The 461,373-nt window shown below is 71.0% G+C and carries 371 protein-coding genes and 8 pseudogenes (1 of these 379 only partly in view); 206 read left to right on the forward strand and 173 right to left on the reverse strand.

Going from position 1 to position 461,373, the window contains the following annotated elements; genetic code table 11:
- Window positions 1-63 precede the first annotated feature (63 nt).
- The 8 genes from ACH4S9_RS26020 (at window position 64) to ACH4S9_RS26055 (ending at window position 17,391) form a co-directional block, all read left to right on the forward strand.
- A complete protein-coding gene (locus ACH4S9_RS26020) occupies window positions 64-2,532 on the forward strand; it encodes an SDR family NAD(P)-dependent oxidoreductase (protein WP_398374028.1) in 2,469 nt (822 codons plus the stop codon).
- A 3-nt stretch (window positions 2,533-2,535) separates the two neighbouring features.
- Window positions 2,536-8,622 carry a beta-ketoacyl synthase N-terminal-like domain-containing protein gene (locus ACH4S9_RS26025; RefSeq protein WP_398374029.1) on the forward strand — a complete coding sequence of 2,029 codons (6,087 nt, stop codon included), beginning with the start codon at window positions 2,536-2,538 and terminating at the stop codon, window positions 8,620-8,622.
- Window positions 8,615-9,736 carry a DNA alkylation repair protein gene (locus ACH4S9_RS26030; protein ID WP_311721819.1) on the forward strand — a complete coding sequence of 374 codons (1,122 nt, stop codon included), beginning with the start codon at window positions 8,615-8,617 and terminating at the stop codon, window positions 9,734-9,736. The genes ACH4S9_RS26025 and ACH4S9_RS26030 overlap by 8 nt, the downstream gene beginning before the upstream one ends.
- Window positions 9,733-13,533, forward strand: coding sequence for an aminotransferase class I/II-fold pyridoxal phosphate-dependent enzyme (locus ACH4S9_RS26035; protein ID WP_398374030.1), 3,801 nt, complete (start codon window positions 9,733-9,735; stop codon window positions 13,531-13,533). The genes ACH4S9_RS26030 and ACH4S9_RS26035 overlap by 4 nt, the downstream gene beginning before the upstream one ends.
- 79 nt (window positions 13,534-13,612) lie before the next feature.
- Window positions 13,613-13,921 carry a hypothetical protein gene (locus ACH4S9_RS26040; RefSeq protein WP_311721821.1) on the forward strand — a complete coding sequence of 103 codons (309 nt, stop codon included), beginning with the start codon at window positions 13,613-13,615 and terminating at the stop codon, window positions 13,919-13,921.
- Window positions 13,918-15,063: a class II histone deacetylase gene (locus ACH4S9_RS26045; protein ID WP_398374031.1), complete on the forward strand. Its 1,146-nt coding sequence runs from the start codon at window positions 13,918-13,920 to the stop codon at window positions 15,061-15,063. The genes ACH4S9_RS26040 and ACH4S9_RS26045 overlap by 4 nt, the downstream gene beginning before the upstream one ends.
- An 11-nt stretch (window positions 15,064-15,074) precedes the next feature.
- A complete protein-coding gene (locus ACH4S9_RS26050) occupies window positions 15,075-15,842 on the forward strand; it encodes a thioesterase domain-containing protein (protein WP_311721823.1) in 768 nt (255 codons plus the stop codon).
- The gene (locus ACH4S9_RS26055; protein WP_394816678.1) at window positions 15,811-17,391 is read left to right on the forward strand and encodes an MFS transporter; all 1,581 of its coding nucleotides are present in this window, start codon (window positions 15,811-15,813) and stop codon (window positions 17,389-17,391) included. The genes ACH4S9_RS26050 and ACH4S9_RS26055 overlap by 32 nt, the downstream gene beginning before the upstream one ends.
- Window positions 17,392-18,371: 980 nt before the next feature.
- On the opposite strand, the gene ACH4S9_RS26060 is transcribed toward ACH4S9_RS26055, so the two are convergent.
- Together ACH4S9_RS26060 and ACH4S9_RS26065 are read right to left on the reverse strand one after the other, a co-directional pair.
- Entirely contained in the window at window positions 18,372-18,962 is a 591-nt protein-coding gene (locus tag ACH4S9_RS26060) for a TetR/AcrR family transcriptional regulator (RefSeq protein WP_311721826.1), read from the reverse strand.
- A gap of 333 nt (window positions 18,963-19,295) precedes the next feature.
- On the reverse strand, window positions 19,296-20,138 hold the full coding sequence (locus ACH4S9_RS26065) for an SGNH/GDSL hydrolase family protein (RefSeq protein ID WP_398374032.1): 843 nt from the start codon (window positions 20,136-20,138) through the stop codon (window positions 19,296-19,298).
- Window positions 20,139-20,673: 535 nt separating this feature from the next.
- On the opposite strand from ACH4S9_RS26065, the gene ACH4S9_RS26070 reads away from it, so the two are divergent.
- Genes ACH4S9_RS26070 through ACH4S9_RS26090 form a run of 5 tightly spaced genes read left to right on the forward strand, consistent with a single transcriptional unit; the run spans window position 20,674 to window position 34,450 of the window.
- On the forward strand, window positions 20,674-27,567 hold the full coding sequence (locus ACH4S9_RS26070; RefSeq protein WP_398374033.1) for an SDR family oxidoreductase: 6,894 nt from the start codon (window positions 20,674-20,676) through the stop codon (window positions 27,565-27,567).
- Between the two features lie 8 nt (window positions 27,568-27,575).
- On the forward strand, window positions 27,576-32,105 hold the full coding sequence (locus ACH4S9_RS26075) for a beta-ketoacyl synthase N-terminal-like domain-containing protein (RefSeq protein ID WP_398374034.1): 4,530 nt from the start codon (window positions 27,576-27,578) through the stop codon (window positions 32,103-32,105).
- A complete protein-coding gene (locus ACH4S9_RS26080) occupies window positions 32,095-32,430 on the forward strand; it encodes a phosphopantetheine-binding protein (protein WP_361182483.1) in 336 nt (111 codons plus the stop codon). Before ACH4S9_RS26075 ends, ACH4S9_RS26080 begins: the two co-directional genes overlap by 11 nt.
- Before the next feature lie 2 nt (window positions 32,431-32,432).
- Entirely contained in the window at window positions 32,433-33,266 is an 834-nt protein-coding gene (locus ACH4S9_RS26085; protein WP_398374035.1) for an alpha/beta fold hydrolase, read from the forward strand.
- Window positions 33,263-34,450, forward strand: coding sequence for a glycosyltransferase (locus ACH4S9_RS26090; protein WP_398374036.1), 1,188 nt, complete (start codon window positions 33,263-33,265; stop codon window positions 34,448-34,450). The genes ACH4S9_RS26085 and ACH4S9_RS26090 overlap by 4 nt, the downstream gene beginning before the upstream one ends.
- A 44-nt stretch (window positions 34,451-34,494) precedes the next feature.
- Here ACH4S9_RS26090 and ACH4S9_RS26095 read toward each other — a convergent pair whose 3' ends face one another.
- From ACH4S9_RS26095 to ACH4S9_RS26115, 5 genes are read right to left on the reverse strand one after another with little or no spacing between them, the layout of a single operon-like run.
- Window positions 34,495-35,214, reverse strand: a complete 720-nt coding sequence (locus ACH4S9_RS26095) for a hypothetical protein (RefSeq protein ID WP_398374037.1) — start codon at window positions 35,212-35,214, stop codon at window positions 34,495-34,497.
- Between the two features lies 1 nt (window position 35,215).
- A complete protein-coding gene (locus tag ACH4S9_RS26100; RefSeq protein WP_398374038.1) occupies window positions 35,216-35,899 on the reverse strand; it encodes a DUF169 domain-containing protein in 684 nt (227 codons plus the stop codon).
- A 29-nt stretch (window positions 35,900-35,928) separates the two neighbouring features.
- Window positions 35,929-37,494, reverse strand: coding sequence for a hypothetical protein (locus ACH4S9_RS26105; RefSeq protein ID WP_398374039.1), 1,566 nt, complete (start codon window positions 37,492-37,494; stop codon window positions 35,929-35,931).
- A complete protein-coding gene (locus ACH4S9_RS26110; protein ID WP_398374040.1) occupies window positions 37,494-38,081 on the reverse strand; it encodes a hypothetical protein in 588 nt (195 codons plus the stop codon). The genes ACH4S9_RS26105 and ACH4S9_RS26110 overlap by 1 nt, the downstream gene beginning before the upstream one ends.
- Window positions 38,078-38,956, reverse strand: coding sequence for an alpha/beta fold hydrolase (locus tag ACH4S9_RS26115; protein ID WP_398374041.1), 879 nt, complete (start codon window positions 38,954-38,956; stop codon window positions 38,078-38,080). Before ACH4S9_RS26115 ends, ACH4S9_RS26110 begins: the two co-directional genes overlap by 4 nt.
- Window positions 38,957-39,493: 537 nt before the next feature.
- On the opposite strand from ACH4S9_RS26115, the gene ACH4S9_RS26120 reads away from it, so the two are divergent.
- Complete coding sequence (locus ACH4S9_RS26120; protein ID WP_398374042.1) at window positions 39,494-39,682, forward strand: hypothetical protein; 189 nt, start codon at window positions 39,494-39,496, stop codon at window positions 39,680-39,682.
- A 129-nt stretch (window positions 39,683-39,811) separates the two neighbouring features.
- Window positions 39,812-40,006, forward strand: coding sequence for a hypothetical protein (locus ACH4S9_RS26125; RefSeq protein ID WP_385344121.1), 195 nt, complete (start codon window positions 39,812-39,814; stop codon window positions 40,004-40,006).
- A 140-nt stretch (window positions 40,007-40,146) separates the two neighbouring features.
- On the opposite strand, the gene ACH4S9_RS26130 is transcribed toward ACH4S9_RS26125, so the two are convergent.
- The 5 genes from ACH4S9_RS26130 to ACH4S9_RS26150 form a co-directional block, all read right to left on the reverse strand.
- Window positions 40,147-40,734: a hypothetical protein gene (locus tag ACH4S9_RS26130; protein ID WP_398374043.1), complete on the reverse strand. Its 588-nt coding sequence runs from the start codon at window positions 40,732-40,734 to the stop codon at window positions 40,147-40,149.
- A 143-nt stretch (window positions 40,735-40,877) separates the two neighbouring features.
- The gene (locus ACH4S9_RS26135) at window positions 40,878-41,441 is read right to left on the reverse strand and encodes a CGNR zinc finger domain-containing protein (protein WP_398374044.1); all 564 of its coding nucleotides are present in this window, start codon (window positions 41,439-41,441) and stop codon (window positions 40,878-40,880) included.
- 101 nt (window positions 41,442-41,542) lie between these two features.
- Window positions 41,543-43,156: an ABC-F family ATP-binding cassette domain-containing protein gene (locus ACH4S9_RS26140; RefSeq protein WP_398374045.1), complete on the reverse strand. Its 1,614-nt coding sequence runs from the start codon at window positions 43,154-43,156 to the stop codon at window positions 41,543-41,545.
- A 79-nt stretch (window positions 43,157-43,235) separates the two neighbouring features.
- Complete coding sequence (gene abc-f, locus ACH4S9_RS26145) at window positions 43,236-44,870, reverse strand: ribosomal protection-like ABC-F family protein (protein ID WP_398374046.1); 1,635 nt, start codon at window positions 44,868-44,870, stop codon at window positions 43,236-43,238.
- Between the two features lie 635 nt (window positions 44,871-45,505).
- A complete protein-coding gene (locus tag ACH4S9_RS26150) occupies window positions 45,506-46,135 on the reverse strand; it encodes a TetR/AcrR family transcriptional regulator (RefSeq protein WP_398374047.1) in 630 nt (209 codons plus the stop codon).
- A gap of 130 nt (window positions 46,136-46,265) precedes the next feature.
- Here ACH4S9_RS26150 and ACH4S9_RS26155 point away from each other — a divergent pair, with 130 nt between their 5' ends.
- Together ACH4S9_RS26155 and ACH4S9_RS26160 are read left to right on the forward strand one after the other, a co-directional pair.
- Entirely contained in the window at window positions 46,266-46,475 is a 210-nt protein-coding gene (locus tag ACH4S9_RS26155; protein WP_398374048.1) for a hypothetical protein, read from the forward strand.
- Window positions 46,472-47,131, forward strand: coding sequence for a DsbA family oxidoreductase (locus tag ACH4S9_RS26160; RefSeq protein ID WP_385344104.1), 660 nt, complete (start codon window positions 46,472-46,474; stop codon window positions 47,129-47,131). The genes ACH4S9_RS26155 and ACH4S9_RS26160 overlap by 4 nt, the downstream gene beginning before the upstream one ends.
- A gap of 46 nt (window positions 47,132-47,177) precedes the next feature.
- Here ACH4S9_RS26160 and gndA read toward each other — a convergent pair whose 3' ends face one another.
- The 3 genes from gndA to ACH4S9_RS26175 form a co-directional block, all read right to left on the reverse strand.
- On the reverse strand, window positions 47,178-48,629 hold the full coding sequence (gndA, locus tag ACH4S9_RS26165) for an NADP-dependent phosphogluconate dehydrogenase (RefSeq protein WP_398374049.1): 1,452 nt from the start codon (window positions 48,627-48,629) through the stop codon (window positions 47,178-47,180).
- Window positions 48,630-48,728: 99 nt separating this feature from the next.
- Window positions 48,729-49,805: a D-2-hydroxyacid dehydrogenase gene (locus ACH4S9_RS26170; RefSeq protein WP_398374050.1), complete on the reverse strand. Its 1,077-nt coding sequence runs from the start codon at window positions 49,803-49,805 to the stop codon at window positions 48,729-48,731.
- Window positions 49,802-50,440, reverse strand: a complete 639-nt coding sequence (locus ACH4S9_RS26175) for an RraA family protein (protein ID WP_311721860.1) — start codon at window positions 50,438-50,440, stop codon at window positions 49,802-49,804. Before ACH4S9_RS26175 ends, ACH4S9_RS26170 begins: the two co-directional genes overlap by 4 nt.
- A gap of 593 nt (window positions 50,441-51,033) precedes the next feature.
- Between ACH4S9_RS26175 and ACH4S9_RS26180 the strand changes: the two genes are divergently transcribed.
- The 8 genes from ACH4S9_RS26180 (at window position 51,034) to gdhA (ending at window position 59,085) form a co-directional block, all read left to right on the forward strand.
- Window positions 51,034-52,410 carry an MFS transporter gene (locus ACH4S9_RS26180; protein WP_311721861.1) on the forward strand — a complete coding sequence of 459 codons (1,377 nt, stop codon included), beginning with the start codon at window positions 51,034-51,036 and terminating at the stop codon, window positions 52,408-52,410.
- 36 nt (window positions 52,411-52,446) lie between these two features.
- Window positions 52,447-53,253 carry a 5-oxoprolinase subunit PxpA gene (locus ACH4S9_RS26185; RefSeq protein WP_398374051.1) on the forward strand — a complete coding sequence of 269 codons (807 nt, stop codon included), beginning with the start codon at window positions 52,447-52,449 and terminating at the stop codon, window positions 53,251-53,253.
- 19 nt (window positions 53,254-53,272) lie between these two features.
- Entirely contained in the window at window positions 53,273-54,013 is a 741-nt protein-coding gene (locus tag ACH4S9_RS26190) for a carboxyltransferase domain-containing protein (RefSeq protein WP_311721863.1), read from the forward strand.
- Entirely contained in the window at window positions 54,010-55,014 is a 1,005-nt protein-coding gene (locus ACH4S9_RS26195) for a biotin-dependent carboxyltransferase family protein (protein WP_398374052.1), read from the forward strand. The genes ACH4S9_RS26190 and ACH4S9_RS26195 overlap by 4 nt, the downstream gene beginning before the upstream one ends.
- Before the next feature lie 65 nt (window positions 55,015-55,079).
- On the forward strand, window positions 55,080-55,877 hold the full coding sequence (locus ACH4S9_RS26200; RefSeq protein WP_311721865.1) for an SDR family oxidoreductase: 798 nt from the start codon (window positions 55,080-55,082) through the stop codon (window positions 55,875-55,877).
- Window positions 55,878-55,901: 24 nt separating this feature from the next.
- Window positions 55,902-57,071, forward strand: coding sequence for an aminotransferase class I/II-fold pyridoxal phosphate-dependent enzyme (locus tag ACH4S9_RS26205; protein ID WP_311721866.1), 1,170 nt, complete (start codon window positions 55,902-55,904; stop codon window positions 57,069-57,071).
- Window positions 57,072-57,103: 32 nt separating this feature from the next.
- Complete coding sequence (locus ACH4S9_RS26210; protein ID WP_311721867.1) at window positions 57,104-57,688, forward strand: helix-turn-helix domain-containing protein; 585 nt, start codon at window positions 57,104-57,106, stop codon at window positions 57,686-57,688.
- A gap of 50 nt (window positions 57,689-57,738) precedes the next feature.
- Window positions 57,739-59,085: an NADP-specific glutamate dehydrogenase gene (gene gdhA, locus ACH4S9_RS26215; RefSeq protein WP_398374053.1), complete on the forward strand. Its 1,347-nt coding sequence runs from the start codon at window positions 57,739-57,741 to the stop codon at window positions 59,083-59,085.
- A 37-nt stretch (window positions 59,086-59,122) separates the two neighbouring features.
- Here gdhA and ACH4S9_RS26220 read toward each other — a convergent pair whose 3' ends face one another.
- Window positions 59,123-60,466, reverse strand: a complete 1,344-nt coding sequence (locus tag ACH4S9_RS26220) for a serine/threonine-protein kinase (RefSeq protein ID WP_398374054.1) — start codon at window positions 60,464-60,466, stop codon at window positions 59,123-59,125.
- A gap of 280 nt (window positions 60,467-60,746) precedes the next feature.
- Between ACH4S9_RS26220 and ACH4S9_RS26225 the strand changes: the two genes are divergently transcribed.
- Window positions 60,747-62,693, forward strand: a complete 1,947-nt coding sequence (locus tag ACH4S9_RS26225) for a beta-N-acetylglucosaminidase domain-containing protein (RefSeq protein ID WP_398374055.1) — start codon at window positions 60,747-60,749, stop codon at window positions 62,691-62,693.
- 42 nt (window positions 62,694-62,735) lie between these two features.
- Here the strand turns inward: ACH4S9_RS26225 and ACH4S9_RS26230 are convergent, their stop codons facing one another.
- Complete coding sequence (locus ACH4S9_RS26230; protein WP_398374056.1) at window positions 62,736-63,575, reverse strand: hypothetical protein; 840 nt, start codon at window positions 63,573-63,575, stop codon at window positions 62,736-62,738.
- A 297-nt stretch (window positions 63,576-63,872) separates the two neighbouring features.
- On the opposite strand from ACH4S9_RS26230, the gene ACH4S9_RS26235 reads away from it, so the two are divergent.
- Together ACH4S9_RS26235 and ACH4S9_RS26240 are read left to right on the forward strand one after the other, a co-directional pair.
- Window positions 63,873-65,450, forward strand: coding sequence for an FAD-dependent monooxygenase (locus tag ACH4S9_RS26235; protein WP_398374057.1), 1,578 nt, complete (start codon window positions 63,873-63,875; stop codon window positions 65,448-65,450).
- Between the two features lie 75 nt (window positions 65,451-65,525).
- The gene (locus ACH4S9_RS26240; RefSeq protein ID WP_398374058.1) at window positions 65,526-66,992 is read left to right on the forward strand and encodes an MFS transporter; all 1,467 of its coding nucleotides are present in this window, start codon (window positions 65,526-65,528) and stop codon (window positions 66,990-66,992) included.
- 35 nt (window positions 66,993-67,027) lie between these two features.
- Here ACH4S9_RS26240 and ACH4S9_RS26245 read toward each other — a convergent pair whose 3' ends face one another.
- Window positions 67,028-67,519: a GNAT family N-acetyltransferase gene (locus tag ACH4S9_RS26245; RefSeq protein WP_385344063.1), complete on the reverse strand. Its 492-nt coding sequence runs from the start codon at window positions 67,517-67,519 to the stop codon at window positions 67,028-67,030.
- Window positions 67,520-67,616: 97 nt separating this feature from the next.
- Between ACH4S9_RS26245 and ACH4S9_RS26250 the strand changes: the two genes are divergently transcribed.
- The gene (locus ACH4S9_RS26250; RefSeq protein WP_398374059.1) at window positions 67,617-68,519 is read left to right on the forward strand and encodes a LysR family transcriptional regulator; all 903 of its coding nucleotides are present in this window, start codon (window positions 67,617-67,619) and stop codon (window positions 68,517-68,519) included.
- A 33-nt stretch (window positions 68,520-68,552) separates the two neighbouring features.
- Window positions 68,553-69,872 carry an MFS transporter gene (locus tag ACH4S9_RS26255; protein ID WP_385344059.1) on the forward strand — a complete coding sequence of 440 codons (1,320 nt, stop codon included), beginning with the start codon at window positions 68,553-68,555 and terminating at the stop codon, window positions 69,870-69,872.
- 178 nt (window positions 69,873-70,050) lie between these two features.
- On the opposite strand, the gene ACH4S9_RS26260 is transcribed toward ACH4S9_RS26255, so the two are convergent.
- The 3 genes from ACH4S9_RS26260 to ACH4S9_RS26270 all read right to left on the reverse strand — a co-directional run bounded on the left by ACH4S9_RS26260 (window position 70,051) and on the right by ACH4S9_RS26270 (window position 74,295).
- On the reverse strand, window positions 70,051-71,598 hold the full coding sequence (locus ACH4S9_RS26260; RefSeq protein ID WP_398374060.1) for a helix-turn-helix domain-containing protein: 1,548 nt from the start codon (window positions 71,596-71,598) through the stop codon (window positions 70,051-70,053).
- Between the two features lie 145 nt (window positions 71,599-71,743).
- Complete coding sequence (locus ACH4S9_RS26265; protein ID WP_311721879.1) at window positions 71,744-73,558, reverse strand: ABC transporter ATP-binding protein; 1,815 nt, start codon at window positions 73,556-73,558, stop codon at window positions 71,744-71,746.
- Window positions 73,559-73,830: 272 nt separating this feature from the next.
- Window positions 73,831-74,295 carry an SRPBCC family protein gene (locus tag ACH4S9_RS26270; RefSeq protein WP_311721880.1) on the reverse strand — a complete coding sequence of 155 codons (465 nt, stop codon included), beginning with the start codon at window positions 74,293-74,295 and terminating at the stop codon, window positions 73,831-73,833.
- Between the two features lie 46 nt (window positions 74,296-74,341).
- Here ACH4S9_RS26270 and ACH4S9_RS26275 point away from each other — a divergent pair, with 46 nt between their 5' ends.
- The 3 genes from ACH4S9_RS26275 (at window position 74,342) to ACH4S9_RS26285 (ending at window position 76,837) form a co-directional block, all read left to right on the forward strand.
- The gene (locus ACH4S9_RS26275) at window positions 74,342-74,950 is read left to right on the forward strand and encodes a TetR/AcrR family transcriptional regulator (RefSeq protein WP_398374061.1); all 609 of its coding nucleotides are present in this window, start codon (window positions 74,342-74,344) and stop codon (window positions 74,948-74,950) included.
- Window positions 74,951-75,269: 319 nt separating this feature from the next.
- Window positions 75,270-76,172, forward strand: a complete 903-nt coding sequence (locus tag ACH4S9_RS26280; protein WP_385344050.1) for a ketoacyl-ACP synthase III family protein — start codon at window positions 75,270-75,272, stop codon at window positions 76,170-76,172.
- Window positions 76,173-76,237: 65 nt separating this feature from the next.
- Entirely contained in the window at window positions 76,238-76,837 is a 600-nt protein-coding gene (locus ACH4S9_RS26285) for an exonuclease domain-containing protein (RefSeq protein WP_398374062.1), read from the forward strand.
- On the opposite strand, the gene ACH4S9_RS26290 is transcribed toward ACH4S9_RS26285, so the two are convergent.
- Both ACH4S9_RS26290 and ACH4S9_RS26295 read right to left on the reverse strand, forming a co-directional pair.
- Window positions 76,834-77,493, reverse strand: a complete 660-nt coding sequence (locus tag ACH4S9_RS26290) for a GntR family transcriptional regulator (protein ID WP_311721885.1) — start codon at window positions 77,491-77,493, stop codon at window positions 76,834-76,836. The genes ACH4S9_RS26285 and ACH4S9_RS26290 overlap by 4 nt on opposite strands.
- Window positions 77,490-78,122 (reverse strand): VOC family protein, encoded by a 633-nt coding sequence (locus ACH4S9_RS26295; protein ID WP_311721886.1) that lies wholly within the window; start codon window positions 78,120-78,122, stop codon window positions 77,490-77,492. Before ACH4S9_RS26295 ends, ACH4S9_RS26290 begins: the two co-directional genes overlap by 4 nt.
- Before the next feature lie 431 nt (window positions 78,123-78,553).
- On the opposite strand from ACH4S9_RS26295, the gene ACH4S9_RS26300 reads away from it, so the two are divergent.
- From ACH4S9_RS26300 to ACH4S9_RS26365, 14 genes are all read left to right on the forward strand, one after another.
- Window positions 78,554-79,696, forward strand: coding sequence for an ABC transporter substrate-binding protein (locus tag ACH4S9_RS26300; protein WP_398374063.1), 1,143 nt, complete (start codon window positions 78,554-78,556; stop codon window positions 79,694-79,696).
- Between the two features lie 10 nt (window positions 79,697-79,706).
- The gene (locus ACH4S9_RS26305) at window positions 79,707-81,524 is read left to right on the forward strand and encodes an ABC transporter permease (protein WP_311721889.1); all 1,818 of its coding nucleotides are present in this window, start codon (window positions 79,707-79,709) and stop codon (window positions 81,522-81,524) included.
- Complete coding sequence (locus ACH4S9_RS26310; RefSeq protein ID WP_311721890.1) at window positions 81,521-82,399, forward strand: ATP-binding cassette domain-containing protein; 879 nt, start codon at window positions 81,521-81,523, stop codon at window positions 82,397-82,399. The genes ACH4S9_RS26305 and ACH4S9_RS26310 overlap by 4 nt, the downstream gene beginning before the upstream one ends.
- The gene (locus ACH4S9_RS26315; protein WP_398374064.1) at window positions 82,396-83,130 is read left to right on the forward strand and encodes an ABC transporter ATP-binding protein; all 735 of its coding nucleotides are present in this window, start codon (window positions 82,396-82,398) and stop codon (window positions 83,128-83,130) included. Before ACH4S9_RS26310 ends, ACH4S9_RS26315 begins: the two co-directional genes overlap by 4 nt.
- On the forward strand, window positions 83,130-84,224 hold the full coding sequence (locus tag ACH4S9_RS26320; protein WP_398374065.1) for an LLM class flavin-dependent oxidoreductase: 1,095 nt from the start codon (window positions 83,130-83,132) through the stop codon (window positions 84,222-84,224). The genes ACH4S9_RS26315 and ACH4S9_RS26320 overlap by 1 nt, the downstream gene beginning before the upstream one ends.
- Window positions 84,221-85,426, forward strand: coding sequence for an alkylhydroperoxidase domain protein (locus tag ACH4S9_RS26325; RefSeq protein ID WP_398374066.1), 1,206 nt, complete (start codon window positions 84,221-84,223; stop codon window positions 85,424-85,426). Before ACH4S9_RS26320 ends, ACH4S9_RS26325 begins: the two co-directional genes overlap by 4 nt.
- Window positions 85,427-85,444: 18 nt before the next feature.
- On the forward strand, window positions 85,445-86,080 hold the full coding sequence (locus tag ACH4S9_RS26330) for an OsmC family protein (RefSeq protein ID WP_398374067.1): 636 nt from the start codon (window positions 85,445-85,447) through the stop codon (window positions 86,078-86,080).
- Window positions 86,077-87,117, forward strand: a complete 1,041-nt coding sequence (locus tag ACH4S9_RS26335; protein ID WP_398374068.1) for an LLM class flavin-dependent oxidoreductase — start codon at window positions 86,077-86,079, stop codon at window positions 87,115-87,117. Before ACH4S9_RS26330 ends, ACH4S9_RS26335 begins: the two co-directional genes overlap by 4 nt.
- Window positions 87,114-87,971, forward strand: coding sequence for an ABC transporter permease (locus ACH4S9_RS26340; RefSeq protein ID WP_398374069.1), 858 nt, complete (start codon window positions 87,114-87,116; stop codon window positions 87,969-87,971). Before ACH4S9_RS26335 ends, ACH4S9_RS26340 begins: the two co-directional genes overlap by 4 nt.
- An 8-nt stretch (window positions 87,972-87,979) precedes the next feature.
- A complete protein-coding gene (locus ACH4S9_RS26345; RefSeq protein WP_398374070.1) occupies window positions 87,980-88,825 on the forward strand; it encodes an ABC transporter ATP-binding protein in 846 nt (281 codons plus the stop codon).
- On the forward strand, window positions 88,818-89,825 hold the full coding sequence (locus ACH4S9_RS26350; RefSeq protein ID WP_385344014.1) for an ABC transporter substrate-binding protein: 1,008 nt from the start codon (window positions 88,818-88,820) through the stop codon (window positions 89,823-89,825). The genes ACH4S9_RS26345 and ACH4S9_RS26350 overlap by 8 nt, the downstream gene beginning before the upstream one ends.
- 97 nt (window positions 89,826-89,922) lie before the next feature.
- Complete coding sequence (locus ACH4S9_RS26355; RefSeq protein ID WP_311721901.1) at window positions 89,923-90,819, forward strand: DMT family transporter; 897 nt, start codon at window positions 89,923-89,925, stop codon at window positions 90,817-90,819.
- A 6-nt stretch (window positions 90,820-90,825) separates the two neighbouring features.
- Window positions 90,826-91,710, forward strand: a complete 885-nt coding sequence (locus tag ACH4S9_RS26360) for a DMT family transporter (protein ID WP_398374071.1) — start codon at window positions 90,826-90,828, stop codon at window positions 91,708-91,710.
- A gap of 280 nt (window positions 91,711-91,990) precedes the next feature.
- Window positions 91,991-93,196, forward strand: a complete 1,206-nt coding sequence (locus ACH4S9_RS26365) for a glucuronoxylanase (protein WP_398374072.1) — start codon at window positions 91,991-91,993, stop codon at window positions 93,194-93,196.
- Window positions 93,197-93,208: 12 nt separating this feature from the next.
- Here the strand turns inward: ACH4S9_RS26365 and ACH4S9_RS26370 are convergent, their stop codons facing one another.
- Complete coding sequence (locus ACH4S9_RS26370) at window positions 93,209-93,679, reverse strand: PaaI family thioesterase (protein WP_394816680.1); 471 nt, start codon at window positions 93,677-93,679, stop codon at window positions 93,209-93,211.
- 165 nt (window positions 93,680-93,844) lie between these two features.
- On the opposite strand from ACH4S9_RS26370, the gene ACH4S9_RS26375 reads away from it, so the two are divergent.
- Window positions 93,845-94,693: a PhzF family phenazine biosynthesis protein gene (locus ACH4S9_RS26375; protein ID WP_398374073.1), complete on the forward strand. Its 849-nt coding sequence runs from the start codon at window positions 93,845-93,847 to the stop codon at window positions 94,691-94,693.
- Window positions 94,694-94,714: 21 nt separating this feature from the next.
- Here the strand turns inward: ACH4S9_RS26375 and ACH4S9_RS26380 are convergent, their stop codons facing one another.
- Window positions 94,715-95,773, reverse strand: a complete 1,059-nt coding sequence (locus ACH4S9_RS26380; RefSeq protein ID WP_398374074.1) for a Glu/Leu/Phe/Val dehydrogenase dimerization domain-containing protein — start codon at window positions 95,771-95,773, stop codon at window positions 94,715-94,717.
- 79 nt (window positions 95,774-95,852) lie between these two features.
- On the opposite strand from ACH4S9_RS26380, the gene ACH4S9_RS26385 reads away from it, so the two are divergent.
- The 5 genes from ACH4S9_RS26385 to ACH4S9_RS26405 all read left to right on the forward strand — a co-directional run bounded on the left by ACH4S9_RS26385 (window position 95,853) and on the right by ACH4S9_RS26405 (window position 100,523).
- Window positions 95,853-96,134, forward strand: a complete 282-nt coding sequence (locus tag ACH4S9_RS26385) for an Lrp/AsnC family transcriptional regulator (protein ID WP_398374075.1) — start codon at window positions 95,853-95,855, stop codon at window positions 96,132-96,134.
- On the forward strand, window positions 96,131-97,495 hold the full coding sequence (locus ACH4S9_RS26390; protein ID WP_398374076.1) for a hypothetical protein: 1,365 nt from the start codon (window positions 96,131-96,133) through the stop codon (window positions 97,493-97,495). The genes ACH4S9_RS26385 and ACH4S9_RS26390 overlap by 4 nt, the downstream gene beginning before the upstream one ends.
- A gap of 148 nt (window positions 97,496-97,643) precedes the next feature.
- Window positions 97,644-98,270, forward strand: a complete 627-nt coding sequence (locus ACH4S9_RS26395) for a transcriptional regulator (protein ID WP_361182422.1) — start codon at window positions 97,644-97,646, stop codon at window positions 98,268-98,270.
- Window positions 98,267-99,904: a pyruvate, phosphate dikinase gene (locus ACH4S9_RS26400; RefSeq protein ID WP_398374077.1), complete on the forward strand. Its 1,638-nt coding sequence runs from the start codon at window positions 98,267-98,269 to the stop codon at window positions 99,902-99,904. The genes ACH4S9_RS26395 and ACH4S9_RS26400 overlap by 4 nt, the downstream gene beginning before the upstream one ends.
- Window positions 99,905-99,935: 31 nt before the next feature.
- Complete coding sequence (locus tag ACH4S9_RS26405; RefSeq protein ID WP_398374078.1) at window positions 99,936-100,523, forward strand: histidine phosphatase family protein; 588 nt, start codon at window positions 99,936-99,938, stop codon at window positions 100,521-100,523.
- 42 nt (window positions 100,524-100,565) lie between these two features.
- Here ACH4S9_RS26405 and ACH4S9_RS26410 read toward each other — a convergent pair whose 3' ends face one another.
- The 4 genes from ACH4S9_RS26410 to ACH4S9_RS26425 all read right to left on the reverse strand — a co-directional run bounded on the left by ACH4S9_RS26410 (window position 100,566) and on the right by ACH4S9_RS26425 (window position 103,823).
- Complete coding sequence (locus tag ACH4S9_RS26410; RefSeq protein WP_398374079.1) at window positions 100,566-101,537, reverse strand: aldo/keto reductase; 972 nt, start codon at window positions 101,535-101,537, stop codon at window positions 100,566-100,568.
- Between the two features lie 75 nt (window positions 101,538-101,612).
- The gene (locus tag ACH4S9_RS26415; RefSeq protein WP_385343988.1) at window positions 101,613-101,981 is read right to left on the reverse strand and encodes a hypothetical protein; all 369 of its coding nucleotides are present in this window, start codon (window positions 101,979-101,981) and stop codon (window positions 101,613-101,615) included.
- A gap of 12 nt (window positions 101,982-101,993) precedes the next feature.
- Window positions 101,994-102,701, reverse strand: a complete 708-nt coding sequence (locus tag ACH4S9_RS26420; RefSeq protein ID WP_311721915.1) for an SDR family oxidoreductase — start codon at window positions 102,699-102,701, stop codon at window positions 101,994-101,996.
- Window positions 102,702-102,899: 198 nt separating this feature from the next.
- Window positions 102,900-103,823: a LysR family transcriptional regulator gene (locus ACH4S9_RS26425; protein ID WP_398374432.1), complete on the reverse strand. Its 924-nt coding sequence runs from the start codon at window positions 103,821-103,823 to the stop codon at window positions 102,900-102,902.
- Between the two features lie 188 nt (window positions 103,824-104,011).
- Between ACH4S9_RS26425 and ACH4S9_RS26430 the strand changes: the two are divergent.
- Window positions 104,012-104,926: pseudogene (locus tag ACH4S9_RS26430) on the forward strand (YbfB/YjiJ family MFS transporter); the annotation flags it as partial.
- A gap of 50 nt (window positions 104,927-104,976) precedes the next feature.
- On the opposite strand, the gene ACH4S9_RS26435 reads toward ACH4S9_RS26430, so the two are convergent.
- Window positions 104,977-105,597 carry a TetR/AcrR family transcriptional regulator gene (locus ACH4S9_RS26435; RefSeq protein ID WP_311721916.1) on the reverse strand — a complete coding sequence of 207 codons (621 nt, stop codon included), beginning with the start codon at window positions 105,595-105,597 and terminating at the stop codon, window positions 104,977-104,979.
- Between the two features lie 100 nt (window positions 105,598-105,697).
- Here ACH4S9_RS26435 and ACH4S9_RS26440 point away from each other — a divergent pair, with 100 nt between their 5' ends.
- Both ACH4S9_RS26440 and icmF read left to right on the forward strand, forming a co-directional pair.
- On the forward strand, window positions 105,698-106,459 hold the full coding sequence (locus tag ACH4S9_RS26440; protein ID WP_311721917.1) for a helical backbone metal receptor: 762 nt from the start codon (window positions 105,698-105,700) through the stop codon (window positions 106,457-106,459).
- Between the two features lie 109 nt (window positions 106,460-106,568).
- Complete coding sequence (icmF, locus tag ACH4S9_RS26445; RefSeq protein WP_398374080.1) at window positions 106,569-109,799, forward strand: fused isobutyryl-CoA mutase/GTPase IcmF; 3,231 nt, start codon at window positions 106,569-106,571, stop codon at window positions 109,797-109,799.
- 9 nt (window positions 109,800-109,808) lie between these two features.
- Here the strand turns inward: icmF and ACH4S9_RS26450 are convergent, their stop codons facing one another.
- Together ACH4S9_RS26450 and ACH4S9_RS26455 are read right to left on the reverse strand one after the other, a co-directional pair.
- A complete protein-coding gene (locus ACH4S9_RS26450) occupies window positions 109,809-110,576 on the reverse strand; it encodes a FadR/GntR family transcriptional regulator (RefSeq protein ID WP_311721919.1) in 768 nt (255 codons plus the stop codon).
- Window positions 110,573-112,039 carry an amidase gene (locus tag ACH4S9_RS26455; RefSeq protein WP_385343978.1) on the reverse strand — a complete coding sequence of 489 codons (1,467 nt, stop codon included), beginning with the start codon at window positions 112,037-112,039 and terminating at the stop codon, window positions 110,573-110,575. The genes ACH4S9_RS26450 and ACH4S9_RS26455 overlap by 4 nt, the downstream gene beginning before the upstream one ends.
- 149 nt (window positions 112,040-112,188) lie before the next feature.
- Here ACH4S9_RS26455 and ACH4S9_RS26460 point away from each other — a divergent pair, with 149 nt between their 5' ends.
- The 8 genes from ACH4S9_RS26460 to ACH4S9_RS26495 are packed head-to-tail and all read left to right on the forward strand — an operon-like array spanning window position 112,189 to window position 120,828.
- Window positions 112,189-113,262, forward strand: coding sequence for an isocitrate/isopropylmalate dehydrogenase family protein (locus ACH4S9_RS26460; protein WP_398374081.1), 1,074 nt, complete (start codon window positions 112,189-112,191; stop codon window positions 113,260-113,262).
- Between the two features lie 5 nt (window positions 113,263-113,267).
- Complete coding sequence (locus tag ACH4S9_RS26465) at window positions 113,268-114,800, forward strand: ABC transporter substrate-binding protein (RefSeq protein WP_385343972.1); 1,533 nt, start codon at window positions 113,268-113,270, stop codon at window positions 114,798-114,800.
- A gap of 16 nt (window positions 114,801-114,816) precedes the next feature.
- Window positions 114,817-115,767, forward strand: a complete 951-nt coding sequence (locus ACH4S9_RS26470; RefSeq protein WP_398374082.1) for an ABC transporter permease — start codon at window positions 114,817-114,819, stop codon at window positions 115,765-115,767.
- The gene (locus ACH4S9_RS26475; RefSeq protein WP_311721925.1) at window positions 115,764-116,657 is read left to right on the forward strand and encodes an ABC transporter permease; all 894 of its coding nucleotides are present in this window, start codon (window positions 115,764-115,766) and stop codon (window positions 116,655-116,657) included. The genes ACH4S9_RS26470 and ACH4S9_RS26475 overlap by 4 nt, the downstream gene beginning before the upstream one ends.
- The gene (locus ACH4S9_RS26480; protein ID WP_398374083.1) at window positions 116,654-117,694 is read left to right on the forward strand and encodes an ABC transporter ATP-binding protein; all 1,041 of its coding nucleotides are present in this window, start codon (window positions 116,654-116,656) and stop codon (window positions 117,692-117,694) included. The genes ACH4S9_RS26475 and ACH4S9_RS26480 overlap by 4 nt, the downstream gene beginning before the upstream one ends.
- Window positions 117,687-118,520, forward strand: a complete 834-nt coding sequence (locus ACH4S9_RS26485) for an ATP-binding cassette domain-containing protein (RefSeq protein WP_352127197.1) — start codon at window positions 117,687-117,689, stop codon at window positions 118,518-118,520. Before ACH4S9_RS26480 ends, ACH4S9_RS26485 begins: the two co-directional genes overlap by 8 nt.
- 2 nt (window positions 118,521-118,522) lie before the next feature.
- Window positions 118,523-120,025: an aldehyde dehydrogenase family protein gene (locus ACH4S9_RS26490; RefSeq protein ID WP_311721930.1), complete on the forward strand. Its 1,503-nt coding sequence runs from the start codon at window positions 118,523-118,525 to the stop codon at window positions 120,023-120,025.
- 5 nt (window positions 120,026-120,030) lie between these two features.
- Window positions 120,031-120,828: an SDR family oxidoreductase gene (locus ACH4S9_RS26495; protein WP_311721932.1), complete on the forward strand. Its 798-nt coding sequence runs from the start codon at window positions 120,031-120,033 to the stop codon at window positions 120,826-120,828.
- 72 nt (window positions 120,829-120,900) lie between these two features.
- Here ACH4S9_RS26495 and ACH4S9_RS26500 read toward each other — a convergent pair whose 3' ends face one another.
- The 3 genes from ACH4S9_RS26500 to ACH4S9_RS26510 form a co-directional block, all read right to left on the reverse strand.
- Entirely contained in the window at window positions 120,901-123,168 is a 2,268-nt protein-coding gene (locus ACH4S9_RS26500) for an arylsulfatase (RefSeq protein ID WP_398374085.1), read from the reverse strand.
- A 108-nt stretch (window positions 123,169-123,276) separates the two neighbouring features.
- A complete protein-coding gene (locus ACH4S9_RS26505) occupies window positions 123,277-124,257 on the reverse strand; it encodes a formylglycine-generating enzyme family protein (protein WP_358843740.1) in 981 nt (326 codons plus the stop codon).
- A 52-nt stretch (window positions 124,258-124,309) separates the two neighbouring features.
- A complete protein-coding gene (locus tag ACH4S9_RS26510) occupies window positions 124,310-124,771 on the reverse strand; it encodes an Lrp/AsnC family transcriptional regulator (protein ID WP_352127202.1) in 462 nt (153 codons plus the stop codon).
- A 131-nt stretch (window positions 124,772-124,902) separates the two neighbouring features.
- On the opposite strand from ACH4S9_RS26510, the gene ACH4S9_RS26515 reads away from it, so the two are divergent.
- Window positions 124,903-125,184, forward strand: coding sequence for an ACT domain-containing protein (locus ACH4S9_RS26515; protein ID WP_311721937.1), 282 nt, complete (start codon window positions 124,903-124,905; stop codon window positions 125,182-125,184).
- Here ACH4S9_RS26515 and ACH4S9_RS26520 read toward each other — a convergent pair.
- The 5 genes from ACH4S9_RS26520 to ACH4S9_RS26540 all read right to left on the reverse strand — a co-directional run bounded on the left by ACH4S9_RS26520 (window position 125,163) and on the right by ACH4S9_RS26540 (window position 131,175).
- Window positions 125,163-126,641, reverse strand: a complete 1,479-nt coding sequence (locus ACH4S9_RS26520; protein ID WP_311721938.1) for a TIGR00366 family protein — start codon at window positions 126,639-126,641, stop codon at window positions 125,163-125,165. The two genes, ACH4S9_RS26515 and ACH4S9_RS26520, sit on opposite strands and share 22 nt — an antisense overlap.
- A gap of 255 nt (window positions 126,642-126,896) precedes the next feature.
- On the reverse strand, window positions 126,897-128,330 hold the full coding sequence (locus tag ACH4S9_RS26525; protein ID WP_398374086.1) for an Nramp family divalent metal transporter: 1,434 nt from the start codon (window positions 128,328-128,330) through the stop codon (window positions 126,897-126,899).
- Window positions 128,331-128,414: 84 nt separating this feature from the next.
- Window positions 128,415-129,368 carry a phosphoglycerate dehydrogenase gene (locus tag ACH4S9_RS26530; protein WP_398374087.1) on the reverse strand — a complete coding sequence of 318 codons (954 nt, stop codon included), beginning with the start codon at window positions 129,366-129,368 and terminating at the stop codon, window positions 128,415-128,417.
- Window positions 129,368-130,153 (reverse strand): aldolase/citrate lyase family protein, encoded by a 786-nt coding sequence (locus ACH4S9_RS26535; RefSeq protein ID WP_358843736.1) that lies wholly within the window; start codon window positions 130,151-130,153, stop codon window positions 129,368-129,370. The genes ACH4S9_RS26530 and ACH4S9_RS26535 overlap by 1 nt, the downstream gene beginning before the upstream one ends.
- A 38-nt stretch (window positions 130,154-130,191) precedes the next feature.
- A complete protein-coding gene (locus ACH4S9_RS26540; RefSeq protein WP_385340214.1) occupies window positions 130,192-131,175 on the reverse strand; it encodes an aldo/keto reductase in 984 nt (327 codons plus the stop codon).
- A 355-nt stretch (window positions 131,176-131,530) separates the two neighbouring features.
- Between ACH4S9_RS26540 and ACH4S9_RS26545 the strand changes: the two genes are divergently transcribed.
- Window positions 131,531-132,763: a four-carbon acid sugar kinase family protein gene (locus tag ACH4S9_RS26545; protein WP_398374088.1), complete on the forward strand. Its 1,233-nt coding sequence runs from the start codon at window positions 131,531-131,533 to the stop codon at window positions 132,761-132,763.
- Between the two features lie 32 nt (window positions 132,764-132,795).
- Window positions 132,796-133,809, forward strand: a complete 1,014-nt coding sequence (pdxA, locus tag ACH4S9_RS26550; protein WP_398374089.1) for a 4-hydroxythreonine-4-phosphate dehydrogenase PdxA — start codon at window positions 132,796-132,798, stop codon at window positions 133,807-133,809.
- 35 nt (window positions 133,810-133,844) lie between these two features.
- On the opposite strand, the gene ACH4S9_RS26555 is transcribed toward pdxA, so the two are convergent.
- The gene (locus ACH4S9_RS26555) at window positions 133,845-134,663 is read right to left on the reverse strand and encodes an SDR family NAD(P)-dependent oxidoreductase (protein WP_398374090.1); all 819 of its coding nucleotides are present in this window, start codon (window positions 134,661-134,663) and stop codon (window positions 133,845-133,847) included.
- A gap of 90 nt (window positions 134,664-134,753) precedes the next feature.
- Here ACH4S9_RS26555 and ACH4S9_RS26560 point away from each other — a divergent pair, with 90 nt between their 5' ends.
- The 12 genes from ACH4S9_RS26560 to ACH4S9_RS26615 all read left to right on the forward strand — a co-directional run bounded on the left by ACH4S9_RS26560 (window position 134,754) and on the right by ACH4S9_RS26615 (window position 146,588).
- Entirely contained in the window at window positions 134,754-135,314 is a 561-nt protein-coding gene (locus tag ACH4S9_RS26560; RefSeq protein ID WP_385340206.1) for a TetR/AcrR family transcriptional regulator, read from the forward strand.
- Window positions 135,315-135,434: 120 nt separating this feature from the next.
- Window positions 135,435-136,589 (forward strand): 4Fe-4S dicluster domain-containing protein, encoded by a 1,155-nt coding sequence (locus ACH4S9_RS26565; protein ID WP_398374091.1) that lies wholly within the window; start codon window positions 135,435-135,437, stop codon window positions 136,587-136,589.
- Window positions 136,586-137,041 carry a cyclic nucleotide-binding domain-containing protein gene (locus tag ACH4S9_RS26570; RefSeq protein ID WP_398374092.1) on the forward strand — a complete coding sequence of 152 codons (456 nt, stop codon included), beginning with the start codon at window positions 136,586-136,588 and terminating at the stop codon, window positions 137,039-137,041. The genes ACH4S9_RS26565 and ACH4S9_RS26570 overlap by 4 nt, the downstream gene beginning before the upstream one ends.
- Entirely contained in the window at window positions 137,038-137,850 is an 813-nt protein-coding gene (locus ACH4S9_RS26575) for an FAD/NAD(P)-binding protein (RefSeq protein WP_361182384.1), read from the forward strand. The genes ACH4S9_RS26570 and ACH4S9_RS26575 overlap by 4 nt, the downstream gene beginning before the upstream one ends.
- Window position 137,851: 1 nt before the next feature.
- Window positions 137,852-138,712, forward strand: a complete 861-nt coding sequence (locus ACH4S9_RS26580; RefSeq protein ID WP_398374093.1) for an oxidoreductase — start codon at window positions 137,852-137,854, stop codon at window positions 138,710-138,712.
- Entirely contained in the window at window positions 138,709-140,070 is a 1,362-nt protein-coding gene (locus tag ACH4S9_RS26585; RefSeq protein ID WP_398374094.1) for a Ni/Fe hydrogenase subunit alpha, read from the forward strand. Before ACH4S9_RS26580 ends, ACH4S9_RS26585 begins: the two co-directional genes overlap by 4 nt.
- Window positions 140,067-140,552: a hydrogenase maturation protease gene (locus ACH4S9_RS26590; protein ID WP_358843725.1), complete on the forward strand. Its 486-nt coding sequence runs from the start codon at window positions 140,067-140,069 to the stop codon at window positions 140,550-140,552. Before ACH4S9_RS26585 ends, ACH4S9_RS26590 begins: the two co-directional genes overlap by 4 nt.
- Before the next feature lie 279 nt (window positions 140,553-140,831).
- A complete protein-coding gene (gene hypF / locus ACH4S9_RS26595) occupies window positions 140,832-143,108 on the forward strand; it encodes a carbamoyltransferase HypF (RefSeq protein ID WP_398374095.1) in 2,277 nt (758 codons plus the stop codon).
- A gap of 18 nt (window positions 143,109-143,126) precedes the next feature.
- Window positions 143,127-143,426: a HypC/HybG/HupF family hydrogenase formation chaperone gene (locus tag ACH4S9_RS26600; RefSeq protein ID WP_398374096.1), complete on the forward strand. Its 300-nt coding sequence runs from the start codon at window positions 143,127-143,129 to the stop codon at window positions 143,424-143,426.
- Window positions 143,423-144,547, forward strand: coding sequence for a hydrogenase formation protein HypD (hypD, locus tag ACH4S9_RS26605; protein WP_398374097.1), 1,125 nt, complete (start codon window positions 143,423-143,425; stop codon window positions 144,545-144,547). Before ACH4S9_RS26600 ends, hypD begins: the two co-directional genes overlap by 4 nt.
- A 70-nt stretch (window positions 144,548-144,617) precedes the next feature.
- Window positions 144,618-145,607 carry a hydrogenase expression/formation protein HypE gene (hypE, locus tag ACH4S9_RS26610; protein WP_385340232.1) on the forward strand — a complete coding sequence of 330 codons (990 nt, stop codon included), beginning with the start codon at window positions 144,618-144,620 and terminating at the stop codon, window positions 145,605-145,607.
- A gap of 108 nt (window positions 145,608-145,715) precedes the next feature.
- A complete protein-coding gene (locus tag ACH4S9_RS26615) occupies window positions 145,716-146,588 on the forward strand; it encodes a universal stress protein (protein ID WP_385340195.1) in 873 nt (290 codons plus the stop codon).
- Here ACH4S9_RS26615 and ACH4S9_RS26620 read toward each other — a convergent pair whose 3' ends face one another.
- Window positions 146,589-147,869 carry an Acg family FMN-binding oxidoreductase gene (locus ACH4S9_RS26620; protein ID WP_398374098.1) on the reverse strand — a complete coding sequence of 427 codons (1,281 nt, stop codon included), beginning with the start codon at window positions 147,867-147,869 and terminating at the stop codon, window positions 146,589-146,591.
- 94 nt (window positions 147,870-147,963) lie between these two features.
- Here ACH4S9_RS26620 and ACH4S9_RS26625 point away from each other — a divergent pair, with 94 nt between their 5' ends.
- Together ACH4S9_RS26625 and ACH4S9_RS26630 are read left to right on the forward strand one after the other, a co-directional pair.
- Window positions 147,964-148,638, forward strand: a complete 675-nt coding sequence (locus ACH4S9_RS26625) for a CBS domain-containing protein (RefSeq protein ID WP_398374099.1) — start codon at window positions 147,964-147,966, stop codon at window positions 148,636-148,638.
- A gap of 49 nt (window positions 148,639-148,687) precedes the next feature.
- Window positions 148,688-149,563: a universal stress protein gene (locus tag ACH4S9_RS26630; protein ID WP_385340189.1), complete on the forward strand. Its 876-nt coding sequence runs from the start codon at window positions 148,688-148,690 to the stop codon at window positions 149,561-149,563.
- Window positions 149,564-149,678: 115 nt separating this feature from the next.
- Here the strand turns inward: ACH4S9_RS26630 and ACH4S9_RS26635 are convergent, their stop codons facing one another.
- Entirely contained in the window at window positions 149,679-150,557 is an 879-nt protein-coding gene (locus ACH4S9_RS26635) for a universal stress protein (protein WP_358843815.1), read from the reverse strand.
- 190 nt (window positions 150,558-150,747) lie between these two features.
- Between ACH4S9_RS26635 and ACH4S9_RS26640 the strand changes: the two genes are divergently transcribed.
- Window positions 150,748-153,489, forward strand: a complete 2,742-nt coding sequence (locus ACH4S9_RS26640; protein ID WP_398374100.1) for a GNAT family N-acetyltransferase — start codon at window positions 150,748-150,750, stop codon at window positions 153,487-153,489.
- Between the two features lie 33 nt (window positions 153,490-153,522).
- Here the strand turns inward: ACH4S9_RS26640 and ACH4S9_RS26645 are convergent, their stop codons facing one another.
- Entirely contained in the window at window positions 153,523-154,380 is an 858-nt protein-coding gene (locus ACH4S9_RS26645; RefSeq protein ID WP_398374435.1) for a universal stress protein, read from the reverse strand.
- A 227-nt stretch (window positions 154,381-154,607) separates the two neighbouring features.
- On the opposite strand from ACH4S9_RS26645, the pseudogene ACH4S9_RS26650 reads away from it, so the two are divergent.
- From ACH4S9_RS26650 to ACH4S9_RS26705, 12 genes and pseudogenes are all read left to right on the forward strand, one after another.
- A pseudogene (locus ACH4S9_RS26650) lies at window positions 154,608-155,060 on the forward strand (tellurite resistance TerB family protein); the annotation flags it as partial.
- A gap of 69 nt (window positions 155,061-155,129) precedes the next feature.
- Entirely contained in the window at window positions 155,130-155,495 is a 366-nt protein-coding gene (locus tag ACH4S9_RS26655; RefSeq protein WP_385340228.1) for an ArsR/SmtB family transcription factor, read from the forward strand.
- A gap of 116 nt (window positions 155,496-155,611) precedes the next feature.
- Complete coding sequence (locus ACH4S9_RS26660; protein WP_385340186.1) at window positions 155,612-156,139, forward strand: hypothetical protein; 528 nt, start codon at window positions 155,612-155,614, stop codon at window positions 156,137-156,139.
- A gap of 4 nt (window positions 156,140-156,143) precedes the next feature.
- The gene (locus ACH4S9_RS26665) at window positions 156,144-157,082 is read left to right on the forward strand and encodes an SRPBCC family protein (protein ID WP_398374101.1); all 939 of its coding nucleotides are present in this window, start codon (window positions 156,144-156,146) and stop codon (window positions 157,080-157,082) included.
- 30 nt (window positions 157,083-157,112) lie between these two features.
- Window positions 157,113-157,559 (forward strand): gas vesicle protein GvpJ, encoded by a 447-nt coding sequence (gvpJ, locus tag ACH4S9_RS26670; protein WP_398374102.1) that lies wholly within the window; start codon window positions 157,113-157,115, stop codon window positions 157,557-157,559.
- A complete protein-coding gene (locus tag ACH4S9_RS26675; RefSeq protein WP_398374103.1) occupies window positions 157,556-158,341 on the forward strand; it encodes a GvpL/GvpF family gas vesicle protein in 786 nt (261 codons plus the stop codon). Before gvpJ ends, ACH4S9_RS26675 begins: the two co-directional genes overlap by 4 nt.
- Before the next feature lie 2 nt (window positions 158,342-158,343).
- Window positions 158,344-158,595, forward strand: coding sequence for a gas vesicle protein GvpG (locus ACH4S9_RS26680; protein WP_398374104.1), 252 nt, complete (start codon window positions 158,344-158,346; stop codon window positions 158,593-158,595).
- A gap of 3 nt (window positions 158,596-158,598) precedes the next feature.
- A complete protein-coding gene (gene gvpO / locus ACH4S9_RS26685) occupies window positions 158,599-158,985 on the forward strand; it encodes a gas vesicle protein GvpO (protein ID WP_398374105.1) in 387 nt (128 codons plus the stop codon).
- Window positions 158,982-159,392 carry a gas vesicle protein gene (locus tag ACH4S9_RS26690; RefSeq protein WP_311721971.1) on the forward strand — a complete coding sequence of 137 codons (411 nt, stop codon included), beginning with the start codon at window positions 158,982-158,984 and terminating at the stop codon, window positions 159,390-159,392. Before gvpO ends, ACH4S9_RS26690 begins: the two co-directional genes overlap by 4 nt.
- A complete protein-coding gene (locus ACH4S9_RS26695; protein WP_398374106.1) occupies window positions 159,389-160,198 on the forward strand; it encodes a GvpL/GvpF family gas vesicle protein in 810 nt (269 codons plus the stop codon). The genes ACH4S9_RS26690 and ACH4S9_RS26695 overlap by 4 nt, the downstream gene beginning before the upstream one ends.
- Window positions 160,195-160,386, forward strand: a complete 192-nt coding sequence (locus ACH4S9_RS26700) for a gas vesicle protein (protein ID WP_358843710.1) — start codon at window positions 160,195-160,197, stop codon at window positions 160,384-160,386. Before ACH4S9_RS26695 ends, ACH4S9_RS26700 begins: the two co-directional genes overlap by 4 nt.
- Window positions 160,364-160,711 (forward strand): gas vesicle protein K, encoded by a 348-nt coding sequence (locus ACH4S9_RS26705; protein WP_358843709.1) that lies wholly within the window; start codon window positions 160,364-160,366, stop codon window positions 160,709-160,711. The genes ACH4S9_RS26700 and ACH4S9_RS26705 overlap by 23 nt, the downstream gene beginning before the upstream one ends.
- A gap of 20 nt (window positions 160,712-160,731) precedes the next feature.
- Here the strand turns inward: ACH4S9_RS26705 and ACH4S9_RS26710 are convergent, their stop codons facing one another.
- Window positions 160,732-161,250 carry a DUF6328 family protein gene (locus tag ACH4S9_RS26710; protein ID WP_398374107.1) on the reverse strand — a complete coding sequence of 173 codons (519 nt, stop codon included), beginning with the start codon at window positions 161,248-161,250 and terminating at the stop codon, window positions 160,732-160,734.
- Window positions 161,251-161,418: 168 nt separating this feature from the next.
- Complete coding sequence (locus tag ACH4S9_RS26715; protein ID WP_385340181.1) at window positions 161,419-161,745, reverse strand: plasmid stabilization protein; 327 nt, start codon at window positions 161,743-161,745, stop codon at window positions 161,419-161,421.
- A 239-nt stretch (window positions 161,746-161,984) separates the two neighbouring features.
- On the opposite strand from ACH4S9_RS26715, the gene ACH4S9_RS26720 reads away from it, so the two are divergent.
- A complete protein-coding gene (locus ACH4S9_RS26720) occupies window positions 161,985-162,947 on the forward strand; it encodes a quinone oxidoreductase family protein (RefSeq protein WP_385340179.1) in 963 nt (320 codons plus the stop codon).
- Window positions 162,948-163,012: 65 nt separating this feature from the next.
- A complete protein-coding gene (locus ACH4S9_RS26725) occupies window positions 163,013-163,609 on the forward strand; it encodes a TetR/AcrR family transcriptional regulator (protein WP_385340177.1) in 597 nt (198 codons plus the stop codon).
- Window positions 163,610-163,639: 30 nt separating this feature from the next.
- On the opposite strand, the gene ACH4S9_RS26730 is transcribed toward ACH4S9_RS26725, so the two are convergent.
- The 3 genes from ACH4S9_RS26730 to ACH4S9_RS26740 all read right to left on the reverse strand — a co-directional run bounded on the left by ACH4S9_RS26730 (window position 163,640) and on the right by ACH4S9_RS26740 (window position 166,248).
- On the reverse strand, window positions 163,640-164,536 hold the full coding sequence (locus ACH4S9_RS26730; protein ID WP_311721980.1) for an RNA polymerase sigma-70 factor: 897 nt from the start codon (window positions 164,534-164,536) through the stop codon (window positions 163,640-163,642).
- A gap of 97 nt (window positions 164,537-164,633) precedes the next feature.
- Window positions 164,634-165,833: an NAD(P)/FAD-dependent oxidoreductase gene (locus ACH4S9_RS26735; RefSeq protein ID WP_398374108.1), complete on the reverse strand. Its 1,200-nt coding sequence runs from the start codon at window positions 165,831-165,833 to the stop codon at window positions 164,634-164,636.
- Window positions 165,834-165,909: 76 nt separating this feature from the next.
- Window positions 165,910-166,248 carry a helix-turn-helix domain-containing protein gene (locus tag ACH4S9_RS26740; protein ID WP_361182361.1) on the reverse strand — a complete coding sequence of 113 codons (339 nt, stop codon included), beginning with the start codon at window positions 166,246-166,248 and terminating at the stop codon, window positions 165,910-165,912.
- Window positions 166,249-166,334: 86 nt separating this feature from the next.
- On the opposite strand from ACH4S9_RS26740, the gene ACH4S9_RS26745 reads away from it, so the two are divergent.
- Window positions 166,335-167,765, forward strand: a complete 1,431-nt coding sequence (locus ACH4S9_RS26745) for a DHA2 family efflux MFS transporter permease subunit (protein ID WP_398374109.1) — start codon at window positions 166,335-166,337, stop codon at window positions 167,763-167,765.
- 49 nt (window positions 167,766-167,814) lie between these two features.
- Entirely contained in the window at window positions 167,815-168,558 is a 744-nt protein-coding gene (locus ACH4S9_RS26750; protein ID WP_385340169.1) for an SDR family oxidoreductase, read from the forward strand.
- A gap of 42 nt (window positions 168,559-168,600) precedes the next feature.
- On the opposite strand, the gene ACH4S9_RS26755 is transcribed toward ACH4S9_RS26750, so the two are convergent.
- Window positions 168,601-168,831, reverse strand: coding sequence for a fibronectin type III-like domain-contianing protein (locus ACH4S9_RS26755; protein ID WP_385340167.1), 231 nt, complete (start codon window positions 168,829-168,831; stop codon window positions 168,601-168,603).
- 236 nt (window positions 168,832-169,067) lie between these two features.
- On the reverse strand, window positions 169,068-169,898 hold the full coding sequence (locus ACH4S9_RS26760; RefSeq protein WP_398374110.1) for a phytanoyl-CoA dioxygenase family protein: 831 nt from the start codon (window positions 169,896-169,898) through the stop codon (window positions 169,068-169,070).
- 155 nt (window positions 169,899-170,053) lie between these two features.
- Between ACH4S9_RS26760 and ACH4S9_RS26765 the strand changes: the two genes are divergently transcribed.
- Window positions 170,054-170,674: an L-threonylcarbamoyladenylate synthase gene (locus ACH4S9_RS26765; RefSeq protein ID WP_311721988.1), complete on the forward strand. Its 621-nt coding sequence runs from the start codon at window positions 170,054-170,056 to the stop codon at window positions 170,672-170,674.
- 38 nt (window positions 170,675-170,712) lie between these two features.
- On the opposite strand, the gene ACH4S9_RS26770 is transcribed toward ACH4S9_RS26765, so the two are convergent.
- The 8 genes from ACH4S9_RS26770 to manD all read right to left on the reverse strand — a co-directional run bounded on the left by ACH4S9_RS26770 (window position 170,713) and on the right by manD (window position 182,312).
- The gene (locus ACH4S9_RS26770) at window positions 170,713-173,019 is read right to left on the reverse strand and encodes a FlgD immunoglobulin-like domain containing protein (protein WP_398374111.1); all 2,307 of its coding nucleotides are present in this window, start codon (window positions 173,017-173,019) and stop codon (window positions 170,713-170,715) included.
- 187 nt (window positions 173,020-173,206) lie between these two features.
- Complete coding sequence (locus ACH4S9_RS26775) at window positions 173,207-173,689, reverse strand: 2Fe-2S iron-sulfur cluster-binding protein (protein ID WP_311721990.1); 483 nt, start codon at window positions 173,687-173,689, stop codon at window positions 173,207-173,209.
- A complete protein-coding gene (locus ACH4S9_RS26780; RefSeq protein WP_385340161.1) occupies window positions 173,686-174,618 on the reverse strand; it encodes an FAD binding domain-containing protein in 933 nt (310 codons plus the stop codon). Before ACH4S9_RS26780 ends, ACH4S9_RS26775 begins: the two co-directional genes overlap by 4 nt.
- Window positions 174,615-176,918 carry a xanthine dehydrogenase family protein molybdopterin-binding subunit gene (locus tag ACH4S9_RS26785; RefSeq protein WP_398374112.1) on the reverse strand — a complete coding sequence of 768 codons (2,304 nt, stop codon included), beginning with the start codon at window positions 176,916-176,918 and terminating at the stop codon, window positions 174,615-174,617. Before ACH4S9_RS26785 ends, ACH4S9_RS26780 begins: the two co-directional genes overlap by 4 nt.
- Before the next feature lie 199 nt (window positions 176,919-177,117).
- Window positions 177,118-178,176, reverse strand: a complete 1,059-nt coding sequence (locus tag ACH4S9_RS26790; protein WP_398374113.1) for an L-idonate 5-dehydrogenase — start codon at window positions 178,174-178,176, stop codon at window positions 177,118-177,120.
- Complete coding sequence (locus ACH4S9_RS26795; RefSeq protein ID WP_385340157.1) at window positions 178,173-179,567, reverse strand: MFS transporter; 1,395 nt, start codon at window positions 179,565-179,567, stop codon at window positions 178,173-178,175. The genes ACH4S9_RS26790 and ACH4S9_RS26795 overlap by 4 nt, the downstream gene beginning before the upstream one ends.
- A gap of 85 nt (window positions 179,568-179,652) precedes the next feature.
- Window positions 179,653-181,107, reverse strand: a complete 1,455-nt coding sequence (locus ACH4S9_RS26800; RefSeq protein ID WP_398374114.1) for a mannitol dehydrogenase family protein — start codon at window positions 181,105-181,107, stop codon at window positions 179,653-179,655.
- On the reverse strand, window positions 181,104-182,312 hold the full coding sequence (gene manD, locus ACH4S9_RS26805) for a D-mannonate dehydratase ManD (protein WP_311721996.1): 1,209 nt from the start codon (window positions 182,310-182,312) through the stop codon (window positions 181,104-181,106). Before manD ends, ACH4S9_RS26800 begins: the two co-directional genes overlap by 4 nt.
- Window positions 182,313-182,523: 211 nt before the next feature.
- On the opposite strand from manD, the gene ACH4S9_RS26810 reads away from it, so the two are divergent.
- Window positions 182,524-183,237: a GntR family transcriptional regulator gene (locus ACH4S9_RS26810; RefSeq protein ID WP_358843696.1), complete on the forward strand. Its 714-nt coding sequence runs from the start codon at window positions 182,524-182,526 to the stop codon at window positions 183,235-183,237.
- Between the two features lie 48 nt (window positions 183,238-183,285).
- On the opposite strand, the gene ACH4S9_RS26815 is transcribed toward ACH4S9_RS26810, so the two are convergent.
- Window positions 183,286-184,224, reverse strand: a complete 939-nt coding sequence (locus ACH4S9_RS26815) for a LysR family transcriptional regulator (RefSeq protein WP_398374436.1) — start codon at window positions 184,222-184,224, stop codon at window positions 183,286-183,288.
- Between the two features lie 118 nt (window positions 184,225-184,342).
- On the opposite strand from ACH4S9_RS26815, the gene ACH4S9_RS26820 reads away from it, so the two are divergent.
- The 3 genes from ACH4S9_RS26820 (at window position 184,343) to ACH4S9_RS26830 (ending at window position 188,011) form a co-directional block, all read left to right on the forward strand.
- Window positions 184,343-185,479: a diaminopropionate ammonia-lyase gene (locus ACH4S9_RS26820; protein WP_398374115.1), complete on the forward strand. Its 1,137-nt coding sequence runs from the start codon at window positions 184,343-184,345 to the stop codon at window positions 185,477-185,479.
- Between the two features lie 20 nt (window positions 185,480-185,499).
- Window positions 185,500-186,774: a M20 family metallo-hydrolase gene (locus ACH4S9_RS26825; protein WP_398374116.1), complete on the forward strand. Its 1,275-nt coding sequence runs from the start codon at window positions 185,500-185,502 to the stop codon at window positions 186,772-186,774.
- A gap of 79 nt (window positions 186,775-186,853) precedes the next feature.
- Window positions 186,854-188,011 (forward strand): ArgE/DapE family deacylase, encoded by a 1,158-nt coding sequence (locus ACH4S9_RS26830; protein ID WP_385340148.1) that lies wholly within the window; start codon window positions 186,854-186,856, stop codon window positions 188,009-188,011.
- A 7-nt stretch (window positions 188,012-188,018) separates the two neighbouring features.
- Here the strand turns inward: ACH4S9_RS26830 and ACH4S9_RS26835 are convergent, their stop codons facing one another.
- Window positions 188,019-188,774 (reverse strand): SDR family oxidoreductase, encoded by a 756-nt coding sequence (locus ACH4S9_RS26835; protein WP_398374117.1) that lies wholly within the window; start codon window positions 188,772-188,774, stop codon window positions 188,019-188,021.
- Between the two features lie 51 nt (window positions 188,775-188,825).
- The gene (gene mdlC / locus ACH4S9_RS26840; RefSeq protein ID WP_398374118.1) at window positions 188,826-190,415 is read right to left on the reverse strand and encodes a benzoylformate decarboxylase; all 1,590 of its coding nucleotides are present in this window, start codon (window positions 190,413-190,415) and stop codon (window positions 188,826-188,828) included.
- A 239-nt stretch (window positions 190,416-190,654) separates the two neighbouring features.
- Here mdlC and ACH4S9_RS26845 point away from each other — a divergent pair, with 239 nt between their 5' ends.
- From ACH4S9_RS26845 to ACH4S9_RS26865, 5 genes are all read left to right on the forward strand, one after another.
- On the forward strand, window positions 190,655-192,175 hold the full coding sequence (locus ACH4S9_RS26845; protein WP_398374119.1) for a UbiD family decarboxylase: 1,521 nt from the start codon (window positions 190,655-190,657) through the stop codon (window positions 192,173-192,175).
- Between the two features lie 103 nt (window positions 192,176-192,278).
- Complete coding sequence (locus tag ACH4S9_RS26850; protein ID WP_311722004.1) at window positions 192,279-192,911, forward strand: UbiX family flavin prenyltransferase; 633 nt, start codon at window positions 192,279-192,281, stop codon at window positions 192,909-192,911.
- Window positions 192,912-193,059: 148 nt separating this feature from the next.
- Window positions 193,060-193,287, forward strand: coding sequence for a ferredoxin (locus ACH4S9_RS26855; RefSeq protein ID WP_358843688.1), 228 nt, complete (start codon window positions 193,060-193,062; stop codon window positions 193,285-193,287).
- Window positions 193,277-194,671 (forward strand): NAD(P)/FAD-dependent oxidoreductase, encoded by a 1,395-nt coding sequence (locus ACH4S9_RS26860; protein WP_398374120.1) that lies wholly within the window; start codon window positions 193,277-193,279, stop codon window positions 194,669-194,671. The genes ACH4S9_RS26855 and ACH4S9_RS26860 overlap by 11 nt, the downstream gene beginning before the upstream one ends.
- Before the next feature lie 38 nt (window positions 194,672-194,709).
- Complete coding sequence (locus ACH4S9_RS26865; RefSeq protein ID WP_311722008.1) at window positions 194,710-195,927, forward strand: cytochrome P450; 1,218 nt, start codon at window positions 194,710-194,712, stop codon at window positions 195,925-195,927.
- On the opposite strand, the gene ACH4S9_RS26870 is transcribed toward ACH4S9_RS26865, so the two are convergent.
- Window positions 195,914-196,939 (reverse strand): alcohol dehydrogenase, encoded by a 1,026-nt coding sequence (locus ACH4S9_RS26870; RefSeq protein WP_398374121.1) that lies wholly within the window; start codon window positions 196,937-196,939, stop codon window positions 195,914-195,916. The genes ACH4S9_RS26865 and ACH4S9_RS26870 overlap by 14 nt on opposite strands.
- Before the next feature lie 99 nt (window positions 196,940-197,038).
- The gene (locus tag ACH4S9_RS26875; RefSeq protein ID WP_311722010.1) at window positions 197,039-197,848 is read right to left on the reverse strand and encodes an alpha/beta fold hydrolase; all 810 of its coding nucleotides are present in this window, start codon (window positions 197,846-197,848) and stop codon (window positions 197,039-197,041) included.
- 170 nt (window positions 197,849-198,018) lie between these two features.
- Here ACH4S9_RS26875 and ACH4S9_RS26880 point away from each other — a divergent pair, with 170 nt between their 5' ends.
- On the forward strand, window positions 198,019-198,378 hold the full coding sequence (locus tag ACH4S9_RS26880; protein ID WP_311722011.1) for a metalloregulator ArsR/SmtB family transcription factor: 360 nt from the start codon (window positions 198,019-198,021) through the stop codon (window positions 198,376-198,378).
- Window positions 198,379-198,390: 12 nt separating this feature from the next.
- Here ACH4S9_RS26880 and ACH4S9_RS26885 read toward each other — a convergent pair whose 3' ends face one another.
- The 11 genes from ACH4S9_RS26885 to ACH4S9_RS26935 all read right to left on the reverse strand — a co-directional run bounded on the left by ACH4S9_RS26885 (window position 198,391) and on the right by ACH4S9_RS26935 (window position 210,956).
- On the reverse strand, window positions 198,391-199,860 hold the full coding sequence (locus tag ACH4S9_RS26885; RefSeq protein ID WP_398374122.1) for an aldehyde dehydrogenase family protein: 1,470 nt from the start codon (window positions 199,858-199,860) through the stop codon (window positions 198,391-198,393).
- Between the two features lie 29 nt (window positions 199,861-199,889).
- A complete protein-coding gene (locus ACH4S9_RS26890; protein ID WP_311722013.1) occupies window positions 199,890-200,900 on the reverse strand; it encodes an oligopeptide/dipeptide ABC transporter ATP-binding protein in 1,011 nt (336 codons plus the stop codon).
- Window positions 200,897-201,955 carry an ABC transporter ATP-binding protein gene (locus ACH4S9_RS26895; protein ID WP_398374123.1) on the reverse strand — a complete coding sequence of 353 codons (1,059 nt, stop codon included), beginning with the start codon at window positions 201,953-201,955 and terminating at the stop codon, window positions 200,897-200,899. The genes ACH4S9_RS26890 and ACH4S9_RS26895 overlap by 4 nt, the downstream gene beginning before the upstream one ends.
- Before the next feature lie 14 nt (window positions 201,956-201,969).
- Entirely contained in the window at window positions 201,970-202,668 is a 699-nt protein-coding gene (locus tag ACH4S9_RS26900) for a GntR family transcriptional regulator (RefSeq protein WP_398374124.1), read from the reverse strand.
- Window positions 202,658-203,563, reverse strand: coding sequence for an ABC transporter permease (locus ACH4S9_RS26905; RefSeq protein ID WP_398374125.1), 906 nt, complete (start codon window positions 203,561-203,563; stop codon window positions 202,658-202,660). The genes ACH4S9_RS26900 and ACH4S9_RS26905 overlap by 11 nt, the downstream gene beginning before the upstream one ends.
- The gene (locus tag ACH4S9_RS26910) at window positions 203,550-204,497 is read right to left on the reverse strand and encodes an ABC transporter permease (protein ID WP_311722017.1); all 948 of its coding nucleotides are present in this window, start codon (window positions 204,495-204,497) and stop codon (window positions 203,550-203,552) included. The genes ACH4S9_RS26905 and ACH4S9_RS26910 overlap by 14 nt, the downstream gene beginning before the upstream one ends.
- Before the next feature lie 45 nt (window positions 204,498-204,542).
- A complete protein-coding gene (locus ACH4S9_RS26915; RefSeq protein ID WP_398374126.1) occupies window positions 204,543-205,829 on the reverse strand; it encodes an NAD(P)/FAD-dependent oxidoreductase in 1,287 nt (428 codons plus the stop codon).
- The gene (locus tag ACH4S9_RS26920) at window positions 205,826-206,494 is read right to left on the reverse strand and encodes a haloacid dehalogenase type II (protein ID WP_311722020.1); all 669 of its coding nucleotides are present in this window, start codon (window positions 206,492-206,494) and stop codon (window positions 205,826-205,828) included. The genes ACH4S9_RS26915 and ACH4S9_RS26920 overlap by 4 nt, the downstream gene beginning before the upstream one ends.
- A 26-nt stretch (window positions 206,495-206,520) precedes the next feature.
- A complete protein-coding gene (locus ACH4S9_RS26925; RefSeq protein ID WP_311722021.1) occupies window positions 206,521-207,939 on the reverse strand; it encodes an ABC transporter substrate-binding protein in 1,419 nt (472 codons plus the stop codon).
- A gap of 432 nt (window positions 207,940-208,371) precedes the next feature.
- Entirely contained in the window at window positions 208,372-209,538 is a 1,167-nt protein-coding gene (locus tag ACH4S9_RS26930) for a cation diffusion facilitator family transporter (RefSeq protein ID WP_358845095.1), read from the reverse strand.
- Window positions 209,539-209,681: 143 nt separating this feature from the next.
- On the reverse strand, window positions 209,682-210,956 hold the full coding sequence (locus ACH4S9_RS26935) for an MFS transporter (protein WP_398374127.1): 1,275 nt from the start codon (window positions 210,954-210,956) through the stop codon (window positions 209,682-209,684).
- 144 nt (window positions 210,957-211,100) lie between these two features.
- On the opposite strand from ACH4S9_RS26935, the gene ACH4S9_RS26940 reads away from it, so the two are divergent.
- Window positions 211,101-211,442 carry an ArsR/SmtB family transcription factor gene (locus tag ACH4S9_RS26940; protein ID WP_385340124.1) on the forward strand — a complete coding sequence of 114 codons (342 nt, stop codon included), beginning with the start codon at window positions 211,101-211,103 and terminating at the stop codon, window positions 211,440-211,442.
- An 11-nt stretch (window positions 211,443-211,453) separates the two neighbouring features.
- Here ACH4S9_RS26940 and ACH4S9_RS26945 read toward each other — a convergent pair whose 3' ends face one another.
- Both ACH4S9_RS26945 and ACH4S9_RS26950 read right to left on the reverse strand, forming a co-directional pair.
- Entirely contained in the window at window positions 211,454-212,698 is a 1,245-nt protein-coding gene (locus tag ACH4S9_RS26945; protein ID WP_311722026.1) for an MFS transporter, read from the reverse strand.
- A gap of 147 nt (window positions 212,699-212,845) precedes the next feature.
- A complete protein-coding gene (locus ACH4S9_RS26950) occupies window positions 212,846-214,144 on the reverse strand; it encodes an SGNH/GDSL hydrolase family protein (RefSeq protein ID WP_398374437.1) in 1,299 nt (432 codons plus the stop codon).
- A 256-nt stretch (window positions 214,145-214,400) separates the two neighbouring features.
- Between ACH4S9_RS26950 and ACH4S9_RS26955 the strand changes: the two genes are divergently transcribed.
- The gene (locus ACH4S9_RS26955) at window positions 214,401-215,513 is read left to right on the forward strand and encodes a helix-turn-helix domain-containing protein (RefSeq protein WP_311722028.1); all 1,113 of its coding nucleotides are present in this window, start codon (window positions 214,401-214,403) and stop codon (window positions 215,511-215,513) included.
- A gap of 36 nt (window positions 215,514-215,549) precedes the next feature.
- Here ACH4S9_RS26955 and ACH4S9_RS26960 read toward each other — a convergent pair whose 3' ends face one another.
- Entirely contained in the window at window positions 215,550-216,752 is a 1,203-nt protein-coding gene (locus ACH4S9_RS26960; RefSeq protein WP_311722029.1) for a helix-turn-helix domain-containing protein, read from the reverse strand.
- A gap of 125 nt (window positions 216,753-216,877) precedes the next feature.
- Between ACH4S9_RS26960 and ureA the strand changes: the two genes are divergently transcribed.
- From ureA to ACH4S9_RS26985, 5 genes are all read left to right on the forward strand, one after another.
- On the forward strand, window positions 216,878-217,501 hold the full coding sequence (gene ureA / locus ACH4S9_RS26965; protein ID WP_311722030.1) for an urease subunit gamma: 624 nt from the start codon (window positions 216,878-216,880) through the stop codon (window positions 217,499-217,501).
- Window positions 217,498-219,183 (forward strand): urease subunit alpha, encoded by a 1,686-nt coding sequence (locus ACH4S9_RS26970; RefSeq protein WP_385340115.1) that lies wholly within the window; start codon window positions 217,498-217,500, stop codon window positions 219,181-219,183. The genes ureA and ACH4S9_RS26970 overlap by 4 nt, the downstream gene beginning before the upstream one ends.
- A 92-nt stretch (window positions 219,184-219,275) precedes the next feature.
- Window positions 219,276-220,625: an MFS transporter gene (locus tag ACH4S9_RS26975; protein ID WP_311722032.1), complete on the forward strand. Its 1,350-nt coding sequence runs from the start codon at window positions 219,276-219,278 to the stop codon at window positions 220,623-220,625.
- Entirely contained in the window at window positions 220,622-222,292 is a 1,671-nt protein-coding gene (locus ACH4S9_RS26980; protein WP_311722033.1) for a thiamine pyrophosphate-dependent enzyme, read from the forward strand. The genes ACH4S9_RS26975 and ACH4S9_RS26980 overlap by 4 nt, the downstream gene beginning before the upstream one ends.
- Window positions 222,285-223,712: an aminobutyraldehyde dehydrogenase gene (locus ACH4S9_RS26985; RefSeq protein WP_398374128.1), complete on the forward strand. Its 1,428-nt coding sequence runs from the start codon at window positions 222,285-222,287 to the stop codon at window positions 223,710-223,712. The genes ACH4S9_RS26980 and ACH4S9_RS26985 overlap by 8 nt, the downstream gene beginning before the upstream one ends.
- Before the next feature lie 21 nt (window positions 223,713-223,733).
- On the opposite strand, the gene ACH4S9_RS26990 is transcribed toward ACH4S9_RS26985, so the two are convergent.
- The gene (locus ACH4S9_RS26990; protein WP_311722348.1) at window positions 223,734-224,960 is read right to left on the reverse strand and encodes an MFS transporter; all 1,227 of its coding nucleotides are present in this window, start codon (window positions 224,958-224,960) and stop codon (window positions 223,734-223,736) included.
- Between the two features lie 146 nt (window positions 224,961-225,106).
- On the opposite strand from ACH4S9_RS26990, the gene ACH4S9_RS26995 reads away from it, so the two are divergent.
- The gene (locus ACH4S9_RS26995; protein ID WP_385340109.1) at window positions 225,107-225,658 is read left to right on the forward strand and encodes a TetR/AcrR family transcriptional regulator; all 552 of its coding nucleotides are present in this window, start codon (window positions 225,107-225,109) and stop codon (window positions 225,656-225,658) included.
- A gap of 44 nt (window positions 225,659-225,702) precedes the next feature.
- Here the strand turns inward: ACH4S9_RS26995 and ACH4S9_RS27000 are convergent, their stop codons facing one another.
- The 3 genes from ACH4S9_RS27000 to ACH4S9_RS27010 form a co-directional block, all read right to left on the reverse strand.
- A complete protein-coding gene (locus tag ACH4S9_RS27000; RefSeq protein ID WP_398374129.1) occupies window positions 225,703-227,172 on the reverse strand; it encodes an ATP-binding protein in 1,470 nt (489 codons plus the stop codon).
- 17 nt (window positions 227,173-227,189) lie between these two features.
- A complete protein-coding gene (locus ACH4S9_RS27005; protein WP_352127275.1) occupies window positions 227,190-227,894 on the reverse strand; it encodes a response regulator transcription factor in 705 nt (234 codons plus the stop codon).
- A 288-nt stretch (window positions 227,895-228,182) separates the two neighbouring features.
- Window positions 228,183-230,738 (reverse strand): PA14 domain-containing protein, encoded by a 2,556-nt coding sequence (locus ACH4S9_RS27010; protein WP_398374130.1) that lies wholly within the window; start codon window positions 230,736-230,738, stop codon window positions 228,183-228,185.
- A gap of 347 nt (window positions 230,739-231,085) precedes the next feature.
- On the opposite strand from ACH4S9_RS27010, the gene ACH4S9_RS27015 reads away from it, so the two are divergent.
- The 3 genes from ACH4S9_RS27015 to ACH4S9_RS27025 are packed head-to-tail and all read left to right on the forward strand — an operon-like array spanning window position 231,086 to window position 233,221.
- A complete protein-coding gene (locus tag ACH4S9_RS27015) occupies window positions 231,086-231,541 on the forward strand; it encodes a MarR family winged helix-turn-helix transcriptional regulator (RefSeq protein WP_398374131.1) in 456 nt (151 codons plus the stop codon).
- The gene (locus ACH4S9_RS27020) at window positions 231,538-232,392 is read left to right on the forward strand and encodes an ABC transporter ATP-binding protein (RefSeq protein ID WP_398374132.1); all 855 of its coding nucleotides are present in this window, start codon (window positions 231,538-231,540) and stop codon (window positions 232,390-232,392) included. The genes ACH4S9_RS27015 and ACH4S9_RS27020 overlap by 4 nt, the downstream gene beginning before the upstream one ends.
- Window positions 232,352-233,221, forward strand: a complete 870-nt coding sequence (locus ACH4S9_RS27025; RefSeq protein WP_311722041.1) for an ABC transporter permease — start codon at window positions 232,352-232,354, stop codon at window positions 233,219-233,221. The genes ACH4S9_RS27020 and ACH4S9_RS27025 overlap by 41 nt, the downstream gene beginning before the upstream one ends.
- 11 nt (window positions 233,222-233,232) lie before the next feature.
- Here the strand turns inward: ACH4S9_RS27025 and ACH4S9_RS27030 are convergent.
- The 5 genes and pseudogenes from ACH4S9_RS27030 to ACH4S9_RS27050 all read right to left on the reverse strand — a co-directional run.
- A pseudogene (locus ACH4S9_RS27030) lies at window positions 233,233-234,429 on the reverse strand (glycosyltransferase); the annotation flags it as partial.
- Window positions 234,430-234,484: 55 nt separating this feature from the next.
- A complete protein-coding gene (locus ACH4S9_RS27035) occupies window positions 234,485-235,357 on the reverse strand; it encodes a TauD/TfdA dioxygenase family protein (RefSeq protein ID WP_398374133.1) in 873 nt (290 codons plus the stop codon).
- 52 nt (window positions 235,358-235,409) lie between these two features.
- Entirely contained in the window at window positions 235,410-244,676 is a 9,267-nt protein-coding gene (locus ACH4S9_RS27040) for an amino acid adenylation domain-containing protein (protein ID WP_398374134.1), read from the reverse strand.
- Complete coding sequence (locus ACH4S9_RS27045) at window positions 244,676-248,668, reverse strand: amino acid adenylation domain-containing protein (protein WP_398374135.1); 3,993 nt, start codon at window positions 248,666-248,668, stop codon at window positions 244,676-244,678. Before ACH4S9_RS27045 ends, ACH4S9_RS27040 begins: the two co-directional genes overlap by 1 nt.
- Before the next feature lie 248 nt (window positions 248,669-248,916).
- Window positions 248,917-249,558, reverse strand: coding sequence for a TetR/AcrR family transcriptional regulator (locus tag ACH4S9_RS27050; protein WP_385340094.1), 642 nt, complete (start codon window positions 249,556-249,558; stop codon window positions 248,917-248,919).
- A 102-nt stretch (window positions 249,559-249,660) separates the two neighbouring features.
- On the opposite strand from ACH4S9_RS27050, the gene ACH4S9_RS27055 reads away from it, so the two are divergent.
- Window positions 249,661-252,015, forward strand: coding sequence for an MMPL family transporter (locus ACH4S9_RS27055; protein ID WP_398374136.1), 2,355 nt, complete (start codon window positions 249,661-249,663; stop codon window positions 252,013-252,015).
- A 135-nt stretch (window positions 252,016-252,150) separates the two neighbouring features.
- Here the strand turns inward: ACH4S9_RS27055 and ACH4S9_RS27060 are convergent, their stop codons facing one another.
- The 3 genes from ACH4S9_RS27060 to ACH4S9_RS27070 form a co-directional block, all read right to left on the reverse strand.
- Window positions 252,151-252,750 carry a TOPRIM nucleotidyl transferase/hydrolase domain-containing protein gene (locus ACH4S9_RS27060; RefSeq protein WP_398374137.1) on the reverse strand — a complete coding sequence of 200 codons (600 nt, stop codon included), beginning with the start codon at window positions 252,748-252,750 and terminating at the stop codon, window positions 252,151-252,153.
- Window positions 252,751-253,014: 264 nt separating this feature from the next.
- Window positions 253,015-253,725: a PIG-L deacetylase family protein gene (locus tag ACH4S9_RS27065; RefSeq protein WP_385340221.1), complete on the reverse strand. Its 711-nt coding sequence runs from the start codon at window positions 253,723-253,725 to the stop codon at window positions 253,015-253,017.
- A gap of 232 nt (window positions 253,726-253,957) precedes the next feature.
- Window positions 253,958-254,425 carry an Rrf2 family transcriptional regulator gene (locus ACH4S9_RS27070; RefSeq protein WP_398374138.1) on the reverse strand — a complete coding sequence of 156 codons (468 nt, stop codon included), beginning with the start codon at window positions 254,423-254,425 and terminating at the stop codon, window positions 253,958-253,960.
- Window positions 254,426-254,554: 129 nt separating this feature from the next.
- Between ACH4S9_RS27070 and ACH4S9_RS27075 the strand changes: the two genes are divergently transcribed.
- Window positions 254,555-255,760 carry an NAD(P)/FAD-dependent oxidoreductase gene (locus ACH4S9_RS27075; RefSeq protein ID WP_385340086.1) on the forward strand — a complete coding sequence of 402 codons (1,206 nt, stop codon included), beginning with the start codon at window positions 254,555-254,557 and terminating at the stop codon, window positions 255,758-255,760.
- A gap of 87 nt (window positions 255,761-255,847) precedes the next feature.
- Here the strand turns inward: ACH4S9_RS27075 and ACH4S9_RS27080 are convergent, their stop codons facing one another.
- The 3 genes from ACH4S9_RS27080 to ACH4S9_RS27090 form a co-directional block, all read right to left on the reverse strand.
- Window positions 255,848-256,801, reverse strand: a complete 954-nt coding sequence (locus ACH4S9_RS27080; protein ID WP_398374139.1) for a TIGR01777 family oxidoreductase — start codon at window positions 256,799-256,801, stop codon at window positions 255,848-255,850.
- A complete protein-coding gene (locus ACH4S9_RS27085) occupies window positions 256,798-259,041 on the reverse strand; it encodes an SMI1/KNR4 family protein (RefSeq protein ID WP_398374140.1) in 2,244 nt (747 codons plus the stop codon). The genes ACH4S9_RS27080 and ACH4S9_RS27085 overlap by 4 nt, the downstream gene beginning before the upstream one ends.
- 132 nt (window positions 259,042-259,173) lie before the next feature.
- Window positions 259,174-259,908 carry a TioE family transcriptional regulator gene (locus ACH4S9_RS27090; RefSeq protein WP_398374141.1) on the reverse strand — a complete coding sequence of 245 codons (735 nt, stop codon included), beginning with the start codon at window positions 259,906-259,908 and terminating at the stop codon, window positions 259,174-259,176.
- Window positions 259,909-259,978: 70 nt separating this feature from the next.
- On the opposite strand from ACH4S9_RS27090, the gene ACH4S9_RS27095 reads away from it, so the two are divergent.
- The 3 genes from ACH4S9_RS27095 (at window position 259,979) to ACH4S9_RS27105 (ending at window position 262,968) form a co-directional block, all read left to right on the forward strand.
- On the forward strand, window positions 259,979-261,193 hold the full coding sequence (locus tag ACH4S9_RS27095) for an erythromycin esterase family protein (RefSeq protein ID WP_398374142.1): 1,215 nt from the start codon (window positions 259,979-259,981) through the stop codon (window positions 261,191-261,193).
- 196 nt (window positions 261,194-261,389) lie between these two features.
- Window positions 261,390-262,253, forward strand: coding sequence for an MHYT domain-containing protein (locus ACH4S9_RS27100; RefSeq protein ID WP_311722052.1), 864 nt, complete (start codon window positions 261,390-261,392; stop codon window positions 262,251-262,253).
- Window positions 262,225-262,968, forward strand: a complete 744-nt coding sequence (locus ACH4S9_RS27105) for a class I SAM-dependent DNA methyltransferase (protein WP_398374143.1) — start codon at window positions 262,225-262,227, stop codon at window positions 262,966-262,968. Before ACH4S9_RS27100 ends, ACH4S9_RS27105 begins: the two co-directional genes overlap by 29 nt.
- A gap of 37 nt (window positions 262,969-263,005) precedes the next feature.
- Here ACH4S9_RS27105 and ACH4S9_RS27110 read toward each other — a convergent pair whose 3' ends face one another.
- The 5 genes from ACH4S9_RS27110 to ACH4S9_RS27130 all read right to left on the reverse strand — a co-directional run bounded on the left by ACH4S9_RS27110 (window position 263,006) and on the right by ACH4S9_RS27130 (window position 269,485).
- Window positions 263,006-265,174, reverse strand: a complete 2,169-nt coding sequence (locus ACH4S9_RS27110; protein WP_398374144.1) for a protein kinase — start codon at window positions 265,172-265,174, stop codon at window positions 263,006-263,008.
- A 191-nt stretch (window positions 265,175-265,365) separates the two neighbouring features.
- On the reverse strand, window positions 265,366-265,815 hold the full coding sequence (locus ACH4S9_RS27115) for a GNAT family N-acetyltransferase (protein WP_311722055.1): 450 nt from the start codon (window positions 265,813-265,815) through the stop codon (window positions 265,366-265,368).
- A gap of 36 nt (window positions 265,816-265,851) precedes the next feature.
- The gene (gene gcl / locus ACH4S9_RS27120) at window positions 265,852-267,639 is read right to left on the reverse strand and encodes a glyoxylate carboligase (protein ID WP_398374145.1); all 1,788 of its coding nucleotides are present in this window, start codon (window positions 267,637-267,639) and stop codon (window positions 265,852-265,854) included.
- 54 nt (window positions 267,640-267,693) lie between these two features.
- Window positions 267,694-268,590: a 2-hydroxy-3-oxopropionate reductase gene (locus ACH4S9_RS27125; RefSeq protein ID WP_398374146.1), complete on the reverse strand. Its 897-nt coding sequence runs from the start codon at window positions 268,588-268,590 to the stop codon at window positions 267,694-267,696.
- Between the two features lie 64 nt (window positions 268,591-268,654).
- A complete protein-coding gene (locus ACH4S9_RS27130; RefSeq protein WP_398374147.1) occupies window positions 268,655-269,485 on the reverse strand; it encodes a hydroxypyruvate isomerase family protein in 831 nt (276 codons plus the stop codon).
- A gap of 237 nt (window positions 269,486-269,722) precedes the next feature.
- On the opposite strand from ACH4S9_RS27130, the gene ACH4S9_RS27135 reads away from it, so the two are divergent.
- The 3 genes from ACH4S9_RS27135 (at window position 269,723) to ACH4S9_RS27145 (ending at window position 272,945) form a co-directional block, all read left to right on the forward strand.
- On the forward strand, window positions 269,723-269,923 hold the full coding sequence (locus ACH4S9_RS27135) for a DUF3311 domain-containing protein (RefSeq protein WP_398374148.1): 201 nt from the start codon (window positions 269,723-269,725) through the stop codon (window positions 269,921-269,923).
- Window positions 269,920-271,434 carry a sodium:solute symporter gene (locus ACH4S9_RS27140; protein WP_311722060.1) on the forward strand — a complete coding sequence of 505 codons (1,515 nt, stop codon included), beginning with the start codon at window positions 269,920-269,922 and terminating at the stop codon, window positions 271,432-271,434. Before ACH4S9_RS27135 ends, ACH4S9_RS27140 begins: the two co-directional genes overlap by 4 nt.
- Window positions 271,435-271,586: 152 nt before the next feature.
- Window positions 271,587-272,945 (forward strand): alkaline phosphatase, encoded by a 1,359-nt coding sequence (locus ACH4S9_RS27145; RefSeq protein WP_398374150.1) that lies wholly within the window; start codon window positions 271,587-271,589, stop codon window positions 272,943-272,945.
- An 83-nt stretch (window positions 272,946-273,028) separates the two neighbouring features.
- Here the strand turns inward: ACH4S9_RS27145 and ACH4S9_RS27150 are convergent, their stop codons facing one another.
- From ACH4S9_RS27150 to iolC, 8 genes are all read right to left on the reverse strand, one after another.
- Window positions 273,029-273,895 carry a sugar phosphate isomerase/epimerase gene (locus ACH4S9_RS27150; RefSeq protein WP_358845102.1) on the reverse strand — a complete coding sequence of 289 codons (867 nt, stop codon included), beginning with the start codon at window positions 273,893-273,895 and terminating at the stop codon, window positions 273,029-273,031.
- The gene (locus ACH4S9_RS27155) at window positions 273,892-274,911 is read right to left on the reverse strand and encodes a Gfo/Idh/MocA family oxidoreductase (RefSeq protein ID WP_311722063.1); all 1,020 of its coding nucleotides are present in this window, start codon (window positions 274,909-274,911) and stop codon (window positions 273,892-273,894) included. The genes ACH4S9_RS27150 and ACH4S9_RS27155 overlap by 4 nt, the downstream gene beginning before the upstream one ends.
- 22 nt (window positions 274,912-274,933) lie before the next feature.
- A complete protein-coding gene (locus ACH4S9_RS27160; RefSeq protein ID WP_398374153.1) occupies window positions 274,934-276,364 on the reverse strand; it encodes a sugar porter family MFS transporter in 1,431 nt (476 codons plus the stop codon).
- 9 nt (window positions 276,365-276,373) lie between these two features.
- Window positions 276,374-277,324, reverse strand: a complete 951-nt coding sequence (locus tag ACH4S9_RS27165) for a TIM barrel protein (RefSeq protein WP_311722066.1) — start codon at window positions 277,322-277,324, stop codon at window positions 276,374-276,376.
- Between the two features lie 75 nt (window positions 277,325-277,399).
- Entirely contained in the window at window positions 277,400-278,896 is a 1,497-nt protein-coding gene (locus ACH4S9_RS27170) for a CoA-acylating methylmalonate-semialdehyde dehydrogenase (protein WP_398374155.1), read from the reverse strand.
- Between the two features lie 28 nt (window positions 278,897-278,924).
- Window positions 278,925-280,817 (reverse strand): 3D-(3,5/4)-trihydroxycyclohexane-1,2-dione acylhydrolase (decyclizing), encoded by a 1,893-nt coding sequence (gene iolD, locus ACH4S9_RS27175; RefSeq protein ID WP_398374157.1) that lies wholly within the window; start codon window positions 280,815-280,817, stop codon window positions 278,925-278,927.
- Complete coding sequence (locus ACH4S9_RS27180; RefSeq protein WP_398374159.1) at window positions 280,814-281,686, reverse strand: aldolase; 873 nt, start codon at window positions 281,684-281,686, stop codon at window positions 280,814-280,816. The genes iolD and ACH4S9_RS27180 overlap by 4 nt, the downstream gene beginning before the upstream one ends.
- 4 nt (window positions 281,687-281,690) lie before the next feature.
- Entirely contained in the window at window positions 281,691-282,653 is a 963-nt protein-coding gene (gene iolC, locus ACH4S9_RS27185) for a 5-dehydro-2-deoxygluconokinase (protein ID WP_398374161.1), read from the reverse strand.
- Window positions 282,654-282,904: 251 nt separating this feature from the next.
- Between iolC and ACH4S9_RS27190 the strand changes: the two genes are divergently transcribed.
- Both ACH4S9_RS27190 and ACH4S9_RS27195 read left to right on the forward strand, forming a co-directional pair.
- Window positions 282,905-283,906, forward strand: a complete 1,002-nt coding sequence (locus tag ACH4S9_RS27190; protein WP_311722350.1) for a LacI family DNA-binding transcriptional regulator — start codon at window positions 282,905-282,907, stop codon at window positions 283,904-283,906.
- A 551-nt stretch (window positions 283,907-284,457) separates the two neighbouring features.
- Window positions 284,458-285,159 (forward strand): hypothetical protein, encoded by a 702-nt coding sequence (locus tag ACH4S9_RS27195; protein WP_398374163.1) that lies wholly within the window; start codon window positions 284,458-284,460, stop codon window positions 285,157-285,159.
- A 100-nt stretch (window positions 285,160-285,259) separates the two neighbouring features.
- Here ACH4S9_RS27195 and ACH4S9_RS27200 read toward each other — a convergent pair whose 3' ends face one another.
- Both ACH4S9_RS27200 and ACH4S9_RS27205 read right to left on the reverse strand, forming a co-directional pair.
- Entirely contained in the window at window positions 285,260-286,270 is a 1,011-nt protein-coding gene (locus ACH4S9_RS27200; RefSeq protein WP_398374165.1) for a zinc-binding dehydrogenase, read from the reverse strand.
- A complete protein-coding gene (locus ACH4S9_RS27205; protein WP_398374166.1) occupies window positions 286,263-286,703 on the reverse strand; it encodes a 4-oxalocrotonate tautomerase family protein in 441 nt (146 codons plus the stop codon). Before ACH4S9_RS27205 ends, ACH4S9_RS27200 begins: the two co-directional genes overlap by 8 nt.
- Window positions 286,704-286,807: 104 nt before the next feature.
- On the opposite strand from ACH4S9_RS27205, the gene ACH4S9_RS27210 reads away from it, so the two are divergent.
- Window positions 286,808-287,401, forward strand: a complete 594-nt coding sequence (locus tag ACH4S9_RS27210) for a TetR/AcrR family transcriptional regulator (protein WP_311722074.1) — start codon at window positions 286,808-286,810, stop codon at window positions 287,399-287,401.
- On the opposite strand, the gene ACH4S9_RS27215 is transcribed toward ACH4S9_RS27210, so the two are convergent.
- The 4 genes from ACH4S9_RS27215 to ACH4S9_RS27230 all read right to left on the reverse strand — a co-directional run bounded on the left by ACH4S9_RS27215 (window position 287,402) and on the right by ACH4S9_RS27230 (window position 294,917).
- Window positions 287,402-289,042 carry a hypothetical protein gene (locus tag ACH4S9_RS27215; protein WP_385340045.1) on the reverse strand — a complete coding sequence of 547 codons (1,641 nt, stop codon included), beginning with the start codon at window positions 289,040-289,042 and terminating at the stop codon, window positions 287,402-287,404.
- Complete coding sequence (locus ACH4S9_RS27220) at window positions 289,039-290,028, reverse strand: histidine decarboxylase, pyruvoyl type (protein WP_385340043.1); 990 nt, start codon at window positions 290,026-290,028, stop codon at window positions 289,039-289,041. Before ACH4S9_RS27220 ends, ACH4S9_RS27215 begins: the two co-directional genes overlap by 4 nt.
- 39 nt (window positions 290,029-290,067) lie before the next feature.
- Window positions 290,068-291,444, reverse strand: a complete 1,377-nt coding sequence (locus tag ACH4S9_RS27225) for a C45 family autoproteolytic acyltransferase/hydolase (RefSeq protein WP_398374168.1) — start codon at window positions 291,442-291,444, stop codon at window positions 290,068-290,070.
- 335 nt (window positions 291,445-291,779) lie between these two features.
- On the reverse strand, window positions 291,780-294,917 hold the full coding sequence (locus tag ACH4S9_RS27230) for a BTAD domain-containing putative transcriptional regulator (RefSeq protein ID WP_398374169.1): 3,138 nt from the start codon (window positions 294,915-294,917) through the stop codon (window positions 291,780-291,782).
- Window positions 294,918-296,062: 1,145 nt separating this feature from the next.
- Between ACH4S9_RS27230 and ACH4S9_RS27235 the strand changes: the two genes are divergently transcribed.
- Window positions 296,063-297,337, forward strand: a complete 1,275-nt coding sequence (locus tag ACH4S9_RS27235) for a tetratricopeptide repeat protein (RefSeq protein WP_398374171.1) — start codon at window positions 296,063-296,065, stop codon at window positions 297,335-297,337.
- 15 nt (window positions 297,338-297,352) lie between these two features.
- On the opposite strand, the gene ACH4S9_RS27240 is transcribed toward ACH4S9_RS27235, so the two are convergent.
- The 4 genes and pseudogenes from ACH4S9_RS27240 to ACH4S9_RS27255 all read right to left on the reverse strand — a co-directional run bounded on the left by ACH4S9_RS27240 (window position 297,353) and on the right by ACH4S9_RS27255 (window position 300,394).
- Window positions 297,353-298,276, reverse strand: coding sequence for a carbohydrate kinase family protein (locus tag ACH4S9_RS27240; protein ID WP_398374172.1), 924 nt, complete (start codon window positions 298,274-298,276; stop codon window positions 297,353-297,355).
- 489 nt (window positions 298,277-298,765) lie between these two features.
- Window positions 298,766-299,425 carry a Glu/Leu/Phe/Val dehydrogenase dimerization domain-containing protein gene (locus ACH4S9_RS27245; RefSeq protein ID WP_398374174.1) on the reverse strand — a complete coding sequence of 220 codons (660 nt, stop codon included), beginning with the start codon at window positions 299,423-299,425 and terminating at the stop codon, window positions 298,766-298,768.
- On the reverse strand, window positions 299,404-299,598 hold the full coding sequence (locus ACH4S9_RS27250; protein ID WP_398374450.1) for a hypothetical protein: 195 nt from the start codon (window positions 299,596-299,598) through the stop codon (window positions 299,404-299,406). The genes ACH4S9_RS27245 and ACH4S9_RS27250 overlap by 22 nt, the downstream gene beginning before the upstream one ends.
- Window positions 299,595-300,394 (reverse strand): annotated as a pseudogene (locus ACH4S9_RS27255) (NAD(P)-dependent oxidoreductase). Before ACH4S9_RS27255 ends, ACH4S9_RS27250 begins: the two are co-directional and overlap by 4 nt.
- A 126-nt stretch (window positions 300,395-300,520) precedes the next feature.
- Between ACH4S9_RS27255 and ACH4S9_RS27260 the strand changes: the two are divergent.
- The 3 genes from ACH4S9_RS27260 to ACH4S9_RS27270 all read left to right on the forward strand — a co-directional run bounded on the left by ACH4S9_RS27260 (window position 300,521) and on the right by ACH4S9_RS27270 (window position 302,458).
- Entirely contained in the window at window positions 300,521-301,147 is a 627-nt protein-coding gene (locus ACH4S9_RS27260; protein WP_398374176.1) for an aminotransferase class I/II-fold pyridoxal phosphate-dependent enzyme, read from the forward strand.
- Window positions 301,140-301,814, forward strand: coding sequence for a 4-carboxy-4-hydroxy-2-oxoadipate aldolase/oxaloacetate decarboxylase (locus ACH4S9_RS27265; RefSeq protein WP_398374178.1), 675 nt, complete (start codon window positions 301,140-301,142; stop codon window positions 301,812-301,814). The genes ACH4S9_RS27260 and ACH4S9_RS27265 overlap by 8 nt, the downstream gene beginning before the upstream one ends.
- A 116-nt stretch (window positions 301,815-301,930) precedes the next feature.
- Window positions 301,931-302,458 carry a hypothetical protein gene (locus ACH4S9_RS27270; RefSeq protein ID WP_358845052.1) on the forward strand — a complete coding sequence of 176 codons (528 nt, stop codon included), beginning with the start codon at window positions 301,931-301,933 and terminating at the stop codon, window positions 302,456-302,458.
- Between the two features lie 136 nt (window positions 302,459-302,594).
- On the opposite strand, the gene dctA is transcribed toward ACH4S9_RS27270, so the two are convergent.
- The 10 genes and pseudogenes from dctA to ACH4S9_RS27320 form a co-directional block, all read right to left on the reverse strand.
- Window positions 302,595-303,920, reverse strand: coding sequence for a C4-dicarboxylate transporter DctA (dctA, locus tag ACH4S9_RS27275; protein ID WP_311722080.1), 1,326 nt, complete (start codon window positions 303,918-303,920; stop codon window positions 302,595-302,597).
- A gap of 194 nt (window positions 303,921-304,114) precedes the next feature.
- On the reverse strand, window positions 304,115-305,500 hold the full coding sequence (locus tag ACH4S9_RS27280; RefSeq protein WP_361182275.1) for an aldehyde dehydrogenase family protein: 1,386 nt from the start codon (window positions 305,498-305,500) through the stop codon (window positions 304,115-304,117).
- Window positions 305,497-305,934: a cupin domain-containing protein gene (locus tag ACH4S9_RS27285; protein WP_311722082.1), complete on the reverse strand. Its 438-nt coding sequence runs from the start codon at window positions 305,932-305,934 to the stop codon at window positions 305,497-305,499. Before ACH4S9_RS27285 ends, ACH4S9_RS27280 begins: the two co-directional genes overlap by 4 nt.
- 14 nt (window positions 305,935-305,948) lie before the next feature.
- Window positions 305,949-306,251 carry a putative quinol monooxygenase gene (locus ACH4S9_RS27290; RefSeq protein ID WP_311722083.1) on the reverse strand — a complete coding sequence of 101 codons (303 nt, stop codon included), beginning with the start codon at window positions 306,249-306,251 and terminating at the stop codon, window positions 305,949-305,951.
- Entirely contained in the window at window positions 306,248-307,318 is a 1,071-nt protein-coding gene (locus ACH4S9_RS27295) for an Ldh family oxidoreductase (RefSeq protein ID WP_398374180.1), read from the reverse strand. Before ACH4S9_RS27295 ends, ACH4S9_RS27290 begins: the two co-directional genes overlap by 4 nt.
- A 165-nt stretch (window positions 307,319-307,483) precedes the next feature.
- Window positions 307,484-308,209, reverse strand: coding sequence for a GntR family transcriptional regulator (locus ACH4S9_RS27300; protein ID WP_311722087.1), 726 nt, complete (start codon window positions 308,207-308,209; stop codon window positions 307,484-307,486).
- A gap of 48 nt (window positions 308,210-308,257) precedes the next feature.
- A complete protein-coding gene (locus tag ACH4S9_RS27305) occupies window positions 308,258-309,514 on the reverse strand; it encodes a cytochrome P450 (protein ID WP_385340033.1) in 1,257 nt (418 codons plus the stop codon).
- Between the two features lie 126 nt (window positions 309,515-309,640).
- A complete protein-coding gene (locus ACH4S9_RS27310) occupies window positions 309,641-309,802 on the reverse strand; it encodes a substrate-binding domain-containing protein (protein ID WP_398374440.1) in 162 nt (53 codons plus the stop codon).
- A 64-nt stretch (window positions 309,803-309,866) separates the two neighbouring features.
- Window positions 309,867-310,142, reverse strand: a pseudogene (locus ACH4S9_RS27315) (substrate-binding domain-containing protein); the annotation flags it as partial.
- A 382-nt stretch (window positions 310,143-310,524) separates the two neighbouring features.
- Window positions 310,525-310,656 (reverse strand): annotated as a pseudogene (locus tag ACH4S9_RS27320) (hypothetical protein); the annotation flags it as partial.
- Between the two features lie 76 nt (window positions 310,657-310,732).
- Here ACH4S9_RS27320 and ACH4S9_RS27325 point away from each other — a divergent pair.
- From ACH4S9_RS27325 to ACH4S9_RS27335, 3 genes are all read left to right on the forward strand, one after another.
- Window positions 310,733-311,035, forward strand: a complete 303-nt coding sequence (locus ACH4S9_RS27325) for a hypothetical protein (RefSeq protein WP_311722090.1) — start codon at window positions 310,733-310,735, stop codon at window positions 311,033-311,035.
- 102 nt (window positions 311,036-311,137) lie between these two features.
- The gene (locus tag ACH4S9_RS27330) at window positions 311,138-311,491 is read left to right on the forward strand and encodes a hypothetical protein (protein WP_398374182.1); all 354 of its coding nucleotides are present in this window, start codon (window positions 311,138-311,140) and stop codon (window positions 311,489-311,491) included.
- 53 nt (window positions 311,492-311,544) lie between these two features.
- Window positions 311,545-312,969, forward strand: a complete 1,425-nt coding sequence (locus tag ACH4S9_RS27335; RefSeq protein WP_398374184.1) for a glycoside hydrolase family 28 protein — start codon at window positions 311,545-311,547, stop codon at window positions 312,967-312,969.
- 29 nt (window positions 312,970-312,998) lie between these two features.
- On the opposite strand, the gene ACH4S9_RS27340 is transcribed toward ACH4S9_RS27335, so the two are convergent.
- From ACH4S9_RS27340 to ACH4S9_RS27360, 5 genes are read right to left on the reverse strand one after another with little or no spacing between them, the layout of a single operon-like run.
- Window positions 312,999-314,162: an MFS transporter gene (locus ACH4S9_RS27340; RefSeq protein ID WP_358845101.1), complete on the reverse strand. Its 1,164-nt coding sequence runs from the start codon at window positions 314,160-314,162 to the stop codon at window positions 312,999-313,001.
- Between the two features lie 5 nt (window positions 314,163-314,167).
- Window positions 314,168-314,743, reverse strand: a complete 576-nt coding sequence (locus tag ACH4S9_RS27345; RefSeq protein ID WP_398374186.1) for a GNAT family N-acetyltransferase — start codon at window positions 314,741-314,743, stop codon at window positions 314,168-314,170.
- Window positions 314,740-315,951: a type III PLP-dependent enzyme gene (locus ACH4S9_RS27350; RefSeq protein WP_398374188.1), complete on the reverse strand. Its 1,212-nt coding sequence runs from the start codon at window positions 315,949-315,951 to the stop codon at window positions 314,740-314,742. The genes ACH4S9_RS27345 and ACH4S9_RS27350 overlap by 4 nt, the downstream gene beginning before the upstream one ends.
- Window positions 315,948-317,273: a DUF6271 family protein gene (locus ACH4S9_RS27355; RefSeq protein ID WP_398374190.1), complete on the reverse strand. Its 1,326-nt coding sequence runs from the start codon at window positions 317,271-317,273 to the stop codon at window positions 315,948-315,950. The genes ACH4S9_RS27350 and ACH4S9_RS27355 overlap by 4 nt, the downstream gene beginning before the upstream one ends.
- Entirely contained in the window at window positions 317,255-318,319 is a 1,065-nt protein-coding gene (locus ACH4S9_RS27360; RefSeq protein WP_385340022.1) for a phytanoyl-CoA dioxygenase family protein, read from the reverse strand. Before ACH4S9_RS27360 ends, ACH4S9_RS27355 begins: the two co-directional genes overlap by 19 nt.
- Window positions 318,320-318,604: 285 nt before the next feature.
- Between ACH4S9_RS27360 and ACH4S9_RS27365 the strand changes: the two genes are divergently transcribed.
- From ACH4S9_RS27365 to ACH4S9_RS27390, 6 genes are all read left to right on the forward strand, one after another.
- A complete protein-coding gene (locus tag ACH4S9_RS27365; RefSeq protein ID WP_398374192.1) occupies window positions 318,605-320,137 on the forward strand; it encodes a glycoside hydrolase family 3 protein in 1,533 nt (510 codons plus the stop codon).
- Window positions 320,138-320,367: 230 nt separating this feature from the next.
- Entirely contained in the window at window positions 320,368-322,872 is a 2,505-nt protein-coding gene (locus tag ACH4S9_RS27370) for a glycosyl hydrolase family 95 catalytic domain-containing protein (protein ID WP_398374194.1), read from the forward strand.
- Window positions 322,873-322,899: 27 nt separating this feature from the next.
- The gene (locus ACH4S9_RS27375; protein WP_398374196.1) at window positions 322,900-324,426 is read left to right on the forward strand and encodes a glycoside hydrolase family 28 protein; all 1,527 of its coding nucleotides are present in this window, start codon (window positions 322,900-322,902) and stop codon (window positions 324,424-324,426) included.
- Window positions 324,423-325,793, forward strand: coding sequence for a Gfo/Idh/MocA family protein (locus tag ACH4S9_RS27380; RefSeq protein ID WP_398374198.1), 1,371 nt, complete (start codon window positions 324,423-324,425; stop codon window positions 325,791-325,793). Before ACH4S9_RS27375 ends, ACH4S9_RS27380 begins: the two co-directional genes overlap by 4 nt.
- Before the next feature lie 103 nt (window positions 325,794-325,896).
- Complete coding sequence (locus ACH4S9_RS27385; RefSeq protein WP_398374200.1) at window positions 325,897-327,435, forward strand: pectinesterase family protein; 1,539 nt, start codon at window positions 325,897-325,899, stop codon at window positions 327,433-327,435.
- Window positions 327,436-327,444: 9 nt separating this feature from the next.
- Window positions 327,445-328,695, forward strand: a complete 1,251-nt coding sequence (locus tag ACH4S9_RS27390) for a hypothetical protein (protein WP_398374201.1) — start codon at window positions 327,445-327,447, stop codon at window positions 328,693-328,695.
- Between the two features lie 24 nt (window positions 328,696-328,719).
- On the opposite strand, the gene ACH4S9_RS27395 is transcribed toward ACH4S9_RS27390, so the two are convergent.
- Window positions 328,720-329,895 (reverse strand): GntR family transcriptional regulator, encoded by a 1,176-nt coding sequence (locus tag ACH4S9_RS27395; RefSeq protein WP_398374203.1) that lies wholly within the window; start codon window positions 329,893-329,895, stop codon window positions 328,720-328,722.
- Between the two features lie 204 nt (window positions 329,896-330,099).
- On the opposite strand from ACH4S9_RS27395, the gene ACH4S9_RS27400 reads away from it, so the two are divergent.
- The 8 genes from ACH4S9_RS27400 to ACH4S9_RS27435 all read left to right on the forward strand — a co-directional run bounded on the left by ACH4S9_RS27400 (window position 330,100) and on the right by ACH4S9_RS27435 (window position 341,520).
- On the forward strand, window positions 330,100-331,371 hold the full coding sequence (locus ACH4S9_RS27400) for an ABC transporter substrate-binding protein (protein ID WP_398374205.1): 1,272 nt from the start codon (window positions 330,100-330,102) through the stop codon (window positions 331,369-331,371).
- A 90-nt stretch (window positions 331,372-331,461) separates the two neighbouring features.
- The gene (locus ACH4S9_RS27405) at window positions 331,462-332,427 is read left to right on the forward strand and encodes a sugar ABC transporter permease (RefSeq protein WP_311722107.1); all 966 of its coding nucleotides are present in this window, start codon (window positions 331,462-331,464) and stop codon (window positions 332,425-332,427) included.
- Between the two features lie 59 nt (window positions 332,428-332,486).
- Window positions 332,487-333,290, forward strand: a complete 804-nt coding sequence (locus tag ACH4S9_RS27410) for a carbohydrate ABC transporter permease (protein ID WP_398374208.1) — start codon at window positions 332,487-332,489, stop codon at window positions 333,288-333,290.
- A 3-nt stretch (window positions 333,291-333,293) separates the two neighbouring features.
- Entirely contained in the window at window positions 333,294-335,231 is a 1,938-nt protein-coding gene (locus ACH4S9_RS27415) for a hypothetical protein (protein ID WP_398374210.1), read from the forward strand.
- Between the two features lie 22 nt (window positions 335,232-335,253).
- The gene (locus ACH4S9_RS27420; RefSeq protein ID WP_398374211.1) at window positions 335,254-336,021 is read left to right on the forward strand and encodes a ribonuclease activity regulator RraA; all 768 of its coding nucleotides are present in this window, start codon (window positions 335,254-335,256) and stop codon (window positions 336,019-336,021) included.
- 29 nt (window positions 336,022-336,050) lie between these two features.
- Window positions 336,051-337,925, forward strand: a complete 1,875-nt coding sequence (locus ACH4S9_RS27425) for a right-handed parallel beta-helix repeat-containing protein (RefSeq protein WP_398374213.1) — start codon at window positions 336,051-336,053, stop codon at window positions 337,923-337,925.
- A 92-nt stretch (window positions 337,926-338,017) separates the two neighbouring features.
- Window positions 338,018-339,238 (forward strand): carbohydrate ABC transporter substrate-binding protein, encoded by a 1,221-nt coding sequence (locus ACH4S9_RS27430; protein ID WP_398374214.1) that lies wholly within the window; start codon window positions 338,018-338,020, stop codon window positions 339,236-339,238.
- The gene (locus ACH4S9_RS27435) at window positions 339,235-341,520 is read left to right on the forward strand and encodes an Ig-like domain-containing protein (RefSeq protein ID WP_361182239.1); all 2,286 of its coding nucleotides are present in this window, start codon (window positions 339,235-339,237) and stop codon (window positions 341,518-341,520) included. The genes ACH4S9_RS27430 and ACH4S9_RS27435 overlap by 4 nt, the downstream gene beginning before the upstream one ends.
- 1 nt (window position 341,521) lies before the next feature.
- Here the strand turns inward: ACH4S9_RS27435 and ACH4S9_RS27440 are convergent, their stop codons facing one another.
- Both ACH4S9_RS27440 and ACH4S9_RS27445 read right to left on the reverse strand, forming a co-directional pair.
- On the reverse strand, window positions 341,522-343,450 hold the full coding sequence (locus ACH4S9_RS27440; protein WP_398374217.1) for a glycoside hydrolase family 127 protein: 1,929 nt from the start codon (window positions 343,448-343,450) through the stop codon (window positions 341,522-341,524).
- 69 nt (window positions 343,451-343,519) lie between these two features.
- The gene (locus ACH4S9_RS27445; protein ID WP_311722116.1) at window positions 343,520-344,248 is read right to left on the reverse strand and encodes a GntR family transcriptional regulator; all 729 of its coding nucleotides are present in this window, start codon (window positions 344,246-344,248) and stop codon (window positions 343,520-343,522) included.
- Between the two features lie 302 nt (window positions 344,249-344,550).
- On the opposite strand from ACH4S9_RS27445, the gene ACH4S9_RS27450 reads away from it, so the two are divergent.
- Genes ACH4S9_RS27450 through ACH4S9_RS27485 form a run of 8 tightly spaced genes read left to right on the forward strand, consistent with a single transcriptional unit; the run spans window position 344,551 to window position 354,205 of the window.
- The gene (locus ACH4S9_RS27450) at window positions 344,551-346,560 is read left to right on the forward strand and encodes an ABC transporter substrate-binding protein (RefSeq protein ID WP_398374219.1); all 2,010 of its coding nucleotides are present in this window, start codon (window positions 344,551-344,553) and stop codon (window positions 346,558-346,560) included.
- A gap of 12 nt (window positions 346,561-346,572) precedes the next feature.
- Window positions 346,573-347,574, forward strand: coding sequence for an ABC transporter permease (locus tag ACH4S9_RS27455; RefSeq protein ID WP_398374221.1), 1,002 nt, complete (start codon window positions 346,573-346,575; stop codon window positions 347,572-347,574).
- A 6-nt stretch (window positions 347,575-347,580) separates the two neighbouring features.
- Window positions 347,581-348,714: an ABC transporter permease gene (locus tag ACH4S9_RS27460; protein WP_358845993.1), complete on the forward strand. Its 1,134-nt coding sequence runs from the start codon at window positions 347,581-347,583 to the stop codon at window positions 348,712-348,714.
- Between the two features lie 8 nt (window positions 348,715-348,722).
- Window positions 348,723-349,730, forward strand: coding sequence for an ABC transporter ATP-binding protein (locus ACH4S9_RS27465; RefSeq protein WP_311722121.1), 1,008 nt, complete (start codon window positions 348,723-348,725; stop codon window positions 349,728-349,730).
- Window positions 349,727-350,758: an ABC transporter ATP-binding protein gene (locus tag ACH4S9_RS27470; RefSeq protein ID WP_398374223.1), complete on the forward strand. Its 1,032-nt coding sequence runs from the start codon at window positions 349,727-349,729 to the stop codon at window positions 350,756-350,758. The genes ACH4S9_RS27465 and ACH4S9_RS27470 overlap by 4 nt, the downstream gene beginning before the upstream one ends.
- Window positions 350,755-351,831 (forward strand): exo-alpha-sialidase, encoded by a 1,077-nt coding sequence (locus tag ACH4S9_RS27475; RefSeq protein ID WP_398374225.1) that lies wholly within the window; start codon window positions 350,755-350,757, stop codon window positions 351,829-351,831. Before ACH4S9_RS27470 ends, ACH4S9_RS27475 begins: the two co-directional genes overlap by 4 nt.
- On the forward strand, window positions 351,828-353,240 hold the full coding sequence (locus ACH4S9_RS27480) for a DUF5060 domain-containing protein (protein WP_358845990.1): 1,413 nt from the start codon (window positions 351,828-351,830) through the stop codon (window positions 353,238-353,240). Before ACH4S9_RS27475 ends, ACH4S9_RS27480 begins: the two co-directional genes overlap by 4 nt.
- A complete protein-coding gene (locus ACH4S9_RS27485; protein ID WP_398374227.1) occupies window positions 353,237-354,205 on the forward strand; it encodes a DUF5605 domain-containing protein in 969 nt (322 codons plus the stop codon). The genes ACH4S9_RS27480 and ACH4S9_RS27485 overlap by 4 nt, the downstream gene beginning before the upstream one ends.
- Before the next feature lie 10 nt (window positions 354,206-354,215).
- Here ACH4S9_RS27485 and ACH4S9_RS27490 read toward each other — a convergent pair whose 3' ends face one another.
- Window positions 354,216-355,700: an ABC transporter substrate-binding protein gene (locus ACH4S9_RS27490; RefSeq protein ID WP_398374229.1), complete on the reverse strand. Its 1,485-nt coding sequence runs from the start codon at window positions 355,698-355,700 to the stop codon at window positions 354,216-354,218.
- A 98-nt stretch (window positions 355,701-355,798) separates the two neighbouring features.
- Here ACH4S9_RS27490 and ACH4S9_RS27495 point away from each other — a divergent pair, with 98 nt between their 5' ends.
- Window positions 355,799-357,901, forward strand: coding sequence for a hypothetical protein (locus ACH4S9_RS27495; RefSeq protein ID WP_398374231.1), 2,103 nt, complete (start codon window positions 355,799-355,801; stop codon window positions 357,899-357,901).
- Here the strand turns inward: ACH4S9_RS27495 and ACH4S9_RS27500 are convergent.
- Genes ACH4S9_RS27500 through ACH4S9_RS27515 form a run of 4 tightly spaced genes read right to left on the reverse strand, consistent with a single transcriptional unit; the run spans window position 357,847 to window position 363,976 of the window.
- Window positions 357,847-359,514, reverse strand: coding sequence for an acyltransferase (locus ACH4S9_RS27500; protein WP_398374233.1), 1,668 nt, complete (start codon window positions 359,512-359,514; stop codon window positions 357,847-357,849). The two genes, ACH4S9_RS27495 and ACH4S9_RS27500, sit on opposite strands and share 55 nt — an antisense overlap.
- A complete protein-coding gene (locus ACH4S9_RS27505; RefSeq protein WP_398374235.1) occupies window positions 359,501-360,805 on the reverse strand; it encodes a glycoside hydrolase family 28 protein in 1,305 nt (434 codons plus the stop codon). Before ACH4S9_RS27505 ends, ACH4S9_RS27500 begins: the two co-directional genes overlap by 14 nt.
- Complete coding sequence (locus ACH4S9_RS27510) at window positions 360,798-362,261, reverse strand: glycoside hydrolase family 28 protein (RefSeq protein WP_398374237.1); 1,464 nt, start codon at window positions 362,259-362,261, stop codon at window positions 360,798-360,800. Before ACH4S9_RS27510 ends, ACH4S9_RS27505 begins: the two co-directional genes overlap by 8 nt.
- A complete protein-coding gene (locus ACH4S9_RS27515; RefSeq protein WP_398374239.1) occupies window positions 362,255-363,976 on the reverse strand; it encodes a hypothetical protein in 1,722 nt (573 codons plus the stop codon). The genes ACH4S9_RS27510 and ACH4S9_RS27515 overlap by 7 nt, the downstream gene beginning before the upstream one ends.
- 286 nt (window positions 363,977-364,262) lie before the next feature.
- Between ACH4S9_RS27515 and ACH4S9_RS27520 the strand changes: the two genes are divergently transcribed.
- The 5 genes from ACH4S9_RS27520 to ACH4S9_RS27540 all read left to right on the forward strand — a co-directional run bounded on the left by ACH4S9_RS27520 (window position 364,263) and on the right by ACH4S9_RS27540 (window position 373,479).
- A complete protein-coding gene (locus ACH4S9_RS27520; RefSeq protein WP_398374240.1) occupies window positions 364,263-367,343 on the forward strand; it encodes a glycoside hydrolase family 2 TIM barrel-domain containing protein in 3,081 nt (1,026 codons plus the stop codon).
- Between the two features lie 11 nt (window positions 367,344-367,354).
- Entirely contained in the window at window positions 367,355-368,917 is a 1,563-nt protein-coding gene (locus ACH4S9_RS27525; RefSeq protein WP_398374241.1) for an alpha-L-fucosidase, read from the forward strand.
- A complete protein-coding gene (locus ACH4S9_RS27530; RefSeq protein WP_398374242.1) occupies window positions 368,914-369,921 on the forward strand; it encodes an aldo/keto reductase in 1,008 nt (335 codons plus the stop codon). Before ACH4S9_RS27525 ends, ACH4S9_RS27530 begins: the two co-directional genes overlap by 4 nt.
- A gap of 73 nt (window positions 369,922-369,994) precedes the next feature.
- Window positions 369,995-371,824 carry an NAD(P)/FAD-dependent oxidoreductase gene (locus ACH4S9_RS27535; RefSeq protein WP_361182217.1) on the forward strand — a complete coding sequence of 610 codons (1,830 nt, stop codon included), beginning with the start codon at window positions 369,995-369,997 and terminating at the stop codon, window positions 371,822-371,824.
- Window positions 371,821-373,479 (forward strand): hypothetical protein, encoded by a 1,659-nt coding sequence (locus tag ACH4S9_RS27540; RefSeq protein ID WP_311722136.1) that lies wholly within the window; start codon window positions 371,821-371,823, stop codon window positions 373,477-373,479. Before ACH4S9_RS27535 ends, ACH4S9_RS27540 begins: the two co-directional genes overlap by 4 nt.
- A gap of 59 nt (window positions 373,480-373,538) precedes the next feature.
- Here the strand turns inward: ACH4S9_RS27540 and ACH4S9_RS27545 are convergent, their stop codons facing one another.
- On the reverse strand, window positions 373,539-374,651 hold the full coding sequence (locus ACH4S9_RS27545; protein WP_358845979.1) for an NADH:flavin oxidoreductase/NADH oxidase: 1,113 nt from the start codon (window positions 374,649-374,651) through the stop codon (window positions 373,539-373,541).
- A gap of 60 nt (window positions 374,652-374,711) precedes the next feature.
- Window positions 374,712-375,362, reverse strand: coding sequence for an NAD(P)H-binding protein (locus ACH4S9_RS27550; RefSeq protein WP_398374244.1), 651 nt, complete (start codon window positions 375,360-375,362; stop codon window positions 374,712-374,714).
- A gap of 114 nt (window positions 375,363-375,476) precedes the next feature.
- On the opposite strand from ACH4S9_RS27550, the gene ACH4S9_RS27555 reads away from it, so the two are divergent.
- The 3 genes from ACH4S9_RS27555 (at window position 375,477) to ACH4S9_RS27565 (ending at window position 380,780) form a co-directional block, all read left to right on the forward strand.
- Window positions 375,477-376,145, forward strand: a complete 669-nt coding sequence (locus tag ACH4S9_RS27555; RefSeq protein ID WP_398374246.1) for a GntR family transcriptional regulator — start codon at window positions 375,477-375,479, stop codon at window positions 376,143-376,145.
- 276 nt (window positions 376,146-376,421) lie between these two features.
- Entirely contained in the window at window positions 376,422-379,646 is a 3,225-nt protein-coding gene (locus tag ACH4S9_RS27560; protein ID WP_398374247.1) for an alpha-L-rhamnosidase, read from the forward strand.
- Window positions 379,647-379,991: 345 nt separating this feature from the next.
- Window positions 379,992-380,780, forward strand: coding sequence for an IclR family transcriptional regulator (locus ACH4S9_RS27565; protein WP_311722142.1), 789 nt, complete (start codon window positions 379,992-379,994; stop codon window positions 380,778-380,780).
- Window positions 380,781-380,807: 27 nt separating this feature from the next.
- On the opposite strand, the gene ACH4S9_RS27570 is transcribed toward ACH4S9_RS27565, so the two are convergent.
- From ACH4S9_RS27570 to ACH4S9_RS27580, 3 genes are read right to left on the reverse strand one after another with little or no spacing between them, the layout of a single operon-like run.
- On the reverse strand, window positions 380,808-381,977 hold the full coding sequence (locus tag ACH4S9_RS27570; protein ID WP_398374250.1) for a mandelate racemase/muconate lactonizing enzyme family protein: 1,170 nt from the start codon (window positions 381,975-381,977) through the stop codon (window positions 380,808-380,810).
- A complete protein-coding gene (locus tag ACH4S9_RS27575; protein ID WP_398374251.1) occupies window positions 381,974-382,870 on the reverse strand; it encodes an SDR family NAD(P)-dependent oxidoreductase in 897 nt (298 codons plus the stop codon). The genes ACH4S9_RS27570 and ACH4S9_RS27575 overlap by 4 nt, the downstream gene beginning before the upstream one ends.
- Complete coding sequence (locus ACH4S9_RS27580) at window positions 382,867-384,315, reverse strand: sugar porter family MFS transporter (RefSeq protein ID WP_398374253.1); 1,449 nt, start codon at window positions 384,313-384,315, stop codon at window positions 382,867-382,869. The genes ACH4S9_RS27575 and ACH4S9_RS27580 overlap by 4 nt, the downstream gene beginning before the upstream one ends.
- A 135-nt stretch (window positions 384,316-384,450) precedes the next feature.
- Here ACH4S9_RS27580 and ACH4S9_RS27585 point away from each other — a divergent pair, with 135 nt between their 5' ends.
- Window positions 384,451-385,356 (forward strand): aldose 1-epimerase family protein, encoded by a 906-nt coding sequence (locus ACH4S9_RS27585; RefSeq protein ID WP_398374254.1) that lies wholly within the window; start codon window positions 384,451-384,453, stop codon window positions 385,354-385,356.
- Here ACH4S9_RS27585 and ACH4S9_RS27590 read toward each other — a convergent pair.
- Genes ACH4S9_RS27590 through ACH4S9_RS27600 form a run of 3 tightly spaced genes read right to left on the reverse strand, consistent with a single transcriptional unit; the run spans window position 385,340 to window position 388,153 of the window.
- Window positions 385,340-386,851, reverse strand: a complete 1,512-nt coding sequence (locus tag ACH4S9_RS27590) for an aldehyde dehydrogenase (NADP(+)) (protein ID WP_398374255.1) — start codon at window positions 386,849-386,851, stop codon at window positions 385,340-385,342. The genes ACH4S9_RS27585 and ACH4S9_RS27590 overlap by 17 nt on opposite strands.
- A gap of 37 nt (window positions 386,852-386,888) precedes the next feature.
- Window positions 386,889-387,398: a nuclear transport factor 2 family protein gene (locus ACH4S9_RS27595; protein WP_385337840.1), complete on the reverse strand. Its 510-nt coding sequence runs from the start codon at window positions 387,396-387,398 to the stop codon at window positions 386,889-386,891.
- A complete protein-coding gene (locus tag ACH4S9_RS27600) occupies window positions 387,395-388,153 on the reverse strand; it encodes a ribonuclease activity regulator RraA (protein ID WP_385337837.1) in 759 nt (252 codons plus the stop codon). Before ACH4S9_RS27600 ends, ACH4S9_RS27595 begins: the two co-directional genes overlap by 4 nt.
- Window positions 388,154-388,399: 246 nt before the next feature.
- Between ACH4S9_RS27600 and ACH4S9_RS27605 the strand changes: the two genes are divergently transcribed.
- The 3 genes from ACH4S9_RS27605 to ACH4S9_RS27615 all read left to right on the forward strand — a co-directional run bounded on the left by ACH4S9_RS27605 (window position 388,400) and on the right by ACH4S9_RS27615 (window position 391,890).
- On the forward strand, window positions 388,400-389,746 hold the full coding sequence (locus tag ACH4S9_RS27605) for an MFS transporter (protein ID WP_358845968.1): 1,347 nt from the start codon (window positions 388,400-388,402) through the stop codon (window positions 389,744-389,746).
- Between the two features lie 17 nt (window positions 389,747-389,763).
- Entirely contained in the window at window positions 389,764-390,585 is an 822-nt protein-coding gene (locus ACH4S9_RS27610; RefSeq protein ID WP_398374258.1) for a fumarylacetoacetate hydrolase family protein, read from the forward strand.
- Window positions 390,586-390,699: 114 nt separating this feature from the next.
- A complete protein-coding gene (locus ACH4S9_RS27615; RefSeq protein ID WP_398374259.1) occupies window positions 390,700-391,890 on the forward strand; it encodes a mandelate racemase/muconate lactonizing enzyme family protein in 1,191 nt (396 codons plus the stop codon).
- A 31-nt stretch (window positions 391,891-391,921) separates the two neighbouring features.
- On the opposite strand, the gene ACH4S9_RS27620 is transcribed toward ACH4S9_RS27615, so the two are convergent.
- A complete protein-coding gene (locus ACH4S9_RS27620; protein WP_398374260.1) occupies window positions 391,922-392,131 on the reverse strand; it encodes a hypothetical protein in 210 nt (69 codons plus the stop codon).
- A gap of 3 nt (window positions 392,132-392,134) precedes the next feature.
- On the opposite strand from ACH4S9_RS27620, the gene ACH4S9_RS27625 reads away from it, so the two are divergent.
- From ACH4S9_RS27625 to ACH4S9_RS27635, 3 genes and pseudogenes are all read left to right on the forward strand, one after another.
- On the forward strand, window positions 392,135-392,557 hold the full coding sequence (locus ACH4S9_RS27625) for a DsbA family protein (protein WP_398374441.1): 423 nt from the start codon (window positions 392,135-392,137) through the stop codon (window positions 392,555-392,557).
- Window positions 392,558-392,838: 281 nt separating this feature from the next.
- Window positions 392,839-393,147, forward strand: a pseudogene (locus tag ACH4S9_RS27630) (hypothetical protein); the annotation flags it as partial.
- A 73-nt stretch (window positions 393,148-393,220) separates the two neighbouring features.
- Window positions 393,221-393,742, forward strand: a complete 522-nt coding sequence (locus ACH4S9_RS27635; protein WP_398374262.1) for an FAD-dependent monooxygenase — start codon at window positions 393,221-393,223, stop codon at window positions 393,740-393,742.
- A 14-nt stretch (window positions 393,743-393,756) separates the two neighbouring features.
- Here the strand turns inward: ACH4S9_RS27635 and ACH4S9_RS27640 are convergent, their stop codons facing one another.
- Complete coding sequence (locus ACH4S9_RS27640; RefSeq protein ID WP_398374263.1) at window positions 393,757-394,722, reverse strand: FAD-dependent monooxygenase; 966 nt, start codon at window positions 394,720-394,722, stop codon at window positions 393,757-393,759.
- A gap of 210 nt (window positions 394,723-394,932) precedes the next feature.
- On the opposite strand from ACH4S9_RS27640, the gene ACH4S9_RS27645 reads away from it, so the two are divergent.
- The 5 genes from ACH4S9_RS27645 (at window position 394,933) to ACH4S9_RS27665 (ending at window position 403,651) form a co-directional block, all read left to right on the forward strand.
- A complete protein-coding gene (locus ACH4S9_RS27645; RefSeq protein WP_398374264.1) occupies window positions 394,933-396,777 on the forward strand; it encodes a helix-turn-helix domain-containing protein in 1,845 nt (614 codons plus the stop codon).
- A 678-nt stretch (window positions 396,778-397,455) separates the two neighbouring features.
- Complete coding sequence (locus ACH4S9_RS27650) at window positions 397,456-400,206, forward strand: alpha/beta fold hydrolase (protein ID WP_398374266.1); 2,751 nt, start codon at window positions 397,456-397,458, stop codon at window positions 400,204-400,206.
- A 44-nt stretch (window positions 400,207-400,250) separates the two neighbouring features.
- Window positions 400,251-401,207, forward strand: a complete 957-nt coding sequence (locus ACH4S9_RS27655) for an NAD(P)-dependent oxidoreductase (RefSeq protein WP_358845959.1) — start codon at window positions 400,251-400,253, stop codon at window positions 401,205-401,207.
- A 22-nt stretch (window positions 401,208-401,229) separates the two neighbouring features.
- Entirely contained in the window at window positions 401,230-403,194 is a 1,965-nt protein-coding gene (locus ACH4S9_RS27660) for an aminotransferase class I/II-fold pyridoxal phosphate-dependent enzyme (protein ID WP_398374268.1), read from the forward strand.
- Between the two features lie 16 nt (window positions 403,195-403,210).
- A complete protein-coding gene (locus tag ACH4S9_RS27665) occupies window positions 403,211-403,651 on the forward strand; it encodes a hypothetical protein (protein WP_398374269.1) in 441 nt (146 codons plus the stop codon).
- A gap of 59 nt (window positions 403,652-403,710) precedes the next feature.
- Here ACH4S9_RS27665 and ACH4S9_RS27670 read toward each other — a convergent pair whose 3' ends face one another.
- The 3 genes from ACH4S9_RS27670 to ACH4S9_RS27680 all read right to left on the reverse strand — a co-directional run bounded on the left by ACH4S9_RS27670 (window position 403,711) and on the right by ACH4S9_RS27680 (window position 407,158).
- Window positions 403,711-405,492: a carbamoyltransferase gene (locus ACH4S9_RS27670; protein ID WP_398374271.1), complete on the reverse strand. Its 1,782-nt coding sequence runs from the start codon at window positions 405,490-405,492 to the stop codon at window positions 403,711-403,713.
- Between the two features lie 46 nt (window positions 405,493-405,538).
- Window positions 405,539-406,720 carry an acetyl-CoA carboxylase biotin carboxylase subunit family protein gene (locus ACH4S9_RS27675; RefSeq protein ID WP_398374273.1) on the reverse strand — a complete coding sequence of 394 codons (1,182 nt, stop codon included), beginning with the start codon at window positions 406,718-406,720 and terminating at the stop codon, window positions 405,539-405,541.
- 240 nt (window positions 406,721-406,960) lie between these two features.
- A complete protein-coding gene (locus tag ACH4S9_RS27680) occupies window positions 406,961-407,158 on the reverse strand; it encodes a hypothetical protein (RefSeq protein ID WP_398374275.1) in 198 nt (65 codons plus the stop codon).
- 352 nt (window positions 407,159-407,510) lie between these two features.
- Between ACH4S9_RS27680 and ACH4S9_RS27685 the strand changes: the two genes are divergently transcribed.
- The gene (locus tag ACH4S9_RS27685; RefSeq protein ID WP_311722165.1) at window positions 407,511-408,236 is read left to right on the forward strand and encodes a polysaccharide deacetylase family protein; all 726 of its coding nucleotides are present in this window, start codon (window positions 407,511-407,513) and stop codon (window positions 408,234-408,236) included.
- A 28-nt stretch (window positions 408,237-408,264) separates the two neighbouring features.
- On the opposite strand, the gene ACH4S9_RS27690 is transcribed toward ACH4S9_RS27685, so the two are convergent.
- The gene (locus ACH4S9_RS27690) at window positions 408,265-409,674 is read right to left on the reverse strand and encodes an aminotransferase class I/II-fold pyridoxal phosphate-dependent enzyme (RefSeq protein ID WP_311722166.1); all 1,410 of its coding nucleotides are present in this window, start codon (window positions 409,672-409,674) and stop codon (window positions 408,265-408,267) included.
- A 187-nt stretch (window positions 409,675-409,861) separates the two neighbouring features.
- Here ACH4S9_RS27690 and ACH4S9_RS27695 point away from each other — a divergent pair, with 187 nt between their 5' ends.
- The 9 genes from ACH4S9_RS27695 (at window position 409,862) to ACH4S9_RS27735 (ending at window position 421,051) form a co-directional block, all read left to right on the forward strand.
- Window positions 409,862-410,836, forward strand: coding sequence for a hypothetical protein (locus ACH4S9_RS27695; RefSeq protein WP_361182185.1), 975 nt, complete (start codon window positions 409,862-409,864; stop codon window positions 410,834-410,836).
- Between the two features lie 61 nt (window positions 410,837-410,897).
- Window positions 410,898-411,716, forward strand: coding sequence for a nitrilase-related carbon-nitrogen hydrolase (locus tag ACH4S9_RS27700; protein WP_398374278.1), 819 nt, complete (start codon window positions 410,898-410,900; stop codon window positions 411,714-411,716).
- 1 nt (window position 411,717) lies between these two features.
- A complete protein-coding gene (locus ACH4S9_RS27705; RefSeq protein ID WP_311722169.1) occupies window positions 411,718-412,653 on the forward strand; it encodes an ABC transporter substrate-binding protein in 936 nt (311 codons plus the stop codon).
- A gap of 39 nt (window positions 412,654-412,692) precedes the next feature.
- Window positions 412,693-413,706, forward strand: a complete 1,014-nt coding sequence (locus tag ACH4S9_RS27710; RefSeq protein WP_385337792.1) for an amino acid ABC transporter permease — start codon at window positions 412,693-412,695, stop codon at window positions 413,704-413,706.
- 44 nt (window positions 413,707-413,750) lie between these two features.
- Window positions 413,751-414,503: an amino acid ABC transporter ATP-binding protein gene (locus ACH4S9_RS27715; protein ID WP_311722353.1), complete on the forward strand. Its 753-nt coding sequence runs from the start codon at window positions 413,751-413,753 to the stop codon at window positions 414,501-414,503.
- A gap of 114 nt (window positions 414,504-414,617) precedes the next feature.
- Window positions 414,618-418,331 carry a CHAT domain-containing protein gene (locus ACH4S9_RS27720; protein WP_398374281.1) on the forward strand — a complete coding sequence of 1,238 codons (3,714 nt, stop codon included), beginning with the start codon at window positions 414,618-414,620 and terminating at the stop codon, window positions 418,329-418,331.
- A 375-nt stretch (window positions 418,332-418,706) separates the two neighbouring features.
- Entirely contained in the window at window positions 418,707-419,570 is an 864-nt protein-coding gene (locus tag ACH4S9_RS27725) for an isocitrate lyase/PEP mutase family protein (RefSeq protein ID WP_311722172.1), read from the forward strand.
- A 16-nt stretch (window positions 419,571-419,586) separates the two neighbouring features.
- Window positions 419,587-420,018, forward strand: a complete 432-nt coding sequence (locus tag ACH4S9_RS27730; protein ID WP_398374284.1) for a hypothetical protein — start codon at window positions 419,587-419,589, stop codon at window positions 420,016-420,018.
- 1 nt (window position 420,019) lies between these two features.
- The gene (locus tag ACH4S9_RS27735; RefSeq protein ID WP_398374286.1) at window positions 420,020-421,051 is read left to right on the forward strand and encodes a bile acid:sodium symporter family protein; all 1,032 of its coding nucleotides are present in this window, start codon (window positions 420,020-420,022) and stop codon (window positions 421,049-421,051) included.
- Here ACH4S9_RS27735 and ACH4S9_RS27740 read toward each other — a convergent pair.
- Window positions 421,048-423,093, reverse strand: a complete 2,046-nt coding sequence (locus tag ACH4S9_RS27740) for an alpha-glucuronidase (RefSeq protein WP_398374287.1) — start codon at window positions 423,091-423,093, stop codon at window positions 421,048-421,050. The two genes, ACH4S9_RS27735 and ACH4S9_RS27740, sit on opposite strands and share 4 nt — an antisense overlap.
- Before the next feature lie 212 nt (window positions 423,094-423,305).
- Between ACH4S9_RS27740 and ACH4S9_RS27745 the strand changes: the two genes are divergently transcribed.
- A complete protein-coding gene (locus tag ACH4S9_RS27745; RefSeq protein WP_311722176.1) occupies window positions 423,306-423,686 on the forward strand; it encodes a helix-turn-helix domain-containing protein in 381 nt (126 codons plus the stop codon).
- A 17-nt stretch (window positions 423,687-423,703) separates the two neighbouring features.
- Here the strand turns inward: ACH4S9_RS27745 and ACH4S9_RS27750 are convergent, their stop codons facing one another.
- From ACH4S9_RS27750 to ACH4S9_RS27780, 7 genes are all read right to left on the reverse strand, one after another.
- Window positions 423,704-424,111, reverse strand: a complete 408-nt coding sequence (locus ACH4S9_RS27750) for a RidA family protein (protein WP_311722177.1) — start codon at window positions 424,109-424,111, stop codon at window positions 423,704-423,706.
- Window positions 424,112-424,240: 129 nt separating this feature from the next.
- Window positions 424,241-425,239, reverse strand: a complete 999-nt coding sequence (locus ACH4S9_RS27755; protein WP_311722178.1) for a sugar phosphate isomerase/epimerase family protein — start codon at window positions 425,237-425,239, stop codon at window positions 424,241-424,243.
- Window positions 425,240-425,251: 12 nt separating this feature from the next.
- Entirely contained in the window at window positions 425,252-426,454 is a 1,203-nt protein-coding gene (locus tag ACH4S9_RS27760; protein WP_361182174.1) for a Gfo/Idh/MocA family oxidoreductase, read from the reverse strand.
- Between the two features lie 83 nt (window positions 426,455-426,537).
- Complete coding sequence (locus ACH4S9_RS27765; protein WP_311722180.1) at window positions 426,538-427,587, reverse strand: substrate-binding domain-containing protein; 1,050 nt, start codon at window positions 427,585-427,587, stop codon at window positions 426,538-426,540.
- A gap of 17 nt (window positions 427,588-427,604) precedes the next feature.
- Complete coding sequence (locus ACH4S9_RS27770) at window positions 427,605-428,624, reverse strand: ABC transporter permease (protein ID WP_398374291.1); 1,020 nt, start codon at window positions 428,622-428,624, stop codon at window positions 427,605-427,607.
- Window positions 428,621-430,177: a sugar ABC transporter ATP-binding protein gene (locus ACH4S9_RS27775; RefSeq protein WP_398374293.1), complete on the reverse strand. Its 1,557-nt coding sequence runs from the start codon at window positions 430,175-430,177 to the stop codon at window positions 428,621-428,623. The genes ACH4S9_RS27770 and ACH4S9_RS27775 overlap by 4 nt, the downstream gene beginning before the upstream one ends.
- Before the next feature lie 106 nt (window positions 430,178-430,283).
- Complete coding sequence (locus ACH4S9_RS27780) at window positions 430,284-431,465, reverse strand: ROK family transcriptional regulator (protein WP_358846713.1); 1,182 nt, start codon at window positions 431,463-431,465, stop codon at window positions 430,284-430,286.
- Between the two features lie 284 nt (window positions 431,466-431,749).
- Between ACH4S9_RS27780 and ACH4S9_RS27785 the strand changes: the two genes are divergently transcribed.
- Complete coding sequence (locus ACH4S9_RS27785) at window positions 431,750-432,976, forward strand: cytochrome P450 (RefSeq protein WP_311722184.1); 1,227 nt, start codon at window positions 431,750-431,752, stop codon at window positions 432,974-432,976.
- 66 nt (window positions 432,977-433,042) lie between these two features.
- Here the strand turns inward: ACH4S9_RS27785 and ACH4S9_RS27790 are convergent, their stop codons facing one another.
- The 3 genes from ACH4S9_RS27790 to ACH4S9_RS27800 all read right to left on the reverse strand — a co-directional run bounded on the left by ACH4S9_RS27790 (window position 433,043) and on the right by ACH4S9_RS27800 (window position 438,271).
- The gene (locus tag ACH4S9_RS27790) at window positions 433,043-434,122 is read right to left on the reverse strand and encodes a family 43 glycosylhydrolase (RefSeq protein WP_398374295.1); all 1,080 of its coding nucleotides are present in this window, start codon (window positions 434,120-434,122) and stop codon (window positions 433,043-433,045) included.
- Window positions 434,119-436,968 (reverse strand): discoidin domain-containing protein, encoded by a 2,850-nt coding sequence (locus tag ACH4S9_RS27795; protein ID WP_385337762.1) that lies wholly within the window; start codon window positions 436,966-436,968, stop codon window positions 434,119-434,121. The genes ACH4S9_RS27790 and ACH4S9_RS27795 overlap by 4 nt, the downstream gene beginning before the upstream one ends.
- A 274-nt stretch (window positions 436,969-437,242) precedes the next feature.
- Window positions 437,243-438,271: a LacI family DNA-binding transcriptional regulator gene (locus tag ACH4S9_RS27800; RefSeq protein ID WP_311722187.1), complete on the reverse strand. Its 1,029-nt coding sequence runs from the start codon at window positions 438,269-438,271 to the stop codon at window positions 437,243-437,245.
- 289 nt (window positions 438,272-438,560) lie between these two features.
- Here ACH4S9_RS27800 and ACH4S9_RS27805 point away from each other — a divergent pair, with 289 nt between their 5' ends.
- The 6 genes from ACH4S9_RS27805 to ACH4S9_RS27830 all read left to right on the forward strand — a co-directional run bounded on the left by ACH4S9_RS27805 (window position 438,561) and on the right by ACH4S9_RS27830 (window position 446,629).
- A complete protein-coding gene (locus tag ACH4S9_RS27805; protein WP_398374297.1) occupies window positions 438,561-439,874 on the forward strand; it encodes an ABC transporter substrate-binding protein in 1,314 nt (437 codons plus the stop codon).
- A gap of 30 nt (window positions 439,875-439,904) precedes the next feature.
- Window positions 439,905-440,879 (forward strand): sugar ABC transporter permease, encoded by a 975-nt coding sequence (locus ACH4S9_RS27810; protein ID WP_358846709.1) that lies wholly within the window; start codon window positions 439,905-439,907, stop codon window positions 440,877-440,879.
- Between the two features lie 28 nt (window positions 440,880-440,907).
- Window positions 440,908-441,729 carry a carbohydrate ABC transporter permease gene (locus tag ACH4S9_RS27815; protein WP_311722354.1) on the forward strand — a complete coding sequence of 274 codons (822 nt, stop codon included), beginning with the start codon at window positions 440,908-440,910 and terminating at the stop codon, window positions 441,727-441,729.
- A gap of 33 nt (window positions 441,730-441,762) precedes the next feature.
- Window positions 441,763-443,751, forward strand: coding sequence for a glycoside hydrolase family 127 protein (locus tag ACH4S9_RS27820; RefSeq protein WP_398374299.1), 1,989 nt, complete (start codon window positions 441,763-441,765; stop codon window positions 443,749-443,751).
- A gap of 70 nt (window positions 443,752-443,821) precedes the next feature.
- Window positions 443,822-445,987, forward strand: a complete 2,166-nt coding sequence (locus tag ACH4S9_RS27825; RefSeq protein WP_385337747.1) for a beta-L-arabinofuranosidase domain-containing protein — start codon at window positions 443,822-443,824, stop codon at window positions 445,985-445,987.
- 42 nt (window positions 445,988-446,029) lie between these two features.
- Window positions 446,030-446,629 (forward strand): hypothetical protein, encoded by a 600-nt coding sequence (locus tag ACH4S9_RS27830; RefSeq protein WP_398374301.1) that lies wholly within the window; start codon window positions 446,030-446,032, stop codon window positions 446,627-446,629.
- 2 nt (window positions 446,630-446,631) lie between these two features.
- Here ACH4S9_RS27830 and ACH4S9_RS27835 read toward each other — a convergent pair whose 3' ends face one another.
- The gene (locus ACH4S9_RS27835) at window positions 446,632-447,525 is read right to left on the reverse strand and encodes a LysR substrate-binding domain-containing protein (RefSeq protein WP_385337741.1); all 894 of its coding nucleotides are present in this window, start codon (window positions 447,523-447,525) and stop codon (window positions 446,632-446,634) included.
- A 105-nt stretch (window positions 447,526-447,630) separates the two neighbouring features.
- On the opposite strand from ACH4S9_RS27835, the gene ACH4S9_RS27840 reads away from it, so the two are divergent.
- The 6 genes from ACH4S9_RS27840 (at window position 447,631) to ACH4S9_RS27865 (ending at window position 453,773) form a co-directional block, all read left to right on the forward strand.
- Window positions 447,631-448,617 carry a hydroxyacid dehydrogenase gene (locus tag ACH4S9_RS27840; RefSeq protein WP_398374303.1) on the forward strand — a complete coding sequence of 329 codons (987 nt, stop codon included), beginning with the start codon at window positions 447,631-447,633 and terminating at the stop codon, window positions 448,615-448,617.
- A gap of 51 nt (window positions 448,618-448,668) precedes the next feature.
- Complete coding sequence (locus ACH4S9_RS27845; RefSeq protein WP_311722195.1) at window positions 448,669-449,799, forward strand: enolase C-terminal domain-like protein; 1,131 nt, start codon at window positions 448,669-448,671, stop codon at window positions 449,797-449,799.
- Between the two features lie 65 nt (window positions 449,800-449,864).
- Window positions 449,865-451,187 carry an ABC transporter substrate-binding protein gene (locus tag ACH4S9_RS27850; RefSeq protein ID WP_398374305.1) on the forward strand — a complete coding sequence of 441 codons (1,323 nt, stop codon included), beginning with the start codon at window positions 449,865-449,867 and terminating at the stop codon, window positions 451,185-451,187.
- Window positions 451,188-451,195: 8 nt separating this feature from the next.
- Window positions 451,196-452,131, forward strand: a complete 936-nt coding sequence (locus tag ACH4S9_RS27855; RefSeq protein ID WP_398374306.1) for a carbohydrate ABC transporter permease — start codon at window positions 451,196-451,198, stop codon at window positions 452,129-452,131.
- Window positions 452,121-452,981 carry a carbohydrate ABC transporter permease gene (locus tag ACH4S9_RS27860; protein WP_311722198.1) on the forward strand — a complete coding sequence of 287 codons (861 nt, stop codon included), beginning with the start codon at window positions 452,121-452,123 and terminating at the stop codon, window positions 452,979-452,981. Before ACH4S9_RS27855 ends, ACH4S9_RS27860 begins: the two co-directional genes overlap by 11 nt.
- A gap of 3 nt (window positions 452,982-452,984) precedes the next feature.
- Window positions 452,985-453,773: a sugar phosphate isomerase/epimerase family protein gene (locus ACH4S9_RS27865; protein WP_398374308.1), complete on the forward strand. Its 789-nt coding sequence runs from the start codon at window positions 452,985-452,987 to the stop codon at window positions 453,771-453,773.
- A gap of 160 nt (window positions 453,774-453,933) precedes the next feature.
- Here ACH4S9_RS27865 and ACH4S9_RS27870 read toward each other — a convergent pair whose 3' ends face one another.
- Window positions 453,934-454,626, reverse strand: coding sequence for a response regulator (locus tag ACH4S9_RS27870; protein WP_311722200.1), 693 nt, complete (start codon window positions 454,624-454,626; stop codon window positions 453,934-453,936).
- Window positions 454,623-456,284, reverse strand: coding sequence for an ATP-binding protein (locus tag ACH4S9_RS27875; protein WP_398374442.1), 1,662 nt, complete (start codon window positions 456,282-456,284; stop codon window positions 454,623-454,625). Before ACH4S9_RS27875 ends, ACH4S9_RS27870 begins: the two co-directional genes overlap by 4 nt.
- Window positions 456,285-456,382: 98 nt before the next feature.
- On the opposite strand from ACH4S9_RS27875, the gene ACH4S9_RS27880 reads away from it, so the two are divergent.
- Entirely contained in the window at window positions 456,383-457,507 is a 1,125-nt protein-coding gene (locus ACH4S9_RS27880) for a Bug family tripartite tricarboxylate transporter substrate binding protein (protein ID WP_398374310.1), read from the forward strand.
- A gap of 71 nt (window positions 457,508-457,578) precedes the next feature.
- Here the strand turns inward: ACH4S9_RS27880 and ACH4S9_RS27885 are convergent.
- The 6 genes and pseudogenes from ACH4S9_RS27885 to ACH4S9_RS27910 all read right to left on the reverse strand — a co-directional run.
- A pseudogene (locus ACH4S9_RS27885) lies at window positions 457,579-458,211 on the reverse strand (acyl-ACP desaturase); the annotation flags it as partial.
- Window positions 458,208-459,077, reverse strand: a complete 870-nt coding sequence (locus tag ACH4S9_RS27890) for a class I SAM-dependent methyltransferase (RefSeq protein WP_361182151.1) — start codon at window positions 459,075-459,077, stop codon at window positions 458,208-458,210. The pseudogene ACH4S9_RS27885 and the gene ACH4S9_RS27890, both read right to left, overlap by 4 nt.
- Window positions 459,074-459,349, reverse strand: a complete 276-nt coding sequence (locus tag ACH4S9_RS27895) for an acyl carrier protein (RefSeq protein WP_311722204.1) — start codon at window positions 459,347-459,349, stop codon at window positions 459,074-459,076. Before ACH4S9_RS27895 ends, ACH4S9_RS27890 begins: the two co-directional genes overlap by 4 nt.
- Complete coding sequence (locus tag ACH4S9_RS27900; protein ID WP_398374312.1) at window positions 459,346-459,876, reverse strand: PaaI family thioesterase; 531 nt, start codon at window positions 459,874-459,876, stop codon at window positions 459,346-459,348. The genes ACH4S9_RS27895 and ACH4S9_RS27900 overlap by 4 nt, the downstream gene beginning before the upstream one ends.
- Window positions 459,873-460,739, reverse strand: a complete 867-nt coding sequence (locus ACH4S9_RS27905; protein WP_311722207.1) for a ferritin-like domain-containing protein — start codon at window positions 460,737-460,739, stop codon at window positions 459,873-459,875. Before ACH4S9_RS27905 ends, ACH4S9_RS27900 begins: the two co-directional genes overlap by 4 nt.
- On the reverse strand, window positions 460,736-461,373 hold the final stretch of the coding sequence (locus ACH4S9_RS27910; protein ID WP_398374314.1) for an AMP-binding protein. The gene runs 1,075 nt beyond the window's last position; only the last 638 of its 1,713 coding nucleotides appear in the window; its start codon lies off the right edge, out of view; the stop codon is at window positions 460,736-460,738. The genes ACH4S9_RS27905 and ACH4S9_RS27910 overlap by 4 nt, the downstream gene beginning before the upstream one ends.

The raw sequence follows: 461,373 nt of genomic DNA on the forward strand, positions 1-461,373 counted from the left end.
GAGGGGTTGACGCGGGCGTGGCGTCGTTTTACGGGGCGTTCGCAGTTTTGTGCGTTGGGTTCGGTGAAGTCGAATATTGGTCATTTGGAGCCGGCTGCGGGTTTGGCGGGGTTGGTGAAGGTGTTGTTGGCGATGGAGCATGGGGTGGTTCCGGCGTCGTTGCATGTGCGGCGGCCGAATGATCACATTCGGTTTGAGGAGACGCCGTTTTTTGTGGTGGATCGGCCGTGGGTGTGGGCGCGTGGTGGTGGGGTGCGTCGTGCTGCGGTGAGTGCGTTCGGTATGGGTGGGGTGAATGCTCATGTGATTGTGGAGGAGCCGCCTGCTGTTCCGGTGCGGGGGGTGTTGGGGCAGGACAGTCATGTGGTGCGGGTGACGGGGGCGGACGAGGCCGCGGTACGGGCCCTCGCCACCACCTACGCCGACCGGTTCGACACCGCGCGCGACGCGTGGGAGACCGCCGACCTGTGCCACACGGCCAATGTCGGCCGCTCCCCGCTCGAGTTCCAGACGGCCGTCCACGGACACGACGCCACCGAGCTCGCGACGGCCCTGCGCGCCGTCGCCGCCGGCCGCGTGCCGATCGCCCGCGCCGACGTCCACCTGACCGCCGAACACGCCGCCAACGGCACCCTCGTGGAAGGGGAACAGCACCGTCACAGCGCCGTCGCCGACCTGGTGCGAGCGGGGTACGCCCACGTGGACTGGGCCGCGGTGTCCGCCCCGGGCGCGCGTATCACCGACCTTCCGACGTATCCCTTCGCCTCCGAGCGGCACTGGCACTGGCACAGGCAACCCGTCGCGGCATCGGCGCCACCGCGGAACAGCCCCGAGGCGCTACGAGTCGAGTGGCGGCCCCGGGAACTGCCCGCCGTTACCCCGGCGGTATCCGGCGTGGTGCGCCTGGTCACCGCGGACCTCGTGCTCAGGGACGCGCTCACGGTGGAACTCCGTGCCCGCGGAGCGCTCGTCGCGGAGCCGGGGCAGCGCGCCGACTCCGTCATCGTGGTCGACGCGTCCCCGACCGCCGAACCGCTCGGCCTGAGCACGTTCTGGTCCGAACTGGGCGGTCTCATCGCAGAGTTGCCCCCGAACGGCAGGCTGCTCCGGGCGGGCTACCACGGTGCCGCGGTACACCCCGGGGAACGTGCTGCGCTGCGGCCCGAAGCGGCTGCCATGGCCATGGCAGCAGCGGCCGCCTGCGCCGAGAGCCGCAAGCCGTGTGCGGTCGTCCACCTGGACCCCGCCGACCCCGCCGAGGACCGGGCCCGGCAGATCGCCGCCGAGTACGCCGCCCTGTATCACAGCCCCGGGGACACGGAACCCGGCACGGCCGCGGCCTACCGACGGGGCATCAGATACATCCCGGACCTGGTCAGCGCGGTTCCCGGCCCGCCCTACGAGGTGTCCGCGGACGGGTACTACCTGGTGACCGGCGGACTGGGCGCCGTGGGACGGCGCCTGGCCGAGGGGCTGATCGACCGCGGCGCACGGCGCATCGGCATCATCGGCAGGTCCGTGATCGACGCCTCCCGGTCCACCGTGTTGCGGGATCTGGCGCGCCGCGCCGAGGTGGTGTACCTGCCCTGCGATGTGTCGGACGCGTCGGCCCTCGCCGCCGTGGCCGAGGAGCTGGGATCGCGCTGGACCCGGCTGCGCGGCATCGTGCACTGCTCCGGCGGGGTCAATCCGTTCGGGGCCATGCACCGCAGAACCTGGAACGACGCCGCCAAGGTGGTAGCCCCGAAGGTGCCGGGCTCGCTCAACGCCGTACGCCTGGCGAAGGACCAGGGCGCAGACTTCGCCGTCCTGGTGTCCTCCATCGCCGGCACTCAGGCCTCGGCCGGACGCGGCCTCGTCGACTACAGCCTCGCCAACGCTTATCAACTCGCCCTGGCCGAGGGCGAGAACAACTCCGACACCGTCGTCACCGCGCACGCCTGGCCCAACTGGACGGACATCGGCATGGAGGCGGACGCGTCCTTCGCCGCCGCCCACTCCGTCGGCGCCGACGAGGCGGAGGCCGCGTTCTTCGACCATGTGCTCTCCGGCGGCGCGGTGATCTTCCCGGGACGGACGCCCGCGCCCATGCCCGAGTCGGCGGACCCGATGACGGACATCCGCACGGTCATCCTCGCGCCGGCGGCGGCCGGGCGGAACCGGGCGGCGATGCGCGCGTCGGTGCGAGATGCCTTCGTCCATGTGCTGGGCGAGGACCCGGGCGAACGCCCGCTGCGGGGGCTCGGGCTCGACTCCCTGGTCATCGCGGAACTGGCCACGGCCCTGGAACAGCGGGCCGGCCTCACCGTCGATCCGTCGCTGCTGATGCGGACGCGGACGGCCGACGACCTCGCCTCAGCGCTCGCCACGACCGTGGAGACCGCGTCGGCCGCCGCCGAGGCGGAGCCCGCCCCGCCCCGGCCGGCCCCGCCCCGGCCCGCCCCGGTCCGGCAGGCGACTGCCGACGACGAACGCGTCGCCGCGCTGAGCGCCCTGCTGCGTCCCCTGCTCACCGGCGACCGAGAGCGGTGAGTCATGACCAACGACATCGACGAAAGGACTGTGGTGAGCGAGGTGGACAGCCGCATCGCCGTCATCGGACTGTCGGTACGGCTCCCGGGCGCCGAGGACGTCGTGGACCTGACGGACCTGCTGGCGCGCCACGACGTGGAGGTCGACGACGTCCCGCCCAGCCGATGGCGCCGCGAACTGTACCTCGGTGACGGCCCTCACCAGGGTTCCCATCACCGCGGCGCCTTCCTGCCCGACGTGTTCTCCTTCGACCACGAGGCGTTCGGCCTGACCGCCGAGGACGCCGTGCACCTCGACCCGCAGCAGCGGATGATGCTCGAGGTCGGTGCGCGCGCCCTGGAGGACTCCGGGTACCTCAGGTCCCGGCGCCGGCTGAACGCGGGCGTGTTCATCGCCGCGCGCATGAACGGGTACGGCTTCGACCAGGGACGTGGCCTGGCCGACTCCTCGGACCTCGCCGGCCGGCCCGCCGCGTTGTGGGGGCGGTCGCAGAACTTCATGGCCGCCTGGCTGTCGGACCGCTTCGACCTGTCGGGGCCCAGCCTGGTCGTCGACACGGCCTGCTCCTCCTCCCTGACGGCCGTGTGGCTCGCCTGCCAGAGCCTCGCGGCCGGCGCCAGTGAACTGGCCGTGGTCGGCGCGGTCGACCTGTTGATCGATCCACTGACGTTCGTCATGCTCTCGCGCACCGGAGCCCTGTCCCCTGACGGCCTGTGCCAGACCTTCGACACCAAGGCCAACGGCTATGTGCCGGGGGAGGGGGCCGTCGCGCTCGTCCTCAAGCCGATGGCGGCGGCACTGGCCGACCACGACCTGATCCTGGGCGCGATCAACGTGGCGGCGGTCAATAACGACGGCTCCACCATGGGTGTCACCACACCGAACCTGGACGCGCAGGTGGAGCTGTTGAGCAAGGCGTACGACACGATCGACCCGGCCACCGTCCAGTACGTGGAGGCGCACGGCACCGGCACCGCCATCGGAGATCCGATCGAGGCGCGGGCCCTCACGGAGGTGTTCGGCCGCCACGGTGTTCCGCGGAACGCCGTGGCGCTCGGTTCCCTCAAGCGCCGTATCGGCCACCTCCACTCGGCGTCGGGCCTGGCAGGACTGGCGAAGGTCGTCGTCATGCTGCGCGAGGGCGTCATCCCGGCGCTGGCGGTCGACGCGCCCAACCCCCGCCTCAACCTGTCCGACAGCCCCTTCTATCTGCCCGCCACCCACCGCCCCTGGCCCGATGCGCCGTTGCGCCGGGCCGCGGTGAGTGGATTCGGGTTCGGCGGCACCAACGCGCACGTCGTCGCCGAGGCCGTGCCCCAGGCCCCGTCGAGGCGGACGCGGGCGGACACGTCGCCCGGGACGGTCCACGTCCTGCCCCTGTCGGCCGACAGCCCGTACGCGCTGCGCGAACTGGCGGCGCAGTGGCTCCAGTTCCTGCCCACGGTGGCCGGCGACCTCGACCACGTGTGCGCCACGGCACGGCTGGCCCGTCCGCACCGCCGCGAGCGCATGGCCGTCACCGGCGCCGACGCCGACGAGCTGGCCTCCGCGCTGCGGGCGTGGCTGCTCCGGGGCGACCTGCCCGGATCCGGGCAGCCCCGGGCCGAAGTGCGGGTTCGCCCGGGAGTCGTGCCGGCCGCTTGGCTGTCCGTGCTCGACCGCTCCACGCCCGCCGTGCACGAGGTCATCAGCCTCTTCGAGGCCGCGACCGGCGCCCGGCTGGCAGGCTTCTCGGGCGAGTTGCTCCGGATCAGCCAGGGAGTCGCCGTCGCGGTGGCACTGCGCGACCTGGGGCTGCCGGAGGACTCGGTGGACCTGCCCCCGGGATGGGAGGTGGTCCGGGACTTCGCCTGGGGGCGCGTCCCCCTGGAACAGGCGCTGGCCGACGTGCTCAGGCGTGACGACGACGCGGCGCCCGTACCCGAGGACGACGGGGGCGGCGACCGCGAGGTCTGCGCACGGCTGGCCCGGGCCCACGACGAGCAGGACGTGGCCGCGGTCCTCGCCGCGATCGCCGCCGAACTCTTCGCGGCGGGCCTGGACATCGACTGGTCCGCGTTCCAGGCGGGGCGCACCTGGCACAAGCGTCTGCTGCCCGTGGCCCAGCCGAGCGGTCCCGCTCTCGACCTGCGTGAGCCGCAGCGCTCGGCCGAACCCGGGACGCCCACGGAACTCGTCTCGGACGAAGGAACCGCCGGGTACACCTTCTCCCGGGTGTTCGGACCCGGTGAGGTCCCCATCGCCCAGCACGCCGTGCACCGGAAGATCATGCTTCCGGGGGTGGCCTGGTTCGACTTCCTGCGCGAGGGCGCCGCCGTGCGCGGCGAGCCCTTCCACGGAGTCGGGGACGTCCTGTTCCACCGCCCGCTGATCCCCTCCGGGGCGCGCCGAGTGGTGTGCCGGGTCGATGGGCAGGGCGGGTTCACGGTCGAGGACGCCGAGAGCGGCGAGCCCTTCGTCACCGGCCGGTATCTGACACAGCACGCACCCGAGCCCGCCGCCGTGCCGGTCGCCTCGCTGGTGGACGACTGCTGCGACGTCCACGCGGGCTCAGGCCTGTACCGATGGTTGCGGCGGGTCGGATACCACCACGGCCGCTACTACCGGAACATCTCCTGGGTGGCCGGCCTGCCCGACGGCGGCACGCTCGCCCGCGTCGAGGGCCGCCGCCAGCGGGAGCTGAACCCGTCCGGTGTCCAGCTGTTCCCGGGGCTGCTCGACAGCGTCACCATCGCCGCGATCGCCCCCGGCAACCCGGTGTTCGGCGCGGCGGACGCCTCGGCGTTCATTCCGCTCTCCGTCGGCCGGGTTGATGTCCACGGGCCCTTGGACGACGCGGCGTATGTCCGTACGGAGATCGCCTTCTGGAACGACGAGGCCTGTCGCGTCACCCAGACCGTCACCGACGTGACAGGCCGGCCGCTGCTCGTGTTCGCCGACATGTCGTCCAAGCGCGTGCCCGCGCAGGCGTTCGACGCGGACAGTGAGACATCGCCACCGGCCCACGTCCCCGCCGAGCCTCCTCCCACTGCGCCCCGGGCCGCCGCGCCGACGAATCAGCCGGCGAACCAGGCGTCGGATGCCGGGCGGGTGCTCGCGTGGTTTCTGCGACTGACGGAAACCGCCGAGGAACACGCCGACACGGAGTTCCTGTCCGCGGGGTTCGACTCGGTCGGCCTGGTGTCGCTGAGCGAGCGCATCTCCCAGGAAACAGGCATGTCTCTCTATCCGACGGTCTTCTTCGAGTACCCGACCCCCCGGCAGTTCGCCGAGTTCGTCGTGCGAGAGGCACCGGAGCTCGCCCTCGCACCGGAGGATCCGGCCGCCGAGCCGTCCCGTGCCGCCGACGAGGCGCCGGCCCCCGAGCCGGAGCCGGCGGTACCGGCTCCGGCCCTCCGCCGGACCGGCCCGGCACGCCAGGCCGCCGACCACGCGCCCCGCCCACGCGACATCGCGGTGGTGGGAGCGGCCGTCCGGCTGCCGACAGCAGATGGCCTCGCCGACTTCGCGGAACTCCTGCACGAAGGCCGGGACACCGTACGCCCACTGCCGGACGGCCGCTGGGGCCGGCCTGACCAGCCGTCGCCGTACGCCTCGTTCCTGGACCACGTGGACGAGTTCGATCCCGCGCCGTTCCGCATCTCGCCCCGGGAAGCCCCGCTGATCGACCCGCAGGCGCGGATCGTCTACGAGACGGTCTGGGAAGCCCTGGAGGACGGCGGTCGTGTCGGCGAGCGCGCCGAGGGCAGCGTCACCGGCCTGTGGATCGCCTACAGCCACGACCACTACCACGAGGAGCGGGCGCGCCATGGCATCCCCGACGGGCGCGGGCTCGGCCTGGAGGCGATGATCGCGAACCGGCTGTCCTATCTGATGGACTGGCACGGTCCCAGCACCGTCGTCAACACCCTGTGCTCCTCCTCGCTCGTGGCGGTGCACTCGGCCCTTCAGCATCTGCGCGCCGGAGACATCGACACGGCGGTGATCGGAGCCGTGCACGCCGCCATCAGCCCCGAGTACTTCCGCTCCATGGGCGATCTCATGGCACTGTCACCACGGCACCGCTGCCGCGCCTTCGACAACACCGCCGACGGGTTCGTGCCGGGCGAAGGGGCCGTCGCCGTGGTGCTGCGGCGGTACGACGACGCCGAGCGGGACGGCGACCGCGTCCGCGGCCTGGTCAAGGGCGCGGCCGTGAACCACGGAGGCCGGACCACCCGGTACTCCGCACCGAGCCCCAAGGCCCAGCGGGACGTCATCGCCGCCGCCCTGCGGGACGCGGACGTCTCCCCGGAGACCATCGAGCTGGTCGAGGCCCATGGCACCGGCACCCGGCTGGGCGACCCGATCGAGATCGACGGGCTGACGCGGGCGTGGCGCACGCACACGGGCCGTTCCCAGTACTGTGCGATCGGGTCGCTGAAGGCCAACATCGGCCATCTGGAGCCAGCTGCGGGCCTCGCGGGCCTGGTGAAGGCCCTGCTGGCCATGGAGCACGACCGGATTCCGCCGACGCTCCATGTCACGCGCCCCAACGACCACATCCGCTTCGAGGACACCCCCTTCTATCTCGCCGGGCGCGCACAGCCCTGGCCGCGCGGCGTCCGCCCGCGGCGCGCCGCGATCAGCGCCTTCGGGATGGGCGGAGTCAACGCACACGTGATCGTCGAGGAGCCACCCGCCACGTCCGGCCGGGCACCTCTCACGCAGGACAGCCACATCGTGCGGATCAGCGCCGCCGGCGAGCCCGCCCTGCGAGCCCTGGCCGGCGCCTACGCCGACCACGTGGCCGCCACGGACGAGGAACGGCTCGGGGACTTCGCCCACACCGCGAACACCGCCCGGGCGGTGCACCGTCACCGGGTCGCCGTCCACGGCGCCACCGCCGAAGAACTGGCCACCCGGCTCGCCGCCGTCGCCGCCGGAACCACCCCGGCGACCCGGCACACCGGCGGGACGACGCCCACCGCGTTCCTCTTCACCGGGCAGGGCTCCCAGTACCCCGACATGGGCAAGGGGCTGTTCGCCACCGAGCCGCACTTCCGCGGCGCGCTCCACGAGTGCGCCGAACTCGTCGCTCCGCACACCGACGTCCCGCTGCTCGAACTGCTCTACGGAGACGCCCAACACCTGCTGGACCGGACCCGGTACGCGCAGATCGGCATCGTCAGCGTGCAGGTCGCCCTCGTCCGCTGGCTGGAGGCGGCCGGCATCCGTCCCGATGTGGTCGCCGGGCACAGCCTCGGTGAACTGACCGCGGCCTGGACAGCCGGCGTGCTCACGCTGCCCGACCTGCTGCGGCTGACCGCCGTGCGCGGCCGGCTGATGCAGGCGCAGCCCGCCGTCGGGGCCATGGCCGTCGTCCACACCGACGCCGACACCCTGATGGCCGCGCTCCAGCCGTATCCCGGCATCGAGATCGCCGCCTACAACGCGCCGCGCATGCAGACCATCAGCGGGCCGGCGCAGGACATCGACCGCTTTCGGAGCGAGACCTCCGCACGTGTGCGGCCGCTGGCGGTCAGCCACGCCTTCCACTCCGCGCTGATGGACGGAGCCGTGGCCCCGTTCGCCGATGTCGTGGCCGCCACCACCCTCACCCCGCCGGTGATCCTCTTCGCCAACACCCTCACCGGTACCTGGCACACCCCCGACACCGCCACCGACCCCCGGCACTGGGCCCAGGCCATCCGCCGGGCCGTCCGGTTCGGCCAGGCCGTCACCACCCTGGGCGAGGCGCGTCCGCACACCGTGTGGGAGATCGGGCCGCACCCGCAGCTCATCCCCCTGGCCCGCGCCACGCTCGCAGAGGGGGGCGCGGGCGTTCAACCGGCGTGGATCGCCACGCTCCGGCGGGACCGTGGTGACCAGGCCCAGCTCCACGCGGCCCTGACGACCCACCACAACCACACCGGCGCGGACCTGACCTGGACCGGCCTCCACCACGGCAAACACCAGCGCACCACCACCATCCCCACCTACCGGTTCCACCGACAGCGTTTCTGGATCCCGGCCGACGCCCGGGACACCCCGGACGCCACGGCCGGCACACGTCCCGACGACAGGAAAAGGCACCAGCATCATGGCTAGCGAGTACGGACTGAAGCGACACTTCAACGGCGAGGCGGCACACCTCCTCGGTGGGATGATCCGCCCCGCGCACCCCGCTTTCGACGCCGAGGGCTACGCCGCCGAGGTGGAGCGGCGCATCCCGGACAAGGAACTGAAGGACCGCGTTCTCGTCCTGACCGAGGGCCTGCGCGCCCGGCTGCCCCAGGACTACCCCGGTGCCGTCTCGATCCTGCTGTCGATTCTCGGCGAGGAACTCGCCGAGGGCGAGGGCATGTTCAACGCCAGCTGGTATCTGATGCCGGTGGCCAGGTTCGTGGAGGAGTACGGTCTCGACCACCCCGAGCTGTCCCTCGACGCCATCGAGGAGATCACCAAGCGGCACACCGGCGAGTACGCGATCCGGCCCTACATCGAGCGCCACTACGAGCCGACCATGAAACGCGTCGCGCGGTGGGCCCACAGCCCGAGCCACAACGTGCGGCGTCTGGCGAGCGAGGGGGTCCGGCCACGCCTGCCCTGGGCCCGCACCCTGGACATCTTCGTCAAGGATCCGCAGCCGGTCCTGGAGATCCTCGAACCCCTGCGCAGCGACCCCTCCGAGTATGTGCGCAAGTCCGTCGCGAACAACCTGAACGACATCTCGAAGGACACCCCCGACGTGGCCCTCGCCACCGCGCTGCGATGGCTGGAGGAGAGCCCCACCGCCGAGACGACCTGGACCGTCAGGCACGGGCTGCGCACCTTGGTGAAGAAGGGCGACCAGCAGGCCCTGGCCCTCCTCGGCGCGACGGGCGGCGAATGGGTCCACGCGTCCCGCCTGCGCGTCACCCCCGGGTCGGTGGCCGTCGGGGACACGCTCGTCATCGACTTCGAGATCGAGAACACCGACGACCGGGCCCACAGCGTCACCGTCGACTACGTCGTCCACCACATGCGTAAGAACGGCCGCAGCATCCCCAAGGTCTTCAAGCTCACGACCCTCGAGCTCGAGGCCGGTGAACGGCGGAGCCTGCGGAAGTCCCACCCGATCAAGGAGGTGCAGACCCGGAAGTACTACCCGGGCGAACACCTCGTCGACATTCAGGTCAACGGCCTGGTGAAGGCCACCGAGCGATTCGATCTGCGGACATGAGCGGCGTCCGGTTCCACCTCGGCGCTACCGATCCGGTGGTCCGCGACCACCGGATCGGGGCCACCCCGGTCATCGCGGGCGCGACCCAGGTCGATGTCATGCTCCGCGCCTGCGAGGACCGACGGCCCGGCAGCCTGTGGACGTTGCGGCATGTCACCTTCCGCAGACCGCTGCGGGTGGCAGGGCCGGACATCGAGCTGGTGGGCGTCATGACCGAGGACGGCCACTGCTCGGTCCGCTCGCCGGACGCCGACGGGCCGGTCGAGTACAGCACGGCCCACTGCCACGGCGTTCCCCTGCCGCCGCCCCGCTACCTCGACGTCGCCGGGCTGCGCGCGGGCTGTACCGAGAGTGTCCCGCTGGCGGAGGTGGCCGGGTGGCGGCGCGCCAGCGGCATCACCTACGGGCCGGCCTTCCAGGCGATCCGGTCCGTGTCCCGCGGGCCGGGCCGGATGCTGGCGGTCCTGCGCGCCTCCGACGACCTGCGCTGGGCGGGCTTCTTACCGCCCCCGCTGCTCGACGGCGTCCTCCAGCTCCTCGGCATGCTCGACGCCGGAGCGGCCGGGATGCGCCTGCCCTGGTACATCGGCCGGGTCGTGGCCCGCCGCCCGATCACGGGAACGGTCCTGGCCCTGGTCGAGCGGGAGACGACGCCGCCGGGCGGCGCCGGTGGTGCCGTACGCGGCCGGGCCACCGTGTGCAGCCAACAGGGGGAGATACTGCTCGAACTCGAACGCATCACCCTCAAGGCCCCGGTGTCCGAGGCGCGGGAGCGGCCTCAGGCGCCGCCCCCCGGAGCGGTGTTACGGCCCCCCGGCCCGATGGAGACGGTCACCTGGCGGAAGGCCGAGCCGACCGCCGCACCGCCGTCCTCCGACGGTGTCACGCTGCTCGTCTCCGCGCACGACCTGCCGGCACCGCAGGACCGGCCCGTCGTACGGCTGGCCCTCGGCGAGCTGACCGCGGAGCGTCTCGACGCCACGCTCGCCGACGGCCCCGTGTGTGAGGTGGTGTACGTCGCGCCCGAGGACATCACGACCGAGGCACAGGCGACCGGGGCACTCCAGGGCGCCTTCACCCTCGTACGCCGACTCGCGGCGCGTCCCCCGATGCCGGACCTGCTGATCGTCACCACGGCGGCCCACTCGGTCACGGGGGAGGAGTCCGTCGCCCCCTTCATGACCGCGCTGTGGGGCCTGGGCCGCACGCTGCGCGTGGAGCATCCCCGCACCACCGTGCGCCTGGTCGACCTGGAACCCGGCTCCACCCGGGGCGGCCGGGCCGCGCCGCTGCCCGACGCTCTGGGACACGCGGAGCCGGAACTCGTCCGGCGCGGCGGATCCTGGTACACGCCCTCGCTCGAACCGGCCCAGCCTGCCACCGGCCGGCCGGCCCGGTTCCGCGGCGGCCGCTTCCTCATCACCGGCGGCATGGGCGCCATCGGCCTGCGGGTGGCGGAGTTCCTGGCCGCGGAGGGCTGCGCGCATCTGACCCTGGTGGGCAGGACCGTGCCGGACCGTGAAGAAGCCAGGCGGCGCATCCACCGGCTCTCCACGCTCTGCGAGTTGGATGTCGTGGCCGCGGACGTACGCTCCCTGCCCGCTGTGCTCGACGGCGCCGCGCGCTACGACGGGATCTTCCACACCGCGGGAGTGCTGCGCGACGGCCTGGCCCGCAGCCTGACACCGGACCAGGTGGCGGAGGTCCTCGGCCCGAAGATCGGTGGGGTGCACGCCATCGCCGATCTGGTGGCCGCGCACGACCGGCCGGACTTCGTCGTCCTGTTCTCGTCGATATCGGCCGTACGCGCCAACCTGGGCCAGAGCTCCTACGCCGCCGCCAACGCCTACCTGGACGGCTACGCAGCCCGCAAACGCGCCGACGGCGAGCCCTGGTACAGCCTCGCCTGGGGCCTGTGGACCGTCGGCATGGGCGAGGACATCGCCGTGCGGGCCGCCGAGCACGGCATCCCGGCCCTCACCGCGGACGACGGCGTCGCCCTGCTGCACGCGGCCCTCAGCCGTCCCCCCACGAACCACGTCCTGTCCGCCGCCGCGCAAGCGAAGGGTGAACCCATGACCACCGTCACACCGGAAAGCGGGCTGTGGCCGCCGCTCGCCACCGCTGTGCAGAAGATTCTTCACGTCGACGACGTCACACCCGAGGACGACCTGCTGGAGTTGGGCCTCGATTCGATGATGGCGGTCGAGCTGGCCGCGGCCCTGTCCGGCGACGGACTCGACGTCGACCCCATGGTGTTCTTCGAGCACAGCGGCATCCGCCCCCTGCTCGGCCATCTCGACTCGGCGGTGGCGGGGGGCGGTGCGGTCGGCGAACCCGCGGACGGCGCATCAGCCCGGACGCCCGAACCGGCGGCCTCCCCGGCACCGGCTCCGCGGGAGGACCCCGCGGCACCCGCTCCCGCGGGTACCGTCGCCGACTCCTTCGTCCCCGACTGGGACCGCTACCGTCCGGCGGCGCCCCCACGGCCCGCGGAAAGCCCGGCCCCGAGCCCCGCACCCACCTCCACGGTTCCCGTGACACCCCGCACCGCGGGGCGCATACCCCGTCGCACCCTGCCCGGCCGGCTGTCCCCCCGGAGCGACGGCACCTTCCTCGACCGGCGCATCGACGCGCTCTCGGCGGAGGACCGTCTCGTGGTCGCCCGGGACGAGTATTTCTACGAGCCCGTCATCGAGCGGGCCGAGGGCGCCCGGATCAGGTTCGACGGCCGCTGGTTCCTCAACTTCGCTTCGTACAGCTACCTGGGACTCATCGGGCACGACTACATCGACCAGCAGGTCCTGGACGCGGTGGAGCGGCACGGGACCGGCGCCCACGGCGTGCGGCTCCTGGCCGGCACCCTGCATCTGCACCGCGAACTGGAGCTGACGCTCGCCAGGTTCCTCGGGACCGAGGACGCCATCGTCTTCTCCAGCGGCTACATGGCCAACGTGGCGACGGTGGGCGCGCTGGTCGGCCCGGGCGACGTGATCATCGGCGATGTGTACAACCACGCCAGCATCCTCGACGGATACCGGCTCTCGGGGGCCGAGGTCATCACGTACGCGCACAACGACCTGGCCGACCTGGAGCGAGCCCTGAAGAAGGCGGGTGACGCGGGCCGGCTGGTGGTGACCGACGCCGTCTTCAGCATGGACGGCGACGTGGCCGACCTGCCGGGCATCGTGGAGCTGTGCGAGCGCTACGGCGCCCCGCTGATGGTCGACGAGGCGCACAGCCTCGGCGTGCTCGGTGACACCGGGCGCGGCATCACCGAACACGCCGGCCTCGACCCGGAGCGCGTCGACGTGAAGATGGGCACGCTGTCCAAGACCGTTCCCAGCGCGGGCGGTTACGTCGCCGGATCGCGCGACCTCGTCTTCGCGCTGAAGAACAACGCGCGCGGCTGGATGTTCTCGGCCGCCGCGACTCCGGCCCAGGTGGCGGCGGCCAAGGCGGCGATCGAGGTGATGGCGGCCGCCCCCGAACTCACCCGCGAGCTGCGGGCCAGAACCACCCGGTACCGCGAGCAGCTGCGCGCCCTTGGCTTCGACACGCTCGCCAGTGAGACGCCGGTGGTGCCGGTCGTCTGCCGCAGCGCCGAGCAGGCGATCGCCATGGCCCGGCTCTGCCAGCTCGACGGGCTGTTCGTGCAGCCCATCGTCTATCCGGCGGTGCCCCGGACACTGCCGCGCCTGCGGACGATCGTCAACCTCAGCCACTCGGAAGCCGATCTGGACACGGCGGTGGCCACGCTGGAGAAGGCGGGCCGGTCCTGCGGCCTCATCTCCTGACCGGCGACCAGGCCTCTTCAGTGGCAGTACGACAGCACCTGCTCTCGACGAACCACATGACTCTCAGGGGGTTTTGGACATGACCGACATCGACGCCGCGGCGTTCTTCTCCGCCGTACTGAAGACCATCGCCTCGACCCGCAACCACGGCACCGACCCGGGCGAACACGCCAAGGGTGTGGTGGAGCCGGCCACGCGCATCCGTGCCGTCGAGGAGGAAGTGGGCGAGCGACGGCTCACCTCCGACGAGGCCGAAGAGGTGCTGGAACTGCTCGGGACCACCTTCCGGGCCAAGCGCACCCCGGACGAGGAGCGGGAGTACTACCTGCGGTACATCGAGCAGGTTTCCGGGATCAGCCGGGCCTCGCTGGGTGTGTCCGCACCGTGAGCACTCCCGACCCCGCGTGGTACAGCCATGAGCTCTGCTTCTGGCACGACCCCGGGCCCGGTTCGGGATACGTACCGGTCGGGCCCGGGATCGAGCCGCTGAGGCAGTTCGCCGTGGACCCGGACCTCAGACGGGCCGAGGGTCTGGTCAGGGCGTCCGGTGTCATGGACCGGTTCACCGCCGTGACACCGACGCCCGCCTCGGACGAGGACCTGCGGCTCGTACACACACCGGAGCACATCGAACGCGTCGAGGCGGCATCGGCGATCGGCGCGGGAGACGCGGGCGTGTACGCCCAGGTGAACTACCACAGCGCCCAGGCCGCGAGGCTCGCCGCCGGGGCCTGTGCGCAGGCCACCACGGATGTCCTGGACGGGCGGTTCCACCGGGCCTACTGCCTGGTGCGGCCGCCCGGACACCACGCCGAACCCGACCGGGCGATGGCACTGTGCCTCTACAACAACGTGGCCATCGCCGCCCGGGCCGCGCAGCGCCACGGGGTGCGCCGGGTGCTGATCCTCGACTGGGACGTGCACCACGGCAACGGCATCCAGCGGGTCTTCTACGAGGATCCCGACGTGCTGTACATCTCCATCCACCAGGACGGGCTGTTCCCGGCGGCGTCCGGCCTCGTCATGGAGACCGGTGCCGGTGCGGGCGCGGGCAGCACACTCAATGTGCCGCTGCCCGCGGGCAGCGGACACGAGGCGTACCTCGCGGTCGTCAGCCGCGTCGTGGAACCCGCGGCCCGGGCGTTCGGGCCCGGGTTGATCCTGGTGGCGGCGGGCGTCGACGCGGGCGGTCACGATCCGATGGGCCGGATGATGTGCACCAGCCGCACGCTCCACGCCATGACCTCGATGATGTGCCGTCTCGCCGGCGAACTGACGGGGGGAAGGATCGTCTTCGCCCACGAGGGCGGCTACTCGGCCTGGTACCAGCCGACGCTGGTGCTGAGCACGGCGAGCGCGATCGCCGGTCTCCCCGCCCCGTACGACCCGTTCCTGCACTCGCTGGAACACCTTCCGGGGCAGCGTCTGCAACGGCACCAGAACCGGGTGATCGAACATCTCGAAGCCCACCATCCGCTGCTGACCGAGCAGTCGGCCCCCGTCCGGCCCGGGGCCCGGAGCGGCCGATGAGCCACTGGTGGATGAGACCGCGGGCCGGTGCGCCCGGAACCGGGCCGCCTCCCCGCCGCCGCGTGGTCGCCCTCCCGCACGCCGGGGGCTGGCCGTCCGCCTTCCGCTCCTGGTGGCAGGTGCTCCCCGCGGATGTCGAACTCCTGGTGGCATCGCTGCCGGGACGCGGCGCGCGCATCGGCGAGCCGCCCCTGACCCGCGTCGAGCCGCTGGTCGAGGCCCTCAGCCGTGATCTCGCGGACCTGGAACCGCTGCCGTACGCGGTCATCGGGCACAGCTTCGGCAGCGTCCTGGGCTATGAACTCACCCGGGCCATGGAACAGAAGGGCCTTGCGCCCACCCTGCTCGCCGTGTCGGCCCGCCAGCCCCCGTGCTTCCCCAGCGAGCCGCCGTTCGCACACCTCAGGAGCGACCCGGAACTGCTGGAGCATCTGCGGGACATCGGCGGCATGGTGCCCGGGTTCATGGCCCGGGCGGACCTCGTCCAGCCGACCCTGCGCGCCGTCCGGGCCGACCTCGAGGCGATGGAACGGTACGAGCGGCCGCTGTCGGGGACCAGCGTGCCCGTCCTGGCCCTCGGCGCGGTGGACGACCCGGTCGTCATCGCCGAGCGGCTGCACCTGTGGTCGCTCGAAACGACCGGCGGATTCCGCCGGTTGATGTTCACGGGCGGCCACTTCTATCTGTACGCACACGCCAACGCGGCGGTCATCGCTCGCCATCTGGTGGCCGAGGACCGCGGCTTACTTGGAAGGAAAGACCTTGAGCAGCATCGCTGACTCTCCCCGCCAGGCCGGCCCACGCGAGTGGCTGGGCCTGGCCGTGCTGGCGCTTCCCACGCTTCTGCTCTCCATCGATGTGAGTGTGTTGCACCTGGCGGTGCCGCACATCAGCGAGGCGCTGGACCCGTCTGCCACCCAGATGCTGTGGATCATCGATGTCTACGGCTTCCTGATCGCGGGCTTCCTGGTCACGATGGGCACGCTCGGCGACCGCATCGGCCGCCGGAAGCTGCTGCTGATCGGCGCCGCGGCCTTCGGAGTCGCCTCGGTTGTCGCCTCGTACGCGACCGACCCGGCCATGCTGATAGCGGCGCGGGCGGCGCTCGGCATCGCCGGCGCCACGCTGATGCCGTCCACGCTCGCCCTGATCAGCAACATGTTTCCCGACCCCAGGCAGCGGGGGATGGCCATCGCCATCTGGGTCACCATGTTCTCCGTAGGTGTCGCGCTCGGCCCGGTGGTCGGCGGCGCCATGCTGGAGTACTTCTGGTGGGGGTCGGTCTTTCTGCTCGGCGTGCCCATCATGGCGCTGCTGCTGGTGGCCGGCCCCCTGCTGCTCCCGGAGTACCGCGACGAGGACGCCGGCCGCCTCGACCTGGCCAGCGTGGCACTGTCCCTGGCGGCCATCCTGCCGGTGATCTACGGGCTCAAGGAGATCGCCAAGGACGGAGTGTCCGCGGTACCGGGGCTGGCACTCGTCGTGGGTCTGGTCGTCGCGGTCGTCTTCGTCCGCCGGCAGCGCACACTGGACAGTCCGCTGCTGGACTTCCGCCTCTTCGCCAACCCCACCTTCCGCACCGCACTCGTGACACTTCTGCTCAGCATGCTGGTGGCGGGCGGTACGTATCTGTTCGTGACGCAGTACCTGCAACTCGTCGGCGGACTGTCGCCCATGAAGGCCGGCCTGTACCTGTTGCCGGCGGCCTTCGCGCTGATCGTGACGTCCGTGCTGTCCCCGGTCGCCGCGAGCAGGTTCCGGCCCGCGTACGTCGTCGCCGCCGGCCTGGTCGTGTCGGCCGTCGGCCATGGGATGCTGGCGCTCGCCGACAGCTCGTCGGGGGTCGCGCAGGTGGTGACCGGCTTCGCCTTCGCCTACGCGGGCGGTGGCCCGCTGGTGGCCCTGGGCACCGACATCGTGGTCGGATCGGCCCCGCCCGAGCAGGCGGGGTCCGCTTCGGCCCTCTCGGAGACCAGCACCGAGCTGGGCATGGCGCTCGGCGTGGCCACGCTCGGCAGCGTGGGCACCGCCGTGTACCGCGGCGAGGTGGACGTTCCCGCACGGGTTCCGGACGGCGCGGGCGACACTCTCGCGGGAGCACTCGAGGCGGCGAAGAACCTGCCCGCGGACCTGTCCGCGGCATTCGTCGACTCCGGACGGGCCGCCTTCACCGAGGGCATGAACGTCATCGGCGGCATCGGGGCGCTGCTCGCGCTCGGCAGCGCCGTCCTGGTGGCCGTGGTGATCAAGAGCCCTCCCACCGGTGTCGGCGAGGAGTCCGCCGCCGGTGCCGAGCCGGTCGCCGAAACCGCCGAACGGGCCTCTTGACCAACTCTGTTGACGTTCCAGGTGGCCCGGATGGGTACGGGCCGCCTGGACGTCCTGTGTTGACATACCGACGGTATGTCACTAACTTTTACATGCTGCCGGTACGCGAAATGGGGAGTGGCATGTCGGCCTCGGCCGCCGGGTTGCCACCCCGTGAACTCACCCTGGTCGAACCAATCCCGCCCGGCCGTGGTCGGACGCACAGAAACCACTGGTGCGCGCGGTTCGAACCACCCCCGAAGCAGATGTCGGACAGGAGAAGACTGGAGCGTGTCCCCATGTGTCCGGATCCACGTCATCGCACCGCCGACCGATCAGTGCTCGCACGGGACGCGATTCTCGCGGTTGAGAGAGAGACGTGCCATGCCCGGAAGAATTGACCCCGAGACCGCGGCCGCGGTGATGCGCGCGGCGGGCCTTGAACCACTGGCGCCCTACCCGGGGGCGAATGTGGCCTGGGATTGCCGCTGCACCAAGGGAGCACACCGCGTCGCACCCACTTTCACCTCGGTGCGCACCGGTTTGAATTCGGGCTGCCGTTACTGCGGATGGACCGCCGCCGGTGAACGGCGACGCGCCGCCGGCCGGGAGAGGGCGGAGGTGGACATGCGGGCGGCGGGCTTCGAACCGCTTGAGCCCTATCCGGGCGCCCGAGTGAAGTGGCGCTGCCGCCATACGGCCTGTGGCCACATTGTCTACCCCCGACTGTTCAAGATCCGAGCCGGTGGCGGCGGATGCCTCGCCTGCGCCGGCCGGGCGCCGGTGGATCCGGTGGCCGCCGAGGCGCAGATGCGCGCGATCGGCATGGAACCTCTCGAACCTTTTCCCGGGCGGGTGCGCGACCAGTGGAAGTGCCGCTGCACGAGGTGCGGTCACATCGGCGCGCCGACACTGAACAACATCCGGCGCGGTCAGGGCGGCTGCTTCGTCTGCGCCCACAGCACCCCGGAGCGCACGGCGCGCGCCCCATCGCCCTCGTCTCACCGCGCGCGCAGCGCCTCCAGCAGCTGAGCCAGCGCTTTCGCGGTGTCCGCCAGGTCGCGGGGGTTCCCCGAAGTCGCCAGCCACAGAGCCGCTTCGTTCATCGCACCGGACAGCAGATGCATGAGCGGCTCGACCGGCTGTGCGGCGATCGTGCCCTCCTCGATCAGGTCGACGAGCACCTCGGTCAGGTGCCCACCCGAGGTGGCCTCGTTCATCGCCCGCCACTCGCTCCAGCCGAGAACCGCCGGCCCGTCGATGAGCAGGATGCGCTGGACCGCCGGATCGGTGGAGGCGTTGAGGAACGCCTGACAGCCGACGATGAGCCGGTCCCAGGGGTCCTCCCGCACATCTGCCGTGACGGCGATGTGCTCGCCCACCTCCTGCTGCACCTGCTCCAGCACGGCACGGAACAGGTCGGACTTGCTGGCGAAGTGGTGATACAGCGCGCCCTTGGTCACGCCCGCCGCGCCGACGATCTGCGACAGGACCACGGCGCCGTATCCGAGCTCCGAGAACAGCCGCCTGCTCTCGAGCAGCAGGGTCTGTCGTGTCTGCTCCCGCTGTTGTGCCCGGACTCCTTGCGACATCTCGCTGCCCCGTCCTCGACGTACTGAAGGTGTGCCAACGCGTGTGCCGCTCGAAAAGTCACCGCCGCACGTCATGTTGCTTATCTGTACGCCCTGATGATGCCACTGAGGATTCAGATGTATAGGACTTTGCCCGGGCTGAAGTGGCGCGTCGAAGTGCGCTCCGGTCGACTACCGGGAGCGACGTGTGAGGGAATGCGGCATCAACCGCCTCAAAAGGAACCGAGCCCGCGCAGGGCCCGTCGGGTCGGGAGGGGGTTGCCGGGCTCGCGGGGCGGTGGGTCCGGCGAGAAAGGAGCGGGCTGTCCGGCATCGCCGCACAGCCCGCTGTGGTCAGCCCGCGAGGGCGGTCAGCAAGGGCAGGTATCCGTCACGGTGCCCGGCCTGATTGGGGTGGTAGGACTCGTTGATCTTGCTCCACTCCAGACTTGTCACCCAGGTCTCGCCGCGCGAGCAGATGGTGTGCGGGTCGAACGCGGCACGCGGGTCGAGAAAGGTGAACCCGGCCTTCGTGGCCTGCTCCGCCAGGACCGAGTCGAGCGTGTCGGCGGCCGAGTTGAGCGCCGTGCGTTCGGTGTCGCTCAGCCCGAGGATCCCGCAGCTGCCGCCGATCGTGTACAGCCGCGGATAGCCCACCACCACGACCTTGGCGTTGGGTGCCTTCGCCCGCACCGACGCGTAGGTGCTCGCCAGCGCGCTCGGCAGATTGCTGGTCGCGGCGGCCTTCGCGGCCTCCACTCCGGCGACGCAGTCCTTGTCGTCGATGGTGAGGATGCAGTTCTTCAGCACCTCGACGAAGCCGACGTCATTGCCGCCCACCTGCACCGTCACCAGCGTGGCGTCCGCGGTGAGCTGCGGCACCTGCCGGCTTGTCAGCTCCGCCGTGGTGGCCCCGGAGCACGATGCCTCCACGAAGGCGTACGAGGGGTGCTGCTGTGCCCACAGCCGGGGGTACGTCAACGGGCCGCGGCGGCACGGGTCGTCGGGGTTGTCGTAGACGCGTGTGCCGGGCCCGACGGCGTATGAGTCGCCGAGTGCCACGTACGTGCCGGCCGACGCCGTCGTCGGCTCGGCGTCGGCGGCGTACGCACCTGATGTGGCCGTGGCCGCCAGGCAGAGGGTGGCCAGCGTGAGAGAGAGGGACGCGAGGCGTTTGCGATTTCTTAAAGAGCGCATTCTTCACTCCTGGAGTGTGGGTGCGGTCTTAGTGGCGGAACTGTCGGCCGAAGCGCCGGCCCTGAAGTTCCGTGATCAGATCACCCGCGGCGAAATCCCGGGTGTCGACTCGGCGGACCGTAATAAGGATCGCGCAGTCCTGTCAACCGCTTCTCGGCGCCTATTTCGTCCTTCGGGCGCGAGCCTGCCAGCCGACCAGGGAAATGTATATGGAGTCCAGCAGCATAACGGGAATCTCAACAGTGTTGTCCGGGGACATGCGGGGGAGGGGTGGAACGAACTGATCGCGGCATTGCTCCGTCGACACCAAGCTGTAACCGAATAAGCCGGGCGCGGTGGCTGTACTTCGTAGTAATGTCCCTGCCGCTACCCGCTCTCGGACGCCTTACCCCCCACCCTTTCCGAGGCGCTTGACTCATGGCAGCTCATCTTGCCCTTTTCCCCGTGCACGCCCTCGCGTATCTCGGATAACGGGCCACTTGCGTCGTTCTTGAGCTTTGCTTCATGCGCTTCCTCGTTTCCTGGAGAGTTTTCCATGCCAATACTCCAGAACAGCACTGACGGTGGCACATCGAGGATCAGGGACCTCGTCCTCGCGGTGCATCCGTTCGGTGTCGCGTCGGCACGGTTCACCGCGGCCGCCGTACGCGCAGGCGGACTGGGCGTGCTCGATCTCACGGCCGGTGACCGGTCGGCGCGTGAGCAACTGGGGCTCGCCGCCGATTGGTCGCGCGCCGGATTCGGCGTACGGCTGGCCGACGGCCGTGGTTTCCCGCCGCAGGACCTTCCCGCCTGCGTCCACACCGTGGTGCTGGCCGCCGGCGCGACGGCGACCGCCGCCGACTTCCCCGGGCGACGCCTGCTCGTCGAGGTGACGTCCGGCGCCGAGGCCCTGGCCGCCGTGGCCGCCGGAGCCCACGGGCTGATCGCCCGCGGCCACGAGGCCGGCGGCCGGTGCGGTGAGCTGAGCACGTTTGTGCTGTTGCAGCAGTTGCTCGCGAACGAAGCCAACGAAGCCAACGAAGCCGACGAAGCCAACGAAGCGGACGCACTGCCTGTGTGGTGTTGCGGCGGCATCGGCCCGCACACCGCGGCGGCGGCCGTCGCGGGCGGGGCCGCCGGAGTGGTGCTGGACACCCAGACCGCGCTGCTCGCCGAGGCGGAACTGCCCGCGGAGATCACCAGCTTGCTGAGCGGACTCGATGGCTCGGAGACCGTGGTCACCGGCGGCCGGCGCGTGCTGCGGCGGCACACTCCGGGCTCGGACGACACCGCGGTGGCGCTGGAGATCGGGCAGGACGCCTTCCTGCCACGACGCTTCCAGCGGCGCTGGGGCACGCTGGGCGCGGCGATACGCGGCATACGCGAGGCCGTGGCCGACTCGCTCGGCACCGACGTCCCCGTACTCGGTCCGGACAGCGCGGGCAGTCGCGCTCTCGGCACCGAACTCCCGCTCGTCCAAGGGCCGATGACACGGGTGAGCGACCAGCCCGCCTTCGCCGCCGCCGTCGCCGCCGAGGGAGGCCTGCCGTTCATCGCGCTGGCGCTGTCCGGCGCGGAGCAGACCCGCGCGGTGCTGGAGGAGACCCGGACGGCCCTGGGCGACGCGCCCTGGGGCGTCGGCGTGCTCGGCTTCGCCGCCGAGGAGATCAAGAACGCCCAGCTGGAGGTCATCCGGGAGATCCGCCCCTCACACGCCATCGTCGCGGGCGGTCGTCCCGCGCAGGCGGCGGTCCTGGAGAAGGCCGGCGTCTCGGCCTTTCTGCATGTGCCCTCGCCGGGGTTGCTCAGCCAGTTCCTCGCAGCGGGCGCGCGCAAGTTCGTCTTCGAGGGCTCCGAGTGCGGCGGGCACGTCGGCCCCCGCACCAGCTTCGCGCTGTGGCAGGCACAGCTCGACGTGGTGGACGACTTCCTCGCCACCGCCGGAGAGGACACCGCCACCGAACTCCAGCTGCTGTTCGCCGGCGGTGTGCACGACGAGCGGTCCGCGGCCATGGTGGCCGCCATGACCGCTCCGCTGGCCGCACGCGGCGCGGCGGTCGGACTCCTCATGGGCACCGCTTACCTCTTCACCGAGGAGGTCGTCGCGGCGGGAGCGGTACAGCCGCTGTTCCAGGAGCAGATGCGGGAAGCCGAGCACACCGAACTGCTGGAGACCGCCCCCGGCCACGCCACCCGCTGTGTGCCCAGCCCCTTCACCGAAGAGTTCGCCGCAGTCAAGGAGGAACTGCGAACCGGTGAGGTGCCCGGCCGCGAGATGTGGGAGCGGCTGGAGAGGCTCAACGTGGGGCGGTTGCGGCTGGCGAGCAAGGGCATCGAGCGGGTCGGTGGGGTGCTGCGCGCGGTCGGCGAGGACCGCCAGTTCTCCGAGGGCATGTTCATGGCCGGGCAGGTCGCCGTCCTGCGGTGGGACGTCACCACCGTCGCCGCGCTGCACGCCTCGGTCACCACCGGCGCGCGGACCTTCCTCGAGCGGCGCAGGCTCGCCCTCGGAACCGGCGAGGACGAGCCCGTCGCCGCCCCCGAGCCGCTGGACGTCGCCGTCGTCGGCATGGCCTGCGTGTTCCCCCAGGCGCCCGACCTGGCGTCCTTCTGGGGAAACGTGCTGTCCGGCGCCGACGCGGTCACCGAGGTGCCCGCCTCGCGCTGGGACACCTCCCTCTACTACGCCGAGGACGGGGCGGGGGAGCACACCCCCTCGCGCTGGGGCGGCTTCCTGCCCGAGGTCCCCTTCGAACCGCTGGACTACGGCATCCCGCCCGCCTCCCTGCCGAGCATCGAGCCCGTCCAGCTGCTGGCCCTGGAAGTGGCGCGGCGCGCGCTCGCCGACGCGGGCTACGCCGACCGCGCCTTCAACAGGGGCCGCGCCTCGGTGGTGTTCGGGGCGGAGGCGGGGAGTGACCTGTCGAACGCCATGACCCTCCGTACGGTCCTGCCCTCCTACCTCGGACAGCTGCCTCCCGAGCTGGACGAGCAGCTGCCCGGCCTGACCGAGGACTCCTTCCCCGGCATCCTCGCCAACGTCATCGCCGGACGGATCGCCAACCGCCTCGACCTCGGCGGCGCCAACTACACGGTCGACGCCGCCTGCGCCTCCTCCCTCGCAGCGGTCGATGTGGCGTGCAAGGAGCTGGCGGGCGGCACCAGCGACCTGGTGCTGTGCGGCGGCGCCGACCTGCACAACGGCATCAACGACTACCTGCTCTTCGCCTCGGCGCACGCCCTGTCCCCCTCCGGCCGCTCGGCGCCCTTCGACCGCTCTGCCGACGGCATCGCGCTCGGCGAGGGCGTGGCCTGCGTCGTCCTCAAGCGGCTCGCCGACGCCGAGCGCGACGGGGACCGGATCTACGCGGTCATCAAGGGCGTCGGCAGCTCCAGCGACGGCCGGGCCCTCGGCCTGACCGCACCGCGCGCCGACGGCCAGCGCCGCGCGCTCACCCGGGCCTACCGCAACGCCGGGATCTCACCGGCCGAGGTCGGGGTGGTCGAGGCGCACGGCACCGGCACCGTCGTCGGCGACCGCACCGAACTGGGCGCCCTCACCGAGACCTTCACCCAGGCCGGCGCCGACCCCGGCGGCTGCGCCCTCGGCTCGGTGAAGTCCCAGATCGGCCACACCAAGTGCGCGGCCGGCCTCGCCGGGCTGATCAAGACCTCGCTCGCGCTGCACCACGGCGTCAAACCGCCCACGCTGCACCTGCGGCACCCGAACCCCGGCTGGGACGAGCGCACCAGCCCCTTTGTCTTCCACACCGGGGCCAGGCCCTGGCCCGTGCCGCCCGCCGAGCGCGTCGCCGGGGTCAGCGCCTTCGGATTCGGCGGCACCAACTTCCATGTCGTCCTGCGCGCCCACGACGACGGTGCCCCACCCGTCCACGCCCGCGACGAGTGGCCCGCCGAACTGTTCCTCTTCCGCGGCGCCGACCACGAGACCGCCGCCAAGGCGGCCCGGGACCTCCTCGCCCTCGCCGAGGCCGACGGCTCCGCCCATCGTGCCCCCCGGCTGCGGGACCTCGCCCTGGCCGCCTCCCGCCGCGCCGACCCCGCGGCCGTACGCGGCCTGCCCACCCGGATCGCCGTGCTGACCTCCTCCGTGCCGGACCTGACCGCATCGCTGCGCCGGGCCATCGACGGGGAACACGCCCCGGACGACGGCATCCACCTCGCGGACGGCACCGAACCCGGCGAGATCGCCTTCCTCTTCCCCGGCCAGGGCAGCCAGCGCCCGGGCATGCTCGCCGATCTTTTCGTCTCCTTCCCCGAACTCCAGCGCTTCCTGCGCCTCGACGAGTCCGCCGCGGCGATCCTCCACCCGCCCGCCGCCTTCGACGAGGCCGGACGGCAGAGCCAGGCCGATCGCGTCACCGACACCCGCGTGGCCCAGCCCGCGCTCGGCATCACCGGACTCGCCGCCCACCACCTGCTCGGCCGGGTCGGTGTCCGCCCGGCGATGACGGCCGGACACAGCTATGGCGAACTCGTCGCACTCGCCGCGGCCGGCGTGCTCGGCCCCGAGGAACTGCTGTGGTGCAGCAGGGCGCGCGCCGAGTCCGTCGTCGCCGCCACCGGCGCCGGCGACCCCGGCACCATGGCCGCCGTCGCCGCCTCGGCACCGGACGTCACCGCACACCTCGAGGAGGCCGGCCGCGCGGGGTCCGTGGTCGTCGCCAACCGCAACTCGCCCCGCCAGACGGTGATCTCAGGCCCCACCGGCGACGTGGCGGCGGCCGTCGAACACCTCCGCGCCCGGGGGCTGAAGGCCCAGCGGATCCCGGTGGCCTGCGCCTTCCACAGCCCCTTGGTCGCCGCCGCGGGCGACACCCTCGCCGCGACGCTCGCCTCGGTCCCCGTCGAGGCGCCGTCCATCCCGGTGTGGTCCAACCGCACCGCCGGGGTGTATCCCGCCGGACCCGAGGGGATACGCGCCGAACTGGCCGCCCAGATCGGGGCGCCGGTGCGCTTCGTCGAGCAGATCGAGGGCATGTACGCGGCCGGCGCCAGGACCTTCGTCGAGGTGGGCCCCGGCGCGGTGCTCACCCGACAGGTCACCGAGATCCTCGGCGACCGCCCGCACCGCACCGTCACCCTGGAGACCCGGCGCCGTACGGGGCTGACCGGCTTTCTCTCCGCGCTCGCCGAACTGGCCGCGGCGGGGGCCGACGTACGCACCGGCTGGCTGTTCCAGGGCCGTGACGCGATCGACGCGGCCTACGCCCCCCGCCCCAGACGCGCGGGCTGGACCGTCGACGGCCACCTCATCCGCACCGCCGACGGCGCCATCCCCGCCACAGCCCTGCACCCCGCCCAGCGCATCCCGGAGGCCCTGGTGACCACCCGTCCCGACAGCCATGGAGACCATGGACAGCCACTCCACGCCGCCCCCGCCCATGGCCCGACGGGGACCGGCGGCGAGGCCCTGGTCAGGGAATTCCTCCGCACAAGCCGGGAGCTGATCAACGCCCAGCGCGATGTCCTGCTCGGCTACCTCGGCACCGGACCCGGCCTCCGCCCCGGGCCGCCGCCCGTGGAGTACGTACCCCGCGAGGTGACTGCCACGGCCCTTCCCGCGCTGGCCGCACCCGCCGCACCCGCCGCCCCCGCCGCACCCGCCGCTCCCGAGCCCGCGCCGGACCCGGCGTCGGCCGAGTCGGCCGGGGACTCCGTCCTCGCGGCCGTCCTGGAAGTGATCGGCGAGCGCACCGGCTACCCGGCGGACATGATCGAACCCGACCTGGACCTGGAGGCCGACCTGAGCGTCGACTCCATCAAGCGCGCCGAGATCGCCGGACAGCTCGCCCAGCGGCTCGCCCTGCCCGCCACCGACGACGCCGGCATGGAGCGGCTGGCCAAGGCGCGTACGGCGGCGGGCATCGCCGAACTGATCGCCGCCGCACGGCAGGACGACAACCCACGGCCCGGGACAACCGAAACAGCGCAGTCCCCGGAGTCGCCGGACGACGGCTCCGCCACCCGCGCCCCCGACACCGAACCCGTCGTCACGGCCCCGAAGCGCCTGGTGATGACGGAGTTCGACCTCGCGCCCGCCACCCTGGCCCCCGCCGAACTCGCCGGACGCACCTTCCTGATCCTCGGCGAGGGCCCGCTCGCCGTGTCCGTCACCGAGCGGCTCGGCTCATACGGCGCCCGAGCGGTGACCGCCACCGGGATACCCGACGGCGGCCGCTTCGACGGCCTGATCCACCTGATCTCCCCGGACGGCGGCCCGGCCCCCGAGCCGGTGCTTCCCGGCGCCGTCCCCCTCTACCGGTCCGCCCTGGCGGCCGGACCACGCTGGATGCTGGTCGCCGGAGCCGCGGAGGGACTGCGCGGACTCTTCCGCTCGCTGTCCCGGGAGTACCCGCGGACCATCGCCCGCGTCGTCGAGCAGCCCGCCGGAACGGCCCCGTCCACCGCGGCCGACGCGATCGCCGCGGAGCTGACCTCCGTCGACCGCGAGCCGGTCGTGCTGCGCACGGCGAGCACCCGGCGCGGACTGCGGATGACCGAGACCGACCGCGGAACCCTGGGCACGGCCGGAGCCGGACCCTCCGACGACGGCGCCGCGGAGGCCGCGGCCTGCGGACTCGACCACGAATCGGTGGTGCTCCTCGTCGGCGGCGCGCGGGGCATCGCCGCCCGGTTCGCGACCACGCTCGCCACCGCCGCCCGCTGCCGCCTGGAACTCTTCGGCCGTACCCCGGTGCCCTCCCTGGAAGAGGCCCTCGCGACAGCCGCCACCTCCGACGCCGACCTGCGAGCCGCGCTCATCGCGGGCGGGCTGACATCCCCGGGCCGGGTCGAGCGGGAGATCGGCAGGATCCAGGCCGAGCGGGAGGTCCGCGACACGGTTCGCCGGCTCACCCGGCTGGGCAGCCCCGCGCGCTACCACTGCGTGGACGTGCTGGACACCGAGGCCGTACACCGCGCCGTGAAGAACGTGCACGCCGAACACGGCCGGCTCGACGGAATCGTCTACGCGGCGGGCGTGATCGAGGACAAGCTGTTCGCCGAGAAGTCCCCGGAGTCGTTCCAGCGCGTCTTCAGCACGAAGACCGACGGCGCCAGGACCGTGCTCGACGCCGTCAGCGGGCTCCCTCACGGCCCCCGCTTCGCGGTGCTGTTCGGCAGCATCGCGGCCACCCTGGGCAACCGCGGACAGAGCGACTACGCCGCCGCCAACGACGCTCTCGAAGAGATCGGCCGCGACTGGTCCGACGCCACCGGCCGCCGGGGCCTGACCGTGCACTGGGGCCCATGGGCGCCCACCGGCACCAACAACGGCATGGTCACCCCGGAACTGATGCGCGTCTACGCGAGCCGCGGCATCCGCCTCATCGACCCCGACGAGGGCGCCATCAGCCTGCTGCGCGAACTGGCCTGGGGGCCGCAGGAGGACACCGCCGTCGTCTACACCGCTTCGGGGTGGTGACGGCGGCGATGGACGAACCCCGCCCGATCGCCGTCGTCGGCATGTCGGCGCTCTTCCCCGGCGCGCCCGACCTCGACACCTACTGGCACAACCTCGTCCAGGGGACGGACGCCATCACCGACGTCCCCGCGGGCCGCTGGGACGCCGCGTACTACGCCCCGTACGCCGAACGCCGTGCCGACCGCGTCTACTGCCGGCGCGGAGGGTTCATCGACGAGCTCGCCGACGTCGACGTCAGCGCCTTCGGCATCATGCCCGCGTCCGTACGGGCCACCGAGCCCGACCAGTTGCTCGCGCTGCGGGTGGCGTCCCAGGCGGTCCAGGACGCCGGCGGCGCCGACGGGCTCTTCACCGACCGGCGCCGCGCCGGGGTGATCCTCGGCCGCGGCGGCTACCTCACGCCCGGCCTGGTCCGCCTCGACCAGCGGGTGCGCACCGCGGGCCAGCTCGTGCACACACTGCGAGAACTCCTGCCGGACCTCGGGGAGCGGCGACTCGAGGAAGTGCGCCGCGCCTTCACCGAACAACTCGGGCCCGAGGCCCCGGAGTCGGCCATCGGCCTGGTGCCCAACCTGGCCGCCTCCCGGCTCGCCAACCGCCTGGATCTGCGCGGTCCGGCCTACACGGTGGACGCCGCATGCGCCTCATCACTCATCGCGGTCGACCACGCGGCCCGTGAGCTGGAGACCGGCCGCTGCGATGTCGTCCTGGCCGGGGGAGTCCACCACTGCCACGACATCACGTTGTGGAGCGTGTTCTCCCAACTCGGAGCCCTGTCCCGGAGCCAGCGCATCCGCCCGTTCCACCGGCACGCCGACGGAGTGCTCATCGGCGAGGGCACCGGCGTGGTGGTGCTCAAGCGGCTCGTCGACGCCGAGCGCGACGGCGACCGGATCTACGCCGTGATCACCGGCACCGGGGTCGCGGGAGACGGCCGCACCGGCGGCCTGCTCAGCCCGGACTCCGCGGGGCAGGCCGAGGCGATCCGTCAGGCATGGCGCCGGGCCGGCCGGGATCCCGCCGAGCCCGGAGCCGTGGGGCTGCTCGAGGCCCACGGCACCGCCACCCCGGCGGGGGACAGCGCGGAACTGGAGACCGTCGCGGCGGTCTTCGGCCCCCCGGGCGACGCGCCCCGTGGCGTGATCGGCTCGGTCAAGTCGATGATCGGCCACACCATGCCGGCCGCCGGGATCGCCGGGCTCATCAAGGCGGCGCTCGCCGTGCACCACGGCGTCCTCCCGCCGACCCTGCACTGCGACGACCCGCACCCGGCGCTCGCCCGCACCCGCTTCACCACCGTGGACGCCGCCGTTCCCTGGGAGCCCGAGGTCCACGGCCCCGTGCGCCGTGCCGCGGTCAACGCCTTCGGATTCGGCGGCATCAACGCCCATGTCGTCCTGGAACAGCCCCGCACCGCCCCCATCGGCCCCACCGGCCCCACCGGCCCGCTCGGCCCCGCGGCCGTGCTGCGCGAGCCCGAGCGGGTACTGCGGCTGGCCGCGGCGACCCCCGCCGAACTGGCCCGGCTGCTGGACCGCGACGACGCCACCCTCCACGCCACCGCGGCCGACGGGACCGGACCCGAGCCCGTCGGCCCCGTCCGGCTCGGCGTGGTGGATCCGACCGCGGGGCGGCTCGCGCTCGCCCGTAAGGCGGTCGACCGGGGCAGACCGTGGCGCGGCAGGAACGACGTGTGGTTCGTCCCCGAGCCACTGCTGGGCGACGCCGGCGGCCGACTCGCCTTCGTCTTCCCCGGCCTCGAAGCCGACTTCGAGCCCAACTGCGACGACGTCGCACGACACTTCGACCTGCCGTGGTCGCTGTCCGGCACCGATGTCACGGTCGGCGATGTCGGCCGCCAGGGCACCGGTGTCTTCCAGCTCGGCCGCCTCCTGCACGCCGCGCTGGAGCGGATGAGTGTCGTGCCCGACGCGCTCGCCGGACACAGCCTCGGCGAGTGGACCGCCATGGCCGCCGCCGGGATCCACGCCGAGGACGAGGTCGATGCCTTCCTCGCCTCGTTCGACCCCGACGCGCTGCGCGTGCCGGGCCTGGCCTTCGCGGTGATCGGCGCACCCGCCGACCGCGTCGTGGAAGCTCTCCGCGGACAGGCGCGGGTCGTGCTCTCGCACGACAACGCCCCCAACCAGTCCATGATCTGCGGCCCGTCGGAAGGGGTCGAGGAGTTCGTCGCCCGCTTCCGCGGGCAGGGCGTGATCTCGCAGATCCTGCCGTTCCGCTCGGGCTTTCACACCCCCATGCTCCGGCCCGCTCTGGGCCCGATACGCAAGGCGGCGGAGGCCTACACGCTGCACCCCGCGAAGCTGCCGGTCTGGTCCGCGACCACGTGCGGCGAATACCCCTCGCGACCGGAGGCGATACACGACCTGTTCATTCGCCACCTCCTGGAACCGGTCCGCTTCCGGCAGCTGATCGAGGCCATGTACGCGGCGGGCTTCCGCGCCTTCGTCCAACTCGGCGCCGGCCAACTCGGATCACTCATCGCGGACACCCTGCGGGGCCGCGATCACCTCGTGGTTCCCGCCCACTCCGCGCACCGCTCCGGCCTTCCCCAACTGCGCCGCGTGGCCACCGCGCTCTGGGCCGACGGAGCCAGGGCGGACCAGACCCTGCTCCACCCGACGGCCACCCCGGCGCGCAAGGCCGCGCACCGCCCGGTCCGGCTCGACCTGGGCGGCGCGCTGATCTCCCTCGACGAACCCACCCGCACCGCGGTCGGCGCGGCCCTGACCCCGCCGCGCCGGGCGGCCGGCAGCGCGCGGCCCTCGGCCCACGATGCCCTCGATGTCCTTGGCGACCGGGACCCGCTGGCCGCCGAGTTCGTGGCGCTGCTCGACGACACCGCGGCGCTCGCGGCGGACGTCCTCGGCGCGGGACGCCGCGACACCCTCCGGGCGGTCGCCGCACCCACCGCGCCCCGGGCCACCGCGTACGCACGTCAGGCCCCGCCCGCCACGCCGCCGCCCGGTGAGCTGCACACCTCGCTGCGGATCTCCGTCGACACCATGCCGTACCTGCTCGACCATTGCTTCTTCAAACAGCCGCCGCAGGCCGACACGGCCGACCGCTGGCCGGTCGTACCCGGCACCACGGTCATCGGACACCTCATGGGCTTCGCCGAACGGGCCGCCCCCGGCCTGCGTGCGGTGGCCGTCCACGACGTCCGGCTCAACCAGTGGATCACCGCCGTCCCCACGGTCGACATCCCCGTCCACGTCACCCCCGCGCCCCCGCGTTCCGCGCCTTCGCATCCCGCGGGCACGGCCCGGGTGACGGCCACCCTCGGCCCGTACGCCCGCGCCACCGTCGAGCTCGCACGCGGCCACGACCGGCATCCGCCCGGCCCGTGGACCTTCCCGCCGGACCAGGAGCGCCCCTGCGATCTGACCGCCCGCGAGCTGTACACCCGGCGCTGGATGTTCCACGGCCCGAGCTTCCAGGGCGTGACCGAACTGATCGCGATCGGCGACGCGCATGTGCGGGGAGTCCTCACCACCCCGCCCGCCCCCGGAGCGCTGCTGGACAACGTGGGCCAGCTGCTCGGCTATTGGATCATGTCGGAGCGGCCCACGCGCACGACCGTCTTCCCCGTCGGCATGCGGGAGATCCGTTTCCACGGCCCGCACCCCGCGCCGGGCGATCGGCTGGACTGTCTGATCCGCATCGTCTCCGTCACCGAGACCACGCTCGAAGCCGATATGCAGCTGGTTCATCGGGGCCGCGTCTGGGCGGAGTTCAGCGGCTGGCGCGACCGCCGTTTCGACAGTGATCCGCAGGTCCGCCGGGTGGACCGCGCACCGGAGCGCCACACCCTCTCCGAGCCCCAGGACGGCGGCTGGGTCCTGGTCCACGAGCGGTGGCCCGACCTGGCCACCCGCGAACTGATCATGCGGAACATGCTGGCCGGCGAGGAACGTACCGCCTACGAGACATACGCTCCCCGGGGCCGGCGCCAGTGGCTGCTCGGCCGGATCGCGGTCAAGGACGCGGTCCGGCGGCGGATGTGGGACGCCGGGAGCGGCCGGATCTTCCCCGCCGAAGTGCGGGTCGCGAACGACCCCGCCGGACGCCCCTACGTCACGGGCGCCTACGGCCGCACCCTCCCCGACCTGCACGTCTCCTGCGCGCACCGGGCGGAGGCCGCGGTCGCGATCGCCAGGACGGGCCCCTGCGGCATCGACATCGAGGAGGTCACCGGGCGCCCGGACGGGACCTTCGAGGCCGCACTCGGCACCCGGGAGCGGGACCTGCTCGTCTCCCTTGTCCGCGACACCGGTGAACCCGAGGCCCTGTGGCTCACCCGCTTCCGGGTCGCCGGGCAAGCCGTTGCCAGGGCCCGCGGCCCCGAGAGCCTTGAGATCACCGCCGCCACCGATACGACCCTCACCGTCCGCACCGGCGGTGGCACGTACCACGTCCAGCACAGAACGGTCGGCAACCCGCCCGGGCTGCCCCCCAGGAACTACGTCGTGGGCTGGACGGCCGCCCACGAGGAGGAGAGCGAAGATGACCGCTGAAGCCCACGGAGCCGGACGCCCCACTCCGGCCGAGCAGACCGTGCTGCACGAGGTGACGGGCATGCTGCGCGAGGTCCTCGGCGAGTACGGGCTCGACGACGCCGAGATCACCATGGACACCCTGTTCCACGACGACCTCCAACTGGAGAGCATCGACCTGGTCACGCTCACCGCGTCACTGCGCGAACACTACGGCGACACCGTCAACTTCGCCGCCTTCATCGCGGACCGCGGCCTCGAGGAGCTCATCGCGCTGACCGTCGGCGACCTGGTGCGCCACGTCGTGGCGTCCCTACCCGCCGAGCCCGCGGCCGAGGCGGTCTGAGGATGGCGAAGATCCGCGTCGGTGAACTGGACGTCCACGTGCAGCGCATGTCCGCGGCCGGGCCGCCGGCCGACGGGCCGCCGCCCCTGGTGGTGCTCGTCCACGGCCTGCTCATCGACAGCCTGGCGAGCTACTACTTCTCCCTCGGCCCCGCCTTCGCCGAGCGGGGGATGGACGTCCTCATGTACGACCTGCGGGGGCACGGGCGGACCGGCCGCCCCGCCACGGGCTACCGCCTCGAGGACTTCGTGGCGGACCTCGACGGGCTCCTCGACGCCCTCGGGGAGGACCGCCCGGCCCACGTCGTGGGCAACTCCTTCGGCGGGGCCATCGCCTACGGGCTGGCCGCCGCCCGTCCCGATCGCGTCCGGTCCGTCATCGCGATCGAGTCCGAGCCGCCGGTGAAGTCGTGGGCCGAGAAGATGGCCGAGGGCCTGACCGGCGAAGAAGGCGGTCTGGTGGTCAAGGAGGTGCGCACCTGGCTCGCCGAGGACCCCGAGCGCAACGCGCGCCCGTTCCAACTCGCCGGGGACATCCTGGACGCCACCACACTGAGCGAGGACATTCCGCGCAGCCGGGTCCTGGACGACGGGCTCGCCGACATCCGCTGCCCCGTCTTCGCCGTCTTCGGAGCCGACTCCGAACTCGCCGCTCAGGCCGACCACTTGGCCGCCACCCTCGGCCACTGCCGCAGTGTCGTCCTGCCCGATCAGGGGCACTCGGTGCTCGTGGAGCGGACCAGGGAGACGGCCGAACTGCTGCTGGAATGGTTGGAAGACGACATCCACGACGACATCCACGACGACATCCACACACCCGCGAAGGGGGTTCGATGAGCCGGTTCCTGTTCGTCGTGCCGCCCCTGGTCGGCCACATCAACCCGGCGGTCGGCACGGCCGCCGCGCTCGCCGCGCGGGGCCACGACATCGCCTGGGCGGGCCCGGCCGACCTGGTGCGCCGCCTGGCCGGACCCGAGGCGCAGGTGTACCCCTGTGTGCGGCCCCACCTGGTGCCGGACCGCGCCGCCAAGATCGCCGACCGGACCGCCGAACTGAAGGGACCCGCGGCCTTCCGGTTCCTGTGGGAGAGCTTCCTGATCCCGCTGGCGGACCACATGGCTCCCCCGATACGGGAGGCCATCGAGGAGTTCGGCCCGGACCTCGTGATCGCCGACCAGCAGACCGTCGCCGGCGGCATGGTCGCCGAGTCGCTCGGCCTGACCTGGGTGACCTCCGCGACCACCTCGGCCGAGCTGCTCGACCCGCTCGCGGGGATGCCCAAGGTGGCGGCCTGGCTGGACGGGCTGCTGGAGGCGCTGCGCGGCCGGATCGCGGACGGCAGGGGCACGGCCGACCCGAGGATGTCCCCGCACGGCGTGCTCGCCTACACCACACGCGCGCTCCTGGGCCCGGTCGAACTGCCCGAACACGTCTGGCTGGTCGGCCCGTCCGTCACCGACCGCCCGCCGTCCGCGGACTTTCCCTGGCAGTGGCTGGCGGGAGCGGAGCGCACCGTCCTGGTCAGCCTCGGCACCGCGAACGCGGACGCGAGCGCGCCGTTCCTGAACGCCGCGGTCCAGGCGTTGTCCGGCATGGCCGGGGTACGCGCCGTCGTCGTCGACCCCGCGGGCAGCGTGACCAGAACGGGCGAGAACATCCTGCTGCGCCCGCACATACCCCAACTGCCGCTGCTCGCCCGCGTCGACGCCGTCGTCTGTCATGCCGGGCACAACACCGTCTGCGAGGCCCTGTGGCACGGCGTCCCGCTGGTGGTCGCACCCATCAGGGACGACCAGCCCATCGTCGCGAGCCAGGTCACCGACGCGGGCGCGGGCGTCAGGCTGCGCTTCGGCCGCGCCGACCCGCGGCGGATCGCCGACGCCGTCGACACGGTCCTGGACGAGGCGTCGGGGCACCGCGCGGCGGCGCGGGCGGTAAGCCGCTCGTTCCGGACGGCAGGCGGAAGCGCGGCCGCGGCCGACCGCCTCGAAGCACTTCTGACGCTTCGTCGGAATAAATAGTGTGCCAAGCGAGACAAGGTTGGTTGCTACGTGAAGGACCCTTCTCAGCTGAAGGTGACCTCGCTGAGGTCGATCGAGACCATGAGCTGCGTCATGATGGGGCGGCCGTGGGTGTCGCGGCGGTATGCCCGGCGTTTGGTCGGCAGTACGATGCCGTCCGCTTCTACGCAGTCGTAGACATACTGCGCGGTGGCGAATCCGCCGGCCACGTCGACGTGGTAGTCGTGGCGCCGCAGCCGGTGGTCGGGGCCGAAGTAGAAGTCCTGTTGGGTGCTGTGGCTGGCGATATAGCTCGGGAAGGCGGCCCGCAGTCCGCGCCAGACCTCGTCTCCTTCGCGCCACGACTCGATCTCGGTGACCGAGAAGCCGGGCATCGCCAGCAGGAAGGGTGTGGTGAGGTAGGTCCACAACGCATAGCCGTTGAAGTAGGCGCGGTCCAGCGGGTCCCAGGGGGATTCCAGTGTGTGCCCGAGGAACGATCTCCGTGGGTCGTCTCGTTCGGTCACCACTCGCCCGTCGAGCTTTTCGATGCTCACGCGCCCCGGCGTGAAGTCCGTCCTCTGATCGGGAGAGCCGAAGGGCCGCACCGAGGCGTGTTCCTCGTGCAGTCGGACGGTCATCTCGCGAGGCGCGGGATCCTGCGGCAGGCCCTTTACGTCGAACAGAAGGCCGCCGCTGACAATCGTGGCTCGCGCCTCGGCCAGCTCCTGCCAGCGTTCGATCCCGCCATGGGCATCGATGGCGTTGGCGAGCAGCTCACGCATGTCAGTCCAGTGGGTCGAAGCGCCGGAGGTCGGTGGTGGCATAGTCGACGGCCGCCTGGTCGGCGGCTACGGCCTGCCGCAGGCGGTCGATGACCGCGGGAAGGTTTCCGACGGGCAGCGCACAGGTCATCTCCTCGGCCGGCAGCCCGGTGCGGGCCCGGCTGATGGCGCATCCCGGGCTGACCGCGACCTGGCCGCTGTGGGCCAGCGGAATGATCTGGCATTGTGGCCTGGTGGCGAGCCGCAGGTCCGGGCATGCGCCCTGGAGGGTCATGAGCGAGGACGGCGACAGCCGGACGAGCACGACGTCCGGGCTGGTCGCGACAGTGAGCGGTTCGTAGCGGATCGTCGTTGGCCGGATCGGCAGGTGTGCGACGAAGGTGAGGTCCGCCGGCGTGATCCAACCACTGCTGACCAGGGCGGCGGTGTCGGACCCGGAGGCGGCAGCGGCCAGGTCGGTCAGGCCGTGCGTGTAGCTTCCGGTACTACAGTTGGCGTGGTCCGCGGCGCGCGTGTCGAGGGGGCGGCGCTGGGCGGGTTCCCAGAAGCAGCAGCCTGCCGGCTGGGCTGGGAGCCTCTCGCCGCTGGAGGTGGCGGGTTCCGTGCTGAAGGTGATCGCGACGGGTGGGTGTGCCAGGCCGAGAAGTTCGATGAGCGGCGTTGCGAAAGCGGACGCGGGCGTCATGGCGGCACCCTATATGTCACGGAACCGCTTTACCGGGAGCCGCCGCCCGGGAAGGCGACGCGGATCTGGTGGTCGCCGATGTCCAGGTGGATTCGTATGGAGTTGCCGTCAGTGACGTCCCAGCCGGCCGAGTCCTGGCCGTCGACGGTGACCGACGCCTCGGCGGGGCTGGGGAGCCGGTCGATCGTGAAGCTGGTGGGATGTCCTCGCCGCGAGGGCGCGGCGGCCGTGGTCTCGATGCTGAGGACGTGGTGGGCCATGTCGTTCCGGGCGTGGCGGATGCCGATGTCGGGGTAGTCGACGCCGCGGAGCTCCGGTTCCGATGCCGACGCGAGCCGGGGTTCGTTGAAGATCCGCCACCACGCTCCCGGGCTGCCGCTCTCGGCGAGCATCAGGGTGGCGTTGACCTGCCCGCGGGGCCAGGTGGAGTCGTAGCCGAACCAGAACGCGAATCGGTCGTTCTCCTCGCCGAAGAACCGGGGCTGGTATTCACGCTCGACGAAATCCCGGATGCGGTCTTCGGTGGCGGTGTCCTCCACCTCATGTGCCATCCACAGGGCCGTGCTGAGGTGGTTGGGGTCGGGGTGGAGCTTGCTCAGCGGCAGATCCGGGTTGTTCCAGCCGAGTCGCCGCATCGCCAGCTCGTAGGTCCACAGGGCGAACTCGCGGTCCTGCGGGTACAGATACAGCAGGCAGGGGAACACCCCGTGGGCCACCGAGGGCCCGGGCAGCGTGTGGAGGCGTTGTTCCATCGGGTCGTAGTAGAGCGCGAAGGTGCGCAGCTCGCCGGTGCGGGTCAGGCTCATGTAGTGCCGGCGGACGTAGTCGACCCAGTGCGGGAACGGCTCGTGCAGGGTGGTTCGGAGCAGCGAGTCGTAGAGTTTCAGCCCGAGCCCGGCGGCGCTGACGCAGAACGGCCAGATCTTGGTGTTCTCGCAGTGCGGGCCCTGTGGGCGAGTACGGAACTGGGCGGAGATGAGCTCCGCGATCCGTGCGTGGGTCCAGGTGAACTGGCGGTTCTGGTACCCGGTGATGTGGAGGGGTTCGCGCTCGCCGGCCTCTCCCGAGACGTAGCGGCGTATCCCGAGGAGCAGGTTCAGCCAGCCCCGGTAGAACACATTGCCGTCGGCGCCCACCGGGTCCGGCTGGAGCCCCCATGGCTCGACCCCGTTTCCCGTCCATCCTGGTGGTGGGTAGCGGCCGCGAAGCGGTTCCGGGATGAAGGTCAGCCACTCGGGCGGGTAGCGGTCCACACCGGGATCAGGGCCGATCAGTGTGCACCAGTCGACCGCGCCCCAGAACGAGACATAGCGGCGGATGAGTTCGTCGGCGATCCGGGTGTAGACCTCCCGCCACGCCGGCGTCGCTTCGAGCATGACCGGAAGGGCGTACGCCATGTAGTGCAGGTCGAATCGGGGGAAGGCGCACATGGGCGGCGCGGTGTAGCGATCCCACCACGGATGCGGTTCGCCCTGGTCGCTCCAGTCGTCCGGGGTTGTCGCCTTGTCCCACATGAACCGCAGCCAGCCGAGCGCACGGTCGTTCAGCGCAACCATCGGCGCTCCCTCCTCGGAGGTCTCGGCGCGCGGGCTCATCACGGCTCCCGCAACGGTTCGCCGTTCGCCCCCCGCACGATCCACAGTTTGGCCCGCGCGTTCCAGGCATCGGTCCAGCGTGGATCCAACTGCCGTACAGCCGGCTCGATCGTGATCTGCTCGACGCCGTTCGAGGCCGGATCGTGTGCCACGTACGCGCCCGGCAGAGCCTGCCGGGGAGGACCCGCCCCGCCGATGGGCACCAACTGCCGCATCAGGCCGCGGAACCAGAAGAGGATCAGATGGTTGCCCTCGACCCGGACGGTCCCGTGAATCCGGCCGCGCATGATGCGGTCGATCCCATCCGGTGATGTCAGATGACGAAGCGCCTGACCGCTGCCGGCGAAGCGGACCGCGAAGTCGGGTGCCCTGGACCTTCCGGCCGAGCTGGACACGCGGCGCCGCTGGCTGTCGAAAACCCAGTGCCGCGAGGGGCCGTCGTCGGCGGACATCTCGACCGTGAGACTGCGTGTGATCTGCGACCGGACTGGTGCGCTGAACCGCGACGCCAGCACCAGTCCATGCCCGAGCCACCACAGCAGCGCCCGGAGCGCGGTCACCCGTAGCCGGTCGGTCGTGTCCATCACGGGGCCTTTTCCTCGCCGGCCCCGGACAGGAAGCTGTGTACCAGCTTGGCGAACTCCTCGGGCCACTGGAAGAGGAAGCCGTGGCCGGAGTCGGGGTAGATCCGGACCCGTGCGTTGGGCAGATGCTGTGCCAGCAGCCAGGAGTTTCCCGTCGGGATCATGATGTCGTTGTCGCCGTTGGCGATCAGGACCGGCTGGGTGATCCCGGCCAGCCGGTGCAGCCGGGACGGTGCGGGGATGCCCCACTGGGTGATGGCGTCCATCTGGGCGTCGCGGGCCTGCAAACCGGCGGGCTTGTCGTGGTCTGACGTGCGGGAGGCGCGCCGCTCCAGGAACTCCCGGCCCTTCTGCTGGCTGGTCGGGGTGACTTCGAAGAACAAGGACAGCAGGTCCTCGGGATGATTGTCCGCGACGTTGGCGAGGTATTGGACGTCGTTGATCCAGCCGTGCATCAGCTGGCCGCTTTGCGGCCCGGTGCCGGCCAGCACGAGCCGGCGCACCAACTGGGGGCGGATCAGGGTCAGTTCCTGGGCGACCATGCCGCCGATGGAGAACCCGAGCAGGTCGATCCGTGTCAGCCCGAGCGCGTCGATGAAGGCGATGGCGTCGCGGGCCATCCTGGTGATGGTGTGCGGCACCGTCCCGGACGACAGACCGACCCCGGCGTTGTCGACCGGGATGACCTCACGGCCGGACGCGAGGGCGCCGAGCAGCAGCGGATCCCAGTTGTCGAGGTTGCCGCGGAAGTGCTGAAACATCACCAGCGGGAGCACGCCGGGGGAGGGAGTGCCGAACCGCCGGTAGGCGTATTTCACCCCGTTAGGTGCCTCAACGAACTGGTTTCGGGCGGTCAGGGCGATGTCGCTCGTCGACATGATCGATCATCTCTTCCCTTTCGGGTCGCTTGGTAGATCCTGCCTCGCCCCGCACGCCGTTGCCGTGTCGCACCTGTATCCGGACTCGGGTCTCCTATGGCCTCTCCCTGGGCGGGCAGGCCCTTGCCTTCGTGAGGCGCCTGTTACCAGCGTAGCCCGGAGGAGGCACTCGACGAATGCCATGGTGGCGGGGACGGAGCGGATGGCGTAGGAGAAGATCCCGGCGGATATGAGCGCGACCACCTCGGCCGGAGTCCTGCGGGTTCCGGCGTCCTCCGCGCTCGAGATCACCCGGGACGATCGCGCCTCCGTGCCGAAAGCCGAGCCGCCTTTCCCGGTCTGGCCGGCGGCCTCTACCGACGGCTCGTCATCGGGACGGGTGGGCACGTGGTCGGCATGCGGCGCCTCCTCTCGGCAGTCCGCCGCCGAACCGAGTAACACCTCGCACAGGGTGGGCCGTTTTTCGGCCGGGCCCCGTGCGAACACCCCAAGGTCGGCGAGACGTTGGCCGTAGGCGCATCAGGGCGCGCCAAGGCGGTGCAGCAGGGTGTCGACGACGACGCCGGCGACATATGTGTCACGACGTCGGCGCACGGCGTCGTCGTGCGCCGGTCCACGCCCGCCTCGGCGGCGATGCCGGCGACGCCGGCGCCCGCTGGGTATGGCGCGGTCGGCCTCGGCACCTACACCGAGTACAAGACCATCACCCCGTCGGGCGACATGTGATACCGGCCACGCGCATGTGCTCCCGCATCTCGTCACCGCCTTGACTGGTGACGCCTGGGGGTGCACGCTAAAGGTCGTCCGAGGCGACGAGCGGGACGCGATCCGTGGTCGACGAAATGGAGAACGGTCATGAACAAGGACCTCGCGATGGACGCCGATGCGACGGCACGCCATGCGCGCTACGGCAGGCTCCCCGAACGCATCCGCTTCGAGGACATGGCCGAAGAGGTGGAGGCCGTGCCGAGTGGGGGGATCAATGCCTCCTATGACCCCGCGGGCTCCTGGAAGTACTACTCGTGCCTGGCCCTCGATCTGGGGCTGTAAGCACCGTCGACGCCCGCGCCGCGGCCTGAGTCACCCCTGACCGCGGGTCCCGCCCCCGACCCCGGGCACGGCCGCCTGCGGGAGGAGTGTGGTGCTGTCGGGGTGCGGTCCGGCGGTTTCGAGCTTCCTCTGACGGAGGGTCAGTCGGCCGTCTCCTCGCCACCTGTCGGCTTCACGAGGGTGTACATGACGGAACGCTGCTGCTTGAGACGCTGGATGCGTCCCTTGGCGACGAGGGACTCGAGGGTGTTCCGCACCACCTGTGGTGTCGGAGTGCGGTCCGGGTGCTTCTCCAGGAGCTCCTCGCGCAACTCCTTCGCCAGGCGCGGCTCGTTGTGGTTGTCGAGCAGATCCGCCAGGAGGTTGCCGAGCAGAGGCTGGTGCGACTTCCCCTGTGCGCCGGCCTTCGCCGCCTTGCCCGCCGGAGCGGCCTTGGCCGCCGGAGCGGCCTTGGCCGGCGCCGGGCGCCGCGGCGCGGCTCCCGCGGGGGCTGGCTTCGCCTTCGTGACGACGGGCTCGTCCTGCGCCTGTTCGGGCAGGCGCGACGGGTCCGCGAAATCCTCGTACCGCTGCGCGAGGTTCAGGATGTCCGCCAGGAGGGCTTCCTCCTGCTTCAACATCGCGATTTTCTCCGCCAGTTCCTGCTGTCGCCGGCGGTTCTCTTTCAGGTCCGAAGCGGCTTGTGCTACGTACCGCGATCGGAGCGTGTCGGCTGATTGGCTGGTCACAACCGTTCACTCCCTCGATGTGGATGACGTTGCGCATGGTACCCACGCCGAGGGCCCGTGTAGACAAGTGTCAACGCTGGACGGTCTTTCGTGCATGTTCACTCGGGGCCGAAGCGGTGCGTGTGGCCCCCTGGAGCAGGGGGTCAGTGGGCGGTCACCGCGGGCGCGGTCTTCTTGCGGGCGCGGTAGGCGGCAGCCTTGATCTTGTTGCCGCAGGACTCCATGCCGCACCACTGCCGCCGCATGCCCCGGGAGCGGTCGATGTAGACGCGCGTGCACTCGGGGTTGCCGCACTCCTTCAGCAGCGGGACGTCCGGGCCGCTGAGCAGTTCGACCGCCTGCCGGGCGACGGTGGCCAGGGCCTGCTCGGGGGTGGCCTCGGTGTGCCGGCCCGTCGGGGTGAGCTGCGGCGTCACGGGGGTCTTGCGCGCGGCGCCGTTGACCACGGCGAGCGCTTCCCGGTCGAACTCCTCACCGAGACGGCGGTTGGTGATGAGCCGGTAGACGGCCTCGCGCACCGTGGTCGCCTCGCGGACGTCGTCCTCCTTGCCGGGCGTGATCGTGTCCACGAGTCCGGACTCCAGGTACCAGGCGTTGAGCCGCTCCGGCGTCACGAACATCTCGAACCGGGTCGAGCGCCGGGCGCGGAGGGTGGTCGCGAAGTCGAGGGCCGGGTTCCCGCATACGAAGACATGGTTAAGATTCACATCACCATCTTGACGGGTGACTGCTCCCTACCGCAAGGATTGTCACCGTTCTGGGTGGTGATCACCCGGGAGGGGGTGATCGTGCGCTCCCCCTGGCCCGGTCACAGCCGCAGTTCACGGCCCTGCCACCGCCGGCGCAACCAGCGGTCGTGGCTGGCGGCCACGACCGCACCCGGGCCGGTGCCCAGCGCCGCCTCCAGCTCGTCGCACAGCCGGGGGGAGAGGTGGTTGGTGGGCTCGTCGAGCAGCAGCAGCTGGGGCGGCCGGGCCACCAGGAGGGCCAGCGCGAGCCGCCGGCGCTGTCCGACCGACAGCTGCCCGACCGGTTTGTCCAGGTCCGCCTCGTGCAGCAGACCGAGGGAGGCAAGTGGCACCTTCCCGGCCCGCTCCGGTCCCAGCGACAGCTCGTAGGTGTCCCGGACCGTGCGGTCGGGCCGGTCGAACACGGTGTCCTGGGCGAGCAGCCCCACGCTCAGCCCGCGCCGCCTGTGCACCTCGCCCTCGGCGGTGAGACGTCCGGCGAGCACATGGAGCAGCGTCGACTTGCCCGCTCCGTTGCCGCCCGTGACCAGCAGCCGGTCGGTCGCCGACACCTCCAGGCCGGCCAGCGCGAGCCGGCCCGGCACCCGTACGTCCCGCAGGGACACCAGGGGCCGCGGGCCCTCCTCCGCATGCGCGGCCAGTTCCCCGGCCGCGAACCGCAGCGGGCGCGGCGGCTCGGCGACGCGGTTGTGCTCCAGCTCCGCCAGCCGCCGGGTGGCGTTGCGCACCCGGCGGGAGATCTGGTTCTGCACCCGGCCCGCGCGGTGGCCGTACCCCATCTTCTCGTTGTCGCGCCGCCCCCGGTCCGGTGCGACCAGAAGCGCGGTCACGCCCGCAGCGTGACGCAGCTCCTCCAGTTCCTGCTGCTCCTCGGCGTACCGCCGCTCCCAGCGCTCCCGCTCGGCGCGTTTCTCGGACAGGTAGGCGCTGTAGTTGCCGCCGTAGCGGACCGGGCCGTCCACCGCCGGGTCGAGGTCGATCAGATCGGTGCAGACGGCGTCGAGGAACGTCCGGTCGTGGCTGGCGACGACCACGGCTCCGGGCAGGCCGCGCAACTGCTCCTCCAGGAAGGCGGCGGCTCCGTCGTCGAGGTGGTTGGTCGGCTCGTCCAGCAGCAGCGCCTGCGGGCGCCGGACGAGCAGCGCGGCCAGGGCCAGCCGGCCGCGCTGCCCGCCGGACAGCGAGCCGAGCGTGCGGTCGTGGCCGAGCGCGCCGAGGCCCAGGCCGTCCAGCACCAGGGCAGCGCGGCGGTCGGCGTCCCAGGACTCCCGGTCCTGGGCCTGTTCCAGCCGCCTGCCGTAGGCGTCGAGGAGTTCCTGGTGGCCGGGATGGTCCTGCGGGACGTGGGCGAGTTCCGCGCCGAGCCGTTCCAGCTCCGCGAGGTCCTCGCGGGCCTCGCGGAGGGCCGTATCGAGCACCGTGGCGATGGTCGAGGGGGCGTCGAAGGGCATCTCCTGGTGCAGAAAACCCAGTTCGGCGGGGCGGGAGACGTGTCCCGTGTCGGGTTCGTCCACGCCGGCGAGCACCCGCAGCAGGGTGGACTTGCCGACGCCGTTCTCCCCGATCAGGCCGATGCGGTGGCCGGGGGAGGCGGTCAGCGAGACGCCGTCGAGGACGCGCCGGCCTCCCAGGGTGCGGACGAGGTCGTGGGCGAGCAGAGCGGGCTGGGGCACAGGGAACCGTCCAACGTGATCGGTGGTCGGCCCGCCGGGCGCAGGGCCTCGGACGCGGGCCACTTCACACGTCGGCGGCTCACACCGCGGGCGCTCCCGTCTCCTTGAGCGCCCCGTCGGACAGCATCACCCAGCGGTTCACCCCGATCTCGGCGAGGAACCGCTCGTCGTGGCTGACCACCATGAAGGCGCCCTGGTAGGAGTTCAGCGCGCTCTCCAGCTGGCCCGCGCTGACCAGGTCGAGGTTGTTGGTCGGCTCGTCGAGCAGGAGCAGATGGGGGGCCGGTTCGGCGCACAGCACACAGGCCAGGGTGGCGCGCAGCCGTTCGCCGCCGGAGAGGACCCCGGCCGGCAGGTGTGCCCGGGCGCCCCGGAAGAGGAAGCGGGCGAGCAGGTTCATCCGCTCCGCCTCGGGCCGGTCGGGGGCGAACGCGGCGAAGTTCTCCGCGACGGTGCGGTCCAGGTCCAGCAGGTCCAGGCGCTGCGAGAGATAGGCGATGCGGCCGTCGTTGCGCTTGATCTCCCCGCTGTCCGGCGCGAGGTCGCCGGTGATCAGACGCAACAGGGTGGTCTTGCCGGCTCCGTTGGGCCCGGTCAGCGCGATGCGCTCGGGGCCCCGGACGGTCAAGTCGACGCCGCCGTCGGCGAACACGGCCCTGTCGCCGTGGTGGACCTGCATCCCCTCGCCGAGGAAGAGGTTGCGTCCGGCCGGCACCTGGGTGTCGGGCAGATCCAGGGTGATGCGCTGCTCCTCGCGCAACGAGCGTCCGGCCTCGTCGAGCCGGGCCTTGGCCTCGCTGACCCGGGTCGCGTGCATCTGGCCGGCCCGGCCCGCGGACTCCTGCGCGCCGCGCTTCATGTTGCCGGCGAAGATACGCGGCAGTCCGGCGTTCTTGAGGTTCCGCGCGGCGTTGGAGGCGCGGCGCTCGGCCCGTTCGCGGGCCTGCTGCATCTCCCGCTTCTCCCGCTTCAGCTCCTGCTCGGCGTTGCGGACGTTCTTCTCGGCGACCTCCTGCTCGGCGCGCACGGCCTCCTCGTACTCGGTGAAGTTGCCGCCGTAGAAGCGCAGTTCGCCGCTGCCGAGCTCGGCGATACGGTCCATGCGGTCGAGCAGCGCGCGGTCGTGGCTGACCAGGAGCAGGCAGCCGGGGAAGTCCGCCAGCACGTCGTAGAGCTTCTGCCGGGCCTCCAGGTCGAGGTTGTTGGTCGGCTCGTCGAGCAGCAGCACATCGGGGCGCTTGAGCAGCTGGGCGGCGAGGCCCAGCGAGACGACCTGGCCGCCGCTGAGCGTGCTCAGGCTGCGGTCCAGGGTGAGGTCGGCCAGGCCGAGGCGGTCGAGTTGGGCGCGGGTGCGCTCCTCGATGTCCCAGTCGTCGCCGATGGTGGTGAAGTGCTCCTCACCCACGTCCCCGGACTCGACGGCGTCCAGGGCGCGGATCACCGCGGCGACGCCGAGCACCTCGGCGACCGTGAGGTTGCCGGTGAGGGGGAGGCTCTGCGGGAGGTAGCCGAGGGTGCCGCTGACGGACACCGAGCCGGTGGCGGGCTCGAGTTCGCCGGCGATCAGCTTGAGCAGGGTGCTCTTGCCGGAGCCGTTGGGGGCGACCAGGCCGGTGCGGCCGGTGTTCACGGTGAAGGACAGGTCGTGGAAGACCGGGGTGTCGTCGGGCCAGGCGAAGGAGAGGTTCGAGCAGACGACGGCGGCGTCGGACATGGAGGTGACCTCGAGCGTGTTGCGGGCAGACAGCTCTGCCCTGGGCAGGCGTGGGAAAAATGGGTACGACAAACCGGCCACATCGGCGGCGCTCCTGGGCGCGTCCGGTGGCCGTCAGATCCGGGTCTCACCCGGAGATGTCGTCTTCACCCACCACGTCTGTGACTCCTCGATACACGGTCTACGTCGCTGAGAGCCTAGCAGCCGTCGTCGTCGCCCCGCTCGGTATTTCGTCACCGGTTTAACCGGTGATAAGGTCTGGGCCGTTCCTCAGCGAACCCGCGGCAGAGGCTTCCTCGGGTCGCACACATGGGTCACGGAGGTAAGCGCGCGGAGGTCGTCCGCGGTGAACCCGTCGACCTGTCCACCGCCCTGCTCATGTGACGTGCACACGTGTCGCCGAGTCCAGGCGCACACCTGCTTCTTGGAGGGAAACAATGAGACGACTTCTGACGGTCCTGGCGGCCGGCGTGCCGCTGGCTGCGGCGGTGTGCCTCCCGACCGCGTCGGCGGCACCCCGGACCGCCCCCGCACCGCGTCGGGCACCTCCGCCGGCCGGGTCGACCTGAGCCCCCTGTCGGCGCGGCGCCCCGTCACCAACCCTTCGGTGCGGGGGCGTTCGCCGACTCGACCCGTTACGGCGCGCCGGCGAGGTTGCCCATCACCGCGTAGAGCTGCTGTGCGGTCAGCGGGGCGGTGGGCAGCGGGTGGGCGGCTTCGGCGCGCAGGCCGTCGAGCATGAAGGCGACGCCTCGGCGCCAGGCGTCGGGGGTCGTGTCCTTGGCAGCCCGGGACAGCAGGGCGTTGGTGCCGAAGATGAACAGCAGGTCCTCGCGGGTGAAGTCGGGGCGCAGGGCGCCGGCCCGCTGGGCTCGCTCGATGATGCGCGTGGCGGCGGCGTGGGAACGCTCGCAGACGGCCATCAGGCGCTGGGCGTCCGGATAGCGGCCGGTGACCACGTCGCTGATCGCGGGGTCGGTGACCTGGAGTTCGCAGACCGTCTCGATGTAGTACGTGAATCCGTCCCAGGCGTCGTCACGGGCCAGGGCCTGCTGGGCCGCCTCGTCGAGACGGTCCGCGGCCAGGTCGGCGACCACCTCGTCGATGAGCGCCTCGCGGGTGCCGAAGAGGTTGTAGAGGGTGCCGTGGCTCACGCCGGCCCGGCGGGCGATCTCCTTCAGGGGGGCCTGGAGCCCGCGTTCGCGGAAGAGTTCGGCTGCCGCTGTCCGCAGCTTCTCCGCGTTGCGTTGCGCGTCGGCGCGCATCCGGTGTTCCTCCTCATCGGGTGGGCGGCCTTCATGGTCGCACCCTCACGTCACACATAGATTGACCCCGGGGTCAAGTTGCGTGTTACGGTCGGAGCCGAAGTTGACCCACGGGTCAGAATAGCTCCGCATGGAGGTCATCGACATCATGACGAAGGGACTCCTCATGCTTGATTTCTCTCTCCGAAACGGTACGGCGGGAGAGCCCGCCGAGACCGCCTCCGATGGAGCGGCCACCACGGCCGATGACGCTCCGGGCGCGGAGGAAGCCGCACCCGCTCTCACGCTCCTCGGTTCGGACGACGCCGCCGTCTGCGCGGACGGGGTGTGTGCCCTGTGAGCGCGCTGCGTATCGACGTCTGGTCGGACGTCGTCTGCCCGTGGTGCTACATCGGCAAGCGGCGCCTGGAGTCGGCGCTCGACCGGTTCGACCACGCCGACCAGGTCGAGGTCCACTGGCACAGCTTCCAGCTCGACCCCGCCCACCTCAAGGGCCACCGCCGGCCGGTCTTCGAGACGCTGGCGCAGAAGACGGGCGCGCCGATCGCACAGGTCAGGGCGATGGTCCAGCAGGTCACCGACCTCGCCGCCGCCGAGGGCCTGACGTACGACCTGGAGCGGGCCGTGTCGGTCAACACGATCGACGCCCACCGCCTGAGCCACCTGGCCGCGGCACACGGACTGGGCGACCGGATGCACGAGCGGCTGCTGCGCGCCCACCTGTGCGAGGGCGAAGTCGTCGACGACCGGGACACGCTGGTGCGGCTGGGTGCCGAGGTCGGTGTCCCCGAGGACGAGACCCGGCGGGTGCTCGACGGCGACACGTACGACGACGCGGTGCAGGCCGACGTCCGGGAGGCGCGCCGCTACGGCGCCACGGGCGTGCCGTTCTTTGTGCTCAACCGCGCCTACGGCGTCTCCGGCGCTCAGTCAGTCGACACCTTCCTCTCCGCTCTGCGCACCGCCCACGCGGATACCGCCCCGACGAGCCGCTGAGCCGGGACGGCCTCCACGAATCGCCCACCTTTCGGCTTTCTCCGGGTCAGTGGGCGGAGCCCTCGATCTCGACCTCGGTACGGTTGCCGGACCAGAGCGTGTGGAAGGTGCCCTCCTTGTCGATCCGTCGGTAGGTGTGGGCGCCGAAGAAGTCGCGCTGGCCCTGGACGAGCGCGGCGGGGAGCCGCTCGGCGGCCAGCGAGTCGTAGTAGCTGAGCGCGGAGCCGAAGCCCGGCACCGGTACGCCGGAGAGGGCGGCGGTGGCGACGATGCGACGCCAGGCGGCCTCCCCCTCGACAACGGCCCGTGCGAAGTAGGGGGCCTCGAGGAGCGTGGTGATGTCCGGGTTCTCGGTGTACGCCTCGGCGATGCGGTTGAGGAAACGCGCACGGATGATGCAGCCGCCGCGCCAGATCTTGGCGATCCGGTCCTTGCGAACGTCCCAGCCGTACTTCTGCGCGCCGGCGATGATGGCGTCGAAACCCTGCGCGTAGGCGACGACCTTCGAGGCGTAGAGGGCCTTGGCGAGGTCCTCTGCGAAGGCGGCGGCGTCGACCTGCTGTATCTCCGGGCGGGCGGCCAGCCGCCGGACCGCCGCACGCTGCGCCGGCTTGGAGGAGACGGCGCGGGCGAACACGGCCTCGGCGATGCCGCCCACGGGGACGCCGAGGTCGAGGGCGTTCTGCACGGTCCACACGCCGGTGCCCTTGGAGCCCGCCTGGTCCAGCACGACGTCCACGAACGGCTTGCCGGTGGCGGGGTCCACCTGGCGCAGGATCTCGGCGGTGATCTCGATGAGATAGGACTCGAGCGGCCCCTGGTTCCACTCGGCGAAGATGTCGGCGACGGCGTGCGGCTGGAGGCCGCCGACCGTCCGCAGCAGGTCGTACGCCTCGCCGATCAGCTGCATGTCGGCGTACTCGATGCCGTTGTGGATCATCTTGACGAAGTGGCCGGCGCCGTCGGTGCCGACGTGTGTGACGCAGGGCTCGCCCTCGGCGACCGCGGCGATGGACGCGAGAATCGGCCCGAGGGTCCGGTAGGACTCCTCCGACCCGCCCGGCATGATCGAGGGACCGTTGAGGGCGCCTTCCTCGCCACCGGAGATGCCGACACCGACGAAGTGGATACCGGTGGGGGCCAGCCTCTTCTCGCGGGTGATGGTGTCGGGGAAGTTCGCGTTGCCGCCGTCGACGATGATGTCGCCGGGCTCGAAGCGCTCGGCGAGCTGGTCGATGACCGCGTCCGTGCCCGCCCCGGCCTGCACCATGATGATCGCGGTGCGCGGCCTCGCCAGCGACGCGACGAAGTCGTCGATCGACTCACTGGCGATGAATCCCGCCTCGGGGTGCTCGGCGACGAGTTCCTTCGTGCGGGCGTAGGTGCGGTTGTGGACGGCGACCGTGTTGCCTTCGCGGGAGGCGAGGTTGCGCGCCAGGTTCGATCCCATCACCGCCAGCCCCACGACGCCGATATTGGCCGTTGCGCTGGTGTTCATCTGGACCTCTTTCGATCGGTGGGTGCGCCGGGTGTCATTCTGGCGCTTGTGGCCGGGGCGGCGGTGATGTGGGGGGTATGTGCGTGGCTGTCGTCCTGGTCAGTAGAACTCGACGGTGTTCACGCGGTTGATCAGGCCCTGTCCGTCGAGGAGCCGGGTGGCGTTGGCGGCGAAGAGCTCGGCGATGAGGCGGTCCTCGGCCGTGTCGAGCGCGGCGGTGTGCGGGCTCACCAGCACGCGGTCGTGGTCCCACAGCGGGCTGTCGGCCGGCAGCGGCTCCGTCTCGAAGACGTCCAGCGCGGCGAAGCCGACCCGGCCGGAGTCGAGCGCGTCGGTCAGGGCGGTCTCGTCGACGACGCTGCCGCGGCCGACGTTGACGAGGGAGGCGCCGGGCCGGAGGGCGTTGAAGAACCGTTCGCCGAGGAGGTGTTCGGTGGCCTCGGTTCCGGGGAGCGTGTTCACGACGGCGTCCACGGTGGGGGCCACCTCGGTGATGCGGTCGGGGTGCACCACGGCGGAGACACCGGGTACACCGGGGAAACAGTCGTCCCTTCTGCTGGTGCCGATGACCGTCGCGCCCAGCGCGTGGAGTGCCGCGGCGACGACGCGGCCGATCCCGCCGAGCCCGAGGACGAGAACGGTCTGCTGGTTCACCTGCCCCATCGTCCAGCGGCCGCTCCATTCGTGGTCGCGCTGCTGGCGGTGCAGGCGGGGCAGGTCCTTGGCCCCCGCGAGCACGCCGAAGACGGCGAACTCGGCGAGTGGGCGTCCGTGCACTCCGGCCGAGGTGGTGAAGTGGACCCGGTGGAGTTCTTCGGCGTTCAGCCCGGCGGCCTTGACCTGGCTGCCCCCGCCCGCGGCCATGGTGTGCACCCAGCGCAGCCGCGGGTTGGCCCGGACGGCGCGCGCCAGGGCGGCCGGGTTCACGTCGGGGATGCCGTAGAGGGCGTCGGCCGAGTCGATCGCGGCCTCGTAGGCGCGCTGCTGGTGGGGGGTGCGCTGCCAGTCCGGGTCGCCGGCGAAGTCGGCGGGCCAGCGCATCGGCGGGAGGAGGGAGGCGTCGACGACGAGGTCGATGCGCGGTTCCAGCTCCTGGACGCGCGCGCGGTTCTCCTCGGACAGCGGGGCGGCGACGGCGACGCGGAGTCGGCCCGCCGCGCCGTCCCGGCCGCTCATCGCGAGGCCTTGGTGCGCAGCGCCTCGACCTCGGCGTCGAGGGCGGCCTCGCGGGCGACGATCTCCTCCACGGCCCCCAGCGCTTCGTCGGCGCGGTGCGGCGGGATGACGATGACGCCGTCCCCGTCGGCGGCGACGATGTCGCCCGGGTTCACCACGACGCCACCGATGGCGACAGGTTCTCCGATGGTGCCCGGGCCGTTCTTGAAGGGGCCGGCGGGAGTCAGCCCACGGGCGAAGACCGGGACGCGGAGCTGTTCGATGATCGCGGCGTCGCGGACATATCCGTCGACGACCGCGCCGACCGCACCGTGCACCGCGAACCGCTGGGCGAGGTTGTCGCCGATGATGGCGCGGCCGTCGTAGCCGAAGGCGTTGATGACGAGGAAGTCGCCGGGACGGATGTGTTCGAGCGCCGCGATCACGGCCTTGTTGTCGCCCGCGACGGTGAGGACCGGGAGCGCTGTGCCGACGGCCTTGGCGCCGTGCCAGATGGGGGCGATGCCTCCATCGACGATGTTCAGCCGGTCGAGGGCGTCGCCGAGGTTGGCCACGGAGTGGGTGCGGAACCGCGCGAGCACATGCTCGTCGACGCGTTTCCACGCGGTGTTCACGCGCACGTTGTCCTGGGTCATCGCGGGTTCCTTCGGGTGGTGTGGGTGTCGGCGCCGGGGGCATGGGTCCATCGCGCCCCGTCCAGAAACTGCGAAAACTTTCGCGTTTTTGCGTGAGTCAGTGTGCATCCATCCGGGGCGCGGCACAAGGGGTGGCGGCAAGGTCGCGGCGGGGGCGTGGGGGATGGGCGCCGGGCTCCATCTGCGTGGCCGGAACAGATCGTGCTGGACGTCGGCGGACCATGGAATCCGGCTTCGTGCGGTCGAGGGAACCGCACAGTCCAAGGCGGAAGCGCGATGGAGGCCCAGGGTTAACGCCAGGGGAACGCACTTCTTGACCACCGCCAGAATGCGAACCTATTCTCATTCGCGATTCAAGTCGCAACTTGGCTCTGGCGCTGTTCTGCGGCCCTCTACCGTGACGTCTCCTCCCGGCCCCACTCGGGCGAGCAACGACGGCCTGAGCCCCTGAGGCGGTAGCACCGCCTACCTCTTGGGACCCACAACGCATGGGTGCACCTCGGCGCAGGAGCGATTGCCGGCAGCGACCACGTTCAGCGCACGATCCTTAAGGACGCCGTCCCCGGAGTCCGCGACACCGAAAGTGAACGTGTATGACAACGTCAGATCGGCTCGACATTCCATCAGACCGCCACGAGGCACCGTCGGAGACACCCGGCGCGGCAGCGGTCGACGTCGTCTCCGCCAACGGCAAGGTCGTCCGCAAGGCCACCATCGCGGGCGCGGTGGGCTCCTTCGTCGAGTGGTACGACTACGGCATCTACGGCCTCCTCGTCACCTATCTCGCGATCAACATCATGGGCGAGGCCGATGCCGGAAGTCTCTTCCTCACCAACGTCGGCTTCCTGATCAGCTTCATCGCCCGCCCGTTCGGCAGCGTGATCTGCGGTTACCTCGGCGACAGGCTGGGCCGCAAGAGCCTTCTCGCCACCCTTCTGGTGCTGATCTCCGCCGCGACCGCGGCCATCGGCCTCATCCCCTCCCACGCCGTCATCGGTGTCGCGGCGCCCGCCCTTCTCGTGCTCCTCCGGGTGGTTCAGGGCTTCTCCGCGGGCGGTGAGGTGGCCGGCGCGATGTCCTTCGTCGGCGAGTACGCGCCGGACGCCCGCCGCAACTTCATGATGAGCTTCATCGCCGTCGGCTCCTTCGTCGCCCTCATGTTCGGCAGCGCCTTCTCCGCCATCCTCATCACGACCCTCGGCGACGCCTCGATGACCTCCTGGGCGTGGCGGGTGCCGTTCCTGCTCGCCGTCCCGCTCGGCTACGTCGGCTTCTACATCCGCCGCCAGTTGGAGGAGACCCCGCACTTCACGGCGTTGCGCGAGCAGAACACCGTCGCGCGCAACCCGCTGAGGGAGGCCTTCACCTCCCGGCGCCACCTGAAGGCGATCGTCCTCACGATCTTTCTGCCCGCGCTCAACGGCCCCGGCTACTACCTGCTGTTCGTCTATATGCCGACCTATCTGAAGACCTCGCTCGGCGCGCACAACTTCTCGATGCTGAGGGCGCTCACGGTCACCTCGTTCAGCCTGGTCGCCATCGCGATCTGCATCCCGCTCATGGCGCGCCTGTCGGACCGGATAGGCCGCAAGCCCGTGCTCGCCGGCTCCGCCATCGCCATGGCGGCCGTCTCGTACCCGATGTTCAAGCTCATCACGACCGGGGAGTTCGGGCCGGCCTGCATCGGCACCATCGTCCTCGCGATCGCCTTCTCCGGGCACGCCGCCGTCGTGCACACCATGCTCGCCGAGATGTTCCCGACCACCGTGCGCTACTCCGCCTACAGCATCGGGTTCAGCGTCTCGACGATCATCTTCGGCGGCAGCGCCCCGCTGGTGATGACCGAGCTGATCAAGTCGACCGGTTCCAACCTCGTCCCGGCCTTCGCCTCCATCATCACCGCCCTGATCACCCTGGTCACCGTCGCGTTCCTGCGCGAGACCAAGGGCCGCCCCCTCGCAGCCAGCTGAACCATCCCCCCCCACACACACATCGGGAGAGACACCGTGGGAATCAACTCCGTAGCCGTCGTCGCCGACCTCGGCGAGAGCTTCGGCAACTACACCATCGGCGACGATGGTGCCCTGCTCACCCTCGTCACCTCGTCGAACATCGCCTGCGGCTTCCACGCCGGTGACCCGCGCATCATGGACCGGACGGTCGCCGACTGCGTCGAGCGCGGCATCGAACTCGGGGCCCACCCCGGCTACCCCGACCTGGTCGGCTTCGGCCGCCGGCTCATCGAGGCGACCGAGGAGGAGATCCGGACCGACGTCCTCTACCAGCTCGGCGCGCTCGACGCCTTCGCCCGGGTGCACGGCGGCACCATCAGCCACGTCGCCCCGCACGGCCGCATGGGCTCGATCGCGCAGACCGACGCCAAGCACGCCCGGGCCATCACCGACGCGGTCGCCGCGTACAACAAGGACTACATCGTCATCTGCCAGCGCGGGCTGCTCGCCGAGGAGTCGCGCAAGCGCGGCCTGGAGGTCGGCTATGTGTTCCTGGCCGACCGCGGCTACGGCGACGACGGCATGCCCGTCCCGCGCTCCCACGAGGGCGGCCTGATCTACGACCCCGAGCTGATCGGCGAGCGCTCGGCGCAGGTCGTACGGGAGGGCACCGTCCGCTCGGTCAACGGCAATGTGGTCCCGCTCGGCCACGACGCCGACGTTCTGCTCCTGCACGGCGACCACCCGACCGTCCTCGAGAACGGCACCGCGCTGCGCGCCGCGCTCGACGCCACGGACATCCGCGTCGCCGGCCTGCGCGAGGTCCTGGCGGAGAAGGCGGAGGTCGCGCTCGCCGGCTGAGGGCCGAGCGCACCAGGCGATGACCACAGCACAGTACGGCGCCATCACCGTCGAGCCCTTCGGGGACTCGGCGGTGATGGTGACCATCCCCCACGCCGACCAGGCCATCCGAAGGGCCGGGATCGTGGCCTTCCGCGACCGGTTCCTGGCGCACCGCCCGCACGGCGTGCTCGACGTCGTCTCCGGTCTCGAATCCCTGCTGATCGAGTTCGACCCGTTGCGGACCGCGCTCCAGCACGTGGAGTACGCGGCTCGTCTGGTGGCGCGGTGGGCGCCCTCGCCCCCGGACGGCCCGGCCCGCAGGCAAGCGGTGCGGACGTTCGCCATCCCCGTCGTCTTCGACGAGGTCAGCGGCCCCGATATGGCGTCCGTCGCCGAGGAACTGGGCATGGCCCCCGCCGATGTGGTCGGGGCGATCGCGGAGTCCACCTTCACGATCGCCCTGCTCGGCGCGGCGATGGCACCGATGATGGACGGGCTCGAGGTGCCCAGGCCGGTGCGTCGGCGTGCCGAACCACGGACGGACGTCGCCCCCGGAGCAGTCATGATCGCCGGGACCAACGCGATCATCCAGCCGTTCCCCGGGCCGACCGGCTGGCGGGTGGTCGGGCGCACCCCGCACACCATCGTCGACATCTCCCGCCCGGACCCCGTCTCGTTCGGCACCGGCGACATCGTGCGCTTCGTCCCCGTCACCCGGGACGAGGCCTTGGCGCTGGACGCCGGATTCCTGCTGCCGACGGGGGAGGAGGCCGTATGAAGACCGTGGCGCTCGACATCACCAGCGCCGGATGGGTCACCACCTTCCAGGACCTCGGCCGCCGCGACACGGAACGGCGCGGGGTGCCCACCGGCGGCGCGGCCGACCAGCATTCGGCGGCCGTCGCGAATCTCCTCGTGGGCAACTCCCGCGGCGCGGCGCTGATCGAGAACCTCGGGGGCGAGCTGGCCCTCGTGCCCGACGCCGATGTCCTGCTCGCCGTGACCGGGGCGCCCGCCCAGGTCACCGTCGCGGGGTCGCCCGCCGACAACTGGTCGCCGCTGGTGGTGCCGGCGGGTCATGAGGTCCGGGTGCGCGGGGACATGAACCAGGGGACGCGCACCTATCTGGCCGTGAACGGAGCCCTGTCCACGAAAACCCTTCTGGGCAGCGCCGCCCCGGACGCCCGGATGGGATTCGGGCAGACCGTCACCCCGGGCTCGCGCGCGCTGCTGGAGACGGAGTTCCGGGGGTTTCAGCACCGGCTGTTCGAGCCGCCGCTGTTCCGGCTGCCCGTCCCCGTACCGCGATTCGACGACGGCCCCTGGGCCATCGACGTCGTCGCCGCCCACGGTGTTCAGGCGATCCCCGGCATCCGCGAGGTGATCGAGGAGGCGACCTATGTCGTCACCCCCCGCTCCAACCACGTCGGGCTGCGGCTCGACGGGCCGGTGCTCCACCCGGACACCGGCACCGAGATCGTGTCCCACGGCGTGCCCATCGGAGCGCTACAGATCCCGCACGCGGACGAGTTGATCGTCCTCGGCCGCTACCGGAGCCTGACCGCGGGCTATCCCATCGTCGGTGTCGCCTCGCGGGCGTCCCTGCCCCTGCTCGGACAGGCTGGGCCGGGGCACCGGCTCCGGTTCCGCTGGACCGACCGCGAGACCTCGCTCCGTCGCTTCGCGCGCCGTGAAGCCGAGGTCCGCGCGCTCGGACACGCGGCTGCCGAGGCGTTCGGCGCGCTCGGCTTCACGGAACCCTTGCGTCACATGAATTGAGAATCTATTCTCACTTGCAATGTGAATCTCATATCGGTCATGGAGTCAGTCATGGAGGAGGAACGGTGACGACGTCGCCCGGCACGACCGCGCTCATCACAGGAGCCGGCAGCGGGATGGGGCTGGAGACCGCACGGCTGCTCGCCCGGGACGGTGCCGCCGTCGCACTGGTCGGCCGCAGACAGGAGGCGCTCGACGCCGTCGCCGCCACGATCCGCGCCGAAGGAGGGACCGCCCTCGCCCTCGCCGCGGACATCACCCGCCCGGACGATGTGACACGCGTCCTCGACCGGGTACGGGCCGAACTCGGCCCGGTCGACGTCCTGGTCAACAACGCCGGCAGCGCCTCATCGGTGCTCAACCCGCGGTGGCTCCCGCACGACCAGTGGCGCCAGGTCCTTGACGTGAACCTCACCGCGGTCTTCCAGCTCACCCAGGCCGTCCTGCCCGACATGCTCGACCGCTCCACCGGGACCATCGTCACCGTCTCCTCGCTCGCCGCGGTCAACCCCAACCTGCTCGGCGGCGCCGCCTACGGCGCGGCCAAGGCCGGCGTCCGCAACTTCATGACCTTCCTGCACAACACGTTCCGCAACCAGGGTCTGCGCGCGATCACCGTGCTGCCCGGCGAGGCGGACACCCCCATCCTCGACAACCGCGCCCGGCCCCCGGCGCCGGAAGAGCGCGCCGGCATGGTGCAACCCGAGGACGTGGCCGAGGCCATCCGCCTGGCCGTCGCCCTTCCCCAGCGCGTCGTCCTCCAGGAGATCGTCGTCGCCCCCACCCGGCAGCGCGACACCTCCGCCGACCTCGAGATCAGCCGCTGGGCGGGCGCGCCCGCCGACGCCGCACCGCAGGCCTGACCACCCCGCAACCAGGAGGAGCGCATGCCGCCCGCCATCACCACCCAGCCGCCCCTGTTCGACACCGCCGACGCCGTCGCCCGCATCGCGGCCGCCTCCCGCCGGACACAGCAGCCGCAGTCCCGGGCCGACCTCGTCTCCCTCGCCATGGGCGAACCCGACTTCGACACACCCCAGCAGGTGACCGAGGCGGCCCACGCCTCGATCCGCGCCGGACGCACCCACTACTCACCGCTGCTCGGCGAGCCGGCCCTGCGCGAGGCGCTCGCCGCGAAGCTCGCCGCCACCGCCGGGGCGCCGGTGTCCGCCGCCGACATCCTCATCACCCAGGGTGGCACCGCCGGGCTCGCCGCCTCGATCCTCGGCATCGTCAACCCCGGTGACAAGGTGGTCGTCCCCGACCCCACCTACTCCCTCTACGGCGACCTGGTCGCCATGGCCGGAGGCACCGTCGTCCCCGTCCCGCTCGCGCCGGACCTGCACTGGGACCTCGACCGGCTCGCCGACGCCCTCACCGGCGCCAAGCTCTTCGTCTTCTGCAACCCCGTCAACCCGACCGGCATCGTGCACAGCCGCGAGGAACTCGACACGCTCGCCGGCCTGCTCGACGGTGCACCCACCATCGTCATCTCCGACGAGGCGTACTCCGACCTCGACTACACCGGCCGGCCCTTCACCTCGGCGATCTCCGTCGACGGCCTGCGCGAGCGGACCGTCTACTGCCAGACCTTCTCCAAGAGCTACGCGATGACCGGCTGGCGCGTCGGCTACCTCTGGGGGCCGACACCGCTCATCCAGGCGTCCGCGCGCATCCACAACACCTTCAACGGCTCCGTCAACACCTTCATCCAGGACGCCGCGCTCACCGCGGTGAACAGCTGCGACGAAGACATCGCCCGGATGCGCGCCGCGTACGAGCAGCGCGGCGAGATCATGCGCGGGGAGCTGGCCGCGATCCCCGGCCTCACCCTCAGCGCACCGGAAGGGGCCTTCTACCAGTTCCCCCGCTACGACCTCGACCTGCCCTCCGTGGAGGTCGTCGCGGCACTGCGCGCGCACGGCGTCGCCGTCCGGCCCGGGAGCGAGTTCGGGGCACAGGGCGAGGGGCACCTGCGGCTGTCGTACGCTGCCAGCGCGCAGTCCATCACCGAGGGCGTCCGTCGACTGGCCGACGGCCTCTCGGCGCTGCGATGAACGCCGTCCCGCACCCCACGAGGAGTCGCCCCATGCGCAGTGACACCGAGCGCAACCGCAGGCACCTCATCGAGGCAGCCGCGCGGCTGTTCGCGAACTCGCCGACGCCCGTCAGCCTCGCCGAGATCGCCAAGCAGGCAGAGGTGTCCACCGCGACGGCCTACCGCCACTTCTCCTCGGTCGAGGAGATCCTGCACGCCTTCCGCCGTCAGGTCGGCTCCGACCTGCGGGACTTCAGCGCCCGGCAGACCACGCGGGGCATGGCGAAACTCGAGGCGGTGTCGCGGTACTGGGTGTCCCTGGTCCTCGAACACGGCGGCGCGATGGCCCAGATGCGCTCGCACCGCGGCTACCTGGAGCGGCTGCGCGAGGGAACCGGCTACCTCACCCCGCAGGCCGAGGCGCTCGCCGAGCCACTGCGCCAGACCGCCGGGGAACTCGGCCTCGGAGACCTCGGCGACGAAGCCCTCTACCTGTGGAACGCGCTGTTCGACCCCCGGGACATCCTCGACCTCATCAAGAGCGGACGCACCGAGGACGAGGCCGCCACCCGCCTCGTGGCCGCCCTGCGCGGCGCCCTGATCGGCTGGTCCACGTCGGGGCAGCAGGGCGCATGACAGAGGGCCGGCACCCGGCCGGCCCGCACCCGAACAGAGAGACAGCACCTATGGACGTCAGCGCCCACATCGAGGCGGTCTACGAGGACATCCGCCGGCGGAACCCCGGGGAAGGGGAGTTCCATCAGGCCGCACACGAAGTCCTGCACGCGATAGGCCCCGTGCTCCGGGCGCACCCCGAGTACTCCAGGGCCCGGATCGTGGAGCGGCTCTGCGAGCCCGAGCGGCAGCTGATCTTCCGGGTCGCGTGGGTGGACGACCAGGGCACGGTCCAGGTCAACCGCGGTTTCCGGGTGGAGTTCAACAGCGCCCTCGGACCGTACAAGGGGGGCCTGCGGTTCCACCCCAGTGTCAACCTCGGCATCGTCAAGTTCCTCGGCTTCGAGCAGATCTTCAAGAACGCGCTCACCGGCATGGCGATCGGCGGTGGCAAGGGCGGGGCGGACTTCGACCCCAAGGGGCGCTCCGACGGCGAGATCATGCGCTTTTGCCAGGCGTTCATGACCGAGCTCTACCGCCACCTGGGCGAGCACACGGACGTGCCCGCCGGGGACATCGGGGTGGGCGGCCGCGAAATCGGCTACCTCTTCGGCCAGTACAAGCGGATCACCAACCGCTACGAGGCCGGCGTCCTGACCGGCAAGCCGGTCGGCTGGGGCGGCTCGCACGCCCGCACCGAGGCCACCGGCTACGGCGCGGTGTACTTCGCCCAGGAGATGCTCGCCACGCGGGGTCACGACTTCGACGGGCGCCGGGTCGTGGTCTCCGGGTCGGGAAACGTCGCCGTCTACGCCGTCGAGAAGGTCCACGCCCTCGGCGGACGCGTGGTGGCCTGCTCGGACTCCTCCGGCTACCTGGTCGACGAGGACGGCATCGACCTGGACCTGCTCAAGGAGGTCAAGGAGGTGCGCCGCGCCCGGATCTCCGCCTACGCCGAGGCGAAGCCGACCGCCCGGTTCTCCGCCCGGGGGTCGGTGTTCGACGTGCCGTGCGAGATCGCCCTGCCGTGCGCGACTCAGAACGAGCTGACCCGGCAGGACGCCGTCGCCCTGGTGAAGAACGGTGTGCTCGCCGTGGCCGAGGGCGCCAACATGCCGTGCACGCCCGAGGCGGTCGAGGTGTTCCGGGGCGCGCGGACCCTCTTCGGCCCCGGCAAGGCGGCCAACGCGGGCGGGGTCGCGACCTCCGCGCTGGAGATGCAGCAGAACGCCTCCCGCGACAGCTGGACCTTCGAGCGGACGGAGGACCGGCTCGCCACCATCATGCGGCAGGTGCACGCCCAGTGCCGGGCCACCGCCGAGACCTACGGCGGCGACGCCGACGACTACGTACTCGGCGCCAACACCGCGGGCTTCCTCCGCGTCGCCGAGGCCATGATGGCCCAGGGAGTCGTCTGAGCACGGACGTGGGGCATGCCCCGGGCGCGACCCCTCGTCAGCGCCCTGCTGTGCGGTAACACCAGCGTCCGGTGGACGGCTGGAGGGCCGCGACCATGGCGGCGATCGCCGGAGCGGCCGTCAGCGGGCCGATGACGTTGGCGATCAGTTCGATGTCCGGTGGCCCTCCCACCACTTGGTGCTGCACAAAGACGCTCAAGCAGTGCAGAGCCGCCACACAGCCGGCTGTCGCGATCATCCTGCGTCCGGCCATCCTGCGCTGGTGCAACAGCAGCGCGCCCATGGCGAGCACGACCATCTCCACGATGCCCAACACCAGATTCGTCGCGATCACCCCGGTGGGCGCGGAGGGGTCCGAGAGGTACTTGAAGGTCGTGGTGACGATGTACAGGAGGCCGGGAAGGGACAGCAGCGCCAGCGTCACCGCGGCAGTCGCGGCTCCGCGCCCCTCGGGCGCGGGGTCCATCGGCGGGAGCGGAGCCGTGGGGGGCATCGCCGGGGGCGGGGTGGCCGCGCCTCCCGGTGGCGTGTGCCCGGGGGCGTCGTCGAGCCGCCGGAGGGCCCGGGCGAGGTCGGCCGCGGTCCCGTACCGCTGGCCGGGGTCCTTGCGCAGCAGGGTCTGCACCAGGCCGTCCCAGGCGGCTGGGATGCCCGGGGACACGGAGCTGGGGGTGGGCGGCTCCTCGGTGAGGTGCGCCGAGAGATAGCCCACGGTGTCGGGAGCCTGGAACGGCAGCCGACGTGTGATCAGTTCGAAGAGCACGCAGCCGAGCGCGTACAGGTCGCTGCGCGGTTCGGGGAAGCCGCGTGCCTGTTCGGGAGCCATATACGGGGGTGTGCCCACGATGAAGCCGGTCTGGGTGAGGCGGTCCGCGGTCGCGTAGGGATCGGCGGCCCGCGCGATGCCGAAGTCCAGGACCTTCACGATGCCGGACGGCGTGATCAGGACGTTGGAGGGCTTGATGTCCCGGTGCATGATTCCGGCATCGTGGGCCTCTGCCAGCGCGTCGCATATCTGCGCGCCCCACCGCGCGGCGTCCCGCAAGGTGACGACGCCTTGGCGCAGCTTCGCGTCCAGGCCCTCGCCTCGGACCAGCTCCATCACCAGGAACGGGGCCTTGCCGTCCCCGGTGCCCGTCTCGCCGATGTCGTGGATGGTCACGATGTTGGGGTGCTGGAGGCGGGCGGTGATCCGCGCCTCGCGAAGAAACCGGGCGCGCGCCTCGGTGCCATGGCTCCCACCGCCGGCGAGCAGCGAGATCACCTTGACCGCGACGGGCCGGCCCAGCGACTCGTCCTGCGCCTCCCACACCTGCCCCATACCGCCTTCGCCGAGCTGCCGCACCAACCGGTAACGGCCCCCCAAGAGCTCATCCCGCACTGCCGTGCCTCCCCGTTTCTGTTCACTTCCGCACCGGGATCATGGCGCAACCGCGGGAGGTGGTACACCCGATACCCGGAAACCGACCACAAGGGGCCCCGAGCAGGCCCGCGCGGCCGTCCGTGCCACTTCGAACGGCCGCGCCGGGATTCACCGGTTCGGGGCCGTGGGTATGTGTTTCAAGGAAGGCCGCGCACCAGGCACCGCGCCTGCCTCGTCGCTCGCTCCGCTCCACGTGTCACCGTCGTGCACCGTCGCCGTACACCACGCCACGCAGGAGATGCCCATGCGCCGTAGCTCCCGCCCTCCGGCCGCTGTGATCGCGTTCCTCACCTTCTTCGCCTTCCTCGGGCTGCTGCTCCCCGGATCCACCGCCGGGGCCGCCCCGGCGCGCGGTCCCGGCCCGTTGCCGTCCGTCGTGCCGCGTCCGCAGGAGATGGCCCGGCTGGGCCCGGACGTCACGGTGCCCGCCGTGGTGCGAGTGGTCTACGGCGACGAAGTGGACCGGCCCACGCGCGACCTGGTTGCCTCCGTACTGCGCCGGGCGGGGGCGAAGCGCCTGCGGGGCGGCTCCGGGCCGGGGCTGACGGTGACCGTGGGGCTGCTCGCCGACGCCCGGGTCGCGGAGGCGCTGAGGGCCGCCGGGGGCCGGGCGCCCGAGGAACTGCCCGCGGAGGGGTACGCGCTGGCCGCGCGCGGCACCTCGGTGGCGCTCGCGGGCGCGGACGCCGACGGGACGTACTACGCGGCGCAGACGTTGCGCCAACTGGTCACCGGCGCCCGGAGGATCGCGTCGGTCTCGGTGGTGGACCATCCGCTGATGCCGCTGCGCGGGGTGATCGAGGGGTTCTACGGAAGCCCGTGGACCCACGCCGAGCGCATGGACCAGCTGGCGTTCTACGGGGACGTCAAGATGAACACCTATGTCTACGCGCCCAAGGACGACCCGTACCACCGGGAGAAGTGGCGCGAGCCGTACCCGGCTGACAAGCTCGCCCAGCTCGGCGAACTCGTCCGGCAGGCCGCCGGCCACCATGTGCGGTTCACCTTCGCGCTCTCGCCCGGCACCTCCCTGTGCTACAGCGATCCCGCCGAGTTCACGGCGCTTCAGGCCAAGCTCGGGGCGATGTACGACCTCGGGGTGCGCAGCTTCTCGGTGCCGCTGGACGACATCAGCTACACCCGGTGGAACTGCGCCGCCGACCGCGCCGCCTACGGCGAGCCCTCGCAGCGGGCCGCGGCCGAGGCGCAGGCCGATCTGCTGAACCGGGTGCAGAAGGAGTTCCTGGACGCCCGCGAGGGCAACGCGCCGCTCCAGACGGTGCCGACCGAGTACGGCGACGTCACCGACACCGCGTACAAGCGGACCCTGCGCGAGCGGCTGGACCCGCGGGTCGAGGTCATGTGGACCGGCACCGACGTGGTGCCGCCGCGGATCACCGTGGCCGACGCCGCGCGGGCCGCCGCCGTCTGGGGGCGCAAGGTGTTCGTCTGGGACAACTACCCGGTCAACGACTACGGCCAGGCCGAGGGGCGGCTGCTGCTCGCCCCGTACGACGCCCGTGAGCCCGGTCTGCACCAGCAGCTCTCCGGTCTGGTCCTCAACCCGATGAACCAGGCCGCCGCCAGCAAGGTCGCCCTGTTCGGCGGGGCGGACTTCGCCTGGAACGACACCGGTTACGACCCGGACCGCACCTGGCGGGCCGCCGCAGCGTACCTGGTGGGGGACGATGCGGACCCGGCCACCGTGTCCGCGCTGCTGTCCTTCTTCGACACCCAGCACCTCGCGCCCACCTTCGGCGCCGAACCCTGGCAGCCCCAGGCGCCCGAACTGGCCGCCCGGCTGGCCCGGTTCCGTACCGACTGGGACGCCGGACAGCGGCGGGCGGCGCTGGAGGCCCTGCGCCCCTCCGCGACGCTGCTGGCCACCGCGTCGGCCACCATCAGGGCGGGCGTGGCCGACCGCGGCTTCGTGGCGGACTGCGCGCCGTGGCTGGACGCGCTGGCGCTGTGGGGCCGCGCGTTCGAGCGCACCCTGGACGCGCTGGGCGCCCGGCTCGACGGCAACACCCAGCAGGCCGAGCAGTGGTTCGCCGAGGCGTCGTCGCTGGCCGGGCAGGCGGGGCGGATCCGCACGATCCCGGGCGAGACCCGCCCCGAGGGCCCGGTCCGTGTCGCCGACGGAGTGCTCGACACCTTCCTGGCGGCGGCGCCCCGACTCGGCTGAGCGGGAGCGCACGCCTCCTGACGGTGGTCCGGGCCCGTCGGCTCAGCCGGCCGACCGGAGCTGTACGACCACGACCGAGTACGCCGGGACGGTCTGGCGGGTCGCGCTGCCCGTCGTGGCGGAGCCGACCGATGTGGCGTTCTTCGGATACGAGTAGACCGTGGGCGTCGCCGAGGACGGTGTGAAGCCGCTGTAGGCCACGGTGACCGTGGCGTCGTTGGCCGGGTCCTTGTTGATGAGCATGACGCTCACGTCGCCGTTGGCCCGCCGCACGGCATGCGCGGACACCAACGGCGTCGAGCCGACGGCCCGGACCAGGGTGTCACCCGGCGCACCGAGCTTGGTGATCATCCGAGCGCCGTAGTGCGGCGGGAAGGGCGTGTTCAGCGGTGGCTCGCATGAGGCGCCGCTGGACAGTATCCCTCCGTCGTCGTAGTCGGTGGCGCCCTCCACCGTGGTCACATGGCTGCAGTCCGTGCCGTTGTGCAGGTTCCACCAGTCGACGGTGAACGCGCCGTTCTCCATCCATGTCAGGTACTCGTCCGGGGCGAACAGCCCGCTCGGGGACGTGTTCTTGTAGGCGTTGGCACCGACCTCGGTCACCGCGATGCCCACGTTCGGAGCGTTGCTTCCGGCGTACTGGTTGATCAGGGAGCGCAGGGCGGTGGCCATGCCCGGGATCTCGGCCTGAGGTTTGCCGAGCAGATCGGCCTGGCTGTTGCCGATCGGGTCGCGGTGCCGGCGGGCCACCCGCTCCACACCCCGGATGATCTCCACCGCCCACATGTCCCTGAGCTCGCGGAACACCAGCTCCACGACGTTGCTCCGGTTGGCGCCGGCGGGCTGGTTGAACAGCGTCGCGTGGGCGTGCCCGGTGGACATTCTCGCATCTCCTGGCGATGAACCTGTGGCCTCGGTCACAGGTTCATGTTTCCTTCTCCGTCGTGAGCGGAGAAAGTTTCTGCTGGTGTCGGTATCCCGACGGGCCTGCTCTCTGTGAGTTTCTGTGAGCTGCCGGCCGGCCGGCAGCCGCGGCCTGCCGGTTTCCACCGAAGGCGCTCCCGGTTCGCATGACACACCCGGACTCGCGCAGATCCGTCCCAGAAAAGCGGATCACTGTGAAGTGACGCGCTCGGCGACAGCACATCGTCGTGCACACCACATCCCGGGAAGGACGCCATGGCTGACGTATGCGACACCGAGGTCCTCATCATCGGAGCCGGCCCCACCGGCCTGACCCTGGCGTGCGACCTCGCCCGTCGCGGGATCGCCCACCGCATCGTCGAGCGGGGCCCGGTGCCGAACCGCGCGACGAGGGCCAAGACCATCCAGCCCCGCTCCCTGGAAGTGCTCGACGACCTCGGCGCCGTCGACCACGTCCTGCGGCGCGGAGTCGCCGAGCTTCCCCTGCGGTTTCATGAACCGTCCGGCGTGGTCGTGGACAAGCCGTCGATCTCGGCCCGAGCGAGCACCTCGTTTCACACGCCGTATCCCGACGCGCTGTGGATCGGCCAGTTCGACGTCGAGAGCGCGCTGCGGCAACGGCTCGAGGAACTCGGCGGACGCGTGGAGTTCGGTGTTGAAATGGCCGGTATCGACCAGGATGACGACGCTGTCACCGTCACCCTGCGGACACCGGACGGCGAGCAGACCGCCCGCGCCCGGTACGTCGTGGGAGCGGACGGGGGCAGGAGCAGCGCCCGCAAGCACATCGGGCTCCCTCTGGTCGGCAAGACCTATGAGCAGCAGCGCTGGTACCTCGGTGACGTCACCGGGCCGGACCTCGACCGTGGCCAAATGCACATCTGGCCGTCCGAACGCGGGATGCTCGGCCTGACTCCGCTCGGCAGCGACGTGTGGCAGTTCCAGAGCCCGATCCTGCCCGGCGAGGAGCCGGGAACTCCGTCGTTGGAGTTCTATCAGCGACTGTTCGACGAGCGTGCCGGCCACGGCGCTGTGGTTCTGAAGAGCGCGACCTGGCTGTCGGTGTACCGAGTGAACGCCCGCATGGTGGAGAACTACCGCCAGGGCCGGGTCCTTCTCGCCGGGGACGCCGCCCACGTGCACTCCGCCGCCGGGGGACAGGGCATGAACACCGGCATCCAGGACGCCTACAACCTCGGCTGGAAACTCGCCAGCGTCCTCGACGGCGCCCCTCCGGCCCTGCTGGACACCTACGCCGCCGAACGCATCCCGATCGCCCGGACCGTCCTGGAGATGAGCATGAGCAAAATGCTCAGGGTCATGGGACAGGTGGGCCGAGGCAGCGGGGACGGACTGGGCTCGGCACTCGCCGACATCGGCGACGGTGCGATGAACAGCGGGCTGGGGGTCCACTACCGCACCAGTCCGGTCAACTACCGCCATGGGCGGGCCACGTCCGGCCCTGTGGCCGGTGACCGGGCGCCCAACGCCGGCGGGCTGGAGGGTGTGGCGTTCAGCGGCGACCTCTTCGACCTCATGGGGGGACCGCACTGGTCCCTGGTCGTCCACGAGCACACCGATCCGGTCGTCCTCGACAACGCCGAGCCGCGCCACCTGCGCGTGCACCGCATCGGCTGGGCTCCGGGCAGCGGCCTCGTCGACGCCAAGGGAGAGTTCCGGCGCGTCTACCGGCCCCACCCGGGTGAACTCATCCTCATCAGGCCCGACGGGTACATCGCCGCCCGCACCTCCGTCGGCCAAGGGCGGGAGGCGGACCTCATCGACCACTTGGCCCCGTTCTGGCCGATCGGCAACCCGGCCAGACCCCGCTAGCCCGCCGCCACGTCGCACATCCGCGGCGTGCCCGCACTCATCTCATCCCGCCGTACCGAACAGGAGGAGCGTTTCATGCACGACAGCGGCATTGCCAGCGCCGGACAACACACGAGTTGGAACAGGCGGCTCGTCGGCCAAGTGGCCATCCTGATCCTCGTGAACACCATGGTGGACACGGTCGTCACGGCACCACTCCTCGTCCTTCCCGAGATGCTCGACCACTTCGGCACCGATCAGTCGGCGTGGATCGACGCCAGCTCGCTGCTGGCGGGAGCGATGTGGGCGCCGCTGCTCGGCAAGAGCGCCGATATCCATGGCAAGCGCAGAGTGCTGGTCATGACGTTGATCACCGCCTTCGCGGGCGCCCTCGTGTGCCTCGTCGCTCCCAACCTCTGGGTGTTCATCCTCGGGCGCCTGCTCCAGGGAGCGGCCGTGGGAGCCGTGTTCCTTACGGTCGCCCTCATCCGTGACATGTGCGCACCCGACATGGCGATGATCGCCACGGGCATCGTGACCTCGGGCTCAGCGCTTCTCAGCATCGTGATGCCCTCGCTCTTCGAACTAACAGCCGCGGAGTTCGGCTGGCGGAGCGTGTTCGTCGCATCGGCGATCTTCGCGGCTGTCGCGGGGATCCTCGTGCGCACCCTTGTCCCCAAGTCCACGATCAGGACACCGGGCAAGGTCGACATCGCCGGGGCGCTTCTTCTCGGCGGAGGCCTGGCGGCGGTGCTCAGCTATGTCAGCCTCGGGGCGGAGTTCGGCTGGTTCGCCGTCGGTCCGCTCGCTCTCCTCGTCGGCGGCGCCGCGGCGCTGGCCAGGTGGTTCCTGGTGGCGAGCCGGGTTCCCGAGCCCGTGATCGACATCAGGAACCTCGGCAGGCCCCTGGTGCTCACGCTCCTTGTGGTCGTTTTCGGAACCGGCGCGTACCAGAGCATGCTCACGCTCTTCGGCCTCATCGCCAAGGTCTCCCGGGATCAGCAACTCGGGTACGGACTCGCCGCCCCGGGGGCGCTGGGCCTGCTGTACGGCGTACCGGCGATCGGGATCGTGCTCGGCGGCACCCTGGCCGGGGTGCTTGGAACACGCATCGGGCCGGCCGCGGCCCTTGCTGGTGGAGTGGCACTCGGAACGGTGGGAACCATTGGGATGTTCTTCGGGGACTCCCTGCTCCCTCTCGCGGTCGTCTGCTCCTTCCTGTTGAGCCTCACGGCGGGAACGCTCGTGACATCCGGCTTCAACATGGCGGGGACGCTCGCGCCCCCGGAGCGACAGGGCGTCGTGTCCAGCATGGTCATGGTCATGGTGGCAACCGGGGCGGTGATCCTGAAGTTCGTGGGTTCAGCCGTACTCAAGTCCACCAACATGGTCATCGACGGAGAAACGGTGAACTCGGCCACAGGGGTCCACAGCTACATCGCGGTGGCCACCGGCGCGTTTGTGGCCGCCGCCGCGGTGGCTGTCATCCTGCTGCGAACCCATCGCCGCACACACGCGGCGCCCTCGCCGGCCTCCTCGGAATCCATGACTCCCTCCATCTAGGGGCTCAGGTCGGTCGGTTCGAGGCGGGCGGGGCGTCACCTCAGTTCCATGAGAGTGTCGGCGCGGGCGTAGTAGTCCGCCACCGGTAGGCGGTCGCGGGTGATCGTGACGAACCCGGCGTCCTTGTAGAGGTGGATGGCGGGGGCCAACTTGCTGTTGGTTCCGAGGAACAGCCGGGTCCCGCCGAGTTCGCGGGCGCGGTCGATCGCTGCGGTGACAAGTCGGCGGCCGATGCCGCGTCCTTGCGCGGCGGGGGCCACGGCCATCTTCGCCAGCTCGAACACGCCGTCCGGATAGGCCAGCAGCGCGACGCACCCGACTGCGGTGCCGCTGTGCGGCTCGTGAGCCAGGAGCACGTCGCCGCCTGGGCCCACGACGTGGCCGAACGGATCCTCGAGAACGGCCCGGTCCTCTTCCTCCAGGGTGAACAGGCGCGAGATCCACTCCTCGTTCAGCGTCCGGAACGCGGCGGCGTCACTCTGGGAGGTGATCGAGGCGATGGTGGTCGGGGCAGAGGCGAATGGCATCGGGCGGTTTCCTTTCCGGTGGGGTTGCTCACCAGCCTCCGCCCTGCCCACCCATACGTCCAATACATAGGGGAGCTGTCATCAATAAGCTGGGTGTATGGATCGCGCGATCGAGTTCCGTCATCTGAGGTACTTTCTGGCTGTGGCCGAGGAACTCCACTTCGGCCGTGCCGCCCAGCGGCTGCACATCGCTCAGCCGGCCCTGTCTCAGCAGATCAGACAGCTCGAGAAGATCGTCGGCGTCGAATTGTTCCGACGGACGTCCCGAAGTGTCCGCCTCACCGAGGCGGGAGAGGCGTTCCAGCCACGTGCGAGAGACCTTCTGGGTCGTCTGGCGGCCGACCTCGACGAGGCCGGCCGTGTCGGTCGCGGCGAGGCCGGCCGCCTGGATGTCGCCTTCATCACCTCTGCCACGACCATCGTCGGCGAACGGCTCCGTGCGTTCTCGCGGCGTCGTCCGGATGTCCAGGTGAAACTTCATGACGGCTTCACCGTCGAAGTGCTGGCGGCCGTGCGACGAGGCACGGCTGACGTCGGGATCGTGCGGGACCCCGAGGAGCGTGACGATATCGACCTGTCGCCGCTCACGACGGAACGGTTCGTCGCCATCGTCCCAGCAGAGCACCCCGCCGCGAGGGGCGACCGTGTGGAGGCGACGGCCCTGGCCGCCGACCCACTGATCCTGTTCCCGCGTTCAGCCGGGGCCCACGCGTTCGACGTGAACACGCGGCCGTTGCGGGATGCGGGCGTCGACGTCCACGTCGCGCAGGAGTTCTCGAACTGGCACACCATCGTCACGTTCGTCGCCGCCGGTCTCGGCGTCAGTATCGCCCCCTACAGCGTCACGACACTGCTTCCCCCGGGCGTCCGGAGGGTCGAACTCGACGGGCCCACTCCCAGAAGCCAGATCTTCATGGCCACCCGCCGCGGAGACGAACGTCCCCTCGTTCGAGCCTTCATCGCAGCGTCCGAGTCATGGCAGCCTCAGCGTAAGGGTTGAGAGTCGCAAGGTGATGACAACAGTGTGGTCGGCATGACACTGCAAACGGCCGGACGTGCCCGATCCCAGGCCGGCGACCCGTGGCGCTATCGCTGGATTGTGCTGGGCATCGCCACCTTCACCCAGGCCGCGTCCGGCTTCTTCGTGGGCGGCATCGGAGCGCTCGGCGTCCACCTTCAGCGGTCCCTGGACCTGAGCACGGCGCAGCTGGGTCTGCTGGTTTCGGCGGCCCAGTTCGTGCCGCTGGCCGGGCTGCTGGTGGCGGGTGAGCTGCTCGACCGCTACAGCGAGCGCTGGGTGGTCGGGATCGGGGCCGGCGTGGTCGCGCTGGCTCTGTGCGCGGGGAGCCTGGCCCCGGGATACGCGGCCCTGCTGGGTGCGCTGGTGGTGGTCGGGGCGGGATACAGCACCGTCCAGCCGGGTGGGAGCAAGTCGGTGGCGTCCTGGTTCGACGCGTCACAGCGGGGCTTCGCGATGGGTATCCGGCAGGCCGGGCTGCCGCTGGGGGCGGCGCTGGCCTCGGCCGTACTCCCGCTCGTCGCCGAGGAGTTCGGCTGGCGGGCGACACTGCTGACCGGCGGCTTCGTCGCGCTGCTCGGGGCCGGGCTCTTCATGGGCTGCTACCGTCGGCCGCCCGCGCTGCCCGGCCCACAGGACAAGGAGCCGTCGGCCCCGCTAGCGGCACAGCTCCGGGCCCGGCTGCGAATGCTCCGTGAACCGTCCACGGTGAAGATCATGCTGTCGGGGACCAGCCTGATCTCGGTGCAGTGCGGCGTGGGCATCCTGACGGTGCTCCACCTCCACCAGGCGTCATCGGTCGGCGCCGGGCAGGCGGCCCTGATCCTCGTGGCATCCCAGGGCGCGGGTGTTGCGGGCCGGATATGCCTGGCGGCCTGGAGCGACCGGAGCAGGTCCGGGCGCTATGCCATCGTGCTGGTCTGCATGGTCGCCGTGGTCGCCGGGCTGGCCGTGCTGATGACACCGGCGGGGCGGGCACCGGTCGTCGCTTCCGGCGTCTTCGTCTGGCTCGGCTTCTTCGGATTCGGCTGGTACGGCCCGTGGGTCGCCTACGTCACCGAAGCGGCCCCACCGGACAAGACGGGCTTCGCTCTGGGGCTGGCCATGTCCGTCAACCAGATCGCCATCGTCACGGTGCCGCCCGCGCTCGGCCTGCTGGTCGATCTCACCGGCAGCTTCACACCGGCCTGGGCACTGCTGTCCCTGCTCACCGTCGTAGCCCTGGCGGTCACGGCCGACGCGGAACGCCGCACCCGCTGGAAGTCGCGCGCATCTGCTCGCTGCGCTGCCCGCTCCGGCGCGCCCAGCGCGGGAAAGAAGCCCTCGGAGCACTGAGACACCGTACGACGACGGCCTGGATCACTCCCCACGTGGTGATGCAGGCCGTCGTCACGTGGGGAGCCGGGGCTTCGTTCCCGTGCTGTGCGGCAGGAGTGACGTTAAAACGGATCAGCGGGGCGGGCAACGGTGCACGGTGCGCACCGTGTGCCCGCGATATGTGCACGGTGCACGGTCAGCCCGCCGGGGGCAGGCCGGTGATGTGCAGGGCGTGCACCAGGTCGTGGATTCCGGAACCGGTGGTGAGCAGGTCGCGGCTGAGCAGGTGTTCCGCGGCGCGCAGATGGGCCCTGACGGTGTTGCGGCTGAGGCCCAGGTGGCGGGCGGTCCGCTGGGCGTCCGTGTTCGCGTCGATCCAGGCGCACAGGGTGGTGTGCAGGGCGCGGCCCCGGGTGTCCTGGAGTGGGCGGAGGAATTCCCGTGCCCATGCGTGCGCGGGCTCGGTGCGGAGCAGTTCGTCCAGGGTGGGCGTCGGCCGCCCGTGGTGACCGCCGGAGCCGCCGAAGCCGCCGAAGCCACCGGACACGTCGTCCGGATGCGGTCCGGACAGGCAGAAGGCCAGGTCGAGGGCGGCCCGGGTGCGGACGTCGCTCAGGTCGAGACCGAGGGTCGTCTCCACCCGTCTGAGGTGGTGGGAGACGGTGTTGCGGCTGATGTCCAGCAGCCTGGCCACGGCGGACCGGGGAAACGTGACGGCGAGCCGGGTGATGTCGAGGGTGGCCCTCGGGGTGGACCCGAGCGGCCGCAGAAAGGCGCGGGCCCAGGCGCTCGCATCCTCGTAGGGCAGCAGTGGCACCAGCGGTGTCCGGCCGAGGTAGGCGGCCACCCGCTCGGGCGTCTGGCGCGCCGCGGCAAGGGCGTGGAGGGCCTGCCCGTACGCCTCGGCCGTGGCGCCCAGCGGATACGGGCTGCTGATGCCCAGCGCGTAGTGCGGGTTCTCCCGGACCAGACGGCGCAGCACCGTGCCCTGACCGTGGGCCGTGTCGGGGTCGGCATCGGCGTCGGGGTCGGCATCGGCGTCGGCGTCGGCGGCGACGAGGCAGATGAGGTGTTCCTTGAAGGCCGGACAGTGCACCATCAGCCCCGTGCCGTGATAGCCCGCCCCGTCCTGGTGGATCTGTGCCAGCCGGTCACGGTCCTCGACGGTGCAGTGCAGCAGATAGACGCGCAGCCGCTCGGCGTCCAGCAGCGCGGGGACGGCGCCGGTGGTCATCCGTCGGGCCAGCGTGAGATCCCCCGCCAGCAGGGCGCTGAACACGGCGAACCGCAGTTGCTGCGCCTTGTGCTGATAGCCGCGGAAGGTGGTGTCCGCGTCCTGCGCCCGGTCCAGGAGCGCGATGACGCTCCCGGCGTGCGAGACCAGCGACGCCGCGCCGGGTGTGGGCGCCGAGGCGCCCGCCACCACCAGGACCGGGCGTGGTGCGCGGGGGCCGAGTGCCTCCAAACGCACCTGAAGGGCGCCGGCCTCGGTGGCGGCCGCGGCCATCCGCCCGCCGGCCAGCCGCGCGAGGGTGGGTTCGAGCGAGGGCAGTATCTGCCGCGGGAAGCGCGTGGTGGCCGCCTCCACCGCGCCCGCGCTCCCGACCAGCGCGACATCGGCGTCGATCTGCCGACTCAGCCAGTCGAGAACCGCGCGCGGATCCGCCCCGGCCCCCTGGGCCATCTGCCGCCGCACCTCGTGCAGCAACTCATCCAGCCACCCGGCGTGCGCCCGTGCCTCCACAGCAGTGCTCCTCTCTCACCCCCGTGGTTCGCCACGTCGCGCGGCCCGATCCGCGGTCCGCACACCGCCTACTTTATTGACCGGTTCACGGGGCCTGGGGGAGTGGCGTACACATCAGGCCGGACGACATGGGGTGACGCGAGGATCAGTGCAGGTCGGCCCGTGCGGGGCTGTCATCGAGGAAGCCGCCCACCTGGTGCTGCCACAGCTTCGCGTAGGCGCCGTCCGACGCGAGCAGTTCCTGGTGCGGGCCCTGCTCGACGATCCGTCCGCGGTCGAGGACGACGACCTGGTCCATGGTGGCGATGGTGCTCAGCCGGTGGGCCACCACAAGCGCCGTCCGCCCCTCCATGAGCCGCCACAGCGCCTCCTGGACGAGGATCTCGCTCTCGGAGTCCAGGGCGCTGGTCGCCTCGTCGAGCAGCAGGATCGGCGCGTCGCGGAGGATCGCCCTGGCAAGGGCGACCCGCTGGCGCTGTCCGCCGGACAGCTTGACACCGCGCTCGCCCACCATGGTGTCGAAGCCGTCCGGCAGCGCATCGGCGAACTCCGTGACATGCGCCGCCTCGGCCGCGCGGCGGATGTCGGCGTCGGTGGCGTCGGGTCGGGCGAACGCGATGTTGTCCCGCAGCGTGCGGTGGAACATCGCCGGGTCCTGTGGCACATAGGCGATCAGGCTGCGCAGGTCGGCCTGGCGCAGCCTGCTGATGTCCTGCCCTCCGATCAGGATCCGGCCGGCGTCGATGTCGGTCATCCGCAGCAGCAGTTGGGTGAGCGTGGTCTTGCCCCCGCCGGACCGGCCGACGAGACCGATCTTCGTCCCGCTGGGCACGGCCAGGTCGAGGCCGTCGAACAGTGTCTCCGCGCCCGCGTGGGCGAAGGTCACCTTCTCGAAGCGGACGTCGGCGCCCTCGGACCGCAGCGGCTCCGGCGACGCCGGGTCGAGCACGGTCGGCGGTGTCAGCAGCAGCTCGGTGAACTGCGCGGCCTCCGTCATCGAGCTCTCCAGACGGCGGTAGATCTGGTTGAACTCGAACATGATCCGCGTCGCGTTGGAGTAGTACGTGAAGGCGACCACGACCGCTTCCACACTGTGCGTGCCCCCGCCGAGCGCGACCGCGAGCAGCAGGCCCAGCGTGTTGGTCAGCACGGACAGCGGCGCGACCAGCGTGTCGATGCGCAGATTGCCGTAGTCCCAGGACCTCAGCGAGAGTCGCCGCGACTCCGCGACGCGGGACCGGTGCTCCGCGGCCTCCCGTTCCTCGGCGGCGAACGCCCGGACCGTGGCCATGTTCATCAGGCTGTCGGCGACGTGGCCTGCCACCCGGGCGATCGCCTCCTCGCGCTGGTCGACGAGCCGCTGGCGGCGCCGGATGAGGGGCATCGCACACAGCGCCGTCAGTACGATCATCACCAAGAGCCCGACGACGAGCAGCGGTTCATAGGTCCAGAGCACGACCGAGGCGAACACCAGTGGCACGAAGTTGGCCACGACCGAGAATGCCAGCGTGTCGATGAACTGTTCGAAGCGGGCGGCGAAGCTCAGGACCCGCTTGGTCAGCGACCCGGCGAAGTTGTCGTGGAAGAACGCCGCGTCCTTGGCGAACAACTCGTCCATACCGATCACGTACAGATGCTCGATGCCGTGCGCGTCAAGGCGGTTAAGGCAGTGAAGGCCGATGCGCCACAGCAACTCCGCCAGCAGTAGGACACTGACGAAGCCGAGTACGTAGGGCAGCGTCGTGCCGGTCGAGACACCGGAGTCGCCGGCGATTCGGCCCACGAGCTTCGCGACGATCAGCGGCCCGATGTAGAAGATGCCGATGTTGCCCAGCGCCGGCAGGAGCATCGCGGGCACCGCCACCCGCCGTAGCCGGGACAACTCGCGTCCGTAGTAACGAAGTGCGAGGATCACCGGGCCCGTGCCCGGCGGGACCTCGCGCGATTCAGGCGTTCCCATTCCACCCCTGGGTTGTCGTATGGCGGCCCGTCACATGCCTTGCCGGGGCCTGCCGTTTTCTCCCTGGCCCGGGTGGTCCTCCCACAGACGCGACACGGCGACGGAGCCCCCGCGAAGCTCGTGGCAACGTCAATGTGCGGGTACGGACCGGCCCGAAGGCGCAGTGTCCCGTGACGGCGACCGTGGCGTCCAAGCGTTTTTCTCAGCCATCGCCACCGCCTTGCCATGGACCAGGGCCGCCGTGCCGCCTTGTGTCCCGCGTCGTACGGCTGTCAGGAGTCGGTCGTGGACACGTGGCGTGCCAACTCGGCGGCCAGGCGTTGCATGACGGTGCGGTTGGCGCGCCGCATCGTGGCCCGTACGGCAGCGGCCAGCAGCCGGTCGGCGAGCGGGGCGCGTACCCAGGCGTACGTGAACGAGATGTGACTCCCGCCGGTGGGCAGCGGCTCGATGGCGTAGGTGCCGTGGGCCAGCCGCCGGCCGCCCGCGCTGACGTTGCGCTCGACGATGCGCCGCGGCGCGTCGGCCTCGACGACCTCGATGCTGACGTCGGTCTTCGTGCCGCCCAGCGCCACGGTGACCGTGGCGCGCGATCCGACGCCGCGGTCGGGGCCGCTGTAGCGATAGTCGGTCAGGTAGTGGTTGGTGAATCGCTCATGGTGAGCCATGACATCGAGGAAGTCGTAGACCTGCTCGGGCGTCTGCGGCACGTCGATCGACACGGTGACGGACTTCATGTACCAGACGGTACATGCTCGATGTACCGATTGGTACACTCGCGGCGTGGTGACTACGGACGAGGCGCATTCCGACGGCGAGGCCGGCCAGGGCACGGACGGGGACCGGCGCACACAACTGGTGGACGCGGCGGTCGACCACGTCGCGGCGCACGGCATCGCGGATCTGAGCCTGCGCCGCCTGGGCGCCGCGATCGGCGTCAGCCACCGCATGCTGATCCACTACTTCGGCTCCAAGGAACAGCTGCTCATCGAGATCGTCCGGGCGTCGGAGCGGCGCCAGCGCGAACTGCTGTCCCGGCTCCGCCTGGAGCCCGGTCTCTCGCCCGCCGATGTCGCGCGGCGGCTGTGGCAGCAGCTGACGGATCCTCGGGTGGCCGGTCAGGAGCGGCTGTTCTTCGAAGTCTGCGGGCATGCGCTCCGGGGCCGGCCCGAGGCCGTCCCGGTGCTCCAAGGGCTCGTGACGGACTGGCTGGAGCCGCTCGTGACCGCCGAGGTCGGCGCGGGGGCGGACCCTGCCGTGGCCCGGAACCGCGCCAGGCTGGGCCTTGCCACCGTCCGCGGTCTGCTGCTCGACCTCCTCGCCACCGGTGACCGCGCCGCCGTCGACGCGGCGATGGAGGAGTTCCTGAGGCTGTTCTACGGCTCGGAGTGATGGATTCGCCATGTGTCGGCGATGGGAGGCGATCAGTGCATACTGGGCGTATCCAATGTTCCGCGATTGCCTTTGACTAAAGCTTTTGCGGCGCTTCTGCTGACGGCTGGGCCGCCGCCGGTGATGATGATGTCGAATGCAGCGGTGAGCGGGGGATGTTTCCAGGTTTTCCAGGGGTGGCGCGGCTTTCGGGCGGGGATTACGCAAAGGCTCGTTCCCTTTCGGTTTGATGTGCCCGAGTTGCACTCGACGTTCCCGGGCGCGGCTGACTACACGTTGCGGCAGCGACATGGTTGTCACAAGAAAGGGAAACGCGGACATGAGATGGAATGACCTCTATATCGATGCGTCAGGCGTCCGGCTGGGCCGGAGTGAGGACGTATGGCAGGCCGTGGCCGAAGGGCGTTACGATGCCGATGAATGCAAGGTCGACGACCTGGTGAGCGTCAGCGTCGTGGATGACCTGAGCCAGGCCGACCTGGCCGTGGAGGCGGCACGGCGCGCACTGAGCCGTAGCACGGCCGCTCACGACGACTTCATGCTCGTCGCGCACGTCACCAGTTTTGGATTCCAGGGCCTGGACCATTGGGCGCCCGCCGCGTATATCCAGTCTCGTACCGTCGGTGGCCGGGCCCCGGCGATGAACTTACAGCAGGCGTCCAACGGAGGCATCGGCACGCTCGACCTCGTGGCGGCCTATGTGGCGGCCGGCGGGCCGTCCAGCGCCGCGCTCATCACCACCAGCGACAAATACCAACTGCCCCCGTGGGCTGCCGCCGCGGGCGAGCACGGGTGGCCGGTCAGCCTGCGGCGGCGCTTCAAGGAATACCTGAGCAGCAGCGGTGTGGAGGTCGCCGACACGGCCAGGGCGGGCGCCGCCGGGCAGCAGCGGGTCATGGAGCAGGCGATGGGCGAGGCGGGCATCGGTATCGAGGACGTCGCCCGGTTCGTGTACCCGCACGCCGGGCGGGCGGTGATCGACTGGGACGAGGTCAAGAAGATCGCGGGCATCGACGTCGAACAGACCAACTGGGAATTCGGCCGCCGCCTCGGCCACCTGGGAGCGGGCGACCAGTTCGCCGGACTCAACCATCTGCTGGAGACCGGGGCCGTCAAACCGGGTGACAAGGTCGTGCTGTCCAGCGTCGGCCATGGGTACACCTTCGGCTGCGCCGTCGTGGAGATCGTGGCGGATCCGGAGTGGCAGCAGGCGAGTAACTGACGGGGCGCCGGCGGCCCGCGCTTGGCGCTAGCCTTGCAGCCACTTGCGCGAGAGGGAGACCCGTTGTGTCCACGTTCGTTGTGTTCGACCTTGAATTCACCACATGGCACGGGGCACTTGAGCAGGACTGGGGAGCGCCGGGACAGCTTCGTGAGATTGTGCAGATCGGTGCGCTGCGCCTGCGTGAGGACTTTTCCGTCGCCGAGGAGTACGAGGCAGTCGTGCGGCCTGTGGTCAATCCGCAGCTGTCCCCCTACTTCATCGAGTTGACCGGAATCGAGCAGGAGATGGTGGACCGGGAAGGCGTCTCCGCGGCAGAGGCACTCGGCGACTTCCTCGGATTCTGCCGGGGGCAGTCGGTGCTTTCCTACGGCAACGACATGGTGGTTCTGGGGGAGAACGTGGGCTGGGCGCGAGCCCGAGGGGAAGACGTCAAGCACGGGTTTCTCGCCGCCCATTTCCTGAATATTCGCCCCTGGTTGAACGCCGTCGCGCCGGAGACGGAAAACAGCAACGTCGGCCGGCTGTGGCAGGTGCTCGGCCTTCCCAGGCCTGCGGCAGGGAAGGAGCATTCGGCGCTCTTCGACTGCTATTCCTTCGCCGCTGCCATCAAGCATCTGTGCGGCGCCGGGGCGGTCCTGCCCGTGGGCGGCATCCGGCGCTAACACCGGATGGCCGTGTGGTTCCGCTGGAAAGCGTCCACCCGCAGGTCCCGAGTGCGGGACAGATGACGGATCATCGCCGTGCGCGCCGTTTCCGCGTCGCCTCGGCGGATGGCGTCGAGGATCGCGACGTGTTCCTCCTGGCCCGCGCGGAGGGCCTGGTCCAGGTGGTCGACCTGCGTCATCTGCGGGTTGTAGATCTGCTGGAGCACGCCGAGTCCGTCGAGCAGCCGGGACATCGTGCCGTTGTGCGCCGCGGCCCGCAGGGCCTGGTGCCACTCGGTGTTGAGCTCGGCGTGCTTCTCCTGGTCCGCGCATTGTTCGGCTTCGGCGGTGATGTGTTCCAGGGCGGCCAGGTCACGACGGGACGCCTGTTCCGCGGCCGCCGCGGCGCAGGCGGACTCGAGGGTGATCCGGACGTCGTAGATCTCGCGGATCTCCTCCGGGGTCCGCGTCTTGACGACGTAGCCGCGTATCTCGCGGTTGATCAGCTCCTCCTGGGCCAGCCGGGCGAGCGCTTCCCGCACGGGGGTGCGGGAGACGCCGAGCTTCTTCGCCAGGGCCGTCTCCAGGAGGACGGCCCCTGGCGGGAGTTCGCCGCCGACGATCATGGCGCGGATGGATTCGTACTGCACGGCGGCGGAGTCGTAGACGCTCATGTGAAGGTCACCGGTCCACGAGGGGTGTCAACGGTGAGGGACAGCCTCAAGGGGCCCGAGCTCAGCGGCAGACTGGTGCCGAGGGCGAGGATGAGGGCACGGACCCCGTCCGGATCCGGGGTGCGGGCGGACAGGTCCAGCAGCGGGGTCTGCGGGAGGCCGGCCTGGGTGGGGTGGGCCGATCCGGTCCAGTCGATGAGGAACGGGACCAGTCCGGAGGGGTGCGCGGTGTCGAAGGAGGTCAGCCGCCACGTCAGCAGGGTGCCGTCCGGGCGGCGGCGGCTCATCGGGAGTACCGGCCCCGGGTCGTAGCCGACCGCGTGCGCATCGGCCACGGCCCTGTCCAGGTCGGGCGGGCTGATGGCCCAGGTCACCATCCTGGGGCCGGTCAGCCGGTCGATGCCGAAGGGGCGGGGCCGCGGGGGCTCGGGCTGGTCCGGGTCCGGGCCGATGATCTCCAGATAGCCCGAACCGCCGAGCGACACCAGGCAGTTGCGGGTGCCCCGGTCCGGGTGGGCGCCGCCGGGGGCGGGCCGCACGCCGGTGCGCCGGGCGAAGTCGGCGACCGTCGCCTCCAGATCGGGCGTGGCGAGGACGACGTGGTCGAGGGATCCGGGATGGGCGTTCATCCCGGGAGACTACGTACACGCGTGTATACGTTCAAGCCTTGACGTGCGGAAAGGGCGCGGCTACGGTCGGAGCCCATCGAGTCCGAGCGTCTGACGGGAGGGAGCTGCCGTGAAGTCGAAGTCCGCTGTGTACGGCACCCCCGTCCGCCTCGTCGGCTTCGCCCGCGCCCTGCGTCGCCACATCGACCTGCTGCGCGTCTCCGGCACGCTCTGTCGCATCTGACCTCGGCCGGGTCCGCCCCCGCGAGGGATCGGTAGTGTCCGATCCTCGTCCGCGGCCTTGTCCGCCTCTTACGGGTCTCTGACCCGCCATGTGGCGTTTTTTCGCCTTTCTTCTCCATCTCCATTCTCTTCAGGCCGACCGCTGCCGTGTGCGCCCGCATGTCCGGGCGGCTACCTCGCGATGCCATGTCCTCACCAGGAGTACGACCGTGATATCCAGCAAGAGACGCCTGCTCATCGGGGCCCTGACGACCACCTCCCTGCTGGCCCTGTCGGCGTGCGGCGAAGGCTCCGGCACGTCGGCGGACAGCACCGGCCCCGTCTACTTCGGGGTTTCGGCTCCCGTCACCGGCCAGTACGCCGAGTACGGGAAGTTCTACAAGCAGGGCTTCGACCTCGCGCTCGACCAGATCAACGCCGACGGCGGCATCAACGGCCGCAAGGTGAAGCTGAAGTGGGAGGACAGCCAGTCCGACCCCAAGCAGTCCGTGCCGATCGCCCAGAAGTTCGTCAACGACCAAAACATCATCGCGGAGCTCGGCGACTTCTCCAGCCCCGCCTCGATGGCCGCCTCGCCGGTCTACGAGCGGAACAAGCTGGTTCAATACGGCTTCACCAACTCCTCGCCGAAGTTCACCCTCGGCGGGCAGTACATGTGGAGCCCGGGCATCTCGCAGGCCACCGCCGAGGTCCAGCAGACCGATGAACTGGCGAAGTTCGGCAAGAAGATCGCGGTGGTCTACCAGAACACCGACTGGGGCAAGCAGGTCTTCGAGATCTTCCAGGAGCGGGCGAAGAAGCTCGGGCTGACGGTCACCTACAGCGCCGCCTACCTGCCCTCCACCACCGACTTCCGGCCGCTGCTGATCAAGGCCCGCGACTCCGAGCCCGATCTGGTCTACGACATCGGCTACGACAACGACGCGGCGGCGATCCTCACCCAGGCGCCCAAGGCGGGGGTCACCGCCGAGATCTTCACCGAGCAGCTGACGGCCACCGGCATCAAGCTCGCGGGGAAGGACGCCGAGGGAGCGCTCACCACCGCGACCTGGTTCCCCAACTCCTCCGAGCCCCGGGTCAAGGCGTTCACCAAGGCGTTCAAGGCGAAGTACGGGCACGTCCCGGGCGCGTTCGAGGTGTACGCGTACGACGCGCTGACCCAGTTGGTCCACGCGGCCAAGAAGGGCGGTGCCACCCGGCAGGGCGTGTACCAGGGGCTGAAGAACTCGGCCGATCTGCCGAGCGTGCAGTACGGAAAGTTCCGCTTCCAGTCCGACCGTCGTCCCGCCGACCCGCCGACCCCCGTCGCCGTGATCGTCAAGAACGGCGAGCAGGTCCCGGCCGAGGGATGACGGCCGAACCATGATCGACACACTCCTCGCCGGGATCATCCACGGCAACACCTACGCGCTCGTCGCGATCGGACTCTCGCTGATCTTCGGCGTATCCAATGTGGTCAACTTCGCCCAGGGGTCGGTCTTCGCGGTCGGCACCATGTCCGGTTGGTGGCTCATCGCCGAGCAGCACTGGCCGCTCTGGGCGGCGATCGTCGGCGTCTGCGCCTTCACCGCCGTCCTGGGCCTGGCCGTCAACCTGCTCGCGGTCCGGCCGCTGGCCAAGGTTCCGCCCATCGCCGCGCTGCTGGCCACGTACGCGGTGTCGGTGGTCCTGGACAACCTCTCCCAGGTGGTGTTCGGCCCCGACACCCGGCGGTTCCCGCAGGCCCTGGACACCCTCAACTTCCATGTGGGGGGCTTCCGCTTCGGCACCCTCGACGTGGTGATGTTCGCGGTGAGCGTCGGCTGCATCCTGCTGCTCGGCGGCTTTCTGAAGTTCACGAAGTACGGGCAGGCCATCCGCGCCACCGCCCAGGACTCCGACGCGGCGCTCCAGATGGGCGTGCCCGTCGGCAGGGTGCGGAACCTGTCGTTCATGCTCGCCTCGGCGCTCGGCGGCCTGGCCGGTGTCCTGGTCGGCATGTACAACAGCAACGTCTCGCCCAGCGCCGGTACGGCCGCGGGTCTGACCGCCTTCACCGCCGCCACCCTGGGCGGCCTCGGCAATCTGCCCGGAGCCGTGCTCGGGGGACTGGCGCTGGGCATCGTCGAGGCCTTCGGCATCTCCTACTGGGGCGCCGGTGTCGACAACCTCATCATCTTCGGCGTCCTGTTGCTCGTGCTCTGGGTCCGGCCCGGGGGACTGCTGGGCAAGGTGCCGCTGATCTCCGCGGAGCCGCTGACGGGGACGTTCCTCGGCGGCGGCCGGCCCTTCCGGCTGCGGTGGTGGCAGGCCCTGGCCCTGGTCGGGGTCGCCGCCGGCGTCGTGCCCTGGGTGGCGGACGACTACCAGCTCACGACCGGCACCCAGGTGCTGATCTTCGCGATCCTGGCGCTCTCCCTCACCCTCGTCTCCGGTTCGGCGGCCCAGGTCTCCCTCGGCCAGGCCGGGCCCATGGCGGTGGGCGCCTACACCTCCGCGCTGCTCGTCGGCGAACACGGCTGGCCCTTCCTGGCCGCCCTGTTCGCCGCCGGCCTGGCCGCCGCGGTGGTCGGCACCCTGCTGATGTCCCCGACGTGGCGGCTCAGCGGCCACTACGTGTCCATCGCCACCCTCGGCATCGGCGCCGTGACCGTGGCCGCGATCCTCAACCTCGACTGGCTGACGCACGGCCCGCTGGGCATCACGGCGATCCCGCCGCCCAGCCTCTTCGGCCACCAGATCATCACGCCCACGGACACCTATCTCCTCGACCTGACCGTGCTGCTGGTCGCGCTCGGCCTCGTCGTCCGGCTTCAGAAGTCCTTCCTCGGCACCATCTGGTCGGCGGTCGGCGCGGACGAGACGGCGCTCAGCGCCTCGGGCCTGCGCCCGGCCGACTACAAGGCGCTCGCGTACGCCGTAGGCGCCTTCGTCGCCGGGCTCGCCGGAAGCCTGCTGGCCCACCAGTACAGCTACCTGGACCCGACGATGTTCAGCCCGGACCTGTCCATGCTCGCCCTGACCATCATCGTGCTCGGCGGGATGAACAGCCCGTTCGGCGCCGTGCTGGGCGCGGTGGTCCTCGTGGGCGCCCCCGAGTTCCTGCGGATGGCGCAGGACGCCAGACTTCTGACCTACGGAGTGCTCTTGCTGCTGCTCATCCGGTTCCGGCCGCAGGGCCTGTGGGCGAGGCGGGCATGACGGCCGAACACCCTCCCCTCCCCGCGCCCGTACTCGAGGTCGCCGGCCTCGCCCGCTCCTTCGGCGCCGTACGTGCCGTGAACGGCGTCTCGTTCCAGGTCCGGCAGGGCGAGGTGGTCAGCATCATCGGCCCCAACGGCTCCGGCAAGACCACCACGCTCAACCTGCTCGGCGGGCTGCTCACCCCCGACAGCGGCGAGATCCGGCTGCACGGCCGCCGCATCGAGCGGCTGCCCGCCGAGCGCAGGGCGGAACGTGGCATCGCCCGCACCTTCCAGAACGGGCGGGTCTTCGCGAGCCTGCCCGTCGCGGACAACGTCAACGTCGGCCAGTACGCCAAGCTGACGCGCACCCGGCCCTTCGCCCGGCTGCGCCACCTGCCCGTGCTGCGCTGGATCCCCCTGCTCGCCGAGCTGCTGCTGGCCCTCGTACAACCCCCGGCCGTGCGGCGCGAACGGTCCGAGGCCGCGGCGCGGACCGAGGCACAGCTCGCCCGCTTCGGGACCCGGCTGCTCCCGCGCGCCGACCACCGCGCACACACCCTGTCGTACGCCAACCGCCGGCGCACCGAGATCGCCCGCGCACTCGCCCTCGAACCGACGCTGCTGCTCCTCGACGAGCCGACGGCCGGGATGAACCAGACCGAGACGGCCGAAGTGCTCGATCAACTCCTGGAGTTGAAGGCCGAAGGGCAGACGATCGTGCTGGTCGAGCACAAGATCGACCTGGTGATGACGGTCTCCGACCGGGTGATCGTGATGGACGAAGGACAGGCGATCGCCGCCGGGACACCCGCGGAGGTCCGCGACGACGAGCGGGTCGTCGAGGCCTACCTCGGCCGCCGCCGTGCGCGACGCGAGGAGGCATCCCGATGAAGGCCACGGCCCCGCCGCTGCTGGAACTGAAGAACGTAGACGTCTTCTACGGCCCCTCACAGGCCCTGGCCCAGGTGTCCCTGGAGGTCGGACCCGGCGAGATCGTGTCCCTGCTCGGCGGCAACGCCTCCGGCAAGTCGACCACCATGAAGACCGTCCTCGGCCTGCTGCGCCCGGCCGCCGGCCACGTCCTGCTGGACGGCGAGCGGATCGACACCCTGCCTCCCCGGGCCCGGGTGCGCCGCGGCATCGCCTCCGTCCCCGAGGCCCGACGGGTCTTCACCGGTATGACGGTCGAGGAGAACCTGCACCTCGGCGCCTTCACCCGCAGGGGGCGCGGCGAGATCCGTGAGGACATCGAGCGGCTCTACACATCCTTTCCGCGCCTCGCCGAACGCCGCACCCAGCACGCCGGCACCCTCAGCGGCGGCGAACAGCAGATGCTGGCCTTCGCCCGGGCGCTCATGAGCAGACCGCGACTGATCTGCATGGACGAACCCACGATGGGGCTGTCCCCGCTCTTCGTCGACCGGGTGCTGGACATGATCGCCGACATCAACCACTCGCTGGGCGTCGCGGTGCTCATCGTCGAGCAGAACGCCGAACTGGCCCTGTCCATCGCCTCCCGCGGCTATGTGCTGCGCACCGGATCGATCGTGCTGCACGGGCGGGCGGGCGCGCTGCTCGACGACCCGTCGGTCCGCGAGTCCTACCTCGGAAAGGCCACCTGATGCCGGTACGAAACCCCTTCCGGCTGGGCGTCTTCACCCGCCTGGTCGACGACATCCCGCCCGCCGAGCTGTACGCACGGGCCCTGGAGCTGTTCACCGCCGCCGAGGAACTCGGCTTCGACACCGGCTGGGTCGCCCAGCACCATCTGCGCGACCAGGGCGGGCTGCCGTCGCCGCTGGTCTTCCTGACGGCCGCCGCGGCCCGCACGACACGGCTGCGGCTCGGCACCGGGATCATCACGCTGCCCCTGGAGAGCCCGTTCCGGCTCGCCGAGGACGCGGCCGTGCTCGACGCGCTCAGCGGCGGACGGCTGGAACTCGGCTTCGGCACGGGCGGCGGCGACCTCGTGTTCTCCGTCTTCGGCCGACGGGCCGAGGACCGCCGCGACACCTACGAACGGGCTCTGAAGGTGGTGCGCGACGCGCTGTCCGGCAAGGAGCCCGTGCCCGGCGCCCCGCCCCTCTTCCCGCCCGCCGACACCCTGGGCGACCGGCTCTGGGAGGCCACCTTCGGGGTGGCGGGGGCGATCCGGGCCGCGCGGAACGGCAGTGGTCTGCTGCTCGCCCGTACCGCGCTCAGCCCGGTGCCGGACGGCCGGCCGGAGCCGCCCCGCGTACCGCTCGGCGACGCGCAACACCCCCTGGCCTCGGCCTACCTGGAGCACTGGGCGCGGCCGGATGCCGCTCCCCGGATCGGCCTGTCCCGGTCGGTGTACGTGGCGCCGAGCCGCGCGGAGGCGCTGGCGGACGCCGAGGACGGCTTCCGCCGGTTCGCCGCGACGGCAGGCGAGGCCGCGGCCCGCCGCACCCAGGACGACGCCCATGTCGGCAGCGCCCAGGACGTCATCGCCTCGCTCGGCGCCGACCGACTGCTCCCGCTGGCCAGTGACCTGATCGTCCAGGTCCACTCGATCGACCCGTCGCACGAGAAGACGCTCCGGTCGCTGGAGCTGATCGCCACCGAGGTCGCCCCGGCGCTGGGCTGGCGGCCCGGCCGTGACAGTGGCGACGGGGCCCGCGCCGACCCGGAAACCGCCCCCGAGCGCGGCGCCACCACAACCCATTCCCTCCCCGAGGAAGGCCACCCACGATGACCACCCCATCCGGGACACCCACCGATCTGATCGGCACACTGCTCGCCATCGACCCCGGCTCACCGCTGGCGCGGCTGCGCGCCCGCCGGCCGGAGGCGACCCGTCACACGCAGGGCAGCTACGACGCGCTGTTCGCACCCGCGGCCCCCGCCACCTCCGTGACCACCACCGAGCGGTTCGCGGCCGCGCTGCGGGTGGCGCGGCTGCACGGCGACCAGGTCCTGGCCGAGCACTACACCGGGCAGCTGCTCGGTGCGGGCGGTGCGGGCGGTGCGGGCGGTGCGGGCGGTGCGGGCGGTGCGGGCGGTGCCGACGGTGTGACGAAGGAGCTCGTGGCGGCCGTCGAGGACGTCCGGCCGCTGCGCCCCGCCACCGAACCGTCCGCCCCCGACCCGCTGTCCGACCGGCTGCGCGCCATCCTCGCCCACACCGACCTGCTGGTCCTGCGCCCCGCGGCGGCCACCCCCGCCGACCTGGACGCCCTGGCCGAGGCCGGGCTCGACGCGGCAGCGATCATCACGGTGTCGCAGCTCATCGCGTACGTCAGCTTCCAGGTCCGGCTGCTCGCCGGCCTGGCGCTGATCCGCGGGGACGAGCGGCCCGCGCCGGGCCCCGCGCGCGGCCCGCTGGACGCACCCCGGACCGGATTCACCCAGGAACAGCTGGGCTGGACGCCCTGGCTGGAGCCCGTCGCGGTCGAGGACGTGACGGACGAGCAGCGCGCGGTCCTGCCCGGACAGCGCCTCCAGTCCCCGTACTTCCGGCTGCTCGCCCTGGACCCGGCGGTGCTCGGTGAGCGCACCGCCACCGACAACGGCATCTTCTACACCCGGGGCGGACTGCCCCGGCAGGAGCGCGAACTCGCCGCCACCGTGACCTCGCGGGTGAACGGCTGCGTGTTCTGCGCCTCGGTGCACAGCCGCTTCGCCTCCCAGCTCAGCAAGCGGGACGAGGATGTCCAGCGACTGCTGGACGAAGGCGTGGACACCCCGCTGGACGACCGCTGGCGCGCCATCACGGACCTCTCGGCGGCACTGACCACGACACCGCCGACGGCCGACCGCACCCACATCGCCGCCCTGCGCGAACTCGGCCTCGACGACCTGGACATCCTCGACGCCACCCAGGCCGCCGCGTTCTTCGCCTGGGCCAACCGCCTGATGCTCACCCTCGGCGACCCCGAACCGCCCGCGCAGCCCTGAACCGAAAGAGGTACGGACATGCCACCCACCGCCACAGCGAACACGACCCGCAAGAACAACGACGAAGGGCCGCGGACAGCGGACCAGTTGCTCGACACCGCCCCCGACCCGCGGCCCGGACTGCGCGCCTATCTCGAGGTCAAGCGCGCCGCGCTGCTCGCCAAGCGGGAGGCCGAGCGCGCCGGCTCCGTGACCGAACCGAACCGGCTGCGCGCCAGGACCAAGGCCGAGGAGCGCAGCGGCGTACGGCGCATCCGCATCCGCCACCACCAGATCCTCAGCGACTCCCCGCCGGACTTCGCCGGTTACGACCTCGGGCCCGCCTCGCCCGAGATCCAGCTCGGCGTACTGTCCAGCTGCCTCACCCACATCTTCCTCATCCAGGCCGCCGACCTGCGGATCCCCCTGGACTCCCTCGAGGTCGAGGTGCAGGCCGACCAGGACCCGCGCGCCGGAGCGCCCGGGTTCGAGCAGGTGCCGATCTACCCGCACAACATCTCGTACACCGTGCACATCGCCTCACCGGCCACCAAGGCGCGCATCCGCGAGCTGCACGAGACGGTCGAACGCAAGTGCCCGATCTACAACCTCCTCGTCAACCCGCAGAGCGTCACCGGCCGCGTGGTCCTGACCGGCAGTCCGGAGGAGATATGACGGCCTCCCGTATCCGGCTCGGCTTCCTCACCCACGCGAACGGCCCCGTCGACACGCGGGAGACCTACCGGGGCCTCCTGCGCCTCTTCCGGGCCGCCGACGAACTCGGTTACGACACCGGCTGGATCTCGCAGCACCACTTCCAGGACGACTACGGGCGCGTTCCCTCGCCGCTGCCGTTCCTGTCGGCCGTCGCCGCGCAGACCAGCCGGATCCGGCTGGGCACGGCGGTCGTGATCGCCCCCTTGGAGGACCCCGTACGGCTCGCCGAAGACGCCGCCGTCGTCGACGAGATCAGCGAGGGTCGGCTCGAACTCGGCCTCGGCAACGGCGGTTTCGGCCCCGAGGCGGAAAGGGTCTTCGCGGCATTCGGCATCGACCCGGCACGCCGGCGGGAGCGTGGCTCGCAGGTGCTCGACCGGACGCTGCGTGCCCTGCGCGGCGAGCCGCTGGGAGACCGCCCGGACGGCCCGGTGCTCCAGCCGCCCGTCCCCGGGCTGGCCGACCGGGTGTGGTGGTCCTCCGCCAATCCGCGCGGTGGCGCGGAGGCCGGGATCCGGGGCGCGGGACTGCTGCTGGCGCGCCGCGCGCTCGGGGTGCCGGGCCCGACCGATCTCGACCAGCTGCGCGTGGTCGAGCCCTACCTGGAACAACTGGCCGCGGGGCCCGGAGTGGCGCCGCGTATCGCCGTCTCGCGCGGGCTGTTCGCCACCAAGGACCCCGCGGCGAGCGAAGAGGAGTTCCGGCGGATCGTCCGCCGCTATCTCGAAGGCCCCCTCCGCAACGGAGAGTTCCCGCCCGGCCTCGGCTTCGACGACTATCTGGCGCGGTCCAACTTCTTCCACGGCCATCCGGAACAGATCGCCGAGCAACTGAACCGCGACCGGATCCTGGCGTACACGACCGAGCTGATCGTGCAGGTCCACTACGGGGCGACGGTGGAGGAGTCGCTGCGCAACCTGGAGCTCATCGCGACCGAGGTCGCCCCGCTGCTGGCCCCTGTGGGCGCGGGGGCGGGCGGGGAGGTGCTCCCGTGACCACCGGGACGAGGGTGGCGCCACCCGACACCCGCCGTGCCGAGCAACCGGCGGAGCGGAAGACGGGTCCCGCCGGTACGCGCCGACGCGTCGTCCGCCGGCCCGATCCGCTGCCGTGGCTGCTGCCGCTCGGCGTGCTCGGGATGTGGCAGCTGGCCTCCTGGAACACCTGGATGGATCCGCTGCTGCTGCCCTCGCCCGGTGCGGTGGCCCGTGTCCTGTGGGACTCCGCCCGCGACGGCACTCTCGGCACCGACCTGTCCGCGAGCACCGAGCGCTGGGCCTCCGGCTTTCTGATCGGCGCATCGCTGGGACTGCTGCTCGGCTCGCTCGTCGGCCTGTCCACGCTGTCCGAGCGGCTGCTCGACACCTCGGTGCAGATGCTGCGCACCGTACCGGTGTCCGGCCTGTCGCCCCTGCTCATCGTCTGGCTCGGGCTGGACGAGGCGCCGAAGGTGGTGCTGGTCGCGGTGGGCAGTTTCTTTCCGGTGTACATCAACACGTTCGGCGGCATCCGCAACGTGGACCGCAAACTCATCGAGGTGGGACGGGTGTTCCAGTGGAACCGGCCCACCGTGCTGCGCCGGATCGTCCTGCCCGCGGCGCTCCCGGAGATCCTCAACGGCATCCGGTACGCGCTCGGCGTCGCCTGGGTGCTGCTGGTCCTCGCCGAACTCCTGGGGGCCACCTCCGGGCTGGGCTTCATGCTCAACCAGGGACGCGAGCTGTCGCGGGTCGATGTCGTGATCGCGGCGCTGCTGGTCTTCGCCGTCGCGGGCAAGGCCGTCGACCTGCTCGTACGAGCCGCGGAGCGACGGCTGCTGCGCTGGCGCGACCTGCACACGGGAGCGTGATCCGGGCCATGAGCATCGCCTTGTCCCTGCGCGGCTACGGCCGTACGTTCACCACCCCGGCCGGTGCCCTCAGGGCCGTCGACGGCGTCGACCTGGACATCGCGCCTGGCGAGTTCACCGCCCTGGTCGGGCCGTCCGGCTGCGGCAAGTCGACCATCCTGCGGGCCGTCGCGGGCCTGGACACCCGGGGTGAGGGGGAGGTGTCCGCGGGCGGTGAACCGGTCACCGGGCCGCATGCCTCGCGCGGCCTGGTCTTCCAGGAACACCGCCTCTTCCCGTGGCAGTCCGTCGCCAAGAACATCGGTGCCGGGCTGCGGGGTGACCGCGCGGCGCGGGAGCGACGGGTGGCCGAACTCGTGGAGCTGGTCGGCCTGGAGGGCTTCGCCGACGCCTACCCCGGCCAGCTGTCCGGCGGCATGGCGCAGCGCGTGGCCATCGCACGCGCCCTGGCGCCCTCTCCTGACGTCCTTCTTCTGGACGAACCCTTCGGCGCACTCGACGCGTTCACCCGGATCCGGCTCCAGGACGCCCTGCACGACATCTGGGCCGCCCATCACGTCACCGCCGTCCTGGTCACACACGACATCGACGAGGCGGTCGCCCTCGCCCAGCGCGTCGTCGTCCTCGACCCCCGCCCGGGGCGTGTGCGGCGCGTCCACGAGATCGACCTGCCCTACCCGCGGGACCGGGCCTCGGCGCGCTTCGCCGAGCACCGCTCGGCACTGCTCGGGGACTTCGCCCTGAGCGGCCTCTCCCGACCCCCCGACTTCCTCAACTCCGATTCCCCACGCCCCGAATCCCCACGCACCGAATCCCCACGCACCGATCCTTCCGAGGAGAAGCACCATGCCTGACCTCTCTCTGTCCCGGCGCGGGCTGCTGCGAGCCGCGGCGGGCGGCGCCGCCGCGACATCGCTCGCGGCGTGCGGGCCCGGCGCCGCGGCCTCCGGCTCGGCGGCAAAGGGCGTCGCGGGGCAGCTCAGGATCGGATTCCAGCCGCCCTACATCGTGATGGACGTGCTTCAGAAGCAGAAGACCCTCGCCTCGGCGCTGCGCGGCGACGGCACCGACGTCTCGCTCAAGGTCCTCGACCCGACCGTCATCCAGCAGTCGGTGGCCGGCCGCGCACTCGATCTCGGGGTCGGCGGGCTGGGGCCGATCCAGCTCTCCGGCCAGCCGTTCACCGTCGTCGCCCTCGTCGAACACAGCCCGCGCACCCAGGCGTTGCTGGTCCGCAAGGACTCCGGGATCAAGAGCGTCACCGATCTCAAGGGCAGGAAGCTCGGCTCCTACGGCACCACGATCAACGCCAACCTGTTCGTCCTCCGCGCGGCGGAGAAGGCCGGAATCGACACGGACGAGATCAAGTTCGTCCCCCTCACCACCGACCAGATCACCGCCGCCCTGCTGTCCGGCTCCGTGGACGCCGTACAGACCTGGGACCCGTTCGTCGCCCAGCTCGAGGCATCCAAGCGCACCCGCACGCTGCTCACCGGCCAGGGCCTGGTCGAGAACTACGTGGTGATCTACGGCCACCGGGACTACGTGAAGAAGTACCCGAAGACCATAGCCAAGGCGCTCCGCACCTATCGCAAGGCGCTGACCTGGGTCAACGCCCACCACGACGAGGCGCTTCGGCTTTTCGCCTCCGCCAACAAGCTGGACGCCGAGGTCGCCGCGCTCACCTTCCGCCGCCGTGAGTATCTGCTCTCGGCGCCCAACGAGCGCTTCCTCTCCGATCTGAAACGCCAGGAGAGGGAGCTCAAGGCGTCCGGCGTCCTGACCAAGAGCGTCGACTGGGACGCGGCGATCGACCACACGATCGCCGCGGAGGCCCTGGCCACGGAGCGTTGACGCAGGCCGGCTGCCTCAGCAAGATCAGTACGTCACCGGAGACGGCCGGTAGCATGGGGAACGAATATCCTTATATGTCCTGGTTGATCGGCTGGACGTGCTCACGTACCTGTTGTCGGTGCTGGCGGCCTGCGCCAACGCCATCTCCTCGGTGTTGCAGCGCAAGGCGAACCGTGAAATGCCTCCCGAATTGGCACTGCGGCCCAAACTCATCGGCGAGCTGTTGCGTCAGCCGGTGTGGCTCGCCGGGTTGGCCGGGGTCGTCGTCGGCTTCCTTCTCCAAGCCGCCGCGCTCGGCCGTGGTGAGCTGTCCGTGGTGGAGCCGATCCTGGTCTGTGAGCTGCCACTGACCCTGTTCCTGGCGGCACGGGTGTTCCGCGCGCCGCTGAGGCCGCGGGAGGCGGGCGCGGCTCTCGGTATGGCGGCGGGGCTGGCCGGGCTGCTGTTCTTTCTCGCCCCGTCCGCCGGGCACGCACAGGAGGTGCCGTGGTACGAGTGGCTGCTGGCGGGCGCCGCGACCATGGTGGCGACAGCGGCGGCGTTCGAGTGGGCGCGGCGCGGCCGTGTCGCCCGGGATCAGCGGGAAGGCAGCGCGCGGCGGGCCGCGGGGTTCGGCATGGCGGCGGGGTGCCAGTTCGGTCTGACGGCGGCGTTCATCAAGGCGGTCACGGTCCGGTTCGGCGAAGCGGGCATCGCCGGCGTGTTCACGGGATGGGAGCTGTATTGCATGATCGTCTGCGGCGCGCTGGCGATGTTCCTGCTCCAGTCGGCGATGCACGCGGGTCGGCTGGTCGCCGCGCAGCCGGCCCTGACGCTGACCGATCCGCTGGTGTCCGTCCTGTGGGGCGTCACCGTCTTCGGGGAGATGGTGCGCGGTGGCCTCTATCTGCTGTTCGCCGCGGCCAGTGGCCTGCTCCTGGCCGCCTGTGTGGTGATCCTGTCGCGCTCGCCGGCGATCGGTGAAGCGGAGACCCGACCGCTTCGAGGAGGCTGACCGGACGTGTCGGGCGCGGTCTACGCATTTGGTCTCGCCGCCGCGTGCCTGCTGGGGCTCGGCTTCGTACTCCAGCAGCACGCCGCGCAGCGCGCCCCGCTCGCCGACATGCTCTCCTTCCGGCTGCTGCTCGACCTGGTGCGGGACCGGACATGGCTGGCCGGCATCGCCTGCATGGTGGCCGGGCAGATCTTCGGCGTCTTCGCCCTCGCGAGGGGGCATGTCTCCAGCGTCGAGCCGCTGCTCGCCACCAACCTGCTCTTCGCCGTGATCCTCGCCCGGTGGCTCAGCGGTCAGCGCCTGGGCTGGTCGGGGTGGATCGGTGTGGCCCTCCTCAGCGGAGGGGTGACGGCGTTCATCGTCGCCGCACAGCCGAAAGGGGCCACTGCCCCCATCGGCGGGGTCCGGCAGGTGCTCGTCATCGCGCTCCTGCTCGCTTCCTCGCTGATCCTGGTCATCATCGCCAAGCACCTACGGCTGATCAAGGAACCACCGCTGTTGGCCGCCGCCGGGGGCCTTCTGTACGGCATCCAGGACGCGCTGACCCGCATGTCGACCGGCATCTTCTCGGCAGGCGGTCTCCTTGCGCTGGTCACCACCTGGCAGCCCTACGCGGTCGTGGCACTCGCCGTGACGGGACTGATGCTCGTGCAGAGCGCCTTCGAAGCGGGACCGCTGCGCATGTCGCTGCCGGCCCTGACGGCGGCGGAACCGATCGCGGGCATCGCCTGCGGCATCGGTCTCCTCGGGGATCAGCTCCGCGTCACCCCCACCGCGCTGGCCTGGCAGGTCGGCGGCCTCATCGCCGTGGTCATCGGGGTCCTGCTGCTCGGCCGGCACCCCGCGATGCCGACCGGCAGGTCCGATCCAGGGTTGACGGTGGCGAGTTGAGTCGTTACGGTCCCAGCGATCCAGTGCGCCGTGGGTGCTCCGCTCTCCAAGGCGACCCTTCCGTTCTTCCCGTATCGAAGACAAGTCCGCAGGCACTGCCGTGGTTGGGAGCGCTCCCAAGGGTGGCGGGGTTACGCCGTCCACCGAGGCAGCGCAGACCGACGCCAACATCCAGGAGGCGGAACAAATGGTGCTACCTCGGAATGAATCCGCGGCCAGGGGGCTGGAATCCCCGAGCCGGAGGTCTGTTCTGGCGACGATCGGTGCCCTGCCGGTCCTCATGGCCGCGACACCGGCCGTGGGGGCATCCGCAGCGGCGGCTGCCCAAGTGACCGTCGACCCGTCGGCGGAGCGGCAGACGATCCGGGGCTTCGGCGGCATGAACCACACGCTCTGGATCAGCGACCTGACGCCCGCCCAGAGGGACACGGCATTCGGCAACGGCGAGGGCCAGCTCGGGTTATCCGTGCTGAGGATCCCCGTCCATGAGAACCGGGCGGACTGGAGCCGTGAGGTGGCGACGGCGAGGCGTGCGGTCGAGTACGGGGCGACCGTCATCGCGTCGCCGTGGAATCCCCCCGCACAGATGGTCGAGACCTTCGTCCATGGCGATCAGTCCAACGCGAGACGGCTGCGGTACGACATGTATGGCGCTTATGCGCAGCACCTGGACGACTTCTACAGGTTCATGAGGGACAACGGGGTGAACCTGTATGCCATCTCGGTGCAGAACGAGCCCGATTACGCGCATGACTGGACGTGGTGGACTCCGAGCGAGATGGTCCGGTTCCTGCGGGACAACGCCGGCTCGATCGGTACCAAGGTCATCGCGCCGGAGTCCTTCCAGTATGTGAAGAGCTTCTCGGACCCGATCCTCAACGACGCAGGAGCCCTCGCCAACCTGGACATTCTCGGGGCTCACCTCTACGGCACCCCGTACCAGAACTTTCCCTATCCCCTCTTCAAGGAAAGAGGGAGGGGCAAGGAACTCTGGATGACCGAGGTGTACCACCCCAACAGCAGCGATTCGGCCGACCTCTGGCCCCAGGCGCTCGATGTGGGGGAGCACATCCACCGCGCCCTGGTGGATGCCGAGTTCCAGGCGTATGTGTGGTGGTACATACGGCGTAGCTACGGCCCCATGAGGGAAGACGGGCGCATCAGTAAGCGCGGCGCCAACATGGCGCACTTCTCGAAGTTCGTCCGCCCGGGGTATGTGCGGATCGATGCGACGTCGAATCCCCAGTCGAATCTCTATGTCTCGGCGTACAAGGGAGGTTCCAAGGTGGTCATCGTCGCCATCAACAAGGGGACCTCGGCGGTGAGTCAGCCGTTCACCCTGGTGAACAACACCTCGTCCAGCGTGTCGCCCTGGTTGACGGACGCAAGCAGGAACCTCGAACCCCGGGGTGCGATCAACGTGTCCAATGGCTCCTTTACGAGCGAGCTTCCCGCCCGGAGCGTGACCACCTTCGTGACCGGGTGAGGCAGACCACCCTCAGGGCCTGCTCACACAGATCAGGGTCTGCTGCCCGTTGGCGATGAGTTTCCGCCCGCCGTCCTGGGCCGCGAACACCTCCAACTGGCAGACGGTCAGGGTGCGGCCGGACTTCAGGACGGTCCCGACCGCCTCGAGGTGGTCGCCGAGGGCGGGCGCGAGGAGGTTGATCTTGTACTCGACGGTGAGCACCTCGGTGTCCTCCGGGAACAGGGTGAAGCCGGCGTAGCCGCCCGCGGTGTCCGCGATCGCGCTGGTGGCGCCGGCGTGGAAGTAGCCGTGCTGCTGGGTCACCTCGGGGCGGGCCGGGAGCACGATGTGGACGCGGCCCTGCGCGATGTGTGTTATCCGCGCACCGAGGTGGCTCATCAGCCCCTGCCGGGCGAAGCTGTCCTGGATGCGCTTCCGCGTCTCGGGGCTCGCCTGTTCCCGGTGCGTCCGGTCTTCCACGTGTTCTCCTCCTGCGGACATCGCATGGTTCGTCGTGAGGGAAGACTAGTTGCGACCTCGTCGAAAGTGTTCGCATGGCTACTCAGCGATCGAGCAGTCCACTTTTTCGTGAGTGGCTCTGTCCCACCCGTATCGGCATCCATTGGGATGGACATGCTTCCGCCGATGCTGCCGAAAGGGCCCACGATGACTATTCCGCGCGCACGCTCGTTTGCGCAGGTCGACGTGTTCTCCACGAGCCCCTGTCGAGGCAACCCGGTGGCGGTCGTCCTTGACGGTTCGGACCTGACCGACGAGGAGATGCAGCGCCTGGCGAACTGGACGAATCTGTCCGAGACCACGTTTGTGCTGCCCCCCACCACTCCGGAGGCGGACTACCGGCTGCGCATCTTCACGCCCCAGGGCGAACTGCCGTTCGCCGGGCACCCCACCCTCGGCTCCGCACGCGCGTGGCTGGACGACGGCGGCACACCGCACCACGCCGACCGCATCGTGCAGGAGTGCGGCGCCGGCCTGGTCGGTGTGCGCCGCGGCGACGGCACTCTGTCCTTCGCCGCGCCGCCACTCGTCCGCGGCGGTGCGCTCGACGGCGAATACCTGAACGAGATCGTCGCCGCGTTCGGCATCACGCGTGACCGTGTCCTCGCCCACCAGTGGGTCGACAACGGCCCTGGCTGGGCCGTGATCCAGCTGGCCACGGCCGACGAGGTCCTGGCCCTCGAACCCGACCTCTCCCTCATCCCGACCGCGATGGTCGGCGCCATCGGGGCCTACCCCGACGGCTCCGACCACGACTTCGAGATGCGCACCTTCGCCCCCCGCTGCGGCGTGGCCGAGGACCCCGTGTGCGGCAGCATGAACGCCTCTGTGGGGCAGTGGCTCACCGCCACCGGTGCCGCGCCCGCCACCTACCGGGTCTCCCAGGGAGCGCGCCTGGGCCGGGCCGGGACCATCGAGATCACCGCCGACGCGGACGGCACCGTCTGGGTCAGCGGCGCCGCCACCACCTGTATCCGCGGCACCATCACCTTGTGACCGGCGATGGCTGCCTCGCCATCAGTCGCCCCGGACGGGTGAGGCGGCGGACGTGAGCCGGCGCTCGGCGATCTGCTGGGCTGCCCGCAGCGGGGTGACGCCGGTCGGGCGAGCCAGGTCGAGAACGTGGCCGACGGTGTCGCCGATACCCTCCACCCGCTTCTGGGCGGCCTCGTGGCTGTGGTTCTCCGATTCCCGGCTGAGCGCGTAGACGATGCCGCCGGCACTGGCGACGTAGTCGGGGATCCAGACGATGCCACGCTCCGCGAGGGCGTCGGCGACGGACTCCTCGGTGAGCTGGTTGTTCGCCGGGCCGACGACCAGCGGCGCGGTGAGCCGGGGGACGGTCGCCGCGTCGAGTACGCCGCCGACGGCCGCCGGGACGAGGATGTCGGCCGGCGTGGACAGGGCCTGATCGGGCTCGACCCATCCGTATCCGCTCGACAGGGCGGCGTCCCTGCGGGACTGTTCCACGTCCGACACCACGACGTGTGCACCCTCGGCGGCCAGGTCGGCGGCGATACCGCTGCCGACCGACCCGAATCCGCTGATGACCACCGTGCGGCCGGTGCAGGAGGCGTCGCCGAACACATGCCGGGCGCCGGCGTGCAGGGCGGCCAGGACGCCGGTGGCGGTGGGGCCGCCGGAATTCCCGGTCCCGCCGTGCTCCTCCGGCGCGCAGTACGCGTACGGCGAGAAGCGCCGCAGGACCACCATGTCCTGCGGGCCGGTGCCGATGTCGGGGCCGGTCCGGTACGACCCCTGGAAGGAAGCGATCAGCTCGCCCAGGTCCTCCAGCGCGGCCTCGCGCAGGCCCGCGGTGAGTTCGGTTTCCTTGTCGAGGGCGATCACGCTCTTGCCGCCCCCGAAGTCCAGACCGGCCACCGCGGCCTTGTAGGTCATGGCCTCCGACAGGCGCAGCGCGTCGGCCAGACCGTCCTGCCAGCTGTCGTAGCGGCGCAGCCGGCAACCGCCGACCGCCGGGCCCAGGGCCTGGGAGTGGACAGCAACGATCAGTGGCAGCCCGGAGCGGCTTCCGCGGCGGACGACCACCTCTTCATGTGCAAATGCTTGGCTCATGCAGGCGAAGCTAGAGTGAATGCACGGATCGTCGGCCGAGTGCCGAATCAAATTCGGCAGAGGAATCATGGAGGTAATCATGGACGAACTTGATTCGGCGATCGTGCACCACCTACAGGCCGATGGCCGGCTGTCCAACCGGGCCCTCGCCGAGAAGCTCGGCATCGCACCGTCCACCTGCCTCGAACGCACCAGGCTGCTGCACAAGCGCGGCATCATCCAGGGGTACCGGGCCGAGGTCTCTCTGCGCGCGCTCAACCGCTCGGTCCAGGCGATGGTGTTCACCCAGGTCCGGCCTCTGCGCCGGGATGTCGTCGCCGCCCCGCTGCCCCAACGCCCGGAACTCCGCCCGCAGACGTGAGCCGCGGATCGGCCATGCCGGTGCTGGCGGCGCTCCTGGACCGCTCGGTCGAGCAGATCGCGGAGGCCGCGGCGGATGTCCGTTTCTACGACCGGGAAACGATCCGCGCGGTATCGGATGTGTGGGACAACAACCTCTTTCCGCTGTTCCGGGCCGCGAGCACGGCTCATGCCCACAAGCGTGAGCGTCGGGCTCTCGCCGCGTTGGAGTGGATGGCCGACTTTGGCGAGGGGCGGCGCAGATGGATGACCGAGCAGGCCGCGATCGCGGGGTACGAACTTGAGTCGCTCCTGCCGCCGGCCGAGCCGGACACGCCAGGCCGCGACGACTGGGGGCACGTCATGCCACCGTTCTGCCGGCTCACCCGGCAAACCGTGGACGATCTGGTCCCCGACTACGACCTGGCGACGGCGACCGTCCGCCGCCTTCGAGTGGAGCGCGCCGGTACGCGCTTGACCGCCTTCCTCCAGTTGCTCGCTCCCCGCAGGTACGCCGTCGACGAGAGCACGCCCGAGCGACCTCCCCTGCTGAAGGTGGCGTTGGAGGGCGTCTCCGACGCCGTATTCGACCTCTCCGACACGCGAGGGGCGGCCCTGGACCCCGGAGTGGGCGGGATCGAGATATCTCTGGGCTCGGGCGGCCGGCTCCGCGCCGCCGGCGGCGAGTACTGCCTCGACGACCGCTCATGGCATCTCTCGGCCGCCGGCCGGCGCGCTGACGCCGTCACCCCGCCCCGCACCGGCCCGTCGGACCGCCGACGACAGCCGTCCGCCGGACACCTGGGTGCCGACGCCTATGCTGCCGCCACCCTCCTGCACCACGCCATGCTGGAGCTCCGCTCGGTGCGTTACACCGCCCGTGCTGATCATGTCCCGGTGCTCGGCCTGTGCCGGGCTTTCTCGGGAGCGGGTGAAGCGATCCTGGCCGCGGGATCGCGACGCGGTGCCCGCCGCCGTGCGGCGGCCTTCCGTGACGTGATCCGAACCTGGACCGACCGAGCTGTGGAACGAACGCCACCTTCCCGCACCGACAGCTCACCCGTGTTCGGCACGCCCTCGCAGGCAGTTCTCGTCTCGGCCGCCTGGACAGCGGCCTACGACGACTACGGGACAGAACGTCCGGCCGACGCGCAACTCCAACTCGCCCTGCCGCCCCGCCCCGACGAGCCCCCCTCGGCACCCTGGCGGCTACGCACCGTCAGCTGTACCGAGCCCGAGGCCTTCCGCCTTCACGCCGACGCCTTCCAAGGCCCCGGTCAACTCACCCCGAGCGGGGAGCCCACCGCCGCCTGCGGCCTCGACCTGCACCACAGGGCCATGTTCATCGCTGCTCGAGATGGCTGGAGAGCGTCAGCCGGCTGAGCCTGCGCGGTGCCATCATGTCCGACTGCTGTGTGCGTGTCGGCCTCGCCCTCGTGTCCTCTTGCGCTCCCGTGTCATGATACAACCAGCATCCAGATGATGAAGTCATCGGGAAAACATGAGCATCGGAGATCGCGTGGGGCACGATATGACCTGGTCCGAAACCCATACGACGGACACCAGTCTGTTGGTGCTGCACGCCCTGCGTTGCGTCGGCGCCGCCAGCCTCGCCCGTCTCCACTTGGCCACGGGACTCGGCGAGTTCGACGTCGAGTCCGAGCTCATCGATCTCGGGGCCGAGGGCCTCGTGGCGCGGATGTCCGGCGACATGTCCTTCTGGATGCTCACGGACGCCGGCCGCGCCGCGGACGCCGGGCGAATCACCGACGAACTCGAATCGGCCGGCGCCCGCGGAGCCGTTCAGGCGGCATTCGAGCGGTTTCTCGTTCTCAACCCTGAGCTGCTCGACCTCTGCACGGCATGGCAGCTCCGAGCCGTCGACGGCGTCATGAACGCCAACGACCACAGCGACCCCGCCTACGACTCCCGGGTCCTCGACCGATTCGCCGATCTCGACCGGCGCGCCGCCCCTGTCTGCGACGAGCTGTCCGCGGCGCTGTCGCGATTCGGCCGTTACCGCGACCGCCTCGCGGGAGCGCTCGACCGCGCCGCCTCCGGCGCGCTGGAGTATGTGACCGACAGCACCGCCTCGTACCACACCATATGGGCGGAGCTGCACGAAGACCTGCTCGTCACCCTCGGGTTGCCGCGATGAGGTGGATTCGCGCGATCTCCGCCGAGGTCGAGGAGACGGCGGAGACGCTGGGTGGCAAGGCACTTGGCCTGGTCCTTCTGCACCGTCTCGGGTTGCCGGTGCCCGCCGGGTTCGTCATCACCGCGGACGCATGCCGTGCCTTCCTGCGGGAAGGACATCTGCCCGACGGACTCGGCGACGAGCTCACGACGGCCATCGCCGGTCTCGAACGCTCCACCGGGCGTGCCTTCGGCCGGCCGAGGAGACCGCTGGCGGTGTCCGTGCGCTCCGGGGCCGGTGTGTCGATGCCCGGCATGATGAGCACGGTCCTCAACCTCGGCCTCACGACCGAAGCCACCGAGGGCCTTGCCGCCGAGACGGGCGACCGGCCGTTCGCGCTGGACTCGCGGCTGCGCTTCCTGTCGAGCTTCGCCTCCGCGGTCACGAACGCGGTCATGAACGAGGGCGCGGGCGACGTGGGAGCCGCCCACGGGGGAGGGGCCAAGGACGCGGAAGCGCGCCTCACCGAGGAGATGAAGGCGGTCGAGGACTTCGTCCGAGAACGGTGCGGACAGCCGATCCCCGACGACGCGACCCGTCAGCTGGCGTTGGCGGTCGAGGCCGTGTTCTCGTCCTGGGACACACCACGCGCACACACCTATCGCGCGTTGCACGACATCCCGCACGACCTCGGAACGGCCGTGATCGTCCAGAGGATGGTGTTCGGGAACCGCGACGACCGCAGCGGCACCGGAGTCGCGTTCAGCCGCGATCCCAACACCGGTGAGAACACCCCCTTCGGCGACGTCCTGTTCGGACACCAAGGAGAGGACGTCGTCTCCGGCAGATCGATGCCCCGGCCGCTGCGCGAACTCGCCGAGCGGGAGCCGGCGGTGTGGGCGGAGCTGCTCGACGCCCTGCGCCGGATCGAGGGGCACTACCGCGACGCCTGCTACGTCGAGTTCACGTTCCAGGCCGGCGAGCTGTGGATTCTTCAGGTCCGGCCCGGCCGGTTCGTCGGAGGCGCCGCGGTGCGCGTGGCCACCGAACTCGCCGACGAGCGCGTCATCGAACGCCACGAAGCGCTCCTCAGAGTCTCGCCGATCCATCTCCGGCAGGTCCGCACACCACGTATGGCGTCGCCCGAGGAGGCCGATGTCTTCGCCCGGGGTCTCGGCGCCTGCCCCGGTGTCGCGGTCGGCCGGGTGGCGACCACGGCGGACCGGGCGGTACGCATGGCCGAAGGCGCCCCGGTCATCCTGGTGCGCCCCGAGACCTCTCCCCATGACATGCACGGCCTCGCCGCCGCCGCGGGAATCGTCACCGCTCGCGGCGGGCCGGCCAGCCACGCCGCGGTCGTCGCGCGATCCATGGGAAAGCCCGCGGTCGTGGGCGCCGCCGACCTGACCGTCGATGTCGGCAACGGCACCGTGACGGCCGGCGGGCGCACCCTCGGCGACGGCACCCTCGTGACCATCGACGGGACCAGCGGCGAGGTCGCCCTCGGCAGCCACCGCGTCATCACGAACGCGGCCGACGAGCGCCTCCACCGACTGCTCGAATGGGCCGACGCCACCTCGGGGGACCACTCCGAACGCGACGAATCCCAGCGGCTCGAAGCGGCCCATGCCGCACTGCGATCCTCCCGCGCCTGATGACAGGCAAGACCCCGAAAGGAGATCGGCGATGCCGACTCGGCACGTATATCTGGCAAGGCACGGCGCGGCGGACCCGTTCGGCGAGCTGACCGACGTCGGGCAGCGGCAGTCGGAACTGCTCGGGCGGCGCCTGGCCGGACTTCCGATCGACGCGGTGTGGCATTCCCCGCTGCCCAGGGCAGTGCGGTCCGCGCGGATCGTCGGCAGGCACCTTCCGGAGGCCACCGTGCGGGAAGCGGCCGAACTGGTCGATCACGTACCGCATGTACCGGACGAGGCGCCACCGGCGTGGGCGGCGTTCTTCGACGGGTACGACGCCGAGGAGGCCGCGGCGGGCTCACGCCTCGCCGATGCCCTCACCGACAGATTCGCGCGCCCCGCCGAAGCCGAGACGCACGAGGTCCTGGTCACCCATGCCTATCAGGTGGCCTGGCTGCTCCGGCACGCCCTCGACGCGCCACCGGTGCGCTGGCTGGGGCTGAACTGCGGGAACACGGCACTGACGGCGATCGAGTACCGCGATGGCATGGCGCCGACGGTGGTGCTGTACAACGACATGGGCCACCTGCCGGCCGAGCTGCGATGGACGGGGTTCGGGAACGGGACGCGGCCATGAAAGGCAGCGTGACCGCTGCGTTCAGCCCGGGTGGGACGGTCATCACCGGGCGCCGACGGCGGGCGGGACGGCGTCGAGGTCGGCGAGGTCGGCCGGAGACAGCCGGAGATCTGCCGCACCCGCGTTGTCGACGAGGTATGCCGGGGTCTTGGTGCCGGGGATGGGCACGACGTGTGGGCCCTGGGCGACGAGCCAGGCGAGGGCGACCTGCGCGGGAGTGGCTTCGACCCGGTCGGCGACTTCGCGGACCTTGGCCGCGATGGCGAGGTTGGCCCGCAGGTTGTCCTGCTGGAAGCGTGGCAGGCGTCGCCGGTGGTCGTTGTGCGGCAGTTGGTCGAAGGAGGTGAAGCGGCCGGCGAGGAAGCCGCGGCCCAGTGGCGAGTACGGCAGGAGGCCTATGCCGTGCTGTCGGCAGTAGGGCAGGACCTCGGCCTGGACGCCGCGGGTCCACAGGGAGAACTCCGACTGCACGGTGGTGACCGGGTGCACGGCCCGGGCGCGCTGGATCTGCTCGACGGTGACCTCGGACAGGCCCAGATGGCGGGCCTTGCCGGCGGCCACGGCCTCGGCCATGGCGCCCCAGGTTTCCTCGATCGGGACCTGGGGGTCGACGCGGTGGAGTTGGTAGAGGTCGACGTGGTCGGTGTTCAGGCGGCGCAGGCTGGCGTCGATGGAGGCACGGATGTGCTCGGGACGTCCGTTGCCGGCGAGGATGGGAAGGTTGTCGGGGCCGCCGGTGGGGTCGACGACCACCCGGCCGACCTTGGTGGCGAGCACCGCGCGGTCGCGCCGGCCGGTCAGGGCCCGGCCGACGAGTTCCTCGTTGGTGTGGGGACCGTAGACATCAGCGGTGTCGATCAAGGTCACGCCCAGGTTGAGGGCCTGGTGGATGACGGAGACCGACGTCGCTTCATCGCGCGGGGCGGCCATGTCGTAAAGGAAGCTCATTCCCATGGCGCCCAGGCCGATGACGCCGACCCGCGGTCCGCGGGTGCCCAGAGTGGTGTTACGCATGCTGTGTTCTGCCTTCGTACCGGATCGGGGGTTGTTTCGAAGCCCGGCCGCCCGGGCCGCGGACCATCGGCGACATCAGTGCTCGCCGAGGCGGGAGACCTGGTAATGGCTGATGAACCAGCCGGCTTCCGAGCGCTTCAGCAGGACGAGGAGGTTGACGCCGATCGTCGGCCGGTCCGTGAACGAGAAGTCGACGGCCAGGTAGCCGAGCACGATGTCTTCGGAGAGGCGCCTGCTCTCCACAATCCGGTAGGCGGCTGACAAGCCCAGGGGCTGGGACGCGTAGTAGTCGGCGACGCCCTGCCTGCCCACGCTGTAGGGATGCAACCCCTGGAAGATCGCGTCTTCGGTGAAGAGGGACGCGACCCGATCGGGCTCGTGGTTGTCGACGCCCGCCTTCCACCGGCCGAGCACGTCATGCAGGATCGCTTCGGTGTCCGTCATGCCTGTTCTCCTTCAGTGACCCGCGCTCATGCCGCCGTCGACGTGGAGGATCTCGCCGGTGACGAACGGGGCGTTCTCCAGGTAGATCACCGCGTCCACGATGTCGCTCTGCTCGCCCATCCGGCCGACCGGGTGCAGCGCGGCGAGGTCCTCATGGGTCTCCTCGGGGTGCATGGGCGTCTTGATGGTGCCGGGCGAGACGGCGTTGGCGCGGATGCCGCGGGTGGCGTGCTCGATGGCGAGTGACTTGGTGGCGGACTGGAGGCCGCCCTTGGTCAGCGAGGCCAGCACGGAGGGGACTCGCGAGTCGGCGTTGTCGACCAGGCTGGTGGTGATGTTGACGATGTGACCGCCGCCCTGGGCGAGCATCCGCTCGACGGCCAGCTGGGTGATGCGGAAGAAGCCGGTGAGGTTCACACCGATCACGGTGGCGTAGTCGTCCTGGGTGTACTCGGTGAAGGGCTTGGCGACGAAGATTCCGGCGTTGTTGACCAGGGTGTCCACGCGGCCGAAGCGCTCGATGGCGGCGGCGATGACACGCTCGGCGGTGGCCGGGTCGGCGATGTCGCCCGGGACGGTCAGGACAGCCGCGTCGTCGGAGGGGGCGATGGTGCGGGAGGTGGCGACGACGCCGTAGCCGAGGTTGCGGTAGGCGTCGACGAGACCGGCGCCGATGCCCTGCGAGCCGCCGGTGATGACTGCGACCTTCTGAGTGCTCATGATGACCTTCTCCGGGATGGGGTGGGGATGTTCGCGACCGGACGGAGGAGCTAGCCGACCGGTCGCCTATTCGAGAAGCTAGGCGGCCGGCCGGGCGAAGTCAAAGGTCAAGAGCGCTTGGGCCGGGACTTGCTCCCTCGCACCTGAGAGGCCTGGACTCCCAGTGCACGTCGGGGGGCGGGGGAGTGGTGGAGGTTCCTAGCGCCGATACGGGTCGCCGTCGGGCAGCCAGGCATCCGGGCCGTGGATTCCGAAGTCGCCGACACCGTCGCAGAGGGCGTCGACGACGGCGAGGACCGAGGTACGGACTTCGCCGCTGCGCCACACCAGGGACCAGGTCCAGCGGATCTGCGGTGCGACGACGGGGCGTTGGACCAGGTCCGGCGGGAGCGGGGTGGTCTGGCCCTTGGGAGAGTTGATGACCGGGCGGCCGCTGCGGCGGACGTGGTCGAAGAAGGCGGGGCCGGTGATGCCGCCGTCGGAGATGCGTATCGCGTGGGCCCCGGTGTCCCTGGCCAGTTGCTCGGCGTAGGCGTTCCAGGACGACCAGGAGGTGATGTCGTCGTCCAGGAGGACGACGGTGTCCCGGGCGGTCACCTCACCGGTGTCCTTGCCGGTGGCGACGGCATGGAGCCGGTCGGCGCCGATGAGCCGGGCGCGCAGATGGTGCCGCTCCAGGTCCGCGGTGCGCACCCAGCACACGGCGAGGTCCAGGCTCCCGTCGGCGACCCGGGCGGCCTGGCTGTGCGAGGGGGCGACCCACGCGTCGATGTGGACTTGGGCCACGGCGGACGTGCGGGCGATCAGGTCGGCGGGACGCCAGTTGACGTAGCCGAGCCGGACCGGTTCCGAGCCCGAGAACCGACGCGCACGTCGTTGCAGGTCGTCGGCGCGTTCCAGCAGCGCGCGGGTGTGCGGGAGCAGGGCCGAGCCGGCCGGGGTGAGGGACACGGAACGGCGGTCGCGGTCGAACAGGCGCACCCCCAGGTCGCGTTCCAGCGCCTTGATCTGCTGGGACAGGGATGGTCCGGCGATCAGGAGCCGCTCGGCGGCCCGGCCGAAGTTCAGCTCCTCGGCCACGGCGACGAAGTATCGAAGTTGGCGCAGCTCCACGCCCGCCATCGTACGTCGGTGAGAGGCCATGCCTCCCAGGAGAGAGACGGCCGGTCGTGGCCCGGCTTCTGACGGCGGGCCGATGATGAGGGCGTGGAGACCCGACGTGAAGTGACCGTTCCTCCCGGCCCCGATACGTCGGCCGCCGTCCGATCCGACCGCGGCGACCGGCCGGCGGCCGGGGGAAGCGCTCCGCGCTGCGGCTGCTGGCCGGCGTCGCCAGCGCACTGATCTTCGTCATCGCCGTCAGCTCGCTCCACAGCCATCTGCGCGAGCACCCCGCCCACCTGCCGGGCTGGGCCTTCGGCGGAGTGGGCGCCGGCATCGCCCTGTCCGGCTTCCTGGTCCTCACCGTGCGTTCTGTCGCCGACTGGCGGGCCGCCTGGTGGGCCTCGGCGGCCCTCGCCGCCGTCCTCACCGTCGCCTCGTGGAACCTGCGCCCCGAGCCGGCTCCCGCGATCACCGCGGAACGGGGCAGGGCGGCGGCCGGTGGGCCGAGGATCCGCACGCATCGCTGGTTCGGCTTGCTGTTCACCTCCTACAGCCTGGAAGGCGTCGGCTACATCGTCGCCGCGATCGAGCAGAGCTCTCCGGGGTGGCTCGGCAGCGGCGCCTGGGTGCTGGTCGGTCTGGCGGCCGTACCGTCCTCGGCGCTGTGGGCACGGCTCGGGCGCCGCTGGTCCCGCCCTGATCTGTTGCTCGTCGCGCTCGTCGTCCAAGCGGCCGGCATCGCTCTGCCGGCGCTCGTCGGGGGTGCGGCGGCTGCCCTCGTCTCCGCGGCCCTGTTCGGCGCCACCCTCATCGGCGTCAGCACCCTGGCCCTCGCCGCGGGGGCCCACCTGCGATTTCCCCGCTCGGTCGCGCTCCTGACCGCCGGATACTCCGTCGGTCAGATCCTCGGCCCCCTGGCCGTTGCGCCATTGCTCCGCCACGGCTATCACCAGGCCCTGATCCTGGCCGCCGTGGTGGTCCTGGCAGCCGCCGGGGCAGCCGCAGTGCTGCGCATCGGCTTCCCGAACCACGTGATGGTGGTGCGCCACGGCGCTCCGGCACCACAGCCGATACCCGGGGAGGCGCGAAGGGTGTCCCAGGAAGCCCCCGACGGCTTCTGAATCCGGATACGCCCTGGCCTCGCCCGTCGCGTCGTCGCGGCGGGCGAGCGTCAGGCTCCGGCCACGGCCTCCCGCGGCGCACGGGCGCCGAGCAGGGCAAGGCAGTTCTGCCACAAGGGACCGAGCCGGTCGGTGCTGTTGTAGAGCTTGGCGAACAGCACCTGACCCTCGAGCTGGGCAACCACAGCCCGCGCGGCTTCCCGCGTCTCGGCCACCTCGACCTCCTGCCGCTCGCGGGCCTCGTTGATGACCGAGTCGACCATCTCGACCTGCGCGTCGAAGATCTCCTGAAGCCGGGTGCGGATGGCCTCGGTCTGGTTGCACAGCTCCAGGGTGAGATTCCCGAACAGACACCCCGAGACGGTGCCGCAGCTCTGCTGGGCGGCGTGGAGGCCGGCCGCCGTCTCCTCGAACAGCCGGCGAAGACGCAGCAGCGGTTGGGCGTCACCGCTGAGAGCGGCCGTCCAGGTGCGCTTCTGACCGGTCCAGTGCTCGTCGATGACGGCCAGCGCGAGGGACTCCTTCGAATCGAAGAAGTAGTAGAAGCTCCCCTTGGGTACGCCGGCCGTCCTGCATATCTCGGCCACCCCCAGGGCCGAGTAGCCGTGTGTTTCGATGAGCGACCGCGCGGCGCTCAGAATTCTCTCGCGAGCATCACTGGTCCGTCCCATGAAGCCAGTTTACGACCGGTCGACTATGACGCCCGGGGCTGTTCGGAGGCCGCTTCACCACGATGGATCCGTCACACCGAGAGAAGCGAGGGAAGCAGTCATGCCGCTGCTGTACGACGACATGGGCACCGCTGTGGACCTGGCCCGTCCGCCACGCCGGGTGGTGTCCCTCGTGCCGTCGCTCACGGAGGCGGTCGCCGTAGGACATCCGGACGCCCTGGTCGGGGCGACCCAGTGGTGCACTCATCCGGGCGACCTCGACGTGGTGCGCGTGCGAGGCACCAAGAACCCCGACCGGGCGGCGATCGTCCGGCTGCGGCCGGACCTCGTGATCGCCAACAAGGAGGAGAACCGCGAACTCGACGTCACCCGGTTGCGCGCCGCGGGAGTGCCCGTGTGGGTGACCGTCATCGAGACCGTCCCACAAGCCCTGGACTCGCTCGAGCGGCTGTTCACCGAGGCGCTCCGAGCTCCGGTCCCCGACTGGCTCGACGCGGCACGAGAGCTGTGGTCGGGGCCCGTCCCCGAGGCCACGGCCACCGCGGCGGTTCCGGTCTGGCGGGATCCCTGGATGGTGGTCGGGAGGTCCACCTTCACCGGTGACCTTCTGCGCCGGGCCGGTATCGCCAATGCGTTCGCCGAGCACCCGGATCGCTACCCGCATGTGGCGCTGGAGGAGATCGACCGACCGGACGTGGGCGTCGTCCTGCTGCCCGACGAGCCCTATGTGTTCACCGAGAGCGACGGCCCCGAGGCCTTCCACCGCACCCCGACCCGCCTGGTCAGCGGTCGGCTGATCACCTGGTACGGCCCGTCGCTGCTGCCGGCACACGAGATGCTGAAGGATCTCCGGCTGGAATAAGACGCACGCGCACTGTGCCTCTCTTCACACCCTTCTCACCTTCAGTAATTTACTAGGACGTCCTAGTATCTATACGGTCAGCGATCCTGACCTGTCTGGGAAGGCCCTCATGAGCGATCTGCACCGACCCGTGCACCCTGTCCGCCTGGTTACGGCTTCGGCGCTGTTCGACGGGCACGATGCGTCGATCAACATCATGCGGCGGATCTTCCAGTCGCAGGGGGCCGAGGTGATCCACCTCGGACACAACCGGTCCGTGCGCGAGGTCGTGGACGCGGTGCTCGAGGAGGACGCACACGGCGTCGCGGTCTCCTCCTACCAGGGCGGACATGTGGAGTACTTCGAGTACTTGGCCGAGTCGCTGCGCGAGCGGGGAGCGGAACACGTCCGCGTGGTGGGCGGCGGAGGCGGCGTCATCGTGCCCGAGGAGATCGCCCGGCTGCGCGAGAGCGGAGTGACCATCTTCTCTCCCGAGGACGGCCAGCGGCTGGGCCTCGCCGGGATGGTCAACTCGGTGATCCGGGATTGCGACTTCGACCTCTGGGACGGCGGGCCGGCTGATGCCGCCGCCATACTCGCCGGCGACCGGTTCGCGATCGCCCGCGCCATCACCGGCGCCGAGCTCGGCAAACTGCCCCCGGATCTCCTGGGACAGCTGCGCGCCGCCGCCGCGGAGCGGGGCACGCCGGTGCTCGGCATCACCGGCACCGGCGGCTCGGGGAAGTCGTCGCTCACCGACGAACTGGTGCGCCGCTTCCGTCTCGACCAGCAGGGCGAGCTACGCATCGCGGTCATCGCGGTCGACCCGACCCGCCGCCGTGGCGGCGGTGCGCTGCTCGGTGACCGGATCCGGATGAACTCCCTGGACGGACACCGGGTCTTCTTCCGGAGCCTCGCCACGCGCGGCAGCCGCGAGCTGCCCGAGCATCTGTCCGACGTGATCGACGTGGTCAAGGCCGCCGGGTTCGACCTGGTCATCGTGGAGACGCCGGGCATCGGCCAGGGGGACGCGGCGATCGTGCCGTTCGTCGACACCTCGATGTATGTGATGACGCCGGAGTTCGGCGCCGCCTCGCAGCTGGAGAAGATCGACATGCTCGACTTCGCCGATGTGGTGGCGATCAACAAGTTCGAGCGGCGCGGCGCCAAGGACGCACTGCGTGACGTGGGCCGCCAACTGGTCCGCAACCGTGAGGCGTTCGGCAAGCGGCCCGAGGACATGCCGGTGTTGGGCACCTCGGCGGCCACATTCAACGACGACGGTGTCACCGCGCTCTACCAGCACCTGAGGACCACCCTGGCCGGGCAGGGCCTGCCGCTGTCCGAGGGCGCGCTGCCGCCGGTCGACGTACGCCACTCCTCGGGCATCCGGCAGGTGGTGCCCGCGGACCGGGTGCGCTACCTCGCCGAGATCACCGAGACGGTCCGCGGATACCACGCGGAGACCGAGCGGCTGGCCGAGGCGGCCCGCCGGGCGCAGCGCCTGGACGCGGTCAGGGGTGAGCTCGTCGAGGCGGGCTCGGACGCCGGAAACGTCCAGTCGCTGCTCGACGACGCCCGTCGGCGGCTCCCGCGCGACATCACGGAGCAGATCGGGAACTGGCCCGCTGTCGTGGCCGCCTACTCCGGTGACGAGCAGGTGGTGAAGGTCCGCGACAGGGAGATCCGCACCACGCTGACCCGCGAGTCCCTGTCGGGCAACAAGGTCCCCCGCGTCGCCCTGCCCAGGTTCACCGACCACGGGGAGCTGGTGCGGTTCTGGCGCCGGGAGAACCTGCCCGGCTACTTCCCCTTCACGGCCGGGGTGTTCCCGTTCAAGCGCGACGGGGAGGACCCGGCGCGGATGTTCGCCGGCGAGGGCGATCCCTTCCGCACCAACCGGCGCTTCAAGCTGCTCTCCGAGGGCCAGCCGGCCACCCGGCTGTCCACCGCCTTCGACTCGGTCACCCTCTACGGCCGCGACCCCGGCGAACGCCCCGACATCTACGGGAAGGTCGGCACCTCCGGAGTGTCGGTGGCCACGCTGGAGGACATGCGGGCCCTCTACGACGGCTTCGACCTGGTCGCGCCGACCACCTCGGTCTCCATGACGATCAACGGACCCGCGCCGACCATCCTGGCGTTCTTCCTGAACACCGCGATCGACCAGCAGGTCGAAATGTTCCGCGCGGCGGAGGGCCGCGACCCGTCACCCGAGGAAGCCGCTCGCTTGCGCGCACACGCGCTGGCGAGCGTGCGCGGCACGGTGCAGGCCGACATCCTCAAGGAGGACCAGGGCCAGAACACCTGTCTGTTCTCCACCGAGTTCTCCCTGCGGATGATGGCCGACATCCAGGAGTGGTTCATCGCGCACAAGGTCCGCAACTTCTACTCGGTGTCCATCTCGGGCTACCACATCGCCGAAGCCGGGGCGAACCCCATCAGCCAGCTGGCCTTCACCCTGGCCAACGGCTTCACCTATGTCGAGGCCTACCTGGCGCGCGGCATGCACATCGACGACTTCGCCCCGAACCTGTCCTTCTTCTTCTCCAACGGCATGGACCCCGAATACTCCGTGCTCGGCCGGGTCGCCCGCCGCATCTGGGCGGTGGCGATGCGGGACCGCTACGGGGCGAACGAGCGCAGCCAGAAGCTGAAGTACCACGTCCAGACCTCCGGCCGCTCCCTGCACGCCCAGGAGATGGACTTCAACGACATCCGCACCACCCTTCAGGCGCTCATCGCCATCTACGACAACTGCAACAGCCTGCACACCAACGCCTACGACGAGGCGGTGACCACCCCGACCGAGGAATCGGTCCGCCGGGCCCTGGCCATCCAGCTGATCATCAACCGGGAATGGGGCCTCGCGATGAACGAGAACCCCCTCCAGGGGTCGTTCATCATCGATGAGCTCACCGACCTGGTCGAGGCGGCGGTGCTCGCCGAGTTCGAGCGGATCAGCGAGCGCGGCGGTGTGCTCGGCGCCATGGAGACCGGCTACCAGCGCGGCCGTATCCAGGACGAGTCGATGCTGTACGAGCAGCGCAAACACGACGGGACACTGCCGATCATCGGGGTCAACACCTTCCGCAGCCCGCACGCGGACACCGCGGAGCCCGGCGCCATCGAGCTGGCGCGCGCCACCGAGAAGGAGAAGGAGTCCCAGCTGGAGCGCGTACGGGACTTCCAGGCCCGCCACCGCGACCAGGCGCAGGCCGCCCTGGCCGCCCTCAAGGACGCGGCGGTGGGCGGCCACAACGTCTTCACCGTCCTCATGGACGCCGCCCGGGTCTGCTCGCTCGAGCAGATCACCGAGGCGTTCTTCGAGGTCGGCGGCCAGTACCGCCGCAACGTCTGACCGAGAGGTTTACTTCTCTTCGTCGTCCAGGAGAGCGAGCAGCGGCCCCTGCTCGCTCTCCTGGACGTACCCGGCGTAGTAGTCGTAGAGCTTGCGCCGCGAGATGCGCGCCGCCGCCAGGCCGTCCCGGGCCCGGATCGCCTCCAGCACCTCCTGGTGGTGCTGGAGCGACTCCCGCATGAGCGCCTTGCGGTTGTGCGCCTGCGCGACCTTGTCCGAGATCAGCGAGAGGACGGCGCCCCGGACCACCTGGTTGCAGACCTCGATGAGGGAGTTGCGGCTGGCCACGGCCACCGCCTCATGGAACGCGACGTCAGCCTTGCTGAACTCGTCGTACCCCGTCTCGATCGCGTCCGCCATGACGGCGATCGTCCGCTCCATGGCGGACAGCTCCTCCTCGGACCGCAGCCGGGCCGCGAGCATGCTCGCCGACCCGTCGAGAATCATGCGGAACGAGATCAGCTCCGCCATCGACACATTGTCGAACTGGACGAGCCGGGTCATCTCCTTGGTCAGGCCGGCCGAGGAGAACGGCAGGATCTCCGGGCCGTTCGGGTCGCCCGGGCGCGAGCGGATGAGGCCGTTGCTCTCCAGTACGCGCAGGGCCTCCCGCACGGTGGGCCGGCTCGCCCCGAACTGGGTCACCAGCTCTCGCTCGCTCGGCAGCCGCTGACCGGGCTTCAGATCACCGCGCGTGATCGCCTGCTCGATCTGCTCGACGATGCGCTGGTAGAGCCGTACCGGCGAGACCTGCTGGAACTGTGCCCCGTCACTCACGGCTTCTCCCCTTCGAGCGTTGTCGTTTCTCCCCCGGCCGTCTCTCCGGTGGTCGCCCCGGGGACGCCGTCCGGCCAGTGCGGGACCGCCTCGGCAGGCCGGTTCCGTTCGTACCACGCGGCCGCCCTCAGAACACCGAGATCGTCGAAACGGGGGCCCGCGATCTGCACCCCGACGGTCCTGCGGTCCGCCGTAAAGCCGCAGTTCACGGTCGCCGCGGGCTGGCCCGACATGTTGTACGGCGCGGTGAAGCCGATGTGGGACATCGTCTTCGCGTCCTCCAGGAACGGCATCGGCTGCTCGGCGGGGAACGCCGCAACCGGAGCCACCGGCGAAAGCACCAGATCGTACGGGAGCGTCGCCGCCACGGTCCGCTCCTGGATGCGCATGATCTGCTGGTAGCACTGGAGCACCCGCGTGCCCGGCACATCCGCGCCCCCCTGGCACCATCGGATGATGCTGGGGTGGACACGCAGCTTGGCCTCGGCCGCCAGTTCGCGGAAGTCGTTCCAGGACCGCACCCGCCAGAACAGATCCAGGTCGTCCAGGAGATCCTGGCCCATGAACGGCTCCACCGGCTCCACGACGGCGCCCGCCGCCTCGAAGACCGCGGCGGCACGGTTCACCGCGGTCAGGATCTCGGCGTCGCACGGCTCTCCGCAGCCCGCGTCCAGTTGCACCCCCACCCGAAGTCCGCGCACCTCGCCGACCGGTGCCGACCAGTCGATGTCCTGCGGCGGCAGGCTCGACCAGTCCCGCGGATCCGGTCGGCTCAGGATGCTCATGAACAGGGCCGCGTCCGCCACGGTGCGCGTCATGGGGCCGGCGGCGCGCCCCAGGTACGGGGCGTCCAGCGGGATCCTCCCGTAGCTGGGCTTGAGCGTGGCGAGGCCCAGCCAGGTGCCCGGCAGCCGGATCGACCCGCCGATGTCGGTGCCGACGTGGAGCGGGCCGTAGCCTCCGGCAGCCGCGGCCCCCGCGCCGGAGCTGGAGCCGCCCGTGGTCCAGGCGGGGTCCCAGGGGCTGCGGGTGATGCCGTGCCGGCTGGAGACTCCCGAGGAGAGCATGCCCCAGTCCGGCATCACGGTCGACCCGAGGATCACCCCACCGGATTCGAGGACCCGCGCGGTGATGGGCGCGTCCGCCTCGGGGACGACCGGATCCGTCCCCGCGTTGCCGGAGGGCATGGGGACGCCTCTGCGGGCGACGTTCTCCTTGAGCGTCACGGGCACGCCGTCGATGGGGCCGAGCGGTTCCCCCGCCGCCCATCGGGCCTCGCTGGCCAGGGCCGCCTTGCGGGACTCGTCCGGATCCCGCACCCAGAACGCGTTGAGCACGCTCTCGCGCGCCTCGATCACCGACTGGACGGCGTCGTGGACCTCGACCGGCGACAGCGTGCGGTCGGCGAATCGGGTCACCATCTCGACGGCCGGCATGGCGGCCAGGCCCTGTTCCGTGAGCACTCGCACTCTCCTCCTCCCCCAGCTACCGCTGGGCGGGTGCCCCTCGCGATACCCGGGGCATTCGAACCCTTGACAAGTACAGCCTCAGTCGTCACGGTACCTGGCAAGTCAGCTTACTGGTCAGGCCAGTCAGAGGGGAAGGTGCGTTGATGGCGCGGGACACCAACGTCGTGCGGCTCGCCGTCATACCTGGTGACGGAATCGGCCCTGAGGTCGTCGCGGCCACCGTGCCCGTGCTCCAGGCCGCGCTGGAGGCCGACGGCCACCGGCTCGACGTGACCTCGTTCGACTGGGGAGGCGAGCGGTTCCTGCGGCAGGGGGCGGCGATGCCGGCCGATGCGGCCGACCTCGTCAAGAAGACGGACGCCGTGTTGTTCGGCGCCGTCGGACGTCCCGATGTGCCGGATCACGAACTGGTCTGGGGCCTGATCATCGGCCTGCGGCAGCAGCTCGACCTCGCCGTGAACATCCGCCCGGTGCGCGCGTTCCCCGGCGTGCCCACCAAGGTGCGCGACACCGACGGCGTGGACCTGGTCATCGTTCGCGAGAACACCGAGGGCGAGTACGTCGGCGCCGGCGGCGTGGCGCACGCCGGCAGCGGACACGATCTCGGCATCGAGATCGCGGTGCACTCCCGCCGTGTCATCGAGCGGGCGGCGCACCATGCCTTCGCCCTGGCCTCCCGGCGGTCGGGACGGCTGTGCCTGGTGACGAAGTCCAACGCGATGCGCTACGGCTATCCGCTGTGGGACCGGGTGGTGCGCGAGGTCGGCGAGCAGTATCCGGCGGTCCGGTTGGAAACCGTGCTGGTCGACGCCATGGCCGCGCGTATGATCCAGGCTCCGCGATCGCTCGATGTCCTGCTCGCCGGCAATCTGTTCGGCGACATCCTGTCCGACCTCGCCGCGGTGCTCGCCGGCGGTATGGGCATGGCACCCAGCGCCAACATCCTTCCGGGCGCCGATGTGCCGGGGGTCTATGAGCCGGTCCACGGCTCCGCACCCGACATCGCCGGGAGGGGTGTGGCGAATCCGGTGGCGTGCATGCTGTCCGGAGCGCTGCTGCTCGACGACCTCGGACACACCAGCGCGGCTCGCCGCATCCGTGACGCGGTGACGGGCACCTTGCGAGATGCCCGGCACCACACGGCGGACCTCGGCGGAAACGCCACCACGGCGGATGTGACATCCGCTGTCCTGCACACGATGGAAAGCCAGGGGTAGAACCTATGAGAGACCACAAGCAGTTGACGCGACACACCGGGGTGGTCGCGGCCACGCTCGCGTCCCTACTGCTGGCAGCCTGCTCGGCCGGGTCCACGGCAGACGGCGGTGGCAGCGGCAAGTCCGGGAAGACCGACGACGCCCTGAAGATCGGCCTCAACGCCGAGCCGGCCAACCTCGACATCACCAAGACCGCGGGTGCCGCCATTCCCCAGGCACTGCTCTACAACGTCTACGAGAACCTGGTGAAGGTCGACCAGTCCGGGAAGATCCAGCCCCAACTGGCCAAGTCGTGGAGCCTGTCCAAGGACCGCAAGACGTACACGTTCCAGTTGGTGAAGGACGCCAAGTTCAGCAGTGGCGCACCGTTCACCGCCGAGGACGCGAAGTTCTCCATCGAACACGTCAAGTCCGACTGGACCATCGCGCAGAAGGCGCAGATGGACGTCGTCGACACGGTGCGGGCGGTGTCACCGACCGAACTCAAGGTCACCCTGAAAGAGCCGAGCAACGACTGGCTGTACCGGATGACCACCCGCGTCGGCGTGATGTTCAGCCGGACCGGCGTGAGCAAGCTGGCCACCGAGCCGGTGGGCACCGGCCCGTACGTGGTGAAGAAGTGGAACCGCGGCGACTCGATCACGCTGGCCCGTCGTGATGGCTACTGGGGGAGCGAACCGCACTTCGCGTCGGTCACCCTCAAGTACTTCAAGGACCCGACGGCCATGAACAACGCGCTGCTCACGGGCACCATCAACGTGATCGGCACGATGCAGACCCCGGATTCTCTGGACCGGTTCACGAACAACCCGACGTACAAGGTCATCGAGGGCACGACCAACGGCGAGGTGGTCCTCTCCCTCAACAACGGCTCGGGCCCGCTGAAGAACCTGAAGGCCCGCCAGGCCGTCCGCTACGCCATCGACCACAAGGCCCTGCTTGACACCTGCTGGGCAGGGCGCGGCAAGCTCATCGGCAGCATGGTCCCGCCGACCGACCCGTGGTACCAGGACCTCACCAACCAGTATCCGTACGACCGCGACAAGGCCAAGAAGCTCCTCAAGGAGTCCGGCGAAGCCGGCAGTACGCTGCGGCTGCGGATTCCGACGCTGCCCTATGCCACCGCGTGCGGCACCGTGGTCAAGAGCCAGCTCGAACAGGCCGGGTTCAAGGTCACCCTCGATCAGCTGGAGTTCCCCGCCGCCTGGCTGAGCACCGTGTTCAAGAACGCCGACTACGACATGTCCATCATCAGTCACCTGGAACCCCGGGACATGCAGACGGTGTTCGGGGACAAGAGCTACTACACCCACTACGACAACGCTGAATTCCGCGCGTTGCTGAAGAAGGCGGACCGGGGCACCCAGGAGGAGCAGGTCACCGCCATGCGGGAGGCCGCCCGGCTGCTGTCCAAGGACGCCGCGGCCGACTGGCTGTTCCTGCTGCCGAACCTGATGGTGGCGGACAAGAACATCACCGGCCTGCCCGTGGACAACGTCTCCGAGTCCCTGGATCTCACCGGCCTGGGCCGGTCGTGAAAGGCGGACTCAACAAATGATCGTCCGTCTGGTGCAGCGGATCGGGATCCTCCTGGCCAGCCTTGTCGTGAGCTCCGTCCTGGTGTTCGCGTTCATGGCGGTGCTGCCAGGAGACCCGGCCCGCGTCGCCCTCGGCGTCAGCGCGTCGGACACGGCGGTGGCGCAACTGCGCGAGCAGTTCGGGCTCGACCGGCCGCTCGTGGTCCAGTACTTCAGCTGGGTCAAGGGACTGGTGACCTTCGACCCGGGCAACTCCTACATCTCACAGACGGCGATCGGCCCGCAGATCGCCGACCGCCTCCAGGTCACCCTGTGGCTCGTCGGCGCCGGGATGGCGTTCGCCTGCCTCCTGGCGATCCCCATGGGCACGCTCATGGCGGTGCGGCACCGCAAGCCGTCCGGGCTCGTTCTCTCGGCCCTGTCGCAGGTCGGCGTGGCCGTCCCGGCCTTCCTCGCGGGCATCCTCCTGATCACCGTGTTCGCGGTGCGGCTCGGGTGGCTGCCGGCGAACGGCTGGACACCCCCGGCGCAGGATCCGGTCATGTTCCTCAAGCAACTGGTGCTGCCCGCGCTGTCCCTCGGGCTGGTGCAGGCGGCCATGCTCACCCGCTATGTCCGCAGCGCCGTGCTCGACGTCCTCCGGGAGGACTATCTGCGCACCGCTCGTGCCAAGGGACTCCGCCCGACGCAGGCGCTGTTGCGGCACGGCCTGCGGAACGCGGCGGTGCCCGTGGTCACCGTCCTGGCGTTGCATCTCGCGACGCTGCTGGTGGGCGCCGTCGTCATTGAACGGGTCTTCGTCATCCCCGGGCTCGGGAGCCTGCTGCTGGACAGCGTCTCCAACCGGGACCTCATCATGGTGCAGGACGTGGTCATGATCATCGCAATGGCGGTGCTGCTGGTGAACTTCCTGGTGGACATCATCTATCTGGTGATCGACCCGCGGCTCAGGGTCGGTGCGTCATGAGCGCTCCGGACACCACGTCCGCTCCGGACAGCAAGGCCGCCGCGTCCGCGGTGCCCGACATCCGTCGTCGGCGCCGCCCGGTGACGGGCAGCCTGCTGGTGGGCGGTCTCATCGTCGCCGTCGTGGTCGGCATGGCGCTGCTGTCCTTCGTGTGGACCCCGCACGACCCGACCCTGGTGAACGCCTCGGCGCGGCTGGAGAAGCCGTCGCTGGAGTACTGGTTCGGCACGGACAAGTTCGGCCGTGACGTGTTCAGCCAGATCCTGGTCGGCTCGCGCACCACGCTGTTCGTCGGTTTTGTGGCGGTGGGGGTCGCCGCCCTGGTCGGGGTGCCCCTCGGCATCGCCGCCGGAATGGCGCCACGCTGGCTCGGCGAGCTGCTGATGCGCGCCAACGACCTGCTGCTCGCCTTCCCGGCGCTCCTGCTGGCCATCATGTTCGCCGCCGTCTACGGCGCCGGCACGCTGGTCGCGATGGTCGCCATCGGCATCGCGTCCATCCCCAATTTCGCCCGGCTGATCCGCGGCGGCACGTTGCAGGTCATGAAGACCGAATACGTCACCGCGGCGCGCGCGGCGGGCCGCGGGCCGTTCGCGATCGCCGTGCGGCATGTCCTGCCCAACGTCAGCAGCCTCGTCATCGTGCAGGCGTCGGTCGGCTTCGCCATCGCCGTCCTCGCCGAAGCCGCGCTGTCCTTCCTGGGCTTCGGCACCCCGCCCCCCACCCCGTCCTGGGGCCGGATGCTCCAGGAGAGCCAGGAGCTGCTGTCGCTGGCCCCCCGGCTCGCCGTGTTCCCGGGCATCGCGATCGCGGTGGCCGTGCTCGGGTTCAACCTGCTCGGTGACGGCCTCCGCGACCGTTTCGACCCCAAGCTGGAGGACCGCCGATGACCGGCAACGTATCTGGCGACGTGCTGGCCGTGCGGAACCTCGACGTAACGGTGGGCGGCCGCAAGCTCGTCGAGGATGTCGGCTTCACCATCCGGGCCGGCGAACGGGTCGGCCTGATCGGCGAGTCGGGGTCGGGCAAGTCGTTGACCGCGCTGAGCGTCATGGGCCTGCTCCCCGAAGGGCTGCGGGCCACGGGTTCGGTGCGGCTCGCCGGAGTCGACCACGACCTGGTCGGTGCCGACGAGGCGCGGATGTCCCGGGTGCGGGGCAAGGAGATGGCCATGGTCTTCCAGGAGCCCATGACCGCGCTGAACCCCACGATGAGGGTGGGGCGGCAGATCGCCGAGGTGCTCCTGGTCCACCGGACCAGGCCCGACCGGGCGTCCGCCCGGGCCGCCGCCGTGGAGTTGCTCGCCCAGGTGGGGCTCCCCGACCCCGCGGCCGCCGCGCAGGCCTACCCGCATCAGTTCTCCGGGGGCCAGCGGCAGCGGGTGGTGCTGGCCATCGCCCTCGCGAACGATCCCGCGCTCCTGGTCTGCGACGAACCCACCACCGCGCTCGACGTCACGGTGCAGGCGCGGGTGCTCGACCTGATCGTGCGGGGAGTCCAGGACCGCAGGTCGGCCATGCTGTTCATCACCCACGACCTGGCCGTGGTGGCCACCGCCTGCGAGCGGGTCATGGTCATGTACGGCGGGCGGCTGGTGGAGTCCGGGCCGGTCCAGGAGGTGTTCACCCGTCCTCGGCATCGCTACACCCAGGGCCTGATCGGCGCGTCGGACCTGACCGTGGTCGACGACCGCGGCCGGCTGGCCACCATCCCCGGATCGGTGCCGCCGGCGGGCCACTTCCCCGCCGGATGTGTCTTCAGAAACAGATGCGCCCACGCGACCGAGGCGTGCGCCACCCGGCCGGAATGGATCCCGACCGGGCCGGACTCCGGCTACGCCTGCTTCCACCCGGCACAGAGCCCGGCAACCGGGAGCCGCGCACACGCGAAGGGCACACCGATGAACCAGGAGGCCGGCCGTGGCTGAGCAGCCGACCGCCATCAGCGTCCGTGACGTCACACGCGTCTACCACCGTCCTCGTACCTCGCTGCGCCACCCCAGCCCGCCGGTGCACGCCCTGCGCGGCGTCAGCTTCGACGTCCCCCAGGGGCAGCGGTTCGGCATCGTGGGCGAGTCGGGGTGCGGCAAGTCGACCCTGCTGCGGATTCTGGCCGGGCTCGACCGCCCCACCAGCGGTGGCGTCGCGATCGACGGCCGGGACATCACCGGGCTCAGGGAGCGGCAGCTCGGGTTCGTCCGTGAGCGGCTTCAACTGGTGTTCCAGGACCCGATGAGTTCGCTGGACCCGCGTATGCGCGTCGGCGACATCGTGGCCGAGCCGCTTGTCGCACAGGGGCACCCGAACCGCCGGGAGCGGGTGGCCGAGTTGCTGGAGGCCGTCGGCCTGCGGGCCGACGCGGCGGACCGGTATCCGCACCAGTTCTCCGGCGGCCAGCGGCAGCGCATCTCGATCGCGCGTGCCCTCGCCCCCCGCCCGAAGATCATCGTGGCCGACGAGCCGGTGAGCGCCCTGGACGTGTCCGTACGGGCCCAGGTGCTCAACCTCATCGCCGACCTCGTCGAGGAGCTGTCCCTCACGCTGGTCTTCGTCTCCCACGACCTGTCCGTGGTCCGCCATGTGTGCGACCGGGTCGCGGTCATGAACGGCGGACAGATCGTGGAGTCCGGGCCCACGGAGCAGGTGTACGAGGATCCGCAACATTCCTATACACGCAGGCTGATCGCCGCCGTTCCGACGCTGGGCAAGGCTCTGTCCGGAGTGTCGGCGGCCGACCTCAACCGGGAGTACTGACCGTGACGACCCACGTCGAACCCGCCGGTGGCGAAAGCGCCCAGGTGTTGGAGTTCCACCAGTTCCCGACGGGGTTGCCCATCGGCGACAGCTGGGTGGCGGCACCCGCCGCCGAGGACGTCCGCTTCCCCTACGACGGGACGCTCGTCGCGCGGGCCCCGGTCGGGGACACCGACCTCGCGCGCCGCGCGGTGGACGCGGCCGTCGCGGTCCGCGAACAGGTCGGCAGGCTCCCCTCGCACACCCGCAGGGCGGCGCTGATCGCGACGCACGACGCGGTCGCCTCACGGCGCGCGGACTTCGAGCGGCTCCTGGTCCTGGAGACCGGTAAGCCGCTGGTCGACTGCCGTGTCGAGGTGGATCGCACCCTGCTGACCCTGCTGACGGCGGCCGAGGAAGTGGCCCGGCTGCACGGCGAGACGGTGCCGCTGGACCTGCTGCCGTCGGGGGAGGGGCTGCTCGGCTTCTGGATCCGCAAGCCGATCGGCGTGGTGGCGGGCATCGCGGGCTTCAACTACCCGCTGTTGCTCGTCACGCACAAGATCGCGCCGGCGCTGGCCGCCGGCTGCCCGGTCATCGCCAAGCCGGCGCCGCAGACTCCGCTGGCCTCCCTGTGGCTGGTGCACCTCCTCCGTGAGGCCCTTCGCGCCGCGGGCGCGCCGCAGGCCGCGGTGCAGCTGGTGACCGGCGGCCCCGAGGTGGGCGTCGCCCTGACCACCGACCGCCGGATCGGGGCGGTGTCCTTCACCGGCTCCGCCGCCGTCGGCCACCGGATCGCCCGGGACGCGGCACCCACCAAGGTGCTGCTCGAACTCGGCTCCAACGCCGCCCTGGTGGTCGCCGCCGACGCCGACCTCGACGCCGCCGCCGACGCGGTGGTGCGCGGCGGGTACTACGCGTCGGGCCAGGCGTGCATCAGCGTGCAGCGGGTCATCGTGGTGGACGCCGTGCGCGACGAGTTCGTGGCCCGCCTGACGGAGCGGGTGGCCCAGGTGGCCATGGGCGATCCCCGCGATCCGGCGACGAGGGTCTCGGCACTCATCGACGAGCGGTCGACCGAGCGGGTCCGCGCGTGGCTGGAGGAGGCGGTGGCGGCGGGGGCGTCGCTCGTGGCCGGAGGCAAGGTCACCGACGGGGTGATCGAGCCCACCGTGCTGCTCGACGTGGACCGTGGCCTGCCCGTCTGGGACGAGGAAGTCTTCGGCCCCGTGGTGGCGGTGCGGTCCGTCCCCGATCTGGACACGGCGTTCGACCTGGTCAACGACTCGCGCTACGGACTGCACGCGAGCGTCTACACCAGCGCCCTCGATACGGCGTTCGCCGCTCTCGACCGCCTGGAGGTGGGCGGGGTGGTGGTGAACGAGGTGCCCGGCTTCCGCTCCGACGTCATGCCGTACGGCGGTGTGAAGGACTCCGGGGCCGGACGGGAGGGCCCCAGGTTCGCCATCGAAGAGCTCACCGTGACCCGTATGGCAGTGATCCGTCCGACGACAACGAAACCGTGAGGACCATGCAAGCAGAGGACCGCACCGATGCGGTGGACGCGTACTCCCGCCTGTTCAGGCTCGACGGCCGCAAGGCCGTCGTGGTGGGCGGGGGCAGCGGAATAGGCCGCGAGAGCGCCCTGGCGCTCGCCGCGCACGGCGCCGAGGTGGTCTGCGCCGACCGTGATCTGACGGCGGCCACGGAGTCGGCGTCGATGGGGCCGGGCCTTGTCCCGTACGCCCTGGACGTGCTCGACGGCGAGGCGGTCGCGCGCGCCGCCGAGGAGCTGGGACCCGTCGACGTGCTCGTCTTCACCGCCGCGACGAACGTGCGCAAGCGCCTGCTCGACTACACGGCGGAGGACTTCGAGCGGGTCGTGGCGCTCAATCTGCGCGCGTCCTTCGACCTGGTGCGGGCGTTCGGCCGTGGCATGGCCGAACGTGGCAGGGGCAGCATCATCGGCTTCAGCTCGATCCGCGCGGTGGCCGTCGAGCCGGGGCAGGGGGTGTACGCGGCCACGAAGGCGGGCCTCGTTCAGCTGGCGCGGACCGCGGCGGCCGAACTGGGCCCGTCTGGTGTGCGGGTGAACACCATCGCCCCGGGCATCGTGGACACACCGCTGACCACGCAGATCAAGGCCGTGCCGGAGTGGTCGGAGGCCTACGCGACCAAGAGCGCCCTGGGCCGCTGGTCCCGGCCCGACGAGCTGGCCGGCGCGGTCGTCTACCTCGCCTCGGACGCGTCGTCCTTCGTCACGGGGAGCCAGCTGTTCGTGGACGGAGGCTGGACGGCGATCGACGGACGCTATACGCCGCCCAGCTGACCGGACGACCGACTGGGAGCGACGCGGGCCCCGAAGGGCTCCGCGTCGCTCCCAGTCGCATGGCGGAGGGCGTCAGTCGATCCGCTCGAAGGGCTCCGTGCCCTCTTCGTCCGGCGCGACCGTGAAGACGACCTTCTCGAAGGCACCGGTGAACGCGAACTCGCCGTCGTAGTTGGGCGAGGAGGGCGACAGGGTGTCCCGGCCGACGTCGAGGCCCTGCCACCCCAGGAAGTGCGGCAGGACCCGCGGAATGGCTTCGGAGCCGACCGGCCTGCCCGACACATACAGGTGTCCGGTGCCCCGCATGTCACCGGTCTTGACGAATTCGAAGGTCAGCTCCGCCGGGCCGACCGGGAGCTCCTCCGCCGAGGTCACCGCGTACCGGGTGCCGAGGAAGTTGTACTCGTAGACCAGCCGGTTGTCCTTGACGTACAGGACGTATCCGCTGCTGATACTGCCCAGGGACACCAGCACACCCTCGTCCGACGCGGTGGCGCGGTCGACGTACGCGGTGATGCGGTGTCCGCGGTTCATCACCGGTGGCACCGCGGCGATGGGCAGATGGGCCATGCCGGGATAGTAGGTGAAGGTGGTGCGCCTGCGCGGGGAGCCGGGACGCGGAATCTTCGCCCGGTAGGCGAATCCGTTGTCGTCCAGCGGCAGCACGTCGTATCTTCCCGCCTCCACCCAGAAGCGGGAGATCATCTTCTGTAGTTGCTCGGGCCGCGTCCGCGCCAGGTCGTTGCACTCCGAGAAGTCGCTGTCGTGGTGGTAGAGCTCCCACTGGTCCGCGTCGAACGATGTGCCGCGTTCGTGGTAGGCGACGGCCTTCCAGCCGTCGTGCCAGATCGCGCGGTGTCCGAACATCTCGAAGTACTGGGCCTCTTTGCGCGTCGGCGCGGCCGGCGAGCCGAAGGTGTAGGCCATGCTGACACCGTGGATCGGCAGTTGCGGGATGCCGTTGTACACCGCGGGCGCCTGGAGACCGAGCAGTTCGAAGAGGGTCGGGGCGATGTCGGACACATGGTGGAACTGCTGCCTGATCTCGCCGGTGCGCGGCAGCCCCCGGGGCCACCGCACGATGAGCGGGCAGCGGACGCCGCCTTCGTGGGTGTTCTGCTTGTAGCGCTTGAACGGCGTGTTTCCCGCCTGTGCCCAGCCCCAGGGGTAGTTGGCATGAGCGCGGGTGGTGCCGATGTCATCGATCCGCGCGACCATCTCCTCGAGGTCCTCGGGGATCCTGTTCTGGAACGCGGTGGGGTTGAGCGAACCCTTCTGCCCGCCTTCCTGGCTGGCCCCGTTGTCCGAGAGCAGGATGGTGATGGTGTTCTCCATCCGACCTATCCGCTCCAGGAACTCCATGAGCCGGCCGATCTGGTGGTCGGTGTGGTCGAGCATCGCCGCGTAGGCCTCCTGGAGGCGTACGGACAGCTTCTTCTCGTCGTCCGACAGCTCGTCGAAGGGCACGACCCCGGGGTTGCGCGGCGCCAGTTCGGTGCCGGGTGGCAAGATGCCCCGTTCGATCTGGCGGGCGTGCCGGGTGGCGCGCTCGGCGTCCCAGCCGTGGTCGAACCGGCCCCGGTACTTGTCCAGGTACTCCTGGGGGGCCTGGTGCGGGGCGTGCGCCGCGCCGAACGCCAGATACAGGAAGAAGGGCTTCTCGGGAGTGACGGACGTCTGGTCCCGGACGAACTCGATCGCCCGGTCGGCCAGGTCCTCGCTGAGGTGATAGCCCTCTTCCGGGCTCTTCGGCGGATCCACGGCGTGGTTGTCGTGGAACAGCTCCGGATAGAAGCTGTCCGTCTCGGCTTCGAGGAATCCGTAGTAGCGCTCGAACCCGCGGGACAGCGGCCACTGGGTGTACGGCCCGGACGCGGTGGTCTGCTCCATCGGCGCCAGATGCCACTTGCCCACGGCCATGGTGTTGAAGCCGCTGTCGCGCAGCACCTCGGGCAGTATCGCGGCGGCCTTGGTGATCCGTCCGCGACCGCTGGGGAAGCCGGTGTCGAAGTTGGACAACATACGCATGCCGACGGAGTGGTGGTTCCGGCCGGTCAGCAGGGAGGCACGGGTCGGCGAACACAGCGTGGTGGTGTGGAAGTTCGCGTAACGAAGGCCGTCGGCGGCGAGGGCGTCCATGGCCGGGGTGTCGATGTCCGAGCCGAAGCAGCCGAGGTCGGAGAAGCCGACGTCGTCGAGCACGATGACCACGACATTGGGCGTGTCCTCGGGGAGCGTCTGCTGATCGGGCCACCAAGGAGTCGACTCCTCGTAGGTGGTGCCGATCCTGCCTTGGAAGGTGCCGCTCTCGGACGGCGGATACGGAGAGGCGGTGGTCATCCAGGACGCTCCTTTGACCAAGGAAGGCTCAGGTTAACTGGTCTTACCAGTAGTCCGGGCGTAAGTTTCGCCCGCTCCTGTGGTTGTGTCAACCATCCGGTGGTTCGCCTACCGACCCGCCCGGGGCAGGTCCGCCGCGCAGCGGAACCCCATGTGCCCGGTGCTGCTGTCAGGTGTGTTGGAGGTGCGCGCGGCCACGCGGTAGCGGTTGCAGTACGACTCATGGCACAGGTAGGAGCCGCCGCGGATCACCTTCGCCTCCCCGCTGGGCGGTCCGGCCGGGTCCCGGCGGGTCTCCGGGCGCTCGGCGGCGTGCCATGTGGTGCTCCACCAGTCGGAGCACCACTCCCACACGTTGCCCGAGGTGTTGTACAGGCCCAAGTTGTTGGGCCGGTAGGTCTTGACCGGCGCGGTGCCCAGATATCCGTCCTCGCCCGTGTTGACCTGCGGGAACCGCCCCTGCCAGATGTTGCAGCGGTGCTGCCCCCGGGGCAGCAGCTCGTCCCCCCAGGGGAAGCGGGCGCGCTCCAGACCGCCACGCGCCGCCATCTCCCACTCCGCCTCCGTGGGGAGGCGCTTGCCCGCCCATGCCGCATAGGCGGACGCGTCGCGCCAGGACACATGGACGACAGGGTGGTTCGAAAGTTCGGTCCATGACGACCCCGGCCCGTAGGGGGCCTGCCAGCACGCCCCCTCGACCGCGAGCCACCAGGGCGCCTGCTGCACCGTGTCGCGCACCAGGTGCCGGGCACCGGGGTGGACGAGTGCGTAGAACACGAAGGACCAGCCGTGGCGCTCGGCATCGGTCCGGTAGCCGCTGCCGCGCACGAACGCCGCGAACTGCCTGTTGGTGACGGCGGTCGCGTCGATGAGGAACGGCGACAGCCGCACCGCCCGGACGGGGCCCTCACCGTCCTCGGGAAACGCGTCGGCGTCATCGCCTCCCATCAGATACGTCCCTCCGGGGATGCGCAGCATGGCGCGCAGCCCCTGTGCCCGGTCCCGCTCCGAGGCCTGGGGCCGAACGGCGGGGGGCTCGGGGTTCTTCCGGTCGCCCCCTGGCGTGGGGGCGCAACACGCGCCTGACATCGCTCCTCCGACCGCGGCTGCTGTTCCTCACCCGACTGACACACCATCGATCTCAGGGCACGGGAGTCCCCCGCTGCCAGGAGGCGATGACGATCAGCGTCTTCGTCTGGAGCACACCGACGCCCTTACGACGCAGGCGATTGACCACCTTCTGGAGGTCATCGACATTGTCGACATGCAACCGGACCAATGCGTCCACGTCGCCGGTGAGCGTCAACACCTCGTCGACCTCCGGCAGCGTCGACGCGAACTCCACGATGTCGTGGATGTCGGTGTCGCCCGTGAAGCGCAGCTCGGTGACCGCCTGAAGGCCCTGACCGAGCTTGGCCTGATCCGTCGTGATCGTGTAGCCGGTGATGACACCCGACTCCTCGAGGCGCGCGATGCGCCGGCGGACCGGCGCCGGCGTGAGCTGCACCAGGCGTGCGATATCGCGAACGGTGCGCCGCCCGTCGGCTCGCAACAACTCCAGGATCTGTAGATCGACCGAGTCGAGATGTACGGGTGCCGACATGCCACAAGTGTAAGCAGCACTTACCGCAACGCCCACTCCCGACCTGGACGGACTGCTCGACAGGAGCGTGCCGCGCATCGCTGTGCGCACCCTTGTTGTGAACGGATCCGGCCCTTGGAACCGTGTCCCGCATGTCAGCCGCGATACCACCACTGCTGCGACTCGATGTCGTCGCCATGCCCTTGACGGTCGCCCGGGTCGCCTCGATCCTGGCCCATCGCCAGTTCGACGTGGTCACCATGGATGTCGCCGCGCCCGTCGACGGGCTGCGGACGATCACCATCGAAGTGGACACGGCGGACGACATCAGGTTGCAGCAGCTCGTCCAGTTCCTGAACCGGTCACCCGACGTCGTCAGGGTCGTGCGCCTCGCCGACGCCGCTTCGATCCGTCAGGGAAAGGTGAGGGTCTGAGCCAGCAACGTCACGAGGACGAGCACCGTGGGAAACAGCGCGAGGAACATGGCGAAGGTGTAGCCCATGATGTCGCGCGCCTTCAGGCCGAGGATCGCGAGGGTGGGCAGCATCCAGAACGGCTGGAGCAGATTGGCGCTGGCCTCGCCGAGGTCGTACACCACGACCATCCAGCCCTGGTTCACATGCAGCTCGTTGGCCGCCCCGAGGACGTAGGGCGCCTCGACCACCCACTTGCCACCGCCGCTGGGCACGAACACCCCGAGCACACAGCTGTAGACACCGATGAGGGCCGGGTAGAAGTACTCGTTCGACACCGACACCAGCCAGTCCGCGATGGTCTGGTGCAGCCCGGTGAAGGCGATCATCCCGAAGATGCCTCCGTACAGGGGGAATTGCAGCAACACGCCCGAGGCGGCCGGTGCTCCCTCCCTGAAGGCGCGGGCGAGGTGTACGGGTCGCCAGTGCAGGATGAGGGCCAGCAGGATGAGGATCAGGTTGACGGTGTTCAGATCGAGCGCGTTGAGCGGATTGCCCTTGGCCTGGGCGAAGTGGCGGACGAGATACCAGACACCCAGAACGAAGAGCGCGATGGTGAGGGTCGGACTGAACTCGACCCACTCGCCGGGGCGGCTGCGCCGGGAGTCCGGGCTCTTGGTGCGGAGCGCGGGCCCGAGATCGATGCCGAGCCGCTCCGCGGTCATCGCCCGCTCAGGCGACGGGGCGAGGAACCACGCCATGGTGACCGCCACCGCGAAGACGATCACCGTGGCCACGATGCCCTGCCAGAGGAAGATGGTGTCGGTCAGGGGAATGACCCCGCTGCCCCGCCCCTCGGCGATGATCTTCTGCACGGCGGCCGGGCTGGAGGTCGCGCTGGCCACCTGGAGCGCGGCCGATCCCGACAGGCCCTGGGCCCATACGGTGCCCAGGCCGAGGAAGGCCATGGCTCCGATGGCGCGGTAGTCGACTCCGGCCAGCCGGCGGGCGATCTCCTTGGCGAGGATGGCCGTGAAGACGAGGCTGAAGGCCCAGTTCACATAGGAGGTGGCCATGGCGACGGCGGCGGTGAACGTGATAGCGCCGCGCGGGGTTCGGGGCACGGCGGCGAGCCGGGCGATGAGGCGGGCCATCGGCGGCGAGACCGCCACCGCGTAGCCCGCGATGACGATGATCGCCATCTGGAGCGTGAACTCTATGAGCGACCAGAACCCTTTGCCCCATGCGTCCACGAGGCCGAAGCCGCTGGTCGCTTCCGGGTCGCTTGGCTTGCCGAGCAGGCTTTCCCCTGAGACGAGCCCCAGGGCGAGGACCACGAAGGTGCCGATCAGGACGAAGCCGAGAGCGTCCGGCAGCCACTTCTCGGAGAAACGGGTGAACCGCAAGGCCAGCCGGGCAAGCCAGGTCTCCTTGCCGCTCACCTCCGCTTCCGACGTCTTGAGGGGGTTCGCGGCCATACGGATCTCCCGTTCGTTCGAATTCGCCCTCGCGGGGCGGGGTGCGCGCGCAAGATCCTGATGGGGGGCGGCTGAACGCGGCAATGGGGAATCCGCACACGGGTTGCCGCCGCACCATGTGGGACATGCCCATGGGAGAACATCCACGGCCCCGGTACATCCGTCCCGCAAACGCACCGGCGAGGACCTGGCACCTGGCCAGGTCCTCGCCGATGGTGGTGAGCGGCCGCCGGGCCGCGCGCACTCGCCCCGGAATCAGCTGCCGGGTGTGAGCTCGAGGGTGTCGAGCACCCCGTACACCCCGAGGAAGAGGATCGCCGCGCTGCTCAGGACGAGGGCGGCGGTCAGCCAGGGGTTGGCGCGGAAGCGCGGTGGGACGCCGGTGTAGCGCAGGCGCCAGACCGCGACCACCACCGCCAGGAGGAAGATGCCACCGCCGATGCCGCCGATCTGCACCATCAGGACGGGGGACTGGACCCACAGGAAGATGCACATCCACACCGGGGGCAGGCAGCAGGTGAGGATGCGGATGGTGCGCGTGCGCACGCGCATGTCCTTCCAGTTGATCACTCCGAGCAGACCGAGGGTGTTGGTCCACAGCCGGGGGACGCTGGCCGACGAGGCGACGGTGACCGAGAAGAGGACGGCGATCGCACCGGCCAGGAACAGGTACTCGGCCCAGGGGCCGAGCGTGTCGGTGTAGATGTGCGAGAGCGTGGTGATCATGCCGTTGCCCTCGGGCACCAGGCCCTGTGGATGGAGCACCGAGGCGCCGATGACGTAGAAGGACAGGGTGCAGACCGTGCAGATGATCCAGGAGACGCCCACGTCGAGCCGCATGACCTTGAGCCAGCCCTCGGCCCGCCGGGCGCGCTCCTCGGTGCCGTCGTCGGGGCCGGTCCAGCGGGCGTAGCCCTTCTCCATGCACCAGTAGGTGTACGTCGTCATCTCGTCGGCGCCGACGCCGGTGATGCCGAACATGGCGAGTGCGATGCCGATCGTGCCCGCGGGGATCTGGAAGCTCAGCCCGTCGGCGAACTGCTCGGTGCCGTACCCGAAGGCGGTGAACGGCAGGGCGAGCGCCAGGCCGACGGTGATGACGGTCTTGAGCGTGATGCCGATGACCTCGACCCGTTCGACGACGTGGTACTTGCCCGTCTGGAGGATGAGGATGGCGGCGCCGGTGACGATGAGGGCCCAGATGGTCAGGGACGATGTGCTCAGCGCCGCCCCGTGGATCGGGAGCAGGATCGAACAGGCCGCCGCGGTGCCGCCGATGATGCCGCCGCGCTGGAACATCTTGGCGAAGTCCATGCCGATCCAGAGCCAGTTGATCCAGCTCAGCCGGCCGATCCGGGGGCCGACGTCACGGAAGCCGTCGAGCGCCGGTCGGCCGTTGAGAATCGTCCAGCGGGCCAGCTCCATCTGCACCCACACCTTGACCGCCGTCGAGACGATCACCAGCCACAGCAGCGCGAACCCGGCCTTGGCGCCGAGCGAGGTAGTGGTGATCAGCTCACCGGAACCGACGACGGCGGCGGACAGCACGAGACCGGGGCCCAGTTCGCGCACTCGGCCGCGGAAGGTCACGGGGGCCGGGCGGGCGTCCTCGGCGCGCAGCGCGTACGGATCGATCTGCGTCTGCGCGGGTGGTGGCGTCGCCGTGGCGCCGTCGGTCGTGGTGGCCATATCAGGTCCTTAGGGCTTCCGGCGTCGTCGCCGGTATCCGGAACGGGGACAGGGGTCGGTGGCGGGGGCGTGTGGGGTGGTGTCTCAGCGCGCCTGGTGATGCGGCTCCTTGCCCGCCAGTACGCGGACGACGTCCTCGGCCACCATCGCGCCCATGGCCTGGTTGGCCTCGGGCGTGCAGGCGGCCATGTGGGAGGTGAGGAGGGTGCGCGGGGCCTCGCGCAGCGGGTGGCCGGCGGGCAGCGGCTCGGTGCTGAACGCGTCGAGGGCCGCGGCCCCGAGGTGCCCGGAGCCGAGCAGCTCGGCGAGCGCGTGTTCGTCGACGAGGCCGCCGCGCGCGGCGTTGACCAGGATCGCGCCCGGCTTCATCGCCGCCAGGCGGGCGCGGCCGAGCAGCGGGGCGCCGGACGGATCGGGCGGGGTGTGCAGGCTGACGGCGTCGGCGCGCGCCAACAGCGCGTCGAGCGCGGCCGGTTCTGCGCCGTGCGCGCGGACGTCGGCGTCGGAGACGTATGGGTCGTGGGCGAGCAGCTCCATCCCGAAGGCGCGGGCGTAGCCGGCCAGCAGACGGCCGATGCGGCCGAAGCCCACGATCCCCAGCGTCTTGCCGTGCAGTTCGGGGCCGAACAGCTTCGGCCAGCCGCCCGCCGCCACCGCGGTGTGCGAGGCGGTGAGGGAGCGGGTCGCGGACAGCAGCAGGCCGAAGGTGTACTCCGCCACCGCGCGCGAGTTGCTGCCCGGCGCGCACACCACCGGTATCGCGCGGGCGTGGGCGGCGGCCACGTCGATGGTGTCGACGCCGACGCCGTGCTTGGCGATCACCTTGAGGCGGGGCGCGGCGTCCATCACCTCGGCGGTGATCGGGTCCATGCCGACGATCAACGCGTCCGCTCCGGCCGCGTACTCGAGGAGTTCGGCGGTGGGCAGCGCCGCGTCCTCGCGGGGGCGCAGGGGACCCGCTCCGGCCTCCTGAAGGATCTGCCAGGGGCGCGCCGAGTGCCGGGCGAAGGTGGGCGTCGTGATGAGCGTGGTCGGCATCAGCGCGCCCCGCCCCGCGCCGCCTCCAGGTGGGACGTCGCGACCTGCTGAAGGTGCACGACGTCGGCCGAGACCGTCGCGAACGTGAAGCCCTCGGCGAGGCGGCGGGCGGCGCTCGCGCCGTCGGCGTTGTGGATGCCGGCCGCGATGCCCGCCGCCTCGGCCGCCTTGCGGACGCGGGCGAGGGCCTGCTCGAACTCATCCTGCACGGCAGGGTCGGTGGAGGTCGCGCCGCCGATGGCCAGGCGCAGGTCGGACGGGCCGACGTAGACGCCGTCCAGGCCGGGGGTCGCGCAGATCTCCTCGACGTTGGCGAGGCCGTCGGCCGTCTCGATCATCGCGAGGACGGCGGTCTGCTCGTGCGTGTCGGCCGGGTTCGGGCCGATGCGCAGCTGGGCCCGCATCGGGCCGTACGAGCGGCGGCCCAGCGGCGGATAGCGGACGGCGGCGACGGCGTCGGCGGCGTCCTGGGCGTTGTCGATCAGCGGGACGATCACTGCGGTGGCGCCCGCGTCGAGCGCCTTGCCGATGTAGGTGAGGTCGTTGGCTTCCACCCGCACCATGCCGACGGCGGTGCTGCCCTTGGTGTCGGTGGCGAGGAGGTTGTTCAGCATGCCCTGGTAGCCGAAGAGGCCGTGCTGGGCGTCGAAGGCCAGATAGTCGTAGCCGATGCGGGCGAGGCGCTCGGCGGCGATCGGCGAGTCGAGCAGCGACCAGTAGCCGATGAGCTGCTCGCGGTTGCGCAGTGCGGCGGTGAACTGGGCGGACGTGCGGCCGGTGGCCATGTTTGTCTCCGTTGTGGGATAGCGATGGGGCGGGGAGGTCAGCGGTTGTAGGCGGGCATCGGGCCGCGCAGGCGGGCGCCGACCTTGTCGCAGGCGGCCAGGACGTCCGCGGGCAGCGGGCCCGCGGCCGCGGCGGCGATGTTGGCCTTCAGGTGCTCGACCTTGGAGCCGCCGAGCAGCAGCGCGTCGGTGGAGGGCCGCGACAGCAGCCAGCGCAGGGCCAGGTCGGTCAGCGGCAGGCCCGCGTCGGCGGCGATGCGGGTGAGGTCGGTGACGGCGCGGAACAGATCCTCGTTCCAGTAGCGGTCGCGGTACATCGCGGCCAGCTTGGAGTCCCCGAAGCGCCCGCCCGCCGGGGCCTGTTCGAAGCTGTGGCGGCCGGTGAGCAGGCCGCCGCCGAGCGGGTTGTAGACCATGGTGCGCAGCCCGGCTGCGTACGCTGCATACTCCACGTATTCCTCCTCGACGCGGCGCGCGAGGAGATTGTGCAGCTGCTGGGCGACGACCGGGCGGGGCGCGCCGACCTCGTCGGCCACGCGGTTCAGCTCGGCGATCTGCCAGGCGGCGAAGTTGGAGACGCCGAGGGCGAGGACCTTGCCCGCCTGTACGAACTCGGCGACGGTCGCCAGGGTTTCGGCGAGCGGCGTCCCGCGGTCCGGCTGGTGCAGATAGAAGAGGTCGACGTGGTCGGTGCCCAGGCGCTTGAGGCTCCCGTCGAGCGCCGCGCGCAGGCCCTCGGGGGAGAGCGGCGCGTGCTCGCCCTGGTCGGGGTGCGGGATGCCGGCCTTGGTGGCGAGCACCACCCGGTCGCGGCGGCCGGGCAGCAACTCGGCGAGGATGCGCTCGCTCTCGCCGCCCGCGTAGCCGTTGGCGGTGTCCACGCCGGTGATGCCCGCGTCGAGCGCGGCGTCCACCATCGCGGCGGCCGTCGCGCGGTCGGCGGTGTCGCCGAAGGTCATCGTGCCGAGGACGAGACGGGACAGCGGGACGGGGACATGCGGGAGTTCAAGGCCGGCGGTCACGGCGGGTTCCTTCCGGGGCGGGTCGTGCGGGTGGTGCGGTTTTGTGCTCATGCGCGCTCTGATGCGTGATGTGCGCATCGCGGATGGGGCCGTACGGCTGCGCGGCCTCGACCGGTCGCCGTGCTGGTCTCCGGCGGTGCGCTGCGCTGCGGCCTTGCTCGGCGCGATGTGCTGTGTAAGCCGGTACGCGTCGCGTCCACGAGGGCGACGCGGACCGCGGGTGACGGCCGTCGGCGCCACGGGAACGCTCGCACGACTGCGTAATTCGCGCAAGGGGCCTCGCGCGCTTCACGCAACTTGTGTCATGATCCTTACCGGGTTGCCCCCTGCCGGCACGCCCGAGGAGGTTCGACCCGTGGCTTCACCGCCCCCACCCCCACGTCCATCCGTCTCGCCGCCCGTACCGCCGTACGTCGTCGCGCTCGCGGACGACCTGTCCGGCGCGGCGGAGACCGCCTGCGCGCTCGGCGGTCCCGTCCGACTGTCGCTGGGCGGCGTCGACGTGGCCGGGACCGCCGCCGCGCATGACCTCGTCGTGGACCTGGACACCCGCCACCTGCCGGTCGCCGAAGCGGAACACGCCGTGCGGACGGCGCTGCGCGCGGCGCGGTCCGGTCCGCCCCGACTGCTCTACAAGAAGGTCGACTCACAACTGCGCGGCCATCTCGCCGCGGAGGCCGCCGCCTACGCCGAGGGCGCCGAGGCCGTCGTCATCGCCCCCGCGCTGCCCGTGGCCCGGCGCACCGTGACCGGCGGCGTGGTGCGTGTGAACGGCGTTCCGCTGCACCGTACGGACGGCTGGCGCGCGGAACGCGCGTCCGCGCCCCGCTCGCTGCCCGAGGCGCTGTCCGGCCTGCCGGTCCGTACCGTCCCCCTCGACGTCGTACGGTCCGAACCCGCCGGGCTGGACGCGGAGTTCCGGCGGATCGCCGCATCCGGCGCGCACCCCGCTCCGGACGCCGAGACCGACGCCGACCTGGACGCGGTGGCCGCGGCGGCGCTGCGGCTCGGCCCCGGATTCCGGCTCCTGGGCAGCGGTGGCCTGGCGGCCGCGCTCGGGCGCGCGCTGCCGCGTCCCGCTGCCGCCGCACCCCCGCCCGCGCCCACCCAGGACGGCACCCCGTTGCTCTTCGTCGTGGGGACCGCCGAGCCCGGCGCGGTCGCGCAGATCGCGCGGCTCACCGCGATCGGCGCGCACCATGTGCCGCTGGACCCGGCCGACCTGGCGGCGGGCACGGTCCGACTGCCGAGTCATGCCGCCGCGCCCGCCCTGACCGTGTTGTCCATCGACGGTTCGGCGGGCCCGCGCCCCGGCGCGGGGCGGGCCCTCAGCACCGCCCTCGGCGCGCTCGCCGCCGCGTACCCGGGCCGCCCCGACCTCGTCATGACCGGCGGCGAGACCGCCCGCACCACCCTGGACGCCCTGGGCATAGGGGAGTTGCAGCCGCTCGGCCAGATCCACCACGGCGCCGTCCGCTCCCGCACCCCCGACGGCCGCCATGTCGTCACCCGCCCCGGCAGCTACGGCGCCGAGGACTCGCTGCTGCGCATCGCCGTTGCGCTACGGCCCCGACTGGCCGCCTCCTGACCCCGCCCCCCATCCGTGTAGGAGTTGCTCTCATGCCCACCCCCCTCCCGCTCATCGCCGTCACCATGGGCGACGGCGCCGGCATCGGCCCCGAGGTCGTCGTCGCCGCGCTGCTCGACGACGCCGTCCTGACCCGCTGCCGCCCCGTCGTCATCGGCGACGCCCGGCGGCTGCGCGAGGCCGCCCGCATCCTCGGCCTGGACTGCGACATCGCCGTCGTCGACCACCCGCGCGACGCCGAGTTCACGCCCGGCCGCGTCAACGTGGTCGACCTCGGTCTGCTCCCCGCCGACCTGGCCTGGGGCGAGCTGTCGCCGGTCGCGGGCGGCGCCGCGTACGCGTACATCGAGCGGGCCGCCGAACTCGCCGTGGCAGGCGAGGTGCACGCCATCTGCACCGCACCGCTCAACAAGGAGGCCCTGCACGCCGCGGGGCACATCTACCCCGGCCACACCGAACTCCTCGCCCACCTGACCGGGACGGAGGAGGTCTCGATGATGCTCTCCACCGAGAAGGTGAAGGTCATCCACGTCACCACCCACATCGGCCTGATCGACGCCGTCAACCGCATCGAGCCGGGCCTCGTCGAGCGCACCGTGCGCCGCGGCCACGACGCGATGGTCCGGGCCGGCACCCCGAACCCCGTCATCGGCGTCTGCGGCATCAACCCGCACGCGGGCGAGAACGGACTGTTCGGCTACGGCGAGGAGGACGAGAAGATCGTCCCGGCCCTGGAGAAGCTGCGCGCCGAGGGCGTCGACGCCCGGGGTCCGCTCCCCGCCGACACCGCCTTCTTCCTCGCCTCACGCGGCGACTACGACCTGATCGTGGCGATGTACCACGACCAGGGCCATGGCCCGGTCAAGGTCCTGGGCATCGAGGCGGGCGTCAACCTCACCGTGGGCCTGCCCGTCATCCGCACCTCCGTCGACCACGGCACCGCGTTCGACATCGCCGGAACGGGCACGGCGGAGGCCGGCAGCATGGTCGAGGCGCTGCGCCAGGCGGCCGAGATGGCCACGGTGCCGCTCGCCCCGCCCGCCTGAACCGCCGTCCCCCGCACCTACGGCGCCGCCCGCGCCTACTCGTCCCCGACCGCTGCTGCCAGGCGCGCGGCGTCCCTGTCGTCGTGGTCGCCGACGGTGAGCGTGAGCTTCTTGGCGCCGCGGTAGGCGGCCCTTCCCGGGGCCGGGGCGCCGACGATGTCGATGATCGGTCCGACCGCGGTATCCGGGCGTTGGCCCAGCAGCCTCCCCAGAACCACGGCGGCGATTTTCATGCCCTTCCCGACGTCGCCGGCGAAGCTGGAACGGACCAGCCGAGCCGGGCCCCAGGTCACGTAGGCGAGGCCCGGATTCTCGCCGGTGGCCAGGAGGCCGAGCAGTTCGTTGGCGCGGCGCTGCTGCGCGTTGGACCTGGTGAACGTGAACCCCTCGCGCATCTCGAGGTCGTCGAAGTCGATCGCGCCGGCTCGCGCTCCGGGAACGGCCGTGTTCACGATGACCGGTCTCTCAGCCGCGCGGAGGAGCGGGGCGAGCCCCGTGACGAACAGGTACTTGGAGAGGAAGAACAGCGCCCAGGAGGCCTCGTGCCCCTCGGCCGTGGTGTGTCGACGCTGCCGGATGAAGGAGGCGGCGAGAACCAGTGCGTCGATGCGCTCGTGGTGCGCCCGCAGGTGCTCGACCACGCGGCGGCTGTCGGCGACCGACGACAGATCGGCCGCGACGAACTCCGCCCGCTGTTTCGCTGACCGGTCGTCGCCCGTCACGGTCGTGAGCAGCGCGTCGAACTTGGCGCGGCTTCGCCCGATTGCCACGACGCGGTCACCCGCGCTCAGGAAGTGGCGGGCCAGCGCCGCCCCCATGCCGTCGGTGCCTCCGGTGATCACGATCGTCCTCATGCCCCTGCCCCTTTTCATTTCCGGAACGCGTGTTCCGGATTAACCTAGCACAGAGCGGAACAGCTGTTCCGATTCGGCTATGGTGAGGGGGTGACAGAGGACCGGAAGCAGCGACGAGACGCCGTCGCCAACAGGGAACGGATCCTGGCGGCCGCGGGAGAGGCCTTCCGGGAGAGCGGCATGACCGTGGACATGCGCGCCATCGCCGCGGCGGCGGGCGTCGGCCTGGGGACCCTCTACCGCCACTTCCCCACCCGTGAGCACCTCGTGCAGGCCGCGATGGGCACCGATCTGGCCGAACTCGCGGAGGCGGCCCTCCCGGAGGGGGCGTCCGCGATCGCCGGCCTCCGCGAGTTCTTCACCGCGACGATGGCTCAACTCTCGCGCAACAGGGCCATGGTCGATCTGCTCGTCGGCGGCTCGCCGTCGGATGAGGACCTCGAGCGATGCCTCGCCCACCTCACCAGGATCGGCCAGCAGGCTGTCGACCGCTCCCGGGCCGATCACACCCTCGCCGCCGATGTGACCGCTCAGGACATCGCCTATCAACTTCTCGGACTCATCCGTATCGCGCAACTGATCCCCGACTCCGACCCGGACATGACCGAACACCAGGTGGATCTCGCGCTACGGAGCCTCGCCGCGAAGTAATGCCCTCGACACGAGACCATTCGGCCGATCCCGGTCGTGTCGGCGCGCGGATTCCCGGGCGCATGACGGAATGTGTACGCGGACGGGGTCAGGGTCGACCGATGACCGAGGTGAGCTGTGATGAGTACGTCGCCGGTTTCCTCGGCCGAGGGGGCCGTGATCGGCCAGGACGGTCTGGCCGCTCTGGTCGACGTTCTCCGGGCGCGCGGGCACACGGTGATCGGCCCGACGGTAAGGGATGGCGCCATCGTGCTGGACGAGCTGGAGTCGGCGGCTCAGCTGCCGTACGGATGGGGGGTGGAGCTCGAAGCCGGACGGTACCGGCTGCGGTCGCGGACGGACGGCGCGGCCTTCGCCAACGCGGCCGGTCCGCAGTCGTGGAAGACGTTTCTGCACCCTGCCCGGGTACGCCAGTGGAGGGCCGAGCGCGCGGCCGGTGAACTGGCCATCGAGGCCGACGACACCACGCCTCCCCGCTATGCCTTCCTCGGTGTCCGGTCCTGCGACCTGCGGGCCATCGCCGTCCAGGACCGGGTGCTCACGGCCGGTCCGCACACCGACCCGGTCTATCGGGGCCGGCGGTCCGGGGCGTTTCTGGTGGCGGTCGAGTGCACCGAGCCCGGCGGCACGTGCTTCTGCGTCTCGATGGGCACCGGGCCGGCGGCCGGCCCCGGGTACGACCTGGTGCTGACCGAGCTGGCCGATGCCGGGGGCCACCGGTTCTGGATCCGCGACGGCACCCCGGAGGGTGCCGAGGTCCTGGCACAACTGCCCGTCGCCCCGGCCTCGGCAGCCGTCCGCGAGGCCGCCGTGGCCGCCGTCGCGTCCGCCGCCGACCGGATGGGCCGCACGATGCCGGAGACCGACCTCCAGCGGCTGATGGCGGAGACACTGGACGCGCCTCGCTGGGACGATGTTGCCTCGCGCTGCCTGACCTGCGGCAATTGCACCATGGTGTGCCCCACGTGCTTCTGCACCACCACCGAGGACATCACCGACCTGACCGGGGACCACGCCGAGCGCTGGCGGATCTGGGACAACTGCTTCGACCTGGACTTCTCATACCTGCCCGGCGGGCCGGTACGCCCCTCCTCCCGCAGCCGCTACCGGCAGTGGCTCACCCACAAGCTCGGCACCTGGTACGACCAGTTCGGATCGTCGGGGTGCGTCGGCTGCGGCCGTTGCATCGTCTGGTGCCCGGTCGCCATCGACATCACCGAGGAGGCCGCGGCCCTGCACGACTGGACCATGCGCACGGAGGACGACCCGTCGTGACCACGTGGCCGCTGCTGCTCGAGACCCTCCCGCGAGTCCAGCGGGAGCGGCTGTTCGCCCTCGCCGACGAGCGGCTCTTCCCTGCGGGCAGCAGACTCTTCGACGAGGGAGGCACCGCGGACCGCTTCTGGCTGATCCGCTCGGGTGAGGTCGCCCTCGACGTGTACGTCCCCGGCCGTCAGGCACAGGTGATGGAGACCCTGGGGCCACGGCAGCAGCTCGGGTGGTCGTGGATCTTCCCGCCGTACCGCTGGCATCTGGGCGCCCGGGCCGTGGGGCCGGTGCGGACCTGGGAATTCCGCGCGGCCGAGGTGCGCGAGCTGTGCGCGGGCGATCCGGAGTTCGGCTACGAGCTGATGCTGCGCTGCGCCGCGCTGATCGCCGACCGGCTCCAGGCCACCCGGCTCCGGCTGCTCGACCTGTACGCCCCGTACGGAAGTGGCCGTTCATGACCACCGTTCCGCTGCCGTACCGGGTGACGGCCGTCTCGGCGGAGACCGCGGACTGCGTCTCGTTCGAGGTGACGCCTGTCGGGCGGGCGCTCCCGGACTTCTCGCCGGGCCGGTTCGCCATGCTGTACGTCTTCGGTGTCGGCGAGGTGCCGATCTCGGTGAGCGCGATCCGCGACCGCCACCGCCTGGTGCACACCGTGCGCGCGATCGGCGCGGTCACCGACGGGCTGTGCCGGCTCGGGCCGGGGGACACGTTGGGCCTGCGCGGCCCCTACGGCATCGGCTGGGACCTCGACCGGGCGGCCGGGTCCGACATCCTGGTGATCGCCGGAGGCATCGGGCTCGCCCCGCTGCGACCGGTGGTACACCATGTGCTCGACCACCCCGGGCGCTACGGCCGCCTTCATGTGCTGATCGGGGCCCGCACCCCCCAGGACCTGCTCTACCGGGAGGAACTGGAGCACTGGCGGCGCGCCCCGGCGCGGGTGGAGGTGACGGTGGACCGGCCCGGCCCCGGCTGGCGCGGCGACGTGGGCACGGTCACCACCCTGCTGGCCCGGGCCGAACCGCGCCCGGACCGGACCACCGCGCTGGTCTGCGGGCCCGAGGTGATGATCCGGCACACCGCCCGGGCCCTGCTCACCCGTGGCCTGCCGGAGCATCGGGTTCAGGTCTCGCTGGAGCGGAACATGCGCTGCGGCACCGGCCACTGCGGCCACTGCCAGCTCGGGCCGCTGCTGCTGTGCCGGGACGGCCCGGTGACCGGCTACGACCGTGCCCGGCCCCTGCTCGCCGTGAGGGAGCTGTGAGATGGAATCCGACCCCCGCCCCGCCCTCGCGGTCTGGAAGTTCGCCTCCTGCGACGGCTGCCAGCTGACCCTGCTCGACTGCGAGGACGAACTGCTGCCACTCGCCGGCCGGGTGCGCATCGCACACTTCCTGGAGATGTCCGCCGCGGAGGACTCACGGGAGCCGGCCACCCTCGCGGGCACCGGACCGTACGACCTCTCCCTGGTGGAGGGGTCCGTCACCACAGCCGAGGACGTCCGGCGGATCCACCACATCCGGCGGATCTCCCGCCGGCTGGTCACCATCGGGGCCTGTGCCACCGCGGGCGGCGTCCAGGCGCTGCGCAACTTCGCGGACGCCCAGGAGTTCCGCGCCGCGGTCTACGCCAGCCCGGAGTACATCGCGACCCTGGACACCTCCACCCCGATCTCCGCGCATGTGCCGGTCGACTTCGAGCTGCGTGGCTGCCCGATCGACCGCGGCCAGCTGCTGGAGGTGATCACGGCGTTTCTGGCCGGGCGCAAGCCGAACATCTCCGGCCAGAGCGTCTGCTTCGAGTGCAAGCGGCGCGGCACGACCTGCGTCACCGTCGCCCACGGCACTCCCTGCCTGGGACCGGTCACCCACGCCGGGTGCGGTGCCCTCTGCCCCGCCTACGGGCGCGGCTGCTACGGCTGCTTCGGGCCGGTCGCCCGTCCCAACCTGGAGTCCATGGTGCGTCAGCTGCGGCACGACGGCATGAGCGGACAGGACATCCTGCGTGTCTTCCGGACCTTCAACGCGGCCTCGCCCGAATACACCCCCGTACCCGGGCTCGCCGCTCAGGAGCCCACCGAGCCCTCCGAGCCCACCGACCCCCCGGCGGAGGGCGAGCCCCGATGAGCCATCGCGGATCCCGCGTCCTGCGTCTGGACGCCCTCGCCCGGGTGGAGGGCGAAGCCGCCCTCCACCTCACCGTGCGCGACGGGACGGTCGCCGAGGCACGGCTGCGCATCTACGAGCCACCGCGGTTCTTCGAGGCGTTCCTGGTGGGCCGGGGCCACCACGAGCCGCCCGACATCACCGCGCGGATCTGCGGGATCTGCCCCGTCGCCTACCAGATGTCCTCCTGCCAGGCGATCGAGCGCGCCTGCGGAGTGACGGTCGACGGCGGGATCGCCCGGCTGCGCCGCCTGCTGTACTACGGCGAATGGATCGAGAGCCAGTCCCTGCACATCCATCTGCTGCACGCCCCCGACTTCCTCGGCCACCCCAGCGCGGTCGAACTCGCCCGCCGGCACCGCGCGGCCGTGGAACGGGGCCTGCGGATCAAGCAGGCGGGAAACGCCGTGATGGAGCAGCTCGGCGGCCGCGCGATCCACCCGGTCAACGTCCGCCTCGGAGGTTTCTACCGCGTGCCCGCACCGGCCGAGCTGCGTCCCCTGGCCGAGCGGCTCCGCAGGGCCCATGACGACGCCCTGGAGACCGTGCGCTGGGTGGCCGGCTTCGACTTTCCCGATGCCGCGTACGACGGAGCACTGCTGGCGATGTGTGACCCCGGCCGGTACGCCATCGACTCCGGAACCCCGGCCGTCATGGCCGCGCCCGCCGCCCCGGCCCTGGACCGGGCCGCCCCGGTACGGGAGTTTCCGGTGGAGGAGTTCGAGCGGCGTGTGGTGGAGCGGCAGGTCCCGCACTCGACCGCCCTGGTGTCCGAACTGGACGGCCGCCGCCACCTGACCGGTTCACTGGCCCGGTACGCGATCAGCGGACAGTGGCTCCACCCCTCGGCCCTCGACGCGGCTCGGGAGGCGGGACTCGGCGATCCCACGGCGGGTGTGGTGTGCCGCAACCCCTTCCGCAGCATCATCGTCCGCGCCGTCGAGGTGGCACACGCCGTGGCCGAGGCGCTGCGGATCATCGACGCCTACGAACCACCGTCCCGGCCGTACGTCGAGGTGCCCCCGCGCCGGGCGTCCGGCTGCGCGGCCACCGAAGCACCGCGCGGGTTGCTCTACCACCGCTACGCCATGGACGCGGACGGCACCCTCACCCTGGCCCGTATCGTGCCGCCCACCGCGCAGAACCAGGCCGCCATCGAGGACGACGTCCGACGCCTGGTCCAGGCCCGCCTGGACGCGCCGGGCCGGCCGGCCGACGACGGGGAGCTGGTCCACCTGTGCGAGCGGGCCGTCCGCAACCACGATCCGTGCATCTCCTGCTCCGCCCACTTCCTGGACCTGACCGTGGAGCACGGATGACGGGACGGGTGGTGGCGATCGGTGTGGGCAACCCGTTCCGCCGGGACGACGGCGCCGGACCGGCCGTCATCGAGGCACTGCGTGCCCGGGCACCCGCGGGCACGCTGCTGACCCTCAGCGACGGCGAGCCGGGACGGATGCTCGGCCTGTGGCGCCCTCAGGACGCCGTGGTGGTGGTGGAAGTGGTGCACGCCCACCCCGGGAAGCCGGGGCGGCTGCACACCCTGACGGCGGAACGGACCGCACATCTGGCGGCACGCCCGGGCAGTACTCACGCCTTCGGGCTCGGCGAGACGTTCGCCCTGGCCGCCGCGCTCGACCGGTTGCCCCGGGAGCTGATGGTGCACGCGGTGGAGGGGACCGAGTTCACCCTGGGCCGCGGCCTGAGCGCGCCGGTGGCGAACGCTCTCCCCGGGTTGATCCGTCAGGTGGCCGAAGCCATCGACGACGCGCACGGCCGTCTTCGCCACGCGGTGAACTGACCGCCGACCGGGCGACCGCTCCGCTCATGGACCGCGGGCGTTGCTCGCCTGGGCCGTCCGTGGACACCATGGCCACCGCACGGGCGTGGTGTCCCGCGGTGGTCCCAGCCGCCTCCTAGCGTGGTCGACGGCCCGCTCGGGCGCTGCGCGGTCGGACGGGACTTCGCCCGACGGCCGGGACCGGGCCTCCCGCTCAGGACCATGATCTTAACCGGACGGAAGTGCCGTACCCATGGAACAGCCAACCGCCGCACCCCGCTCCGCCGTGGCGGAGCCGGTGTGACCGCGGTCGTCCATCAGCGGCCGGTCCGCCGCCTGGTGGCGGTCGGCGGCGTGGTGCAGGGGGTCGGCTTCCGGCCCTTCGTCCACGCCCTGGCCACCGAACTGGGCCTGTCCGGGCAGGTCGCCAACGGACCGGCGGGCGCCCGGATCGAGATCGAGGGCAACGCCGACGCGGTGGTCGCCTTCCGCCACCGGCTGACGGCGGACGCGCCCCCGCTGGCCGAGATCGTCTCGGTGTCCGTCTCCGAACTGCCCCCGACGGGCCGCACCGGTTTCGCGATCGTGCCCTCCACGACGGGCCGGGGCCGCGCCCTCGTCCCGCCGGACAGCGCTACCTGCGAGTCCTGTCTGACGGAGCTGGCCGACCCGGCCGACCGCCGCCACCGGCACCCGTTCATCACCTGCACCGACTGCGGCCCACGGTTCACCATCACCACCGCGATGCCCTACGACCGGGCCACGACCACGATGGCAACGTTCCCACTGTGCCCGGACTGCGCGGCGGAATACACGGACCCGTCCAACCGACGGTTCCATGCCCAGCCCGTCGCATGCTGGGCCTGCGGGCCGCGCCTGAGACTCTCCGGCCCCGTACGACGGGACGGCGGCGCCGCGTTGAGCGAGGCCCGGCGGATGCTCGCCGCGGGGGCGATCCTGGCGGTCAAGGGCATCGGTGGCTATCACCTGGTGTGCGATGCCACCGCCCCGCACGCGGTGGGCGAACTGCGCCGGCGCAAGGCCCGCAGCGACAAGCCGTTCGCCGTCATGACGCCCGATCCCGCCACCGCCGCCCGGCTCGGCCACCTCGGCCCGGCGGAGCGGCGACTCCTTACGGCGCGGTCCCGCCCCATCGTGCTGCTGCGCCGTCGAGCCCGTACCCCGCTCGCCCCGCAGGTCTGCCCGGGCACTCCGGACATCGGCGTCATGCTGCCCTACACCCCCTTGCACCGGCTGTTGTTCGGTCTGCCCGACGACCCGTCCGGTTCCGGCGTGCTCGTGGTGACCAGCGGAAACGTCTCCGGCGAGCCGCTGGTGACCGACGACCGGGAGGCCCTCGCGCGTCTGAAGGGGCTGGCCGACGCCTGGCTCTGGCATGACCGGCCCATCGCGGTGGCCTGCGACGACTCCGTGGTCCGGGTGCGTGCGGACGGCTCGCCGCTGCCGGTCCGCCGCTCACGCGGCTTCGCCCCGGCGAGGATCCGCCTTCCACTGGCCGTCCGCCCGGTCCTCGCCGTCGGCGCGGACCTGAAGAACACCCTGTGCCTGGCGGAGGACGACTCAGCCTGGCTGTCCGCCCACGTCGGGGACATGGACAGCCTGGCCGCCCAGCGGGCCTTCGAGCGCGCCGAGAGCCATCTGCGCGCGCTCACCCGCGTCGATCCGGTGTGCGTCGCGGCCGACCGCCACCCCGGCTACCGGTCCACGCGTTGGGCGCGCCGCGACGGTCGGCCGCTGACCCTGGTCCAGCACCACCACGCCCACATCGCCTCCGCCATGGCCGAGCACGGCCTGCACGAGCCGGTGCTCGGGATCGCCTTCGACGGCACCGGCTACGGGGACGACGGCGCCGTCTGGGGCGGCGAGGTGCTGCTGGCCGACTACGCGGGCTACCGCCGCCTGACGCATCTGGCGTACGTACCCCTGCCGGGCGGTGACGCGGGGGTGCGGAATCCGTACCGGATGGCCTTGTCGCACCTGCGTGCGGCCGGTATCGCCTGGTCGCCCGACCTGCCCTGTGCGACCGCCTGCCCGCCGGAGGAACTGCGGTTGCTGGAAGCCCAGTTGGCGCGTGGACTTGGCTGCACACCCACCTCCAGCATGGGGCGGCTGTTCGACGCCGTGTCCTCGCTGGTGGGCATCTGCCACCGGGTGGGGTATGAGGCCCAGGCCGCCGTGGAACTGGAGGCCGCGGCCGTGATCGCCGGCCGGGTGCGGGACGGCTATGCCTTCGAGCTCGACGCCCCGGCGTCGCTGCTGGCGGCGATCGTGGCCGATCTGCGCTCGGGCGTGGGGGTTCCGCTGATCGCGGCCCGCTTCCATCTGGCGGTCGCGGACGCGGTGCGCACGGCCTGCCGGAAAGCGCATCGGACCACAGGGGTGCGGACGGTCGCGCTCACCGGCGGGGTGTTCACCAACGCCCTCCTGGACGAGATGTGCGCCGCCGGGCTCGCCGAGGACGGATTCACCGTCCTCAGGCACACACTCGTCCCGCCCGGGGACGGCGGCCTGGCCCTGGGACAGGCGGTCGTCGCCGCCCGTGTCACCGACGACTGAGGAACCGAGGAGGAGCACATGTGCCTGGCGGTACCCGGCCGGGTGGTCGGCATCGAGGAGCGCGACGGCACGCCGATGGCGCGGGTCGACTTCGGCGGCGTGGTCAAGGACGTCTGCCTCGCCTATCTGCCGGAGATCGAGGTCGGTGACTACGCGATCGTCCACGTCGGCTTCGCGATCCAGCGGCTCGACGAGGAGTCGGCCCTGGCCACCCTCCGGCTCTTCGAACACATCGGCGCAATGGACGAGGAGTTCGGCGATGCCTGGGCACGCGCGGCGGCCGAGGCGGGAAGGGCACCCGAGGAGGAGAACCGGTGAAGTACATCGACGAGTTCCAGGACCCTGAGCTGGCCAGACGACTCCTGGACGACATCGCCCGGACGGTCACCCGGCCGTGGGCCATGATGGAGATCTGCGGCGGCCAGACCCACTCGATCATCCGCCACGGCATCGACCAGCTGCTGCCCGAGAACATCGAGCTGATCCACGGACCGGGCTGTCCGGTCTGCGTCACTCCGCTGGAGATGATCGACAAGGCGCTGGCGATCGCCTCCCGCCCGGACGTGGTCTTCTGCTCGTTCGGCGACATGCTCCGGGTACCGGGAAGCGACCGCGACCTGTTCCGGGTCAAGAGCGACGGCGGCGACGTCCGTGTCGTGTACTCACCGCTGGACGCGCTGCGGATCGCCCGGCGGACCCCGGACAAACAGGTGGTGTTCTTCGGCGTCGGCTTCGAGACCACCGCGCCCGCCAACGCCATGACGGTCCACCAGGCCAAACGCCTCGGCGTCCGCAACTTCAGCCTGCTGGTCTCGCACGTCCGGGTGCCACCGGCCATCGAAGCGATCATGCGGTCCCCGGACTGCCGCGTACAGGCCTTCCTCGCCGCCGGGCACGTATGCAGCGTGATGGGCACCGGCGAATACCCGGGCCTCGCCGACACCTACAAGGTGCCCATTGTGGTCACCGGATTCGAGCCGCTGGACATCCTGGAAGGCATCCGACGGGTGGTCCGCCAACTCGAACGAGGCGAACACCACGTCGAGAACGCCTACCCACGCGCCGTGCGCGAGGGAGGCAACCCGGCCGCCCTGAGCGTGCTCGGAGAGGTGTTCACCACCACCGATCGCGCCTGGCGCGGCATCGGCACCATTCCGGACAGCGGCTGGCGGCTGTCGGACGCCTACCGTGACCACGACGCCGAGTATCGGTTCGACATCACCGGCCTGGCCGTCGACGAGTCCGCCGCGTGCCGCAGCGGTGAGGTGCTTCAGGGCCTGATCAAGCCGCATGAGTGCGCTGCCTTCGGTGCCGCCTGCACCCCCCGCACACCGCTCGGAGCCACCATGGTCTCCAGCGAGGGCGCCTGCGCCGCCTACTACCTGTACCGCCGCCTGGCCACGCCCCGCATGACGGAGGAGACGACTTCCGTTGACTGACATCACCGACACCACCGGAGCCACCGGGTGGTCCTGTCCGGTCCCGCTGCGCGACCACCCGGTGGTGGTGATGGGCCACGGCGGCGGGGGAGCACTCTCGGCGGAACTGACCCGGCACCTCTTCCTCCCGGCCTATGGAAGTCAGGCGCTGGGAGAACTCACCGACTCGGCCGCCCTCACACTCGGCGCCGCCCGGCTGGCCTTCTCGACCGACTCGTATGTCGTCCGCCCGCTGTTCTTCCCCGGCGGCGGCATCGGGGATCTCGCCGTCAATGGCACCGTCAACGACCTCGCCATGAGCGGAGCCGTTCCCGCGTACCTGTCCTGCGCGTTCATCCTCGAGGAGGGGACGGAACTGGCCACCGTCGGCCGGGTCGCCCAGACGATCGGCGCCGCCGCTCGAGCGGCAGACGTCACCGTGGTCACCGGTGACACCAAGGTGGTCGACTCCGGCCACGGCGACGGGGTGTACATCACCACGGCCGGCGTCGGGCTGATCCCCGATGGCGTGGACATCCGTCCGCAGCGCGCCCGGCCCGGCGACGTGGTGATCGTCAGCGGCCCGGTCGGCCTGCACGGCATCGCCATCCTCAGCGTCCGCGAAGGGCTGGCGTTCGGTACCGAGGTGGCCAGTGACACCGCGCCGCTGACCGGACTGGTCCAGGCGATGCTCGCGGTCACCCCCGAGATCCATGTGCTGCGCGACCCGACCCGGGGCGGCCTGGCCGCCGCGCTCAACGAGATCGCGGCAGCCTCGCACACCGGCGTCGTCCTCGACGAGCGAGCGGTGCCCGTTCCGGAGGCGGTGGCGACCGCCTGCGCACTCCTGGGACTGGACCCGATGTACGTGGCCAATGAGGGCTGCCTGGTGGCCTTCGTGCCCAGGCACCACGCGGACGGGGTAGTGGACGCGATGCACGCGCACCCTCTGGGACGTGAGGCCGCGGTGATCGGCGAATGCGTGGCCGAACACCCCGGGACGGTCGTGGCCCGCACCGGCCTCGGCGGCACCCGGATCGTGGACCTGCCGCTCGGCGAGCAACTGCCCAGGATCTGTTGAGCCGCGAGCGGGGCGGCGAAGATCAGCCCTCCACCGGCGGTCCGGCATACGGGATGGTGTCCGGCGGCAGACGGGGTCAGGCTGGATGGTGGGAGACGGGAGATCGCGATGACGAGTCCGCAGGGGCGTCGGCCGGTCGTGGTGGGCGTCGACCCGGACCCGACCAGGCGGATTGCGCTTGCCTGGGCCGTGGACGAGGCGGCGCGGCGCCGGTCGCCGCTGTGGCTGGTGCATGCCCAGGGTGTTCCGACCGGGGGATACCGGTCGAGGGAGGTGCGGCCGTCCTGGGAGGAGTGGAACCAGGTGCTGCACTCGGCTGGTGACCAGGTGCTCCGGGAGGCGGTTGCCTTCGCCGAATCGCGGCGTCCCGAGGTGGAGGTGTCCGCGCTGCTGGCTGAGGGGAATCCGGCGTGGGTCCTGCGTGAACGGGCGAGGGACGCCACGGTGGTCGTGCTCGGCTCCTGGCATTTGAGCACCAGGCAGGAACTGTTCACTTCCGCCTCGGTGGCGCTGCCGGTTATCGCCCATGCGCCCTGCCCGGTCATCGTGGTGCCGGAACCGGAGCACATCACACAGCGCCCGCTGTACATGGTGGTCGGCGTGGACGGTAGCGCGCACTCCGCCGCGGCGGTCGACTTCGCGTTCGGGGAGGCCGCCTTGCGTGGTGCCGTCCTGCGGGCGATCTGTGTGTGGGACCCTCCGCTGATCGGTGTCCTGGACGAGCAGGCGGCGCTGCGGGAGTGCCGCCGGGTGCTCTCCGAGACGGTCGCCGGGCGTACCGCGCTCCACCCGGAGGTGGAGCTGCACCACGAGGTGGTCAAGGGCCATCCGGTGGAGGTGCTGACCGAGGCGTCCGCCCACTCGGTCGGTCTGGTGGTGGGGACGCGGGGGCGTGGCGGGTTCGCGGGCATGCTGCTGGGTTCGGTGAGTCAGGGCGTGCTGCACCATGCGCGGTGCCCGGTCCTCGCCGTCCCGGGGTGATCAGGGCTGGATGTCGAGCAGGTGGCGGGTCGGGCGTCGTGGCGTTTTGGGGCCCGGCGGGCCGTAGCCGAGGCGCAGCACCATGTGGACGTGTCCCGTCCCGGCCACCGGGTCGCGCAGCGGCCAGCGCAGGTCGGGCCACTCCAGGGCCTGGGCGATGAACGAGCTGGACAGCCCTTCGAGCGTCGCGGCCAGCAGGACACGTTCCATGGCCTGCCCCGCGCACAGCCAGTCCTTCGGCTCGTCGCCCGGGGTGGCCAGCAGCGCCAACTGAGGGGAGCTTTCGAAGTCGGCGGCCTCGCGGCCGGGGACCGGTTGGCCGCCCGCGAAGTCCCGCACCGGGGCCCTGCCGCCGCGTCGGCGGGGCCCGAAGGCGTAGGGCGGTACGCCTTCGTCGGCGGACCGCGGAGTCTGGTCGGAGAGCCGGGTCCAGTGGGTGAGGTCCTCGGCGCTGCCGCGGTCGGTGAGGTTGCGCGCCTCGGCCTCCAGGGCCAGGTCCAGCACCGTCTGGAGATGCCATCCGGAGGCGAAGGACAGCGAGACGCCCTCGGTCTCGGCCGCCTTGCGGAGGGTGGCGCGCACGGTTTCGGGGATTTCGGTCTCGGCGAAGGGGGAGCGGCTGGTGTGCCGGGTGTGGATGGCCGGGTACAGGGCGCCCGGATCGTCTTCGTCGCCGAGGAGGCCGGTCAGTGATACGGCGGCGAGCAGGGTCGGGTCGTCGGGGTCGGGCAGCAGCCGGGTCGTCGGATGCCGGCCCGCGTGGGCGGCCGCGACGCGCAGGTTCATCAGGGCGGCGCCGCAGCCCAGGTGGAGGGCGCGGAGGTCCGCGTCGGAGTGCGGCAGGGTTCTCGTCAGGTCCGCGATCACGAGGAAGAGGCCTTCGCCGCGGAAGTACCGGAAGCGCCAGGGCTGTGCGTTGTGCATCGACGGGGCGGCCGCGGCGTCGCGCGCCAGCGTCGTCGCCGCCCCGTCGGAGAGCGGGTGTCCGGTGTGGTGAACATGGGCGTCCGGTCCGGGGAACACGAGGGAGACCCGTCCGGAATCCGACCAGCGCACGTCGTAGGGAGGCGTTCCGTCCGCGTGGTGGACTCCGACGATCTCGCCGTCGCGCCTGGTCGCACCGGTGGTCGGGCTTTCGATGATCAGTTGGTCGCCGATATGGGCACGCATCGGCATCCCCGCCTCTCCGGCCTTCTGTCTTCTGCCTTCGTCCAGAGTTTCACGGTCGGCGATGGATGGCATGGGCGGAATGTCCTCGTGTGGGTACCCGATGGCTCTCATGCCGGGCCGAGTGGCCGGTGAGCGGGACCGTGCGACTCATGTGGTGGCGGTCGTGGGCTGCGAGGCTGGCAGCGAGTCCGAAGGGAGTCGGGACATGCACCACAGGACGGTCGGGGAACTCATGACCCGCAACGTGGTCCGGGCGCCACGCGAGATGCCGTTCAAGGAGATCGTGGAGCTGCTGGCGGAGAACGACGTCACCGCCGTGCCGGTTGTGGACGACTCCGGCCACCCGATCGGTGTCGTGTCAGAGGCCGATCTGCTGCGCAAGTCCTCCGGCCAGGCCGATCCGTCCGGTCGGGTGGCGATCCCGCACCTGGAGGCGTGGGAGCGCGCGAAGACCGAGGGAACGAGGGCGGAGGAGCTGATGTCGGCCCCGGCGGTGTGCGCGCGTCCGGAGTGGAGTGTGGTCGAGGCGGCCCGTCTGATGGCCGTCCAGGGCGTCAAGCGGCTGCCGGTGGTCGACGAGACCGACCAGTTGCTGGGCATCATCAGCCGCGCCGATCTCTTGCGGATCTTCCTGCGCCATGACGACGCGATCCGTGAGGAGATCGAGCGCGACGTGCTGCGCCGGACGTTGCGCCTGGCCCCCTCGGCGGTGACGGTCGACGTACGGGAGGGCGAGGTCACCCTGCGCGGCTCGGTGGAGTTCAGGAGTCTGGTCCCCATCATCGAGCGGCTGTGCCGGAGTGTGGACGGGGTGGTCTCGGTCACCGAGCACATCGCCTATGGGACCGATGACACGCAGGGGCCCGCCGCCGCCACATAAGACGTGGGCGGCTGGTATCGAGCGGCTGTGCGGGAGACGGAGCAACGCCATGGAGGAACAAGTCGTCACCGTGGGCCTCGACGGCTCGCCGGAGAGCCTCGCCGCCGCCCGCTGGGCCGCCGACGAGGCGGAGCGGCGCGAACTCGCGCTGCGTCTGCTGCACGCGTGGATTCTGTTGTCCCCGCCCACGCCCGACAGCCCCGCGGCGGATGACCAGAACTACTGGGCGAAGCGGATCGTGCACGACGCACACATGGAGCTCGGCCGCCGCCACCCGGATCTGCCCATCGCGGAGGAGATGGTCGCGGAGGAGGCCGAGACCGCCCTGCTCGACGCGGCGGCGCGGTCCCGGATGCTGGTGCTCGGGTCGCGGGGGATGGAGCCCTTGGCGAGCTTCTTCCTCGGCGACATCAGCCTCTACGTGGTCGGGCGGGCCGAGCGGCCGGTGGTCCTGGTGCGCGCGGGGGAGGCGGCGGAGGAACGGCCGTCCGAGGTCCGCGAGCGGGAGGTGGTGGTCGGACTGAGCCTGCACGGCCCCCAGGACAACCTGCTGGAGTTCGCGTATGTCACCGCGTTCACCCGCGGTGTCCCGTTGCGTGCCGTCCATGGCAGGGGCCTGCCGGTCCAGGCGTTCGTTCCGTGGGGTGTGGACCCCGGCATCGCCAGGGACGTCGCCGAGAAGGCGCAGCGGGAACTGGATGAGGTGCTGCGGCCGTGGCGGGAGAGGTTTCCGCGCGTGCGGGTGATCGACGAGGTGCGGCTCGAGAGCCCGGCGCAGGCCGTCGTACGGGCGGCCTCCGGCAGTGGGCTGCTGATCATCGGCCGGCGCAGACACCGGGCCGCCCTGGCGCCCCGGCTCGGCCCGGTGGTGCAGGCGGCCGTGCACCACGCCACGTGCCCGGTCGCCGTGGTCCCCCACGAATGAGGGGGCAGGGACCCCAATCCCGGAATCCGGCCACGAGCTGTGTCCTTACGGGTCAGCCCCTGATCCACGGGTCCGGACCCGGAGCGCGGCTGTCGCGTCGGAGCGGACCGACGTCTCAGCGCCGTTCCGGTACGACGGCGACCGGACACGCACAGTGGTGCAGTACGGCATGGCTGACCCGGCCGAGCTGCAGACCGGTGTGGTCCGGGCGGCGGAGGGCCCCGACCACCAGCAGATCCGCGCGCTCCGACATGCCCAGCAGAACCTGGTGCGCGCGTCCCTCGACCACATCGCGGTGGCACGTGATCTCGCGATGTTCGCGTTCGACCTGGTCCAGGACCTCGTTGAGGATGCTCGTCGCCTGCTCTTCGTAGAGCAGGGTGGTGGCCTCGTGTGCCAACAGCGTCCGGCCCGCGTGCCGCTCCGCCGGGCACAGCCAGGTCCGTACGGCGTGTACTTCGGCGTTCCGCGCCCGTGCCTCACGGAAGGCGAAGTGTGCCGCAGCCAGGCCCTCCGAGGGGTCGCCGACCGCGAGGACGACGCGCCCGAAGGCCCCCTCGCGGTTCCGCTCCCCGCCACGGACCACGATCACCGGGCACATGGCGCGGGCCGCCACCGCCAGGCTGACCGACCCCAGGAGCGAGCCGGCGAGCTCTCCTCTGCCCCGAGAGCCCGTGACCACGGCGAACGCTTCACGGCCCGCCGCCAGCAGCGCCGTCACGGTGTCTTCGGCCAGCGCTTCACCACACGCCTTGACGTCGGGGTCGCGCAGCGTCGCACGTTCCGTGGCGGACGCCGCGATCTGTTCGGCCAGGATCTCCCCGGAGGAGCGGCCGGTGGCGAAGACGGGGAAGCCCCCCTCGTACCGCTCCCAACGAGAGGCATGGACCAGGCGCAGGGGCAACCCGTGGCGGGCAGCCTCGTCCACGGCCCAGTCCACCGCCTGGAGACTGGATTCCGATCCATCGACACCCACGACCAGCGAGAGCGACATCATGCCCACCGCCTTCCTGCGACCTCGGGTACCCCTGTGTCCACGGTGGCACCGGCGGGTCTCGCGCGGGTGGGCGGGTCGGCCCCGGACCGGGAACGGTCGGCCCCGGCCCTCCGGGCCGCGGGGCGGCCGCGTTCGACGGAACACCCGCCGCCGCAGGTGGCGGTGCGTCCGGTGGGACACTGGCCGCATGGGCGACCGCGGCTTTGGCCGGACGCACTGCGGCGACGCGGTGCACGCGCTGCTCGCCGACGGCAGCACCGTCGAGATACGCGCCGCCAGGCCCCAGGACCGGGACGAAGTGCTGCGCATGCACCACGAGATGTCACCGGAGGACCTGCGGCTGCGGTTCTTCGCGGCCAATCCGAGCTACGCGGACGAGGCGGCGGCACGCATCTGCGCACCAGCACGCCCCGGCTACCGCGCGCTGCTCGCCGTGGCACAGGAGCGGGTGGTCGGTGCGGCGGAGTACACCACCCTCCCCGCGGCCCCCGGCGAGCCGGTGTCGGCCGAAATGGCCCTGGCCGTCGCCGAGGGCCGCCACGGGCAGGGAATCGGCACCCTGCTGCTGGAACACCTCGTCCACACGGCCAGGGACGCGGGGGTCTCGGCCTTCACCGCCGAGGCGCTCGCCGAGAACCACGCCGTCCTGAAGGTCTTCGCCGATCTGGGCCTGCGCACCTCCCGCCACTTCGACGGCACCGATGTGCGCTGCACCGTGCACCTGGAGGAGGACGAGCGCTATCTGTCGGCGGTGGACCGCCGCGGCCGGATCGCCGACGTGGCCAGCCTGCGGCCAGTGCTGCGGCCGCGCTCGGTAGCCGTCGTCGGAGCGGGACGCCGTCCCGGGTCGGTGGGGCGGGCGGTGCTCGGCAACCTCCGCGCCGGGGGATTCGCCGGAGCCCTGTACGCGGTCAACCCGCACACTGATGTCATCGAGGGAACGCCGGCCCGCCCGACGGTGGCGGCCCTTCCCCTGGCCCCGGAACTCGTCGTGCTCTGCGTGCCCGCACCCGCCGTCCCCAGGACGGCCGAGGAGTGCGGCGTCCGGGGGGTTCGGGTGCTGGTCGTCCTGACGGCCGGCCTCGACGCGGCCCAGGCCGAGGCGCTCCTCACCACCTGCCGCCGCTACGGGATGCGGCTGGTGGGCCCCAACTGCCTGGGCATCGCCAACACGGCCGACGAGGTGCGCCTCAACGCCACCTTCGCCGCGCACCCGCCGCTGCCCGGGTCGGCGGGGGTCGCCGTGCAGTCCGGAGGGGTGGGCATCGCGCTGCTCGAGCGGCTTCGCCGCCTGGGCGTGGGCATCTCCAGCTTCGTCTCGCTCGGCGACAAGTACGACGTCAGCGGCAACGACATGCTCCAGTGGTGGGAGTCCGACCACGGCACCCGCCTGGCCGTCCTCCACCTGGAGTCCTTCGGCAACCCCCGGGCCTTCTCCCGCACCGCCCGACGGGTCGCCCGTGGCATGCCGGTCCTCACCGTGGACGCGGGCCGCTCGGACGCCGGACGGCGCGCCGCCGCCTCACACACCGCCGCCGCGGCCACCCCCACCATGACCCGTCGTGCCCTGTTCGCCCAGGCCGGGATCATCGCCACCCGGAGCATCGCCGAACTGACCGACACCGCGGCCCTGCTGTACGCCCAGCCGTCGCCCGCCGGAGCCGATGTCGCGGTGGTCAGTAACGCGGGAGGCGCCGGAGTGCTCGCCGCCGACGCCTGCGTCGAGGCGGGGCTGAGCGTCCCCGCCCTCGATACCGTCCTGGCCGGTGAACTCCGCACGCTCCTGCCGCCCGGGGCGGCCACCGCCAACCCCGTGGACACCACGGCCGCGGTGACCGCCGACCGGCTGCGCGCCTGCGTGGACCGGCTCGCCGCACACGGCGCCGTCGACGCGGTGCTGGTGGTCCTGGTCCCCACCGCGCTGGCCACCGGCACCGACCAGGACCCGCTGCTCGCCCTCACCGGCACACCGGGCCGGCACCCCCGGCCGGTCGCCGCGGTCCTCCTCGACCAGGAGGCCCCCGTACGACTGCTCGCGAGCACCGACGACCGCGCCGTCCCGGCCTACGCCGAGCCGCAGTCGGCCGCCCGAGCCCTCACCCACGCCGTCCGCTATGCCCGCTGGCGCGCCGAACCGCCGGGCACCGTACCGCCGCTGTCCGGGATCGACACCGTCGGCGCCACGGCCATCGTGGCGGAACACCTCACCCGCCACCCCGACGGCGGCTGGCTCGACCCCCGCGCCTGCGCCGCCCTGCTCGACCGCTACCACATCCCCCAACTGCCCTGGGCCTGGGCCGAGGACGAGGACAGCGCCGCCGAGGCCGTCCGCCACCTCGCCGAGGAGAACACCCGGATCGCTCTCAAGGCGTACTGGCCCGGGCTGGTGCACAAGAGCGACCAGGGAGCGCTGCGACTCGAACTCGAGGGAGCGGAAGCGGTCCGCGACGCCTACCGGGACCTGCGGGAACGCTTCCGGGACCGCATGACCGGCGCGCTGGTGCAGCCGATGGCGCGCCGTGGCACCGAGTTGTTCGCCGGCGTCGTGCAGGACGAGGTGTTCGGCCCGTTGGTGCTCTTCGGCCTCGGGGGCACCGCCACCGACCTGCTCGCCGACCACGCCGCCAGGCTCGCGCCGCTCACCGACCGCGATGTGCACACCCTCATGACCTCCCCGCGCTGCGCCCCGCTGCTCTTCGGCTACCGGGGCGGCGGGGCCGTGGACCTGGAGCGGCTGGAGCAACTGCTGCTGCGGTTGTCCCGGATGGCCTGCGACCTCCCGCAACTCGCCGAGGCGGACCTCAACCCGGTGGTCGCCCGGCCCGAGGGCGTGGTGGCGCTCGATGTCAGGCTGCGGATCCTGCCCCGTCATGCACACGACCCCTACCTGCGTCGGCTGCGCGCGGCCGGAGCCCGGCGGGGGACCTGAACACCGGGCCCCGGGAGGCAGGGTGCAGATCTGTCATGCCTGCTGCGGGACGACGGCGACCGGGCAGTCGGCGTGTTGCAGTACGGAGTGGCTCACCCGCCCGAGCTGTAGACCAGTGTGTCCATGACGTCGGAGCGCGCCGACCACCAGCAGATCGGCGTCGGCGGACGCGGCGAGCAGGACCCTGTGCGCGGGCCCCTCGACCGTGGCCCGACGCGGGGCGGTGCCGCCCTCGTCTGCCTTGACCTGGTTCAAGGCGTCGTCGAGTATCCGGGCGGCCTGCTCCTCGTGCACATGGTCCGTATCGTCCAGATGTCTCCCGGCCGGTCGCCGCCAGGCCCGTACCGCGTGCAGTTCGCAGCCCCGCGCCCGGGCTTCACCGAGGGCGAACCGTGCAGCTGCCGAGTCTTCGGCGCGGTCGCCGACCGCCAGCACCACCCGGCCGAAGCCTCCACGGAGATTCCGTTCCGCACCGCGGACCACGATCACCGGGCACAGCGCGCGGGCCGCCACCGCCAGGCTCACCGAGCCCAGCAGCATTCCGGACAGCTCGCTTCTGCCGCGGTTGCCCGTGATCACGGCGAATGCCGCGCGGCCCTTGTCCAGCAGGGCGCTCACGGCGTCATCGGGCCGCACCTCGCCGGACACCTTGACGTCGGGGTCGCGCAGCCGGGCGCGCTCCGCGCAGGAGGCGATGATGTGGTCGGCCATCACCTCCCCGGCGGGGCGGTCGGCACTGAACGACGGGAGGTTTCCCTCGTAGCGTTCCCATCGGGCCGTGTGGACCAGGCGCAGGGTCAGTCCCCGGTGCGCCGCCTCGTCCACGGCCCAGTCCACCGCCCGCAGACTGGAGTCCGATCCGTCGACACCCACGACCAGCGGGAACTCCATCCTTCCCACCGCCTCTCCTGCGACTGACTCGTTTCCTGTGGCCGATCCGGTCCCGGTACTTCTATGGTCACCGTGACACCGCGCGCGGCCCACTCGGGATGAGTGGGAAGCGGTCCGGCGGCCGAGAGAAGATGGTGAAGGCACGGCTTCTTTTTTGGTGCCTCTCTACAAACCTGTAGATTCTGTTTCCTCCTCATTTGGCGGGCAGTACTGGCAAGGAGATACAGATGGCGCTGTGGGACCGCATCAAGGACTCGGCCCAGACGATGCAGGCCCAGCTCACGGCGAAGAAGAACGAGTTGCGGAGCGGGGCGTTCCGGGACGCGAGCATGGCGATGTGCGCCCTGGTGGCGGCGGCGGACGGGACGATCGACCCGTCCGAGCGACAGCGCGTCGCCCAGCTCATCGCCACCAACGACGTGCTCCAGAACTTTCCCCCGGGCGATCTGCACCGCCGCTTCGAGGAACACCTCGACCAGCTCACCGAGGACTTCCCTCTCGGCAAGGTGAGCGCCATGCAGGAGATCGGCAAGGCGAAGAAGAAGCCGGCGGAGGCGCGAGCCGTCATCCAGATCGGCATCGTCATCGGCTGTGCCGACGGACACTTCGACGACAGTGAGCGGACCGTCGTCCGCGAGGCCTGCTCGGCCCTCGACATCCCTCCGGCCGAGTTCGACCTGCACCGCGCTCTCCGCGTTCCCCGCCCGTACCGGGCCCTGGACGAACTCCCGCGGCTGTCCGAAGACCGATTGCCGCCGCGAGCGGAATCCGGTACGGAACAGGCGGCGCGCCCCGAGGCCGCCATCCCCGACGACGACCTTCAGGTCTTTCTCAAGGCGCTGGCCAGCACGACGCGTCAGCGGCTCTTCGCGCACTTCGCCGGTGGGGAGGAGCTGACGGTCGGCGAGGTCGCCGAGCGTGCCGGACTCGGCCCGTCGACCACCTCCGAGCATCTCGCGGTCCTCCGCCGCGGCGGCCTGCTCCAGTCAACGCGCACCGGCAAGTTGGTCCGCTACCGCGCCGACGAGGAGGGCATCGCCGAACTGCTCGGCCAGCTCCATTCCTACCTCCTCGCCCCGGCGGAACCGCAGGGCACGCGCGCTTCCCGGGGCTGAAGGCGATGCCGTGACGTCGTCGACGGTCCCTGTGCCGACGGTCGGACCGGTGGAATGCGCCATACTTGGTGATATGTCCATATAGTGCGTTCACCCGACAGGGAAGGTATGGGCGGATGACGAACAACGGCCAAGTGGCGCTCGCTTTCACCAGCGGCTATCTCCTCGGACGCGGTCATCGGATGCGCTCGGCACTCGCCCTCGCCGGTCTGACCGCAGGCAGGCGGCTCGTAGCGGGCCGGGGTGCGATGGGGCCGGCGCAGGTGAGCTCCTCCGAGCTCGGCAAACTGAGCCACGAGGTGCGCGACCAGATCGTGGCGGCCGGTCGGTCGGCGGCCATGTCGGCGGCCAGTCATCGTATCGACGCGCTGAGTGACCGGCTGGAGCGGCAGGCCGAGGCGCTGCGCTCCGGCTCCGACGGCCACACGGGGGACGGCCACAGGGAGGGCGGCCGCAAGGAGAGCGGGGAAGCCGGGGAGTCGAAGGCGCGGGACGAGGAGCGCGGAGGCGAGCGGAGATCCGGTCGCGAGGAGCGCTCCCGCGGCGGCGAGCAGGAGACCAGGCACAAGAGGACGGCCGACCGTCCGGAGCGGCCCCGGAGGAGGGCCGACGCCGGAGGATCCGAGCGGCGGGACCGGGGGTGAGGACATGGCCGAGCGACCGGACGGCCACCGTGCTCACGGCGCGCTCTCCACGCTGACCAAGGAGCTGCCCACCGAGCGTCTGATGCAGGAGACGCAGAATCTGCTCACCGCGCTCGGCGAGCGCGCCGTGAGCACGGTCACCCACCTCGGGGAAGGTGGCGGCGTCGGGTTCAAGGTGCCGGTGAAGCCGCTGCTCAAGGCGGGTGCGCGGCAGCTCGCGGAGAAGGCGAAGGAGAAGGTCACGGAGGCAGTGCCGGGCCTCGGCGGGGGCGGTGGCGGCGGCAAGGGCAAGAAGTTCAAGGTCACCAACATCGTTGAGCAGATCGACGTGGGTGTCCCGGTCTCGGTCGCCTACAACCAGTGGACGCGGTTCGAGGACTTCCCCAGCTTCATGAAGAAGGTGGAGGACGTCGAGCAGCGGTCCGAGGCGGAGGTCGACTGGAAGGCCCAGATCTTCCTCTCGCACCGCAAGTGGCAAGCCGAGATCGTCGACCAGGTGCCGGACGAGCACATCGTCTGGCGGTCCCGCGGCCAGAAGGGCCATGTGGACGGTGCGGTCACCTTCCACGAGGTGGCCCCGAACCTCACCCGGATCCTGCTCGTCCTCCAGTACCACCCGCAGGGCTTCTTCGAGCACACCGGCAACCTCTGGCGGGCCCAGGGCCGCCGGGCGCGCCTGGAGCTGAAGCACTACCGCAGGCATGTCATGTCCGAGGTGCTGCTGCATCCCGACGAGGTCGACGGCTGGCGTGGCGAGATCCATGACGGCGAGGTCGTCCCGGCCGAGGGTGAGGAGCGCGAGGGCGAGGAGCCCAGGGACGAGTACGACGAAGAGGAAGACGAGCGCGAGAGCGAGGACGCGTACGCCGAAGAGGAGGAAGCGGAAGGCGAGTACGAGGAGGAGGACGAGGACGAGGCGCCCCGGCGGCGCTCGCGCCGCTGACGGACCCCCGCCCCGGAACGGGTGAGCGTGGTGACCGTAGCAAGTCAGCAAGGCCATTATCTGGACCGGCCCTCCGCCAGCGGTCTGGCCGACGTGGTCGGCGTGATCCTGGACAAGGGACTGGTCATCGACGTCTATGTCCGGGTGTCGCTGGTAGGCATCGAGCTGCTGACGATCGACGCCCGCATCGTCATCGCCAGCGTCGACACCTATCTCAAGTTCGCCGAGGCGACGAGCCGGCTCGACATCGCCCGCAGCGGGACCGAGACCCGCGGTCTGCCGGGTCTGATGGACGAGATGCGCGAGGGCGGCGCACGCCAGAAGACCAAGGGTGCCCTGGAGGGCGTCAAGGAGAAGGTCAGCGACCTTCTCGAGCCCGCGGAGGACGAGGAGGACGAGGAGGACGAGTACGCCGAGGCCGAGGAGCGGCCCCGGCGCCGGAGGAGCCGGACCAGTGACAGGGAGCGCGAGCCATGATGGCCGGGGACGGACCTGCCTGCTACGTGTACGGGGTGATACCCGACGAAGGGGGCGACAAGGCGGTCAAGGACCTGCCCGCCGTCGGCGCCCCGGACTCCCCGGTGACCTTCGTCAGGGACCGCGGGCTGGCCGCGGCGGTGAGTGAGGTGCCCACGGAACAGCCGCTCGGTACCCCGGACGACCTGCGCGCCCACGCCCAGGTGCTGGACACCCTGGCAGCCTCGGGCCTGCCCGTGCTGCCGCTGCGGTTCGGCACGGTGGTGCGGGACGAGCGAGCGGTGACCGAGGAGCTGCTGACCGAGGGCCATGACGACTTCACCTGGGCACTCGACCGGCTCCGGGGCAGCGCCCAGTTCACCCTCCGGGCCCGCTATGTCCAGGACGAGGTGTTGCGCGAGGTGCTGGACGAACACGTCGAGGCCAGGCGGCTGCGGGAGGAGCTGGAAGGGCTGCCGGAGGACGCCGGATACGACCTGCGCATCCAGCTGGGGCAGCTGGTCGTGGAGGCCGTCGGCGCCAAGCGGGAGGTGGACGCCCGGGAGATCGAGCAGCGGGTCGCGCCGTTCGCGCTCGCGGTGGCGACCTCCGAGCCGGAGTCCGCCGAAGGGGTCGTGAACGCCGCCTTCCTGATCGAGGACAAGCAGCGCGGGGCGTTCGAGCAGGCGGCGGAGCAGCTGGCCCGGCAGTGGAACGGCCGGGTCCGGCTGCGGCTGCTGGGGCCGCTGGCGCCGTACGACTTCGTGGCCGACGCGCTGCGCCGGGTGGAGGAAGGCGGCTAGCCATGGGCCTGTTGACCGGGCTGCTGACCCTTCCGCTCGCCCCGGTGCGCGGCGTCGCATGGATCGCCGAGCAGGTGCGACAGGAGGCCCTCCGGGAGCTCTACGACCCGACGGTGATCCATGAGCGCTTGGAGGCGGTCGCGGAGGCCCGCGAGTCGGGGGAGCTGTCCGAGGACGAGGCGGCGGAGCTGGAGAGCGAGCTGGTCGGCCGGCTGATGCGGGGCGGACCCCCGGCCGGGGGCCTGGAGGTATGAGCCGTGGCCCGTGCGGAACGGGACGACCGCGATCGGCGCGACGACCGCCGTGACGACCGCCGTGACGACGCCCGTGACCGGCGCGAGACCCACACCCGGGAGCGCCCGCGGCGCCCGGCGCGGCCGGCGATGGACGCCCGCGAGGCCGCCCGGAGCGCCGTGCGCCAGGTGGGGGAGCTCACCGGGGCGGAGCCCGAAGGGGTGGTCTCGCTGGAGCGAGGCGAGGAGGGCTGGCGGGTCGGCGTCGAGGTGGTGGAGATCCACCGGATCCCGGACACCACCGACGTGCTCGCCCTCTACCAGGTCACCGTGGACGACCACGGCGATCTCGTCTCCTACCGCCGGGCCAGGCGCTACTCCCGGTGTCAGTCGGAGGAGGGTGGCGGATGAGTGAGAACTTCGGCCAGGCCGGCGGGAACGTGCCGAGCCGACGAGTTGGCGCCACCCGCGAGCCCGCCCGCCACGAGCCCGCCAACCTGGCCGACATCCTCGAGCGCGTGCTCGACAAGGGGATCGTCATCGCGGGGGACATCCGGATCAACCTGCTGGACATCGAACTGCTCACGATCAAGATCCGGCTGCTGGTGGCCTCGGTCGACCGGGCCCGTGAGATGGGCATCGACTGGTGGGAGCACGACCCCACGCTCTCCTCCGGCGCCCGCGACGTCCTGGAGGAGAACGAACGGCTGCGGCGGCGGCTCGGGGAGCTTGAGAGCGGCCGCGGCGAGCGGCGGGAGGTGCAGCGGGAGCCCGAGGAGCGCGAGGATCGGGAGGAAGCAGGAGGGGAGGAGCGGTGACCGGGCCCGAGGCCACCTGGCTCTACGCGGTGACGTCCCCCGAGGCGGTCGGCGGTGGTGTGCCCGCCGACGTCACCGGCGTGGCGGGCGAGCCGGTGCGCGTGGTCGAGGGCGCGGGGCTCGCGGCCGTGGTCGGTTCCGTACCCCTGGCCGACTTCGACGAGCGGGCGCTGCGCGCGCACCTGGAGGACCTGCGCTGGCTGGAGCGGACGGCCCGCGCCCACCACCGGGTCATCGACGCGGCCGCCGACCGGGGCCACGTCGTTCCGCTGCGCTTCGCGACGCTCTACCACGACGACCACCGGGTCCGCGCCATGCTGGAGGCACGGCGGGCGGACTTCGCCTCCGCGCTGCGCCGGGTGGCCGGGCGGACCGAGTGGGGCGTGAAGGCGTACATTGACCCTCGGGCGTTTCTCCCGGACCCGGCCGAGAGCGCGGCCGGGGGTGCGGCCGGGGGCGGGCAGCGGCCCGGTGCCGCCTATCTCGCGCGCCGCCGTGCCGAGCGGCAGGATCAGGACACGGCCCATCTGCGCGCCACCGAGTGGGCGGAGGAGATCCACGCGACCCTGGCCCGGCTGTCGGCCGCGACCGCCGAACACCCGCCGCAGGACGCGGCGCTCGCCGCGTACGAGGGGTGGATGGTGCTCAACAACTCCTACCTGGTGCCGGACGACCGCACCGACGAGTTCACCGCCGAGGTCACAGCGCTCGGCGAGCGCTACCCCGAGATCGATCTGGAGGTCAGCGGCCCGTGGCCGCCGTACTCGTTCACGGCGCTGCCGCGACCGGATGTGGAGGAGCCGTGACACGCGCGATCGAACGGCGCGAGGTGGCCCTGGTGGACCTGCTGGACCGGGTGCTGGCCGGAGGGGTCGTGATCAGCGGAGAGATCACCCTGTGCATCGCCGACATCGATCTCGTGCGCATCTCCCTCCGGGCGCTGATCGCTTCCGTACGCGTGGAAGCCGAAGATGACGACCGACCGCGGGCCTGACGACCGCCGGCCGCCCGACCACCGCCGCCACGACGAACGCCGCCCCGGCGACCCGCGGCGCATCACCGTGGACCCGGAGTCGGTGCGGCGCAGCCTGGCGGGCCTGGTGCTGACCATCGTGGAGCTGCTGCGCCAGCTGATGGAGCGCCAGGCGCTGCGCCGGGTCGACCAGGGCGACATCAGCGACGAGCAGATCGAGGAGCTGGGGCTGACCCTCATGGCCCTGGAGGAGAACATGGCCGAGCTGCGTGAACACTTCGGCCTGACCCAGGACGACCTGAACATCGACCTCGGCCCGCTGGGCCCGTTGCTTCCCCGCGACTAGGGGTAACGCGTACCGCGGCATCAGCGCCGCTCCTTGCGCGAGCGGTGGAAAAGCCAGACCGCGGGTACGAACCAGCAGCTCACGAACCACACCAGGGCCACGGCCGCCAGCCAGAACGCGGTCACATCGGACACGACGACGCGCAGGATCAGCAGCAGCGCCGACTCCACGGTGCACAGCAGCAGCACGAGTCCGGCCACGGTGAAGCGCGCCGCCACATGGACCGTCTCCGGCTTCAGCCGGCGCCCGGTGACGATCCGGTGCAAGGAGACCGGTGCGATCAACGCTCCGGTGGCCGCCGCGCCCAGCAGGACGGTCACGACGTAGATGGTCCGATCCGAGTGTCCCAGGCTCTGAAAGCGCGGGGTGAAGGCGACCGTGAGCAGGAAGGCGAACAGAATCTGCATGCCCGTCTGCGTCACTCGCACTTCCTGGAGCAGCTCGGCCCACCTGCGGTCGGCCCGCTCCTCCCGGGTCTCGACGCGACCGGACGGTTGCTCACGGCCGTCATGCCCCGACGCTTCGCCGTCGTCATGCATCACGCGCGCTCCTCACCCAACCGCCCTTCCCCACGGGCACCACCTCATGCGAGCCCATACGGGTGGACGGCGAGGCGGGCCGCCGATTCCAGTATCTGGGCGTGGACGAACGCCTGGGGCAGATTGCCGCGCGGGGACGGCGTCCGGAGGGGTTTGGCTAGCCGCGTGTCAGCGGCCGAGCGCCTTCGCCAACTGCTCCTTGTTCATATGGGAGCGGCCCTCGATGCCGCGGTGCTTGGCCTCGTTGTACAGCTGGTCACGCGTGGGGCCCCTGGCTCCGCTGTGCGACCGCTGTCCGCCCCGCTCCGGCGCGGACTTCGGGTCCCGCGTGGAGGTCCTGCTGGCGGTCTTCGCCTCGCCGGCTCGGGCACGTTCCTTGTTGACGGTACGAGCGGCGATCTCCTTGGCCCGGGAGGTGGGCGTACCACGCTCTTCCTGGCTCTCCTTGATGTGCTCGTACTGGCGTTCCCGCTTGCGGCTGGATCCTGAAGGCATTGTTCGGCCTCTCCTTCCCGAGCATGCTGAACTCCACGTTCAACCCTAAGGCGCAGGACTGTTTCACCGCAGTGCGGCGGCCACCGGGGCATCCGCCCACTGCTGAAACTTGGCCGGGACCCGCCCGGGCAGGATCTTGCCAAGATTCTGGACTTGCTGGTCCATTTTTGGATCTCTACGGTGCACAACGTCGACGCCCAAGGTGGGGCTCGGCGACTGCTCACGGAGAGGCAATCCCCATGCACGCGATCCACATCCAGAACCACGGCGGCCCGGAGGTCATGACCTGGACCGAATTTCCCGATCCGGTGCCCGGCCCCGGTGAAGCGCTGGTCCGGCTCGGTGCCGCAGGGGTCAATTACATGGACGTGGGCGCCCGGTCGGTGGGCGGCCCGGGCTGGGCGGCTCCGACGATTTTGGGTGTCGAGGGCATGGGGTACGTGACCGCGGTCGGTGCCGGGGTCGACGATCTGGCCGTCGGCGACCGGGTGGCCTGGTTCTACCACGTGGGCAGCTATGCGGATGTGCTGGCCATTCCCGTGGACTCGCTGGTGAAGGTCCCGGACGACGTGCCGGACGAGACCGCGGCCGCCGTAATGATGCAGGGACTGACCGCGAATCACTTCACCACCGAGACGTACGCGATCAAGCCCGGGGACACGGCCGTTGTGCACGCCGCGGCCGGTGGGGTGGGTCTGCTGCTGACGCAGATGATCAAGGCTCGGGGCGGCCAGGTGATCGGCCTGGTCTCCCGGGAGGAGAAGGTGGCGGTGGCCGAGGAGGCCGGCGCCGACCACGTCCTGGTGTCGGCCGGGGACGGCTTCGAGGACCGGGTGAGGGAGCTGACGGGCGGCGAGGGCGCGCACGTGGTGTACGACGGGGGCGGCACCGCCACGTTCCGGTCTTCGCAGCTGTCCCTACGGCTGCACGGTGTGCACGCCTATTACGGACCCTTCATGGGGATCCCGTCGATCTCCGTGACCGATCTGCCGAAGAGCATTCTGCTGACCTATCCGGTCGTGCACCACCACGTTCCCACCCGGGAAGCCCTGGTCGAGCGAAGCTCCGAGGTTTTCGACATGGTCAGGAAGGGCCAGGTCACCCCACGCATCGGAGCCCGCTATGCCCTCTCGGAAGCCGCGCGGGCACACGCGGACCTCGAGTCCCGCCGGACCACCGGGAAACTGCTGCTGATTCCCTGAACACACATGTAGGGTCCCTTCCGCCACCGGAGAAACCGCAGAAAGTTCGACACCGGGAGGGTCTTGTGCCGTTGACGCGCAAGGGCGCCGCTACGAAGCAGCGCATCATCGAAGGCACCGCCTCGGCGATCCGGCGGCACGGCGTGTTCGCCATGACCCTCGACGACGTCATAGCGTGTACGGCGACCAGCAAGAGCCAGCTGTTCCACTACTTCCCCGGCGGGAAGGAGGAACTGCTGCTGGCCGTGGCCCGTCACGAGGCGGCCCGAGTGATCAGCGACCAGCAGCCGGAGCTCTCCACCCTCACGTCATGGCCCGCCTGGCAGGACTGGCGCGACAAAGTGGTCTCCCGCTATCGCGAGCAGGGCAGGGACTGTCCGCTCCATGTGGCGATCTCGCAGGCCGGGTCGGCCACGGAAGGCGCGCAGGCCGTGGCCACGGAGCTGCTCGAGAAGTGGCAACACGAGTTGGCCGCGGGCATCCGGCACATGCAGGACATCGGTGAGGTGGACGCCGATCTGGACACCGACAACAGCGCGGCGGCGCTTCTGGCCGGCATCCAGGGCGGAGTGTTGATCTTCATGTCGACGGGTCGTCTGACACATCTCGAGGCCGCCCTGGACCAGGGCATCGCTTCCCTGCGATGCAGGGCCGCTTCCTGAGGGTTGCCGTGTGCGGCTGACGGCCTCTGTTCATCGCAGGGTGAGCGGCGTCTCGGATTCGACGCGGGTCAGTTTCTCGGGGTTGCGGACGTAGTAGAGGCCGGTGATGCGGTCGTCCTCGACGCGGGCCGCCATGACGCCGTCGATCTCGCCGTCCAGGCGGAAGACGAGCCCCGGGTTGCCGTTGACCGTGGTCGGACCGACGGTGACCGTGGCAGTGGTCCTGCCGAGGCCGCCGGTCAGGAAACGGATCACCTTCTCGGCGCCGATGACCGGTCGCAGCGCGGCCTGCTTGATGCCACCGCCGTCGTTGACGACGACGATCTCGGGTGCGAGCACGTCGAGCAGCCCCTGGAGGTCCCTGGTTTCCAGTGCCTGCCGGAACGCCTCCAGAGCCGCCCGGGTCCGGCTCGCGGAGACCACCGCGCGGGGGCGGCGGGCGTCGATGTGCCGGCGGGCGCGGTGGGCGATCTGGCGGACGGCGGCGGGGCTCTTGTCGACGGCGGCCGCGATCTCGTCGTAACCGATGCCGAAGGCCTCGCGCAGGACGAAGACGGCGCGCTCGGTCGGCGACAGGGTTTCGAGGACGAGCATGAGCGCCATCGACACGCTCTCGGCGAGTTCGACGTCGTCGGCCACGTCCGGCGTGGTGAGCAACGGCTCGGGCAGCCAGGGGCCGACGTATGCCTCCTTGCGGCGTTTCATGGTGCGCAGTCGGTTGAGTGACTGCCGGGTGGTGATGCGGACCAGGTAGGCGCGCTGGTCGAGTACCTGGTCCTGGTCGACGTCGACCCAGCGCAGCCAGGTCTCCTGGAGGACGTCCTCGGCGTCGGCCGCCGAGCCGAGCATCTCGTAGGCGACGGTGAAGAGCAGGTTGCGATGGGTGACGAACGCCTCGGTCGCCGGACCGGCGGCGTGGTCGCTCATGTCCCGTCCTGGGGTGCCGGAGGCCGTCAAGCGTGCATCCACAGCAAGATCCTTTCTCTCCTCGAATGTACTCGGTGGCCGGCCGCCGACGCGTGGCCTAGCCGGCCTGTCCAGCGGTGGCCGACGCCTGGCCGCGCTTGGTCCGCAGCACCTGGTGGCGCTTGTCGTCCTTGAACTGCCAGGTGAACGAACCGGGCTTGCGCGCCTCGTCCGCCAGTTCCTTGACGACGCCCTTGCAGGCGCGCTCCTTGATCCCTGCGGCGAGGCGCCCGCCGATGGAGTACTTGTTGGCGGTGTCGTCCTTGGAGGAGAGCTGTACGGTGGCGGCGCGACGGCCCAGGGCGATGCACTGGCCGAAGACGCCCACGTTGATGGCTGCGGGCCGCGCATCCGCGATCCGGGCCAGCACGGTGTCGGCGGCGTGCGCTCCCAGCGGACGCGCGGTCTGGCAGCTCATGCGCAGCGGCAGGTCCGACGGTGCCGCCGAATCCCCGGCCGCGACGATGCGTACGTCGTCCACGCTCGTCAACGTTTCGTCGGTGAGCAGGCGGCCGGCGGCGTCGGTGCTCAGCCCGCTGTGCTTGGCCAGGTCCGGCACGCCGAACCCGGCGGTCCAGACGGTCACCGCGCTCGGCAGCGTGTGGCCGCCGCTGAGCCGCACGGTGTCGCGGGTCACCGCGGTCACCTTGGTGTTGGGGCCTTCGAGCACGGTCACACCGAGCTTGGCCAGCCGCCTGGCCACCGAGCGCCGAACCCGCGGATGCAGATACGGGCCCAGCGCCCCGCCGCACACCAGGGTCACCCGGCGGCCGTGTTCGGCCAGTTCGGCGGCGGTCTCGATACCGGTCGAACCGGCGCCCACCACCGCCACCGCGGCCGTCGCGGGCGCGGCGTCGACGGCCGTCCGCAGCCGCTGCGCCTCCTCCAGGGTGGCGACCGGGTAGCCGAACTCGGCCGCTCCGGGCACGCCCGGGTCGGCGCTGCCACTGCCCACCGCGTAGATCAGGTAGTCGTAGCCGACCGCGCCGCCGCTCGCCATCGTCACACCGCGCCCGGGGGCGTCGATCCGCGTCACGGTGTCGACCACCAGCAGGACGCGCTCGTGCAGGACCTCCCGGTAGTCGACGACCGCCGCGTGGGACCCGCCCACCACCTGGTGCAGGCGAACCCGCTCGACAAAGGTCGAACGCGGGTTGATCAGCGTCACTGCCACGTCGTCGCGCTGCGTCAGGCGATTGGCCGCCAGGACGCCGGCGTATCCGCCGCCGATCACGACCACTTCGGTGTTGCCAGTCACGGTGTCTCCTCGGTCTCTTCGGGGTTCGGCCTCAAGACACCGCGTGTTCGGTCATTGTGACAGCATGTGAGGCAGATCACTCCGTCAGAGGCGGCTTCGGCGACTCGGCCGCGGCGAGGCGCAGGATCGGATCGAGCAGGCCGGGGAAGCGGTCGCCCAGATCGTCGGCGCGGAGCCGGATCCGCCGGTGTCTGCCGTCGACGGTCATGCTGATCAGCCCGGCCTCGCGCATGATCCGCCAGTGGTTGGACAGCGTCGACACCGGCACGTCCAGGCCGTCGGCGAGCGCGGAACAGGTCGACTCGGGATGACCCAGGGCCCGCCGCGCCAATTCCAGGCGCACCGGATCGCCGAGTGCGTGCAGCAGCGGCGCGAGGGTCAATGACTCGCGTGCGGGCTGGGGTAGCGGTCGCATGCCTCCACGGTATCCCAACGTTCGACAGTTCGGGATTATGGAACTATCTTCCCGGGGTGCACCCGCACCATCGGAGGGGAACAACTGTGGCCTTGAGGATTCGATCGAGCCGGGCGGCGTTGCTGACAGTGGCCTGCCTGGGGCAGTTCATGGTGCTGCTCGACAGCACCATCGTGGGCGCGGCGCTGCCCGATATGCAGCTGCGATTGCACACCCAGTTGAACGGTCTGCAATGGATCGTCGACGCCTATGTGCTGCTGGTCGCCATGCTGTTGCTGTCCGGCGGTGTGTTCGCCGACCGCTTCGGCCGCAAGCGGGTGTTCCTGGCCGGCGTCGTGGTGTTCACCGTCGCGTCCGGGATGTGCGCCGCCGCACCGTCGATCGGGTGGCTGATCGTGGGACGGGTGGCGCAGGGCATCGGGGCCGCGGCGCTGAGCCCCGCCTCGCTGGCCCTGCTCGCCGCCGCCTACCCCGTTCCGCAGGAACGAGTCAAGGCGATCGGGCTGTGGGCCGGATTCAGCGGAATCGGCCTGGCCGCCGGGCCGTTGGCAGGCGGCATTCTGGTGGATGCCTTCGGCTGGCCCGCCATCTTCCTCGTCAACGCGCCGATCGGCGCGGTCCTGCTGCTGGCCGGTCTGCGCGTCCTGGGCGAGTCCCGCAATCCGGACGCGCCGGCGATCGACATCCCGGGGACGGTCCTGTCCGTCCTGGGAGTCGGGGCGCTGGCCTACGGGCTGATCGAGGGCGGTTCCCTCGGCTGGACCTCGCCGGTGATCCTGGGCAGCTTCGCCGCCGCGGTGGTGATCCTCGCCGTCTTCGTCGCCGTCGAAGGACGTAGTTCGACGCCGATGCTGCCGCTGCGGCTGTTCCGGCAGCGACTGTTCACGGTGTCCAACACGGCCATGGTCGTGGTGGGTTTCGCGCTCATGGGTTCCTCCTTCTTCTTCTCCCAGTTCTTCGTGTACGTCCAGGGCAGCTCGGTTCTGCTCGCCGGCCTGGAGACCCTGCCCGCCTCCCTCGCCATGGTGATCGTCAGCCCGTATGCGGGCCGGTTGGCCGCGAAGTACGGCTTCCGGATCGTGGTCACCACCGGTCTGGCCCTGGCCGGGCTTGGGCTGCTGGCCCTGGGCTCCGTGCACGCGGACACCGGCTACGGGAATGTGTGGTGGCGGCTGGCGATTGTCGGCATCGGTTTCGCTCTGACCATGTCCCCGCTGACCGGCGCTGCCATCCAGGCGGTCAGCCCGCAGGAGGGCGGCCTCGCGTCGGGCATCAGCAGCACCACCCGGCAGATCGGTGCGGTGCTCGGTGTGGCGGTGCTCGGAGCCATCGTCCGCACCCGGGAAGCGGACGGCGCGTCGTTCGAGGCCGGCCTCAACAGCGCCTTCGTCGCGGCCGGCGCCGTCACGATGGCCGGCGCCGTGTTCACCGGCCTGTGGCTGGTGAAGTCCGAGCCCGCGTCGCGGTCTTCCACGCCACCGCAGCGCGACGGAAGCCGCAGTCGCACATCACTGTGAAGCCGATCACACCATGTCACAGCCGAGGGAGGAGTGGTGTCCGGTGGGCATGACGAACTCGCAGCAGACCTCGGTGTTGATCACCGGAGGCAACAAGGGACTCGGTTTCGAAGCGGCCCGGCGCCTCGGCGAACTGGGCTGGACGGTGTTTCTCGGCTCGCGTGACGAGAGCCGAGGACGGGAGGCCGCCGACAAACTGACCGCCGGTGGCGTGAACGTGGTCATGGTCCCGCTGGACGTGACCTCGGACGAGTCGGTGGCCGACGCGGTACGGCTCGTCCACGAGCACACCGACCGCCTGGATGTGCTCATCAACAACGCGGGCGCGCCCGGACACATCGTCGCGCCCGCGGACGCGACGGCCGACGAAATCCATTCCGTCTACGACACCAACGTCTACGGCCCGATCCGGGTGACGCATGCGTTCCTGCCGCTGCTGCGGGCGGCGGAGCAGCCGCGGGTGGTGATGGTGTCCAGCGGTGGCGGCTCCTTCGCGGTCGTGACCGATCCGGACCAGCCGGTCTCGAAGATGCACGAGCTCGCCTACAGCTCGTCGAAAGCGGCGCTGAACATGATTACCGTCCGGTATGCCCAGGCGCTCCCGGAGATCAAGTTCAACGTCGCCACCCCCGGAGAAGTCGCCAACCGTAAGTTCGCCGCCACCGATATGAACCACCACACCGGCCAGCTCACCGTCACCGAGGGCACCGACTCGATCGTCAGGCTCGCGACGCTCGACGCCGACGGGCCGACCGGGACCTTCATCGACCGCCTCGGTCCGGTCGCCTGGTGACCGTCGTTGCGGTGCGGCCCGCTTGATGCCGCCGCTGTGGGCTCAGCCGATATGTGCCGGTGTCCGCAGGACTCGGTCGTGGCCGACCTGGCGGACCGGTCCGGTGAGGTGGAGGCGTGAGCAGCCCGTCAACTGGGTCACGGGGCGGGGGAGCCGGGCCACCGGGTCGGCGGTGTAGAGCTGTACGACCTCGGCGCCCGCGCGGTCGCCGGTGTTACGGACGACGCAGCTGATCTCCACCTCGCCGTCGGTGACCATCTCCTCGGAGCTCACGGGCAGGTCGTCATACGCGAAGGTGGTGTACGACAGGCCGTGGCCGAAGGGGTAGGCCGGAGTCGGGTCGAATTGCTGACGCCCTGGCTGTTGCCGCCCAACGGGGCGTGCAGATAGGTCCCGGGCCGGCCGCCGGGCGTTCGCGGGATCTGCACCGGCAGCTTGCCCGACGGGGTGACGCCGGCGAGACTCGCTCCAGCTACGAGGGACACGACGCGAAGCGCTGAGCCGGCGCCTCATACCGCCACGAGGCCGAGGCGCTCATCGGCCCGACTCACGACGGGCGTCGTGTCCCTGGAGACCAGGAAGGCGGGACGGGTCGGATGCGCCGGGGCGTTGTCGACGGCGTTGTAGGTGATGAGGAGTAACGCGCGGCGGTCCGGTGACGGATTGTTCGTCGAAGAATGGACGACGCTGGGGTGGAACACCTGAAGGGAGCCCTGCGGGCCCAGGAACAGCTTCCGTCCCTTCTCGCGGATCAGGCTCTCGGCCCGGTGGCCGTTCACGGTGTAGGCGAGATCCGCCGACACATGCGTACGCCAGTCGGATTCCGCGCCGTTCTCCGCCCGGCCCTCGGGGAGGTCGAGCAGACCGAGCCGGTGCGACCCGGGTATGGCCATGAGCGGGCCATTGCCCTCGTGGACGTCGTCCAGGGAGATGGCGATGTTCACGGCGTCCGGACGCGGCATGCCGTCCTCCTCGTGCCAGAACGCGAAGTCCTGGTGCCACGGCCAGGCGGCCCCCTCGTGCGCCTGCTTCAGGTTGACCTTGAACTGGTAGACGTACGCGGGCCCGCCGAGGAACTCCTCGGCCAGCGCGACCAGGTACGGCAGGCGGACGAGGGCCGCGCACACCTCGTCGAAGGCGTGACAGCCGTGAATGGCGCGGGCGATCCCGCTGTCCTGCTCGTGTACGACCTCGGGCCTGCGCTCCCGGCTCATGGCCAGTACGCGGTCCCGTATCGGTTCGACGGCCTCGCCGCTGAACCGGTACGGGGGTTCACACCAACCATGGGTCCGGTAGGCGGACTTGAGGGCGGAGAGCGAGGTGACTGCGGCACCGGCCATGGACGCGAACCTCCAGGGTGAAAGTGGCTTCGTCGCGACGTAATCGGGCATATCGGTGATCAGGGCTTTCGATTTCACGCCATGATATTCGAATGGAAAAGAAGCGATGGGCGCCGCGGAACAGCATGCTGATCGCGATGGCGTAGGCTCGGTGGATGGCGAAGTATTTCGACGTGCACCCCGAAAACCCCCAGCAGCGCACCATCGGCAATGTGGTCGACAGGATCCGCTCCGGCGAGCTCATCGCCTATCCGACGGACTCCTGTTTCGCGCTGGGATGCCAAATGGGCAACCGTGACGGTATCGGTCGGATCCGGTCGATCCGGAACCTCGACGACCGTCACCACTTCACCCTGGTGTGCCAGAATTTCGCTCAGCTGGGTCAGTTCGTGCATATCGACAAAGACGTGTTCCGTGCGATCAAAGCGGCGACGCCCGGCAGCTACACCTTCATTCTCCCCGCGACGAAGGACGTACCGCGCCAGTTGCCGCACCCGAAGAAGAAGACGGTCGGCGTGCGGATTCCCGACCATGCCGTGGCCCAGGCCCTGCTCGCCGAACTCGGTGAGCCGCTGCTCTCCAGTACGTTGCTGCTGCCCGGTGAGGACGAGCCGATGACGCAGGGCTGGGAGATCAAGGACCGGCTCGACCATGTGGTGGACGCCGTGGTCGACTCGGGAGACTGCGGCACCGAGCCGACCACGGTCATCGACTTCTCCAGCGGCGAAGCCGAGATCGTACGCCGAGGGGCGGGCGACACGGCCCGGTTCGAGTAGCCCGTAGCCGCGTTCCGCCGCCCCGACGTCGTCCGGCGTCAGGAACCGGTGACGGTGAGCGCTCCGGAGACGGTGGCCGGGTCACCCTGACCGTCGGCGGGGGCGGCGGTGAGGGTCCAGGTGTAGGCGCCGTCGGGCGCGGCGGGGCCCTCGGCGGTGGTGCCGTCCCAGGCGACCTTGACGGTGCTCGCGGCCGACGTGCCGGTCCAGGTGCGCACCTCGGTGTCGGTGTCGTCGTTGTGCAGCGTCAGTTTCCAGGACGTGGCCGGCTTGGAGAGCCACCACTGGGCGTTCCAGGAGGCCGTTTCCGCGCCGCGGTCCCAGGTGGCGGGGACGCTGCGGTCGGGTACGGAGAGCGCGGAGACGCCGTGCTGGGGCGCGAAGACGTGAACGGTCTCCGCCCTGTCCACATAGGCGAGCTTGCCCGCGCGGCGGTCCACCGCCCAGGTGACGCCCCGGCTGTCGGCGGCGGAGGTGGGCTTCATCCCGAGGACGGTGCCCAGATCGGTGGTGGTCCCGTCCTCGTTGAGGCCGGTCAGGCCGAGCGTGCCGTCGACGGTGTTGTGGTCGGCGATGAAACCGTCACCGAGGAGGGCTCCGGTGGCCGGGGCGGGGTAGGCGGTCCCGGTGTCCGGGTCCTGGACGCCGGCCTGGTCCTGTTCGGGGCAGCTCCAGTAGAGAAGCGTGCCGTTGGTCTGGAGCTCCTCAGGTGTGCACGACGCGCCGAGCGACACGGTGTCGGTCTGGTTTCCGGTCCGCAGATCGGTGGCGATCACGGTGCCGGGCCGGTCCGGGGACGGCGTCCAGAGGGTGGCGTAGTCCAGGGCCGCGGCCTGCGCGGCCTGTTCCCGGACGATCCGGTCGCGGACGATGTCGATGACGTACTGCCGCTTCAGCGGGCCCTGCGACTCGTAGAGGACGTACTCGGGGGAGATGTCCAGGATCCGGCCGTCCGCGCCGGGCAGCGGCAGCCGGTCGACGGGCCGGTCCGGGTCGTCACCCGTCACCAGCACGTCCTTGCCGCCGTTGTCCGGGTCCGCCACCAGCCGGGCCAGCCCCTCGTCGCCACCGTCGGCGAACCGCCCCGGTGCGGAGTCGCCGTACACGGGCAGATCGTCCCCGGCGGCCGGGTCCAGCGCGGTGCCGATGTCCTTGCCGTGCAGCCGCTGTGTCTCCTGAAGCGCGTTGACGTAGCGGACGGTTCCCCGGTCCAGGCCGAGCGCCTGGATCGAGCCGTAGGCCACCGTGACCGGCGCCACCACGCGCAGCTGCTGATCGAATACGAGCCCGCTGCCGTCCACGGTGAACCGGTGGATGGCGCGCGTGCCGTCCGCGTCGCGGCCCAGGGCGGTGAGCGTGCTGTTGGACCCCTGGAGACCTTGTTCGATATCGGTGAGCAGGACGCGTGAGGTCTCCGCCCCGTCGATCGGCGTCAGCCGCAGCGGCCCGCGGTCCCCTTCGTGCCACAGCACGTTCCGGCCCACCGTGTAGGCGGTGATCTCGCTGTCGGGGGACCGCGGTGTGAGCGGGACGACCCGCGGTGTCGTCGTACTGCCGTCGCGCGGCAGCACCCGCACCCCCTGCTCGTCCTGGCGGCTGAACCAGGTCACCGTGTCGCGCGTGAGGCGGAAGCTGCTCGCCTCGCCGGTGACCGGCAGCGGGGCGACCGCGCCGGTGATGCCGTTGAGGATGCCGTAGCCGTGGGTGGAGCCGGTGCGGTAGCGGATGAGGAGCGAGGTGCTCTCGCCGCCGAGCACCACCGGCTCGGACTCGGCGGTGGCGCCCGCGGGCAGCTGCACCTGCACGTCGTAGGGCGTGTCCCCGGCGCGGGGCCGCAGCACCCGCAGTTCGTATGTGCCGTCCTCCAGAGTCCGGGTGGCGAGGACGAACCCGCCGTACACCTGGGGGTGCGCGTAGCCGTCCGGCAGTCTCAGGGTGGACTTGGTGTTCTGGTCGACGTTGAGCAGAGTGATCGTGGTCGCGCCGTCCGCGTCGGTGGTGGCGTAGGCGACGCGGTTGCTCTGGTCGTGGTGGGAGAAGATCGACTCGCGTGACACGCCGTCCAGCGCCTTCACGGGAATGGTCTGCCGGTTATACGTATTCGTCCACAGATAGCTCTTGGAGCCCTGCTCCTGGTGCAGCACACCGGTGTCGCCGGTGGACAGCAGCGTCTCGGCCCGATCGTCGTAGGCGTCGGGCGACGGTATGACCACCTCGGTGGCGTCGGCCGCCCGGGCGGTGGCCGGCGGCAGTGACACGGCCACGCCCGAGGCGAGCGTGAGCGTGACCGCGACCAGGGTCGCGGAACGCGCCGAGCGTCTGAGACGTCTTTGCCGTAGGGTCATTTCTTTCCCCCTCGCTGATCGACCAGTGGCGACCCGTCGCCTCCTGGTCACCCGTGGGCCTGCCGATCATGCGAGGCCCACGTCAGGGTAGGGACAACGTCCGTGCCGCGGCGGCTGTTTCAGAAGATTGCGCTGAAGGCGGGGGAAAAGTGGCCGCGCCGCGGGCGGACGCCCGTCGACCAGTTCGTCAGGTGGCGGTGTTCTGCCGTTCCCGGGCGGCGCGGGCGATGGCGCGCCTGATGGGCTCGTAGCCGGTGCACCGGCAGAGGTTGGAGCCCACGAGGCCCGCGACGGCCTCCGGGTCGTCACCGAGCGCGGGGTCGGCCTCCAGCGCTCCGGCGGCCACCATGAGGAACCCCGGCGTGCAGAACCCGCATTGGAGGGCGTGTTCGGCCGAGAAGGCGCGCTGGAGGGGGTGTGGCTCGCCATCGGGCCCCGAGAGCCCTTCCACGGTGCGCACCGTGCTGCCGTCGCACTGCACGGCGAACATGAGGCAGGAGCGGACGGCGCTGCCGTCGACGAGGACCGTGCAGGCGCCGCAGACGCCGTGCTCGCAGCCCAGATGCGTACCGGTGAGACCGCAGTCCTCGCGCAGTACGTCGGCGAGGATGCGCCGTGGCTCGACGTCGAGCGGGTACGCGTCACCGTTCACATTGAGGGTGATCTTCATGGGGGATCTCCCTTGCCCGCGGCGGCCCGCGACCGATGGTCCGCCGCTGCCTGGCTCAGCGTCCTGGCCACCAGGACCGCGATGGCCTGCCGCCGGTACTCGAGATCGGCGTACGGCTCGGCCACGGGCGAGGCGTCCTCCGCCGCGGCCGTCCGGCCGGCGCGGGCGAACGGGTGGCCCTCCGGAATCCGGTGGCCGACCGGGAGGGGGCCGGCCTCGGCGCCGGTCAGCAACTGCTCCGCCGCGCGTGCCCGCACCGGCCGGTCGGCGCAGTTGACCAGCCCGATCCGCGCCTCGCGGATCACCCCGTCGCCGATGGTCAGGGCCGCCGCGACGGCCACCTGCGCGAAACAGAAGTGCGTGCGCCGGTGCTCGAGGAAGCCGACCCCCGTGTCGTCGCCGAGCAGGGGGTAGCGCACCGAGGTGATCAGTTCCTCCGGGCGCCGCGCGGTCCGGTACGGCCCGTGGAAGTAGTCGCGGGCCGCCACCTCGCGAGCGCCGTCCGGGCCGTGCAGTTCGACGTCCGCGTCCAGGGCGACACCGATGGCACACCACTCGGAGGCGGGATGCGCCCAGGCGAAGCTGCCCACCATGGTGCCGCGAGCGCGGATGGGAGGGTGGGCGATGTTCACGACGGCGCGTGAGAAGAGTGTGCCGAGCGGACCCGGTACGGCCCTGGGGGACTCGAAGACCTGATGCCGCACCAGCGCGCCGACCCGCAGCGAGTGGTCGTACACCCGCATCTCGTCGAGCGCCGGGAGGCGGTTGATGTCGACCACGAGGCCGGGGTGGACGCGCTCCAGGTGCATCTCGAGGATCAGGCTCTGGCCACCGGCGAGAACCTGGGCCTCGCGCCCGGAGTCGCCGAGTGCCTCGACGGCCTCGGGCACCGTGCGCGGCACGACGTAGTCGAAGGCGGCGGGCTTCACCTGGCCTCCTCGAATTTGGGGGCGCGGGCCGCCCGCCACACCACATCCGGGGTGAGCGGCATCTGAAGCAGGGCGGGGTCGGCGACCTGGAGGGCGTCGACCACCGCGTTGACGACCGCGCCCGGGGTGCCGATGCAGCCCGACTCGCCCGCTCCCTTCGCGCCCAGCGGCGTGCTGGGACTCGGTGTGCAGGTGTCCTTGACCTCGAGCGGCGGGATCTCCGTGAACGTCGGCACCAGATAGTCCAGCAGGCCGTTGGCCAGCATCGGTGTGCCGGCGTCGTCGTAGGGGATGCCTTCGTACAGCGCCTGGCCGATCCCCTGCACGGCCGATCCGAACGCCTGGCCGTGCACGAGAGTGGGATTGAGCGCCACGCCGCAGTCGTCCACCGCCACCACCCGCAGCAGCCGCACGGTGCCCAGCTCCGGATCGACCTCGGCCACCGCCACATGGGCGCCGAACGGAAACGCCATGCCCGACTCGAATCTGTCCTCCACCCGCAACGTCCCCGTGGCCTTGGCCAGTTCGGCCACGTCCGTGGCCGCCGGGCCGTGGTGTACGGCGCCGTGGGACCACTCCACCTCCTCGACCGGCACCTGCCACAGCCGTGCGGCCCGGTCGCGGGCCTCATCGATGAGCAACTGGGAGGCGTGCTGGAGCATCGCTCCGGCCACCTGCGCCGACCTGCTGGCGAAGGAGCCGAGACCTTCGGCCAGTTCGTCGGTGTCCCCCTCGACCAGCCGGACCCGCCGCCCCTCGACGCCCAGGGTCTCGGCGACCAGCGCGGGGAAGACCGTCTCGTGGCCCTGGCCGCTCGACGCGGCCCCGCAACGGACGATGATCGTGCCGTCCTCGTCGACCTCGATGCTCCCGAACTCGTGCAGTCCTCCGGGCTCACCGCCGGAGCGCTCCACGTAGCAGGACAGACCGATGCCCACGGGCAGGGCGTCCGGGTCGGCGCGGCGCCGGGCCTGCTCGGCCCGCCACTCGTCGTAGCCGACGGTCTCCAGCGCCAGGTCGAGCGCGGCGGCGTAGTTCCCGCTGTCGTAGCGCCGGCCCGTGGGCGTCTCGTACGGGAAGTCCTCGGGCGGGATGAAGTTGCGCCGCCGCAGTTCCGCCGGGTCCGTGTTCAGCCGACGGGCCAGGTCGTCCATCGCCCGCTCCAGAGCGATCGCGGCCTCCGGCCGGCCCGCCCCGCGATAGGGATACGTCAGCATCGTGTTGGTCAGCACCGAGCGGACGGTCGCGTGCACCTCGGGGGTGGCGTACGGACCCGGTGCCATCCAGGCGGTCTGCATCGGCAGCCCCACCCCGAGGTGCGGATACGCGCCGACATCGGCGTCGACCGTCAACTCGTAGGCGAGCAGCCGCCCCTCACCGTCGGCGGCGAGCCGCACCCGCTGGTCCTGTCCCCGGCCCCGGGTCGCGACCGCCATGGACTCCAGACGGTCCTCGATCCACCGCACGGGCCGCTTGAGCCGCATCGCCAGGAAGGCGACCACCACGAACTCCGGGAACGAGGCGCTCTTCGACCCGAACGCTCCTCCGGTGTCCGGGACGACCACCCGCAGCCGGTCGGTCGGCAACCCCAGCAACGCGGCCAGTTCACGGCGCAGCCGGTGCGGCATCTGATGCCCCGACCACACGGTCAGCCGGTCTCCCTCGGGCACGGCGAGGATGGTCCGGCACTCCATCGGGGTGGGCATGAGCAGTTGCTGACGGTACCGGCCCTCCACGACGACGGCCGCCTCCCGCCACGTCGACTCCTCGACGGGCCTGCCGGTATCCCCTTCGAACGCGACGTTGCTCAAGCCGTCGAACAGGCGAACGCGGTCGTCCGCCGCCGCGGACGGTGTCACCACCGCCGGCAGCGGATCGATCCGGAAGTCGATCTCCGCCGCTCCGTCCTCGGCCCGGTAGCGGTCCTCGCCCAGCACCACCGCGACCGCCTCGCCCGCGAACCGAACCCGGTCCTTCACCAGCGCCGGCCACTCGCGGCCTGCCACCGACTCCTCCGTGGACAGCTTGGCGAGCAAGGTGTACGGCACCGGGGGCAGATCCTGGAGGCCGGCGGCCGACTGCGCGCACGCGGGCAGATCGGTGAAGTCCGCGGCGGACCAGGCCCCGACCACTCCGGGCACCGCGCGGGCGGCGGCGCAGTCCACCTCGCGCAGGGTGCCATGGCCGACGGGGCTCCTGACGAACACGGCGTCCAGACAGCCGGGCACATCGATGTCGGCGACATAGCGGCCGCTTCCGGTGAGAAGCCGTTTGTCCTCGCGCCTGGTCCATTGATCCACGACTACCCCTCTGCGCCTGGTGTCGTTGCGGCGGGTGGCGAGGGCGCCTCATACGCGCGGTGGTACGAGTTTCTCACCGCTGAGGGCCACCCGCATGCCGACCGCGCGGGGCGTTCGGGGCGGGGAGCGGCGCGCCCGGGAGGGGCGCGCCGCGCCTGATGAACCGCGTCTCCCTGAACCGCGTCTCATGCGCCGGGCCTCATGCTGCGGTCAGCCGCAGCATGACCTTGCTGCTGCCGCTGTGCGGGTCGGCGGCGACGGCCAGTGCCTCCTCCGCCCGTTCCAGCGGGAAGCGGTGGGTGATCAGCGGCGTCACATCCAGGCCGTCCCGCAGGGCGCGCAGGGCGTCGTCGATCTCGTCGACGAAGCGGTAGGAGCCGATCCAGGTGATCTCGCGGGTCACCAGGTCACCGAGGACCGCCGGGGCGGGCGTGCCGGGCAGGTTGCCGACCTGGACGAGGGTGCCGCCGCGGGCGGTGGCGCGCAGGACCGGGCCGAGCGCGGCCGGGGCGCCGGAGGCCTCGAAGACGAGGTCCACGTCCTGTGGCAGGCCGTCGCCGCGCGAGAGGTCGCGGGTCTCGTCGGCGCCCATGGCGCGGGCGACGGCGAGGGAGGACGCCGCCAGGTCGGCGGCGACGACCGTGCCCGCCCCGCGGTGCCGGGCCGCGGCGACGACCAGCGAGCCGATCGGTCCCGCGCCGTTGACCAGGACGGTACGGCCGCGCAGGTCGGGGACGCGGCCGACGGCGTGCAGGGCGACCGCCAACGGCTCGGCCAGGGCGCCGCGTTCGGTGTCGACGCCGTCTGGCAGTGGCCGGATCTGGTCCGCGCGGACCGCCCGGTACTCGCTGAACCCGCCGTCGGTGTGCGGGTCGAAGGCCGCCGAGCCGAAGTAGCGGACGCTTGGGTAGAGGTTGGTGCGCCCGGCGATCCGCGCCGGCAGTACGCCGTCGCCGACGAGCTGCGCCGGGTGGACGGTGACCGGCTGCCCTTCGCCGAGGCCGGTGACCCCAGGGCCGAGCGCGGCGATCCGGCCCGCGACCTCGTGCCCGAGCACCAGCGGGTGCGTGAGCGAGGCCGTACCGGACGCCCCCTTCTTCCAGTAGGCGATGTCCGATCCGCAGATCCCGCCCCACTCCAGGGCCAGGAGGATCTCGCCGGGGCCCGGCACCGGCCGGGCCCGTTCGTCGACGCGCACATCGCCGGGGCCGTGCACCACGACCGCCCGCATACGGCGGTCTCCCGTGGCCGTACTCATGCCGCGTCCTCCAGCCGGACCAGGTCGCGTCCGCGTGTCTCGGGGGAGAGCAGCGCGCTGACGAAGGTGATGAGCGAGTAGACGACGAGCATCGCCGCGATCGGCCACCAGCTGCCGGTGACGGCCGTGAGCGTGGCCGCCAGGACCGGGCCGATCGCGGTGGCGAGGATCCCGCCGATCTCCTTGGCGAGCGCGAGCTGGGTGAACCGGGAGCGGGCGCCGAAGAGTTCGGCCATTGTCACGCTCTCCAGCGAGAACAGCCCGAGGACACCGACGTTCAGGGCGAGCACCATGCCGATCAGCACGCCCGGGGTGGAGCCGGAGGTGATCAGGAGCATCGCCGGGAAGGCCGCGGCCATGGTGAGCACGGTGAGCGTGAGGTAGAGCACCCGGCGTCCGAAGCGGTCGCCGAGCAGGCCGATCAGCGGCACGGTGACGAAGCCCAGCAGTGAGCCGTACATGATCGCGTCGGTGGGGACGGTCTTGCCGACGGCGAGGTTGGTGGCGATGTAGCCGACGAGGAACGTCTGGACGAGCCCGGAGTTGCCTGCCTGGCCGAAGCGCAGTCCGAGCGCGAGGAAGAACGCCTTGCCCTTGCGCTGCCGGACACCGGCCGCCAGCACATCGCCCCGGTGGTCGTCGGCCTCGGCGATGGCGGACTCGACCTCGTCGCGGCGCAGGGCCACGCCGTCCACCACGTCGGCGCGCTCGGCGAAGACCGGGCTCTCCCTGAGGCCACGGCGCAGCCAGAACGCGAAGAGCATCAGCGCGAAGCTCAGCAGGAAGGGCAGCCGCCAGCCCCAGGAGAGCAGCTGCTCCTCGCTGAGCACGCCGAGCAGCAGGGCCCACAGGCCCGAGGCGGCGAGCGTTCCGGAGTTGGTGCCGAGCGAGACCAGCGAGGAGACCAGGCCGCGCCGGCGGACGGGGGCGTACTCGGCGAGCAGCACGGTGGCCCCGGCGATCTCGGCGCCCGCGCCGAAGCCCTGCACCAGCCGCAGCGCGACGAGCAGGATCGGCGCCGCGATGCCGATGGCGGAGTAGGTGGGCAGGGCGCCGATGAGGGTGGTGGAGGCGCCCATCAGCAGGATGGTGAGGTACAGGACCTTCTTGCGGCCGATCCGGTCGCCCATCCGCCCGAAGTAGACGGCGCCGGCGAGCCGGGCGACGTAGCCGACGCCGTACGTGGCCATGGCGGCGATCAGGCCGATGGCGGGGCTGACGTCCGGGAAGAAGAGCTTGTTGAAGACGATCGCGGCGGCCAGCGAGTAGAGCTGGAAGTCCATGAACTCCATGGCCGTACCGAGCCAGCCCGAGACGGCGGCTCTGGCCAGATCGCTCGTGGTGCGTTGCGCGGGGCGCGCCTGCTCCTCGGTCATGGTGCTGTCCTGCATGGTGAACTCCGTTGTTCGGGGACGACGGTGAGCGGTGTTCGGGGGAGGGGTGATGTGCGGTGGGCGGGCCGGCGGCCGGGCCGGCTCAGATCTCCACGCGGCCCGAGCGGAGCGCGGGCAGCCGGTCCGCGACGGCGGCGACGAGGGCGTCGTCGTCCGCCAGGTCCGCCGCGCCGAGCAGGCGCAGCAGCGCGCGCACCGCCGTCGAGGGGCGGTCCGACGGTTCCCAGCAGGCGGCGAGCGCCTCGGCCGCGGGGTCGGCGAGGGTGCCGTGGGCGTGGCGGGTGGCGTGCGCCCAGGCCGCGAGGGCGAGTTCCAGCACCGGGGTGGCCGCGCCGCGGGCGCGCAGCTCGCGCAGGGCAGGGAGCCAGCGCTCGGTGATCTTCAGAGAGCCGTCGGAGCCGATCTGCCGCAGCAGGTGGCGCATCGCGGGATTGCGGAAGCGTACGACGAGATCGTCGGCGTACGCGACCGGATCGGGGCCGTCGGCGGGGAGGGTGGGGGCGACCTCCGCGCACAGCGCCCGGACCAGGGGCGCACCCCAGTCCGCCGCCATGGTGTCGGCGATGGTGGCGCACCCGGCGGCCAGGCCGAGGTAGGCCAGCGCCGAGTGGGAGCCGTTCAGCAGCCGCAGCTTGGTGAGCTGGTACGGCGCGACGTCGGGGACGAACAGGGCGCCGTCCCGTTCCCAGGGCGGCCGGGGCGCGGCGAACGAGTCCTCCAGCACCCACTGACGGTAGGGCTCACCCGTCACGGGGAGGGCGTCGTGCACCCCGAGCGCGGCAGCGGCGGCGGACCGCTCGGCCTCGCTCGTGGCGGGCACGATCCGGTCCACGACGGTAGCCGGGAAGGCGACGCTTTCGGCCATTTCGGCCAGGATGGTGTCGCGGTCCGGCCAGGCGGAGGCCCGGACGAAGTCATGGACGACCCGGCCCAGCGCGGCGCCGTTGCCCGCCATGTTGTCGCAGGACACCACGGTGACCGGCGGCGCGCCGGCCCGCATCCGCGCGGCCAGCCCGGCGGCCAGCCGGCCCACCACGGTGGCGAGGCGGCCGCCGGGGGCCGCGGCGAGGTCGGCGGCGACCGGTGCCGCCGCGGTGTCCAGACCGCCGGTCAGCGGCGAGCGGTGGTAGCCCTTCTCCGTGACGGTCAGGGTGACCACGGTCACCTCGGGGTCGGCGAGCAGGGCGTCGACGGCCTCGGCGTCCGGCCCCATCGCGAGCGCGCCGACGACCGAGCCCACGACGCGGGTGACGCTGCCCTCCGGGTGGCGTTCGGTGCACGAGTAGAGGCAGTCCTGGTCCCGCAGCGCGCGCACGGTCTCCGCCGACCGGGGCGCGACGGCGGTGATGCCCCAGGGCTCGCCGGACTGGGCGGCGGCGTTCTCGGTGTAGACCGCCTGGTGCGCCCGGTGGAAGGCGCCGAGCCCGAAGTGGACGACCCTGGCGCGCAACTCGGCGGGGTCGACCGCGGGGCGCGCCTCGGGGGCGAGGCGGGAGAGCGCCGCGCGGTTCAGCGCGGGGCGGGCGGTGGCGCTCACCAGTCGTGCACCGAGCCGTCGAGGCGGCGCGCGACCGGCAGGTAGCGCCGCTGGTAGGGGAAGCGCTCGGCGGCCTTCTCGTCGTACTCCACGCCCAGACCCGGCTCCTCGGACGGGTGGAGCATGCCGTCGGCGAACGTGACGCCGCTGCGGAACACCTCGTGGGTCTCGTCGGCGTGGCCCATGTACTCCTGGATGCCGAAGTTCGGCACCGTCACGTCGAGGTGCACGGCGGCGGCCATGCTGACGGGGGAGAGGTCGGTCGCGCCGTGGGAGCCGGTGCGCACCTGGTAGAGCGCCGCGAGGTCGAAGATCCGCCGCAGATGGGTGATGCCGCCCGCGTGGACGACGGTGGTGCGCACATAGTCGATGAGCTGCTCGGTGATCAGCTGCTGGACGTCCCAGATCGAGTTCATCACCTCGCCCACCGCGATCGGGGTCGTGGTGTGCTGCCGGATGAGCCGGAACGCCTCCTGGTTCTCGGCCGGCGTCGGGTCCTCCATCCAGAACAGCCGGCAGGCCTCGACGCTCTTGCCGAAGCGGGCCGCCTCGATGGGGGTCAGCCGGTGGTGCACGTCGTGCAGGAGGTGGAAGCCGAAGCCGAAGCGCTCCCGCACCGCCTCCAGGTAGGTGGGCGCGAAGCCGAGGTAGGCCTCGGTGTCCCAGGGCTGCTCGTCGGGCAGATCGGTCGCGGCGGGCTCGTAGACCTTGCCCTTGCGGACCCCGTACGTACCACCGACCTCCGGCACCGCGGCCTGCGCCCGGACGGCCTTGTAGCCCAGCTCCAGATAGCGCTCGACGTCGTCGAGCAGCGAGGGCACGTCGGCGCCGCTGGCGTGCGAGTACACCAGGACGCCATCACGGGACCGGCCGCCGAGGAGCTGGTAGACGGGCAGCCGGGCGGTCTTCCCCTTGATGTCCCACAGCGCGGTGTCGACGGCGGAGATGGCCGTCATGGTGACGGGCCCGCGACGCCAGTACGCGCCCTTGTACAGGTACTGCCACATGTCCTCGATGCGGGCGGGGTCCTTGCCGATCAGCAGCGGAGCCACGTGGTCGCGCAGATAGCTCGCCACGGACAGCTCACGGCCGTTGAGCGTGGCGTCGCCGAGGCCGGTCACCCCGTCCGAGGTGGTGATGCGCAGCGTGACGAAGGTGCGCCCGGGGGATGCGACGAACACGTCGACACGTTCGATCTTGCTCAATGGGGGCTCTCCTCGCGGCGCGGTGGTACCAGGCTGCCCGACCGGCGTCCGCCATCGGTCGGGCAGTTCCTGTCGCGCAGTGCTTGTATACAAGCAGCTGTCGTGCTCGTCGGCAATACTCCCGTCACCATGTTTTTACGGGCGGCCCAAAGTCGGCCCACACCTCCCCGACCGGCGCCGGGCGGGCTCCGCCGATACGTACGATGGGCGCATGGCTCAATCGAACCGCCGTCGGACGAGTCGGCGCGCTATCTACCTCAAGCTGCGTCAGATGGTCCTGACCCTCGAACTCGCCCCGGGCGCCGCCCTGTCGGAGAACGAACTCGCGGCGTCCCTGGGCGTGAGCCGCACACCGGTGCGGGAGAGCCTGATCCTGCTGGCCCAGGAGGGCCTGGTGCAGATCTTCCCGAAGATCGGGTCATTTGTGTCCCGGGTGGACCCGGCGCAGGTCGCGGACGCGCAGTTCCTGCGGGAGGCAGTCGAGCTGACCTCCTTGGACGATCTGCCCCCACAGCTCGACCCCGCGGTCGTCGAGGAGCTACGGGACAACCTGAAACGCCAGCAGCGCGCGGACCTCGGCCTCGAGGAGTTCTTCGAGCTGGACGAGGCCTTCCACCAGGGCCTGATGCGGTTGAGCGGGCACGGCAACGTCTGGTCCACGGTCGCCGCGGCCAAGGGGCATCTGGACCGGGCCCGGCGCCTCGGTCTCCATGAGAACGTGTCCCCGGCCGTCTTCGCCGCCCAGCACCACGAGATCTTCGACGCGGTGCTCGGCGGGAACGTCCAGCTCGCCCGCACCTCCATGCGCGTTCATCTGAGGGCCGTCTTCAGCGACATCGAGCGCATCCGCGCCCACTCACCCGAACTGTTCGCCTCCGACCCCTCGGGGGTGCCGGTGCGGCGCAACGTGGTGGTCTGGGAGTGACCCGGACAGGTCCAGGAGTGTCCCGCATGACCAGCACCCGGCGCTGGTTCAGTTTCCGGGTACTCCCGATGCCCGGCCGGAGTCCAGGGCGACCGCTCGGTGGAGGGCGCCCCGGCACGCGAGGACCGCGGGGTGCCGGCTGCGCCCGCGGCGTACGACGGTGAAGATGCGGCGGGCGCGCTGGCCGCGGGGGAGCTGCCGCAGGGTGACGGTCCGGGGTTGTCCGTTCCAGACCAGCTCGGGTAGGAAAGAGGCGGCGTGGCCCTGCTCGACGAGGCGGAGGTGGAGCAGGAGGTCGGTGGTCTCGAACCGTACGTCGGGCTCGAACCCGGCGTTGCGGCACAGGGCCGTGGCCCAGTGCCGGGCGGCCGTGCCCTCGGGTTCCATCACCCAGGGGTGGTCCGCGAGCGAACGCAGCGCCGCCATCGGGCCGTCGGTGCCCGGCCCCACGACCGGTTCGGGCAGGGCGAGGTGGAGGGGGTCGTCGAGCAGGTCCTCTTGTTCGAGTTCGGCGGAGCGCGGATTGGGGTTACCGGGGTATTCCTCGGCGAGGACCAGGTCGAAGTCGCGGGCCAGCAGGGCGGGCAGGGACTTTTCCGGTTCCATGTGCGTGACATGGACGCGCAGGCTCGGGTGCCGATCGCGCAGCAGGCCCAGCGCGGCCGGGACCAGGGCCAGGGCCGCCGTCTGGAACGAGGCGATGCGCAGGGTGCCGGTCAGCTCGGTGAGGGAGGTGGCGATGTCGGCCTCCGCGCGCTCCAGGCGTTCGAGGACCGCTTCGGTGTGGGCGACGAGGATCTCGGCCTGCTCGGTCAGCCGCACCCGCCGGCCGACCGGCTCCAGCAGCGGGACGCCGACTTCGGCTTCCAGCTGGGAGAGCTGCTGGGAGACGGATGAGGGCGCGTAGGACAGGGCCGAGGCGACGGCCGCCAGGGTGCCGCGGTGCTTGAGCTCGCGCAGCAGGCGCAGCCGGTGCAGATCGAACATCGCCGGTCCGGTTTCCCCGCCGTCGCGCAGCGACAGCTTCAATGGTCGGTTTTTCCGATGAGTATACGTCGAAAACATTCGCTGGACCGATCCTGGGCGGGTGCCGGACCCTGATCGTGTGCTTGAGAACCTCTCCTCCCCCCGCGCGCTGCCGTGGCTGGCGCGGCCAGGCGCCCGTACCTGGCGGTGTGATCCGGCACCCACCGAGGTGCGGGGCTTCCACGCCGCGCTGCCCGCCTACTCACCCACCCCGCTGCACGAACTATCCGCTCTGGCCTTCGAGTTGGGGGTCGGCCGGGTCTTCGTCAAGGACGAGTCCTGCCGTCTGGGGCTGCCCGCCTTCAAGGCGCTGGGCGCGTCCTGGGCGGTCCACCGCACCCTGGCCGAGCGGGCCGCGAGCGGCCGGGCGCCGGGCCCGGTCACCCTGGTGACCGCCACCGACGGCAACCACGGCCGCGCGGTGGCCCACACGGCACGCCTGCTCGGGCAGCGCGCCCATGTCTTCGTCCCGCGGGGCGTGCACGCGGGGGCCGTGGCGGCCATCGTCGCCGAGCAGGCGAAGGTCACCGAGGTCGAGGGGGCGTACGACGAGGCCGTACGCCGGGCGGCCCGGGCGGCCGCCGCGCCGGACGCGGTCCTGGTCCAGGACACCGCCTGGCCCGGCTATGAGCAGATCCCGGGCTGGATCGTCGAGGGCTACTCCACCCTCTGCGCGGAGATCGACGAGCAGTTGGCGGCACAGGGAGCCGCCGACGGACCCGACCTCGTCGCCGTCCCGGTGGGCGTGGGGTCGCTGGCCCAGGCCGTGATCACGCACTACCGCAGCCACACCTCCAGGCGGGCTCCGGCACTGCTCTCGGTGGAGCCGGAGTCCGCGGCCTGCGTGCTCGAGAGCCTCACCCACGGTGCACCCGTCAGCGTCACCACCGGCGACACCACCATGGCCGGACTCAACTGCGGCACCCCGTCCAGCATCGCCTGGCCCTACCTGCGCGGCGGGCTGGACGCCGCGGTCGCCATCCCCGACGACGACAGCGCCCTCGCAGCCGCCCGCCTCGACGCCCTCGGCGTGTCCTCGGGCCCGTGCGGGGCCGCGGCTCTCGCCGGCCTGCGCGCGGTGCTCACCGGCGCGGGCGCCGAAGACCGCCGTACGGCGCTGGGCCTCGGCGCGACGTCGACGGTCGTCCTGCTGAGCACCGAGGGCACGGCCGCCAACCCGCACTCCACCACCGCCCACGGCACACACCGCTTCTGACCACCCCCCGGAGACAAGCCATGACCAGCCCGAAGATCACTGTCAACGGCGAACGCCTGTGGCAGTCCCTCATGGACCTCGCCGAGATCGGCGCCTACGACGACGAGCGCACCGGCCTGCGCGGCGTCAACCGCCTCGCCCTGACCGACGCCGACGCGGCCGGCCGCCGCCAGGTCATCGCCTGGATGGAAGAGGCCGGACTGGCCGTCCGTATCGACCGGATGGGCAACATCTACGGCCGCCGCGAGGGCACCGACCCCACCGCGGCCCCGGTGCTGACCGGCTCGCACATCGACAGCGTCGCCACCGCCGGCGCCTTCGACGGCTGCCTCGGCGTCCTGGGCGGCATCGAGGTCATACGGACCCTGAACGAGCGCGGCATCCGCACCCGCCGCCCGGTCGAGGTCGGCATCTTCACCGAGGAGGAAGGCGTCCGCTTCGGCACCGACATGCTCGGCAGCGCCGTGGCCGCCGGCCGCCTGACCGTGGAGTACGCACACGCCCTGACCGACCGCGACGGCCGCACCCTCGGCGGCGAACTCGCCCGCACCGGCTTCGACGGCCCCGGCTGCCCCACCGACGTGTGCCTCGCCCCGCCGTACGCCTACGTCGAGTGCCATATCGAGCAGGGGCCGGTCCTCGCCGAGAACGGCGTCGAGATCGGTGTCGTCACCGGTGTGCAGGGCATCTCCTGGCAGGAGATCACCATCCACGGCCGCGCCGCCCACGCCGGCACCACCCCCACCCACCTGCGCGCCGACGCGGGCCTCGCGGCCGCGCAGATCGTCGTCCACCTGCGGGCCCTGGTCGACTCCGGTGAGTACGGCGAGCTGCGCGCCACCGTCGGCCATCTGGTTGTCCACCCGGACCTGACCAACATCGTCCCGGCCCGCGCCGAGATGACCGTCGACCTGCGCAACCCCGACGACACTCAGATGGCCCGCGCCGAGAAAGCCCTCGCCACGTTCCTCCACGACCTGGAAGGCAGTCAACCGGGGCTGTCGCTGACCACCCGGCGCATGGCCAGGACCGCCTACGTCCCCTTCGACGAGGGGGTGCGGAAGACCATCGCGCAGGCCGCCGACGACCACGGCCTGGAGCACATCTCCCTGCTGTCCGGCGCCGGACACGACGCCCAGGAGATCGCCGCGCTCTGCCCCACCGCCATGATCTTCGTGCGGGGAGAGTACGACGGCATCAGCCACAACCCCCGCGAGTACTCGACCCCCGAGGCATGCGCCCACGGCGTCGATGTCCTGGCGACCACCCTCCTGCGCCTGGCCGACCAGGACTGACCCCACGGCGGCCCACCTGCCGAACGCACCGCCCTGCCGCTGAATCCCCGGCCGGCAGCCGAACTTCGAAAGGTCCTCGATGCCCCCCGAGCCCCCGGACACCGACCCCGGCCGCCTGCTGGCCGAGCTGATCGCCATCGACTCCGTCAACCCGGACCTCGTCCCCGGCGGGGGCGGCGAGGCCGCCATCGCCGGCTTCTGCGGCGCATGGCTGGCCGCCCGCGGCTTCGAGGTCCACCGCCTGGAGAAGCGCCCCGGCCGGCCCTCGCTCGTCGCCGTCGCCCGCGGCACCGGCGGAGGTCGCTCCCTGATGCTGGGCGGCCACCTCGACACCGTCAGCCTCGCCGACTACGACGGCGACCCGCTCGACCCGTGCATCCGCGACGGCAGGATGTACGGCCGCGGCGCCTTCGACATGAAAGGCGGCATCGCGGCCATGATGGTCGCGGCCGCCCGCGCCACCGCCCACGGACCTCTGCGCGGCGATGTCATCCTCGCCTGCGTCGCCGACGAGGAGCACGCCAGCTCGGGCACCGAGGAGGTGCTGGAGTCCTTCACCGCCGACGCGGCCGTCGTCACCGAACCGAGCCACCTCGAAGTCACCCTCGCCCACAAGGGTTTCGCCTGGTTCGACGTCGAGATCGAAGGCCGCGCCGCGCACGGTTCACGCCCCGAACTCGGCATCGACGCCATCGCCAAGGCCGGCCACTTCCTGGTCGCCCTCGAAGAACTGGCACAGCGCCTCGCACAGGGCCCGGCACACCCCCTCCTGGGCACCGGCACCGTGCACGCCTCCGTCATCCGCGGCGGCGAGGAGCCCTCCACCTACCCGGCGCACTGCCGCATCACCCTGGAGCGCCGCACCGTCCCCGGCGAGAGCGCCGACAGCGTCGAGCGCGAACTGACCGCCGTCCTCGACCGCCTCGCCGCCACGGTCCCCGACTTCCGCTACCGCCTGGCCCGCGGCCTGCACCGCGAGCCCTTCGCGGCCGACCCCGAAGCCCTGATCGTGCGCACCCTCGCCCGCCACGCCGAGCAGACCCTCGGCCACCCGCCCGCGGTGCGCGCCGAAGCCTTCTGGACCGATTGCGCCCTCCTGGACCGCGCCGGCATCCCCTGCCTGCTCTTCGGCGTGGACGGGGCGGGCGCCCACGCGGCCACCGAGTACGTCGACCTCGCCTCGCTGGACCGCCTCACCGACATCCTCACCGCCACCATCGCGGACTTCTGCTCCTGAGCCCCGGTCAGTTGGTCTGTTCCGTCGGCCGTACGAGCAGCTCGTTGAGGGCGACATGGCGCGGGCGGGTCACCATGAACACGACGGTGGCCGCGATGTCGTCCGGCTGGAGCGGGCCGTATCCGGCGACGCTCGTCGCTTCGGGCGTGTAGGCGTGGCCGCTGGTCGTCAGCTCGGTGGCGACGATGCCGGGTTCCACCAGGCCGGCGCGCACATGCTGCTCGGCGAGTTCCTGCCGGAGGGCTTCGGAGAAGGCGCCGACGGCGTGCTTGGTGGCCGAGTAGACGTTGCTGTTCGCGCTCGGCACTCTGCGCCCGGCGACGGAGCTGATGGTCACGATGTCGGCGACACCACGCCCGTGGGTCGCGGCGGCACGGGTGAGGTGAGGCAGAGCGGCGTGGGTGGCGTTGAGCACTCCGTTGACGTTCAGCTCGACCGTGCTGTGCCAGTCGGCCAGTTCGGCGGTGACAGCGGGCCCCCAGGAGCCGCCCCCGGCGTTGTTGACCAGGATGTCGATGCCGCCGCAGTCGCGGGCCACGGCGTCGATCGTGTCGCGTACGGCGTCGGCATGCGTGACGTCGGCCTCGTACATCCGCGCCCGGCCGCCGTCGCGCGTGTTGATGGTGCCGGCGAGTTCGGCCAGCTTGTCGCGGCGCCGCGCGAGCAGGGCGACCGTGGCCCCTTCCTCGGCGAGTGCTCGCGCGACGGCGGCGCCGATGCCGCTGGAGGCGCCGGTGACGACGGCTGTGGTGTCTTTCAGCACGGCAGAGATCCCATCGTTCGTGCGTGCACACCGTCGCACGCGTCGGCTGCGTTACAGCATTGCCTTCTGCGGCTGCGTGGACACCACGATGACCGTGGTGGTGTCGGCGGACAGGGCCTCCGTGAGCTCGCGCTCCAGGTCCTCCGTGGTTCTGACATCGACCGCGCGGCAGCCGAAGCCCCGGGCCACGGTGGCGATGTCGAGACCGGGCAGGTCGAGGCCCGGAACGCCCGGTGTCTCCTCCAGCACCGCGAAGCTCTTGAGGATGGAGTACTCGCCGTTGCGCATGACCACATAGGCGATCGGCAGTTTGTGCTGAGCCGCGGTCCAGACGGCCTGTACGGAGTACTGGAACGAACCGTCGCCGATCAGGCCGAGGACGGGCCGTTCGACGCCCTTTTCCCGGTCGCCCAGGGCCACTCCCACCGCGGCCGGTGTGCCCCAGCCGATACCGCCGCTGGCCGTGGCGAAGAACGAGCCGGTCCTGACCGTCGGAAGCCACTCGACCTGTTGCGCCATGGTGGAGGTGGATTCGTTGACGATGACGGCGTCGGCCGGCCTGACCCTGCTGAGCGCGGCGTAGACCTCCGGCGGTGTGAGCGGGCTGTTGGGCGTCCGGCTGACCGGGCGCTCCCGTGACCGCTCCATCGGCGCCGGGGCGGTGCGTGCGGTGCCGTCGGCCACCATGTTCAGCAGCAGGCCGATCGCCGTATGCGTGTCGCCGAGGAGGCTGTCGCCCACCCGCGCCGCCGCGGCGACCTCGGGGTTCGCGGTGATCTGGAGCAGTTCGGTGCCTGCCGGGAGGTAGTCGCCGGGGACGTAGGGGTAGTACCGGAACGCCTCGGCGCCGATGACGACGACCAGGTCGTGCCCGGTCAGCCGGTCGCTGATGGTCTTCACGGACATCCCGAGCGGCCCGCGGAAGAGGGGATGGTCCTCGGGGAAGGAGGCACGGTCCAGCAGCGGGGCGCCGTAGACGGCCGCGCGCAGTTTCTCGGCCAGGGCGATCGCCGCGTCCCAGCCGCCGCCGCGGTCCACCTCCGGCCCGAAGACCAGCGCGGGGCGGCTGCTGGCGGAGATGCGGTCGGCGAACTGCCGCAGGCGGTCCGGGTCCGGGGCGACCCGGTTGCCGACCGTCCGGGCGCGGGTGTAGCCGGCCAGCGGCCGCTTCCAGTCGTCCAAGGGAATCGACAGGTAGACCGGCCCCGCGGGCGGCTGCAAGGCCATCGCGTAGGCCCGCATGAACGCCTCCGGGACATCCTCGGCGCGCGCGGGCTCGTACGACCACTTCACCCAGGGCTTCGGCATGGTGGTGGCCTCACGGTTGCCCAGGTACGGATCGCCGATCACCAGCTCCCGGTGCTGCTGTCCCGAGGTGACGATCAGGGGAGTGCTGCCGTGGTACGCCGCCACCAGATTCCCCACCGCGTTTCCCAGACCTGCCGAGGAGTGCACGTTGACCAGGGCCGGGCGCCCGGTGACCTGGGCGAAGCCGTCGGCCATCGCGATGACGGAGGCCTCCTGGAGCGCCAGTACGTAGGTGAAATCGTCGGGGAATTCCTGAAGAAAGGGCTGTTCGGTCGAACCGGGATTGCCGAAGACGGTGGTGAGCCCCAAGGAGCGCAGCAGATCGTAGGTCACGCTTCGGACGGTGCGTTGCGCAGTCATCGTGAGCCGCCACCTTTCGTACGAGCACGGTGGCTTTTCCTGGAGACGCGGCCATGTGTGCGCCGGTAGACACGACGCTACGGGGTGGACAGCGCGGCAGCCACTGGGCGCCCGGCAGGATCGCGCCGCCGACGTCACGCTGAAAGAGCGGCATGCCTCACCGATCCCTCACCCATGCCTCACCCATCCGAATCGAAAGGAGTGAGGAACTGATGGCCGACATCACCGACCTCCGGTCCTATATTTCCGCGCTCGACGCGCTGGGAGATGTTCAGCGCATCTCCCGCGTGATCGATCCGAACCTGGAAGCGGCGGCCGTCACGCGACGCTCCACCGAGAACGGCCGGCCCGCCCCGTTCTTCGAGCACCTCGACGGAGTCGGAGAGGGATTCCGCATGATCGGAGCCCCCGGCGCGCTCTCGAGCGTTCCCGGGCATCCGCTGGCGCGGATCTCCCTCTCCCTCGGCCTGCCGTATACGACGACCCCTGCCGAGCTGGTCGAATGTCTCAGGGAGGCAGGCGCCAGGCAACTGCTCCCGCCGCGGCGTGTGGCAGCCGACTCGGTGCCCTGCAAGGAGAACATCCTGCTGGGTGACGAGGCTCGTCTCGGCCGATTTCCGATCCCGTTCGTTCACCAGAACGACGGCGGCCCCTACGTCAACACGTGGGGTGTGGTCGTCGCGAGGACACCCGACGGCCGTTGGACGAACTGGTCCATTTCTCGCATCATGATGATCGACGACCGGCACATGACCGGACTGGTGCTGCCGAGTCAGCACCTCGGCATGATCTGGCGCGAGTGGGAGGCCCTGGGTGAGCCGATGCCCTACGCCCTCGTCCAGGGTGGCGACCCGGGTGTTTCCGTCGTCGGCGGAATGACCGTCCCGACCGAGGTCGACGAGGGCGCGTATCTCGGAGCGGTGCTGGGCAGGCCCGTCGACGTGGTGAGGTGCGAGACGAACGACCTGGACGTGCCGGCCTCCGCCGAGGTCGTCATCGAGGGGCATCTGTCCGCAACGCGTGATGCCGTGGAAGGCCCGTTCGCCGAGTTCCACGGCTGGGCGCTGCCCGAGACGTCGCCACAGCCGCTGTTCGGCATCGAAGCGATCACGTACCGAGGGAACCCCATCTGGCCGCTGGCCGCCGCCGGACGGCCTGTCGACGACTCGCATGTCGCACCGGCCGCCGGTATCTCGGCAGAGGCTGTCGCGGTCTTGCGGAAGGCGGGACTGCCCATCACGACTGCCTGGCTGCCGCTCGGCGCCGCCTGCTTCTGGACGGTGATCACGGTCCCGCAGAACTGGCGCGATGTGCTGCCGGGGATGGACAGCGCGCGATTCGTGCACCGCATCGGTGAGGTACTGAACGGCACCCGCGTCGGCCGGCTCTCCCCGGTCGTCTACGTACTCGACGACGATGTGGATCCGTCGAATGACGCGGATCTCCTGTGGGCGCTGGCCACCCGGGTGCATCCGTCACTCCGCCAGGAGCAGTGGCACGGGCCGATCATGCCGTGGTACCCGTGCTTCCTCGAGGAGGAACTCCACAACGGCTGGGGTGCCGTCGTCGTGCACGACGCGCTGCTCCCGGCGGTGGGAAGCGGACGCGTCCCGCCCGCGACCTTCGACGGCGTCTACCCGGCGGATGTGCGCGCCAAGGTCCTCGCCGCTGAGTCGGAGTCTCAGTCCGAGTCCGAGTCCGAGGCGGCAGGCGGACGCCGCCCGGGTGAATGACGGGGTTTCGGCGATCACACGGCGAGGTACCGATCAGCGTGCGTCTCGGACCGCAACGGACAGCGGTCCTCAACCACGGGGATGAGCCAGGAAAGGGACACTCGTGACCCAGCAGAATGTGACAGTTGCTGTCACAGGAGCGGGCGGCACCGGTGTGGCCAAGTGCCTGCTCGCCGCGCTTCAGCGGGACGACCGGGTCGGCCATATCAACCTTCTGGTGTCGGCCAATGGGCGCAAACTGGTGGCCTTCGAATTCCGCACCGGCGAGGATCCGGACTCGGTGGTCGAGGCTTTGGACGCGACATCACCGAAAGTACGCTTCCTGGACCCGGCCGATATGTCCGGACCGGTGACCAGCGGCAGCTACCCGACCGACGCAATGATCATTATGCCGTGTGCGGCCGGCGTCATCGGACGCATCGCTCACGGCCATACGGAGAGCCTCGTCGAGCGAGCCGCGGATGTGATGTTGAAGCAACGGCGGAAACTCGTCCTCTGCCTCCGGGAAGCGCCGCTGAATCTCATCCATCTGCGCAACATGGTCGCCGTCACCGAGGCGGGAGCCACCGTGTACCCCATGATCCCCACGTACTACAACGTGCCGGAGACACTCGCGGAGCTGCGGGAGGAGTTCGTCGAACGCGTCTTGCAGTTCCTGGGCCTGGCCGGCACGGATCGCTACCAGTGGGACGGCAGCGACACCACGGCGCGACGCGAGCACACGCAAGCCCGGTAAATCGAGGGCAACCACAGCCGTTCCCGCTTTGCGAGCAGCTCCGAAGGGGTTGATGCTGAGGGAGAGGCATGCCGACCGATCGTATGGACCGAGCGCGGGGGCCGCGGAGCGTGGCGCGACCGTGGCCCGAGCAAGGAGCGGGTTCCAGATGAGGCTTGTCGTCGATCTCAACCGGTGCCAGGGATTCGCGCAGTGCGTGTTTCTCGCCCCGGACGTGTTCACCCTGCATGGCGAAGAGGCGCTGATGTTCTCCCCCCTGTTCGACGAGGCGCGGCGTGAGCAGGTGGAACAGGCCGTGGCGGCCTGTCCGGTCCAGGCCATCCTCGTCGACTACTCCGACGAGCCGACGCAGGGGGTGGAGCCCGGTGTCGGCTGACAGCGATGTCGAGGCCCTTCGGCGAAAGGGGCGCATCGTCGTCGTCGGTGCCTCGCTGGCCGGCCTGCGCGCGGCGGAGACCCTGCGCGACATGGGATTCACCGGCTCGCTGACCATGGTCGGCGACGAGCCCTATGAGCCGTACGACCGGCCGCCGCTGTCCAAGCAGGTGCTGCTGGGGCGGGCGCGGGCCGAGGACACCGCGCTGCCGCGACGGCGCGACATCGACGCCGAGTGGCGTCTGGGCGTCGCCGCCGAGAGCCTGGACCGGGAAGCCAAGCAGGTGCGTCTGGCGAACGGCGACACCGTGGCCTACGACCGCCTGCTGATCACCACCGGGACCAGGGCCCGGCCCTGGTTCCACCCGGAACAGGCGGCGCTGGACGGGGTGTTCGTGCTGCGTACCCGGCACGACGCCGCCCGGCTGTACCGGAAGCTGGGCGCCCGCCCGTCCCGGGTGCTGGTGATCGGCGCCGGTTTCACCGGCTCCGAGGTCGCCTCCGCCTGCCGGGAGCGGGGCCTTGCGGTCACGGTCGCCGAACGCGGCCCGGCGCCGCTGGTGGGCGCGCTCGGCGGGGTGGTCGGCGATGTGGCGGCCCGGCTACAGCGCGATCACGGGGTGGACCTGCGCTGCGGCACCAGCGTCACCGCGCTGGAGGGCGACCAGGCCGGACGGCTCAGGCGCGCCCATCTGTCCGACGGTTCGGCGATCGACGTGGGCGTGGCGTTGGCTGCGCTCGGCGCCGTCCGGAACACCGAATGGCTCGCCGGCTCCGGGCTGGCCGCCGGTCCCAGGGGGATCGCCTGCGACGCCGGATGCCGGGTGTTCGACGTCAACGGCATCGTCACCGACGACATCTACGCCGCCGGCGATGTGGCACGCAGCCCCCACCCGCTGTTCGACTACCAGTTCCTGGCGCTGGAGCACTGGGGCAACGCGGTCGAACAGGCCGAGATCGCCGCCCACAACATGGTCTGCGCGGGGCCCGACCGCAGTCCGCATCTGTGGCTGCCGACCTTCTGGTCCACCCAGTTCGGCGTCAACATCAAGTCCGTAGGCGTCCCCACGATGGGCGACCAACTGGTCATCGCCCAGGGGACACTCGCCGAGCAGGGGTTCGTCGCGGTGTACGGCTACCGCGGCCGCGTCATCGCCGCGGCTTTCTTCGACCGTGCAAAGTGGCTGGGGTTCTACCGGGAGCAGATCGAGGCCAACGCGTCGTTCCCGCCGGAGTACCGCATGGCCGACCGCCGAACCGAAACGCTGGAGCCGGTCGATCCCGCCTTCCCCGACCCCCACCTCCCCACCCACCAGCCCACCGTCACGCTGACGGGTCACTCACCGAGCGAGCGACGTGTCCGGTTCGTCCCGTCGCGTGCCTGACCAGCGGCCCCGAACACCCGGAGCCCCCAGGAGACACCATGACGCTCGGCACCATCTCCGCGCAGATCACCGACTACGCGAACCGAGCCGATCCCTATCCCCTCTTCGCGGAACTGCGCAAGCAGCCGGTCACGCGGGAGGACGACGGCACTTACCTGGTCAGCACCTACTACGAGGTGAAGAGCCTGGCCAACGACCCACGGCTCAGCAACGACACAAGCAACCGCTCACCCGGTTACGCCCGCTTCGGGAAAACGGAGGAGGACACCGGCCTGCCGCCGAGCTTCATCTTCACCGACCCGCCCGAACACGACCGGCTGCGCAACACGGCGAATCGCCCCTTCGGACCCCCGCACAGCCCCAGGTTCCTCCACGACCTGCGCGGAGACCTGGCCAAGGTGGTCACCGAACTGCTCGACGCCTTCGAAGGCAAGGACCAGGTCGACATCGTCGACGACTTCGCCTACCCCCTTCCCGTCACCGCCATCTGCCGCGTCCTCGGCGTGCCGCGCGAGGACGAACCGCGCTTCCACGGCTGGGCCGACGCCCTGGCGTCCGGAGTCGACCCCCACCCCGGCGGAAGCGGCCAGGAACAGGCGGACACGGCACGCCAGGCGATGGGCGCCTACCTGTCCGACCTGATCGACGCCTCACGCCGCCATCCCCGCCCGGGGATCCTCAGCGCCCTCGCCCCCGAGACCGGCCCCGGCGGCAGCATGACACCGGCGGATCTGGTGGCCACGGCGGTGCTGCTCCTGGTCGCCGGCCACGAAACCACCGTCAACCTGATCACCAACACCACGCTCACCCTGCTGCGCCACCCCGACATCCTCCGGCGGTTCCGACACGAGCCGGACCTGGCCACCCCCCTCATCGAGGAAGTGCTGCGCTACGAGCCCCCGGTGCAGTTCGTCCCGTGGACCACCGCCCTGGCCGACATCGACGTCGCCGACACCACCATCCCCAAGGGCTCCCCGGTCTGGCTCATGCTGGCCGCGGCCAACCGCGACCCGAGGCGCTTCGAGGACCCCGACCGGTTCATGCCGGAACGCCAGGACAACCAGCACCTCGGCTTCTACACCGGCATCCACTACTGCTTCGGCGCCCCGCTCGCCCGCATAGAGGCGCACCTCGCCCTGCCCGAACTGTTCCGCCGGGTCGAGGACTTCCGGCTGCTGGAGGACCCGCCGCCGTACCGCGCCAACGCCGTGCTGCGCGGCCCCCGCCACCTGCCCGTGGCGATCAGCCTGCCGTGAGCACCATCCGGAAGCGGGCCTTGCCGGCGAGCATCTTCTGGTAGGCCTCGTCGGCGTGGTCCAGCGGCACGGTCTCCGTCATCGGGCGGATGCCGTGCAGGGCGCTGAACGCCATGGTGTCCTCCACGTCCCGCGAGGTGCCGGACGGGTGGCCCCGGACGACGCGGGCGTGCATGAGCAGCTGGGCCGGGGTGATGGCCATCGGTGCGGCGTCCGCTCCGATCACCACCAGCTCCCCGCGGTGGGCCAGGCCGTCCACGGTGGCCGTGATGGCCTCGGAGCTTCCGGCGGTGGCCAGGACGGCCTTGGCGCCGCCGAGGGACTGGAGCGCCTCGGCGACCGGGGTGCCGGAGGTGCTGTCGATGTAGTGGTGGGCGCCCAACCGCTTGGCGAAGTCGGCCTTCTCGGCGCCGCGGGCGATCCCCACGGTCTCGAAGCCCATCGCCACCGCGTACCGCACCCCCAGGTGCCCGAGGCCGCCGAGGCCGAGCACGGCGACCAGATCGCCCGGCCGGGCGGAGCTGCGCCGCAGCCCGTTGTACGTGGTCACGCCCGCGCAGGCCATCGGCCCCGCGTCGCTCGCCGACAGTCCGTCGGGGATCCGGGCCAGGGCGTCGGCGGGGGCGATGACCTGCTCGCCGAAGCCTCCGTCGTACGCCCATCCCGGGACCTTCAGGTTCTGGCACACGATGAAGTCGCCCTCGCGGCAGGGTCGGCAGTAGCCGCAGCTGCCGCCGAACCAGCCGACCGCGACCCGGTCACCGACCTGCCATCCACGGTCTTGAACGCCTTCGCCCAGCTCCTCGATGTGCCCGGCGATCTCGTGTCCGGGAACCTCGGGGAACGACACGCCCGGTAGTGCGCCGTTCACGAAGAGCGCGTCACTGTGGCAGATCCCGCACGCTTCCACGGCGATCCTCACCTGGCCCGGTCCTGGCCGCGGCACCTCGCGCTCGGCCGACTCGAACCTACCGCCCGGGGCGGTGACCTGTGCGACTCGATAGCGACTCATGGTTCCTCCGGAGAACAGGTACGAAGGCCCCTCAACCAGCAGATCAGCTCCGGGCCGATCGCGCGCGCCGAGGGCCCGGCCCCGGGGCCACGCGTCCGCTCACCACCGCTCCGCGGTGAGAAATCCGGAGACCAGGGCGCCAGCCGCCGACCGGCACTCCTCGAAGTAGGCGTGTCGGGCGCCGGGGAAGACATGCGTCGTCGCGTGGGGGATGCGGGCTGCGAGCAGGGGGATGTTGTCCGGCGGGGTGAGCCGGTCCTGGTCGCCGTGCAGGAGGAGGGTGGGGGCGCCGATGCGCGGGAGGGCGTCCCAGGCGTCGTGCTCGTTGCTGGCCCGCAGGTGGCCTCGCCGGGCGTGTGCGGGCATGTCCGGATCGCCGAGGGTCGAGTACGGGCCGGGGTGGGTGGCCAGCCAGGCGGGGGAGTACATGAGATCCAGCAGGGCCTCGCGCGCGGCGCCCGGATCCGCCTGGGCGAGGGCGCGCCGCACCGAGGCGTCGCGCTCGACGGCGTGCGGGCCGCCGGGTGAGGTGCAGCCGAGGACGAGGCGCCGGACCCGCTCCGGGTGGCGGGCGGCGACCCATTGGGCGACCCGGCCGCCCATGGACGTCCCGTAGACATCGGCGCGCTCGACGCCCAACTGGTCCAGGACTGTGATCACGTCCTCGGCGAACTGCGGTGTGGAGTAGCCGTCCTGGGGTTTGCCGCTTGCGCCGGTACCCCGGTAGTCGACGGTGATCGTGTGGTGCGTGGCGTGGAAGTCCTCGCGTATGCCGTCCCACCAGTGGTGGTTGTTGGCCTGTCCGGCCAGGAGCACGAGCGGATGCCCGGATCCCTGGAGCTGATAGGCCAGGGCCGTGCCGTCCTGGGCGCGGGTGGTGCCGTGGATGTGTTGTGCGCCGTCTGTCATGCCATTCCCTGCGAAGCTGTTGCGGTCGGGCCCTGATCTCACCGGTGGCCATTCTCGGCGGACAGCGGCGCCGGGGCGTGACGGGGGTCGCATTGGACACCATGCATGCGCCTGTACCATTATGTGCATATGAATGCACGCATGCATCAATCAGCTCGCTGGGCCGGCGGATGCCGGTGAATGACGGGCCGGCGACCCCGACCAGGTCGCATACGCATCCCAGCGGCGCGGCGCAGTTCTCCGCGGCCGCCCATGTCTTCTCGCTGCTCTCCGACCCGACCCGGCTGCATCTGGTGTGGTCCCTCGCCCGGGGCGAGGCCGATGTCAACACCCTCACCGAGGCCAGCGGGGCGGCCCGCCCCGCGGTGAGCCAGCACCTGGCCAAGCTGCGGCTGGCCGGGCTGGTCCAGGTGCGCAAGGAGGGCCGCCGCTCGGTGTACTCGCTCCACGACGGCCACCTGCGCCGGCTGGTCGTCGAGGCCGTCAACCACGCCGATCACATGGTCACCGGGGCTCCGCCGCACGACTGAGACGGTAGACGGTCATGCGCCACGGCGTACGGCGACGACCTTGGGCTCGGTCATGGCCTCCACGGCATACCGCACCCCCTCACGGCCGACGCCCGACCGTTTGGGCCCGCCGAAGGGCATCGCGTCGATCCGGAAGTCGCTGCTGTCGTTGATCATCACCGCGCCGACCCGGAGCCGTTCCGCGATGTCCAAGGCGGTGTCCAGCGAGGTGGTGAAGACGCCCGCCTGAAGGCCGTAGCGGGTGTCGTTGGCGCGGGCGACGGCCTCGTCCACCGTGGCGACCGGCTCGACCACCAGCACCGGGCCGAAGATCTCCTCGGTCATCACCTTCGCGTCCGCCGGGACGTCCGTGAGCACGGTCGGCCGGTAAAAAGTGCCGTCCCGGCGGCCTCCGGCGCGCACCACGGCGCCGCCCTCGCGCGCCTCCCGCACCCACTCCTCGACCCGGCGCGCCTCGCGCTCGCTGATGAGCGGACCGATGTCCGTACGGAGATCGGCCTTGCTGCCGACCCGCAGCTTCTCGGTGGCCGAGAGCACGTCCCGGAGCAAGGGCGCGAAGACGCGCGCGGCGACGAAGACCCGCTGCACCGATAGGCAGTTCTGCCCCGCCACGCCGAAGGCCCCCGCCACCACGGCCTGTGCGGCCGCCCGGGTGTCCGCGTCGTCGAGGACGAGGACGGCGTTGTTCCCGCCCAGCTCCATGAGGGTCTTCTTGGCTCCGGCGGCGCCGGCCACCGCGTTTCCGGTCCGGTGGCCGCCGGTGAAGGACACCAGGTCCACCAGCGGGTGGCTGACCAGGGCGTGGCCCGCACCGCCGCCGGTGCCCGGGACGACGGCGATCCGCCCGGCGGGCACCCCGGCGTCCAGCAGGATCTCGGTGAACGCCAGCGCGGTGAGCGGTGTGGCCTCGGCCGGCTTGAGGACCACGCCGTTCCCGCCGGCCAGGGCCGGACCCACCTTGTGCGCGACCAGGTTGAGCGGGTCGTTGAAGGGGGTGATGGCGGCGACCACCCCGACCGGTTCCCGGGTGTACCAGCCCAGCCGGCCCTCGCCGCGGGAGGTGTCGGAGAACGGCAGGGTCTCACCGGTGAGGCGGTGGGTCTGCTGGGCCGAGAGCCGCAGGGTCTCCGCGGCGCGGGACACCTCGCCGTTCGCCTCCCGCAGCGTTTTGCAGCCCTCCCGGGAGATCACTTCGGCCAGCCGTTCGCGGTGGCGCAGGACCAGCCCGGCGGCCTCCTCCAGCGCCTCGCGCCGCCTCCAGGCGGGCCAGCTCGCCCCGGAGGCGACGGCGGCGGCCACGCCGGTGACGGCCTCGTCGACCTCGGCGGGGCTGGTGTCCGTGACATGGCCGAGCAGGCGGCCGTCCTCCGGATCGTGCACAGGCATCGTGGACGCGCCGTCCACCCATCTCCCGGACCACAGCGCCCCGGCGGGCGGCCGCCAGGTCAGCGGGGTGGCGGGCGCGGTCTCGACAGTGGTCATCGGCTCGCTCTCTTCGTTCGGGCGGCGCGTCACGCGCTCGGGTAGTGGCAGGAGACGAGGCGGCCCGTGGGGCCCGCGCCCAGCGTGGGGGCCTGGGTGCGGCACCGCTCGCCGACCAGGGGGCAGCGGGGGTGGAAGCGGCACCCGGAGGGCGGGCTCACCGGGCTGGGCGGCTCACCGCGCAGCGCGCCGAACTCGCCCTCCCCGGCGGACGCCTCCGGCAGCGAGGCGTCCAGCAGCGCTCGGGTGTAGGGGTGGGCGGGGCGTTCGAACAGCTCCTCCCGGGAGGCCACTTCGACGATCTCGCCGAGATACATGACCGCCACCCGGTCGCAGATGTGCCGTACGACGCGCAGGTCGTGGGAGATCATCAGCAGGGTCAGGTCCAGCTCGTCCTTCAGCTCGACGAGGAGGTTGAGGATCTGGGCGCGGACCGAGGCGTCGAGCGCGGAGGTCGGCTCGTCACAGATCAGCAGGCGTGGGCGGAGCAGCAGGGCGCGGGCCACCACGAGCCGCTGGAGCTGGCCGCCGGAGCATTCGCCCGGGCGCCGGCCGAGGAACGACGCGTCGAGCCCCACCTGGCCGAGGACCTGGAGAATGCGCTGATGGCGCTCCTCCCGGGTACCCAGGCCGTGCTGGGCGAGCGGGGCCTCGAGGCTGGTGCCCAGTCGCATCCGCGGGTCCAGCGCGGCGAACGGGTCCTGGAAGACCAGTTGCATCGAGCGGCGCATGGCCTTGCGGCCGCGGCCCCTGGTCCGGGCGACATGGACGCCGTCGAAGAACACGCGCCCGGAGTCGACCGGGGTCAGCCCGAGCATGGCCCTGGCCAGGGTGGACTTGCCGCAGCCCGACTCACCCACAAGACCCAGGACCTCTCCGGGGGCGATGGTGAACGACACATGGTCGACCGAGTGGACATAGCTCTTGCCGCCGAACGCGCGGCCCTTCACCGGGAAGTGTTTGACCAGGTCCTCCACGACGACGAGCGGCTCTCCCGCCGCGGGGCCGGGGGCGCGGTCCGCTTCCACGAGCGCGGTCATACGGCCACCGCCTCGCCGACGGGCTCGCCGCCGGGCTGGGACGCCCAGCAGCGGCAGCGGTGCGCACCACCGTGGGTGTGCAGCGGCGGCTCGGCGCCCGAACACCGGCCGGTGATGCCCAGGTCCTGGGAGAGCGGACATCGGGGCTGGAACCGGCATCCGCGGTCCAGGCCGCGGGACTGGGTCGCGCTGCCCGGGATGGAGAAGAGCCTGCCCTCCTCGGACTGGAGCAGCGACGCCTTCAGCAGGGCGCGGGTGTAGGGGTGTTCGGGGGCGTCGAAGACCTCGCGCACCGATCCCTCCTCCACCACCCGCCCCGCGTACATGACGGCCACCCGGTCGGCGATCGAGGTGACGATGGTGAGGTCGTGCGTGATGAGCAGCACGGCCATGCCGGACTCGCGCTGCTTGCGGCGGAGCAGCCGCAGGATCTGGGCCTGGACGGTGGCGTCGAGCGCGGTCGTCGGCTCGTCGGCGATCATCATGGTGGGGTCGGCGGCGAGGGCCGCCGCGATCATCACCCGCTGCGCCATGCCGCCGGAGAGCTGGTGTGCGTACGAGGCGGCTCTGCGCTCGGGTTCCGGGATGCCGACGTCGCGCAGGAGTTCCACGACGCGCGCCCTCGCCTGGCGGCGGCTGAGCCCTCGGTGCAGCCGCAGCGGCTCGGCGACCTGGCTCCCCACCGTGCAGGTCGGGTCGAGCATGACCTTGGGCTGCTGGAAGAGCATGGCCAGCCGATGACCGCGGATGCGGTTCATCCGCTTCGGCGGAAGGGCGGTCAGGTTCTCCTCGCCGAGGGTGATCCGGCCACCGGTGACCCGGGCGCCGGGCGGCAGCAGCCCGATGGCGCTCAGCGCCGTCATGGTCTTGCCGGAGCCCGACTCGCCGACCAGCGCGACGATCTCGCCGCGCCGGACGGTCAGGTCGAGGCCGTCGACCGCGGGGGTGGCGGAGGCGTGACCGGGCTCCGAGAACTCCACCCGCAGGTCCCGGATCTCGAGCGCGGAGTCGCCGGTGGTCACGGGGGCCGGCGGGGGACGGTGAGGCAGGCGCATGGTCCGGGTTCCCTTCAGCGTCGGACCGCGCGAAGGCGGTTCCGCACGGTCACGGTGGCTTCTTCGAAGTGCTGGGCGAGGGTGGCCAGCGCGGCGTCGACGTCGTCGCCCGCGATCAGCCGCGCCAGTTCCCGGTGTTCGTCGACGAGGTCGAGCCGCGCGGGGTCGGCGTCGGCTTGCAGGTTCAGGCACAGCCGGGTCTCGGCGATCACGGTGCCGAACATGCGGGTCAGCCGGGGGCTGCCGGCCGCCTCGATCACCAGGGAGTGGAACCGCACATCGAGGTCGGCCACCTTCGACCAGTCACCGGTGCGCGTGGCACGGGCGAGTTCGTCCACCGTCTCGCCGAGGGCCGACAGCAGTCCGGGCGGTCTGGGCGAGGTGATGACCCGGCGGAAGGCGGCGGCCTCGAGCGCTTCCCTGGCGTAGTAGATGTCGAGGACGTCGGCCTCGCCGAGCAGCGGCACGAACACCCCGCGATGGGGCTGGCTCAGCAACAGTCCCTCGTGGACGAGGCGGGCGAGGGCCTCGCGCACCGGGCCGCGGCTGACCCCCAGGGATTCGGCGAGTTCGGCCTCGCCCAGCTGGGAGCCGGGCGGGAAGGTGCCGGTGAGCAGCCGGGACCGGATCTGCTCCACGACCTGTGTGGTGAGCGTGGTACGGCGGACCGGGGAAGCCGACGGCACCGCCGGCGGCGTGATGTCACGTGGCATCCGTCCTCCTCTTGCGTTTCAGCTCCATGCCGTGGCCGATCAGGGTGACGCTCAGCGCCGTCACGAAGATCGCGGCGCCGGGCGCGATCACCAGCAGGGGGAGGCGCTCCATGTACGGCTGGGCGTCCAGCAGCATGGCGCCCCAGTCGGAGTCGGGGGGCTGCACGCCCAGCCCCAGGTAGGACAGCCCGCCGACGGTGATGAGCTTGTGGCCGAACCGCAGAAAGCCCAGGGAGAGCACGGGCCGCAGCGCGTTGGGGATGACATGGCGGAAGACGATGAAGGCCTTGGAACAGCCGAGCGCCTCGGCGGCCTCGATGTACTCCCGGCTGCTGATCTCCAGGGCGAGGCCCCGCATCAGCCGGGCGAAGGGGGTCCAGCCGACGAGGGTCAGGGCCGCGACGAGCATGCCGTAGCCGGTGCCGAAGGCCGCGATCAGGAACAGGGCGACGATCACGTCGGGAATCGAGATCAGCAGGTCGGTCGTGCGCATGACGACCTCGTCCACCACCCCGCCGCGCCGCGCGCTGAAGGCTCCGATCACCGTGCCGATCACGGCGGAGAGCAGCAGCGTGACCGCCGCGATGGAGACCGAGAAGCGGCCGCCGTACATCAGCCTGCTGAGGATGTCCCGGCCCAACTGGTCGGTGCCGAGCAGATGGTGGGCGTCGGGCCCGGCCAGCCGCCGGCCGAGGTCCTGGTGTGCCGGGTCGTACGGCGCGATCCACGGGGTGAGCAGCAGGACGATCAGCACCAGGGCCAGCGCCACGGCGCCGAGGCGCAGCGTCCAGTGCCGGCCGGTGACCGCGCGCAGACCGGTGACGGTCCGGCGGGCGAGGCGCCGGGGGGTGGTGGCGGGCACCGGATCGTGGGAAAGCGAGCTAGACAGCGCCATCGTGCACCCTCACGGCCGGGTTGATCAGTGCGTACAGAAGGTCGGTCGCGGTGGTGATCAGGACCGCCAGCGCCACGGTGCACAGGATTCCGCCCTGGATCAGCGGGACATCGTGGTTGACCACGGCGTTGTAGACGAGCCGGCCCATTCCGGGGATGGCGAAGATGACCTCCACGACCACCGACCCGCCGAGCAGCCCCGCGAACCACAGGGAGAACAGCGTCATCACGGGCAGCAGGGCATTGCGCAGCCCGTGCCGCAGCAGGGCCTGGCCTCCGCTCAGTCCCCGGCTGCGGGCGGCGGTCATATAGGGCGATGCCAGCACATCGCTCATCGCCGCTCTGGTGACCTGCGTGAAGTAGGCCATGGGCCGCAGCGCGAGGGTGAGGGCGGGCAGGATGATGGACGTCGGGTCGCGCCATCCGGCCGAGGGCAGCCAGCCGAGGTAGCGGGAGAAGACCAGCACCAGGATGGGGGCCAGCCAGTATTCGGGGACGGCGACGAAGCTCTGCGTCACCAGGGTCACTCCGTTGTCGACCCGTTTCCCCGGCCGCATCGCGGCGAGCGTGCCCAGCGGCAGGGCCGCGAGGAAGGCCAGCCCGATGGCGATGACGGCCAGGGTGCCGGACACGCCGATGGCGGTGGACAGCAGTTGGTCGACCGGGGTGCGGCTCGTGAAGGACAGGCCGAAGTCCCCACGTACCGCATGGCCGAGCCAGTTCAGATACTGGACGAGGATCGGCCGGTCGAGCCCGAGCTCGGAGCGCAGGGCCGCGATCGCCGAGGGGTCGAGGGCCTGGTCGGAGACTCTGGACCGCAGGATCGTCCGGACGGGATCGCCGCCCGAGGCGTACGGGATGGCGAAGGTGGCCGCTGATACGGCGAGCAGGGTGATCAGCAGCACCAGAAGCCGCCGCACGGCGAATCTGACCATCGTTCACTCCTCCTTTCCGGGCTCTTCCGGCAGGTGGGCGGTGGGTTACCTGATGATGTCGAGGGCCCGGTAGTAGGCCCCGGCGAACGGCAGGAACCAGGGGGGACCGAAGTGTCCGGGGACCCGCGGGAACTTCATGCCGCGCCAGATGTTCGCCTCGGGCCGGCCGTCCATGACATCGGCCATCTGCCGGCCCATGTGGGTGGCCATCTGGACCCCGTGGCCCGAGTAGCCGAGGGAGTAGTAGAGACCGTCCCGCTCGCCGGAGTGGACCATCTGGTCGAGGCTGATGTCGACGAGACCGCCCCACAGGTAGTCGATGCGCACGCCGTCGAGCTGCGGGAACACCGAGAGCATCCCCTTGCGCAGAATCTGTCCGCTCTTCCGGTCGGACTGGGGATTGGACATGGCGAACCGCGCCCGCCCGCCGAACAGCAGCCGGTTGTCGGGGGTGATGCGGAAGTAGTACAGGATGTTCTTGGAGTCGGAGGCCATCCGGCGGGTGGGCATGAGCTCGTCGACCACCTCCTGCCGAAGCGGTTCGGTGACGATGATGAAGCTGCCGACGGGGATGATCCGGTTGCGCAGCCAGCGGAACGGGGAGCCGGTGTAGCCGCTCGTGGCGACCAGCACCTGATCGGCGCGGAGGGTGCCGATGGGGGTGGTCACATCGTGCGTGGTGCCGCTGACCCGGCGGACCCTGGTGACCGGGGCCTTCTCCAGGATCCGCACCCCCTGGGCGGCGGCGGCCTCGGCCAGACCGCGGACGAACTTGCCCACGTGCAGGCCCGCGCCCTGAGGATCCGCCATCGCGCCGTGGTAGTGGTCGGATCCGATCTCGGACCTGATGTCCTTCCTGGGGACCAGCTGTGTGGGGTAGCCGATCAGGTCGGCGAGTGCCTCATGGGTGCGGGCCAGCCGCTCGTAGTGCGCGGGCTTGGCGGCCAGGTTGAGTTTTCCGGTGCGGGCGAAGTCGCAGTCGATGTCCTCCTCCACCACCAGCTTCTCGACGGTGTCGATGGCCTCGTTGTAGGCCAGGTAGGCGGCCTTGGCGGTGGGGAGGCCGTAGCGCTCCACGGCGGTGAGGAAGCCGATGGCCAGCCCCGTGGTGCACATACCGCCGTTGCGTCCCGACGCTCCCCAGCCCACGCTCTCCTGCTCGAGCACGGTGACCTGGGCGCCCTTGCGGGCCAGATGAAGCGCGGCGGACAGCCCGGTCAGCCCGGCGCCCACGATCGCCACATCGGTGCGGCCACCGATCTCCACCGCGCTGCGGTCGGGGCCGGCCGGGGACGTGTCCAGCCAGTACGGGACGGTCTTCACGGCACTCACAGCCCGAGCAGCGCGGGCAGTTCGGACAGGGCCGACACCTCGTGGTAGCCGTAGTACGGCACGCTGGGCTCATAGCGCCGGTTGACGTACACCTTGTTGGCGATCCGCAGATCGTGGGCCGGGATGAGGTCGTAGCGCAGGCTCGAGGAGACGTGCAGGATCTCATCGGGGGCGCAGCCCAACTGCTCCAGCATGTACTCGAACGCCTGGAAGCGCGGCTTGTACGCACGGGCCTGCTCGGCCGTGTACACGGCGTGGAACGGGGCGCCCAGCTTCTCGACGTTGCCGCCGATCTGGTCGTTCGCGGCGTTGGAGAGGATGACCAGCGGATAGCTCTCGGCGAGGGTGCGCAGCGCGTCCGGCACATCGGGGTGCGGACCCCAGGTGGGCACGGCGGCGACGATGGCCGCGCCGTCCGTGTCGCGGTATTCGATGTTCCACAGGGCGCAGGCCCGCTGAAGCGCGTGCCTGATGACGTCGGGGTAGAGCTGGTAGGCGCCCAGCACCTCGTCGATCCGGAACGCCTCGAAGTCGTCGAGGAAGTCCTCCATCCGCTCGGCCGCGACGCGGTCGGCGAACAGCTCACGGGTGAGGGCGGACATCCCGAAGGCGGTGAGGGTGCCGTAGCAGTCGAACGTGATGTACTTGGGCCGGAAGTCGATCACAGCGTGCTCCTTTGGGTGGTGCGGCGTCACTTGGTGCCGAGGGAGAGGTTCGCGGTGAGGGTGTAGTACGGGTGGACGGCGAAGCCCTTGAGGCCGGAGGCGACGGCGACGGACTCGGTCTCGTGGACGAGGAAGACGTCCACGGCGCGGGACTGGAGCTCCGCGGCGACCTTGGCGTAGTCGGCGTAGCGGGCTTCGGGGTCCTTCGCGGAAGCGGCCTTCTTGATGAGGGCGTCGGTCTTCGGGTCGCAGTAGTGCGAGAGGTTGTAGCTGCCCTTGCAGGTGTAGTCCGCGGTCAGGTAGCCCAGCGGGTCGGGCATGTCGCCGAGGTGGTTGCGGGAGAGCAGGGCGGCCTGGAAGTCGCCGGAGAGCAGGTCGGGTTCCACGGAGGCGTAGTCGGCGGTGCGGATGCTCGCCTTCACGCCGATGGCCTTGAGCTCCTGCTGGATGATGGCGGCGAGATCGGAGAAGCCCGATCCCTCGTTGTAGGCGATCAGGGACACTTTGATCGACTCGGGCTTCACCCCGGCCTCGGAGAGCAGGGCCCTGGCCTTGGCCGGGTCGGCCTTCACCGGGGCGGCCCCGTCGGGTGTCCAGGGTTCTCCGGGGCCGAACGGGCCGACGGCCTGCCGCCCCGCCCCCTGGTAGACGGCGTCGGTGATCGCCTTGGTGTCGATCGCCGCCTGGAACGCCTGCCGCACCTTCTCATTGTCGAAGGGGGCTTTCTTGTTGTTGAGGACGAGTTCCGTGGTTCGGGGAAGCTGTTCGGTCAGCACCTCGACGGAGGAGTTCCCCTTGAGGTCCTGGACGCTCGGGACGGGGAGCTTTCTGGATATCTGGGCTTCCCCGGTCTGGATCTGGGTGGCCCGTTTGGCGCCGTCCGCGATGAACCGTACCTCGGCGGAGGCCAGTTTCACCGGGCCGTTCCAGTACTTCGGATTGCGCTTGAGCTGGATTGCCTGTTGGGGGATTTCCTTGGTGATACGGAACGGGCCGGTGCACGTTCCTTCGGGATCGGTCGACGATCCGGTGTACGCCTTCGGGGCGAGTATTCCGGTGTTGGGGGCGGCGAGCCGGAAGGGCAGCAGGGCGTCGGGGGCGGGGGTGGTGATCCGCACGGTCGAGCCGTCCACCGCCGTGACGCCGGCGATCGTGTCGGGCGAGAAGCCGGGGGCCGGAGTCTTCGCGGCGAGCGCGTGTTTCAGGGCTCCGGCCACCGCCTTGGCGTCGAGAGGGGAGCCGTCCTGGAACGTCACTCCCGAGCGGAGGGTGAAGTCCCAGGTGGTCGGGCGGGTCTGCTTCCACGAGGCGGCGAGCATCGGCTTGATCCCGCCGCCCGTCTGGTACTTCACCAGGGTCTCCAGGCAGCCCGCCTTGCTGAGGACGAAGGAGTCGTCGGTCTCCAGGGCCCAGTTGGCGGCCGGCGCGAACGGTTCGTCGACCACGATGGACCGAGCGCCTTTGGCGTCACTGCCGCTGGAGGTCTGGCCGCCCATTCCGCAGGACGTGAGCGTCAGGGTCGTTGCTGTCAGTACAAGGGCCAAGCGCGGTTTGTTCATGGGTCTCACTGATCCGATCGGGACAACTGAGACTTCCCAGCGTTCGGGGAGTCGGCGCGGCCGAAGATGGCCGGAATCGGGGAGGTGGCGCTTGGTTGACGAAGGTAGGAGGCGATGACGGCGCTGTCGATAGGTTGTCGATGATATTTTGTAAACAACCCATTGCCGTCATGTCACCTGCTCGTCGAAGCCGGAATGGGCGGGCGGCAGCTGAATTCCCGGAAAAGGGCATGCCGAATGGATCCAGGACCCTGACGCCAATGGGGCTGGACGAATGCCCGATGTGGCGGCCCCGGCCGTGTCAGCCGGGGCCTGATGTCATGTCATGTGGTGGGCGAGCGCCAGATGGGGGTCGTCCACGTCCGGTCCGAGAGCCGGGTCGGTGTGCACCAGGGCGGCGGTGAGCCGGGGCACCGCGTGGATCAGCGCATGCTCGACGTCGACCGCCACGCCGTGCGACTCCCGTACGCTCAGACCTCCGTCCACCTCGACCGTGGCCTCGGCGCGCAGCTTGTGCCCGATCCAGCGCATCCTCAGCTCACTCACGCCGCGCACCCCGGGAACCTCGCGCACCGCGGCCTCGCCTTTGTCGACGAGGGCGGGGTCGACGGAGTCCATGAGGCGGCGGAAGACCTCGCGTGCCGCGTCCTTGAGGACGAGCAGGATCGCGGCCGTGATGAGCAGGCCGACGATCGGGTCGGCGAGCTGCCAGCCGAGCGCGGCGCCGCCGGCGCCCAGCAGCACGGCGAGCGAGGTGAAGCCGTCGGTGCGGGCGTGCAGTCCGTCGGCGACCAGGGCGGCCGAGCCGATCTTCCGTCCGACCCTGATCCGGTAGCGGGCCACCCATTCGTTGCCGATGAAGCCGATGACCGCCGCGACCGAGACGATGCCCAGGTGGGAGACGTCGCGCGGGTTCATCAGCCGGTCTATGGCCTCGTAGGCGGCCAGGGCCGCCGAGGCGGCGATGGTGAGGACGATGGCAATTCCGGCCAGGTCCTCGGCGCGCCCGTAGCCGTAGGTGAACTTGCGGTTCGCCGCACGCCGTCCCAGGACGAAGGCCACGCCGAGCGGAAGCGCGGTCATCGCGTCGGCGAAGTTGTGGATGGTGTCACCCAGCAGCGCCACCGAACCGGAGATGAGGACGACCACGGTCTGGAAGATCGCGGTGGCGCCCAGGATCGCCAGGGAGAGCCAGAGGGCGCGCATGCCCTCGGCGGACGACTCCATCGCGGAGTCGACCTTGTCCGCCGCCTCGTGCGAGTGCGGCTTCACGACGTGGGTGACCTGGTGCTTCCAGCGGGACCAGCGGCCCTCGCCGTGGTCGTGGCTGTGGCCATGGTCGTGATCGTGGTCGTGCCCGTGGTCGTGGCTGTGCCCGTGATCGTGGTCATGCCCGTGGTCGTGCCCATGGTCATGAGCCGACGCGTGCGCCTTCGGGTGGGCATCTGCCGGGGCTGGGGGATGAGGGTGTTCGTGGGCCTTCATGCGTGGCTCACCTTCCAGGAATGTTGCCGCGGGGAGAACGGTGCCGGGGCACCCTCCTTTCATTATGTGCATACGCGTGCACCAATGCACTTGTAGGATCGTACGGAAAGATTTGAGTCACTGCCTGAGGGCGGTGAACGGCCTCACCGGGCTCGCGTGGGTTCCGGGTGCGCCGACCTCGGCAAGCCGGAGCCCGTTCCGGAGCGGTGGTCCGGGTCGTGCGACGGCCACAGCCACACCGCCAGCAGCGCCGCGGCGAAGGCGATCGCGCCCAGCGTGATCACCGCCGACTGGAGCCCGGCCGTCGCGCCGAGCCATCCGGCGAGCGGGTAGGTGAGCAGCCAGAAGGAGTGGGAGAGCGAGAACTGCGCGGCGAACACCGACGTGCGCTCCTCGGTCGGTGCCGAGCGGCGGACCAGGCGGCCGGCGGGCGTGAGCACCATCGAGCACGCGGCGCCGAACGCGGCCCACGCGGCGAGCAGCGCCGGCCATCGCCACCCTCCCGAGGAGGCCGCCGTCAGGGCGCCGAGCGCGACGTGGACGGCGGTGAGCAGGAGGGCGCCGCGCAGCATCACGGCCCGGTCCGTGACCCTGTCGAGGAGCCGGGGCAGCAGCAGGGCGACGGCCATCGAGCCCGTGCCGTACGCGCCGAGGGCGAGCGGCACATCGGCGGCGGAGCGGCCGAGATGGTCGCGCACGTACACCACGGTGTTGACGGTGACGGTCGCGCCGGCGGCGGCGACCGCGAGATTGAGGGCGAGCAGGGCGCGCAGCCGCGGAATGGCGAAGAAGAGCCGGGTGCCCGCGGTGGCCTTGGCGTAGGCGGAGCCGGTGCGGGGTGCGGCGACCGGCTTGGGCAGGACGGCGGAGACCACCAGCGCCGCCGAGGCCAGAAAGCCGAGCACGGTGCCGGTGAACAGCCAGTTGTAGCTGATCAGCGTGAGCAGCCCGGCCGCGAGCGCCGGGCTGAACAGGCTTTCCAGGTCGTAGGCGAGCCGCGAGAGGGAGAGCGCGTGGGTGTAGTCGCGCTCGGCGGGCAGGACCTCCGGGATGACGGCCTGGAAGGTGGGGGTGAAGGCGGCCGAGGCGGACTGGAGCGCGAAGACCAGGATGTATACCTGCCAGACGTGATCGACGAAGGGCAGCGTCAGCGCCACCCCGGCCCGGATCAGGTCCGCGCCGACCAGCAGCGCCCGGCGCGGCAGCCGGTCGGCGACGGCGCCGACGACCGGGGCGATCAGCACGTACGCCGCCATCTTGATGCCCAGCGCGGTGCCGAGCACCGAACCGGCGTCCGCCCCCGCGATGTCGTAGGCCAGCAGGCCCAGCGCGACGGTGGCCAGACCCGTTCCGACCAGAGCGATCACCTGAGCCGTGAAGAGAAGGCGATAGGTGCGGTCGCGCAGGACGGAGAGCATGCGGCGGTCCCTTGGTCGGAGGGGTGGGCGGCCGATCACTATACGTACAGATGCGCATCTGCGCACATGTGGAGGTGGGTTTCCGGTCATCGACATCGCCGCGAAGGCGAGCCCTAAGCTGTCCGCATGACGGATCGCGAACCGATGTCAACTGCACCTGATGCGCATCTGCGCCCGCCGGACGGTGCGCGCCTCGCCGAGGCGACCGGGGTGTTCGCGATGCTGGCCGACACGACCCGGCTGCATGTCCTGTGGCTGCTGGCGCAGGACGAGTCGGACGTCGGCTCGCTGGCCGAGCGGTGTGCGGCGTCGCGGACCGCTGTCAGCCAGCACCTGGCCAAGCTGCGGCTCGCGGGGCTCGTCGAGACGCGGCGCGAGGGCCGGCACATCTACTACCGGCTCAGCGACGGCCATCTGCGTCGCCTCGTCCTGGAAGCCCTCAGCCACGCGGACCATCGGGTGAGCGGCCAGGCGCCGCACGACTGAGTCACCGCCCCTCAGGTGAGGCTCGCGGCCTGCTCCTTCGCGGTCAGGGGCGCCTTCTCGCGGCGCGGGAGCAGCAGCGGGGTGGCCAGGAGGAGAATCCCGGCGACCGCGATCGCGGTGCGGGGGCTGGTGAGGGCGGCCAGCAGACCCCACACGGCGGTCAGGGCCGCGATGCTGAGGCTGCTGCTCACCGACCACGCGGACAGGGTGCGGGCGACCCGGTCGGGGGCGGTGTGGTCGAGCCGGTAGGTGGCCAGCACCGGGTTGTACACGGCGCAGCAGGTCACCAGGGCGAACTGGACGGCGATGATGAGTCCCATCCCGGGGACGCCGGGCTGGACGAACACCAGGCCGATGGGCCAGCAGGCGCGCAGCGCACCGGCGGTGAACATCACCTTGTGCCGCCCGAACCGCGGCACGAGCCGGCGCGCGAGGCGCGAGCCGACCAGGCCGCCGACGCAAGGCACCGCGAACACGAGGCCGTACTGCCACGGTGTGAACCCGAGGTCCTCCAGCAGGAGCACGGCGAGCAGCGGCTCCGTCACCATGATCAGGCCGTTGACCACGACCGTGTTGAAGAGCAGCGGGCGCAGCGTGGGGTGGGTGAGGATGTGGCGCCATCCTTCGAACAGATCGCCCGCTCGCAGCCGTGGTGTGCCGGACCGCGCGGGGCGCGGCTCCGTCCCGCCGATGGCGCGGATGCCCAGCGCCGAGAGCAGATAGCTGACCGCATCGGCCGCCACGGTCGTCACCGGTCCGAATATCGCGATCGAGGCCCCGCCGAGCGGTGGTCCGACCGTGGTCGCGCTCCACATCGTGGACTCGAACCGGGCGTTCGCGACGAGCAGGTCCTCCGGCGGGAGCAGCGCCTTCAGAAACGCGCCACTGGCCGCGTTGAAAGCGATGTTGGCCGCGGCGACGACCACGGAGACGACGAGGAGTTGGGTGAAGCTGAGCCGGCCGAGCGCGAACGCGAGGGGGACGCTCATCAGCGCCGTGAACCGGGTCAGGTCCATCGCCACCATGACCGGCCGCTTGCGGCGGAACTCCACCCACGGGCCGAGCGGCACCGCCACCACCGCTCCCACGGCCCGCCCCGCGGCGGACAGCGCCGCCACCTCGGTCGGCCCGGAGTGCAGCACGAGGATCGCGATCAGGGGGAACGCGCCGAACCCGAGCCCCGTGCCGTACGAGCTGACCGCGTATGAGGCCCAGAGCCAGCCGAACCGTCTCCCCAGCCCCCGCTTACCCGCCATACCCGACGCACCTCTCGCCGATCCGAACAGCCACACGCTGACCAACGGCATCAAAGCGAGTAGTGGATGGCGAGATCAAACAACCGTCGCGACGGGTAAGCACAACCATTCGTTGTGCGGACGGGGACACCATCGCCGACGTGCGTGTCAGTTGTAGCCGAAGCCGGGTGGCAGTGGCCGGTTCAGGAAGAGACGCAGGGGGAAGGCCTCGGCGAGCACGCGGTAGCCCTCGGGGTTGAAGTGCAGATGGTCACCCACGTCGAGGTCCGGGCGGAGGCGCCGTGGATCGTCCGTGTCCCGCACCGCCCTGTCCAGGTCCACGACCGCGTCGAAGCGACCGCTGGTGCGTATCCAGTCATTGACCCGCTGCCGTGTCGCTTCGCGGTGGCCCGCCGCGTCGTCGTAGGGGGTGTTGCCGCCGAACGGTGTGATGGTGGCCCCGTAGACGCGGATGCCCCGCGCGTGGGCGCGCATGACGATCTGGTCGTAGGCGGCGATGAGCTGGTCCGCGACGTCCCGCTGTGCGTCGGGGGTGGCAGGGGCGGTCCCGATGTCGTTGACGCCCTCGAAGACGACCAGAGAGGTGACACCGGGCTGCACCAGGACATCACGGTCCAGGCGGGAGAGGCCGCCCGGGCCCAACCCGTCATGGAGCACCCGGTTTCCGCCGGCCGCCTGGTTCAGCACCGCGGTGTCGGCCGTCCTGCGGTCCGTGCGCAGACGTGTCATCAGCCGGTCCGTCCACCGGTCGTTGTGGTTGGTGGTGGAGCCCCGCCCGTCGGTGAGCGAGTCCCCCAGCACGGCGGTGGCCCGGGTCCGCGCCGGCGACCACACCTCGACGGCGTTCAGGAAGTACCAGTGGTCGACCGGGGTCGCTCCCGCCAGGTCCGTGGCCTCGACATGGTCGCCGCGCAGCAGGTACGAGGTGGTGCGCGAGCCGGGGTGGGACGTGATGTCGGTCGACTGCTGGCCCGTGGCCAGATAGGCGGTCACGGTGAGGTTCGAGCCCGCCGGCAGCGTGAAGTCCAGGGGGTCGGAGACCACGTGCGCGCCGGTCGGCACGGTCGTCGAGGCCCGGCCGTGGAAGGTGACCGGCCGGGACGTGCCCGGTCTGATCGCGCTCACACCGGCCCGGCCGTCCACGGGCATGGCCACGGAGACCCTGGTGATGGGCAGCGGCGCACCGCCGAATGCATTGGAGAAGCGCAGCCGCAGATGGCTGCCGCCCACCGACACATGCACGGTCTGCCGGAGTGTGCTGTCGGCGAGGACCGTGCCGTCCTGGGTGTAGGGCGCGGGCGGCATGTTTCCCGGCTCGGTCAGCTGGGGCATGGCGGTCCAGGTGCCAACCCAGTGGGTGCCCGCGGGCGGTGCGCCCGGGCCTGCCTCGGCCGGTTCGGTGCGCGCCTCGCTCCTCTCGGCCCCCTGGGCGCCGGACACCAGCATCACCACGGGCACAACCGCGGCGAGTGCGGCCGCCGTCAGCAGACTCAGTCTTCGGGTGTTCTTTCGCACGGATCATCTCTTTCCGGGCAGGGGGCAGGATGCGTGCCGGACCGTCGTCGGTGTCGACGCACCCCACCCTTCCCACCGACGGTCCGCGGTACGCCGCGTTGGGGGGCGGGGGTACTTCGCCGCGTTGGGATACTCAGAACATCTGGATTCCCCGGATATCCTGGCGCGGGCACGGAAGGGAGTCGTGATGGTTCGCCTGACTCGGGCGCAGCAGCAGGAACACACGCGTGCGGCGGTGCTGGCCGCGGCGCGGGAGGAGTTCGCCGACCGCGGATACGCCGAGGCGAAGGTCGACCGGATCGCCGAGCGAGCCGAACTGACCCGTGGCGCGGTGTACTCGAACTTCCCGAGCAAGCGGGCCCTGTATCTCGCGGTGCTGGTCGACATGGCGGGCGCGGCCGCCACCGAGGAGGTCCCGCGGAAGTCGCCGGCGTCGGTGGCCGATGCCCTGGGGGCGTTCGCCCGGGTCTGGCTCGAACGGCTGCCGCTGGTCGGCGAGGGGTCGGCGGGCGGCCATCTGCGCCTGCGCTCGCTGTCCGGCGTGCTCGACGACGACCGGGCCCGGGCCGGGCTGGCCCAGGTCGTCCGGCTGGAGGCCCTGCTGCTCGCGCTGGCGATCGAAACACACCATCCCCGGGACACGGCGCGGGTGCGGCGGGTGCGGCTGGCCGAGTTGGCGCTGACGCTGTTGAACGGCTCGGCGGGCCTGGCGGAGACGGCGCCGGGATTCGGCGACCCCTTCGACGTGGCGCGCGCGTGTGAGCATCTGGCCGGGATCGACCTCGCCGATGTGTGGGACCCGCCGCACCTGCCCTATGTACCCCCGGCGCACCCCTGCGACGAGGCCTGGATCCCGCCGGCCGAGGTGTCCGACGAGATCACCGGCCGCCGCGTCGCCCTCGACGCCGATGGCGTGATCGCGGTCCTGGGGACCGGCCGGCTGGCCGCGGCCGAGGAGGCCGTCCGCGGCGCACCCCCCGGAGAGCAGGTGACCGTGGCCGTCGTGACGAGCGATCCGGCCGAGATCGGGCGGCTCGTCCGGCTCCGGGTCGGCGACCTCGGCGGCTGTCTGCGGCGCGTGTTCGCCCCCGACGCGTGGCCGGGCCTTCGTCTGGTTCTCGACGACCGCGCCCTGACCGCCTCGGCGCTCGGCCTCACGGATGCCGACGACGCGACCGAGGCCGCGGTGCGCGTCCGGGACGGCAGGATCGTCGCCCGGGCCGAGGGCCGGGGCGCGGTCCACGCCGCGGCGACCGCCGACGCCCCGAAGGCCCCGCGATCCCGCCGCAGCGGAGCGTAACCCCGCCCGATTCGACCCACCGTCATGGCCGTGGGCTCAGCCGGTGTCCGCCACCCCGTCACGCCGTGCCCGGGCTCGCAGGGCCAGGGCGATGAGGGCGGCGTCCTCGGGGCGGCGTACGTCGCGACCGGTGAGTTCGCAGAAGCGGTTGAAGCGGTGCTGAACGGTGTTGCGGTGGCAGTACACGGCCGCGGCCGTGTCGGCTATCGCACCGTTCCCGGTGAGATGGACATGCACGGTGCGCAGCAGCCGTTCCTTCTCGGCGTCGCTGACGTCAGGCCGGTCGAGTCCGCCGAGCACATCGTCGACGAGGTCGTGCGCGAGCTCCGAGGTGTGGTGGACCAGGACGTCCAGCCAGCTCTCCCGCAGCCACCGCGGCCCGCGGGCGTCCGCGGGCAGACTGCGCGCCGTGGTGATGGCCAGCCGGACCGCTCGCGGTACGTCGGCCAGGCGGCCGGCGGTGGATGACACCCCGCAGGGCGTGTCCCCCAGGTGTCCCAGCACGGTGCGGGCGGTGGTGCGCGGCCCGAGCTGGGCGGTGAGGACCACGGCCGAATCGAGGGCCTGCTGCTGGACCGGCACCCCCGCGGTGCGCAGCTCCGTGGCGGCCTGGCGCAGCGCGGCGCCGTGTTGCGCGGCAGTGGCGGCGCACAGGTACTCCCCGCTGATCTGGAAGCCGAGGGCCAGCGCGGTGTCACCCACCACGGTCGGATTGCGGCCGTCGCAGTCCATCAGGCGGGCGAACCACATCTGACGTTCGTCGTCGGCGAGGCGCCCCATCTCCAGCACGGTGCGCTGGTAGGCGGTCATGATGCCGGTGACATGGCGCTCGACGGCCTCCCAGACGTAGTACGCGGAGGCCACCAGGTGCGTCATGTTCCGGTTCTCGGCCCGCCGCACCAGGGCCGTCCACACCACCCGGAAGTCCAGCCGGGCCGCGTCCAGCAGGGCCTCCAGCGGGACCCCCTGCCGTGCGCGCCGCGTCCCGACCCGCTCGGACACCTTGGCCATGTGGTCGGGCACGGGCAACTGGGCGACGGTGCGCAGCAGCATCTCCAGGGCGTGTCGCGCGGAGTCCCGGAAGTCGGCGTCCGGCACGCGGTCGGCGTAGGTCCTGCGGATGGGGCCCACCACGTCGATCCACAGATCGATCAGCCCGTCGAGGTCGGCCAGGCACTCCCGGGCGAGCTCGGCGATGCGTGGGTCGGGGGGAGGGAAGGCGACGGCCGCATTGTGCATGTGCACGATTCTGGGCGGCGTATCGGATGCATTTCAACCTTGGCTGGATTCCATCGTCCCGGGATTCTGATGTGACCCACCCCGGGCGTCACGCGCCGGGGTCTACCGTCCAGGAGGTCACCGCAGTGCATCTGACCCCTCGCGAAGTGGAGCGTGTCCAGCTCTTCACCGTCGCCGAGATGGCCCGCCGCCGCCGTGCGCGCGGCCGGCGGCTGAACGCCCCGGAGGCCATCGCCCTCATCTGCGACGAGATGCTGGAGGCGGCCTGGGACGGGGCGAGCCTGGACGAGGTGATCGAGGTCGGGCGGTCGTTGCTGACCGTGGACGACGTGCTGGAGGGCGTGCCCGCGCTCGTGGGTACGGTCCAGGTCGAGGCGCTGTTCCCGAGCGGAACGGCCCTGGTCGCGGTGGAGAACCCGATCGCGGGCGGTGGCGAGGGCCACGCTCCCGGCGCGGTCCGCCCGGCCGGGGAGCCGGTGGTGATCAACGCGGGGCGGCCCCGGCTGCGGCTGACGATCCGTAACAACGGCGACCGCACCGTCTATCTCTCCTCGCACTATCCGCTCGCCGAGGCCAACCCCGCCCTCGGACTGGACCGCGCGGCCGCCGCCGGGATGCGGCTGGACATCGCGGCGGGGACGGCCCTGGCCTTCGAGCCGGGGACCGCCCGCGAGGTGGACCTGGTGGCCGCCCGCCACGACGGCGCGGCCGCCCACCACGACGCGGACGAACAGGAGGAGTCGGCGTGACACGGCTCGACCGGCGCACCTACAACGCCCTCTACGGCCCCACCACCGGTGACCGTGTCCGCCTGGGCGACACCTGTCTGTGGATCGAGGTGGAGACCGACGACGGCACCCCCGGCGACGAACTGCTCGGCGGCTGCGGCAAGACCGTCCGCGACGGACTGCTGGCCTCCCCGCGCTCCGACCGGGACTCGGCCCTGGACCTGGTGGTCTCCAGCGTGGTGCTGCTCGACCCCGTCCTCGGTGTCCGCAAGACCGACATCGGGGTCAAGGACGGGCGGATCGTCGCGGTCGGCGGGGTCGGCAACCCCGATCTGAGGCCCGTGGACTTCGCCATCGACTCGCACACCGCGGTGGTCACGGGGGAGGGGCTGATCGCCACCCCCGGCATCGTGGACAGCCATGTGCATCTGTCCTCCCCACAGGTGGCCCCCGCCGCGCTCGCCTCCGGCGTCACCACGGTCGTGGGCATGGGGCTCGGCGGGGTCTGGGATATCGGCTGCAACCCGGCCCACAATCTGCACACCCTCATGAGCTCCTGGCGCGGCACCCCGCTCAACGTCGCCTTCCTCGGCCGCGGTTCCTCCAGTTCCCGCGCCCTGCTGGACGAGTCGGTGCTCGCCGGGGCCGGCGGCTTCAAGATCCATGAGGACTTCGGCGCCACCCCGCGCATCATCGATACCTGCCTGACCACGGCCGAACACGCCGACCTGCCCGTCGCGCTGCACACCGACTCGATGAACGAATCCGGCTATCTGCGCGACACCGTGAGCGCGACGCGCGGCCGTACCGTGCACGCGTACCACGTCGAGGGCGGCGGCGGACACCCCGATCTGCTGGAGATCCTCTCCGAGCCGAACATCCTGCCCTCCTCGACCACCCCCACCATCCCGTACACGGCGAACACCGTCGGCGAGCTGTTCCCGATGACGATGACCGTGCACCGGCAGAACCATCACGTCGACACCGACGTCGAGATCTCCCGCGGCCGCATCCGCGGCCACGCCATCGCCGCCGAGAACGCGCTGCACGACCTCGGCGCCATCAGCATCGTCAACTCCGACTCGATGGGCATGGGCCGCATCGCCGAGACCGTACGGCGCACCTGGCAGCTCGCCCATGTCCAGGCGCTGCGCGCGGGCGAGGGCGGAGTGGAGCGGCCCGCCAACGAGCGGGTGCTGCGCTATCTCGCCAAAATCACCCTCAACCCGGCCATTGCCCACGGCCTCGCCCACGAGGTCGGCACCCTCCGGCCCGGACGCCTCGCCGACCTCGTGCTGTGGCATCCGGCCTGGTTCGGCACCAAGCCCGAACTCGTCCTCAAGGGCGGCTTCGTGGCCTGGGGCAACAGCGGCTCCGGCTCGGGGTCGACGCGGCTGACCCAGCCCCGCGCCTACGGCCCGTACTTCGGCGGCCTCGGCGACGCACCGTCCCGGCTGTCGCGGATCTTCGTCGCCCAGGCGGCGCTCGATGACACCCGGGCCCGCGCCGCCCTCCCCGGCGGGCTGCGCTACGCGGCGGTGCGCGGCGCCCGCGGGCTGACCCGCGCCGACATGCTCCACAACACCGCGACCCCGCGGGTGGAGGTGCCCCGTGAGCCCGCGCCCGTCCTCGTGGACGGTGTGCCCACCATCACCGACCCCGCTGTCGAACTGCCGCTCGCCCAGCTCCACCACCTGGCCTGACCGACGGCGCTCCGCATCATCCTCATCCCCAGCCCCCGCCCGGGCCGCAGCCTGCCCGCGCGGCGCGGCCCCTCCGTCCCCATGGAGACCCCGTGAGCACCACGACGACGCAACCACCCGGCCCGAGCGCCAGAGACATCAAGCGGCTGTTGTCCGCCGCGTTCATCGGCACCGCCCTGGAGTGGTACGACTACTTCCTCTACGGCACCGCCGCCGCCCTCGTCTTCAACAAGCTCTTCTTCCCCTCCCTCGACCCGACGACCGCCACCATCGCCTCGTTCGTCACCTTCGCCGTCGGATTCCTCGCCCGGCCGATCGGCGCCGCCATCTTCGGACACATCGGCGACCGCTACGGACGCAAGGCGGCGCTCATCATCACCGTCGTCCTGATGGGCGCCTCCACCGGCTGCATCGGACTGCTCCCGGACTATGACGCGATCGGTGTCTGGGCACCCGCCCTGCTCGCCACCCTCCGCTTTCTCCAGGGCATCTCGGTCGGCGGCGAGTGGAGCGGCGCCATGCTGCTCACCCTGGAACACACCCCGAAGGAGAAGCACGGCAGCTACTCCTCCGTCCCCCAACTCGGCTCGCCCGTCGGCACGTTGCTCTCCAGCGGCGCCTTCGCCCTGGTGGGGATGTTGCCCGACGACGCCTTCTACTCGTGGGGCTGGCGCATCCCCTTCCTCGCCGCCTTCGCCCTGCTCGGCTTCGCCCTCTATCTGCGGCTGCGCATCGAGGAGTCCCCGGTCTTCCGCGCCATGCACGCCGACGCCGAGCGCGACGGGCCGCCGTCCGCCCCGCTGATCGAGGCGTTCCGCACGACCTGGGGGCGCATGCTCATCGGAGTGGCCGCGGCCTTCCTCGGCATCGGCGGCTTCTTCCTGCTGACCACATACGTCATCTCCTACGGCACCGAGCGACTCGGCATCGGCAAGTCCGTGATGATCAACGCCACCCTGCTCGCGGCCGTCGCCGAGATCGCCGTCATCGTGATCGCCGGGCGGCTCGCCGACCGGGTGGGCGCCTGGAAGGTGTGCGCCGTCGGCGGCGTCGTCTCCGTGCTGGCGGCCTTCCCCGCCTTCTGGCTCATCGACACCCGGCAGACCGAGTCCGTGCTGCTCGGTGTCTCCCTCGGCGTGGCCGCCATCTCCATCCCGTACGCGGCCATCGGCGCCGTCGTCACCGGGATGTTCCCCGACACCGTGCGCTACAGCGCGGTCGCCATGTCGTACAACCTCGCCGGTGTGCTGGGTGGCCTGGTGCCCCTGGTCGCCGCATGGCTGACCGGCCTCGCCGACGGCGCCTCCTGGGGCGTGGCGCTGCTCCTGATCCTCATCGCGGCCTGCACGGCGACCGGCTCCTACCTCGCCGGACCGCCGCTCCAGCGCCGCCTCGGCTCCTCCTCACCGGAACACCCCGCAACCGTGAAGGCCACCGCATGACACCGCAGTACCCCGCCCGCACCGGCGGGCAGGTCCTGATCGACCAGCTCATCCGGCACGGTGTGGACACCGTGTACGGCGTCCCCGGCGAGAGCTATCTCGCCGCGCTCGACGCTCTCCACGACGCGTCCGTCCGGATGGTCGTCTGCCGCCACGAGGGCGGCGCGGCCTATATGGCCGAGGCGCACGGGAAGCTCACCGGCCGCCCCGGGGTGTGCTTCACCACCCGTGGCCCCGGCGCCACCAACGCCCTGGTCGCCCTGCACACCGCCGAGCAGGACGCCACCCCGCTCGTGCTCTTCGTCGGGCTGGTGCCGCGCGGCCACACCGACCGCCGCTCCTTCCAGGAGCTCGATCTGCGCGCCACCTTCGGCGCCTGCGCCAAGCGCGTCGAGACCATCGACGACGCCGCCCGGATCCCCGAGTACATCGCCCGCGCCTTCGCTACCGCCACCGGCGGACGGCCCGGCCCGGTCGTCCTCGGACTGCCCGAGGACATGCTGACCGATACGGTACGGGTGTCCGACGCGGCCCCGGTGCCCGAGCCCGAAGGCGCCGTCTCGACCTCCCAACTGGACGCGCTCGCCGAGCTGTTGGACGCAGCCGAGCGCCCGCTCCTGGTGCTCGGCGGCAGCCGCTGGACCCCCGGGGCCCGGGCGGACCTCCGGGACTGGGCCGAAGCGTGGTCGCTGCCGGTCGCGGTCGACTTCCGCTGCCAGGACCTCCTCGACAACGACAGCGAGGTCTACGCCGGAGCCCTCGGCTACGGCAGATCCGACGCGCTGGCCACCCGGCTCCGCGACGCCGACCTGCTGATCTGCGTCGGCGCCGCCCCCGGTGACGTCACCACGGACGGCTTCACCCTGCTGACCGCCGACGGGACGGAACCGCGCGTCGTGCTCGCCCTCCCCGAGGCCGGGGCCCCCGGGCTGCTCCGCGCCCCCGACCTCACCCTGCTCGCCGCGCCGCAGGCCTTCGGGCTGGCCGTACGGAACCTGCGCCCCGCCGCGCCCGTGGCGTGGGCCGCGCGGACCAAGGAGGACCGTGCCGCGCATCTCGCCCACCGCGCACCGGTCCACGACGACGACCGGCTGGATCTCGGCGCCGTCTTCGCCGAGCTGGACTTCCGCCTGCCGCACGACACCATCGTCACCTTCGGCGCCGGAAACCACGCCCTGTGGGCCCAGCGCTTCCTCACCTACCGCGACGGCGCCCGCCAGCTCGCCCCGCGCAACGGCTCCATGGGATACGGCATCCCCGCCGCGGTGGCGGCGGCCATCGCCCACCCCGGCCGCCAGGTGGTCTCCGTCGCCGGCGACGGCTGCTTCCTGATGAACGGCCAGGAACTCGCCACGGCGGTGGCGGAAGGCGCCGCCCCGCTCGTGCTCGTCGTCGCCAACGGCACGTACGGCACCATCCGGCAGCACCAGGAGCAGCACTACCCCGGCCGGGTCAGCGGCACCGGGCTGGTCAACCCCGACTTCGCGGCGTACGCCCGCGCCTTCGGCGCCCATGGCGAAACCGTCGCCGCCACCGAGGAGTTCGCCCCCGCCCTCGACCGCGCGCTCGCCAGCGGCACCGCCGCCCTGATCGAGCTCAGGACCGAGGGCCGGCTGGCCCCCGGCGAAACCGTCGCCCGCCCCGGCAAGGAGCACCAGGATGGCTGATCTGACCCTGCACAACATCGTCGACGGCGAAACCGTCGCCGTGACCGGGCGCATGACCCTCACCGACCCCGCGACCTGCGAGGTCTACGGCACCGCGCCCCGGTCGACCGCCGCCGACGTCGACACCGCGGTCGCCGCCGCCCGCCGCGCCTTCACCACCTGGCGCCGCACCACTCCGGCCGAGCGCCAGGCCGCCCTGCTGCGCCTGGCCGACCTGTTCGCCGAGAACGCCGACCGCCTGCTGGACGCGGAGGTGCGGAGCACCGGCAAACCACGGGAGACCACCCGCGCGGCGGAGGTCGACCGGTGCGTGGACCAGCTGCGCTTCTTCGCCGGGGCCGCCCGGGTCCTGGAAGGGCTGGCCGCGGGGGAGTACGCCGAGGGGCACACCTCCTACCTCCGGCGGGAGCCGGTCGGTGTCATCGGCCAGGTGACCCCGTGGAACTACCCGCTGATGATGGCGGTGTGGAAGCTCGGCCCGGCCCTGGCGGCCGGGAACACGGTCGTCCTGAAACCCTCCGACACCACACCGTGGTCCACCGTGCTCCTCGGCGAGCTGGCCGCCCGCGTCTTCCCGCCCGGCGTCGTCAACATCGTCTGCGGCGACCGGGACACCGGCCGGGCCCTGGTCTCACACCCGGATGTCGACATGGTGGCCATCACGGGCAGCACCCGGGCCGGAGCCGAGGTCATGAGCGCCGCCGCGGCCGATCTGAAGAACGTCCACCTGGAACTCGGCGGCAAGGCCCCCGCGATCGTCTTCGCCGACGTCGACCCGGTGCGCACCGCCCGTGCCCTGGCCGACGCCGCGTTCTTCAACGCGGGCCAGGACTGTACGGCTGTCACCCGGGTGCTCGTCCAGCGCGAGGCCCATGACGCGCTCCTCGCGGCCCTCGTCGCGGCGGCCCGCGACACCCGCACCGGGCCGCCGTCGGAGGAGGCGTTCTACGGCCCGCTGAACAACGCGGACCAGGCCGAACGGGTGGCGTCGGTCGTCGCCGGGCTGCCCGCCCACGCCGTGGTGGAGACCGGCGGCACCCGGCTCGACCGCCCCGGCCACTTCTTCGCCCCGACCGTGGTCTCCGGCGTACGGCAGGATGACGCCGTGGTCCAGCGGGAGACTTTCGGCCCGGTCGTCACCGTCCAGCCCTTCGACACCGAGGAGGAGGCCCTGGCGCTGGCCAACGGCGTCGACTACGGACTGGCGTCCAGCGTCTGGACCACCGACCTGGGCCGCGCGACCCGGATCGGGGCGGAACTGGACTTCGGCTGCGTCTGGCTCAACTGCCACCAGGTGATCGTGGCCGAGCTGCCCCACGGCGGCTACAAGCAGTCCGGCGCCGGGCGTGACCTCAGCCGCTACGGATTCGATGACTACACGCGGGTCAAGCACGTGATGATCTCCCACGCCGCGCCCTGAGCCACCGCCCGCCCGTACCGCTCAGCTGTGCCGGCGTGCCTGGTCCAGTTGGGCATGACCGGCCGCCGGAGCGGGCCCGGCGACCGGAGGCGAGGCGGCAGGGGCGGTGCGGGCGGTGACCACCATGACGGCGAGACCGAGCGCCACGACCGCGGCGCCCACGTACAGCGGCGCGGTGTACCCCAGGCCGGCGCTGATCGCGAGGCCGCCGAGCCAGGCGCCCAGGGCGTTGCCGACGTTGGAGGCCGAGACGTTGGCACTGGCGGCGAGCGGCGCGCCGCCGGCGGCGTCCGTGACGCGGGTGATCATGCCGGGGACGGCGGCGAACCCGAAGACGCCCATCAGGAAGACCAGGACCACCGCTGCGACCCGGCCTTCGGCCAGCAGCCCGAACGCCGCGAGCGTGGCGGCGAGTCCCGCCAGGGACACGATCAGCGTGCGGTCGCGGTCACGGTCGGCGGCCCGGCCCCCGACGATGTTGCCGATCACCAGGCCGCTGCCGTAGACGACGAGCAGCCAGGCGACATCGGTGTCGGAGAAGCCGGTGACCTCGGTGAAGGTGTACGCGATATAGCTGAACGCCCCGAACATGCCGCCGTAGCCGAGCGCGGTGGCGCCGAGGGTCAGCCAGACCTGCCAGGAACGGAAGGCGCGTAGCTGGGGGCGCAGGCCGCCCGCCCGGTGGGCCTGGTCCACGGCGCCGGCCCAGGCCGGGACCCACACCGCGATGGCGGCCACGGCCAGCACGCCGATCCCGGTGATCGCCCAGAACGTGGCGCGCCAGCCCCAGCGTTCGCCGACCAGGGCGCCGAACGGCACCCCCAGCACATTGGCGACCGTCAGCCCGGCGAACATCACGGCGACCGCGCGCGAGGCCCGCTCCGGCGGGACCATGCGGCGGGCGACGAGCGAGCCGATGCCGAAGAAGGAGCCGTGACACAGGGCGGCGACGACGCGGCCGAGCATCGCCACGGCGTAGCTGGGCGCGACGGCGGACAGCAGGTTGCCGAGGACGAACAGCGCCACCAACCCGACGAGTACGGCCTTGCGGTGGAGGCGGGTGGTGGCGGCGGTCAGCAGGATGGCGCCGATCGCGACGCTCAGGGCGTATCCCGAGATGAGCCACCCGGCCGCGGCCTCGGACACCTCCAGGTCGCGGCTCACCTGGGGCAGCAGGCCCGCGATCACGAACTCGGTCAGACCGATCCCGAAGCTGCCGAGCCCGAGCGCGATCAACCCGGCGGGCATCCGCCGCGCGTCCCCGTCCTGTCCGATGTTCACGCAAACATCATGGAGTCCGGCGGCCGAAGAGGGCAAGGTCTTCCTCGCCGCCGGCTCCTGACCGAGACGGTCACGCATTCAAAACCGCGCCGTCCGAACGGTACGGTGACGGTATGCGACCGAGTCAGAAGAACGTGATCCTGGATGCCGCGATCCGTGTGACGGAGCGGGACGGGATCACCGGCCTGACCCTGGAGTCGGCGGCCGAGGAGGCCGGCGTCACCAAGGGCGGACTGATGTACCACTTCCGCACTCGGGACGATCTGTTGGTGGCCATTCAGAAGCATCTGACCCGGAGCTGGGAGGAGCTGCTCGAAGCGGAACTGGGCAAGCCGCTGGAGGAGGCGACCGAGCGGGAGACCGTGGCGGCGTACACCCGGGTGGGCGCTCAGGGCGCGGCGAGCAAGGCCGACCTCGCCTTCATGGTCGAGTCGGCGACCAGCCCGGAGCTCGCCGCCGTCTGGGACGACCACATCACCCGCTGGGCGCCGCCTCCCGCGTCCGCCGAGCCGCACGACATCGACCTGCTTCTCGCGCGGCTCGCCGTCGACGGCCTGTGGCTGCTGAAGGCCACCAGCCCGATCCCGCTCCCGGAACCGGTCATGGCGGCCCTGCGGGCACGGCTGGCCCAGTTGACCGAAGGGGAGAGCGACAAGGCCGAGTGACGGGGCGGCCCCGCGGTCCCGTTCCGGCAGGGGCTGTGGGGCGCTCAGCCGTGCAGGGGGAGAAGCATCCGGAAGGTGGCGCCCTCGCCCGGGGCCGTGCGGACCTCCACCCGGCCGTGGTGGGCCGTCACCAGGGAGTCGACGATCGCGAGGCCGAGGCCCGCGCCCCCGCTCTCGGTGCGGCCGCGGGCGTCGTCCGCGCGGTAGAAGCGGTCGAAGACCCGGGCGGCCTGCTCCTCGGACATCCCCGGACCCTCGTCCTGGAGTTCCAGAACCGCCAGGCCGTCCTGGGTGCCGACGCCGATCCGCACCGGGGTGCCGGGCGGGGTGTGGGCCACCGCGTTGCCGACGAGGTTGGAGGTCACCTGCCGCAGCCTCGCCTCGTCGCCGAGCACCGGCGCGCCCCCCGGCGGGCCGCCGTCGGGGCCGGTGAGGGTGACGGGGCGCCGTGGATCGAGCGCGCGGAGGTCGTGCAGGGCGTCGGCGGCCAGGGTGCGCAGGTCCATGGGGGTGAGCCGGAGCGGGAAGCCCGCCGCGGCGGCGTGCTCGTCGAGGCGGGCCAGCAGCAGCAGGTCTTCGACCAGCCGCACCAGCCGTGCCGCTTCCCGCTCGATGCGGCTCATCGCGGCATCGACATCGGCCCGCTCGGGCATGCCGCCCATCCGGTACAGCTCGGTGAACCCCTTGATGCCGAAGAGGGGGGTGCGCAGTTCGTGTCCGGCGTCCGCGATGAACCGGCGCATGAGCTCGGCGGCGGCCGCCCGAGCGGCGTCACTCGCCTCGATCCGGTCCAGCATGCCGTTGAGCGCCGCGGCCAGCCGGCCGAGTTCGGTGCGGGAGGCGGCCAACTCCGGGACCCGGCTGGACAGGTCGCCGTCCGCGATGGCCGCCGCGGTGGTCTCGATCCGGCGCAGCGGACGCAGCCCGGCGCGCACGGCGAACCACCCGGCCACGCCGAGCAGGGCCAGCACCAGGGAGTCGATGAGCAGCACCCGGGCGCCGAGCTGCGTCATGGTGGCGTCGACCTGGGCGAGCGAGCCGGCGATCATGACGCTGCGGCCGTTCCGTCCCCCCGGCGCGTCGAGCGGCACGGCGATCACCCGCCAGGACTCGTCGCCGTCGACGGCCGGGACCTCGAACGGCCTGCGGTCACGTTCGGCGACCGCCGCCGCGTCGAGCGGGGGCAGCGATGGAGAGCTCCGTACGGCCGGGCGGACGACCCGCTGCACGCGGCCGCTCGGCGCGAGGTAGGCGAGATAGACATCGCCGGTCAGGTGTCGCTCCACGGTGGCCCGCACCCGCGGAGCCTGGTCGCCCGCCACGTCGGACAGGTCGGTGAGGCCCGCGGCGACCGTGGCGGCGGTGCGGAGCCGGCCGTCCAGCTGACGCACCAGGTCTCGCTGGAGCAGGACGACGACCAGGGCGTTGCTGCCGAGCAGGGCGACCACGAGCAGCAGCAGGGAGATCGCCAGCAGCCGCCCGCGCAGCGAGAGCCGACCCCGTAAACCGCGCATGTGCGCGGGGCTTCCGCTCACCGCCGGGGCCTGCGCAGCACATAACCGGTGCCGCGCACCGTATGGATCAGCTTCGGCTCGTCCAGGTCCACCTTGCGCCGCAGATAGCTGATGTACGAGGCGACGATGCTGTCGTCGCCCCCGAAGTCGTACTGCCAGACCAGCTCCAGGAGCTGGGACTTCGACAGCACCTGCCCGGCGTTCTCCATCAGCACGCGCAGCAGGCTGAACTCGGTCGGGGAGAGCTGCACGGGGCGGCCGCCCAGGGTCACCTGATGGCTGTCCGGGTCCAGCTCAAGTGGGCCGACGACCAGCCGGCCGTCGGCCTGCCGGCCGCTGGTGCGGCGCAGGATGGCCCGGATGCGCAGGACCAGCTCCTCCAGGTTGAACGGCTTGGTGACGTAGTCGTCACCGCCCGCTCTGAGCCCGCTGATCCTGTCCTCGGCCGCATCGCGGGCGGTGAGGAACAGCACCGGCGGATGCCCCGCCGCCGCGGCGGGATGCTGCCCGCGCAGCCGGCGGACGACCTCGAAGCCGTCGAAGTCGGGCAGCATCACATCCAGCACGATCAAGTCGGGACGCCGCTCCCGCACCGCGGCCAGCGCCTGGGCGCCGGTCGCGACCGGGACCACCGCGAATCCGGCCAGCCGCAGGCTCGCGGACAGCAACTCGCGCAGCGTCGGCTCGTCTTCCACCACCAGTAGCCGTTCCGATGCCGTCATCCGTCCCGTCCCCACCCGATCGTCCGCCGACGGTCAGTCTTCCGCTCTTCCGGGGCGGATCCGCACGAGTCTGGGTGCGCCATGTGAACCGGGAGGCCCGGCCGACGGAAACCGGCAGGTCATGGCGGCCGTCCGGCCGGAGACTCACAGAAACTCACAGAAAGCGGTGCCCGGCTCAGCAGCGGCTCGATGAACCGGGCGGCGTCCGTGACGCCTTAGGCGGCGTCCTGCACTGGGGGGCCGGGGCCGCCCGGCGGGACGGGGAGGGGTCCGCCGGGCGGCTCGGGGTCAGGCGCAGTTGGCGGGGGTCGCCCGCGACGCGTCGTCGATCAGCGCCTCGTGGGCCTCCTTGAGCCGCCGTGCATCGGGCTTGACGACCTTGCGGTCGTAGGTGAGCAGCCCGTTGAGCTCGCCCTCGACGTCCGAGATCTGGGTGTACACCGCGCCGTTGCCGCCCTTGCAGGCCAGGGCGTGCACCTCGGCCAGCTTGGCCAGGTAGTCATCGGTGTAGGTGGCCGGGTCGACGTCGACGTAGGACTGCTGTACCGACCAGGCGTGTCCGGGTACGGCCAGGCCGAGGCCGCCGTACTCGCCGCTGACCTGGGCGCGCTTGCCGTCCGGGTGCGGGGGCAGCGCGGGGCTCGGGTAGCCGTGCTCGTCCATGATGTCGCCGGTGCCGCCGTCCGCGCCGAGGTTGAGGCCCGACATGCTGTTGACCAGCCGGGTCGGGTCCCAGGCCTTGGCCTGGTCGGCGATGCGGGCCATGTCGTACTGGCCCCAGCCCTCGTTGAAGGTGACCCACATGACGACCGACGGGCTGCTGATGTGCTCGTCGATCATCTGCTTCATCTCGCGCTCGTACTCGGCGCGGGACGCCGAGTCCGGGTTGACCCCCGCGGTCATCGCGGGCATGTCCTGCCACACCAGCAGGCCCAGCCGGTCCGCCCAGTAGAACCAGCGGTCCGGTTCGACCTTGATGTGCTTGCGGACCGAGTTGAAGCCCATGTCCTTGTGCGCCCGCAGGTCGTAGGCCAGGGCCTCGTCGCTGGGCGCGGTGTGCAGGCCGTCCGGCCAGAAGCCCTGGTCGAGGGTGGCCATCATGAACACCGGCTTGCCGTTGAGGACCGTGCGCGGGGTGCCGTTCACGTTCTCGACCGCGATGGAGCGCATGCCGAAGTAGCTGCGGACGCGGTCGGAGCCGACACTCACCTTCAGGTCGTAGAGGAACGGATCGTCGGGCGACCACAGGCGCGCGTTGTGGATCTTCAGGGTGAGCGGGGCGCCGCTGCGCCCGCTGACGGTGGCGACGGCTTGCTTGCCGTCGTAGGCCGTCGCCGTGACCGGAAGACCGTCCCGCACGCCCCGCGGCTCGACCGTCACGGTGCCCGCGTCCACATCCGGGGTGAGCTTGAGCGAATCGACATGGTCGGCCGCGACCGGCTCCAGCCACACCGTCTGCCAGATGCCCGAGGACGGCGTGTACCAGATGCCGCTGGGGTCGAGGCGCTGCTTGCCGAGGGGCGGGTTCTCACCGCTCGCGGCGTCGGTCGGGTCGTAGACGCCGACGATCAGCTCCTGGGTGCGGCCCGGCTTGAGGGCATCGGTGATGTCGGCGCTGAACTTGTCGTAGCCGCCCTGGTGGTCGGCGACCTTGGCGCCGTTGACATAGACCTCCGTCCGCCAGTCGACCGCGCCGAAGTTCAGCCGCAGCTGCTTGCCGGAGCCGATCTTCCAGTCAGCCGGGACGGTGAAGGTGCGCCGGTACCACATGCGGTCCTCGTGCCGCTCGATCCCCGACAGCTGGGACTCCACGGGGTACGGGACGAGGATCCTCTCGGCGAGGTTCCTGCCCACCGGCGGCCGTTCGCCCGCCTTGGCCGCGGCGAACTGCCAGGTGCCGTTGAGGTTCCTCCAGTCGCCGCGGGTCAGCTGCGGTCTCGGGTACTCGCGGTGGGCGTTGGCCGGGGTGACGTCATCGGCCCACCGGGTGCGCAGTTCGTACGTCGAGTGGTTGGCGCCGCTGCTCCAGAAGGGCTTGACAACGTTGCCGGTCGTGCCGGTGAGGCCGCCCGTTCCGTCGTAGCGCACGTCGGCGGTGCCGCGTGCGGTGCCGGTCTTGTTGCCGACGACGGGCTCCTCGAGCGCGACCAGCAGCGACTTGGGGTCGGCCTGGTCCAGCCGGGCCTTGCCGAGCGGCCAGGTGGCGCCGCCGATCACCGCGGTCAGGTGGTCGGTGAGCCCGGCCGGGGGCGTCTGGAGCTTCTGGGTGAAGTCGAGCTTGAGCGTCCGGCCGTCCCCCAGGACCGTGGTGGCGATGGCGCCGTCGTAGTCGTAGCCCTCGGGCAGCAGGAAGGCGGACTGCGGGACGCGTGTCTTCGTGCCGCCGGGCGGTGTCCAGCGCACATGAAGGTTGGAGCCTCCGTAGTGCTCGAAGTACTCGACCTTGATGTCGTACGCCGTGTCCGCCGTCAACTCCACCGGCGCGCTGGTCTGTTCGCGGTCCCAGTCGTCGACCCAGTGGTCGATGACGAGCTTGTCGCCGACCCAGAGGCGGAAGCCGTTGTCCCCGGTGATCGAGAAGGTGGTGGGGCCGGTCTTCTCCGGCACGATCCGGCCGGTCCAGCGGACGCTGACGTCGTCCGAACGGCCGGTGGCGGAACTCAGCCGGGACTCCAGGGAGTCGAAGTCGAGCTGCGGGTCGAACCCGGTGGCCTTGAGCTCGTGGAAGTCGAAGGCGCCGGGGGCGGACTGGGTGTAGTACTCGCCCTTGAGGCCGTGAATCTCGGCGGGATCGTCCGCGGCCGTCGCGGCGGGCGCGGCGGCCAGTCCCGCGGCACCCAGCACCGCCGCGAGGAGCGGGGCGAGTCGGTTTCTCAGCGGTCTGAACGGACTTAACGATCTGATGCGCACGAATCCTCCTTGACTGAGGAAGGGTGGCGGCTCGGTGCTTCAGTCTGTACAACGTTGTCATCAGGAGCAGTTGGCATGAGAGCACGGCTTCCGGTTGTAAGTCCAGACCATGCACAGGCTCCCGGTTCAGGAGCACCCGTCGATGCCACTCGCCGGACCCCTGCCCCGAGCGGAGGCGTCCACGAACACCGGCAGGGCGAAGTTCGGCGATGTATCGGTGACGGCCCGTCCCGGCCGCCGGACGTGACCGTTTACCTCTCATTGAGAGGTAAAGTGGAGGCGTGGTCACAGAGAACTTCCCGGACTCGTTCGCCGATGTGCTGGGCGGCGTCCAGCGGCTGATCCGGCGGCGGCTGCGGGCCGGGATGACGGAGCCGCGGCTGCGGGGTGCGCAGGTGGAGCTGTTGTGGTTGGTCATGGCCCGTCCCGGGATCCGGGTGTCGGCCGCGGCCAAGGAGCTGTACCTCGCGGGCAACTCGGTCTCCACCCTGGTGAACCAGCTGGTGAAGGCGGGCTATCTGCACCGCGAGACCGATCCCGGGGACCGGCGCTCCGGACTGCTGACGGCCACCCCCGCCGCCGAGGCCCGGCTGCGGGAGTGGCGGGCGCGGCGCGGGGCGCTGGTCCGCGAGCAGGTGGCGCGGCTGTCCGAGGACGAGCGGGCGGCGCTGGCCGCGGCCGTTCCGGCGCTGCGCAAACTGGCCGAGAACCTTCATGAGGAGGTGGACGGGCTATGACCGACATCTCGGAGCGGGCCGCTCCGGTCGCGCTCGTCTGCGAGGGGCTGCGGTACGCGTTCGGGGCGACCAAGGCGGTCGACGGCCTGGAGCTGTCGGTCCGGACCGGCGAGGTCTTCGGGCTGCTCGGCCCCAACGGAGCGGGCAAGACCACCGCGATCCGCTGCATCACCACCCTGCTGCCGGTCCCGTCCGGCATGGTGCGGGTGTTCGGGCACGACGCGGCGAAGGAGCGGATGGCGGTCCGCAGGCTGCTGGGCTATGTACCGCAGCAGCTGTCCGCCGACGCCGGGCTCACCGGCCGGGAGAACGTGGAGCTGTTCGCCCGTGTCTTCGACGTCACCCGCCGGGAGCGGGCCGCCCGCGTGGCGCGGGCGCTGGAGGCGGTGGGCCTCACCTCGGCGGCCGACCGGCTCGCCAAGACGTACTCCGGTGGCATGGTCCGCCGCCTCGAACTGGCGCAGGCGCTGGTCAGCGCGCCCCGGCTGCTGATGCTGGACGAGCCGACGATCGGCCTGGACCCGATCGCCCGGACCAGCGTGTGGGAGCACATCAACGCGGTACGGGCGGCCACCGGGATGACCGTGCTGGTCACCACGCACCACATGGACGAGGCCGACCAGTACTGCGACCGCGTCGCGCTGATGCACCGCGGCCGGATCCACGCCCTCGGAACGCCCGACGAGCTCCGCTCCGCGCTGGCCGACCGCCGCCGGGCGGAGGGCGAGGCCGATCCGAGGCCGACGCTCGAGGACGTCTTCCGGGACGTCGCCGGCAGCGGCCTCGATGAGCAGGGAGGAGACTTCCGCGATGTCCGGAGCACCCGTCGCACCGCGTCCCGGGTCGGCTGAGGCCCCCGGGTTCGTACCGCACGCCCGGTCCGATCCGCTGCTGACCCCGCCGCGCCCCCGCACCGGCTGGCGGATGGTGCCCGCGCGGGTCGGCGCGATGTGCGTGGTCGAGTTGCAGAAGCTGCGACACGACCGCACCGAGCTGTACACCCGGGCCGTCCAGCCCGCCCTCTGGCTGCTGATCTTCGGCGAGACCTTCACCCGGCTCAAGGCCATCCCGACCGGCGGCATACCGTACATCGACTATCTCGCGCCCGGCATCATCGCCCAGTCCGCGATGTTCATCGCCATCTTCTACGGGATCCAGATCATCTGGGAGCGGGACGCCGGGATCCTCACCAAACTGCTGGTCACCCCGACCCCGCGAGCCGCCCTGATCACCGGCAAGGCCTTCGCCGCCGGGGTGAAGGCGCTGATCCAGGCGGTCGTGGTGATCGTCATCGCGGCACTGCTCGGGGTGGGGCTGACCTGGAATCCGCTGCGGCTGCTCGGGGTGGCCGTCGCGGTGATCCTCGGCTCGGCCTTCTTCTCCTGTCTGTCGATGACCATCGCGGGGATCGTGCTGACCCGCGACCGGCTGATGGGCATCGGGCAGGCCATCACCATGCCGCTGTTCTTCGGCTCCAACGCGCTGTATCCGCTGGCGCTCATGCCCGGCTGGCTCCAGGCCGTCAGCACCGCCAATCCGCTGAGCTATCAGGTCGACGCGTTGCGCGGACTGCTGCTCGGCACCCCGGACCATCTCGTACTCGACTTCGTCGTCCTGGTGCTGGCGGCGGGGGCCGGGATCGCGGCGGCCTCCTCGCTGCTGGGGCGGCTGGCGCGCTGACCCGATCGGCCGGCGCCGAGCAGCAGCTCCGCGGCCACCGTCGTCCCGTCGGTGCGGACCGCGCCGGCCACGGCGGTCGCTCGGGCCCGGGTCTCGGGGGCCAGGGCCGTCCTGAGCGCGGCCGACAGGGACTCGGCGGTCGGAGTCGGGCCCTCGTGCGCCGCGCCGATGCCCAGTTCGGCCACCCGGCCGGCCCAGTACGGCTGGTCCACCATCTGGGGTACGACCACCTGGGGCGCGCCCGCCCGGGCGGCCGCCGTGGTCGTGCCCGCGCCGCCGTGGTGCACAACGGCGGCCACCCGGCCGAACAGCGCCTGGAGGTTGGCCTCGCCGACGACGAAGCAGTCGTCCCGGTCGTCGACCGGGGCCAGCTCGGCCCAGCCGTGGGAGACGACCACGCGGCGGCCCTGCGCGCGGATCGCCTCGACGGCCACCCGGGCGGCGTCCTCCGGTGCGCGCATGCTGCCGAAGCCCACGTACACCGGTGGTGTGCCGGCGTCCAGGAACGCCTCCAACCCGGCCGGGAGCGGGCGTTCCTTGGGCAGGATCCACGCGCCGGTCTGCACCACATCGAGGTCCGGGGTCTCCTGCCACGGGCTCAGAGTCGGATCCGTCGCCAGCCACGGGCGGTCGGTGAAGACGTGGTCCCGGACGTTGTCCACCGGTGGCAGGCCGATCGACGCCCGGCGGGTGTTGAGCGCCGCGCCGAACAGCTCCTGGATGGCCTGGGCGTCCAGGTCCCACAGCGCCCGGTTGTCGGTCACGTCCGCCGGGAACGGCAGGCCCTCCCGCGGTGGCGGGGGGTAGTGCGGTGACGGAAGGGCGACCGGAAAGTAGCTCGCGTACACGTAGCGGATGCCCCGTTTCTCCGCCACCGACCGCGCGGCGACCTGGCTCAGACCGGCCGCCACCAGCGCATCACATCCCTCCGCCGCCGCGCCGACCACATCGAACTGCTGGGCGACCAACTCGACGCGCCGCCGGGCCAGTTCCGCCGCCGACGGGGGCGTCGCCCCGTGCATCAGCGGGCGGACCGGCCGGCCGAGCGGCACCATCGGCACGCCGACACCGGCCAGCAGCCGGGCGAACTCCTGGTCCGGGGGCGCGCACATCCGCACCTCCGCGCCGAGCGCCCGCAACCGCACCGCCAGTCCCACCATCGGTTCGACGTCCCCGCGCGATCCGTACGTCGACAGCAACACACGCATGCGGACTCCCGTCTCCTTGGGTATCCGGGCTCGGGTATCCGGGCTCGGCCCCGGCTCAGCCCTTGAGCGGGCCGCCGTTGATGGCCACCCGGCGGCCGTAGCGGGTGTGCGGGTAGTAGTCGTACGTCGCGTGGTGCTGGACGCAGCGGTTGTCCCAGAACACCAGGGTGCCGGGCGCCCAGCGCACCCGACAGGAGAGCAACGGGCGTTCCGCGACCACCTTGAAGAGCAGGTCCAGCACCGCCCGGCTCTCGTCGGCCGACAGCTGCGGGATGCGGTCGGTGTAGGCGGGGTTGACGTAGAGGACCCGGCGGTCGGTCTCCGGGTGCCGGACCACCAGCGGGTGCTCGGACTTCGGCACCACGTAGTCCGGTGGCAAGGGGTACCCCCTGAGCGACAGCCCGCCGTCGTGCACGGCGGTCAGCCCGTCCAGCAGCCCGCGCAGCGCGGGGGAGAGCATGTCGTAGGCCAGGTACATGTTGGCGAACAGAGTGTCGCCGCCGCAGCCCGGCTCGGGTGTCCGGGTGATGTGCAGCATCGAGCCGAGCGACGGCTCCGCGTCCGCGGTGCCGTCGGCGTGCCAGCCGTTTCCCGCCACGTTGCTCGCCTCGGCGCTGGTGCGGATCTCCAGCACGTACGGGTCGCCCTCCGGCGGCGGCGGGTTGACCGGACGGGGTTCGCCGAAGTGGCCGGCGAACCGCTTGTGGTCGTCCACGCCGATGTCCTGCCTGCGGAAGACCAGCACATGGTGGTCGAGGAAGGCGCGGCGGACCTCGGCCAGCTGTTCCTCGGTCAGCTCCTGGGTGAGGTCAAGACCGGAGACCTCGGCGCCGATGACCGGGGTGATCGGCGCGACCTCGATGGTCCGGTACTCGGCCCGTGGCCGGGTGGTGATCCGCTTGATGGCGTCCAGTTCGTAGTCTTCCATGGCTCTCCCTGCCGGTATGGGGCGGATGGTTCCGGGCGGCCGGTGCCGGTCGTCAGCGCCGACCGGCCACCTCGCGGTGGACGTCGTTGACCGCGGTTGTCACCGCCGCCACATGGGGTGGCCGGACCAGGCCGTAGTGGGTGGTCTCCAGCTCCTCCCAGGCGCCCGGCGCGGTCAGATGGGCCCGCCACAGCTCCCGCTGCTCGGCGGGCGAGCCGAGGGGCGGCAGGCCCTGCTCCGGGAGCCGGGCCAGCCACATCCGGGCCGGGGTGGCGGCCAGCCGCGGCAGCCGGTGCCCGGCCATGGCACGGAGGTTGGCCAGGCAGCGCCGGGTGAGGCGGTCGGCGTACTCCCGGGCCGCCTCGCCGTCCCGGCCATCGCCGCCGAGCCCCAGCTCGTGCGCGAAAAGCGCCTGCAACTCCGCCTCGCCGTACGTCCGGTAGAGCGGGCCGGAGCCGGGTGGCGGCGGGTCCAGCAGGTGGAGTGTGTCCACGGGCCGGCCGGCCGCTTCCGCTTCGGCGGCCATGCCGAGGGCCACCCAGGCGCCGAACGACCACCCGGCGAGCTGCCGGTGCCGGCCGGCGGCCGGGAAGCGCGCTTCCAGCGCCGCGTGGTAGTGGCGGGCCCGCTCGGCGATGGTCCACTCCGGGCCGCCGGGCCGGCGCAGCGCCGGGTCGGCGATCAATGCCACGGTCAGCCGCGGGTCGAGGCCCGCGACCAGCGCGCGGTACGCCTGGATGTCCCCGCCGACCGGGTGCACCAGGCACAGCACCCCGGTTCCGGTGCCCTGCTGCCACACCTCGAGCGCCACCTGCGATCCGGCCACCGGGACGGCATCGGCCGCCCCGGCCGTACCGTCGGTGTCGCGCGCCGCGGTGCGGGCCCGGTCCAGCAGGGTCAGCACCTCGTTCAGCGAGACCTGGTGGCTCAGCTCGGCCAGGTCGAGCTCCACGTCGAAATGGCGCTTCATCTCGCCGATGAGGTCCAGCAGGGTCAGCGAGTCGGCGCCCAGGTCGTAGAGCGAGGTGTCCGGGTCGAGGGCGTCAAGACCCAGCCACTCGCACAGCCGGTCGCCCAGCAGCCCGGCCGGTTCGCTCCCGCTCTCCGCGGGGCCGGGCCGCGAACCCCCGGCGTCCCGTGTGGCGGTCGTGGTGGCCGGGGCGGGGGCGGGTCCGGCGTAGAAGGCGCGGGACGCCTCCAGCTCGGTGGTGGAGACCAGCACCTGCGGCAGTTGCGCGGCCAGCGCCCGCGCGAAGGTCCGGCGGCCCTCCGCCACCGTCAACCCGACCGCCAGATGGGCCTGGTGGCGGGCGTCCGAGGCCGGGGCACGCAGCGCCATCCCGGCCTCGCGCCACACGTCCCAGCCGATGGCCAGCCGGAGCGTCGCCCCACCGCCCTCCGGCTCGTGGTGGGCGAAGGCGTCCAGCACCCCGGCCGCCGCAGCGTAGTCGAACTGGCCGACCCCACCCAGCGTCCCGGCCATGGAGGAGCAGTAGACGGCCAGCCGCGGCCGGAACCGCTCCACCAGGCGCTCCACCAGCAGCGCACCGTGCAGCTTGGCGAGCGAACCGGCCCGCGCCACGGCGGGGTCGCGGCGCGCGATCAGCCCTCCCGCCCCCGCGCCGGCCGCGTGCACCACGGTGTCCAGCCGCCGGGTGCGGTCGGCGACGAGAGCAACGAGAGCGGCGAGTTGCTCCAGGGAGCCGGCGGCGGAATCCGCGGCCAAGTCGGCCTCGACCAGCTCGATCCGGTCGGCCCATGGCGCCAGCGCGCCCGGCAGCTCCGGCCGCCGGGCCAGCAGCAGCACCCGGCCGGCGGTCCGCTCCAGCAGCCAGCCGGCGATCGTGGCGCCGATTCCGCCGGTGCCGCCCAGCACCAGGTGGGCCGTGTCCGCCCCGGTCGGCAACACCGGTTCGACGGCGGGCGATGGCGTCGCCACCGGCACCGTGGCCCGCCGCCACCAGTAGCCGTGGCGCAGCGCCAGGTGCGCCGGCAGGGGCTCGTCGGCGCTGTCGGCGGCCAGCAGCGCCGCCAGTGGCGCCGCCCAGCCGGGCGGCGCGGCGGCCGGGAGGTCGACCCAGTGCCCGGCGGCGGCGCCCTCCTGCGGCGCCACCTCGGTGACCCCGGCGAGCAGCGCCGACTCGGGCCGCTCCACCGGACCGCCCACCGGCCGGGCCCGGTACGACAGCCACACCGGGCGCGGCGTGATGCCGGTCCGCCCGGCCGCCGCCCGGACCAGCGCGGCCGGAGCGTCCAGGCAGGCCCAGCGGGCCCGGCGCAGCCGGTCGGTGTCGACCGGGCCCGCCACGCTCAGCGGCAGCGCGTGCAGCCAGTCCACGGCGCCCAGGCCGCCCAGCGCGTCCAGCAGCGCGCCGAGCGACGCCGGGTCTGCCGGGTCCACCAGGTAGGAGTCGTCGTCGAGCCGGGCGAACCCGTCCGCGGCGGCCACCAGCACCACCCGCGGACGGACCGAGCGCAGCTCCCGTACCTGCTCCGGGTCGGCCGGGCCGTCCGTGACCAGGACCAGCGGGCGGGAAGCGGCAGCCGGGGCGGTGGCGCCCGCCCGGCGGAACCGGACCCAGTGCGGCTGGTGCAGCCACCGCTCCTCGGCCAGCCGGGCCGGCCGGCCGGCACCGGTCGGCGCCGGCCCGGCCGCCGCCCGCTCGATGTCGTACTCCGCCCGGTCGAAGGAAGGCGGGGGGAAGTCCCACGGCGGCTGCGCCGGCCCCGCCGGCCAGCCGATCCGCCGGCCGGCCAGCCAGTCGGCGACCAGCCGCGGCGCGCCGCGGTCCGCCGCCGGGACCGGCCCCGTGTCCGGACGGTCCGGCTGTACCTCGGTGGCGGTGGTGGCGGCGGTGCGCAGCCACCGCACCGCCGAGGCCGGGTCCGGGCAGACCGCCGCCATCCGCCAGCGGCGGGCCGGTCGGCCGGCCTGGAGATGGCGCAGCACCGCCGGGTACTCCTGCCGGCGCTCCGCGAGGTACGCGGCGATCCGGTCCGCGTCGGCGCGCAGCGCCGCCTCGCTGGAGGCGGAGAGCAGCAGACAGGGCGGTGGCGCGTCGGCCGGCCGCCCCGGCTCGCCCGCTTCGATCACCGCGTGCGCGTTGGCGCCCCCGATGCCGAAGCTGCTGACCGCCGCCACCCGCGGCCGGTCGGCCGGCCAGGGCAGCGCCTCGGTCGGCACATAGAACGGTGTCGGGTCGGGGCCGAGCCGCGGGTTGAGGGCGCGGAAGTCCAGCGTGGGCGGGATCAGGCCGTGGTGGACACACAGCGCCGCCCGGACCAGCCCGACCACGCCGGCCGCCGCGCCCAGGTGGCCGATCTGGCTCTTGACCGAGCTCAGCGCGGTACGGCCGGACTCCGGCACCTCGAACGCCTGGCGCAGCGCGCCGACCTCGACCGGATCGCCGAGCCGGGTGCCGGTGCCGTGCGCCTCGACATAGCCGAGGTCGGCGCCGGTACGCCCGCTGCGGCGCAGCGCGGTACGGATCACCTCGCGCTGGCCGGCGAGCGAGGGGGCGCTGTAACCGAGTTTGTCCGAACCGTCGTTGTTCACCGCCGACCCGGTGATCAGCGCGTAGACCGTGTCACCGGCGCTGCGGGCCAGCCGCAGCGGCTTGAGCACCAGCATGCCGACCCCGCTGGAGCCGACGGTGCCGGTGGCGTCGTCGCTGAAGGACCGGCAGTGGCCGTCCACCGAGTAGATGTGCTGCGGCCGGTAGCGGTAGCCGTCGCTCAGCCCGGTGTCCACCAGCACCCCGCCGGCCACCATCACATCGGCGTCGCCCTGCCGCAGCAGCCCGGCGGCCACATGCACCGCGAAGAGCGAACTGGCGCACGCCGCCTGGACGGTGAAGGCGGGGCCGGTCAGGCCGAGGTGGTAGGCGGCCTTGGTGGCCAGAAAGTCCTTCTCGTGGTGGAGCGCGAGCTGGAACCCGTCCGGCAGCCGGTCCGGGTCGGTCTCACGCAGCATGGCCTGGAAGTAGGTGTTCTCGCCCGCACCGGCCACCAGCCCGACCCGCACCGCCGAGGTGTCGGCGATGCCGGCGTGCGCCAGCGCTTCGACGCAGGTCATCAGCGTGTGCCGCTGCTGTGGGTCCATCAGCCGGGCCTCCTGCCGGCTGATGCCGAAGTGTTCCGGGTCGAAGTCGAGCAGCCCGTCCATCTGGCTGCGCGCCCCGACCAGCCCGTCCGGCGCGTCGAAGTACTCGATGCCACGGCCACCGTCGCGGATCAGCTCCCAGAAGGCCCGCAGGTCCGGGGCGCCGGCCAGCCGTACGGCCATCCCGACCACCGCGATCGGCTCCTGGTCCGCCGCGCCGGCCGAACGCGCGGCGGGGGCCGAGGGCTGGTCCGCGGCGCCCCCGCCGGAGCGGTCCGGCCCCGTGCCGTCCAGGAAACGGGCCAGCGCACGTACCGTCACCTGCTCGAACAGGTCGGTGATCTCGAACCGCAGGCCGAGCGTGGTGGTGCACCGCAGGTGGAACCGCATCAGCCCCAGGCTGGACGCACCGGCCTCGAAGAACGTCTGGTCCGGGCCGATGGGCGCACCGGTCACCGCCTCGAACGCGGCGGACAGTTCGGCCTCCCGCGCCGACAGCCGCTGTCCGTCGGCCGGGGCGCGCCGCAGCTCCCGGCCCGGGGCGCGCAGCGCCGCCCGGCGGTCCAGTTTGCCGCTCGGGGTGCGCGGCAGCGATTCCAGACGACGGAACCGGTCGATCCGTACGTGCGGCGGGAGCAGCGGCAGCAGGTGGTCGGCCAGCTCCCGGGCCGAAGGGGGTTCGTCGCGGCACTCCAGGCAGGCGGTCAGCCCGCCACTCTCCGGGACCACCACCGCGCCCGTCACCCCCGGGTGGCGCAGCAGCGCGGCCTCCACCTGGCCCAGCTCAAGACGGTGGCCGCTCAGCTTGATCTGCTGGTCGACCCGGCCGTGGTAGTGCAGCAGCCCGTCGTGGCCAAAGGCGGCCCGGTCGCCGCTGCGGTAGCACAGGCCCGCTCCGGGCAGTTCGACGAAACGCTCCCGATTCAGCGCGCCGTCGCCCGGATAGCAGCGGGACACCATGGTGCCGCCGATCAGCAGATCGCCGACGCGACCCGGTGGCAGCGGCTCGCCGGCCGGGTCCACCACCCGCAGCAGCGCTCCGGCCACCGGCACGCCGATGGCCGGCCGCTCCGGCCAGTGCGCCGGGTCGCCGTCCAGACACAGCGCGCTGACCACGTGTGTCTCGGTCGGCCCGTAGTGGTTGAACAACCGGGCGCCCGGCAGGCCGGCGAACCAGCGGCGGATGGCGTCGGTGCACACCAGTTGCTCGCCCGCGGTGACCACCTCGCGCAGCCGGGACGGGTAGCGGCCCAGATGGACGGCGTGTTCGGCCAGCAGTTGCAGCGCCACGTACGGCATGAAGATCCGCTCCACGCCGGCCGCCTCCAGCTGGTCGAGCAGCGCGGGGGCGTCCTGCCGCCAGCCGGGGCGTACGAGGTGCAGACAGCCACCGGCGCACAGGGTGGTGAAGATCTCCTGGAACGAGACGTCGAAGGACAGCATGGAGTACTGCTGGGTCACGGCCGGTGCGCCGAGCCCGCCCTCGGCCGCCTGCCAGTGCAGCAGGTTGGCCAGCGTGTGGTCGAAGACCTGGACGCCCTTGGGCACCCCGGTGGAGCCGGAGGTGAACAGCGTGTACAGCGGACGTCCGGCGTGCTGCGGCAGCGGTACGGCGGGCGGCTCGCCGTCCGCCAGGGTGACCGTCCGGCGTGCCGTGCCGCCCGGGTCCACCGCGTCGAACGCCGGCCCGCCGCCCGGCGCGAGGAGCACGCACACCGGGTCGACCTGGCGCAGGATCTGCCGCAGCAACTCGGTCGGATAGGCCGGGTCGAGCGGCACCGCCGTCCAGTTGAGCCGGGCCAGCGCCAGCAGTGCCACCACGTGCTCCACCGACGGCTCCATGAACAGCGCCACCTGCCGTGGCCGCTCGTCACCGGCGGCCAGGGGGTGACCGGCCCGCAGCTCTCCGGCGAGCGCCGCCGCCCACCGGTCAAGACGCGCGTAGCCGACCGGTCCGTCCGCGGCCACCAGGGCCGGCGCGTCCGGGGTCCGGGCCACCTGGGCGGTGATCCCCTCGGCCACCGTGGTCCAGCCGCCGGTCGGCTCGGGGCCGCGCCCGAACTCCGGCAGCCCGCGCCGGTACGGGGCCGCCAGCTCGACGGGGGTGCCGGACCGGCCGGTGGCGAGCAGGTCGAGGGCGGCCCGGAACAGCCGGTCCATGGCCTCGACCTCGGCGGCCGCGAAGTGGTCGGCCGCGTACTCCCACAGGCAGTCGAATCCGTCCGGGTGTTCCACCAGCGAGACGGTCAGCGCCACCTTGGCCTCGGCCGGTGCCCGCCACTCCGGCCGGGCGGCGATCCCCGGCAGCTCCAGCGCGCCGAAGTCGGTGTTCTCCAGGACGAACAGAATGTCGAAGGGGGACTCGTCGGCCAGGTGGCCACGGTCCTCCAGCACGTCCGCGAGCGACACGTCCTGCCACTCCAGGGTCTCGCGCACCGCCGCGCCCAGCCGTAGCAGTTCGGCGCGCAGCTCGCCGCGTGGCGCCACCGACACGGGCAACAGCACGGTGTTGGCGAACATCCCGACACTCGACTCGAACTCCTGCACAGGACGGCCCGTGACCGGCGTGGCGATCCGCGGCCGGGTCCGGCCGGTCACCGCGTACAGGCTCCAGGCGCACACGCCGAGCAGCAACTCGAAGCGGCTCAGCTCCAGTTCGCCGCAGAGCCGGTCCACCGCGGCACGGCGGTCCGCGCCCAGCGCGGTGTGCCACAGCCGGCCCTCGGGTCGGGGCCGGTGGCGGGCCGGGCGCAGCGGCTCGTCGGGCTCCTCCTCGGCGGCCCACCGCTCGCGCAGCCCGGCGCGCAGCGCCTGGTACCCCGCCCCGGCGAACCAGTCGGCCTGCCAGGCCGCGTGGTCCAGCGGGGTGGGCGCCCCGGAGACCTCCGGCAGCGCGGTGTCCGGCGACCCCAGCGCCCGGGCGTAGCAGGCCGACAGGTCGCCGAAGAGCACGGTCAACGACCAGCCGTCCACCGCGATGTGGTGCAGACGCAGCAGCAGCGTGCCGCCGTTCCGCCGCGGCAGCCAGCAGGCGGCCAGCATCCGGGGGCGCGCCAGCTCGTGCGGCTCGGCGAAGAACCGGTCGGCGAAGGCGGACATGGCCTCCTCATCGGCGAGAGCCGTGGCCTCCGGCTCGGTCCACGGGTCGTACGGCTCGCCCACCACTTGCAGCAGACCGTCCGGCGACGCCTCGAACCCGGTACGCAGGGCCGGATGCCGGGCCACCAGGCCGCACAGAGCCCGGCGCAGCGCGGCCCGGTCCACCGGCCCGTCCAGCCGCAGCGCCTGGCCCACCGTGTAGCCACGGGAGCCGGGGAAGCGCTGGTGGTGCAGCCAGAGCCGCTGCTGCTCGCTGGTGGCCGGACCGCGGGTGGCACCGGACGGCGGGGCCGGCACCGGGTGGCGCGGTCCGGCCGCCGAGCCTGCCTGATCGATCGCCTCGGCGATGGTGGCGAAGTCGGCGTGCAGCACCGCCGCTTGGCTCAGCTCGTGCCCCCAGCGGCGGCGGATCTCGAACCGAAGCCGCAGAGCCCGCAGCGAGTCGCCCCCGCTGGAGATCCATCGGTCGGTGGGGCGCAGCCCCGACGTGGCGAGCACCGCCTCGGCCAGCTCCAGCACCTCGCGCTGCCGGGCGGTGACCGGGGCGACCGGGCCCGTGTCGGCCGAGCGCTGCCACGGGCGGTCCGTACGGCGCAACAGCGCGGCCCGGTCCACCTTGCCGTTGCCGGTCAGCGGCAGCGCGTCCACCCGGTGCACCCGGTGCGGCCTCATATAGGCCGGTACGGCGGACGTCAGATGCCGGTCGAACTCCTCGAACTCCAGCTCCGGGCCGGCCACCAGATAGGCCAGCAGCTCGTGTCCGGCGGCCTCCGGATCCTCCCGGGTGCAGACATACGCCTGCCGGACCGCCGGGTGCGCCGCGATCCGCCGTTCCACCTCGGCCGGCTCGATCCGGAAGCCACGCACCTTCACCTGCCGGTCCATCCGGCCCAGATAGCTGATCACGCCGTCGGGGTCGGCCCGCACCAGGTCACCGGTGCGGTAGTGGCGCTCCCGGCCGCCGTCGTGCCAGGGCAGCCGGACGAACCGCTGGGCGGTCTCCTCGGGCAGGTTGCGGTAGCCGGTCGCCACGCCCGGCCCGGACAGCAGCAGCTCGGCCACCTCGCCCGGTTCGGCGACGCGTTCGGAGCCCGGCACCACCAGCAGCGCGCCGGTCTCCGGGATCGGCAGGCCGACCGGCACCACGTCCGCGTCGAAGTCCCGGGGGATCGGGTGAATGAGCGCGAAGGTGCATACCTCGGTGGGGCCGTAGATGTTGTGCAGCACCGTGGTGCCGCCGGCGTTGTGCTCGTACCAGCGCCGTACCACGGCCGGGTTGAGCTGCTCGCCGCCGACCATTACCTGCCGGGCACCGGCGAAGCAGGAGGGCACGGTGTCCACCACGGCGTGGAAGAGCGCGGTGGTGACGAACAGCGTGTCGATCCGCTCACGCAGCAGCGCGGCGGCGAGCCGGTGCGGCGACTGCACGTCCTCGTCCCGCAGCACCACACAGCAACCGCCGGTCAGCAGCGGTGTCCATATCTCGAAGTCGATCGCGTCGAAGGCCGGGTTGGACAGGCAGGAGAACCGTGCCCCCGCCACCGGCCGCAGCCAGCCGGGCAGCGCCATCCGCATGACGCCGGTCTCCGGCAGCTCCACGCCCTTGGGGCGGCCGGTGGTGCCGGAGGTGTAGAGGACCAGCCCGGCCGGCCGCTCCGGAAACCCGTCGAATTCTCCCGGCCCGGCCCGGTGGTCCGATACGGCGCTCAGCAGCCGGGCCGCCGACAGCGGACGCACCGTGGCCGGCGGGTCCTCGGGCCCTGTGGTGCCGTGCACCAGCACCACGCTGCCCGAGTCCGTGAGGATGTGCGCCTGTCGCTCCGGCGGGCTCTGGGTGTCCAGCGGCACCACCCGGGCGCCCAGCCGCAGCGCTCCGAGCACCACCACGACCAGTTGCCAGGAGCGGGGCAGGCCGACCGCGACCGCATCGCCGGGGCGCACTCCATGGCCGCGCAGCGCCGCGGCCACGTGAGCGCCCGCGGCGTCCAGCGCCGCGTAACTGAACCGGCGGCCCTGGTCCACGAGCGCGATCGCGTCGGGGGTGAGCCGCGTCTGGAGGTGGACGCCGTGTGCCAGACCGGTCGCCACCCTGGCCGGTATGCCGCTCGAGGTCGTCATCAGAGCCCCAGCGCCACAGTCGGCACGGACGGCACGCCCGGCACGGCCGGGCGCCCCGCCTCCGCGGCGTCCAGCCGGGCCAGTTCCGCGACGACCACCTCGGCCACCGCCGGCACCTGCGAGGCCTCCAGCAGCTCCCAGTGGCCGCAGTCGAGCGGCACCACCGCGAACCCCGCCCCGGCCCGCCGCCGCCAGAACTCATGGGTCGGGTGCGGGCCCGCCGCGCCCGGCCCGTCCGCGGCGGCCTCGATCAGGGTCAGCGGGGCGGTGGTCGGCCGCGGCTGGTGGCCGCGGGCGGTCATCCGGCTGTGGTTGTAGGTCGCGAAGTACCGGGTGAGCTGGTCGGCGTCGATGCCCGGGTACATGCCGTTGAACCGCACCAGCTTCTCGGTGAACTCCTCGTACTCCACCGGCTGGATCGCGGCCCGCTCGGCCGGGTCGTCGGAGGCCTGGGTGTCCAGCAGCACCACGCTCAGCCGGGAGTGTCCGGCCAGCGCCAGCCGTCGGCCCATCTCATGCGCGATCAGACCGCCGTACGACAGCCCGCACAGCACCAACGACTGGTCCGGGCGGGCGCCGATCAGCTCCAGGTACGCCTGCGCCATCGCCTCGACGGTGGGCAGCGGCGCCTCGTCCGGATTGAGGCCCGGGGCCTGGACGCCCCAGACCCCGATGTCCTCGGGGAGCGCGCCGGCCAGCGGCAGATAGCAGAAGGCGGTACCGCCGGCCGGATGGACGCAGATCAGCCGCCGCAGGCCGGCGCCGGCCCGGAACTCGATCAGGTTCGTGCCCGGCGGCCCGGAGGCGCCCCGGCGCAGCCGTTCGGCGAGTGCCTCGATGGTCGGATGCCGGATCACCTCGCGGATGGGCAGCGTCTCGCCGAACTCCTCGCCGATCGCGTGGGCCATCTTGATGGCCGAGATGGAGGTGCCGCCGACATCGAAGAAGTCGTCCGATATGCCGATGGCGGGGTGGAGCAGCAGCCGGGACCAGATCCGGTGCAGCGCCAGCTCCACATGGTCGCGCGGGGCCGAGATGTTGACCTGCGCCGGCAGCGCCGCCCGGGCCCGCTCCAGCAGGGCCGCCCGGTCCAGCTTGCCACTGCGGCCCAGCGGCAGATCGGGCAGCTCCACGAAGACCGCGGGGACCATATAGTCCGGCAGCCGCTCGGCCAGCGCCGCCCGCCACTCGTGCGGTTGCCGGGACGGCGCCCCGCCGCGTGCGATCCCCGCCACCAGCCGTGGTTCGCCGGCCGGGTCGCGGTCGACCACCACCGCGGCCTCCCGCACCCCCGGCAGCGCCAGCAGAGCCGCCTCGACCTCGCCCGGCTCGATCCGGAAGCCGCGCAGCTTGACCTGGTCGTCGCGGCGGCCGGCGTACTCGGCGTTGCCGTCCGGCAGCCGGCGGGCCAGATCGCCGGTGCGGTAGATCCGGCCGCCCGCGACGAACGGGTCGCTCCGGAACCGCTCGGCGGTCAGCTCCGGCTGGTTGAGATATCCGCGGGCCACGCCCGCCCCGCCGATGTACACCTCGCCCACCACGCCGGGCGGCACCGGCCGCATCCGCTCGTCGAGCAGGTAGAGCCGGGTGCCGGGCAGCGGCCGGCCGATCGGGCACGGCCGGTCCACCGGCCGCGGATCGAGGTAGGCGGTGCTGTACAGCGTGGTTTCGGTCGGTCCGTAGCCGAAGCAGATCCGCAGCCCGGGCAGGGCCGAGGCCATCCGGTGGAGCGCCGCCTCGGGCAGCGACTCCACACCGGTCAGCAACTGGCGAAGCGCCAGCCCGGCCAGCCGGCCTTCCGGGTCCTCGTCGATCCACCGCACATAGGCCGGCGGCAGGAAGGCCTGGACCACCCGGTGTTCGCGCAGCCAGCCCATCAGCGCGGCCGGGTCGCCGCGTAACCCCTCGGGCACCAGGTGCACTTCGGCGCCCGTGGTGAGCGGCAGCAGCAGTTCGTGCACCGAGGCGTCGAATCCGATGCTCGACCAGGCCGAGGTCGCCTCGCCCGGGGTGGCGCCGAACCGCGCGAGCCACTGGTCGAAGAGGTTGAGCACATTGCCGCGGGTCACCGCGACACCCTTGGGGCGGCCGGTGGAGCCGGAGGTGTACATCACATACGCCAGATGCGAGGGCGGAACGGCGATGCCCGGTGCGTCGTCCCGCGCGCCCTCGGCCTCGACGGCCGTCAGCGACTGCCAATTGTCCGGCGCGCCCCGCCGGTCGGTGAGCACCAGCGCCGGCCGTGCGTCGGCCACCATCGCGGCCAGCCGTTCGGCCGGCTGGCCCGGGTCGAGGGGAAGCCAGCCGGCGCCGGCCTTGAGGACGCCGAGCACCCCCACCACCAGCTCGGCCGACCGGCCGGCGTGCACCGCGACCACCTGGTCCGGGCGCACCCCGCGGGCGATCAGGGCGTGCGCCAGCCGGTTGGCCCGCCGGTCGAGGTCGGCGTAGGCCAGCCGACGCTCGCCGTCCACCACCGCTGTGGCCGCCGGGGCGGCCCGCACCCGCGCCTCGAACCGCTCGACCAGCCCGGCCGGTTCGGCGGCCCGCTCCGCTGTTCGAGCGGTGCCGGGCCCGGCGGCGTCCCAGTCGGCCAGCAGCTCGGCGATCTCCGCCTCGTCCAGCAGCGCGTACTCGGTGACCGGCCACCCGGGCTCCCGGGCCAGCTGCTCCAGCACCCGGACCAGATAGCGCACGTGGCGTTCGACGGTCTCCCGGTCGAAGAGCGCGGTGGCGTAGTCCAGATCGCCGACGATCCGCCCCTCCGCCTCCTCCAGCGCCAGGACCAGGTCGAACTTGGCCGGGGCGAACGGCATCGGCAACAGCCTCACCGCCACCCCCGGCAGCTCCAGCACCCCCTCCATGGGCGGGACCCAGGCGAGCATGGTCTGGAACAACGGGGTGTGCGCGGCGCTGCGCGGCGGGTTGACCAGCTCCACCACCTGCTCGAACGGCAGGTCGACGTTCTTCACCCCGGCCCGGACCGTGGCCCGTACCTGCCGCAGCAACGCGGAGCCGGTCGGCGCGTCCGCCAACTCGACCCTCAGCGCCAGCGTGTTGACGACGAAGCCCATGATGCCGCCGACATCGCCGCGCCGGCGATTGGCCGTAGGGGTGCCCACCACCAGGTCCCGCTGCCCGGACAGCCGGGACAGCACGATCGACCAGCCGGTCAGCAGGGTGGCGAAGAGCGAACCCCCGTGCTCCTCGGTGACCGCCTTGAGCGCCGTGGTCAACTCCGGGCCGATCTCCAGGCGCACCCGGTCGCCGGAGTGGTCCTGCTCGGCCGGGCGCGGCCGGTCGGTCGGCAACTCCAGCAGCGGTGGCACGCCGGCCAGCTTCCCGGCCCAGTACTCCTCCTGCGCGGCGGGCTCCCCGCCGGCCATCCACGTCCGCTGCCCGCGGGTGAAGTCGGCGTACTGCCACCGCGCCGGCGGGAGCGGATCCGGCTCGCCACGCAGCAGGGCCGCGTAGAGCGCGCCGGTCTCGCGCAGCATCATGCTCCGGGACCAGCCGTCGAACATCGCGTGATGCACGGTCAGCACGATCACATGGTGATCCGGGCCGAGCACCACCAGCCGTCCGCGGGCCAGCGGTTCGGCGGCCATGTCGAACGGCACGACGGTCTCCCGGCGCAGCAGGTCGGCCAGCCGGTCCTCGGCATCCGGGCGGCCGGTCAGATTGTCGACCGCCAGCGCGAAACCGGTGTCCGCCGGATCGACCTGCTGGTACGCCTCGCCCTCGAACGGCACCAGTCGGGTGCGTAACGCCTCATGACGGACGGTCAGGGCGTCCAGCGCCCGCCCCAGCACCGTCCGGTCCAGCGGTCCCCGCAGCCGGAAGGCCATCGGCTCGTTGTACGCGGCACTGGCACCGTCCCGCTGGGAAAGCACCCACAGCCGACGCTGGCCGTAGGAGAGCGGCGGCCGACTGTCAGGCCGCGGAACGGGTGCCGGGCCGGTTGAGGAGGCAGAACCGGACAACGATGTCATCGACAAGAGCAGCCCTTCTCACGTGTGGAGCCGGAACATGCGGAAGCCAGGTACTGCGGACCGACCAGCGCCCATGCGACGACGCGCCGGGAACCTGCTCACCGGCAGCGTGGGACCACGATCCAAGGTCATGGATCAGAGAATGCGAAGCGTGCCGGGAAGATTTTTCGGCAGCGTGATGACCATGTCAATGGCGGCCCGGAACGCAACCGGTGGGGACGCGTGGTGTCCCGGGCGGGCCGTGCCGGTCAGCCGCGGGTGACGCCGCTGATCGCGGTGCGGAGGTCGTTCTCCTCCGGGAGCAGGGGCGGGAGCGGGGTCGCGCCGGCGGGGTTGAGCGAGTCGAAGAGCAGGGCGATGAAGCGTGCCCGCGTGGAGGGCGTGGTGCCGGGGAGTGCGAGGCCGGCGATGCCCATGACGAGGAAGCGCGGGATGTCCTCCGCGGTGAGGTCGGTGCGGATCTCGCCCTGCTCCTGGGCGCGGAGCAGCAAGGGGTGGAGGGAGGTGGTGAAGCGCTGGAGGACGTCCACGGCGACATCGGCGAAGTTGCTGGCGAAGGTGACCAGTCCGCGCTCCTCGGTGATGAGGTCGAGCAGCCGGGTGGCGATGTCCAGGAGGGACTGGCGCGGGTGGCGGAGTGCCGCGGCGTCGGTGATCAGGGGGAGGAGGTCGGTCTCGAGGATGTCGTCCAGGACCGCCCGGACGAGGGCCTCGCGATTGGGGAAGTGCCGGTAGAGCGTGGCGATCCCCACGCCCGCCTCGGTGGCGATCTGCTCCAAGGAGCCCTCACCGGTGCCGAGAACGGTGCGTCCGGCCGCGATGATGCGCTCCACGCTGGACCGGGCGTCGACCCGGCGGGACCGGTGTGTACGGGGTGCGGCATTCGGCACCTTCGACTCCTCTCGCTCTGAACCGCAGATTACCCAACCCCTCAAGAAGTGATAGCTTCCTATCGCTTTGATAGTAGCCTCTCACTTAGTGAGGAGAGAGTTGTGTCCGTGCTGCTGTACCGGCTGGGGCGTTTCGCCTACGCCAGGCCCTGGTACGTCATCGCCGGCTGGCTGGCGGCGGTGTCCGCCGTGGTGGGTCTGCTCGCGATCAACCCCGTCAAGCTGAGCAACGAGGTGCGCATCGACGGCACCCCGGCGCAGAAGGTCATCGACGATCTGGCGAAGTCCCTGCCCGAGGCATCCGGTGGGCAGGGCATGCTGGTGTTCCGGGCGCAGCACGGGACCCGGGTCGACGGCGGGGACAGCCGCACCGCGCTCATCGCCGCAGTGGACGCGGTCTACCGCCACGACCACGTCATCGACGCGCGCGAGGCCCTCGCCGCGGAGCTGGCCAAGGGCGAGAAGAGTCCCCTGATACGGGCCCAGGCCGCGGTGGCCCGGGCCGTCGGGCAGCCGGCGGGAGGCGGTGCACCGACGCCGCTACAGGAGGACGGTCGGCCCGTGCCAGGGGTCCTCGTCTCGGCGGACGGAACCACCGCCCTGATGCAGTTCCAGTTCGACGAGCAGACCTATGAGCTGCCCTCCGGGACGATCGACAGCGCCGTCCGGGCCGCCGAGCGCCAGGCCGAGCGCGGCCACCTCGACGTTCTGCCGGCGGCATCGATGATGGAGATACCCGAGATCGTGGGTGTCGGCGAGATCGTCGGCGTCGTCGTGGCGGCCATCGTCCTGCTGGTCACCCTGGGGTCGGTCGTGGCGGCGGGCCTGCCGCTGGTCATCGCCCTGGTCGGCGTCACCCTGGGCGTGGGTGGCGCCTTCACCCTCTCCACCGTTTTCGAGATCCACTCGCTCACCGCCGTACTGGCCCTGATGCTGGGACTCGCCGTCGGCATCGACTACGCCCTGTTCATCGTCAACCGGCAGCGGCGGCTGATCCTGGACGACGGCCTGGACGCGCACGAGGCGGCCGGCCGGGCCATCGGTACCGCGGGCAGCGCGGTCCTGTTCGCCGGCAGCACCGTCATCATCGCCCTGACGGGGCTCCTGGTGGTCGGGATCGCCCTGCTCAACACCATGGCCCTGGTCGCCGCGGCCACGATCGCCATCGCCGTCCTGCTCGCCCTGACACTGCTGCCCGCCCTCCTGGGCCTGGTCGAGGAGCGCATCTGCTCGGCCAAGGCCCGCCGCAGGGCACAGCGGCAGGCCTCCACCGCCGCGCACACGCGGGCGAGCCGCTGGGGGTCACATCTGGTCCGGCACAGGTACTCCGCTCTCGCCGCGGCGTTCCTGATTCCCCTGATCCTCGCGCTGCCCGCCGCCTCCATGAAGCTCGGCCTGCCGTCCGGCGACGGCTACAACTCCGACACCGCGCAGCGCAAGAGCTACGAGGCGGTCAGCGACGCCTTCGGCCCCGGTTACAACGGACCCCTCATGGCCGTCGCCCGCTCCGCCGACGGCGGACGCCCTCTGACCCCCACCGCGCTCGCCGCGGTCGTCGCCGACCTGAAGGACACCCAGGGCGCCGCAACGGTCTCCCTGGCCGGCATGAACAGCTCCGGCACCACGGCTGTCCTCGGTCTCGTGCCCGGCGACGGACCGAACGACGACGGCACCAAAGCCCTCGTCACCTCCGTGCGGGACAAGAGCGGGCAGATGAGCCGGGAGCACGGCGTCGCCGTCGGAGTCACCGGCTTCACCGCCCTCGCGATCGACGTGTCGGACCGGCTCGCCGACGTCCTGCCCCTCTACGTCGCCACGGTGCTCGGGCTCTCGCTGGTCGTGCTGCTCCTGGTCTTCCGCTCCGTCGTCGTTCCGGTGATGGCCACCCTCGGTTTCGTGCTCAGCATCGCCGCCACCTTCGGGGTGACCACGGCCGTCTTCCAGTGGGGCTGGCTCCAGGCCCTGTTCGGGCTGGACGCGACCGCGCCAGTGGTGAGCCTGCTGCCCATCATCGTCACCGGTGTGCTCTACGGACTGGCCATGGACTACCAGATGTTCCTGGTCACCTCGATGCGCGAGGCCCGCATGCACGGGGCCGACCCGCTCGACGCGACCGTCTCCGGATTCGCCCACGCGAGTGCCGTTGTCGTCGCCGCGGCGACGATCATGGTCTCGGTCTTCGCCGGATTCATCTTCAACGCCCAACCCATGATCAAGCAGGCCGGGTTCGCGCTGGCCGTGGGCATCGTCATCGACGCGTTCGTCATCCGTATGACGTTCATTCCGGCCACCATGGCGCTCGCGCGCGAAAGAGCCTGGTGGATCCCCGCGTGGCTGGACCGCGTCCTGCCCGATCTCGATGTCGAAGGCGACAAGCTCACCCAGCGGATCCCGCTCCCCCTTCCCGACGCCTCCCGGCGGCACGACACAACGCTGAAGGCCGAAGCCACCGGCTGATGCCCGGTGTGGTGGGGCGTCAGGCCACCTGAGGCTGCCCCCGGCCCGGCCGAGCGCGTTGCGCAGTTCGGCCGGGCACCGCTCGTCGGCGTACGCCGCTGTGGTGAGCGACGGCGCCGGGACGTCGCCCAGCGGTCAGAGGCCGGCGAGCAGGCCGTCGAGCGGGGCGGGTACGCGATCGGGGTCGAGGGCCTCGATGAGGACGCGGCCGTAGTGGATCTTGCGCCCTTTCTTCGTACCGAGGAAGCGCCGCAACTGCTGCTGCGAGGTGCGGCCCCGCTGCGCGGGCTGGCGCAGGAAGGTCTTCAGGGCGCGCAGGTCGCCCTCCGCGCGGACGAGTTCCTCCACCCGAGTCACGCCCAGCGCGCGGATGAGTTCGTCCTCCAGATCCGCCGAGCAGACGAAAAACCCTTGCTGTAGGCCGCGGGCGTAGTAGGGACGCTCCGCCTCGTCGCACAGTCCCGTGAGGCGGAGGTCCAAGCCGGGAGGCCCGAGGAGACGGGCGAAGCGTCCGATGCTCATCGCTCCGCCCATCGGCAGAACGCAGACTCCGTCGGCCGCCAGGTCCCGGCCGCGGCTCGCGGCCAGCGCGCCGACCGCCGCGGCGTCGCTCGGCCCTTCGAGCAGGACGACCGCCCGGACGGGCAGCCGCGCGGCCAGCTCGCGCGCGGGGTCGCCGGGGCCACCGGCCGCCCACGCGGTGACCGCATCCCGGAACGCCCCCATGTCAGCCATGAGACGAGTCTCCGCCCCTTTCCGGCCGCCACGCCAGGGAATTTCCGCCGGTGTGCCGATCGGCGGTGAGAAGTGGCCCGACGGGGCGCACCCCGCCTCGTGGGCGGGCCCCCGGCGCACGTGCTTCGGTTGGTATGCAGGGCGCCGGTGGTGCCGATGTCCGTGCGCGTGACGCCGCCGCCGCCCTCGGACGGGACGCCGACGCCGACAGCATCGACGCCGTGGCCACTTCGCGCATCCGGCGCGCGGGTGTCGCGACGACGGTCAGCGGTTGAACAGTTCGAAGACGACGGCCGGTTTCCCGCCGAACCGTCCGCTCATCGCTCGGGTGTTGTCTGTCAGGAAACGGCGTACATGCGTCTCGGGGTCCTCGTCGGTGAGCGCCTCGAGGTAGGCGCGATGTTCGAGCAGCGAGCGCACTGCCTGCTCCAGACCGCGCTCCGCCGGCACCGCGTGTGTGGGGTTTCTGGAATTGGCGACAGCGACCCAGCGGACGCCATTCCACGGCCGCAAGCCTTGCTCAGTCAGCTCCGGAAAGATCCAGCGGTTCTCGGCATCCGCCGCCGCGTCGAGGACGGCATGCCCCACCGCCACGTGGTCCTGGGTGTTCCAGGCACCCGAATTCCATGTGGTGTGATGGTTCAGGGTGATCACCAGCTCGGGCCGGTGACGACGAACGGCGGCGGCGATGTCGCGGCGCAGCGAGACGCCGTACTCGATCACGCCGTCCCGGTGGTCGAGAAACTCCACCACGGACACGCCGACGACGGCGGCACTGGCACGCTGCTCCCGTTCCCGCAGCGGTCCGCACTCAGCCGGCACAACGCTGTCGATGCCCGCTTCGCCGCGCGTGGCGAGGACATAGGCGATCTCATGGCCGTCTTCGGTCCAGGAGGCGATGGCGGCCGAGCACCCGTATTCGAGGTCATCAGGGTGGGCCACCACGGCGAGAGCATGCTGCCAGTCCGAGGGCATCGGCAGCAGCTGAGCGGACGTCGAACCGGTCACCGTGCCTGCTCCTCAGCCTGCCGAGGGACGCGGGGCGCGCAGGTGGGCCCGACCACTGAGTCCTTGTCCGGCATTGGACCGCACCTCCATACGTACTCCGGGCTCACACCACTGTCTGGATGTGATGACCGAGTACCCGTGGTTCTGCGACAGATGCCGCCGCCCTCTGCCCGGAGCAACCCACGGTTGGCGTGCACACTCAGTCCAAGGCGGCTTTTACCACCTGCTGGATCATCGGGGTGCGGTCCAGCTCTGCTCTGATGTCGGCAAGAGTCTGGGCGGCCAGAGCCGTGCGCCACGCCTGTTCCGCACGACGCATGGCCATGTTGACGGCGCAAGCGTCTGTAGGAGGCGGTGAAAGTTCGCCGATCTTGCCACAGCAACGGATCTCTGTGCAGTGAAAGAGCTGTGTGCTCCCCTCGATGGCCTCGACGACGTCCAGCAGTGTGATGTCACGGAGAGGCCTCGCCAGGCGGAAACCTCCACGCGGCCCGGGGACGGAGGTCACGAGCCCCGCCCTGGCGAGTTGCTGGAGCTGCTTGTTCAGGTAGGAGGCGGAAAGGCCGTGGGCCTCGGCGAGCTGGTTGCTGCCCACGGGGCCGCCGCCTGTCATGTCCAGGTTGAGCAGTGTGTGCAGGGCCCACTCGACGCCCTTAGCCATTCGCATATCCCGGACATTACATGCCCGGGATCGCCCGCATCGCGACGGATGCGTCGACGAAATCTTGACACTGAATATCCAGGATATGTAATGTCCGGGATTGGAGGCGGTGGGACCGCAAAGAAGGAGAAGTACGTGAAGGATGTCCTGGTCATCGGCGCGGGTTTCGCGGGCGTGTGGAGCGCGGCGGGAGCGGTCCGTGCCGCCCGTGAGGCGGGGAGCGCGGGCGACGAACTGCGCGTGACGTTGGTCAGCGGCGGCGATGACCTGGTCATCCGCCCCCGCCTGTACGAGGAGGCCCCGGACGGGATGCGGGTGCCTCTGGACCGCGTCCTCGGCCCGATCGGCGTACGCCGCATCACGGCGACCGTCACCGGGATCGACACCGAGGCGCACACCGTACGCGCCGTCGGGCGGGCCGGCGAGGAACTGGACCTGGCCTACGACAAGCTGGTGCTTGCCACGGGCAGCCGGCTTGTGCGCCCGGACGTCCCCGGCTCGCAACACATTCTCGACATCGACACACTGCCCGCGGCGGCCGCGCTGGACGGCCACCTGGGGCGGCTGCCGGAGCGGGCGCCGTTCGAGGGCCGTTTCACCGCGGTCGTGGTCGGGGCCGGCTTCACCGGTCTGGAGATCGCCACCGCACTGCGTGAACGGCTTCACGCGATCGCCGACCGGCAGGGCGCCGCTGAAGACGTCCGCGTCGTTCTCGTCGACCGCGCCGACGTCGTCGGCCCGGAGCTCGGCCCAGGTCCACGCCCGACCATCGACGGCGCGCTTGACGAGCTGAAGATCGAACGGCGCCTGGGGCGCACCGTGGCAGCCGCGACCCAGCAGGACGTCACACTCTCGGACGGTGAAGTGATCCCCGCGGCAACCGTTATCTGGACGGCCGGCATGGTCGCTAGCTCGCTCACGGAGCAGATCCCGGGCGAACGTGATCGGCTGGGACGGCTGAGCGTGGACGCGTACCTCCAGGTGATCGGAGTCCCCGACGTCTATGCGGCCGGCGACACCGCACACGCCACCGCGGAAGAGGGGCACTCCACGACGCAGAGCTGCCAGCACGCCCTGCCGATGGGGAAGTTGGCCGGTCACAACGTGGCGGCCGAGCTTCTGGGGAACGCCCTGCTGCCCTTCACCCCGGACCCCTACACCACCTGCCTGGATCTCGGCCCCGCCGGCGCCGTGTTCACACAGGGCTGGGACCGGGAGGTCGTGTCGACCGGGGAGGAGGCCAAGACCCTCAAGAAGAACATCAACTCGCTGTGGATCTACCCGCCGACCGACGACCCGGAGCAGATCCTCGAGCAGGCAGTCCGCTTCTCCAACGGCTGACACCCGCGGCCCTGACCCCGGCCGGCCACCGCGTGTCCGGCGCACAGCGGCAGAACGCCGCTGTGCGCCGGGTAAATCCCCCGTTTTTCAAGCGCGGCCCCGCTTCTGACGCACCCGCCGGACAAGTTCGTCCGCGGCCTGCGGCCACTCGGTGTGGTCGAACGCGAACCCGGCCTCAAGGAGCCGACCCGGAACGACCCGGCGGCTCTTGAGCAGGAGTTCGGTGTCGGAACGCAGTGCGAACGCGCCGATCTCGGCCATCCACTTGGTGGCCGGCAGACCCACCGGGACGCCCCACGCGGTGCGCAGCGCGCTCATGAACGCTCGTTGAGGCAGGGGAGCGGGGGCGGCGAGATTGACCGGTCCGGTGATGTCGTCCCGGTCGATGAGGAAGGTGGCAGCGCGGACGAAATCATGGTCGTGTATCCAGGACACGTACTGGGCTCCGCCCGCGACCGGCCCGCCGAGACCGAGGCGGGCCAGCCACAGCAGGTAGTCGAACACGCCACCGCGATCGGGGCTCATCACCATCGCTGAGCGCAGGGCCACCTTGCGGGTGTGCGGCGTCCGGGCCCGTTGCTGTTCCCGCTCCCAGTTCTGTGCGATCTCGACGCTGAAGTCCCAGTAGCGGGGGACATCGGGTTCGCCGCCGCCGATCGTTCCGGTTGCCTCGTCGTTGGGTGCGTCGAAGCGGTGGGTATAGATGGTGGCGGTGCTCATCTGGAGCCAGACCCGGGGAGGCCGTCGGGCAGCCGCGATCGCCTCGCCCACGACACGCGCGGAGTCCACACGCGAGTCCATCATGGCCCGGAGGTTCTCCTCGGTGTAGCGGCAACTCACGCTGCGGCCGGCCAGATTGATCACGACATCGCTGCCGTCGATGGTCTCCGCCCAGGGGCCGAGACTTCTGCCGTCCCACCGGAGTTCACCGCCGCGCGTCGGCCGTCTGGTGAGAACCACGACCTCATGGCCCGCGGCGGTCAGCGCCCGGTTCAGTATGCCGCCCACCTGCCCGGTTCCTCCGGGCAACACGATCTTCACGGTGTGGTTACCCCCGACCCCTCGCCCCGGGGCATGGTGACGATCCGACGGGCCCGGTGCGGGGTGATCAGGTCGCCGAGGACCGGGTCGGTGAGGAGGATCACCGGGGCTATGCGGTGTGGGGAGTCGGAGTGCCAGTGGGGCAGGGCGGTCTCGATGACCGTCCAGGACTCGTCGGTGTCGCCCTGCCGGGCGAGGGTACGGGCGAGGTCCAGGGCCTGCTGGAAGGCGGGGGATTCGGGGAGGACGGGCGGGACGAAGGCGGCGGCGCGGGCGATCCAGTCGGCGGTGTCGTCGCCCGAGCCAGGGGTGCCGAGGGCGGGGAGGACATCGCCGAGGGTCGAGATGTACCAGCCCGGGGCGCCGGTCCAGTCCTCCGCCGAGCGGCGCAGGAACAGCGGGGCGACCTCGGCACGTACCTGTTCGAGCCCGACCGCTTCGATGACGTGCGGACGGTGGAGGACGCCGCGCCGGATGTCGTGGTGCACACAGCTCCTGTCGAGGAAGGCGCCCAGGACGACTTTCAGATAGGCACCGGCCCCCGAGCCCTTCACCGCGGCCTCCTCGAACGTGGCCATCGCGGCCTCGACCTCGCCCCGCAGAGCCTGAGCGCGGCCCTTGGCCACGAGTTCCTCGGCGCCCTCGGGATGCACCCCGTGTCCTTCGTGGCCCTTGAGCTCCTCGAACGACGTGCGCTCCGCGGCGACCAGCTCGGCGAACGACGCGTGCCGGTCGCCCAGGCCCGGGTACCAGCTCGCCCAGATGTACGCGGCCCACTCCCCGTCCTCGGACACGTCCCCGGGATCCAGCAGCCAGTACTGGGCGTCGGCATCCCCGGAGATCAGCAGTGAGCGGTCCATCAGCGCGAACTCGGCGTCCAACTCCTCATCGTCGGCACCGTCCTTGATGTCGTCCGTGAAGCCGGGCATGGCATCGCGGAGCCAGTCGACGGTGTCGGCCGTCAGCAGCTCGTACATGAACGCGCTGAGGTGCCGCCACCCGTCGGACGCGCCGAGGAAGGCGCGGAAGCTGGGCGGGAGCCGGGTGCCCAGCCGGTCCTCCAGGGCCGCGACGCGGTCCTCACCGGCCCCCTCGTACCCCAGCCAGCCGGCGGCCCGCTGCTCTTCGCTGAACGCGGTCAGCTCGCTCTCGTCCGCCACCCGCAGGACGTCGGCGCTGTACTCGGCCAGATACGACCGCCACTGCTCTACCGTGCTGAGCCGCGCTGCCGCCGTCTCGGGCTTCGGGGAGACGGACGGCGACGCGCCCCGGTAGCCGATCGGGCCCTCGTTGACGCGCTGGTAGTAGCCGATGAAGCCGTCGCTTGCGGGAGCCGTGTCGGGACCGCAAACGGCGGCCCGCAGCGACACCGAGCCGGAGTTCCCCGCCTGGTCGCGCCACGTCACCCGCTCCACCGGGGCTCCGCCGTCCTCGACGAGCAGCCGCAGCTCCCCGGAGGCGTGCCAGCCGCCGCCCCAGCCCTCCTCCGTACGGAACCGGTGCACCGTGCCGTCGTCCGTGCCCTCCGGGAAGGCCGAGCGTGCTTCGAGACGCCCGCGGTACTCGGCGGGAGAGCCGTCCGCCGCGCGGTAGTGCCCGTAGAAGTCCGTCATCGCCGACTGGAAACTGACCGCCGCCTCCGCGCCGTCCTGCCCGCGCCAGGCGAGCTGCCCCGGCGGCGAGTGCTCGCCGCGGTCGAGGTGGACGAGCAGCCGCGGGGCGGGCCGCCAGCTCGCGGACCCCACGGCGCGCCGCTCGGCCCGGAAGGCGAACACCGCCTCCCTCGCGGCCTCCTCCGCCATCGCGCGGCGCGCGCCGCCGATCGCGTGGTACGGGTCCAGGGTGATCCGGTACAGCCAGAGCATGCTGTGCGCGTCGGCGGAACTGCGCAGGCGGAGGGTATTGGTGCCGGGCACCAGCAGCTCGCCGGGCACGGCGAGGGCCGTGTCCTGAGGTATGGCGCCACCGGGAATGGTGAAGTCCGCGATCAGGACGCGGCCGTTGACGGTGACGTCGACCGGGGCGTGGCCGAGGGACTTCCCCAACAGGGACACCAGGGCGGTGACGGTCAGCGTGGCCTGCGCGGGCACGGCGCCGTCGTCCAGCGTGAAGTCGAGCTCGACGCTCCCGCCCGCATCGATCTCGAGGTGATCGCGGGCCGGATGGCAGCCCTCGTAGCGGGCCGTGCTGTTCCCCAGCCGGGCCGGATCGGTGGTGAAGTCCCCAAAGGTCGGTCGCACGCCAGCGCTCCTGATACATCGTCAACATCGGGTAGACGTCGGCCTGCTGTCGACCTCAGCACCCTCATGGCTCCATCGATGCTAGGGCGGCCCTCTGACAACGCAGGGCCTCTCGCCGCGTGCACCGGGCTGTCATCCGCGCTCGCGGAGATACGCCTCCAGCTCGGCGGCCCCGGCCAGCATCGCCCGCCCGCGGGCGGACAGCCGGCCGTGCCACTCGTGCAGCGCGGCCTCCAGCGGCTCCATCCCGCCGGCCGTCCGCACCTGGGCGATCAGCGGGGCGATCTGCTCCAGCAGATAGCCGCCCCGCCTGAGCTGGTGGGCCAGCCGGGCGTCCCGTACGTCGGCGGCGTCATAGACGCGGTACCCGGTCAGCGGGTCGCGGCGCGGGCGCACCAGCCCGGCGCGCTCCCATTTGCGCAGCGTCGCGGGCCGGATGCCGAGCTTGCCCGCCAGCGGTCCGATGAACGTGCCGCCGGCCTCGGACACCGCCGTGTCGGGTTCGGGCGCCGCGGTGGGCTCCAGGTCGCGGAGGGCGCTCTCCACGGCCTGGAGTGTCCGCCGGTCGTCGAGCAACTGGGCATGGCTCTCGTCGATGAGGTGGAACGCCTCATCGACCGCGCCCTCGTTCACGGCGCGCATGATCGCCGTCGCCGTCTGGTGGCCGTGGCCGGGCACCAGGGCGAGAAACGCGCGCAGGGCCCCCGCGTGCAGCGAGGTATAGGTGCGGTAGCCGTGGGGTGTGCGATCGGCGGCCGGAAGGATGCCGGCCTCCTCGTAGTTCCTGATCGCCTGCGTGGACAGACCGTGCCCGCGCGCCAGATCAACGGGCCTGAGCCGTTCGCCGTTTTGAAGGTTTGGTCCCATAGGATCGGACGATATCGCGGCGGCATCGCGCAAAAGTTTCAACCGATGGTTCAACGATACCGTGGAAGGCATGGCTACTGACATCAAGGACATCACCCATGCCGTCGCGGCCGCCGCCGTCATGGGCCTGCTCCCGGCCCGGCCGCGGTTGCTCGCCCTGGGCGAGCCCACCCACGGCGAGGACACTCTGCTCGACGTGCGCAACGACCTCTTCCGGCAACTCGTCGAACAGGAGGGGTACCGGACGATCGCGATCGAGAGCGACTGCCTGATGGGCCTGGTCGTGGACGACTACGTCACCTCGGGCCAGGGCACCCTCGACGAGGCCATGGAGCGTGGATTCAGCCACCCCGACCTGGGGTTGGGCACCTCTGCGGCCAACCGCGAACTCGTGCGCTGGATACGTGAGTACAACGACGGCCGGCCCGCGTCCGAGCAACTCCGCTTCGCCGGTGTCGACGGCCCGCTGGAGATCACCGGCGCCGCGAGCCCCCGGCAGGCCCTCACCGCACTCCACGGCTATCTCTCGGCCCGGGTGGACGCGGACCTGCTCCCCTGCACCGCGGAAACGCTCGACCGCCTGCTCGGGGCCGACGACCGGTGGACCAATCCCGCCGCGATGATGGACCCGGCCCAGTCCGTGGGGCGGTCGGCCGAGGCCACGGAGCTGCGGCTGTTCGCCGACGATCTGGTGGCGCTGTTCGACGAGCAGACACCCCATCTGCTCGCGGCGACCTCGCGGGACGACTGGGACCGGGCGCGGCTGTACGGGCGCACCGCCACCGGCCTGCTGCGCTACCACTACTGGATGGCCGACACCTCACCGGGCCGGATGACGCGGCTGCTGGGCCTGCGGGATTCGATGATGGCCGAGAACCTCCTGGCCCTCACCCGGCGGGGCCCGGTGCTGGTCTTCGCCCACAACAGCCACCTCCAGCGGGACAAGAGCTCGATGCGCATGTGGGACCAGCCGCCGCTGGAGTGGTGGAGCGCGGGCGCGCTCGTAAGCTCCCGCCTGGGCGACGCGTATGCCTTCCTGGCCACCGCTCTCGGCACCCTCCGGCACCAGGGAGTGGACACCCCGCCGCCGGACACCGTCGAAGGACTCCTGTACGCGCTCCCGGAGGACCGCTGCGTCATCGACGCCCCCCGGCTGGCCACCGCCCTCGGCGACGCGCGGCCCGCGCCCCGCGTGTCCCCCTGGTTCGGCTACGCCCCGCTCGACCCGGCCCACCTGGCCGGAATCGACGGACTTGTGTTCATCAAGGACGTCCCGCAGAGCTAGCGCCACCGTCAACAGGTTTGCACACGCGGCTCCTTGAGCGGCAGTCAGGGGCGCGGGGCGCCGACACATTCAGGGGTCATATGACGCCAATAACGATCTCGTAAGACTCAACCGCTACTACCGGTAAGGGCTTGCTGCTCCTGGCCGAAAACAGCCTCAATATCTGCCGTGTCCATGGAAATTGGGGAGGGCGTGGATGAACGGCACGATCGACGGTTTCAGCTACGGACTGGTGACACCGGTGGCCGCCTATGTGATGGCCTGCCTGGGGTCGGCACTGGGCCTGCGCTGCGTCGTGCGCACGGTGCACCGTAGTCCCGGATGGAGACCGGGGTGGCTTGCTCTGGGAGCCGCGTCTCTGGGCTGTGGCATCTGGACGATGCACTTCATCGCCATGACCGGTTTCTCCGTGCGCCAGACGCCCGTCACCTACGACGTGCCGCTGACCGTGCTCAGTCTGATGGTCGCGATCGTGGTGGTCTCCGCGGGCGTGTTCATCGTCGGCTACCGCGGTGCCGCCCCGGCCACTCTCACCGTGGCCGGAACCATCACCGGGCTGGGCGTCGCGGCCATGCACTACCTCGGGATGTCCGCGATACGGCTCAACGGCGTCATCCGCTACGACGCGGTCACCGTGGCCCTCTCGGTGGTCATCGCCCTCGTCGCCGCGACGGCGGCGCTGTGGGCCGCGGTGTCCGTCCGTGGCTTCCTGCGCTCCCTCGGCGCCAGCCTTGTGATGGGCCTCGCCGTCTCAGGCATGCACTACACCGGCATGGCCGCCGTGAGTGTCCACCTCCACAGCGATACGGCACAGGCGGCCAGTGGCCCGTCCGGAGTCTCTCTGCTGCTGCCCATGCTGCTGGGCCCGGTCATCTTCCTGATCCTGGCCGGCGCCGTCGTCATGTTCGACCCGGTCCTGATCCTCGGTGACGGCGAATGGAACAGCCAGGCATCCCGGTCCGGCCCGGCCGGCTCCGGCCGGGGCGCGTATTCGCTGGACAGTACTCAGCCGAGAGGCGAGCCTTGGCGGAATGCAGCAGGAGAACATCTGGGACGCTGAGACCGCCCAGCGCTATGACACGCCCGGATCCGGCATGTTCGCCCCCGAGATCCTGGGACCGACCGTGGACCGCCTCGCCCGGCTCGCAGGGGAGGGCGAGGCGCTCGAGTTCGCCATCGGCACCGGCCGGGTGGCCATCCCGCTCGCCGAGCGCGGAGTCCCCGTCACCGGCATCGAGCTGTCGCGGCCGATGGTGGAGCGACTGCGTACCAAGGTGGACGAGGCGACGCTCCCCGTGATCATGGGTCACATGGCGACCACCGTCGCCCCGGGCGAGTACACCCTGGTCTACCTCGTCTACAACACCATCTCCAACCTGCTCACCCAGGCCGAGCAGGTCGAGTGTTTCCGCAACGCCGCCCGCCACCTCGCGCCCGGTGGCCGGTTCGTGGTCGAGCTCTGGGTACCCGAGCTGCGCAAACTCCCACCGGGCCAGACGGCCACCGTCTGGCACTCCGACCCCGGGTACATCGGTCTGGACACCTACGACGTGCTGAACCAGCAGGTCGTATCGCACCACTTCCGATTCGACGAGACCAGGCAGGCAGAGCTGTCCCGCAGCCCCCACCGCTACATCTGGCCGGCCGAGCTCGACCTCATGGCTCAGCTGGCCGGATTCGAGCTGGAGGCCAGGCATGCGGACTGGGACGGCGCCGAATTCACCGCCGAGTCGCGTTCTCATGTCTCCGTCTACCGAATCCCGCCGGCACACTGACGCCTGGTCGATGCCCGGGCCCGGCCGTCCGGCCGCGTCAGTCGTACGCCTTCAGGCACAGCAGCGTCGCGCCGTCGTCCACCTTCGTGGACCAGTACGTGTTCATGTCGTACTGCCCATGGCGGCAGACCTCGGTGCCGGTGCTCGCGTTCGCCCGGTAGATGTCCGTGACGACCAGGATCTCGTTGTACGCGACGGGGACCTTCCGGTCCGTGCAGTTCGGGGACGACAGCATCGCGATGCTGCTGATGTTGCTGCCCTCGTGCTTGGCGAGCAGGCAGTCACCCTGGCGGTACTGGCCGGTGAGGCACAGCGCGGTCCGCTCACCGCTGCTGGTGGAGTAGTACGACCAGGTGGCCTTGGCCACGCCGGACGGGCAGTCGTCGGCGGTGCCGGTGACCTTCACCCGCGTCCCGTAGCCGCAGGACGTCGTGTTCGGCTTCTCCTCGCTCCAGTCGTACTTGGTCAGGCCGCCGTAGCCGGTGTCGACGACGTCCAGGCAGTCCCCGGACGAGACGGCCTTGAAGGCCTCTTCGGTGGGGTCGGGCTCGGGCTCGGGGGAGGTGGTCTCCGGTTCGGGTTCGGGCTCGGTGTCATCGGAGCCGCCGCTCGACGAGCTCGACGAACTGGAGGAGCTTGAGGAGCTTGAGGAGCTGTCGGTCTCGGTGTCGTCGCCGCCGAGGCCGCTGGTGCCGCCCCCGCTGCTGGAGAGGGTGAAACGCGGGGTGGGGCTGCTCGTCGGGGTGTCGTCGTCCTTCTTGTCCCAGGGCTGCCAGATCAGGGCTCCGATGATGAGCGCGACCACGAGCAGACCGCCCCAGCCTTCGGAGGAACCCGAATTCTTGGCGGGTTGCTTGGCCGCTGTCGCGCCGGTGCTCTTGTTCTTGGCGGCGGTCTCGGTCTTCTCGCGCGCTATGCGCTCGCGTTCCTTGCGCTGGCTCTCCTTCCGTTCGCGTTCCTTCTGCTCCCTCTGCTCCTTCTTCTTCCGCTCCTGTTCCTTGCGCTCCCGCTCCCTGCGTTCCGCCTCTTCCTTCCGCGCCTGTTCCCTGCGCCTGCGCTCCTCCTCTTCCTGGCGCGCGAGCTCCCGCGCCTCCGCCTCCGCCCGCTCCTCGGACTGCGCCCGCACCAAGGCGTCCCGCTGCTTGCGCAGGGCCTCCAGTTGCTCGCGCATCTCGCTGACCGCCTCGTGCGCCCCGTCCGGAGCGCCCTCGACCTTCACCTGAGTCGGCGCTTCGGCCGCCTCGAAGTCCAGGGCCCGGTCGCGCAGTTGGCGCCCCTGCTCCGCGTACTCCTCGATCAGCGCGGTCCACTCCCGCGGCAGCCACCGCTCGGCGCCCTGGTCCGCCGCGGCCCGGTCGAGGTCGGCGAGGACGTCCCGCAGCACGTCGGACGGAGCGGGGCGCCGCTCGGGGTCGAGCTCCAGCAGGGGGAGGATCAGCGGTTCCAGCTCCGTCGGCAGCCCGCTGGTGTCGAGCTCGGCGCGCTGGACGAGGGCGAGGACCCCGAAGGAGTGGTCGGTCTGCTCGTACGGCGGGCGGCCGACCGCGAGGAAGAAGAGCGTGGCGCCCAGGGAGTACATGTCGGACGCGGCGGTGGACTTCTTGCCGCACGCCTGTTCCGGCGATGTGAACGCGAAGGTGCCGATGGTCGTCGTCGAGCTGGTGTGGTCGTGGGCGTGCGAGATGCCGAAGTCGATGAGGCGGGGGCGGTCCTGGGGGAGCAGTATGTTCAGGGGTTTGATGTCCCGGTGGACGACGCCCAGACCGTGCAGCTCGACCAGCGCCCGCGCGGCCCCGGCCGCGACCCAGCGCACCGCGTCGGCGGGCAGTGTCCCGGCGCTCACGACGAGTTCGGCCAGGCTGGGCGCCGGAATGAACTCGATGGCGAGCCAGGGGCGTTCCGCCTTCGCGTTGGCGTCGAGCACCGTGGCGGTGTACGTGCTGTCGACCCGCCCGGCCAGCTCCACCTCGCGGGCGAACCGCTCGCGGTCCGGCCGGCTCACCATCCCCTCCGCGAGGAGCGTCTTGACCGCGACGAGCCCGTGGTCCACCACGGTTCCGGTGGGCCCGGCCGGGCTCGCGGGGGTCCCGGGGGCCTCCTGCCGGGCGAGGTAGATACGGCCCATGCCGCCGGTGGCGATCCGCCGCAGCAGCCGGTAGGGGCCGAGCCGCCGCGGATCGTTGGATTCGAGTGAATAGAGCTTCATTCCGCCCATGCGATGTCACTTCCCATGTGCGTCCCCCGTCTGTGCTGTTGTCCGGATGCGATCCGTACGCCTGAGCGCTCGTCCGATTCTGTGATCAAACTTGTGTCAGGGTAAGGCAGTCATCGCCAACAGCACCTTCCCGAACTGCCGTTCCCCCCTCATGGGACCGAGCGGGATCCGGCCGCGCCTCGTCAGGGGATGGTGAACCGCAACTCCGGGCGTTCCCAGGCCACCCTCGGCAGCGACGGAGCGACCGTCCCCACCCGCGTGGCGCCCAGGCGCCGGTAGAACCCCTCGGCCGGGGGATGGGCAACCACGCGCACGCTCGGCAGACCGGCTTCCCTGGCCTGGCCGATCATGTGCTCGACCAGAAGGCGGCCGACGCCCGTTCCCTGTGCTTCATCCGCCACGAAGGCCAGGTCCAACTCCGGCGGGTCCACCATGAGGGCGTAGAAGCCCAGCAGCCGACCGGACGCGTCGACGGCCATGAAGACCCGGTGCCGGGCGATGTAGTCGGCGGTGACCCGATACCCGGAGATGATCGAGGCGTACTTCCCCCGGTAGGCGCTGGACTGCTGGATCAGCGTGGTGAGGCGCGCCGCGTCGTGCACGACGGCGCCCCTGATCGTCGTGGACTGCATCCATCGGAGTATAGGGGCGCAAGGGGGTAGTGGCTATTACAGTTCCAGTCCGAGGGCCGTGCGGAGGGCCGTCGGAGCGTGGCCGGGACGGGTGGCCAGTTCCTCGAACTCGGTGATGTCGTCGAGCTCGGTGCCCATCGAGACATTGGTGACGCGTTCGAGGATGACCTCGACGACCACCGGCACCCGGTGCTCGGCCATGAGCTTCTTGGCCTCGGCCAGAGCGGGCGCGATGCGGTCGGGTTCGAAGACGCGGATGGCCTTGCAGCCCAGCCCTTCGGCGACCTTGACGTGGTCGACGCCGTAGCCGCCCACCTCGGGGGCGTTGATGTTGTCGAAGGACAGCTGGACGCAGTAGTCCATGTCGAAGCCGCGCTGGGCCTGGCGGATCAGGCCGAGGTAGGCGTTGTTGACCACCACATGGAGGTAGGGGATCCGGAACTGGGCGCCGACCGCGAGTTCCTCGATCATGAACTGGAAGTCGTAGTCGCCGGAGAGGGCGACGACGGTGGCGTCCGGCTCGGCCGTCGCGACGCCCAGGGCGGCGGGGACGGTCCAGCCCAGCGGGCCGGCCTGGCCGGCGTTGATCCAGTGCCGGGGGCGGTGGACATGGAGCAGCTGCGCGGCCTGGATCTGGGAGAGACCGATCGTCGAGACGTAGCGCGTGTCGCGCCCGAACGCCTTGTTCATCTCCTCGTAGACCCGCTGCGGTTTGACCGGCACCTGGTCGAAGTGGGTCCTGCGGAGCAGGGTGCCCTTGCGCCGCCGACAGCTGTCGGCCCAGTCGCCGCGGTCCCTGAGGGCTCCCGCGGCCCGCAGTTCCCTCGCCGCCTGGACGAACAGTTCCAGCGCGGACCTGGCGTCGGAGACGATGCCCAGGTGCGGGGCGAAGACCCGGCCGATCTGGGTGGGTTCGATGTCGACGTGGACGAAGGTGCGGCCCCGGGTGTACGTGTCGAGGCCGCCGGTGTGGCGGTTGGCCCAGCGGTTGCCGATGCCGAGGACGAAGTCGGACGCGAGCAGGGTGGCGTTGCCGTAGCGGTGGGAGGTCTGGAGTCCGGCCATGCCGGCCATGAGCGGGTGGTCGTCGGGGATGGCGCCCCAGCCCATGAGCGTGGGCACCACCGGCACCCCGGTCAGCTGGGCGAACTCCACCAGCAGCTCGCTCGCGTCGGCGTTGATGACCCCGCCTCCGGCCACGATCAGCGGCCGGTCGGCGGCCTGGAGCAGTTCGACGGCCTTGTCGATCTGTGCTCGGGTGGCCGACGGCTTGTACACCGGCAGCGGCGCGTACGTCTCCGGGTCGAACTCGATCTCGGCCAGCTGGACGTCGATGGGCAGATCGATCAGCACCGGTCCGGGCCGGCCCGACCGCATCAGATGGAAGGCCTGCTGAAACGCGCCGGGCACCTGGGCGGGTTCGAGGACGGTCATCGCCATCTTGGTCAGCGGCGCCGCGATCGAGGCGATGTCGACGGCCTGGAAGTCCTCCTTGTGGAGCCTGGCCACCGGCGCCTGGCCGGTGATGCACAGGATCGGGATCGAATCGGCGCTCGCCGAGTACAGGCCGGTGATCATGTCGGTGCCCGCGGGGCCGCTGGTGCCCACGCAGACCCCGATGTTCCCGGCCCTGGCGCGGGTGTAGCCCTCGGCCATGTGCGAGGCGCCCTCGACATGCCGGGCGAGCACATGGGTCAGTCCACCGTTGGTGCGCATCGCGGAGTAGAAGGGGTTGATCGCCGCGCCGGGCAGGCCGAAGACATGGGTGGTGCCCTCGCGCTTGAGGATCTCCACCGCCGCCTGGGCCGCGGTCATGCGAGCCATGAGGATGCTCCTGTCGGTCGGTCCATCGAAGTCGGTCCGTCGAAAGACGTGGGTTCAGCGCGGGTCGCGGCCGGCCAGCCGCTCGACTCCGCGCAGCAGCGCGGAGTGGTCCAGGTCGCCGTCGCCGCAGGCGCGGGCCGAGGCGACCAGCTGGGCGACGAGGGCGCCCACGGGCAGGGGCGCGCCCACCGCGCGCGCGGCGTCGGTGACGATGCCCATGTCCTTGTGGTGCAGGTCGATCCGGAAGCCGGGCCTGAAGTCGCGGGTGAGCACCGTCTCCCGCTTGCGGGCCAGGACGGTGGAGCCGGCCAGGCCGCCGCCCAGCACCTCCAGTGCCGCGTTCAGGTCCACCCCGGCGTTCTCCAGGAACACCACGGCCTCGGCCAGCGCCTGGAGGTGGATGGCCACCATCAGCTGATTGGCGGCCTTGACCGTCTGCCCGGCCCCGTGCGGGCCCATGTGCACGATGGTGGTGCCCAGCGCCTCGAACACCGGCCACGCGTCGGCGAAGTCGTCCGGTTCGCCACCGACCATGATGGACAGGACGCCCTCGATGGCGCCCGCCTCCCCGCCGGACACCGGGGCGTCGAGCGTACGGACGCCTTTGTCGCGCGCGGCGGCCGCCACCTCCCGAGAGGTCTGCGGGGTGATGCTGCTCATGTCGATCAGCAAGGTGCCGGGCGTAGCGTGTTCCAGGACGCCGCCCTCGCCGAGGGCGACCTCTTTCACCTGCGGGTCGGCCGGGACCATGGTGATCACGACCTCGGCGTCGCGCACCGCCTCGGCGATGGTGTCGGCGCCCCGGCCACCGGCCGTGACCAGGGCGTCGACGGCCGCGCGGCCGCGGCTGTAGCCGGTGACGGTGTGTCCGGCCCGCACCAGGTTGGCGGCCATCGGGCCGCCCATGATGCCCAGGCCGATAAAGGCGATCTTCCGGGAAGTGGTACTCATCGTGGGTTCCTTCGTGTCATGCGTGTGGTCGGGTTCTTTGTATGGCCGGGGCTGTCCCGGTCGGTCAGGAGGGGCGGCCGCCGCCGCGCCGGTCGCGGGGGAGCCAGCCGAAGCTGTCCGCGCTCGGGCCCTCGGGCTTGTACTCCAGACCCACCCGGCCGGCGTAGCCCACGGCCTGGAGGTCGAGCAGCAGCCCGTCGAGGTCCAGCTGTCCCGTACCGGGCGCTCCCCGTCCGGGGGCGTCCGCGATCTGTACATGTCCGATGCGGTCGGCGTGGGCGGCGATGACACCGGACACGTCGTCGCCGTTGACGGCGAGGTGGTAGAGGTCGGCCAGAAGGCGGAGGTTTCCGGTGCCGGACTCGGCCGCCACCCGGTCGATCACGGCGAGCGCGTCCGCCGCGGTGCGCAGAGGGTACGCCGGGGCGCCGCTGACCGGCTCCAGCAGGACCGTGCCGCCGACGCGCTCCGCGGCCCTGGCCGCCAGCGCCAGGTTCTCCACCGCCAGGTCGTCCTGTTCCGCCGGGGCGACGCCGTCGATCCGGTTGCCGTACAGGGCGTTGAACGACCGGCACCCCAACTGCTCGCCGATCGCCACGGCGGCATCGATGTTGTCGCGGAACTCCGCCGCCCGGGCCGGCCAGGACACCAGGCCACGGTCGCCCCCGGGCATGTCCCCGGCGTAGAAGTTCAGCCCCGTCAGCCGCACACCGGCGTCACGCACCGCCCGGACGAATGCGTCGGCCTCGGCGTCCGTCGGCACGGCCGTCGCGTAGGGCCACCAGTACTCGACCGCGTCGAACCCCGCGGCCCTGGCGGCGCCCGGACGCTCCAGCAGTGGCAGCTCGGTGAACAGGATCGACAGATTGACGGTGCAGGGAAGTCGGTGCTTCATCAGTTCTCCCGGCCGAGGGTCGCTATGCAACTTCTGAGATGCGGATAGTATTTTCTGCATCGCGGAATAACAACCCCCCGTTCGTCCGGACGCGCAAAGCCTTGACAGGCCCTCGGGGCGGACCTATACATCTGCCAATCGAAAATTTGATTCCGCATGGCGAAAGACGGGCCCCGTCTGGTCAGTTGGCGAGGCCCTGATGCAGCGGTGTACGGCCCGGCTCAGGAGGTTCTCGACGTGAAACCCATCCATCTGCTCGGCGCGATCCCGTTCCTCGGGATCCTCGGGGGAATCTTCTTCGCGAACCGGGTGACGCCCTACGTCCTCGGTATGCCGTTCATCCTCTTCTGGCTGGTCATGTGGGTCGTTCTGATCTCGGTGACCATGGCCGTCATCTACCGTCTGGACCCGGCGAACCGGGAGGCGCGGAACTCATGATCGCCCTCGCCGTCATCTTCGCCTTCCTCCTCGCGGCCCTGGGCCTGGGGCTCCGCGCCCGCCGCGGCAGGGACATGGATCTCGAACAGTGGTCGGTGGGCGGCCGCGGCTTCGGGACGGTCTTCGTCTTCCTGCTGCTGGCCGGCGAGATCTACACGACCTTCACCTTCCTCGGCGCCTCGGGATGGGCCTACGGCAAGGGCGCACCCGCCTACTACATCCTCTGTTACGCCTCGCTCGCCTACGTCCTGTCGTACTGGCTGCTGCCGGCCGTGTGGCGCTACGCCAAGCAGCACCGGCTGATCTCGCAGTCCGACTTCTTCGTCGCCAAGTACGACAGCCCGTTGCTCGGCGCGCTGGTGGCCCTTGTTGGGGTCGTCGCGATGGTGCCCTACCTCGTCCTCCAGCTGAAGGGGCTGGGGATCATCGTGTCCGTCTCCTCCGACGGCCGTATCTCCTCCCATTGGGCCATCGTGATCGGCACGGTCGCGCTGACCCTCTATGTGACGGTCTCGGGCATCCACGGCTCGGCCTGGACCTCGGTGCTCAAGGACGTCGCCATCCTCGCGGTCGTCCTCATCCTGGGCATCTATCTGCCGTTGCACTACTACGGCGGCGTCGGGGAGATGTTCCGGGCGGTGGACGAGGCCCACCCCCAGCTCCTCACCCTGCCCTCCAGCGGCATGAGCACCTCGTGGTTCGCGTCCACCGTGCTGCTCTCGGCGGTCGGCTTCTACATGTGGCCGCACACCTTCAGCGCCTCCTACAGCGCCCAGAACGAACGTGTCTTCCGCCGCAACGCCATCTTCATGCCGCTCTACCAGCTCATCCTGCTCTTCGTCTTCTTCGTCGGCTTCACCGCCATCCTGGTCGTGCCCGGCCTCAAGGGCGCCGACGCGGATCTGTCCCTGCTGCGCATCACCACCGCCACCTTCCCCTCGTGGTTCGTCGGCATCGTCGGCGGCGCCGGGCTGCTCACCGCGCTGGTCCCAGGCTCGCTGCTGCTCATGAGCTCCGCGACCTGCCTGGCGAAGAACGTCTACCGCCTCGCCCGGCCCCACACCAGCGAGCGGCACATCGGCCGCCTCGCGCAACTGCTCGTGCCGGCCCTCGCCCTGATCTCCCTCTACTTCACCTTCAACGGCGGCAGCTCGATCGTCTCGCTGCTGCTCATGGGCTACGCCCTGGTCACTCAGCTCTTCCCCGCACTGCTGGCGAGCCTCGCGCCACGGCGGATCGTCACCAAACAGGGAGCGGCCGCGGGCATCGTCGTCGGGGTCACCACGGTCGCCGTCGTCACCCTCTCCGGCGTCACGGTGGGCAGCCTGCTGCCGGGGCTTCCCCAGGCGGTGAAGGACCTCAACGTGGGCGTCATCGCCCTCGCCTTCAACGCCGTGGTGATGGTGGCCGTCTCCGCCGCCACCCGCGCCCCGCGCGGTGCGGAACTCCCGCCGTTCCGGGGCCGCTTCGAGCGAACAGGCGCCGCGGCACCGCACAAGGGCGATCGCTGACCGGCAGACAGCCCAGCGGCGACGGCCAACGCGCCATGTCATGGAAATACGGGCAGGACCGCGAATTTCCCATCGGTTCACCCATGGCTGATGTCGTCGGATTCGTTGGCATCTACACCCGCCCCCCTCGGGCGTCCCAAGGAGCTGCTTCCATGCACAGACCTTCGCGTCGTCATCTCACGATCGCCACCGCCGCGGTCACCGCGACCGCCGCCGCCGTGGCCGTCACCGCCGCCGCCGGCGCCTCCGACGGCAAGACGCAGGCCGAGAACGCGATCAAGGGCGGAAAGGCGAAGAACGTCATCCTGCTGATCGGTGACGGCATGGGCGACTCGGAGATCACGCTCGCCCGTGACTACACGGTGGGCGCGAACGGCCGCCTGAACATGGACAAGTTCCCGCTCACCGGCGCCTACACCACGTACGCGGTGCACGCGGACGGCACCCCGGACTACGTCACCGACTCCGCCGCCAGCGGCACCGGCTGGGCGACCGGCGTGAAGACGGTCAACGGCCGCATCTCCAAGACGCCGGACACCGACAAGGCCGTCCCCACCATCCTGGAGCAGGCGCAGAAGAACGGCTACGCCACCGGCAGCGTCACCACCTCCGAGCTCACCGACGCCACCCCGGCCGTGCTCGCCTCCCATGTCACCGACCGCTCCTGCCAGGGCCCGGCCGACATGGCCAAGTGCCCCACCGACACCATCGCGAAGGGCGGCCCCGGCTCGATCGCCGAGCAGTCCGTCAGCCACAAGGTCGACGTCCTCATCGGCGGTGGCAAGCAGCGGTTCGACCAGAAGATCACCGACGGCGCCTACAAGGGCCAGACCGTCACCGAGCAGGCACAGAAGCTGGGCTACCAGGTGGTCACCGACTCCGCCGGCCTGAAGAGCGCGAAGGCGGGCAAGCCGGTGCTGGGCCTGCTCTCCTCCGGCAACGTGCCCACCGAATGGACCGGCAAGGCGGCCGCCGTCGGTGGCACGGGCCCGCAGCGGTGTGTGACCTCCAACCCCAACCGCCCGTCGACCACGCCGAGCCTGGCCGACTCCGCCACCAAGGCGATCGACCTGCTGGAGGCCAAGCAGAAGGGCTCGGGGAAGGGCTTCTTCCTCCAGATCGAGGGCGCCTCCATCGACAAGCAGGACCACGCGGCCGACCCGTGCGGCCAGATCGGCGAGACCGCCGCCTTCGACCGTGCGGTGAAGGTGGCCCGCGACTACGCCGCCAAGCACCCCGACACCCTCGTCGTCACCACCGCCGACCACGGCCACACCAGCCAGATCGTCCCGCTGGAGGCCACCCCGCCCGGCCTGTCCTCCACCCTGGTCACCGACGAGGGCCAGCAGCTCAAGGTCAACTACTCGACCAACACGCCGGGCCAGTCCCAGGAGCACACCGGCACCCAGGTCCGCATCGCCGCCCAGGGCCCGCTGGCCTACCGGGTGCTCGGCGTGACCAACCAGACCGATCTGTTCGGCACCCTCCGCGAGGCGCTGCGCCTGCGCTGACCGCACACGCCTGGAAGGGGAGGCCGATCACGGCCTCCCCTTCGTCGTGCGTTCGCCCGTGAGTTCGCCGTGGGTCAGGCCGCCTACGCGGCGAGTTCCTTGGCGATGCGGTCCAGCATGAACGCCGAGGACTCGCGCGCCCGCTCCTCCCAGGCGAAGACACACGCGGTGGCCACGCCGTCGAAGTCCAGCTCGCGCAGGGTGCCGAAGAAGGCGCCCCAGTCGACCTCGCCCTGCCCGATGTCCAGGTGCTGGTGGATCCGGGCCGTGGTGCCGGGCGGGTTGAGGATGTAGCGCAGGCCCGACGATCCCTTGTGGTTGAAGGAGTCGGCGATGTGGACGTGGCGGAGCCTGTCGCCCGCGTAGCGCATCATCGCCGCGATGTCCGCCGTCGGGTCGGCGCCGGACAGATGGAAGGAGTGCGGAGCGCAGTAGAGGTAGTTCACCCAGGGTTTGTCGATGGCGCGGACGAGATCGACCGCGGGGGTGTTCTCCTCGCAGAAGTCGTCCGGATGCGCCTCCAGGTTCAGGGCGATGCCCTCCCGCTCGAACAGCGGCAGCAGCTCGTCCAGGGAGCGCCAGAAGGCCGCCTCGCTCTCCGCGGCTCGCTCCGGGCGGCCGTTGAACTCCGAGTTCATCAGCGGACATTCCAGGTCCGCGGTGATCTCGATCATGCGCTTCCAGTAGCGGACGGCGGCCTGCCGCTCGGTCTCGTCGGGCGAGGACCACTTGTACAGCGGGAGCACGGAGGACAGCCGCACACCGTGGGTGCGCAGCGACCTCTTCAGCTCGGCGATCCGCTCGTCGTCCGCCCGCGGGTGCAGGAAGAACGGCATGAAGTCGTCGCGCGGCGACAGCTCGATGTACTCATAGCCGAGCTCGGCCACTGTGCGCACCATGTCGTCGATCGGCAGGGCGCGGAACATGTACGGGTCGAGGGCGATCTTCACGAGGTGCCTCCGTAGCAGGCCGGGCGGGGCTTCATGTCGACGGTGACGACCTGACCGCCACTCTCCAGCGAGCGGACGGCGGCGTCGGTGATGACGGTGGCGGCATAGCCGTCCCACGCGGAGGGCCCGGTGGGCTCGACACCGGCCGCGATGCCGGCGATCCACTCGCGGAACTCCGTGTCGAAGGCGTCCGCGAACCGGCCCTTCCAGTCCTGCGGGACCGCCGTGCCGTGCGCTCCGGCGGTACGGACCCCGACGGCGGCCGGGTCGGGCAGCCGGACCAGGCCCTTCTCACCGACGGTCTCGCACTGGATGTCATAGCCGTACTGGCAGTTGACGAAGACCTCCAGGTCGATACGGACGCCGTTCGCCGTCTCGAAGTACATGAGCTGAGGGTCCGCGAGGTGCTCGAACCGCATGCCCGTGGCGCGCGGTGTGATCACCTGGGCGGAGACGATCTCGTCGTCCAGCAGCCAGCGCAGCACGTCGATCTCGTGCACGGCCGTGTCCTGGGCGGCCATCGCCGAGGTGTACGACTCGGGGACCGTCGGGTTGCGGTGGGCGCAGTGCACGATCAGCGGTGTGCCCAACGAGCCGGCGGCGATGACCTCCTTCATCTGGCGGTAGCCGGCGTCGAAGCGGCGCATGAAGCCGACCTGGACGAGGCGGCGGCCGTGGGCGCGCTCGGCGTCGACGATGCGCAGACAGTCCTCGGCGGTGGTGGCGAGGGGCTTCTCGCAGAACACCGGCTTGCCGGCCGCGATCGCGTTCAGCACATGCTCGGCGTGGGTGGGGCCCCAGGAGGTGACGAGGACGGCGTCCACCTCGGGGGAGGCGATCAGTTCAGCGCCGGTGGCCGGTGCCACCGCGCCCACCCGGGCCGCGACCTCGGCGGCACGGGCCGGGTCGATGTCGGTCACGGCGGTGACGGTGGCGCCGGTGACGACGTCGGTGAGGCGCCTGATGTGGTCCTGGCCGATCATTCCGGCGCCGATGACGCCTACACGTACGGTCATGGTCTGTCCTTGGAGAGTGGGGTCAGGAGAAGCGCGTCCGGAGTTCGGCTTCGAGGGTTTCGAGGCTGTGGCCCCTGGTCTCGGGGACGTAGCGCTTGACGAAGACCAGGGAGAAGATCCCCGCCACCACGAAGAGGAAGAAGGTGTTGGAGATCCCGATGCCGGAGACCAGGGACGGGAAGACCAGGCCGATCACGAAGTTGGTCAGCCACAGCACCACGGCCGCCACCCCCATGCCGAAGCCGCGCATCCGCATCGGGAAGATCTCCGAGAGCATCAGCCAGGTCACCGGCGAGATCGCGCCCTGCTGGAAGGCGAGGAAGGTGATCGTCATGGCGAGCACGGCGTACGCCCTGCCGTCCCCGGCGGGCAGCACCAGGGAGAACACGCCGATGAGCAGCAGGGCCGCCGTCGTGCCGAGCTGCCCCGTCATCAGCATGGGGCGGCGGTCGACCCGGCCCAGCAGCCAGATGCCGACGAAGGTGGCCAGCACCGAGATCACGCCGTTGGCGATGTTGGCGGTCAGCGCGCTGTCGGAGGCGAAGCCGGCGTCGGTGAGGATCTGGGTGCCGTAGTACATGATCGTGTTGACGCCGGTGATCTGCTGCACGATGGCGATGCCGAAGCCGATGAACATCAGCTTGCGCACCCACGGCACCGACTTCACGTCCTGCCAGCCGCCGAGCTTCTCCCGCTCGTCCTTGACGGCGAGCGCGGACACCTCGGCGAGCTCCGCCTCGGCCCGCGCCTGCGAGCGCACCTGCTTGAGCACGTCCAGGGCGTCGTTGAAGCGGCTCTGGGAGGCCAGCCAGCGGGGGCTCTCCGGCATCACCAGCATGCCGAACCAGAGGACGACGGCCGGGGCGGTGGCGATCACCAGCATCCAGCGCCAGACACCGCCGCTCTCGCCACCGACGTTCGCGATGATCGCGTTGGAGGTGAAGGCCAGCAGCTGGCCACTGACGATCATGAGTTCATTGCGGGTGACCAGCGCGCCGCGCCGCTCCGCGGGGGAGACCTCGGCGAGATAGACGGGCACGGTCACCGACGCGCCACCGACGGCGAGGCCGAGCACGAACCGTGCCACGATCATCACCGCGGTGGTCGGTGCGAGGGTGGCGCCGAGCGCGCCGACGAAGAACAGCACGGCGAGGGTGAGGATCGTACGCCGTCTGCCACGCGCGTCCGACATCCGCCCGCCGACGACGGCGCCGAGGGCCGCGCCCAGCAGCAGGGAGCTGGTGACCATGCCCTCGGTGACCGGGGTGAGGCCCAGGTCGTCGGTCATATAGGGCAGGGCGCCGTTGATGACGCCGGTGTCATAGCCGAAGAGGAGTCCGCCGAAGGTGGCGATGACGGTGATCATCCGCAGCCGCCGGGAGATCGCGCGCGGGGGGTCGTCCGTGACGGTGGCGGGGGTGGGGGCCTGTGTCGTGTCGTCCCTGACGTCCATGGCCGCCTCCTACCGGTGGTGATTCGGGCGTCGGATTCCGGTCAGGCCGCAGTCGGCCAGATGCTCACGGGTGCGTACGGCGATGGGGAGCGGCACATCGGGAGCGCACGGGTACAGGTCCTGCTCGACGATCACGAACAGCTCGGCGTCGAGTTGCGAGAGCTCGGCGATCACGTCGGCCGGGTTCGGCACCCCGGCGGGCGGCGAGACGCACACCCCGCGCCTGACGGCCTCGCCGAAGGACAGATCCTCGGCGGCGACCTGGGCGAGGATCCCGGGGTCCATCTGCTTGATATGGACATAGCCGACGCGCTCGCCGAACCGGCGGATCAGGTCGAGGTTGTCCCCGCCACCGTACGCCACGTGCCCGGTGTCCAGACACAGATTCGTGTACCGGCCGTCCGACTCGCCCAGCAGCCGCTCGATCTCCGGCTGGGTCTGGAGGTGGCTGTCGGCGTGCGGGTGGATGACGAGGCGGACGTCGTACTCGTCGAGGAGCAGCCTGCCCAGCCGGTCGGCGGCGCGGCCGAAACCGGCCCACTGCTCGGGGGTCAGCTCGGGGGACTCGGTGAACGCGCCGGTCTTCTCGTCCCGGTACATGGGCGGGATCAGGACCAGGTGGTGGGCGCCCGCGGCGGCCGTCAGCGTGGCCACCTGGCGGACGTGGGCGAGCATCTCGTCCCATGCCTCGGGGCGGTGCAGCGCGCCGAAGGCCGTGCCGCCGGAGACCTTGAGGCCACGGGCTTCGAGTTCCTGCTTGAGGCGTTCCGGGTCGGTGGGGAGATAGCCGTAGGGGCCGAGCTCCAGCCAGGTGTAGCCGGCCTGTGCGAGTTCGTCGAGGAAGCGGGTGTACGACACCTGGTGCTCGTCCTCGGGGAACCAGACGCCCCAGGAGTCGGGGGCGGAGCCGAGGCACAGATTGCCCGCGGTGGTGCGGAGTGGGGATGGCGCCGTTGCCATGACGTGTCCTTTGGGGAGAGGGACGGGGGATCTTCCTGCGGTGTTCCTTGCGGGGGGAGAGAGGTGGCGGGGAGGTCAGCCGGCGGTCGGGAAGGTGAACCCGGCGGCGATCTGCTGTGCGGGCCGCGGCCAGCGGGTGGTGACGACCTTGGGGAGGGTGTAGAAGCGGATGCCCTCGCGGCCGTGGACGGGGGAGTCGCCGATGAGCGAGTCCTTCCAGCCGCCGAAGGAGTAGTACGACATCGGCACGGGCACCGGCACGTTGACGCCGATCATGCCGACCCTGACCCTGCGCTGGAAGCGGCGGGCGGCCTCGCCGGAGGCGGTGAACAGGGCGGTGCCGTTGCCGTACGGGTTGGCGTTGATCAGCTCGATCGCCTCGTCCAGGGTGTCCACGCGGACGATCGCCAGGACGGGGCCGAACAGCTCCTCCTGGTAGGCGTCCATCCCCGCGGTGACATGGTCGAGGAGGGACGGGCCGGTGAAGAAGCCCTGCTCGTGCCCGTCCACCTTCAGCCCGCGGCCGTCCACGACGACGGTGGCGCCCTGGGCGGCGGCAGTGGCCACGGCGTTCTCGACCCGCTCCTGGGCCGCCCTGGTGACCAGCGGGCCCATCTCGGTGCCCGGGGCGTCGCCGGGGCCGACCCTCACCTCCCGGGCCTTGCGCTCCAGCGCCGCCACCAGCCCGTCGGCCGCCGCGCCGACGGCGACCGCCACGGACAGGGCCATGCAGCGTTCGCCGGCCGAGCCGTAGGCGCCTGCGGTGATGTGGTTGGCGGCGAACTCCAGGTCGGCGTCCGGGAGGACGACGGCGTGGTTCTTGGCGCCGCCCAGCGCCTGGACGCGCTTGCCGTGCGCGGTGGCCCGCTCGTGGACGTACTTCGCGATCGGCGTGGAGCCGACGAAGGACACGGCCTGGATACCGGGGTGGGCGAGGATCGCGTCCACCGCGTCCTTGCCGCCGTGCACGACGTTGAACACGCCGTCCGGCAGCCCGGCCTGGCGGTACAGCTCGGCGACGAAGTTGGCGGCCGACGGGTCGCGCTCGCTGGGCTTGAGGACGAAGGTGTTGCCGGTCGCGATGGCGATCGGGTGCATCCACAGCGGCACCATGGCCGGGAAGTTGAAGGGGGTGATGCCCGCGACCACGCCGAGCGGCTGGCGGAAGTTGTGCACGTCCACGCCGCGGGAGACCTGGTCGGAAAAGCTGCCCTTGAGCACGTCGCCGAGGCCGCAGGCGAACTCCACGACCTCCCGGCCGCGCACGATCTCGCCGCGCGCGTCGTCGACGGTCTTGCCGTGCTCGGCCGAGATGATCCGGCCCAGCTCCTCCTCGTGCTCGACGAGCAACTGCCGGAAGGCGAACATCACCTGGGCGCGCTGGGTCAGCGACGACTCCGACCAGGTCTCGAAGGCCGCGGTGGCGGCCCGGACGGCGGCGTCCACGTCGGTGGCCCCGCCCAGCGCGACCCGGGCCTGCTTCTGGCCGGTGGCCGGGTTGAAGACGGGGGTGGTGGCGGGGGCGGTGGCGGCGGCCGGGGCGCCGCCGATCCAGTGCTCGATGGTCTTCACGGTGCGGGTTTCCTTTGCGGGGAAGGGATTACAGGTAGTGGCGCTGGGCCCGCTTGTGGGCGGCGTAGGTCTCGTACGCGGCGCGCGTGGAGTCGAGTGCGGAGGTCTGGCCGACCGGCACGTCCCACCAGCCGTGGCCGGGCGGGTTGGGCCCGTACAGGTCGGTCTCGACGTGCACCACGGTGGTGCGGCCTGCGGCCTTCGCCTTCTCCATCGCCGCACGGAACTCGTCAACCGACGCGGCGTGCAGGACGTCCGCGCCCAGGGAGGAGGCGTTGACGGCCAGGTCGACCGGCAGGACATCCCCGTCGAGGAGGCCCGAAGTGCCGTCGCGGAAGCGGTACTTGGTGCCGAAGCGCTGCGAGCCGAGGGCCTCCGACAGCGAGCCGATGGAGGCGAAACCGTGGTTCTGGACCAGCACGACGATGACTTTCAGACCCTCGGACACCATGGTCACGATCTCCTGGGCCATCATCAGATACGAGCCGTCCCCGACCAGGACCACGACCTCGCGCGAGGGGTCGGCCATCTTGACGCCGAGGCCGGCTGCGACCTCGTAGCCCATGCAGGAGTACGCGTACTCCACGTGGTAGGCCTTCGGGTCCCGGGCCCGCCACAGCTGTTGCAGATCGCCGGGCATGGAGCCCGCCGCGTTGATGACCACGTCCCGGTCGCCGAGGACATCGCGCAGCGCGCCGAGGATCTGCGTCTGCGCGGGCAGGCCGCCGGTGTCGCGGTCCGGGGCGAAACACTCCTCCTCGATCTCCCGGGTACGGGCGATGAGGTCGCGGACGCGCGCCCGGTGGACCGGCTCGACCTCCCAGCCCGCGAGCGCTTCCGCCAGGGCCTGGATACCGAGCCGGGCGTCGGCCACGAGCGGCTCCGCGGAGTGCTTGACGGCGTCCAGCCGGGCCACATTGAGGTTGACGAACGTGACGTCCGGGTTGCCGAAGACGGTGTGGCTGGCGGTGGTGAAGTCGCTGTAGCGGGTGCCGATGCCGAGTACGACATCGGCGTCCCCGGCCAGCTGGTTCGCCGCGTAGGAGCCGGTCGAGCCGATGCCACCGACCGCGCACGGATGGTCCCACGCCACCGCGCCCTTGCCGGCGTGTGTGTCCGCCACGGGGATGCCTGTGGCCTCGGCGAACGCACGCAGCTGGGTCTCGGCACCCGAGTAGACGGTGCCACCGCCGGCCACGATCAGCGGCCTCCTGGCGCTGCGCAGCAGCCGCGCGGCACGCTCCACGGCGGTCGGCTCCGGCACCGGGCGGCCCACGTGCCAGACCCGGCGGCGGAAGAAGGACACCGGCCAGTCGAAGCCTTCCGCCTGCACGTCCTGCGGCAGCGCGAGCGTGACGGCGCCGGTCTCCACCGGGTCGGTCAGCACCCGCATCGCCGCCAGGGCCGCGGGGATCAGCTGCTCGGGCCGGGAGACGCGGTCGAAGTACTTCGACACGGCCCGGAAGGCGTCGTTGACGGTGACGTCCCCGCCCCGGGTGTCCTCCAGCTGCTGGAGGACCGGCTCGGCGACCCGGGTGGCGAACGTGTCGCTGGGCAGCAGCAGCACCGGGATCCGGTTGGTGGTGGCGAGCGCCGCTCCCGTGATCATGTTCGTGGAGCCGGGTCCGGTCGAGGCGGTGCAGGCGAAGGTGGCCAGCCGGTCGCGCATCTTCGCGTACGCCACCGACGCGTGCACCATGCCCTGTTCGTTGCGGGCGAGGTAGTACGGCAGATCAGCCTCGCCCGTGGTGGCGGCCTGGAGGAGCGCCTGCCCGACACCGGCCACGTTGCCGTGCCCGAAGATGCCCCAGACCCCCGGGATCAGCCGCTGCTCCTGGCCGTCGCGCTCGCTGTACTGGTTGGCCAGGAAGCGGACGAGGGCCTGTGCGGTGGTGAGCCGTACGGTGTTCTCGCTGGTCACAGCAGGTTCACCGCCCGGTCCACGGCACCGGCCACATCGCCGTCCGAGGGATGGAGCAGGGATCGGCCCACGACCAGGCCCTGCGCGGTGGGGAGTTTCAGGGCCCGGCCCCAGGAGGCGAAGGCCGCGTCGGGGTCGGTGACCTCGCCGCCCAGCAGCAGCGCGGGCAGCGTCGAGGCGGCCAGCACACGCTCCATCTCGTCGACGACCGGCAGCTTCAGCCAGGTGTAGGCGGAGCGCCGGCCGAGCCCGGAGGCGATGGTGATCGACTTGATGACGGCGTCGGGGGAGAGGTCGTTGCGGATCCTGCCGTCACGCCAGTGGGAGAGGAACGGCTCGATCATCGCCACCAGACGGCGGTCGTTCAACTCGTTCACCGCACGGGCCGTGTTCTCCAGCGCGGCCGGGGTCGCCGGGTCCTCCAGGGCGATGCGGGTGAGCATCTTGCCGCCGTCGAAGCCCAGCGCGGCGATCGTCTCGGCGTCGTAGCCGGTGAAGCGATCGTCGATCTCGAACACCGACCCCGCGAGAACGGCCCGGTTCATCGACCCGAAGACGCTCTTGCCGTCGAGGACCCCGAGCAGCAGTAGATCCTCCAGGATGTCGGCGGTGGCCAGCACACCGGTCACGCCCGGCCGCTCCAGCGCGGTGCACAGCCGGTCCAGCAGCTCGAAGCGGTCGGCCATTGCGGTGGGGTCGCCACCGACCGCGTTGGCGCCACGCGCCGGATGATCGGCGGCGATGATCATCGCCTTGCCGTGCTCGCCCAGCGGCGAGGCGGCCCTCACCCGCCGTTCGGCCGCCGCCGCGATGGCTCCTGGGTCGCTGACCCGGGCCTCCACGATCCGGCTCACACTGTCGGACAGCACGTTGTCACACCTCTCGCTGAAGGTCGTCTTCGGTCGTCTCGCGCAGCTTCGCCGCCACCTCGTCCTCGGTCGGCATCGCCTCCGAGCAGGCCAGCCGGCCGGCCACGAGCGCGCCGGCGGCGTTGGCGAAGGACACCGTGCGCCGGGTGTCCCCGCCGGACAGCAGCCCGTGGCACAGCGCGCCGCCGAACGCGTCACCGGCGCCCAGGCCGTTCACCACCTCCACCGGCACCGGCGGGACCTCGACGGCCGAGCCGTCCCGGTCCATGGCCAGCACACCCTTCGGGCCCTGCTTCACCACGGCCAGCTCCACCCCGGCGGCGAGCAGCGCCTTCGCGGCGGCATACGGCTCGCGCTCGCCGGTCGCCACCTCGCACTCGTCGAGGTTGCCGACGGCCACGGTGGTGTGGCGCAGGGCCTCGGCGTAGTACGCGCGGGCGTCGCTCTTCCAGAACATGGGCCGCCAGTCCAGGTCGAACACCGTCGTCCCCGCCTTCGCCCGGTGCGCGAGCGCGGCGAGCGTCGCCGCACGGCTCGGCTCCTCGCTCAGCCCGGTGCCGGTGATCCAGAAGATCCGGGCGTCGCGCACCGCCGCCAGGTCCAGCTCCTCGGGCCGGATGTCCAGATCAGGGGCGCTGGGCAGCCGGTAGAAGTAGAGCGGGAAGTCGTCCGGCGGGAAGATCTCGCAGAAGGTCACGGGGGTCGGTGCGATCTCCGACGTACCGACGAAGCGGGCGTCGACGCCGTACCCGGCCAGGGCCGTCCGGACGAAGTCCCCGAACGGGTCCGCGCCGGTCTTGGTGATCACGGCCGAGGCGCGCCCGTACCTGGCGGCGGCGACGGCGACGTTGGTCGGGCTGCCGCCGAGGTACTTGCCGAACGAGGTGACCTCGGCCAGCCCCACGCCCGACTGGAGCGGATACACATCCACTCCGACGCGGCCCATGGTCAGTACGTCGAACGGCATCACGCTGGTTCCCTTCGCTCCGGAGATCCGGTGAATTGTCAGGGGAGTTGTCACGGGATTTCTCAGGGGATTTCTCACGGGAGAGGGGTCGCTGTCGCGCTCTACTAGCGCGCTCTAGTGCGAGTACGATGGCCCCTGTCCAAATGTCATGTCAATAGCTTGTTGCCAGAGGATTTCGCGGCTGCCCTAGGGTGGGCCCGTTGAAGGGGGTGGATTCACCGGTGGACACTGCGGGCAGGCAGCGGCCCACGATGGCCGACGTCGCCGACAAGGCGGGAGTGTCCCGCGCGCTGGTCTCGATCGTGTTCCGCAACCAGCCGGGAGCGAGCCGGGAGACCCGCGAGCGCGTGCTGCGGGTCGCCGACGAGATCGGCTACCGCCCCGACAGCGCCGCCCGGCTGCTGGCCCGTGGCCGCAGCCGCACACTCGGCGTGATGTTCACCGTGCACCAGACCTTCCACACGGACCTCATCGAAGGGATCTACCCCGAGGCCGAACGCCACGGCTACGACGTCCTGCTCTCCGCGGCGGCCGAGGGACGGAGCGAGGCCAAGGCGGTCGAGGCGCTGCTCGGCCACCGCTGCGAGGCGCTGATCCTGCTCGGCCCCGACGCGGCCCCCGCCTACCTCGATGAGCTCGGGCAGCGTGCCGTCACCGTGTCGGTCGGCCACCGGGCGCCGCGCGCCCGCGTGGACTTCGTGCACAGCGCCGAGGGCAAGGGGGTCCGGCAGGCCATGGACCACCTGGTCGGACTCGGGCACCGCGCGATTGTGCACATCGACGGCGGCCGGGGGCCCGGGTCGGCCGAGCGGCGGCGCTCCTACCGGGCCGCGATGCGCCGGTACGGACTGGAGCCGGAGATCCGGGTGATCCCCGGTGAGCACACCGAGCAGTCCGGGATCGAGACCGGCCGTCTGCTCCTGGACGAGCGCGACCGGGGCCTGCCCCTGCCGACGGCGGTCCTCGCGGGCAACGACCGCTGCGCCATGGGCGTGTGGATGGCCCTGGCGCGCGGCGGTGTCGACGTCCCACGGGACATGTCGGTCGTCGGCTACGACGACAGCCACCTCTCCCACCTCATGCCGATCGGCCTGACCACCGTCCGCCAGGACGCGGTGCTGATGGCCGAGCACGCGGTGCGGTTCGCCGTGGAACGGCTGGAGAACCCGGAACTGGAGCCGCGGGAGGCGGTGCTGGACCCGAAGCTCGTGGTGCGGGGGACCAGCGCGCCACCGCCGCGACGGGCGGACTGAACACGCCCCGCAGAGCCCGGTGGGGGACCGGACACCATGTCCGGCCCCCCGAGGGCGAAGCGTGAGCGGCCGCGGATCAGCCCGCCACCGGGTAGAGGAGGCAGTCCTCGGGCCGGATCAGCAGATTGATCTCCTGGCCCTCGTGGCGGACCGGGCTCTCGGCGTGGATGTCGAGGCCGCCGACGGCGAGTTGGTACTCGAAGCGGGCGCCCGTGCAGGAACACTGCGTGATCCTCCCGCGTCCGTACGACCTTCAAGTGCCGCCCCGTCGTGCCCAGTTCGACCCGTACGGTCCGGCCCTCCGCCGGAGCCTCGTCGACCCGGCCGTCCAGCAGATTGCACCGTCGGATGAAGCCCGCGACCTCCGGGGTGGCCGGGGTCTCGTGGATCTCGGTCGGAGTGCCTGCTGCTCCCCGCGGCCGCGCCGGCGAGTTAGGGGGAAGGCGTCGGTCGGCATTTCGAACATGGTTCGCAATACCGCAAGTTGGTGCTAGCTTCGTATTGTCATGTACTGGTACACCGAGGAGGGACGTCCGGTGGAAAGTGGCAGGATGACACGCCGCGCGGTGCTGACCGCGACGGCGGGGATGGCAGCGTTAGGTTCCGGGGTGTTCGCGGGGACAGCCGAGGCCGCGACGGGCGCGACGAAAGCGGCCGCCGCCCCGCCGACCGGGACCGTGCGAGTGTTCTGGCTCAAGCCTTCGGATGTGGCGTTCGACCAGCGGTATCCCGATGGCATCACCCGTGTGATGCAGGAGTCGCAACGCTACTACCGGCAGGAACTCGGCAAGACGTTCAAGCTGAACACCCCGGCCGTGGAGGTGGTCAACGGCGACCGCAACCGGGCCTGGTACGAGAACACGCCGAACGGCGACGACCCGTACTGGTGGGTCGTGTTCAACATGCACCAGGAGCTGCTGCGCAAGTTGTCCCTCCAGGCCCCGGACTCGCGCTGGCTGTGCGTCGGCGAGATCAGCGCCGAGGCCCAGGGCGTCTCCGGTGGCGGCGGTGGCGGCGGCTGGGTGATCCTCAGCGGCCACGACGCCGACGGTGCCGCCGGGACCAACGGCAATATGAACCGGTGGTACGGCGGCATGGTGCACGAGCTGGGCCATGCCTTCGGTCTGCCCGACTCCACGTCCACCGATGGCACACCGATGTCCGCGTCGTTCTACGACTACCCGAACTGTCACTTCAGTCAGTCCCAGAAGAACGGGATCCTGAACGGCCCGTACGGCAGCTTCCTGTCCTGAGCCATCGCCCGCGCGGAGGTGGCTGTGGTGTGCCGCAGGTCGTGCCCGCCGATCCGCGGCACACCGGCGCGCCGGGCAGTATCGGGCGCTGGGGGCGTGGTCAGCCGTCGGCGCGGACGAAAACCGGTTTGAGGTGTTTCTCCGGCAGCGTGTCGGGGAGCTGTTCCCAGTCGAGGACGTGGGAGACGACCCGTGCGGGGTCGACCGTGCCGGAGCGGGCGAGTTCGAGGGCGTCGGGGATGTGGTTGCGGACGTTGTCCCGGGCGATGCGCATCGTGACGCCGGTGAGGTACATGTCCAGCAGGGGCAGCTCGCCGGGGCGGAAGTGGTTGCCCGCCGATTCGCAGATGCCCTCCGGGGCGAGGGACTTGACGGCCAGGGCGAGCTGGCCGACGCGGCCCGTGGCCTCGACGGCGATGTCGAATCCGTGCCGGACGGGCTCGAGGGTCTCGGCGGTGGCGGCGCCGTAGCCGCGGGCGATCTCGCGGTGTCCGGGGTCGGGGTCGACGTACAGGACCTCGGAGGCGCCGAGCGCTCGGGCGATGTCGCACACGTACAGGCCGATGCTGCCGCGGGCGACGACCAGGACGCGCGCCCCCGGCCTGTCCTTGAGGTGGGGGGCGACCAGGCGCCACGACAGGGACCAGTTGTCGCCGGCCGAGGCCATGGCGACCGGGTCGAGGTCGGCGGGCAGGGGGACGAGCATGGCGTCCGCCCACACCACACGGACCAGGTCGGAGAAAAGGCCGCCCCAGCTGCCGCCGATCGGCGCGCCGTACATGGCCATGTGCGGTACGGCCGTGCAGTGCGCGGTCAGCCCGGCGCGGCAGTGGCCGCAGGTGCCGCAGTTGAGGGACCAGGGGACGACCACCAGGTCGCCGGGGGCCACGGTGGTGACGGTGTCGCCGGTCTCGACGACCCGGGCCACGCATTCGTGGCCAAGGGCGAAGGGCGGGTCGACGAAGGTGTGCCCGGCCAGGATCGCGGAGTCGACGTCGCAGGTGGTGGCGGCCACCGGGGCGACGATCGCCTCACGGTCGGAGCCCAGCCGGGGGTCGGGCGCCTCGCGCCATTCGACGGTGTGCCGGGCGACGTAGGTCAGTTCACGCATCGGCCCGCTGCTCCTTCGCGAGCGCGACCAGGTCGGCGTAGCGGATGACGGAGCCGCCCGCGCCCCAGGTGCCGTCGGGCTGCTCGTGCACCAGCACCCACACGCGCAGGGCGTCGCCCGGGTCGGCCGGGGAGAGCCCGGCGGCCGCGAGCACGGTCCTGGTGGCGTCCTCGACCAGGCCGGCCTTGCGCCGCTCGGACAGCGCCCCCTGCGGAACCGTCACCTCCACGAGGAACCGGGGCGCGTAGTCCTCAGCGGTGGTCTGCGCCCCCTCGGGCAGCTCGACGAGGTAGCTCCACGCCTGGGCGCGGAAGAACGCGGTGTCGGGTGCCCCCTCCCAGCGCAGCAGGACGGTGGCCAGGTCGCGCTGAACGGTCCCGCGGCCCTCCTCGGTCAGGGAACCGGGCGGGGCGGTGAGCCGGATCATCGGCATGGCGAAGTCTCCCTATCGTGCCGTACGCAAGATCTATGACAGTCGTTATAAGCGGGGGCCACGCTAGACTATGACAAGCGTTATATCCAGAGGGGAGCTCGGCCTTGGCCAAATCCAGCGCGCCGTCGCGCGAGCGCATCGTGGCCGGTGCGGCGGACATGATCAGCAGACGCGGTTTGAGCGCCACCAGCATCCGGGAGCTGGCCAAACACGCCAAGGCGCCGCTTGGCTCGACCTACCACTACTTCCCCGAGGGCAAGCAGCAACTGGCCACCGAGGCGGTGCGGTACGCGGGCGAGGCGGTCGCCCGCATCGTGCGCAAGGAGCTGGACGCCGGCCCGGCCGCCGGACTGCGCGCCTTCCTGGCTCTGTGGCGTGGCATCGTCGTGGAGAGCGACTTCCGCGCCGGCTGTCCGGTGCTCGCCGTCTCCGTCGAGGAGCCGGCGGCGGACGGTGAGATCCCCCCGTCCCTCGTCGCCGCGGCCGAGGCGTTCGATTCCTGGGAGCAGCTGCTCGCCGAAGCCCTACGGAAACACGGTGCCGCCCCCGACCAGGCTACGGGCCTCGCGGCCCTCATCGTGGCCTCCGTCGAGGGCGCCATCGCCATGTGCCGCGCCAAGCGGAGCATGCAGCCCCTGGACCGCGTGGCGCAGCAACTCGAAGCGCTGATTGTCAGCGCCCTCGACCACCCGGCCTGATTATGCGCGCAGTTTCCGATCGCAGATGGTCCAGGGGTAGAAGCCCATGGCGGACGCCTTGGTGTTGAAGTCCTTCACCGTGCCGGCCTTCGCGACGGCCTGCTGTTGGAGCTGCCCGTAGCGGATTCCGTCGATGGCGTAGGCAGGGGCGTAGCCGGGCTGGGCGAGGAAGGTGAAGCACTCGCCGAACAGGAACTCCTCGGTCAGGCCGGTTTGTTCGCCGGCCTGGTCGAGGAAGTCCACGAATGTGCGCCACCCCATGTTGACCTCGACGTCGCACATCGCCCGCAGGTGGCGCACCACACGCCAGATGTAGGTCTCGAACTGGGCGGCGCGGATCGCCTGGGACTGTTCAGCGGTGGTCTGCCCGTACAGATTCAGGTAGTCGCACTGTCTGCCGGTGAGGCCGGAGTGTCCGACGATGTCGGCCGCCGCGTGCGAGAAGTCCCACTCGCGCCAGAACGCCTGCCCCTCCGTGAGGGGCACCTGCATCGGCCCGGCGAGGTTGAGCAGGGGCGAGTCGGCGCGCTGGGCCGAGAGCACGAAGTTGATGCCGTGCGAGTACTCGTGGACCACGACGTTGAGCATCGTGAGCAGCGCGCTGGTTTTGTCCTCGGTGTAGTAGAGACACGACTGCGGTTTGTCCGTCAGGAAGTCGACCGCGATGTCCTGCCCGCCCGTGATCATCGGCTCCAGGTAGTGCGGCGTCGGGCTCAGCTTGAGTCCTGCGGGGACCTCGACGAGATACGCGTCGGCGAAGTTCGCGCAGATCTTCGCGGCGTCCTTGACGCGGATGGCGCCCACCGGCCACTTGCGGCCGACTTCGGCCCACACGTCGCCGACGGAGGAGCCGCGTGGCAGCCTCAGCAGGGACGCGAGCTCGGCGGCCAGGGCCTTCACGATGGTCAGGTCCTGCTCGAGCCAGGTGGTCGCGGTCGTGTCCAGGTCCGCGGCGCTGGGGACGAAGTCGTACAGGTCGGCGAGGAGCTGAGGATATCCCTCGGTGTACGTGGGTGCGCCGGTGTGTTCCCGCAGAGCGTGGATCACGGTCGGGACATCGTCCGCGTCGAGCCCCTTGATCGATCCGTCCACTGTCTGCTTGAAGTGGTCCAGTTTCTTCAGGACAGTGTCGATCTTCGCCGAGTGGTTCTTTTTGAGGATCCGCATCGTGGCTTCGCAGTAGGCGGCCGCGGTGAGGCACTGCCTACGGTGAGTGACGTCGAGCGGTATCTTGGTCAGCCGCTCCGTCTCGAAGTCGATCTTCTTGGCGGCGCTGTCGAGGAAGCCGGGAAGCCACTTCCTGGGGTCGGGGCGACCGAACGCCTTGCCGGTGAGGAGATCGATGTAGAAGGCCCCGTCGCCACAGTCCTGGACCGCCACGCCGGGCTGTGGCCAGGCGAGCTGCGTGGCGAGCAGCGTCAGCTGCCTGTCGGCGGTCGTGCGCAGGTCGGCGTCGGAGATCTCCGGCAGGCGCTTGCGGAGGGCGCCGATCTTGTCATTGGCGTCGTGCACCGCATCCGTGGTGGGGATGAAGAGGTGAGCGATGTCCTTGTTCTGTGGCCATCCGGAGGTGTACCCGGCGACTGGGAAGAGCTGCGCCCACTGGTCCGTGATGTCGTTCTCGAGCTTGGTGGCTTTCACGGTTGCTCCTTCGGTGCGCCGACGACAGAGCGGTCCGGGTAGGGGTAGTCGGGAAGCTTGTCGCTCCACCGTGCCGACTGCCACGTTGCGAGGTCGCTGTCGACCAGCTTGTCCGTCGTCCACTTCGTCGGGAGATCGTTCTGGGCGAGCAGAACGTACGGGGCACAGGCGAGCGCGGAGCCCACCTCGCCGGGCGCGGCGTACACGGCTCGGCTGACGGCGAACATCTTCGAGTAGGCCTTCTTGCGGTAGTCCGCTCCGCACATCTGGACGCTTTTCGCCACAGCCCACTCGTGCTTCAGCAGGAGGTCCTTGACCTGGTCGCCCGTGGGGAACACCGTCTTCGTTCCGTTCGTCTCGTACGGACGCGCGGGGAATTCGCCGCAGTCCTCGATGAACAGGTTGCTCTCCGTGGGGTCGTCCGCGATGGCGATCGCGATGAAGGCCCAGGCGTAGGAGGGTCCGCGTACGGTGATGCTCTTGTTGGCGCAGATGACATGGGCTCCGGGGAGGGGCGGGTGCCGTGGGACGTCAACGGTGCCGAAGAGCCGATAGGTCGCGTCGAGCAGGGGCGTGGCGTCGTAGACGTCCAAGGATTTGCTGCCGCCCCCATTGGCGGGAACGGTGAAGACCGGAGTCTTGGGGAGTTCCGCCTCCGCGAGGTGGTATCCCCAGAGGGCGCCGTTCAGCCCGCAGAACGAGGAGGCGGTGCCCATGTTGATCTGGCTGATGTTGGCGTCGGTCGCCTCGCATCGGTCGTAGGACACGATGTTCTCGGTGCCCTCGTCCAGGATGTCGGCCTCGTCGATCTTCACCGTGCCCACGGAGAGCTTCATGGTCGCGATGTATCCGGTGCCCTGCGAGGAGGGTGTGGGTGCCGGGTTGGTGCCCACGGGGTTGAGGTAGCCCATGGCGTACTCCTCCATGGGACCTATGGCGTTCCGCACCACGGACTTGATGTCGCCGGGAGTCGGGTTGTTCGGCATGTCGTTTCCCTTTCCAGCTCGGGTTCTCGACGCTGTCGTTCACCGCTTCGGGGGGAAGGTGGCCCACTGCCGGGTGGGCCGGTCGCGCAACCAGCCCGTCAACCACTCGTACTGCGGGTGTGTCGCCAGGAAGTCCTTGGCGTCGAAGGGGAGGCCGCAGGAGTTGCCCCAGCGGGCCTGGAAGGTCATGTTCGCCGCCATGTCGCTGTCCATGACCTTCCCGTCGTTGGCCCCGTGGGGGTAGAAGGGCTCCCGGCCGTGATTGCCGGCATGGCCGTCATCGAGGTCGAGATGTCCGCAGACCGACCGTGAACCGGGGCGGATGGCGTTGTCGCAGTAGACGTCGTGGTGATCCGCGATCACCTTCTGCGCCTGCTCGGCGGTCATCCGTACGGAGTTGCCGAGCAGCTGGTCGAAGCGCACGCGCCGGGCCCCGTTGCCGCGGAGGTCGGAGTAGGCGCCGGGATCGGAGGTCTCCTGATTGCGCACCCTGAGGTTCGAGGCGACGTTGTAGCAGGCGAAGTATCCGTCGGTGCGTTCCTCGGAGCCGTGTTGGGCCGAGCCCACATCGATGCGCGCGATCCTCTTCTTCGCGCTCTTGGCCTCTCCGACGAGCCATGTGTTCGCGTAGCCCCCGTTGTTGCCGTCGAGCATCCGCTGCTGCCATGTCTCGATGCTGTCGCCGTACTGGGCGGCCTTTCGGGAACGCTGGAACTCGGGGGTTTTGCCCTTGAGGAAGTGTCCGGTGAAGCTTCCGATGGTCGTTTCGCAGATCATCAGCCCCGCGTCGGTCACCACCCAGTCCGCGCCGCTGGTGATGTAGCCGGGGGCCGCTTGCATCAGCACGCGATGTCCCTTGCCCGCCGGAGGGACGATGTCGAGGATGATGTTGTAACACTCGGCGATGGCGTAACGGTCCCAGGTGTTGTGGGCCATCACGATCTTCCCGCCGTCGCTGGCCGCGCCCGTGGTGGCGAAGGCGCTGCACCGCCCCGAGGAGCTTCTGACGCGCGTGCCGACGGCCGTGTCCTGCGGCGGATCCAGCGGCCACCACGTCCCGACCAGCTCGTTGTACGCGTTCCAGGCGATCAGCACCTCTTCGGTGATGGGGACCTTTCGCCTGGGTGTGAACGCGGCCTTTCCGCCGGTGGCGCCCTTGACGATGCCCCTGATCTCGTCCAGGTATTCGTCGTCGAGGGGCCCGAACGCCTCCCCGACCAGACCGGCGAAGTACTTCAGGTTCTCACCGGTGTCCCACTCGGCCATGAAGTCGCCGACGTCGAGGGCGTCTCGTAGTTCCTTGGCCAGCGCTTTCCCGTGCTGTTCGCCGCGGTGTTTCGCGTCTCCTTCGAGACGAAGGTAGATCCAGCCCTCTTCCGGCACCGGCTCGCCCGGCGGCACAACCTTGTCGTCCATGGGATATCGCCCATTCACGAGACATTGTGTGTGTCGCCCCCGGGTCGGCCGCCTCCCCGCCCGCGCCCCCACTGGTGGCCAAACCCCCGCATATCACCATAGGGCAACTCGCGAGCCATCGCGCGACGCGGCGCGGGCCCTGCCAGCTTCCGGAGGGTGGTCAGCGGCCCGGGTCGAAGCGGCCGTGAGCTGTCCAGAACTGGTCAACGGCTCATGGAAGGCTCGATGGTTGGTTTTTCGGTGCGGCACCATGTGATTATGCCGCAGCGCGAGCAACTCAGCACCCTCCGCCGCGCAGCATGCTGACCATGGGCGCCCTATGGCGGTGGATATCTTTACGGAATTTCTCCACCCAGAGAGTTGAGTCGCTGCCGTATCGATTCTTCCTGTTGAATGAGATGTAATTCTTGGTAAATCCGCAGTGCTGCGGCCAAGTGTGCTTTGGCGGCATCGGCTCCCTGGATGCCTCCGATGATTCCAGCAATGCCCTCATGAGCGTGAGCCTCCTCGTACCGCCTGCCAAGATCCTGTGCGACTTTAAGTGCTTCGCGGTAGGTCTCTAGGGCAGTCTTGTCCTGGCCGCATTCACTCTGTATCGCTGCTGTTGCCGCCAGAATGCGTTGTCTCTGTTGCTGGTCGTCAATCTCTCGCGCTATTTCGTCGGCATGAGCTAAGTGGTTGCGGGCTTCAGTATATTGTCTCCGCGCCAGATGCGTGATGCCGAGGTTGACAAGCGAATCTGTCTGACCTGCCTTATCGCGTATGGCTCCATAATTCTCCAGTGCTTTTTGAAAGTAAGCCAGTGCCTGCGCACTGTCGCCCCCGTTGCGGCATACGTTGCCGAGGTTGTTGTAGAGGATCGCGAGCTGTTGTCTGCCGCCGAATTTTCTCACAAGAGCGAGTGATCTTTCATAGTACTCTCGTGCTTCTTCTTGGCGTCCCTGTAGGCTGTGAATTTCGCCGATATTGTTAAGCGCTTTTATCTGGCCGTGCATGTTCCCGTTACTCTGGTGTAGCTCGAGTGTGGCGCGGAATTGGCATGTTGCTTCCTCGAGATGCCCGAGATGTGCCAGTGTTATTCCTTGGTGATTGAGCGCCTCTGCCTCCCCGCTGAGGTTTGCGATCTGTCGATGTAGCGGTAGGGCTTCGTGGAAATTTTGGAGTGCTTCATGTAATCGCCCTGAGACGAGATCAACGATGCCTATTTGCTCAAGTGCTTCAGCTTGGATCCACACGTCACCCATGTTTCGGCCACGCGCCAGGGCCTCCTCTGCGTGCCGGAGGGCTTCCCTGTGAGCGCCTTGGGGGCGCAGGAGAGCAGCACGTTCGATGAGAAACTGAGCGGTCGCTGTAGCATTGTCCTGGTTGCGGGCAACCGTTAGTGCCGATGCGTTGAGGCCGGCAGCCACGTCCCACATGCCCCAGACGTGGAATGCGTGGTCGAGCACGTGGGAAAAGAATATGGCGTGCTCAGGATGCTCCGATGCGGCTAGACGGGCGGCTGCGACAAGGTTTCCGCGGTTTAAATCAAGCCATACCGACGCTGCGTCTGCTGTGCCAAATTCTGGCATCATGTGCGAGAGGAGTGCCTCTGAAACGTCAAGACGCCGACGTTGCGGGTACGCCAGGCGATCGCAGATGTCGGCCACTGCGAGGTAATGATTCAATACGCGTCGTTCGGCATCCCGGCGCTCGGACTCAGTATCATGCTGTTCACCGGTCTTCCGAGCGAAGTCACGGACCATGTCGTGAAAACGGTAGTGATCCTTTACGGGTTCTTCCAGAAGATGGGCATCGACCAGTTCGTCCACGCTTCTACGGGCTTCAGCGAGGTCTACGCCGGCGAGTTCTGCTGTGGCGTGAAGAGAAAGATCGGGACCGGGGTGCAGAGCGAGGAAGCGGAAGAATCGCTGATCCTTCTTGAGGAGTTCGGCGTAGGAGAGATCGAAGGCGGCTGCGATGCCAAGAGGAGTGTCGATCTCTTCGAGTAGATTGGCCGATTGCTTTAGCCGCTCAGCAAGATCATGTACGTCCCAGGCATCGCGATGTCGAAAACGGTTAGCAGCGAGGCGGATGGCCAGGGGGTGCCGGTCACAAAGGGCTACAATCTGCCGCACAGCAGAGCTGTCGAATTTTCGGTGGGAGCCTGCGATGCGCGTGAACATAACAGCGGCTTCCGCTGTGTCCGGAGCATCGAGAGAGAGCGACTGAGCTCCTTCTAGATCCGAAAGTCGATGGCGGCTGGTGACAAAGACTTGGCATGTTGGTGTACCGGGCAAAAGCGGTCGAATTTGCGTGGCGCTCCGCGCGTCATCGAGTAGCAGGAGCACCGAGCGGTGGGCAGTGCGTGTGCGCCATAGGGCCGCCCTCGCGTCGAGACTGGCAGGGAGCCCTTCGGCAGGTACGCCAACGGCCTGGAGCAGGATTGCGAGCGCATCCGCCGCATCGACCGGTGGTTGCCCATGATGGGCACGTAAATGGACGTAGAGGCATCCATCGGGGTAGCGAGCCCGCAGGCGGTGTGCGGCATGGGTGATCAGCGCCGTTTTGCCGACGCCGCCCATTCCATGAATGACAGTGAGCGGCAGTGCGGTTGCCTTGGTGCTGGGCGTTGCCAACAGCACAGCCAGTTCGTATCTGCGCCCGCTGAAGTCACTGATGTCACGAGGAAGATTGTCCGGAGGACCGAGGGGTTGGCGGCGAACTGGCTCGGAAGGTTGGAGTAGGAGACCGGGATCTCGCTTGAGGATGCGCTGATGGAGGTTCTCAAGTTCCGGGCTCGGATCAGCACCGAGAATTTCACCGAGACGTCGTCGCGTGTCCCGGTATACGGTGAGGGCAGCGCCGTGTCGACCGCATCGATGGAGTGCCAGCATTAGGTGCTTGGCATAGGGTTCCGGATCATGCTCATGATCTGCCAAGTTATAGAGCTCCGCCACGAGATCGGCATGGCGGCCGAGATCAAGCTCTAGGTTGATGCGTTGTTCCCTGACCTGTCGCAGACGCTCGGATAACCTCCGCCTCATAGCAGTGGCCCAGCCTCCGCTGAATTCAGCGAGCGGGTCGGAGCGCCAGAGGGACTCCGCTTGGCGTAGCAGCAGTGTTGCATGCTGGATGTCGCCCTGATGGGCTGCTTCGCGGGCCTGAAGATACAGGCGCTCGAATCGTCGGAGATCGACTGCGTCTGACGGAACATGGAGGGTGTAACTGCTGGCGCTGAATCCGATGCTGGCTTGATCACCAACGGCAGCTCGCAGCCTGGAGCGAAGGCGCGAGACATTGCTTTGCAATGTGGCCGTGCCGCTGGCAGGAGGGGAGCTATCCCAGATTCGTCTTATCAGTGTGTCAGCCGGAACGGGAGCTCCGTCCGCACATAATAGAACGGCAAGGAGATATCTCTCCTTCGTTGAACCGAGGCGTTGCTGTGAACCGTTGACCCATAGCTCCAGCGGGCCCAGTAATTGGAACTCCACCAGCGTCCCCTTCGCGCCGGTCGCTCCCGTTCATCGCCTGAGGTGGCCCAGTATGGCACGTACATGCCATAGTGGATAGAGGGTGTGTTACCGGGCGGATGCGCTGGGCATATTGATCTCGGATGCGTGCCGTTGGCGTGTAGGGGATGTGTCGCTGGTGAGGGGTGAAGCGTTCGTTCGACACGCGTATCGAACAGTGGATTGATCGCGGAGTTGTGTGTCCGATGCACGCGTCTCGGCCTGGAGGCGGCTTGAGCGAAGATGACGATGTAGGGATGCTGGGCAAGGCAGCTGGCTCCCCGGGGGCATGGCGCACGGTGGGGCACAACATCCTGGCAGGTACAGTCCACGGGCCCAGCGTGCAAGCCGCCGCGATCTACGGGGATGTATACATGGGTGCCAGTGCTGCCCACCACCCGCGGCTAATTCCGTGGCAACTCCCTCCAACGCCACGTCACTTCATTAACCGAACCGAGAGCCTTGGGATCCTCAACACGCTGCTCGAGCGTACGATGCCATCTGCGGCGATCATTACCGGCCCTGCAGGTGTTGGTAAGACATCCTTGGCCCTGCGGTGGTTGCGTGATCACAAGGAGGACTTTCCTGACGGTCAGCTGTACGTGGATCTACGCGGGCATTCCCATGGGGAGCCAATCGCTCCTAGCGCGGTCCTTGCGCAGTTCCTTCGGGCGCTAGGCGTGCCGGCCGACCAGGTTCCGGTGGAATTCGCAGAAAGAGTCGCTCTCTACCGAACTGTCACTGCTGAGCGGAACATTGCGGTTTTGTGTGACAACGCACTGTCGGCAGCGCAAGTCCGGCCGCTGATACCCGCGTCTCCGAATGCGTGCTGCTTGGTGACAAGTCGGTGGCGACTAACCCCACTGCTTCTTGACGGCGCTGAGCTTGTTTCTCTGGACCCGCTGGACCTCGACGCTGCCGTCGAATTGCTGGGTCAGATCGCAGGGTGGGACCGTGTCGCGATGGACAGCGCCGCTGCGCGGAAAATGGTGGCGTCGTGCGGATGCTTCCCACTCGCAGTATGTGTGGGCGCTGCGCTGCTGGTTTCCAGGCCGGGGTGGACCGTTGCTTCGGTGGCTGCAGAGCTCACGGCCCTTCGTTCGGCTGGACCCGATGAGGAGGTCTCCTTGACTGCCAGCCTTGATCAGTCGTACGAAGTACTGTCTGAGGGTGCTGCACGCCTGTACCGCCGCCTCAGTCTCCATCCCGGAGCCGCGTTCGGCATGGAGGTGGTCGAGGCGGTCGCCGCAACAACACCCACTATCGATCATGTGTCGGATTGTCTGATGGATCTTGTCGATGCCAATTTGCTTTCCTCACCCGAGCCTGAGCAATTGCGGTTCCACGACGTGATTCACCAGCATGCCCGAGGCCGCGCCGAGTCGGATGAAACCGGAGGCCAGCGTCGCGAGTCTATAACACGCATCATCGATTGCTACCTTTCCAGCGCAAACGCTGCCGACCACATCTTGTACCCGCAGAGACGGCGACCTCGAGTGGAGTACACATATCCAGACAGCCCTCGGGTAAATTTCACGGATACCACGTCTGCTCTCGAGTGGTTTGATCGCGAACGCGGTAATTTGCTCGCTGTCCAGCGGATGGCAGAGAATTCGGGTCTTGATACGGAGACATGGCAGCTGGCCGAGGCCATGTGGACCCTTTTCATCCATCTCCGGTATCACGATGACTGGATCTCCTCTCATGAACTAGGTGTCACTGCGGCAGTACGATGCCGCCACCCGGTGGCCGAGGCCAGGCTGCGGACCGGACTCGGTATCGCGCTACGGGATGCTGGCAGGCCGAAGGACGCCTTGCGAGAGTTCACCTCGGCGCTCTCCCTGCGCCGTGAGATTGGCGACCGTAGGGGTGAAGGGCTTGTCCTCCACAACATCGGCCTCACCCACCGGCGTCTGGGGGATTGGGGGAAGGCCCGTTCCATCCTGCAGACGGCTATTTCCGTCCGTGAAGAGGCAGGTGACACTCGCGGAACCGCCCGCGGATTCGCGGCTCTAGGTGAAGTAGAAAGCCTGACGGGGCATCATGAATCAGCTCTGGCTTACCTGACGCTGGCGCGGGAAGCGCTCATCAATACCGGGGACCCCTACGAGGCGCTCACCGAACGGCTGGTCGGTGAAGCACACCTGCGCGCTGGCGATGTTCAGGCTGCACGGCGCCACCTCACGGCGGCTCTGGAAGTGTTGCGCGAAGCCGGCGAAGCCTTTGAATCGGGTGCAATTTACGAAGCATTGGGCACACTCGCGCAGCGTGAGAACGACACGGCCTCGGCTCGACGCTTTTACACGCGAGCCGAGGCTGTTTATGCCCGGCTCAATGCTGAACGGGACGCTCGCCGGGTTGCAGATCTTCGTGGGAGTCTTGGAGCGGGAACTGATCGGTGACTCCCCCCGTTTCGCCTACCGCCATGTACCCACTCGGGTCTGCACCGGGTACACACAGCGCAGAGCTGCGAGTTCCCCGTCGGTCAGAAAGCCCTCTGCAGCAGACTCTGTACCGATTTTCCAACCAGCGAAGATCACGGCCGACTCCAGCGCCTCTACCGGCTCGCCGGAGGCGAGCCATCCGTGCAAGAAAGCGGCGAACAGTGCGTCTCCGGCGCCGTCGGTGTTGCACGCAGGCCGCGGATTCACGGCTGCGATTTCGACCAGTCTGCCATCCCTGAGGCCCATCACGCATCCCCGATCGCCTTTGCCTACTGTGGCGATGCGGCATCCTGGGTACCGCAGGAGCACGTTCGCGATCCACTCCTGTGGGGAGCAGGAGAGCCCTTCGTGACTGCGGAAGATCACGTCGGCGCACTCCAGCCATGGTTGCCGACTGATGTCATCGTGGTCCCTGGCTGCGTGCAGATCTGTTGCGATCGGCAGCTGCAGTAGCTCCTTCGCCACCCGCAGGAAGGGTTCGCCGAAGGGATTGCTGCTGATCACCGCAAGATCGGTGCCAACGGCTTGTTCGATGAAACTCTGCATTGGGTAGTCGGACGGGGTGTTGGCCCAGCCGCTGCGGGCCACGCGTCCATCAGACTCAACCAGAATCACCGTTTTCGCCGATTCCGGAACAGCGACTACACCAGGCCCGAGTAGCCCGGAGCGCTGTAGTGTTGCCCTGATGACTTGCCCTGCCGCGTCGGAGCCCACCGCTGTACACAGCCGAGGTGTATCCCCGAGGCTCAGGAGGGCACTTGCGATGTTGTACGCGCCACCTACCACCGAGCACCGCATCCATGCTGGTCGCCGGTAGGCGGTGTAGGCCAGCGGGAATCCTTCGACCGGCATGATCATCGACAGCCGAGTGACCCCCGCGATAACTAAGTGTGCCATTTTTCTTTATGTCTCCCCCTGTTGGTTTTTGCTGCTTGAGGGCCGTGGTCCGCAAGGGGTAGGGGGATCACCCGCAACGCCTCGCTGGGGCCCGCGGTTTCGAGCATGGGGGAGGCGCTTGGACGGAACGCTTGCAATGCGCATGTAGAAGTCTGTCCGGTGAGGACTGGCGCTCGGCGGTGTGGGTGTCCTGGGAGAGGTTGTTGTGTCCGCCCTCAAGTGCCGGGATGGGATGCTCTCGATGGGTCGGTTGTATTTTCAGTAGTGGCAAATGCAAACCAAGGGGGCTCCTTGATTCGATGGAGGTGGGTCGCTTTTGTGTAACATCGACCTTCGCCGCCTTGTTGCTTGTGGTGAAGGTCGATGTTGCGCCACGGTCACTTGGCCCGAGTGGGAGATGTCCTTTTATTTACCTTATACGCTAGATCATGAAGCGCAAAATGTCCATCATGATGGGGATTGCGTAAGTAGTGCTCAATGCCGCAACAGTCACCTTAAATACTGTGTGCCGTCGAGACTGACGCATGCTTCTCCTTCTGATGATAAACATGGATAAAGGGGGGCGGCGCTCGCCGTGAGTTCAGACCCTATCACTGAATGCGATCTTACGCTTACGCTCAATGGTGTTTGCGGACGCGTATTGATCCGAGTCTCCAGCCATGCGGTAGTCCGTGGATTTCTCCGGGTTCGCACAGCCGACGGGTGGTGTTCTGCTGCATCTGCAGGGCGGACGTCGCTTTGCCCGGGCCGAAGAACACGCCCGCCTCCCGTAGAAGGGTCACGACCCCGGGCGCACCCGGCATCGTGGCGCCCTCCGCGAGGGCGAGGGCCTCGTCCGTCGATCTCCCGGGAGGTCACGCTGCTGTCACCGGCCGGCACATCGATGTGCTCGCCGAGGCGACGATGGAGCTCGGCCATGACGGACTGGCAGAAGTACATGAACTCGGTGTCCGAAGGGACCTTGGGACCGACGTCGCTGGCGCACTTCCCGCCTCCGAGGCCGGTCAGGGCCTTTTTGAGGACCTGTTCGAAGCCGAGGAACTTCACGATGCCGAGGTTCGTGCCGGGACGGAGGTTAGGTGCAGTCGTCCCTCGTGCGGGCCGAGCGCGCTGCTGAACTCCACGCGTTAACGCCGGGTGACCTGCCACTTCGGCTCACACACGCGCTTCACGATGCGGGAGTTCACACACTCCGGGTAGGCGGCCGGCACCGGCGCGAGTACCTGGAGCACTTCGCGGGCCGCCTGGTGGAACTCGGGCTCTCCGGTACTGCAGCGCACGAAATCGGGGAGTACGGCGTCGAAGTGGTCGGTTGAGTTCACTGGTGTCTTCCGTCTTCAGGTGCGACGGCCGGGGTGCCGGGCAGCGGGGTGCGTGCGGGGTGGTCGTGGAAGACGTCGAGGATGTTGCCGACGGCCAGGTCCACCATGGCGGCGCGGGTGTTGTCCGTGGCCGATCCGATGTGCGGCAGCGTGACGACGTACGGCTCGGTGACCAGCGGGGAGAGGTCCTCGCCCATCGGCTCCCGCTCGAACACGTCGAGGCCCGCTGAGTGCAGTGTGCCCGCCCGGACCGCCTTGAGCAGTGCCTCCTCGTTCACCACGTCACCGCGCGAGGTGGAGACCAGGGTCGCTGTCGGCTTCATCGCGGCGAGTTCACGGTGGGAGATCAGATGCCGCGTCTCCGCCGTGAGTGGCACATGCCGATGTCCGCCTCGGCGAGCAGTGTCTCCAAGCCGACCGGAGTCGAGAGGCCGTCGTCGGCTGCGTACGGGTCGTGGTGGATCACGCGCATCGCGAAGCCCTGCGCGCGGCGGGCCACCGCGCGGCCGATCTGGCCGTAGCCGACGAGGCCGAGCGTGGCCCCGTGGACATCGAGGCCCAGGTGGTCATGCATCCGGAAGGTGTCCCAGCCGCCCCGCGCCAGGGTGGTGGCGGCGCCGAGCCGTCGGCGGGCCGCGAGGAGCAGGGCGAAGGTGAGGTCGGCGGTGGTCTCCGCGAGGACACCGGGCGTGTGGGTGACGACGATGCCGCGCTCTGCGGCGGCGGTGCGGTCCGCGTTGTCGAAGCCCATGCTCGCCAGCGCGATCACGCGCAGGGACCCGCCGGCGGCGTCCATCAGTGCGGCGTCCACGGCGTCGTTGCCCAGGGCCTAGGCTGCCGGTGCTGCCGGGGGCTAGGGGGGCGAGCTCCGCGCCGCTCGCCGAGGTCCTGCTGGACCACCCGCGCGTCCGGGTGCTCACCGATGAGATCTACGACGAGATCTGGTACGGCGAGGGGGGACAGCCGGTCCCTGGCCGCCGTCGAACCGCGCCTGACCGACCGCGTGTTCCTCACCAACGGCGTGTCCAAGACCTACGTGATGACCGGCTGGCGGCTCGGCTACGGAGCCGGCCCCGCCGACCTGGTGACCGCTATCAACACACTTCAGTCGCAGATCTCCTCCTGCCCGTCCTCCGTCAGCCAGGCGGCCGCGGCCGCCGCGTTCACCGGGCCGCAGCGGTTCGTCGCGGAGACGGTCCTGGCCTATCGGGGAAGGTGCGACGCCACGGTCCAGCTCATCAACGAGGCCCCGCTCCTGAGCTGCACCCCTCCGGACGGCGGCTTCTACCTGCTGGTCGACTGCGCCGACGCCATCGGCCTCCGCACACCGGACGGCGCGCGGATCGAGAACGACGAGCAGTTCGCCCGCCACCTCCTGGGCAGCCGGCAGGTGGCCGTGATCCACGGCTGCGCCTACGGCGCCCCCGGCTACTTCCGTATCTCCTTCGCCACCTCCACGGACGTCCTCACCGAATCGTGCGCGCGCATCGCCGCGGCCTGCGCCGCCCTGACTCCGGCCGTGCCCGCCTCAAAGGCACTCCATGATTGACCTCAGCACGACGTTCGAGCGCCCCGACCCCGGTCTCGTCGGGCGGTTGGGCGCCTTCTCCTCCGGGACGATCGACGAGGCACAGGGCCGGCTCGGCGCCCTGGACTCGACCATCAAGCCGGTCGACCACCGCATGAAGCTGTGCGGCCCGGCCTTCACGGCCGTCTGCGCCCCGCGGGACAACCTCGTGCTCCAGACGGCCATCCACTACGCCCACCCCGGCGACGTCATCGTCGTCTCGGGCGGCGCCTACGCCGAGGCCGGGTCCTTCGGGGACGTCCTGGCCAACGCCTGCCAGGCGAAGGGGTTGGGCGGCCTGATCACCGACACTGGTGTCCGTGACACGGAGGACCTGCGGGCTCTGGGGTTTCCCGTCTTCTCCCACAGCGTCAGCATCAAGGGCACGGTCAAGGAGACTATCGGTCCGCTGTGCGAGCCCGTGACCGTCGGCGGCCAGGTGATCCGCCCCGGCGATGTCGTCAAGGCCGACGCCGACGGTGCCGTGGTCGTCCGGCGCGAAAATCTCACCGAGGCCATCGCGGCCTCACGGCAGCGGGCGGACACCGAGACCGAACTCATCGCCGCCTACCGGTCCGGCAAGACGGTCGCCGAGATGTGCAACCTCATGCCGATCCTCGCTGTGAAGGGCGTCGTGGTGGGGGAGTAGCCGTCCTCACCCATCGCTTGCCTCGCGTTGCCGGAGGCGGTTACAGCAGGTGTAGCGTGAACCGGAGTCGGCCGGTCCGTCCGGCGAAGTCGTGTCCTGACGGGGGACCTTCCACCATGCGCCACCTTTCTCGCGCCGCCGCGTTCGGCGCGCTCGCCGCCTCCGCCCTCCTCGCACTCTCGGCCTGCTCCAGCGGCGGGTCGGGCGACACATCGTCCTCCACCGAGGGGAAGAGCGGGGAGAAGAGCGCGAGCAGCAGTGGTTCTCCGAGCGCGAAGGCCACGTCGTCGTCGCCGTCCGCCGCGGCGGACGGCTCGGTCGGTGGAACCGGTGCCGGCCAGACCGTCACGTCCAAGGTCGAGGTCAGCATCAAGTCGTGCCAGCTGCGCGACGCGTCCAAGCTGTACGCGATCGTCCAGCTCGACAACGTGAAGGGCGCGGCGGACTACGCCTACACCGTCAAGGTCCGCTTTCTGAACTCCGCGCACCCCGACAAGGCGGTCTACGCCACCCTCGCCAACCAGCCCGTCCTGGCCGGAGCCATGAAGAGCGCACTCGCGTCCGCCTCCTGGAAGGGCGACTCCGCCGCGATGCCGCAGACCTGCGAGGTGGCCAAGGCGACCAAGGTGGAGACGGCCGGCTGAGGCGGATCCCGGCCTGGCGGCGTGGGCATCGGCGAAAGGCGAACCCGCGCAGCGGCAGCAGCTCACTCAGCGTGGCGGGGCGACCGGGGCAGTCGGATAGTGCGGTGCCGCGCGGTCGCCTCGGCCAGAGGGGTGGTCAGCCGGCTGCCGCCGGTGCGGTGGCGGGGAGGTGGGTGGCCGACTGCTCGTGCTCGTCGGGGGCGAGGGGCGGGACGTCTTTGCCGTCGAGGACGGCCTTGGCGCGCTCCAGGTCGAAGGCTCCTTCCCACTTGGCGATGAAGATGGTGGCGACGGCGTTGCCGAGGACGGTGGTGAGGATGCGACCCTCGTTGAGGAAGCGGTCGATGCCGACGATCAGGGCGAGGGCCGCCATCGGGACGTGGCCGATGATGCTGACGCTGCCGGCGAGGACCACGAAGGCGCCGCCCGGGACGCCGGCCGCTCCCTTGCTGGTGATCATCATGATGCCGAGCATCGCCAACTGCTCGCCGAGGGACATGTGGATGTCGAGGGCCTGGGCCAGGAAGAGCGAGCTCATCGTCAGATAGATGGCGGTGCCGTCGAGGTTGAAGGAGTAGCCGGCCGGGAGGGTGAGGCCGACGACCGGGCGGGCGGCGCCCAGGTTCGTCATCTTGTCGACCATGCGCGGCAGTACGGCCTCGCTGGAGCAGGTCGCCAGGATGATCATGAGCTCTTCCTTGAGGTAGCGGCAGAGCTTGAAGAGGTTCAGGCCGGTGTAGCGCAGCAGACCGCCGAAGACGACCAGGATGAAGAGCAGGCAGGTCACGGAGAAGATCGCGATCAGGATCAGCAGCTGGTGCAGGGTGCCGATGCCGTACTTGCCCACCGTCAGCGCCAGGCCGCCGAAGGCGCCGAGCGGGGCCGTGCGCATGACCCAGCCGACGACCTTGAAGACGACCTTGGAGAGGTTCTCCACACCGCGCAACAGGCCCGCGGCGGGCTCGCCGACGGCCTTGACGCCGATGCCAAACAGCACCGAGACCAGCATGACCGGGAGGATCTCGCCCTCGGTGAAGGCGGAGAACATCGTGGCCGGGATGATCGACAGGATGAAGTCCGGCAGGTTCAGATGGGCGGTGGCGGCGCCCTCGGGCAGGTCCTCGGTGCTCAGCGACGAGGCGTCGATGTGCATGCCGGCGCCCGGCTGGAAGACATTGGCTATGACCAGACCGACCACCATGCACAGACCGGTCAGGGCGATGAAGTAGACCAGTGACTTGGCGCCGACCCGGCCGACCCGGCCGATGCTGTCGACCTTGCCCACACCCAGGACGACGGTGCAGAAGAGCACCGGCGCCACGATCATCTTCATCAGAGCGACGAAGCCGTCACTGAACGGCTGCATCTGCTCGGCGGTGCCCGGCCACACCGCGCCGACGACGATGCCTGCCGCCATGCCGATGAGAACCTGGACCCACAACTGGCGCAACCAGTACGTCATCTTTCATCTCCTTCGGAGGCTGGAAATCCATCTCTGTATACAGAGCTGCATTCATCTCTGTATAGCCCTCTGTGGACATCTCTTGGAAACATCCCCGCACCTCGATCGGAGCGTGCGGATTCGGGCATGCGAAGGTCCCGCCTGCCGCATATGGGCAGGCGGGGCCTCGGGGTGGTGCCGCGGTCAGGGAGGGGTCAGGGGGCGACCCAGTAGGCGCGGGTGTTGGTGAACTCGCGGATGCCGGCGCCGGCCAGTTCGCGTCCATAACCGCTGCGCTTCGTACCGCCGAAGGGCAGCCGCGGGTCGGAGGCGACGACGGCGTTGACGAACGCCGCTCCGCTGGTGATGCGGCGGGCCAGCGCGATGCCGCGCCCGGTGTCGGCCGTCCAGACGCTCAGGCCCAGGCCGAAGGAGGTGGCATCGGCCAGCCGTGCGGCGTCGTCGTCATCACGGGCGACGGCCAGGGCGGCCAGCGGGCCGAAGGTCTCCTCGTCGAAGGCCGCCATGCCCGGGCCGGTGTCCGTGAGGACGGTGGGCTGGAAGAAACAGCCCTCGCCGGGCAGAGGCTTTCCGCCGGTGAGAAGACGCGCGCCCGCCGCCACCGACTCCTCGACCTGGCGGGCGATCGCCTCGCGCAGATCGCCGCGGGCGAGTGGGCCGACCTGGGTGGAGCGGTCGTGCGGGTCGCCGATCCGCAACCGCTCGACACCTGCTACGAACGCCGTGGTGAAGGCGTCCATGACCGCCTCGGCCACGATGAACCGCTTGGCGCACACACAGCTCTGGCCGGAGTTGGCGAAGCGCGCCCGCACCGCGGCCGCCGCTGCCGCCCCGACGTCGGCGTCGTCGAGGACCACGAAGGCGTCCGAACCGCCCAGCTCCAGCACGGACTTCTTCGCCGCCCGCCCGGCCGCCGCGCCGACCGCGGCCCCGGCCCGGTTGCTGCCGGTGAGGGTGACCGCGGCGATGCGGTCGTCCTCGATGAGCCGTGAGGTGGTGTCGGGGACGTCGGCGTCCGCGATGACCAGGGTGGTCACCAGGTGTTCGGGGAAGCCGGCTTCGACGATGAGGTCCTGTAGGGCGAGCGCGCCGCCGGTGACGTTGGAGGCGTGTTTGAGCAGCACTCCGTTGCCCGCCAGCAGGGACGGGATGGCGAAGCGCATCACCTGCCAGACGGGGAAGTTCCACGGCATGACCGCCAGGACCAGGCCGGCGGGTTCGTATGCCACCCAGGCCTCGGCACCGTCGATGGCCACGTGTTCGTCGGCGAGGATGCCGGGCCCCCGCTCGGCGTAGTACTCGGCGGTCAGGGCGGACTTCTCGACCTCGGCCTCCGCCTCCCCGACGGGCTTGCCCATCTCCGTGACGGCCAGGTGGGCGAGCCGGTCCTTGTGTTCGCGCAGGGTACGGGCCAGGTGGGCGACGCGTGCGGCCCGCTCGGCGACCGGGACCAGGGCCCAGGCGCGCGAGGCGGCATGGGCACGCTCCACGGCGGCCTCGATCCGTGCGGTGTCCCAGGTGTCGTACGAGGCCAGCGGCTGTCCGGTGGCGGGGTTGACCGTCCGTATGGCGGCGCTCATGAGGTGGGGGCACCGCCCTTGTCGCTCGCGGAGAGATGCTCGAAGGTCTCGCCGGTGGCGGTGATGGTGCGGGTGACGTCCCGGCCGCCGTAGACCCAGTAGATCCGCATGACGCCCGCGCCGCGGTTGAAGAACCGGTGCGGGACGCCGGCCGGGACCCAGGTGGCCTGGCCGACCTCCAGGTCGAAGAGGTCGCCGTCGATCTCCGCGGTCGCCTCGCCTTCGAGGATCAGGACGGACTCCTCGACGTTGTGGCTGTGCAGGGGCAGGCCGGTGCCGGGCTGGAAGACGGTCTGGCCGGTGGTGATGACGGCCGCCTCCGAGTTCCACTTGCCGACGTACGGGACGGTGGCCACCCCGCCGCCGCGGTCGAAGCGTTCGATTTCGTCGGGGTGGATGAGCAGATTCGGTTCCGCAGGGCGGTTGGCGCACATGGCGGCGGCTCCGTTCAGGAGTGGTGGAAAAGACGGCGGGAGAGCGTGTTGACCTGGCTGCCGGGGACGACGTACTTCGCCGCCGCCTCGCGCCAGACCTTGAAGTGGGGCGCGGCGCGATGGGCCTCGACGGCTGCCTCGTCTTCGTAGATCTCGTGGAAGACGAAGTGGTGGTCGTCGGCCAGGTCGCAGACGACGTCGAAGTACTGGCAGCCGGGCTCGTCGGTGAAGGAGCGCTCGGCGTTCTCCTCGATGGCCTTGAGGAATTCGTCACGACAGCCCGGGACGACCTGGAGGGAGACGGTCAGCGCGATCATGCGGGGAGCTCCTGGGAGTTGAGGGGAAGGGGCAGGGGTACGGCGGTGGCCTCGGCGATGTGCGCGAGTGAGGCCCAGGTGTCGTCGACGAGCGTGATGCCCTCGGTGCGCAGACGCTCGGCGGTGCGGGCCTCCGGCTCGCCGGGGACCAGGATCTCGGCCGTGCCCGGGGCGGTGGGGGTGGACTTGGTCTCCCCGATCAGGGCCTCCACCCGCGCCTCGAACAGGGCCGGGTCGGCCATCGAGCGGACGTCGATGCAGATCAGCAGGTGGCCGACGCCGCTGCGGCCGGAGGGGTGGTACGGGCCGACGACCGCCGAGCCGAAGGCGCTGCCGGTCAGCACGCCCGCCAGCACGTCGAACATGAAGGAGATGGCGTAGCCCTTGTGGCCGGCCATGGGCAGGATCAGGCCCTCGACGGCGCGGCGCGGGTCGGTGGTCGGCACGCCGTCCGCGTCGGCCGCCCAGCCCTCCGGGATCGGCACGCCGCGCTCCCTGGCGTAGTAGATCTTGCCGCGCGCGACCGCGGTGTTGGCGATGTCCATCACGACCGTGCCGTGGCGGCCGCCGGGGGCCGCGATCGACCACGGGTTGGTGCCGACCCGCTTCTCCCGGCCGCCCCAGGGCGCCATCGCCGGGCTGGCGTTGGTGACCAACAGCGCCACGCAGCCACGCTCGGCGGCCTTGCGGGTGTAGTACGCGGCGGTGCCGAAGTGGCCGGAGTCGCGGACCGCTACCGCGCTGATGCCATGTCGGCGGGCCCGCTCGACGCCCCAGCCCACCGCACGGTCGGTGATCACCTGCCCGAGGCCGTCGTGGCCGTCGACGACGAGGACGGCGCCGTTGTCGCTCACGATCTCGGGGGCGGCCACGGCGGCCGTCGCCCCGCTCTCGATACGCCTGAGGTACCAGGGCAGGCGCAGCATCCCGTGCGACGGGTGTCCCCACAGCTCCGCGGTCACCAGGGTGTCCGCGAGCAGACGGGCGTCCGCGGGCGGGACGCCATGGGCTTCGGTGGTGGCGGCGGCGAACCCCAGCAGGTCGGCGGCGCCGACGGTATGCGGCATTGGACAGCCCCTCGTGTAGATCGTAGAGCCGAGTATGTATCCACTCCTGTATACATCACTGGGCTCAAGGAAACCACAGGGCCGGAGAGCGCGGGCTCGGGCGAGTGGGGCCGGGGGAGTAGGGCCCGGGGCGTGGGGCCGGGGGCGTGGGGCCGGGGCGTGGGGTCAGCCCACCACGTCCAGCTGAACGTCCGTGCCGAGCGCCAGGTCCTGGCCGGTGAGGCTGTCGATGAGCGCCTGGAGGGTCTGCGCGAGGTGGTGCCGGCACGCCGCCTCCGCCGCCTGGGCGTCCCCCCGCGTGATCGCCTTCAGCATCGCGCGGTGCTCGTCCAGCGAGGTCAGCATGCGGCGCGGGCCGCTGTGCGAGAGATGGCGCAGGCGTACGGTCTCGCTGCGCAGGTCGCGGATCGTGCGGGCCAGGTACTGGTTGCGGCAGGCCGCGATGACCGACTGGTCGAAGTCCTCGGTGATCTCGTAGAACTCCTGGTACGAGCGCGCCTGCGCGGCCGCGTCCCGCGCGCGGAAGGACTCGTCGAACTCCTCCAGCCGCTCCAGCAGCTCACGGAAGGGGAGCAGCGCGCGCTCGTCGGCCGCGCCCGCCGTCGCGACCGACAAGGCGGCCCGGGGCTCCAGCAGCATCCGGAACTCGAACAGGGCGCGGACGCCGCCCAGAGAGATCGGGGCGACCCGGGCCACCTCGCCCGGCACGAAGTCCACCAGTCCCTCCCGGGCCAGCCGCCGGATGGCCTCCCGCACGGGCGTCCGCGAGGCCCCCAGTTCCTCACCCAGCTGGACCTCGCCGAGCTTGGCCCCGGGCCGCAGCCGCAGCGACTCGATGTCGCTCTTCAGCCGCTCATAGACCGCTTCGCTCTTGCCAGTCGCCCGGGCCATGGAACTCCTCGTCGATACCAACCAGTCTGTATACAGACTAGTGTGCCACTAGCCCCCGGTGGCGGCGGTGGGGGTGAAGGTGACGGGCAGCGACTCCAGGGAGCGGTACCAGAAGGGGTCCGACCACCTCAGCTCGTCGGGGGCGACCGCAAGCGTCAGGTCCGGCACGCGGTCCAACAGCACCTCGATCGCCGTCTCCGCGATGATCCTGGCCGTCTCGGGGCCGCCCACCGGGCAGCCGTACTCCCCGACGCTGAAGGCGACATGGGAGTGGTTCCCGCCGTAGCCGACGGGGGCGGCGGGCCACAGCAGCGGGTCGGCGTTGGCCGCGGCCAGGCCGAGGACGACGAGGTCGCCGGTGCGGATGAGCCGGCCACCGAGGGCGGTGTCGCGGGTGGCGTACCGCCCGATGAGGTTCTGGACCGGGGAGTCCGCCCACAGCACCTCGTTCATGGCCTCGCCGGTGCTGCGGCGGTTGCCCGTCAGGGACGCGGCGAAGCGCGCGTCGGTGAGCATCAGCCGGAGGGTGTTGCCGATCCAGTACGCGGTGGTCGGCAGCGCCGCCGCCATCAGCAACATCACGTCCGCGACATGCTGCTCCTCGGTGAGGTCCGGGGTGCTCAGGATGAACCGCGAGGTGAGGTCGGGGCCCGGCGCCTCGCGCTTGGCCTTCACCAGCTCCGTCACGTGGGCGGCGGCCCGCTGCTGGCCGGCGATGGCGTCCTCGCCGGAGACGAACGAACTGGTCAGCCCCTCCGCCAGGGCCGCCAGCCCGGCCTCGTCGTCGGAGAGGCCGAACACCTCGGCCATGGCGAGGGCGGGCACCGAGTGGATGTAGTCGAACACCAGGTCCGCCTTGCCGATCGTGGCGAACTTGTCGATCAGCTGGTCGGCGAACCTCTCGCAGCTCCCGCGCAGCATGAAGGGGTCGATCGTGGCGAGGACATCGCTGACGGCCGTCGCGCGCAGGTGGTGCTCCTCGCCCTCGGTGAAGGACATCATCGGGCTGTACGCCACCCACGGCATGAGGGGCCAGTCCGGCGGCACGCTGTCCCAGCCGTTCCAGCGGCGCGGGTCCCGGCCGAAGGTCTCGACGTCGGACAGCACGTGGCGTATCTCGCGGTAGCCGAGGACGAACCAGGCGGTGATGTCGCCTTCGAGCAGCACGGGGGCGACCTGTCCGTGGTCGCGCCGTATCCGCTGGTAGGTCTCGGTCGGCTGCCGCCGGAAATCCGGCCCGTACAGCCGTGCGGCGTGGGCGGGGCAGCCCGGGGGAGGCGTTTGGGTGTCCTGGGGGTTCGTCACTGCGTCGACTTCCTCGGAGCGGGGCGTTTCTGCGGGGATGCCGGGAGGCTAACGAACCGATCGGTTCAGGCCAACTCCAGAACGATCACAATCCCAACGCATCCGCGGCGCCACGGCGGGGAGAGGTCAGGAAGACGCGCGCACCACAAGGCGTGGCACGATCACCGTCTCGCGCGCCGCGACTCCGGTCATCTGCGCGGCGATCCGCTGCACCGCGGACCGGCCGAGGAGTTCCTTGTCGACCAGCAGGGTCGTCAGCGGCGGGTCCGCCAGCCGACTGAGGGTCAGCCCGTTCGCAGCCCACGAAGGCGCAGTCCGCCGGGACGCGCACGCCGCGGTCGCGGGCGCGGCGCAGGGCGCCGATGGCGATCAGGTCGTTGTACGCGAGCACGGCCGTCGCCCCGAAGCCGGTGTCCAACACATCGTCCATGGCCGCCGCCCCGCCGTCGAGGGAGTTGACCGCCGGGAACACCCAACCCGCGTCGGCGGGCAGCCCGAGTTCCGCGGCGGCCCGGAGGAACAGCGAGTGCCGGGTGCCGCGTTCGCCCGCGTCCGGGCGCCCGCGGTCGTCCAGCATCGCGATGCGACGGTGGCCGCGCTCCACGAGGTGGCCGACCGCCTGCCGCATGCCGGCGGCGAAGTCGATCCGCCCCCCGCTCACCGCCGGTGGCCGGTGTTCGTTGTCGCAGCACAAAAGGCATGCCGGAGCGGTGGATCAGCTCGATGGCGCCGGGGTCGAGCAGAAAGGCGACACACGCGTCCACATGGTCCACCACGGTCCGGGCCACCGCGGCCTCGCGTTCCAGGGCGGACCCGGTGCTGTAGACGGCGACCTGCCAGCCGCGCTCGTCGGCCGCCGCCAGCACGCCCGAGACCACCTCGGGGAAGAAGGGATCGAGCACATCCGCGATGACCAGGCCCAGCGTGGTGATCCGCGGGCCCACCATGCCGCGGGCGAACCGGCTGGGCCGGTAGCCCATGGCCTGGGCCACCCGCAGCACCCGCTGCCGTGTGGCCGGGTCGATCTCCGGTTTGTCGTTGACCGCGCGGGAGACGGTCACGTGACCGCTCACGCCTCGGTCATCACCGCGACGGCGACGGGCGTCAATGGATCGTATCCGCGTAACATCCCGCCGTTTCACACGTATTGACGCGGCGGTCGGGTGGGCCGGACAGTGCTCCGTGAACGCTCACGGTGACGTTCACGGAGGACAGGACATGCCCACGTTGAGGATCCCGCTCCGCCCCGCCCGCGCCCTCCTTGCCATCCGAGCCACCCGCGCCGCCCGCTCCCGGTGGCGCGCTCTGTGCGCGGCCCTCGTACTCGCCCTGACCTTCGGCCTCCTCGCCGCCCCAGCGGCCGAGGCCGAGGTCCAGCACCCGCGACAGGAGTGGCTGCGCCAGTCCACCGCCGGACTCTTCCTGCACTGGGGCATGTTCACCCACCCCCGCCACCTCGACTGCGCCGACTGGGAGCGCGATGTCACCGAGGGTGGCTGGAGCGCCGACACGGGAGCGTAGCTCCGCAGCCTCTGGCCTGCGGAGCTGGCCAACGCTACGCAGAATGCGGTAGTTTGCTACTCCCATGCGGGAGTCTCCGAAGGCACAGATCCGGTTTTGCCGGTGGACCCGGTTTCACACGGGACGACGGGCATCACCGGCTGCGGGCCCTGCTCTGGGGCCGAGAAGGTGCGCAACATCGGCGACAGCGAGCAGGCGGCGGTGCTCTTCCCCGACGTCGTCGTCCCCGACGGCGGGGAGCGCACCCTCTACCTCGACTACACGGTCTACGGCACCCGCTCGTTCCATGTGAGCGTCAACGGCGGCCCGCCGACCGTGGTGACGGTGACCGACATCGGAAACACCACCCCGCGCACCACCTCCCTCCCCGTCACCCTGAATCCCGGCGCCAACACCATCGAAATCTCCAACGACACCGAGTCCGCCCCGGAGCTCGACCGGATCTCCCTCGGCTAGCCCGTGTGGCGACCTCCGACCCGCCCTCGACGACGCCAAGGAGTGTTCAGGCCATGCACCCGAGACCTTCCCGCCGCTCCGCGCTGCGCACCGGCGGTCTGCTGGCGGCAGGCGCGCTGCTCCCCCAACTGCCCGCGGGGCCCGCGTACGCGGCCGCCCCGTACACCGGGGCGTGGCGCCCGGTGCCGAAGATCCTGGCCCGGATCAGGCCGCCCGACTTCCCCCGCCGGACCTTCACGATCACCGACTACGGCGCGGTCGGCGACGGACGGACCATGAACACCGAGGCGTTCCGGGCCGCCATCGCCGCCTGCCACCGCGCGGGCGGCGGCCATGTGATCGTCCCCGAAGGCCGCTACCTCACCGGCGCGATCCACCTGCGCAGCGCCGTGGACCTGCACGTCACCGCGGGCGCCACCATCGCCTTCAGCCCCGACCCGCGCGACTTCCTGCCGGTGGTGTTCACCCGCTGGGAGGGCACCGAGTGCTACAACTACTCGCCCTTCATCTACGCGTACGGCGAGCGGGACGTCGCGGTCACCGGCCCCGGCACGCTCGACGGGCAGGCGCGGCTCGGGCCCTGGGAGAGCTGGTACCGCGACAGCGGACCGCAGGGCCCCGACCAGAGCCTGCTGCGCAGGATGGGCTCGACCGGAGTGCCGGTGGCCGAGCGCGTCTTCGGCGACGGACACCACCTGCGGCCGCAGCTGGTGCAGTTCTACCGCTGCCGCAACGTCCTGGTCAGCGGTCTTACCATCGTCGACCCGCCGATGTGGACCGTGCACCCGGTGCTGTCGGCCAACGTCACCGTGCGCGATGTCACCGTGGACAGCACGCTCTACAACACCGACGGTTGCGACCCGGAGTGCTGCTCCGACGTGCTCATCACCGGCTGCCGGTTCAACACCAACGACGACTGCGTGGCCGTCAAGTCCGGCCGGGACGAGGACGGTCACCGCGTCGCCGTGCCGAGCAGAAACATCGTGGTGCGCGACTGCCTGTTCTCCGGCCGCTGGGGCGGGATGACGGTCGGCAGCGAGATGTCCGGCGGGGTGCGTGACGTCTTCGCCGAGAACTGCGAGATCAACCCGCCGGACTTCCCTGGGCGCTACCCCGTCAAGCACGCCCTGTACGTCAAGGCGAGCAAGAAACGCGGCGGCTGTATCGACGGCGTGCACATCCGGAATTTCACCGGGCGGGGCCTGGAGCGCGACATCGCGTTCGTGACCATGAACTACAACGGTGGCGAGGGCGGGACACTGCCGGTGTCCGTCCGGAACATCCACATGGACCGGATGGAGATCGACGGCGCCCGCGCCGTGCTGCAACTGGTCGGCCTGGAGACCGACCACCTGCGCGGGGTCCACCTCTCCCGCTCCACGTTCACCGGCGTCCGCAACCCCGACAGCGTCGTCTGCACCGACGAACTGACCTTCCGGCGGGTCTTCGTCAACGGCCAGGAGATGCCGTACCGCTGAGGCTGTTGGGCCGCATGTCCGCCCACGGGTCAGGCATTGGCGGGCGTCCACCGGATCCGCGTGGCGCACAGGGACACCACGACCGCCGACGCGGCCACGACGCCCAGGCCCCACACCAGACCGCTGGAGTTCGCCACGAAGCCGATGACCGGGGGACCGGCCAGCAGGCCCGTCGTTCCCATGGCGGCGACCAGGGCCAGTGCCTCCGGACCCTGCTTCGCCGCGGCGACATAGACGCAGGGGGTCACGGCCGCGATGCCGAGGCCCACGCAGGAGAACCCGATCAGGGCAGGCACCACACCGCCGCTCAGCAGGGCCAGGGCCAGCCCCGCCCCGGCCACGGCGCTTCCGACGATGACGACGCGCCCGTCGCCCCAGCGGCCGCGCCACCCGTCGGCGAAGAGCCGGGCCAGCACCATCATGCCCGAGACGACGGCGATCCCCAGGGGCGCCAGCTCCGCCGAGGCCTTGACGACGTCCGTCATATAGAGGGCGGACCAGTCGTTGATGGCGCCCTCGGTGACGGTGCCGAAGACCATGGCGCAGCACATCCACAGCGTCATGCGGGTCGGCAGGGACCTTCCGCCACGGTTCTTCTTCTCGCTCCGCTTCTCCTCGGCGGCCTCGTCCTCTCCCAGGAGCCCGGTGCGCGCGCAGACGAGCAGGAGGAGCAGGACGACGGCGGCCATGCCGAAGTGCACGGCGACCGACGAGGTCACCGTGTTCACGCAGGAGGCGAGGAGGGCGGCGAGGAGCGAGCCGCCGCTGAACGTCGCGTGCAGTTTGGCCATGGCGTTGCGCTTGTGCCGGAGTTCGAGCGCGGCTCCCTGCGCGTTCATGGCGACGTTCAGACACCCCACGAGCACTCCGTCGCAGCACACGACCGCCAGGGCGACGGGGTAGTCCGGTGCCGCGGCCAGGGCGATGAGCAGCAGGGTCAGTCCCAGGGCCGACAGCAGCGCGAGGCGCTGTGAGCCGAGGCGTCTCATCAACACCGACACCAGCGGGAACGACACGCTCGCGCCGATCCCCGCGGCCATCAGGAGGAAGCCCACCTCGGCCGCCGTCAGGCCGAGATCGGCCTTGATGGCGGGGATGCGCGAGGCCCAGGTGGCGTACTGGAAACCGAGGGAGCAGAACAGCGCGGCGATCGCCAGTTGGCTCCGGTAGAAGGGATCCCGTATCCGCGGCATGTGCTTCAACCCAGTTCCTCCCGCGATGACGAGCCGCACGGCGACACCCCGGCCGGCTCCGGCTCCGGTGTTCCCGCCCCGCGGGACGGCACCGCTCTCGACATGTAGACGACGTCCGGGCCATAGCCGTCCGGGCGTACGACCTCCTGGTGGGCGGTGAAGCCGCGCGCCGACCAGTACGTCGCGCTGCCCCCGACGGCGACCAGCGAGATCCGCTCGTATCCGCGTGCTCTGGCCGACGTGGTGAGGTGGCGCAGGAGGCGCCGCCCCAGCCCCCTGCGCCGGAAGCTCTCCGCGATGACCAGGTCGTGCAGATGCAGATTGCTGGACGGGAACGCGACCTGCTCAGGCCGCGCCAGGTCCGGGTACCGGTACATCGGATAGGGCAGCGCCAGCACATAGCCCACGAGCCTGGGGCCCACCTCCAGCGCGCGGCAGGTGCCCGGCGACACGCGCGCCCGGGACTGGAGCGCCACCCGTCCCTCGGACAGGCCGAGGCCGGTGTAGGCGCGGGACTCCAGCGCCGCGATCCCGTCCCAGTCGCGCTCGCAGATGCGGCGTATGCGCACCTCGTCGTTCATCCGCCACGCGCCTTCCCGGCCCCGCCCGCGCCGCCGCCGTCGACGCAGGTGTACGGCAGCGGGCCGAAGCCGTTGAAGCCCTGGGTCATATAGCTGGTGGCGTACGCGCCACAGGACAGCACCCAGACCGGGTCGCCCGACGCCAGCGCCTCCGGCACCTGGACCAGGCCGTGCTCGGGGGAGTAGGCGTCGTCGCTGTCGCAGGTGGGCCCGGCCACGACGGCGGGCACACGCCGGACACCGGGCCCGCCGTGGGTGGGAAAGACGAGCGGGTACTGCAACTCGTCCATCTCGTACAGGCCGTTGAACTTTCCGCAGCTCAGATACAGCCAGTACTGGCGCCGGCCGTCGCGGCCCCGGCGCGCGGAGAGCCGGGACACATGGGCCCGGATGGCGCCCTGGCCGGCGACGAGGTAGCGGCCCGGCTCCACGACGAAGCCGAGACGGTGTCCGCCGACGCCGCCGAGGTACGCCATCCCGTCCCGGATCGCGGCGAACAGCTTGTCGATCGGGGGATCGAGCGGTCTGCCGTGTCGGTCGAAACACCCCGGGACGGGCAGGCCACCGCCGAGGTTGACGTGGTCCAGGGCGATCCCGCGGCCGTCGAGGGCCGTCAGGACCTCCGCGAGGCGTTCGAAGGCGCCGTGCCAGGCCTCGACCGTCATCTGCTGAGAGCCGACGTGCACGGAGAGGCCCGAGGGGGTCAGGCCCAGCTCCCGCGCCGTTTCCAGGACGGTCACCGCGTCGGCCGTCGAGCAACCGTACTTGTCGCTCAGCCCCCAGAGCGCTCCCCGCGTGTCGATGGCCAGTCGGCAGAACACCCGGGCGCCGGGGGCGTGTTCGGCGATCGCCGCCACGTCCTCCAGGCTGTCGGTTGCGAAGTCCCTGATGCCGAGGCGGTGGGCGTCGGCGATGTTCCGGTCGGACTTCACCGTGTTGCCGTAGTGGATTCCGCCGATCGGCACACCCGCGCGCACCGCCTGTTCCATCTCCGGGATGCTCGCCGCGTCGACCCCGGCGCCCGCCTCGGCCAGACGGGCCAGCACCTCGTCGACCGGGCACGCCTTCATGGCGAAGCGGACGGTGACTCCGGGCAGCTCCCGGAGCAGGGAGGCGTAGCGCTCCTCGATCCCCGCGAGGTCGAAGAAGAGCCTGTCCTCGGCGGTGGCCGCGAGAGCGGCCGACAGGGGTATGTCCTGGTGCGTCATCGTGGCCGTCGACCCGGGCCTTCCGGCGCCGGCGCCAGGGCGGTGTCGCGGGCCGCCCGCACCAGCGAGCCCCACGCCTCGACCAGCAGGGCGAAGTCGGCGATGTCGCTCTGCGCCTCGTCGAGGAGGTGCTCGCGGCGCGACGCCAGGAGGGCGGCGAACGTCTCGTATCGGCCGCCCAGCTTCCGGTAGGCGGCCTCGATGGTGTCGAGGCGCCGGACGTTCTCCGCCCGGTCGAGCAGGGTGCTCCTCCTGGCCAGCTCGGCGATCACGGAAGCCCGCACCTGACCCCGGGCGTCGAGGAGCGAGTCACCGGCCTCGGCCATCTCGGCGTAGAGGAAGTTGAAGTAGAGCATCGACAGGAAGAACTTGGCGAACCGTAACTGGTAGGCCATGAACCCCGGGTCGGTGCGGCGCTCCCCGGTGTGGAAGTTCTCGATGTGGCGGTTGTGCAGCACACCGGGCAGTGCGGCGGCCTCGACCAGGTGGATGAGGAAGTAGTCGCTGCCGATGGTGTCGGTGGCGGGCGGCAGCGGCACCCGCTCGTGCACCTGGTGGAAGCCGATGTTGCACATGTCCACCCGCATGGGGTCGACGACGGCCAGGGTGGTCCGGTCGCCGGTGAACGCGCCGGTCCCGGGCCCTTGGAAGGACTCGTCGACCAGTGCCCGCTTCTGCTCCTCCGACCAGTCGCCGGGCGCCCACAGGCTGACCACGTCGTAGTAGACGTCCGGGTCGAGCCGGCGGATCTCGTCGATGTCCACGGACGGCTCGCCCACGAAGGAGGCGCCCACCATCGCCACCCGCTTGTGGGTGTCCTTCGGAGCGAGCGCCGTCTCACCGACGTCGTGCGCCGCGTCGGCCGCACGCCTGCCGAGCGACATCAGCTCATGGTGGACGGGGAAGGCGGTCTCGCCGCGCAGCACCTGGTAGCGGCTGTCGGAGTCCCTGCGGTGGACGGACTCGCACCCGAGCGCCACGGCGATCAGAAACGCGCGGTTGGTGCAGGCACCGTAGGAGAGCCCGGCCGGAAGCATCAGGTCGAGCAGCAGCTCGGGCTTGGTGGGGTCGGTCCGGTGGATCACCCGGCGCAGGAAGTCGCGCTGCTCCGCCTCGCCGAGGTGGTGCACGACGACGCGCGGCACCTCGCGCGCGGCGCCCAGGGCCCGCGCGTGTTCCGCGAACGCGTCGGAGGAGTCCAGGATCAGCAGGTGCACCTCGACGTCGAAGTGCCCGACGGCGTAGGCGGCCTCCTCGCCGATGGCGGTGACCATCGCGGGGCACGTCCGGTTGGTGGGAAGTGTCAGACAGATGCGTCGCACGCCGCTTCTCCGCCGCTCCGGTCGAATTCCGTCCCGTCCCACGAAGTGCTGCCGAGCAGCCTGGCGCCCAGGTCGTTCAGCGTGGCGGTGCCGTATCTGAGGGCCTCGGGCTTGTCGGCGTCGCCGAGAAGGGTGGCGTTCCAGGTCGGAGTGGTGAGGTGGCGCCACGAGTCGATCCGGGAACGCCGCAGCTCGTGGTGCGATTCGAGGGCGGGCATCATCGAGAGGTACTGGACCGCCCGCACACCGTTCTCCGAGGTGTTGGGCGCCACTCCGTGGGCCAGCAGGCCGTTCCAGATGAGCAGGTCCCCGGCCTCGAGTTCCGGTCGTACGACGGGCATTTCGCCCCGGTCGATCCTCGGCCGGACCGGATCGCGGTCGTCCGGCTGGAGCACCCGCCACTGGTCGAACCGGTGGAACAGCTCGGGGCAGCACTGGAAGCCGCCCAGCTCCGGCTCGGTGTCATGAAGGGCGATGATGCCCTGGACCCGCTGCGGCAGCACACTGAGCGTCGTGTCGACGTCCCAGTGGAGTTCGATGTCGAACCCCTTCTCCGTGGGGGCGATCAGGGCCCGGTCGCGGTTCCCGACGTTGGGCGGGTTCAGGTTGAGCCGGTCCAGGGTGACCCAGAGCTCCTCGCAGTCCCACACGTCCACGAACGCGTCGTAGACCCGGCGCGTCTGGCGGCTGTCCCAGATGAGCTGGTGGTGGTACGCCTCGACGAACCCGTAGATGTGCAGCTCCCGGTCCAGGTCGGACCGGTACTCGCGGTCCTGGTACCAGGTGTCCGGGCGGCCGGGGTCGAGCGCCTGGAAGTCCCAGGTGAAGTCGAGCAGTTCGCGCGCCGCCGAGGCCGGGATGGCCTGCTTCACCACGACGTAGCCGTAGTTCTGCCAGAAGGCGAAGTCCTCCTCGGACAACACTCTCAGCTGCCGGGTCTTGGTGAGGTTCCGCAGCTGGGTCTGTGCCAGGTACGTCTCGCCGTCCGAGCTGAAGTACGGGACGTCCGAGGGGGACCGGTGCAGGTAATGATCGGGCTTTGGCATGCAGTGCTCCACAACTGAAAACTCTCGGTAGCTCCCGGGCCCTGCCGTCAGGCGCCGGAGCGTAGTGTCGGCTCCGCTCCGTGGTGTACTGACGGCTCCACAAAAATGGACTAGACCAAATACGTTGTCAACATCTGATTTCCCTAGTCCTGTTGGCCGAAGCTCCGGTGGCCCCCCTCCTTGACACTGCTGATTCGACTGGGCGAGTATCCGTTGGTCTGGACCAGAGATCGCCGATGTCATCGGTGTGTCGGCGCTACCCGAGCTATCCGAAAGGCGTGGTCGATGTCCTCCAGCAAGCCCGGCAGGGACCTGCGAAGGCTCGCGCTCTCCGTCCTTCAGCCGGGGTTCGTGGGCACCGAGGCGCCGGAGTGGATCCTGCGGGAGATCGGCGAGGGCCTGGCCTCCGTCGTGCTCTTCTCGCGCAACATCGAATCCCCCGACCAGCTCGCCCGGCTGACCGGGCAACTGCGCGCCGAGAACCCGGCACTGATCGTCGCGATCGACGAGGAGGCCGGGGACGTCACCCGGATCGAGTCCGCCACCGGCTCCACCCGCCCTGGCAACCTCGCCCTCGGGGCGGTGGACGACACCGAGCTCACCGAGTCCGTCGCCGCCGACCTCGGCCGCCAGCTGCGCGCCGCGGGCATCAGCCTCAACTACGCGCCGACCGTGGACGTCAACTCCAACCCGGACAACCCCATCATCGGGGTCAGGTCCTTCGGGGCCGACGCCAAAGCGGTGTCCCGGCACGCCGCAGCGTGGATCAAGGGACTCCAGTCGGCCGGGGTCGCCGCCTGCGCCAAACACTTCCCCGGCCACGGGGACGTCGCCGTCGACTCCCACCACGGGCTGCCCAGTTACGACGCCGACCTCGACCGGATCGCCGCACAGGCCCTGCCGCCGTTCCGCGCCGCCCTGGACGCGGGGGTCCGCGCGGTCATGAGCGGCCACCTCCTGGTGCCCGCGTACGACCCCCGGCTGCCCGCCACCCTCAGCCGCCGCATCCTCGACGGCCTGCTGCGCCAGGAGCTCGGCTTCGACGGAATGATCGTCACCGACGCCATCGAAATGGGGGCCGTCGCCGACCGCTACGGGATCGACGGGGCCGCGGTGCGCGCCGTCGCCGCCGGGGCCGACGCCATCTGCGTCGGCGGGGAGAACGCAGAGGAGGCCACCGCCCAACTGCTCGCCGGTGCCCTCGTCGAGGCCGTGGCCGCCGGAGGCCTCACCGAGGAGCGGCTCGCGGAGGCGGCGCACCGTGTCCGGGCGTTCGCCGAGTGGTCGACGGAGCTGGGCCGGGCCGCCCCGGCCGGCACGGCCGGTGGCGGCATCGGCTTCGTCGCCGCCCGCCGGGCCCTCCGCATGACCGGCTCCGTACGGGACTCGCTGCCCCTGGCCGCGCCCCCGCATGTGGTGGAGCTGGTGCCCGCCACCAACCTGGCCATCGGCAAGGAGACCCCGTGGGGCGTCGCCGCCCCGCTGAGCGAGCGGCTCCCCGGCACCACCTCCGTCCGGATACACCCGCAGCAGCTGCGGACGCCGGCCGCCACCCTGGAGGCGTCCGCGCTGACCCCCGCCACCGGACGGCCCCTGGTCGTCGTGGTCAGGGACGCCTCCCGCCACTCGTGGATGGGCGGCGCCCTGGCCGACCTCGTCACGGCGCGCCCGGACGCGATCGTCGTGGAGATGGGCCTCCCGGGCGCCACCGCCCCCGGCGCGGTGCACATCTCCACCCACGGGGCGACCGCAGCGTCCGGGGTGGCCGCGGCGGAGGTCCTGGTGGGGACGGCCCAGGGGGTGTCCGAAGGGCCCTGATGCGGCTCCGCCGCGCCGGAGGGGGGAACGCCCGGCGTCACCTGTGTGACTCAGGTGGCGCCGGGCGTCGCATGGTCGAAGCGGTGTCGATGTCTGTTCCCGAGTGAGTCATCCGTGCGATCGTCTGATGAATCGTCTGAAGCGTCAGGCGCCCGGGTGAACGATGGCGGGTTGCGCCGCGCCTGGGTGCTGTACCCCAGGTGTCCCATCACCCCCAGGGAGTGCAACTCATGTCCTTCGCACGGCAGACGAACGCACAACAGGCGAACGCACAACAGGCGAACTCACCGCAGACGAACTCACGACAGACGAACGACTACACCCGCCGCGGTGTTCTGCGGACCGGCGCCGGTGTCGCCGTCGGCGCGGTGGCCGCCGGGACGGTGGCCCCCGGCGAGGCGGCCGCCGCCGACCGGCGTGACCGGGCGCGGCCGGAGCCATGGCGGCTGTGGTACCGCGGACCGGCCCAGGAGTGGCTGGAGGCGCTGCCGGTGGGCTGCGGCCGACTGGGCGCCATGGTGTTCGGCGGTGTCGCCGTCGAGCGCCTCCAGCTGAACGAGGACAGCGTGTGGGGCGGCGGCCCGCACGACTACGACCCGCCGGGCGCGCTGGAGGCCCTGCCGGAGATCAGACGGCTGGTCTTCGCCGACGAGTGGGGCGCGGCGCAGCGGCTGGCGGACTCCTCGTTCATGGGCGTCCCGAGCGAGCAGGCGCCCTATCAGCCGGTGGGCGACCTGCGGCTGGAGTTTCCGGGCGCGGGGGAGTACACGGACTACCGCCGGGAGCTGGACCTCACCACGGCGATCACCTCGGTGACCTACGTCAGCGACGGGGTGCGGCACACCCGTGAGGTGTTCGCCGGCCTGCCCGACCAGGTCATCGTGGTGCGACTGAGCGCCGACCGGCGCGGCTCGGTCTCGTTCGAGGCGGAGTTCTCCAGCCCGCAGGACAGCACCACGGGATCTGCGGGCGGCGCCACGATCCGGCTCGACGGCATCAGCACCGCCTGGCAGGGACGTCCGGGCGAGGTGCGCTTCCAGGCCCTGGCCCGGGCCGAGGCCGACGGCGGAACGGTGCGTACCGACGGGGGCCGGCTGATCGTCGACAGCGCCGACGCCGTCACCCTCCTGATCTCCATGGGCACGAGTTACCGCCGCTACCACGACGTGGACGGCGACCCCGGCACCGCCGCCGGACGCCATCTCCAGCACGCCTCGGCCCGGCCGTACCGCGTGCTGCGCGAGGCGCACACCAAGGACTACGGGGCGCTCTTCCGCCGGGTCGACCTCGACCTCGGCACATCCGAGGCCGCGTCGCTGCCGACCGACGAACGCATCGCCCGGCGGCAGCTGGACACCGATCCGCAGCTGGCCGCCCTGTACTTCCAGTACGGCCGCTATCTGCTGATCTCCAGCTCGCGAACCCCGGGGCACGCCGCGAATCTCCAGGGCATCTGGAACGACGGCCTCACTCCGGCCTGGGAGTCCAAGTACACGCTCAACATCAACTGCGAGATGAACTACTGGCCCGCCGGGCCGACCAACCTCGTGGAGTGCTGGGATCCGCTCTTCGACCTGATCCAGGACCTGTCCGAGACCGGGGCGCGCACGGCACGCGAGATGTACGGCGCCGGAGGGTGGGTGGCGCACCACAACACCGACGGCTGGCGCGGCACCGCGCCGGTCGACTTCGCCTTCTACGGTGTGTGGCCCACGGGTGGCGCCTGGCTGGCGGGCATCATCTGGGAGCGCTACCTCTACACCGGCGACAGACACGCGCTGCGACGGCACTACCCGCTGATGAGAGGTGCCGTCGAGTTCTTCCTCGACACGCTCCAGGAAGACCCCGGGACCGGATATCTGGTGACCAACCCCTCGCACTCGCCCGAGGTGGGCCACCACGAGGTCGACGGCGAGAACGTCAGCATGTGCGCCGGGCCGACCATGGACATGCAGATCCTGCGGCAGCTCTTCACCGCGTTCGAGGGCGCGTCCCAGGTGCTGGGCGAGGACCCGAAGACGCGCCGCGCCGCCGTCGCCGCCCGCGGGCGGCTCGCCCCGACCCAAGTCGGCTACCTCGGCCAGATCCAGGAGTGGCTGGAGGACTACGAGGGGGACGCCGCCCTCTCGCGCAGCCGGCACATCTCGCATCTGTGGGGTCTCTTCCCCGGTGAGGAGATCAATCCGCGGACCAGTCCGCAGCTCGCCGCGGCGGCCCGGCGCACGCTCGAACTGCGCGGTGAGGCCGGTGCGGGCTGGTCCCTCGCCTGGAAGATCAACTTCTGGGCGCGGCTGCTCGACGCCCCCGAGGCGTACAAGCGGCTGACCAACCTGCTGGTCCCGGCCCGTACCGCGCCCAACATGTTCGATCTGCACCCGCCGTTCCAGATCGACGGCAACTTCGGCGGGACCTCGGGCATCACCGAGATGCTGCTCCAGAGCCACTCCGGAGAGGTCGCGCTGCTGCCCGCCCTTCCCGCGGCCTGGCCCGACGGCGAGGTGCGGGGGCTGCTGGCCCGTGGCGGGTTCACGGTCGACCTCGCATGGCGCGATCAGGCCCTGCACCAAGCCGAAATCCGGTCCACCGGCGGCCATGAACTCCGGCTGCGCACACCCTCGTCCGTGACCGTCACCTCAGGGGGAAGGGCGGTGCGCGTCGACCGTCCCGAGGAGGGCGTCATCGTCTTCGCCACCCGCCGCGGCGCCACCTACGACATCCGGCCCGCCACCACCTGAGCGTTGCCGAAAACCTGGGAGGTCACCATGGAAGACCTGGCCAGACGTCGACTGCTCGGGCTCGGAGCCCTGCTGACCTGCGGGATACCACTGCTGAGCAGTACACCGAGCCAGGCCGCCGACCGTACGGAGGGACAGGGCGCGCCCGACCGGCAACCCGCCCCGGGCGACCGGGAGGCGGCCGAGCGCGCAAGGAGGATCAGCGAGAGCGTCACCGTACCGACCTTCCCCGACGCATGGTTTCCGATCACCGCACACGGAGCCGTCGGCGACGGGGTGACCGACTGCACCGGGGCCATCGACCGGGCGATCAAGGACTGCCATGCGGCCGGCGGCGGCCATGTCCTGGTGCCCGAGGGGCGGTGGGCCACCGGGGCCATCCATCTGCTCAGCGGCGTCGACCTGCATGTCGCCCGGGGCGCGACCCTGCTCTTCAGCACCGACCCGGCCGCCTATCTGCCCGTGGTCCGCACCCGATGGCAGGGCGTCGAACTCTTCAACTACTCGCCCCTGATCTACGCCGACGGGCAGCATGACATCGCGGTGACGGGCCGGGGCGTCCTCGACGCACAGGGCGACAACGGGCACTGGTGGTTCTGGGTGGGCTCCGGGCAGTACGGATGGCAGCCGGGGATGCCCAACCAGCGGGCGGACTGGGCGGCCCTGGAGCGCATGGGCGTGGAAGGAGTCCCGGTCGAGGAGCGGGTCTTCGGCGCCGGCCACTACCTCCGGCCCAGCTTCATCCAGCCACGCTCCTGCCGGAACGTCCTCATCGAAGGCGTCACGCTGCGCCGCTCGCCGATGTGGAACATCCACCCCGTGCTGTGCCGCGAGGTGACCGTGCGGGACGTCGTCGTGGAGAGCGTGGGGCCCAACGGCGACGGCTGCGACCCCGACTCCTGCGAGAACGTGGTCATCAGGCGGGTCACCTTCGCCACCCACGACGACTGCGTGGCCATCAAATCCGGCCGGGACCAGGACGGTTGGCGCGTCGGTGTCCCGTCGAGGAACGTCCTGATCGAGGACTGCCGCTATCTCGGCGGCGGTGGTGCGGTGGCCGTCGGCAGCGAGATGAGCGGGGGAGTGGAGAACGTGGTCGCCCGCCGGCTGTGGATCCCGTACGACAGCTCGCTCGACGAGGCCAGTGTCGCCTGGATCCTCTCCGTCAAATCGACCTCGACGCGCGGCGGCTACATCAGAGACGTGCACATCGCCGATGTGGCCTGCCCCGCGTGGACCTATGTGCCCTTCGAGGTCACCTTCCAGTACATGGGGGGAACCGGCGGCGATCGTTACCCGGAGGTGTCGCGGCTGACGGCGCGCAACTGGTCCGTCGGCGGCCCCTGCGAAATCCCCTTCCGGATCCGCGCCGTCCCCGCGGCCCCGGTGGAGACGGTGCGCCTGGAGAAGCTGTCCTTCGCGCGGGCCGCGAAGGATCCGGTGATGGAGAACGCGACCGGTGTCACCGTACGCGAGGTACTGATCGGGGGCAGCCCGTACCCCACGGACACAGCACGGACCACACAGGCAGGGCAACTGAGGGAGGCAGGATGAAGAAGCGACGATACGGCCTGGTCGGCACGGGGATGCGGGCCCGCCTCTACACCGACGCCATCACCGGCCCGCACCGGGACGTCGCCGAGCTTGTCGCGCTCTGCGACACCAACGAAGGGCGGATGCGGCACTACGGGGACCGCGTCGCCGCCGCCGGGGGCGGTGACCCGGCCCGGTACCACCCCGACGACCTGGCCCGGCTGATCGGCGAGGAGGGCGTGGAGCGCATCGTGGTCACCTCGCCCGATCACACCCACGCCGACATCGTGGTCGGCGCTCTGGAGGCAGGCGCCGACGTCATCGTCGAAAAGCCGCTGGCCATCGACGCGGACGGGGCCCGGGCCATCGCGCGCGCCGCCGAGCGCACCGGCCGCCGCGTGACCGTGACCCACAACTACCGCTACTCGCCCCGTAACAGCGCGCTCAAGCGGCTGGTGCACTCGGGCGCCATCGGCACGCCCACCTCGGCCCACTTCGAGTGGGTGCTCGACACCCGGCACGGCGCCGACTACTTCCGGCGCTGGCACCGCGAGAAGGACCGCTCCGGAGGGCTGCTGGTACACAAGGCCTCCCACCACTTCGACCTCGTCAACTGGTGGCTCGGCGACACCCCGGTCCGGGTGTACGCCGGCGGCGGGCTGTTCTTCTACGGCGCCGACAACGCCCGTGACCGGGGCCTCGGCCCCCGGCCCGCGCGCGGCAGCGCCGAGGCGGCCGCAGGCGATCCCTGGTGCCTGGACCTGCGCGGCGACCCGGCGCTGAAGTCGCTGTACCTCGACCAGGAGCACCGCGACGGCTATCTGCGCGACCGCGACGTCTTCGACGAGGGCATCTCCATCGAGGACAATCTGTGCGCCGTCGTCCACTACGCGGGTGGCCCCACCCTCTCCTACTCCCTCAACGCCCACGCTCCGTGGGAGGGCTACCGCGTCTGCGTCAACGGCACGGAGGGCAGGGCCGAGCTGTCCGTCGTCGAGCGGGGCGCGGTCCGCCCGGTGTCGGGCGCGGTGGACCCCAGCGCGGTCGACGAGCGTGGCGGGGGCGCCGTCGCGGTGCGCCCGCCCGGTGAGCGGCTGGTGGTGCAGCGCCACTGGGAGGACGCCCGCGAGGTGACGATTCCGCGAGGCGAGGGGGCCCACGGCGGCGGTGACATCCGGATGCTCCGGGAGATCTTCGTCGGCCCGGACGGTGCGGATCCGCTCCGTCATCAGGCGGGGTACGCCGACGGGCTGCGGTCCGTCGCGGTGGGCATCGCGGGCAATGTCTCGCTCGCGGAGCGGCGGGCGGTGGACATCGCGGAGCTGCGGCTGGGCATCGAGGCCGGGCCGAACGTCGGGGTCGGCCCGTCGGCTGATCGATCGTCGTAACGTCAGCCGCAGACAACTTCCCTCTGTCTCCGGGGTTTTCAGCGCGTGGGTGGTGTGCTTCCATGCCTGGTATGCCACAGGTATGCCGGAGGGGGCAGGGTCCATGAGAGCGTTCCGTCGGTTCGTATCCCGGGTCCGTTTCCGGTCGCTCCGCCGGCGGAAACGCCTTGCGGCGCTCGTGGCCGTGCTGCTGTCACTGGCCGCCGCCCCGTCCGTCGCCGTCCCGTCCGCCGGTGCTCGCGCCCCGGCGGACGGGCGCCCCGCGGTCGCGCTGGAACCGCGGGGGCTGGGCCGAGCCGTGTGCTCGGACACCTCGCTCCGGTTCACCTTCGGGACCGCCGTACGGCTGGGCACCGAAGGACGGCTGAGCGTATACCGGGCGGACGGTGTCCTCGCCGATGTCGTCGATCTCGCCGATCCGGCGACGTACCAGCGCTCCATCGGCGGCGCGCGGTCCGACTACGGCGAGGTGCACCGCTGGACCTATGAACCGGTGATGGTGGACGGCCGTACGGCCACCGTCCACCCGCACCGGCGACTGGCCCCCGGCCAGGAGTACTACGTGACGGTGGATCCCGGCTTCTTCGAGGGCCACCCGGGCATCGAGTCCCCCGGCACCTGGCGCTTCCGCACCCGGCGCGACCCGGCGCCCGGCACCTCCCGGCTGACCGTGAACGGGCGGGGCGGCGGGGACTTCTGCACGGTGCAGGGCGCGGTCGACTTCGTCCCGGAGGGCAACACCCGCCCGGTGCGGATCGACGTGGCCCCGGGGTTCTACCGGGAGATCGTGTACGTCGCCCAGTCCCGGCCACATCTGACCGTGCGCGGGGCGGGGGCGCGCCGCACCGTCATCGGCTACCCGAACAACAGCGTCCTCAACGGCGACGCGGCGATGGCCGATGTGCCGCCCGAGCAGAGCTACTGCCCGCGCCGGGTGCTTCCGCATCCCGACCGCCACAACTGCTGGCGCGCGGCCTTCGGAGTGGACGCGGACGACTTCCGGCTCCAGGACGCCACCGTCCACAACCTCACCCCGGAGGGCGGCTCCCAGGCCGAGGCGTTCCGGGGCAACGGCGACCGGATCGTGCTCGACCGGGTCCGTGTCCTCAGCTACCAGGACAGTCTGCGCCTCCAGGGGCGGGCCTTCGTGACCGACAGCTATGTCGAGGGCGATGTCGACTTCGTCTGGGGGACCGGAGGGGTCTTCATCCAGGACTCCGAGCTCAAGGCGCTGGACCTGGGCTACCTCAGCCAGGTCCGCAACGGCGAGGACGGCCCCGGCAACGTGTTCGTGAACACCCGGCTGACCCGCGCCGCCGGGGTGCCCGACGGGAGTGTGCTGCTGAGCCGCATCGACAGCCGCTTTCCCGCCAGCCAGGCGGTGTTCATCGACACCCGGATGGACTCCCATGTGGCGCCCGTGGGCTGGGGGCTGACCGGGTTCGACTGCTCGTCGGGCCAGAAGCTGAGGTTCCAGGAGTACGGCAGCGAGGACCTGGCGGGCCGGCCCGTCGACACCGCCGGGCGGCTGGCCTGCTCCCGTCAGCTCACCGCGGCGGAGGCCGAACGGTGGCGGGATCCTGCTGCGCTGCTGGACGGCTGGGACCCGCGTGGCGCGAGCGATCGACGAGAGGGAAGGTGAGGGACCGGCATGTTGCCCATGCGCCGGAGGAATGTCCTGGGAGGTGTCCTGGGGGCAGCCGGCTCGCTGGCCGCGTTCGGCACCCCGAGTGCGGCGTTCGCGGCCGACGCGGCGGACGCGGCGGACGCGGGGGACGCGGGGGACGCGGGAGACGCGCCACGCGGAGGCCGGGACCGGCCGCGCCCGGTGGCGCCCGTCAACCAGGAGGTGGCGGCCGCCCACAGCCTGGCGTACAAGTCGCTGCCGCAGGACGCCGTCGGCGTCGACACCGAGGCGCTGATGACGGTGCACACGCCGGAGGACATCGCGCGCCTGCGGACCGCCCTCGTCGCCGAGGTGTGGAAGTCCGCCGACGGGCGGCTGCCCGACGCGCTGCCCGAGGTGGAGCGCCGGGTCACGGCCCCGGAGCTGCCGGAGTTCACCGGCGTCCGCCGGATCGACCGGCTCACCGTACGTCTGCCGTACGGACTGTCCTCCGTCGTGTTCCTGCTGCTGCCGCGCCGTACGGCACACGGCCGCTTCGCGCTCTACCACAACGGCCACGGTGAGTTGCCCGACACCATGCGGCGCACCGCCCAGGCGCTGCTGGACGCCGGGTACGGTGTTCTGCTGTTCGCCATGCCGCTCTACCACTGGAACCCCAAGGAGCTGAGGGATCCCGCCGACCCCGGCACACCGGTCGTCGTGGAGTCGCACAACGATCTGGGGCCCTGGGAGAGCGGGGACTTCTCCACCCTGCGCTTCTTCCTGGAGCCGCTCGCGGTGGCCGTGAACCATGTGCGGCGGGTGTACGAGCCGCCGTCGCTCCAGATGATCGGGTTTTCCGGAGGAGGCTGGGCGACCACCGTGTACCCGGCGCTCGACCCACGGATCACCCGGAGCTATCCGACGGCCGGGTCCCTGCCGTTCTTCCTGCGCTCGGCGCCGCCCAGCCCGAGGCCGACCACGGGCGACTGGGAGCAGCGGCGGGACCGGCATCCCATCTTCTACGGGATCTGTGACTTCCCGGACCTGTACGCCCTGGCGTCGATCGGTGAGCACCGCCGCCAGATGCAGATCCTCAACCGGTTCGACTCATGTTGCTTCAACGGTGTCGGACACCGCGCGTACGAACCCGTGGTGCGCCAGCGCGTCCAGGTCATCGGCGGCGGCCACTGGGAGCTGCTGGAGGACGCCACCCACGGTGACCACACCATCAGCCCCTTCGCCCTCTCCGTCATTCTCTGGGATCTCGACGTCAACTGCGCCCGGGAGCCCTGACCGGTCGCGAGGAGCCCGGGCCGCTCACGAGGGGAGGTGGCCGCGGCGGTAACGGGAGGCCTCGCCCGCCGCGTGGGCGGCGAACAGGGCCGCGGTCTCGTCCGGATCGCCGTCGCGCAGCGCGGCGAGCAGCTCCGCGTGGAGCTCGGCCATCGCCCGCCAGTCCCCCCGGTAGCGGGGGTTGCCCAGCACATGCAGCCCCCACATGCTCGGCTCGATGATCCGCCACAGCCGCACCAGCGCCGCGTTGCCGCCCGCCGCGCACACCGTGCGGTGAAACGACATGTCGGCGTCCCGGAAGTCACCGATGTCCCCGTCGTCGGCCGCGCGGCGCATGGCGTCGATGTCCTCGGACAGGCGCCGCAGACACTCGGCGTCGAGGCGGCCGGTCGCCCTCCGGGCCGCGTACATCTCGAACATGACGCGGATCTCGCGCACATCCCGCGCCTGCCGGTCGGACACCTGGGTCACATAAGTGCCCTGGCGCGGCTGGGAGTTCACCAGCCCTTCGTGGGCCAGCCGTTTGATGGCCTCGCGGGCCGGAGCCTGGCTGGTGCCCATCCGGCGGGCGATCTCCGACTCGACCAGGCGCTGGCCCGGTACGAGCTCGCCGGAGACGATCCAGTCGCGCAGCCGCGCGTAGACGTGGTCGGACAGCAGCTGGCGGGGGAGCGGGGCGTCGGGGGCCGGCCGCGCAACGCGGGCCGTGTACGCGGGCTGCCCAGCCTCCGCAGGTGACGCCTCCGCATGTGGCGCCTCGGTACGTGGTGGCTCCGGATGCCGGCGGGTCTGCTCCTGCCGGATGCGGGCGACCGTTGACTGGGACAGGCCGAGTTCCTCGGACAGGGCCCGGGTCGACGGCACGGGCTCGCCCTCGCGCGCCAGGTCCAGCACGGCCGCGACGCGGCGCTCCGCGTCCTGGCGCCCCGGGTTGCGCGGGCGCCCGGAGCGGCGGGCGTCGGACAGCCCTGCCGGGCCCCGCTCCAGGAAACGCTGCCGCCACTTGGCCACCGTGGCCGGGCTGACGCCCAGCCGCTGCGCGACCTGACGGGTGGAGTGTCCCTCGGCACAGGCGAGCACGATGCGGCTGCGGAGGCGCATCGCGCCGGAGCCCCGCGCCGACCACTGGAGCAGGGTGTCACGGTCCGCCGCGCTCAGCCGGGGCGCCTGCGGCGCCTTGGACTCCTCAGGCGCGACCATGAGCCGTCCTCCCCTTCTCGTGCGGCAGGGACTTATGGGTCATGACATGTACCTGCAACATTTAGGCCATCAATTTTTGGCTGTGCGCACCGACTTGACCATCCTGTCACAACGCACTTATGAAGTAATCGTTGCTCGATAACTGACCCAATAAAAGCCTGGAGCCCCGAAGAGCCGCTGAGCCTGAGCCCTCCTGGAGGACCGATGCGCCGACGACGGACACGACGGAAGACGGGCGCCGCGATGGTGTTGCTGGCCCTGGGGCTCACGGCCTGCGGAGGTGGTGGTTTCTCCGACGGCGGCTCCGGTGGCGGCGGACGGGACAAGACCCTCCGGGTCCTGGTCAACATCACGCCCAACCTCACCCAGGAGTTCTGGAACGACCTCGTCGAGCCCTTCGAGAAGGCTCACGACGGGGTGAACGTCAAGATCGAGGCGCCGACCGGCACCGGAGTGGCCGACACCCTCCAGCAGCAGCTGGCCGCCGGTGACGCCCCCGACATCGTGGAAACACTGGTCGCCGACGAGACGCTGGCGCCCAAGATGCTGGACCTCACCGACCAGACCTGGGTCGCGGACACCCCGCTGGCCAAGGAGGCCATGCTGGACGGGAAGGCCTACACCGTCGGAGTGGGTGAGCAGGCACAGTCGCTCGTCTTCTACAACAAGGAAGCCTTCGCCGAGGCCGGGATCACCCGGCCGCCCAGCACACTCGACGAGCTGACCGCGGCCATGGGCAAGCTGAAGAAGGCGGGCCGCCTGCCGCTGCGGACCGCGGGCGACTTCGTCACCGGGCTCCAGTTGCTCCAGCTCTCCAACCCCTCCCTCGCCCAGAGCCGCCCCGGCTGGTACGGACAGGTGCGCGACGAGAAGCTCACGGTGGGGCAGGTCATGCTCCCGTATCTGCGGCTCTACAAGACCTGGCTGGACCGCGGATACCTCGACAAGAACGCGCTGGGGCTCAAGTACGCCGACGCGGAGACGGACTTCCTCGCCGGCAGGTCCGCGATGTACGTCATGGGCAGCTGGTTCACCGCGGCGGAGGCCGAGGCCGACAAGGACTTCGAGGTGGGCGTGTTCCCCGCCCCGGTGGAGAAGGGGCAGCGCCACCCCGGCCCGCAGGGGACCACGATGTCCATGCCGTACATGATCCTCAAGGACAGCGGGCAGCGGAAACTCGCCCTCGAACTCGTCAAGTGGCTGGTCACCGACAAGAAGGCCGTCGACACCCAGCTGCGACAGGACGGCAACTTCCGCCGTGGCTCCGAGCGGACCTTCAGCACGCTGGAGCGCGAGGTGCAGAAGATCCTCGACGAGGCCCCCGCGAGCGTCGCACAGGGCGAGGGCTACGGCGAGGACACCCTGCCCCGGGGCTTCAACGCCGCCTGGAACACCGCCGTGCAGAGCCTGTACACCAGGCGCTCGCCCGACGATGCGGCGAAGGCCGTCGACCGCTGGGTCCGCGACCGGTCCTGAACAGCACCTTCTTCAGGCTCGGCCCGCCAGGGGCCGGGCAACCCTCCTCCTGAGCCACACCATCGCCGCGAGCGCACAGGAAGGGACACCATGCGCTTCGATCGGGAGACCGGCGGGCCGCGCCGGCGCACCGCCACCCCGGGCCGGCACGCCCGCCCCCCGGGCCGTGGCCGGCGGCCCGGCGTACGAGGGGGCGGGCTGGCCACCGCGATCATGGTCCTCCCCGCCACCGTGCTCTACACCGGGCTGCTCGCCGTACCGGTGGCGCTGGCCGGCTATCTCAGCCTCACCGACTGGGACGGCTTCAGCGCCAACCCCTCGGTCGTCGGCACCGCCAACTACATCGCCCTGCTGGACGATCCGGACCTGCGCCACTCGATCACCGTCACCCTGCTGCTGGCCGGGCTCGGCACCGTGGGCCTGAATGTGCTCGGCCTCGGCTTCGCGCTGCTGCTGAACGGCTCCTCGCGCGTCAACGCCTTCTTCCGGATGGTCCTCTTCTACCCCCATGTCCTCAGCGCGCTGGTCATCGGGTTTCTGTGGAGCGCCATCCTCGGCACCACGGGAGCCGTCAACTCCCTGATCACCTCGCGCGGAGGCGAGGTGCTGCCGTTTCTCGCCGACCCCGACTGGGCGCTGGCCACCCTGGTGTGCCTGGTGGTGTGGTCGGCGTTCGGTGTGAACGTGGTCCTGTACCTCGCCGGGCTCCAGGCGGTGCCCCGCTCCCTCACCGAGGCGGCCCGCATCGACGGCGCGACGAAATGGCAGGTGTTCCGGCATGTCACGCTGCCCGCGCTCGGGCCGTCGGTGACCGTGAACATCGTTCTGTCCCTGGTGACTCTGCTCAAGACCTACGACCTGGTGGTGTCGCTGACCGCGGGCGGACCGGCCGGGCAGACCCGCACGATCGCCTACCTCATCCTCTGGAACTCCTTCCACGACGGCCGCCTCGGACTCGGCTCCGCGCAGTCCGTGGTCCTCATGGCCGTCACGGCCACGCTCGCCCTCCTCGTGACCCGGCTGCGGCGGCGGTCGGAGATGGCGGTGTACTCATGAGCCCTCGTCGTGAAACGACCCCCGCCCGAAGGTGGAGACCGAGCAGCGCGCCCAGACTGGTGTTCCTCGGCGCCGTCAGCCTGCTGATGCTGGTGCCGCTGTACGTCCTGGTCGTCAACGCCTTCAAGTCCCAGCAGCAGATCCTGACCGATCCGTTCGGCCTGCCGGACGGCGGCGGCTCCCTCCAGTACCTCGGGCGGGCCCTGGACAGCGAGCGGTTCGACATGGTGCGGGGCTACGCGGTGACCCTGCTGTTCGTCGCCTGCGTCAACGTCCTGTCCCTCGTGCTGGCCGGGCCGGCCGCCTACGTCATCGCCCGCAGCCCGCGCCGCCGCTACCGGGCGCTGATGCTGTTCTTCCTGTCCGGGACGTTCATCCCCGGACAGGTGCTGGTGATCCCCGTCGTCTACGTCCTCAAGACCCTCGGCCTGATGGGCACCCTCCGCGGCTTCGTCCTCTTCGAGACGGTCCTGACGCTGCCGTTCTCGGTGTTCCTGTACGCCGGGTACATCGCCACCATCCCCCGCGAACTCGACCAGGCGGCGGCTGTCGACGGCGCCGGGCGCATCCGCACCTTCTGGCGGATCGTCTTCCCGCTGATGCGGCCCGTGGTCGCCACCATGGTCATCCTCAACACCTTCTCGGTGTGGAACGACTTCGTGAACCCGCAGATCATCCTCGGCCCGGGCAGTGGCCTGTACACGGTCACCACCGGCGTGTACGCGGCGGTCAGCCAGTACCAGACCGACTACACCGTCGTCTTTCCCACCCTCCTGCTGGCCATCGCACCCCTGCTGGTCTTCTTCGTGTTCATGCAGCGGCACATCATCAGCGGCCTCACGGCCGGGGCGACAAGGGGCTGACCCATGACGCACACCATCCGGGTGACCGCCACCGTCCCGCTCGGCGCACCGCCGGAGTGGGCCGTGCTGGAGCGCAGGCTGTTCGATGTGCTCGACGAGGCGTGGCGGGCCTTCGCCCACCGCTACTGCGAGCCCGACGGCCGGCTGCGCTACCGCGGACCGGTGGCCGACCGCGACGGCGGCGACGACTTCTACGAGGCGTTCTTCAACTGGCCCGTCCTGTACCAACTGGGCGGCGCCGACGACCTGCTGGACGCCTGCAAACACCACTGGACCGGAGTCACCGCCCAACTCACCGAACTCGGCCTGGCCGTGGACGAGTTCGAGCGCGGATACGACTGGTTCCACCTGGGCGAGTCGATGCTGCTGTTCTACGGCATCTGCGCCGCCGACCCGGCCGACCAGGAGTTCCGAGCCCGCGCCCGCCGCTTCGCCGACCTGTATCTCCCCGGCTCCCCGGCGGGCAACTACGACCCGGCGACGCACACCATCCGGGCCCCGCACAACGGCGCGGCGGGCCCCCGCTACGGATTGCAGAAGGAGTGGGCGTCCTACGGCGCGGACCTGGCCGTGATGCGCCCCTACGGCCTGCCACTGAGCGATCTCGACTCCATCAACACCTGGGAGGACCTGGCCGACCCGGACCACGCCCGCCGCATGGGCCAGGCCATGAACGCCCGCCTCGGCCGCGGCGACACCGCGGTCAACCTCGCCGCCACCAGCCTCGCGGTCAACGCCTGGCTGTACGACCACGACGACCGCCACCGCGACTGGGCCCTCGACTACCTCACCGCCTGGCAGCACCGGGCACAGGCGCACGGCGGTTTCCTGCCCGACAACGTCGGCCCCTCGGGGAAGGTGGGCGAGGACCACGGCGGCCGGTGGTACGGCGGCCTGTACGGCTGGACGTGGCCGCACGGCCTCTACAGCGTCGGCAACGCCGCCGTGATCGCCGCCGTCAACTCCGTACTCCTCACCGGCGCCACCGATCTGCTCCCCCTCGGCCGCGCCCCGCTCGATACGGTCCTCGGCCACGGGATCGAGGGCACGGTCACGGGCACCGAGATGAGCACCTCCGACCGCTGGCTCGCCGAACTCGGCGAGGACGCCGACCGTCCCACCCTCCTGGTCCCCAACCGGTACGACGACGGCGGCTGGTTCGACTACCAGCCGCCCCAGATCGCCCTGCCCCTGTGGTTATGGCACGCCTCGCTCGCCGACGAGGACCTCGACCGCCTCCGGCGCCTCCGCGAGGTCTCCGGCTACGACTGGCGCACCGTCCGGGCGTTCCGCAACAAGGAGGAGGGCGGCCACGAAGCCCCCTGGCTGGCCTACCTGAGCGGCGACAACCCCGGATACCCGGCGGCGATCCTGCGCACCGCCCTCGGCCAGGCCGCCCGCCGCATCGCGCTGATCGACGCGGACACCACCGACCCGGCCGAGCTGCACATCCACCACTGGCAGCGCCTCAACCCGGTCCTCACCGAGGCCCTGCTCCAGCTGGCCACCGGCACCCCGCAGGTGCTCTACAACGGCGGACTGCTGCCCACCCGCCTCGCCTATTACGACCTGGAGCGCGGCCGCCCCGGGCTGCCTCCCGACGTGGCGGCCCTCGTGGACACCGTCACCGCCGACCGGGTCCGCGTCGAACTCGTCCACACCGGCCTGTCCGGTGCCCGCACGCTGGTCGTCCAGGCTGGTGGCTTCGGCGAGCACCGCATCGACCGCGCGCTGGTCGACGCGGCGGCGCCCGGCTACCCCGGCGACCCCCGCTCGTACACCGCCCCCGACCCCGCCACCAGCACCGTCGACCTGCCGGTCGGCGGGCCGCGCCTCGAGGTGGAGCTGCCCCCGGGACACCGGGTCCGGCTCGATCTGCGGCTCACCCCCCGGGCCTACCCGCCCGCCCACCAGACCGGTCCGACAGCGACTCGACAGTGATCCGACAGTGAGGAGACCGTTCGTGGACGACGAACCCGTGTGGGATCTGCCGGTGCGCGGGGACGCCCCCGGCCCCGCGGACCCCCAGGTCCTGACCCGGCTCGCCGAGGTGTCCGCCGCCACCGCCTGCGCCAAACTGCACGCGCAGGGCATCCGCCGCACCTTCGTGTGCGGCCCGCGGCCGCTCGCCCCCGGTCTGAAGATCGCCGGCCGGATCCGCACCCTTCAGTTCATGCCGCAGCGCGAGGACATCGCCTCCGGTCTCGGCCAGGAGTACGTGGAGCGGCACACCGCCCTGTGGGCCGTCCTGGAGACCATCGAACCCGGGGACGTCCTCGTCGTCCAGGCCTACGGCTCCCCGTACACCGGCTGCTTCGGCGACATGCTGGTGCGCTACTTCCGGCAGAAGGGCGGCGCCGGGATCGTCGTCGACGGCCGTATCCGTGACGCGCCCCGGGTGCTCGAGACCGGTGTGCCCGTCTGGGCCACCGGCGTCACCCCCCACTACGCCTCCCAGGCCGAGCTCTTCCCCTGGGCCTACGACACGCCGGTGGCCTGCGGCGGAGTGCTCGCGCTGCCCGGCGACCTGCTGGTGGCCGACGACGACGGCCCCGTGGTGGTGCCCCGGCGCACCGCACCCGCCGTGATCGCCGCCGCGCGCGAGCACGAGCAGTGGGAGCGCTTCAGCCGCGCCCGCATCGAGGAGGGAGGAGCCCTCACCGACTACTACCCGCTGACGGCCGCCACCCGCGCCGAGTACGAGCGATGGCGCGACCAGAACCAGGCCTGACACAAACCCACACAAGGAGGACCAGGACCGTGTTGCGCACCATCCGAAGACCACAGCTCAGGCTTCCCCTGGTGGTGGCCGGCGCGCTGCTGCTGATCGGCGGCGCGGCGCTGCCCGGCCACAGCGCGGACGCGGCCGCCGCCGGCTGCCGGCCCACGCAGCTCTTCGTCGCACCGGACGGCCGGGATGGAGCCAAGGGCAGCAAGGACGCCCCGTGGCGGACCATCGAGCAGGCCCGCGACCACATCCGCGCCAAGGGCCTCAACCGGCCGGGGAAGATGCGCTGCGACATCGTGGTCAATCTGCGCGCGGGCGACTACCCGGTCAGCCGCACCATCGAGTTGGACGACCGCGACTCCGGGAGCGGCGGCCACCGCGTCGTCTACCGCTCGTACGACGGGCCCGGCAAGGCGCGTGTGCTGGGCGCCGAGCCCGTCACGGACTGGACCGAGTACAAGGACGGCATCTACCGCACCGACGTCGGCACCGACCGGCGCTTCTACACCCTGTTCGAGGACGGGAAGCGGGCCACCACCGCCCGCTACCCCAACCGCGGGTCCGACGACACCTGGGCCCCGTACATGTTCTCCGTGCTCAAGGAGCCGGAGAAGGAGGCCGTGCACCAGTGGCTCTACTCCAAGCCCGGTGAATGGGACGCCTCCTGGGACCTCAGCAACGCGCAGGCGGTCGTCTGGTCCGGCGGCAGCTGGAGCTGGTTCACCGACACCGTGCCCATCCGGGACTGGAACCCCGCCAAGAACCAGATGACACTGTCCCACTGGACCCGCTACGCGCTGATGAACTCCCGCAGCGGCTCCCGCTACTTTCTCCAGAACTCCCTGGACTTCCTCGACCAGGCCGGGGAGTACTACCTCGACTACGGCAAGGGGCAGCTCTACTACAAGCCCCGCGGCGACATCGACGACGTGACCGTCATGCGCCCCACGGTCAAGACACTGTTCAAGATCGCGGGAGCGGCCCCCGACCGGCGGGTGGCGGACATCTCCCTGGACGGCCTCGCCCTCCAGTACACCGACTTCGTCGACTGGTACCGCTACGGCTGGATCAGCGACGGTGACTCCGGCGACGTCCACAAGTATCCCGTGTACGACCGCCAGATCGAGATGAACCGCAACCGCTTCGGCGCCGTCACCGTGACCAACAGCAGCGGCATCACCCTCCAGCGGATGCGGATCTCCGACACCGGCTTCACCGCCGTCTACGCGCTGTTCGCCAACGACCGCCTCACCGTGCGCGACAGCCTGCTGGAGAACCTCGGCGGCGACGGCATCAAGGTCGAAGGCGGGTATCCGGGTGAGGGCGACATCTCCGGCCACCACCTGTTCACCGACAACTACATCACGCACTACGGAGAGCTGGTGCCCGGCGACGCGGCCGGGGTCGAACTCCTCAACACGGGTTCCAATGAGGTGAGTTACAGCTACTTCGAGCACAGCGCCCGCTACGGCGTCACCCTGGAGGTGATGCCCGAGGTGGGGCCCGGCGACTCCTACGCGCGCAACAACACCTTCAAGTACCTGCGCATCGAGAAGGCCGGTCTGGACAGCGGTGACATGGGCGCCTTCTACACCTACGGCGTGGACAACACCGAGCCGCACACCAGCAACAACAGCGTCTCGCAGGTCGTCATCGGCGATGTCATACCGGACGGCTCCATGCCCGACAGCGGCACCCGAGGGGTGCACATGGACGCGGGCGGCTGCGGCTTCTCCTTCACCGACGTCGAGGTCGGCAAGGTCACCGACGACAAGTACCAGAGCTACCGGTGCAACACGGTGGAGAACGCCAACTGGCAGGACGGCTTCGATCCCTCCCGCATGGAGTACGACAAGATCGGCGTCAAGCCCTCCTTCCCCTATCCGCTGCCCGGCGCGGACGGCTGAGCGCACAGGCGCACCCGCGTGGGCCCTCGCCGGGCCGCCACTCCCATGCGTGCGGCCCGGCGAGCCCCGGCCCATGCCCGTCAGGAGATGACATGGACATCATTCCGACCAGCTCGCCGCCCGCCGTGACGGACGAGCTGCGCGGACTCACCTGGGACCACCCGCGCGGCTACGCGCCGCTGGAGGAACTGGCCCGGCTGGACGCCGCCGTCCCGCCCGGCTGCGAGACCGTCGGTCTGCCGCTGCGCTGGGACCGGCAGCCACCGGCCGCCTTCGAGACGGCGCCGATCGACGGCCTCGCCTCCGACTACGACCTCCTGGTCGTCGAGCACATCGGCCTCGGCGCCGCGGTGGAGGCCGGGTGCCTGGTGGCGATGGACGACCTGTTCCCGGCGGCCCAGCTGGAACACTGGCGCCGGCGCACCGTCGGCGCCTGCTACGACAGCCATGTGCTGGACGGCCGGGTCTGGGCGCTGCCGCTGGACGCCGCGGCCCAGGTCGCCGCGGCCCGCCCCGACCTGATGGCCGGCCACCCGATGCCGCGGACCTGGGACGAGGTGCTGGCGCTGCCCGTCCCGCCGGCCCTCTGCATGGGCGGCCCGCACGCCCTGCTCACCTTCTGCGCGCTGTGCGTGGCGCTGGGGGAGGAGCCTGGCCGCGGCCCGGAGTTCGTCTCGCGGGAGACGGGCGGGGCGGCCCTGGAGACCATGGCCCGGCTGCTGGCGCGCGGCGACCCACGGCTGTGGCGGCTCGGCCCGGCGGGGCTGCTGGCGGCGATGGCCTCCGCCGAGGGGCCCGCCTACTGCCCCCTGGTGTACGGCTACGCCCCCGCCACGCAGTCCGGACCGTACCCGCTCACCTTCGCCGACGCCCCGGCCAGCCACCCCGGAGGGCGGCCGGGCAGTGTGCTCGGCGGCGCCGGGCTCGCCGTCTCGCACCGCCGGACCGACGACCCGCTGGTGCGCGAGGCCATCCGGGACCACCTGCGGCGGCTGCTCGCCGAGCCGGTGCAGTGCGAGCTCTTTCCGGTGACCGGCGGCCAGCCGTCCGACCGGGCCGCCTGGCTGGACCCCCGCACCAACAGCCGCTGGGGCGGCTTCTACCGCGCCACCCTCGCCACCGTCGAACACGCCTGGGTGCGTCCGCGGGCCGCCGGCTTTCCGGACTTCCAGCGGTCCGCCTCCCGGCTGCTGCGCGAGGGGCTCGCCGACGGGCGGCCGCCCGCCCGGCTGCTGGCCGAACTCGACGAGGGCTTCCGCCACCGGGCACGGCGCCCCGACCACTTGCTGCGACGAGAGGGAAACGGGACATGAGCGAAGGAAACAGACGGGAGGCGCCACGGGACGGGGCGCGACCGCTGGCCCGGCGGGCGTTCGTGGCCGGCACCGGCGCGCTGCTGGGCGCCGCGGCTCTGTGGACACCGTCGGCGCGGGCGGACGACAAGCTCGCCGCTGCCGCGGACGCCGTGGACGGCGTGTTGGCCTTCCCCGGAGCCGAGGGCGGCGGCAGATACGCCAGCGGTGGCCGCGGTGGCGAGGTCTACGAGGTCACCACGCTCGCCGACTCCGGACCGGGCTCCCTGCGCGAGGCGGTGTCCGGCAGCGACCGCACCATCGTCTTCCGGGTCTCCGGCACCATCGAGCTGGGGGGCGGTCTGGACATCACCGGGTCCAACCTCACCATCGCCGGCCAGACCGCGCCCGGCGACGGCATCTGCGTCGTCGGCAACGAAACCAAGATCAAAGACGTCCGCAACATCATCCTGCGCCATCTGCGGTTCCGGGGCACGGACGCCCTCGGGACCCCGATCGACACCTTCGGCATGGAGCGCTGCGAGAACGTCATCATCGACCACTGCTCCTTCAGCTGGGCGGTCGACGAGGTGTGCTCGCCGTACGGCAACGAGAACGTGACGATGCAGTGGTGCGTCATCGCCGAGGGGCTCACCATGTCCGCGCACGAGAAGGGCCGGCACGGCTACGGCGGGCTGTGGGGCGGCGACAACGTCACCTACCACCACAACCTGCTGGTCCACAACGGCGGCCGCAACCCGCGGTTCAGCTTCGTCGAGGACATGGCGCTCAAGGCCGACCACCGCAACAACGTGATCTACAACTACGGCTACACCTCCGCCTACGGAGGCGAGTGGTCCGACGGCATCAACATCGTCGGCAACTACTACAAGCCGGGCCCGAACACCGTGGCCGAGATCGCGCCCGTCATCATCGCCCCCAACCGCGGCGGCATCTGGCACGTCGACGGCAATCTCATCGAGGGACACCGCAAGGTCACCGCCGACAACCGGCTCGGCGTCCGCTTCCCGCTCGGCGGCGCCACCCTGCGGGACGAGCCCGTGGCCTTCCCCAGCCCCATCGAGGAGCAGTCCCCGAAACAGGCGTACAAGGCGGTCCTCGCGGGCGCCGGTGCCACCCTGCCGCGCCGGGACGCGATCGACGCGCGGCTGGTCAACGATGTGCGCAAGGGCACAGGACGCAGCATCAACTCGCAGAAGGAGGTGGGTGGCCCGGTGCCGCTGGCCTCCGCCGACCCTCCCAAGGACAGCGACCACGACGGCATCCCCGACGACTGGGAGCGCGCACACGGCCTCGACCCCGACGACCCGGCGGACGGCCGTGCCGTCGACCCGGACACCGGCTACAGCAATCTGGAGCTCTATCTCAACTCCATCGGGCCCACCGGCGCCCCGAACCCGGCCGTCGCCCTCACCGCCCCGGCCATCGACCAGATCTTCGCCCATGACAGCGGCACCGGCGACCTCACCATCCGCGCCACCGCCACCGCGGCCGACGGCGCGACCATCGCCTCCGTCGTGTTCTACGCCGACGACAAGAAGCTCGGCGAAACCACCGCCGCCCCGCACGAGATCGTGTGGCGGGGCGCGCCCGCGGGCACCCATCACCTCACCGCCCGCGCCACCGACACCACCGGCACCGCCACCACGTCGAGCATGGTGCCCGTCCACGTCAACCGCTCCACCTCGCTGTCCACCTGGACCGCGGCCGACATCGGCGCGGTGCCCATCGCGGGGGCCGCCGCACTGGACGGCGCGGTGTTCACCCTGCGCGGCTCCGGAAAGATCAAGGGCCGTGAGGACTCCTGCCACTTCGTGTACCGGGCCATCGACGCCCCCGACGACGAGGTCGTCGAGGTCGTCGCACGCCTGGACTCGATCAGCGCGGTGTACCAGGACGTCCTCGCCGGAATCATGATCCGCGAGAACCTCACCCCCGACTCCCCGTTCTGCCTCATGGGCATCTATGTCGCGAACGGCGGGATCAAGGCCACCGCCAAGCGCATGCACTCCCACGGCACCGAGATGAACGTCGGCAACTACCCGTGGGAGGAGGACGAGATGCTGGGCAACAAGCCGTACTGGCTGCGCATCACCCTGCGCGGGGACGAGTTCACGGCCGAGGTCTCACCGGACTCCCTCCAGTGGACACGCGTCGGCTACGAGCGCGTCCCCATGGGGCCACGGGTCTACGCCGGGCTGGTGGTGGAAGGCAACAAGGAGGCGAACGCCGTCGCGCACTACACGACGGCGAAGTTCAGCAAGGTCCGCATCAACAACTGAGTCAGCAGCCGACCGCGCCGCTCTCCTCCAGCGGCACCCACACCCGCATCGCGCCGTCACCGCGGTTGTCCCACTGGAAGTACGGCACCGCGGTGGCGGTGGTGGGCCGCCGCGTGTCCACGGCGCCGAGGGTGCGGTACGGCAGCCCCGCCTGGTGCGGGCCGGTGACGGCGAGCGCCTCCGCCTCGATCATCACCGTACGGCCGAGACCCGGCACGTCCGCCAGGTCCCGCACCCGCAGCGCGGTGTCCGCGCGCAGCGCCAGCTCGTCGACCGGAGTGTCCGCGGGCTGGTCCAGCTGCTCGAAGCAGTACACCAGCGGCCCCCGCTCGATCGCCGCACAGCCGCGCACCGCGTCGATCCTCGGATGCGGCACGGTGAGCCGCGGCGCCATGTCCAGCTCCAGTACGACGCGGTCCCCGGCCCGCCAGCGCCGCCTGACCACCACCCGCCCCTGCGCGTCGCCCGCCACCGGCTGTCGCGCGCCACCCGGCTCCGTCAGCCACGTCCGCGTGCTCCACGGTGGCACCCGCAGCCCCAGCGCCCATGCGCCGGCCGGCGCGCGGTCCACGGTGACGGTGACCGTTCCGTCCCACGGGTAGTCGGTGTCGATCCGCAGCGCCACCGTGCCGCCCGCGTGGGCGCAGGACAGGGCCATCGACGCGTACAGATGGAGAAAGAGCGTGTCCCCCGCGGTGGTCGCGGCGTAGTGCGGGAGCGAGGCCACCAGCCGGGTGACCGACGGCGGGCAGCAGGCAGAGTAGAACCACTCGTCCCGGCTGCGCGGATCGCCCACCGCCTCCGCGTGGTCGGGGCGCCGCTGAAGCGGATTGCCCTTGTAGTACCTCCGCCCGTCCACCGAGCGGGCCGCCGCGAAGGCGTTGTACAGGGTGCGCTCGATCAGATCGGCGTAGCGCCCCTCGCCGGTGGCCAGCAGCAGCCGCCGGCTCCACTGGATGCTCGCCGCGGACGCGCAGGTCTCGTTGTACGACAGGTCGGGCGGCAGCTCGTAGCGCTCGCCGAAGACCTCCCCGACCTGGCGTGAGCCGAGACCGCCGGTGAGCGACGTCCGGGTCGCCGCCATGTCCGCCCAGCGGGCGGCAGACGCCCGGAGCAGCTCGTCGTCGCCCGTCTCCATGGCCACGTCCACGGCCCCGGCCTCCAGATACAGCGCCCGGACGACATGCCCGGTCACCGCCGGTGCCACGCGGACCGGGAGGTGGTCGAGACGGTGCCGCGCCCCGTGCTTGTGGCGCCCCACCAGGCCGTGCCCGCGCCGCTCCACCAGCCGCGCCGCCAGGGTCAGACAGCGCTCCTCGGCGGTGGTCCGGAACAGCTCCACCAGCGCCGTCTCCACCTCCGGGTGGCCGTCCAGGCCGGGCCCGGGGCCGTCGAGGAACACTGCGCACAGATGGTCGGCGCAACGCCGCGCCACCGTGAGCAGCCGGGTCTCCCCGGTGGCGCGGTGAGCGGCCACGGCGGCCTGGAGGAGATGGCCGGCGCAGTACAGCTCGTGGCTGTCGACCAGCCGGCCGTAGCGGCCGCCCACCTCGGCCACCTGGTAGTACGAGTCGAGGTAGCCGTCGTCCCGCTGGGCCCGCTCCAGCAGCCCGGTGGTGCGGGAGAGAAACGCGGCCGACGAGTCCTCGGGGCCCGCCTGGAGCTCCCAGGCCGCCGTCTCCAGCATCTTGTGCACATCGGAGTCCGCGTACACGGGCCCGCGGTACGCGCCCTGCTCCTCGCCCGCGGCGATGCGCAGATTGGCCAGGGCGCCGGACTCCTCCAGCCAGTGCAGGGCCAGCGGCACGCTGGTGGCGCGGTTGACCCGCTGCCACAGCCGCCACAGGCCGTCCGTCACGCTAATCCGGCCACCGCGCGGCGGCCGGTGTGCCGTGCGCGCGCCGGGGGAGGGGAGTACGGGGCCGTCCACGGATGCCTCCTGGCGTGAGGGCTTGACGTGAGGGCTTGCCGGAAGGGTGCGGCGTGCGGGTGCGGAGCGCTACATGCGGGGCCGGGCGAGGAAGGCGATCATCTGGTCGCGGACCCGCAGGATGTGCGCCTCCAGCAGATCCCTGGCCCGCGTCCGGTCGCCGCTCTCCAGCGCGTCGACCACGGCACGGTGCTCCGCGACGGCCATGTCCAGGCGGGAGGCGGTGATCGGCGCCTCCATCCCGGCCCGAGTCACATGCAGGCTCAGGTGCAGATCGTCGTGCAGCTCCAGCAGCATGGGGAGGCTGCCAAGACGGACGAGCTCGCGGTGGAACCGGGCGTCGTTCTCCCGGAACTCCTGGTAGCGGCCCGGATCCTCCAGCGAAAGCCGGGCCAGTTCGGCCGCCTCGTCCACGAGCTCCCGCAGCCGGGCCGGGACCTGGCGGTCCGTGCGCTCGGCGAACAGCCGCAGGCTGTGCGACTCCAGCATCAGCCGCAGCTCGAAGAGTTCGTACAGGCTGGACAGGGACGGGATGGCCACGGTGAAGCCGACCGACGCGTCGTACGCCAGCAGGCCGCGCTCATAGAGCCGGCCGACCGCGCTGCGCACCGGGGTGCGGCTCATGCCGAGGCGGCGGGCGAACTCCCGCACCGGAACGGCCTGGCCGGGCGCGGGATTCTCCTTGGTCAGCCACTCCACGATCGCCGTGCGGGCCCGGGTCTCCAGGCTCTCGGCGGGTCCCGGCTCCGGAGCCGGTGACTCCGCCTCGCGGGCCGCCGCCGCTCGCGGTCGGATCATGCCGCCTCCCACTGTTGCCACGTCCGATCGATGTGCCGGCCCCATGGTATGCCGCTGGTAAACCGCGCGTCTGCGGTTCGGGAGGCAGCAAAGAAATACTTCTGCGCGGGGGTTGACGCTCCGAAGGGGTGGCCAACAGACTCATGGCATACCACCGACATGCCCCCCTGGGTCCATCCGTCCAGACAGCTGCCGCATGGGAAACACGGGAACATCGGCTCAGCCGTCCCCTTTCACGACGGCGCGAGGCGCGGTGGATCGGTCCGCACTGGAATGCCATCTGGACCATCTGGAGCGTGGACATGACTCCCGAACACACCCCCGGGGCCACCCGGCACCGCGCCGGCACACCGAATCGGCGTGCTGTGCTGCGTGCCGGCGCCGGAATGCTCGCGGTGGCCGGCCTGCCCGGTTGCGGATTCTTCGAGACGGACCCGGACAACGGCGAGTCCGAGGGGAAGAAGGGCAAGGAGGCGCCCTCGCTCAAGAAGCGGGTGGACGCCGGCGAACTGCCCCCGCTGGCCGAGCGCCTGCCCGACAAGCCCCGTGAGGTCACCCCGCTGGAGAAGGCCGGGGTCTACGGCGGCACCTGGCACTCGGTGATGCTCACCCAGGAGGACATGAACTGGCTGCGCTACAGCATGGGATACGAGCCGCTGGTGCGCTGGGCGCCCGAGTGGCGGGGAGTGGCCCGTACCGAGATCCTGCCCAACGTCTGTGAGAAGTACGAAGTCCACAGTGGCGGCAAGGAGTTCGTCTTCCATCTGCGCAAGGGCCTGAAGTGGTCCGACGGGAAGCCCGTCACCACCGATGACTTCGCGTTCGCCTTCGAGGACTTCAACGCCGACAACGACATGCACACCACGGGCGTCTATGAGCTGTGGCTGTCCAAGTCGGGACGGCCCGCCCGCTTCGAGAAGGTCGACGACCTCACCGTGCGCTATGTGTACGAGGAGCCCAAACCCGGCTTCCTGGAGGAGATCGCCGGCACCTCCGGTGTGACGATGCTGCTGCCCGCCCACTATCTGAAGAAGTTCCACGCGGGGCACAACGACGGCGCCCAGGCCCTGGCCAAGAAGGCGGGCCTGAATCGCTGGATCGACTACATGGTCATCCAGGCGGACCCCTGGGCCAACCCGGACCTGCCCTCCCTCAACCCGTGGGTGGCCAGGAACGCGGTCGGCAAGGGCAGCAGTGTGATCGCCGAGCGCAACCCCTACTACTGGCAGGTGGACCCGGACGGCAGCCAGCTGCCGTACCTCGACAAGGTCATCGTCGATGTGGTGCAGGACGTCGAGGTCGAGGTGTTGAAGGTGTCCAACGGCGACCTCGGCATGCAGCTCTACAACTTCGGCACGGTCCGCAACAAACCGGTGATCGCCCGCAACCGGGGCAAGGGCGGCTACGAGCTGATCGAGGTCGCCCCGGACCTGGTGAACACCATGATCATCGGCTTCAACCAGACCCACCCCGACAAGGCCAGGCGCGCGCTGTTCGCCACCAAGGACTTCCGGATCGGCCTGTCGTACGCGATCAACCGGCAGAAGATCATCGACACCTTCTACGGCGGCCAGGGCCGCCCCTGGCAGTGCGCGCCGCTTCCCGGCAGCGAACTCTTCGACGAGGAACTGGGCAGCCAGTACACCGAGTACGACATCGACAAAGCCAACGAGGCCCTGGACCGGGCCGGGCTGACCCGGCGCGGCGGCGACGGCATCAGACGCACCGCGGACGGCGCCCCCGTCGCGTTCAATGTGCTGGTCGTCTCCGATATGCCCGACCACGTGGACGCGCTCGAACTGATCCGCGCCGACTGGAAGAAGGTCGGCGTCGACGCCACTATCCAGCGGCTCGCGGAGACGCTGTACTGGGAGCGCGTCGAGGCCGGCGCGTCGGAGGCCGCCACCTGGGCCGGGGGCCCCTTCGACCTCCGCACCGGCCCGGGCGGAGACCACTACTACCTGCCCACCAACCCCCGTGGCTCCTCCCGCTACGGCGGCGCCTGGGCCAGGTGGTACACGCGCGACGGGAAGGACGGCGAAAGGCCGCCCGCCGAGATCGAAAAGCAGCTGGACCTCTTCGACCGGATGCGGTTCACCTTCGATTCCGATCGGGCGCTCGCCCTCGCCCGGCGGATCCTGGCCATCACCAAGGACCAGTTCTACTACCTCGGCATCTCCACCCCGCCCTCCGAGTACGGCATCGTGAAGAAGAACGTCCACAACGTCCCCAAGAAGTTCAGCGGGGCCGTGATGCACCAGGCGCCGGGGCCCAGCAACCCCTCGACGTACTTCATCTCGGGCAAGGCGTGACGGACCGCCGCCATGCTGTCCTTCCTCACCCGCCGACTGCTGCTGATGGCCCTGACCCTCTGGGCCGTCTCGCTCGCCTCGTTCTTCATCATCAGCCTGCCGCCCGGGGACTATGTCTCGACCCTCCAGGCCGAGGCGGAGAGCCGCGGCGAACTCATGAGCGACGCGGAACTGGTCGCGCTGCGCCAGCGGTACGGACTCGACCAGCCATTCCTGGCCCAGTACTGGAAGTGGATCTCGAACATCCTCTTCCATGGCGACTTCGGGCAGGCCTTCGCCTGGAACAGCCGCCCGGTCTCGGACCTGATCTGGGACCGGGTCGGCCTGTCCTTCTTCCTCTCCCTGTCCACCCTGCTGCTGGTGTGGGCGGTCGCCTTCCCGATCGGCATCTACTCCGCGGTGCGCCAGTACTCGGCGGGTGACTATCTCGCCACCTTCCTCGGCTTCATCGGGATGGCTGTCCCCGAGTTCCTGCTGGCGCTGGTCCTCATGTGGGTCGGGATGCGCTACTTCGGCCAGAGCCCCGGAGGGCTGTTCTCACCCGAGTACCAGGACGCGGCCTGGAACCTGGGCAAGCTGCTGGATCTGATGGGCCACCTGTGGCTGCCGATCCTCATCATCGGCATGTCCGGGACGGCCGGACTGATCCGCACCACCCGCGCCAATCTGCTGGACGAGCTCTACAAGCCGTATGTGGTGGCGGCCCGGGCCAAGGGCATGCCGGAGTGGAAACTCCTGCTCAAGTACCCGGTCCGGATGTCGCTCTCGCCGTTCTTCAGCACCGTCGGATGGCTGCTGCCCGGCCTGATCAGCGGCGAGACCATCATCTCCATCGTGATGAGCCTGCCCACCACCGGGCCGCTGCTGCTGAGCGGAGTGGAGAACCAGGACATGTACCTGGTCGGCAGCTTCGTGCTGATCCTCTCCACTCTCACCGTCGTCGGGACCCTGATCAGCGACCTCGTGCTCGCCTGGTGGGACCCCAGGATCCGGCACCGGTACGAGGGCGGGTGATCGCGGATGCCGATACGAGCCAAGCACGCCACACCGGGCGCCGGCGGCCGGGCTCCGGAACCCGGCCGCGCCTCCCCATGGCGCCTGGTGTGGCGGAAGTTCCGCCGGCACAAGCTGGCGGTGGCCGGGGCGGTCGTGGTGCTGTGCGCCTATCTCGTCGTCGCCTTCGCCGAATTCCTGGCCCCCGGATCCCCGAGCGCCGCCGACGAGCGGCACACCTACGCCCCGCCGCAGCTGGTCAAGGTGGACTTCAGCTGGGACGACGGCCTCCAGCTGTATGTCAACGGCTTCCGCACCGAGCGCGACCCGGAGACCTTCGAGCAGATCCACACCATCGACCGCGACAAGCGCATCCCACTGCGGCTCTTCGCCCGCGGAGACGACTACCGCCTGTGGGGGATCATCCCGTGGGACCGGCATCTCATCGGCCCCACGGACCCCGGCCAGAAGGTGTATCTCCTGGGCACCGACCGGGCCGGCCGCGATCTGCTCTCCCGTATCGTCCACGGCTCGCGGGTCTCACTGTCCATCGGCCTCATCGGCGTCGCCGTCAGCTTCCTGCTGGGACTCCTCTTCGGCGGGATCTCCGGCTACTTCGGGGGCGCGGCCGACACCGTCATCCAGCGCCTCATCGAATTCCTGATGGCCATCCCCACCCTGCCGCTGTGGCTCGCCCTCTCCGCCGCCGTACCCCCCGACTGGGGGCCGCTGATGCGGTACTTCGCGATCACCACCATCCTGTCGGTGATCGGCTGGACGGGACTTGCGCGGGTGGTGCGCGGCCGGTTCCTCTCGCTGCGCGAGGAAGACTTCGTGATCGCCGCCCGCCTGGACGGCTGCGGGCGCGGCCGCATCATCTTCCGCCACATGGTGCCGTCCATGTCCAGCCATGTCATCGCCTCGCTCACCATGGCCGTCCCGGCGATGATCCTCGGCGAGACCGCCATGAGTTTCCTCGGCCTCGGCCTCCAGTCCCCGGCCGTGAGCTGGGGCGTGCTGCTCCAGGAGGCCCAGAACATCCGCACGGTGGAGACCGCGCCATGGCTGCTGCTTCCGGGGGTGGCGGTCGTCATCACCGTCCTCGCCATGAACTTCGTCGGCGACGGGCTGCGGGACGCCGCCGACCCGTACAAGAGTTAGGAGCGCGCGTGGTGGCACCCGCCGAGACCATCCTCGAGATCAGGGACCTGCGCACCCACTTCGAGCTCGAGGACGGGGTGGTGCGTGCCGTCGACGGCGTGGACCTGGACATCCGGCGCGGCGAGGTGGTCGCGGTCGTCGGCGAGTCCGGCTGCGGCAAGAGCGTCATGGCCCGCTCCGCGCTGCGGCTGGTCGACCGGCCCGGCCGCATCGTCGGCGGTGAGGTCCGGGTCCGCACGGACACCGGGTGGGCCGATGTGCTGACCGCCGACGGCCGCACCGTGCGGTCCATCCGCGGCGCGCGCGTCGCCATGGTCTTCCAGGAGCCCATGACGTCCATGAGCCCGATGCACACCCTCGGCGACCAGATCGCCGAGGCCATCCTGCTGCACGAGCCGGTCACCAAGGCCGAGGCCCGCGCGCGCACCGTCGAACTCCTCGGCCGGGTCGGCATCCCCGCCCCCGAGCGGCGCGCCGGCGAATACCCCTTCCAGATGAGCGGCGGCATGCTCCAGCGCGCCATGATCGCGATGGCCCTCTCCTGCGGCCCCGAACTGCTCATCGCCGACGAACCGACCACCGCCCTCGATGTCACCACACAGGCCCAGATCCTGGATCTGCTGCGCTCCCTCCAGCGGGACACCGGCATGGCGCTCATGCTCATCACCCATGACCTCGGGGTCGCGGCGCAGCTCGCCGACCGCGTCGCCGTGATGTACCTGGGCGCGGTCGTGGAACACGGAGACCTCGCGGACGTGTTCCGCCGGCCCCGCCACCCGTACACCAAGGCCCTGCTGCGGTCCGTGCCCCGGCTCGGCGCCCGGCCCCGGGAACGCCTCCGGCCCGTACGCGGCATGGTGCCGCCCCCCTACCGGCGCCCGGACGGCTGCCCGTTCCACCCGCGCTGCGAGGAGTTCATGGCCGGGCGCTGCGATGTGACGGTGCCACCGCCGGTCACCGGCCCCGAGGCCGGGCGCGCCGTGAGGTGCCTGCTGTACGAGGAGACCCGCGCATGACCACACACCCGGGCCCCACCCTCCTGGGGGTCCACGGCCTGACCAAACACTTCCCCATCCGCCGCGGGCTGCTCGGCCGCACCGTCGGCCACGTACGCGCCGTCGACGGCGTCGACCTGCGGATACCGGCGGGCCGCACCGTCGCGCTGGTCGGGGAGTCCGGCTGCGGCAAGAGCACCCTGGGCCGCTGTCTGCTCAGGGTCCACGAGCCCACCTCCGGACAGATCCGCTACCACCCGCGTGACGGCGCCGGCCCCGTCGACCTGGCGGCCCTCGGCGAGCGGGCCCTCAAGCCGTACCGCAACGAGATCCGGCTCGTCTTCCAGGACCCGTACGCCTCGCTCAACCCCCGGATGACCCTGCTTCAGATCGTCGGCGAACCCCTCAGGGCCAACCTCGGCCTGCGGCCCGCCGAGATCGAGGAACGGGTCGCCGAACTGCTGCGCCGTGTCGGTCTGCCCCCCGAGTATCTGCGCCGCTACCCCAACGCCTTCAGCGGAGGCCAGCGGCAGCGCGTCGGCATCGCGCGGGCGCTGGCGCCCGGGCCCCGGCTGGTGGTCGCCGACGAGGCGGTGAGCGCGCTGGACGTGTCCGTGCGTGCGCAGATCCTCAACCTGCTCAAGGACCTCCAGGAGGAGTCCGACCTCACCTATCTCTTCATCTCGCACGACCTGGGCGTGGTGGAGTACATGGCCGACGAGGTGGCCGTGATGTACGTGGGCAAGGTGGTCGAGACCGGCGCCACCGACGACCTGTACGAGCGGCCCCTGCACCCCTACACCGAGGCGCTGCTCTCCGCCGTCCCCGACCCGGACCCCGGCGCGCGGCGCCGGGAGCGCATCGTGCTGCGCGGAGAGGTGGCCGACCCGTCGCGGGTGCCGCCCGGCTGCCCGTTCCACCCGCGCTGCCGCTACGCCCAGGACCGCTGCCGCACCGAGGTGCCCCCCCTGCGCCAGGGGGCGCCGGGCCGGGCGGTGGCCTGCCACTTCGCCACAGATCTTGACCTGAAAGGAGTGCACGGCACATGAGCGACCCGCGCTTCGACGGTGTCGTACGGCCCTCGGCACACGACGGGAGGGTGCGCGAGGCGCTGCTGCCCGTGTGCCACCCCGGCGACAGCCACGCCGCCAATCTCCTGGAGCTCGACGACGGCGACCTGCTGTGCACCTGGTTCAACGGCCCGCAGGAGGGCGACCGGGACACCAACGTCGTCCTGTCGCGGCTGCCCCGCGGAGCCGACCGCTGGACCACCCCGGCGCCGCTGTCCGCCGACCCCGGCCGCGCCGAGCAGAACCCGGTGCTCGCCCAGCGGCCCGACGGCACCGTCTGGCTGTTCCACCCGTCCAACGAACCCCATGACCAGACCACCGCCCGCCTGATCGCCCGCACCTCCGCCGACCGGGGCCGCACCTGGAGCCCGCCGCGCGTCCTGCTGGAGGGGCCCGGCGTCTTCGTCCGCAATCCGCCGCTGACCCTCGACGACGGCACCTGGCTGCTGCCCGCCTACCGGTGCCGGCGCTCGGGCGAGCACAGCACCGTGCTGCTCAGCGAGGACGGGGGCGGGAGCTGGCAGGAGCACGAACTGCCCGGAGCCGAACACCTGGTGCAGCTGACCGCCGTCCCGAGGGACGACGGGTCGCTGTTCGCGATGTTCCGCAGCCGCGCGGCGGACCGTATCCACGCCTCCGAGTCGACCGACGGCGGCCGCACCTGGGCGCCGCCGGCCAGGACCGCGCTGCCCAACAACAACTCCGCCGTCCAGCTCACCCGGCTGCGCGGCGGGGCCCTGGCGCTGGTCTACAACCACGCGAGCCTCGAGCGCGGGGAGTACCGCTGGGTGGGGGAGGGCGCCGGACGGCGGAAGAAGGCCCTGCGCACCCCGCTCACGCTCGCCCTGTCCGACGACGGCGGCCGCACCTGGCCCCACCGGCGCGACCTCCAGACCACCGACGAGGAGTACTGGGACAACGAGTACGGCTATTCCTACCCCAGCGTCGTCCAGACCCGGGACGGGCTGCTGCACATCGCCTACTCCTATCTGCGCAAGACCATCAAACACCTGACGGTGGCGGAGGACTGGGTTCGGGACGGCCGCCCGTGACGGCGCGGCGCGTCGAGCGCTGGGACGTGTACGAACTGCGGCTGACCGGGCCGTCGGCCGGAAACCCGTACCGGGATGTCGTGTTCGGCGCCGACTTCCGCCACCGCCACCGCGTGGTCCCCGTCGACGGCTTCTACGACGGCTGCCACGACGGCCGGGGCCTGTACCGGGTCCGCTTCATGCCCGACCGGCCCGGGCCGTGGACGTACACCACGCGCTCCGACGCCCCCGAACTCGACGGTCACGGCGGCGAGTTCACCTGTGTGGCGGCGGTCCCGGGCAACCACGGACCCGTCCGCGTCGCGGGCCCCCGCCGCTTCCGGTACGCCGACGGCACCCCGTACGAGCCCTTCGGCACCACCTGCTACCACTGGACCCACGACGAGAACGAGGAACTGGAGGAGCGGACCCTGCGCACCCTCGCCGCCTCGCCGTTCAACAAGGTCCGCATGTGCCTGCTGCCGACCCGGGCGATGAACCCGCCCCGCCTGCCCTTCCCCGGCCGCACCCCCGGCGCGCTGGACACGGCCCGCTTCGACCCCGCCTTCTTCGCCCACTTCGAGCGGCGCGTACGCGACCTGCGCGACCTGGGCATCGAGGCGGACATCATCCTCTTCCACCCCTACGACGAGGGCCACTGGGGCGTGGACAACATGACCCGCGAGGAGGACCTCTCCCTCGTCCGCCACACCCTCGCCCGCCTCGCCGCGTACCGCAACGTGTGGTGGTCCATCGCCAACGAGTACGACTTCAACACCGCCAAGACCGTCGAGGACTGGGACCACATCGGCCGGTTCGTGCAGCGCCACGACCCCTACCAGCACCCGCGGTCGATCCACAACGGCACCCGCATGTACGAGTACGAGCGGATCTACGACTTCACCAAGCCATGGACCACCCACCAGTCCATCCAGCACTGGGACGCCGCCCGCACACCGCGGTGGCTGGCCGCCTGCCCCAAGCCCGTGGTCCTCGACGAGATCGGCTACGAGGGGAAGCTCGGCCGCCGCTGGGGCAACCTCACCGGGCGGGCGCTGGTGCGCCAGTTCTGGCACGGCGTGAGCGCGGGCGGATACGTCGGCCACGGCGAGTGCTACCCCGAGCAGGACCCCGACCACGCGGCCTGGATCTCGCGCGGCGGCCGGCTGCACGGCGACAGCGCGCCCAGGATCGCCTTCCTGCGCCGGCTTCGGGAGGAAGGGCCCGAGGACACCTACGTCTACTTCGGCGACCGGCGCCACGCCCACCGCGACATCGACCTCCCCGACATCGGCGCGCCCTGGCGCCTCGACCTCATCGACACCTGGGACATGACCGTGACCCCGCTGCCCGGGGTCCACCGCGGACGGGCCCGCGTGCCGCTGGACCGCCGCCCCGACCTGGCACTGCGCCTGCGGAGGGCGACATGACCGCCGACCACGGCCCCGACCACGGTCCCGTTCGCGTCCAAGGCACGCGTTTCCGGCACGCGGACGGCACCCCCTTCCACCCCTGGACCACCGCCGTGCCCCAGGCCGACCCCGACACCCTCCGCGCCCTGGCGGCCTCCCCGTTCAACCGGGTCCGGCTCACCGCCTCGGCCGCCCTCTCCCTCGACCGGCTCGACCAGCAGATCGGTGCCCTGGGCGCCATCGGTGTGCAGGCCGAGGTGATGCTGCACGGCCGCGACATCCCGGAGACGGTGGAACGCCTCGCCCGCCACCCCCATGTGTGGTGGTGCGCCCCGGAGGACCCTGACGCCCAGACCGACGTCCAGGAGTGCGACCACGGCCACCACCCGCTCACCGTGCACGGCGGTGTCCACACGGACTTCGGCGCCCCCTGGCTCACCCACGCCTCCCTCCGCCACCAGCAGGTGCGGGCCGTCTCACGGCTCACCCGGGACCTGTGCAAGCCGGTGCTCGCCGACGACTGCGGAGCGGAGGGGGACGACCCGGACCCCGACGCCGCCCTGTCGGCCGAGGAGTTGGTGTTCCGCGTCTGGGAGGGGGTGTGCCGGGGCGGCTACGTCGCCCACGGCGAGGCCCACGGGCCACGCCCCTGGAGGGCCCACGGCGGACGGCTGCGCGGTTCGAGCGCGTCCCGCGTCGCCTTTCTGCGCTCGATCCTCGACGAGGCTCCGCCGGGCCTCGCGCACACCCCCGAGACCTACGACGCCTCGACCCTGGAGGCGCCGGGGGAGTACTGGCTCCAGTACCTCGGCCCGCACCGCTATCCGCGCCGCCCCTTCGAGCTGCCCGGCGGCCCCTGGCGGGTGGACGTCATCGACACCTGGAACATGACCGTGCGCACCCTCGACTCCACACCCACCGGGAGCTTCGAGGTGGAACTCCCGGCGGAACCGTACTTCGCGATACGGATCCGCCGGGCCTGACCGGCCGGTGTCACCAGTCCTTGCCGGACGCCGCCTGCGCCTTGATGTAGGCCGGGATGTCCTTGGCCTCGGTCACCTTCAGCGCGGAGCGCACCGCGAGGCCGTCCTTGAGCACATGCTGGCGGAACACCATGTACAGCGGGAGGTCCCAGTACTCGGTCTCCTCGTAGCCCGTGACGACGGCGTTGTCCCCCCAGAAGACGCCCGAGGTGTCCACCCCGGCCAGCCCCGGGATCGCCTCGCCGAACGCGGCCCGGGCGGCGTCGGACGTGAGCGCCGGCTTCATGCCGTTCCGGGCGAGCTCGGTCTGGGCCTCCTGCGACACCAGCCACTTCACGACCTCGAGGGCCTGCTTGCGCTTGCCCGCCTGGGGCGGCACGAACGCGGCGATGGTGTTCGGCTGGTACACCGACCGCGCGTCCCCGCCCAGCACGGGGAGGGAGGTGACACCGAGGTCGATGTTCTTCGCCAGCTCGCGCCACTCCTCGGCGTCGTCCTCGGGGAGGTAGAGCGGGCTCAGGGCGTAGGCGCTGAGCTTCCAGAGGCTGTCCACGGCCATGGCCACATGCCCGGTCAGCAGGAAGTCGTCGACGGTGGTGAAGATGTTGTGCGGCAGCAGCAGGAAGCGCTCCAGGTTGTCGCCGAGCCGGTTCCAGCCCGCCGAGGTGATGTTCACCCTGATGTCCTCGGGCGCCGGATTCTCGCTGCCGGTGGGCAGGAAGGGGTAGAGCCCGAGCTGGTTGAACTCCAGATACAGATCAGGATGCTGGAGATAGCCCTTGTACGCCACCAGGTCCTGCTCGAACGTCAGCTTCTTGGCGAGGCGGTACGCCTGGTCGTACGTCATGCCGTTCGCCGGGGCCCTGACCCCGCGCAGGTCGAAGATCTTCTTGTTGTGGAACAGGACGTACTCGTCGACGAACAGCGGCACGCCGTACACCCCGCCGTCCGAGCGGGACTTGACCAGCTCGACCGCCGCCGGGTTCAGCGAGCCGAGGTCGATGCCCTCGGACGTGAGGTCGTCGGTGAGGTCCCGGACCCAGCCCCTGGGCTCCAGGTCGCGGTCGATGCGTCTGCGCGGGTCCTCCAGGATGATGTCGGGCACCACGCCGGCCTTGTCCAGGTCTTCGTAGCGGATGGGAAAGTCCCAGGTGACCGCCTTGATCTTCAGACCGGGGAACGCGGCCCTGAGCTTGTCGCCGATGACCGCGTCGAAGAAGCCCGGGTTCTCGAAGGGCTTGTAGTTGGCCATGAAGACGAGCAGTTCGTCGTCGCACACGTCGAACGGCTTGTTGTAGCGGTTCGGGATCTGGACGCAGGCGGACGCGCCCGACGACGCGGAGCGGGCCGCGGGGCGCATCCGCGCCTGAGCCGACGTGGCCGCGGCGGTGCCGGTCAGGGCCGCGGTGCCGACCGCCGCTCCGGCCGCGACGAACTTTCTACGGCTGAGGCGCGACCGGGAGCCGCCCTCCTCGTCCCTGGGTTCCTGACGCATACTCACACTCCTCTTCGGATGCGGTACTCCACTGGTATGCCATCTGAATGCCATAATGGTCACGCCGGGCGTGGGCGGGGTCAACACCCGTGCGCGCAATGACAGTTGTCGGTGAGGGGGAGTCGCCGGTGTTCCGGATAGCGAGCGGTGACAACAGCCTGGAGGTCACCGTGGAGCGCGGCGAGGCACGGGTCGCCTTCCGGCACGGGGCGGCGGGCCGGGCCGAGCGGGACGGCGGAGACCTGTGCTTCGACGCCCCCCTGAGCCGCATGCTGGCCGTGTCCACCGGCCGCCCCTGGCGCATCGCCCTGCCCGGCGCTCGCGAGCCCGAGGTCCGCCGCACGCCGCAGGGGCTCGCGGTGCGCTGCGCGGTGGGCGGGCTCGCGGCCGAGGTCGCCTTCGCGTTCGTACGGGGGCTGCTGCGCCTGGACGTGACCTGGCGCAACACCGGCGAGCGCGGGTACGAGGACGTGGTGCTCGGCGTGGCGCTGCCGCTGCCGTGCCGAAAGGCCTCGGCCGTCACCCTGCCGCAGGTGCTCTACCGGGGCAACCCGTCGGCCGACCCGGACCGCACCGTGCCCCGGCTCGGCGTCGGCCCGCACCGCGCCCTGGTGGTCGAGGAACACCGGCTGCCCGTCCCGTGCGCGCACGCGGAGTGGCGCTCCCGCGGCCGCGTGCCCACCTGGTATGCCACCCTCTACGCGGCGGAGCCCGGCGAGGGCTCCCTCGGGGCGGTCCAGCGCGGACACGTCACGCTGCTCGCGATGAGCGGCGCGCTGATGTTCAACGGCGTGCCGGACACGGCCTACGTCCATAAGGGGAAGACCGCCCCCTACGACGGCGGCTACCTCGACCTTCCGCCGGGCGCGGTCCACCGCGCGCACTACGCCCTGGACTGGGGGGTCGCGGCCCACCCGGGCCACGGCTTCCGGCCCCTGGTGCACCAGGGGCTCGGACTGTACGCCCCCGAAGGCGCCCGCCCCCTCACCCTGGACCGGATCGTCCACTACAAGACGGCGGCCATGGACCGCCGCTGGCACGAGGCCGGAGGGGCCGCCGGATTCCTCAAGTTCACCGGACCCGGCCACACCCCCGGCTTCCTGTACGGCTGGACCGGCCAGAGCCTGAAACTCGCCTGGTGCGACGCCCGCGTCGGCCTGGAGCGCGACCAGCCCTGGCGCGTCGACCGCTGCCGCCGGGCCGTCGACTTCTACCTCGACGGCAGCGCCGCCGGAGCCCCACCGGGCCTGCGCATGAGCTTCTACTCCACCGAGGACCGCGCCTGGTCGGCCTTCGAGCGGGACGGCGAGACCTTCATCTCTTCCCGGGCATACGGCGACGCCCTGTGCGACCTCGCCGACGTCATCGAACTGCTGGGGGCCCACGGCCACGCCGTGCCACGGCGCTGGATCCGGGCGCTGGCCGAGGGCGCGGACACCGCGTGCGCCACCACCGCGAGCGCCACCGTGCCGCCGCTCGGCTGGCGGCTGGACGGCAGCCCGCTGCCCCAGGAGCCGGGGGCGGCCGGGCTGGCGTGCGTGCTGGCCCTGCTCAAGGCCCACCGGATCACGGGCGAGGCCCACATGCTGCGGCGCGGCGAACAGCTCGTCGCGCACTACCGCCACCGGCACGCCGACGACTGGGCCAAGCCCTTCGCCCGCGCCACCCTCGACGCCGTCTGCGAGGACAAGGAGGGCGGCATCGCGTACTTCCTGTGCGTGTACGAGCTGCTGCTGCTCGCCGGTGGCGAGCGCCGGCGCGCCTGGGCCGAGGAGGCCGCCGACTGGCTGCTCACCTGGGTCTATCAGTGGGACCCGCCGTTCGAATCCGGCTTCCGGACGGCCGGGTGGCCCGGGGTCAGCGTGCAGAACCACCACGTGGACGTGTTCTTCCCGGCGTACGAGCTCGCCAGGCTCGGCGAGCTGACCGGCCGCGAGATGTATCGCCGACTCGGTGAGCTGATCCTGTACGCCTTCGGACAGGGCATCTGCACGAAGGCGGGCGAGTGGGGCTTCGAAGGGCTCGGCGAGCAGGCCGAGGGGTTCTTCCCCACCAACTGGCAGGCGCGCGGCACCAGCAACACCTGGAACCCCTCCTGGGTGACCGCGCAGGTGCTGTCGCAGGCGCTGCGGATGCGCGCGGCGGGTCAGCCCAGCCCGTGGCGCGCCGGCTCCGGCCGGTGCACCCCCCGGGGCCGGTAGCCGAGCGCCCCGGCGACGCCGAGGTGGTCGGCGAGCAGCCAGGCGATGGCCAGCCACATCTCCGTCCCCTGAAGGCCGGGCACATGCGGCGCACGGCCGCCGGGCTCCAGCGCGAACGAGAACCCGGCGCCGTCCTGCCACCGCCCGAGCAGCCGATCCAACTGCCCGCGCGCCCAATCGCGGCCCTCGGCGATCCGGTGCCCGGTCTGCCGCGCGCACAGCCACAGCGGATGGATCACATCCAGCACGTCGCAGGCGTCGCCGCGGTCGGGACCGAAGAACGCGGGGTCCCGGCTGTGCGCGAGCACCGTGTCCACGGTCCGCTCCGGGTACGGCAAGCCCAGCCCGAACTGCGCGAACGTACCGCGGGTGACCCGGTAGAAGCCGTTGACCGGCTGCCGCCACCGGTCGGTCCCGCCCGGCGCGCCCCACAGCCCGTGTCCGGGGTCGGCGCGGGTGAGCAGCCAGCCGAACAGCGCCTCGGCCGCGGGAGCGCGCAGCTCGAAGCCGTCGAGGTCGCGCAGGATCGCGGTGCCGACCCCGTCCACCCAGTGGCCCGAGCGCCAGGCCTCGGTCCGCCACGGCAGCCCGTCCAGGTGGTCCACCAGCTCGGCGGGCGCGAGGTCCTGCACGACGCGCACGGGGTGGGCGAAGCCGGAGCCCAGCAGATCCAGCGCGTAGCCGACGGACAGGATGTGGTACATCGCCGTGTCGTCGGCCAGCGATGGCGGACCGGCGCCGTACTCCGGGACGAGGCCGGTGTCCGGGTCCTGAAGGGAGCGCAGCCGCTCGGCGAGTTCCGCGCCGTCCGACCCCGGTGGAGGAGCGCCCAGCAGCAGATCCGAGACCTCCACGGCGTCGCACACCGCACGCACCGTACGGGCCGCGCCCGGACGGTCGGTCCAGCCGTCGCCGTCCCGGCAGCGGGCGAGGACGTCCGGCGCCTGCTCGCGGGCGCGGTCGGCGAACCGCTCCAGCCGCACATCCAGGGCGCCCGGCGAACGCGGAACGGGGGCGGCCGGCGTGTCCCGCCGGTCGCGCAGCCGCCGCGCCGGGTTTCCCGCGGCGACCGACCAGGGCGGGAGGTCCTTGGTGACCACCGCGCCCGCCCCGATGACACAGTGATCGCCGATGGTGACCCCGTCGACGACCACCACATGCGAGCCGATCCACACATCGTCGCCGATCACGATCCCGGCCGAGGTGAGCGGCTGGCGGTGCACCGGACGGTCGGGCGCGAAGGAGTGGTTGAAGCCCAGCAGCGAGGTGTGCGCGCCCACCCGCACCCCGTCGCCGAGCCGCAGCCGGCCGCGCGCCGTCGAGAAGGGGTTGAGGGTGCAGTCGCGGCCCAGGGACACCTCGCCGGTGACCACCGCGTGCGCGCCGATGTACGAGCGCTCGCCCATCCGCAGCCGGTCGGTGAACACACCCGCCCACGGCGAGACGAAGACCCGTTCGGCGAGGTCGACCTCGCCGTCGCCCGAGGCCAGCCGCTCCGTCAGGCGCCGCTGGTGGTCCAGCTGCTCCGCGCGCTCCTCCTCGGTCGCCGCGCTCCAGAACTCCCAGGGACAGTAGTCGTACCGTCCTGGCTGTCCGGGTTCATTCCCGCGCACCGGTCACCCTCTCTCGCACCAAGCCGTCGACGTGTTCGATCCGGTCGGACTCCGCCAGCGAGCCGAAGTGGCAGTCTGACAGGTGCAGCCCGTCGATCGGCGCGTGGGCGTAGCCGCGCGCGAGCACGGCGCGCCGGGCGTGGTCCACCGTGACGTCCCGGATGCCGATGTCCCGCACCCTCGGCGGATACGACCCCGTGTCGCCCTCCCCGCGGTGGAAGTCACAGCTGAGGAACTCCTTGCGGAGATGGGTGACGGTGAGGTCGGCGAGCTGGATGTTCTCGGCGTAGCCGCCGCGTACGGAGTTGGTCTTGATGTAGAGCCCGAAGTAGAGCCCGGGGCCGCCGATGCGGCAGCGGCGTACGTACACATCGCGGATGCCGCCGGTCATGTCGCTGCCCAGGGTGATGGCGCCGTAGCGGTGCCGGAGCACACAGTCCTCGATCACGATGTTCTCGCTCGGCACGTTCACCCGCCGGCCGTCGGCCTCCCGCCCCGACTTGATCGCGATGCAGTCGTCGCCCGCGGCGATGTCGCAGCGGCGGATCACCACGTCCCGGCAGGACTCCGGGTCGATCCCGTCGTTGTTGGGGCCGGGGCTGTCGATCGTCACATCCCGGATGAGCACACCCGTGCACAGCACGGGATGGATCTCCCACATGGGGGAGCGCACGATCGTCACGCCTTCCACCAGTACCCCGTGGCAGCCCTGGAACTCCAGGAAGTTGGGCCGGAAGCGGCAGCCGTCCGCGTGGATCCGCCGCTCGACCGGGACGCCCGCCTCGGCCTGCCGCCACAGCCTGGGCCAGTCGTCCTCCTGCTGCCGGATCCCGGGCCGCCAGCCGAACTCCGCCTGCCCGGACCAGGGCCACCAGTGCTCGTCGTCGGCATGTCCGTCGAGCACGCCCCGGCCAGTGACCGCGATGTCGCGCTGCCCCCGGGCGTAGACGAAGGGCGAGTAGCCGTACATCTCCACGCCCTGGAAACGGGTGAGGACCGGCGGGAGGTAGGCGGCCGGGTCCCGGTCGAAGAGCAGCCGGGCGCCGTCCTCCAGATGCAGATCGACATGGCTGAGCAGATGGACGGGCCCGGTGGCGTACGTCCCGGAGGGCACCGTCACATGGCCGCCGCCCGCCGCGGCGCAGGCCGCGACGGCCCGGCGCAGCGCCGCCGTGCAGTCCGTGCGGCCGTCGCCGCGCGCGCCGAACGCGGTCACGGGGAACTCGTGGTCGGGGAAGCGTGGCCGGGCGACCCGGGCCACGATGGCGTCCGCCCGGCTCCAGTCACCCATCGGACGCGGCCTCCTGGCCGTCCACCACGACGCGGCGCAGCACCAGCCCCGTCACGTTCCGCACCTCGCCGGGGCCCGCCATCTCCGTGAACACGCAGTCGCTGAACAGGACGTCGCGGACGGGGTTCGCGTCGTTGCCGATCAGGTTCCAGGGCCTGCGGCCGGTCCGCGCGGTGAGCCGGTGCACGGCGATGTCCCGTACGTCCGGGTAGTAGTCACCGGTCTCGACGCGCTCGTAGTCGAGCGCGATCTCGATGACGGCGTCCCCGACCTGGCCGACCGTGATGTCGTGGCAGGTGATGTCGCGTACATAGCCGCCGCGTACCGGGTTGGACTTGATGCGGATCGCCCGGTCGAGCTGGGGGCTGTCCATGCGGCAGTCCCGGGCGAGGATGTCGCGGACACCGCCGGTCGTCTCGCTGCCGATGGTGACGCCCCCATGTCCGGCCCGCATCTCGCACCGCTCCACCAGGGCGTGCTCGCAGGGGACGTTCACGCGCCGCCCGTCCGCGTTCTTGCCGGCCTTGAACGCCACACAGTCGTCGCCGGTGTCGAACACGCAGTCCTGGATGAGGACATGGGCGCAGGACTCCGGGTTGCAGCCGTCGTTGTTGGGGCCGACGGGGCTGTCCACGGTCACACCGCGCACGGTGACATTGCGGCACAGCACCGGGTGGATGTTCCACATCGGCGAGTTCTTCACCGTGACGCCCTCGATCAGGACATCGCGGCAGTCGTAGAACTGGATGAGATTGGGCCGCAGATGGTATCCGGCGCCGAAGACCCGCTCCGCGACCGGCACCCCCGCCTCGGCCCACTCCAGCAGCTTCCTCTTGTCCACCCCCTCGGGGGAGGGTCCGCCGCCCGCGCCCTTCGTCCAGTTCCACCAGTGGTCGGCGTCGGCCTGCCCGTCGATGACGCCACGGCCGGTCACCGCGATCGTGCGGCAGCCGTGTGCGTACAGCGGCGGCGCGTAGTTGAGGCATTCGGTGCCCTCGTACCGGGTGTACACCACGGGGAGATAGGCGGCCGGGTCCTGGCTGAAGCGCAGGGTGGCGCCTTCTCGCAGATGCAGGTCGATGCGGTCGCGCAGCCGTATCGCGCCCGTGAGGTAGTCGCCGGGCGGTACGACCACATGGCCGCCGCCGGCCGCGGCGCAGTGCTCGATGGCGCGGCGGAACGCGGCCGTGCAGTCCGTCGAGCCGTCGCCGACGGCCCCGTGGTCGGTGACCAGCACCCGGCGGCGGGGGAACCGGGGGGTACGGACGCCGGAGAGGATACGGGCCGCCTGCCGGTCCGCGGCCGCGCGCGGATCCGCCGGGGCGGCCGGGACACCGGAGGCGGCGGCCCCGGCGTCCTCCCGGCCGGCGGCCTGTGCCGTACGCGCGGCCAGGGCGAGCGCGGCGGTGGAGCCCGCCGTCAGCAACAGGGCCCTGCGGCCCGGACCGTTCACCACGTCCACTCCTTTGCGGGGATGTGCAGGGTGTGTTCGCGCTCGGGGGCCTTCGGCGCCGGCCGCCGGGTGCCGTACATGGGCCGGCACCTGCCCTCCGGCTGGATGCCCACCACGTCGTCGCCGCGCCAGTGGGTGCGGTAGGTGCGCCCGGCCGCGGTCTCCTCGGTCGTCGACTCGGCGAGCGGGAAGGTCACGGTGATGCGCTCGCCCGCCCGGGGGCGGTCGAGGCTCAGAGACCCGTCGGGCGCCCACAGGCCCGGCTCCGGCCCGCGGGCGTGGGTGGCGGGCCCGGACGCGGGCCGCCGTGTGACGGCGAGCCGGGCGTAGCCGGCCCACTCCGGGACACGCAGGCGCAGTTCGCGGCAGTCGTGGTGGACGTTCAGGTCGATCCGGCCCTCGTGGGGCAGATGGCTGAGCACATCCACCAGGCGGCTGCCGCGGTTGAGCAGCAGATTGACGCGCACCAGGCGCTCGTCGCCCGTGACGGCGGTGCGCCAGCCGGTGAACAGGCCGCGCACCCCCGACCCCACACAGCACGCCTGGACATCGGCGGTGTGCCCCCGGCCGAGGACCGCGTCCGAGACATAGTCGTTGGGCGCGCCGTACCCGGCGAACGCGCCGCGGACCCGCTCGCCGACGCGGTGGCGGGTGAGCCAGCCGGGGATGTCGCGGGAGCGGTCGGGGGCCGAGCGCACCCAGTCGACGTCGGTGAGCTGCGAGGCGGTGAGGTGGTTGCGCAGAAAGCGCTCCACGACCGTCCAGTACCGGGTGTGCCCGGCCTGGGCGAGGGTGGTGCCGATGCCGATGAGGTCCACCAGGGAACACGTCTCGTGCTCGAAGCGCTGTCCGGCGAGGTCGCCGGGGGTCCACCCGTAGGCGGTGCACTGGGACAGCGCCCAGTCGAAGGACCGGCGGACGAACGCGGTCAGGGCGTGGTCTCCGGTGAACACCGCGTACTGGGCGATGCCGTCCAGGGTGCCCAGGCGCGTGTGGAAGTGTCCGCTGCGATACGCGAGCGCCGCGTTGAACGAGCCGTCGGGCAGGAAGACCCCGCTGTGCTCGGTGATCAGCCGGGTGAACCAGCCGCACAGCTCCAGTGCCTGCTCATTGCCCGTCGCCCGGTGCCAGACCAGCAGTGGCATGATCAGCCGCCCGCAGAAGGAGGCGGGGTCCGGGGCCAGACGCAGTTGGACGGCGTGGAGCGAGGGCCAGCCTTCCGGGGTGTACTCGGAGGCCGGGTAGTACCAGACGTCGCGCTCCTTGACGGCGATCTGGTGCAGCGCCGCGACCTGCCGGTCGGCGGCCCGCCGCACGGTCTCGTCGCCGCTGTCCCGGTACCAGCTGGTGAGCGCGAGCAGCGTGGCCCGCTGATCGATGAGGCTCGCGTGCGGCTCCCAGCGGCCGCGCGGGTGGCGGCGCCGGTACGTCAGCCCGTCCTCGGCGAGCAGGTCCAGCAGGGTGGCCCGGTAGCGGCTCTCCGTATCGGACCACCAGGACGCGCCGGTCATCCGGCGGGCCAGGACGCAGGCGTCGGTCAGCCGCCCGTGACTGGAGCCGTAGTCCCAGTCGCCGTGCAGCAGCACCGCGGGGTCGCCTCGCAGGTCGGCGCTGAAGAAGGGGATGCCGCCGAGATCGGGATCGGCCAGGTTGACCACGGCGTTCATGGAAAGCTCGGCGCGCTCTTCCAGAAGCAGGGTCGCTGGAATGCCAGTCATGTTCCGTCTCGCCGTCCTGAGGTCGGAGCGAACACGGGGGAGGGGGAACGACGGCAACGCTAGGCACGCGGCACAGGGCCGTCAAGGGTGCGGAATCCGCTGGAAGAGGCCAATATCCCGGCGTCGCCGCGCTGTTGACGCCCTCTGCGGATCCGCCTTACCGTCGATGCGAAAGCATGGTCCGAGGTGGCATACCAGCGCGGGGTTCGATGTCGATGACGGCGCTGCGGAGGACCGGAGCGATCGGCAGCAGGGAGTTCAGCGCCCCAGGCCCTCGGGAGCACGCATGCTCGCCTACCACGAAGACTTCTCGCCCGGCACCGGCCGCCGCGCCCCCCGGGCCCACTTCACCTCCGACGCCGCCCGGCTCAGCCTGAACGGCCGCTGGCTCCTGCGCATGTCGCCCACCGCGGACGCGGCGCCCCTGGACTTCCTCGGCCCCGAACCGGCCCCGGGCGACGACTGGTCACGGCTGCCCGTGCCCTCGCACTGGGTGCTGCACGGCCACGGCCTTCCCCGCTACACCAACACCGCCTACCCGTTTCCCATCGACCCGCCGCACGTGCCCGACGACAACCCGACCGGCGACCACCGGTACGTCTTCGAGCTGCCCGAGGGGTGGCGGACGCCCGGCAGTGTGCTGCGCTTCGACGGTGTCGACTCCTGCTTCCGCGTGTGGCTCAACGGCCGCGCCCTCGGCACCTCCAAGGGCAGCCGGCTGCCCGCCGAGTTCGACGCGGGGGAAGCGCTCCGGCCCGGCCGCAACGTGGTGGCCGTGCGCGTCCACCGCTGGTCCTCCGGCAGCTACCTGGAGGACCAGGACATGTGGTGGCTGCCCGGGATCTTCCGCGATGTGACCCTGCTGGAGCGGCCGGAGGGCGGCATCGACGACTTCTTCGTCCACGCCGACTACGACCACGAGACCGGGCGCGGCCTGCTGCGCGTCGACACCGAGGCCCCCGCGCTGCTCACCGTCCCCGAACTCGGCATCGCCGGACACCCGGCGGGGCTCCCGCTCACCGTGCCCGGCGCCGAGCCGTGGAGCGCCGAGACGCCCCGGCTGTACGAAGGGTGGCTCGCCACCGGCACCGAGCGCGTCCGGCTGCGCATCGGATTCCGTACGGTCGCCATCCGCGACGGACGCTTCACCGTCAACGGCGCGCCCGTGCTGCTGCGCGGCGTCAACCGCCACGAGCACGACCCCGACCACGGCCGCGCCCTGTCCCTCGCCACCATGCGCGAGGACCTGCTGCTGATGAAGCGGCACAACATCAACGCGGTGCGCACCGCGCACTACCCCCCGCACCCCGCCTTCCTCGACCTGTGCGACGAGCTCGGGCTGTGGGTCGTCGAGGAGTGCGACATCGAGACCCACGGCTTCATCTACGCCGACTGGCACGGCAACCCGGCCGACGACCCGCGCTGGCGGCCGATGCTGCTGGACCGCATGCGGCGCATGGTCGAGCGCGACAAGAACCACCCCAGCGTCGTCATCTGGTCGCTCGGCAACGAGAGCCACCACGGCCGCAACTTCGCCGCCCTCGCCGACTGGACCCGCGCCCGCGACCCCGCGCGCCCCCTCCACTACGAGCGCGACCGTACCTACCGCCACTCGGACTTCTACAGCCTCATGTACCCCCCGGTGGACGAGGTCGCCCGCATCGGACGCCACGAGGAGGAGCCGCCGCCCGAGACCGCCGCCGAGCCGGCCCTGGAACACCGCCGCCGCGCCCTGCCCTTCCTGCTGTGCGAGTACGCGCACGCCATGGGCAACGGCCCCGGCTCCCTCACCGCCTACCAGCGCGCACTGGAGGCGCATCCGCGCTGCGCGGGCGGCTTCGTATGGGAGTGGATCGACCACGGCCTGCGGCGCCGCACCGCCGACGGACGGACGTACTTCGCCTACGGCGGGGACTTCGGCGACACCCCGCACGGCGGCACCTTCTGCGTCGACGGCCTGGTCTTCCCCGACCGCACGCCCTCACCGGGGCTCCTCGCGTACAAGACGGCCATCGAACCCGTCGTGATCACGGCGGATCCCGGCGGCGGCCGGATCGCCGTCCGCAGCCGTTACGACCTGCGCGACACCTCGCATCTGCGGTTCATCTGGACCTTGGAGGACGAGGGGAGGGCCGTCGCGGGCGGCGAGCTCGACGTCCCCCCGCTGGGCGCCCGGCGGACCACCGGGATTCCGCTGCCGGAGCTGCCCGTGCCCGGGACACCGCGCGGCGAACTGTGGCTGACCGTACGGGCCGTGCTCGCGGCCGGCGAGCCCTGGGCACCGTCCGGACACGAAGTAGCCTGGACCCAGGCCCCGGTCCCGCACGCCACCACGCCTCGGGGACGTCCGGCGGATCGTGACGCCTGCGGCGGGCTCCCCTACCCGCCCCTTCCCGAAACCATGGGCTCCGCCCCTGGACCCCGGGGTCTGGGGCGGAGCCCCAGTTTGGGGAAGGGGCGGGTAGGGGAACAGACACCCCCCAGCCCGACCGGAGTCACCCTCGCGGAGCTCGGCCTCGACGTCGACCGGCGGACCGGAACGCTCCGAGCCATCGGCGGCGTCCGCCTGGACGGGCCGTGGCTGGACATCTGGCGCGCGCCCACCGACAACGACCGCGGGATGGGGGACAACTCCGTCCTGCGCGCCTGGCGGGCCGCCGGCCTCGACCGCCTGGTCGCGCGCACCGTACGCGTCGAGGAGCGCCCCGACCGGCTCCTGGTGGAGACCCGCGCCGCCCCGGCCGGCCTCCCGCACGCCCTGCGCGTCCGGTACGTCTGGACGGCGGATTGGCCGGCGGACGGGTCGGCGGACGGCCCCGGCCTGCGGCTCACCGTCCACCTGACCCCCGAAGGCCCCTGGGACGGGCTGACGCTGCCACGCCTCGGCGTGCGCCTCGCGCTGCCCGCCGGCCTCGACCGGGTTCGGTGGTACGGCAAGGGGCCCGGCGAGGCCTACCCGGACAGCGCGGACGCGGCGCGCGTCGGCCTGTTCACCGCCACGGTTTCCGAACTCCAGACCCCGTACGTCGTCCCCCAGGAGAACGGCCGCCGCGCCGCCGTCCGCTGGGCCGAGATCACCGATTCCGCGTCCGGCGCCGGACTGCGCGTCGAGGGCGCGGGGGACACGCCGCACTTCGGGCTCACGGTCCGTCCCTGGAGCACCGAGGCACTCGAAGCGGCCGACCACCCCACGGACCTCGCGCCGGACGGCCGTACGCACCTTCACCTCGACCACGCCCAGTACGGCCTGGGCAGCGCCTCCTGCGGACCCGGCCCCCTCCCGGAGCACCGGCTGCCCCCCGCGGAGTGCGCCTTCACCTTCGTGTTCCGAGCAGCACCCAGTGGAAGCGGAAAGGGAGACTCATGAGCGCCGGACCCATGAGCGACGGGCAAAACTACCGCCCCGACTGGGGGTCGCTGCGCGGCCACCGCGTCCCGGACTGGTTCCGGGACGCCAAGCTCGGCATCTGGTCGCACTGGGGCCCGCAGTCCGCCGCCCGCTCCGGCGACTGGTACGCCCGGCATCTGTACGGGCCGTACGACGGCACCGAGGAGTTCGAACGGGAACGGGCGGGCCGGCAGACCGCCGCGCACCGGAAGCGGTACGGGCACCCCTCCCGGTTCGGCCACAAGGACCTGTGCGGTCTGTGGCGCGCCGAGAAGTTCGACCCGGAAGCGCTGATGGACCGATTCCGGCGCACCGGCGCGCGCTACTTCGTCTCCATGGCGGCGCACTGCGACAACTTCGACCTGTGGGACTCCGCCCACCAGCCCTGGAACGCCGTCAACGTCGGGCCGCGCAGCGACATCGTGGCCCGCTGGGAAGCCGCGGCGCGCGGCGCCGGGCTCCGCTTCGGGGTCAGCATGCACGCCGGTTCCTGGACCTGGCGCTGGCTGGACGCCGCCTTCGCCGCGGACACCGAGGGGCCCGCGGCGGGCGTTCCGTACGACGGGCATCTCACCGCCGGGGACGGCCGGGGCCTGTGGTGGGAAGGGCTCGACCCGCGGGCCCTCTACGGCCGGCCGCGGCGCCCGGGCGAGCCGCCGGACCCGGAGTTCATCGACGACTTCTACGCCCGGCTGCGCGATGTCACCACCCGCCACCGGCCCGAACTGGTCTACCTGGACGACTCACGGCTGCCCTTCGACGACGGCAGCGTCTGCCCTGCCGCCCCGCCCAGCGGGCGTGGTCTGGAGTTCCTCGCCGACTACTACAACCGGGTGCCCGAGGGCGTGGTGAGCATCAAGACGGTGCCGGGACGCGACCGCGGGGCCGTGCTCCTGGACATCGAACGCCAGCAGCTGGGCGACACGGACCCCGAGCCCTGGCAGTACGACACCAGCATCGGCGACTGGTTCTACTGCGACGGCTATCGCTACAAGACGCCGGACGACATCGTCCATCTGCTCGTCGACACCGTCAGCAAGAACGGCTGCCTCCTGCTCAACGTGCCCCAGCTGCCCGACGGCACGCTGGACGACGCCACCGGGGCCGTCCTCGACTCCCTCGGCGGGTGGGTCGAACGCTGCGGCGAAGCCGTCTTCGGCACCCGCCCCTGGGCGCGGTACGGCGAGGGGCCGACCCGGGTTACCGGCGAGCGCGCGAGGGAGTCGGCCCTCGCCTACACCTCGCGCGACATCCGCTTCACCCGCGCCGGGGACGCGCTCTACGCCTTCCTGATGGCGTGGCCGGACGGCCACGACCGGACCGTGCGCATCCGCAGCCTGGGACGGGCCGCGGGGCTGCTGCACGCTCCGCCCCGGCGGGTCACCCTGCTCGGGGCGTCCGCGCCCGCGCGGTGGACGGTGCGCGCCGACGCCCTGGAGGTGACCCTCCCCGACCGGCCCCCGACGCCGTACGTCCAGGTCCTGCGGATCGACATCGGGGAGCCGGGCGCCGACGAGGCCGGCGCCGACGAGGCCGGCCGGACGGCGACATGACGCACCGTGTGCCCGGCGGGGAGGCGGCGGCCCTGCCCATCCGCGTACTCGGCCGCAGCGGCGTCCCCGTCACCGCGCTGTCCTTCGGGTCCGCGGCCATCGGCCACCTGTTCACCCCGGTCACCGACGAGCAGGCGTACGCCACCGTGGACGCCGCGTGGGATACGGGCATCCGCTACTTCGACACCGCGCCCCACTACGGCGCGGGTCTGGCCGAGCGCCGCCTGGGCCGCGCCCTGCGCACCCGCGCCCGCGACAGCTATGTGATCTCCACCAAGGCCGGCCGCCTCCTCGAACCCGCGGAGCCGGGGCGGGACGGCCGCCCCGGCCACCGCCGCGTCTGGGACTTCAGCGCGGCCGGTGTCCGCCGCTCGATCGAGGACAGCCTGGCGCGTCTCGGTCTCGACCGGGTCGACATCGTCTATCTCCACGACCCCGACGACCACGCCGAACAGGCCTTCGGCGAGGGCTATCCGGAGCTGGAGCGGCTGCGCGGGGAGGGCGTGGTCGGCGCGATCGGCGCGGGGATGAACCAGGCCGGGATGCTGACCCGTTTCGTCCGCGACACCGACGTCGACGCGGTGCTGTGCGCGGGCCGCTACACCCTCCTCGACCAGCGCGCCGCCCTCGCCCTGCTGCCGGCGGCACGGGAGCGCGGCACCTCCGTGGTCATCGGCGGGGTCTACAACTCCGGGGTGCTGGCCGATCCCCGCCCGGGGGCCACGTACGACTACGCGGCCGTGCCCCCGGACCTGCTGGACCGCGCCCGCCGCATGCGGGCGGTGGCCGAGCGGCACGGCGCCACGCTGCGCGCCGCGGCCCTGGCCTTCTCGGCGGCGCCGGAGCCGGTGGCGAGTGTGCTGGTCGGCGCGCGCTCGCCCGGTGAAGTCGCCGATGCTGCTGTGCAGTTCAGGGCTTCCGTGCCCGCCGACCTCTGGCGGGAGCTGCGCGCGGAGGGGCTGCTGCCCGAGGATGTGCCCACCCCTGGGCCTCGGGGGTCATGACGGGCGGGGCGCGCATGGCGTAAATTTAATGCAGTTGATTGACTTACGTGGTGCTGCTCGGTTGACTGACGCCATGTCCACCCCCCACGCGTCATCCGGCCCTGTCCCCATCGACCCCGAGGAGCTCGGCTTCGACCCCGACGAACTGCGAGCCCGCTACCGCGCCGAGCGCGAACGCCGGATCCGCCCCGACGGCAGCGCCCAGTACCAGCGCCCCACCGGCGAGTTCGGCCACTTCGACGAGGACCCCTACGCCGACCCCGGGCACACCCGGGAGCCCCTGCGCGACCGGGTCGAGGTGCTCATCGTCGGCGGCGGGTTCGGCGGTCTGCTCGCCGGGGCCCGGCTGCGGCAGCAGGGCGTGGACTCGATCCGGGTGATCGAGAAGGGCGCGGACTTCGGCGGCACCTGGTACTGGAACCGCTACCCCGGCATCCACTGCGACATCGAGTCGTATATCTACCTGCCGCTGCTCGAAGAGGTCGGCTACATCCCGGAGTGGAAGTACGCGCCGGGGGAGGAGATCCGGCAGCACGCGCGGGCGATCGCGCGCCGCTTCGACCTCTACGACGACGCCTGCTTCCAGACACAGGTGACCGAACTGCGGTGGGACGACTCCGCATGGGAGTGGGCCGTCACCACCGACCGCGGAGACCGTATGCGGGCGCGCCATGTGGTGGTCGCCGGCGGGACACTCAGCCAGGTCAAGCTGCCCGGCATCCCCGGTATCGAGACCTTCCGGGGGCACACGTTCCACACCAGCCGCTGGGACTACGCGTACACCGGAGGCGACGCGAACGGCGGCCTGGACGGGCTCGCGGACAAGCGCGTGGCGCTCATCGGCACCGGCGCGACCGCCATCCAGGTCGTGCCGCACCTCGCCGAACACGCACGGCAGCTGTATGTGTTCCAGCGCACGCCGTCCTCGGTCGACGTACGCGGCAACCGGCCCACCGACCCCGCGTGGGCCGATTCGCTCCAGCCCGGCTGGCAGCGGCGCCGCATGGAGAACTTCCTCAAGGTCGTCACGGGTGTCCGTGCCGACGAGGACCTGGTGAACGACGCCTGGACCAGCAGCGCGCGGCTCCAGGAGAAGATGATCCCGGTCAACAGCTATGCGCACATCCCGGCCGAAGAGCGCGAACGCGCCTACGAGATCGCCGACTTCCAGAAGATGAACGAGCTGCGCGCCCGGGTGGACACCGTCATCGAGGACCCGGCGACGGCGGAGACCCTCAAGCCCTGGTACCGCTACATGTGCAAGCGGCCCACGTTCAGCGACACCTACCTCCAGACGTTCAACCGGCCCAATGTCACCCTGGTCGACACCGCCGACACCCACGGCGTCCAGCGGATCACCGAGAACGCCGTCGTGGTCGGCGACACCGAGTACGAGGTGGACTGCGTCATCTTCGCGACCGGTTTCGAGGTGGGCGTCTCGGGCGTCATGTCCGGAAAGCTGCCCGTGTACGGCAGGGGAGGCGTCCCCCTGCTGGAGGCCTGGAAGGACGGCCCGAAGACCCTCCACGGCTTCTACAGCCACGGCTTCCCCAACTTCTACCAGCTCGGCCCGCTCCAGAACGCGAGTGCCGTCAACTACGTCCATATCCTCGACGAGCAGGCCGGCCATGTCGCCGAGATCATCTCGCAGGCGCGCAAGCGCCAGGCCCGGTACGTCGAGCCGAGCCCCGAGGCCCAGGACGCCTGGGTGGCCACGATCCGGGAGAAGGCGGCGGACCTGTACAAGTTCCACGCCGAGTGCACCCCCGGCTACTACAACAACGAGGGCACACCCCGGGCGCGGAGCCAGTCGTACGGCGACGGACCGGTCGCGTTCCACGAACTGCTCCGGCGCTGGCGCGCGGACGGCGGCGCGGACGGCGTCCTGGTGGTGTCCGAGTGAGCGCGACACCGATCCCCAGCCGCTTCGACGACACGGGCGGCCTCCGGACCAGCAGCGCCCGCTGGAAGGCCGAGCGGCTCAACCCGCCCAGCCGGCTGTGGGGTTCGAACGGCGTGGCGTTCGGCCCCGACGGGCGGCTGTACGTCGCCCAGTTCCTCGCCGGACAGATCAGCGCCGTCGACCCGGCCACCGGGGACATCGAGGTGGTCGTGCCGATCGACGGCCCGGTCCAGTCGCCGGACGACCTCGCGTTCGGCGCGGACGGCTCGATGTACATCACCGACCTGGTCCCCGGCCGGGTGTGGCGCCGCACCCCCGAGGGCGAGTACACCCTCGTGTCCGACGAGGTGACGAACCCCAACGGCATCACCTGCATCGGCGACCGGCTCTTCATCAACGAGATGAAACCCGACGGCCGCCTGATGGAACTGTTCCCGGACGGCGGCGACCCGGTGGTGCTCACGGCGGGACTGGCCCTCGGCAACGCGATGCAGCTCGGCCCCGACGGCCACCTGTACTACCCGCACATGATGAGCGACCAGGTCTGGCGGATCCCCCCGGACGGCGGGGTGCCCGAGCCGGTCGCCGAGGGCGTACACGAGCCGGTCGCGGTCCGCTTCGACCGAGGCGGTGTCCTCCACGTCCTGTCGCGGGGCGTGGAGGGCATCGTGACCCGCGTCGATCTGCACGGCACCGGCTCCCGCACGCTGGTCACCAGCGGTGTGGCGGGGCTGGACAACGCGGCGTTCGACACCGAGAACCGGATGTTCATCTCCAGCTACGCCAGCGGCGGCATCGCGGAGATGCACCCCGACGGGCGGATCCGGGAGGTCGTACCCCGCGGGCTCGACGGCCCCTATGGGGTGACGATCGACCTGGGCGGACGGGTCTACGCGGCCGACCACTACCGGCTGGCGGGCCCCGCGGCCACCCACGAGGGCGAGCCGAACTCCGGCCTGGACGGCGACGAGACGGGCGGCGTGACGACCCACGCCCTGATGCCCTTCGCCCACGGGATCACCGCCGACGGCGAGCTGCTGCACCTCACCTCGCAGTACGGAAACGTCCGGACCCACCACCCCGCGCGCGGCATCACCCGGGAGCGGGCGGCCGGCCTGGACCAGCCCCTGGGCATCGCGGTGAGCCCGGACGGCTCGCTCGTCGTCGCCGAGGCGGGCGCCGGCCGGATCGTGGCCATCGACGGCGACGACACCCTCACCGTGCTCGCCGAAGGGCTCGACCACCCCGTGGATGTGGCCTTCGACGCGGAGGGCCGCTGCTATGCGACCGACGACCGGCTCGGCGCGGTGCTCCGGATCGACGACGGGACACCGGTGACCGTCGCGGACGGGCTCGGGGCGCCGCAGGGGCTGGCGGTCCTGGGCGACGAACTCTTCACGGTGGAGACCGCGCACCGCAGACTCCGGGCGATCTCGCTCACCACGGGGGAGAGCCGGATCGACGCGGAGGAACTGCCGGTGGGCCCGCCCCCGGGCGTCGCTCCCCGCGCCGACCCCGCCCTGTTCGCGGGCGGCCTGCCCGGCTCCCCGCGCCGCTTCGCCGGCCTCGCCGCCGCCCCGGACGGTTCGCTCCTGCTCGCGGCCGACGGGGAGGGCACGGTGCTGCGGCTGACGCCGTCCCCGGCCGGCGCCTGATCCTCCGGTCGTTGACGGTGACGTCGGCGACCGGCAGGTCTCCCGCCCGGTGGTGACGGTCAGTCGCGCTCGCGGCGCCGGACGACATACGCGTACTGGTCGGGCCAGCTCGGCTCGGCGCCCAGTTCGAGGGCCGCGCGCTGCGGCCAGTACGGGTCGCGCAGCAGCTCACGGCCGAGAAACACGGCGTCGGCGCGGCCACCGGCGACGATCTCCTGCGCCTGCCGCGGCTCGGTGATCAGGCCGACGGCCGCGGTGGGGATGTCCGCGCCCGCGCGCGCCCGGGCGGCGAACGGCACCTGGTAGTCCGGGCCGGTGGGGATCTTCGCGTCGCGGACCATGCCGCCGGTGGACACGTCGAGCAGATCCACGCCGTGGGCCTGGAGCTCCTTGGCGAGGCGGACGGTGTCCTCGCCGGTCCAGCCCTCGCGGTCGTCCTCGGGGCTCTCGGTCAGCCAGTCGGTCGCGGAGGTGCGGAAGAAGACCGGCAGGTCGTCGGGCCACACCGCGCGTACGGCGTCGACGACCTCGAGGGCGAAGCGGATCCGGTTCTCGAAGCCGCCGCCGTAGGCATCGGTGCGGTGGTTGGCGGCGGGGGAGAGGAAGGAGTTGATCAGATAGCCGTGCGCGCCGTGCACCTCGGCGACCTGGAAGCCCGCGGCCAGCGCGCGCCGCGCCGAGTCCGCGAAGTCCCGTACCAGCCGACGGATCTCGTCGACCGTCAGCTCGTGGGGGACGGGCAGCCCGTCGTACGCGACCGGGCTGGGGGCCACGGCGCGGTAGCCGCCCGCGGACTCGGGCACATACCGGTCGGACAGCCAGGGCTTGTCGACGGACGCCTTGCGGCCGGCGTGCGCCAGCTGGATCGCCGGGACCGAGCCGTGCGCCTTGACGGCCTCGGTGATACGGGCGAACGCCTCCTGCTGGCGGTCGTTCCACAGGCCCAGGTCCCAGGGGCTGATCCGACCGTCGGGGCGGACCCCGGTGGCCTCGGCCATCACCAGACCCGCGCCGCCGGCGGCGCGGCTCGCCAGGTGGGTGAGGTGGAAGTCGGTCGGCGCGCCGGTCTCCGGCCCCTCGGGGGCGGCGGAGTACATGCACATCGGGGACATCCAGACGCGGTTGGGTATCTCGAGGGAGCGGAGCTTGAGGGGGGTGAACAGGGCACTCACGGGTGGTGTCGTCTTTCTGGTGATGGTCTGCTTGCTGCTGCGCGGTGCACGGGAAGCGGCTCAGGCCGCGAGCGCGGCGACCGCGTCGGCGACGGGCGTGTCGCCCGAGGTGAGCTCGACGATCGCGCGGTTCAGGGCGGGCTCGTGCAGCGCGGCGTCGATGAACGCGGCGACGTCGTCGCGGTGCACATCGCCGTACTCGACCGCCGGCCCGGCGGTGACGCGGCCGGTGCCAGGAGTGTCGAGGAGCGTGCCGGGGCGGACGATCAGCCAGTCAAGACCGGTACGGGTGAGATGGACGTCCGCGGTCTTCTTCACCTTGATGTAGTGCTCGAAGCCCTCCCCGGCGCCCCCGCCGCGCAGGGCGTCCGGGAACACCGACACCAGGACGAACCGGCGCACACGGGCCCGCTCGGCCGCCTCGGCGGCCTTCTCCAGGCCCTTGCCGTCGATCAGCGTGGTCTTGTCCGTACCGGTGCCGTGGGCGCCCGCCGAGAAGACCACCGCGTCATGCCCGGCGAGCTTGGCCGCCAGTGCCTCCACCGAGTCCTCGATCAGGTCCCCGGCCAGCGGAACGGCCCCCGTGGCGCGGACGGTGTCGGCCTGCGCCGGGCTGCGGTGCATGCCGGTCACCTCGTCACCGCGGGCGGTGAGCAGCTCCGCGAGCCGACGCCCGACGCCGCCTGCGGCGCCGATCTGGAACACCTTCATCAGTGATCGCCTCTCTTCTCAGCAGCAGGATCGCGCCGATCGCGCTGTGTCTGAATGTTGACATTAGTACAACATGGGCAATGTTAACATTGCGACATCGAGGAGGTTGGGGTCATGGACGAAACCGGCAAAGTTTCCCCGGCGCGGCGGCGAGGCCTGGCCGATGAGGTGGCGGACCGGATCCGGGAGGCCATCTTCAACGGGGGCTATGCCCCCGGCGCACAGCTGCGCGAGGTGGAGCTGTCGGGCGTGATGGACGTCAGTCGCGGCCCCGTACGCGAGGCGCTGCGGATCCTGGAGCGCGAGGGCCTGGTCCGGTGCGCCTGGCACCGCGGCACCGTGGTGACCACGCTGTCCGCCGAGGACGTCGCGGAGCTCGAGAGCCTGCGCGGCGCGCTGGAGCGGCTCGCCGTCGAGCGGATCACCGCCCATGCCTCGGAGGAGGACCTGGCGTCCCTGGAGAAGGTGGCCGGGCTGATGGAGCGGGCCCGGGACGAGCACGACATGGTCCGCCTCGACATCGGGTTCCACGACGCGGTCTTCGCCGCCGCCGGCCACCTGCGTCTCGCGGAGGCGTGGGAGGCCATTCGCTGCCAGGTGCACCTGTTCCTGCTGACCCGGATCGGCCGCTCCACCCAGGGCTATCTCGGCCGCGTCCCCCGGGAGCACCGCGAACTCGTCGCCGTCCTGCGCTCCCGTGACCTCCAGGCGGCGCTCGACCTGTTCGCGGCCCACCGCCGCGTCGCCGTCGACGTGGTCAGCGCGGAGCCCGCCCCGAGCTGACCCGCGTCGCACGGCGCGGTCCCTGAGGGATCGTGGATCACTTCCGGCCAGTCGCCGCGCGCGGCATTGACGCGATTCGACTCTGCGGCGACAGTGAACGACGCCGCTTCCGGGTAGCGAGCCTCCACCGGTGTCACGCGGTAATCGTGAGTGTGTGTCGGCAGAAGTACGCCCCAGTTTTGAAACGATTCATTAACGGAGGTTCGACCCGGAAGACCCAGCTCCGCCCGGCTCAGCCCTGCTCTGTGTCAAGCCCTCCTCACCCCGGAGACGCATGTGATCAGTAGAAGGAATCTCCTCGGCACCGCCACCGCGGCGGCCCCCGCCCTGGCGGGCCTGACCGCTCTCGCCGCAGCCGCGCCGGAAGCAGCGGCGGCCGAGGCGGCCGAGTCCGGCCACGGCGGACTCCGGGTCGAGAAGACCACGGTGGAGTACGCCGACCGCCCGCTCGGCCTGGACGCCGCACACCCGCGCCTCAGCTGGCAGCTCGGCTCGGACCGGCGGGACCAGGCGCAGAGCGCGTACCAGGTGCGGGTCGCGACCTCCCCGGGCCGGATCGGCGCCCCGGACGTCTGGGACAGCGGCAAGGTGAGCTCCCGCCAGTCCGTTCTGGTCCCGTACGACGGTCCCCAGCTGCGGCCCCGGACCCGCTACCACTGGGCCGTCCGGGTCTGGGACGGCCAGGGCCGGCCTTCGCCCTGGAGCGAGCTCACCTGGTGGGAGACGGGGCTGGGCACCGAGGACCAGGGGACGGCGAAGTGGATCGCCGCACCGGACACGGTGACCCGCGGCCCCGATCTGGCCAAGGCCGACTGGGTCTGGTACCCCGAGGGCGACCCGGCCTCCGGCGCGCCCGCCGGGACCCGGTATTTCCGGGGTGCCGTCACCGTGTCGGGCCCCGTGCGGCCGGCCCGTCTGGCGATGGTCGCCGACGACGGGTTCACCGCGTGGGTCAACGGCACCGAGATCGGGGGGCGCCCTCCCGTCCAGGAGAACTGGCGCCATCCGGTGGTCGTCGACATCACCGCCCTGCTCCACGACGGGGCCAACACCATCTCCGTCGCGGCGGTCAACGCCTCGCAGAGCCCCGCCGGACTGCTGGGCATCGTGGAGCTGACCGAAGCGGACGGCGTCCGCTCCCTCACCACCTCCGCCGACTGGAAGGCCACCGACGCCGAGCCGTCCGGTGACTGGCACACGCCCGGATACGACGACGGCGCCTGGCCCGCCGCCAAGGTGCTCGCCCCGTGGGGCGGCGGGCCGTGGGGCAGGGTGCGGGCGGCGCAGCGGCCCGCCCTGCTGCGCCGCGAATTCCGGCTCGCCGCCAAGCCCGTCGCGCGGGCGCGGCTGTACTCCACGGCACTCGGTCTGTACGAGGCCGAGGTCAACGGCGAGCGCGTCGGCAAGGACCGGCTCGCCCCCGGCTGGACCGACTACCGCAAGCGCGTGCAGTACCAGACGTACGACGTCACCGGTCTGCTGCGGCGCGGCGCCAACGCCATCGGCGTGATCCTCGCGTCCGGCTGGTACTCCGGCAACGTCGCCTGGTTCGGGCAGGAGCTGTACGGCGAGCGGCCCGCCCTGCGGGCGGAGCTGGAGGTCACCTACGCCGACGGCAGCACCGACCGCGTCATCACCGACGCGCGGTGGCGCGGCGCCACGGGCCCGATCCTGACGGCCGACCTGATGGCCGGCGAGCAGTACGACGCCCGGCTGGAAGCGGCCGGGTGGTCCTCGCCCGCGTTCGACGACGGCCTCTGGCACTCCGCCGACGTCGTGCCGGCCGACACCACGTCCGCCGTGTCCGTGGTGGCCCAGGCGGACGCCCCGATCCGGGTGGAGCGGGAGCTGGCCGCCGTCCGCGTCACCGAGCCGAAGCCGGGCGTGCACGTCTTCGACCTGGGCCAGAACATGGTCGGCTCGGTGCGGCTGCGGGTCCGCGGCGAGGCCGGGCGGACCGTACGGCTGCGCCACGCCGAGGTGCTTGACCAGGACGGCATGATCTACACCACCAATCTGCGCACCGCCCAGGCGACCGATTCATACACCCTGAAGGGCTCGGGCACGGAGACGTACGAGCCGCGCTTCACCTTCCACGGCTTCCGCTACGTCGAGGTCACCGGCTATCCCGGCAGCCCGGACGCGAGCGCGGTCACCGGGCGCGTCATGCACACCGCGGCCCCGTTCACCATGTCGTTCAAGACCGATGTGCCGATGCTCAACCAACTGCACCGCAACATCACCTGGGGCCAGCGGGGCAACTTCCTGTCCGTTCCCACCGACACCCCGGCCCGCGACGAACGGCTCGGGTGGACGGGGGACATCAACGTCTTCTCCGCCACCGCCGCCTACACCATGGAATCCGCCCGCTTCCTCGCCAAGTGGCTCCAGGATCTGCGCGACGGGCAGTCCGACGCCGGAGCGTTCCCCGATGTCGCGCCCCGTCTCGGCAACCTCGGCGAGGGAACGGCCGGCTGGGGCGACGCCGGGGTCACGGTGCCGTGGAACCTCTACCAGGCCTACGGGGACCGGCAGGTGCTGGCGGACAACTTCCCCGCGATGCGGGCCTGGATCGCGTATCTGGAGAAGCACAGCAGCGGCTTTCTGCGGCCCGCCGAAGGGTACGGCGACTGGCTCAACGTGGCCGACGAGACCCCCAAGGACGTCGTGGCCACCGCGTACTTCGCGCACAGCGCGCGGCTGGTCGCCGAGGCAGCCAGGGTGCTGGGCCACGACCCCGCGCCGTACGACGAGCTGGCCGCGAAGGTCCGCGACGCCTTCAACCGGGCCTATGTGTCCGCCGACGGCACCGTCAAGGGCGACACCCAGACCGCTTACGTCCTGGCGCTGTCCATGGACCTGCTGCCGGACAGCGCGCGAACCCGGGCCGCCGACCGGCTGGTCGAGCTGATCCGGAGCAAGGACGGACATCTGTCCACCGGCTTCCTCGGCACACCGCGCCTGCTGCCCACCCTCACCGCCGTCGGACGCACCGATGTGGCCTACCGACTGCTGGAACAGCGGACGTTCCCGTCCTGGGGGTACCAGATCGAGCGGGGCGCGACCACGATGTGGGAACGCTGGGACTCCATCAGGCCCGACGGGAGCTTCCAGGATCCCGGCATGAACTCGTTCAACCACTACGCCTACGGCTCCGTCGGCCAGTGGATGTACGAGAACATCACCGGCATCGGCATCGGCGACCCCGGCTTCCGGAGCATCGTCATCCGGCCCCGCCCCGGCGGCGATGTGCACGAGGCGAACGGGCGCTACGACTCCCTCTACGGGCCGATCACCACACGGTGGACGCGCAAGGACGACGGCGCGCTCACGCTGGACGTGTCGGTGCCGGTCAACACGACCGCCGAAGTGTGGCTGCCCGCCACCACCTCCCGCGCCGCGTCCGGGATCACCCACGACGGGGCGACTTTTCTGCGCCTCGACGGAGGCTGCGCCGTCTACGCCGTGGGCTCCGGCTCCTACCGCTTCACCGCCCCGTGAGCGGACCAGGTGAACCGGCGGCTGCGAAAACCTCAACAAGCGGCCACACTCACCTACGTCTTGTCGTATGTTTCACGGGTGAGCTCACGTGACCTGGAGCCTCGATCTCCGACCACACTGGTGGACAAGATAGACAGCGCGCTGGCAGTACTGATCATCATCGGTATTGCCTACGGGGCGTACTGGCTGGTTTCCAGCCTCGCCTCGTCTTACATAGGGTTCTTCACCTAAGGCGCGGTCCCGACTGCGCGAGGGCGTCCGCGCCCTCGCGCAGGTGAGCTGCACTGGTTTCCCTCCGCGAGGTAGTCTCATTCATTGACACCGCGTTTCACTCACGGAGGCTGTATGACCTCGCCCGCCACCACCCCCGCTGTTCTCGGGCCGGGTTCCGGCGCTCTGGATCGCGGTCTGGCCATACTCGATCACCTGGCCGTGGCCCGCACCTGCTCCACGCAGGATCTCGCCGCGGCGCTGGGGTTGAGCCGCAGCACCGCGTACCGGCTGGTCGACCGGCTGGTCGAGGGCGGTTGGCTGGCGGTGGAGCAGGGGAGCGGATTGCTGCGGCTCGGCCCGTCGGCCACGCGACTGGCCTCCGCGGCGGTGGGCTCGACGGATCTGACCGCCACGGCGATGCCGGTCATCTCCCGGCTGATGCGGGAAACCCGCGAGACGGCCAGCCTCGGCGTGCCGAACGGCGTGAACATGGTGTTCGTGCACCGCGAGCGCGGTCCGCGCCCGGTGGCGGTGACGAGCGAACTGGGCGCGGGGCGGCCGCTGCACTGCACATCGCTGGGGCGGGCCTATCTCGCGGCGCTGCCGCAGCAGGCGCTGGAGGAGAAGCTGGCGGAGCTGGTGGCGTCGAGCGATTCCCCGGTGGACGAAAACTCGGTCGGTGCCCTGCGGAAGGTCCTCCAGGAGACGCGGGAGCGCGGCTGGTCGGAGGACCGGCGCGAGTTCGACGAGTCCAGCTGCTGCTGCGGGGCCGCCGTCTACGACCACACCGGCATGCCGGTCGCGGCGATCAGCGTCGCCGGGGTGGCGGAGCGCATGGAGCGGATCCTGAGCGACGTCGGTCCGCTCGTGGCCGAGGCGGCCGCCGAGATCTCGGCGGGCCTCGGCCACGTACGGCGCTGAGCGCCGACCGCCTGCCGCTGCGGAGGGTCAGCGCGTTCGGACCAGGACGCTGTGCTCCTCCAGGCGGTGGGCGCGCACCCATTCCTCGTCGACGGTGACCCCGAGGCCGGGGCCGTCGGGGATGGCCACGGTGCCGTGCTCCGATATGAGCGGGGCGGCGAGGACGCCCTCCCGCAGGGGGTTCTCGCCCCGGTCGAACTCGAAGATCAGCGGCTCGCCGCCGGCCATGCCGAACGGCGCCCGGGGCACGGCGGACAGCAGTTGAAGCGTCGCGGCCTGGGCCACCCCGGTGCCCCAGCAGTGCGGGGACAGCCGCAGGTTGAAGGCCGCGGCGAGCTGGCGGATGGCCTGGGCTTCCGTGAAACCGCCGCATTTGGCCAGGTCGGGCTGGACGATGTCGAAGCGGCGCTCGGCGATGGGGTCCCGGAAGCCGTAGCGGGTGTAGAGGGCCTCGCCGCCGGAGAGCGGCAGGTGTACGTCGCGCAGTTCGCGCCAGCCGGCGCTGTCCTCGGGCGGCAGCGGCTCCTCCACCCAGTACGGGTCGAGGTCGCGCAGCCGGGCCAGGGAGCGGCGGACGGTCGCCACGGTGGAGTTGGCGTTGTAGTCGACGATCACCAGGCCGTCGTCGCCCATGGCCGCGCGGGCGGCGGCGGTGCGCTCCCGGTCCTCGGCCGGGGAGAGCCCGATCTTGATCTTGACGGCGGTGAACCCCTCCGCTGCGTGGGCGGCCATGGTGTCCCGGAATTCGCCGGGGTCGCGGGTGGCGGTGACATAGCCGGAGGAGGCGTACGCGTCGACCCGGTCGTGGAGCCGGCCGCCCAGGAGATGGCCCACCGGGATGCCGAACGCGCGGGCCTGCGCGTCCCACAGCGCGATGTCGATGCCGCTGGCGGCCGCGATGTGGGGGCCACCGGCGGTGAGGTGGTAGCCGAGGGAGACCCGGTCCAGGATGCGGTCCTCCCGGATGTCGGCGGGCTGCCCCAGCAACGCCTCGGCCTGCTCCGCGAGGAACGGGGCGATCAGCCGCGGCGGGCCGAAGGACTCCCCCCAACCGGCGACGCCGTCCGAGGTGGTGACCTTCACCAGGGTGGCGACGCGTACCGGCAGCCGGACCTTCGAGGCGCCGTAGCCGCCGTCCGGCAGGTGCGCCTCGAGCGGGAAGGTCTCGACTTCGGTGACGACGGTTCGTGTGCTCATGCCCGCCTTTCCAGGGTGGCGTCGTAGTCGTCGATGTTCCGCGGGGTCCATACCGGGCCGTTCTCGGTCTGCGGCGGACGGGCCTGCGCCGCCATGCCGCCGTCGACATTGAACACCTGCCCGGTGACCCACTGCGACAGGGGAGAGGCGAGATAGACCGCGCTGGTGGCGATGTCGTCGGGCGTGCCCTCGCGGTTCAGCGGGATCTGGGCGGCCCGGAACTGGCGGGCCCGCGGGTCGGGGTCGCTGGCGTCGACCTCAACGGAGCCGGGGCGCAGCGCGTTGACCCGGATGTTCCAGGGGGCGAGGTCGACGGCGACGGCCCGGGTGAAGGCGTCCACACCGCCCTTGACCGTGTCGTAGGGGATGTGGTTGCGGTGGGCGCGGGCGGCGGCGTGGGAGCTGATGTTCACCACGGTGCCGGGCCTTCCGGCGTCGGCGAGGGCGCGGGCCATGCGGTGGGTGGGGTGGAACAGCAGCCCCAGGTTGACCCGGTGGAACTCTTCCCACACCTCCCCGGTGAGCCGCAGGAAGGGGCCGAAGGCGCGCGCGTCCACGCGGGCGTAGGCGTTGTTGACGAGGGTGTCGACGAGGCCGAAGCGGCTCTCGGCGGCGGCGAACGCCTCCTCGGCGCCGGCTTCCGTGCACAGGTCGGTGATGACGGCGGCGGCGTCCCCTCCGGCCGCGCGGATGTGGTTCACCGTGGCGTCCGCCGCGTCGGCCGCGGTGTCCGCGACCACGACCCGCGCGCCCTCGGCGGCGAAGCGCAGGGCGATGCCCCGGCCGATGTTGCGGGCGCCTCCGGTGACCAGCGCCGTGCGCCCGCGCAGCAGTCCGTACCCGGGGGAGGGGCGCTCGGTGTGCTCGGCCTCGGGATCGAGGGGGTGGTTCATGTCGTGCTTCCGTTCTCGCTGTGAGCCCTCTTGTCCTGCTGCTTGCGGTCGTACCGCTCGCGCAGGTCCTCCTCGATCTCCTCCAGGGTGCGGCCCCGGGTCTCGTGCACGAAGAGCTTGCAGAAGACGAAGCCGAGGAGGTTGCCGCCGACGAAGAAGATCATGGTGTTGGTCAGTCCCCAGGCGTCTCGCATGACGGGGAAGCCGAAGGTGATGCCGAGGGTGGCCAGCCAGGTGACCATGCCGGCGACGCCCATCGCCGAGCCCCTGACCCGCAGCGGGAAGATCTCCCCGAGGACCACCCAGTTCACGGGCCCCCAGGTCAGGGAGTAGCTGACGAACATGATGCTCATCGCGGTGAGCATGGCGCCGGGGTTCATGGCGTCGCCGCGCGATGCCTCGTACGCCATCCAGCTCATGCTCACGGCCATGGCCGCGCTTCCGGCGAGGAACAGGAACCGGCGCCCGAGCCGGTCTATCAGCTGAAGGCCGACCATGACGGAGAGGACCTTCACGGTGCCCAGGATGATGGTGAAGTAGAGGGCGTTCTTGTGCGGCAGGCCGAGGCTCTCGAAGATCGTGGGGGCGTAGTAGGTGACGATGTTGAGCCCGGTGTACTGGGTCAGGATCGGAATGCCGATGCCGATCACCATCGCCGGCCGGATCCAGCCCGCGAGCAGCTCGCGGCGGTGCGGGGTGTGTGTGGTCAGCTCGCGGATGGCCGCGATGTCGCGGTCCGCCTCCTCGGGCGAGCGGGTTCCGGCGAGCAGCGTCCGGGCCTCCTGCTCCCGGCCGTGGAGGACCAGCCAGCGGGGACTCTCCGGCAGCAGCTTCAGGCCCGCGATCAGGACGACGGCCGGGGCGGCTCCCGTGGCCAGCATCGTCCGCCAGTCACCGCTGCCGGACAGGGCGAGGTTGGTGAGGTAGCCGAGCAGCAGCCCGGTCACGATCATCAGCTGGTTCAGCCCGGCGAGCCGGCCCCGGGTGCGGGCCGGGGCCATCTCCGACAGATAGACCGGCACCAGCGAGGAGGAGCCGCCCACCGCGAGCCCCAGGAAGATCCGGGCGGCGATGAGCCAGGCGTTGTTCTGAGCCACCGCGCAGGCGAAAGAACCGACGATATAGATCAGGCCGATCACGAAGATCACGGGTCGGCGGCCGAAGCGGTCGGCGAGCCGCCCGGAGACCAGGGCGCCGAGCACGGCGCCGCCCGCGATGCCGCCGACGATCAGCCCCGTGGTGACCGCGCTCGGGGGGAAGCCCGGCGTCTCCTGGATGTAGGTCAGGGCGCCCGCGATGACACCTGTCTCGTAGCCGAACAGGATGCCGCCGAGGGCGCCGAAGAAGTAGATCACCGCCGGGCGCGGCGATCGCGGGTGCGGAGTTCCCGCTTCCGTCATCGGTTGGTCCGCGGCTCTGGCAGCGGCGCTGACTGAGTTCGTCATGGTCGCCTCCTTGCGACGCCCACCCTATCGTCCCATTCAATGGGATTGAGCGTCATTCAGTGGGAAGTAGTGTGTTGAAGGTAGGGCAGGACGCCCCCGGCCGCAATGGCCAGTTCATGTCGTAGGGAGCTACTGATGTCACGGATTCGCATCGGCACCGGGCCGTTGACGGCCGAGATCGACGAGCAGGGCGCCGAGTTGTGCTCGCTGCGGTACCGCCCGGAGGGGCGGGGTGAGGGAACGGAACTGCTCTGGCAGGCGGAGCGGGCCTGGCCCTGGCACGCACCGCTGCTCTTTCCGGTCATCGGCCGGATGAACGGCGACCGGCTGCGGCACGACGGCACGCTCCACCCGATGCCCAAGCACGGCTTCGCCCGCGACCGGCGTTTCACGGTCGAGCGCCACGACGGCACCAGCGCGGTCCTCACCTTGAAGGACGACGCGGAATCCCGTCGGCTCTTCCCGTTCCCTTTTCGCCTCACCGTCGGCTACGCGGTCGAGGGCGGCCGACTTGACGTGTCGTACTCCGTGCACAACCCGGGACCGGGGACACTGTCGGCCTCGCTGGGCGTCCATCCGGGCTTCCGCTGGCCGCTGCCCGGCGCGGCCGGAAAGCGCGACCATGCGGTGGTCTTCGAGCGGCCCGAACCCGCGCCCGTACGACGGGTCGAGGACGTGCTGCTGCTCCCCGAGCGGCACCCCACGCCGGTGCACGGGCGGACACTCCGCCTGGACGAGGCCCTGTTCGCCGACGGCGCGCTGATCCTCGACGCGGTCGACAGCGCGTGGCTCACCTACGGCGCCCCGGGCTCGCCGACGGTGACCCTGAGCTGGCACGGATTCCGGCAGCTGACACTCTGGTCGCCGCCCGGGGCCGATCTGCTGTGCATCGAGCCGTGGTACGGCCTGCCCTCTCCGGCCGGACCCGACGGCGAGAACGCCGAGAACGCCGAGTACACAGCGAAGCCCGGCCAGTTCCACCTCTCCGCGGGCCGGTCCCGGAGGTTCGGCCTCGGCGTCGAGATCAGGACGGCACGATGAGCCGTCCGTCGACCCGCCGGGGAATCCCGGCGAAGCCGTCCCGCAACTCCTCGGGCAGCACCTCCCGCGGGGCGTTCTGCCAGGTGACAGGGCGCAGGAAGCGCCGTACCGCGTACGGACCCACCGAGGTGTGCAGGGTGTTCGTCGACGGCCAGGGGCCGCCGTGGTGCTGCGCCCAGGAGACCAGGACGCCGGTGGGGAAGCCGTTGTAGAGCAGACGGCCGGCCAGGGGGCGCAGCACGCCGGTGAGACGGAGCACGGTCTCGGTCTCATCGGCCTCGGCGTGAATGGTCCCCGTCAGCGACGCGGGCAGCGACCGCAGAACGCCCTCCGCGCGGCCGGGCGCGTAGCGGACCACGACGGCGGCCGGGCCGAAGCACTCTCCGAGGGGATCGTCCCCGAGCGCCTCGGAGTCGATCTCGAACAGCCGCGGGGTCACCGAGAACCCGGACCCGGACGGGACCCCGCCCTCGGCGGCCGCCGACCCGCCGGCACGGTGGCGCCATTCCTCCGTGCCGGCCTCGTACGCGGCGGCGATGCGGGAGTTGAGAAGAGTGGCGGCCGACGCCTGGTCGATGAGCCGGGCCGCCTCGGCGACCAGCGCGTTCCCTGCCTCCCCGGCCGGGACGAGGACCAGACCCGGCTTGGTGCACAGCTGCCCGGCCGAACCCGTCACCGAGGCGACGAGCCCCGCCGCGATCTCGGACGCCCGGGCCCGTGCCGCGCCTTCGGTGACGACCACCGGGTTCACACCGGCCAGCTCACCGTAGAACGGGATCGGATCCGGGCGCGCGCCCGCGATGTCGAGCAGAGCCCGGCCGCCCGCGAGGGAGCCCGTGAATCCCACGGCCCTGATGTCCGGGTGAGCGACCAGCGCGGTCGCCGCCTCCCGGCCGAACACCAGCCCCACCAGCCCGTCCGGACCGCCGGCCGCCGCGATGGCCGTGACCATCGTCTCGAACGCCAGCCGTGACAGGGCCGGGTGGGAGTCGTGGGCCTTGAGCACGACGGGACATCCGGCGGCCAGCGCCGACACCGTGTCCCCGCCCGGCACGGAGAACGCCAGGGGGAAGTTGCTCGCCCCGAACACCGCGACCGGCCCGAGCGGGACCAGCATGCGGCGCAGGTCGGGCCCGGCGCCCATCGGGGTCTCGCCCGCGTGGTCGATGGTGGCCTCAAGGAAGCCGCCGTCCTCGACCACCTCGGCGAACAGCCGGGCCTGGTGGACCGTGCGGGTCAGCTCGCCGGCCACCCGCGCCTCGGGCAGGGCGGTCTCCCGCATCGCGAGGGCGGTGATCTCCGGCCGCCGGGCCTCCAGCCCGTCGGCGACGGCCCGCAGGACCGCGGCCCGCAGCGGGCGGCCGCCGGCCTCGTACGGAATGAATGCGGCGACGGCGCGTTCGACGACGGCGTCGAGTTCCTTCGGGGTGGTCGCGGTCGCGACCTGGTCGACGGCGTGGCCGGTGCTCGGGTCGATGCTCTGAATGACGTTCACGGGGTGTCCCTGGGTGTCCCTGGCCGGTGCGGTGCGGTCAGTGTTCGGTGCCGGCGTATGCGGCGTCGGGATGGGGGCGCTCTACGGGCGGCGCCATGTGGTGGCCGCCCGCGGCGTAGTCGTAGCCCTCGAGCGTCACCTCGGATCGCCCGTCGGACGCCGAGGCGTAGAAGGCGCGGATCTCGGTGATCAAGCCCGTGTCGGGGTCGAAGCGGTACCACTCGTCACCCCGGAGGTAGCCGCCGGGCCTGGTCTTCCAGTGAGTCCACTCGATGACCGCCTGGAAGGTCTCGGGCTCGACGACCATGCGCTCGATGGACCAGGCGGAGCCGACGGTGAGGACGAGCCGCCGCCAGTTCTCGGCGATCGTCGTGTCACCGACCCACGGTCCCTCCAGCCCGGGCGGGAAGTAGTGGACCGCGTCGGGCGTGAACTGGGCGGCCATCTTGGCCACATCGGCCTCATTGCAGCCGTCGAAGTAGGTGCGGATCGTGGCCTCCATCCGGGCTCGGCGTGCGGCCGGGGGGAGATCGGCGAAGCGGCTCATGCGCGGGCCTCCTGGGTCCGGTGTTCCTGGCGGGTGGACTTCCAGACCTCGTATTCCTTCAGGGTCTCGGCGCTGGGCGGGTAGGTGCCCCACAGCGGCTGCCCGTCCCGCACGCGCTGCTGGAGCCACTCCTCCAGCCGCTCCTGCTCGACGGAGGGCCCGGCGATCTCCGCGGCGAGGGACCGCGGCACGACGATGACCCCGTCGCGGTCGCCCACGAGGATGTCTCCCGGGTAGACCGCGACATCCGCGCAGGCGATGGGCACATTGAGGTCGGCGACGTGGAACGCCGCCGGCCGGGTGGTGGCCGTGTTGGCACGCGCGTACGCCGGGAAGCCGAGTGCGGCGATCGCGGCGCCGTCCCGGAAGGCGCCGTCGGTGACGACGCCCGCGGCGCCGCGCTTCATGGCCCGGGTCACGAGCATGTCGCCGGCCGACGCGGCCGACGTGTCGTTCCGGCTGTCGACGACGAGCACCTGGCGCGGGCCGAGGCTCTCCACCGCCTCCCACTGAAGGACATTGCCGGTCCGGTAGGGGTCGCCCACCGGGTCGGTGTCCTCGCGGGACGGGATGAAGCGCATGGTGAACGCCTCGCCCACGAACCCGTCGAAACCGTCACCGACGGGCGAGAGACCGACGAGGAACGGCTGCCGTATCCCGCGCTTGTACAGCTGGGTCGCCAGGGTCGCGGTGCTCACCTGGCCGAGTTGCTCGAAGACGGCGCCGTCCAAGGGCGCCGATGCGTCTGAGGACACCTGATCGTCCTTTCTGACCGCCGACGCGGTCGCGACTGGTGCCCCGGACGCTAACACCGAACCGCCTCGGATTCCCAGTGGCAGAAACGCATTCTCAGTCAGTGGGAACTGCTCGTTGATCCTTGACGCCGCCCCGGGTCGACTCTACGGTGTGTCCCGCCGGTCGATACTCCATCCCATTCAATGGGACTTAATGCGAGGAGCCCGGCTGGTTCCTGTCAATGACGACGGAAGAGACGGCCGCACATGACATCCCTTCCCGGCAGCACCGAACTCTCCAGCGCCGTCGCCAAGATAATGCGCCGGGTCATTCCGCTGTTCGCCATCATGATGATGTGCAATCAGCTCAACCGCTCCAATATCGGCTACGCCGAAAGCCATCTCGAGGCCGATCTGGGAATAGGGGCAACCGCCTACGGGCTCGGTGCGGGACTCTTCTTCATCGCCTACTTCATCTTCGAGGTGCCGAGCAATCTGCTGATGAAGCGATTCGGCCCCAAGATATGGCTGTCCAGAATCTGTGTGAGCTGGGGCGTGGTCTCGGCGTGCATGCTCTTCGCCCAGGGACCCATCAGCTTCTACGTGCTGCGGTTCCTGCTCGGTATGGCCGAGGCCGGCTTCGTACCCGCCGTTCTGTACTACCTGGCGAAGTGGCTGCCCAACGCCTACCGGGGCAGGGCCAATGCGCGGTACGCCGTCGGCGCGCTCGTGGCGTTCTCCGTCTCCGGTCCTCTGTCGGGTCCGCTGCTGCGGATGGACGGCACCCTCGGACTCACGGGCTGGCAGTGGATGTTCCTGGTCGAGGGGGCCATGTCGGTCGCCATCGGCGTCTTCGCCTTCTTCCGTCTCGACTCCCGGGTCGAGGACGCGCGCTGGCTCACCGCCGATGAGAAGCGCGAGCTCACCGCCGCCATCGAGGCGGAGGAAGCGGAGTATGTGAACCGGCACGGCGGCGACAGCCGGACCCTCTGGTCCGTGGTGCGCGACCCGAAGATCCTGCTGTTCGTCTTCATCTACTTCTCGGTCCAGATGTCGATCTACGCCAACACCTTCTGGCTGCCCTCGATCGTCCGGAACATCGAGGGCACCAACGACTTCACCGTGGGCCTGCTCTCCTCCGTGCCGTGGCTCTTCGCCATCGTCGCCATGTTCCTGCTGGCCCGGATCGGCGACCGGACCGACCGGCGCAAGCCGCTGCTCATCGGAGCCCTCCTCGCCGCGGCCGCCGGTTCCTACCTCGCCGCCATCGCCTCCCCCTGGCTCGCCCTGGCGATGCTCACGGTCGCCGCCATGGGATTCAAGAGCATCAGCCCGATCTTCTGGCCCATCGTCCAGCGCACCGTCCACCCGATGGTGATCGGCGTCGCCATCGCCGTCATCAACTCGATCGCGAATCTCGGCGGATTCGTCGCGCCTTATGGATTCGGGATCGTCAAACAGCAGACGGGCAGCGCGCAATGGGGCCTTGTCGGTCTCGCCGTCTTCTCCCTCATCGCCGCGCTCGCCTCCTTGCTCATCCGTGAGAACGAGGACGGGAACTCCGGTCTCTCCCGGAAAGAGCACGCAGTTTCCGGCCGCCATCCGAAGAACTGATCCGGGAGGGTCCACCCATGCGCCTGAGCACCATCGTCCACGACGGCCGTCGAGCGCTCGCCGTCGCAGGGCCCGAGGACACCTGGCGCCTCGCCCCCGGCCACCTCCGACTGGAAGACGTCATCGCCGGTGCCCCCGTCCCGGCCGGAGGCGAATCGCTGACCGCCGACGAGGTCGCGCCCGTCCTGCCCCACCGGCCCGGCACGATCTTCGGCATCGGCCTCAACTACCTCGACACCATCGCCGAGATGGGATGGCCGCGCCCCGAGGCGCCGTATCTCTTCACCAAACTCTCCTCCAGCGCCATCGGCACCGGCGAGGCCATCGTCATCGACGCCGCGGTCACCCGGCGCGTCGACTGGGAGACCGAACTCGCGGTCGTCATCGGCGCCGAGGCCCGCGACATCCCCGAGGACAGTGCGCTCGACGTCGTGTTCGGCTACACCGTCGCCAACGACATATCGGCCCGTGACCTTCAGGCCGACGACGGCCAGTGGGTACGGGGCAAGGGGCTCGACACCTTCTGCCCGTTGGGCCCCGTCGTCGTCACGGCCGACGAGATCGAGGATCCGCAGCGGCTCGCGGTGCGGACATGGGTCAACGGAGAGCAGGTGCAGGACGGCACCACCGCCGACATGCTCTTCGGGGTCCGCCCGCTCATCGCCTACCTCAGCCGCTTCTTCACGCTACGGTCCGGCGATGTGATCCTCACCGGAACGCCCTCGGGGTGCGGTGACTTCATGGACCCGCCGCGCGCCCTGCGGCCCGGGGACACGGTGGTGTCGGAGGTGGAGGGCATCGGCCGCCTCGTCAACCCGGTGCGGGCGGCGGGGGAGTAGGGCGCCTCAAGGACCGTTCCACGGCCGATCCGGCGATCCGCCGATCCGTCCTCAGCCAGTCGCTCGCGTTTCGAGCATCACTCCGATCATCAATTCGGGCATCAAGGAGCACTCATGAGCATCGCCCCCAGCGAGTCGGTCGTTTTCAAGCCCTGGGCGTCCGTCCCGGGCGAGGCGACCAGCGACCGCATCGAGTCGGTCCGCCTCTCCCTCGTCCAACTGCCCCTGCACGCCCCGATCAGCGACGCCAAGGTACTGACCGGCCGCCAGAAGCCGCTCACCGAGATCGCCTTTCTCTTCGCCGAGGTCAGGACCGAGGGCGGCCATGAGGGCCTGGGCTTCAGCTACTCCAAGCGCGCCGGCGGACCCGCGATCTACGCCCACGCCAAGGAGATCGCCCCCGAGCTGATCGGCGAGGACCCGAGCGACACCGGCAGGCTGTGGTCCAAGCTGGTGTGGGCGGGCGCCTCCATGGGGCGCAGCGGCGTGGCCGTCCAGGGCATCGCGGCCCTCGACATCGCTCTGTGGGACCTCAAGGCGCGGAGGGCGGGCCTGCCGCTCGCCAAACTGCTGGGCGCGCACCGCGACGCGGTGGACGTCTACAACACGAGCGGCGGCTACCTGTCGATGCCGATCGAAGAGGTGCTGGAGAACATCGACCTGGCCCGGGCCCGTGGCGTCGGCGGTATCAAGCTCAAGGTCGGCTCGCCGGACCCGTCGGTGGACCTGCGGCGCGTCGAGGCGGTGCGTGAGCATCTCGGCGACGGCGTTCCGCTGATGGTCGACGCCAACCAGCAGTGGGACCGGATCACCGCGACCCGGGTCGGCCGGGTCCTGGAGAAGTTCGACCTCACATGGATCGAGGAGCCCCTCGACGCGTACGACGCCGAGGGGCACGCCGCCCTCGCGGCCACGCTCGACACCCCCATCGCCACCGGCGAGATGCTGACCAGCGTGGGCGAACACAGCGCGCTCATCGAGGCGGGATCGTCCGACTTCGTACAGCCGGACGCTCCCCGGGTGGGCGGCATCACCCCGTTCCTCCAGATCGCGGCGCTGGCCGACTACAAGGGCCGGGCCCTGGCCCCGCACTTCGTGATGGAGATCCACGTCCATCTGTCCGCGGCCTATCCGCGCACGGCGTGGGTGGAGCACTTCGAGTGGCTCGAGCCGATGTTCAACGAGCGCCTCGAACTGAAGGACGGCCGCATGGTCATCCCGAACCGCGGCGGACTCGGCCTCTCCCTCAGCGAGCAGGCCGCCGCGTGGACCACGGAGTCGGCGGTGTTCGGCAGCGGCGCCTGAGCCGGCCCGGGTCAGCGGTGGCCGGCCCGGGTCAGCGGTGTGCCAGCAGCCGCGATGCCGCCTCCCGCGCGAGGGCGGCGGCGCCTTGGTCGCCGACGCTGACCCGGACGCAGGCCGCTCCGTCGGCGAGCGTGAGCACGGTGGCCGCGACCTTCTCGGGGTCGGTCTCCTCCGCCGCCGTGGCGAGCTCTGCCAGGTAGCGGAGGATTTCGCGCTTGTGGTCGCGGATGGCGACGCGCACGGGGTGGTCGGGGTCCGGGTATTCGGCGGCGACGTTCACCAGGTCGCTGCCGCGGTAGGAGGGGTCGGCGAACTCCTGACCCAGCAGGTCGAAGATCGCGAGGAGCTGGTCCTCGGGGGTGCTCGCGGCGGCGGCGAGTGTGCGCAGACGCGCGCACCACTCGTCGTTGCGGCGGCGCAGAACGGCCGCGACGAGCTCGTCCTCGATGTCGCCGCGCGGCTGACGGACCCGGCGCTCGAGGCGGCCGTGCGGGAGGACGAGCGGCTCGCCGAGTACCTGGGCCTGCGCGGGGTGCCGCTGCTGGTCGTCGGCGGCCAGGCCATCACCGGAGCGGTGGAAACCGAGGCGCTCGTCGAGGTCCTGGAGCGCCACGCCAACCGGCCGCCCACCGGGGCCGGGTGCGAGGACGGGGTGTGCTCGCTGTGACCGCGGTGTCGGACGTCAGAACTGTGGGCGTCGTCGGCGGTTCGCTCGGCGGGCTGTTCCAGGCGGTCGCGCTCGCCGAACTCGGGCTGGACGTCACGGTCTGGGAGCGGTCCGCGGGCCGCCCCGACGACCGCGGCGCGGGGATCGTGCTACAGCCGAGCGTCACCTGGTTCCTCAGTGTGTTCTGCGGCGTCGACCCGGACCGGATCAGCGTCCCCGTCACACACCGGCAGTTCTTCGGCCGGGACGGGCGAAGCCATCACACGCTGACGCGGCAGCGGATGATCTCCTGGGGAGCGATCTACACCTCCCTGCGGGACCGCCTCGACAGCGAGCGGTACCACGACGGGCGGCGGGTGACGGCCCTCACGCCCCGGCCCGACGGCGTCGACGTCCACCTCGGTGAAGCCGTCCACCCCGTCGACCTCGCGATCATCGCCGATGGCTCCGCGTCCCGCCACCGCGGACTCGTCGCCCCCGACGGCGCTCCCCGCTACGCCGGATACGTCGCGTACCGCGGCGTGATCGACGAAGCCGAACTCCCCGAGGAGCTCAGCGAAGTCTTCCGTGACCGGTTCAGCTTCTACGACGGCGACCGCACCCAGTTTCCTGTGCTACTTCATCCCCGGCGACTTCGGCAGCACCACGCCGGGCAGCCTCCGGATGAACTGGGTGTGGTACGTACGCGCCGACGCGGCCGGCCTGGACCGCATCACCACCGTCCGGGACGGGACTGCCCACCGACTGTCCCTGCCCCCGGGGCTGATGGCCGCGCGGGTGAGCGGTGAGCTCCTGGACCGCGCCCGGACATCGCTGCCCGAGCCGTTGCGCCGGCTGGTGGAGCACACCCGCGAGCCGTTCGCGCAGGCGATTCTCGACGGGCACGCCTCCCGGATGCGCCGGGGCCGGACGCTGCTCACCGGGGACGCGGCGTTTGTGGTCCGGCCGCACACCGCGGCCAGCGCGGAGAAGGCGGCCGCCGACGCCATCGCCCTCTTCACCGCCCTCCATCAGGTCCCGTCGGTGGACGCAGCCCTCCAGGCGTGGGAGAAGGACCGGCTCGCCGAGGGCGCCGCCCTCTACGAGCATGGAGTCCGGCTCGGACAGCGGCTGGCGCTGGCCGGCCCCGAGGCGGATCCACCGCACCGGCCCGCGCCGGGCAACGCGGCACGGGGCGGATCGTAAGGAGCCGCCGGGCGTCAGACGCCGGGCCCGTACAGGCCGAACCGCAGGTCCGGGTCCCCCGGCGTCCAGGTGCCCTCGACCTGGGAGCGGTGTCCCATGCGCGCGACGCGGTCGATCAGTTGGTTGCCCAGCCGCAGCTGGGCGGGTTCCCAGTGCTTGAGAGCGGTGGGGATGTCGCCGTCGGACGCGCGCAGGTGCTCGTACAGCGTCCAGGCGTCGTCGGCGGCCTTGGCCGTGCCGGCGGCGGCGTGGGGGCGCGCGGCGAAGGCGGCGTCGCCGATGACCGCCACGCGCCCGTCGGCCATCGCCGGGATGCGCGTGTCGAACACCACCTGCATATAGGGCTGCCGGGTCCGGATGACCGCCTCGGCCGCCGCTGGGGCCAGCTGGGCGGCCGCCGCGGACCGCATCTCGTCGACGAAGCGCTGCTGCACCTGACCGGGGTGGACGGAGACCGGGCACTCGAAGCCGCGCAGGTCGGTGGTCAGTTCGTGGAGCCGCGGGCCGTCCGGGACATTGCGGTACCAGACGTAGTTGAGCAGGCGCCGCCCCTCCTCGATCTCCCCGTCCGGGCCGGGGATCGGGTAGAGGACGATATGCGTGCCCGGGGCCACGCTGTAGGTCAGCGCCTCGCCCAGCAGACGCCGGGTCTCCTCGCTCACCTCGCCCTCCGGGACGGTGCCGCGCCAGCCGACGTATCCGGAGTAGTGGCGTACGAGGTCGGGGAACAGCCGCCGGCGGGCGGTGGAGGTGATGCCGTCGGCGAAGACCACCAGGTCGGCGGTCTCGGTCCGGCCGGAGACGAACCGCAGCGTCACGCCGTCGGCGTCCTGGTCGAACCCCGCGCAGAACTCGCCGAGGTGGTAGTGGTCCGTGCCGAAGTCGTCGAGCAGGGCGCGGTAGATCGTCGACCAGGACGAATAGCGCCACTCGACCGCGTCGTCGTGCACCACCTCGTTGTCCCCGCCCAGGTGGCGCACAGCCCTCCGATGGAGCCGCCGACGACCGCGGCGCGCAGGCCCTGATAGGTGTCCACCGTGGATTCCTCTCGACCAGGGGGTGGTGGACGCCATCGTGGCCCCGCGCGCCCCCTGCATCGCATGTGCGACCCCCTAGCGATTCGTCGTTAACATGGGGGCGAGCACAGCATCTGGATCGCCATACGAGGGAACGCCATACGGGAGGCAACGATGGGCGCCGCGTCCTCCGCACCGCCGGACCTGCTGCGCTGGATGAGCGCCATCGACGAACTCGCCATCGCCGTCAACCAGCAGCGCGATCTGCCCGCCCTGCTCCAGCAGATCGCCCGAACGGCCTGCGACCTGCTCGGTTACGAGAGCGCGGCCGTGCTGCTGGTCGACGAGGACCGCGCGGTCCTGCGGATCGAGGGCTCCTGGGGGCTGAGCGAGAGCTACCTCCGGCTGGTGAACGAGGAGTCCCCGCTGCTGCTGGCGCCCGAGGGCACCTTCGCCGGCAGCCCGTCCCGGCGGGCCTACGTCGAATGCGCCCCGGTGATCGTCGAGGACATCTCCCGCGACCCCTCGTACGGGCCCTGGGCCAAGGCCGCCGAGGAACACGGGCACCACTCCATGGCATCGGTCCCGCTGCGCAACCAGGGCGAGACCGTGGGCACCATGAACGTCTACGGGAGCGACCCGCGCCGGCTGGGCCCGGGCGGTCTGGAGCTGCTCCAGGTCCTCGCCAGCCACGCCGGGATCGCCCTGGAGACCAGCGCGCACCTCGAGCGGGACCGGCGTCGCGTGCGGGAGCTGAGCTCCCTCAACGAGACGCTGCGCCACCACACGGAGCTGCTTCAGCAGCACGCCGCCATCCACGACCGGTTCATCGGCGTCGCACGGCGCGGCGGCGGCATCGCCGACATCGCCGCCGCCCTGGCCGAGACGGCGGACCGTGCCGTGGTCGTCCAGGACGTCTCCGGGCAGACCCTGGCCGGCGTGGCGCGCGCCGGGGTGTCCGTCCGGCCGCCGGACTGGTTGTCCTGGCAGCCGGACGCCGACGGTGGTGGTGGCGGCGGGGGCGGCGTGCGCTCGCTGCTCGACCTGGTCGCGCCCGCCTCCCCGGTGATGTCCTCCGAGGCGTTCCCCGGCCTGCTCGCGGGGCCGGTGCGGGTGGGCGAGGAGACGCTGGGCGTGCTGTGGCTGGCCGGGGACGCCGAGGACGACGACCTCCGGCTGCGCGCCATCGAGCAGGCCGCCGTCGTCCTCGGGCTGGAGCTGCTGCGCCGCCGCGCCGTCGTCGACGCGCAGTGGCAGCTGCGGGGCGACCTCGTCTCGGAGTTGGCGAGCGGGGCGCTCTCCGACCCGGAGGCGCTGATCGCGCGCGGCGACCGGCTCGGCAGCGACCTTCGGCTGCCACAGCGGGTCCTGGCCGTCCGGCACGAACAGGCCGGCGAGGCGGTCACCGCGCAACTGCTGCGCCTGGTCCAGTCGCTCGTGCTGTCCCGGCCGCGTCCCAAGCCCCTGCTGGCGCTGCGCGACGGCGTGATCGTGATCGTCGCGCCGGCGCCGGACCCGGCGGGGGCGGAGGAGCTGGCCCGGCACATCCGGACCGTCGCCGCCCAGGCCATGGAGGGAGGCGTGCGCGTCGCCGTCAGCGAGAGGTGCCCGGTGCCGGACCAGCTGTCCGGGGCCTTCCGCCAGGTCCTCGGCCTGCTCCGGCTCATCCCGTACGCCCCGGGCGAGGACGTCCTCACGGTGGCCTCGGCAGGCGTGATCGGCATGCTCCTCGCGGATGTCGACCCCCAGCGCATGGGCGTCCTCGCCGAACGCTGGATCGGCCCCCTGCGGACGTACGACCAGCGCCGCGGCACCGACCTCGTCACCACCCTGCGCACCTATCTCGACCACGACCTCAACACCAACGCCACCGCCGAGGCTCTCTTCATCCACCCCAACACCGTCGGCCTGCGCGTCAAACGCATCGAGAGCCTGCTCGGCGTCTCCCTCACCAGCGTCGGCGACCTGACCACGCTGCGCACGGCTCTCGCGATCGACGACATCACCCGCACGCCGTGACCTCGGGGCGGAATTAGCCGATCGCTTCGGCGTCCGCCGACCCGCGCCCTCGAACCGCGTTATATGCCTTTTTTGCCTGCAACAGTTGAATTCGCAGTACCCGTACGGGCCGTAACTATTTGGGGAGCGGGATTGACTTGTGACTTATGTCACACGCTACATCTCTCTATCCCTGTGAAATGATAACCGCGTGTTGGCCTGTGTCGGCAGGATGGCAAATCACTTCTTCAAGGTTTTGGTCAGCCGTAACCGGGGGAGACAGGATTCCGGCAATGGTTGTCATGGGTTCATACTTCTGCGTCGCTCCAGGGGTGGAAATCTGACTCTGCAGGATTTTCGAGCGCAATTTTCTCTTCGATGAGATCCAGTAATCACTTGATGCGCCCGTCGGGCCCTATGGGCGCGCCGGGCAGGCGATCGTATCCGCGATTCAATGAGGTCGGCAGCGGCTAGCCGGCATACGCCGGCGTTGAACCGGACCCCAGGGGGCACCTCCCGGCGTTAGCTGGGGGAGCCAGAATTTGCGGGAGAACTTTCACATTCCGTGGCTCTCACGGGATCGGCTCATGGGCGACGTCCGCCCTGCCTTCCGCATGTCTTCACCGAGGGTCCGACACCCCCTGCCCAGGATTCTGCTCGCTAAAGTTTTCCGTCCCTTCCGATCGGAGGGCTTTTCCCATGCCGGATCAACGTCATGTTTCGACGCTCCCGCAGCTGCTCGAGCGTGCGGCTTCCGAGACAACTCAAGGCATCACCTTCATCGGCGGTCCGTTCCTGTCCTACGCCGAGTTGCGCGACTGCGCCTGCCGGATCTCCGAGGGTTTGCGCGGCCAGGGCACCGCCCCGGGCGACCGAGTGCTGATAGCGGCCAACGATCCGGAGAGTTTCTTCCGCGCCTTCTGGGGGTGCCTGCTCACCGGTGCCGTGCCGTGCCCGATCGCACCGCCGGCCGACCCCTCCCGGTGGCGTGCGCAGCTGGAGCATCTGCGCACGCTCCTGGGCGACCCGCTGGTGGTGGTCTCCAAGGCGGCGCACGGGGACCTGCCCGATGTCGGGCTGCGGTCCGTGACGGTCGAGGAGCTCAGCCACGCCTCGGCCGAGCACGATCGGCTCCATACGCCCGCACCGGACGATCTCGCCCTGCTGATGCTCACCTCCGGGTCCACCGGAGCGAGCAAGGCGGTCCGGCTCACCCACGCCAACCTGCTGGCGGCTCAGGCCGGTAAGGCCGGCGCGCTGGACCTCGGCCCCGACGACACCTCGTTGAACTGGATCTCGGTCGACCACATCGCCGCGATCGAGGCACACCTGCTGCCGATGTTCAACGGCGCACGCCAGGTCATGACGACTCCCGCCACCGTGTTGGCGGACCCCGTGGAGTTCCTCCGGCTGGTCGCGGCCCATCGGGTGCGGGTGACGTTCACCCCCAACTTCCTCTTCGGGCAGCTCAACCAGGCGCTCGCTGGGCGTCCCCTCGCGCCCGAGGAGTTGGATCTGTCGCAGGTGCGGCACATCATCTCCGGCGGCGAGGCCACCGTGACCGCCACCGTGCGGGCATTCCTGCGCACGCTCGCCCGCTACGGGCTGCGCGAGGACGTGATCGTGCCCGCGTTCGGGATGACCGAGACCTGCGCGGGCAGCGTGTTCAACCGGGACTTCGCCGCCCTTGACCTGGACACCGAGTTCCCCCCGCTGGGCCGCCCGGTGCTGGGTCTGCGGATCCGTATCACCGGCGGCGACGGCACGGTGCTGGCCACCACCGACCGGCCCGGCACGGGGCCCGGCACGCCGGAGCCGGGCGAGGTGCAGCTGCGCGGCACCATGGTCTCCGACGGGTACTTCGGCAATGACCAGGCCACCGCGCAGGCGTTCACCCCCGACGGCTGGTTCTGCACCGGCGACCTGGGCCACCTCGACCCCGAGGGGCGGTTGATGCTGGTCGGCCGTACCAAGGACTCCATCATCGTCAGCGGCGTCAACTACTACAGCCACGACCTGGAAGCGGTCCTGGACGAGCTGGACGGGGTGAAGCGCGGGCAGGTCGCGGCCTTCCCGATCAGACCCGACGGGGCCGATTCCGAACAGCTCGCCGTCGCGTTCGTCCCGGCCGGCGATCCCGCCGACGAGACGGCCCTGTACCGGGCCATCGTGGCGATCCGCAGCTCCACGGTGCTGCACTGGGGGTTCCGCCCCCAGCTGATCCTCCCCGTCACCGAGGCCGAGATCCCCCGCGGCAACCTCGGCAAGGTCCAGCGGTCGCGGCTGCGCGCGGCCGTCGAGGAGGGGAGCCTGGACGAGGCGGCCCGCCGGGCGGACGAGGTGAGCACCCGGTTCCTCGGCGGCCATGTGGCGCCGGAGGGGGACGTCGAGACCGCGCTGGCCGGCGTCTACGCGCGCGTACTGAGCACCGAGACGGTGTCCGCGACCGCCAGCTTCTTCGATCTCGGCGGAACCTCGCTGGACGTGCTGCGGCTCAAGCTGGAGATTCAGACCGAGTTCGGCATCGACGATGTGCCGATGTCGACGGTCCTCCAGGCCCCCACCGTACGGGCACTGGCCGCCCGGCTGACCGCCGGGCAGGGCGCCGACGGAGACTCCGCCTACGATCCGCTGGTGCCGCTCCAGGTCACCGGGGACGGGACGCCGCTGTTCTGCGTCCATCCCGGCCTGGGGGAGGTGCTGGTGTTCGTCAACCTCGCCAAGTACTTCACCGGCGAGCGGCCGTTCTACGCGCTGCGGGCCCGAGGGTTCGGGCAGGGGGAGACCCACTTCGGGTCGTTCGCCGACATGGTCTCCACCTATGTGGAGGCGATCCGGCGGGCGCAGCCCAGCGGACCGTACGCCGTCGCGGGGTACTCCTACGGCGCGGCGGTGGCGTTCGAGATCGCCAAGCGGCTGGAGGCCGACGGCGACGAGGTCGACTTCGTGGGCGTCTTCAATCTGCCGCCGCGGATCTCCGGCCGCATGAACGAGATCACCTTCACCGACGGCGCGATCAACCTGGCCCTCTTCCTCGAGCTGATCAAACCCGCCGACATCGAGGAGCTGACCGCCACCCTCCGCCCGCTGCCCGAGGCCGACCAGCTGGCCCATCTGATCGATCACGCCCCGAAGCGGCGCCTCACCGAACTGGACCTCACACTCAAGCGGTTCGCCGACTGGGTTCAGCTGGCCCAGAGCATGGTGCACCTGGGGCGCGCCTACGAACCCTCGGCGACGGTCGGGCAGGTCAAGGTCTTCTACTGCACCCCGCTGCGCGGCACCAAACAGGAGTGGCTGGACAACCAACTGCGCGACTGGGACGAGTTCACCCGCCACCCCAACACCTATATCGAGGTCGACGGGGAGCACTACACCTTGATGAGCCCGCAGCACGTGCACACCTTCCAGGCGACCTTGCGGCAGGAACTGGCCCGGTCGCTCGGCTGAGGACGGGCCGGGGCAACCGCTGACACGAGCAGGAGCAGCCGATCATGCAGGGCAAGAAGATTCTCGTCACCGGCGGGACCGGGCAGGTCGCCAGGCCCGTCGCCGAATCGCTCGCCTCCGGCAACGAGGTGTGGTGCCTGGGCCGGTTCGGCGACCGGCAGGCGCGCAAGGCCCTCGAGGAGCTGGGCGCCCGCACCGTCACCTGGGACATGGCGACCGATGACCTGGAGGGCCTGCCACGCGACTTCACCCATGTGCTGCACTCGGCCGTGCACCGGGGCGACGGCAAGGACTTCGAGGAGACCGCGCGCATCAACGCCGTCGGCACGGCACGGTTGATGACACACTGCTCCGCGGCCGAGGCGTTCCTGTACGTCTCGTCCGGGGTGGTCTACAACCGGGCCGACCGGACCCATCGGTACCGGGAGAGCGATCCTCTGGGCGGGGCGGCACCGTGGCTGCCCACCTACCCCGTCGCCAAGATCACCGCCGAGGGGGTGGTGCGCGGCCTGGCCGAGGCACTCGCGCTGCCGACGGTGATCGCTCGCCTCAACATCGCCTACGGCCCGTACGGCCACGGTGGCGTGCCCATGATCTTGTTCCGGGAGATGCGCAAGGAGCAGCCGTGCGCGGTACCCCGCGACGGGCAGAACTACTGCAACCTGCTGCACACCGATGACGTCGTGCGCCAGGTGCCGCTGCTGTGGGACGCGGCCCAGGTGCCCGCGCGCGTCGTGAACTGGGGCGGTGACGAGGAGGTCGGCATCACTGACCTGCTGGAATACATGTCCGCGCTCACCGGAGTGCCGGTGCGACTGGACCGCGGCGACTACAGCCGGGAAACAGCGATCTTCGACCATGACCTCCGCCGCGGCCTGATCGGCGACTGCTCCGTCGGCTGGAAGACCGGAATCGCCCGCACCCTCGCCGACCTGTTCGAGGAATACCGCGACCGCATCGACACCTATGTCGAGGCGCACGGAGCCGAGATATCCAAGTGACACAGAGGAGTGGAGAACGAGCATGCGCAGGTCCGCAGATATCGACGCGCTCCAGCAGGTGCTGTGCGCCGCCCTCGGGTCCCGTGCGCCTGTGTGCTCCCTGGCCCGAATAGGCCGGGACGCCGGTGCGTTCGCCGCCCTGGACCCCGCGGTGCTCGAACGCCCCACCCTGGTCGGCGGGGGATCCCCGCACAACCCGACCAATCCGGCCCCCGCCGCGCACGCCGTCGATGAGCTGGTCGGCCGGGCGGAGGAGCTGGGCGTGGACCAGATCCTCGTGCCCGGCGTGCGCCGCAGCGACGACACCGGCGCGCTGCGGGCGGCGGGCTTCGCTCCCGTCGCCGCCGGGAGCGAGTGTGTCGTCCGGCTGACCGGGGAGGTGGACGACGTCCTGCGGGAGCGCGTCGGTGCCGAGCGACTCGGCGACCTGCGTCGCCACCACGAGGAGGCCGCCCATGAAGTCACCTGGGAGAGCATCCCGCTGAGCGAGCTCGACGGGAAGCCCTGGGCGCGGGACGCCTTCGTGGAGCTCCACCGGCGCCAGGCCGAGCGCGACGGAGGCCACGGCAATCTGTACAACGCCGACGCCCTCGACGCGCTGACACAGGGGGAGTTGGCGGAGCGCACCGAGATGTTCGTGCGCCGCGGGGGGAACACCGTCGTCCAGGCCGGGCTCATGACCACGTCCCACAACGGCAGGGGGATCTACTGCCTCACGCAGGCCATCGACCACGACGCCCCCGTCGTCCGGCCCGGCCTCTCCGACGCGTCCGTGTACCGGCTGTACCTCCATGCCCGGGACTCCGGCCTGGACTGGGTCCACCTCGGCCGGGGGGACGCCGACCGCATGCGGCGCCTCGGAGCCGACCTGTTCATCCCCCTCGACCACTGGCTGCGGGCCCCCGGCCTGGCGATCCCGGAGGAGGAAGGGGAGCAGGCACTGTCGGACTTCGCGGCGCCCCCCGTCACGACGGTGCCGGTCCCGGGCCCGGCCCGCTTCCGCCATGTGCCACGGTTCGACCAGATCGATCTGTCGAGCAATACCAACCCGTTCCTGGGCGCCGACGGCAGCTATCCCGAGCTCGACACGGCGGAGCTCGCCCGGACATATCTGTCCACCGTCGCGAAGCTGCCCGGCCATGACGGACTCGACGCGCTGAGCGCGGACCATCTGCTGTTCAGCAGCGGGGCGGTGGACGGCGTCCTGCTGCTCCTGTCCGCGCTGGCCTCGCCGGGCGAGGGCGTCTGCGTCACGCCTCCCACCTTTCCGCTCTACGACCACTTCGCACGCGTCCTGCGCCTGCCCGTCACCGAGGTGCCGCTGTGCGGGGAGGACCTGTCCCGGCTGGACACCGAGCGCATCCTGGCGGCCGATCCACGGGTGACCATCCTGTGCGATCCGAACAACCCCGCCGGGACCAGGCTCGATCCGGCGCAGATACACACCCTGCTGGCGCGCGGCCGGGGGCTGGTGGTGATCGACGAAGCCTATGTCGAGTTCAGCGAGAAGCCCTCCTACGCGGGGCTGGTCGCCCAGCACGAGAACCTCATCGTGCTCAGGACACTCTCCAAGGCGTGGGGGCTCGCCGGCGCCCGCTGCGGGATCGTCCTCGCCCAGCCCGGCATCGTCGAAGCGCTGCGGCGGGTGCAGGTGCCCTTCGGGTTCACCAACGCCTCGCAGCGCGCCGTACGGGACCGGCTGACCAACTCCCGGCCGGTGCTCGACAGTATTCGACGCATCCGAGCCGAGCGCGATCGCCTGGCCGAGGCACTGGCCGATCACCCCGCCGTGGACCGGGTGTTCCCCTCGGAGACCAACTTCCTGCTGGTCCGGTTCCACAAGTACGAGCGCGTCGTGGCCCAACTGGAGGCCGCGGGGATCCTCGTCGCCGCCATCGGGCGCGTCGTGCCCGATACCTGCCGCATCACCATCGGTGACCGGCGCGCCAACGACGCGCTGCTCGAAGCACTCTCCTCCGCCCTGTGACCCCAAGACCGAAAGGATGCGGTTCGTGGGTAATGGTCCTCTCCCCGATGTCCCCCTGGCCTCCACCGTCGTCGCCGAAGGATTCGCCCGCTGGAGTCCGGCGCTGAAGGCCGAGTTCGACAGCAACGCCCACCACGGCTGCGTCGGCCAGTCGCTGCTGAAGGAGACCGATGAGCTGCGCATCTGGGAGACCCGTCTGCACCCGGGAGAGCGGATTCCCGTCCATCGACATGTGCTGGCCTACCACTGGACAGCCCTCACCGACGGCCGGGCCCGCCAGCACAACAGCGACGGCAGCACGCGGGAGATCTCCTATGTCCGTGGACAGACCCGGTATTTCGACCTCGCGACGGGGCGGTACCACCTTCATGATCTGAAGAACATCGGCGATGACGTTCTGTCGTTCCTGACCATTGAGGCAAAGAGCGGGCCGAACGAGCCCCTCCGGCTCGGGTAGCGCCCCGGCGAGGGCCGGACGCCGGCCCGCAGGTCGAGCGTGACCTGCGGGCCGACGGCTCAGCTGCCCTTCTTGGTGACCACGAACCGGTCGATGACCAGATAGTCGATCTCGGTGGCGAGGAAGCACTCCAGCGCGTCCCGCGGTGAGCAGACGATGGGCTCACCGGCCACATTGAAGGAGGTGTTCAGGAGGCAGGGCACATCCGTCCGCGCCGTGAAGGCGCGCAACAGCTCCGCGAACGCGGGGTTCTGCCGCTCGTTCACCGTCTGGACGCGGGAGGTGCCGTCCACATGACACGCGCCGGGAATCCGCTCTTGGTACTCCTTCCGCACCGGGAAGACGAACGTCATATAGGGGGACGAGGTCTTCTTGCCCATCTCGAAGACGCGTGGCGCCTCGGACTCGAGGATGACCGGCGCGAAGGGGCGGAAGGGCTCCCGGTGTTTCACCCGGAGGTTGATGATGTCCTTGATATCGGGGAAGGCCGGATTGGCGAGGATGCTGCGGTTGCCCAGGGCACGCGGTCCGAACTCGGCGCGGCCCTGGAACCAGCCGACGACGTTTTTGCCGGCCAGCAGCTCCGCCGTTCTGCCGGCGACCGCGGCGGCGTCGGGCTCCTGCTGCCACTCGACACTGTCCGTGAACTCCGCCAGCGCGTCCAGGACCTGGCTCTCGTCGTACGAGGGCCCCAGGTACGGGGTGGTGACCGCGTCGGCGGGCCGGTTCCGCAGACCGGCGGCGTACACGGCCGCGCCGATGGCCACACCCGGGTCGCTGGCCCCGAAGCTGACCTCCATGCCGGTGAAGGGCGACCTCTCCAGCATCTTGGTGTTGGCCACGCAGTTGAGCGCCAGCCCGCCCTCGAAGAGCAGGGTGTCCAGGCTGGAGGCCGCGGTCAGCGAGCGCAGCTGATGAGCGGTGATGGCCTCGACCATGTGCTGCGCCAGTCCGGCGACCTTGACGCGGAAGTCGAACTGCTCGCGCTTCTCACTGTCGCCATCGAACAGGGTGTCGAACAGTGCGTAGTAGGCCCCGATGTCCCGGGGGATGGAGATGGTGTACGAGCCGTCCTCGTGCAGTCGCACCACGCGTTCGAGCAGGGGGTTGTGGCGCGGCGGCGGGCCGTACGCGGCCAGGCCCATCACCTTGTACTCGTCGTTGTTGGGAACGAACCCCAGATAGCGGGTGATCCTCCCGAAGGCCACACCCAGCGAGCTGGTCATGGGGACGGCGCTCTCGTCGAAGAGCCGGACCACGCCGTTCCGCAGTTCCCCCATAACGGAGGACAGGGTCTCCGCCCGGCCGTCGCTCACCAGGAAGGCCGCGTCGCCCCCGCCGGCCAGATAGGCGCCGCACATGAGATGCGCCAGATGATGGGGCACCAGGCTGAGCTTGTTGGGATCCAGTTCATAGCCGGTGCGCTGGACGAAGTCGTCGTACACCGCGTCGCGGCTGAGCATGCCGGTGTAGAGCTCGCCCGTGCTGCGCAGGGCGTCGAACTTGGCCGTGACCGGTATGTCGGAGTCGCATATCTGCGAAATCATCTCCTCAGCCACGGTCGGCGAAAAGCGCCAGGGGAAAGCGAAGACATCCACCTGGTCGAGTTCGACACCGGCGGAGCTCAGACACCATTCGATTGCCTTGGCCGGAAAGTCGGAGGTCTTCTTGACCCGGCTCAGCCGCTCCTCCTCGACCGCCGCGACCATCTCGCCGTCGATGACCAGAGCCGCTGCGGCGTCATGACCCACCAGGAGATTACGGCCGACGCCGGTCGCCCCGTAAAGACGCCCAAAAAGTTCCGCACCTCTGCTGAATCCGTTGTAACCGAGCACGATCACTGGTTCTCAGCCTCCCAAGCACGAAATAAGCAACATGGCGAGCCGGTCATTCGGCCCGCTGGCCGGGTCCGGCCTCGTTGAATCGCGCGATCTCCTCGATCGTCTGTCGAAGTTTCAGCTCATCCGGGTCGGACACGATCGCCTGCCCGACGCGGCCGTACGGCCCGACCGGCGCATCGGGGGATGAAGAGTAATGGAGCTCATCGAAACGGAAGTTGCGTTCGAAATCCTGTTGAGTCAGATTGCCGGCGGGCGCGGAACGCAGCAGGATGTATCCGTGAAAGCGCTCCGGTGTGCTGTTGTTCGCCAGCGCCTGAGACGCCCCTTCCCCGAGCGCGAGACTGATTTCGACGTCGAAGAGATCGACGCCGTACGTCAACTTGTTGACCTGAGGGGACAGCGCCCCCGGGAGACGGATGGCGCACTCGCCGAAAGTCAGCCCTGCTTCTTCCGTGAACGCTTCCAGATGGAATACGCAATCAGGTGCGTTCAGGCTTGTCAGTACGTGTCCGGCGAGCGTCTCCGCCTGATGGAAAAGTGTCGAATGTCGCCTTCTGTCCAGCGTGTACGCGGCCAGGATGTCGCCCCGTGCGGCGCTGAGCGGTGAGACGTGGTAGCTGCTCATGGACGACCATCGAAGATCGCCGTTCTCCCAGACGCCATCGATATAGACTTCCGGGGCGTCTACGAAGGACTCGGCGACGATCGCGACCTCCGACTGGCCCGGGAATGGCTCCAGGGCCTGCGAGTACTCTTCCGGGGAACGGACGATGCTCGTACGGAGGGCTCCGGCTCCCGTCGCCGGCTTGATGACGAAGGGATTCCCCAGATCGTCCGCGAGATCGGTGAACGACGTGTCCCGTGATGCATATCGGCAGCGCGCTCGCTTGATGTCGCGGGGCAGTGCGCTCTTCTGGAGGTTCTTGTCCCGGAAGTAGAGGACTCTCTTTGAGTCCGTGTTGCCGGGAAGGTTCAGCTGTTGCCGCAGATAGGCTGCCCCGAATACGCCCATCTCATGGACGCTGAGCACTCCGGCCACATCGTCGATGCGCGCGGACAGCACTGCTCGCAGTATTTCCTGGGCGTTCTCGATGTCGTCGACGCGTGTGAAGTCGCGGTCCTTCGGCGGGATCGCCGGTGGCTGTACGAGATAGTAGGGGTCCAGGCCGCGGTGGCGTATTGCCTGATCGAGATCTTCCCGGTATCCGATAACAATCATTGTCGGCATTCTTGCCTCCCCGAGGTGGCATCTTTTCACAGGGGAGCGGATTTGTGATCCATTGCCGATGGGCTGTGATGCAAGTCACAAGTTGATTCAAGTTGTGAGTTGAATAATGTGCAGGAATGGAATCGCTCACCCCATTCCTGCACAGGCGTCACCGCCCCGCCGACTTATCGCGCGGAGTCCGCGAGCAACTTCAGCGCGAGCTGCTGAAGTTGCGGGCCCGCCTTTTCCGGGCTGCCGGTGTCATAGGGCGGGGCGGGGTCGTACTCCACGGCGAGCTGCATGGTCTGCGCCGTCCCTACGGACCCGCCCGGCCTTTTCGGCCACCATGGTCACCGTCACCCCCGGTACCCGGCACAGCACCTCGTACGGGCCGACCGCGTCCAGCGCGGTGAACCCGTCGTACAGCAGCACCGCCACATTGCGGTCCACCTCTGCCATGCGTGACTCCCTGATTCGGGCAAGAGCCGGCGGGGTGCCGGCGAACCAGGTAGTCGCTCCGGGGCGCGGGTGAGTTCCGGCGGTCACGCGCCATCCCGTTTCCGGAAATCTTTCGGGCCCGGTGACCTCAAGATCACCATGGTGATCGAGATCTGTCGCTCGGTGTCGAGAAGCCACAGTTCAAAAGGTCGCCAGCGCAAGTGTGACGGGAAGTTCCTTCCGGAACTGTTCCGGAAGAGAGCGTTGACGCTGTGTCAGTCCCGCAGCATACTCCGCATCGATCGCCATCCGCGGCGGGCTCCGGCGGCGCTGCGAACAGGTGCACCTCCACCACGCCCGTCAAGGAGGAACAATGCTCGGAAGCGCGCGCAACCGCATACGGATCGGGCTCATCGCCGCGGCCACGGCCGCCATGGCGGCGCTCTCGGTGGGGCCGTCCCCGGCGGCCACGCCCGGGGAGGCACGCGGCGATGCGGCCTGGGCCAACTGCCCCAACGGCTACGTGGGTCTGACGTACGACGACGGACCGAACCCCTCATCGACGCAGGCGCTGCTCACCGCTCTGCGGGCCGGCGGGGCCAAGGCCACCTTCTTCATCTGGGGCCAGCACGCCGAACAGTACCCGGACCTGCTCAGGGCCGAGCAGGCGGCGGGCATGTGGATCGCCAACCACACCGCCACCCACGCCCACCTCACCCAGATCGGCGAACCGGCCGCGTACCACGAGATCGCCACCGCCCAGAGCACCATCCAGCGCATCACCGGACAGGCGCCCACTCTCTTCCGGCCGCCCTACGGGGAGACCAACGCGCAGGTCAAGTCGGACGCGGCCCGCCTCGGGCTGACCGAGGTCCTGTGGAACGTGGATTCCCAGGACTGGAACGGCGCGGGCACCCAGCAGATCGTCCAGGCCGCCGCCACCCTGCGGGCCGGCGGCATCATCCTCATGCACGACGGCGGTTACCAGAGCACCGTCGGCGCCGTGCCGCAGATCCTCAGCGGGCTCGCCGCACGGGGGCTGTGCCCCGGCCGGATCACCGCGGGGGCGGGCGGCACCGCGGTCGTCACCGCCCCCTGAGCCCGTCGGCTCACCGCGGCGGCCCGGCTCAGCGGAGGTGATCGGCCGTGGCCGCCGCGGCCAGGGCGAGCAGGGCCGCCGTGTCGTCCAGGGCGGCCGGGTCTTCGGAGAGCCTGCTGGTGGCGACCCGCACATGGGGCTCGGAGTAGGAGACACAGAAGCGGCTGCCAGGTGAGACGGTGACACCCCGGGCAGCCAGGGTGACCAGCGCGGAGGTCTCGTCGGCCACCGGCACCCAGAGCATGAGGCCGTCCCGGTTGAGGGTGGGCACGCCGAGCCCGGCGAGCCGTTCGGCGAGCGCGCCGCGGCGCAGCGCGTACCGCTCGGCGGCCTCCTGGACCCGGCGGGTGGTGGCCGCGTCGGTGAGCAGGTGGGCGAGCGCGTCCTGGAGGATGCGGCTGGTCCAGCCGGAGCCGAAGGTCCGCAGGACGCGGGCGCGTTCGATCAGTTCCCCCGGGCCGCCGACCACGCCCAGGCGCAGATCGGGCCCGTACGCCTTGGAGTACGAGCGGACCAGGGCGGTGCGCCGCGGGAGGTGCGTTCCGATGCTGGCGGCCGGGCGCGTGGCGAGCGGGCCGATGCCGTCGTCCTCGAGGACGGTGACGTTCGGGGCGTCCTCCAGCAGGGCGGCCAGGGCCGCGGCCCGTTCCTCGCTGAGCGTCCAGCCGCAGGGCGCCTGGGCCCGGGACTGATGCAGAAACAGGGCGGGCCGCTGGTCCAGGGCGCGGGCCAGCGCGTCGGGCCGCGGGCCGTCGGCGTCGCAGGCGACGGGCACGACCTGGGCGTCCAGGGCTTCGAGGATGTCCAGCAGGCGGGCCGCCGTCGGGTCCTCCACCATGACCCGGTCGCCGGGGACGATCAGCGCCTGGCACAGCAGCTGTACGCCTCCGTAGCCGCCGTCGATGGCCATCCACGCCTCGGGCGCGAACGGCCAGGTGTCGCGCACGGCGTCGAGGAGCCCGTCCGTGATGGCGGTGCGGGAGTAGTCGTTGAGCAGCGGGGTGCGCGCCCCGGCCAACAGGGCCTCGGCCGGCGGGGGCAACAGGGCGGGGTCCGGCGCCGCCACGGCGAGATCGAGGGTGAGATGGGCGCCGAAGTCGCCGACGCGTTCGTAGCGGACCGGATGCGGCACCGACGGGGGGCCACTGACCACGCTTCCGCGCCGGCCGAGGGTGGTGATCATCCGGTGCCGGCGCAGCACGGCCCAGGCCTCGGCCACGGTGCTGGGGCTGACGTTCAGCTCACCGGCCAGGGCCCGCACGGTGGGCAGCGCGCTTCTGGGGGCCAGCTCACCTGACCGGATCAGATCGGTCATGGCGGCCGCGATGCCGTGGGCGCTCGCGTCCTTGATGTGCCCCGCGAGTCTGCTGGTCGGCCATGCGCCGTCCGGTCCCCCGACCTTGCCGTCTCCGCTGCCCACCGGCTCATTCCCCCACATCCGCGCTCCATCGCCGCCTGTGCGCACTCAGGTTACGACATGGAAAAACTATGTTCAGTAACAAAGCAGATCTTGTTTGCCTTCTCTTCCGAACAATAGCCTTCCGGTCATCGCATGGATGAAAACAAGCCATGTGCGCCATGAACGAGCTTTGTGTGTCATGTACCAACCGCTAGGAGTGCGTGCTGTGTCTTCGCCCACGATCCGTCTGGGACTCCGCGACTGGGACCACCTGGTGCCGCTGATGTCCGGGCGGGTGCAGGTGCCGGGCTTCCAGGTCGAGATCGACGCCCGGGACGTCACTCCCGACGTGCTCGCCGAGCCCGGTCTCGACGGCGGGGAGACCTCCTTCAGCCGCTATGTACGGGCCCGCGCGGCGGGCGACGACCGGCTGGTCGGCCTGCCCGCGTTCGTGATGCGCGGCTTCCGCCACCGCTGCGTGCTGGTGCGCGCCGACAGCCCGCTGCGCTCGTTCGAGCAGCTCGCCGGCGCCCGGATCGGCCTCACCGGCTGGCCCGACTCCGGCAACACCTGGACCCGGGCGCTGATCCGGGCCGCGGGCGTGGATCTGTCCGGCATCCAGTGGCGGGTGGGGCCGCTGGCCGCCGGGGAGGTCGGCAAGGACCGGCTGGGGGACCGTCCGCTGCCGCGGCACGTCTCGGCCATGGCCGAGGGCGAGTCGCTGGTGGGGGAGCTGGCCGCGGGACGGCTGGACGCGGTCCTCACCCCGTTCATGCCGACCGAGTTCTTCACCCCGGACAGCCGCTTCCGGCATCTGCTCGACGACCACCCGGCCGCGGAGCGCGCCTACTGGGCGGCGACCGGATTCGTGCCCGGCATCCACCTGGTGACGCTGAAGAGGGAGGTCGTCGAGGCCCACCCGGAGCTGCCCGCCGCCCTTCTCGCGGGCCTCGAGGCGTCCAAGCGGCACTGGCTGGAGCGGCGGCGGCTGCTCGCCGACACCACGCCCTGGCTGCTGCACGCCCTCACCGAGTCGGCCGAGGTCTTCGGCGAGGACTGGATGCCGTACGGCACCGAGCCCAACGCCGCCATGACCCGGGCCTTCTGCGAGGAGCTGCACGCCCAGGGCATAGCGCCCGAGCCCATCGACCCCGCCGTCGTCTTCCCGCTCCCGTCGGCCGCCGTCGTCCCCGCCGCGTGACGCCGCCGTCCCCGTCGGACCTGCCCACTTCACCGATCGAGACATCTTGGAGCACCGCCCCATGCACATCGCCGTAGGACAGTTCGCCGCGAGCCCCGACTGGAAGGAGAACCTGGGCGCGTGCCTCGACCTCGCCGCCGAGGCGGACCGGGGCGGCGCGGACCTGCTCGTCCTCCCCGAGGGCGTCCTGGCCCGCTTCACCGAGGACCGCCACCGCATCCGCGAGGTGGCCCAGCCGCTGGACGGCCCGTTCGTCACCGAACTCGCCGCCGCCACCGCGCACAGCTCCACCACCGTCGTGGTGGGCATCCACGAGCCCTCCGACGACGGCCGGGTCTTCAACACCCTGGTGGTGCTCCGCGCGGGCGAGCTGATCGCCCGCTACCGCAAGATCCACCTCTATGACGCCTTCGGCGACCAGGAGTCCGCCAACGTCCGCCCCGCCGACGAACCCCCCGTCGTCGTCGAGGTGGCCGGCACCAAGGTGGGCCTGATGACCTGCTACGACGTCCGCTTCCCTGAGCTGGCCCGGCTGCTGACCGACGCGGGCGCCGAGGTGCTGGCGCTCCCGGCCGCCTGGGTGCGCGGCCCGGCCAAGGAACGCCACTGGGAGGTGATGATCGCCGCGCGGGCCCTGGAGAACACCTGCTGGGTCGCCGCCAGCGGCGAGTCCGGCCCCCGCAACATCGGCAACAGCCTGATCGTCGACCCGCTCGGCACCGTGCGCGCCCGGCTCGCCACCGGCCAGGGCCTGGCCTGGGCCGAGGCCGACCCGGGCGTCACCGCCGCCGCCCGCTCCACCCTGCCCGTCCTCGCCAACCGGCGGTTCGCCGTCGACCCGACCGTCCGTCCCCTCGGCACCCTTCCCCTCGGAGCCTGATATGTCCCCCAGACGACTCGCCCTCGCCGCCGCGGCTGCTCTGTCCTGTACCGCCCTGCTCGCCGCCTGCGGCTCCAACCCGCCCCAGGCCGACGGCGCCGTGAGCAAGAAGACGGCTGCCGCGGCGGGGTCCCAGCTCACCGAGGACAAGGAACTGCACGACCAGCTGCCGGAGAAGGCGCGCAAGTCCGGAAAGCTGGTGTCGGTCAACAACGGGTCCTTCCCGCCGTACGAGATCGCCGGCTCCGACGGCCACAGCCTCACCGGGGCGTCCGCGGACCTCTCGGCCGCGCTCGGCAAGGTCCTCGGCGTCACCATCGAGCATGTGACGGCGGACGGGCTGCCCAGCGAGCTGACCGGCATCAAGGCCGGCCGCTACGACTTCGCCATCGGCCCGATCGGCGACTTCAAGGAGCGGCAGGGCGCCAACGACTTCGTGGACTGGGTCCAGGAGTTCGTCGTCTTCGCCGTGCCCAAGGGCAACCCGAAGGGCATCACCTCCCTCGACACCGCCTGCGGCCGGAAGGTCGCGGTCATGGCCGGCGGCTCCGCCGAGGGCGTCATCAAGAAGCAGTCCGAGGCGTGCACCAAGAAGGGCAAGGCCGCCGTCCAGGTCCAGTCGTACAAGGACCAGCCGTCCTCCATCCTCGCCGTGAAGTCCGGCCGCGCCGACGCCTTCTTCTCCTCGCAGGCCCCGCTGACGTACTTCGTGCAGCAGTCCAAGGGAGAGCTGGAACTGGCGGGCACCGGGCAGTCCAACGGGTTCGACGACCTCTACCAGGGCGCCGTCGTCCCCAAGGACGGACCGCTGCGCGACGTCCTGCTCAAGGCCATCCAGAAGCTGATCGACAACGGCACCTACGACCAGGTCATGGCGAAGTGGGGGCTCAAGGACAACGAGCTGAAGAAGGCCGGCGTCAACCTCGCCAAGTCCTAGGCCCGGCTCCGGAAGACTCACGAAAGGAGGTGAGCCGCCATGGCCACCACACCCTCCCCGGAATCCCGGGACCACACCCCGGCGGATGTCGCCGTCAAGGAGCGGGCGATCCACCCGCACGCCCCCGACCAGCCCGTGGACGTGGCCGACGCCGTACCCGTACGGCATCCGCTCCGCTGGCTGTCCGTGGCGGTCCTGGCGGTCCTCGCCGCCCAGCTCGGGCACTTCCTGATCACCAACCCCAACTTCGAGTGGGGCACGGTCGGCGAGTACTTCGGCGCGCAGGTCTTCGGCCAGGGCATCGTCACCACCATCGAACTCACGGTGGTGGCCATGGCGATCGGCATCGTCGGCGGCGTCTTCGTCGCGGTGGGCCGCATGTCGGAGAACCGGGTGCTCAGCACGGTCTGCGGCGCCTACGTCTGGTTCTTCCGCGGCATCCCGGTCCTGGTGCAGCTGATCTTCTGGTACAACCTCTCCGCCCTGCTGCCCCGGATCTCCTTCGGCATCCCGTTCGGCCCCGAGTTCATCAGCACGGAGACCAACACCCTGATCAGCCCCTGGCTCGCGGCCATCCTCGGCCTCGGCCTCAACGAGGCGGCGTACATGGCCGAAATCGTGCGCGGCGGTCTGCTCGGCGTCGACCACGGCCAGACCGAGGCCGCCTCCGCGCTCGGCATGGGCCGGGCCCGCATCCTGCGCCGGATCGTGCTGCCGCAGGCGATGCGCTTCATCGTGCCGCCCACCGGCAGCCAGGTCATCAACATGCTCAAGGCGACCTCGCTGGTCAGCGTGATCGCCCTCGCCGATCTGCTCTACACCGCGCAGTCGATCTACAACCGCACCTTCGAGACGATCCCGCTGCTCATCGTGGCCTGCCTCTGGTACCTGGTCATGACGTCCGTGCTCTACGTCGGGCAGTCGTTCATCGAGCGCTACTACGCCCGCGGCAGCAGCCGCAACGCCCCGCAGAGCTTCTGGGACTTCGCGCTCTTCCGCCGCCGCATGGCACGGACGGCACAGACGGCCCCCGTAACGGAGACCTCCTCATGACGACGATGACGACCAAGGCGACGGACCCGGAGACCACCTGGCCGATGGTACGGGCGCACCAGGTGCACAAGCGGTTCGGACATGTGGAGGTGCTCAAGGGCATCGACCTGGAGGTCCACCCGGGCGAGGTCGTGGTGCTGCTCGGCCCGTCCGGTTCGGGCAAGTCGACCTTCCTGAGGTGCGTCAACAACCTGGAGCCGATCGACTCCGGCTCCGTCCACGTCGAGGGCGAGCTGATCGGGTTCCGCCGGGCCGGCTCCCGCGTCCACCATCTGCGGCCCCGCGAGGCGACCCGGCAGCGGCGTGACATCGGGATGGTGTTCCAGCACTTCAACCTCTTCCCGCACCAGACCGTCCTCGGCAATGTCATGGAGGCCCCGGTGGGTGTCCTGGGCATGCCCAAGGCCGAGGCGCGGGAGACGGCGCTGCGGCTGCTGACGCAGGTGGGGCTCGCCGAGAAGGCGGACGCCTACCCGCGCCAGCTGTCCGGCGGGCAGCAGCAGCGGGTGGCCATCGCCCGCGCCCTGGCCATGCGGCCGAAGCTGATGCTCTTCGACGAGCCGACCAGCGCCCTCGACCCGGAGCTGGTCGGCGAGGTCCTCGCCACCATGCGGGACCTGGCGCGCGGTGGCCTCACCATGCTGGTGGTCACCCACGAGATCGGCTTCGCCCGGGAGGTCGCCGACCGCGTGGTCTTCATGGACGGCGGCCGGATCGTCGAGAGCGGCAGCCCCGAGGAGGTCCTGGACAACCCGGCCAATCCGCGCACCCGGGCGTTCCTCAGCCGTTTCCTGTGAGCCGGACGGTACGTTGCCGCGGCCGCTCGCCAGGGTAAGTGACCTGGCAGCGGCCGGGCCCGGGCCGTGGTCGGCCGGGCCCCGGCGGCCGTCGGATACGGGGGAGAGCGCGGGGTGGACGACAAGCGGCACCACAACGACAGCGGGGACCGCGGGCCGGTGCTGCGCGCCTGGGCCGACATCGCCACCCGCCAGGCCAACGAGGTGCTGCGCCGGCCGGCGAACGACCCGGGGCGGACCGCCGCGCTGTGGCAGACCATGCAGCATCTCGCCGCCGTCGAAAAGCTGTTGCCCGCGGACGATCCGCTCCGGGACGGCGTCGTCCCTTCGCTCGGCATCCTGATGTGCGTCTGGCTCGACAGCGGCGGACCGGACCAACGGCACGACGCGGCCGGGCGCGCGCGGCAGTTCGCCCTGCACCACCTGCGCTGGGCCGACCGCACCAGGCCGCTCACCGACCCGCTCGCGGTGCACGCCCGCAGAGCGCTGCTCTGGCTGCTCGTCCCGGAACACTACGCGCGAGCCATGCGAGCCTTGCGTCAAGGCCCACGCCAGGAGCCGCCGCTTCGCGGCACGGGCCCGCAGCCGCTGACCGGATCCGTGCCGGACGACGTAGCGGAGGCCGCGGGGGTTGTCAGGCGCCTCGCCCAGGTCCCGGAAGATCCGCAGCTGCACCGACTGCTCGGGTTTGTCGTGTCGGAGATCAGGCTGACAATGTCCGCCCTCTCCGGCTCGCTCGAGGAGAACACGACGGAGCCGGCGGGCACGGACTCCCTCGGCGAAGACGCGTTGGCCGACGCCGTCCAGGGCGTACTCGCCTGGGCCTCCGAGGACCTCCCACGGTTCACGGGTCTCCTGGTGTGGCTGTGCCACGCGGTGTACGAGCTCAGGGTCTCCGCCGAGAAGGCCGATGAGGAAGTGGCGGCTCTGGGCCTGGACCAACCGGTCTTCGCACCGCTGAGCGAGCTGCTGATCGGGCTCAGGTCGGGAGAGGACGACCCCCAGGCGCTGGCCGAGGACACCCGCCGCTGCGCGGACGTCGCCCGGCGCGCCATGCGGGAGTTGCCGGCGGACGCCCCCGAACGGGGCCGCATGGCCAAGCTGCACGCCGCTCTGCTGGTCCAGGCCAACTTCCTGGTGCCCGGCACGATGGACTTCGACGAGGTGGATGAGGCCGTGTCGGAGCCCGACCCCGGGCTCGTCGGCCGTCTCGGTGGTTCGGGCCAGGTCACTTTGGAACAGTGGCTGACCAGTCTGATCGATGCGGTACGGGTGCAGCAGACCGGCGATCTTGCACACCTGGAGCGGGGTGCCGCGCGGCTCCGGGAGATGATCGACGGGCTGTCCCGGGAAGGCGAGAAGGCCACGTCCGCCCGGCAGGCCATGGCCAGCGCCCTGGCCGGGCGCCTCGATGCGGCGGCGACGCTCGGGGGCAGCTTCCAGGCCGCCGACGCCGCCTTGACGATGGCCAGGGATTTGCGCGCCGCCTACCGTAACGACGGCGGACCGCCCTCCACGAGCATGGTCAACGCGGTGATCTTCGCGTCCTACCAAGAGCTGGCCCTGGCCCGCCGCAGCGACGACCCCACCGTGCTGCCGCGCCTCATCGAGGAGCTGACCGACCTGTACGCCACCCTGCCGCCCGACCAGGAGAACCGCTTCGCCATCGCCGTCATCCTGGCCGATGCCCATCAGGAACAGTCCGCCCGCAACCCGAACCCGGTCGAACTCCGCGCCGCGGCCCGGTACCTCCGGGACGTGGCGGAGACCGACCAGCGGCAGATCGCCGCCTTGCTCGCACCGTACTTCCCGGCCGTACGGGCCTCGGCGATGATCCAACTGGTCATGATCGATCCCGGCCGGGGCGCCGCCGCCCAGGCCGTCGCGGAGGTCCATCGGATCCTCGAGGGACCGCAGCCCACCCCCCACCAGGAAGTCCGGCTGCGATCCCACCTCGGCCGGGCCCTGCTGCACACTGCCCGCCACCTCGATGACCCGGGCCTGCTCGACCAGTGCATCACCGAGCTGGCCCGGGTCCGCGAGCTGATGGCCCAAGGGCACGGCCTGCCGCACACCGCCGACGCGCTGGCCCAACTGTCCGAGGCCTACTGGCTGCGCCGCGACCGTCACGGTCCGACCGCGAACGACGACGTGAACGCCAGCCTGGCGACCCGAGGGGAGGCGCTGGCCAGGCTGGCCGCGGACGTCCTCCTCCAACTCGGCTCCGAACACGGCCTGGCCGTGGCCCGCACCGGGTCGGCGCAGGCACTGTGGCTGGCCTTCTGGAACACCGTATGCTTTCGCCCCGCCGATGCGGTGGACGCGCTGGAGATGGGCCGGGCCCTGGTGCTGCGCGCCGCCGCGGCGTCTCGCGGCATTCCCGAACTCCTCGAAGCCCGCGGCCACCCCGACCTGGCCCGCCAGTGGCGCGCCGAAGTCGCAGCGCACAAGCTCCCGCCCGGTACCGACGCCCCGCTCCTGGGCGGGCCCACGGAGCGGCAGATCCCCGGCACCCTGCGCCGCAGGGCACTTGACGCGCTGGGCGCGGGCAGCGACGCGGGCGTCCGGAGCCTGCTCGGCCCCCCGGACCTGGCAGGGCTGAAGGCCGGCCTCACCGCCGCCGGCACCGATGCGCTCGTCTATCTCATCCTCGGGCTCCACCCTGGCCAGCTCGGCTTCGCGCTGATCCTCCGCCCTGACGCCGGTGACGTGCCGCCCGCCGTCCTGAAGCTGCCGCTGCTGACCCCCGGCAGCCCGCCCCTGGAACGCTATCTCGATGCCACCGCCCAACGCTCCCGGGCCGCCGCCGACGCCACGGCCGACGCGAGCGGGCAGGCGGTGTCGGACCGGCATTGGCAAGCGGCGCTGCACGAGTTGTGCGACTGGGCCTGGCCCGCCGCGATGGGCCCCGTCCTGGCGGCCGTAGGGCCACTCAGCCGGCCGCCGCGGATCGTGCTGGTGCCCTGCGGGGCGCTCGGCGCGGTCGCCTGGCACGCGGCCCGCACCCCGTACGGGCGCGACGGGCACCGGTACCGGTACGCCTGCGAGGAAGCGGTGCTCAGCTACGCCCCCTCCGGTGCCGAGTTCCTGCGGGCCGCGGCCCGGGACCGGCTGCCCACCGACGCCGGGCAGGTCCTGGTCGCCGACCCCGAACTCTCCCTCCTGTGGGCCGGGATCGAGACCGAGGCGCTGCGCGCGGCCTGCTACCCGGACGGCCTTCGCTACGGCGAGTTCCCCACGCCCGGCGTCAGCGACGCGCCGGGCACCCCGGAGGACATCCTCGCCGTCCTGCCCGGCGGCGGGTCCCCGGCCGCCGTGCTGCACATCTCCTGCCATGCCCTGGTCGGACCGCATCCCACGCGCTCGGCGCTCTGGCTCGCCACCCCGCCGGACGGCCCCCATGACGCCGGACGCCTGACCGTGGCCCGCATCCTGGACGGCACCGCCACCGGACAGCCGGACGCCGCGGGCCCGTTGGTGGTGCTCAGCGCCTGCGAGACGGACCTGAGCACCCGCAACCACGACGAGGCCCTGACCCTGTCCACCGCCCTGATCGCCCGCGGCGCGGCCGACGTCATCGGCTCGCGCTGGGCCGTCCGCGATGCGTCGACGGCTGTGATGATGGCCGTCTTCCATGACTTCGTCACCACGCACGGCCTCGCCCCGGCGGACGCGCTGCGGGCCGCCCAGATGTGGATGCTCAACCCGGACCGCGAGCCCCCGCCCACCCTCCATGGCGACCTCCGCGGCGAAGCCGCCCGCACCGATCTCGACCGGATCCAGCTCTGGGCCGCCTTCACCCACCAGGGCAACCCGTCGGCCCGTTGAGCCCGGGCGCGCCTGCGGCCCGCGTTTCCCGTTCCAAAAGTCCTCGGGCCGACCCTGCCTTTACCAAGTCCAGGACTCGCTCCCGAACGTATCGATGCGCTCGAACGGCACCTTTGAGGGAAAGTCCTATTAAGGATTCGGAGCCTGTGTACCACGGGCCCGACCAGCGGACTCGGCATGTCAGACGCGTCGTTGCCTGCCTCGATCCGGGCCTTCTGGGCTCAAGGGCGGTTCGACCGGGGCGCGAGCCGATCCGGGCATCTTCGGGCAATGCCCGGCGTGTTGCTTTACTGTTTCTTGGCCTCCTGTAAACCTGGGCATGCTGTTGCGCAATCCTTGCGCAGCAGCGAGAGGTTCCGAACTCAAGGGGATATCATGCTCTGCGGAAATGCCCTGCGCGAGGAAATCCACTCGCCTCGCACCACACCCCTCATCGGTATCTACGACATGTACTCGGCGTCGATCGCCGCCCGGCACTACAACGGCTTCTTCGTCTCCGGTTTCGGCTTCGCCGCCTCGCATTACGGACTTCCCGATATCGGCTTCATCGCCTGGCCCGACATGGTGGCCTTCGTGGAGCGGCTGCGGCTGGCCTTCCCCGAACACCATCTGCTCGTGGACATCGACGACGGCTATGTGGACCCCGAGGTCGCCTGCCATGTGGTGCAGCGGCTGGAGCGCACCGGGGCCTCCGGGGTGATCCTCGAGGACCAGAAGCGGCCGCGCCGCTGCGGCCACGCGGACGGCAAGCTGATCCTGCCGCTCGAGGAGTACCTCCAGAAGCTCCACATGGTGCTGAACAGCAGGAAGGACCTGGTGGTGGTGGCACGCACCGACGCCACCGAGGAGTCCGAGATCCTGCGGCGGGCGGCCGCGCTGGCGGAGACCGACGTGGATGTGGTGCTGGTCGACGGGGTGCGGAGCGTGGAGTGGATCCGCAAGGTGCGCGCGGTCATCGGCGACAAACCCCTGCTGTTCAACCAGATCGCGGGCGGGAAATCGCCCCGGCTCTCCCTGCCCGAGCTCACCGAAATGGGTGTGGACGTCGCGATTTACAGCACCCCCTGTCTCTTCGCCGCCCATGGCGCGATCGACGGTGCGCTGAGGGAACTGAAAAGGGCGGACGGGCGGCTGCCCGACACCGTGGAAACCGGCGCTGTCGGGGTCAAGGGCTCCACGGAATTGCTGGAGAAAAACATCAGCAGGCACCACGGAAATCGCCGTCCGGTCACGGTCTGACGCGGGAGCCGCCTCTATGCCCTCCACGATTTTCCGGCCTGGCACCGGCCGGCGCCGGAAGTCCGCACAGCACATCCGCCCGACCCGTCCGTCCGCGGCCGGGCTCGTCCTCGCGACCACCGCGGTCGTCCTGTCCGGGGGTCATACGGTCCGCGCGACGACGACGACGACCCCGCCCGTGCGCGCATCCCAGGGCGACGACGAGCCGGAAGCGCCGGCCCCGGTCTCCGGGCCGCACAACGGCCTGGTGGTCATCGACAACTCCTCCGCCGACTCCTGGCTGGAGGTCGACCGCACCCTCAACACGCTGCTGATGAGCCACGGCACTGCGGGCAGCGACCACGACGGGGGCGGAGGTGCCGTCGAGGTCCGGACCGGCGACATCACCGGTCCGGACCCGGTGCCGGAGATCGGCCACCCGCCGTGGCAGGGCGAAAGCGGGGATTGACATGAAGCGCAAGGCTTGGCCGCAGTCGTGGCCGGGCCGGCTCGGGAGGGCGGTGGACCCCTATGTCGCCGCCCTCCTCGGGACGGTCGCGCTGGCGGCGCTGCTGCCCGCGAGCGGCGCGGCGGCCACGGCCGTCGGCGATGCCGCGGACCTCGCCATCGGGCTGCTGTTCTTCCTCTACGGCTCGCGGCTCTCCTCCCGCGAGGCGCTGAACGGACTGCGGCAGTGGCGGCTCCACCTGGTGGTGGGCGCGAGCACCTTCGTGCTCTTTCCACTGCTGGGGCTGGCCGCGGGGGCTCTTGCCCCCGCCCTTCTCAGCGACCGGCTCTACACCGGTCTGCTCTTCCTCTGTGTCGTGCCCTCCACCGTCCAGTCCTCGGTCGCCCTCACCTCCACCGCCCGGGGCAATGTCCCGGCCGCCATCTGCGCCGGGACGTACTCCAGTCTGCTCGGCATGATCGCCACCCCGCTGCTCGCGGCCTGGCTGATCGGCTCCGACGTCCGCTTCTCCGCCCACGGCCTGCTGGCCATCGCCACCCAGCTGCTGCTCCCCTTCCTCGCCGGACAGGTGCTGCGCCGCTGGACCGCGCCCTTCATCGGCCGCCACAAGCGGGTGCTCGCCCTTCTGGACCGGGGCTCCATCCTGCTCGTCGTCTACACGGCGTTCAGCCGGGGGATGACGGAAGGCGTGTGGAACCAGGTCACCCCGGCGCGGCTGGGCGCGCTGGTGGGCGTGGCCGCGGTGGTGCTGGCGCTGGCCCTCGCCGCGACCTCGTACACCGCACGGCGGCTCGGCTTCCGTCGGGAGGACCGCGTCACCATCGTCTTCTGCGGCTCCAACAAGTCGCTGGCCACCGGGCTCCCCATGGCCGCGGTGCTGTTCGGCGACGCGGCCGGGCCGGTGATCCTGCCGCTGATGCTCTTCCACCAGCTCCAGTTGATGGTGTGCGCGGTCATCGCGGGCCGGTGGTCCCGCCGGGCGCCGGAGCCCTCAGCCGTCCCCGGCCCGCCCGGCGCCCCCGTACAGGTCTAGTAGATGCGGCGGCCCCGGGCGTCCGGGATGCCGGACTTCCGGAAGAAGTAGGTGTTGATGTGGTCGCGCCACTCGCGGGCGCTGCGGAGCTGCTCCTCGTACCGCTCCGCCGCCCGGGCGTGGCGCGCCGGGTTCATCAGGTCCGCGAGCCCGGCCCACACCCGGCCGGCCTCCTCCGCCTCCTGCACGCCCTCGAAGTGCGTGTCGTAGATGTGCTGGATCACCGTCTCGCCGCTGTGCAGCACATGCCCGTACGGCACGTGGTGGAAGAACAGCAGCAGTTCGTCCGGGCAGGTCGAGGGCGACTCGTACAACTCCGCCCACGGCTTGGCGTACTGCCCCGCGAACCCGGTGCCGGTCGCCCGGCTGCGGTCGACGCCGACGCCGTCCCGGTCGGCGAAGTGGTACGTCCCCCACGGGCTGTACTCGTAGCCGTCCACGCTCGGCCCGTAGTGGTGCCCGGGCTGCACCATGAAGCCGACGCCGAGCGGCGCCGTGTACTTCTCGTACGTGCGCCAGGAGCCGTCCAGCACCGCCCACAGCCCATCGCGCAGCCGCGCCGGATCGGCGGTCCGGTCGGGGGTGAAGGACAGCTCGATCCACTCCCGCAGGACGGCGCGCGGGTCCGCGTCGGGCTGCCAGGCCAGGCGGCCGACCGCGTAGAGATTCGCCTGCGCCAGCGGATGCCCGGTCCAGAACGGGTCGTCACCGGCGTTGGAGACCGCCACCAGGCCGCCGCCGCGCGCCAGGTCCCCGACGCCGGGCCCCTCGTCCCCCTCGGGCCGGAACCGAAGCGCGTCGCTCCACATCGGCCCGAGCCAGCACGCGTGCCGCTGCTGTCCCGTGTACTCCTGGGTGGCCTGTATCTCCACCGCCAGCCGGGTGTTGGGCATCGCGCCGATCACGGGGGAGACGGGCTCGCGTGTCTGGAAGTCCATCGGCCCGTGCTTCACCTGGAGCACCGCGTTCGGCGCGAACTCGCCGTCCTGCGGGGCGAAGTGGTCGTAGGCGGCGCATGCCCGGTCCACCGACCGGTCCCGCCAGTCCTGCTGGTGGTTGTAGACAAACGCCCGCCAGTGCACCGTGGCGCCGTACGGGGCGAGCGCCGCGGCCAGCATGTTGGCGCCGTCCGCGTGGCTGCGGCCGTAGGTGAACGGGCCGGGCTGTCCCTCGGAGTCGGCCTTGACCACATACCCGCCGAAGTCGGGGATCGCCGCGTACACCTGGCGGGTCGTCTCCGCCCACCAGCCGGCCACCGCTTCGTCCAGCGGATCGGCGGTGGGGAGGCCGCCGAGCACGACGGGCGAGGCGAAGGAGACGCACAGATGCGTCCGGATCCCGTACGGGCGCAGCGCGTCCGCGATCGCGGCCACCTCGCCGACGCGATCGGTCAGCAGATGCGCTTCCGCTTCGTGCACATTCACGTTGTTCACGGTGATCGCGTTGATGCCGGACGCGGCGAGGAGCCTGCCGTAACAGCGCACCCGCTCCAACTCGTCGCGCGAGCCCCGGGCCAGGCCGTCCCGCCAGAACAGGGAGCCGCCCGAGTACCCCCGCTCCACCTGGCCCATCACCGGGTGCACCGCCACGTTGTCCCAGTGGTTCAGCATCCGCAGGGCCAGCGCCGGACGGTGCGTCTCGCGCGCCAGCTCGCCCCGGAAGGCCGCCTCGCCGAGCCGCACCAGGTGGAACAGCCCGTACAGCAGCCCGGCCTGACGGGCGGCCGTCACCCGTGTGACGCCGTCCGCCCGGACCAGCGCGAACCCCTCGTCCCCGAGCCCGTCCGGGTCGCCGTCCTCCTCGAGTTCGAGTTCGAGGTCGCACGGCGCGCCCTGCGCCCGCGCGGCCGTGACGACCTCACCGCCGAACCGTGCGCAGGCGTCCGCCACTTCTCCGTGCACCGTGTCCACCAGCGGGCCCGTGCCCGAGATCAGCGTGCGCCGGGAACCGAGCGCACGGAACGCCTCGGGCGGCAGCCAGGCCGGGTCCACGCCGTCGGGCAGCGCGGGCACGGATACGGGTACGGATGCGGATGCTGTCACGGAAACCCCTGGTCAGTGCGTATCCCAGTGCGTATCGAGCGCGCCTGACCGCCTGGGCGCGGGCGGGCGGCCCAAGTATGCCGTGTGCCGGCCGGGGCCGGGAGGGGCCGATCCGGGGACTTCGCCTTCACTCTCTTGTGGTTACTCGGCAACTGTAGGAGAGTGGCCGCTGACATGGGAGAACGTACTTCTCGATGAAAGGGGGGAACCCCATGGGGGGCAAGCGGTACAGCGGCTCGCCCGAGGATGCGGACCTGGCGCGAGCGGACTCCTTGGCGCGGGAGATCTTCTCGGACGTCGCCAACAAGTGGGCGCTGCTGATCATCGAGTTCCTCGGTGAACGCACCCTGCGCTTCAGCGAGCTGCGCAACGCCGTCGAGGGCATCAGCCACAAGATGCTCACCCAGAACCTGCGCATGCTGGAGCGCAACGGCCTGGTGGAGCGGACCGTGCACCCCACCGTGCCGCCGCGGGTCGAGTACACCCTGACCGAGGCGGGCCAGGCCCTGCGGGGGACGATCGACGGCATGTGCGCCTGGACCCACCAGTACATCGGTCATATCGATGAATCCCGCCGCCGCTTCGACGGCTGACGCGCGGGAGCGCCGGTTCAGTCGAGGACCGCGGTGGCCTCGATCTCGACCAGATGCTCGGGTACGTCCAGCGCCGCGACGCCCAGCAGGGTGGCCGGCGGGGCCGGGGTGACCCCCAGCTTCGCGGCCGCGCGGGCGATCCCCTCCAGGAGCAGGGGCATCTTGTCGGGGGTCCAGTCGACGACGTGGACGTTCAGCTTCGCCACGTCGTCGAAGGACCCGCCGACCCCGGCCAGGGCCGTACCGATGTTGAGGTAGCACTGTTCGACCTGGGCGGCGAGGTCGCCCTCGCCGACGGTGACCCCATCGGCGTCCCAGGCCACCTGGCCGGCGATGTGGACGAGCTTCGACCCGGTCGCGATCGACACCTGCCGGTACACGTCGATCTCCGGCAGTCCGGCGGGGTTCACCAGCGTGATGGCCATGGTGCGCGTTCTCCTTGTATCGCTCTCTTGTGGTTACTCGGGAACCATAAGAGAGTGGTCGCTGACATGGAAGAACGCACTTTTCAGTGACTGGGGAACCTTTCGGTGACCCAGCAGTTCAGCCGGACGTCAGTTTCCGAAGGCCGCGTCGAAGGAGGCCGCCGGCGGCTCGTAGTCGTACGCCTTCAGGCGGGCCAGCGCCTCGGGGGCGCCCTGGAGCCGGTCCATCCCGGCGTCCTCCCACTCGACCGAGACCGGACCGGCGTAATTGATGGAGCGCAGCATCCGGAACACGTCCTCCCAGGGGACATGGCCGTGACCTGCGGAGACGAAGTCCCAGCCGCGGCGCGGGTCGCCCCACGGCAGGTGCGAGCCGAGGCGGCCGCTCCGGCCGTCGAGCCGCTTGCGGGCCTCCTTGCAGTCGACGTGGTAGATCCGGTCGCGGAAGTCCCACAGGAAGCCGACCGGGTCGATGTCCTGCCACACGAAGTGCGACGGGTCGAAGTTGAGGCCGAAGGCGGGGCGGTGGTCGATGGCCTCCAGGGCGCGGTGGGTGGTCCAGTAGTCGTAGGCGATCTCGCTCGGGTGGACCTCGTGGGCGAAGCGCACCCCCTCGGAGTCGAAGACGTCGAGGATCGGGTTCCAGCGGGCGGCGAAGTCCTCGTAGCCGCGCTCGATCATGGCTTCCGGGACGGGCGGGAACATGGCCACCAGATGCCAGATGGCGGAGCCGGTGAAGCCCACGACGGTGTCGACGCCGAAGGCCGCCGCCGCGCGTGCCGTGTCCTTGATCTCGGCGGCGGCGCGCTGCCGCACGCCCTCGGGTTCGCCGTCGCCCCAGACGCGGGACGGCAGGATGGCCTGGTGGCGCTCGTCGATGATGGCGTCGCAGACGGCCTGGCCGACCAGGTGGTTGGAGATCGCCCAGCACGTGAGGCCGTACTTGTCGAGGAGCCGGTGGCGCGACTCGAGGTACGAGGGGTCGGCGAGCGCCTTGTCGACCTCGAAGTGGTCGCCCCAGCAGGCGAGTTCGAGGCCGTCGTAGCCGAAGTCGGCGGCGCGGCGGCAGACCTCTTCGAGGGGCAGGTCGGCCCACTGGCCGGTGAAGAGGGTGAAGCGATGCGGCATGCTCGGGGCCTCTCAGCTGACGGGGGTGTAGACGGAGTTCTTCCCGGCGCTCTCCTCGACCGCCGCGAGGACGCGCTGGACCTGGAGCCCGTCGGCGAAGGACGGCTCGGGGCGGCGGCCCTCGGCGACGGCGTGGATCAGATCGCGGGCCTGGTGGACGAAGGTGTGCTCGTAACCGAGGCCGTGGCCGGGGGGCCACCAGGCGTCGAGGTAGGGGTGGTCGGGTTCGGTGACGAGGATGCGGCGGAAACCGGCGTGGGCGGCCGGTTCGGTGTGGTCGTGGTAGGCGAGTTCGTTGAGCCGCTCCAGGTCGAAGGCCAGCGAGCCGTGTTCGCCGTTGAGCTCGAAGCGCAGGGCGTTCTTGCGGCCGGTGGCGAAGCGGGACGCCTCGAAGGAGGCGACGGTGCCGGCGGCGAAGCGGCCGGTGAACAGGGCGGCGTCGTCCACGGTGACGGTGCCGAGGCCGCCGGGGCCCGCCGCCGGGCCGTCCGCCGCGGCGCCGGGCAGCGGCCGCTCGCGTACGAACGTCTCGGTGAGCCCGGAGACCCCGACGAGCGGTGCGCCCGCGAGGTACTGCGCGACATCGACGATGTGGGCGCCCAGGTCGCCGAGTGCCCCGGACCCCGCCATGTCCTTGCGCAGCCGCCAGGTGAGCGGAAACCCGGGGTCGACCAGCCAGTCCTGGAGGTAGGTCACCCGGAGGTGCCGAAGGGCGCCCAGCCGCCCCTCGGCGACCATCCGCCGGGCCAGGGCGATGGCGGGCACCCGGCGGTAGTTGAAGCCGACCATGGCCACCTGGCCGCGCCCGTGCGCCGCCTCGGCCGCCTCCGCCATGGCCTCGGCCTCGCCGACCGTGTTGGCGAGCGGCTTCTCGCACAGCACGTGCTTGCCGGCGGCGAGGGCGGCGAGGGCGATCTCGGCGTGGCTGTTCCCGGGGGTGCAGATGTCGACGAGGTCGATGTCGTCCCGGGCGACCAGGGCCCGCCAGTCGGTCTCGACCGAGGCCCAGCCGTGTCGGTCGGCGGCGGCCCGTACGGCGGCCTCGTCCCGGCCGCAGAGGGCGGCGAGGACCGGGCGGCGGGGCAGGTCGAAGACGCGGCCCACGGTGTTCCAGCCCTGGGAGTGGGCGGCGCCCATGAAGGAGTAGCCGACCATGCCGACGCGCAGTGGCGGTTTCCCGGGTGTCGTTGCGTCATCCTGCTGCGGCTGTGCCATGCGGGGGTCCTTCTCCTCCTCGTCGGGCGACGCCGTGGCGGGCGCCGTGGGGGCCGGGGCGGAAACCGGCGGGGCGGGAACCGTCACTTGAAGCCGGTGGACATGTACTGGTCGACGTTGTCCTTGTCGACGACGGCCGAGTAGACGGTGAGCGAGGCCGGGATCTCGTACTGGGAGAGCCCGCCGATGCCCTTGCTCTGGCCGAGCGCACGGGCCAGGTCGATGGCGGACGCGGCCATGGACGGCGGGTACAGGACGGTGGCCTTGAGCACCCCCTTGTCCTGCTTGATGGCCTGGAGCGCGGAGAGCGCGCCCGCGCCGCCCACCATCAGGAACTCGTCGCGGCCGGCCTGTTCGATGGCGCGCAGCGCGCCCACGCCCTGGTCGTCGTCGTGGTTCCACACCGCGTCGATCTTCGACTGGGCCTGGAGGAGCTGGGCCATCTTGGCCTGTCCGGACTCGACGGTGAAGTCGGCGGCCTGCCGGGCGACCTTCTCGATGTTGGGGTAGTTCTTCAGCGCGTCGTCGAAGCCCTTGGTGCGCTGCCGGGTCAGCTCCAGGTTGTCGAGCCCGGCCAACTCCACGACCTTGGCGTTCTTCTTGCCCTTGAGCTTCTCGCCGATGTACGTGCCCGCGTTGAGGCCCATGCCGTAGTTGTCGCCGCCGATCCAGCAGCGGTACGCCTGCGAGGAGTTGAAGATCCGGTCCAGGTTGACCACCGGGATACCGGCCCGCATCGCGCGCAGGCCGACCTGGGTGAGTGCCTTGCCGTCGGCGGGCAGGATGACCAGGACGTCGACCTTCTTGTTGATGAGGGTCTCGATCTGGCCGATCTGCTGCGCGGTGTCGTTGGAGCCCTCGGTGGTCTCCAGGGTGACGTCGGAGAAGTTCTTGGCCCGGCTCTTGGCGTTCTGGTTGATGGCGTTGAGCCAGCCGTGGTCGGCCTGGGGTCCGGCGAAGCCGATGGTGACGTGCTTGCCGGGCTTGTCGTCGGCGGCGGGCCGGTTGTTCTCGGCGGCCGCGGCCTCGTTGCTCTCGTTGCTGGTGCAGGCGGTGAGAAGGGCCCCGGCGGAGACGGCGGCCGTCCCGAAGAGCAACCCTCTGCGGCTCGTGAAAGACCTCTGCTCTGGCATGTCGGTGAACCCTTTCCTCAGGTGGTGCTCGTGGTGCGGCGCTGGACCAGCACGGCGGCGACGATGATCGCGCCCTTGGCGATCTGCTGGACGTCGCTCTGGAGGTTGTTGAGGGCGAAGATGTTGGTGATGGTGGTGAAGATCAGGACGCCGAGGACCGAGCCGGTGATGGTGGACCGGCCGCCGGTGAGCAGGGTGCCGCCGATGATCGCGGCGGCGATGGCGTCGAGTTCGTACAGGTTGCCGTTGGTGTTCTGGCCGGAGCCGGACAGCACGATCAGCAGGAAGGCGGCGATACCGCAGCACAGGCCCGACAGCAGATAGAGGTAGAGCCGCTGGCGCCGGACGTCGATGCCCGCGAGCCTGGCCGCCTCCGCGTTGCCGCCCACCGCGACCGTGCGCCGGCCGAAGGTGGTCCGGTTGAGCACCAGCCAGCCGATGACCGTGACGACGGCGAAGACCAGCACGAGCGGCGGGATGCCGAGCACATAGGAGTCGCGGTTGCCGAGCTCCAGGATGGAGTCGATGGTGACGATCTGGGTCTGCCCGTCGGTGATCTGGAGGGCGAGGCCGCGCGCGGAGGCCAGCATGGCCAGGGTCGCGATGAACGGCACCATCCCGCCGTACGCGACGAGCAGGCCGTTGATCAGGCCGCACCCCACGCCGACGATCACCGCGGTGAAGAGGACGCCGGCGAACCCGTACTCCTGGGTGGCGACCGTGGTCGCCCACACCGAGGCGAGCGCCACGATCGCGCCGACCGACAGGTCGATGCCCCCGGAGGTGATGACGAAGGTCATGCCGACGGTGACGACGCCGATGACGGACGCCTGGGTGAGCACCAGCTGGAGGTTGCGGGTGTCGAGGAACTGGTCGGGCTTGGTGATGCCGCCGATGACGACGAGGGCGGCCAGGACACCGAGCAGCGAGAGGATACGGACATCGGCACGGGGCACGAGGGCGCGCCAGGCGGGGGGCGTGGCGCCGGGGGCCGCCTTGCCGGTGTCGTCCCGGGGCGGGGATATGGACTGCGTCATGACGCGAGGCTCCCTTCAGTGGCCTCGGGGCTGCCTTCTCCGGCCCCCGGGCTTCCTTCCATGACGAGGTCGAGGACGCGGTGTTCGTCGAGTTCGCGGGCGGGCGCGGTGTGCACGACGCGGCCCTCGCGCAGCACCAGGACACGGTCGGCGAGTCCCAGCACCTCGGGCACCTCGCTGGAGACCAGGAGCACCGCCAGGCCCTCCTCGGCGAGGCGGCGGATCACCGCGTACAGCTCGGCGCGGGCACCGACGTCGACGCCCCGGGTGGGTTCGTCGAGCAACAGCACGCGGCAGCCGCGCAGCAGCCAGCGGGCCAGGACGGCCTTCTGCTGGTTGCCGCCGGAGAGCGTGCGGACCGGTACGGAGGGGTTGTCGGGCCGCAGCGACAGCTCCCGGGTGGCCGCGTGGGCGGCCTCGCGCTCGGCGCCCCGGTCGACCCAGCCGCCGCGCGAGAAGCGGGAGAGGGTGGAGACGGACACATTGCTGGTGACGGACTCCAGCATCAGCAGGGCCTGCGCCTTGCGCTCCTCGGGGGCGAGGCCGAGCCCGGCCCGTACGGCGGCGCGGACACTGCCGGGCCGCAGCCTGCGGCCGTCCACGAGCACCTGACCGGCGCTGGGTCTGCGGGCGCCGTAGATGGTCTCCAGGATCTCGGAGCGGCCGGAGCCGACGAGGCCGGCCAGGCCGACGATCTCTCCGGGGCGCACCGAGAGGTCGAGCGGCGCGAACTCGCCGGCCCGGGCCAGCCCGCGGACCTCCAGGACCGGTGCGCCGTCGGGCCCGGACTCCGGGCGGTCCGGGAACACCTGCTCCACCTTCCGGCCCGTCATCAGCGCCACGACCTCGTGGGTCGGCGTGGACTTCGCAGGCAGCCCGCCGGCCACCGAGCGCCCGTCCTTCAGAACGGTCACACGGTCGCCGATCCGCCGGATCTCCTCCAGACGGTGCGAGATGTAGACGACGGCGACGCCGTCGGCGGTCAGGCCGTCGACGATGCGGAAGAGGTTGTTCACCTCGTCCGGGTCGAGGGCGGCGGACGGCTCGTCCATGACGATGAGCCGTACGTCGTGCGAGAGGGCCCGCGCCATCGACACGATCTGCCGCTGGGCCGCCGACAGTTCGGCCACCGGCCGGGCCGGATCGATCTCCGGGTGTCCGAGGCGCCTCAGCAGCTGGGCGGTCGACGCCCTGGCGGTCCTCGCGCGGACGATGAAGCCGGCGGCGGTGGGTTCATGGCCGAGATGGACGTTCTCCGCCACCGACAGGTGCTCCACCAGGTCGAGTTCCTGGTAGATGGTGGCGATGCCCAGGCGCATGGCGGCGATCGGCGAACGCAGGGTGACGGTTTCGCCCTGCCAGCGGATGGTGCCCCCGTCCGGCTGGTGGGCGCCGGCCAGGGTCTTGATGAGCGTGGACTTCCCGGCGCCGTTCTGGCCGAGCAGACAGTGCACCTCGCCGGCCTGGACCTCGAGGTCCACGCCGTCCAGGGCCCGGACTCCGGGGAACGACTTGGTGATGCCGGACATGCTGAGCAGTGGCGTTGGTGCCATGTGGGTTCCCCTCGGCGGGCGTGCGGGCCGTTTTCACGCAGGGCAGGGCGGAGCAGGGCGCTGTGCTGGTGCGCCGTACGGGTGTGCGGTGGGACGGGTCGTGGGGTTACGCGGGCAGTAACAAGTGGTCGCTGATGAGCCGGGCCCCGCCGATGACGCCTGCGGCGGGCCCCAGTTCCCCGAGGACGATGGGGAGGTTGCCGGTGGCCAGCGGCAGTGACTGGCGGTAGACCTGGGCGCGGATCGCGGCGAGCAGGGTGTGGCCGAGGCCCGCGACCCCGCCGCCGACCACCACCAGGCCGGGGTTGAAAAAGGACACCAGCGTGGCGAGGACCTGGCCGGTGTGGGTGCCGCCCTCACGGATCAGGTCGAGCGCGATGGTGTCGCCCGCCGTGGCCGCGGCGGCGACATCGGCGGCGCTGAGGGCGCCGCTCGCGGCCAGCCGGGCCGCGAGGTCGGCCGAGCGGCCCTGCCGGGCGGCCTCGGTGGCGTCGCGGGCGAGGGCCGCACCGCTGAAGTGGGCCTCCAGACAGCCGTGGTTGCCACAGGCGCACGGGCGGCCGTCGGGCACGGCCTGGATATGGCCGATGTCGCCCGCGCTGCCGGTCGTGCCCCGGTGGACCCTGCCGTCGACGACGATGCCGCAGCCGATACCGGTGCCGATCTTGACGCAGAGGAAGTCGCCCGCGGAACGGGCGACGCCCGCGTGCTGCTCCCCGATCGCCATCAGGTTCACATCGTTGTCGACCATGACCGGGCAGCCGAGTTCCTGGCTGAGCACTTCCCTGACCGGGAAGCCGTCCCAGCCCGGCATGATCGGCGGGGCGACGGGGACGCCCTCGGGGAAGCGGACCGGTCCGGGGATGCCGATCCCGGCGCCGTGGAAGCCCTCGGCGAGCCCGGAGGCCCGCAACTCGGCCGCCATGGACAGGGCTTTCTCGAAGACGGCGACCGGGCCCTCGCGCACGTCCATGGGCTGGGTGATGTGGCCCAGGACTTCCAGTTCGCCGTTGGTGACGGCGACGTCGACCGAGGTGGCGCCGATGTCCACGCCGAGAAAGCGGAGTTCGGGGGAGAGCCGGAGGCTGTGGGAGCGGCGGCCGCCCCGGGAGGCGGCCAGCCCGTCGGCCACGACCAGACCCGCCTCCAGCAGCCGGTCCACCTCGACCGCCAGCTTGGACCGCGAGAGGCGCACCTGTTCGCTCAGTTGGGCGCGGGAGCTGGGGCCGCCGTCGCGCAGCAGTCGGAGCAGCTGGGACTGATGGGCGTTGGCCGGTCGAGCCGTCATATGTCTCACGTGCCCCTCACCGCCTCTGCCGGCCATGTCCGTCGGCTCCGGCCACCGTGGGCCTGCCGCGCTCCCTTTCGCCAGGAACGTAGCAGCATCAGAACGGCCTAGGAAGAAGTTGCGCCAGAATCTTCTTAACTTTTTCCCGGAGAAGGACAAAGTTCCGCCTCGATCCCAGAGCCGAGGCGGATAGAGGGCTCGCGTGAGGGTGTTTGATCCTGGATATATTCTTAGAGGGCGATAAGTGCGCTTCGCCTGCATATGGTGTGCTTCGGGAGGTCGCAATGAGCCAGCAGCCGGTTGTTCTGCCCTATGCCGACCCGGCCTTCGTGGCGAACCCCTTCGCCTTCTACCGGCGACTGCGCGAGGACGGCCCGGTGCGGCGCGCGACCATCGCCGGGGGCCTGGACGCCTGGCTGGTCATGCCCTACGAGGAGTGCCTCGCGGCCCTGTCCGACCCGCGGCTGAGCAGCGACGTCTGCCAGGCCTCGGACCCAGGGCTCAGACGGCAGCTGCCGGTGGCGGAGCGGGAGTCCATGGTGAGCAACATGCTGCGCGCCGACCCGCCCGACCACACCCGGCTGCGCCGGCTGGTCTCCCGGGCGTTCACCGCGCGCAGGGTGGCCGAGCTGCGGCCCCACGTCCAGGAGATCGCCGATCGGCTGCTGGACGCGGTCGTGCCGACCGGCCGGGCCGAACTGATCGGGGACTTCGCGCTGCCGGTTCCGGTCACCGTGATCAGCGAGCTGCTCGGTGTGCCCACGTCCGACCGGCAGGACTTCCAGCGATGGGTGGACGACCTGATCCTGCGCGGGCCGGAACCGCCGGACCCGGCCGTGCTCGACCGCGGATGGCGTCGGATGCGCTCGTATCTGACCGGGCTGCTGGCGGCCAAGCGGGCCAGGCCGGGGGAGGACCTGCTGAGCGCGCTGATCACCGCCCGGGACGAGGAGCATCGGCTGATCGAGGACGAGCTCATCTCCATGGCGTTCCTGCTGCTGGCGGCCGGATACATCACCACGGTCAACCTGATCGGCGGCGGCATTGCCGCGCTGCTGGCCCACCCCGATCAGCTCCGGATGCTGCGGGAGGACCCGGCGCTGTTGCCGGACGCGATCGAGGAGCTCCTCCGCTACGACGGGACGCTCAACCCCGGCATCGCACGCTTCGCGCGCGAGGACGTGTCCATCGCGGGCGTGGACATCCCGCGCGGCGCGACCGTGCTGGTCGCCTCGGCCATCGCCGACCGCGATCCGGCCCAGTTCCCCGACCCCGATCGCCTGGACATCACCCGCGGGGACAGCGCCCACCTCGCGTTCGGCCACGGCATCCACTACTGCCTCGGGGCGCAGCTGGCCCGGATGGAGGGGCAGGTCGCCATCGGAACCGCCCTGCGCCGCCTTCCCGATCTGGCGCTGGGCGTGTCGCCCGAGGAGCTGCGGTGGCGGCCCGGCGGGCTGCGCGGCCCCGAGCGGCTGCCCGTCACCTTCACCCCGGACCCCTCCGCGTAAGCCGGTCAGCGGGCCATCGCATCGATGGCCCGCCGATCGCGGCGGTCTGTTCGTGGTGTGGCTCGGTTACTCCCCTGACGGTGCGGTCAGCGGGACACCGAGGGCCACCGGGGTGCCGAAGTTCGGGGTGCCGTCCGCGTTCCAGGTGAACTTCTGCGCTCGGGTGCTGCGGTTCATGTCGCAGCCACCGCCGGCGGAGTTGTTCGCGTGGTAGACCATCCAGTCCTCGGTCCCGTCGGGCGACTTGAAGAAGCCGTTGTGGCCGGGGCCGTACACGCCGTTTGCGTTGGACCGCTGGAACACCGGGTTGGGCGACTTGATCCAGGAGGAGGAGGCGAGCGGGTCGCCCCCGTTGTAGGTGAGCATCCCCATCTTGTAGTCGGGCGTGGAGCAGTGGCTGGCGGAGTAGACGATGAACGTCTTGCCGTTGCGCTGGAGCACCTCGGCGCCCTCGTTGACCGCGCCGCCCACCGTCTCCCAGCTGTAGGTGGGGGTGGACAGCAGCCTACGGGTGCCACTGGCGGTCCACGGGTTCGACAGCGGCCGGATGAACATCGGCTGCGAGCCGTTGTAGTACGTGCCGAGGAGGTAGAGCTTGCCGTTCAGCTGGAGGATGCTCGGATCCAGCTCCCAGGTGTTGTCCTGGTTCGGGTCGAGCAGGTCGGCCTTGAAGGTGTACGGCCCCATCGGGTCCTGGCCGGCGCTCTCGAGCACATGGATCCGCTGGGTGCCCAGGTCGTACGGCTCCCGCCCGGCGGTGTAGTAGAAGTACCACCGCTTCCCGTTCGGGCCGTCCAGCAGATGGAACTCCGGGGCCCACATCGTGCCGGCCCCGTTGGGCCGGGACAGATTGAAGATCACCTGGTCGTTGGCCGTGGCGAGGCCCGCGAGGGTGCTGGCCTTGCGCATGGTGATCGTCGAGTTCCAGGTGGTGGTGGCGAGGTAGTAGTACCCGTTGTAGTAGGTGAGCCAGGGGTCGGGGCCGTGCTGGGAGAGCGGGTTGGTGAAGGTGCCCGCGCTCTGGCTTCCACTGGTGTTCTGATACCCGGGGGTGGTGGTGGCACCGGCCGCGGACGGCGCCACCAGTAAGGCGATCACCATGGTGAGCACGCCGGTGAGCGCGGACAGAAATCTGGCTCGAGTCACTGGTGCTCCTTCTTCGTGGGGAGGGCTCCGGAGCCACCCCGGTTGTAGACCTTGACCTCGGTGAGGCCGGTCTTGGCTCCGGAGGCGTTGGTGGCCAGGACCCGTATGCGCTGGGCGCTGATCGACGGGAACCGCACCACGTTGTAGTTGGCCTGTGGCGCGGCCGGTGTCTTGGCCTGACCGGGTGCGTCCACCCACGAACTGCCGTTGTAGTACTGGACGGTGTACGCGGACGGGGCCCGGTAGGTGGCGGAGGCCGGGCGGCTGTCCTTGAAGTGCAGGCGCACCTCGTTGAGCGTCCGGGCGGTGCCGAAGTTCAGCTCGTACCAGTCCTGGCTGTTGGGGGAGCCACCCGCGCCCCAGAACGGCTCGTTGGTGGGGTAGCCGTCCACCGCGCCGGAGACATTGCTGCCGGACCCGGTGTAGGAGGCGGACACGGTCGCCCCGGAGGCGAGGTTGGCGGGGTCGCCGGTCAGGTCGACGCCGGCCTTGGCGAACATGTCGACCATGCGGGGGCTGTTCTGTACGACCTGGTTGGGGGCCTGGAGCCCGGGGACGGCCGTGTGGTACGTGACCGTGCCGTTCGTCGTCACATTGCCGGTGGCCGGGTCCCAGGTGAAGGGCACCAGCTTGTCGACGGTGGCGACCCGGTTGCCGTTGATGAAGATCGAGTAGCCCTCCGGGACACCCGGGTAGCGCACCACTCCGTCGGCCGGGTCGTCCCAGACGATGGACAGATCGGCGTTGCGGTAGCGGAGGTTGTTGACGGTGAAGTGCGTCCAGCCGATGTCGATCGGGGAGAGCTCGACCTTGGCGTCGTTGCGGGTGCGCAGGCCGGCCACGTCCTCGATCACGGTCCAGTTGCTGCTGCCCAGGATGTTGTGGTGGATCCAGGAGCGGTAGTCGATCCCGCTGCCGTTCCAGTCGGCCCAGAACTCGTTGGCGTCGGGAAACTGGGTGTTGCCGCCGACGTACTGCGCCCAGGCGTTCCAGTAGAGGAGCTTCTTGTAGTCGGTGGCGGTCATCCAGGAGTTGGGATAGTTGCGCAGCACCGAGGAGTAGAGCCGGAACTGCACGGTGGAGTTGATGGTGGAGAAGTTGTTGGAGCCCGGGTTCCCGGCGTCCGCCGCCGCCTTCTTGTCGACCTGGTTGGCCGTGTAGAAGGGGAAGACGGGGTACTGGGCCGGATCGTTGAACAGCCGCAGGGCCTGCTTGTAGGTCGAGGTGTTGGGGACGGCTCCGACCGAGAACGGGTAGTAGTTGTTGATCTCCTTCCAGGGCACCCATTCGTTGGTCGACTTCAGCCGGTGCTCGAACAGCTGCCGGTTGGGGTTCCACAACACGTTGACGATGGCGTCCTTGATCTGGTTCGCCAGCGTACGCATCTCGGCGGCCTTGGCCGTGTTGCCGACCGCGTCGTAGGCCTGGGCCGCGGCCAGCGCCCCGCTGTACTGGTACGCGGACTCGGCGCGGTCCATGTTGCCGGGCTTCCAGTGGAAGGAGACCGCGTCGGCGTCGTTTCCGGTCAGGGCGCCCCAGTCGTATTCGATCAGCTTGTTGTTGTCGTGGTCGTAGTAGGCGAGCTGGCCCTTGACGTCGCCCTCCGCGTAGTGGGCGAGGTTGCCCGCGATGGCCGGCTGGCCCCCGTGGAGCTGATAGCTCTTCCACGCCGCCTCGGCGATGTACTGGGTGTAGCTGTTGGACCAGTTCTCCGGGTCACCCGGGTTGTCGAGGAAGCGGCCGCCCTTGGAGATCTGGCCGACGTTGAGCCAGTTCCCGTAGGCGTACATCGGGTTGCGCAGATACTTGAGGTCGTCGATGTGCATGGGCTGGGTGAGCGCGATCGCGTTGTTGTAGCCGAGGACGCCTTCGGTCGAGGTCGGGAACTGATAGGTCTGACCTGGGATGTTGGCGTCGAGGCTGTTGAAGCGCATCAGCCACCAGCGGTAGTAGATGCTCTTCTTGATCGCGGGCTCGGGCACATCGATGTACGGCACGTTCTGCGCCCACCACAGGTTGTACGCCTTGACGTGGGTGGCGAACGCGGTCGCGTCCGAGTAGCCCGCGTAGGCGTTGTAGTCGGTGAGGGACTCCGGGATCTCGCTGGTGATGAAGCCCATCACCACCTTGGCGGTCACCGTGGCCCCGGCCGCGATCGTCACCGACCGGTTGAGCCCGCCGCTGTTGGCGGCGAAGCCGTCGCCGGTCAGCCGCGTCTGGATGCTGGTGAGGTTGTTGTAGGCGTTGACCTGTCCGGTCAGCTCGCTGCCGGAGCCCGACGTGGCGTACGGGGAGGTCGCCCGTAACTGGAGCGTGGTGGAGCTGCTGCCGTTGTTCTTGATCGACAGGTTGGTCACGGCGACGTTGTTGTCGGTGATGAACTTGGTCTGGTTCACCGTGATCGAGCCGTTGGTGTGCACGCTCTTCCAGTTGCTGGGCGTCTGCCGGCGCTGTGCGACCTGTTCGGTGAAGGTGCCCGGACTGATCGCGATGGAGTAGGCGTTCTTGTCGCTGATGCTCTCCCAGTAGGCGACATGGCCGCCGAACCCGAGCACCGCGGGGTCGTGGGTCTTCATGAAGACCGCGCGCCCACGGCTCATCAGCCAGGGCCCGGCCGGGTCGTTGCCGGAGCGGGCCAGCAGGCGGTCCATCCAGAAGTCGGTGCCGGAACTCTCGGAGTCGTAGATGGACCGCATCATGTCGCCGGGCGTGTAGGCGACGGGCGCGGCCGGGATCGCGGGTCCGCTGAAGGTCGGGAACCCGATGGTCTGGTCGGCGGCGGCCGGGGTCGCCGCGGAACAGACCGTGCAGATGATCAGCGCCAGGGCGAGGAAGAGGCGCTTCATGGCAGGGCCCGTGCGCTGCGGTGGTGCTGCGTGTGGTCCATGGTGGCGGCCCCGTGCGGAGCCGTCATCGTGCGTCTTCTCATCGGGCGCTCCCTGTCCGGTTGACAGCAGGCGGTTGCTCACGATGGTGCTGACGTTCTCCGACGAGGACTCCCGGGAGCCCCGGCGGACGGGGTGCGATCAGGCGTACCGGGGTCGTGCGTGAAACAGACCTAAAAGGTTTTCGCAAGGTAGGCGCGTGCCACGGCACTGTCAACAGAAGTAGCACCACGCCTCAGGAGAGCGGGGCCGTGGACCCCCTGATCACCACGCGGCAGGGCAGGGTCTCGACCCCCGAGCGCCGAGCGCCGGAGATCGCGCCGAACAAGGTGTGCGCGGCCGCGCGCCCGACCTGCTCCAGATTCATGTCGACGCTGGTCAGCGGCGGGCGGGAGGCGGAGGTCAGGACCTGCCAGTTGTCGAAGCCCATGACCGCCACATCCTCCGGCACCCGGTGGCCGCGCTCGCGCAGCACATCCATGACCCCGCGGGCGATCTGATCGCTGCCGCACAGGACGGCGTCCACGTCCGGGTGCCGGTCGAGCAGCATCGCGGTGGCCGCCCGCCCCCACCCCTCCGACCACGCCCCGAACCGCACCTCACCGACCAGGGCGAGCCCGGCGTCGGCCAGCGCGGCCCGGGCCCCCTCGGCCCGCTCCTGCGCCGCCAGATAGCCGGGATCGCCGGTGATGTGCGCGATCCGGCTACGGCCGCAGGCGAGCAGATGGTCGACGGCGATCCGGCCGGCGCCGATGCTGTCGGGAACGATGGACAGATCCTCCGGGTCGTCCGACGGGGCGTACGCGTAGACCACGGGGACGGGCAGTTCGCGGCCCAGGGACGGACGGGGGTCGGTCCGGCTGCCCACCACGATGAGGCCGTCGACCCGGCGGCCGAGCAGCGCGCGGACATGGTGCTGCTCGCGGATCGCGTCGCCGCGGGCGTCGCACAGGAACACCGCGACCTCGCCGGCCCCGAAGGCGTCCTCGGCGCCCATGAGGATCGGGATGGAGAACCGGCCCTCCAGGTCGCTGGTGAGCAGCCCGACGGTGCCTGTGCGCCCGGCGAGCAGGCCGCGGGCCAGCTGATTGGGTCGGAACGACAGCCGCTCGGCCGCTTCGATCACCCGCTGCCTCGTCTCCGCGCGCACCTGGCTGCGGCCGTTGAGGGCCTTGGACGCGGTGGCGATGGACACGCCGGCCAGCCGGGCGACGTCGCTGAGGGTGACGGGATGCGAACGAGAGGGGCCGGTGGCCTGTGTCATGGGTAGTTCTCCTGTCTCGCGTCGCGTGCCGGGCCGTCGAGAGTGGCACATCGCGCGCAAAAAAGGGTACGCGAGTTGTTTCGGTCCGGGGACATGCAAGGTGCCTTCGAAGTTTCGACGGCTCCCGTACAGGCATTCTCAGCAAGGGGATTGACGGGTGATGAGCGGAGTTCTACGTTCGCTGAAAGCCTTTTCGGTCAGTTTCCGTCGCAGAGTTCAGTGCCACCACAGCCATCGTCCCGTCCGGTTCGGCCTGCCCACGGCCCGCCGCCACACAAGGGAGATCGTCATGGGGAGCACGGCCGGACCACAGGGACGCATACGCCGACTCGCCACCGGCGCCCTCGCGCTGATCGCCGCCGCGAGCATGGTCACGGCCTGCGGATCGGGGGACGGCGGCTCGGGCGGCGGAGGGGGCTCGGCGGGCGGGGTCAACGGCGTCGACGACGGCGCCAAGCTGACGATGTGGACCCGCGCGGCGACCCGCCCGCAGAGCGAGGCCCTGGTCAAGGCGTACAACGCGAGCCACAAGAACCGGATCGAGCTCACCGTCATCCCCACCGACGACTACCAGGCCAAGGTCGGCGCGGCCGCCGGCGCCCGCGACCTCCCCGACCTGTTCGCCTCGGACGTGGTGTTCGTGCCCAACTACACCTCCAGCGGGCTCTTCGCCGACCTCACCGAACGCGTCGACGCCCTGCCCTTCGCCAAGAACCTGGCCCAGTCGCACATCAAGGCCGGTACCTACGAGGGCAAGAAGTACGTGGTGCCGCACACCCTCGACCTGTCGGTGCTCTTCTACAACAAGGAGCTCTACCGGCGGGCCGAGCTCGACCCCGCGAAGCCGCCCACCACCCTGCGCGAGTGGGACCAGCAGGCGCGGGCCGTGGACGCGCTGGGCGGAGACGTCAACGGCACCTTCTTCGGCGGCAACTGCGGCGGCTGCGGCGTCTTCACCTGGTGGCCGTCCATCTGGGCCGCGGGCGAGGACGTGCTCAACAAGGACGGAACCGAGGCACAGCTGTCCTCCGACACCGCGAAGAAGGTCTACCAGACCTACCGCGGATGGGTGAAGGACGACATCGTGGCCCCCGGCGCGCGCGAGGAGACGGGCACCACCTGGACCGGGGTCTTCCCGAAGGGCAAGGTCGGCGTGATGCCCATGCCGTCGACCACCCTGGGCCTGATGCCGAAGGACCTCGACCTCGGGGTCGCGCCCATCCCCGGACCCGACGGCGGCAAGTCCACCTTCGTCGGCGGTGACGCCATCGGCATCTCCGCCACCAGCAAGTCGGCCAACCAGGCCTGGAACTTCCTCGCCTGGTCGCTCGGCGACAAGGCCCAGGTCGACGTGGTCGCCGCGCACAAGGACGTGGTGGCGCGCACCGACCTCGCCTCCAACAAGTACTCCGACGCGGACCCGCGGCTGGTGACCATCAACCGGCTCGTGGCGGACGGCCGCACCCCGTACGCGCTGAAGTTCGGCCAGACCTTCAACGACCCCAACGGGCCGTGGCTGTCCCTGATGCGCCACGCCGTCTTCGGTGACGGAGGGTCCGTGGAGAAGGACAACAAGGCGGTCAACGCCTCGCTGGCCGACTGAGCGCCCCCGCTTACCCGGCAGAGGAGAGCCATGCAGGTGAAGGCGCCCGACCGAGCGGCCGCCGAACACCGGGCCCGGTCGGCGCGGCCGGCCCGCCCGGCCCGCCGGCCTCGTACCCCCGGACCCCGGTGGTGGCGGTCCCGGAAACTCCAGGGGCTCGGCTACGCGGCCCCCACGGCCGTGTTCGTCGCGGTCTTCTTCGTACTGCCCCTGCTGCTCGTCGGGCAGATGTCGCTGAGCGACTGGCCGCTGCTCGCGGGGGACCGGGGCGGCAACGCCCCCGAGAACTACACCGATGTCACCGACTCCACCCTGTTCTGGCCCGCGGTCCGCTTCACCCTCCTCTACACCGTGGTCGTCACGGTCGTCCTCCTCGGGCTCGCCCTGCTCCTCGCCCTGCTGGTGCAGGAGTCCCGCCCCGGCGCGGGCTTCTTCCGCACGGTCTACTTCCTGCCCGGCGCCCTGGGGCTGGCCTCCGCCTCCTTGCTGTTCTGGGGCCTGTACAGCCCCACCACCGGACCGCTCAGCCGGATCCTGGAAAAGCTCGGCGTCACCGACGAGCCGGTGTCCTTCCTCGGCTCGCCGACCTCCGCCCTGCTGTCGACGGTCTTCCTCATCGTCTGGAAGTTCGCCGGCTTCTACATGCTGATCCTCCTCGTCGGCATCCAGCGCATTCCCCACGAGGTGTACGAGGCGGCGCGGATGGACGGCGCGAGCCGTGGCCAGATCTTCCGCAGCATCACCCTGCCCCTGCTGCGGCCGTCCCTCGCGCTCTCCCTGCTGCTGTGTGTCACCGGATCGCTGCTCGCGTTCGACCAGTTCTTCATCCTCACCAAGGGCGGGCCGGACAACAGCACCGTCACCATCGTCCAGCTGATCTACCGCGAGGCCTTCCAACGGATGAACCTGGGCACCGCGGCGGCCCTCTCGATCCTCGTGCTGGCCGCCCTGCTCGTGCTCAACGTCGCGCAGTTCCTCGGTCTGCGCCGCGCCGACGAGTCATGACCTCCACCTCATGAGAAGGGACACCACGGTGCTCACCCGCGCCCTCGGCCGGACGCCCCACTACGTCCTCGCCGGAGGACTGGCCGTCATCTTCCTCTTCCCCCTGCTGTGGAACGCCTGGGCGTCGGTCAGCGGACAGCCGGGCACCGCGCAGGAGTCCGGCTACGGCCTCGGCAACTACCGCACGCTGCTCGAGTACGACGCGGGCCTGTGGCGCTACCTCCTCAACAGCACCGTCGTCTCGGCGCTCACCGTCGCCCTGACCCTCGGGGTCTCGCTGCTCGGCGGCTACGCCTTCGCCCGCTTCGACTTCCCGGGCAAGAACCTGCTGTTCCTGGTAACGCTGGCCATCCTCATGGTCCCGTACGCCACGCTCCTCATCCCGCTCTATGTGCTGCTCGGCAGGCTCGGGCTACAGAACTCGCTGCTCGGGCTGAGCCTGGTGCTGGCCATGTTCCAGCTGCCGTTCGCCACCTTCATGATGCGGATCTCCTTCGAGGCGGTGCCGCGCGAACTGGAGGAGTCGGCGCTCGTCGACGGGTGCGGCACGGCCGGCGCACTGCGCCGGGTCCTGCTCCCGGCGGTGCGGCCGGGGCTGATCACCGTGGGGCTCTTCGCCTTCCTCGCGGCCTGGAACGACTTCATCGCGCCACTGATCCTCATCTCGGACAGCGAGAAGGCGCCACTGCCGCTGGCCGTCGCGAATCTTCGGCAGCAGAGCATGGGCGCCGTCGACTACGGCGCCACCGAGGCAGGGGTGGTGGTCCTCGCCGTGCCCTGCCTCCTCCTCTTCCTGCTGCTGCAACGGCACTACGTACGGGGCTTCATGTCGGGCGCGCTCAAGGGCTGACGCGCCGCACCACGGAGACGGACAACCGAAGGGATGAACCGAAGGCATGAACTGGTGAGGGAGAACACGGCGCGGTCACTCGTCCTGCCGGTGGCGCCGGCCCGGGGCCGGCTGCGGCCGCTCGGGCTCGACGAGGTCACGATCACCGGGGGCTTCTGGGCCCGGCGCCGCCGGATCAACGCGACCGCCACACTCGACCACTGCCGCGACTGGATGGAACGCGTCGGCTGGATCGGCAACTTCCGGGCCGCCGTCGAGGGCCGGATCCACCGGGACCGGCGTGGCCGGGAGTTCGCCGACTCCGACGTCTACAAGCTGCTCGAAGCCATGGCCTGGGCGGCCGCCGGGCAGGGGCCCGACACCTCGCTCGACGCGGAGATCGCCGCGCTCACCGAGGCCATCGCGCCCGCCCAGGAACCGGACGGCTATCTGAACACCGCCTTCGGCCGCCCCGGCCAGCAGCCCCGCTACAGCGACCTCGAATGGGGCCACGAGCTGTACTGCTACGGGCACTTGATCCAGGCGGGGGTGGCCCAGGCCCGGGCCCGGGGCGAGGGCGAGCTGGCGAAGATCGCCCGGCGGGCCGCCGACCATGTCTGCGCCACCTTCGGCAGGGGCGGCATCGAGCGCGTCTGCGGCCATCCCGAGATCGAGCCGGCACTGGTGGAGCTGGCCAGGCTGACGGGGGAGCAGCGCTATCTCGACCAGGCCGCGCTCTTCGTCGACCGCCGCGGCCACCGCACCCTCGCGGACCCCGAGTTCGGCCGCGCCTACTACCAGGACGACCTGCCCGTCCGCGAGGCCACCGTGTTCCGCGGCCACGCCGTCCGCGCCCTCTACCTGGCGTCCGGCGCCGTCGACGTGGCCGTGGAGACCGGGGACGACGCCCTGCTGGCCGCGGTCGTGCGGCAGTGGGAGCGTACGGTCGCCCGGCGCACCTATCTGACGGGCGGCATGGGCTCGCACCACCGGGACGAGTCCTTCGGCGACGACTTCGTCCTGCCCCCCGACCGGGCCTACTCCGAGACCTGCGCCGGTGTCGCTTCCGTCATGCTCAGCTGGCGGCTGCTGCTGGCCACCGGCGAGCCGCGCTTCGCCGACCTGGCGGAGCGCACCCTGTTCAACGTGGTCGCGGCCTCCCCGGCCGAGGACGGCCGCGCCTTCTTCTACGCCAACACCCTGCACCGGCGCGACCGGGGCACCGTGCCCCCCACCGACGCGGAGAGCCCGCGCGCCGAGTCGAGCCTGCGCGCGCCCTGGTTCGCGGTGTCCTGCTGCCCGACCAACGTGGCGCGGACCCTCGCCCAGCTGCCCGCCTATCTCGCGACGGCCGACGACCACGGCGTGCAGCTGCACCAGTACGCCGACGCGGAGATGGCCACATCCCTCGCCGGAGGCCACGGTGTCGCGCTGCGCATCCGCACCGACTACCCGTCCGGCGGGGCCGTGACCGTGCGGATCGACCGGTCCCCCGACCACCCGTGGACCCTGTCGCTGCGCGTCCCCGGGTGGACGGAGGGCGCCGCCGCATGGCTGGTCGAGCCGGACGGGACACGCCGCTCCGTCCCCCCGGGCACCGCCACCGTCAACCGCCTCTTCCGGCCCGGCGACGAGATACGGCTCGAACTGCCCATGGCGCCCCGCTGGATCGGGGCCGATCCGCGCGTCGACGCGGTGCGCGGCACGGTGGCCGTCCAGCGGGGGCCGCTGGTGTACTGCGCCGAGTCGGTGGATCTGCCGGACGGACACGAGGCCGACGCCGTGCGGGTGGATCCGTCGGTCGAGCCGAAGGACGGGCCCGGCGCGGACGACACCGTCGTCGTGGCCGGGGAGCTGGCCGGACACGCCGGTCAGGGCGACACTTCATGGCCGTACGGACCGCTCGACCGCCCCGCCACCGAGCCCGCCGCCGAGCGCGCGGACATCGTCCTGGTGCCCTACCGCTCCTGGGCCAACCGCGGGCCCGCCACGATGCGGGTGTGGCTGCCGACGGCGGGACCGGACACCACAGCCCCCTCGTAACCCGCGCGCGCTCCGCGTCCCCCTGCCCATGCCCGCCGACCACCGACCACCGACGATCGGAGTCAAGAGCATGTCCCACCCCCCGTCCCGCCGCCACGCGCTGAGACTCGCCGCCGGGGCCGCGGCCACCGCCCCGCTCGCGTACGCCGTCCCGACGGCACAGGCCGCCCCGGCCGGAGCCACCCCCTCCGCGGTGTCCTCCCAGGCCGCGCGCGGGCCGTTGCCCGTCCCGGACACCTGGTCGGTACGCCCCTTCCCGCTGGACGGGGTGACCCTCGGCGACGGTGTCTTCCGCCGCAAGCGCGATCTGATGCTCGGCTACGCCAGGTCCTACCCGGCCGACCGCATCCTGGCCGTCTTCCGGGCCAACGCCGGGCTCGACACCCGCGGCGCCCGGCCGCCCGGCGGCTGGGAGACCTCCGACGGCAATCTGCGCGGCCACTACGGCGGCCACTTCCTCACCCTCATCGCCCAGGCGTACGCCGACACCAAGGAGGCCGCGCTCAAGACCAAGCTCGACTACCTGGTCGGCGCGCTCGGCGAGTGCCAGAAGGCCCTGGCGGACCACGGCTCGCCGAAGCCCAGCCACCCCGGCTACCTGGCGGCGTACCCGGAGACCCAGTTCATCCTGCTGGAGAGCTACACCACGTACCCCACCATCTGGGCGCCGTACTACACCTGCCACAAGATCATGCGCGGTCTGCTCGACGCGCACACCCTGGCCGGGAACGCGCAGGCCCTGGAGATCGTCTCGGGGATGGGCGACTGGGTGCACAGCAGGCTCGGCCACCTGCCGGCGGCCCAGCTGGAGCGGATGTGGTCCATCTACATCGCCGGTGAGTACGGCGGGATGAACGAGGTGATGGCGGATCTGTACGCCCTCACCGGCCGGGCGGAACACCTCGCCGCCGCCCGCTGTTTCGACAACACCACGCTGCTGAAGGCCTGCGCCGAGGACCGCGACATCCTGGAGGGCAAACACGCCAACCAGCACATCCCGCAGTTCACCGGCTATCTGCGGCTCTTCGACCACACGGCGAAGGAGGAGTACGCCGCCGCGGCCCGCAACTTCTGGGGCATGGTCACCGGCTCCCGCATGTACAGCCTGGGCGGCACTGGGCAGGGTGAGATGTTTCGCGCCCGTGACGCCATCGCGGCCACCCTCGACGACAAGAACGCCGAGACCTGCGCCACGTACAACATGCTCAAACTGAGCCGGCAGCTGTTCTTCCACCAGCCGGACCCCGCCTATATGGACTACTACGAGCGGGGCGTGACCAATCACATCCTCGCCTCCCGCCGGGACGCCCCCGCCACGGACAGCCCGGAGGTCACCTATTTCGTCGGGATGGGCCCGGGGGTGCGGCGCGAGTACGACAACACCGGCACCTGCTGCGGCGGCACCGGCATGGAGAACCACACCAAGTACCAGGACTCGGTGTACTTCCGCTCCGCCGACGGCGGCGCGCTGTACGTCAACCTCTACCTCGCCTCGACACTGCGGTGGCCGGAGCGGGGCTTCGTCATCGAGCAGACGAGCGACTACCCGGCCGAGGGCGTGCGCACCCTGACGTTCCGCGAGGGCAGCGGGCAGCTCGACCTGAGACTTCGTGTTCCGGTCTGGGCCACGGCGGGCTTCACCGTCACGGTCAACGGGGTCCGGCAGTCGGTCAAGGCCGTGCCCGGCAGCTATCTGAGCCTGAGCAGGAGCTGGCAGCGCGGCGACCGGGTCGCCGTCTCCGCCCCCTACCGTCTGCGCATCGAAAGGGCCCTGGACGATCCCACCGTCCAGTCGGTGTTCTACGGTCCGGTGCTGCTGACCGCCCAGAGCCAGGAGTCGGCATTCCGCGTGTTCTCCTTCTACAAGGACTTCACCCTCCGGGGCGATCTCGCCGACGCGATCAAATCCGGCGGCCGGCCGATGTACTTCACCACGCACGGCCTGACCCTCGCCCCGTTCCATGTCGGGGACGAGACGCGCTACCACGCCTACTTCAAGCGCTCGGAACCGGTCGTCGTGTTCGGCACGAAGAACTCGGGCGTACCGAACCGCGCCCGTGGCAACGGCCTCACGTTCCTGGACGTGCTCTGGGCGCAGGCCCCCTTCACGACCTCAGGCGTCTTCGTCCAGGCGGTACGCACCCTCGCCGACACATGGCTGTCCGAGGGGCTGTTCAGCCGCACCGAACGGGACAGCGTCGTGGCCGCCGCGGTCGGGGCGAACCTCAGGCACTGACGTACACCACACCCCCCACCATCCCCCCACAGGAGGAACGTCATGAGTACCTGGCGCAACAAGGCGGTCGTCGCCGCGCTGGTGGCCGCCGCGGTGGCCGGGCCCGGTGTCGCGCAGGCCGCACCGGCGGCCCCGGCGGCCGCCCAGAAGCAGGTGTCGGCGGCCACCATCACCTGGACGCTCGAACGGGCGAGCAACCCCACCCAGGACCAGCAGACGGCCTACAACCTGATCACGGCGGCCATGAGCGCCGCGGTGGCCCGGTACAACAACCTCAGCGATCTGGGCAAGAACATCACCGTCCGCTACGACCCCGGTGTGCCCACCGCCGACGGCAACATCAACGGAACCATCCGCTTCGGCAACCGCGCCTATATGACCGAGCGGACCGCCCTGCACGAGATCGCCCACACCATCGGCGTGGGCACCAGCTCGGGCTGGAACACCCTGTCCAGCGGCGGAGGCTGGCGCGGTGCGCAGGCCACGGCGCTCGTCAAGCAGTACGACGGTTCGGGCGCCACGCTGTCCACCGGTGGTGGCCACTTCTGGCCCTACGGCCTGAACTACGACAACGAGTTCTCGAACACGGCGGCGGATCGCCATGTCCGGATCGTCGCCGCCATGGTGCGTGACGGACTGTAGGTTCAGGACACCCCGAGCCGTGGCTCGCGGGTGAGGACCGCGGCCAGTCGGTGCAGGGCGGGGTTCGGGCTGTCCGGGCTCCAGCAGGCGTGCAGGGTCACGGAGTGGGCGTCGGCCGGGGCCAGTTCGCGGTACCGGACGCCGTGCACGCCCATCGTCATGATGGAGCGCGGTACCAGCGCGCACCCGAGCCCCGCCCGCACCAGCGCCAGCATCGTCGGCACCTGTGAGGTCAGCTGGCTGACCGCGTAGCGGTCCACGCCGATCATGGCGGCACAGATGTCGTGCAGATACCGGGAGCCCTCGGGGCTGTACCCGATGTAGTCGTCGGCGACGTCCGCGAGGGGCACGGGTTCGGTGGCGCGGGCCAGCGCGTGGCCGGCGGGGACGGCGAGCACCAGGTCCTCGGAGTGCACCAGGACCGACCGGTACCGCTCGGGGATCGGCGGCCGGACGAGGCCCATGTCGACCTCCAGATCGGCCAGCGCCGCGAACTGGTCCGGGCTGACGAGTTCCGTCAGCTCCACGGACACGTCGGGGAGGTGCCGGTTCACCAGGTCCAGGACGTCCGCGAGTATCGCGTACGCCCCGATCGCGGTGAACGCCAGCCGCAGCGTCCCCGTCCGGCCCTCGGCGGCGTGGCGGGCGGCGACCGGCGCCGCGTCGAGCAGGGCGAGGATCCGGCGGCAGTGGTCGAGGAGCGCCTGGCCCGCCGCCGTGATCCGCGCGCCACGGCCGGTGCGCTCGAACAGGACGACGCCCAGATTCCGCTCCAGTGCCTGGATCTGGCGGGTCAGCGGCGGCTGGGTCATGTTGAGCCGCGCGGCGGCACGGCCGAAGTGCTGTTCCTCCGCCACGGCGACGAAACCACGGAGCTGTTGCAGAGAAAGGTCCATGCCGTCAAGGTATCGCGCAATGCCAAATAGGGCTTGGACGGGCATAACAGCGGGTCCCTACGGTCGTGACAGTCATCGCACACCGACCCGGCCCGAGGAGCAAAGGTGTCCAAACTCGCCGTCGTCATGACCCCCGAGCGAGCCGCCGATGTCTGCGGCACCGACGCCCGGCGGCTGATCGCGGAACACTTCGAGGTGACCTGGGCCGAAGGCGAGCTCGACGGGGACGAGGTGGCCCGGCTGGCCGCCGGCTCCGAGGTGCTGCTGACGAGTTGGGGCACCCCCCATCTGGACACCTCGATCTGGGCCGGCGGCGGCGGCCCCAAGGTGGTCGCCCACGCGGCCGGCACGGTGAAGAAGCTCATCGACCGCGAGGTGCTCGACCAGGGCGTGACCGTCTTCTCCGCCGCGGGGCGGATCGCCTGGTCCGTGGGGGAGTACTGCCTGGCCGCCATGCTCACCCTCGCCCGCCGCCTGCCGCGGTTCGACGCCGCGGTGCGCGGCGGCGGCTGGAAGCAGAAGGACTTCAGGGGCGGCGAACTCGCCGGCCGCTCCGTGGGCATCGTCGGCGCCAGCTCCACCGCACGCGCCCTGATCACCCTGCTGAGGCCGTTCCGCTGCGACGTGGTGGTGTACGACCCGTACCTGGACGAGGCGGGGGCCGTCGCGCTCGGGGTCCGCACCGCCACGCTGGAGGAAACGCTCGGCTGCGCGTTCGTCTCCCTCCACGTACCCGATCTCCCGGCGACCCGGGGAATGGTGACCCGGCGGCTCATCGAGGCGATGCCCGACGGCACGATCGTGGTCAACTCCTCGCGCGGCCCCGCCGTCGACCAGGCGGCGCTTCTCGACCACGTCCAGTCCGGCCGGATCCTGGCCGCGCTGGACGTGTACGACCCCGAACCCCCGAGCCTCGACGAGTCCGCGCTGAGCTGCCCGAACCTCCTGCTCACCCCGCATATCGCGGGGGACACCACCCAGGGACACCTGGCGCTGGCCGGGTATGTGCTGGCCGATGTCGTGGACTGGCTCGGCAAGGGCGTCCGCGGCCCGAGCCTCGTCGATCCCGCCGCATGGCCGACCGCCGCCTGACCGCGCGTGCCCCACCCCCCTCAGGTCTCCCGTGAAAGGAACCACCTCCCCATGTCGCGCATCACGGCGGTCGATGTGTTCCCCGTGGCCGTGCCGTTCGCCCGCCGGTTCGTCCTCGGCAGCGGCACCGTCGGCACCCCGGACCAGGCGGGTTCGGTGATCTTCGTCAGGCTGACGACGGAGGACGGGGTCGTCGGCTGGGGCGAGCAGCGGGCCCTGCCGAGCTGGAGCTATGAGACCGCCGAGACGATCGCCGTCGTCATCAAGCGCCACCTCACCCCCGTTCTGCTCGAACTCACCCCGTTCGACGTGGAGCTGTTCCACGCGCGAGCGAACCGCCGACTGAGTCCGTCGGTGTCCAACGGCTTTCCGTTCGCCCGGGCCGCCGTCGACATCGCCATGCACGACGCGGCGGGCAAGCTGGCCGGGCTGCCGGTCCACGCCCTGCTGGGAGGCAAGGTGCGGGACACCGTTCCGCTCTGCTCGGCCATCGGCGTGGGCGACCCGTCCGCCGTCCGCGAGCACGCGCGGGCTTCCGGCCACTACCCGGCGTACAAGGTGAAGATCGGCGGGGATGTCGACGCCGACGCCGCCGCCGTCACGGCGGTCGCCGAGGTCGCCGCGGCCAAGCCCATCTGGCTGGACGCCAATCAGTCCTACCGGCCGAGCGCGCTCAAGCAGCTGCTGCGCGCGCTGCACGACGTGCCGGGCATCCACTGTGTGGAACAGCCCGTGCCGAGCACCGACACCCTCGGGCTCCAGCGGCTGCGGAGCATGATCGACCTCCCGGTCGCGATCGACGAGGGCAGCTTCACCGCCCAGGACCTGGCCCGCACCATCCGCCTCGACGCCGCCGACCTGGTGGTCGTCAAGCTCTGCAAGTCCGGCGGCATCCGCAACGCCCTGAAGACCGCCCAGGTCGCGCTGGCCGGCGGCCTGGAGGTGCTCGCCAGCGGGCTGACCGACTGCGGCATCGGCTTCGCGGCGGCCCTGCACCTGTTCAGCCAGCTGGAGCTGGCCCTTCCGGCCGAGTTGAACGGCCCCGAGCTGCTGGCCGATCTGTATGTCGACAAGCTGCACATCGACTCGGCCGTCGCGACCGTCCCCACCGCCCCCGGCCTCGGCATCGAGGTCGACGAGGAGCGCATCCGCGCCGAGTCCATGGACCTGGCCTTCGCCTGACCCGGAGCGTCCTCACCACGGCACGCCCTCACCACAGCACGTCCTTGAACAGCGAGGAGACGACGATGTCTTCCAGCCTGTCCCGCCGCACCCTGCTCAGGAGAACCGCCGCCGGAGGGCTCGCCGCCGCCGGCCTGAGCGGCTGCTCGTCCGGCCCGCCACCGGGCACCGCCACCTGGTCGATGTGGTCCAACGGCCCGGAGGAGGCCAAGGTCTGGGCCGCCTTCGGTACGTACGTCGAGCAGCGGATGCAGGTCGATTCGGTCTCGACGCTCACCCCGTCGGACAGCTACGCCACCAAACTCGACCTCCAACTGGTCAGCGGAACGGCCAGCCTGGTCACCGGCATCAACGGCTGGATGGTGCCCACCTACGCGGCGCGCGGCGCGTACCGGCCGCTGGACGACCTGATCGCCGAGGACCCGGACTTCGACCTCGACGACTTCTACCCCGCGATCCGGTCGATCTCCTCCTTCGCCGGCAAGACCTACGGCATCGGCTTCGACGTGGCGCCCACCGTGCTCTACTACAACAAGACGCTGCTCGACAAGCACGGCATCGACCCGCCGTCCCCCACCGAGCCCATGACCTGGGACACCCTCCGGGACCTCGCGATCGAGGTGAGCGGGCCCAAGGACAGCTACGGTTTCACCTGCGGCCCGGCCATCGACGACCTGGTGTCGTGGATCTACTCCGCCGGCGGCAACGTCATCAACGAGAAGGGCGACGCGAGCGCCCTGGACGCCCCCGAGGCCCGGGGCGCCATCGAATTCGTCATCGATCTGTTCGTCAGGGACCGGGCGACCCCGCCGATCACCAATCTGGTCAGCGCGAAAGCCAGCGGCAACGCCCTGGCCAACTTTCTCCAGGGCAATGTCGCGTTCATGCAGAACGGGCCCTGGCAGGTGCTCAACGTCCGCAAGGCGCCCTTCGAATGGGACATCGTCCCCTTCCCCGCGGGGCCCGCGGGCAGCAAGCCGCGCGTGTCGGGCTCCAGCTTCGGCATCCCCTCCGGCGTCAAGGGCTCCGACCTGGACCTGGCCTGGCGCCTGCTGAAGACCCTGACCAGCACCGGCGCGCTGGACATCTACGCCACGGCCGGGCGCAACAACCCGGCCAGGCGCTCGGCGGGCAGCGCCTTCAAGCCCCCGCCCGCCAACCTCGGCGTCGTCCAGAAGATCCTCAAGGGCGAGGTCGGCGGCGGCCACCCCTTCGACGTCACCACCAACTGGAACCGGGTGCGGCTGCTGATGGGCCAGGAGCTGCCACGGGCCTTCCTCGGCGATCTGACGGTCGCCGAGACCATCGAGAACATCAACCCGCGGCTGAACGTCCTGATGCGTCAGCACCGGGACGCCGTCCGCCAGGCCGACCGGCGCGGTGAGTGAGGATGACCATGGCTGTCGAGACCAGCACCGCCGCATCCCGGACCCCGACTCCACGGCCCCCGCGCCCCCGACGGCGCCGCTCGGACGCGTTCGCCGCCTGGCTGTTCCTGCTGCCCAGTCTGGTGGGGTTCGTCGTCTTCACCGCCGGCCCGGTGATCGCCGCGGGGGTGATCTCGCTGCTCGACTGGAATCTGTTCAGCCCGCCCAGCTTCGCGGGTCTTGACAACTTCACCCGGCTGGGACCGGACTCGACCTTCTGGTCGGCATTCGGCAACACCCTGTACTTCACCTTTGCCAGCGTGCCGTTGACCCTGCTGGTCAGCCTGGCCCTCGCCCTGCTGCTCAACCAGGGGCTCCGGCGCATCGCGGTCTTCCGGTCGCTGCTCCTGCTGCCCTACGCCACCATCACCGTCGCCGTGGCCTTCGTCTGGGTCTGGCTCTACATCCCGACCGACGGACTGGTCAACGCCGTGCTCGGCGTCTTCGGTATCAACGGCCCGGCATGGCTGATCTCGGACGACTGGGCGATGCCGGCGCTGATCGCGATGAGCGTCTGGAAGAGCTTCGGGTTCGGCATGGTGATCTTCCTCGCCGGGCTCCAGGCCATCCCGCAGCAGCTGTACGAGGCGGCCAGGGTCGACGGCGCCACACCGTGGCGGACCTTCCGCAGTGTGACGCTGCCACTGCTCTCACCGGCGATGTTCTTCGTCGTCGTCACCTCGATCATCAACTCGTTCCAGGTCTTCGACCAGGCACTGGTGATGACGGACGGCGGTCCGGGATCACGCACCACCACCCTCGTCATGTACATCTACCAAACGGGATTCCAGAACTACGAGCAGGGCTACGCGGCCGCGCAGTCGATCGTGCTGTTCGCCTTCATCGCGGTGATCACCGCGATGCAGTTCCTCCTCCAGCGGAGGCTGGTGCACTATGACAACTGACCTCCCCGTCCTCACGCCGCCGCGCCGCTCGCCCGTCGCCAGACGGAAACTGCTGGTGTTCACCTGCTTCCTGGCCACGGCGGTCACCCTGACCCCGATCGTGATGATGGTGCTGGTCGGCTTCCAGTCCGACACCGAGTCGATGGCGGCCAAGCCCTCCTTCTGGCCGAGCAGCTGGCACTGGGAGAACCTCGGCCGCGCCTTCGACCTGGTCCCGCTCGGCGACTATCTGCTGAACACCGTCATCTTCGCCGGTGGCACCACCATCCTGGAGACGATCACCGCGGCGCTGGCCGCGTACGCCTTCGCCCGGCTGAACTTCCGCGGCCGTGAGGTGCTGTTCGGCGTGTATCTGGCCACGCTGATGATCCCCACGCAGGTCACCCTGGTCCCGCAGTTCATCCTGGTGGCCAAGTTGCACGGGGTCGACACCTGGGCGGGGATGATCCTGCCGCACGCGTTCACCGCGCTCGGGGTGTTCCTGCTCCGCCAGTTCTTCCTCGGCATCCCCCGGGACTACGAGGAGGCGGCCCGCCTCGACGGGGCGAACCGCTGGCAGACCTTCACCCGGGTGATCATCCCGCTGGCCGTGCCGGCCATCGCCACCCTTGCGGTGTTCAAGTTCATCAGCCAGTGGAACAACCTGCTCTGGCCGCTGGTGATCTCCAACAGCGATGCCACCAGGACCGCCTCGGTCGGCCTCCAGGTGTTCCAGTCCACCAACGGAACCCAGTGGAACCTGCTGCTGATGGCGGCCACCATCACCACCGTCCCGCTGATCCTGATCTTCTTCCTCACCCAGCGCTGGTTCGTCAAAGGCATCACCATGAGCGGACTCGGAGGCCGCTGACCCATGACATATCTGTGGTCCGTCTTCACCAAGCCCTGGTCCGCCCTGCCCGGTGACGAGCTGGGCAAGCTGGTCTCCGGGCTCGGATTCTCCGGCGCCGAGGTCCCGGTACGGGACAGCGCCTATGTCACCCCGGCCGAGGCGGAGCGGCTGCTGCCGGCCTTCGCCGCCCAGCTGAGGGCCGAGGGCGTCGAGGTCATCAGCGTCGCGAGCGGCCTGGACGAGCCCGTCTTCGCGGCCTGCCGGGCGGCGGACGTACCGATGATCCGTGTCATGGCCGAGCTCGGCCCCGACGGCTACACCGCCTCCGTCCGCCGCTTCCGGAAGCGCCTGGAGGCCGCCGCGCCCCTGGTGAAGCGGTACGGCGTACAGGTCGGGGTGCAGCCGCACCACGGGCGCTTCGTCTCCTCCACGCTGGGCGTGATGGACCTCCTCGACGGGCTTCCGGCGGAGGGTTTCCGGGTGGTGTGGGACGCCGCACACGACGCGCTCGCGGGCGACGACCCCGGGGTGACGCTGCCGTTGGTCGTCCGCCGGCTCGGGATCGTCAACCTCAAGAACGTCATCCATGTCCCCGTCGAGCCCGCCGGGACGTCGGTCGGCGGCCACTGGAAACCGTGGTTCGTCCCCGGCGCCGAGGGGCTGTCCAACTGGTCCGCGGTCCTGGGCCGGCTGGCCGACCTGGGCTGGGCGGGTCCCGTCTGCCTCTCCGGCCAGTACTCCGACCCGAGCGTCCCGGTCGAGGAGCGCCTGGTGACGGATCTGGCGGCGGCACGCGCGGCGAGCGCCTGACGGCGCCCGAGCGGGGTGTGTGCGGCGCGTGCGGGGCCGTGTTCCATGGAGTGCCCCCTCCCCAGCGGGTGTTCCGGAGGATCGCTGTCGCCGTCGCGCACCCCGACCCGGAGGTCCGCAAGAACCGGGCTCCTGGACCCCCGGGGCGGAGGGCCCGCCGCTACGCGCGCCAGTCGTACCGGCGCTCCGGGCGGCCGGTCGAGCCGTAGCGCAGGGTCACGTCGGCGTGGCCGGTGTCGTGGAAGTACTCCAGGTAGCGGCGGGCGCTCACCCGGGAGACGCCGGTGGCGGCCGCCGCCTCGGTGGCGGAGAGCGTGCCGTCCGCGTCGCGGAGCGCGCGCTCGATCAGATCGGCGGTCTCCACACTCATGCCCTTCGGCAGGGCGCTGCCCGCGGGGGGTGTGAACGCCCCGGCCAGGACGCGGTCCACGTCCGCCTGGCCGCGGACGACGGTGGTGAGCAGCCGTCCGCGCCGGGTCGCGTACCGTTCGAGGCGGGGCTGGAGGTCCTCGTAGTCGAAGGGCTTGAGGAGGTAGTCGACGACGCCGTGGCGTACGGCGTCGCGCACCGCGTCGGCCTCGCGGGCCGCGCTGATGACCAGGACGTCGCAGTCGTGTCCGGCGGTGCGCAGCCGGGGGATGACGTCCAGCCCGAAGACGTCCGGCAGATACAGGTCGAGCAGGACCAGGTCGGGGCGCAGCTCGTCCACCGCCTTGATCGCCTGCTCGCCGGTGTGCGCGGTGCCGACGACCCGGAACGAGGGGACCCGTTCGACGAAGGTGCGGTGGACCCGGGCGACCATGAAGTCGTCGTCGACGACCAGGACGTCGATGGTGTCGGTCGGCTCGGTCATGGGGTAGCTCCTTCCGCCACCGCGTGGGTGGGCTGGCCGACGGACATGCGCGCGGTGAACATGGCGCCCTCGGCCGTATTGGTCACCGCGATCTCTCCGCCGCGGCGCTCACAGACGAGACGGGTCAGGGCGAGCCCGATGCCGCGCTCACCCTCCTGGGCGGCCTTGGTGGTGAAGCCGTGGGCGAAGACCTCCTGGGCCAGCTCGGGGGCGATGCCGGGCCCCGAGTCGCGGACCACGATCTCCACGCTGGCGGCGTCCTGCCTCAGCTCGATCTCCACCCATGCCTCGTCGGGCGGGACGCCGCCGTCGGGCTCGGCCGCGGTGGCCGCGTCGATGGCGTTGTCGACCAGGTTGCCGACCACGGTCGCCACATCCGCGGCGTCCTCCGGGGCGAGTCGGCCCAGCGCCGTGCGGTCGGAGATGCGCAGGGCGACCTTCCGCTCGGCGGCCTGGGCGGACTTCGCCATCAGCAGCGCGGCGACGGCGGTGTCGCGGACCCGGCGGCCGACGGTCATGTCGAGGGAGTGGCGGCGCTGGTTCAACGCGCGGATGTAGCACACCACTTCCTCCTGCTCGCCGATCTGGATCAGCCCGGAGATGGTGTGCAACTGGTTGGCGAACTCGTGCGCCTGCGCCCGCAGCAGCTCCGAGGTGCTGCGGAAGGAGCCGATCTCCCGCTCCAGGTGGGCCAGTTCGGTTCGGTCGCGCAGGGTGGCGACCGAGCCGAGCAGCCGTCCGTCCTTCGTGACCGTCATCCGGTTCATGACCAGGACGCGGCCGTGGCGGACGACGACCTCGTCACGCGCGTTCGCGGTGGTTTCCTGCGTCCCGGTCAGCACGTCGAGCAGCCGTCCGTCGATGCCGAGCTCGGCCACGGTCCGGCCCACGCAGTCCTCGGGCAGGTCCAGCAGCCGTCGGCCCATGTCGTTGACGAGGGTGAGGCGGTGCTGCGGGTCCAGGGCGACGACCCCCTCGGCGATGCCGTACAGCATGGCCTCGCGGTGTTCGGCCAGCCCGGTGATCTCGCGTGGTTCCAGTCCGAGCGTCTGCCGTTTGACGCGGCGGGCGAGCAGCCAGGAGCCGACGACGCCCAGCGCGCTGGCCACGCCGAGGTAGATCAGCAGATACGAGGACGCGCCGCCGAGCCGCTGCCACACCGTCGGGGACGCCTCGCCGACCATGACCGTGCCCAGCCTCCGGCCCGCGTCGTCCCCCGTCGTGCCGAGCACCGGCACCTGGGCCACCAGCTCCCGGTTGCCGTCCCAGTCCAGTGAGCCCGACCAGCCGCGGCCCGCGCCGACCCCCTCGCCGAGCGGCAGCCGGTCGCCGACCACCGTGGGGTTCGTCGAGCTGACGACGCGGCCGTCGCGGTCGGCCACCGTCACCGAGGTGACATCGGACTGCACCCGCGTGGAGAGCACCAGGGGGGCCAGCGCCTCCGCGGGCGCGGGCTTCACCAGCCGGCTGTGCACGAGGGGGTGGGCGGCCAGCTGCTCGGCCAGCGCGCTCACCCGGCGCCCCTCGACCCGGTTGAAGGTGGCCTCCGACTGCGCGAGCGAGACCGCGGCGACCGCCAGCAGCACCACCACGACGATGGCGAGCTGGAGCACCAGCATCTCGCCCGCGAGCGTATGGCGACGGAACACGGCGACCACGATGAATTCAATCTCTCCTGCCGACACAGCCTGGGCGACCCTCCCGCCAGGCCGCACAATCATGACGTCCGCCGTGCGCGAAGCGAAAGGGAGGTGCCATGAGAGGACGTAGCCGAGCCCTGTCCGGCACCCTCGCGCTCCTGGTCTCGCTGGTGGCCGGTGGCTGCGGCGTCTGGCCGGGCGCCGGGGGCTCCGATGGCGATCTGCGCGTCCTGGTGCCCAACACGGCCGGGGGCGGATACGACACGACGGCCCGGACCGTGGCCCAGGTGCTGGAGGAAACCGGAACCGCCTCCGATGTGCAGGTGTTCAACCTGCCCGGCGCCGGCGGAACGGTGGGCCTCCAGCGCACCGTCAACGAGCGCGGCAACGGCCGGCTCGCCCTCCAGATGGGCCTCGGGGTCCTCGGCGCGTCGCATGTGCTGCGCACGCGGGTGACCGTACGGCAGACCACCCCGATCGCGCGGCTGATCGAGGAGCCCGAGGCGGTGGTGGTCCGCGAGGACTCGCCGTACCGCACGGTCGGGGAGCTGGTCGCCGCATGGAAGGAGAGCCCGCGGCGCGTCACGGTCGGCGGCGGCTCCTCCCTGGGCGGCCCGGACCATCTGTTCCCCATGGAGCTGGCCGGGACCGTCGGCATCGCTCCCCGGCGGGTGAGATACGTCGCCTACGACGGCGGTGGCGGCGATCTGCTCCCCGCGCTGCTCGACGGCAGGGTCGACTTCGCCACCAGCGGCATCGGTGAGTTCCTGGGCCAGATCCAGGCGGGCCAGCTGCGGGTGCTCGCGGTCTCCGGCGACCGGCCGATGGCCGCGCTGCCCGGTGTGCCGACGCTCCAGGCGTCCGGCATCGACCTGGTGTTCCACAACTGGCGGGGGATCGTCGCGCCGCCCGGCATCAGCCCGGCGGACCGCGAGCGGTGGATCCGGGCGCTGACCGCGCTGCACACCTCACGGCAGTGGAAGGCCGAGCTCACCCGGCACGGCTGGACCGACGCCTTCATCACGGGCGACTCCTTCGCCGCCTATCTGACCCGGCAGGACGCCGTGGTGGCCGGCCTGGTCGCGCGCCTCGGACTCGACCGTCGTCCTGGCCGCGGCGGTCAGACGGAGCGGACGCGGTGGACGAACTCGGCCAGGTCGGCCGCCGACGCGTCGCCCCGTGACGTGGCGAAGTTGTCGACGAGCCGGATCAGGGCGCCGTACGCCTCGGTGTGGTCATAGGACACGGCGTCCGCGATGCTCAGCGACCACCGCCAGTACCCGCCCAGCGTGTCCGCCAGGGGCATGCGGAAGGTGGCGAGCACGTCCTTGAGGTCCGGCACCGTCGCCGCGAGTCCATGCCGCCCGATGTAGGCGGTGAGGAGCTCGGTGTAGAAGGCGAAGTGCCGGGCCTCGTCCCTGGCCAGCCGATGGAGCAGCTCGCGCAGCACCGGCTCCGTGGCGACCGCCTTGAACCGTTGGTAGAAGAGTTGCGTGGCCTTCTCCTGGACCAGTGTGTAGGTGAACGCCTGGACGGGGCTCTCGTACGGCAGCGCGAACTTCTTTCTGCCCTCCTCGGCCAGCTCCCGGATCAGGGTGTTGGGGTCGCTGATCCCGGCCTCGATCTGATACCGGGTGAGCGCCGAGGCATGCCGTTCCTCTTCGTTCGCCCAGGAGATCAGGAACCGGAAGTACTCGCGGTTGAAGCAGAACTCCTCGATGGCCAGGTCCTCACCGGACACCGGGAAGGAGTCCAGGAAGTAGGTGAGATACCCGGGGATGTGGTCCTCGACGAAGGTGATGAACCGCACCACCGATCGGTCGGTCTCGGTGAGTTCCTCCGGCCGCAGCGTTGCCCAGGGCAGCTCGTCGATGGACCAGTGCTGCCGGTCGGCGTGGCGCACGGCCCGCCGGGTCAGTCTCCCGGCCTCCGCGGGGTCGATCATGGCGCCTCCGCCGGGCCCATCCGGGACTTCAGCGCGCTCAGCGCGTAGTGCTTGGTGGTGTAGCCCCAGCCGGCGTTGGCCGTCCGGAGATAGCGGATGAGCGGCTCGCTCATGCCGGGTGCCACCCGTTCGATACGGTCGCGCGCGGCGTGGGCCCGCTCCTCCCAGTCCTGGATGGTCCGGTGGTAGTGCGCGGTGAGGTCGGAGAGCGCGGTGAGGCTGAACCCGGCCGACTCCACCGCTTCCACGAGAGTGGAGAGCGGCACCATGTCGGCGAACCCGAATATGTTCTCGGTGACATGCCTGGTGCCCGGCCGGCGCGAGAACTCCTCGTAGGCGGCGTGGTTCCGGAAACAGCTCTCCGACAGATACAGCGACCCGCCGCGGCGCAGCAGTTCGTGGACCTTGCGCAGGACCGTGCCCCGATCGGGCATGTGCACGATCGAGCCGAGCATGGTGACCGCGTCATACACCCCGGCCACCTCGACATCGGTGAAGGCGCCGTGCGTCAGCGTGATCAGCTCCGCCACGCCCGCCTTCTCCGCCTGGGCCCGGATGTACTCGATCTGCGGGCGCGACGGGGTGACACCGGTGACCTGGCAGCCGTACTCCTGGGCCATGAACAGGGTCAGGCTGCCCCAGCCGCAGCCGATGTCGAGCAGCCGCTCACCGCCGGTGAGACCGAGCCGCCCCGCGACAAAGCGCAGCTTGTCCGTCTGCGCCTGGTCGAGGTCGGTGTCCTGGGTGGTGTAGAGCCCGGAGCTGTACTTGAGCCGCCGGTCGAGGTAGGCGGCGAACAGCTCGGCGGGCAGCTCGTAGTGCTGGTTGGTGGCCTGGAATGCTTCTTGGGGGGTCAGGGTGATCACGGCGTCGTCAGTTCCTTGCCGACATAGGTGTGCACCAGGGTGACCAGTTCATCAACGGTCTCGGCGGAGAAGACGGCTTGGTCGTCGAATTCGATGTCCCACCGGCGCTCCAGTTTGGAGACCACCCGCAGCAGTTTCATCGAGTCGGCCCCGGGCAGCGCCTTGAGGGTGTCGGCGGGGCCGATCCCGTCGGGGGAGATCTCCAGTTCGGTGGCGAGGAACTCGGTGGTGATCGCGGCGATCCGCTCGCGGCTGGTGGGCTCGGCGGTCATGACTCTCCCGTACCGTGGTCGAAGTAGTGGCGTACGCGGCCGAAGGCGGCATCGTCGAGCCGCATGAACTCTCTGGCTTGCTGGGAGCGGATCGGCTGGTAGGTGCCGGTGGCCATGACGTGCAGTTCGCCCCCGGGCCCGGTGATCTCGGCCTGGGTGTGCAGCACTCCGTTGCCCTGGCCGCTGATCCGCGCGGCGGTCAGATACGGCTCGCCCACCGCGAGCGGCAGCAACATCTTGCTGCGCAGGGTCACGGAGAACGCGAGCAGGCCGTGCACCAGCGCGAGGGTGTCGCCCATCACCTCGTCCAGCAGCACGTTCACGATGCCGCCGTGCACGATCCCCGGGTAGGAGGCGTAGTTCTCCGAGAAGGCCGTCTCGGCGGCGTGGTCTCCGTTCGGCAGCCGTTTCAGCCGCAGCTTGAGCCCGATCGGGTTGTGTGGCGAGCAGCCGAAACAGTTGAAGGAGGGCTCCGCGTGCCAGGGGAGTTCGATCGCCTCGCCGGTGGTGTCCTGCGCGGTGTTCATGCGGCGACCTTGCTCTTCGGCGACTCCTCGGCGATCGCCCGGCGCACGTCGGACATCTTCGTCAGCCGGTGGCCGGTGAGCGCGGAGAAGTACTTGAACAACTGCTCACAGCACTTCGCCCAGTCGCTGCCGTCCTCGTCCATCTCGGCGAAGTAGGAGAACATCTCGTCGATGGTCTCGTGGTTCTCCAGCTCGGGAAGGTTGCCCTTGAACCGGCTGACCGGATGGCGGTACAGGTCACGGGTGGTGCCCATGTAGATGTACAGGGTTTCCACGACCGACGCGCACTCCTCCGGCCGCGCGGCCAGCTGCTGCGCGGTGTAGTGGACGAACTCGCGTGCGTGCCGCGCCTCGTCGCCGCTGGCCTTCTTCAGGATGGCCGCGAGCACCGGTTCCTCCATGCGGCGGGCGACACATTTGTAGGCGTGGGTGGCGAGGACCTCGCAGATGACATTGGTGGCCAGGGTGGCCGCCCGGGTCACCCCCGGTGGGTACGGTTCGCGCATCGAGGCGATGGTGTGGTGGTCGATGCTGTGGCCCGCCAGCTGGAGCCAGGTCTGGAAGGCCAGGTGGTGCTGGATCTCCTGGTAGCCCCAGACACAGGCGAACTGCGAGAAGTCGTAGTCCATGGCGAACTCGTTCAGCAGTCCATGGGTCGCTGCGATGACGTTCGACTCGCCCACGATGGCGCCCTTGGCGAACACGATGTGCTCGGGCAGCACCAGATCGGCCCGGAACTCCTCCCACGGGATGTGGTGCAGCTCCCAGGTGGCGTGTTGATACGCGGCGAACACCCGGGCGCTGTGCATCCGGTCGTCCGCGAGCAGGGGGACCCCGGCCGGCGATTGTGTTCTGCTGTTCACACTCGTTCTCCTCGGTCTGGACTTCCGGTGGCGGGGAACACCCCTTCGCCGTCGCCCGCGGTCACGCGCCGCGCGGCCAGCACGCGCTGCCACTTTCCGCTGGTGGTGCGGGGGATCCAGCGGGGTTTGACCGCGTAGACCCGCACCTGGGACAGGTCCAGCTCGGCCGCCACCCGGCTGCGGACCTCCTTGATCACCGGCGCGGGATCGTCACCGGTCTCCACGATGACCCCGATCCGCTCGCCGCCCTCGGCATCGGTGTCGGCGAAGGCGACACAGCGGCGGCGGTAGACACCGGGCACGGTGCGGGCGACGTTCTCGACGTCGTCGGGGAAGAAGTTCTGCCCGTGCACCACGACCATCTCCTTGCGCCGCCCGGTGACATACAGCTCGCCGTCGAGCAGGAAGCCCAGGTCGCCGGTGCGCAGCCAGCCATCCGCGAACACCGCGCGGGTCGCCTCGGGGTCACGGAAGTAGCCGGTGGTCACCGGCTCCCCGGCGATCTGGATCTCGCCGAGCGTGCGGTCGGCCACCACCGCCCCGTCGTCGCCGGCGATCCGCAGCTCGACGCCGTGTACCGCGCGGCCCACCGAGACCACCGGTTTGGCCCCGGGCGCGGCCTCGGCGACGGGGC

Origin of the sequence: Streptomyces sp. NPDC021225 (assembly GCF_044332865.1) — a bacterium.
Taxonomy (GTDB): domain Bacteria; phylum Actinomycetota; class Actinomycetes; order Streptomycetales; family Streptomycetaceae; genus Streptomyces.

Bases quoted from the DNA above. Each gene is read 5' to 3' on its own strand.
- ACH4S9_RS26760 (WP_398374110.1), bottom strand. From the start codon at position 169,898: ATGGCCGGTGCCGCAGTCACCTCGCTCTCCGCCCTCAAGTCCGCCTAC.
- ACH4S9_RS26675 (WP_398374103.1), top strand. From the start codon at position 157,556: ATGATGGCCGGGGACGGACCTGCCTGCTACGTGTACGGGGTGATACCC.
- ACH4S9_RS26530 (WP_398374087.1), bottom strand. From the start codon at position 129,368: ATGCCGACCACGCTCATCACGACGCCCACCTTCGCCCGGCACTCGGCG.
- ACH4S9_RS26380 (WP_398374074.1), bottom strand. From the start codon at position 95,773: ATGAGCCAAGCATTTGCACATGAAGAGGTGGTCGTCCGCCGCGGAAGC.
- gcl (WP_398374145.1), bottom strand. From the start codon at position 267,639: ATGGCTCGCATGACCGCGGCCCAGGCGGCGGTGGAGATCCTCAAGCGC.
- ACH4S9_RS26660 (WP_385340186.1), top strand. From the start codon at position 155,612: ATGACGAACAACGGCCAAGTGGCGCTCGCTTTCACCAGCGGCTATCTC.
- ACH4S9_RS27040 (WP_398374134.1), bottom strand. From the start codon at position 244,676: ATGACGACCTCGAGCGGCATACCGGCCAGGGTGGCGACCGGTCTGGCA.
- ACH4S9_RS27495 (WP_398374231.1), top strand. From the start codon at position 355,799: ATGACAGTTGTCGGTGAGGGGGAGTCGCCGGTGTTCCGGATAGCGAGC.
- ACH4S9_RS27895 (WP_311722204.1), bottom strand. From the start codon at position 459,349: ATGACCGCCGAGCCCACCAGCCGCGAGCGGATCGCCGCGATCACCACC.
- ACH4S9_RS27000 (WP_398374129.1), bottom strand. From the start codon at position 227,172: ATGCGCGGTTTACGGGGTCGGCTCTCGCTGCGCGGGCGGCTGCTGGCG.
- ACH4S9_RS26350 (WP_385344014.1), top strand. From the start codon at position 88,818: ATGCCTGACCTCTCTCTGTCCCGGCGCGGGCTGCTGCGAGCCGCGGCG.
- ACH4S9_RS27165 (WP_311722066.1), bottom strand. From the start codon at position 277,324: ATGGCAACGGCGCCATCCCCACTCCGCACCACCGCGGGCAATCTGTGC.
- ACH4S9_RS27795 (WP_385337762.1), bottom strand. From the start codon at position 436,968: ATGAAGCGCCTCTTCCTCGCCCTGGCGCTGATCATCTGCACGGTCTGT.
- ACH4S9_RS26065 (WP_398374032.1), bottom strand. From the start codon at position 20,138: ATGCGCTCTTTAAGAAATCGCAAACGCCTCGCGTCCCTCTCTCTCACG.
- ACH4S9_RS26525 (WP_398374086.1), bottom strand. From the start codon at position 128,330: ATGGCCACCACGACCGACGGCGCCACGGCGACGCCACCACCCGCGCAG.
- ACH4S9_RS26625 (WP_398374099.1), top strand. From the start codon at position 147,964: ATGCACCACAGGACGGTCGGGGAACTCATGACCCGCAACGTGGTCCGG.
- icmF (WP_398374080.1), top strand. From the start codon at position 106,569: ATGAGCGATCTGCACCGACCCGTGCACCCTGTCCGCCTGGTTACGGCT.
- ACH4S9_RS27870 (WP_311722200.1), bottom strand. From the start codon at position 454,626: ATGACCGAGCCGACCGACACCATCGACGTCCTGGTCGTCGACGACGAC.
- ACH4S9_RS27130 (WP_398374147.1), bottom strand. From the start codon at position 269,485: ATGAAGCACCGACTTCCCTGCACCGTCAATCTGTCGATCCTGTTCACC.
- ACH4S9_RS27730 (WP_398374284.1), top strand. From the start codon at position 419,587: ATGCCCTCCACGATTTTCCGGCCTGGCACCGGCCGGCGCCGGAAGTCC.
- ACH4S9_RS26845 (WP_398374119.1), top strand. From the start codon at position 190,655: ATGGCCGACATCACCGACCTCCGGTCCTATATTTCCGCGCTCGACGCG.
- ACH4S9_RS26930 (WP_358845095.1), bottom strand. From the start codon at position 209,538: ATGAAGGCCCACGAACACCCTCATCCCCCAGCCCCGGCAGATGCCCAC.
- ACH4S9_RS27370 (WP_398374194.1), top strand. From the start codon at position 320,368: ATGTCCTTCGCACGGCAGACGAACGCACAACAGGCGAACGCACAACAG.
- ACH4S9_RS27065 (WP_385340221.1), bottom strand. From the start codon at position 253,725: ATGCCCTCGGACTGGCAGCATGCTCTCGCCGTGGTGGCCCACCCTGAT.
- ACH4S9_RS27710 (WP_385337792.1), top strand. From the start codon at position 412,693: ATGGCCACCACACCCTCCCCGGAATCCCGGGACCACACCCCGGCGGAT.
- ACH4S9_RS27190 (WP_311722350.1), top strand. From the start codon at position 282,905: ATGGCCGACGTCGCCGACAAGGCGGGAGTGTCCCGCGCGCTGGTCTCG.
- ACH4S9_RS27220 (WP_385340043.1), bottom strand. From the start codon at position 290,028: ATGCCGAACAACCCGACTCCCGGCGACATCAAGTCCGTGGTGCGGAAC.
- ACH4S9_RS27195 (WP_398374163.1), top strand. From the start codon at position 284,458: ATGACACGCCGCGCGGTGCTGACCGCGACGGCGGGGATGGCAGCGTTA.
- ACH4S9_RS26050 (WP_311721823.1), top strand. From the start codon at position 15,075: ATGAGACCGCGGGCCGGTGCGCCCGGAACCGGGCCGCCTCCCCGCCGC.
- ACH4S9_RS27405 (WP_311722107.1), top strand. From the start codon at position 331,462: ATGCGCTTCGATCGGGAGACCGGCGGGCCGCGCCGGCGCACCGCCACC.
- ACH4S9_RS26620 (WP_398374098.1), bottom strand. From the start codon at position 147,869: ATGAGAGCCATCGGGTACCCACACGAGGACATTCCGCCCATGCCATCC.
- ACH4S9_RS26830 (WP_385340148.1), top strand. From the start codon at position 186,854: ATGCCCCCCGAGCCCCCGGACACCGACCCCGGCCGCCTGCTGGCCGAG.
- ACH4S9_RS26950 (WP_398374437.1), bottom strand. From the start codon at position 214,144: ATGCTGGTGTCCGGCGCCCAGGGGGCCGAGAGGAGCGAGGCGCGCACC.
- ACH4S9_RS26230 (WP_398374056.1), bottom strand. From the start codon at position 63,575: ATGTCCACCGGGCACGCCCACGCGACGCTGTTCAACCAGCCCGCCGGC.
- ACH4S9_RS27225 (WP_398374168.1), bottom strand. From the start codon at position 291,444: ATGGACGACAAGGTTGTGCCGCCGGGCGAGCCGGTGCCGGAAGAGGGC.
- ACH4S9_RS27290 (WP_311722083.1), bottom strand. From the start codon at position 306,251: ATGATCGCGCTGACCGTCTCCCTCCAGGTCGTCCCGGGCTGTCGTGAC.
- ACH4S9_RS27635 (WP_398374262.1), top strand. From the start codon at position 393,221: ATGAACTGGGTGTGGTACGTACGCGCCGACGCGGCCGGCCTGGACCGC.
- ACH4S9_RS26590 (WP_358843725.1), top strand. From the start codon at position 140,067: ATGACGGGACGGGTGGTGGCGATCGGTGTGGGCAACCCGTTCCGCCGG.
- ACH4S9_RS26720 (WP_385340179.1), top strand. From the start codon at position 161,985: ATGCACGCGATCCACATCCAGAACCACGGCGGCCCGGAGGTCATGACC.
- ACH4S9_RS27505 (WP_398374235.1), bottom strand. From the start codon at position 360,805: ATGGGTGACTGGAGCCGGGCGGACGCCATCGTGGCCCGGGTCGCCCGG.
- ACH4S9_RS27755 (WP_311722178.1), bottom strand. From the start codon at position 425,239: ATGCCGCATCGCTTCACCCTCTTCACCGGCCAGTGGGCCGACCTGCCC.
- ACH4S9_RS27750 (WP_311722177.1), bottom strand. From the start codon at position 424,111: ATGGCCATCACGCTGGTGAACCCCGCCGGACTGCCGGAGATCGACGTG.
- ACH4S9_RS27390 (WP_398374201.1), top strand. From the start codon at position 327,445: ATGTTGCCCATGCGCCGGAGGAATGTCCTGGGAGGTGTCCTGGGGGCA.
- ACH4S9_RS26575 (WP_361182384.1), top strand. From the start codon at position 137,038: ATGACCACCGTTCCGCTGCCGTACCGGGTGACGGCCGTCTCGGCGGAG.
- ACH4S9_RS26565 (WP_398374091.1), top strand. From the start codon at position 135,435: ATGAGTACGTCGCCGGTTTCCTCGGCCGAGGGGGCCGTGATCGGCCAG.
- ACH4S9_RS27475 (WP_398374225.1), top strand. From the start codon at position 350,755: ATGAGCGACCCGCGCTTCGACGGTGTCGTACGGCCCTCGGCACACGAC.
- ACH4S9_RS27830 (WP_398374301.1), top strand. From the start codon at position 446,030: ATGAGTACCTGGCGCAACAAGGCGGTCGTCGCCGCGCTGGTGGCCGCC.
- ACH4S9_RS27615 (WP_398374259.1), top strand. From the start codon at position 390,700: ATGAGCATCGCCCCCAGCGAGTCGGTCGTTTTCAAGCCCTGGGCGTCC.
- ACH4S9_RS27450 (WP_398374219.1), top strand. From the start codon at position 344,551: ATGACTCCCGAACACACCCCCGGGGCCACCCGGCACCGCGCCGGCACA.
- ACH4S9_RS26855 (WP_358843688.1), top strand. From the start codon at position 193,060: ATGAGGCTTGTCGTCGATCTCAACCGGTGCCAGGGATTCGCGCAGTGC.
- ACH4S9_RS26480 (WP_398374083.1), top strand. From the start codon at position 116,654: ATGACCGGCAACGTATCTGGCGACGTGCTGGCCGTGCGGAACCTCGAC.
- ACH4S9_RS26085 (WP_398374035.1), top strand. From the start codon at position 32,433: ATGGCGAAGATCCGCGTCGGTGAACTGGACGTCCACGTGCAGCGCATG.
- ACH4S9_RS27520 (WP_398374240.1), top strand. From the start codon at position 364,263: ATGCTCGCCTACCACGAAGACTTCTCGCCCGGCACCGGCCGCCGCGCC.
- ACH4S9_RS27765 (WP_311722180.1), bottom strand. From the start codon at position 427,587: ATGCCAGAGCAGAGGTCTTTCACGAGCCGCAGAGGGTTGCTCTTCGGG.
- ACH4S9_RS26895 (WP_398374123.1), bottom strand. From the start codon at position 201,955: ATGCGCCTGCCTCACCGTCCCCCGCCGGCCCCCGTGACCACCGGCGAC.
- ACH4S9_RS26935 (WP_398374127.1), bottom strand. From the start codon at position 210,956: ATGCTCTCCGTCCTGCGCGACCGCACCTATCGCCTTCTCTTCACGGCT.
- ACH4S9_RS26095 (WP_398374037.1), bottom strand. From the start codon at position 35,214: ATGCGTGAGCTGCTCGCCAACGCCATCGATGCCCATGGCGGGATCGAA.
- ACH4S9_RS27335 (WP_398374184.1), top strand. From the start codon at position 311,545: ATGCACCCGAGACCTTCCCGCCGCTCCGCGCTGCGCACCGGCGGTCTG.
- ACH4S9_RS27070 (WP_398374138.1), bottom strand. From the start codon at position 254,425: ATGCGAATGGCTAAGGGCGTCGAGTGGGCCCTGCACACACTGCTCAAC.
- ACH4S9_RS26240 (WP_398374058.1), top strand. From the start codon at position 65,526: ATGCACGACAGCGGCATTGCCAGCGCCGGACAACACACGAGTTGGAAC.
- ACH4S9_RS26440 (WP_311721917.1), top strand. From the start codon at position 105,698: ATGCCGCTGCTGTACGACGACATGGGCACCGCTGTGGACCTGGCCCGT.
- ACH4S9_RS27090 (WP_398374141.1), bottom strand. From the start codon at position 259,908: ATGGGACCAAACCTTCAAAACGGCGAACGGCTCAGGCCCGTTGATCTG.
- ACH4S9_RS27780 (WP_358846713.1), bottom strand. From the start codon at position 431,465: ATGACGGCTCGACCGGCCAACGCCCATCAGTCCCAGCTGCTCCGACTG.
- ACH4S9_RS27345 (WP_398374186.1), bottom strand. From the start codon at position 314,743: ATGAACGACGAGGTGCGCATACGCCGCATCTGCGAGCGCGACTGGGAC.
- ACH4S9_RS26510 (WP_352127202.1), bottom strand. From the start codon at position 124,771: ATGTCGGCACCCGTACATCTCGACTCGGTCGATCTACAGATCCTGGAG.
- ACH4S9_RS27280 (WP_361182275.1), bottom strand. From the start codon at position 305,500: ATGAGCGCCGCCATACGGACGGTCAACCCCGCCACCGGACAGCCGCTG.
- ACH4S9_RS27460 (WP_358845993.1), top strand. From the start codon at position 347,581: ATGCCGATACGAGCCAAGCACGCCACACCGGGCGCCGGCGGCCGGGCT.
- ACH4S9_RS26250 (WP_398374059.1), top strand. From the start codon at position 67,617: ATGGATCGCGCGATCGAGTTCCGTCATCTGAGGTACTTTCTGGCTGTG.
- ACH4S9_RS27650 (WP_398374266.1), top strand. From the start codon at position 397,456: ATGCCGGATCAACGTCATGTTTCGACGCTCCCGCAGCTGCTCGAGCGT.
- ACH4S9_RS27655 (WP_358845959.1), top strand. From the start codon at position 400,251: ATGCAGGGCAAGAAGATTCTCGTCACCGGCGGGACCGGGCAGGTCGCC.
- ACH4S9_RS26305 (WP_311721889.1), top strand. From the start codon at position 79,707: ATGATCGACACACTCCTCGCCGGGATCATCCACGGCAACACCTACGCG.
- ACH4S9_RS26500 (WP_398374085.1), bottom strand. From the start codon at position 123,168: ATGACCACCGCCTCTCCGTATCCGCCGTCCGAGAGCGGCACCTTCCAA.
- ACH4S9_RS26580 (WP_398374093.1), top strand. From the start codon at position 137,852: ATGGAATCCGACCCCCGCCCCGCCCTCGCGGTCTGGAAGTTCGCCTCC.
- ACH4S9_RS26690 (WP_311721971.1), top strand. From the start codon at position 158,982: ATGAGTGAGAACTTCGGCCAGGCCGGCGGGAACGTGCCGAGCCGACGA.
- ACH4S9_RS26365 (WP_398374072.1), top strand. From the start codon at position 91,991: ATGGCCGCGACACCGGCCGTGGGGGCATCCGCAGCGGCGGCTGCCCAA.
- ACH4S9_RS26345 (WP_398374070.1), top strand. From the start codon at position 87,980: ATGAGCATCGCCTTGTCCCTGCGCGGCTACGGCCGTACGTTCACCACC.
- ACH4S9_RS27145 (WP_398374150.1), top strand. From the start codon at position 271,587: ATGCACAGACCTTCGCGTCGTCATCTCACGATCGCCACCGCCGCGGTC.
- ACH4S9_RS27515 (WP_398374239.1), bottom strand. From the start codon at position 363,976: ATGACTGGCATTCCAGCGACCCTGCTTCTGGAAGAGCGCGCCGAGCTT.
- ACH4S9_RS27820 (WP_398374299.1), top strand. From the start codon at position 441,763: ATGAACCGAAGGCATGAACTGGTGAGGGAGAACACGGCGCGGTCACTC.
- ACH4S9_RS27005 (WP_352127275.1), bottom strand. From the start codon at position 227,894: ATGACGGCATCGGAACGGCTACTGGTGGTGGAAGACGAGCCGACGCTG.
- ACH4S9_RS26205 (WP_311721866.1), top strand. From the start codon at position 55,902: ATGCCGCCCGCCATCACCACCCAGCCGCCCCTGTTCGACACCGCCGAC.
- ACH4S9_RS26415 (WP_385343988.1), bottom strand. From the start codon at position 101,981: ATGACGGACACCGAAGCGATCCTGCATGACGTGCTCGGCCGGTGGAAG.
- ACH4S9_RS26980 (WP_311722033.1), top strand. From the start codon at position 220,622: ATGACACCGCAGTACCCCGCCCGCACCGGCGGGCAGGTCCTGATCGAC.
- ACH4S9_RS27745 (WP_311722176.1), top strand. From the start codon at position 423,306: ATGGGGGGCAAGCGGTACAGCGGCTCGCCCGAGGATGCGGACCTGGCG.
- ACH4S9_RS27110 (WP_398374144.1), bottom strand. From the start codon at position 265,174: ATGAAGCTCTATTCACTCGAATCCAACGATCCGCGGCGGCTCGGCCCC.
- ACH4S9_RS27490 (WP_398374229.1), bottom strand. From the start codon at position 355,700: ATGCGTCAGGAACCCAGGGACGAGGAGGGCGGCTCCCGGTCGCGCCTC.
- ACH4S9_RS27400 (WP_398374205.1), top strand. From the start codon at position 330,100: ATGCGCCGACGACGGACACGACGGAAGACGGGCGCCGCGATGGTGTTG.
- ACH4S9_RS26460 (WP_398374081.1), top strand. From the start codon at position 112,189: ATGGCGCGGGACACCAACGTCGTGCGGCTCGCCGTCATACCTGGTGAC.
- ACH4S9_RS26080 (WP_361182483.1), top strand. From the start codon at position 32,095: ATGACCGCTGAAGCCCACGGAGCCGGACGCCCCACTCCGGCCGAGCAG.
- ACH4S9_RS26910 (WP_311722017.1), bottom strand. From the start codon at position 204,497: ATGGTCAGATTCGCCGTGCGGCGGCTTCTGGTGCTGCTGATCACCCTG.
- ACH4S9_RS26320 (WP_398374065.1), top strand. From the start codon at position 83,130: ATGCCGGTACGAAACCCCTTCCGGCTGGGCGTCTTCACCCGCCTGGTC.
- ACH4S9_RS27095 (WP_398374142.1), top strand. From the start codon at position 259,979: ATGGCTACTGACATCAAGGACATCACCCATGCCGTCGCGGCCGCCGCC.
- ACH4S9_RS27675 (WP_398374273.1), bottom strand. From the start codon at position 406,720: ATGCCGACAATGATTGTTATCGGATACCGGGAAGATCTCGATCAGGCA.
- ACH4S9_RS26210 (WP_311721867.1), top strand. From the start codon at position 57,104: ATGCGCAGTGACACCGAGCGCAACCGCAGGCACCTCATCGAGGCAGCC.
- ACH4S9_RS27705 (WP_311722169.1), top strand. From the start codon at position 411,718: ATGTCCCCCAGACGACTCGCCCTCGCCGCCGCGGCTGCTCTGTCCTGT.
- ACH4S9_RS26960 (WP_311722029.1), bottom strand. From the start codon at position 216,752: ATGCACAATGCGGCCGTCGCCTTCCCTCCCCCCGACCCACGCATCGCC.
- ACH4S9_RS26075 (WP_398374034.1), top strand. From the start codon at position 27,576: ATGGACGAACCCCGCCCGATCGCCGTCGTCGGCATGTCGGCGCTCTTC.
- ACH4S9_RS26775 (WP_311721990.1), bottom strand. From the start codon at position 173,689: ATGAAGATCACCCTCAATGTGAACGGTGACGCGTACCCGCTCGACGTC.
- gndA (WP_398374049.1), bottom strand. From the start codon at position 48,629: ATGAACACCAGCGCAACGGCCAATATCGGCGTCGTGGGGCTGGCGGTG.
- ACH4S9_RS26815 (WP_398374436.1), bottom strand. From the start codon at position 184,224: ATGTTCGATCTGCACCGGCTGCGCCTGCTGCGCGAGCTCAAGCACCGC.
- ACH4S9_RS26060 (WP_311721826.1), bottom strand. From the start codon at position 18,962: ATGTCGCAAGGAGTCCGGGCACAACAGCGGGAGCAGACACGACAGACC.
- ACH4S9_RS26880 (WP_311722011.1), top strand. From the start codon at position 198,019: ATGCCGGTGAATGACGGGCCGGCGACCCCGACCAGGTCGCATACGCAT.
- ACH4S9_RS26310 (WP_311721890.1), top strand. From the start codon at position 81,521: ATGACGGCCGAACACCCTCCCCTCCCCGCGCCCGTACTCGAGGTCGCC.
- ACH4S9_RS27395 (WP_398374203.1), bottom strand. From the start codon at position 329,895: ATGGTCGCGCCTGAGGAGTCCAAGGCGCCGCAGGCGCCCCGGCTGAGC.
- ACH4S9_RS27360 (WP_385340022.1), bottom strand. From the start codon at position 318,319: ATGCCAAAGCCCGATCATTACCTGCACCGGTCCCCCTCGGACGTCCCG.
- ACH4S9_RS27385 (WP_398374200.1), top strand. From the start codon at position 325,897: ATGAGAGCGTTCCGTCGGTTCGTATCCCGGGTCCGTTTCCGGTCGCTC.
- ACH4S9_RS27435 (WP_361182239.1), top strand. From the start codon at position 339,235: ATGAGCGAAGGAAACAGACGGGAGGCGCCACGGGACGGGGCGCGACCG.
- ACH4S9_RS26765 (WP_311721988.1), top strand. From the start codon at position 170,054: ATGGCGAAGTATTTCGACGTGCACCCCGAAAACCCCCAGCAGCGCACC.
- ACH4S9_RS27805 (WP_398374297.1), top strand. From the start codon at position 438,561: ATGGGGAGCACGGCCGGACCACAGGGACGCATACGCCGACTCGCCACC.
- ACH4S9_RS26330 (WP_398374067.1), top strand. From the start codon at position 85,445: ATGCCACCCACCGCCACAGCGAACACGACCCGCAAGAACAACGACGAA.
- ACH4S9_RS27845 (WP_311722195.1), top strand. From the start codon at position 448,669: ATGTCGCGCATCACGGCGGTCGATGTGTTCCCCGTGGCCGTGCCGTTC.
- ACH4S9_RS26040 (WP_311721821.1), top strand. From the start codon at position 13,613: ATGACCGACATCGACGCCGCGGCGTTCTTCTCCGCCGTACTGAAGACC.
- ACH4S9_RS27260 (WP_398374176.1), top strand. From the start codon at position 300,521: ATGAGATCTACGACGAGATCTGGTACGGCGAGGGGGGACAGCCGGTCC.
- dctA (WP_311722080.1), bottom strand. From the start codon at position 303,920: ATGACGTACTGGTTGCGCCAGTTGTGGGTCCAGGTTCTCATCGGCATG.
- ACH4S9_RS26335 (WP_398374068.1), top strand. From the start codon at position 86,077: ATGACGGCCTCCCGTATCCGGCTCGGCTTCCTCACCCACGCGAACGGC.
- ACH4S9_RS26100 (WP_398374038.1), bottom strand. From the start codon at position 35,899: ATGACGCCCGCGTCCGCTTTCGCAACGCCGCTCATCGAACTTCTCGGC.
- ACH4S9_RS26475 (WP_311721925.1), top strand. From the start codon at position 115,764: ATGAGCGCTCCGGACACCACGTCCGCTCCGGACAGCAAGGCCGCCGCG.
- ACH4S9_RS26405 (WP_398374078.1), top strand. From the start codon at position 99,936: ATGCCGACTCGGCACGTATATCTGGCAAGGCACGGCGCGGCGGACCCG.
- ACH4S9_RS27585 (WP_398374254.1), top strand. From the start codon at position 384,451: ATGTCACGGATTCGCATCGGCACCGGGCCGTTGACGGCCGAGATCGAC.
- ACH4S9_RS26400 (WP_398374077.1), top strand. From the start codon at position 98,267: ATGAGGTGGATTCGCGCGATCTCCGCCGAGGTCGAGGAGACGGCGGAG.
- ACH4S9_RS26190 (WP_311721863.1), top strand. From the start codon at position 53,273: ATGACCACAGCACAGTACGGCGCCATCACCGTCGAGCCCTTCGGGGAC.
- ACH4S9_RS26615 (WP_385340195.1), top strand. From the start codon at position 145,716: ATGACGAGTCCGCAGGGGCGTCGGCCGGTCGTGGTGGGCGTCGACCCG.
- ACH4S9_RS27430 (WP_398374214.1), top strand. From the start codon at position 338,018: ATGGACATCATTCCGACCAGCTCGCCGCCCGCCGTGACGGACGAGCTG.
- ACH4S9_RS26875 (WP_311722010.1), bottom strand. From the start codon at position 197,848: ATGACAGACGGCGCACAACACATCCACGGCACCACCCGCGCCCAGGAC.
- ACH4S9_RS27035 (WP_398374133.1), bottom strand. From the start codon at position 235,357: ATGGAAGACTACGAACTGGACGCCATCAAGCGGATCACCACCCGGCCA.
- ACH4S9_RS27785 (WP_311722184.1), top strand. From the start codon at position 431,750: ATGAGCCAGCAGCCGGTTGTTCTGCCCTATGCCGACCCGGCCTTCGTG.
- iolC (WP_398374161.1), bottom strand. From the start codon at position 282,653: ATGCCGTTCGACGTACTGACCATGGGCCGCGTCGGAGTGGATGTGTAT.
- ACH4S9_RS27525 (WP_398374241.1), top strand. From the start codon at position 367,355: ATGAGCGACGGGCAAAACTACCGCCCCGACTGGGGGTCGCTGCGCGGC.
- ACH4S9_RS26985 (WP_398374128.1), top strand. From the start codon at position 222,285: ATGGCTGATCTGACCCTGCACAACATCGTCGACGGCGAAACCGTCGCC.
- ACH4S9_RS26515 (WP_311721937.1), top strand. From the start codon at position 124,903: ATGTCAGCCGCGATACCACCACTGCTGCGACTCGATGTCGTCGCCATG.
- ACH4S9_RS26730 (WP_311721980.1), bottom strand. From the start codon at position 164,536: ATGAGCGACCACGCCGCCGGTCCGGCGACCGAGGCGTTCGTCACCCAT.
- ACH4S9_RS26885 (WP_398374122.1), bottom strand. From the start codon at position 199,860: ATGACCACTGTCGAGACCGCGCCCGCCACCCCGCTGACCTGGCGGCCG.
- ACH4S9_RS27240 (WP_398374172.1), bottom strand. From the start codon at position 298,276: ATGGCACACTTAGTTATCGCGGGGGTCACTCGGCTGTCGATGATCATG.
- ACH4S9_RS26295 (WP_311721886.1), bottom strand. From the start codon at position 78,122: ATGAACGCCCATCCCGGATCCCTCGACCACGTCGTCCTCGCCACGCCC.
- ACH4S9_RS27470 (WP_398374223.1), top strand. From the start codon at position 349,727: ATGACCACACACCCGGGCCCCACCCTCCTGGGGGTCCACGGCCTGACC.
- ACH4S9_RS26865 (WP_311722008.1), top strand. From the start codon at position 194,710: ATGACGCTCGGCACCATCTCCGCGCAGATCACCGACTACGCGAACCGA.
- ACH4S9_RS27565 (WP_311722142.1), top strand. From the start codon at position 379,992: ATGACCTCGCCCGCCACCACCCCCGCTGTTCTCGGGCCGGGTTCCGGC.
- ACH4S9_RS27200 (WP_398374165.1), bottom strand. From the start codon at position 286,270: ATGCGTGAACTGACCTACGTCGCCCGGCACACCGTCGAATGGCGCGAG.
- ACH4S9_RS26280 (WP_385344050.1), top strand. From the start codon at position 75,270: ATGAGATGGAATGACCTCTATATCGATGCGTCAGGCGTCCGGCTGGGC.
- ACH4S9_RS27680 (WP_398374275.1), bottom strand. From the start codon at position 407,158: ATGGCAGAGGTGGACCGCAATGTGGCGGTGCTGCTGTACGACGGGTTC.
- ACH4S9_RS26290 (WP_311721885.1), bottom strand. From the start codon at position 77,493: ATGAGCGTCTACGACTCCGCCGCCGTGCAGTACGAATCCATCCGCGCC.
- ACH4S9_RS26435 (WP_311721916.1), bottom strand. From the start codon at position 105,597: ATGGGACGGACCAGTGATGCTCGCGAGAGAATTCTGAGCGCCGCGCGG.
- ACH4S9_RS27295 (WP_398374180.1), bottom strand. From the start codon at position 307,318: ATGCCGCATACCGTCGGCGCCGCCGACCTGCTGGGGTTCGCCGCCGCC.
- ACH4S9_RS26175 (WP_311721860.1), bottom strand. From the start codon at position 50,440: ATGACCCAGGACAACGTGCGCGTGAACACCGCGTGGAAACGCGTCGAC.
- ACH4S9_RS26105 (WP_398374039.1), bottom strand. From the start codon at position 37,494: ATGAGCCCGCGCGCCGAGACCTCCGAGGAGGGAGCGCCGATGGTTGCG.
- ACH4S9_RS26030 (WP_311721819.1), top strand. From the start codon at position 8,615: ATGGCTAGCGAGTACGGACTGAAGCGACACTTCAACGGCGAGGCGGCA.
- ACH4S9_RS26235 (WP_398374057.1), top strand. From the start codon at position 63,873: ATGGCTGACGTATGCGACACCGAGGTCCTCATCATCGGAGCCGGCCCC.
- ACH4S9_RS27865 (WP_398374308.1), top strand. From the start codon at position 452,985: ATGACATATCTGTGGTCCGTCTTCACCAAGCCCTGGTCCGCCCTGCCC.
- ACH4S9_RS26535 (WP_358843736.1), bottom strand. From the start codon at position 130,153: ATGGCCACCGGCCGCACGTCCGCCCAGTTCACCGCCGCACTGCGCAAC.
- ACH4S9_RS26270 (WP_311721880.1), bottom strand. From the start codon at position 74,295: ATGAAGTCCGTCACCGTGTCGATCGACGTGCCGCAGACGCCCGAGCAG.
- pdxA (WP_398374089.1), top strand. From the start codon at position 132,796: ATGCCCACCCCCCTCCCGCTCATCGCCGTCACCATGGGCGACGGCGCC.
- ACH4S9_RS26315 (WP_398374064.1), top strand. From the start codon at position 82,396: ATGAAGGCCACGGCCCCGCCGCTGCTGGAACTGAAGAACGTAGACGTC.
- ACH4S9_RS26635 (WP_358843815.1), bottom strand. From the start codon at position 150,557: ATGTCGCTCTCGCTGGTCGTGGGTGTCGATGGATCGGAATCCAGTCTC.
- ACH4S9_RS26180 (WP_311721861.1), top strand. From the start codon at position 51,034: ATGACAACGTCAGATCGGCTCGACATTCCATCAGACCGCCACGAGGCA.
- ACH4S9_RS26470 (WP_398374082.1), top strand. From the start codon at position 114,817: ATGATCGTCCGTCTGGTGCAGCGGATCGGGATCCTCCTGGCCAGCCTT.
- ACH4S9_RS26900 (WP_398374124.1), bottom strand. From the start codon at position 202,668: ATGCCACGTGACATCACGCCGCCGGCGGTGCCGTCGGCTTCCCCGGTC.
- ACH4S9_RS26025 (WP_398374029.1), top strand. From the start codon at position 2,536: ATGACCAACGACATCGACGAAAGGACTGTGGTGAGCGAGGTGGACAGC.
- ACH4S9_RS26155 (WP_398374048.1), top strand. From the start codon at position 46,266: ATGGAGGTCATCGACATCATGACGAAGGGACTCCTCATGCTTGATTTC.
- ACH4S9_RS27605 (WP_358845968.1), top strand. From the start codon at position 388,400: ATGACATCCCTTCCCGGCAGCACCGAACTCTCCAGCGCCGTCGCCAAG.
- ACH4S9_RS26255 (WP_385344059.1), top strand. From the start codon at position 68,553: ATGACACTGCAAACGGCCGGACGTGCCCGATCCCAGGCCGGCGACCCG.
- ACH4S9_RS26870 (WP_398374121.1), bottom strand. From the start codon at position 196,939: ATGAGTCGCTATCGAGTCGCACAGGTCACCGCCCCGGGCGGTAGGTTC.
- ACH4S9_RS26665 (WP_398374101.1), top strand. From the start codon at position 156,144: ATGGCCGAGCGACCGGACGGCCACCGTGCTCACGGCGCGCTCTCCACG.
- ACH4S9_RS27535 (WP_361182217.1), top strand. From the start codon at position 369,995: ATGTCCACCCCCCACGCGTCATCCGGCCCTGTCCCCATCGACCCCGAG.
- ACH4S9_RS27570 (WP_398374250.1), bottom strand. From the start codon at position 381,977: ATGAGCACACGAACCGTCGTCACCGAAGTCGAGACCTTCCCGCTCGAG.
- ACH4S9_RS26090 (WP_398374036.1), top strand. From the start codon at position 33,263: ATGAGCCGGTTCCTGTTCGTCGTGCCGCCCCTGGTCGGCCACATCAAC.
- ACH4S9_RS27205 (WP_398374166.1), bottom strand. From the start codon at position 286,703: ATGCCGATGATCCGGCTCACCGCCCCGCCCGGTTCCCTGACCGAGGAG.
- ACH4S9_RS27265 (WP_398374178.1), top strand. From the start codon at position 301,140: ATGATTGACCTCAGCACGACGTTCGAGCGCCCCGACCCCGGTCTCGTC.
- ACH4S9_RS26465 (WP_385343972.1), top strand. From the start codon at position 113,268: ATGAGAGACCACAAGCAGTTGACGCGACACACCGGGGTGGTCGCGGCC.
- ACH4S9_RS26035 (WP_398374030.1), top strand. From the start codon at position 9,733: ATGAGCGGCGTCCGGTTCCACCTCGGCGCTACCGATCCGGTGGTCCGC.
- ACH4S9_RS26170 (WP_398374050.1), bottom strand. From the start codon at position 49,805: ATGAGCGGCCGGGACGGCGCGGCGGGCCGACTCCGCGTCGCCGTCGCC.
- ACH4S9_RS27025 (WP_311722041.1), top strand. From the start codon at position 232,352: ATGTCCGGAGCACCCGTCGCACCGCGTCCCGGGTCGGCTGAGGCCCCC.
- ACH4S9_RS27725 (WP_311722172.1), top strand. From the start codon at position 418,707: ATGCTCTGCGGAAATGCCCTGCGCGAGGAAATCCACTCGCCTCGCACC.
- ACH4S9_RS27900 (WP_398374312.1), bottom strand. From the start codon at position 459,876: ATGAACACCGCGCAGGACACCACCGGCGAGGCGATCGAACTCCCCTGG.
- ACH4S9_RS27125 (WP_398374146.1), bottom strand. From the start codon at position 268,590: ATGAGTACCACTTCCCGGAAGATCGCCTTTATCGGCCTGGGCATCATG.
- ACH4S9_RS27270 (WP_358845052.1), top strand. From the start codon at position 301,931: ATGCGCCACCTTTCTCGCGCCGCCGCGTTCGGCGCGCTCGCCGCCTCC.
- ACH4S9_RS26265 (WP_311721879.1), bottom strand. From the start codon at position 73,558: ATGGGAACGCCTGAATCGCGCGAGGTCCCGCCGGGCACGGGCCCGGTG.
- ACH4S9_RS26905 (WP_398374125.1), bottom strand. From the start codon at position 203,563: ATGGCGCTGTCTAGCTCGCTTTCCCACGATCCGGTGCCCGCCACCACC.
- ACH4S9_RS26645 (WP_398374435.1), bottom strand. From the start codon at position 154,380: ATGGAGTTCCCGCTGGTCGTGGGTGTCGACGGATCGGACTCCAGTCTG.
- ACH4S9_RS27020 (WP_398374132.1), top strand. From the start codon at position 231,538: ATGACCGACATCTCGGAGCGGGCCGCTCCGGTCGCGCTCGTCTGCGAG.
- ACH4S9_RS27550 (WP_398374244.1), bottom strand. From the start codon at position 375,362: ATGAAGGTGTTCCAGATCGGCGCCGCAGGCGGCGTCGGGCGTCGGCTC.
- ACH4S9_RS27580 (WP_398374253.1), bottom strand. From the start codon at position 384,315: ATGACGAACTCAGTCAGCGCCGCTGCCAGAGCCGCGGACCAACCGATG.
- ACH4S9_RS26115 (WP_398374041.1), bottom strand. From the start codon at position 38,956: ATGTCGACGAGCGACATCGCCCTGACCGCCCGAAACCAGTTCGTTGAG.
- ACH4S9_RS27855 (WP_398374306.1), top strand. From the start codon at position 451,196: ATGGCTGTCGAGACCAGCACCGCCGCATCCCGGACCCCGACTCCACGG.
- ACH4S9_RS27380 (WP_398374198.1), top strand. From the start codon at position 324,423: ATGAAGAAGCGACGATACGGCCTGGTCGGCACGGGGATGCGGGCCCGC.
- ACH4S9_RS27800 (WP_311722187.1), bottom strand. From the start codon at position 438,271: ATGACACAGGCCACCGGCCCCTCTCGTTCGCATCCCGTCACCCTCAGC.
- ACH4S9_RS26795 (WP_385340157.1), bottom strand. From the start codon at position 179,567: ATGCAGGACAGCACCATGACCGAGGAGCAGGCGCGCCCCGCGCAACGC.
- ACH4S9_RS27700 (WP_398374278.1), top strand. From the start codon at position 410,898: ATGCACATCGCCGTAGGACAGTTCGCCGCGAGCCCCGACTGGAAGGAG.
- ACH4S9_RS26410 (WP_398374079.1), bottom strand. From the start codon at position 101,537: ATGCGTAACACCACTCTGGGCACCCGCGGACCGCGGGTCGGCGTCATC.
- ACH4S9_RS27445 (WP_311722116.1), bottom strand. From the start codon at position 344,248: ATGATCCGACCGCGAGCGGCGGCGGCCCGCGAGGCGGAGTCACCGGCT.
- ACH4S9_RS26680 (WP_398374104.1), top strand. From the start codon at position 158,344: ATGGGCCTGTTGACCGGGCTGCTGACCCTTCCGCTCGCCCCGGTGCGC.
- ACH4S9_RS26600 (WP_398374096.1), top strand. From the start codon at position 143,127: ATGTGCCTGGCGGTACCCGGCCGGGTGGTCGGCATCGAGGAGCGCGAC.
- ACH4S9_RS27685 (WP_311722165.1), top strand. From the start codon at position 407,511: ATGCTCGGAAGCGCGCGCAACCGCATACGGATCGGGCTCATCGCCGCG.
- ACH4S9_RS27160 (WP_398374153.1), bottom strand. From the start codon at position 276,364: ATGGACGTCAGGGACGACACGACACAGGCCCCCACCCCCGCCACCGTC.
- ACH4S9_RS27715 (WP_311722353.1), top strand. From the start codon at position 413,751: ATGGTACGGGCGCACCAGGTGCACAAGCGGTTCGGACATGTGGAGGTG.
- ACH4S9_RS26640 (WP_398374100.1), top strand. From the start codon at position 150,748: ATGGGCGACCGCGGCTTTGGCCGGACGCACTGCGGCGACGCGGTGCAC.
- ACH4S9_RS27610 (WP_398374258.1), top strand. From the start codon at position 389,764: ATGCGCCTGAGCACCATCGTCCACGACGGCCGTCGAGCGCTCGCCGTC.
- ACH4S9_RS27850 (WP_398374305.1), top strand. From the start codon at position 449,865: ATGTCTTCCAGCCTGTCCCGCCGCACCCTGCTCAGGAGAACCGCCGCC.
- ACH4S9_RS26150 (WP_398374047.1), bottom strand. From the start codon at position 46,135: ATGCGCGCCGACGCGCAACGCAACGCGGAGAAGCTGCGGACAGCGGCA.
- ACH4S9_RS26990 (WP_311722348.1), bottom strand. From the start codon at position 224,960: ATGCCCGCCGGGTTGATCGCGCTCGGGCTCGGCAGCTTCGGGATCGGT.
- ACH4S9_RS26995 (WP_385340109.1), top strand. From the start codon at position 225,107: ATGCGACCGAGTCAGAAGAACGTGATCCTGGATGCCGCGATCCGTGTG.
- ACH4S9_RS26810 (WP_358843696.1), top strand. From the start codon at position 182,524: ATGGCTCAATCGAACCGCCGTCGGACGAGTCGGCGCGCTATCTACCTC.
- ACH4S9_RS26325 (WP_398374066.1), top strand. From the start codon at position 84,221: ATGACCACCCCATCCGGGACACCCACCGATCTGATCGGCACACTGCTC.
- ACH4S9_RS27735 (WP_398374286.1), top strand. From the start codon at position 420,020: ATGAAGCGCAAGGCTTGGCCGCAGTCGTGGCCGGGCCGGCTCGGGAGG.
- ACH4S9_RS26715 (WP_385340181.1), bottom strand. From the start codon at position 161,745: ATGCCTTCAGGATCCAGCCGCAAGCGGGAACGCCAGTACGAGCACATC.
- ACH4S9_RS27365 (WP_398374192.1), top strand. From the start codon at position 318,605: ATGTCCTCCAGCAAGCCCGGCAGGGACCTGCGAAGGCTCGCGCTCTCC.
- ACH4S9_RS27285 (WP_311722082.1), bottom strand. From the start codon at position 305,934: ATGTGCGCCAACCGCCCTGCGGAACCGAATCTGCTCATCCACCCCGAC.
- ACH4S9_RS26945 (WP_311722026.1), bottom strand. From the start codon at position 212,698: ATGGCGGGTAAGCGGGGGCTGGGGAGACGGTTCGGCTGGCTCTGGGCC.
- ACH4S9_RS27860 (WP_311722198.1), top strand. From the start codon at position 452,121: ATGACAACTGACCTCCCCGTCCTCACGCCGCCGCGCCGCTCGCCCGTC.
- ACH4S9_RS26750 (WP_385340169.1), top strand. From the start codon at position 167,815: ATGACGAACTCGCAGCAGACCTCGGTGTTGATCACCGGAGGCAACAAG.
- ACH4S9_RS27340 (WP_358845101.1), bottom strand. From the start codon at position 314,162: ATGCCGCGGATACGGGATCCCTTCTACCGGAGCCAACTGGCGATCGCC.
- ACH4S9_RS27300 (WP_311722087.1), bottom strand. From the start codon at position 308,209: ATGGCCCGGGCGACTGGCAAGAGCGAAGCGGTCTATGAGCGGCTGAAG.
- gdhA (WP_398374053.1), top strand. From the start codon at position 57,739: ATGGACGTCAGCGCCCACATCGAGGCGGTCTACGAGGACATCCGCCGG.
- ACH4S9_RS27760 (WP_361182174.1), bottom strand. From the start codon at position 426,454: ATGGCACAGCCGCAGCAGGATGACGCAACGACACCCGGGAAACCGCCA.
- ACH4S9_RS27530 (WP_398374242.1), top strand. From the start codon at position 368,914: ATGACGCACCGTGTGCCCGGCGGGGAGGCGGCGGCCCTGCCCATCCGC.
- ACH4S9_RS27690 (WP_311722166.1), bottom strand. From the start codon at position 409,674: ATGTGGGGGAATGAGCCGGTGGGCAGCGGAGACGGCAAGGTCGGGGGA.
- ACH4S9_RS27415 (WP_398374210.1), top strand. From the start codon at position 333,294: ATGACGCACACCATCCGGGTGACCGCCACCGTCCCGCTCGGCGCACCG.
- ACH4S9_RS27485 (WP_398374227.1), top strand. From the start codon at position 353,237: ATGACCGCCGACCACGGCCCCGACCACGGTCCCGTTCGCGTCCAAGGC.
- ACH4S9_RS26790 (WP_398374113.1), bottom strand. From the start codon at position 178,176: ATGAGTACGGCCACGGGAGACCGCCGTATGCGGGCGGTCGTGGTGCAC.
- ACH4S9_RS27375 (WP_398374196.1), top strand. From the start codon at position 322,900: ATGGAAGACCTGGCCAGACGTCGACTGCTCGGGCTCGGAGCCCTGCTG.
- ACH4S9_RS26770 (WP_398374111.1), bottom strand. From the start codon at position 173,019: ATGACCCTACGGCAAAGACGTCTCAGACGCTCGGCGCGTTCCGCGACC.
- ACH4S9_RS26505 (WP_358843740.1), bottom strand. From the start codon at position 124,257: ATGTCAGGCGCGTGTTGCGCCCCCACGCCAGGGGGCGACCGGAAGAAC.
- ACH4S9_RS27770 (WP_398374291.1), bottom strand. From the start codon at position 428,624: ATGACGCAGTCCATATCCCCGCCCCGGGACGACACCGGCAAGGCGGCC.
- ACH4S9_RS26555 (WP_398374090.1), bottom strand. From the start codon at position 134,663: ATGAGGACGATCGTGATCACCGGAGGCACCGACGGCATGGGGGCGGCG.
- ACH4S9_RS26425 (WP_398374432.1), bottom strand. From the start codon at position 103,823: ATGGCGGGCGTGGAGCTGCGCCAACTTCGATACTTCGTCGCCGTGGCC.
- ACH4S9_RS27350 (WP_398374188.1), bottom strand. From the start codon at position 315,951: ATGACGCACCAGGACATACCCCTGTCGGCCGCTCTCGCGGCCACCGCC.
- ACH4S9_RS27810 (WP_358846709.1), top strand. From the start codon at position 439,905: ATGCAGGTGAAGGCGCCCGACCGAGCGGCCGCCGAACACCGGGCCCGG.
- ACH4S9_RS26375 (WP_398374073.1), top strand. From the start codon at position 93,845: ATGACTATTCCGCGCGCACGCTCGTTTGCGCAGGTCGACGTGTTCTCC.
- ACH4S9_RS27660 (WP_398374268.1), top strand. From the start codon at position 401,230: ATGCGCAGGTCCGCAGATATCGACGCGCTCCAGCAGGTGCTGTGCGCC.
- ACH4S9_RS26955 (WP_311722028.1), top strand. From the start codon at position 214,401: ATGGTTCGCCTGACTCGGGCGCAGCAGCAGGAACACACGCGTGCGGCG.
- ACH4S9_RS27645 (WP_398374264.1), top strand. From the start codon at position 394,933: ATGGGCGCCGCGTCCTCCGCACCGCCGGACCTGCTGCGCTGGATGAGC.
- ACH4S9_RS26710 (WP_398374107.1), bottom strand. From the start codon at position 161,250: ATGCATGACGACGGCGAAGCGTCGGGGCATGACGGCCGTGAGCAACCG.
- ACH4S9_RS26740 (WP_361182361.1), bottom strand. From the start codon at position 166,248: ATGCGACCGCTACCCCAGCCCGCACGCGAGTCATTGACCCTCGCGCCG.
- ACH4S9_RS26245 (WP_385344063.1), bottom strand. From the start codon at position 67,519: ATGCCATTCGCCTCTGCCCCGACCACCATCGCCTCGATCACCTCCCAG.
- ACH4S9_RS26940 (WP_385340124.1), top strand. From the start codon at position 211,101: ATGTCAACTGCACCTGATGCGCATCTGCGCCCGCCGGACGGTGCGCGC.
- ACH4S9_RS26370 (WP_394816680.1), bottom strand. From the start codon at position 93,679: ATGTCCGCAGGAGGAGAACACGTGGAAGACCGGACGCACCGGGAACAG.
- ACH4S9_RS27880 (WP_398374310.1), top strand. From the start codon at position 456,383: ATGAGAGGACGTAGCCGAGCCCTGTCCGGCACCCTCGCGCTCCTGGTC.
- ACH4S9_RS26125 (WP_385344121.1), top strand. From the start codon at position 39,812: ATGAACAAGGACCTCGCGATGGACGCCGATGCGACGGCACGCCATGCG.
- ACH4S9_RS26825 (WP_398374116.1), top strand. From the start codon at position 185,500: ATGACCAGCCCGAAGATCACTGTCAACGGCGAACGCCTGTGGCAGTCC.
- ACH4S9_RS27825 (WP_385337747.1), top strand. From the start codon at position 443,822: ATGTCCCACCCCCCGTCCCGCCGCCACGCGCTGAGACTCGCCGCCGGG.
- ACH4S9_RS27100 (WP_311722052.1), top strand. From the start codon at position 261,390: ATGAACGGCACGATCGACGGTTTCAGCTACGGACTGGTGACACCGGTG.
- ACH4S9_RS26385 (WP_398374075.1), top strand. From the start codon at position 95,853: ATGGACGAACTTGATTCGGCGATCGTGCACCACCTACAGGCCGATGGC.
- ACH4S9_RS27060 (WP_398374137.1), bottom strand. From the start codon at position 252,750: ATGGCTGACATGGGGGCGTTCCGGGATGCGGTCACCGCGTGGGCGGCC.
- ACH4S9_RS26395 (WP_361182422.1), top strand. From the start codon at position 97,644: ATGACCTGGTCCGAAACCCATACGACGGACACCAGTCTGTTGGTGCTG.
- ACH4S9_RS27325 (WP_311722090.1), top strand. From the start codon at position 310,733: ATGCCCACGTTGAGGATCCCGCTCCGCCCCGCCCGCGCCCTCCTTGCC.
- ACH4S9_RS26705 (WP_358843709.1), top strand. From the start codon at position 160,364: ATGACGACCGACCGCGGGCCTGACGACCGCCGGCCGCCCGACCACCGC.
- ACH4S9_RS27045 (WP_398374135.1), bottom strand. From the start codon at position 248,668: ATGACATCGTTGTCCGGTTCTGCCTCCTCAACCGGCCCGGCACCCGTT.
- ACH4S9_RS27140 (WP_311722060.1), top strand. From the start codon at position 269,920: ATGATCGCCCTCGCCGTCATCTTCGCCTTCCTCCTCGCGGCCCTGGGC.
- abc-f (WP_398374046.1), bottom strand. From the start codon at position 44,870: ATGTCCGACGCCGCCGTCGTCTGCTCGAACCTCTCCTTCGCCTGGCCC.
- ACH4S9_RS27835 (WP_385337741.1), bottom strand. From the start codon at position 447,525: ATGGACCTTTCTCTGCAACAGCTCCGTGGTTTCGTCGCCGTGGCGGAG.
- ACH4S9_RS27575 (WP_398374251.1), bottom strand. From the start codon at position 382,870: ATGAACCACCCCCTCGATCCCGAGGCCGAGCACACCGAGCGCCCCTCC.
- ACH4S9_RS27115 (WP_311722055.1), bottom strand. From the start codon at position 265,815: ATGCAGTCCACGACGATCAGGGGCGCCGTCGTGCACGACGCGGCGCGC.
- ACH4S9_RS27155 (WP_311722063.1), bottom strand. From the start codon at position 274,911: ATGACCGTACGTGTAGGCGTCATCGGCGCCGGAATGATCGGCCAGGAC.
- ACH4S9_RS27775 (WP_398374293.1), bottom strand. From the start codon at position 430,177: ATGGCACCAACGCCACTGCTCAGCATGTCCGGCATCACCAAGTCGTTC.
- ACH4S9_RS26585 (WP_398374094.1), top strand. From the start codon at position 138,709: ATGAGCCATCGCGGATCCCGCGTCCTGCGTCTGGACGCCCTCGCCCGG.
- ACH4S9_RS27105 (WP_398374143.1), top strand. From the start codon at position 262,225: ATGCAGCAGGAGAACATCTGGGACGCTGAGACCGCCCAGCGCTATGAC.
- ACH4S9_RS26195 (WP_398374052.1), top strand. From the start codon at position 54,010: ATGAAGACCGTGGCGCTCGACATCACCAGCGCCGGATGGGTCACCACC.
- ACH4S9_RS27665 (WP_398374269.1), top strand. From the start codon at position 403,211: ATGCGGTTCGTGGGTAATGGTCCTCTCCCCGATGTCCCCCTGGCCTCC.
- ACH4S9_RS26070 (WP_398374033.1), top strand. From the start codon at position 20,674: ATGCCAATACTCCAGAACAGCACTGACGGTGGCACATCGAGGATCAGG.
- ACH4S9_RS27595 (WP_385337840.1), bottom strand. From the start codon at position 387,398: ATGAGCCGCTTCGCCGATCTCCCCCCGGCCGCACGCCGAGCCCGGATG.
- ACH4S9_RS26225 (WP_398374055.1), top strand. From the start codon at position 60,747: ATGCCCATGCGCCGTAGCTCCCGCCCTCCGGCCGCTGTGATCGCGTTC.
- ACH4S9_RS26495 (WP_311721932.1), top strand. From the start codon at position 120,031: ATGCAAGCAGAGGACCGCACCGATGCGGTGGACGCGTACTCCCGCCTG.
- ACH4S9_RS27455 (WP_398374221.1), top strand. From the start codon at position 346,573: ATGCTGTCCTTCCTCACCCGCCGACTGCTGCTGATGGCCCTGACCCTC.
- hypE (WP_385340232.1), top strand. From the start codon at position 144,618: ATGGGCCACGGCGGCGGGGGAGCACTCTCGGCGGAACTGACCCGGCAC.
- ACH4S9_RS26520 (WP_311721938.1), bottom strand. From the start codon at position 126,641: ATGGCCGCGAACCCCCTCAAGACGTCGGAAGCGGAGGTGAGCGGCAAG.
- ACH4S9_RS27555 (WP_398374246.1), top strand. From the start codon at position 375,477: ATGGACGAAACCGGCAAAGTTTCCCCGGCGCGGCGGCGAGGCCTGGCC.
- ACH4S9_RS26420 (WP_311721915.1), bottom strand. From the start codon at position 102,701: ATGAGCACTCAGAAGGTCGCAGTCATCACCGGCGGCTCGCAGGGCATC.
- ACH4S9_RS26890 (WP_311722013.1), bottom strand. From the start codon at position 200,900: ATGACCGCGCTCGTGGAAGCGGACCGCGCCCCCGGCCCCGCGGCGGGA.
- ACH4S9_RS26630 (WP_385340189.1), top strand. From the start codon at position 148,688: ATGGAGGAACAAGTCGTCACCGTGGGCCTCGACGGCTCGCCGGAGAGC.